Annotated in this window: 364 protein-coding genes, 11 tRNA genes, 1 other RNA gene, 13 pseudogenes, 1 CRISPR repeat array and 1 riboswitch (2 of these 391 only partly in view); of the genes and pseudogenes, 98 read left to right on the forward strand and 291 right to left on the reverse strand. The window is 59.8% G+C overall.

All coding sequences use genetic code 11. From position 1 onward, the window contains the following. The 14 genes and pseudogenes from yicI to GYM67_RS07205 all read right to left on the reverse strand — a co-directional run. Positions 1-100, reverse strand: the start of a protein-coding gene (yicI, locus tag GYM67_RS07140) for an alpha-xylosidase (protein ID WP_220236243.1). 2,321 nt of this gene lie to the left of the window's left edge; the window shows 100 of its 2,421 coding nt (coding positions 1-100); its start codon is at positions 98-100; the stop codon falls past the left edge of the window. Position 101: 1 nt separating this feature from the next. After that, a complete protein-coding gene (locus GYM67_RS07145; RefSeq protein WP_220236244.1) occupies positions 102-959 on the reverse strand; it encodes a carbohydrate ABC transporter permease in 858 nt (285 codons plus the stop codon). A 4-nt stretch (positions 960-963) separates the two neighbouring features. Further along, positions 964-1,932 (reverse strand): carbohydrate ABC transporter permease, encoded by a 969-nt coding sequence (locus GYM67_RS07150; protein WP_220236245.1) that lies wholly within the window; start codon positions 1,930-1,932, stop codon positions 964-966. Positions 1,933-2,045: 113 nt separating this feature from the next. After that, positions 2,046-3,359, reverse strand: coding sequence for an ABC transporter substrate-binding protein (locus GYM67_RS07155; protein WP_220236246.1), 1,314 nt, complete (start codon positions 3,357-3,359; stop codon positions 2,046-2,048). Between the two features lie 178 nt (positions 3,360-3,537). After that, the gene (locus tag GYM67_RS07160; protein WP_220236247.1) at positions 3,538-4,566 is read right to left on the reverse strand and encodes a LacI family DNA-binding transcriptional regulator; all 1,029 of its coding nucleotides are present in this window, start codon (positions 4,564-4,566) and stop codon (positions 3,538-3,540) included. A gap of 132 nt (positions 4,567-4,698) precedes the next feature. Continuing rightward, positions 4,699-4,784: transfer RNA gene (locus GYM67_RS07165), tRNA-Ser, on the reverse strand. Positions 4,785-4,892: 108 nt separating this feature from the next. Further along, positions 4,893-5,855 carry a tRNA pseudouridine synthase A gene (locus GYM67_RS07170; protein WP_258561474.1) on the reverse strand — a complete coding sequence of 321 codons (963 nt, stop codon included), beginning with the start codon at positions 5,853-5,855 and terminating at the stop codon, positions 4,893-4,895. Between the two features lie 180 nt (positions 5,856-6,035). Further along, a pseudogene (gene rplQ, locus GYM67_RS07175) lies at positions 6,036-6,578 on the reverse strand (50S ribosomal protein L17); the annotation flags it as partial. 125 nt (positions 6,579-6,703) lie between these two features. Continuing rightward, complete coding sequence (locus tag GYM67_RS07180) at positions 6,704-7,699, reverse strand: DNA-directed RNA polymerase subunit alpha (RefSeq protein ID WP_015022327.1); 996 nt, start codon at positions 7,697-7,699, stop codon at positions 6,704-6,706. Between the two features lie 75 nt (positions 7,700-7,774). Continuing rightward, positions 7,775-8,173 carry a 30S ribosomal protein S11 gene (gene rpsK / locus GYM67_RS07185; RefSeq protein WP_015022328.1) on the reverse strand — a complete coding sequence of 133 codons (399 nt, stop codon included), beginning with the start codon at positions 8,171-8,173 and terminating at the stop codon, positions 7,775-7,777. 80 nt (positions 8,174-8,253) lie between these two features. After that, positions 8,254-8,631 (reverse strand): 30S ribosomal protein S13, encoded by a 378-nt coding sequence (gene rpsM, locus GYM67_RS07190; protein ID WP_015022329.1) that lies wholly within the window; start codon positions 8,629-8,631, stop codon positions 8,254-8,256. A 133-nt stretch (positions 8,632-8,764) separates the two neighbouring features. Further along, positions 8,765-8,878: a 50S ribosomal protein L36 gene (gene rpmJ, locus GYM67_RS07195; RefSeq protein WP_015022330.1), complete on the reverse strand. Its 114-nt coding sequence runs from the start codon at positions 8,876-8,878 to the stop codon at positions 8,765-8,767. 25 nt (positions 8,879-8,903) lie between these two features. After that, on the reverse strand, positions 8,904-9,122 hold the full coding sequence (infA, locus tag GYM67_RS07200) for a translation initiation factor IF-1 (RefSeq protein WP_015022331.1): 219 nt from the start codon (positions 9,120-9,122) through the stop codon (positions 8,904-8,906). A 184-nt stretch (positions 9,123-9,306) separates the two neighbouring features. Beyond that, entirely contained in the window at positions 9,307-9,768 is a 462-nt protein-coding gene (locus GYM67_RS07205) for an Hsp20/alpha crystallin family protein (protein WP_220236249.1), read from the reverse strand. Positions 9,769-10,148: 380 nt separating this feature from the next. Between GYM67_RS07205 and gdhA the strand changes: the two genes are divergently transcribed. Further along, positions 10,149-11,495, forward strand: a complete 1,347-nt coding sequence (gdhA, locus tag GYM67_RS07210) for an NADP-specific glutamate dehydrogenase (RefSeq protein WP_220236250.1) — start codon at positions 10,149-10,151, stop codon at positions 11,493-11,495. Positions 11,496-11,582: 87 nt separating this feature from the next. Here gdhA and GYM67_RS07215 read toward each other — a convergent pair whose 3' ends face one another. From GYM67_RS07215 to GYM67_RS07365, 31 genes are all read right to left on the reverse strand, one after another. Beyond that, positions 11,583-14,261 carry a glycoside hydrolase family 2 protein gene (locus tag GYM67_RS07215; protein WP_220236251.1) on the reverse strand — a complete coding sequence of 893 codons (2,679 nt, stop codon included), beginning with the start codon at positions 14,259-14,261 and terminating at the stop codon, positions 11,583-11,585. Continuing rightward, positions 14,258-14,512, reverse strand: a complete 255-nt coding sequence (locus tag GYM67_RS07220; RefSeq protein WP_220236252.1) for a hypothetical protein — start codon at positions 14,510-14,512, stop codon at positions 14,258-14,260. The genes GYM67_RS07215 and GYM67_RS07220 overlap by 4 nt, the downstream gene beginning before the upstream one ends. Positions 14,513-15,180: 668 nt before the next feature. After that, positions 15,181-17,193 (reverse strand): ABC transporter ATP-binding protein, encoded by a 2,013-nt coding sequence (locus GYM67_RS07225; RefSeq protein ID WP_220236253.1) that lies wholly within the window; start codon positions 17,191-17,193, stop codon positions 15,181-15,183. Next, positions 17,186-18,991 carry an ABC transporter ATP-binding protein gene (locus tag GYM67_RS07230; RefSeq protein ID WP_396019990.1) on the reverse strand — a complete coding sequence of 602 codons (1,806 nt, stop codon included), beginning with the start codon at positions 18,989-18,991 and terminating at the stop codon, positions 17,186-17,188. Before GYM67_RS07230 ends, GYM67_RS07225 begins: the two co-directional genes overlap by 8 nt. A gap of 314 nt (positions 18,992-19,305) precedes the next feature. After that, complete coding sequence (locus GYM67_RS07235) at positions 19,306-19,878, reverse strand: adenylate kinase (protein WP_220236255.1); 573 nt, start codon at positions 19,876-19,878, stop codon at positions 19,306-19,308. A 248-nt stretch (positions 19,879-20,126) separates the two neighbouring features. Next, positions 20,127-21,455 (reverse strand): preprotein translocase subunit SecY, encoded by a 1,329-nt coding sequence (gene secY / locus GYM67_RS07240; protein WP_220236256.1) that lies wholly within the window; start codon positions 21,453-21,455, stop codon positions 20,127-20,129. A gap of 184 nt (positions 21,456-21,639) precedes the next feature. Beyond that, positions 21,640-22,104: a 50S ribosomal protein L15 gene (gene rplO / locus GYM67_RS07245; protein ID WP_220236257.1), complete on the reverse strand. Its 465-nt coding sequence runs from the start codon at positions 22,102-22,104 to the stop codon at positions 21,640-21,642. A 2-nt stretch (positions 22,105-22,106) separates the two neighbouring features. Further along, positions 22,107-22,292 carry a 50S ribosomal protein L30 gene (gene rpmD / locus GYM67_RS07250; protein ID WP_220236258.1) on the reverse strand — a complete coding sequence of 62 codons (186 nt, stop codon included), beginning with the start codon at positions 22,290-22,292 and terminating at the stop codon, positions 22,107-22,109. Further along, positions 22,292-23,044, reverse strand: a complete 753-nt coding sequence (gene rpsE / locus GYM67_RS07255; RefSeq protein ID WP_220236259.1) for a 30S ribosomal protein S5 — start codon at positions 23,042-23,044, stop codon at positions 22,292-22,294. The genes rpmD and rpsE overlap by 1 nt, the downstream gene beginning before the upstream one ends. Beyond that, positions 23,041-23,412 carry a 50S ribosomal protein L18 gene (gene rplR, locus GYM67_RS07260; RefSeq protein WP_220236260.1) on the reverse strand — a complete coding sequence of 124 codons (372 nt, stop codon included), beginning with the start codon at positions 23,410-23,412 and terminating at the stop codon, positions 23,041-23,043. The genes rpsE and rplR overlap by 4 nt, the downstream gene beginning before the upstream one ends. Position 23,413: 1 nt before the next feature. Then, positions 23,414-23,953 carry a 50S ribosomal protein L6 gene (rplF, locus tag GYM67_RS07265; RefSeq protein WP_046323303.1) on the reverse strand — a complete coding sequence of 180 codons (540 nt, stop codon included), beginning with the start codon at positions 23,951-23,953 and terminating at the stop codon, positions 23,414-23,416. 16 nt (positions 23,954-23,969) lie between these two features. Further along, a complete protein-coding gene (gene rpsH / locus GYM67_RS07270; RefSeq protein ID WP_220236261.1) occupies positions 23,970-24,368 on the reverse strand; it encodes a 30S ribosomal protein S8 in 399 nt (132 codons plus the stop codon). Positions 24,369-24,448: 80 nt separating this feature from the next. Then, entirely contained in the window at positions 24,449-24,634 is a 186-nt protein-coding gene (locus GYM67_RS07275; RefSeq protein ID WP_015022346.1) for a type Z 30S ribosomal protein S14, read from the reverse strand. A 1-nt stretch (position 24,635) separates the two neighbouring features. Then, complete coding sequence (gene rplE / locus GYM67_RS07280; RefSeq protein WP_220236262.1) at positions 24,636-25,208, reverse strand: 50S ribosomal protein L5; 573 nt, start codon at positions 25,206-25,208, stop codon at positions 24,636-24,638. Continuing rightward, a complete protein-coding gene (gene rplX, locus GYM67_RS07285) occupies positions 25,205-25,540 on the reverse strand; it encodes a 50S ribosomal protein L24 (RefSeq protein WP_015022348.1) in 336 nt (111 codons plus the stop codon). The genes rplE and rplX overlap by 4 nt, the downstream gene beginning before the upstream one ends. A 1-nt stretch (position 25,541) precedes the next feature. Continuing rightward, positions 25,542-25,910 carry a 50S ribosomal protein L14 gene (gene rplN, locus GYM67_RS07290; protein ID WP_015022349.1) on the reverse strand — a complete coding sequence of 123 codons (369 nt, stop codon included), beginning with the start codon at positions 25,908-25,910 and terminating at the stop codon, positions 25,542-25,544. A gap of 79 nt (positions 25,911-25,989) precedes the next feature. Beyond that, positions 25,990-26,256, reverse strand: coding sequence for a 30S ribosomal protein S17 (rpsQ, locus tag GYM67_RS07295; protein WP_015022350.1), 267 nt, complete (start codon positions 26,254-26,256; stop codon positions 25,990-25,992). 2 nt (positions 26,257-26,258) lie between these two features. After that, positions 26,259-26,522, reverse strand: a complete 264-nt coding sequence (gene rpmC, locus GYM67_RS07300) for a 50S ribosomal protein L29 (protein WP_015022351.1) — start codon at positions 26,520-26,522, stop codon at positions 26,259-26,261. Then, the gene (rplP, locus tag GYM67_RS07305) at positions 26,522-26,941 is read right to left on the reverse strand and encodes a 50S ribosomal protein L16 (protein WP_015022352.1); all 420 of its coding nucleotides are present in this window, start codon (positions 26,939-26,941) and stop codon (positions 26,522-26,524) included. The genes rpmC and rplP overlap by 1 nt, the downstream gene beginning before the upstream one ends. A gap of 3 nt (positions 26,942-26,944) precedes the next feature. Beyond that, on the reverse strand, positions 26,945-27,790 hold the full coding sequence (gene rpsC, locus GYM67_RS07310) for a 30S ribosomal protein S3 (RefSeq protein WP_220236263.1): 846 nt from the start codon (positions 27,788-27,790) through the stop codon (positions 26,945-26,947). Beyond that, positions 27,790-28,149: a 50S ribosomal protein L22 gene (gene rplV / locus GYM67_RS07315; protein WP_220236264.1), complete on the reverse strand. Its 360-nt coding sequence runs from the start codon at positions 28,147-28,149 to the stop codon at positions 27,790-27,792. The genes rpsC and rplV overlap by 1 nt, the downstream gene beginning before the upstream one ends. A gap of 21 nt (positions 28,150-28,170) precedes the next feature. Continuing rightward, a complete protein-coding gene (gene rpsS / locus GYM67_RS07320) occupies positions 28,171-28,449 on the reverse strand; it encodes a 30S ribosomal protein S19 (protein ID WP_015022355.1) in 279 nt (92 codons plus the stop codon). 15 nt (positions 28,450-28,464) lie between these two features. Further along, a complete protein-coding gene (gene rplB, locus GYM67_RS07325; protein ID WP_015022356.1) occupies positions 28,465-29,295 on the reverse strand; it encodes a 50S ribosomal protein L2 in 831 nt (276 codons plus the stop codon). 35 nt (positions 29,296-29,330) lie between these two features. After that, a complete protein-coding gene (gene rplW, locus GYM67_RS07330; protein ID WP_220236265.1) occupies positions 29,331-29,633 on the reverse strand; it encodes a 50S ribosomal protein L23 in 303 nt (100 codons plus the stop codon). Between the two features lie 5 nt (positions 29,634-29,638). After that, entirely contained in the window at positions 29,639-30,313 is a 675-nt protein-coding gene (rplD, locus tag GYM67_RS07335; protein ID WP_220236266.1) for a 50S ribosomal protein L4, read from the reverse strand. A gap of 4 nt (positions 30,314-30,317) precedes the next feature. Further along, on the reverse strand, positions 30,318-30,971 hold the full coding sequence (gene rplC, locus GYM67_RS07340) for a 50S ribosomal protein L3 (RefSeq protein ID WP_015022359.1): 654 nt from the start codon (positions 30,969-30,971) through the stop codon (positions 30,318-30,320). 16 nt (positions 30,972-30,987) lie between these two features. Further along, positions 30,988-31,296 carry a 30S ribosomal protein S10 gene (rpsJ, locus tag GYM67_RS07345; protein ID WP_006295278.1) on the reverse strand — a complete coding sequence of 103 codons (309 nt, stop codon included), beginning with the start codon at positions 31,294-31,296 and terminating at the stop codon, positions 30,988-30,990. Positions 31,297-31,581: 285 nt separating this feature from the next. Further along, complete coding sequence (adhE, locus tag GYM67_RS07350; RefSeq protein ID WP_258561475.1) at positions 31,582-34,347, reverse strand: bifunctional acetaldehyde-CoA/alcohol dehydrogenase; 2,766 nt, start codon at positions 34,345-34,347, stop codon at positions 31,582-31,584. Between the two features lie 322 nt (positions 34,348-34,669). Continuing rightward, positions 34,670-35,161, reverse strand: a complete 492-nt coding sequence (gene rpsI, locus GYM67_RS07355; protein WP_220236267.1) for a 30S ribosomal protein S9 — start codon at positions 35,159-35,161, stop codon at positions 34,670-34,672. A 20-nt stretch (positions 35,162-35,181) separates the two neighbouring features. Further along, the gene (gene rplM, locus GYM67_RS07360) at positions 35,182-35,631 is read right to left on the reverse strand and encodes a 50S ribosomal protein L13 (protein ID WP_046323307.1); all 450 of its coding nucleotides are present in this window, start codon (positions 35,629-35,631) and stop codon (positions 35,182-35,184) included. A gap of 203 nt (positions 35,632-35,834) precedes the next feature. Continuing rightward, positions 35,835-36,467, reverse strand: coding sequence for an AbrB family transcriptional regulator (locus GYM67_RS07365; RefSeq protein WP_220236268.1), 633 nt, complete (start codon positions 36,465-36,467; stop codon positions 35,835-35,837). 108 nt (positions 36,468-36,575) lie between these two features. Here GYM67_RS07365 and GYM67_RS07370 point away from each other — a divergent pair, with 108 nt between their 5' ends. After that, on the forward strand, positions 36,576-37,238 hold the full coding sequence (locus GYM67_RS07370) for an IMPACT family protein (RefSeq protein ID WP_220236269.1): 663 nt from the start codon (positions 36,576-36,578) through the stop codon (positions 37,236-37,238). A gap of 203 nt (positions 37,239-37,441) precedes the next feature. On the opposite strand, the gene GYM67_RS07375 is transcribed toward GYM67_RS07370, so the two are convergent. Continuing rightward, positions 37,442-37,528 (reverse strand) — tRNA-Ser (locus GYM67_RS07375). Between the two features lie 225 nt (positions 37,529-37,753). Here GYM67_RS07375 and dinB point away from each other — a divergent pair. Next, on the forward strand, positions 37,754-39,025 hold the full coding sequence (dinB, locus tag GYM67_RS07380) for a DNA polymerase IV (protein WP_220236270.1): 1,272 nt from the start codon (positions 37,754-37,756) through the stop codon (positions 39,023-39,025). Here dinB and dapC read toward each other — a convergent pair. The 9 genes from dapC to GYM67_RS07425 all read right to left on the reverse strand — a co-directional run bounded on the left by dapC (position 39,022) and on the right by GYM67_RS07425 (position 53,914). Continuing rightward, positions 39,022-40,176: a succinyldiaminopimelate transaminase gene (gene dapC / locus GYM67_RS07385; RefSeq protein ID WP_220236271.1), complete on the reverse strand. Its 1,155-nt coding sequence runs from the start codon at positions 40,174-40,176 to the stop codon at positions 39,022-39,024. The genes dinB and dapC overlap by 4 nt on opposite strands. A gap of 70 nt (positions 40,177-40,246) precedes the next feature. Next, a complete protein-coding gene (gene fdxA / locus GYM67_RS07390; RefSeq protein WP_015022367.1) occupies positions 40,247-40,564 on the reverse strand; it encodes a ferredoxin in 318 nt (105 codons plus the stop codon). Positions 40,565-40,621: 57 nt separating this feature from the next. Continuing rightward, positions 40,622-42,145 (reverse strand): amino acid permease, encoded by a 1,524-nt coding sequence (locus GYM67_RS07395; RefSeq protein ID WP_220236272.1) that lies wholly within the window; start codon positions 42,143-42,145, stop codon positions 40,622-40,624. A 216-nt stretch (positions 42,146-42,361) separates the two neighbouring features. Next, positions 42,362-43,978: a UxaA family hydrolase gene (locus GYM67_RS07400; RefSeq protein ID WP_258561476.1), complete on the reverse strand. Its 1,617-nt coding sequence runs from the start codon at positions 43,976-43,978 to the stop codon at positions 42,362-42,364. 110 nt (positions 43,979-44,088) lie between these two features. Then, entirely contained in the window at positions 44,089-48,702 is a 4,614-nt protein-coding gene (locus tag GYM67_RS07405; protein ID WP_220236273.1) for a pectinesterase family protein, read from the reverse strand. 166 nt (positions 48,703-48,868) lie between these two features. Then, entirely contained in the window at positions 48,869-50,509 is a 1,641-nt protein-coding gene (locus GYM67_RS07410; protein WP_220236274.1) for a glycoside hydrolase family 43 protein, read from the reverse strand. A gap of 8 nt (positions 50,510-50,517) precedes the next feature. Next, entirely contained in the window at positions 50,518-51,519 is a 1,002-nt protein-coding gene (locus GYM67_RS07415; RefSeq protein ID WP_220236275.1) for a carbohydrate ABC transporter permease, read from the reverse strand. A gap of 3 nt (positions 51,520-51,522) precedes the next feature. Beyond that, on the reverse strand, positions 51,523-52,443 hold the full coding sequence (locus GYM67_RS07420; RefSeq protein WP_220236276.1) for a carbohydrate ABC transporter permease: 921 nt from the start codon (positions 52,441-52,443) through the stop codon (positions 51,523-51,525). Between the two features lie 73 nt (positions 52,444-52,516). Beyond that, positions 52,517-53,914, reverse strand: a complete 1,398-nt coding sequence (locus GYM67_RS07425) for an ABC transporter substrate-binding protein (RefSeq protein ID WP_258561477.1) — start codon at positions 53,912-53,914, stop codon at positions 52,517-52,519. Positions 53,915-54,175: 261 nt separating this feature from the next. Here GYM67_RS07425 and GYM67_RS07430 point away from each other — a divergent pair, with 261 nt between their 5' ends. Beyond that, positions 54,176-55,231 (forward strand): LacI family DNA-binding transcriptional regulator, encoded by a 1,056-nt coding sequence (locus tag GYM67_RS07430; RefSeq protein WP_220236277.1) that lies wholly within the window; start codon positions 54,176-54,178, stop codon positions 55,229-55,231. A 26-nt stretch (positions 55,232-55,257) separates the two neighbouring features. Here the strand turns inward: GYM67_RS07430 and uxaC are convergent, their stop codons facing one another. From uxaC to GYM67_RS07445, 3 genes are all read right to left on the reverse strand, one after another. Beyond that, positions 55,258-56,703, reverse strand: coding sequence for a glucuronate isomerase (uxaC, locus tag GYM67_RS07435; RefSeq protein ID WP_258561478.1), 1,446 nt, complete (start codon positions 56,701-56,703; stop codon positions 55,258-55,260). A 153-nt stretch (positions 56,704-56,856) separates the two neighbouring features. Continuing rightward, positions 56,857-57,867, reverse strand: a complete 1,011-nt coding sequence (locus GYM67_RS07440; protein WP_220236279.1) for a LacI family DNA-binding transcriptional regulator — start codon at positions 57,865-57,867, stop codon at positions 56,857-56,859. After that, the gene (locus GYM67_RS07445; RefSeq protein ID WP_220236280.1) at positions 57,864-58,931 is read right to left on the reverse strand and encodes a LacI family DNA-binding transcriptional regulator; all 1,068 of its coding nucleotides are present in this window, start codon (positions 58,929-58,931) and stop codon (positions 57,864-57,866) included. Before GYM67_RS07445 ends, GYM67_RS07440 begins: the two co-directional genes overlap by 4 nt. 258 nt (positions 58,932-59,189) lie before the next feature. Here GYM67_RS07445 and GYM67_RS07450 point away from each other — a divergent pair, with 258 nt between their 5' ends. Then, complete coding sequence (locus tag GYM67_RS07450; protein ID WP_220236281.1) at positions 59,190-60,833, forward strand: mannitol dehydrogenase family protein; 1,644 nt, start codon at positions 59,190-59,192, stop codon at positions 60,831-60,833. A gap of 74 nt (positions 60,834-60,907) precedes the next feature. Beyond that, entirely contained in the window at positions 60,908-62,041 is a 1,134-nt protein-coding gene (locus GYM67_RS07455; RefSeq protein ID WP_220236282.1) for a mannonate dehydratase, read from the forward strand. Between the two features lie 21 nt (positions 62,042-62,062). Here GYM67_RS07455 and GYM67_RS07460 read toward each other — a convergent pair whose 3' ends face one another. The 4 genes from GYM67_RS07460 to GYM67_RS07475 form a co-directional block, all read right to left on the reverse strand. After that, on the reverse strand, positions 62,063-63,508 hold the full coding sequence (locus GYM67_RS07460; RefSeq protein WP_220236283.1) for a tagaturonate reductase: 1,446 nt from the start codon (positions 63,506-63,508) through the stop codon (positions 62,063-62,065). Positions 63,509-63,604: 96 nt separating this feature from the next. Further along, positions 63,605-64,270 (reverse strand): bifunctional 4-hydroxy-2-oxoglutarate aldolase/2-dehydro-3-deoxy-phosphogluconate aldolase, encoded by a 666-nt coding sequence (eda, locus tag GYM67_RS07465; RefSeq protein ID WP_220236284.1) that lies wholly within the window; start codon positions 64,268-64,270, stop codon positions 63,605-63,607. A 92-nt stretch (positions 64,271-64,362) separates the two neighbouring features. Beyond that, the gene (locus GYM67_RS07470; RefSeq protein WP_220236285.1) at positions 64,363-65,367 is read right to left on the reverse strand and encodes a sugar kinase; all 1,005 of its coding nucleotides are present in this window, start codon (positions 65,365-65,367) and stop codon (positions 64,363-64,365) included. 239 nt (positions 65,368-65,606) lie between these two features. Next, positions 65,607-66,839, reverse strand: a complete 1,233-nt coding sequence (locus GYM67_RS07475) for an FAD-binding protein (RefSeq protein WP_220236286.1) — start codon at positions 66,837-66,839, stop codon at positions 65,607-65,609. Positions 66,840-67,167: 328 nt separating this feature from the next. Between GYM67_RS07475 and GYM67_RS07480 the strand changes: the two genes are divergently transcribed. Beyond that, the gene (locus GYM67_RS07480; RefSeq protein WP_220236287.1) at positions 67,168-68,499 is read left to right on the forward strand and encodes an O-acetylhomoserine aminocarboxypropyltransferase/cysteine synthase family protein; all 1,332 of its coding nucleotides are present in this window, start codon (positions 67,168-67,170) and stop codon (positions 68,497-68,499) included. A 134-nt stretch (positions 68,500-68,633) separates the two neighbouring features. Here the strand turns inward: GYM67_RS07480 and rpmG are convergent, their stop codons facing one another. From rpmG to GYM67_RS07545, 13 genes are all read right to left on the reverse strand, one after another. Further along, the gene (rpmG, locus tag GYM67_RS07485) at positions 68,634-68,801 is read right to left on the reverse strand and encodes a 50S ribosomal protein L33 (protein WP_015022386.1); all 168 of its coding nucleotides are present in this window, start codon (positions 68,799-68,801) and stop codon (positions 68,634-68,636) included. A 46-nt stretch (positions 68,802-68,847) separates the two neighbouring features. Continuing rightward, positions 68,848-68,921, reverse strand: a tRNA-Met gene (locus tag GYM67_RS07490). Positions 68,922-68,925: 4 nt separating this feature from the next. Then, positions 68,926-68,997, reverse strand: a tRNA-Thr gene (locus tag GYM67_RS07495). Position 68,998: 1 nt separating this feature from the next. Next, a tRNA-Tyr gene (locus GYM67_RS07500) sits at positions 68,999-69,080 on the reverse strand. 116 nt (positions 69,081-69,196) lie between these two features. Continuing rightward, a complete protein-coding gene (gene nrdF / locus GYM67_RS07505; RefSeq protein WP_220236288.1) occupies positions 69,197-70,192 on the reverse strand; it encodes a class 1b ribonucleoside-diphosphate reductase subunit beta in 996 nt (331 codons plus the stop codon). Between the two features lie 136 nt (positions 70,193-70,328). Next, positions 70,329-72,524 carry a class 1b ribonucleoside-diphosphate reductase subunit alpha gene (nrdE, locus tag GYM67_RS07510; protein ID WP_220236289.1) on the reverse strand — a complete coding sequence of 732 codons (2,196 nt, stop codon included), beginning with the start codon at positions 72,522-72,524 and terminating at the stop codon, positions 70,329-70,331. A gap of 51 nt (positions 72,525-72,575) precedes the next feature. Next, positions 72,576-73,073, reverse strand: coding sequence for a class Ib ribonucleoside-diphosphate reductase assembly flavoprotein NrdI (gene nrdI, locus GYM67_RS07515; protein ID WP_220236290.1), 498 nt, complete (start codon positions 73,071-73,073; stop codon positions 72,576-72,578). Positions 73,074-73,247: 174 nt separating this feature from the next. Then, entirely contained in the window at positions 73,248-74,243 is a 996-nt protein-coding gene (gene nrdF / locus GYM67_RS07520) for a class 1b ribonucleoside-diphosphate reductase subunit beta (protein WP_258561608.1), read from the reverse strand. 65 nt (positions 74,244-74,308) lie between these two features. Continuing rightward, positions 74,309-74,797, reverse strand: a complete 489-nt coding sequence (gene nrdI, locus GYM67_RS07525; RefSeq protein ID WP_220236291.1) for a class Ib ribonucleoside-diphosphate reductase assembly flavoprotein NrdI — start codon at positions 74,795-74,797, stop codon at positions 74,309-74,311. A gap of 177 nt (positions 74,798-74,974) precedes the next feature. After that, positions 74,975-76,033 (reverse strand): histidinol-phosphate transaminase, encoded by a 1,059-nt coding sequence (locus GYM67_RS07530; RefSeq protein ID WP_220237460.1) that lies wholly within the window; start codon positions 76,031-76,033, stop codon positions 74,975-74,977. 119 nt (positions 76,034-76,152) lie between these two features. After that, the gene (gene groES, locus GYM67_RS07535; protein ID WP_015022393.1) at positions 76,153-76,446 is read right to left on the reverse strand and encodes a co-chaperone GroES; all 294 of its coding nucleotides are present in this window, start codon (positions 76,444-76,446) and stop codon (positions 76,153-76,155) included. Positions 76,447-76,623: 177 nt separating this feature from the next. Further along, positions 76,624-78,075 (reverse strand): hypothetical protein, encoded by a 1,452-nt coding sequence (locus tag GYM67_RS07540; RefSeq protein ID WP_220236292.1) that lies wholly within the window; start codon positions 78,073-78,075, stop codon positions 76,624-76,626. A gap of 76 nt (positions 78,076-78,151) precedes the next feature. Further along, a complete protein-coding gene (locus GYM67_RS07545; protein WP_220236293.1) occupies positions 78,152-78,805 on the reverse strand; it encodes a GNAT family N-acetyltransferase in 654 nt (217 codons plus the stop codon). Between the two features lie 79 nt (positions 78,806-78,884). Between GYM67_RS07545 and GYM67_RS07550 the strand changes: the two genes are divergently transcribed. The 4 genes from GYM67_RS07550 (at position 78,885) to GYM67_RS07560 (ending at position 81,426) form a co-directional block, all read left to right on the forward strand. Continuing rightward, positions 78,885-79,562, forward strand: coding sequence for a 5-formyltetrahydrofolate cyclo-ligase (locus GYM67_RS07550; RefSeq protein ID WP_220236294.1), 678 nt, complete (start codon positions 78,885-78,887; stop codon positions 79,560-79,562). A 101-nt stretch (positions 79,563-79,663) separates the two neighbouring features. Continuing rightward, positions 79,664-79,879, forward strand: coding sequence for an FmdB family zinc ribbon protein (locus GYM67_RS07555; protein WP_220236295.1), 216 nt, complete (start codon positions 79,664-79,666; stop codon positions 79,877-79,879). A 76-nt stretch (positions 79,880-79,955) separates the two neighbouring features. Then, entirely contained in the window at positions 79,956-81,122 is a 1,167-nt protein-coding gene (locus GYM67_RS09430) for an SAF domain-containing protein (protein WP_396020008.1), read from the forward strand. Further along, positions 81,016-81,426, forward strand: coding sequence for an MscL family protein (locus tag GYM67_RS07560; RefSeq protein ID WP_396019991.1), 411 nt, complete (start codon positions 81,016-81,018; stop codon positions 81,424-81,426). Before GYM67_RS09430 ends, GYM67_RS07560 begins: the two co-directional genes overlap by 107 nt. Positions 81,427-81,435: 9 nt before the next feature. On the opposite strand, the gene GYM67_RS07565 is transcribed toward GYM67_RS07560, so the two are convergent. From GYM67_RS07565 to GYM67_RS07620, 12 genes are all read right to left on the reverse strand, one after another. Further along, complete coding sequence (locus GYM67_RS07565; RefSeq protein WP_220236297.1) at positions 81,436-81,669, reverse strand: hypothetical protein; 234 nt, start codon at positions 81,667-81,669, stop codon at positions 81,436-81,438. Continuing rightward, on the reverse strand, positions 81,669-85,379 hold the full coding sequence (locus tag GYM67_RS07570) for a helicase (protein ID WP_258561479.1): 3,711 nt from the start codon (positions 85,377-85,379) through the stop codon (positions 81,669-81,671). The genes GYM67_RS07565 and GYM67_RS07570 overlap by 1 nt, the downstream gene beginning before the upstream one ends. 8 nt (positions 85,380-85,387) lie before the next feature. After that, positions 85,388-86,923 carry a variant leucine-rich repeat-containing protein gene (locus GYM67_RS07575; RefSeq protein ID WP_220236298.1) on the reverse strand — a complete coding sequence of 512 codons (1,536 nt, stop codon included), beginning with the start codon at positions 86,921-86,923 and terminating at the stop codon, positions 85,388-85,390. 259 nt (positions 86,924-87,182) lie between these two features. After that, the gene (locus GYM67_RS07580; RefSeq protein ID WP_220236299.1) at positions 87,183-88,718 is read right to left on the reverse strand and encodes a glycoside hydrolase family 30 protein; all 1,536 of its coding nucleotides are present in this window, start codon (positions 88,716-88,718) and stop codon (positions 87,183-87,185) included. Between the two features lie 52 nt (positions 88,719-88,770). Further along, complete coding sequence (locus GYM67_RS07585) at positions 88,771-90,312, reverse strand: glycoside hydrolase family 30 protein (RefSeq protein WP_220236300.1); 1,542 nt, start codon at positions 90,310-90,312, stop codon at positions 88,771-88,773. A gap of 275 nt (positions 90,313-90,587) precedes the next feature. Beyond that, entirely contained in the window at positions 90,588-90,968 is a 381-nt protein-coding gene (rplL, locus tag GYM67_RS07590) for a 50S ribosomal protein L7/L12 (RefSeq protein WP_015022403.1), read from the reverse strand. Positions 90,969-91,067: 99 nt separating this feature from the next. After that, positions 91,068-91,589, reverse strand: coding sequence for a 50S ribosomal protein L10 (rplJ, locus tag GYM67_RS07595; protein ID WP_220236301.1), 522 nt, complete (start codon positions 91,587-91,589; stop codon positions 91,068-91,070). A 219-nt stretch (positions 91,590-91,808) separates the two neighbouring features. After that, entirely contained in the window at positions 91,809-94,289 is a 2,481-nt protein-coding gene (locus tag GYM67_RS07600) for an alpha-L-rhamnosidase-related protein (RefSeq protein WP_220236302.1), read from the reverse strand. 285 nt (positions 94,290-94,574) lie between these two features. Further along, the gene (locus GYM67_RS07605; RefSeq protein ID WP_220236303.1) at positions 94,575-95,468 is read right to left on the reverse strand and encodes a YesL family protein; all 894 of its coding nucleotides are present in this window, start codon (positions 95,466-95,468) and stop codon (positions 94,575-94,577) included. Between the two features lie 3 nt (positions 95,469-95,471). Beyond that, complete coding sequence (locus GYM67_RS07610) at positions 95,472-96,347, reverse strand: carbohydrate ABC transporter permease (RefSeq protein WP_220236304.1); 876 nt, start codon at positions 96,345-96,347, stop codon at positions 95,472-95,474. Positions 96,348-96,351: 4 nt separating this feature from the next. Continuing rightward, positions 96,352-97,341, reverse strand: a complete 990-nt coding sequence (locus GYM67_RS07615; RefSeq protein ID WP_220236305.1) for a carbohydrate ABC transporter permease — start codon at positions 97,339-97,341, stop codon at positions 96,352-96,354. A 131-nt stretch (positions 97,342-97,472) separates the two neighbouring features. Then, entirely contained in the window at positions 97,473-98,822 is a 1,350-nt protein-coding gene (locus GYM67_RS07620; RefSeq protein WP_220236306.1) for an ABC transporter substrate-binding protein, read from the reverse strand. Positions 98,823-99,116: 294 nt separating this feature from the next. Here GYM67_RS07620 and GYM67_RS09435 point away from each other — a divergent pair. Together GYM67_RS09435 and GYM67_RS07625 are read left to right on the forward strand one after the other, a co-directional pair. Continuing rightward, positions 99,117-99,368: pseudogene (locus GYM67_RS09435) on the forward strand (DeoR family transcriptional regulator); the annotation flags it as partial. 102 nt (positions 99,369-99,470) lie between these two features. Further along, on the forward strand, positions 99,471-100,454 hold the full coding sequence (locus GYM67_RS07625; protein ID WP_258561480.1) for a substrate-binding domain-containing protein: 984 nt from the start codon (positions 99,471-99,473) through the stop codon (positions 100,452-100,454). Positions 100,455-100,631: 177 nt separating this feature from the next. On the opposite strand, the gene mtnN is transcribed toward GYM67_RS07625, so the two are convergent. The 14 genes from mtnN to rpsO all read right to left on the reverse strand — a co-directional run bounded on the left by mtnN (position 100,632) and on the right by rpsO (position 118,236). Beyond that, positions 100,632-101,366: a 5'-methylthioadenosine/S-adenosylhomocysteine nucleosidase gene (gene mtnN, locus GYM67_RS07630; protein ID WP_220236308.1), complete on the reverse strand. Its 735-nt coding sequence runs from the start codon at positions 101,364-101,366 to the stop codon at positions 100,632-100,634. Between the two features lie 65 nt (positions 101,367-101,431). After that, positions 101,432-102,571: a 3-deoxy-7-phosphoheptulonate synthase gene (locus GYM67_RS07635; protein WP_396020009.1), complete on the reverse strand. Its 1,140-nt coding sequence runs from the start codon at positions 102,569-102,571 to the stop codon at positions 101,432-101,434. Positions 102,572-102,645: 74 nt separating this feature from the next. Further along, positions 102,646-103,791, reverse strand: a complete 1,146-nt coding sequence (locus GYM67_RS07640; RefSeq protein ID WP_220236310.1) for a 3-deoxy-7-phosphoheptulonate synthase — start codon at positions 103,789-103,791, stop codon at positions 102,646-102,648. Positions 103,792-103,924: 133 nt separating this feature from the next. After that, the gene (locus GYM67_RS07645; RefSeq protein ID WP_220236311.1) at positions 103,925-105,289 is read right to left on the reverse strand and encodes a C1 family peptidase; all 1,365 of its coding nucleotides are present in this window, start codon (positions 105,287-105,289) and stop codon (positions 103,925-103,927) included. Between the two features lie 111 nt (positions 105,290-105,400). Then, positions 105,401-106,417 carry a CPBP family intramembrane glutamic endopeptidase gene (locus GYM67_RS07650; RefSeq protein ID WP_220236312.1) on the reverse strand — a complete coding sequence of 339 codons (1,017 nt, stop codon included), beginning with the start codon at positions 106,415-106,417 and terminating at the stop codon, positions 105,401-105,403. A gap of 191 nt (positions 106,418-106,608) precedes the next feature. After that, positions 106,609-108,309, reverse strand: coding sequence for a cell division protein (locus tag GYM67_RS07655; protein ID WP_220236313.1), 1,701 nt, complete (start codon positions 108,307-108,309; stop codon positions 106,609-106,611). A gap of 144 nt (positions 108,310-108,453) precedes the next feature. After that, positions 108,454-109,173 (reverse strand): pyroglutamyl-peptidase I, encoded by a 720-nt coding sequence (locus GYM67_RS07660; RefSeq protein WP_220236314.1) that lies wholly within the window; start codon positions 109,171-109,173, stop codon positions 108,454-108,456. Positions 109,174-109,195: 22 nt separating this feature from the next. After that, positions 109,196-109,987 carry an IspD/TarI family cytidylyltransferase gene (locus GYM67_RS07665; RefSeq protein WP_220236315.1) on the reverse strand — a complete coding sequence of 264 codons (792 nt, stop codon included), beginning with the start codon at positions 109,985-109,987 and terminating at the stop codon, positions 109,196-109,198. Positions 109,988-110,106: 119 nt separating this feature from the next. After that, positions 110,107-111,087 (reverse strand): purine nucleoside phosphorylase YfiH/LACC1 family protein, encoded by a 981-nt coding sequence (locus GYM67_RS07670; protein WP_258561481.1) that lies wholly within the window; start codon positions 111,085-111,087, stop codon positions 110,107-110,109. Continuing rightward, positions 111,084-111,965: an aldo/keto reductase gene (locus GYM67_RS07675; protein WP_220236316.1), complete on the reverse strand. Its 882-nt coding sequence runs from the start codon at positions 111,963-111,965 to the stop codon at positions 111,084-111,086. Before GYM67_RS07675 ends, GYM67_RS07670 begins: the two co-directional genes overlap by 4 nt. A 78-nt stretch (positions 111,966-112,043) precedes the next feature. Beyond that, positions 112,044-114,296 (reverse strand): DUF2207 domain-containing protein, encoded by a 2,253-nt coding sequence (locus GYM67_RS07680; RefSeq protein WP_220236317.1) that lies wholly within the window; start codon positions 114,294-114,296, stop codon positions 112,044-112,046. Next, positions 114,293-114,877 carry a LemA family protein gene (locus GYM67_RS07685; RefSeq protein WP_220236318.1) on the reverse strand — a complete coding sequence of 195 codons (585 nt, stop codon included), beginning with the start codon at positions 114,875-114,877 and terminating at the stop codon, positions 114,293-114,295. The genes GYM67_RS07680 and GYM67_RS07685 overlap by 4 nt, the downstream gene beginning before the upstream one ends. A 79-nt stretch (positions 114,878-114,956) precedes the next feature. Further along, positions 114,957-117,716, reverse strand: coding sequence for a polyribonucleotide nucleotidyltransferase (locus tag GYM67_RS07690; RefSeq protein ID WP_220236319.1), 2,760 nt, complete (start codon positions 117,714-117,716; stop codon positions 114,957-114,959). Between the two features lie 250 nt (positions 117,717-117,966). Then, entirely contained in the window at positions 117,967-118,236 is a 270-nt protein-coding gene (gene rpsO, locus GYM67_RS07695) for a 30S ribosomal protein S15 (protein WP_220236320.1), read from the reverse strand. 402 nt (positions 118,237-118,638) lie between these two features. Here rpsO and GYM67_RS07700 point away from each other — a divergent pair, with 402 nt between their 5' ends. The 4 genes from GYM67_RS07700 to GYM67_RS07715 all read left to right on the forward strand — a co-directional run bounded on the left by GYM67_RS07700 (position 118,639) and on the right by GYM67_RS07715 (position 122,011). Then, a complete protein-coding gene (locus GYM67_RS07700) occupies positions 118,639-118,968 on the forward strand; it encodes a DUF4176 domain-containing protein (protein ID WP_220236321.1) in 330 nt (109 codons plus the stop codon). Between the two features lie 56 nt (positions 118,969-119,024). Beyond that, the gene (locus tag GYM67_RS07705) at positions 119,025-119,324 is read left to right on the forward strand and encodes a hypothetical protein (RefSeq protein ID WP_220236322.1); all 300 of its coding nucleotides are present in this window, start codon (positions 119,025-119,027) and stop codon (positions 119,322-119,324) included. Positions 119,325-119,385: 61 nt separating this feature from the next. Then, on the forward strand, positions 119,386-120,648 hold the full coding sequence (locus tag GYM67_RS07710) for a hypothetical protein (RefSeq protein WP_220236323.1): 1,263 nt from the start codon (positions 119,386-119,388) through the stop codon (positions 120,646-120,648). Positions 120,649-120,694: 46 nt separating this feature from the next. Further along, the gene (locus tag GYM67_RS07715; protein WP_220236324.1) at positions 120,695-122,011 is read left to right on the forward strand and encodes a hypothetical protein; all 1,317 of its coding nucleotides are present in this window, start codon (positions 120,695-120,697) and stop codon (positions 122,009-122,011) included. Positions 122,012-122,191: 180 nt separating this feature from the next. Here GYM67_RS07715 and GYM67_RS07720 read toward each other — a convergent pair whose 3' ends face one another. From GYM67_RS07720 to GYM67_RS07765, 11 genes and pseudogenes are all read right to left on the reverse strand, one after another. Continuing rightward, on the reverse strand, positions 122,192-122,908 hold the full coding sequence (locus tag GYM67_RS07720; RefSeq protein ID WP_220236325.1) for a hypothetical protein: 717 nt from the start codon (positions 122,906-122,908) through the stop codon (positions 122,192-122,194). A 1,819-nt stretch (positions 122,909-124,727) separates the two neighbouring features. Continuing rightward, a CRISPR array of direct repeats spans positions 124,728-128,903; the repeat unit is 28 nt; unit sequence GGATCATCCCCGCGTATGCGGGGAGCAC. A gap of 139 nt (positions 128,904-129,042) precedes the next feature. Next, a complete protein-coding gene (locus tag GYM67_RS09300) occupies positions 129,043-129,222 on the reverse strand; it encodes a hypothetical protein (RefSeq protein WP_258561615.1) in 180 nt (59 codons plus the stop codon). Positions 129,223-129,250: 28 nt separating this feature from the next. Next, positions 129,251-129,493, reverse strand: a pseudogene (cas2e, locus tag GYM67_RS09305) (type I-E CRISPR-associated endoribonuclease Cas2e); the annotation flags it as partial. Further along, on the reverse strand, positions 129,493-130,461 hold the full coding sequence (gene cas1e, locus GYM67_RS07730; protein ID WP_220236327.1) for a type I-E CRISPR-associated endonuclease Cas1e: 969 nt from the start codon (positions 130,459-130,461) through the stop codon (positions 129,493-129,495). The pseudogene cas2e and the gene cas1e, both read right to left, overlap by 1 nt. A 14-nt stretch (positions 130,462-130,475) precedes the next feature. Then, positions 130,476-131,165 carry a type I-E CRISPR-associated protein Cas6/Cse3/CasE gene (gene cas6e / locus GYM67_RS07735; RefSeq protein ID WP_220236328.1) on the reverse strand — a complete coding sequence of 230 codons (690 nt, stop codon included), beginning with the start codon at positions 131,163-131,165 and terminating at the stop codon, positions 130,476-130,478. A 9-nt stretch (positions 131,166-131,174) separates the two neighbouring features. Continuing rightward, positions 131,175-131,888, reverse strand: a complete 714-nt coding sequence (cas5e, locus tag GYM67_RS07740; RefSeq protein WP_220236329.1) for a type I-E CRISPR-associated protein Cas5/CasD — start codon at positions 131,886-131,888, stop codon at positions 131,175-131,177. After that, a complete protein-coding gene (gene cas7e / locus GYM67_RS07745) occupies positions 131,885-133,027 on the reverse strand; it encodes a type I-E CRISPR-associated protein Cas7/Cse4/CasC (protein ID WP_220236330.1) in 1,143 nt (380 codons plus the stop codon). The genes cas5e and cas7e overlap by 4 nt, the downstream gene beginning before the upstream one ends. A gap of 107 nt (positions 133,028-133,134) precedes the next feature. After that, positions 133,135-133,875 carry a type I-E CRISPR-associated protein Cse2/CasB gene (gene casB / locus GYM67_RS07750; protein WP_220236331.1) on the reverse strand — a complete coding sequence of 247 codons (741 nt, stop codon included), beginning with the start codon at positions 133,873-133,875 and terminating at the stop codon, positions 133,135-133,137. Continuing rightward, positions 133,872-135,629: a type I-E CRISPR-associated protein Cse1/CasA gene (gene casA / locus GYM67_RS07755; RefSeq protein WP_220236332.1), complete on the reverse strand. Its 1,758-nt coding sequence runs from the start codon at positions 135,627-135,629 to the stop codon at positions 133,872-133,874. Before casA ends, casB begins: the two co-directional genes overlap by 4 nt. Positions 135,630-135,706: 77 nt before the next feature. After that, positions 135,707-138,937: a CRISPR-associated helicase Cas3' gene (gene cas3, locus GYM67_RS07760; protein WP_396020010.1), complete on the reverse strand. Its 3,231-nt coding sequence runs from the start codon at positions 138,935-138,937 to the stop codon at positions 135,707-135,709. Positions 138,938-140,160: 1,223 nt separating this feature from the next. Further along, a tRNA-Gly gene (locus GYM67_RS07765) sits at positions 140,161-140,234 on the reverse strand. Positions 140,235-140,626: 392 nt separating this feature from the next. On the opposite strand from GYM67_RS07765, the gene GYM67_RS09310 reads away from it, so the two are divergent. Further along, a complete protein-coding gene (locus tag GYM67_RS09310) occupies positions 140,627-140,758 on the forward strand; it encodes a hypothetical protein (protein ID WP_258561482.1) in 132 nt (43 codons plus the stop codon). Between the two features lie 160 nt (positions 140,759-140,918). On the opposite strand, the gene GYM67_RS07770 is transcribed toward GYM67_RS09310, so the two are convergent. From GYM67_RS07770 to GYM67_RS07800, 9 genes and pseudogenes are all read right to left on the reverse strand, one after another. After that, positions 140,919-141,380, reverse strand: coding sequence for a holo-ACP synthase (locus tag GYM67_RS07770; protein WP_220236333.1), 462 nt, complete (start codon positions 141,378-141,380; stop codon positions 140,919-140,921). A 307-nt stretch (positions 141,381-141,687) separates the two neighbouring features. Further along, entirely contained in the window at positions 141,688-141,981 is a 294-nt protein-coding gene (locus tag GYM67_RS07775) for a hypothetical protein (RefSeq protein ID WP_220236334.1), read from the reverse strand. A gap of 327 nt (positions 141,982-142,308) precedes the next feature. Continuing rightward, a complete protein-coding gene (locus GYM67_RS07780; RefSeq protein WP_220236335.1) occupies positions 142,309-142,668 on the reverse strand; it encodes a hypothetical protein in 360 nt (119 codons plus the stop codon). 254 nt (positions 142,669-142,922) lie between these two features. Then, a pseudogene (locus tag GYM67_RS09440) lies at positions 142,923-144,938 on the reverse strand (beta-ketoacyl synthase N-terminal-like domain-containing protein); the annotation flags it as partial. A gap of 74 nt (positions 144,939-145,012) precedes the next feature. Then, positions 145,013-145,868: pseudogene (locus GYM67_RS09445) on the reverse strand (hypothetical protein); the annotation flags it as partial. A 173-nt stretch (positions 145,869-146,041) separates the two neighbouring features. After that, positions 146,042-152,264: pseudogene (locus tag GYM67_RS07785) on the reverse strand (fatty acid synthase subunit beta domain-containing protein); the annotation flags it as partial. Between the two features lie 49 nt (positions 152,265-152,313). Further along, positions 152,314-153,885, reverse strand: coding sequence for an acyl-CoA carboxylase subunit beta (locus GYM67_RS07790; protein ID WP_220236337.1), 1,572 nt, complete (start codon positions 153,883-153,885; stop codon positions 152,314-152,316). Then, on the reverse strand, positions 153,882-155,717 hold the full coding sequence (locus tag GYM67_RS07795; protein ID WP_220236338.1) for an acetyl/propionyl/methylcrotonyl-CoA carboxylase subunit alpha: 1,836 nt from the start codon (positions 155,715-155,717) through the stop codon (positions 153,882-153,884). The genes GYM67_RS07790 and GYM67_RS07795 overlap by 4 nt, the downstream gene beginning before the upstream one ends. 64 nt (positions 155,718-155,781) lie before the next feature. Beyond that, on the reverse strand, positions 155,782-156,543 hold the full coding sequence (locus GYM67_RS07800; protein WP_220236339.1) for a biotin--[acetyl-CoA-carboxylase] ligase: 762 nt from the start codon (positions 156,541-156,543) through the stop codon (positions 155,782-155,784). 588 nt (positions 156,544-157,131) lie between these two features. Between GYM67_RS07800 and GYM67_RS07805 the strand changes: the two genes are divergently transcribed. Both GYM67_RS07805 and GYM67_RS07810 read left to right on the forward strand, forming a co-directional pair. Next, positions 157,132-158,958, forward strand: a complete 1,827-nt coding sequence (locus tag GYM67_RS07805; protein ID WP_220236340.1) for a DUF6020 family protein — start codon at positions 157,132-157,134, stop codon at positions 158,956-158,958. Continuing rightward, complete coding sequence (locus tag GYM67_RS07810; protein WP_220236341.1) at positions 158,955-160,187, forward strand: PucR family transcriptional regulator; 1,233 nt, start codon at positions 158,955-158,957, stop codon at positions 160,185-160,187. Before GYM67_RS07805 ends, GYM67_RS07810 begins: the two co-directional genes overlap by 4 nt. 90 nt (positions 160,188-160,277) lie before the next feature. On the opposite strand, the gene rplA is transcribed toward GYM67_RS07810, so the two are convergent. The 12 genes from rplA to dapE form a co-directional block, all read right to left on the reverse strand. Beyond that, positions 160,278-160,967: a 50S ribosomal protein L1 gene (gene rplA, locus GYM67_RS07815; protein WP_029678147.1), complete on the reverse strand. Its 690-nt coding sequence runs from the start codon at positions 160,965-160,967 to the stop codon at positions 160,278-160,280. Between the two features lie 64 nt (positions 160,968-161,031). After that, the gene (gene rplK / locus GYM67_RS07820) at positions 161,032-161,463 is read right to left on the reverse strand and encodes a 50S ribosomal protein L11 (RefSeq protein WP_015022451.1); all 432 of its coding nucleotides are present in this window, start codon (positions 161,461-161,463) and stop codon (positions 161,032-161,034) included. Positions 161,464-161,601: 138 nt separating this feature from the next. Further along, positions 161,602-162,444 carry a transcription termination/antitermination protein NusG gene (gene nusG / locus GYM67_RS07825; protein ID WP_220236342.1) on the reverse strand — a complete coding sequence of 281 codons (843 nt, stop codon included), beginning with the start codon at positions 162,442-162,444 and terminating at the stop codon, positions 161,602-161,604. A gap of 30 nt (positions 162,445-162,474) precedes the next feature. Continuing rightward, positions 162,475-162,699: a preprotein translocase subunit SecE gene (secE, locus tag GYM67_RS07830; RefSeq protein WP_029678149.1), complete on the reverse strand. Its 225-nt coding sequence runs from the start codon at positions 162,697-162,699 to the stop codon at positions 162,475-162,477. Positions 162,700-162,743: 44 nt separating this feature from the next. After that, a tRNA-Trp gene (locus GYM67_RS07835) sits at positions 162,744-162,819 on the reverse strand. Positions 162,820-162,939: 120 nt separating this feature from the next. Continuing rightward, positions 162,940-164,148, reverse strand: coding sequence for a pyridoxal phosphate-dependent aminotransferase (locus GYM67_RS07840; RefSeq protein WP_220237464.1), 1,209 nt, complete (start codon positions 164,146-164,148; stop codon positions 162,940-162,942). A 43-nt stretch (positions 164,149-164,191) separates the two neighbouring features. Next, entirely contained in the window at positions 164,192-165,334 is a 1,143-nt protein-coding gene (proB, locus tag GYM67_RS07845; RefSeq protein WP_220236343.1) for a glutamate 5-kinase, read from the reverse strand. Continuing rightward, complete coding sequence (gene obgE / locus GYM67_RS07850) at positions 165,331-167,010, reverse strand: GTPase ObgE (protein WP_220236344.1); 1,680 nt, start codon at positions 167,008-167,010, stop codon at positions 165,331-165,333. The genes proB and obgE overlap by 4 nt, the downstream gene beginning before the upstream one ends. 124 nt (positions 167,011-167,134) lie before the next feature. Further along, complete coding sequence (gene rpmA, locus GYM67_RS07855) at positions 167,135-167,386, reverse strand: 50S ribosomal protein L27 (protein WP_220236345.1); 252 nt, start codon at positions 167,384-167,386, stop codon at positions 167,135-167,137. Positions 167,387-167,418: 32 nt separating this feature from the next. Then, positions 167,419-167,727, reverse strand: a complete 309-nt coding sequence (gene rplU, locus GYM67_RS07860) for a 50S ribosomal protein L21 (RefSeq protein ID WP_220236346.1) — start codon at positions 167,725-167,727, stop codon at positions 167,419-167,421. 155 nt (positions 167,728-167,882) lie between these two features. Next, positions 167,883-170,522, reverse strand: coding sequence for an Rne/Rng family ribonuclease (locus GYM67_RS07865; protein WP_220236347.1), 2,640 nt, complete (start codon positions 170,520-170,522; stop codon positions 167,883-167,885). A gap of 236 nt (positions 170,523-170,758) precedes the next feature. Then, positions 170,759-171,988 carry a succinyl-diaminopimelate desuccinylase gene (gene dapE, locus GYM67_RS07870; protein ID WP_220236348.1) on the reverse strand — a complete coding sequence of 410 codons (1,230 nt, stop codon included), beginning with the start codon at positions 171,986-171,988 and terminating at the stop codon, positions 170,759-170,761. A 144-nt stretch (positions 171,989-172,132) separates the two neighbouring features. Between dapE and GYM67_RS07875 the strand changes: the two genes are divergently transcribed. Further along, the gene (locus GYM67_RS07875; protein WP_220237465.1) at positions 172,133-173,077 is read left to right on the forward strand and encodes an AEC family transporter; all 945 of its coding nucleotides are present in this window, start codon (positions 172,133-172,135) and stop codon (positions 173,075-173,077) included. Positions 173,078-173,099: 22 nt separating this feature from the next. On the opposite strand, the gene GYM67_RS07880 is transcribed toward GYM67_RS07875, so the two are convergent. From GYM67_RS07880 to GYM67_RS07915, 8 genes are all read right to left on the reverse strand, one after another. Further along, entirely contained in the window at positions 173,100-174,449 is a 1,350-nt protein-coding gene (locus tag GYM67_RS07880; protein WP_220236349.1) for a Maf family nucleotide pyrophosphatase, read from the reverse strand. Next, on the reverse strand, positions 174,439-175,491 hold the full coding sequence (gene thrB, locus GYM67_RS07885; RefSeq protein WP_220237466.1) for a homoserine kinase: 1,053 nt from the start codon (positions 175,489-175,491) through the stop codon (positions 174,439-174,441). The genes GYM67_RS07880 and thrB overlap by 11 nt, the downstream gene beginning before the upstream one ends. Next, on the reverse strand, positions 175,491-176,831 hold the full coding sequence (locus GYM67_RS07890) for a homoserine dehydrogenase (RefSeq protein ID WP_220236350.1): 1,341 nt from the start codon (positions 176,829-176,831) through the stop codon (positions 175,491-175,493). Before GYM67_RS07890 ends, thrB begins: the two co-directional genes overlap by 1 nt. Before the next feature lie 111 nt (positions 176,832-176,942). Then, positions 176,943-178,514: a diaminopimelate decarboxylase family protein gene (locus GYM67_RS07895; protein WP_220236351.1), complete on the reverse strand. Its 1,572-nt coding sequence runs from the start codon at positions 178,512-178,514 to the stop codon at positions 176,943-176,945. Positions 178,515-178,541: 27 nt separating this feature from the next. Beyond that, positions 178,542-180,299: an arginine--tRNA ligase gene (gene argS / locus GYM67_RS07900; protein WP_220236352.1), complete on the reverse strand. Its 1,758-nt coding sequence runs from the start codon at positions 180,297-180,299 to the stop codon at positions 178,542-178,544. A 43-nt stretch (positions 180,300-180,342) separates the two neighbouring features. Beyond that, the gene (locus GYM67_RS07905; protein WP_220236353.1) at positions 180,343-180,732 is read right to left on the reverse strand and encodes a Rid family detoxifying hydrolase; all 390 of its coding nucleotides are present in this window, start codon (positions 180,730-180,732) and stop codon (positions 180,343-180,345) included. Between the two features lie 103 nt (positions 180,733-180,835). Beyond that, a complete protein-coding gene (spxB, locus tag GYM67_RS07910; RefSeq protein ID WP_220236354.1) occupies positions 180,836-182,590 on the reverse strand; it encodes a pyruvate oxidase in 1,755 nt (584 codons plus the stop codon). Between the two features lie 288 nt (positions 182,591-182,878). Next, positions 182,879-182,954, reverse strand: a tRNA-Arg gene (locus GYM67_RS07915). A 365-nt stretch (positions 182,955-183,319) separates the two neighbouring features. On the opposite strand from GYM67_RS07915, the gene GYM67_RS07920 reads away from it, so the two are divergent. Continuing rightward, a complete protein-coding gene (locus tag GYM67_RS07920) occupies positions 183,320-183,949 on the forward strand; it encodes a CYTH domain-containing protein (RefSeq protein ID WP_220237467.1) in 630 nt (209 codons plus the stop codon). A gap of 12 nt (positions 183,950-183,961) precedes the next feature. Here the strand turns inward: GYM67_RS07920 and GYM67_RS07925 are convergent, their stop codons facing one another. The 3 genes from GYM67_RS07925 to GYM67_RS07935 form a co-directional block, all read right to left on the reverse strand. Continuing rightward, positions 183,962-184,927 carry a tetratricopeptide repeat protein gene (locus GYM67_RS07925; RefSeq protein ID WP_220236355.1) on the reverse strand — a complete coding sequence of 322 codons (966 nt, stop codon included), beginning with the start codon at positions 184,925-184,927 and terminating at the stop codon, positions 183,962-183,964. A 117-nt stretch (positions 184,928-185,044) separates the two neighbouring features. Beyond that, on the reverse strand, positions 185,045-186,076 hold the full coding sequence (locus GYM67_RS07930) for a DUF8094 domain-containing protein (RefSeq protein WP_220236356.1): 1,032 nt from the start codon (positions 186,074-186,076) through the stop codon (positions 185,045-185,047). After that, positions 186,073-187,152, reverse strand: coding sequence for a hypothetical protein (locus tag GYM67_RS07935; protein ID WP_220236357.1), 1,080 nt, complete (start codon positions 187,150-187,152; stop codon positions 186,073-186,075). The genes GYM67_RS07930 and GYM67_RS07935 overlap by 4 nt, the downstream gene beginning before the upstream one ends. Before the next feature lie 82 nt (positions 187,153-187,234). Here GYM67_RS07935 and GYM67_RS07940 point away from each other — a divergent pair, with 82 nt between their 5' ends. Continuing rightward, positions 187,235-188,170, forward strand: a complete 936-nt coding sequence (locus tag GYM67_RS07940; RefSeq protein ID WP_220236358.1) for an FKBP-type peptidyl-prolyl cis-trans isomerase — start codon at positions 187,235-187,237, stop codon at positions 188,168-188,170. Between the two features lie 88 nt (positions 188,171-188,258). Here the strand turns inward: GYM67_RS07940 and GYM67_RS07945 are convergent, their stop codons facing one another. The 15 genes from GYM67_RS07945 to GYM67_RS08015 all read right to left on the reverse strand — a co-directional run bounded on the left by GYM67_RS07945 (position 188,259) and on the right by GYM67_RS08015 (position 201,540). Beyond that, a complete protein-coding gene (locus GYM67_RS07945) occupies positions 188,259-189,170 on the reverse strand; it encodes a cysteine ABC transporter substrate-binding protein (RefSeq protein WP_220236359.1) in 912 nt (303 codons plus the stop codon). A gap of 83 nt (positions 189,171-189,253) precedes the next feature. Then, the gene (locus GYM67_RS07950) at positions 189,254-190,111 is read right to left on the reverse strand and encodes an amino acid ABC transporter ATP-binding protein (RefSeq protein WP_258561483.1); all 858 of its coding nucleotides are present in this window, start codon (positions 190,109-190,111) and stop codon (positions 189,254-189,256) included. A gap of 10 nt (positions 190,112-190,121) precedes the next feature. Continuing rightward, entirely contained in the window at positions 190,122-190,796 is a 675-nt protein-coding gene (locus GYM67_RS07955) for an amino acid ABC transporter permease (RefSeq protein ID WP_220236360.1), read from the reverse strand. Beyond that, entirely contained in the window at positions 190,783-191,421 is a 639-nt protein-coding gene (locus GYM67_RS07960; RefSeq protein ID WP_220237469.1) for an amino acid ABC transporter permease, read from the reverse strand. The genes GYM67_RS07955 and GYM67_RS07960 overlap by 14 nt, the downstream gene beginning before the upstream one ends. Positions 191,422-191,842: 421 nt before the next feature. Next, positions 191,843-192,085, reverse strand: coding sequence for a glutaredoxin domain-containing protein (locus GYM67_RS07965; protein WP_220236361.1), 243 nt, complete (start codon positions 192,083-192,085; stop codon positions 191,843-191,845). A gap of 234 nt (positions 192,086-192,319) precedes the next feature. Next, the gene (nucS, locus tag GYM67_RS07970; protein ID WP_220236362.1) at positions 192,320-193,123 is read right to left on the reverse strand and encodes an endonuclease NucS; all 804 of its coding nucleotides are present in this window, start codon (positions 193,121-193,123) and stop codon (positions 192,320-192,322) included. An 89-nt stretch (positions 193,124-193,212) separates the two neighbouring features. After that, on the reverse strand, positions 193,213-193,509 hold the full coding sequence (locus tag GYM67_RS07975; RefSeq protein WP_220236363.1) for a F0F1 ATP synthase subunit epsilon: 297 nt from the start codon (positions 193,507-193,509) through the stop codon (positions 193,213-193,215). Positions 193,510-193,511: 2 nt separating this feature from the next. Continuing rightward, the gene (gene atpD, locus GYM67_RS07980; protein WP_220236364.1) at positions 193,512-194,996 is read right to left on the reverse strand and encodes a F0F1 ATP synthase subunit beta; all 1,485 of its coding nucleotides are present in this window, start codon (positions 194,994-194,996) and stop codon (positions 193,512-193,514) included. 8 nt (positions 194,997-195,004) lie between these two features. After that, on the reverse strand, positions 195,005-195,955 hold the full coding sequence (locus GYM67_RS07985; RefSeq protein ID WP_220236365.1) for a F0F1 ATP synthase subunit gamma: 951 nt from the start codon (positions 195,953-195,955) through the stop codon (positions 195,005-195,007). A 3-nt stretch (positions 195,956-195,958) separates the two neighbouring features. Next, complete coding sequence (gene atpA / locus GYM67_RS07990; RefSeq protein ID WP_220236366.1) at positions 195,959-197,617, reverse strand: F0F1 ATP synthase subunit alpha; 1,659 nt, start codon at positions 197,615-197,617, stop codon at positions 195,959-195,961. A gap of 46 nt (positions 197,618-197,663) precedes the next feature. Next, positions 197,664-198,491, reverse strand: a complete 828-nt coding sequence (locus tag GYM67_RS07995; RefSeq protein ID WP_220236367.1) for a F0F1 ATP synthase subunit delta — start codon at positions 198,489-198,491, stop codon at positions 197,664-197,666. A 51-nt stretch (positions 198,492-198,542) separates the two neighbouring features. Then, the gene (locus GYM67_RS08000; protein WP_220236368.1) at positions 198,543-199,085 is read right to left on the reverse strand and encodes a F0F1 ATP synthase subunit B; all 543 of its coding nucleotides are present in this window, start codon (positions 199,083-199,085) and stop codon (positions 198,543-198,545) included. A gap of 50 nt (positions 199,086-199,135) precedes the next feature. Then, positions 199,136-199,363 carry an ATP synthase F0 subunit C gene (atpE, locus tag GYM67_RS08005; protein WP_015022486.1) on the reverse strand — a complete coding sequence of 76 codons (228 nt, stop codon included), beginning with the start codon at positions 199,361-199,363 and terminating at the stop codon, positions 199,136-199,138. Between the two features lie 131 nt (positions 199,364-199,494). After that, positions 199,495-200,310 carry a F0F1 ATP synthase subunit A gene (atpB, locus tag GYM67_RS08010; RefSeq protein WP_220236369.1) on the reverse strand — a complete coding sequence of 272 codons (816 nt, stop codon included), beginning with the start codon at positions 200,308-200,310 and terminating at the stop codon, positions 199,495-199,497. A 180-nt stretch (positions 200,311-200,490) separates the two neighbouring features. Next, the gene (locus GYM67_RS08015; protein ID WP_220236370.1) at positions 200,491-201,540 is read right to left on the reverse strand and encodes a homoserine O-succinyltransferase; all 1,050 of its coding nucleotides are present in this window, start codon (positions 201,538-201,540) and stop codon (positions 200,491-200,493) included. A 96-nt stretch (positions 201,541-201,636) separates the two neighbouring features. On the opposite strand from GYM67_RS08015, the gene GYM67_RS08020 reads away from it, so the two are divergent. Then, a tRNA-Met gene (locus GYM67_RS08020) sits at positions 201,637-201,713 on the forward strand. On the opposite strand, the gene GYM67_RS09450 is transcribed toward GYM67_RS08020, so the two are convergent. Next, positions 201,670-201,963, reverse strand: a complete 294-nt coding sequence (locus GYM67_RS09450; protein ID WP_396020011.1) for a helix-turn-helix domain-containing protein — start codon at positions 201,961-201,963, stop codon at positions 201,670-201,672. The genes GYM67_RS08020 and GYM67_RS09450 overlap by 44 nt on opposite strands. A gap of 88 nt (positions 201,964-202,051) precedes the next feature. Here GYM67_RS09450 and GYM67_RS09455 point away from each other — a divergent pair, with 88 nt between their 5' ends. From GYM67_RS09455 to GYM67_RS08115, 19 genes are all read left to right on the forward strand, one after another. Then, positions 202,052-202,294, forward strand: coding sequence for a helix-turn-helix domain-containing protein (locus GYM67_RS09455; RefSeq protein ID WP_220236371.1), 243 nt, complete (start codon positions 202,052-202,054; stop codon positions 202,292-202,294). Between the two features lie 29 nt (positions 202,295-202,323). Then, the gene (locus tag GYM67_RS08030) at positions 202,324-202,524 is read left to right on the forward strand and encodes a hypothetical protein (RefSeq protein ID WP_220236372.1); all 201 of its coding nucleotides are present in this window, start codon (positions 202,324-202,326) and stop codon (positions 202,522-202,524) included. A 395-nt stretch (positions 202,525-202,919) separates the two neighbouring features. Continuing rightward, the gene (locus GYM67_RS08035) at positions 202,920-203,204 is read left to right on the forward strand and encodes a hypothetical protein (protein WP_220236373.1); all 285 of its coding nucleotides are present in this window, start codon (positions 202,920-202,922) and stop codon (positions 203,202-203,204) included. A gap of 351 nt (positions 203,205-203,555) precedes the next feature. Further along, positions 203,556-203,747: a helix-turn-helix transcriptional regulator gene (locus GYM67_RS09460; protein WP_390458717.1), complete on the forward strand. Its 192-nt coding sequence runs from the start codon at positions 203,556-203,558 to the stop codon at positions 203,745-203,747. 41 nt (positions 203,748-203,788) lie between these two features. Continuing rightward, on the forward strand, positions 203,789-204,484 hold the full coding sequence (locus GYM67_RS08045; RefSeq protein ID WP_258561484.1) for an HNH endonuclease signature motif containing protein: 696 nt from the start codon (positions 203,789-203,791) through the stop codon (positions 204,482-204,484). A gap of 111 nt (positions 204,485-204,595) precedes the next feature. After that, complete coding sequence (locus GYM67_RS08050; RefSeq protein WP_258561485.1) at positions 204,596-204,901, forward strand: hypothetical protein; 306 nt, start codon at positions 204,596-204,598, stop codon at positions 204,899-204,901. Next, positions 204,898-206,343 carry a hypothetical protein gene (locus GYM67_RS08055; RefSeq protein ID WP_220236376.1) on the forward strand — a complete coding sequence of 482 codons (1,446 nt, stop codon included), beginning with the start codon at positions 204,898-204,900 and terminating at the stop codon, positions 206,341-206,343. Before GYM67_RS08050 ends, GYM67_RS08055 begins: the two co-directional genes overlap by 4 nt. An 88-nt stretch (positions 206,344-206,431) precedes the next feature. Next, entirely contained in the window at positions 206,432-207,571 is a 1,140-nt protein-coding gene (locus GYM67_RS08060) for a phage portal protein (RefSeq protein WP_258561486.1), read from the forward strand. Continuing rightward, on the forward strand, positions 207,558-209,123 hold the full coding sequence (locus tag GYM67_RS08065; RefSeq protein ID WP_220236377.1) for an HK97 family phage prohead protease: 1,566 nt from the start codon (positions 207,558-207,560) through the stop codon (positions 209,121-209,123). Before GYM67_RS08060 ends, GYM67_RS08065 begins: the two co-directional genes overlap by 14 nt. After that, on the forward strand, positions 209,120-209,449 hold the full coding sequence (locus GYM67_RS08070) for a hypothetical protein (protein WP_220236378.1): 330 nt from the start codon (positions 209,120-209,122) through the stop codon (positions 209,447-209,449). Before GYM67_RS08065 ends, GYM67_RS08070 begins: the two co-directional genes overlap by 4 nt. Next, positions 209,446-209,799 carry a hypothetical protein gene (locus GYM67_RS08075; RefSeq protein WP_220236379.1) on the forward strand — a complete coding sequence of 118 codons (354 nt, stop codon included), beginning with the start codon at positions 209,446-209,448 and terminating at the stop codon, positions 209,797-209,799. Before GYM67_RS08070 ends, GYM67_RS08075 begins: the two co-directional genes overlap by 4 nt. A gap of 19 nt (positions 209,800-209,818) precedes the next feature. Then, positions 209,819-210,253 carry a hypothetical protein gene (locus GYM67_RS08080; protein ID WP_220236380.1) on the forward strand — a complete coding sequence of 145 codons (435 nt, stop codon included), beginning with the start codon at positions 209,819-209,821 and terminating at the stop codon, positions 210,251-210,253. Further along, a complete protein-coding gene (locus GYM67_RS08085; protein ID WP_220236381.1) occupies positions 210,246-210,629 on the forward strand; it encodes an HK97-gp10 family putative phage morphogenesis protein in 384 nt (127 codons plus the stop codon). The genes GYM67_RS08080 and GYM67_RS08085 overlap by 8 nt, the downstream gene beginning before the upstream one ends. 2 nt (positions 210,630-210,631) lie before the next feature. Next, on the forward strand, positions 210,632-210,925 hold the full coding sequence (locus tag GYM67_RS08090) for a hypothetical protein (protein WP_220236382.1): 294 nt from the start codon (positions 210,632-210,634) through the stop codon (positions 210,923-210,925). Between the two features lie 132 nt (positions 210,926-211,057). Then, a complete protein-coding gene (locus GYM67_RS08095) occupies positions 211,058-213,169 on the forward strand; it encodes a tape measure protein (RefSeq protein ID WP_220236383.1) in 2,112 nt (703 codons plus the stop codon). Next, positions 213,166-214,668, forward strand: a complete 1,503-nt coding sequence (locus tag GYM67_RS08100) for a hypothetical protein (RefSeq protein WP_220236384.1) — start codon at positions 213,166-213,168, stop codon at positions 214,666-214,668. The genes GYM67_RS08095 and GYM67_RS08100 overlap by 4 nt, the downstream gene beginning before the upstream one ends. 8 nt (positions 214,669-214,676) lie before the next feature. Next, entirely contained in the window at positions 214,677-215,843 is a 1,167-nt protein-coding gene (locus tag GYM67_RS08105; RefSeq protein WP_220236385.1) for an SGNH/GDSL hydrolase family protein, read from the forward strand. A gap of 242 nt (positions 215,844-216,085) precedes the next feature. Further along, entirely contained in the window at positions 216,086-216,889 is an 804-nt protein-coding gene (locus tag GYM67_RS08110) for an endolysin-like domain-containing protein (RefSeq protein WP_220236386.1), read from the forward strand. Next, complete coding sequence (locus GYM67_RS08115) at positions 216,886-217,113, forward strand: hypothetical protein (RefSeq protein ID WP_220236387.1); 228 nt, start codon at positions 216,886-216,888, stop codon at positions 217,111-217,113. Before GYM67_RS08110 ends, GYM67_RS08115 begins: the two co-directional genes overlap by 4 nt. A gap of 1 nt (position 217,114) precedes the next feature. On the opposite strand, the gene GYM67_RS08120 is transcribed toward GYM67_RS08115, so the two are convergent. The 3 genes from GYM67_RS08120 to GYM67_RS08130 form a co-directional block, all read right to left on the reverse strand. Next, on the reverse strand, positions 217,115-217,807 hold the full coding sequence (locus GYM67_RS08120; protein ID WP_396019992.1) for a tyrosine-type recombinase/integrase: 693 nt from the start codon (positions 217,805-217,807) through the stop codon (positions 217,115-217,117). Between the two features lie 424 nt (positions 217,808-218,231). Next, positions 218,232-219,758, reverse strand: coding sequence for a DUF2130 domain-containing protein (locus GYM67_RS08125; protein ID WP_220236389.1), 1,527 nt, complete (start codon positions 219,756-219,758; stop codon positions 218,232-218,234). Positions 219,759-219,876: 118 nt separating this feature from the next. Then, positions 219,877-220,275 carry a hypothetical protein gene (locus GYM67_RS08130; RefSeq protein WP_220236390.1) on the reverse strand — a complete coding sequence of 133 codons (399 nt, stop codon included), beginning with the start codon at positions 220,273-220,275 and terminating at the stop codon, positions 219,877-219,879. A 594-nt stretch (positions 220,276-220,869) separates the two neighbouring features. Between GYM67_RS08130 and GYM67_RS08135 the strand changes: the two genes are divergently transcribed. Further along, positions 220,870-221,016, forward strand: a complete 147-nt coding sequence (locus GYM67_RS08135) for a hypothetical protein (RefSeq protein ID WP_220236391.1) — start codon at positions 220,870-220,872, stop codon at positions 221,014-221,016. A 1,072-nt stretch (positions 221,017-222,088) separates the two neighbouring features. After that, a pseudogene (locus GYM67_RS08140) lies at positions 222,089-223,096 on the forward strand (aldo/keto reductase). 207 nt (positions 223,097-223,303) lie between these two features. On the opposite strand, the gene GYM67_RS08145 reads toward GYM67_RS08140, so the two are convergent. The 3 genes from GYM67_RS08145 to rhmD are packed head-to-tail and all read right to left on the reverse strand — an operon-like array spanning position 223,304 to position 226,210. Beyond that, a complete protein-coding gene (locus GYM67_RS08145; protein WP_220236392.1) occupies positions 223,304-224,155 on the reverse strand; it encodes an IclR family transcriptional regulator in 852 nt (283 codons plus the stop codon). Then, on the reverse strand, positions 224,152-224,973 hold the full coding sequence (locus GYM67_RS08150; protein WP_309485630.1) for an HpcH/HpaI aldolase family protein: 822 nt from the start codon (positions 224,971-224,973) through the stop codon (positions 224,152-224,154). Before GYM67_RS08150 ends, GYM67_RS08145 begins: the two co-directional genes overlap by 4 nt. 13 nt (positions 224,974-224,986) lie before the next feature. Then, on the reverse strand, positions 224,987-226,210 hold the full coding sequence (rhmD, locus tag GYM67_RS08155; RefSeq protein WP_258561487.1) for an L-rhamnonate dehydratase: 1,224 nt from the start codon (positions 226,208-226,210) through the stop codon (positions 224,987-224,989). A gap of 348 nt (positions 226,211-226,558) precedes the next feature. On the opposite strand from rhmD, the gene GYM67_RS08160 reads away from it, so the two are divergent. After that, positions 226,559-227,872, forward strand: coding sequence for an MFS transporter (locus GYM67_RS08160; protein ID WP_220236394.1), 1,314 nt, complete (start codon positions 226,559-226,561; stop codon positions 227,870-227,872). Positions 227,873-228,141: 269 nt separating this feature from the next. Here the strand turns inward: GYM67_RS08160 and GYM67_RS08165 are convergent, their stop codons facing one another. The 4 genes from GYM67_RS08165 to GYM67_RS08180 all read right to left on the reverse strand — a co-directional run bounded on the left by GYM67_RS08165 (position 228,142) and on the right by GYM67_RS08180 (position 233,073). Then, positions 228,142-229,767: a type 2 periplasmic-binding domain-containing protein gene (locus GYM67_RS08165; protein WP_220236395.1), complete on the reverse strand. Its 1,626-nt coding sequence runs from the start codon at positions 229,765-229,767 to the stop codon at positions 228,142-228,144. Positions 229,768-229,884: 117 nt separating this feature from the next. Next, a complete protein-coding gene (locus tag GYM67_RS08170) occupies positions 229,885-230,814 on the reverse strand; it encodes a carbohydrate ABC transporter permease (protein ID WP_220236396.1) in 930 nt (309 codons plus the stop codon). An 18-nt stretch (positions 230,815-230,832) separates the two neighbouring features. After that, complete coding sequence (locus GYM67_RS08175; protein WP_258561488.1) at positions 230,833-231,843, reverse strand: ABC transporter permease; 1,011 nt, start codon at positions 231,841-231,843, stop codon at positions 230,833-230,835. Between the two features lie 225 nt (positions 231,844-232,068). After that, positions 232,069-233,073, reverse strand: a complete 1,005-nt coding sequence (locus GYM67_RS08180) for a LacI family DNA-binding transcriptional regulator (RefSeq protein WP_220236397.1) — start codon at positions 233,071-233,073, stop codon at positions 232,069-232,071. Between the two features lie 193 nt (positions 233,074-233,266). Here GYM67_RS08180 and GYM67_RS08185 point away from each other — a divergent pair, with 193 nt between their 5' ends. Further along, a complete protein-coding gene (locus GYM67_RS08185) occupies positions 233,267-236,992 on the forward strand; it encodes a glycosyl hydrolase 115 family protein (protein ID WP_220236398.1) in 3,726 nt (1,241 codons plus the stop codon). 44 nt (positions 236,993-237,036) lie between these two features. Here GYM67_RS08185 and GYM67_RS08190 read toward each other — a convergent pair whose 3' ends face one another. After that, positions 237,037-240,948, reverse strand: coding sequence for an LPXTG cell wall anchor domain-containing protein (locus GYM67_RS08190; RefSeq protein ID WP_220236399.1), 3,912 nt, complete (start codon positions 240,946-240,948; stop codon positions 237,037-237,039). Positions 240,949-241,106: 158 nt separating this feature from the next. Here GYM67_RS08190 and GYM67_RS08195 point away from each other — a divergent pair, with 158 nt between their 5' ends. The 4 genes from GYM67_RS08195 (at position 241,107) to GYM67_RS08210 (ending at position 243,678) form a co-directional block, all read left to right on the forward strand. Beyond that, positions 241,107-241,598, forward strand: coding sequence for an inorganic diphosphatase (locus GYM67_RS08195; RefSeq protein ID WP_015022497.1), 492 nt, complete (start codon positions 241,107-241,109; stop codon positions 241,596-241,598). A 155-nt stretch (positions 241,599-241,753) separates the two neighbouring features. Further along, complete coding sequence (locus GYM67_RS08200; RefSeq protein WP_015022498.1) at positions 241,754-242,200, forward strand: DUF3290 family protein; 447 nt, start codon at positions 241,754-241,756, stop codon at positions 242,198-242,200. A gap of 3 nt (positions 242,201-242,203) precedes the next feature. After that, positions 242,204-242,848 carry a DUF421 domain-containing protein gene (locus GYM67_RS08205; protein WP_220236400.1) on the forward strand — a complete coding sequence of 215 codons (645 nt, stop codon included), beginning with the start codon at positions 242,204-242,206 and terminating at the stop codon, positions 242,846-242,848. Between the two features lie 266 nt (positions 242,849-243,114). Beyond that, on the forward strand, positions 243,115-243,678 hold the full coding sequence (locus tag GYM67_RS08210; protein ID WP_220236401.1) for a manganese efflux pump MntP: 564 nt from the start codon (positions 243,115-243,117) through the stop codon (positions 243,676-243,678). 1 nt (position 243,679) lies between these two features. On the opposite strand, the gene GYM67_RS08215 is transcribed toward GYM67_RS08210, so the two are convergent. Continuing rightward, positions 243,680-244,342 carry a hypothetical protein gene (locus GYM67_RS08215; RefSeq protein WP_220236402.1) on the reverse strand — a complete coding sequence of 221 codons (663 nt, stop codon included), beginning with the start codon at positions 244,340-244,342 and terminating at the stop codon, positions 243,680-243,682. A gap of 163 nt (positions 244,343-244,505) precedes the next feature. Between GYM67_RS08215 and GYM67_RS08220 the strand changes: the two genes are divergently transcribed. The 5 genes from GYM67_RS08220 (at position 244,506) to GYM67_RS08240 (ending at position 256,288) form a co-directional block, all read left to right on the forward strand. After that, positions 244,506-245,345 (forward strand): winged helix-turn-helix transcriptional regulator, encoded by an 840-nt coding sequence (locus GYM67_RS08220; protein WP_220236403.1) that lies wholly within the window; start codon positions 244,506-244,508, stop codon positions 245,343-245,345. 61 nt (positions 245,346-245,406) lie between these two features. Further along, positions 245,407-246,054 (forward strand): endonuclease III, encoded by a 648-nt coding sequence (gene nth / locus GYM67_RS08225; RefSeq protein WP_220237474.1) that lies wholly within the window; start codon positions 245,407-245,409, stop codon positions 246,052-246,054. Positions 246,055-246,064: 10 nt separating this feature from the next. Next, the gene (locus tag GYM67_RS08230; RefSeq protein WP_220236404.1) at positions 246,065-247,597 is read left to right on the forward strand and encodes an ABC transporter substrate-binding protein; all 1,533 of its coding nucleotides are present in this window, start codon (positions 246,065-246,067) and stop codon (positions 247,595-247,597) included. 43 nt (positions 247,598-247,640) lie between these two features. Next, positions 247,641-250,382 carry a valine--tRNA ligase gene (gene valS / locus GYM67_RS08235; RefSeq protein ID WP_220236405.1) on the forward strand — a complete coding sequence of 914 codons (2,742 nt, stop codon included), beginning with the start codon at positions 247,641-247,643 and terminating at the stop codon, positions 250,380-250,382. Between the two features lie 413 nt (positions 250,383-250,795). Further along, positions 250,796-256,288, forward strand: a complete 5,493-nt coding sequence (locus tag GYM67_RS08240) for an RCC1 domain-containing protein (protein WP_220236406.1) — start codon at positions 250,796-250,798, stop codon at positions 256,286-256,288. 132 nt (positions 256,289-256,420) lie between these two features. Here the strand turns inward: GYM67_RS08240 and GYM67_RS08245 are convergent, their stop codons facing one another. Both GYM67_RS08245 and rho read right to left on the reverse strand, forming a co-directional pair. After that, positions 256,421-256,777: a chorismate mutase gene (locus GYM67_RS08245; protein WP_220236407.1), complete on the reverse strand. Its 357-nt coding sequence runs from the start codon at positions 256,775-256,777 to the stop codon at positions 256,421-256,423. A 443-nt stretch (positions 256,778-257,220) separates the two neighbouring features. Beyond that, positions 257,221-259,083 carry a transcription termination factor Rho gene (gene rho / locus GYM67_RS08250; protein WP_396020012.1) on the reverse strand — a complete coding sequence of 621 codons (1,863 nt, stop codon included), beginning with the start codon at positions 259,081-259,083 and terminating at the stop codon, positions 257,221-257,223. Positions 259,084-259,305: 222 nt separating this feature from the next. Here rho and GYM67_RS08255 point away from each other — a divergent pair, with 222 nt between their 5' ends. Next, positions 259,306-259,968 carry a TetR/AcrR family transcriptional regulator gene (locus GYM67_RS08255; protein ID WP_220236409.1) on the forward strand — a complete coding sequence of 221 codons (663 nt, stop codon included), beginning with the start codon at positions 259,306-259,308 and terminating at the stop codon, positions 259,966-259,968. 59 nt (positions 259,969-260,027) lie between these two features. On the opposite strand, the gene GYM67_RS08260 is transcribed toward GYM67_RS08255, so the two are convergent. The 11 genes from GYM67_RS08260 to GYM67_RS08310 form a co-directional block, all read right to left on the reverse strand. Then, entirely contained in the window at positions 260,028-261,617 is a 1,590-nt protein-coding gene (locus GYM67_RS08260; RefSeq protein ID WP_220236410.1) for an NAD(P)/FAD-dependent oxidoreductase, read from the reverse strand. A gap of 137 nt (positions 261,618-261,754) precedes the next feature. Continuing rightward, positions 261,755-262,069, reverse strand: coding sequence for a DUF2469 domain-containing protein (locus GYM67_RS08265; RefSeq protein WP_015022511.1), 315 nt, complete (start codon positions 262,067-262,069; stop codon positions 261,755-261,757). After that, positions 262,066-263,118 (reverse strand): GNAT family N-acetyltransferase, encoded by a 1,053-nt coding sequence (locus GYM67_RS08270; protein ID WP_258561609.1) that lies wholly within the window; start codon positions 263,116-263,118, stop codon positions 262,066-262,068. Before GYM67_RS08270 ends, GYM67_RS08265 begins: the two co-directional genes overlap by 4 nt. 241 nt (positions 263,119-263,359) lie before the next feature. Beyond that, positions 263,360-264,862: an Asp-tRNA(Asn)/Glu-tRNA(Gln) amidotransferase subunit GatB gene (gene gatB, locus GYM67_RS08275; RefSeq protein ID WP_220236412.1), complete on the reverse strand. Its 1,503-nt coding sequence runs from the start codon at positions 264,860-264,862 to the stop codon at positions 263,360-263,362. Between the two features lie 24 nt (positions 264,863-264,886). Continuing rightward, positions 264,887-266,440 carry an Asp-tRNA(Asn)/Glu-tRNA(Gln) amidotransferase subunit GatA gene (gatA, locus tag GYM67_RS08280; protein ID WP_220236413.1) on the reverse strand — a complete coding sequence of 518 codons (1,554 nt, stop codon included), beginning with the start codon at positions 266,438-266,440 and terminating at the stop codon, positions 264,887-264,889. A gap of 4 nt (positions 266,441-266,444) precedes the next feature. Beyond that, positions 266,445-266,741 (reverse strand): Asp-tRNA(Asn)/Glu-tRNA(Gln) amidotransferase subunit GatC, encoded by a 297-nt coding sequence (gene gatC / locus GYM67_RS08285; RefSeq protein WP_220236414.1) that lies wholly within the window; start codon positions 266,739-266,741, stop codon positions 266,445-266,447. A gap of 43 nt (positions 266,742-266,784) precedes the next feature. Beyond that, positions 266,785-267,774: an ABC transporter permease subunit gene (locus GYM67_RS08290; protein ID WP_220236415.1), complete on the reverse strand. Its 990-nt coding sequence runs from the start codon at positions 267,772-267,774 to the stop codon at positions 266,785-266,787. Further along, positions 267,771-268,697, reverse strand: coding sequence for an ATP-binding cassette domain-containing protein (locus GYM67_RS08295; RefSeq protein ID WP_220236416.1), 927 nt, complete (start codon positions 268,695-268,697; stop codon positions 267,771-267,773). Before GYM67_RS08295 ends, GYM67_RS08290 begins: the two co-directional genes overlap by 4 nt. Next, positions 268,694-269,419 carry a TrmH family RNA methyltransferase gene (locus GYM67_RS08300; RefSeq protein ID WP_220236417.1) on the reverse strand — a complete coding sequence of 242 codons (726 nt, stop codon included), beginning with the start codon at positions 269,417-269,419 and terminating at the stop codon, positions 268,694-268,696. The genes GYM67_RS08295 and GYM67_RS08300 overlap by 4 nt, the downstream gene beginning before the upstream one ends. Continuing rightward, the gene (locus tag GYM67_RS08305; protein WP_220236418.1) at positions 269,416-270,093 is read right to left on the reverse strand and encodes a type I phosphoribosyltransferase; all 678 of its coding nucleotides are present in this window, start codon (positions 270,091-270,093) and stop codon (positions 269,416-269,418) included. The genes GYM67_RS08300 and GYM67_RS08305 overlap by 4 nt, the downstream gene beginning before the upstream one ends. Positions 270,094-270,130: 37 nt before the next feature. Then, positions 270,131-271,483 (reverse strand): DNA recombination protein RmuC, encoded by a 1,353-nt coding sequence (locus GYM67_RS08310; RefSeq protein WP_220236419.1) that lies wholly within the window; start codon positions 271,481-271,483, stop codon positions 270,131-270,133. Between the two features lie 163 nt (positions 271,484-271,646). On the opposite strand from GYM67_RS08310, the gene GYM67_RS08315 reads away from it, so the two are divergent. Beyond that, the gene (locus GYM67_RS08315; protein WP_220236420.1) at positions 271,647-273,722 is read left to right on the forward strand and encodes a P-type ATPase actuator domain-containing protein; all 2,076 of its coding nucleotides are present in this window, start codon (positions 271,647-271,649) and stop codon (positions 273,720-273,722) included. A gap of 73 nt (positions 273,723-273,795) precedes the next feature. On the opposite strand, the gene clpB is transcribed toward GYM67_RS08315, so the two are convergent. The 14 genes from clpB to ptsP all read right to left on the reverse strand — a co-directional run bounded on the left by clpB (position 273,796) and on the right by ptsP (position 290,944). Further along, positions 273,796-276,573, reverse strand: coding sequence for an ATP-dependent chaperone ClpB (gene clpB / locus GYM67_RS08320; RefSeq protein WP_220236421.1), 2,778 nt, complete (start codon positions 276,571-276,573; stop codon positions 273,796-273,798). 160 nt (positions 276,574-276,733) lie between these two features. Next, a complete protein-coding gene (locus tag GYM67_RS08325; RefSeq protein WP_220236422.1) occupies positions 276,734-277,549 on the reverse strand; it encodes a fumarylacetoacetate hydrolase family protein in 816 nt (271 codons plus the stop codon). A gap of 66 nt (positions 277,550-277,615) precedes the next feature. Beyond that, positions 277,616-278,428 carry a YggS family pyridoxal phosphate-dependent enzyme gene (locus GYM67_RS08330; RefSeq protein ID WP_220236423.1) on the reverse strand — a complete coding sequence of 271 codons (813 nt, stop codon included), beginning with the start codon at positions 278,426-278,428 and terminating at the stop codon, positions 277,616-277,618. A gap of 131 nt (positions 278,429-278,559) precedes the next feature. Beyond that, a complete protein-coding gene (gene gluQRS, locus GYM67_RS08335) occupies positions 278,560-279,612 on the reverse strand; it encodes a tRNA glutamyl-Q(34) synthetase GluQRS (protein ID WP_220236424.1) in 1,053 nt (350 codons plus the stop codon). 73 nt (positions 279,613-279,685) lie between these two features. Then, entirely contained in the window at positions 279,686-281,032 is a 1,347-nt protein-coding gene (locus GYM67_RS08340) for a metal-dependent hydrolase family protein (RefSeq protein WP_220236425.1), read from the reverse strand. A 162-nt stretch (positions 281,033-281,194) separates the two neighbouring features. Continuing rightward, positions 281,195-281,929 carry an MIP/aquaporin family protein gene (locus GYM67_RS08345; RefSeq protein WP_220236426.1) on the reverse strand — a complete coding sequence of 245 codons (735 nt, stop codon included), beginning with the start codon at positions 281,927-281,929 and terminating at the stop codon, positions 281,195-281,197. A 662-nt stretch (positions 281,930-282,591) separates the two neighbouring features. Beyond that, positions 282,592-282,665, reverse strand: a tRNA-Lys gene (locus GYM67_RS08350). A gap of 95 nt (positions 282,666-282,760) precedes the next feature. Then, the gene (locus GYM67_RS08355) at positions 282,761-284,281 is read right to left on the reverse strand and encodes a formate--tetrahydrofolate ligase (RefSeq protein ID WP_220236427.1); all 1,521 of its coding nucleotides are present in this window, start codon (positions 284,279-284,281) and stop codon (positions 282,761-282,763) included. Positions 284,282-284,320: 39 nt separating this feature from the next. Then, a complete protein-coding gene (locus GYM67_RS08360; RefSeq protein WP_220237475.1) occupies positions 284,321-285,847 on the reverse strand; it encodes a C69 family dipeptidase in 1,527 nt (508 codons plus the stop codon). A 154-nt stretch (positions 285,848-286,001) separates the two neighbouring features. After that, positions 286,002-286,574 carry a YbhB/YbcL family Raf kinase inhibitor-like protein gene (locus tag GYM67_RS08365; RefSeq protein WP_220236428.1) on the reverse strand — a complete coding sequence of 191 codons (573 nt, stop codon included), beginning with the start codon at positions 286,572-286,574 and terminating at the stop codon, positions 286,002-286,004. 218 nt (positions 286,575-286,792) lie between these two features. Further along, on the reverse strand, positions 286,793-288,331 hold the full coding sequence (locus GYM67_RS08370) for a PTS ascorbate transporter subunit IIC (RefSeq protein WP_220236429.1): 1,539 nt from the start codon (positions 288,329-288,331) through the stop codon (positions 286,793-286,795). Between the two features lie 87 nt (positions 288,332-288,418). Next, entirely contained in the window at positions 288,419-288,691 is a 273-nt protein-coding gene (locus tag GYM67_RS08375) for a PTS sugar transporter subunit IIB (protein WP_024626949.1), read from the reverse strand. A gap of 79 nt (positions 288,692-288,770) precedes the next feature. Further along, entirely contained in the window at positions 288,771-289,217 is a 447-nt protein-coding gene (locus tag GYM67_RS08380; protein ID WP_220236430.1) for a PTS sugar transporter subunit IIA, read from the reverse strand. Positions 289,218-289,294: 77 nt separating this feature from the next. Beyond that, entirely contained in the window at positions 289,295-290,944 is a 1,650-nt protein-coding gene (gene ptsP, locus GYM67_RS08385; protein WP_220236431.1) for a phosphoenolpyruvate--protein phosphotransferase, read from the reverse strand. Positions 290,945-291,177: 233 nt separating this feature from the next. On the opposite strand from ptsP, the gene GYM67_RS08390 reads away from it, so the two are divergent. Together GYM67_RS08390 and GYM67_RS08395 are read left to right on the forward strand one after the other, a co-directional pair. Beyond that, positions 291,178-291,444 carry an HPr family phosphocarrier protein gene (locus tag GYM67_RS08390; RefSeq protein ID WP_220236432.1) on the forward strand — a complete coding sequence of 89 codons (267 nt, stop codon included), beginning with the start codon at positions 291,178-291,180 and terminating at the stop codon, positions 291,442-291,444. Positions 291,445-291,495: 51 nt separating this feature from the next. Then, on the forward strand, positions 291,496-292,554 hold the full coding sequence (locus GYM67_RS08395; RefSeq protein WP_220236433.1) for a LacI family DNA-binding transcriptional regulator: 1,059 nt from the start codon (positions 291,496-291,498) through the stop codon (positions 292,552-292,554). A gap of 18 nt (positions 292,555-292,572) precedes the next feature. Here GYM67_RS08395 and GYM67_RS08400 read toward each other — a convergent pair whose 3' ends face one another. From GYM67_RS08400 to GYM67_RS08415, 4 genes and pseudogenes are all read right to left on the reverse strand, one after another. Then, on the reverse strand, positions 292,573-293,733 hold the full coding sequence (locus GYM67_RS08400; RefSeq protein ID WP_220236434.1) for a DNA polymerase III subunit delta': 1,161 nt from the start codon (positions 293,731-293,733) through the stop codon (positions 292,573-292,575). 302 nt (positions 293,734-294,035) lie between these two features. After that, positions 294,036-294,689: pseudogene (gene tmk / locus GYM67_RS08405) on the reverse strand (dTMP kinase); the annotation flags it as partial. Beyond that, a complete protein-coding gene (gene topA / locus GYM67_RS08410; protein WP_220236436.1) occupies positions 294,686-297,562 on the reverse strand; it encodes a type I DNA topoisomerase in 2,877 nt (958 codons plus the stop codon). The gene topA and the pseudogene tmk, both read right to left, overlap by 4 nt. A gap of 148 nt (positions 297,563-297,710) precedes the next feature. Continuing rightward, positions 297,711-298,730, reverse strand: coding sequence for a phosphatase PAP2 family protein (locus GYM67_RS08415; protein WP_220236437.1), 1,020 nt, complete (start codon positions 298,728-298,730; stop codon positions 297,711-297,713). 405 nt (positions 298,731-299,135) lie between these two features. Here GYM67_RS08415 and GYM67_RS08420 point away from each other — a divergent pair, with 405 nt between their 5' ends. Beyond that, a complete protein-coding gene (locus GYM67_RS08420; RefSeq protein WP_220236438.1) occupies positions 299,136-301,427 on the forward strand; it encodes a zinc-ribbon domain-containing protein in 2,292 nt (763 codons plus the stop codon). Positions 301,428-301,524: 97 nt separating this feature from the next. Here GYM67_RS08420 and GYM67_RS08425 read toward each other — a convergent pair whose 3' ends face one another. The 4 genes and pseudogenes from GYM67_RS08425 to ffs form a co-directional block, all read right to left on the reverse strand. Then, the gene (locus GYM67_RS08425) at positions 301,525-302,973 is read right to left on the reverse strand and encodes a zinc ribbon domain-containing protein (RefSeq protein WP_258561489.1); all 1,449 of its coding nucleotides are present in this window, start codon (positions 302,971-302,973) and stop codon (positions 301,525-301,527) included. Positions 302,974-303,000: 27 nt separating this feature from the next. After that, positions 303,001-303,066: pseudogene (locus tag GYM67_RS09465) on the reverse strand (zinc-ribbon domain-containing protein); the annotation flags it as partial. Positions 303,067-303,114: 48 nt separating this feature from the next. Continuing rightward, entirely contained in the window at positions 303,115-304,305 is a 1,191-nt protein-coding gene (locus GYM67_RS08430; protein ID WP_220236440.1) for a DUF6574 domain-containing protein, read from the reverse strand. A 225-nt stretch (positions 304,306-304,530) separates the two neighbouring features. After that, an RNA gene (ffs, locus tag GYM67_RS08435) (signal recognition particle sRNA small type) lies at positions 304,531-304,621 on the reverse strand. Positions 304,622-304,858: 237 nt separating this feature from the next. Between ffs and glf the strand changes: the two genes are divergently transcribed. Then, positions 304,859-306,037 carry a UDP-galactopyranose mutase gene (glf, locus tag GYM67_RS08440; protein WP_220236441.1) on the forward strand — a complete coding sequence of 393 codons (1,179 nt, stop codon included), beginning with the start codon at positions 304,859-304,861 and terminating at the stop codon, positions 306,035-306,037. 240 nt (positions 306,038-306,277) lie between these two features. On the opposite strand, the gene GYM67_RS08445 is transcribed toward glf, so the two are convergent. Further along, positions 306,278-307,420, reverse strand: coding sequence for an inositol-3-phosphate synthase (locus GYM67_RS08445; protein ID WP_220236442.1), 1,143 nt, complete (start codon positions 307,418-307,420; stop codon positions 306,278-306,280). 194 nt (positions 307,421-307,614) lie between these two features. Here GYM67_RS08445 and GYM67_RS08450 point away from each other — a divergent pair, with 194 nt between their 5' ends. Next, complete coding sequence (locus GYM67_RS08450) at positions 307,615-309,861, forward strand: transglycosylase domain-containing protein (RefSeq protein WP_220236443.1); 2,247 nt, start codon at positions 307,615-307,617, stop codon at positions 309,859-309,861. A 99-nt stretch (positions 309,862-309,960) separates the two neighbouring features. On the opposite strand, the gene leuA is transcribed toward GYM67_RS08450, so the two are convergent. The 14 genes from leuA to GYM67_RS08520 form a co-directional block, all read right to left on the reverse strand. Beyond that, entirely contained in the window at positions 309,961-311,871 is a 1,911-nt protein-coding gene (leuA, locus tag GYM67_RS08455; protein ID WP_220236444.1) for a 2-isopropylmalate synthase, read from the reverse strand. Positions 311,872-312,124: 253 nt separating this feature from the next. Further along, entirely contained in the window at positions 312,125-312,745 is a 621-nt protein-coding gene (locus GYM67_RS08460; protein ID WP_024626962.1) for a DUF5701 family protein, read from the reverse strand. Between the two features lie 42 nt (positions 312,746-312,787). Continuing rightward, the gene (locus GYM67_RS08465) at positions 312,788-313,876 is read right to left on the reverse strand and encodes an aspartate-semialdehyde dehydrogenase (RefSeq protein ID WP_220236445.1); all 1,089 of its coding nucleotides are present in this window, start codon (positions 313,874-313,876) and stop codon (positions 312,788-312,790) included. 17 nt (positions 313,877-313,893) lie between these two features. Beyond that, positions 313,894-314,457: an ACT domain-containing protein gene (locus GYM67_RS08470; protein ID WP_029678247.1), complete on the reverse strand. Its 564-nt coding sequence runs from the start codon at positions 314,455-314,457 to the stop codon at positions 313,894-313,896. Continuing rightward, positions 314,454-315,287, reverse strand: a complete 834-nt coding sequence (locus GYM67_RS08475) for an aspartate kinase (protein ID WP_220236446.1) — start codon at positions 315,285-315,287, stop codon at positions 314,454-314,456. The genes GYM67_RS08470 and GYM67_RS08475 overlap by 4 nt, the downstream gene beginning before the upstream one ends. A gap of 128 nt (positions 315,288-315,415) precedes the next feature. Continuing rightward, the gene (gene recR, locus GYM67_RS08480) at positions 315,416-316,018 is read right to left on the reverse strand and encodes a recombination mediator RecR (protein WP_220237476.1); all 603 of its coding nucleotides are present in this window, start codon (positions 316,016-316,018) and stop codon (positions 315,416-315,418) included. Continuing rightward, positions 316,018-318,957 (reverse strand): DNA polymerase III subunit gamma and tau, encoded by a 2,940-nt coding sequence (locus GYM67_RS08485; protein WP_220236447.1) that lies wholly within the window; start codon positions 318,955-318,957, stop codon positions 316,018-316,020. Before GYM67_RS08485 ends, recR begins: the two co-directional genes overlap by 1 nt. Before the next feature lie 70 nt (positions 318,958-319,027). Further along, a complete protein-coding gene (locus tag GYM67_RS08490) occupies positions 319,028-319,423 on the reverse strand; it encodes an Rv3654c family TadE-like protein (protein WP_220236448.1) in 396 nt (131 codons plus the stop codon). 3 nt (positions 319,424-319,426) lie between these two features. Further along, entirely contained in the window at positions 319,427-319,804 is a 378-nt protein-coding gene (locus GYM67_RS08495; protein ID WP_220236449.1) for a TadE/TadG family type IV pilus assembly protein, read from the reverse strand. Then, complete coding sequence (locus tag GYM67_RS08500) at positions 319,791-320,051, reverse strand: DUF4244 domain-containing protein (protein ID WP_220236450.1); 261 nt, start codon at positions 320,049-320,051, stop codon at positions 319,791-319,793. The genes GYM67_RS08495 and GYM67_RS08500 overlap by 14 nt, the downstream gene beginning before the upstream one ends. Before the next feature lie 306 nt (positions 320,052-320,357). After that, the gene (locus GYM67_RS08505; RefSeq protein ID WP_220236451.1) at positions 320,358-320,900 is read right to left on the reverse strand and encodes a pilus assembly protein; all 543 of its coding nucleotides are present in this window, start codon (positions 320,898-320,900) and stop codon (positions 320,358-320,360) included. Next, positions 320,891-321,451, reverse strand: a complete 561-nt coding sequence (locus GYM67_RS08510; protein WP_220236452.1) for a hypothetical protein — start codon at positions 321,449-321,451, stop codon at positions 320,891-320,893. Before GYM67_RS08510 ends, GYM67_RS08505 begins: the two co-directional genes overlap by 10 nt. Before the next feature lie 114 nt (positions 321,452-321,565). After that, positions 321,566-322,654: a CpaF family protein gene (locus tag GYM67_RS08515; protein ID WP_220236453.1), complete on the reverse strand. Its 1,089-nt coding sequence runs from the start codon at positions 322,652-322,654 to the stop codon at positions 321,566-321,568. Beyond that, entirely contained in the window at positions 322,651-323,610 is a 960-nt protein-coding gene (locus tag GYM67_RS08520; protein ID WP_220236454.1) for a CpaE/TadZ family protein, read from the reverse strand. Before GYM67_RS08520 ends, GYM67_RS08515 begins: the two co-directional genes overlap by 4 nt. Positions 323,611-324,202: 592 nt before the next feature. Here GYM67_RS08520 and GYM67_RS08525 point away from each other — a divergent pair. The 6 genes from GYM67_RS08525 (at position 324,203) to GYM67_RS08550 (ending at position 333,122) form a co-directional block, all read left to right on the forward strand. After that, positions 324,203-326,449, forward strand: a complete 2,247-nt coding sequence (locus GYM67_RS08525) for an RNA degradosome polyphosphate kinase (protein ID WP_220236455.1) — start codon at positions 324,203-324,205, stop codon at positions 326,447-326,449. A gap of 61 nt (positions 326,450-326,510) precedes the next feature. Then, the gene (locus GYM67_RS08530; RefSeq protein ID WP_220236456.1) at positions 326,511-327,590 is read left to right on the forward strand and encodes an NUDIX hydrolase; all 1,080 of its coding nucleotides are present in this window, start codon (positions 326,511-326,513) and stop codon (positions 327,588-327,590) included. A 13-nt stretch (positions 327,591-327,603) separates the two neighbouring features. Continuing rightward, complete coding sequence (locus GYM67_RS08535; RefSeq protein ID WP_220237477.1) at positions 327,604-328,299, forward strand: thymidine phosphorylase; 696 nt, start codon at positions 327,604-327,606, stop codon at positions 328,297-328,299. 247 nt (positions 328,300-328,546) lie between these two features. Beyond that, on the forward strand, positions 328,547-329,185 hold the full coding sequence (upp, locus tag GYM67_RS08540; protein ID WP_015022561.1) for a uracil phosphoribosyltransferase: 639 nt from the start codon (positions 328,547-328,549) through the stop codon (positions 329,183-329,185). A gap of 158 nt (positions 329,186-329,343) precedes the next feature. Further along, complete coding sequence (locus tag GYM67_RS08545) at positions 329,344-330,741, forward strand: hypothetical protein (RefSeq protein ID WP_220236457.1); 1,398 nt, start codon at positions 329,344-329,346, stop codon at positions 330,739-330,741. A gap of 320 nt (positions 330,742-331,061) precedes the next feature. Then, on the forward strand, positions 331,062-333,122 hold the full coding sequence (locus tag GYM67_RS08550) for an ABC transporter permease (protein ID WP_220236458.1): 2,061 nt from the start codon (positions 331,062-331,064) through the stop codon (positions 333,120-333,122). Here GYM67_RS08550 and GYM67_RS08555 read toward each other — a convergent pair. Beyond that, complete coding sequence (locus tag GYM67_RS08555) at positions 333,091-333,876, reverse strand: glycerophosphodiester phosphodiesterase family protein (RefSeq protein WP_220236459.1); 786 nt, start codon at positions 333,874-333,876, stop codon at positions 333,091-333,093. The genes GYM67_RS08550 and GYM67_RS08555 overlap by 32 nt on opposite strands. Positions 333,877-334,406: 530 nt before the next feature. Here GYM67_RS08555 and GYM67_RS08560 point away from each other — a divergent pair. Next, entirely contained in the window at positions 334,407-335,210 is an 804-nt protein-coding gene (locus GYM67_RS08560; protein ID WP_220237478.1) for an aldo/keto reductase, read from the forward strand. A gap of 50 nt (positions 335,211-335,260) precedes the next feature. Here GYM67_RS08560 and GYM67_RS08565 read toward each other — a convergent pair whose 3' ends face one another. The 5 genes from GYM67_RS08565 to dnaB all read right to left on the reverse strand — a co-directional run bounded on the left by GYM67_RS08565 (position 335,261) and on the right by dnaB (position 341,158). Beyond that, positions 335,261-336,970 (reverse strand): ABC1 kinase family protein, encoded by a 1,710-nt coding sequence (locus GYM67_RS08565; protein ID WP_220237479.1) that lies wholly within the window; start codon positions 336,968-336,970, stop codon positions 335,261-335,263. A 92-nt stretch (positions 336,971-337,062) separates the two neighbouring features. Further along, positions 337,063-337,395 (reverse strand): phasin family protein, encoded by a 333-nt coding sequence (locus GYM67_RS08570; protein WP_220237491.1) that lies wholly within the window; start codon positions 337,393-337,395, stop codon positions 337,063-337,065. 201 nt (positions 337,396-337,596) lie between these two features. Then, complete coding sequence (locus tag GYM67_RS08575) at positions 337,597-338,397, reverse strand: type 1 glutamine amidotransferase (protein WP_220236460.1); 801 nt, start codon at positions 338,395-338,397, stop codon at positions 337,597-337,599. A 26-nt stretch (positions 338,398-338,423) separates the two neighbouring features. Next, positions 338,424-339,815 (reverse strand): Mur ligase family protein, encoded by a 1,392-nt coding sequence (locus tag GYM67_RS08580; RefSeq protein WP_258561490.1) that lies wholly within the window; start codon positions 339,813-339,815, stop codon positions 338,424-338,426. 2 nt (positions 339,816-339,817) lie between these two features. Further along, positions 339,818-341,158 (reverse strand): replicative DNA helicase, encoded by a 1,341-nt coding sequence (dnaB, locus tag GYM67_RS08585; protein WP_033510868.1) that lies wholly within the window; start codon positions 341,156-341,158, stop codon positions 339,818-339,820. Between the two features lie 416 nt (positions 341,159-341,574). Between dnaB and GYM67_RS08590 the strand changes: the two genes are divergently transcribed. Further along, positions 341,575-342,966: an MATE family efflux transporter gene (locus GYM67_RS08590; RefSeq protein WP_258561491.1), complete on the forward strand. Its 1,392-nt coding sequence runs from the start codon at positions 341,575-341,577 to the stop codon at positions 342,964-342,966. Between the two features lie 136 nt (positions 342,967-343,102). On the opposite strand, the gene GYM67_RS08595 is transcribed toward GYM67_RS08590, so the two are convergent. From GYM67_RS08595 to GYM67_RS08615, 5 genes and pseudogenes are all read right to left on the reverse strand, one after another. Beyond that, positions 343,103-343,441: a P-II family nitrogen regulator gene (locus GYM67_RS08595; RefSeq protein ID WP_220236462.1), complete on the reverse strand. Its 339-nt coding sequence runs from the start codon at positions 343,439-343,441 to the stop codon at positions 343,103-343,105. Between the two features lie 17 nt (positions 343,442-343,458). Continuing rightward, complete coding sequence (locus GYM67_RS08600) at positions 343,459-344,724, reverse strand: ammonium transporter (protein WP_220236463.1); 1,266 nt, start codon at positions 344,722-344,724, stop codon at positions 343,459-343,461. 188 nt (positions 344,725-344,912) lie between these two features. Beyond that, positions 344,913-345,848 (reverse strand): annotated as a pseudogene (ftsY, locus tag GYM67_RS08605) (signal recognition particle-docking protein FtsY); the annotation flags it as partial. 397 nt (positions 345,849-346,245) lie between these two features. Then, on the reverse strand, positions 346,246-346,809 hold the full coding sequence (locus GYM67_RS08610) for a hypothetical protein (RefSeq protein WP_220236464.1): 564 nt from the start codon (positions 346,807-346,809) through the stop codon (positions 346,246-346,248). A 64-nt stretch (positions 346,810-346,873) separates the two neighbouring features. Next, positions 346,874-347,452: a GNAT family N-acetyltransferase gene (locus tag GYM67_RS08615; RefSeq protein ID WP_220236465.1), complete on the reverse strand. Its 579-nt coding sequence runs from the start codon at positions 347,450-347,452 to the stop codon at positions 346,874-346,876. Positions 347,453-349,013: 1,561 nt separating this feature from the next. Here GYM67_RS08615 and GYM67_RS08620 point away from each other — a divergent pair. After that, positions 349,014-350,309: an ROK family transcriptional regulator gene (locus tag GYM67_RS08620; RefSeq protein ID WP_220236466.1), complete on the forward strand. Its 1,296-nt coding sequence runs from the start codon at positions 349,014-349,016 to the stop codon at positions 350,307-350,309. Positions 350,310-350,367: 58 nt separating this feature from the next. Here GYM67_RS08620 and GYM67_RS08625 read toward each other — a convergent pair whose 3' ends face one another. The 6 genes from GYM67_RS08625 to GYM67_RS08650 form a co-directional block, all read right to left on the reverse strand. Beyond that, a complete protein-coding gene (locus tag GYM67_RS08625; protein WP_220236467.1) occupies positions 350,368-353,373 on the reverse strand; it encodes an alpha-mannosidase in 3,006 nt (1,001 codons plus the stop codon). 135 nt (positions 353,374-353,508) lie between these two features. Continuing rightward, on the reverse strand, positions 353,509-354,417 hold the full coding sequence (locus GYM67_RS08630; RefSeq protein ID WP_220236468.1) for a carbohydrate ABC transporter permease: 909 nt from the start codon (positions 354,415-354,417) through the stop codon (positions 353,509-353,511). Then, positions 354,410-355,285, reverse strand: a complete 876-nt coding sequence (locus GYM67_RS08635) for a carbohydrate ABC transporter permease (RefSeq protein WP_220236469.1) — start codon at positions 355,283-355,285, stop codon at positions 354,410-354,412. The genes GYM67_RS08630 and GYM67_RS08635 overlap by 8 nt, the downstream gene beginning before the upstream one ends. Before the next feature lie 96 nt (positions 355,286-355,381). Next, positions 355,382-356,761, reverse strand: coding sequence for an extracellular solute-binding protein (locus GYM67_RS08640; protein WP_258561492.1), 1,380 nt, complete (start codon positions 356,759-356,761; stop codon positions 355,382-355,384). An 808-nt stretch (positions 356,762-357,569) separates the two neighbouring features. Continuing rightward, positions 357,570-358,997 carry an alpha-L-fucosidase gene (locus GYM67_RS08645; protein ID WP_220236470.1) on the reverse strand — a complete coding sequence of 476 codons (1,428 nt, stop codon included), beginning with the start codon at positions 358,995-358,997 and terminating at the stop codon, positions 357,570-357,572. Positions 358,998-359,315: 318 nt separating this feature from the next. Next, the gene (locus GYM67_RS08650) at positions 359,316-362,009 is read right to left on the reverse strand and encodes a glycoside hydrolase family 2 protein (RefSeq protein WP_258561493.1); all 2,694 of its coding nucleotides are present in this window, start codon (positions 362,007-362,009) and stop codon (positions 359,316-359,318) included. 299 nt (positions 362,010-362,308) lie between these two features. Between GYM67_RS08650 and GYM67_RS08655 the strand changes: the two genes are divergently transcribed. Further along, positions 362,309-362,381: transfer RNA gene (locus GYM67_RS08655), tRNA-Lys, on the forward strand. A gap of 555 nt (positions 362,382-362,936) precedes the next feature. Here the strand turns inward: GYM67_RS08655 and GYM67_RS08660 are convergent. The 4 genes and pseudogenes from GYM67_RS08660 to GYM67_RS08675 form a co-directional block, all read right to left on the reverse strand. Further along, positions 362,937-366,749, reverse strand: a complete 3,813-nt coding sequence (locus GYM67_RS08660) for an AAA domain-containing protein (protein WP_220236472.1) — start codon at positions 366,747-366,749, stop codon at positions 362,937-362,939. A gap of 137 nt (positions 366,750-366,886) precedes the next feature. Next, complete coding sequence (locus GYM67_RS08665) at positions 366,887-367,138, reverse strand: hypothetical protein (protein ID WP_220237492.1); 252 nt, start codon at positions 367,136-367,138, stop codon at positions 366,887-366,889. Beyond that, positions 367,136-367,346 (reverse strand): annotated as a pseudogene (locus tag GYM67_RS08670) (hypothetical protein); the annotation flags it as partial. The pseudogene GYM67_RS08670 and the gene GYM67_RS08665, both read right to left, overlap by 3 nt. A 715-nt stretch (positions 367,347-368,061) precedes the next feature. Then, positions 368,062-368,337, reverse strand: coding sequence for a hypothetical protein (locus tag GYM67_RS08675; protein ID WP_220236473.1), 276 nt, complete (start codon positions 368,335-368,337; stop codon positions 368,062-368,064). Between the two features lie 654 nt (positions 368,338-368,991). Between GYM67_RS08675 and GYM67_RS08680 the strand changes: the two genes are divergently transcribed. The 4 genes from GYM67_RS08680 (at position 368,992) to GYM67_RS08695 (ending at position 372,925) form a co-directional block, all read left to right on the forward strand. Further along, positions 368,992-370,077: a hypothetical protein gene (locus GYM67_RS08680; protein WP_220236474.1), complete on the forward strand. Its 1,086-nt coding sequence runs from the start codon at positions 368,992-368,994 to the stop codon at positions 370,075-370,077. Between the two features lie 10 nt (positions 370,078-370,087). Further along, positions 370,088-370,249: a hypothetical protein gene (locus GYM67_RS08685; protein WP_220236475.1), complete on the forward strand. Its 162-nt coding sequence runs from the start codon at positions 370,088-370,090 to the stop codon at positions 370,247-370,249. A gap of 214 nt (positions 370,250-370,463) precedes the next feature. Beyond that, the gene (locus tag GYM67_RS08690) at positions 370,464-371,018 is read left to right on the forward strand and encodes a DUF805 domain-containing protein (protein WP_220236476.1); all 555 of its coding nucleotides are present in this window, start codon (positions 370,464-370,466) and stop codon (positions 371,016-371,018) included. A gap of 824 nt (positions 371,019-371,842) precedes the next feature. Then, positions 371,843-372,925 carry a hypothetical protein gene (locus tag GYM67_RS08695; RefSeq protein WP_220236477.1) on the forward strand — a complete coding sequence of 361 codons (1,083 nt, stop codon included), beginning with the start codon at positions 371,843-371,845 and terminating at the stop codon, positions 372,923-372,925. Between the two features lie 717 nt (positions 372,926-373,642). Here GYM67_RS08695 and GYM67_RS08700 read toward each other — a convergent pair. Both GYM67_RS08700 and GYM67_RS08705 read right to left on the reverse strand, forming a co-directional pair. Beyond that, the gene (locus GYM67_RS08700) at positions 373,643-373,828 is read right to left on the reverse strand and encodes a hypothetical protein (protein ID WP_220236478.1); all 186 of its coding nucleotides are present in this window, start codon (positions 373,826-373,828) and stop codon (positions 373,643-373,645) included. 23 nt (positions 373,829-373,851) lie between these two features. Continuing rightward, complete coding sequence (locus GYM67_RS08705; RefSeq protein ID WP_220236479.1) at positions 373,852-374,019, reverse strand: hypothetical protein; 168 nt, start codon at positions 374,017-374,019, stop codon at positions 373,852-373,854. A 177-nt stretch (positions 374,020-374,196) separates the two neighbouring features. On the opposite strand from GYM67_RS08705, the gene GYM67_RS08710 reads away from it, so the two are divergent. Next, positions 374,197-374,490, forward strand: coding sequence for a hypothetical protein (locus tag GYM67_RS08710; RefSeq protein WP_220236480.1), 294 nt, complete (start codon positions 374,197-374,199; stop codon positions 374,488-374,490). A gap of 213 nt (positions 374,491-374,703) precedes the next feature. Here the strand turns inward: GYM67_RS08710 and GYM67_RS09470 are convergent, their stop codons facing one another. Beyond that, a complete protein-coding gene (locus tag GYM67_RS09470) occupies positions 374,704-374,859 on the reverse strand; it encodes a tyrosine-type recombinase/integrase (RefSeq protein WP_220237483.1) in 156 nt (51 codons plus the stop codon). A 27-nt stretch (positions 374,860-374,886) separates the two neighbouring features. Next, positions 374,887-375,207: a site-specific integrase gene (locus tag GYM67_RS08720; protein ID WP_220236481.1), complete on the reverse strand. Its 321-nt coding sequence runs from the start codon at positions 375,205-375,207 to the stop codon at positions 374,887-374,889. Between the two features lie 1,669 nt (positions 375,208-376,876). Between GYM67_RS08720 and GYM67_RS08725 the strand changes: the two genes are divergently transcribed. Continuing rightward, entirely contained in the window at positions 376,877-377,530 is a 654-nt protein-coding gene (locus GYM67_RS08725) for a flavodoxin family protein (RefSeq protein ID WP_220236482.1), read from the forward strand. Positions 377,531-377,631: 101 nt separating this feature from the next. Continuing rightward, positions 377,632-378,282: an NAD(P)H-binding protein gene (locus GYM67_RS08730; RefSeq protein ID WP_220236483.1), complete on the forward strand. Its 651-nt coding sequence runs from the start codon at positions 377,632-377,634 to the stop codon at positions 378,280-378,282. Positions 378,283-378,469: 187 nt separating this feature from the next. Here GYM67_RS08730 and GYM67_RS09315 read toward each other — a convergent pair whose 3' ends face one another. Both GYM67_RS09315 and GYM67_RS09475 read right to left on the reverse strand, forming a co-directional pair. Further along, a complete protein-coding gene (locus GYM67_RS09315) occupies positions 378,470-378,697 on the reverse strand; it encodes a hypothetical protein (RefSeq protein ID WP_258561494.1) in 228 nt (75 codons plus the stop codon). A 9-nt stretch (positions 378,698-378,706) separates the two neighbouring features. Further along, positions 378,707-379,190: pseudogene (locus GYM67_RS09475) on the reverse strand (ECF transporter S component); the annotation flags it as partial. 388 nt (positions 379,191-379,578) lie between these two features. Here GYM67_RS09475 and GYM67_RS08740 point away from each other — a divergent pair. Beyond that, a complete protein-coding gene (locus GYM67_RS08740; protein ID WP_220236484.1) occupies positions 379,579-380,178 on the forward strand; it encodes a substrate-binding domain-containing protein in 600 nt (199 codons plus the stop codon). A 206-nt stretch (positions 380,179-380,384) separates the two neighbouring features. On the opposite strand, the gene GYM67_RS08745 is transcribed toward GYM67_RS08740, so the two are convergent. Then, complete coding sequence (locus GYM67_RS08745) at positions 380,385-380,678, reverse strand: hypothetical protein (RefSeq protein ID WP_220236485.1); 294 nt, start codon at positions 380,676-380,678, stop codon at positions 380,385-380,387. Continuing rightward, complete coding sequence (locus GYM67_RS08750) at positions 380,653-381,210, reverse strand: extracellular solute-binding protein (RefSeq protein ID WP_309485631.1); 558 nt, start codon at positions 381,208-381,210, stop codon at positions 380,653-380,655. The genes GYM67_RS08745 and GYM67_RS08750 overlap by 26 nt, the downstream gene beginning before the upstream one ends. 388 nt (positions 381,211-381,598) lie before the next feature. Between GYM67_RS08750 and GYM67_RS08755 the strand changes: the two genes are divergently transcribed. Beyond that, complete coding sequence (locus GYM67_RS08755; protein WP_220236487.1) at positions 381,599-385,387, forward strand: RCC1 domain-containing protein; 3,789 nt, start codon at positions 381,599-381,601, stop codon at positions 385,385-385,387. Between the two features lie 508 nt (positions 385,388-385,895). Here GYM67_RS08755 and GYM67_RS08760 read toward each other — a convergent pair. After that, entirely contained in the window at positions 385,896-389,027 is a 3,132-nt protein-coding gene (locus GYM67_RS08760) for a cation-translocating P-type ATPase (RefSeq protein ID WP_220236488.1), read from the reverse strand. A gap of 1,097 nt (positions 389,028-390,124) precedes the next feature. Here GYM67_RS08760 and GYM67_RS08765 point away from each other — a divergent pair. After that, complete coding sequence (locus GYM67_RS08765) at positions 390,125-391,435, forward strand: AAA family ATPase (protein WP_220236489.1); 1,311 nt, start codon at positions 390,125-390,127, stop codon at positions 391,433-391,435. 17 nt (positions 391,436-391,452) lie between these two features. Beyond that, complete coding sequence (locus tag GYM67_RS08770) at positions 391,453-392,121, forward strand: RloB family protein (protein WP_220236490.1); 669 nt, start codon at positions 391,453-391,455, stop codon at positions 392,119-392,121. A 313-nt stretch (positions 392,122-392,434) separates the two neighbouring features. On the opposite strand, the gene GYM67_RS08775 is transcribed toward GYM67_RS08770, so the two are convergent. The 11 genes and pseudogenes from GYM67_RS08775 to GYM67_RS08825 form a co-directional block, all read right to left on the reverse strand. Beyond that, positions 392,435-393,943, reverse strand: coding sequence for a sensor histidine kinase (locus GYM67_RS08775; protein WP_220236491.1), 1,509 nt, complete (start codon positions 393,941-393,943; stop codon positions 392,435-392,437). After that, positions 393,931-394,662 (reverse strand): response regulator transcription factor, encoded by a 732-nt coding sequence (locus GYM67_RS08780; RefSeq protein ID WP_220236492.1) that lies wholly within the window; start codon positions 394,660-394,662, stop codon positions 393,931-393,933. Before GYM67_RS08780 ends, GYM67_RS08775 begins: the two co-directional genes overlap by 13 nt. A gap of 76 nt (positions 394,663-394,738) precedes the next feature. Then, positions 394,739-395,608, reverse strand: coding sequence for an ABC transporter permease (locus tag GYM67_RS08785; RefSeq protein ID WP_220236493.1), 870 nt, complete (start codon positions 395,606-395,608; stop codon positions 394,739-394,741). A 1-nt stretch (position 395,609) separates the two neighbouring features. Further along, positions 395,610-396,461 carry a lantibiotic immunity ABC transporter MutE/EpiE family permease subunit gene (locus GYM67_RS08790; RefSeq protein WP_220236494.1) on the reverse strand — a complete coding sequence of 284 codons (852 nt, stop codon included), beginning with the start codon at positions 396,459-396,461 and terminating at the stop codon, positions 395,610-395,612. Continuing rightward, complete coding sequence (locus tag GYM67_RS08795; RefSeq protein ID WP_198219579.1) at positions 396,458-397,153, reverse strand: lantibiotic protection ABC transporter ATP-binding protein; 696 nt, start codon at positions 397,151-397,153, stop codon at positions 396,458-396,460. The genes GYM67_RS08790 and GYM67_RS08795 overlap by 4 nt, the downstream gene beginning before the upstream one ends. A gap of 594 nt (positions 397,154-397,747) precedes the next feature. Beyond that, on the reverse strand, positions 397,748-399,196 hold the full coding sequence (locus GYM67_RS08800) for an MFS transporter (protein ID WP_220236495.1): 1,449 nt from the start codon (positions 399,194-399,196) through the stop codon (positions 397,748-397,750). A gap of 40 nt (positions 399,197-399,236) precedes the next feature. Beyond that, complete coding sequence (locus GYM67_RS08805; RefSeq protein ID WP_220236496.1) at positions 399,237-400,160, reverse strand: nucleoside hydrolase; 924 nt, start codon at positions 400,158-400,160, stop codon at positions 399,237-399,239. 34 nt (positions 400,161-400,194) lie between these two features. After that, a complete protein-coding gene (locus GYM67_RS08810; RefSeq protein ID WP_220236497.1) occupies positions 400,195-401,013 on the reverse strand; it encodes an energy-coupling factor ABC transporter ATP-binding protein in 819 nt (272 codons plus the stop codon). Then, positions 401,010-401,858: an energy-coupling factor ABC transporter ATP-binding protein gene (locus tag GYM67_RS08815; RefSeq protein ID WP_220236498.1), complete on the reverse strand. Its 849-nt coding sequence runs from the start codon at positions 401,856-401,858 to the stop codon at positions 401,010-401,012. Before GYM67_RS08815 ends, GYM67_RS08810 begins: the two co-directional genes overlap by 4 nt. Continuing rightward, positions 401,855-402,673 carry an energy-coupling factor transporter transmembrane component T gene (locus GYM67_RS08820; RefSeq protein WP_220236499.1) on the reverse strand — a complete coding sequence of 273 codons (819 nt, stop codon included), beginning with the start codon at positions 402,671-402,673 and terminating at the stop codon, positions 401,855-401,857. The genes GYM67_RS08815 and GYM67_RS08820 overlap by 4 nt, the downstream gene beginning before the upstream one ends. 146 nt (positions 402,674-402,819) lie before the next feature. Beyond that, positions 402,820-403,470 (reverse strand): annotated as a pseudogene (locus tag GYM67_RS08825) (ECF transporter S component); the annotation flags it as partial. Between the two features lie 251 nt (positions 403,471-403,721). Between GYM67_RS08825 and GYM67_RS08830 the strand changes: the two are divergent. The 6 genes from GYM67_RS08830 (at position 403,722) to GYM67_RS08855 (ending at position 412,147) form a co-directional block, all read left to right on the forward strand. Then, complete coding sequence (locus tag GYM67_RS08830) at positions 403,722-405,593, forward strand: PfkB family carbohydrate kinase (protein WP_220236501.1); 1,872 nt, start codon at positions 403,722-403,724, stop codon at positions 405,591-405,593. A gap of 569 nt (positions 405,594-406,162) precedes the next feature. After that, a complete protein-coding gene (locus GYM67_RS08835) occupies positions 406,163-408,232 on the forward strand; it encodes a glycoside hydrolase family 31 protein (RefSeq protein WP_220236502.1) in 2,070 nt (689 codons plus the stop codon). A 497-nt stretch (positions 408,233-408,729) separates the two neighbouring features. Further along, complete coding sequence (locus tag GYM67_RS08840; protein WP_220236503.1) at positions 408,730-409,899, forward strand: ImmA/IrrE family metallo-endopeptidase; 1,170 nt, start codon at positions 408,730-408,732, stop codon at positions 409,897-409,899. Then, positions 409,896-410,429, forward strand: a complete 534-nt coding sequence (locus GYM67_RS08845) for a DUF4411 family protein (RefSeq protein ID WP_220236504.1) — start codon at positions 409,896-409,898, stop codon at positions 410,427-410,429. Before GYM67_RS08840 ends, GYM67_RS08845 begins: the two co-directional genes overlap by 4 nt. Positions 410,430-410,547: 118 nt before the next feature. Next, positions 410,548-410,943 (forward strand): VOC family protein, encoded by a 396-nt coding sequence (locus GYM67_RS08850; RefSeq protein ID WP_220236505.1) that lies wholly within the window; start codon positions 410,548-410,550, stop codon positions 410,941-410,943. A gap of 310 nt (positions 410,944-411,253) precedes the next feature. Beyond that, positions 411,254-412,147, forward strand: coding sequence for a 3-hydroxyacyl-CoA dehydrogenase (locus tag GYM67_RS08855; protein WP_220236506.1), 894 nt, complete (start codon positions 411,254-411,256; stop codon positions 412,145-412,147). Between the two features lie 267 nt (positions 412,148-412,414). On the opposite strand, the gene GYM67_RS08860 is transcribed toward GYM67_RS08855, so the two are convergent. From GYM67_RS08860 to GYM67_RS08880, 5 genes are all read right to left on the reverse strand, one after another. Continuing rightward, the gene (locus GYM67_RS08860) at positions 412,415-413,125 is read right to left on the reverse strand and encodes a hypothetical protein (protein ID WP_220236507.1); all 711 of its coding nucleotides are present in this window, start codon (positions 413,123-413,125) and stop codon (positions 412,415-412,417) included. 9 nt (positions 413,126-413,134) lie between these two features. Continuing rightward, positions 413,135-414,280 (reverse strand): SPFH domain-containing protein, encoded by a 1,146-nt coding sequence (locus GYM67_RS08865; RefSeq protein WP_220236508.1) that lies wholly within the window; start codon positions 414,278-414,280, stop codon positions 413,135-413,137. A 61-nt stretch (positions 414,281-414,341) separates the two neighbouring features. Next, complete coding sequence (locus GYM67_RS08870) at positions 414,342-414,755, reverse strand: hypothetical protein (protein WP_258561497.1); 414 nt, start codon at positions 414,753-414,755, stop codon at positions 414,342-414,344. A gap of 47 nt (positions 414,756-414,802) precedes the next feature. Beyond that, positions 414,803-415,381, reverse strand: coding sequence for a zinc-ribbon domain-containing protein (locus GYM67_RS08875; protein WP_220236509.1), 579 nt, complete (start codon positions 415,379-415,381; stop codon positions 414,803-414,805). A 6-nt stretch (positions 415,382-415,387) separates the two neighbouring features. Beyond that, positions 415,388-416,068, reverse strand: coding sequence for a hypothetical protein (locus tag GYM67_RS08880; RefSeq protein WP_220236510.1), 681 nt, complete (start codon positions 416,066-416,068; stop codon positions 415,388-415,390). 449 nt (positions 416,069-416,517) lie between these two features. Between GYM67_RS08880 and GYM67_RS08885 the strand changes: the two genes are divergently transcribed. Continuing rightward, the gene (locus GYM67_RS08885) at positions 416,518-418,173 is read left to right on the forward strand and encodes an MFS transporter (RefSeq protein ID WP_220236511.1); all 1,656 of its coding nucleotides are present in this window, start codon (positions 416,518-416,520) and stop codon (positions 418,171-418,173) included. Between the two features lie 93 nt (positions 418,174-418,266). Here the strand turns inward: GYM67_RS08885 and GYM67_RS08890 are convergent, their stop codons facing one another. The 4 genes from GYM67_RS08890 to GYM67_RS08905 form a co-directional block, all read right to left on the reverse strand. After that, the gene (locus tag GYM67_RS08890) at positions 418,267-420,879 is read right to left on the reverse strand and encodes a glycoside hydrolase family 31 protein (protein WP_258561498.1); all 2,613 of its coding nucleotides are present in this window, start codon (positions 420,877-420,879) and stop codon (positions 418,267-418,269) included. A gap of 106 nt (positions 420,880-420,985) precedes the next feature. Then, positions 420,986-421,807: a carbohydrate ABC transporter permease gene (locus tag GYM67_RS08895; protein WP_220236512.1), complete on the reverse strand. Its 822-nt coding sequence runs from the start codon at positions 421,805-421,807 to the stop codon at positions 420,986-420,988. Continuing rightward, a complete protein-coding gene (locus GYM67_RS08900) occupies positions 421,804-422,727 on the reverse strand; it encodes a carbohydrate ABC transporter permease (RefSeq protein WP_220236513.1) in 924 nt (307 codons plus the stop codon). Before GYM67_RS08900 ends, GYM67_RS08895 begins: the two co-directional genes overlap by 4 nt. A 29-nt stretch (positions 422,728-422,756) precedes the next feature. Next, positions 422,757-424,160: an extracellular solute-binding protein gene (locus GYM67_RS08905; RefSeq protein ID WP_220236514.1), complete on the reverse strand. Its 1,404-nt coding sequence runs from the start codon at positions 424,158-424,160 to the stop codon at positions 422,757-422,759. A 259-nt stretch (positions 424,161-424,419) separates the two neighbouring features. Here GYM67_RS08905 and GYM67_RS08910 point away from each other — a divergent pair, with 259 nt between their 5' ends. Beyond that, entirely contained in the window at positions 424,420-425,466 is a 1,047-nt protein-coding gene (locus tag GYM67_RS08910; RefSeq protein WP_220236515.1) for a LacI family DNA-binding transcriptional regulator, read from the forward strand. A 118-nt stretch (positions 425,467-425,584) separates the two neighbouring features. Here GYM67_RS08910 and GYM67_RS08915 read toward each other — a convergent pair whose 3' ends face one another. Beyond that, the gene (locus tag GYM67_RS08915; RefSeq protein ID WP_220236516.1) at positions 425,585-426,004 is read right to left on the reverse strand and encodes a DUF4186 domain-containing protein; all 420 of its coding nucleotides are present in this window, start codon (positions 426,002-426,004) and stop codon (positions 425,585-425,587) included. A gap of 191 nt (positions 426,005-426,195) precedes the next feature. Here GYM67_RS08915 and GYM67_RS08920 point away from each other — a divergent pair, with 191 nt between their 5' ends. After that, on the forward strand, positions 426,196-427,485 hold the full coding sequence (locus GYM67_RS08920; RefSeq protein WP_220236517.1) for a class I SAM-dependent methyltransferase: 1,290 nt from the start codon (positions 426,196-426,198) through the stop codon (positions 427,483-427,485). Between the two features lie 76 nt (positions 427,486-427,561). On the opposite strand, the gene GYM67_RS08925 is transcribed toward GYM67_RS08920, so the two are convergent. From GYM67_RS08925 to GYM67_RS08960, 8 genes are all read right to left on the reverse strand, one after another. Next, entirely contained in the window at positions 427,562-428,113 is a 552-nt protein-coding gene (locus GYM67_RS08925) for an FMN-binding protein (protein ID WP_220236518.1), read from the reverse strand. A gap of 1 nt (position 428,114) precedes the next feature. Continuing rightward, positions 428,115-428,942 (reverse strand): ABC transporter ATP-binding protein, encoded by an 828-nt coding sequence (locus GYM67_RS08930; protein ID WP_220237486.1) that lies wholly within the window; start codon positions 428,940-428,942, stop codon positions 428,115-428,117. A 44-nt stretch (positions 428,943-428,986) separates the two neighbouring features. Beyond that, entirely contained in the window at positions 428,987-430,153 is a 1,167-nt protein-coding gene (locus GYM67_RS08935) for an ABC transporter permease (RefSeq protein WP_220237487.1), read from the reverse strand. Positions 430,154-430,169: 16 nt separating this feature from the next. After that, on the reverse strand, positions 430,170-431,456 hold the full coding sequence (locus GYM67_RS08940) for an ABC transporter permease (protein ID WP_220236519.1): 1,287 nt from the start codon (positions 431,454-431,456) through the stop codon (positions 430,170-430,172). Between the two features lie 21 nt (positions 431,457-431,477). Continuing rightward, positions 431,478-432,752 carry a DUF2318 domain-containing protein gene (locus GYM67_RS08945; protein WP_220236520.1) on the reverse strand — a complete coding sequence of 425 codons (1,275 nt, stop codon included), beginning with the start codon at positions 432,750-432,752 and terminating at the stop codon, positions 431,478-431,480. Between the two features lie 13 nt (positions 432,753-432,765). Continuing rightward, positions 432,766-433,389 carry an iron transporter gene (locus GYM67_RS08950; protein WP_045925021.1) on the reverse strand — a complete coding sequence of 208 codons (624 nt, stop codon included), beginning with the start codon at positions 433,387-433,389 and terminating at the stop codon, positions 432,766-432,768. Beyond that, positions 433,386-435,200: an FTR1 family iron permease gene (locus tag GYM67_RS08955; RefSeq protein ID WP_220236521.1), complete on the reverse strand. Its 1,815-nt coding sequence runs from the start codon at positions 435,198-435,200 to the stop codon at positions 433,386-433,388. The genes GYM67_RS08950 and GYM67_RS08955 overlap by 4 nt, the downstream gene beginning before the upstream one ends. Positions 435,201-435,359: 159 nt before the next feature. Then, positions 435,360-436,850, reverse strand: a complete 1,491-nt coding sequence (locus GYM67_RS08960; RefSeq protein WP_220236522.1) for an amino acid permease — start codon at positions 436,848-436,850, stop codon at positions 435,360-435,362. A gap of 277 nt (positions 436,851-437,127) precedes the next feature. Here GYM67_RS08960 and GYM67_RS08965 point away from each other — a divergent pair, with 277 nt between their 5' ends. Further along, positions 437,128-438,591: an amino acid permease gene (locus GYM67_RS08965; RefSeq protein ID WP_220236523.1), complete on the forward strand. Its 1,464-nt coding sequence runs from the start codon at positions 437,128-437,130 to the stop codon at positions 438,589-438,591. 15 nt (positions 438,592-438,606) lie between these two features. On the opposite strand, the gene GYM67_RS08970 is transcribed toward GYM67_RS08965, so the two are convergent. Continuing rightward, positions 438,607-439,563 carry a 3-hydroxyacyl-CoA dehydrogenase family protein gene (locus GYM67_RS08970; protein ID WP_220236524.1) on the reverse strand — a complete coding sequence of 319 codons (957 nt, stop codon included), beginning with the start codon at positions 439,561-439,563 and terminating at the stop codon, positions 438,607-438,609. Positions 439,564-439,736: 173 nt separating this feature from the next. Continuing rightward, positions 439,737-439,915, forward strand: a riboswitch (Lysine riboswitch). Positions 439,916-440,011: 96 nt separating this feature from the next. Between GYM67_RS08970 and GYM67_RS08975 the strand changes: the two genes are divergently transcribed. Together GYM67_RS08975 and GYM67_RS08980 are read left to right on the forward strand one after the other, a co-directional pair. Beyond that, complete coding sequence (locus tag GYM67_RS08975) at positions 440,012-441,487, forward strand: amino acid permease (protein ID WP_220236525.1); 1,476 nt, start codon at positions 440,012-440,014, stop codon at positions 441,485-441,487. A 203-nt stretch (positions 441,488-441,690) separates the two neighbouring features. After that, on the forward strand, positions 441,691-443,196 hold the full coding sequence (locus tag GYM67_RS08980) for an amino acid permease (protein ID WP_258561499.1): 1,506 nt from the start codon (positions 441,691-441,693) through the stop codon (positions 443,194-443,196). A 233-nt stretch (positions 443,197-443,429) separates the two neighbouring features. On the opposite strand, the gene GYM67_RS08985 is transcribed toward GYM67_RS08980, so the two are convergent. From GYM67_RS08985 to fbaA, 9 genes are all read right to left on the reverse strand, one after another. Further along, positions 443,430-449,231, reverse strand: coding sequence for an Ig-like domain-containing protein (locus GYM67_RS08985; RefSeq protein WP_220236526.1), 5,802 nt, complete (start codon positions 449,229-449,231; stop codon positions 443,430-443,432). 564 nt (positions 449,232-449,795) lie between these two features. Further along, positions 449,796-450,488 carry a helix-turn-helix transcriptional regulator gene (locus tag GYM67_RS08990; RefSeq protein WP_220236527.1) on the reverse strand — a complete coding sequence of 231 codons (693 nt, stop codon included), beginning with the start codon at positions 450,486-450,488 and terminating at the stop codon, positions 449,796-449,798. 112 nt (positions 450,489-450,600) lie between these two features. Next, positions 450,601-451,998, reverse strand: a complete 1,398-nt coding sequence (locus tag GYM67_RS08995; protein WP_258561500.1) for a D-serine ammonia-lyase — start codon at positions 451,996-451,998, stop codon at positions 450,601-450,603. A gap of 5 nt (positions 451,999-452,003) precedes the next feature. Then, complete coding sequence (locus GYM67_RS09000) at positions 452,004-453,350, reverse strand: GntT/GntP/DsdX family permease (protein WP_220236528.1); 1,347 nt, start codon at positions 453,348-453,350, stop codon at positions 452,004-452,006. 167 nt (positions 453,351-453,517) lie between these two features. Further along, positions 453,518-454,567, reverse strand: a complete 1,050-nt coding sequence (gene ilvC / locus GYM67_RS09005) for a ketol-acid reductoisomerase (RefSeq protein ID WP_220236529.1) — start codon at positions 454,565-454,567, stop codon at positions 453,518-453,520. Positions 454,568-454,830: 263 nt separating this feature from the next. Continuing rightward, positions 454,831-456,192, reverse strand: a complete 1,362-nt coding sequence (locus GYM67_RS09010; RefSeq protein ID WP_220236530.1) for an MFS transporter — start codon at positions 456,190-456,192, stop codon at positions 454,831-454,833. Between the two features lie 297 nt (positions 456,193-456,489). Continuing rightward, positions 456,490-457,458, reverse strand: a complete 969-nt coding sequence (locus GYM67_RS09015; protein WP_220236531.1) for an FAD:protein FMN transferase — start codon at positions 457,456-457,458, stop codon at positions 456,490-456,492. A 9-nt stretch (positions 457,459-457,467) separates the two neighbouring features. Beyond that, positions 457,468-458,769, reverse strand: a complete 1,302-nt coding sequence (locus GYM67_RS09020; RefSeq protein WP_220236532.1) for an adenylosuccinate synthase — start codon at positions 458,767-458,769, stop codon at positions 457,468-457,470. Between the two features lie 182 nt (positions 458,770-458,951). Then, entirely contained in the window at positions 458,952-460,016 is a 1,065-nt protein-coding gene (fbaA, locus tag GYM67_RS09025) for a class II fructose-bisphosphate aldolase (RefSeq protein WP_220236533.1), read from the reverse strand. Between the two features lie 273 nt (positions 460,017-460,289). Between fbaA and GYM67_RS09030 the strand changes: the two genes are divergently transcribed. Continuing rightward, on the forward strand, positions 460,290-461,282 hold the full coding sequence (locus GYM67_RS09030; RefSeq protein ID WP_220236534.1) for a nucleoside hydrolase: 993 nt from the start codon (positions 460,290-460,292) through the stop codon (positions 461,280-461,282). 13 nt (positions 461,283-461,295) lie between these two features. After that, positions 461,296-461,373, forward strand: the start of a protein-coding gene (locus GYM67_RS09035; protein WP_220236535.1) for an MFS transporter. It continues 1,326 nt past the right edge of the window; 78 of the gene's 1,404 nt are visible here — the first part of the coding sequence; the start codon lies at positions 461,296-461,298; the stop codon falls past the right edge of the window.

A 461,373-nucleotide genomic window follows, 5' to 3' on the forward strand; every position in this document is an offset into this window, starting at 1 on the left:
TGCTCCTCCCATCTGGCCTCACCGATAATTCATAGGGAGAACGTGCGTAGAGAGCCTCGACGCCTGGCCGAGTCAGCCAATATCCATCGGTGAACTTCATGCTATTTCACAGCTCCTGTAGTAATGCCCTTGGAAAGGGTTCTTTGGAAGATCAGATAGAAGATCAGCGTCGGTACGATGCTGATCAGCGAGGCCGCAGCGGTGGTGGTCACATCCATCAGCCTGTCTCCAGTCAACGACGCGATGGCGATGGGCACCGTCTGCTTGGAATTATCGATTAGGAAGGCCATGGGAATCATGTACTCATTCCAGGTCCAGATGAAGAAGAAGACCAGCATGACATTCAACGTGGGTTTGGAGATGGGGAAGACGATGTCTTTGAGAATTCTCCACCGACTGGCCCCATCTATGGCAGCAGCTTCCAGAATGGCCTTGGGGAAGGTTCCGTAGACGCTGGACAGAAGATAGGTGCCGAACGCGCTCTGGATGACCGTAAATATGATTACGATCGACCATTGCGAGTTGTACAGGCCCATGGCCTTGAACATGATATAGAGCGGATAGAGCAGGGCTTCCTGCGGCATCATATTGGCCAACATAATCAGCAGGACGATCCAGCGCCTGCCCTTGACGCGGCCGATGCCCAGGGCGAAGGAGTTCAGTACCGACAGTCCAACAGCCAGGAATGCCACCAGCGTGCAAATCCACATGCTGTTCCAAACTTTCTGTGGGAATCGGACTCTGGTCCAGAATTTCACTAGTCCGACAGCGCTGAATTCGTGCGGCCAGGAAAGAGGACCTGAGGCATTGTAGTCCGCCGTGGTTTTGAAGGCGTTCAGCAGAAGAACAAAAAACGGAAAGAGCATGATCAGTCCGCCGACAATCAGGAAGGCCAGGATTACCCAATCTCCTGTCGTCCGATTGTTCCGTGCTTTGGGAATCTTGCTTACAGCTGTCATGGTGCTACTCCTCGTCCTCTTGCTCGACCCGTTGCTGGACGTTGGTGAAAACGACAGAGATCACGATGATGACGATGGTCAGAGCCGTGGATATGGCCGCGCCATAGCCGACCTGTTGAGATTGGAAGAACTGTGTGTACGAATAGTAAGAAGGTACGATAGTGCTGTCGCCAGGCCCTCCCTTGGTCAGCATGTACACCGGAGCAAAGACCTTCAAGGCCGCAATGGTGCAAGTCAGAGCCACCACAAAGATTTCCGGCTTGATGGCTGGCAGGGTGATGACTCTGAACCGCTGCCACCAATTTGCCCCGTCCAAACTCGCCGCCTCGTAAAGCTCAGGATCGACACGCTGCAGTCCGGACATGAATATGACCAGGGGATAACCCAGCTGAATCCAAATCATGATGATCATCAGGAATACCAAGGCGGTATCGGGCGAGCCCAGCCAGTTGTGCTGAAAACGTCCCAGCCCTAGTCCTTTGAGTATGGCATTCAGCGCGCCGTTCTCGGGGCGGAATATCCAACCCATGACCAGAGCCGCCACCGAGATGGGCAGGAGCTGAGGGAAGTAGTAAACTGCGCGCATGGTTGAAGCTGTCTTGGCTCCGAACCGTTTTTGGACCACATCGAAGACCAGGGAGGCCAAGACCAGACCGATCAGGATGGGGATGACGACCATGGCCACGATCATCCATATGGAGTTGCGGAAGGAGGCCCAGAACGTGGCATCCTTGACCAGCCGCGACCAGTTGTCAATGCCGGCCCACCGTGGAGGCCGTATCCCCCGGTAGTTGGTGAAGCTCAGATAGATGTTCCAGATTGCCGGCACGATGATGATCCATAAAAGAACCAGTAACCCCGGTATCAGATACCACCAGAACCGATTGGAGGGATTGCCTGGTATCCTGGACATCCCTCGTTCCTGATCGGTCTTGGCAGCGATCGGTGCAGGATTTGCACTTCGAGACCCCATTGTTCGTTTCTCCTCAGCCTGAAAATATGTCTATCAGGGTCCGCTGCAGATAGCAGCGGAGCGGAGGCCGACGGCTGCCTGATCAAGTGCGCAACCGTCGGCCTATGGTTTGACTACTTCCTGAGACCCGATGTCTCGACGCCTTTGTCATACTTGCCCTGAAGCTCAGTAAGCACAGCCTTGGTGTCCTTGGTCCCGTTGACCAATTCCTGCAGGCCTGCATTGAGCTCGTCATAGAAGGTCGAGGTCGGCCAATCCGGATAGTAGCCCAGACGATCATCCTTGATGACCTGGTTGAAACCGGCGATCAGCTCCTTGCTCTTAGGGTCGCTTATCTGGGCAGGATCAGCAGCAATGGGCAATCCGCCGGAGTTTCCCATCAGGTTCTGATTTTCTTTGCTCAACGTCATGTCAATGAACTTCGCAGCAGCGTCCTTTTTCTTGGAACGCTCGGGAATCACCCAGATGTTGCCGGACCCGCCAGGGATCTTCTTGGTTTCAGGGAAGAGACCGACCTCCCAATTGACGTTGGGAATGTCGCTTTGGAAACGGCCGAACCACCAAGAGCCCGAGAACAGCATGGGGTAGGTCCCCTTCATGAAGTTCTGTCCGGCATCCTCAGCTTTCAGGCCCGTCGAGTCTTTGCTGATGTATCCCTTGTCCACCCAGTCCTTAATGGTTTCAGTGGCATAGGTCATGGCAGGGCCTTGCCAGTCCACCTTGCCGTCGTAGCGCTGATAGGCGTTGATTAACCGCTGATCGGCTTTTTGAAGGACCAACTGCCACCAGAGATGTTGGAGCGGGTATTCAGCCACACCCTCGGACAGGGCCGTGACACCGTTGTCCCTGAACTTTTGCATGGCCTGTTCCAATTCAGGCATAGTCTTTGGTATGGCTATGCCGTACTTGTCGAACATGTCCTTGTTGTAGTACATCATCACCTCTTCGCCATAGGTGGTGATGCCATACCAGTCGCCCGATCCCATGACGCCCTTTTCGTCGTATCGGCCCGGGACAGCCAAAGATCCAGTGATCTTCTTGTTCCAGTGGTATTTCTTGACATAGTCGTTAAGGTTGGATAGCAAACCCTGGCTTGAGAGCAAACCTGCAGTAGCATTGCCCTTGTTGTATTCCATTACATCCGGGGCGTCATCAGAGTTGAGGATCTGGCTGGCGTTTTGCCTGATTTGCTCGAAGGTCTTCTTCTCGAAGTTGACCTTGATACCGGTCTTCTTCTGAAAATCAGCAATGGCCTGCTTCCAGGCCTTGCCCTGGGCGCCGTTATCCTCCTCGTAGTACCAGATCTTGATGGAATCGGGATGCTCCTCTTGGGCGCTGTCGCTGCCGCCGCATCCGGATAAGGCCATGATGCCCGCCAGACTTGCCACAGCCGTAACAGCTGCCATGATTTTCCGGGGAAACTTCATCACTCCTCTTTTCCTAGCTTCATCGCTTGACTGTCTCTTTACTGGACAACCATTCTTAATTTAATGATTTGACTATACTTGGCATAGTATTTCGACGTTTTTCGATAACCTATGGCGCTGGATGACAGCTGGTATCAGCCTTGTGCGACAGTGCACGAAGAATCACAGCTTGCAGTTCTCAGCTATGCAGCCGGACCGGGCCAACAGATCCCCTGCGCTTATAGTCGGAATGAATCAGCTCCACTGTCCCCGGCTTTTCCCCCACGCCTTCCAAACACTCCATCAGCATGTCCACCCCGCGAGAGCATGTTTCATGTGGCCTCATGGGAATCTCATCAAGAGGACGTTCAAGAACAGAGGCATTGCCAAAAGTGCTTAACGCCAGCATGGAAATATCCTTTGGAATCGAAAGGCCCTGTTTTGAAAGAGCAACGATGATGTTGTTCATGTGACTGATGCTGGTCTGGGCCATGATTGCCGTGATCTCGGGATCCAGCTGAAAAGCCCGGCCAATCAATTGACCGACATGCCTGGCATCGTCACCGATGGAGCATAGAAAAGTCATCTTCATACCCAGCACCCGGGCCCTGTCTATGGCAGCCTTTTTGGTCCGAACCAGAAAGTTGGATCCTTTCTCATAGGACTGACTGTTGGCCCCCACCATGAGCAGATGTCGATGGCCCATCCGATAAAGCTCATCGACAGCGCGTCGGCCCATGGCATGAAAATCAACGTCAACGGAAATCAGATTGGCTGGATTCCTGGCATAGCCGATAGAGACATAGGGCACTAGGGAGGTATGAGCCTGGGCTACACGCGGATCCTCCATGGTCACATCCAACAGAAGAACGCCATCGATCATTCCGCTGTATGACATTCGCAGGAGTTCGTCCGTGTCATCTTCATCCATTAAAAGCACCACGTTGTAGTGGTAGTGTCTAGCCCTGGCGACCACGGCAAAGAAAAAGGTAGCATAGTTCGAATAGTCGGTATAAGGATGCATGGGCGAGCTCAACGCGATCAGATGTGTTCTGCGCTCCCTTCGGAGCATGGCGGCTCCTGATCCTGGATGATAATCCAATTGCTGGGCTGCCTTGAGAACCCTGATCTTTGTCGCATCGCTTACAGGTCGCTTGCCCGAGAATACATAGGAAACAGTACTTATGGAAATTCCCGCCAAAGCGGCAACATCCTTGATACCGGCCAAAGGACCTCCTTTAGCAGGAAGGCATAAGATGCCCTATCTTAAGATTCGGTCTTGCACACCAGGGCTCAAGCGCATGCCCTCACCAGAAAGTATATGAAAAAGGCCCCGGCCGTCGGGCCGGGACCAATGGGGCGGTTGAGGCGAGATTCGAACTCGCGGAGGGAGTTGCCCTCACACGCTTTCGAGGCGTGCTCCTTAGACCGCTCGGACACTCAACCATGGTCGTTGCCCGACACTGCCGAACAACAACTTTTCTATTATGCCACAGAGTCCCTACCTGGCAAACGGCGTGGCGCAGTCAACCGGCACAAAAAACAACCCTGACGTCAAAGTGTACGGCGGGCTCGGATGGCCTGCGCCCGTTCAGCAAGCCGGTCATCAGGCGGGTAGGCCACATGTTCCAGGGTCAGGCCTCGAGCATCTATGGGACCGGTGGAACCTTCGCGCAGGGGGTAGGCCACCTTGTCGGCAAACCATTGCACGGACCGGCGTCCCCGACCCACCTGAATGCAGGCCGCGACCAGTGAGCGGACCATGTTATGGGCAAATGCATCGGCAACAATCCGAAAGACGGTAATCCCAGACTCCATGAAGGACGGAATATATCCTACGGCACTCTGCCCCGGAGCAACTTCTAACAGATTCACGGCTGGGACCAGTTCCCAATGCGCGGCCAGGACCTTGCGTATAGTCGTGCCGCCGGGGTTTGGCCGGGCGAAGGAGCCGAAGTCATGCAGGCCGATGCACTTCGCTGCAGCCTCATTCATAGCCTGCAGATCCAGGCTTCCCTCCAGGTTCAGCACATAGCCCCGCATGCGCGGATCCTCTGGCTGACCCCCCTGGCTGACCCGATAGACATAGGTGCGTTCCAGGGCGGAGAAGCGGGCATCGAAGCCTGTGGGAGCGGCTCTGAGTCCAAGTAGAGCAATGTCAGCCGGCAACAGGTGCCGAAGACGGCGTTCCAAGGCCGAAGCACCATCGACCCCCATATGTCCCTTACAGGATTCAAGCACAGCGTCGGGAACGTCCAGGTGTGCCACCTGGTGAGATGCGTGGACCCCAGTGTCGGTCCTACCAGCCACAACCAGCCTTGGTTCCCAGACGTCTTGGCTATGGGAAACCTCACCATTCGATCTGCGGGCTCCAGTGATCAGAGACAGGGCATGCTCGATGCAGCCCTGGACCGTGCGCAGCCCAGGCTGCCGGGCCCAGCCATGGAAGCCGCCGCCGTCGTAGGCCAGGTCCATGCGCAGTCTGACAAGGGACATCTCCCCTTCCCGATCTTCCATCACGACCTCCCTGGCACCAATGACAAACGAGGCCGGAGAGCCACGCTCCCCGACCCCGTCATCAGATGCAAAGACCGATTACTCGGCGGCCTTCTCGGCATCCTCAGCCACGTCGGCATCCTCCTCAGCCTGAGCTTCCGCCTGATCTGCCTTGTTGGCGGTCTGCTCCAGATCCTCGGCGGCCTGGTCAGCTTGAGCCACGTCCTGATCGGACTCGTTGGCCTCGACGGCCTGGTCGACCGCATCCTTGGCAGCGCCTTCGGCGACGGCGGCATCAGTGGCTGCTGCCACCTCGGCGTTGTCGTCCTTGGCAGCCACCTTGGCTGCGGACTCAGCCTCCTTGACAACGGCCTTCTTGGCCGACAGGGGCTCGGTGACCAGCTCGATCACAGCCTGCGGGGAGTTGTCTCCTCGGCGGGGCGCGATCTTAGTAATGCGGGTGTAACCACCCTCACGCTGCTGCATCTGCTCGGCAATCTGCGTGAACAGGCTATGGACCACAGACTTATCACGAATGACGCGCATGACGCGGCGACGGGCGGGCAGATCCCCGCGCTTGGCGAAGGTGATCAGCCGCTCAGCCAGCGGACGCAGACGCTTGGCCTTGGGCAGGGTGGTCGTGATACGACCGTTGGCGAAGAGGCTGGTGGCCATGTTGGCCAGCATAAGCCGCTCGTGCGCCGGACTAGAGGCCAGACGTGGGCCCTTGCTAGGTTTTGGCATTGGATTATCTCCTTACGGCCCGGGAGGACAGGTGGGCATACGCCCGAACATCCGACTTCCCGGAATTGCTGTCAGCAGGCGACGGAACCCTTCCCCTCGCCTGCTCATACGAAGGCTGCGATCCTTCACTCGTCGTCAGGCGAGAAGAAGGTGCCTCCCTCGAGATTATTGGTGTCGAAGCCCAGCGGGGAGGCCTTCAACGACAGCCCCATGCCCTCAAGCTTCTCCTTGACCTCGTCGATGGACTTCATGCCGAAGTTGCGGATGTCCAGCAGATCCTGCTCAGTATGCGAGACCAGCTCACCGATGGTGTGGATTCCTTCGCGCTTGAGGCAGTTGTAGGAACGCTGCGTCAGGTTCAGGTCCTCAATCGGCACGGACATCTGCGGATCGGCCTCTTCCACCACAGGCTCGGGTCCGACCTCCACGCCCTCAGCCTGGGTGTTGAGTTCACGGCAGAGGCCGAAAAGCTCGACCAGGGTCGACCCAGCGGATGCCACCGCGTCACGCGGCGAAATGGCAGGCTTGGTCTCCACATCCAGGATCAGTTTGTCGAAATCCGTGCGCTGTTCGACACGGGTGGCCTCGACCTTGTAGCTGACCTTGAGCACAGGAGAGTAGATGGAATCGACCGGGATGCGGCCAATCTCATCGTTGTCCTGCTTGTTGAGCTGGGCCTGGACGTATCCACGCCCGCGCTCCACCGTGAACTCGATCTCCAGCTCGCCATCCTCAGCCAGGGTCGCGATATGCAGATCAGGATTGGCCACTGTGACGCCGGCCGGCGGGGTGATATCCCCGGCGGTGGCCTCGCCCTTGCCGCTCTTGCGCAAATACATGACCACAGGCTCGTCGTACTCGCTGGTCAGCACGATTCCTTTGATGTTGAGCAGGATCTCAGTGACGTCCTCCTCCACACCTGGCAACGTGGTGAACTCGTGCAGGGCACCCGAGATGCGGACCGAGGTCACAGCCGCACCGGGTATGGAGCTCAGCAGGGTACGACGCAGGGAGTTGCCCAAGGTGTACCCAAATCCCGGCTCCAACGGCTCGATGGTGAAACGGGAGCGCTGGGCATTGACGACTTCTTCAGTAAGAGTCGGACGCTGTGCAATAAGCACTGTTGCTATCCTTTCAGCTCCGACCGGTGGTGCACTCACCAGTCTTCGCGGGTGGATTCATGGGTTTTCTAGTGCTCAGACGCGACGGCGCTTGGGAGGACGAACGCCATTGTGTGCCTGTGGGGTCACATCGGAGATGGAACCGACCTCCAGGCCTGCGGACTGCAGGGAACGGATGGCGGTCTCACGGCCCGAGCCCGGGCCCTTGACGAAGACATCCACCTTTTTGACCCCGTGCTCCATAGCCTTGCGGGCTGCGGATTCGGCGGCCATGCCCGCTGCGTAAGGAGTAGACTTACGGGAGCCCTTGAAGCCTACATCGCCGCCAGAAGCCCAGGCTACTACAGCACCGGAAGGATCGGTGATGGAGATGATGGTGTTGTTGAATGTTGACTTGATATGCGCCTGCCCGACCGGAACCGACTTGCGATCCCGACGACGAGGCTTGCGCGCGGCCTGCTTTGCTGCTGCCATTGATCCTCGTTTCCTTGTCACGAATAACTGATTGCTAGTGCGAACCATCGGGGACCCTCATCCCCGCTTCGCATACGGCCTTACTTGGTCGCCTTCTTCTTTCCGGCGACGGTGCGCTTGGGTCCCTTGCGGGTGCGGGCGTTGGTCTTGGTCCGCTGACCGCGCACAGGCAGGCCCCGGCGATGGCGCTGGCCCTGATAGCAATTGATCTGGATCTTACGGCGAATATCAGCGTCGATCTCACGACGCAGATCACCCTCGATCTTGTAGTTTCCCTCGAGGTAATCACGCAGCGTAATGAGCTGCTCGTCCGTGAGATCCTTGACGCGGGTGTCCGGATTCACTCCGGTCGCGGCAAGTGTTTCCTTGGCGCGAGTACGCCCCACACCGAAGATGTAGGTGAGGGCTATCTCTATGCGCTTCTCGTTGGGGATGTCGACTCCGGCAAGACGTGCCATTGCGATTCCTTTTTTGCTCTACGCAGGTCGTGCACCGAGTCTTCCGGTCTCCCGGCCCGGGCCTGCGCACCCGGGGTTCAGCCTATCGGCTGTGACTCAGCGCCTTTGGTGTTCGTTGCCGCTGGGAATCCGCTCAGCCCTGGCGCTGCTTGTGGCGTGGGTTTTTGCAGATCACCATGACGCGGCCGTGACGACGAATCACGCGGCAGTTCTCGCAGATTCTCTTCACACTAGGGCTGACCTTCATGGTTTTCCTTTGCTTGTGTACCTTGTTACTTGTACCGGTACGTAATCCGTCCGCGGTTCAGATCATAGGGGCTCATTTCGAGCACCACCCGATCCTGGGGCAGAATGCGGATGTAGTTCTTGCGCATCTTGCCGGAAATGGTGGCCAGCACCAGGTGCTTGTTCTCGAGCTCGACGCGGAACATCGCATTCGGCAGGGCCTCAACCACACGCCCTTCCACCTCGATCACACCATCTTTTGCCATAAGCCTTCTATCCGATCCTCGGCCGGTTACACAGCGCGCCGAAAGACACGCCAAATGATAAGTATAGCATTGATGGACCCAAAACTGGGCAATAGCGTGTTGACACGACAAAAGGGCCGTCTGAACGGCTGTCACTCAATCAGTATAGCAGTCGTTCAGGCGGTCCGATAAGGACCGGAATTCCTCAGTCCTCAATAGCGATGTTCTGCGTGTTGTCAGCCGGCTCGATGCTGGTCTTGGGCAGGGTCACCTCCAGAGTGCCGTTGGCATAGTGGGCATGGATGTCCTCCTGGCGAACCTTGTCGCCCACGTAGAAGCTACGGGAGCAGGACCCGGTGTAGCGCTCACGCCGAATCCACCGTCCCTGGTCGTCCTTGTCGCCCTGATCACCGTTCTTCTGGGCAGAGACAATCAGGTAGCCATCCTCCAGCCGCAGGCCGATGTCCTTCTTGTCGAAGCCGGGCATGTCGATGGAAAGCTGGTACTGTCCATCCTTCTCACGCACATCCGTGCTCATCAAGGGGCTGTTCAGTGCGTTCTTTGCGCCCTGTCCCTGCCGACGCCCGTCGCGCCAGTTGTTGAAGAAGGGATCGTCGAAGAAATCGCCGAAAATCGAATTGTTCATCAAGGCGGGAAACATAGCCATAATCGCATCTCCTGATTCTCTAAGTCAATAGTTTTTGCGGACCGGAACCCCAGGCGGACATCCTAACTTGTCCTCCCGGGCTCCCTGCCCTTCACTTTGTCCAAACTGCGGACCCTTGGTTCCATGCCCAATGTTCACCCAAAGAATAAAAGTTGAGTCTTAGTAACTCAACTTTGACAAAAGCTTTGTTTTTGTCTTTGCTCTCTCACTCTTCGGCTTTGAATGACCACATATCAGACATTAGTGGCCAAAATTCTTGTGACACGACTTTGAAACATTTAACATAAAATGAGATTCCGCCAGCCCCCGTAGGCTCTTGAGGGCGGACCCAATCGTACGCGGACCGGACGGACCGGCCATTCCTAGTCAAAGGAGCTCAGATGCTCACCAACGAATACATCAAGCGCGTATACCAGCAGGTTGAGAAGCGTGACGGCGACCAGCCGGAATTCCTGCAGGCTGTGCGTGAAGTTTTCTCCAGCCTGGAGCCCGTGGTGGAGCGGCATCCCGAGTATGAGGCCAACGGCGTGCTGGAGCGCTTGGTTGAGCCCGAGCGTGCAGTCAAGTTCCGTGTGGCATGGACCGATGACCAAGGCCATGTCCAGGTCAACCGCGGCTACCGGATCCAATTCAATTCGGCCATCGGCCCCTACAAGGGCGGCCTGCGCTTCCACCCGACCGTGACCGAGTCGGTCATCAAATTCCTGGGCTTCGAGCAGATTCTGAAGAATTCGCTGACTGGACTGCCCATGGGCGGCGCCAAGGGAGGATCCGACTTCGACCCCAAGGGCCGCTCGGATGCCGAGGTCATGCGCTTCTGCCAGGCCTTCATGACTGAGCTGCAGCGTCACATCGGACAATTCACCGACGTGCCCGCCGGCGACATCAACGTAGGGTCCCGCGAAATCGGTTACCTGTTCGGCCAGTACAAGAGAGTGCGCGATGAGTACTCGGGTGTTCTGACCGGCAAGGACATGACCTTCGGCGGCTCCCTGGCCAGGACCGAGGCCACAGGCTACGGCCTGTGCTACTACACCCAGGAAGCCCTGCAGACGCTGCGCAAGGATTCCTTCCAGGGCAAGACCGTCGTTATCTCCGGTTCGGGCAACGTGGCCATCTTCGCCACCGAAAAGGCCCAACAACTGGGCGCCAAGGTGGTAACGGCATCCGACTCCAACGGATACGTCTACGATCCCAACGGGATTGACCTCGACGTCGTCAAGGACATCAAGCTGGGTCACCGCGGCCGAATTCGCGAGTATGCGGACCGAGTTGATTCCGCTGAGTACCACGAGGGCTGCAAGGGCGTCTGGACTGTACACTGCGACATAGCCCTGCCCTGCGCCACGCAGAACGAAATCGACGAGGAATCCGCAAAGACCCTGATCGCCAACGGATGCACCGTGATCTGCGAGGGCGCCAACATGCCCTCCACCCCCGAGGCCATCCAGGTCTACCAGGATAACAAGGCGCTCTACGGGCCCGCCAAGGCCGCCAATGCCGGCGGCGTGGCAGTCTCCGGTCTGGAGATGAGCCAGAACTCGCTTCGCCTGCAGTGGACCTTCGATGAGGTGGACCAGCGCCTGAAGGACATTATGACTGGAATCTTCCAGAAGTCTTACCAGGCATCCAAGGAATACGGGCATGAGGGCGACCTGATGCTGGGCGCCAACGTGGCCGGCTTCGCCAAGGTGGCCGATGCCATGGTGGCCCAGGGCATCCTATGAGCTAGGACTTAGCCCATCTGAACAGAGGGGTCCGATTTGCAGAAATTGCGGGTCGGACCCCTTATTGTGCTCAGTGGACTGATAAACTCATGCGACCAGCTGGTCGATGACCTCGGGATCGATCCTCTGGCGCGGGTCGAAGTCCTTGGAGCCCAGATACCGGTATATGCTCGCCTGCAGGGCCCGAGCCTCCGGATATTCGTTCAGATTCTGCAGGCCCACGGAGGAGAGCAGAAGCCGCCCCCTCCCGCAACGGCATTCCAGCAGCTGCGTCATGGGTCGCAGGTAGGCGTAGCTGTCCATCTCAGTGACAATGGACTGATAGCGCTCGGGCAGGATGATGGCCCGCTGGGAGGCCATGGGCCACCACTGCCAGTCAGTGTGCGAGTCACTCGGGAAATCGGAGAAAACAGGGTGGTCAGCCTGAATGTACTGCCCCATGGTGCCGCTCTGGTCCTTGAATGTACCCACTGACCAGAAGTCCGTGGAGAAGTGGGCCTGAACGGATCTGGGCAGGGACTGGGCTGTGGAGTCGGGACTCAGATAGACCGTGCCACCCTGGTCCAGGACCCGACGCGCCTGCTGGTCGAACCTTCTGGTCTGGTACAGACCGTCGGGCTGGTCAGACTGGCTGTCCTGGTAGACCCAGACCGGATAGACGTTGGTCACACCGTCGATCTCCAGACTCAGACGGCAGCGCTGGTTACCATGAATGCCGTCCAGAGGCAGTTCGAAGGTTCCTAAATCAGTTAGCTTGCCCATCGGGCAGGTGACCTGACAAAAGACATGTTCCAGATCAACCCCCTGGCCCTGCAACCGCAGATGCAGATCACCCCGCAGCGTGCGTCGGCCGTAGTTGGCCACCTTGACCGTCCCTGAGAGCTTCTCCCGACTGGTATAGGCATAGCGGTCCATGACGGCCAGCGGCAACTGGTCGGTGAAGAAGGACCGAAAACGCTCAGGGCGGGCGAAGGGAAAGCGCTTGGGTTGCAGATGGGCGTCCATCATGCCCACCAGAGCCGTGCCCTGTCCAGGAAAGTCCTGAAGACCCAGCAGCGAAAGCCCCGACATGGAGGGGGTCCGCAGAACGGACTCCACCTCCTCCCGGTAGCAGATCCGTGACAACTCGCCTGTAGCGGCCACCCAATCCAGCCAGGTGCGCTGGTCCAGGCCCGATTCACGGACCCTGTCACGGATCATTGCGTAATTGTCAGGACGGGTGACTCCGGTGAACTCTTCAATCTCACGGAAGTCGGGCAGCACCTCATACTGCCCTACCTCGAATCCATAGACCGGCACCGTGCACTCTTTGCGGACTGCCTGCATGGAGTCCTCGAAATTGTGGGCAGTGCCCGGATGAACCGCGTTGGTGGACCCACGCATGTTGACGAAGCAACAGCGCAGGTCATGGCCCTTGTAGGACTCGGAGGTATAGACCTCGTTGCAGTCGTCGCTGCCCAGCTGACCATAGTGCGGGTTGGAGGAATTGGCATAGAGCCTGGTGCCGTCAATGCTCCGGGCATCCTTGATAAGCTGAGCCATGCGCTGGTGGCCGGTCTCATCCGCAGACAGCTCGTTGCCCAGGGCAAGCATGACGAAGGAGGGGTGGTTGGCCAGGAAGAGCAGTGTCTGCTCCAGTTCGCTGCGATAGTAGCGATAACTGGCATCCTCCTGAAAGGCATGATAGTGGTCCCAGTGGGAGAGCTCGGGCTGCATCATCATCCCCATCCGGTCCGCCGCGATAAAGGCTACCTCGGGCGGGCAGTGCGAGTGGAAGCGGACCACATTCACTCCGTATGACCGATAGGTCTCCAGAATACGAATCCAGGAGCCCACGTCCATGGGCGGGAAGCCGGTCTGCGGAAACTCGGCGCAATTGGCCTCGCCACGCAGGAAGAAGGCTCTGCCATTCAGAGCCAGTCTCCCCTGCCCATCGGCTGCGAAGTCACGGATGCCGAAATCCGTGCTGACCCGCGATATCACCCTGGATCCGTCCGGCGGCAGGAGCTCGATTGTCATGCTATGCAGACACCCCTGGTATTCGTCCCAGCGATCCGCCTGGACGTCAAGCTGCAGATCGGACCAGGTCAGTGTTCGCCGTCCAGGTTCCAGGTTTGCGGCGACCTCCAGAGGCTGGGCCAGCGCATCGGAAGAGAGCCTCAAGCGACCATGGAATCCTTGGCGCGAGTCCACATCGGCCTCTACTGTCAGCACATCGCCATGGGGATAGGCACGAACGCCATCTACAAAGGTGTCCTCCTCCACACGCAGGCCGATATTGCCCAGAAGCCCGTTCCAGTTGGTCTGGGTGTGGTCGGTGGCGGTCGAGGAATCCAGGATGGCGTCGCGGGGCATGCCTTGGTAGGCGTTGTCGGAATCCACCTGCAGCAGGTCATCGCCCGTCAGCAGCCCAGTCAGCTCGAAGACATGCGGAGTATTCAAGGTCTGAGGGCGAGATGGCTCAGCCAGGCGTTCACCGACCCTGACCTCCAGGCGGCGAGCGCGCTCCACCTCGAAGAAGACCCTCCGCTCCGGCTGCGGGGTCCATCGAATCTGTCGGGACAGCTTGACTGTCCCCTCGAAGGTGTGCCGCCTGGTCAGCCGAGAGCCAATGGGGCCGGGCTTGCCGCTGCCATAGTCAGCAGACAGCTCCTGATCATCATGTCCGAGTCCGTTGGTGTCAAGCGTGCCTGGCAACAGAACGGTTCCCTGCAACTCAGGCGGGGACTGAACCTGCCAGGCTCCAGCCAATGCAATCTTGGTCATGCCTTCCTCCCGATGAGAATTGCCCTGTGGTCCAATTCATCAGTAAACAGCCCGGTCTGAATATGGCCGGCATCCAGTTCCAGCACCTGCTTCAGGTACTCCCGAGCCTGGTTGATCTGCCCTATGCCTATGCGTGCCAGGGCCATCAGATAGAGGCAACGGACCCGATTCATGCGGGCATAGCCCGCATCGAAAGTCAAGAGGTCGGGCAGGAAGACTGCAAAGCAACCCGTTCCCACATGGTCGTCCAAGTGCTGCTCGCCTGCGGCGAAGTCGCCACATCGAAGCAGAAGTCGGCCGCAGGCGTTGCTGATGCACGCATCGCCCGGGTCACGCTTGAGCCTCTCCAGGTAGTAGGGGTCAGGCCGGTAAGTGGCATAGCGGTAATGTTCCAGACGCAGACCGGTCAGCAGCAGTTCCTCGTTGGCGGCGAAATGCTCCGACCGATCGGCGCCCTGCCACTGGTAAGGGATGGATCCATCGTCTGCAACGAGCTGGACACGTGCGTTTTCTTGAACCCGAGTAGCGTAGGATTTTCAATAAATTGCGGATTTTTGTCCGGTTTTCCTACCCCATTGGTCGAAATCGTAAGCTCTGTGACTTTCACTGTGACGCCCATGGTCATCAGCCCCTTGTCGGCTCAGCAAAACTATATATATATCTGCTCTCAGTCTATAGTCGGAATCAGCCCTCAGAACTGCACAAATTGTTTAAAAATATTAACAAGTTGCTACTAGGTCATAATGACTTCCCAGTACTTGTCGAGCTCGGGGCGACTTCTGAAAATGGGTGGGGGGGGGGATGCATACACATGAAAGGGAGTCGGCCCATCAAGGACCGACCCCCTATGCTGGCGTTCGCCTAATGCCGGTTCATGCCTTTCGGCATCTTCCCCCGGCTTCGGCAATCCCGGAGAGCCCTACTCCAATTCCAAGGCCCCAGTGTAAAGCTGGTAATACTCGCCGTGCCTGGCTATCAGCTCATCGTGATTGCCGCGCTCGATGATTCGCCCGTGGTCCAAGACCATAATTACATCGGAGTTGCGAACCGTGGAGAGCCTATGGGCGATGACGAAGACTGTCCGGCCGCGCATCAGCGCGTCCATGCCCTGCTGAACCACCTCCTCGGTCCTGGTATCGATTGAGGAAGTGGCTTCGTCCAGGATCATGGCCGGAGGATCCTCCACCGCCGCCCTGGCAATGGAAATCAGCTGGCGCTGACCCTGAGACAGTCCGCTTCCGTCTCCCTCAAGAACGGTCTGATAACCCTGGGGAAGCATACGGATGAAGCTGTCGGCGTTGGTCATCCTGGCAGCTTCGATGCACTCCTCGTCCGTGGCATCCAGGCGCCCATAGCGTATGTTGTCCAAGACGGTGCCCGTAAAGAGGTTGACATCCTGAAGGACGATGCCCAGGGAGCGACGGAGGTCAGGCTTGCGGATGTTCCTCACATCGATCCCGTCATAGAGGATCTGGCCCTGCTGGATTTCGTAGAAACGGTTGATCAGGTTGGTGATCGTGGTCTTGCCAGCACCGGTGGCGCCAACCAGCGCCACCTTCTGCCCGGGCTTGGCGAACCAGGTGATGTCATGCAGGACAGGCTTGCTCGGGTCGTACCCGAAGCTGACATCAGTGAATCGCACATCCCCCTGGAGAAGGGTGTATCGCCCATCAGGGGATGTGATGGCCTGATCCTTGGCCTTCAGGGCCACGTCCCGGGCATCGCCTGGAAGCTTCATGGCGGCCTCCAGCGAGCGCCGGCCGTCGTCATCGGCCTCACGCTTCCAGGCCCAGTGCCCTGTTTCATGGTCGACGGGGGTCATGGTCCGGCCGTCCGAGCCCAGTTCGACGCTGACCAATCTGACCGTGCCTTGGTCGGACTCGACAGGCTGGTCCATCAGGTCGAAGATCCTGGAAGCGCCTGCCAGGGCCATCATGACCATGTTGAACTGCATGGAGACCTGGCCGATGGGATTGATGAAGGAGCGGGAAAGGGTCAGGAGGGAGACGATGGTTCCCAGGGTCAGCGGCCCTGCCCCGGTCAGTCCTGCATTGCCCATCCCTGCGATACCGGCCAGCCCGCCGACGATGGCCAGGATGACATAGAGCAAGTAGCCCATGTTGCCCACGACCGGCATGGTGACGTTGCCATAGGTGTTGGCCTGGGCCGAGGCCTGGAAGAGCTCCTCGTTCCTCTCCTCGAAGACCTCAGCGGTGGCATCCTCGTGGTTGAAGACCTTGATGACCTTCTGCCCGTTGACGGCCTCTTCAACGAAGGCGTTCACCCGGCCCAGATAGCGCTGCTGGTGAACGAAGTACCGACCGCTTCGAGTGACCAGAACCCTGACCACCACAATCAGGACCGCCGCGAAAACCAAGGTCAGGACGGTGAAAGGGATGGAGAGCCAAAGCATGGAGATCAGGGCCGCCAGGGCGGACAGGACCGAGGAGACCATCTGCGGAAAGGACTGGGAGATGGCCTGACGGAGGGTATCTGTGTCGTTGGTGTAGCGGCTCATGGTGTCGCCGTGCTCATGGGTGTCGAAGAAGCCGATGGGCAGCTCCTGCTGGTGGGCGAACATCTGGTCGCGAATGGTCTTCAGGGTGCCCTGCTCCACCTTGACGATCAGCCAGTTCCAGAACCAGGAGCAGAAGGTCCCGACCGCATAGAGGCAGCCCATCAGGATCAGGGTCCTCATCAGCGGTCCCCAGTCAGGGTCGGCGGCCCCGACCAGCGGCAGGATGTAGTGGTCGATCAGCGGCTGGAGGAAGAAGGCCGACGCCGCCTGGGCCCCGGCGCTGATGATGATGCAGACCACGATCACCGCCAGCTGCCAGCGGTAGGCCAACAAGTAGCTCAGGATGCGACGGGTCGTTCCCGGCGCGGCCTTGTCCAGGCGGGGCTTGCGGTCCTTGAATGATCCGTCACTCATGGTCCTCGTCCTCCTCGCTCCGATTCCTGGTCTGTGATTCGTAAATAGACCGGTACTCCTGACATGTTCGCAGGAGCTCTTGGTGGGTGCCCTTGTCGAGAATCCTGCCCTCTTCCAAAACCATGATCATGTCGGCGTCCTCCACAGAGGCCAGGCGCTGGGAGATGATGATCTTGGTGGTATCGGGAATCTCTTGACTGAAGGCGCGGCGGATCAGCTGGTCGGTTTTGGTGTCCACAGCGCTGGTTGAGTCATCCAGAATCAGGATGTCAGGCTTCTTCAGAAGGGCCCGTGCTATGCACAGACGTTGTCGCTGGCCGCCGGAGAGGTTGGTGCCGCCCTCGTCCAGGTAGGTCTGATACCCATCGGGAAACTCCCGCACGAAACCGTCAGCCTGGGCCAGGGTGCAGGCGCGCACCAGCTCTTCGTCCGTGGCCTCAGGGTTGCCCCAGCGCAGGTTTTCGGCGATGGTCCCGGTGAAGAGGACGTTCTTCTGCAACACCATGGCCACATGGTCGCGCAGGACGGTCAGATCGTACTGACGCACATCCACTCCGCCCACCTGGAGGGACCCTTCGGTCACGTCGTAGAGACGGGGAATGAGCTGGACCAGGCTGGATTTGGAGGAGCCAGTCCCGCCCACGATGCCCAAGGTGGAACCCGAAGGAACGTCCAGGTTGATGTGGCTCAGAACGGGACGTTCGGACCGGCCCGAGTAGCGGAAGGTCACATCCTGGAAGCTGATGGACCCGTCGGCCACCCTCATGACCGGCTTGGCGGGATCGTGCACGGTGCTGACCTCCTTCAGTACCTGGCAGATGCGCTCGGCCGAGGCCTGGGAGATGACGACCATGACCACGATCATAGAGACCATGTTCATGGCCATCATGATCTGAATAGCATAGGTGACCAAGGCGGTCAGATCGCCCGTGGTCAGCCCCAGAGCGGCATTGTTCCCAGAGGCCACAATCTGGGAGGCGCCCATCCAGGATATAACCAGCAGAGAAGCGTAGATACAGAAGTTCAACAACGCCGGATTCAAGCTCATAATCCGCTCGGCCTTGCAGAAGGCACGGTAGATAGCCAAAGAAATACGGTTGAATTTACGCTCCTCGTAGTCCTCCCGGTTGTAGGACTTGACAACCCTGATGCCCTGAAGATTCTCGTCCACGACGTTGTTGAGGTGGTCGTAGGTGTGGAAGACCCGCTCAAAAATGGGGTGAACCAGCAGGGACAGGCCTATCAGCCCGAAGCCCAGGATGGGAATGGCGATCAGGAAGACCAGCGATATGGGCCTGGAGATCTTATAAGAAAAGAGCCAGGCCACGATGACCATGATCGGCGCCCTGACCCCGACCCTGATGACCATCTGATAGGCGTTCTGCAGATTGGTCACATCGGTGGTAAGCCTGGTAATAATGGATCCGGTGGAGAAGCGGTCGATGTTTGTGAAGCTGAAGGACTGCACTTTGGCGAACAGATCACTGCGGACATTCTTGGCCAGGCCGGAAGAGGCGATGGCCGCATACCGTCCGGACATGAACCCGGAGAACAGGGAGACGGCCGAACAAGCCAGCAGGATCAGCCCGAATTTGAAGATGGCCGGCATGGACCTCCCCGAAACGCCTTGGTCGATCAGGGAGGCCATGATGGTCGGAATCACAATCTCTAGAAGGCTTTCAAGAAAGACGAAAGCCGGAGCCAGAAAGCTGGCCTTTCGGTATTCCCGCAGGGAGCGCAAGATGGTTCGGATGGTGTACCGCGGACGCGCTGGTTCCTGTTTATCCGATCTGACCACGGATGCCCTAGACCCCTTCAAATGGACCTCTTCTGTTTCTGTACTGGTTTCTCTATCTTTTACGGCCAATCACCGACATGCAAGACCCTCGAAAGAGAGTCCGAATGCACCTAGGCTATCATCCTGTCCACCAGGCTTGGGCGGACGCGCTCAGATTTCCGCCCTCTACAAAAAGAAGCTGTCACGCCCCTCGGGGTCATGCAGCTTCTAAGCTTCAGTGAGTCCTGTCAGCAAGTCTTACCTGTGTGTCCTGAACATGGCATTCATACAGCTGATTCAGCTGACGACAGGACTCTCGCTTGACAGGCTATGAATTAGCGCTTGTCCAGCTGGGCGATAATCTCCTTGGAGATCTGGTCGACCTCGCCCTGGCCATCCACCGCGACCAGAAGGCTGCGGGACTTATAGGTATTCAACAGGGGGGCAGTCTCCTTGGCATAGATATCCAGACGCTTGGCAATGGCCTCGGGGGTATCATCCGCTCGCCCTTCTTCCTTGGCCCGCTTGGCGATGCGCTGCATGAGCACATCATGGTCGGCATCCAGCGCCACCACAGCCGTCAGCGAAGTGCCCAGCTCGTTAAGCATCTTGTCCAGCGCCTCGACCTGGGAGGCCGAACGAGGGTAGCCGTCCAGAATCCAGCCATGGGCAGCATCGTCCATGCCCAGACGGTCCTTGACGATCTTGTTGGTCAGCTCGTCTGGAACCAGCTCACCCTTGTCAGTGTAGGCCTTGGCCTGCTTGCCCAGTTCGGTTCCGTTCTTGAGGTTGTAGCGGAAAATGTCGCCGGTGGAGATGGCCGGAATCCCGTAATGCTTGCTGAGCAAGGCCGCTTGCGTGCCCTTGCCAACACCTTGAGGTCCCATGATCAACAGTCGCTGTACCATTCCCTATCCTTTGCTCGATGTTCTATTGCTCTTAGCCTTACGGCCCCGGACGGTATTAACAGTCTAAGCCGCGCAGGACCCTCATTTACGTATGCTAGCGGCTGCCTGGCCCGACACAGGTTCCACTCGCCAAACCCATGCAACCAGTCTTCCAAATATTACAGGGTCCGGCCCCAGGCCACCAAGGGCCAGGGCCGGACCTTCATCCGTTTTGGCTTGACACCGCTTGCAAGTGTCTGACCGAAAGGTCAGCCCTCCTTGTGTTCGCCCTCCAGCAGGAAGCCGGTGTACTGGAACTGCTCGGTCTGAGCCCTTGCTTGTCGCAGAGTGTCCAGGCCGACACCGGCGATGATCAGGATGGTGGTGCCGCCGAAGGGCAGCTTGGAGTTGATCTTCAGCAGCATGATCAGCACCGTGGGGATCAAAGCCACGAAGAGCAGATAGACGGCGCCCACCGTGTTCAGCCGATTCATCACGTATGAAAGGTACCGGCTGGTGGCGCGTCCGGCCCTGATGCCCGGAATGAAGCCGCCGTATTCTTTCATGTTGTCGGCTGTCTCGTCAGGATTGAAGGTGATGGAAGTGTAGAAGAAGCAGAAGAAGACAATCATGACCGAGTAGAGCACGATGTACCAGACCGAAGTCGTGTTGGCCATGTTGGCATCGATCCACTTGACCCAGCTCTGATCGGATTTGCCGAACTGGGCAACAAGGGTCGGAATGGCCAAAATGGAGGATGCAAAGATTGGGGGAATCACGCCTGACATATTGATCTTGAGCGGCAGATAGGTGGAAGATCCGCCGTACATCTTGCGGCCAATCATCCTGCGGGTGTACTGGACGGGAATACGGCGTTGGGCCAGCTCGACGTAGTCGACCAGAATCAGAATGACCAACAGAACGGTAACAACTATGCCGAACTTGACCCAGTCGCCGTTCTTGCCGTTGGTCCCCCATCCGATGTTCCAGAGCTGGGGCAGGAAGCCAGAGCAGATGGAGATGAAGATCAGGACGGACATGCCGTTACCGATTCCCTTGTCGGTGATCAGTTCGGCCATCCACATAATCAGACCGGTGCCGCCGGTCATGATCAGAACCATGACCCCCATATTCCACCAAGAGCTGTCAGGGATGACCTGCTGTTGGCAGGCACCACCGAAGAGCGCACCCTTGTTGGCCGTAACCAGAATGGTCGTGGATTGCAGCACTGCCAGGCCGATGGTCAAATACCTGGTGTACTCAGTCAGCTTGGCCTCGCCTGACTGGCCCTCCTTGTGCAGAGCCTCGAAGCGGGGAATGACCACGCGCAGCAACTGCACCACAATGGATGCAGTGATGTAGGGCATGATGCCCAGTGCGAAGATGGACAACTGCAGCAGGGCTCCGCCCGAGAACAGGTTCACCAGGCCGATGAAGTCCTCATTGCCAGCCGTGGAGATGCACTTCTGCACGGCGGGATAATCCACGCCTGGAGTAGGTATAAACGACCCAATGCGATAGATGATGATGATACCAAGAACGAAGAAGATTTTCTTCCTCAACTCCTTGGTCTTGAAGGCCTGGATTAACGTCCTCACCTAAGTTCCCTCCCTACGCGCCCGCGCGCTGGTCCCGGTGCATCGCACCCTCTTGCTCCGACCAGCTTAGCCGATGGCTCCGTCAAACCCGACGGCAACCAGGCCGGAAACGAGTTCCGGCCCTCGCCCGCTTGGAGCGGGGAGGGCCGGAAACATCTGCCTTGCGGTCTGTCCCCTGTGAGTATCAGTCCTCGGAGACGGATCCGCCTGCGGCTTCTATCTTGCTTTTGGCCGAGGCCGAAGCCTTGACGCCCTTGAGGGTGAAAGCTGCCTTGACATCACCATCACCCAGGACCTTGACGGGGTGGCCCTTGCGGACCGCTCCCTTGTCAACCAGATCCTCGACGGTGACTTCGCCGCCCTTGGGGAAGAGCTCTTCCAGAGCACCCAGGTTGACCACCTGGTACTCCTTCTTGAAGGGGCTCCTGAACCCGCGCAGCTTTGGCAACCGCATGTACAGGGGCAGTTGGCCGCCTTCAAAGCCCGGGCGGACCTGGTAGCGGGCCTTGGTGCCCTTGGTGCCACGACCAGAGGTCTTGCCCTTTGATCCCTCACCACGACCCACACGAATGCGGTCGCGCTTGGCGCCCGGAGCCGGACGCAAGTCATGCATCTGCAGGATGGTGGGCTCTTGCTTGTCGCTGGCCATAATCAGTCTGCCTCCTCTACGCTCACCAGGTGGCGGACCTTGTCGGCCATCCCCCGGTAGACGGGGGTGTCCTCACGCAAGACTGACTGGCCGATCTTGTGAAGGCCCAGAGACCTGACGTTCTCCTTCTGGCGGTCAGTGGCATGAGCCACGCCCTTGACCAGGGTGATCTTGATCTGCTTGGTCATCACTCACCTGCCTTCGACTGCTCGTCAGCCTTGGCCTTAGCCTCTTCACGCTCTTTGCGCTCGTCGGCGATGCCGGCGGCACGTGCACGCAGGAGGGAGTCGGGGGCGACCTCCTCCAGGGGCAGACCGCGGCGTGCCGCGATCTCCTCGGGCTCCTCCAGCTGCTTCAAAGCGGCTACAGTGGCCCGCACCATGTTGACAGCAGTGGCCGATCCCATGGACTTGCTCAGGATGTCGGTGATGCCGGCGCACTCCAGGACGGCGCGGACCGGGCCGCCAGCGATAACGCCGGTTCCAGGGGCTGCTGGCCGCAGGAGAACCGTACCGGCCGCATCGTGGCCAATCACCGGGTGGGTGACAGTGCCACGGATGCGGGGGACGGTGAACATGTGCTTCTTGGCATCCAGCTGACCCTTGGAGATGGCTGCGGGGACCTCACGGGACTTGCCATAGCCAACGCCCACGGTGCCCTTGCCGTCGCCCACGACCACCAGAGCCGCGAAGCTGAAGGTACGGCCTCCCTTGTGGACCTTGGAGACGCGGTTGATGGTCACGACTCTGTCGAGCATGTCGTCACGCTCGTCGCGATCGCGACGGCCACGACGGCCATCCCTGCGGCCATCACGGGAACCTCCACGACGACCGCCGCGGCGATCGTCGTTCCGATCCCTTCTGCCACCCTGGCTGGACTGAGCGTTTGTGGAATCTTCAGTCACCTGGGTTGTTTCCTTTGTCGTTTCGTTGTCGCTCACAGTGCCAATCCTCCCTCACGGGCGCCTTCCGCAACCGCTGCGACCCTTCCGTGGTACTTGTTGCCACCGCGGTCGAAGACCACGGCAGTAATGCCAGCCTTCTTGGCCTTGGCTGCAATCTGCTCGCCCACCTTGCGGGCGGCCTCGGTCTTGGTGCCCTTGAAGGAGCCGTAGTCCGAAGCCATAGTCGACTCGCTGACCAGGGTGACGCCCTTGGTGTCGTCAACAATCTGGGCAATCATGTTGCGATTGGTCCGTGTGACCACCAGACGGGGGCGCTCTGCCGTACCGGAGACGTGCTTGCGAAGACGGGCATGGCGGCGCAGACGGGCGATCTTCTTGCCTTTGCCTAGTATCGAGACCGTCATATCACTTACCAGCCTTTCCAGCTTTGCGCAGGATGTGCTCGTCGGCGTACTTGATGCCCTTGCCCTTGTAAGGCTCAGGCGCACGCAGGGCGCGGATGTTGGCCGCAGCCTGGCCGACGGCCTGCTTGTCGATGCCGGAGACGACCACTTCGTTGGCGTTCGGCGTCTCGAAGGTGATGCCCTCCGGGGGGTCGACAGTGATGGTGTGCGAATAGCCCAGCGAGAACTCCAGGGACTTGCCCTTTGCGACCACGCGGTAGCCGGTGCCGACGATCTGCAGGTGCTTGCTGTAGCCTTTGGAGACGCCTTCAACCATGGAAGCCACGATGGAGCGGCTCAGTCCGTGCTTGGCCTTGGTGGTGCGGTCCTCGTCGGCTGGGGTCATGATGATTTCATTGCCCTCGACCTTGCCGGTGATGCCCTCGGGCAGCGTGCATCCGTCCGAGCCCTTGGGACCCTTGGCGGTGAATTCCTGGCCCTTGAAGGCCACCTCCACACCTGCCGGAACGGCGATGGGGAGCTTACCAATATGCGATGCCATGTTCAGCTCTCCTTTCTCACCATACGTAGGCGACTATTTCGCCGCCGATGCCCCTGTCGAGGCATTCTTTCTGGGTCATCAGTCCCGAGCTGGTCGAGATGATGGCGATTCCCAGCCCGCCCAAGGGCATAGGCAGGGAATCCGACTTGGTGTACCGACGCAGACCGGGCTTGGAGACACGCTTGATTCCCTGAATGGACTGGCGCCCATCGGGACCGTACTTGAGCGTGATCTCCAGATCCTGCCCGACGCGCGCCTCCTTGGCACGGTAATCGGCGATGAAGCCTTCGCGCTTGAGGATCTGCGCGATGTTCGCCTTGAACTTGGAGTACGGCATATCGACTGTTTCATGCTTGGCCGCACTCGCATTACGCAGACGTGTCAGCATGTCTGCGATGGGATCTGTCATTGTCATGTGGGCTTATGCCCTTCCTCGCCGTGGTTTCCACCGCCGGGCAGCAATCTGCCGCGACCGCGGACCTTCAGCGTCGATCTTTACCAACTGGACTTCGTCACACCCGGCAGCTCGCCGCGATGAGCCTTCTCACGAAGGCAGATGCGGCACAGGCCGAACTTGCGATAGACGGAATGAGGACGACCGCAGACCTGGCAGCGCGTGTATCCACGCACCTTGAACTTCGGCTTGCGTGCCGCCTTGTTTCTCAGAGCGGTTTTTGCCATATCAGTTCTCCTTGAAGGGGAAGCCCAGCTGCTTGAGGAGCGCCCGGGCTTCCTGATCGTTCTTGGTGGAGGTCACCACGGTGATATCCATACCACGCTGGTGATCGATCTGATCAGGATCGATCTCGTGGAACATAGACTGCTCCGTGAGACCGAAGTTGTAGTTGCCCTGGCCGTCGAACTGACGGTCGCTGATGCCGCGGAAGTCACGGATGCGGGGCAGAGCCAGGGTCAGCAGACGATCCAGGAACTCCCACATGCGCACGCCGCGCAGGGTGGCGAAGGCACCGATGGCTTGTCCCTCACGCAGGTGGAACTGCGCCACGGACTTCTTAGCCTTGGTGATCTTGGGCTTCTGGCCGGTGATGGCCGTCAGATCCTTGATCGCGCCCTCGATCAGCTTGGAGTCGCGTGCCGCGGCACCCACACCCATAGAGACCACGACCTTCTCGATCCTGGGCACCTGCATGGGGTTGGAGAACTTGAACTCCTTCTCCAGCTCGGGCACAATGCTCTCGCGGTACTGCTGCAGCAAACGAGGGACTGCCGGTGCTTCAACGGTGGTATCGCTCATGACAGCTCCTTGCCTGACTTCTTGGCGAAGCGGGTGCGCACGACCTTGACCTTGCCGTCACGCGCCTCCTCCTTGATGTTCACGCCGATGCGAGTCGGCTTCTTGGTCTCCGGGTCAATGACCATCACGTTGGAGCGATGGATGGGCGCCTCGGTCGGGACGATGCCCGACTCCTGACCCTGCTGGGTGGCCCGCACATGCTTCTTGACGATCTGAATACCCTCGACGATCAGGCGGTCATTGGGCAGAATCCGCAGAACCTTGCCCTCCTTGCCGCGATCCTTGCCGCGGATGACCTTGACCTGGTCGCCTGTCTTGATCTTGGCTACCACTTCAGATCACCTCCGGTGCCAGGGACACGATCTTCATGAAGCGCTTGTCGCGCAGCTCACGACCGACCGGTCCGAAGATACGAGTGCCGCGGGGTTCACGGCCGGTGCCGAGGATGACTGCCGCGTTCTCGTCGAACTTGATGTAGGAGCCGTCGTGACGACGATGCTCCTTGACCGTACGGACGACGACCGCCTTCACGACCTCGCCCTTCTTGACCGACCCGCCGGGAATGGCATCCTTGACGGTGGCGACGATCACATCGCCAATGCCGGCATAGCGTCGCTTCGACCCGCCGAGCACGCGGATGGCCAGAATCTCCTTGGCACCCGTGTTGTCGGCGACCTGAAGCCGCGATTCCTGCTGAATCATTGATTCTCCTTAGCCGCGCTGGTTCTCCGCAGACACCCCGCACCAGGGCGGGATGAAATGCGGAGCCTGGCCGAACTTGTTACTTGGCGCGCTCGACGATGGAGTCGAGACGCCAGCGCTTGGTCTTGCTCAGAGGACGGGTCTCCATGATACTCACGAAGTCGCCCACATGGGCCTCATTCTTCTCATCATGGGCCTTGACCTTGCGGTTGCTGCGGACGACCTTGCCGTACAGGGGGTGGGTCGAACGCTGCTCCAGCTCAACGGTTATGGTCTTGTCCATCTTGTCGGACACGACGTAGCCGCTGCGAACCTTGCGGAAGTTGCGCTCCTGCTTGTCAGCCATGCTTACTTCTCCTCAGCTTTGCTCTCGGCCTTTGCTTCGGCGGGCTCCTGGCTGATGCCCAGCTCGCGCTCGCGCAGGACGGTGTACATCCTGGCGATGTCGTGCTTGACGGCCTTGAGGCGGGAGGTGTTCTCCAGCTGACCGGTGGCCGACTGGAAGCGCAGGTTGAACAGCTCTTCCTTGGACTTCTTCAGGAAATCCTCGATCTCCGCATTGGTCTTTTCATTCAGATTCTTGATGGAATACTCGGCTGTTCCGACTGACATCAGATGTCACCGCCTTCACGTGCAATAATCCGGCACTTCATGGGAAGCTTGTCAGTAGCGCGGCGAAGTGCCTCGCGGGCCACATCCTCGCTCACGCCGCCGATCTCGAAAAGCACCCGACCAGGACGGACGTTGGCCACCCAGAACTCAGGTGCCCCCTTGCCGGAACCCATTCGGGATCCCAGGGCATGCTTGGTCAGGGGACGATCCGGGAAGACCGTGATCCAGACGCGGCCACCACGCTTGATATACCGGGTCATGGCGATACGGGCCGCCTCGATCTGCCGGTTGGTCAGGTAGGCCGGAGCCAGGGCCTGAATGCCGTAATCGCCAAAAGCGATCTCGTTGCCGCCCTTGGACATGCCCGAACGACCCGGACGATGCTGCTTGCGGTATTTAGTCCTCTTTGGGATAAGCACGGCTCACTCCTTTGCTTCGGTTGCGACGGGGGCCGAAGCGGTATGCTCCTGAGCCGACGCCGGCGGCGCGGCCACACCGCTGTTCTGCTTGGCTGCATCCTGCTCGCGGCGGGTGCGCCCCTCGGAGGGACGGACGCCACGACGGGGACGACGATCCCCGCGCCGACCGGGGCGGTTGTTCTGCTGAGCCTGCTGCTCCTCGAACTGACGCTCGGTCATGTCGCCCTTGTAGATCCAAACCTTGACGCCAATGCGGCCGTAGGTCGTCCTGGCCTCGAAAAAGCCGTAGTCAATCAGGGCGCGCAGAGTCTGCAGGGGCACACGGCCCTCGCGGTAGAACTCCGAACGGCTCATCTCAGCTCCGCCCAGTCGGCCGGACAGCTTGATCCTGATGCCCTTGGCGCCGGCCCGCATGGCATCCTGCTGAGCCTTGCGCATGGCCCGGCGGAAGGTGACGCGGTTGGTCAGCTGCTCAGCGATTCCCTGAGCCACCAGCTGAGCATCGATGGAGGCGTTCTTGACCTCGAAGATGTTCAGCTGGACCTGCTTGCCGGTGATCTTCTCCAGCTTGGCGCGCACACGCTCAGCCTCGGCTCCGCGACGGCCGATGACGATGCCCGGCCGAGCGGTGTGAATGTCGACGCGCACACGGTCACGGGTCCGCTCGATAACGATCTTGGAAACGCCTGCGCGCTCCAGATCCTTGTTCATCTCCTTGCGGATCTTGTCGTCCTCAAGAACGAAGTCGCTGTAACGCTCCCCCGTCTTGTTGGAGTCGGAGTACCACTTGCTGCGGTGCTCCTCGGTGATGCCGAGTCGGTACCCAAACGGGTTGATCTTCTGCCCCATTATCGGGCTCCTTCCTTGTCGGCCACCACGACAGTGATGTGGCTGGTCCGCTTGTTGATGCGGGCCGCACGACCCTGAGCGCGGGCGCGGAACCGCTTCAGGGTGGTGCCCTCGTCCACGTAGGTCTCCCGAACCGTCAGTTCGTTCTCGCGGAAGGGCTGGTTGGCCTTGTCCGCCTTGACACGCGCGTTGGCGATGGCGCTCTCCAGGCATTTGCGGACCGGAACGGCCGCGTCCTGGGGGGCAAACTTCAGTATGGTCACGGCCTCGGTCGCCTGCTTGCCTCGGATGAGGTCGACGACGCGGCGAGCCTTGCGAGGCGTCACGCGAACGTGACGTGCAATTGCCTTAGCTTCCATGTGTCTCTACTCTCCCTCGCCTCAGCGGCGTGCTTTCTTGTCGTCCTTCACGTGACCCCTGAAGGTCCGGGTGGGGGCGAATTCGCCGAGCTTGTGGCCGACCATGGCCTCGGTGACGAAGACCGGGACATGCTTGCGGCCATCGTGCACAGCAAAAGTGTGCCCGATGAAGTCCGGGGTGATCATGGAACGACGGGACCAGGTCTTGATGACGTTCTTGGTGCCCTTTTCGTTCTGCTCGTCGACTTTCTTCTGCAAGTGGGCGTCGACGAATGGGCCCTTCTTGATGCTACGAGTCATCTTTCCGACACTCCCTTACTTGCGGTTCTTACCATTTGGACGACGACGCACAATCATCTTGTTGGAGGCCTTCTTGGGCCTGCGGGTGCGGACCTCGCCCTTGCCCCAGGGAGACACTGGCGGCTTGCCGCCACGAGTGCGTCCGCCATGCGGGTGGTCGACCGGGTTCATGGATTCACCGCGGGTGATGGGCCTGCGTCCCATCCAGCGTGCACGTCCCGCCTTGCCTAGCTGGACATTGGCGTGGTCGTTGTTGCCGACCTCGCCCACTGTTGCGCGGCAACGGGAATCGACATTGCGGATTTCGCCGGAGGGCATACGCAGCTGGGCGTAGGCACCGTCCTTGGCCACCAACTGGACGGCAGCACCGGCCGAGCGTGCGATCTTGGCGCCGCCCAGGGGCCGCAGCTCAATGGCGTGGACGATGGTGCCGGTGGGGATATTGCGCAGGGGCAGGTTGTTGCCGGGCTTGATGTCGGCCTGGGGACCGGTCTCGATGACGTCACCCTGCTTGATGCCCTGTGGGGCGATGATGTAGCGCTTCTCACCGTCTGCGAAGTGCAGAAGGGCGATGCGGGCCGAGCGGTTGGGATCGTATTCGATCTCAGCCACCTTGGCGGGCACACCGTCCTTGTCCCAGCGACGGAAGTCGATGAGGCGGTACTGGCGCTTGTGTCCGCCGCCCCGATGGCGACTGGTGACGCGGCCGTAGGAGTTGCGCCCGCCGGTCTTGCTCAGCTTGCGAACCAGCGACTTCTCGGGCTTGGAGCGCGTGATTTCGGCGAAGTCCGAAACCGAGGCGTTGCGACGGCCCGCGGTCGTCGGCTTGTATGTACGGATAGCCATAATCTAGTTCTTCCTTAACTTTTCTCGGCTAGCCTTCAGTTTTTGGTACCGAAGACATCGATCGACTGGCCCTCGGCCACCTTGACGATGGCGCGTTTCTCGGCGGCACGACGACCCCAGCCCGTACGGGTCCGGGTCCTCTTACCCTGCCGGTTGAGGGTGTTGACCGATGTGACCTTCACGTTGAAGATCTGCTCGATGGCCTGCTTGATGGCGACCTTGTTGGCTTCAGGGTCCACCACGAATGTGTACTGGCCTCGGTCCGAGTTGGCGTAGCTCTTCTCGGAGACGACCGGGCGCAGAATGATGTCGTGTGCTGGCTTGTGAATAGCTGCCATGAAAATCAGGCCTCCTTGACGGTCTTGGACTTGGCGCCGCCCTTGACAGCCAGGAAGGCATCGAAGCCGTCCTTGCTGAAGACGACATCCTCGGCCGTGACCACATCGTAGGTGTTGAGCTGATCGGCGAAGAGGACATGGACGGTGGGCAGGTTCCTGACGGAGAGCCACTCGTTGATGTTCTCACGGGACAGCACGACGGTGGTGAATCTACTGTCGACCAGGGGCAACAGGGCTGCCTTGGCTGCCTTGGTGGACGGAGTCTCGCCAATGCCGAAGTCGACCACGTGCACGCGTCCGGCGTTGACCCGGTCGGACAGGACGTAGCGCAAAGCTGCGGCCTTCATCTTCTTGGGGGTGCGCTGGGAGTAGTCGCGCGGCTGCGGGCCGTGGACAATGGCGCCACCGGTCCACTGGGGAGCGCGAATGGAGCCCTGACGAGCACGTCCAGTGCCCTTCTGCTTCCAAGGCTTGCGGCCGCCACCTGAGACGGTGGACCGGGTCTTGACCGAGTGTGTCCCCTGACGGGCTGCAGCCAGCTGGGCGACAACCACCTGATGGATCAGCGGCACGTGTGAGCGGATATCCTCTTCTGCAATGCCGAAGATCTGCTCGGGTGCATCCACAGTTCCGGTGTTCTTGCCCTGGGCGTCGGTGATGTTCAGAGTCAACTTAGCCATGGTTTCAGGCTCCCTTCACTGCCGAACGAACCAGGACGATGGCGCCGCGGGGCCCGGGCAGGGCACCCTTGATGGCGATGACGCCCTTCTCGGCATCTGCGGAGACAATGGTCAGATTCTGGACGGTCGAGGTGTCGTGACCCATGCGGCCGGCCATCCGCTTGCCCTTGAGGATGCGGCTAGGCGTGGCGCAGGCGCCCACTGAGCCAGGACGGCGCTCGTTCTTGTGCGAACCGTGGGTGCGGCGGTAGGACTTGAAGCCCCAGCGCTTGATGGTGCCGGCGAAGCCCTTGCCCTTGGTTGTTCCGGTCACGTCGACCTCGCTGCCCTCGGGCAGCAGGTCCAGGCCCAGCTCCTGGCCGGGCTGATAGCTGTCGGCATCAGCGGTGCGGACCTCGACCAAGTGGCGACGCGGGGTCACTCCGGCCTTGGCGAAGTGGCCAGCCAGCGGCTTGGTCACCTTGGTGGGATCGATCTGCCCGTAGCCGATCTGGATGGCCTGATAGCCGTCCTTCTCCTGGTTCTTGACCGCGGTCACCACGTTGGTGGACACGTCCACCAGGGTCACCGGGACGAAGAAGCCGTTCTCGTCCCAGACCTGGGACATGCCCAGCTTGCGGCCCAGGAGAGCCTTGCGGTTCCTCTGCTCTTCAGCCATGCGGTTTCCTCCTCCCCTACAGCTTGATCTCGATGTTGACGTCCGCCGGCAGATCGATGTGCATCAACGAATCCACCGCCTTGGGCGTGGGATCCACGATGTCGATCAGGCGCTTGTGGGTGCGCATCTCGAAGTGCTCGCGGGAGTCCTTGTACTTATGAGGAGAACGGATGACGACATACACGTTCTTCTCAGTCGGCAGCGGAACGGGGCCAACCACAGTTGCGCCCGCGTTCGTCACCGTCTCGACGATCTTCTTCGCCGATTGGTCGATGACCTCATGGTCATAGGACTTTAGCCTGATGCGGATTTTCTGTCCCGCCATTGCCGTCCGCCCTTTCTAGCGATCTATGAACTGATTACCCAGTCTGTTTCGAGGGCACGAAACGACGGCCGCAAGGAGACATTCCTCCCGACAGGCCTCAGCCGGATCCATGCGCAGCCGTGGAGAACCGTGGGGATGGGACTCCTCGCTGCACCCGCTATTGTGATTGACAAAATGCGAGCCCAAAACAGGCAACTTTCTTATTAAAGCACGAGGGTCCCCCTAGAAGAATCCGGGCGTGTCGCGCCGCTTCCAGGGGGGATCCTCGACTGGATTCCGGCCTTGTCAGGCCCGCTGGGAGGCCTCTTGCACCTCATCCTCGCCCTGGCGGGCAACCCGCATCCGATGGCCCTCCCCCTGGCTGACCCCATAGTAGGCGGCCACAGCCATGTCTTTCATGTCCTCAATCATCGGAATACGAGGATTGGCCGGCGTGCATTGGTCCTCGTAGGCGCGCATGCCGATCTGATCCAAGGACTGCCAGTAGAGGTCCTCGTCCACTCCGGCAGCCTGGAAGGAGGCATCCATGCCCAGACGCTCGTCCCTGTAGGATTCCACAGCACGGGCCAAGAGCTCCACGCCCTCCTCGGCAGTAGCGGATTCGATGCCCAGCACATGGGCCATCTGCCTGTAGCGCTCCGGGGCCACATACTCGCTGTATTTGGGCCAGCTGGTCGGCTCGTCCGGGATGCATCCGTTGTAGCGGATCACATAGGGCAAAAGGATGGAATTGGCACGCCCATGGGCCACATGGCAGAGGGCTCCGATGGTATGCGCCATGCCGTGGCACATGCCCAGGAAGGCCGAGCCAAAGGCCATGCCTGCCATGGTCGCCGCATTGTGCATCTTCTCCTGGGCGCGTACCTTGGCCTCACCGCCGGCAGTGCTCACAGCAGGCTCCAGGTTGTCCCAGATCAGTTTGGCCGCATGCAGGGCCATGGCGTCGGTGTAGTCATTGGCATAGACCGAGACAAAGGCCTCCATGCAGTGGGTCAGGGCATCGAAGCCCGAGTCGCAGGCCAGCCTCTTGGGCTGGGTACGGGCCAGGACCGGATCCACGATGGCCACGCTGGGGGTCAGGGCGTAATCGGTGATGGGGTACTTGTATCCGGTCTTATGGTCGGTGATGACCGCGAATGGGGTGACCTCCGAACCCGTGCCCGATGACGTGGGAATACAGACCAGCCTGGCCTTCGTGCCCAGGGGCGGAATCTTGAAGGCGCGCTTGCGGATATCGAAGAACTTCTCACGGACATCAGCGAAGGAGATCTCCGGGTGCTCATAGAGAAGCCACATGATCTTGGCAGCGTCCATGGGGCTGCCCCCGCCTACGGCGATGATGGTGTCGGGGCCGAACTCGTTGCGCATCATGGCCGCCCCCCGCTGCACCGTCTCCACGCTGGGTTCAGGCTCGACATAGTCGATGATGCGGAAGGTGACCGGCTCGGAACGGGCCCGCAGTTGATCGATGATCTTGTCGATGACCCCCAGTTGCTCCATGACCTTGTCACAGACGATCACGGCCCGGCGAATGCCGAACATGTCGCGCAGATAGCGCACGGAATTGGGCTCGAAGTAGGTCTTGGGCGGCACCTTGAACCACTGCATGTTGTTGTTCCTCCGGGCTATCCTCTTGACATTGATCAGATTGACCGCCTGAACGTTGCCCGAGACCGAATTGCCGCCGTAGGAGCCGCAACCCAGCGTCAGGGAGGGGGCTATGGCGTTGTAGATGTCGCCGATGCCACCCAGTGAGCTGGGCTGGTTCCAGACGATCCTGCAGGCGTGCATGCGCTGGCCATACTCCCGCACCAACTTCTCGTTGTCCGTGTGTATGGCCGCCGTATGCCCGGCCCCGTAGCGCAGCATCTGCTCGCAGAGGGCGAAGCCCTCCTCCTTGTTCCGGGCCTTGAGCACAGCTTGGACCGGAGCCAGCTTTTCCATGGTCAGTGGCTCCATGGGGCCGACTTGGTCGCATTCGGCAGCCAGGATGGTTGCATCCTCGGGAATCTCAAAACCAGCCTGACGGGCGATGAACTGCGGGGACTTGCCGGGAACCACCGAATTGAGCCTGGGCTGGGGGCCGTCTGCTCCGGCATGGGACCTCACCCCGAACATGTACTCCTCCAGCTTGGCCTTCTCCTCGGCATTGACGAAATACGCCTTGCGTCGCTTCATCTCCTTGATCATTCGGTCGTACACATCCTGATGGGCGATGACGGCCTGCTCCGTGGCGCAGATCATGCCATAGTCGAAGTGCTTGGACAAGATCAGATCGTTGACGGCCCGAGCAACGTTGACCTTGCAGTCCACATAGGCCGGGGCATTGCCGGCGCCCACCCCCAGGGCCGGCTTACCCGAGGAGTATGCGGCCTTGACCATGCCCGGGCCGCCGGTGGCCAGGATGGTGGCTACGCCTGGGTGCCGCATCAGCGCGCCCGTGGCCTCAACAGAGGGGTGTTCGATCCACTGGATGCAATCCTGCGGAGCGCCTGCTTCAATAGCGGCGTCACGGACGATCCGGGCCGCGTCTACCGAGCAGCGCTGGGCATAGGGATGGAAGCCGAAGACGATGGGGCAACGGGTCTTCAAGGCCAGCAGGGACTTGAATATGGCGGTCGAAGTGGGGTTGGTCACTGGGGTCACGCCGGCCACGACCCCCACCGGCTCGGCAACCTCGATGATGCCGTCCACCTCGTTCTCGCTGATGATGCCCACGGTGCGCTGTTTAGCCAGGTAGTTGGTCACGTGCTCGCAGGCGAAGATGTTCTTGGTGGCCTTGTCCTCCACCAGTCCGCGTCCTGTCTCCTGAACGGCCATCTGTGCCAGGGCCAGATGCTTGTTCAGGGCCGCGATGGAGGCCTTGGCCACGATCCTGTCCACCTGCTCCTGGTTGAGCTCCTCGAAGGTCCTCAGAGCGGTCTGCGCTCTGGCGACCAGGGCATCCACCTCCTTGCGGGCCAGCTCGGTTCGATCCTGCTCCGCTCTTTTGCTTCCGGCAGCTGATCCTGTCGCCCGATTCCTGTGTCCTTGCGTACGCGTTTCAGCCAAGATCCCGGTCCTCCTTGTGTGCTTGCTCGGACTCCGCCGAGGACCGGGAGGCAGTACTGGACCGCGCCAGCCCTCGAAAGGCAAAGGCCATAAGGTGACGAATATCACAATATAACCGGTCACAATATAACCGAGGAGAAGAACCATTGAGCCCCAGGCGGAGCGAACGTTCACTTGCAGCGTGTCGTGTGGGAATCCGTAGGTTTCCTGGTCACTTGTCAAACAGAAAAGTGCTCTTTGCCGTTCGTTTTTCGGCAGAGGCGGTCCAAGCATGAAAAATCCCCGAGGTTCATGAACCTCGGGGATAGAAGGACTGCGAACGTCAACGCTTGGAGAACTGCGGCGCGCGACGGGCCTTGTGCAGACCTGCCTTCTTGCGCTCCACCACGCGGGCGTCGCGGGTCAGGAACCCGGCCTTCTTCAGGGCAGGACGGTTGGCGTCCCGATCGATGGCGTTCAGGGCGCGTGCGACGCCCAGACGGACTGCGCCAGCCTGGCCGGTCACGCCGCCGCCCTCGACGCGCACAACCACGTCGAACTTGTTCTCGAGCTTGAGCAACACGATGGGCGAGTTGACCTCCCGCTGGTGCAGCTTGCTAGGGAAGTACTCCTCCAAGTTGTGCCCATTGATGCTCCACTTGCCGGAGCCCGGGATCAGACGGACGCGGGCGACTGCCTCCTTACGGCGACCGGTGCCGTAGCCTGGCTCGATGGCGGAGGTGCCGGTGCCCGCACCGGCATTAGTCTCGGAAGTGTAGGAAGCGCTGGTCTCCTCGGCCTCAAGAACCGCGGAGCTGTTGTTGTTGTCAGCCATGGTGATTATCTCCTCTGGTCCTACTTGGCCTGCTGGGCGACCTGGTGGATCTTGTACTCAATGGGCTGCTGTGAGGTGTGAGGATGCTCCTCGCCTGCGAAGACCCGCAGCCTGGTCAGCTGGACCTTGGCCAGCTTGTTCTTGGGCAACATGCCCTTGACCGCCGTCATGATGATGCGCTCGGGATTGTGCTCCATCAACTGCCCGTAGGAGTCGCGACGCAGACCGCCGGGACGACCGGAGTGGGTGTAGAGCACCTTGTCGTTCTTGTTGCCCGTGAGCACCATCTTGGAGGCGTTGATGACGATGACGTTGTTGCCAGAGTCGGCGTAGGGCGCATAGGTGGGCTTGTTCTTGCCACGCAGCAGATCGGCCACCTGGGCTGCCAGACGCCCCAGCACCACACCGGAGGCGTCGACGATATACCAGTCATGTGTCAGATCGGCTGGTTTCGGGGTGAAAGTCTTCACGATTCAACCTTTTCCTTGCATTGTGTTTCGGGCTCCCCGCGCCACATGCTGCCATGCTGGCCGAAAGCCGTGTATTCCGTGGGCTCCCTGAAAGTCCTAGACGGCGAGTGGGAAAAGCGCTTTGAGGACCCCTTAGGGAAACACAACAATCCATTATTGTAACGCCTGAGCGCCGTTCGTCAAAATTTGCGTCGGCCCCAGTCTCATCGGGAGGCCGCCGCCCGTGCCACCTGCCCGTCCAGGTCCTTGCGCAAGGCATCAAGGGTGGCCTGCCCGGTGTTGGGATTCAGGGCCACGGCTCGGCGCACCATGGCGGCCAGCACATGTGGGGCATCCTGCTCATCGCGAGTGCCGAGAGCTCCTAGAAAGTCCAGGGTGTCAGCGTCGGTGCGCTCGTCCTGTGCACCTTCCAGGCGCATCTTCCAGGATGTCATGGGGTTGGTCAGCGCTGCAGCCCTGACTCCGGCGTCCTCGTCCTTGGTGAGCAGACCGGCCAGCCAGTTTTTGTCGTCCTTGTTGGCGGCCACCGCCCGACGGACCTCTGCGTTGGAATCCTGGGAGAGCTTAACCAAAATATTGGGGAAGGGCATGGTCTGCGCCAGGTAGACCCTGTCCTCCACCGGCGTGTGCTCGTTACCGGCCACAGCCTCCAGCAGTGCCGTAAAGCGGGAGAAGGCGGCCTGGTCGGACCTGTCGGGCAGGGGACTGCGGGCGAATTCGTGCAGCTCAGCTGTATCCGTAGAGTGCCTGAGCCGTTCATAGAAAACGGTCAGAGCCTCGTAGGGCTTGCCGGCTGACGATGATTCGGTTTCCGGTTGGTCCTGGGGATTGGTCATGCGACCAGCTTAGGCCGCCTCCCCGATTTCAGACTAGGCCCGGCATCCCCTCTAGCATGGAGATAGCGCGGAAATTGAGGAGACGATAGTCATAGGAGGCAAGCCGATTTGCTCACCATACTGGATACGCCGCAGAAACCAGCCACAGGCTCACTGACCGAGCGCAAGTCCGAGTTCATCGGTCAGGCCTGCCATGTGGAGGACCAGGAGGCGGCTATTGCCTTCGTCCAGGAGGTCCGCTCGCAACACCCCAAGGCCCGGCACATCTGTCACTGCGCCATCTGGGGACCCGAGGGCCGCACCAGCGAGCGTATGAGCGATGACGGGGAGCCCTCCGGAACAGCCGGCAAGCCCATACTTGAAGTCATGCGGCGGCAGGGGCTGACCGACTGCGTCCTGACGGTGACCCGATACTTCGGGGGGATCCTTCTCGGGTCAGGGGGGTTGATCCGGGCCTATTCCTCAGCAGCCTCCCTGGCGCTCAAGGCGGCGAGATCAGCACGCGTACTCCCGACGCAACGCTTCACGATCACTCTGGGCTATCCAGAGTACGACTCCCTCCGCCGTCTGATCCGCGCCTCTGGTGGGCACGTGGAGACCGAGGACTTCACTGATCGGGTCCGATTGACCTACGACTTGGAGCCCGCAGCCGTGCCGGCCTTTCACGGCCGACTGGACGACCTTCTGCAGGGCCGGGCCCAGCCCATTGCACTTGGCGAAGGCCGCAGCCTGATACCCCTGTCCGGGAGCCAGGCTTCGCCTGCCTCATGACAGCCAAGGCAAGCCATACAGCCAGTGCCTGGCTGCGGTCTGCCTGCCAGACAGACAGGCTCATGCCAAGCACCACCGGTCCTCTGGCGCGCAAACTAGGACTCTGCCAGGCCGAGGCTTGAAAAAGAATATAGGCGAATAAAGCCCGTTGGAAATGGATAAGACCGGCAATCGTGCACAATCAGCGATCACCGGTCATCAGGCGGAGACGAGGAGATTCGAACTCCTGGACCGCTTGCGCAGTCAACACCTTAGCAGGGTGCCCCTTTCGGCCACTCAGGCACGTCTCCATGCAAGCTCCCGAGCCAGGACCTGAGCCCCAAAGTTTCGAGAACAAGACAATAGAATACCATGATTGACAGACCTGACTCGCCGGGGCGACAAGAAGCAATGCGGCAGAGAACAGATTCACTCGTTTTCATAGATAAAAACATGAAAGTGAATCTTTTCCAGGCATCTTGGCTTGAGAATAATTTATCGCACATTCCTCCGAGACCCCCTTCTATCATGGAGCCATGAGCACCGCACCAAGGCTTGCAGCCGCCAAGAAGGACTGGGGACATGACGAGACCGGCTGCACGGTGCTGCACATAGACATGGATGCCTTCTACGCCTCCTGCGAAGTCGCTCGACACCCGCAATTGCAAGGCCGACCGGTCATCATCGGCACCGGACGGCGTTCGGTGGTCTCCGCAGCCAGCTACGAGGCCAGGGCCTTCGGCATCAATTCGGCCATGCCCCTGGCGCGCGCCAGGCGACTGTGCCCGCAGGGGATCTTCCTCCCGGTTGACATGGCCTATTACCGGGGCATTTCACGACGGATATTTGATACGGTTTTCTCACGAATCACCGATCAGATCGAACAGGTCTCTGTGGACGAGTGCTACATGGACGCGTCCGGGGCGCTCATGCGCTGGGGCATGCCCACGGCCATCGCCCAGTGGATCCGAGCCAGCGTGGCCCGCCAATTCCATGTGACCTGCTCGGTAGGCATCGCCACCAACAAGCTAGTTGCCAAGATGGCCTCCACCAACGCCAAACCTGACGGGATGCTGCTGATCCCCAAGGCCCGGCAGGCCGAATTCGTCCAGTTGATGCCCCTGCGTGGCATTCCCGGAATCGGACCGGCCTTGGAGAAGCGGCTCAACGCCTGGGCCATCAAGGATGTGGCCGACCTGGCCACCATGAGCGAGCGGGATCTGGCTCGGGCCACAGGCTCGAGCCTTACAGCCAGGAAGCTGGCACAGGCCTCCCACGGACTGGACGACGATCCAGTCCAGCCACGAGCGCCGGAGAAGTCCCTGGGCGCGGAACGCACCTTTCTGCACGACACCACCAGCATGAAGCAGGTCTGTGACCTCCTGCGCATCTGCAGCAACGAGGTCGCCACCGGACTGCGATCGCACGGCCTAATCGCCCGGACCATCACCGTCAAACTGCGCTTTGATGATCTGCACTATATGACCAAGGCCCACACCCTGGAAACCCCGGTCAACTCAGCCAACCGCATCTATCCGCAAGCAGTCGGCCTGCTCAAGGCCATGCTGGGGCTGCCCGATGGAGCGCCCATGGACACACCCCTTCCCCGTCTGATCCGTCTGGCCGGTGTCAGCGCATCCGGCCTGAGCCGGGTGGAGGACACTCCCATCCAGCCTTCCTTGGACGACATTATCCACGAGAGCCAACGCAGCGCCGGCAGCGAGGCCCAGCGCCTGGATCAGGCAGAGGCCACCATGGACTCCATCAGAAGCCGCTATGGCAAGGGTTCAGTCAGCATGGGCCTCTAAGCAGCACTCCGCAGACGCGCCGAGGCCAGCTCCAGCTGCCCGTCAGTTATGGTTGACGAGAACCGCAGATGATGGCCATCCCCGTAGAACTCCCCGGGACTGGCCAGAATGCCCAGACGGGACAGGTCTGCCATATCGGCCCAACAGTCTCCCGAGCGGGCTCGTGCCCAGATATAAAGACCCCCCTGTGGCATGAAGGCATCGTATCCGTAAGATCTAAGAGCTTCAGCCAGGGCTTGCAGGCGACGGGAGTACACCTCGCGCTGAGCCTTCACACCCTCGCTGTCCTCCAGAGCGGCCCGCATGGCCCGCTGCACCGGACCTGGCACAATCAGTCCCACCTGCTTGCGGTAGGCGGTCATGGCCTCCACCAGATGAGCATCTCCAGCCACCAGCGCCGCCCTGTACCCAGCCATATTGGACTGCTTGCTCATTGAGTACAGGCAGAGTATCCCTCTGGCATCGCCGTCACAAACTTGGGGCTCCAGGATACAGGGCGAGGCGGGGATCGGCGCATCCTGCCCGGCTTGGGTGGGCCCTGACCAATCCAGCAGGGCATAGCACTCGTCACTCAGGACCGTCACCCCTATCGAACGGGCCGCCCGCACGATCTTAGCCAGCCCGGCTTGGCCGATGACCCGCCCACTGGGGTTGCCTGGCGAATTGATCCATACTGCTCGCACATCGGGCAGATTCACCCATGAATCCGTATCAGTCGGATCGTCCACGGTCGTCACCTGGGCCCCGGCCAGCTGGGTTCCGATGGCGTAGGTAGGATAGGATACCGTCGGCTGCACCACCCGGTCCCCCGGTCCCAGATGCAGAAGGGAGGCCATGAGCGCCACCGCCTCCTTGGACCCAACCGTGGGCACCAGATCCGCACCTAGGGCATTCAGGTCTACCCCGCGGCGACGACGGAACCAGTCGGCTGCGGCCTGCCTCAGGGAACCATCACCGGCAGTTTTGGGATAGCCTCGCGCTTGGCCATCATCCGCAGCCGCAGCCAAGGCGTCCCTGACCGATCTGGGTACAGGATCCACCGGCGAACCTACCGACAGGTCGACCAGACCGCCGGGACACTGCTCAGCACACCGCCGGTAAGAGTCAATCCTTGACCAGTCGTAGGGAGATTCGAAAGGATGAAAACCCATGGCCCGCCTTTCTTTTATGAATAAGCCGCGGAGGGATGGCTCCCATCCGCGGCTTGTCAGCCTTAATCGACTACTTGTTGGGTGGCAAGGCTGCCACACCCTCCGGATCGTGATCGTAGGGGCCGACCGCAGCAGCACCGCCGGCATCCCCCACCTGGGCGAAGAAATCAGTCGCCGCGTCCTTGTACCAGGTCCACTCCTCGGGCAGGTCGTCCTCGTAGAAGATGGCCTCCACCGGGCAGACCGGTTCGCAAGCGCCGCAGTCCACGCACTCGTTGGGGTTGATATAGAGCGAACGGACGCCCTCGTAGATGCAGTCCACCGGGCATTCGTCCACACAGGCCTTGTCCTTGACGTCCACGCAGGGCTGAGCGATGACGTAGGTCATGGGTTACCTCCTGAGTATGCGAGCATTCACTCTACACTGCAGCGCCGACGCTCCAGGTCAGTCCAGACCGGCCTGGGTGGCCTGGGATATCTTCCCGCTGAGCTGATGACGACCGAGCAGGGAGTGCCGGTAGGAATAGCAGAAATAGATGGCCAGGCCTGCAGCCAGCCAGACCACGAATCGAATCCAGGTCAGCACGGTCAGGTTGAGCATGAGCCAGAGGCAGGCCAGGGCTATCAGAATGGGCACCCAGGGATTGCCTGGCATCTTGAAGGACCGGGGCAGATCCGGCCGGCGCTTGCGCATGATGGGCAGTGAAATGGCCACCAGCAGGAAGGCTGAAAGCGTGCCGATGTTGACCATGTCGGACAAGACGTCTATAGGGAAGCAAGAGGCGACCACGGCCACCACGATGCCGCCCAGAATCTGAATGCGGGCCGGCGTGCCATAACGGCCAGTGCGAGACAGGCCACGTGGAAGAAGCCCGTCGCGGCTCATGGCGAAGACGATGCGGGTCAGCCCCAGCAGGAGCACCATGACCACGGTGGTCAGCCCCACCACGATGCCGAAGGAGATGATCTTGGCGGCCCAAGGAGCCCCCACCATCTCAAAGCCGGTAGCCAGAGAGGGGTTCTTGGCCTTTGCCAGATCCTTGTAGGAGACCATGCCGGTGGTAACGATGGCGACCAGGATGTACAAAGTGATGACGATCAGCATGCCCAGGCCGATTCCACGGGGAATGGTCTTGTGGGGCTCCTTGGCCTCCTCGGAGGTGGTGGCGACGATGTCGAAGCCCACGAAAGCGAAGAAGACCAGGGCAGCGCCTGAGAGGATGCCGGGAATGCCGTAGATGGTGGGCTGCATGCCTGAGACCCACTGCCAGAGCGGCTGACCCATGATTCCCTGCACACTGGCTCCCGGAACGGCCGAGGCAGGTTCGGAAGGCGGAATGAAGGGCCGGTAGTTGTCCAACTTGACGTAGAAGAAGCCCACCACGATGACGAAGACCACGATGCCGATCTTGAGGACGGTCAGGGCGCCGTCGAACCGGGCGGAAAGCTTGGTGCCCAGGACCAGAAGAACCGTGAAGAGGGCGACGACCGCCAGCGGGGCCAGGTCCACATCTAGGCCGCCCATATGGAAGCTGGAACTGAAGGAGGTGCCGCCCATCAGATGGATGAAGTCATTCAAGTAGACGCCCCAGTACTTGGAGATGACCGAAGCGGCCATGAGCATCTCCAGAATCAGGTCCCAGCCGATGATCCAAGCCACCAGTTCGCCCATGGTGTTGTAGGTGAAGGTGTAGGCCGAGCCTGAAACCGGGATCATGGAGGCGAACTCCGCGTAGCACATGACGGCCGCCGCACAGACGATGCCTGCTATGACGAAGGAGATGATGACGGCCGGGCCCGCATGGAAGGCCGCCGCCTGGGCACCCACCGAGAAGATGCCGGCGCCCACGGCCACTGCAACGGCCATGATGGCCAGGTCCCAGGTGGTCAGCGTCCGCTTGAGCGACCTGCCCTCCTCCCCGGTCTCTGCCAGGGTCTGTTCAACCGATTTCTTCCTGAATAATTCCATTCTGCTCCCAATCGAGACGCATTGTGTCACAAACCTATCCGGCCCACAACTATAGAGGATGGGGACACGCAACTCCGGACTGTGTTCATTTCGGAATATTACCTGTTGGGAAATCTTCCGGACACGGCAACTCGAACAGGGCGCACCAATCCGCCAATGCACAGCAAAGCGCCCCAGCTGCTCCGACCAGGATGCCCATAGGGTGCAGCCCGCACTCTATTCAGTCGGACCATCCTTGAATATGGCAATGTCCTGCATGCCGTTACGCTCATTGCAGGTCTGCTCACCGTTGACCACGGCAAGGACTTTCTTACGAAAATCATTGAAAACCTGATCTCCGGGCTCATCCAGAAGACGTCCGGCGTCGAAGTCGATCCAACGGTGTTTCTTGGTGGCCAGGGGCGTGTTGGTAGCTACTTTCACCGTAGGCACGAAAGTTCCGAAAGGAGTACCCCGGCCAGTAGTGAAGAGGACCACTTGCGCTCCTGCTGCAGCCATTCCCGTACTGGAGACGAGGTCGTTGCCTGGCGTCTGCAGCAGAGAGAGCCCGGGTCTGGAGATATGGTCGCCATAGTTGAGCACATCCTCGACCTCGCAACGGCCACCTTTGCGGATGCAGCCCAAGGATTTATCCTCCAGAGTCGTGATTCCGCCCTTCTTGTTGCCTGGAGAGGGATTGTCGGATATGACTTCGCCGTATTTACGGAAGAATCCCTTGAAATTATTGATAAGATTGACGACATCATGGAAGACCTGCTCGTCGCGTGCCTGGCTCATCAGGACCTGTTCTGCCCCGAACATTTCAGGGACCTCGGCCAGGACCACGGACCCGCCCTGGGCGACCACCCATTCAGCGAACCGGCCGACCAGCGGATTGGCCGTGATGCCTGACATTCCGTCGGACCCACCGCACTTGACGCTGACCTTGAGTTCGGACAGGGGCGTCTCTTCACGACGGTCATCATTTGCAGCCTCGTTGATCTGGTCCAGGAGGGCATCGGCCTCATCCAGCTCGTCCTCCACTTCCTGGCATATAATCCAACGAATTCGGTTCGTGTCATACTCGCCCAGGGTGCTCAGCATGTCCTCCATCTGATTGTTTTCACACCCCAGGCCAACGAGGAGAACACCCCCGGCGTTAGGATGGGTGGCGATGTCCTGAAGGCAACGCCTGGTGTAGACTAGATCGCCTCCGAGTTGGGAGCATCCATAAGGGTGGCGCGCCACAACCACCGAGTCAAAAGATCCGTTGCCAGGATGGCGGGCTGAGAAAGACCGCGCCATGGCGTCGCACAGACTGTTGATGCAACCTACGGTCGGGACGATGTAGAGATCGTTGCGGATGCCTACCTTGCCCGTCGAGCGCCTGTACCCTTGGAAGGTCCCTGTCGGGCTGCCCGGCTTGACCGTGTCGGCAACCGGCTGATAACGGTAGTTCAGGTCGGCGCCCAGGTTGGTGGCCAGATTGTGCGTGTGGACCCATTGCCCCCTACTGATAGCCTCCTTGGCGTGGCCGATGGCATAGCCATACTTGATGACGTCCTCGCCCTTGGAAATGTTCTGAAGCGCGAGTTTGTGCCCTCGGGGAACTCGTCCGAGCACCGTCACCTCGCCACGACCCTCGACCATGACTCTTTCGCCGGGCTCCAGATTCCTGGCAGCGACAGCCACCATATCCGCCGGATTGAGCAGAATCGTGTCCTGGCCGGTCCGAGCCGGTATGTCCTCAAGATAATCGTGTTCCAAACCGACGGCTTGGCCCCCACCACAGGTGGGGACGAATCCTGTGGAACCGCCTTCTGGGATCATGCAATGCCTCTTCGCCTCACTCATGCTCCCAAGCTAACGGGCGCTCCAGGATCCATCTCACTTTGTTGCCAGTCTTTGCGCGGGAAAAGGCCCGGGCCCCAAATCTTCGAGGAGGGGCCCGCGGCCATAACGGACTAGCGGCCCGACCGGGGATGCCAAGCAATCCCGATGAGGGCGACAAGACCCATGAGGATTCCCGCAGCCGAAGCCAGAACCAGCTGGACCACACCAGAACCGGTATTGGCGAGGGAGGACCCGGCATCCCTCGACTCTGCGGGGAGCCTGCCCAACCTTCCGCCATCCGCCTTCCCGAGCGGCTGGCCGGGCACGGGCTCGCCCCCTGCAGCTGCGCCGGCACTGATTGCGCCCGGGTGAGCCGAGCCGGAATCGGCCGCCCCCGTCCCGTTGGCTCCGTTGGCGTCGTCCGTCCCGGCAGAACCGGAACCTGAACCAGGCCTGACCGTGATCGCATAGGTGGATACATTGGAAGCAACAGCCCCGTTGAAGGCCTGGAAGGTGAACCGATCGCTCCCGCTGAATCCTGGCTGAGGGGTATAGGAGAAGGCGCCGTCCTCACGCATGGTAAGCAGACCGTGCTGAGGCTGATCCTTGACCTTGAAGGAGAGATTGGCCTCATCCTCGCTCTGGGCATAAGGCGCCAGAGTCGCGTTCAGCGTAACGCCTTGGTCAGTGGAACCCTGAGCAGCCACAGTGATCGGCGTGGCCGGCGATGGGGTGGGCGAGACCATCTTCGTGGGGTCCCAGTCATCGACTGCATTGATGCCTGCAGAGCGCGCGAGGACCCGTTGAATCGTATAGTCGGAGACCTCTTGCTCCGATAGGGTTTTCGCCCACGGGACGCGACTGGGTTTGACGTCGTTCTCATAGGTGGATCCATATTCGGAGAATCTCGCAGTTGACTGGTTGGATGTCTTCCCCCAATCATTCCATCCTTCAGACAGGATGTGCCGCGCCATACTGGTATCGATGAAAGCCACGCTTGCATACGGTCTCCAAGGACGGCCCAGGTAGGTTTTGAGAGAACCGCTGTAGGGGTTCTCGGCAGTCAGCTTGCTATGCAGGAAGACGAAGCCGTATTTCTGTTCCTTCGGCGTGCTGGCAGCAGTCACATAGCCATTCAGAACGGAATGCAAATCGCAATGATCGAAAACCGCGATGGCTGATCCGAAAACGAAGTCCACCGACCCCGCAATAGTCGAATTCCTGAAATACATTCTGTTGGTCTGCACAGTTGGCTGATCCGGAGGATTGCTGCTGGCGGTCTCATCCGTACGGTTCTGCAAGTACAGGGTGTCCTGGTAACCCAGGATCCGGCAATTGTCGAAGGAGGCATGATCCGCGTTCACATCCAGGGCAACTGCCTGGCCGACAGTAGAACCAGCCAGCGTCTGTATGGCAATGTCCCTGGCCACGAAATCCCCGCCGGTAATTTTGACGGCATAGTCGCCATAAGTACCCAGGGGATTGCCGTCAGGGCCCAGATCATTGGGCTTGTCATCGTAAGTCAGGACGGTACCATCTGGATCCTGACCCTGGATGGTCACATAGGGACGGTCGATAAGCAGCTTCTCCCGATAGATCCCATGCTTGATGAAAATCACCCTTCGCTGGGCGTTCCTCTCCGGAATCGAAGCTAGGGCCTCCCCAACGGATCGGAAGTCACCACGCCCATCAGCCGAAACCACGGTGGGGGTGACCCCCTCCTTGTTGGCCGGGAGGACCAGGACCCTGGCCACGGCTTTGACGCCAGTGCCGGAAACAGTCCCCCGCACATCGAAGCCATCAATATTCTGGCTGGCATAGCGAGAAGGCTCGACCTTATCCCAGTCAACCGGCAGTATCCTTCTGCTTCCGTCATTGAGGACGGCCTTGACCGCGATGGGCATGACCAGTCTGCCAGGGGTGGTTTTGACGATACTGTCGTCGATCGAAGCTATCGCCACCTTGGAAACGCGAACAGAGGCCGTGACCCTGTCGCCCCCGGAACTTCCGGCAACCTGGAAGTCGCCCTCGCGGCTATAGGAGTCAGCGCTGATAGCCCCCCATGTAGCCTTGGCAGGTATGGCGCTTCCGTCGTCCAATGTGCGATAGATGGTCGTCGGCATGACCGGAGCCACGCCCACCGTAGTCATCACTTCTATCGGGACATATCCGGTTTGCACCTGCTGATTGGTGATCAGCACCGGCAGTATGCCTTGAATGCCCGAGCCATCCGTGGCTGTAGCCGTAACGAGCACAGTGCCGTTGGACTCGGCCTGGAGGAGACCGTTCTGATCAATCACAGCAGCACTGGTCTGTCCCAAATCAGGACGAAGGACCTGCCAGGTCACAGCATCCGAACGGTCGGGGCCGATCAGTCGTGCAGCGACCTGGAGGGATCCGCCTCTGCGATTGATAACGCCAGCCGGAGCTGTCAGCTCTATGCCTTGGAGACCGGCACCTGCGGCGGCATCGGACTCGACGACCAGATCATCCAAGGCCATGCAGGCCTCCTGGGTGTTGGAATTGGCCATGTGCACTTCGAGCGCAGCCACCCCGGCGGCCTTGGTGTCGCTCAACGGCGCCTGAGTGACCGAACCTTGTCCGGCGACAGAGGCATCGATCTTCTTGGCATCGGTGTCCATGTGAATGTCAAGGGTGTACCAGGTGCCAGCCTCCAACTCATTGACGAGGGTCCGATCGCCTGATTTTCCAGTCAGAACCAACTTGGACCGCCGGAGGACGAAAGAAGCCGCAGCCTTGCCATTGCTGTCCTTGTAGGCGAGAACGGCATTGGAAGCCTTGGCAGGATCATCGGGAAACATAAACGAGAGGGAGGACTTGACCCGCCCCTGCTGCTGGCTGAAGACACGCTCAATGGTCTCATAGCCAGGGCCCTTGTTGTCCAGGAGGAGGTATCCCCTCCCGTCCTCGTGGCGTACAACCGCACCGCCGCCGGTCTGGGAATCCTTGGTCTTCCAACCCTTGGGCAAGGATGCGCCCTCGGCCTCGAAATCGTCATGGACCGGGAACCCGTCATCCTTGTAGACCTTGCCGTCGCGGGTAACATTGACGGAGCGGGAAGCCGAGAGGCCATCGGTCAGGCTGGAATCGGCAAAGGACACATTCTGGGTTGTGTCCAGGAAGGCGCCATGGAATCGGCAATCGTCGAAACGGATGTCCTTGAGGTACTTGACCAGGCCGTGCCCGAAGTTGGAGCCGCTGATATCGATGACGTTGTCCTTGCCGGCAGGCTTGTCCCAGTTGGGCGCCGTGATATGGGAGAACTTGAAATTCTCGGTCTGCGGCAGGGGGGTCCGTGAATCCAGATCATCGACCGAAGTCCGGTCATAGTCGGTGATGACGCTGATCTTGTTGATCACACTGTCGCGCACCTGGATATTGCGCACGTATCCGCCTCGCTTGGGGCTGACCTTTACTCTGATACCGGGGTTGACCGCACCCGAAGTAAGGTCGACCGGGACGATGGTAGAATCCTCCACGAAGACGTTGCGGACTCCTCCTGACATCTCGCTGCCGATGGTCACACCGCCATGGCCGGAGTTGAAAACGTCACCGCGGAAATAGATGTTTTCAGATGGGCGAGCTATGGCAATGCCTTCGGCATCCTTCCCGGACTTGATGGCACTGCAATCATCGCCGGTAGAGAAGGATGCGCCAAGGATCCAGACGTTCGATGAGGAGTTGGGATCGAAACCGTCGCCATTATGGACCGAGGTGACCAATTGGAGGCCATACGCCGTAATGTCCTGGCTGTAGATGGGAACCACGGTCCACATCATCCCGTTGCGGATATGAATGCCATCCAGGTAGATGCCACCCACGTTCTTCATGCTGATCAGGCTGCCGCCGCCCACATGCTGGCCAGGCTGGTAGATATTTGAAGGTATATCCAGATTCCCGCCATTGCCGTTGTGGGTGAAGTCATCGTAGGCCTTGCGCAGGAGCATGCCATTGGCCTCATCGCCGATAGTCCCCGGACCCATGATTTTGATGTTCCTGGTGGTCACTCCCGCCTTGCTGTCCATCTCACCGGCGTTGAGAAGACTGGAATAGGCGGGGTTGCGACCCATCACGTCCTCGATGTCGTGCCGTGCGGAGGTAAACGGATAGTCAGCCAGTTCCGCACTGGGCTTGAGCTGGGCGCCAGCATCAACAAAGAAGCTCATGTCGCTGTGCAGGTTCAGCGCCCCGGAAAGGTAGGTGCCGGCAGGCAGATACACCTGGCAGTTCTTCTCTTTGCAGGCATCAATGGCCTTTTGGATGGCTGCCGTATCCTTCGTGCTGCCGTCGCCCAAGGCGCCGAAATCACGCACGTTATAGCGCTTTGGAGTAGCCATCGTGGTCAGGTGAAGCTTGGCTGATTGGTACGACAGCGTACCGTCAGCGCCAACCGCTCGAACCGTGAAGTCGTAGCCATGCTCTGGCCGCAAACCCAGGACCTTGAAATAAGTCATGGAGGTGATCCCCGCCTCCTTGCCGTCACGGTAAATCCGGTACCCGGTGATCTTGTCGTACCCGGCAGGCTTGCTCCAGGTGAGCACCACCGACTGGTCGGTCAGCGATGCCGGCGCCTGAGCCAGGGCCGATGGCGTCTCAACTGCGATCGGATCGGTCTCACCCGCCCAGGCGTTCTGGGCTCCGGCAATCCCCGTGGATTCCACGCCCACCAACATAGCCACTGCGGCTATGCCGGCCCAAACGGCTGCAATTCGCTTTCGAATCATCAGTTTTCCTCCTTGAAAACCGTTGTTGGCCCCCGGGCAATGTTCAACGCATGGCGGGCACGGGGAACCGCAAGCCTTGCGAACCGTGCGCTTCCCGCCGATCCAGCGTGCCGCCTAGGCCGAATGGCCTTGCGGCACCTCTCCATCGCATGCCCGTTGGGCCTATTTATCGCTGGTGATCTTGTTGATCTTTTGCCACCTCCTGATAGTCGAAACCATTGAAGTCTGCATATGAACGGTGGGCATCCATATCCTGAGCACAGATGCCGACCATGGCTCCGGAAAAGACGGTCTTCCCCCGGAGCGCTCCTACGTGGTCATCGCTGAGATGGTTGGCTGGCAGAGTGCCCCCCAAAGGCCGGAGATTGTCGCGTTCACCTCGGAGGCTGTCCTGGTCCTGGCTGAAATAGAAGCGGGCCCTCGATCCCCGAACCTTCACTGCAAGGCCCACGCCCATGCCAGCCTGAAGAGGCAGCAGGTCGCTCCCGAAACTGAAGCGATCCCCTTCGTTGATGAGGATGCGGGCCACCGGGCAGTCGCGCTCTTCCTCCTGTGCTGTGACGTAAGCGTACATCCAGTTGGCAGTATCGTAGAAGAGGACCAGGCCGGCGGTCTGCTGGAAGTTGGCGGGTTCGAACTCCATCCAGGTAAAGGCATCAAAGTTGAAGGCCTGCCAGCGACGGGCCAGCAGGGTTTGCCTGTGCAGGCTGGACAGGCTCTGGCCGCCATGGAGCCGCAGCCATCCCGGACGCTCCTTCAGGGAGTAATCAACCTCAGGACGCAAGGGACCACGAAGAGTCTTGAAGGAGGCAGGCAGGCCGCTGGTCGGCGTAAATCGGACGGATTCGGAACGATCCACAACCTGTTTGGCCGTACTTTCCCTGACCTCCACATGAAGAGACGGATTATGGCCGCCATTGGCCAGGAGCGGCCAGTCGTCCTGATCCCAGACGATGGGATCCAGGCTGGTCTCCCTGCCCAGAACGCAATCCCCCCTATGGCCCAGAGGACGTGAGCAGAGATAGGCTATGTACCATTGGCCTTTGTATTCCAAAAGGCTGCAGTGCCCTGCTTTCTGGATGGGCCCGTCCGGATCGTCCTTGGAAGTGATCAAAGGCGTATGGGGGGATTCCTCCCAAGGTCCTGTCAGCTTGCTTGAACGCACCACCGTGGCTGCATGATTCCACTCGGTCCCACCAGCTGCGCATACCAGATAGTAGTAGCCGTGACGGCGATAGATCTGCGGTCCCTCACAGACCCCCAGGCTCGTGCCTCGAAAGATGCGGCGGCGAGGTCCGACCAGACGCTTGGCGCTGGTATCAAACTCCTGGATGACCACGCCAGCGAAACGCTCATGGTCCATTCGCCAGTCATAGAGCATATTGACGAACCATGAACGCCCATCCTCATCATGGAAGAGGGAGGGGTCGAAGCCGGAAGCCGTTACAAAAACAGGATCGGACCAAGGTCCGGTAATGGAAGGGGCAGTGACGATGTAGTTCAGCGTGTCCTTGTATATGGTCCCGGTCTTCACATCGGTGAAGACGAGCCAGTACAACCCCTTGGCATAGGAGAGGTGAGGCGCCCAGATAGCTCCGGCATTCGGATCCCCCATCAGGTCGGCCTGGCTGGTCCGGGTCAGGGGCGAGCACACCCACTCCCAGTTCACCAGATCTGTCGAGTGATAGATGTCGACCCCTGGCCACCATTCGAAGGTGGAGTTGGCTATGTAATAGTCCTCCCCCACTTGAAGGGCGGACGGGTCGGGATGGAATCCCGGGATGATGGGATTGGTCAGACTGCTCATAACGTTCCTCACTGCTTGACCGCGCCGGCCGAAAGACCGGATTGCCAGTACCGCTGCAGGAAGAGGAAGGCGATAATCAACGGCACGATGGCTATCAGCGACCCGGTCAGAATCATGTTGTTGGGCACCACATGGTAGGTAGCGTCGCCTCCCATCTTCATCCAGACGTTCAGGCCCACAGTAAGCGGGTAGTCTTTGACGTCGGAGAGCATGATCAAAGGCAGGAAGTAGTTGTTCCAGACACTGACCAAGGCGAAGAGGAGCGTGGTGACGAAACCTGGAGCAAGCAGAGGCATGGCAATCTTCCAGAATATGGTCCAGGTGTTGGCGCCATCGATCCTTGCAGCCTCCACCAGGGATATAGGGATGGAAGTCTGGGCATAGATGATCATCAAGTACAGACCAAAGGGGTTGGACAGCTGAGGAATGATGACGGCCCATGGTGTATTGGTCATGCCTATCTTCGAGTACAGGAGGAAGAGGGGAACCGTGATGACCGTGGAAGGTATCGACATGAAGATCAGCGTGACCCAAAGCAGCGCTTTACGTCCGTGGAACTTCATTGTGGCAATGGCATACCCGGCGAAAGTGGCGAAGAGCGTGGCTCCCAAGCCGGCTACGATTGCATAGACCAGGGTGTTGATCAGCCAACGGCCGTAAGTTCCATTCTGAAAAACGAACACGTCATGGATGTTCTGGAAGAAAGCGTTTTGGTCAGAGAACCAAAGCCCGGGGGAACTGTAGAGTCCCTCATTGGTCTTAGTCGAAGAGAAGACCAGCCAGATCAAGGGAATCAGACAGTAAATGACCATGATCAGCATGATCAGGTGCAGGAGGATATCCATGACCTTCTGCGCTGGGGTCAGACGGACCGGGACGCCACTGCCGCCAGAGGCCTTTCGCAGCCTTATGGCATGATCTTTCCGCGCTAATTGAGCATCGCGCCTGCTCAGTGATGCAGGACGCTTTGGGGCCTGTATGGGTTGGGATTCGGTTTGCGCACTGGACATGGTTTACCTCCCCTCCCAGCGGTTGCCCAGGGTCTTGACAACAGTGATGATGATCATGGTGAAGAGGCCGACAACCAGAGAGACGGCAGCCGCGTAATTCAGATCATTGCCACTGAAAGCCAAGGAATAGGTGTACAGGTTTGGCGTGTAGTAGCTGGTCACGACCTCAGGCGCAATGGTCTGCATCATGCTGGGGGTGTTGAACAGCTGCAGCGCATAGATGATGTTGAAGAGCAGGGTCATGACCACCGAGGAACGAATCTGCGGAATCTTGACTGACCAAGCGATTCTGAACTCGGATGCTCCATCCACCCTGGCCGATTCATAAAGCTCCTCGGGCAGGGCCTTTAAGGACGAATAGTAAATCAGGGTGTTGTACCCCATGGATACCCAGATGCTGATGTTGATCATGGCGAAGATCATCAGTTCCTTGGACATCATGTTGGGTGCATGCCCGTTGAAGAGTCTGAAGAACTGCCCAATCAGGCCATAGTCGGTGCCATAGATGTAGCTCCACATCAGAGCGGCGATGACATTGGGAACAGCATAGGGCAGGAAGAGCAGGATGCGCGGGATGGCCACATGCCGGATCCTCTGGGAATCCAGCATCAAGGCCGCCAGGAGGGCGAGGAAGGTCATGAGCGGCACTTCAATGATCGCAAATACGGCAACCCGCTTGAAACCGTCCCAAAGCAGGGGGTCCTTCAGGGCCCTGATGTAATTGGCGAAGCCTGTGAACTGCTCGCCGCCTATCATCTGCTGCTTGAACAGGCCCAGATAAAACGCATAGACCATCGGGATTATCGTCCCGCCGAGGAAGACGATCACGTAGGGCAGGCACCACAACATTCCAATGTGCTGGAGCCGCTCCTTGCGCGATTCCGCCCGGGATCCGGGCCCGGCGGATACACTCACTGCGCTCATGGCGCTTTCCTTTCTTGAAAAATCTAAAGTGGAAGCCCCGAGGCCATGCCGGCCTGCGGGGCGATATCCGCTGCTACTTGACGGTGATCTTGAAGCCCTGCCCATCGGCATAGGTCTTCAAGGAAGACTGCCACTTGGAGAAGGAGCCAAACAGGTCTCCGCCCTTCTTCATTTGCGGCACGACGATATCCTTGAAGTCCGTGGCGTACTGTGAGTTGAAGGGAAGAACCGACCAGTTGGCATTGAGAGCATCAGCCGACTTGAAATAGACCGTATTGACCTTTTGACCGCCAAAGTAGTCGTTGGGCGCATTGGCAGCGTCCTTGTCCGTTTGGAAGGATTTGGCCGCGTTGAAGAAGCTTCCCGTCTTCTGGAAAAGGTCGATGGACTGCTTATCCGAACCCATCCAGTTGATGAAGGCGACGGCTGCGGCCTGTTTCTCCTTGGCGCACTTTGAAGTTACGGAGAGCAGCGATCCGCCTATCTCGCTGGTCTTGAGACCAGCGGATCCATCGCCCCAGGCCGGCGGGAGGGCCACTTCAAACTTCCCCTTGAGGGAGGGCTGCTGCTGGACGAAAGAGGTGCCCTTCCAGCAACCATCGAACTGGATGCCCCAACGGCCCTGGGCGAATCCGCGGTTGTACTGATCGCTCTTATTGGCTACCGGCTCAAGCACATCCTCATCAATCAGCTTTTGAATGAAATCGGCGGCCTCCTTGACCTTGGCATTGGTCATGTCAAGAGTCACATCCTGAACACCCTTGACGGTCCAGGGTTTGGCGCCGGACTGACGGACAATGGAAGCCATGTAGCGAACATCAGTGGTGTCGACGAAGCTCATGTACCTGTTGGGGTCAGCCTTGTGCAGGGCGATGCCCTCTTCCTCGAATTCCTTCCAGGTGGTGGGCACCTTCAGACCGAACTGATCCAAAACGTCGTGACGGACAAACATGACCTCGGGTCCCTGATCCAACGGGGTGCCATACAGTCCGTCAGCTACATGGACATTTTTCCAGGCTGCGTCATTATATAGTTTGCCCATGTCGGACTCAATGCTCTTGTCCGCGAAGTTCAGGAGCGAATTCGTCACTGCGAACTGGGGCAGGTAGTCGTATTCCAGCTGGACGATGTCAGGAACATCCTTGCCTGACTTCAATATGTTCTGAAACTTCGTGTAGTGATCGGATGAAGCACCCGTTTGAGTCACATTGACCTTGATGTTGGGGTACTTGGCCTGGAAGGCATCGATGTTGGCCTGCTCGATGTCATAACGCCAGGTCCAGAAGTTCAGCGTCACCTTCTTGTCGGACTTGAGCGCCTGGTTCACGTCGCTCATCGTCATGCCGCCGCTGTCCTTCCCGGCCTTCGGCGAGGATGAATCGCCGCTGCCTCCGCAGGCCGTCAACCCGATGATCATAGCCAGCCCGGCACATACGCTCAGGGCCTGTCTTCCCTTTGTTCTCCAGCTCATACCAGTTGCCTTTCGATAATCTTCATTGATTTTGCGATTATTATTATCGCTGTTTTCGATAGTAGTTGTGATGTCAATCACAGTCAAATCGTCTAACTATTACTATTTTATACGCGATCGCTGCGATACTTTCATGTCTTTTGCCTGTATATCCCAAAACCGATGTCACCGATTTTACGAATACGTCACATTTTCAGACCATAATTATCGAAACATTTCGGTATACTGATCCTATTCAAACATGAGATGCTAGGGGGAACCATGAGTTCAAGCTCGTCGTCCAGCAATGGCAAGAATCCAACCTTAGCCGACGTCGCATGCCGGGCCGGGGTCTCCATCGCCACCGTATCCAAGGTGATAAACGGAAAGAGCGATGTGGCCGAAAAGACTCGCGAACGGGTCGAACAGGCCATCGATCAGCTCGGATACTTCAGGTCAGGCAGGACCGGAGCCTCTTCCAACCTGATCGAATTGGCCCTGCAACATCTGGACAATCCATGGACCCTGAATCTTCTGGACGGGGCTGCCGAAGTAACTTCCAGCCGCGGAATCCGGCTGGTTCTGAGCGAAATCAACGATCCCCGTCTTCTGGCCACGAGGTGGCTGGACGAGGTTTTGGCCCGCCGGCCCCTGGGTGCCATCCTGATCTTCTCCAACCCATCGGCCGATCTGGCCAGACGGTTCGCGTCACGCCGCATACCAGCGGTCTTCGTTGACCCGTGGGGAAACCCGATTCTGGGAACCATGTCGGTTCAATCCGACAACTGGTCCGGCGGGCTCTTCGCCACCCGCCATTTAGTCGAACTGGGCCATCAGCGTATTGGCACCATCACAGGACCCGATGGGGTCATGTGCTCCATAGCCCGCCTAGACGGCTACCGAACCGCCTTGCACGAGGCTGGCCTGGGATTTGATCCGAGACTGATCCGCCAAGGGCGATTCAGCGTGGCGGACGGCGAACGATTCGCCATGGAGTTGCTGAACCTCGACGATCGCCCCACCGCCATCTTCGCCCAGAGCGACTTTCTGGCCATGGGAGTCTACAAAGCTGCCAAACGCCTAGGCATCCGCATTCCTGAGGAACTCTCGGTAGTCGGCTTTGACGACATACAGACAGCGGGATTCATGGGACCCGCGCTGACCACCATCCATCAGCCCCTGATGGAAATGGCAGCCAGGGCGGCGACGATGATCCTGGATGCCAGATCGGGCAAGACCGTCGACCCCAGAGCCATCCTGCCCAACACCCTTGTCGTCCGGGAATCGACCTGCCCGCCGCCGAAACACGCGGACCACAGGCAGGCAGGAGCCCTATAAGGCGCCACTCTTCGATTGGCTGCGCATCAGCTGCTTGCAAAAAGAGACAGCGCGTTCTCATAGGAGACCGCACGCACCAGAGGAGCAAGATGCTCCTTGTCATCAGGGATGATGCCCTGAGCGGCCCAGTCGCCCAAGAGCCCGCAGAGCACCCTGCGGAAGAGCTCGTGTCTGGGGAAAGACAGGAAACTGCGGGAGTCCGTAGTCATTCCCACCGCATTGCCCAGGAGTGAGGTTTCAGCCAAAACTTCGAGCTGCCGACGCATCCCGGAGACGGTGTCGTTGAACCACCAGGCGTTGCCCAACTGAAGCTGGCCCTGATCATCGCCTCCGAAGCAGCCCAAATCAGTGGCTATGGCCATATAGTCGTTGGGGTTGAGGGAATAGACAATGGTTCTGGGCAAGATATTCGAGCTCTGCGCCTGGTCAAGGAGGGCGGCGAGAGGGGCGGCAACCGAATTGTCAGCCATGGAATCGTAACCCGTGTCGGCTCCAAGCTTCCCAAAAGCCGTCGAGTTGTTGTTGCGTCTGGCCTGGAGGTGGAGCTGCATGGTCCAGCCCCTATCCTTGTAGATTCGCATCAGCTCAAGAAGGAGGGCCGCACGATATTGGGCCTGTTCCTGCCTATCAAGGCCTAGACCTGCCCTGGCCTTGCTGAAAATGGCATCCAGATTTTCGACAGTCGACGGAGCGAACTCGACCACATCGACAGCATGGTCGGAGAGTCTGGAGCCATGCTGGTGGAAGTAATCAACCCGATCGCGCAGAGCGTCAACCAGTTCGCTGAAGTCATTGATCGGCTTGCCGCAGACCGACTCCATTGTGCCGATCCAATCGCCATATCCATTAGCGGTCGGATTCAGGGCGGCATCGGGGCGGAAGGCGGGAACCATCCTAAAGGGCTCCCCCTCCTTGGCGAATTGATCGTGATACTCCAGATTATCCTCAGGGGAATCCGTGGTGCAGACGATCTTGACGTTCATGCGACGCAGAAGCGCTCTTCGCGAGAAGTCCGGGGTGGCCAGCTGCTCATTCGTCTGGTCAAAGATGGACTTGGCGGTCTTGGTGGTCAGGGGTTCGCAAATGCCGAAGTATCTCCGCAGCTCCATGTGCGTCCACAGATAGACCGGACTGCCTACAGCCTGTTCCATGGTCTGGGCGTAAGCCATAAATTTCTCCCAAGGGCCCCCGTCTCCGGTGATCAGCCGTTCCGGAATGCCGTTGGCCCTCTCCAGCCGCCATTTATAGTGATCTCCATAATTGCGGCCATCTGTCAGCCAGGCATCGACAATATTATCGAAGTTGGGATCCTCGTAGATCTCCTTGGCGTGCAAATGGCAATGATAATCCACCAGAGGAAGATTCTCAGCTACGTCATGGAACAAGTCCCGAGACAACTGCGTCCCGAGGAGAAAATCGTCATCCAGGAAAGCCACTACAAACTCCTTAGTCGAAAACAGCAAGTCCAGCATTCGAATTTCCGCAATGCCTAAAATTCTTCTGTACAGACCAACGGACAGGCGAAACAGTCACGCGATCGGAACTCGCATATGCTATTGGTCAGCCTATGCGCGCCTGAAGAGGCAGAGCATGATGTTGCCATGATTTGTCGGAACCTCCCCTGATCAGGAACCCGACGCAGCCTTCCCCGTGCTCTCCCGGACGATCAGGCGGGAGGGGATCATGATGCTCTGGGGCAGATCAGTTCGTCCATTCAGCCGATCCAGAAGGATGCAGGCTGCTGTCTTGCCCAGTTTCGGCGGGGTGTTGCCCACGCTGGACAATGGCGGATCACTGACCTGCGCCATAGTGTCATTGTCGAATCCGATGATCACGTAGTCGTCCGGACAACGAATCCCCTGACGACGCACAGCCGCCATGAAGCCCAGGGCCATCAGGTCGTTGTGAGCAATGACGGCGCCTGTGGGATCATTCAGATACTGCTTCGCCAGGGCATACCCTCCGACGAAGGTGGGAAGACCCGGCCAAATTCGTCGAACAGTCACCCCACGCTTGCGGAACTCTTCGTAAGTGTGATTCCACCTGACTCCCACCGACCATGAGGAAGAAGGTCCATCGAGATAGGTCACTCGTGAGTAACCCATGGAAACCAGTAGTTCAGCGGCCTGACGGATACCAGTCCCAATATCGATGGCCACGCTGGGCACCCCACGCACGGTCCGGTTAACCACGACGATGGGCCTGGTCTGGGCGCACTTGCGGATCATGGCATCAGGCATTCTCGATGAGGTCAGAATTACCCCGTCCACATAGGCGGCGATCTTGTTGAAGGCCTCCCGCTCTCTGGTGGCGCTTTCCTCGGATTCAGCGACGATAAGGGCAAATCCAGCCAGGTTGAACTCGTGCTGTACGGAACGAATGATGTCAGAAAAGAACTGGTTGGCGATATCCGGAACGATGATGGCGATCATGCCCCGCAACGTCCTGGACGGAACCGTATCGACCGGCTCCGTATAGTACCCCAGTGCGTCGGCTACAGCGAATATCCGCTTGGTTGTAGCCGCACTGACCCTGTCAGGCCGGGAGAATGCTCTTGATACCGTGGAGGGGGAGACGCCGGCCTTGTCAGCCACCTCTCTGATCGTCACGCGCCTGGAACGGTTATGACAGCTCATGACCGAAATTCCTTCTCTGCCCCGTTTCGGTCCAAAGGCTTGCTCGGCCTGGCACCCGTGCTCTGCCTGATGACAAGACGGGCCGGAACCGTCGGGGCTACAGACAGGTTGGCTCCGGAAAGACGCTGCATGAGTAGGTCGGCAGCCCCCCGCCCAAGGGCTGAAAGGGACATATGAATGGTGGTCAGAGGCGGACTGCTCACCATGGACATGGTATCGTTGTCGAACCCGATGACGGAGATATCACGAGGGCACTCGCAGCCGAGCCGTCTGAGGGCCACGATCAGGCCGATCGCCATCAGATCGTTGTGGGCGATGACCGCTCCTGTAGGGTCGTCCATATACTTCTCTGCGAAGGAATAGCCCCCGTAAAAGGTAGGAGCGCAAGGCAGCGAGCGCTTGACGCTTATCCCCTTGGCGTCGCATTCATTGAAGATATGCCGCCACCGGATGCCTCCTGACCATGAGGCAGCCGGACCATCCAAATACGTCAGGCTCCGGCAGCCCAATGCGTACAGGTAATCGACGGCCTGGCACGCCCCCTTGGACACATCGATGCTGACGCTGGAGACGCCCCGGACATCACGGTTGACGCTGACCAGGGGGCGCAGCTGGGCGCACTTGCGGATCATGGCATCGGGCATCCTAGGGGAAACCAGGATGATTCCCGAGACCACAGGAGCGACAGTATCGACGATCCGGCGCTCCCTGGCGATGGACTCCCTAGTATCAAGAATCAGAGTCTCGAAGCGTGAGCGCTCGCACTCGTCCTGGACACTGCGAACGACACCAGTGAAAAACTGATTGCCCAGGTCGGGCACAATGACCGCAACCAGTCCCCTGCCCTGCGAACTTGACCGGCTATCGACAATATCGCTGTGGTATCCCAGTGCATCAGCGACCCGTTGAACCATTCGAGCCGTCGAAATACTGACCCGATCCGGACGCGAGAAGGTACGCGAGACCGTTGAAGGGGACACTCCGGCCTGGCGAGCCACATCATATATGGTGATACGGCGGTTGTCCGTAGAGGAATCGCCACCCGAACCTGCTCCGGTCTTCATCTATTCGTATCAGCCTTCCTCGTCTGCCCCATATCGCATGAAATACACGCCAACGGCGCCGAGCACTTCTAGCTTTTAGCTTCTAGCTTCCAAGTATATGCGGCTTCCCGGTCCCATAGCAGCCGACAGCAGCCTGATGAGAAACAAACGGCAACTCTGGAAGCAGATGGGCACCGACTTGGTAGGTTCGGAGTCAGGATGGGCAAGCGAGTACGCCTGGTCTCCGCGATATGTTTCTTTTGGTAAAGGAAGACACTGATGCTTCACCTTAGCGGCGATATACATAATGAGGCTGCAGCCTGGCAGAAAGCCGGCGTGACTCTGCCAACCTACGACATCAAGGCCATGCGCCAGGCCACCAAGCGCTTGCCTGCCTGGGTCCACTTTGGGGCCGGCAATCTCTTCAGAGCAGTTCACGCCCCCATTGCCCAAAAACTTCTGGATTCACGCGCCACCGACCAAGGCATATTGGTGACCGAATCCTACGACCCAGCCATCATCGACCAGGCCTACACTCCCTTTGACGACCGCTATCTTCAGGCCATCCTGAAAGCGGACGGATCTATGAAGACCTCGTTGGTCGCCTCAGTTGCAGGCACCTACCCTCTGGGTGAAGATCCGAAGCCCCTGCATGATCTGAGGCTGGTCTTCCGCAATCCCGGCCTGCAGATGGTCACCACGACCATCACCGAGAAAGGCTATGCCTTGGTCGACTCCCAAGGGCGGCCGCTGCCATGGATCGCTCCGGAATTCGGGGGCGGACCTGATAAAGCCAAGAGCGCCATCGCAGTCATCACGGCCCTCCTGCTGGAGCGCTTCCAGGCCGGTGCCCTCCCCCTGGCCCTGGTCAGCACCGACAACTTCTCACAAAACGGGAAGCGGTTCGCCCAAGCCGTCAGGCAGATGGCTGACGAGTGGATAGGGAGGAGCCTGGCAGAAAAAGGCTTCGGCGACTACCTCAGAGACAAGAGCAAGATCACCTTCCCGCTGACCATGATTGACAGAATCACTCCCAACCCTGACAAGGAGGTGGGTCGCCGCCTCAAGGCTCTGGGCATCGCTGACGCGGAACCCTTCTGGACCAGGGGCGGAACCGCTATGGCCCCATACGCCAATACTGAGGAAACCTGGTATTGGGTGGTTGAGGACGACTTCCCTGCAGGCCGCCCGCCTCTGGAGAAAGCAGGGGTCTACATGGCCGACAAGGATACGGTCAACGCCGCCGACCAGATGAAGGTCACCACCTGCCTGAACCCCCTGCACACGGCTCTGGCTGTCTTCGGGATGCTCCTAGGGTATCCGACCATGTCAAGGACCATCGCTGACCCAGACCTCAAGGCCTTGGTCACCCGCCTGGGGTATGCGGAAGGACTGCCTGTGGTCGAGGACCCGGGCATCTTCTCCCCAAAGGAGTTCCTCCGCCAAGTCATCGAGATCAGGATTCCCAATCCTGGTCTGCCCGATACACCGGCGCGCATCTGCGCCGACACCTCACAGAAAATCCCGGTCAGGTACGGAATCACCATCAGCAGGTACATCCGATCCCAGGATCTTGACACAGCCGATCTGGAAGCCATCCCGCTGATCATTGCCGCATGGCTGCGGCTGCTGATCGGTTCGGACGGCCATGGAACCGACGACGCCGGACGGCTGGTCAAGCTGAGCCCGGACCCGCGTCTGGAGGAGCTTCAAAGGATTCTGGCCGACATCCCACTCAATGGGTCAGCCAAGAAGGAGACTCTGGCGGCGACCATCAAGCCCATCCTGGCCGATGCCTCCATCTTCGGAACCGATCTGAACGCCACACCACTGGCCGACAGAATCGAGACCTCACTGGCCGCCATGTGCCAGGGCAATGGCTCCGTCGCGAACACCCTTCACAAAGCTGCAAGCGCCTGGTGACGTCGGCCGTCTGCTGACTGGACAAGGCACGAAATAACCGGGCCCGCCCGATTCGAATGTAAGGAGAGAGCATCATGCACATGGGATTCCGCTGGTATGGAGAGGGCAACGACACCATCAGCCTGGATGATATTCGTCAGATTCCGGGGGTGGAGACCATTGTCTGGTCCCTCCACCATAAACAGGCCGGCGAGGTTTGGCAGCCGGACGAAATCGAAGATGCCATGGCGGCAATCACCGAGTTGTCCGCCAGGGATCGGGCGGCAGGCATAACCAAAACCTTCAACGCCGACGTGGTTGAGTCGGTCAACGTTCACGAATCCATCAAGACCGGTTCGACAGTCCTCAGGATGAGCCGCGATCAGGCCATTGACGCCTATATCGAGACCGTAGCCAACCTGGGCAAGGCCGGTGTCAAAGTCGTCACCTACAACTTCATGCCGGTCTTCGACTGGCTGCGTACGGAGATGTTCCACCCCTGCCCAGATGGGTCCACCGCTCTCTACTACAACCAGCACCAAGTGGACCAGCTCAGCCCACAGGGCATCATCGACGAAACCTTGAAAGGGGCCCGATCCCTGACTGTGCCCGGCTGGGAACCCCAACGGCTTGCTCATCTGCCTGAACTCATGGATGCCTATCAGGGAATGGGCCACGAGCAGATGTACGCCAACTACAAGTACTTTCTGGATGCCGTGATCCCCACCTGCGAGCGCTACGGGGTCAAGTTGGCCGTCCACCCCGACGACCCTGCCTTCGACTTGTTCGGCTGGCCGCGCGTGGTCTCCAGCAAGGAGGGGATTCAACGGGTGCTGGATCTGAATCCCAGCCCCTGCAACGGACTGTGCCTGTGTCTGGGATCCTTCTCATCCAGAAGAGGCAACGACGCAGTGGATGCAGTCAAGACCTTCATGGGCAGGATCTACTTCAGCCACGTGCGCAACATCCGATTCACCGACGAGCAGGGCTCATTCTACGAGGTAGGTCACCGCGCCAACGAGGGGAACGTGGACACCGTCGGCGTCATGAAGGCCTACGCCGAGGCCGATTACCAGGGCTACATCCGCCCCGACCACGGACGGCATTTATGGAGCGAAAACACGGAAGCCGGCAGACCGCGGCCAGGCTACGGCCTTTATGACCGCGCCATGGGCATCCAATATCTGCTTGGAGCCTGGGACGCTTACCGCTACAACCGTCGATACTGATTCCTCGTTCGCACTGTTGGCTCATGCCAATCGGTCTATCAGGGGCTGGACACCCTGGTCGGCCAAATCGTCCAAGTCCTTCTGGACAGCCTCCGCTAGCCCTGCGATTCTGGTCAGGTCATGGCCCCAAACGGAGGCATCAGAAAGAATCCGGTTGACGAAATCATCCTGACCAGCAGCCTTGTGGAAGGCATCGATAACCTTCTGATCATCCTGAATCTTCACAGCATCACCGGCCTTGCCGCCATAATTCCACAACAGGCAGGACAGCGTCAGGACGATGCGTTCCGGAAGCCCACTCCCCTGCTCTGCGTTGGCCGTAACCAGCGGGAGAAGGCGTGAGACGAATTTGGAGACCGAGTTCAACCCTATGGAATCCAAAGAATGCTGGACAAAGGGGTTGTCGAACCGCTCGCGAACCGCAGCAGCGAAGCTCTCCAGCTCCTCCTTGGGCAGTGTCTGGACGGGGATGATCTCCTCTTCCATCTCACGGGTAATGAAAGAACGCATGGTCCTATCGCCCATGACCTGTCCTACAGTCTTGAATCCGGCCAACCGGGCCACTTGGGCCATAGTGGTATGAGGACCGTTGAGCAGATAAACCTTGCGCTCACGGTAGGGCTGTACAGCATCGCAGGTCACCAGGTCGATTCCGGCCTTCCGCGCGGGAAGCAGCTCATCGACCTTGCGCTGGGCGGTCTGGTCGCCAGCTACGACCCAGAGCAGGAAGGGCTCGGCCTTGACCATGTTCTGGTCCTCGTAACCCAGCTTCTCCCAAAGCTCCTGGGCATCTTCGCGCGGGTAGCCAGGAACTATGCGATCCACGAGAGTGGATACGAAGGTGTTCTCCCGATCAAGCCAGTCGATGAAATCCTTACCCCATCCAAACCGTTCAGCGACATTTATCAGAGCATGATGCAGGGCCGGACCGTTGTCGGCGATAAGCTCGCAAGGCATAATCAGGAAGCCTGGCATGGACCTGTCGAACCTACGCTTGAGCAGATGAGCCAACTTCGCCGGATATCCCGCTGGCGGACGGTCTGTGACCTTATCCCCATCATTGACGGCAATGCCCGCTTCGGTGGTATTGGAGATGATGATCTGCGTATCAGGATCATCGGCTAGAGCCAGAAACCCATCCCAGTCCTGGTAGGGGTCGACTGTCTTGCCGATAGAGTCAATCAGCTCATGGCTGCGGACGGGCTTTCCATCCTTGAGACCTTCCAGAATGACTGTATAAAGCCGCTCCTGGTCCTCCAAGACTTGGACTCTGCCCTTTTCAAGGGGCTGAACAACTGCTGCATTCCCCCCGAACAAGCCCTTGTTGTTGAGCTGCTGGACTATCCAATCAACGAATGCTCTGAGAAAATTTCCCTCACCGAACTGGATGATCCTGATGGGTCGTTGAGCTGCCTCTGTACTAGTCAGCCCCAGATGCACGGCCACTGCTTCCCGTAATCTTTCCACAATGCTTCCTTTCCGTCCGCTCGCATCCCGCCCATACGGGGGATCCGACCAGATCATCGAACCTGGCGATCGATGACTAGCCCGGGACTCTGGCACTCAGCCTTGCACCACCTGCCTGGCCTTCGCACAAGCATCAGCAACGGCTTTCCAATCGCCTCGGCGCTGGGCCTGGGACGGTACAGGGAAACTCCCGCCCACAGCAAAGACGTTGGGCAGGTCGATGTATTCACGAGCGTTCCCGAACCCAACTCCTCCGGTGGGCAAGAAGCTCATCTCTGCAAAGGGGCCGGAGAGTGCCTTCAAGGTCTTGATGCCACCGTAAGCCTCGGCTGGGAAGAACTTAGTAAAACGCAGACCAAGATCATAGGCTTTCTCAATGTCGCTGGGAGTCGCCGTTCCAGGCAAGACCGGGATCCGGGAGCCCGTGCACCAGTCGACCACAGCATCGTTGAAGGCCGGGGAGACGATACCCTTGCAACCTGCCTGCACTGCCTGGCGTGCCTGGTCGACCGTGTGCACAGTTCCTGCCACCAGGGTCACCTCAGGCACCTGGTCATAAATAGCCCGCATCCCGTCCAGGGCGGCAGCCGATCGGAAGGTGACTTCCGCGATGGGCACTCCACCGGAAGCCAGGGCCCTAGCCAGAGGAACCGCTTCCTCGGGTGAATGCAGGGTCACCAGGGGGACCACTTTGATTGTTCTGATCAGATCAATCAATCCGATCCGCTCCTCCGGTACGTCCGTCTTGCCAAACTCGCTCATGCCTGCTTCCTTCTCTTGTGGAATTGAACTTGTTGAATCGAATCCATCGCCTGTCTATGGAGGGCTTCTGATCGTCGCCCGGATAAACCGGCTCAGCCAACCTGTCTGACCGCAGCCCGCTGGCGTCCGGCAATAAAGTCATTCAACCGGGCCTTTGTAGGCAAGCCTTCGTTGTCGGATACCACCTGGGTCTGCATGGCACCGACGGCACACCCACGCTCCAACGCTTCGGACATGGGCCGACCCTCAAGCAGAGCCGACAACACGCCGGCCGCGAAACCGTCGCCGGCGCCGACTGTGTCCACCACCGCATCAACCTTGAAACCCGGAACGTAGACACCATCATGACCGTCCGTCGCGTAGGCTCCATCGGGCCCGTCCTTGACCACCGCATAACGGGCGCCATTGTCAATGAATGCCTGACCGATATCGTGGACGCTGTCCAGCCCGAACAGATGCCTGCCCTCGGAAATGCCTGGAAGGACCAGATCAGCCTTGGCGCTTAAGGACAGGAGCGTCTGCTTCATATGTCTGTCGCTCTTCCAGAGAGCCGGACGTTCGTTGGGATCAAAGGAAACGAAGACCTGATTGGCCCGTGACAGCTCAACCAGCGCTTTGCTGGCTTCCAGGGTGCTTGCCGAAAGCGCCGGGAGGATTCCGGTCATATGCATCAGCGAGATTCCGCTGCAGTCGATGGCTTTGACATCGGCCGGGCCCAGGGCTGAAGCCGCCGATCCCTTGCGAAAGTAGTAAGTCTTGGGGTCTCCCTGCTCTACCTTGGACTTCATCATAAAGCCAGTGGAACGAGTGGCATCCTCGACGACCAAGGAGGTGTCCAGGTTGTTCTGCCGCATGAAGCACAGGATTCGTTCGCCTATCGGATCCTGGCCTATGCGAGTCATATAGACCGGATGTTGGCCAAGCCGCTCCAGGCCGATGGCTACGTTGAGCTCCGCACCTGCCACCGAGGCGCTGAAGGACCCGACCTCACTGCAGGGTCCCTCCTCGCCAGCCGCGAAGAGCCCCATACCCTCGCCAACCAGGAGAACGCTGCCAGGACGGATGCCGCTGACCGCTATGTCGTGGGAAACCGCCATACCTTTCCTTCCATAACCAGGACTGATGGATCCGACAGGTTTGTTTCAACCCGCGTCAACGCGGGTGACGGTCCGATTCGTCCTCTGATGTTTTCAAGCTATGTGATAGAGGGATGGCGGAGGAATATGTTGCCAGCTGTTGCTTGTCCCGGCATTTTTGATATGCACTTTGTAAAAAACAGACCCTCAGACCTTTGAATCGATCTGAGGGTCAGAAGAAACGGATCCTTGAGCAGGGGCTACCAGGCCAAGTCGATGCCCGGGGTGACAGGTTCGGGAATCAGATGGATGCCAAAGGTGGAATCCACGCCTTTCTGTATGGCATGTGCCAAGGCTGCCATGTCGTCTGAGCCGGCGCCTCCCCGGTTGGTCAAGGCCAGTGTGTGCACATCGGACAGGGCGGCTGCCGACCCCTGCTTTAAAGCGAAGCCCTTGTGAAAGCCCGAATGATCGATCAGCCAAGCCGCTGAGGTCTTGACCAATGCCGAGCCCTCGACAGGATAACGTGGGGCATCCGATGGCAGGGCATCCGCGGCCTTACGACTGATGATCGGATTGGTGAAGAAACTCCCGCAGCTGTGGCGGTCAAGCAGCACTCGTTCGCCCCTGGGGCCGTGAAGATCATCCTGGACTGCCTCCAGAGCCTCTTCCAGGTCGGAGGTTCGACGGCATGATCCCATCCAATCGGTCAGGTACCGGTAGGGATCCTCCAGCATCCCCTTGCCCGCTCTGACGGTCAGAACCGCCTGTCGAATCCGATCCAGGGGAAGCGTTGCTCCTGGCTCCACGCCCAGGGCCTTGGCAAGCTGGGCCGAACCCACCTGAACTTCAGACCCATGTCGCAGAACCAGGGTGACCGAAAGCACCACGTAGCGGGGCGTCGGGAAGAACCGTGCTTCGGGCACAGCCGGCGCCTGGTACATGGTCTGCTTGAGCAGGGAGGTCCTGTATCCGAAATCGAGGTCAGAGGCCCGCAGATAGGCTGTGACCTTGTCCTGACGGTCCCATACCTCGACCGAATCGACAAGGTGCCCGACCTCCTGGCCGTAGGCGCCGATGTTCTGGACCACCGAGGCTCCGACAGTCCCGGGGATGCCGGATAGGCCCTCTATTCCGATCAGGTGCATGCGCACGCAGTAGGAGACCAGATCATCCCAGTTGGTCCCAGCCGTAGCGTTGACGTGAACGACGGGAACGCCGCTCTCGGGCGGAGCCACCTCGTCAGGCACGCTGATGTCCTGACGGGTGTCGCGCACGACTACGCCAGGAAAGTCCTGGTCAGAGGCGAGCAGGTTGGATCCCCCGCCAATCAGGCAGAGGGGCAGCCCCTTGGAATCCGCCCCCTCCACAGCCTCGATCAGCCCGACCCTGTCATGTGGCTGGACAAAGGCCGCAATACGTCCTCCCACGCCCATGGTGGTGATATCAGCAAATGTCGGAGTTGAGATGTTGACCGTGGCTGCTTCTGACATGTCTTTCACTGTATCATCGCAGGTGACAGGGCTGATCTAGAGCCCTTCTAGCCTACCGGCCCTCTGATCTGCTGTCTTGATCCGCCTTCTCGACCCACTGGCTCGATTCGATGAATTACGGCAGGCAAAAGCAAAATACAGAGCCACACATGGGCAGGTTCTCTTGATTTAGCCCCGGTCAGCCGTAGCACCGACAAGGACGGCAGGGGGTGAATAACCCCTTATAAGGAACGCCTATAGAGGCACTGTTGTCTCAGCATCTGAAAAAGGGTTTGATGATCCGTGAAGCACGCGAGCATCTAGGCCACATTCAGAGGAGCGGGCCGTCATGAGCAAAGGATTCGCGACAAAAGCCGTCCATAACGGCTATGACTGTCAAGGACAGGGCGGAGGCGCGGCCAGCGTCCCCATCTACCAGTCGGCCGCCTTTGACATGGTCACCGCCGACCGGGGAGACGCCCTGGCCGCCGGCGAAATTCAAGGGTTCTCTTACTCACGCTTGGCCAACCCCACGGTCAAGGTCCTGGAGGACCGCCTTGCTGGCCTGGAGGGGGGCAAGGGGGCCGTGGCCATGGCCTCAGGGATGGCCGCTGTATCGTCAGCCCTCATGTGTGCCGCCGAGGGCGGTGGGAGACTAATTTCCCCGGTCGATCTTTATGGAACCTCGGTGGACGCCATGAAGACTTTCTTCCCCAACTTTGGCATCGAAACGGATTTCGTGGACGACATCAACGACCTTGATGCAGTGGAACCCCTGATCCAGGACAAGACCAGGGCCATCTTCGCCGAATCCGTGGCCAATCCGTCCACAGCCATCGCCGACATCCCCGGCCTGGCCGACTTGGCCCACCGGCATGGGCTGGCCCTGATCATCGACAATACGGTGCCCACGCCATACCTGCTCAACCCGATCGACTTCGGTGCCGACATCGTCGTCCATTCGACCACCAAGGGAATCAGCGGCCATGGCAACGCCCTGGGCGGGGTCATCGTGGATGCAGGCCGATTCGACTGGGGCAACGGCCGCTTCCCGCAGATGAGCCAGCCCGAACTGATCATCAGCGACGAGCGGCACGGATCCATGGTCAGCTTTCTGGATGCCTTCGGCAAGATGGCCTTCCTCCACAGGGTCCATACCAAGTACCTGCACACCTTCGGGGCGGTCATGAGCCCCTTCGCAGCCTACCTGCAGCTGACAGGCCTTGAGACCCTGCCACAGCGGGTCGCCACCGAGGTAAAGACTGCAGCAATCCTGGCCCGCCACCTGCTGACCATTCCCCAGGTGGAGCAGGTCAACTACTCGGGAATTCGCGAGGGTCGCCACCAGGGCTATGCGGACCAGCAGGACCGCCTGGCATCGACCCTGCTGCCCAAGGGCGTCGGCACGATCCTCTCCTTCAAGGTCCAAGGGGACTATGAGCAGGTCAAGCGCATCGTAGACTCAGTGCATCTCATGAGCTACATGCCCAATATCGGCGACTGTCGCACTCTGATTGTCGACCCGGCCAGGATCACCCACAGGGAGGTTCCAGGCCCCTACCGCCTCAGCGCCGGTGTAGGCGACGATCTGATTCGAATCTCCGTGGGCCTGGAGGACCCGGGGGACCTGATCGCCGATCTGGATCAGGCCTTTGAGGCCGCCTACCAGGTCAATCTCTGAAGGCTGAGCCCCCAATATCGCAAAACCCGTATGCACGGCAGGCATATAGGCAGATCTGCGTGAGGAAGCGCCTGCGTATAAAAAGAACCCGGCCGAATGGTCGGGTTCCGATGAAGCCAAAGGACGGGAAGAACTCAGCGGGTCTCCCGGTGCAGGGTATGCTTGCCACAACGGGGGCAGAACTTCTTGAGCTCCAGACGGTCAGGAGTGTTACGACGGTTCTTGGTCGTAATGTAATTACGCTCCTTGCACACGGTGCACGCCAGCGTAATGCCAGGACGGATATCTGCGGCTTTTGCCATGGTTCACCTCTATAGTCGTTGCACGACCGACGTATGTCGGCCACAGTAGCGAGGAAGAGACTCGAACTCTTGACCTTACGATTATGAGTCGTACGCTCTAGCCAGCTGAGCTACCCCGCCAGAGAGCCTCGGGTGAGAATCGGACTCACGACCTCTTCCTTACCAAGGAAGTGCTCTGCCACTGAGCTACCGAGGCGTGGCGGATAGAGGATTCGAACCTCTGAAGCATTACGCGGCTGATTTACAGTCAGCTCCCTTTGACCGCTTGGGAAATCCGCCATGCCGCACTAGAACCGAAGCTCTGTACGGCAACTTGCCTATAATGACATGTTTTTCCATTTTCCGCAAGTCACGCTCCAACGTCGTGTCTTCCACGTCAGAGCGGGACGGACGGGTCAGAAATCCCAGTCGTCGTCGTCCGTCTCCACGGCCTTGCCCATGACGTAGGAGGAGCCCGAGCCGGAGAAGAAATCGTGGTTCTCGTCGGCGTTGGGGCTCAGCGATGCGATGATGGCCGGATTCACGTCGGTGGTGTCCGAGGGGAAGAGGGCCGGATAACCCAGGTTCATCAGCGCCTTGTTACCGTTGTAACGCAGGAACTTGGTGACATCCTCCACCAGGCCCACCCCTGAGTACAGGCTCTCGGTGTATTCCACCTCGTTGTCGTACAGGTCACCCAGGAGCTCGTAGGTGTAGTCGCTCATGGCCTGACGCTCGGAGTCGGAGACCCTGGCCAGCCCCTTCTGGTACTTGTAGCCGATGTAGTAGCCATGCACGGCCTCGTCACGGATGATCAGGCGGATCAGATCGGCTGTGTTGGTCAGCTTGGCATGGCTGGAGAAGTACATGGGCAGGTAGAAGCCCGAGTAGAAGAGGAAGGACTCCAGCAGGGTGGAGGCCACCTTGCGCTTCAGGGGGTTGTCGCCCTCGTAGTAGTCCAGAACGATCTGGGCCTTGCGCTGGAGGAACTCATTGTGTTCGCTCCACTCGAAGGCAGCGTCGATCTGAGGGGTGGAAGCCAGGGTGGAGAAGATGGAGGAGTAGGACTTGGCATGGACCGACTCCATGAAGGCGATATTGGTGTAAACAGCCTCCTCATGGGGGGTCAGCGCATCCGGAATCAGGCTGACGGCGCCCACAGTCCCCTGGATGGTGTCCAGAAGGGTCAGCCCGGTGAAGACCCGCATGGTCAGGGTGTGCTCCTCCTCGCTCATGGCCTGCCAGGAGGGCAGGTCATTGCTGACGGGAACTTTCTCGGGCAGCCAGAAGTTGCCAGTCAGACGGTCCCAGACCTCAAGGTCCTTCTCGTCCTCCAGACGGTTCCAGTTGATGGCGGAGACCCGGTCAATCAGCTTCAGCGGCTGCCGGGGAATGGAAATGGGTGGGACCATGGTTGATTGCTCCTTGTTGGATAAGTGTTCGACAGTGCGACGCGGATCACGACAGGACCGTCAGTCTACCGCATGGACGGACCTGACCCGTGGACGTGGCGACCGGTGACTGCATATGACTCTTAGGACAGGTGCCTTAAAGCATGCAGCTGACGCAGCCCTCGACCTCGGTGCCCTCCAGGGCCTGTTGGCGGATCCTGATGTAGTAAAGGGTCTTGATCCCCTTGCGCCAGGCGTAAATCTGAGCCTTGTTGAGGTCGCGAGTGGTGGCCGTGTCAGGGAAGAAGAGGGTCAGCGAGAGCCCCTGATCCACATGCTGAGTGGCCTCGGCGTAGGTGTCCACGATCTTCTTCCAGCCGATCTCGTAGGCGTCCTCAAAGTAATCCAGGTTCTCGTTGGTCATGTAGGGAGCCGGGTAGTAGACGCGCCCGATCTTGCCCTCCTTGCGGATCTCGATCTTGGAGGCAATCGGATGGATGGAGCTGGTGGAGTGGTTGATGTAGGAGATGGACCCGGTCGGTGGGACAGCCTGAAGGTTCTGGTTGTAGATGCCCTCCTTGAGGATGGCCGCCTGGAGTTCCTTCCAATCCTCCACAGTGGGGATATGGACCCGGTACTGGTCGAAGAGGTCCTTGATCCGCTGGGTCCTAGGCTCCAAGGAACGGCTGCCCTCGGTGTACTTGTCGAAGTAGTTCCCCTGCCCTGCCGGCTTGGCATAATCGGACTTGGCGAAGGAGGCGAAGGCCTTCCCTCGCTCCACGGCCAGGGCATGAGAGGCCCTGTAGGCGTGGTAGGCCACGGTCATGAAGTACATGTCGGTGAAGTCCAGCCCCTCCTCGGATCCGTAGTGGATGCCCTCGCGGGCCAGGAAACCGTGGAGGTTCATCTGACCCAGGCCGATGGCATGGCCCTCGTCGTTGCCCCGCTTGATGGAGGGGACGGCCTCGATGTTGGTATGGTCAGAGACGGAGGTCAGGGCCCGCACCGAGGTTTCGACCGTGTCGGCCAGGCCGCCGTCCATGGCCTTGGCGATGTTGAGGGACCCCAGGTTGCATGAGATGTCACGGCCGATATGGTCGTAGTTCAGGTTCTCGGAGTAGGTGCTGGGCTCCTGGACCTGCAGGATCTCCGAGCAGAGGTTGGACATGGTGATCCGGCCGTCGATGGGGTTGGCCTTGTTGACCGTGTCCTCGAAGAGGATGTAGGGGTAGCCGGACTCGAACTGAATCTCGGCCAGGGTCATGAAGAAGTCACGGGCATCGATGTACTTCTTGTGAATCCGCTTGTCCTTGACCATCTCCTCGTAGTGCTCAGTGATGGGAATGTCAGCGAAGGGCTTGCCGTAGACCCGCTCCACATCATAAGGCGAGAAGAGGGCCATGGGCTCCTTGCGTTTGGCCAGCTCGAAGGTGATGTCAGGGATGACCACGCCCAGGGCCAGGGACTTGATGCGGATCTTCTCATCCGCGTTCTCCCGCTTGGTGTCCAGGAAGCGCATGATGTCAGGGTGGTGGGCCGACAGGTAGACGGCGCCGGCACCCTGGCGGGCGCCCAGCTGGTTGGCGTAGGAGAAGGAATCCTCCAGGAGCTTCATGACCGGGACCACGCCGCTGGACTGGTTCTCGATGTGCTTGATGGGTGCGCCCATTTCGCGCAGATTGCTGAGCAGCAGGGCCACGCCGCCGCCCCTCTTGGACAGCTGCAGGGCCGCGTTGACCCCTCGGGAGATGGACTCCATGTTGTCTTCTATACGCACCAGGAAGCAGGAGACCGGCTCGCCGCGCTGGGCCTTGCCCAAGTTCAGGAAGGTGGGGGTGGCGGGCTGGAAGCGGCCGGAGATGATCTCATCCGCGTACTTCATGGCGGCCTGCTCGTCCCCGTCGGCCAGCTCCAAGGCCACGGCTACACAACGCTGGGGGAAGTCCTCCAGGTAGCGCTTGCCGTCGAAGGTTTTCAGCGCATAAGAGGTGTAGAACTTGAAGGCACCCAGGAAGGTCTCGAATTCGAAGCCGCTTTCGGCCGCATGCTTATAGATCTTGTCCAGAAACTCCGGGGCGTAGCGTTCAAAGACTTTCCGATCGTAGTACTCGTGATCCAGGAGGTAGGCGATCCGCTCGGCCGTGGAGGGGAAGGTCATGGTGTTGGGCCCTACGTGCCGGTCCATGTACTGGCGCTCGGCCTCGTGGTCCTTGTCGAATTGAATCCTTCCGTCCTTGTCGTACAGGTTCAGCATGGCATTCAGGGCATGGTAGTCGTGAGCCGGATCGAAGGTCTCCTCATCCTCGGATGCGGTCCTGTCCAGGCCCAGGGATGTATCCTCGTTTGCTCCCATCGGGTGTCCTTTCATGAGTATGGCGGTGATGATATGCGTAATGAAATTGGCTCAGGGCTCGGGGTTGTTGCGGAAGAAATCCACGACCCCGCGGCGGACCTTGTTTTGGTCCTCTTTGGTGCCCATGAGCTCGAAATAGTAGAGGAATGGCACATTGCACTTGCGGGAGATGATGTCTCCCGCCATGCAGAAGGCCTCCCCGAAGTTGGTGTTGCCCGAGGCGATGACCCCGCGGATGCCGGCCCGGTTGGCTGGGTCGTTCAGGAAGCGCTTGATCTGCGGCATGACCGCCTTCTTGGCTGATCCGCCCCCATAGGTGGGGACGATCAGGATGTAGGGCTGGCGAATGTTGAGCGGCGGGTCCTTGGGCCTCAAGGGGATGCGGAAGACGTCGATCCCCTCGTCATCCAAATGGCAGTTGGCGATGAACCGGGCGGTATTGCGCGAGGCCGACGAGAAGTAGACCACGGCCCCCAGACGCTGACCCTGGGCGGCGAACTCGGGAGCGCTGAGCTCCGAATCAATTCCGGCGGTCTGCTGTTGCTCCATGCTTCCTCCTGATCAGGCCACCAGAGCCTGTCTTGACGGTGATGCCCGCCCTGAGGACGGACCGATCAGTACCCGCCCAGCGCGAGCCTGAATTACTATATGTGCTATCGATATCGAAAACGGTGAGCATATATAGGGTTTTCTGTGCCCAATATCACACCGGTTCCGACTGGCCTAGAAGTCCCAGTCGTCGTCGTCCGTGGACTCGGAGTGCCCCATGACGTAGGAGGAGCCCGAGCCCGAGAAGAAATCATGGTTCTCGTTGGCAGAGGGTGACAGGGCCGCCAGGATCTCCGAGCTGACATCGGTCTGGCCGGCTGCGAACCGGGCCGGGTAGCCCAGGTTCATCAGCGCCTTGTTGGCATTGTAGCGAACGAAGGCGAAGACATCCTCGACAAAGGGGAATCCCTCATAGATCTGCCCTGAATAGACCATCTCCAGGTCGTAGAGCTTATCCAGCAAATCATTGGTGAACTTCTCCAGCATGGCCTGGTCAGCCTGGGTCCTCTCCTCCAGACCCCGCTGATACTTGTAGCCCGAGTAATAGCCGTGGATGGCCTTGTCGCGCAGGATCAGCCGAATCATGTCAGCCGTGTTCATCAGCCTGGCATGGCTGGAGAAGTAGAGGGGCAGGTAGAAGCCAGCATAGAGCATGAGAGAGGAGAGCATGGTGGAGGCCACCTTGCGCTTGAGGGGATCCTCGCTGACATACTCATGCAGGACCGTGTGGACGCGCTCCTGGAGGATGTCGTTGGCCACAGCCCACCGGTAGGCCCTGTCGATCTCCTCGCTGGAGCAAAGGGTGGAGAAAACCGAAGAATAGGAGCGAGCGTGGACCGACTGCATGAAGGCGATGTTGGTATAGATGGCCTGCTCCTGCTCGGTACGGGCGTGATCGATCTGCACCAGCTCGCCGATGGTGGCCTGGGTGGTGTCCAGCATGGTCAGTCCGGTGAAGACGCGGACCGTGGTCTGGCGCTCATGATCGGTCAGCGTGTTCCAGGATGGGATGTCGTTGGACAGGGGCACCTTCTCAGGCAGCCAGAAGTTGGAGACCAGGCGGTTCCAGACCTCCAGATCCTTCTCGTCGGTGACGTTGTTCCAGTTGACCGGGCGAATCCTGGCCTCAGGGGTGACTCGGTACTGGGGCGGGGTGATGGATTGGCGCATCATCTCGTCGTCGGCGTAGACGCCGACCTCTGACTTGGCGCTTTCTTGCGTGCCTTCCTGCCGGCTCATGACAAAACCGACTTTCGTGAATCAGTCGACTGCTGTTGGAGCCGCACTCCCATTCCGGCCAGAATGGCCCTTACCGCCCGGACGTCCGCCGCAGTGCCCAGGAGCTCGAAGCGATAGAGCTCAGGAACGCCGCACCGAAGGGCAATCTGCGGTCCGGCTGCACAATAGGCGCTGCCGAAGTTCCTGTTGCCCGAGGTGACCACCCCGCGGATTAGTCCGCGGTTGACCGGATTGTTCAGGAAGTGAATGACCTGCTTGGGCACGGCTCCCCTGGCTGACCCGCCGCCATAGGTGGGCACCAGCAGAAGGTAGGGCGTATCCATGACGAGCATGGGCTGTCGCCGCTCGTACAGGGGGATACGGAGAGGCTCCTCCACGCCCAACCGCTGCACAAAGCGGTGGGTGTTGTTGGAGACACTGGAGAAATACACCAGCCTGGAGGCATCACCCAGAGGATCATGCCGATCTACATCTACTAAGGGCATAGGGACCGCTGCTCCTTGATAAACACTATATATTGGATTAACTTGGCTAGCTGACCACAATATATAGGTTCATCCAAGACGACACAAGTTCATAGGAGCATAATTGGCCCCGCTGTGACATTCCATACAAGAACTGAGACGTCAAGCATTTACATTTACGCTCGCGTTACTGCGACCTTAGTCAGGAATCGGATCCTGCGGCAAACCCTGTCGACGCAGGTCGGCGCATACCTCCAGAACCCGGTCGTTGGCCTCCCGCTCCCCCACAGTGATGCGAACGCCCTCGCCAGGGAAGGTTCTGACCGACAGGCCTACGTCACGGAAACGCTGATCAGCCTGCGCGGCGGCCTGGCCCAGAGGCAGCCAGTAGTAGTTGGCGCGAGGTTCAGGGATCCTCCACCCTTGCTCTTGCAAACCAGCCAGGATTCTGGCCCGTTCCTGCTTGAGTGCCTGGACCCGTTCGGCCAGGCGATCCTGTGCGTCCAGGCTGGCCATTGCCGCCGTCTGGGCCACATCGGTGACGCCGAAGGGCAGGGCCACCTTGTTCATGCCGGCAATGATCGGCTCGGCAGCCACGGCGTATCCGATCCGCAGACCGGCCAGTCCATAGGCCTTGGAGAAAGTCCGGGCCGCTATCACATTGGGATGCTCACGCATGAGCGACAAACCGTCGGCTCTATCAGGGTCGTCATTGAACTGTACATACGCCTCGTCAAAGAGCACCGGCAGATCGACGCTGGTCGCAGTCGGATTGTTGGGGTTGTTGACAATGACCAATCTGGTGTGGTCGTTGACCGCGGCGATCATGGCCTCGATGTCATGGCGTCCCTGCCTATCCAGAGGCACGGGCACCCCGGTGGCGCCGGCCATGGTGATGATGATGGGATAGGCCTCGAAACTGCGCCAGGGGTAGACCACCTGATCGCCATGACCAGCCACCAGGTCAACCAGCTGGGTGATGACCTCCGTGGACCCGCATCCCAGCTGAATGCATGCTGGCTCCACCCCGTGCAGCTTGGCCAGCCGCTCCACCAGACGGGTACCATGCATGTCCGGATAGCGGTTCAGGTGGCCCAGGGCCTGCTCGGAGATGGTCTGGAGCACGCCTGGCAGGGGCGGGTATGGGTTCTCATTGCTGGAGATCTTGTAGCTGGTCAACCCGGGAACGGCTGGTGCAGGGCTGCCCTGCCGGTATCCGGGCAGGGAATCAATGCTGACGCGATGACGATAGTACATGGGCACCATGCTAGTGGCCGCCATATGTCCCTGGGGCATCTGTTCCGCTGCACGGTCCCGACAAGACGCGAATGGCCCCTGGTCCTTGCGCAGGACCAGGGGCCACTATCACCGCCTCTTTACTTGAGGATGGCCAGAACGTCGCGCGCGGACACGATCAGGTAGTCCTCGCCGCCATAGTTGACCTCGGTGCCGCCGTACTTGGAGTACAGAACCTTGTCGCCAACCTTGACATCCATGGGGATGCGCTCGCCCTTGTCGTCGCGACGGCCGGGGCCTGCAGCCAGCACCTCGCCCTGCTGGGGCTTCTCCTTGGCGGTATCGGGGATGACCAACCCGGAAGCGGTCTTGGTCTCCGCCTCAGCCTGCTTGATGACGATCTTGTCTTCCAACGGTGTGAGTGAAATCGACACTGTGGACCTCCTACATCTTGTGAGAACAGCCAATGAACCCACGCCGGAACGTCGATGAGAGGCTGACGAACACTCACCACGCATTCCTTTGCGCTACAAGTCATAGTAGCGCGAAATTAGCACTCTGCCAACTTGAGTGCTAACGCTAGTGGTGAAAGAAGGTTCGCCGATTTGTCCTCAGGACTTGGCTGTCGGACGACGCCGGGCCAATATAGCCTCCACGCCGATGGACAGGGAGTCCTCGCTGCGATCGGGCGCCTCGACCTGGGCCTGCATCTCCCGCTTGTGGAAGTCGTCGGGTCGGCCATCGGCCTTCTTATGAGCCTTCTTCTGACCTGGCTGCTTCTTTTCGGGAGGACGGGCCACGGAGACCTGACGGGTGGACTTGATCTCCAGGCTGTGAGGAGCCTCGTCTTCGCTGTTCTTGCCGTCCTTGCCTGATCCCTCGTCACGGGCCGATCCCAAGGAGAAGGAGATCAGATCCTGTCCAGCCGCCGTGCCGAAGGCATCCAAGGCCGGAGAAGGGCTGATGCGCTCGAGCTCATTGGTGGCGTCGTCCTGGGCCTTAGCCAAAGACGACGAAGATGGACGCTTTTTGCCAGCAGACGCAGAGGCCGATCCGGACTTGTCTGTATGGGCAATGGCGGATTGAGCAGGCGTCGACTGCGGGGAAGCCGAGTGGATTGCAGGCTTGGATGCCGAGGACTTGTCCACTGATGATTTAGGCGCTGCGGGCTTGGAGGCAGTCTTTTGGGCCTTTGAAGACTTGGTGGTTGCCGGTTTGGAAGCCGTCGGCCCAGAAGCTGCTTGTTTGGCCGGGGTCCGTTCAGAGGCCTTCTCGGCGACGGATGGCCTGTTCGACGTATGCCCGGTCTTGGCAGCGGCCTTCTCGGTCGACGTGAGGGACCCGGCCGAACCCTTGGCCTTGCTGCTGTCGGCAGCCGGCTTGACAGGCTTGGCAGCATTGTGCCGTCTGGCCTTGAGGGCTGCCTGTTGATCAGCCTTAGCCTGGGTCAACGTCCGACGAATCTCATCCTGGTCAAGTACATCCGTAGCAGTTTCCGTGCGACCCTCATTCTTGGTCTGCACGGGCTTGCTGGCGGTCTTGCTCTTAGTCAGACTGGCCACCTGCTGACGACGCTGCCGGGCACGCCGCTGGGCTAAATTTCGCTCCCAGGCACGAGCCTGGGCTGAAGCATGCGCGCCGGCGGCCAACACCACTATCACCAACGCCAGAGGAATCAAAGTGAACCATGGGCTGTAGCCCAAGGAGAAAGAGAGCCCAGCCACCAGCAGGGTGACAGCCAAGAGGACAAGGACCAGGATGCGACGACGGCGTATGGCCGCGCGGCGCAACTGTCTGATCTGCTTGATGCGCTGGGCCTGACTGCGCCGGTTGCCATCCTGCTGCCCTTGCTGCATGACCAACCCTTTCACCGTCCTCGACTGCCTGTCGCAGAACCTCATGCCGTCTTCCCGCCCCACCATGTGCAGGGAGGTGGAAAGCCTGTCCTGGCGATGCTCCGAGGCCCGCTTCATACCCTTGACGGTGCGAAACGGCAGCCAACCCAGCACCAGAATCACCGCAATCACCAAAACCACGATGCTGCTGAGTGATTCATAAACCATAAGTACTACGTTAGTTGACGGTATGCCCCAAACAGCAAGTCAAACCCAGCGTGTCGACCATGTCCGCCCCAGAGTCTCATAGACGAGCCGGCAGATCGGGATCGAATTGGTCGCCAATCCAGGCAAAGGTCAGGTGGTCCCGCCACTGCCCGTTTACGTACATGTAGCTGCGGCGCAGCCCCTCCGGCTCCATGCCCAGCTTTTGGACTACACGCAGGGATCGCTGGTTCTCAGGCAGAATTGCCACCTCCAGACGGTGCAGATGGGGTCCCCTCCCGTCTCTGAAAGCCCAGTTCGCCAGCATGGCCAGGGCCAGGGGCGCGAATCCGTGACCGATCCAATCCTGGTCCACCCAGTAGCCCACTGTCGCTGTGCGCATGGACCCATAGCGGATGGCGCCTAGAGAAATCTGCCCAACGATGCTCTGATGAAACTCCATAAGAAAGACCGCTGAAGTGCCCTCCTGCCGGGAACGATCCAACTCCTGCATCCACTGGGCATAGGTCATGCCGGGTCCGTGGCTGGGATCCCCTGATTCCCACGGGGCTAGCCAATCGCGATTCCTCCATCGGACCGCGTTCCAGGCTGCCTGGTCACCCTCGCGGATGGGCCTCAGCAGGAAGTCCCCATGTCCTGGGGGCGAAGTCAGACGATCAGGCAGATCCAGGGCATGGTCCGAACGGGCTCGGGAACCCTGCCAGACTTGGCGGAAGGTGTGCAGAACCGACATGACTCCATGTTCTCACCAAACGGCCATGGAGGCAGGCATGCGTCCATTAGGGAGAGCCCATGCTGGTAGAACTGAGGGCATGAACGAGCAGGAACGCATCGATAAGGACAAGCAGGATTGGCGTGGCCGGCTGCTTGAAGCCCGACGGCGCATCGACCCAGCCCAATGCCGTGACGCAGGCCACAAGCTGGCTGGTCTGCTGACCGGCCGACTGCTTGCCAAGGTCGAGCGCTCCCGCAGCGACCAGAGCCTGACCGTGGCTGCTTTTTCCTCCATTCGGGGGGAGATAGCCATGGACCCAAGCCTGAACCTCCTGCTGGGCCGGGGCTACCAAGTGCTCGTCCCCATGCTTGGCACGGGCACCCAAATAGGTTGGGGACGCCTGCAATCAGAGCAGGATCTGAATGACATGAAGCGGATTCCCGGCTGGCGGCCGGACGAACCCGATATGCCAGCCCTGCCAGCGCAGGCCTTGAATCAGGCCGATCTGATCCTGGTGCCTGCACTGGCCATCGACCATGCCGGCATTCGTCTGGGTCGGGGCGGAGGCTGGTATGACAGGGCTTTGGAGCTGCGAGCAGAACAAACTCCAGTGGTGGGCATCTGCTGGCCCGGCGAATTCGTGGAAGTCCCTTTGCCCCATCTGAACCATGATCTTCCTGTGGATGCCGTCCTGACGCCCGAAGGTTTCACGCTCACAGCCGCAGGTCTGTCACGAAGGCCCAGAGGGGACCATAATGGTGACGAACAAGATTGACGAGAGGCCCGGTGCCGATTCTTCTGGTCGAAGCCACCACTAGGATATTGGGTGTTGAACCAATCGTCGCGCGAACCGACCATCAGCGGAGGGAAAGAACGGTGCCCACCTATCATTATCGTTGCAAGAACTGCGGATACGACTTTACCAAGGAGCAGTCTTTCGACGACGAGCCAATCACCATCTGCCCCAAGTGCGGGCAGCAGCAGGTCCGCAAGGTCTTCTCCGCAGTGCCCATCGAGTTCAAGGGCCATGGTTTCTACCGGACCGACGGAGTCTCATCTTCCTCCTCTACAAGCTCCACAAGCGGCAAGTAAGTAGACCGAAAGGCACATTCGACCACATCGACCATGTGGACCCATGGGTCAGCCAAGATCCTGGCAGGCTGGGGGCATGGTCGATTTTTCTATCTTTACCAATAAGGACAAGCCCTCGGCTGCCGCTGGTCCCCTGACCCGCCGACGGCGGCTTTTTAAGCTGCGACGTGTGGGAGCTGCCTTGGCATTGGGGCTGGCAGTCTTCTGCGCCCTGCAGATCCTGGTCCAGGCCCAGGGCCGCCTGTCTATACTGGTCGCCTCGCGGCCTATTGCACGGGGATCAGCCATCGAGCCTGGCATGGTTGAAACGCGAATCCTGCATGGCAGGGAACGGCTCCCCGGCCTGATGTCCTCATTTGGGCAAGTACGTGGGCGGCGGCTGATGATCAGCCTCCACACGGGGCAACCGCTGACCACGGCAATGATCAGCGTCAGACCGTCACAGCCACCCGGGACCACTCCGGTGACCATCCGCCTGGCCGACGATCCAGGGGACCTGCAGGCTGGCGACAAGGTGAATTTGCTGGCCTCGGGAGACTGCCCAGCCGGTGCCGGCACGCATTCTGCGCAGCCGAGTTCTCTGCCGCCCTCCTCCGCGCGAGATCAGCCTGGCGCTGACGGGGAATCTGAGTTTCCCCATGTCCAGCAAGTCAACGGCCTGCAGACACCGGCTCCCGGGCAGGCCCCAGGCGGCGGACGCTGCATGATAGCCGAGCAAGCACTGGCTCTACAACCGGCACAGACCATCGCCAGGGATCGATCCGATCTTGAAGGACGGGAGGGCAGCCAGGTCCGGCAAGGGTCCCAGGCCGTCTTCGCCCTGGATGCCAGTCAGGCTCTGCTCTTGTTATCTCTGGATCCATCCACCCCGGTCATTGCCATCCGACCCGACAGAACTTCTGCATCGACACCCTCCAGCCATGTCGGAAAACCGAAACAATCCTGGGCCCGCGATAATGGAGGTGGAAGCAGCAGGCATGGGCGCTCTATGCCTCATATCAACCACGGAAGGATGCAGAATGGCCTCGATCAACCAGGTGGCGGCCAAGGATACCGCCGAAGCAGTCCACAAAATCTCGCAGATCAGCAACAAGGGCGTGCTGGGCGAATTCAAGCAGTTCATCTCGCGTGGATCCATGGTGGATATGGCCGTGGGCGTGGTTATGGGTTCAGCGGTGACCAGCGTGGTCAACGCCATCGTCAACAATCTGATCAGCCCCCTGATCGCCATGATCTTCGGTAAACCAGACCTGTCCGGACTCCTGACCATCACCTATCGGAACGCTACCATCTCCTTCGGCGCCATTCTGACGGCACTGCTCAACTTCCTCTTGATCGCCATCGCCGTCTACTTCTGCATCATCATGCCCATCAACAAGCTGCGGCAGCTGAGCCGGGCGGCCTCGGGCATCAAGGACCAGCCCAACGCTCCCAGTCCCCAGGACCAGAGCCTGCAGCTGCTACGCCAGATCGCCGATGACATCCACCAGTCAACGAACGCAGACAACCAACAGGCTGGAACCGGACTGCCCAAGAGTCAGGACTAGGACCGACAGTCAGTCGCCGCGCTCATTAGGGAAGAGCCCCCAGTGAGGCGGCAGCTCGCCCAGAATCCTTCGATCTTCCTCGTCAAGGCGATCCTGCTTGCAGACCCGGTCCTGGGGATCCTCCTCTGTGCCATCAACATCGAACCGTTCCTTGCCCGGACGAACCACCCGCCGATGGCGACGCCGACGCGGAGCTGCAGGCCCACCGGACTGATTTCCGCAGTCCAGCTGATCGTCTTCCATCAACGCGCCTGCTGGTAGATATCGGCAAGACGGGCGACTATCCTGTCGGCTTCCTTGTCGGGGTTGACAAAGGCCGAAACGCTCCAGACGGTCATGACCGACCAGCCCAGATACTGCAAGTCCTCGGTGGTGAACCGGTGGCGCTCCCGGGTGGACTGGGTGTGCATGAACTCGGCATCGTCGGTCAGCACGGCCAGAGCATAGGGCTTGTTCTTGAGCCCCACCACCAGAGGAATTCGGGGCGCCTGGTCGTACCCATAATCCAAGGCCACATCCAGTCCCCGTGTCCGCAGCCGCTGGGCCAGATCCCTGAAGAGCACATTGGCAGACTGTTCGGCTTGCTCGGGCCGGGCAGATTCAGCGTCGGGATGCTCAACCCAGGTCAACAGATCCTTGAGCAGACGCGGCCCGGGCTGGTGAATGCGATCGTCCTCCAGGTCATCAGCCGAGAATGCCGCGACGATATCCAGATTCCGATCCGGCAGGACCAGAGCATCCAACAGCATGCCCTTGCCCCCTTCGCCCTCCAGATCACCGAACTGCTGAAGAAGACGGCCGTGGGTGGTCTTGGCAAAGCCAAGAGTAAGGATCACGTCTGTAGCCCGGGCGCCGCAGACTTCGTCAATGCCGACTATCCGTACATGCCGCAGGAACCTGGCGAAAACCCTGTCCTTGGCCGCTGCCGACTTGAGCTCGGCGCCCAGCCTGGAGCGGTGGGCTGCCGACAGGGTGACTACAGTCAGCAGATAACTGTTCGGCACCAGGGAGAAGGATCCGGCCTTGCGTTTGAGCATATCGACAACGGCAGCCACCTCCTGTTGACTGGACTCGACCAGCCCAGTGGCCATGACAGGGACGCCAGCGCCCTCTACCCTGGTCAGGGTTACCCTGCCAGGCTCCAGGCAATCGGGGACAGGCGCCGACAGATCCCCATAGCCATGATCCTTCAGGAAGGCATCCAACCGAATCGAACGGCGCGAGGGCCGGGCTTTGACGGTGACCGGGACCAGGTGGTCCACCAGCTGCAAGAGGCCATCCGAGGTGATGGTAGGCCGGTGGGCGATGACTGCCACCTGCCGGGCACGAGCCAGCACGGTCAGCACCTGGATGGAAGGCATGTGGGCTCCAGCATCAATGATGACCGTGTCGGCCAGCTGTGTCGGATTAGTCCTGGTCGCCAGCGTGGCCGGAGTCGCGATGATGATGGGCTTGGCCGCCGACAGGATGCCGGGGTGGGCCTGCTGGAAGACCGCAAGGGAGGCACCAGGGTTGCCGGCCAGCATGGTGTGCAGCTGATTGGCCTCCTGGGTGCGGGAGAAGAGCAGCTCAGACAGGCGCTTTTCGCTCTCCTGGGCAACCATGGGCCCAACGCTGGCCACGTGCTGGGCATCCACTTGACTGAAGCGGTCGGCCGCGTTGGACAGGGCGGAACCGTCCTGGTTGGAGATGATCTGCGAGGAGCGCATGATGTCGTCGAAGACCGTGGTCCACCAGGCCAGCTGCAGCTCGGCCCGCACCGCCTTGCCCTCGACCTGGCGGTTGCGCAGGTCCTGGACCAGGTCCTGCAGCCCTGCCTTGTTGAATTCGCCCTCTAGGGCGCAGCGCTCAGGCAGGGTATCCAGGGCTGTATGGTCGTCAAAGAGCGCCTTGAGCCGCTCCTCTACCTTGTTCAAGTCCATGGTCTCCAGATCGCCTCCAGCCGGAGTCGAAGCCAGGACGGTGTCCAGAGCCGTCATGTCGCGGATCAGGGATTCCTGAGTGTCGATGATGACGTCCAGCTTCGGTGGCAGGACCGGCCAGCCGCCGTGGGGGACGAAGGTCCGCCATTGCTCAGCCTGCTTGGAGACCACCACCAGCGACTCATGCAGATCCTCGACCTGGGCACCGGGCCTGAGCAGGCTCTTGGCCTCCTTGACCAGACGTCGGCGTTCCCAGAATCCCAGATTGGTGCCATTGGCCTTGCGATCGGCCTTGGACTTGGTGGCCTCGATCATGGCAGGAATGTCACGCTCGAAGATGGAAGGCTGGAAGACGTCCAGAACCCGGCGCAGGTTCTTGAGGACCACCACCTGCCGTCCCCAATCCTTGACGGTGGCCGGCACGGGGAATCCGCAGGTCTCCACAGTGGATTTGACTTGTTCGCGGGTGTCCGGCAGAAGCCGCTGCAGGAGGCGAACCACACGGGAGTATGCGTCCACGGCTTCGTTCTCGTTGACCAGGGTGGCCCCGAACCAAGGCGTGTCCTGGGGGCCAATGACGAATTCGCCCAGCTCGGCAGCCCTCTCCAGCTTGTCTGCCCAGGCATCCAGCTCGGGCTGCAGGTTGTGGGCCGTGGCCGCGCCCAGACGGACACGGGTGGCAGGGTGCGTAGGCATATTGGCAATGTTGGCCAGATTCTGAATGGTCTGGTAGGCCGAAACCCCCCAGCTGGAATCCACCCCATGCAGATCACCCAGGTAACGGGTCAGCCGGGAGCGGACGCCTACAAGCTCGTCAGCCACCTGATCGAAGTGTTCGCTGGCCTTGCCTGGTTTGAACCCCACTGCATCGATCAGCCGCTGGTCCAGGATCCGGCCAAGCTGATCGTCAGTCAGGTCAAGAGCCATGTCCGCCATCCCGGCGGCATCCAGACGATGCTGGAAGCGTCGCTTCTCCTCCACCACGCAGGGCACATAGAGCACGGTTCTTCCAGCAGTGACACAGCGCGAGGCAACGGCCAAGGCATCGTCGGCGCTGTGGCGGCCGGTCTGTTCATCCACAAGCACACTGTGCCCGGTCGCCACCAGCTGGGCGGCATAACGGACCCGGTTGTCCACATCCCCGGCCTCGAACTCGCTGTGAGGGTCTGCATCGAAGGGGCTGTAGTCGGGCACAGGTCCGCCCTTGAGCCGCTCAGAAGCTGCCTGGTCGCCAGCCAAGGCATCCAGCAGATCGTTGCCGGTGGACCCGGCGGTCATCCGGTCCAGAATCCGAAGGCTTTCGCCCAGCAGCTGGGCCGATGGCTCGATGAAGCATCCCAGAACGATTTTCCGTTCAATAGCGAAGTCGCTGATATGCGGCGTGATCAGGGCCGTCATGTCCTTGAACAGGGACGAAGTTTCGGGGGTGCCGCCCTGATAGTGGGAGGCAGAAAACAGACGGTCCGGATCCAGGGTGATGCCCCGCTCACGCATGGCCGAGATCAAGGCGGGATTAAGATCCACTTTGCCTGTGAATCTGATGGATGCCCTGGAAGCCCCCTGCGTGCTCTCGTCGATACGCACGGGATAGAGCAGTACGGGCATGTCACGCCCCTGCCAGGCAGCCACCCCCACCACCATGGAGAGCTGGGCGAAACCGCTGGCACGCTCCTTGGCAGCCTGATCGTCCAGAACCCGCTCCATTCGCCGGTGGGCCGCACGCAGCATGCCGCGGTCGCGGAAGAGCGCATCCAGATGGACCTGGCCGCTGGCGAAGAGCTGGGCGATGCCTGAAGGATGCGCATGCGTCAGATCCATCTGCGCCGCCAGTTGCGACACATTCTCCAAGGGGGTCAGACCCACCTGGTTCTGATAGTCCTGGCGCCATCCCCGGATTCGCTCCAGTGGAGTCAACGGGGCCTTGACCTCTTCTGCCGTGCGGTCGGAGGAAGAGCCAGCCGTTGACGCCTGTGCATCTTCAGCCCGTTTGTCCTCTTCCGATCCCCCGGTGCTCATTACCGTCTCGCTCATCCGTCCACTCACTTCCGCACGGCGTTCAGATATTCGTGATACCCGTCATTGTTGCGCAGGGCCGCATCGATGTCCTGGTCGCCCTGAGCCTCCAACCAGGCGTACAGATCATCATAGAGGGCCGGGTTCATCGCCAGAAAAGGCAGCAGCTGCCGATGCTTGGCCATGGCGAACTGCAGGGCGAAATCCGCGGTACGCTTGGCATCGTCGGAGCTCATCCCATCCACCACAATGGCCTCCTGACCACGGTCATAGTCGCCCTTGGAGACCCGCTCAAAGACGGATCCGGGCTCGAAGGCCGGCTGATAACGCTGGCCATCACCCTGCTCATCTGCTGGCTGGGGACGCCGGGCTTGATCCGATTCCTTCTTAGACAGGCGGGCCAGCTCTACAGCTCCCAGCGGAGTGAACCCCTGGGCCGAGTCCGCTTCGCCCCTGCGGACGGAAGCTGGGCGATCGTCACGATGACCACGGGCGTCACGGGCATCGCCAGCATCCTGGTCGTAACGATTCTGATCAGAAGCGGATTCAGCGAAACGGGAACGGCGAGCATCTGCGAAAAGGTCGCGGTCGACAGGCTGACTGTCCTCCTCCTGGGTGCCGACCAGCGGCAGACCCTGCTCAGATTCGTGCTCCTGCCATGGCAGAGGCCGACGTGCTTCGCCACGAGCGCTCTGGGCCTGGAAGCCACCTGCGCGCCGGTCACCCTGGTCGGCATAAAACCTGCGACGGTCCGATTCCTGACCATCTGCTGAGCCTGCGTCGGCCGGCCCCCTGTTAGCCTGGCCACGCTCGGCTGAACCAGAATCGTCGGAGTACCGAGCTCGTGAGCCTCGCGAATCTGCGGACGCGGCTCCATCGGAGAAAGGCTGCGACGGATTGTCCTGCGAGTCACGAGCTACTGGGGCAGACCTGGGACGATCTTGTGAAACGCTGTCGGCCTCTTGGGAGGAATCGGCTGTTTTGGCGGCGCCCAGGGCCATATCGTGAAGGGCAGTGACTCGGTTGCGGACCCCGTCGGCCTTGAATATGCCAGTGGGCTCGCCGGCGCGCATGTCCAGAATGTCATCGACGGACATCTCAGCTGCATCAGGCTCCACCATGCCTCGGGGCTGTGTGGAGTATGAGAAGAGGTCGGGCACACGGGTCGAAGGTTCAGTCTTATCTTCTTCAGGATTGCTGATGCGCACAAAGTCGACGGGGACATCACCGAATTGGAAACGAGCTGAGCTGCTGGACAGGGGGAAGGCGGCATCCACAGGCAGCCTGACCAGCGATCCGTCGGACTGGATCAGATAGGACCCGTTGGTGGAGCCCATGTCGCGCAGGGTTGCCAGACCGTCCTGGTCGACGGCGAAAATGGCATGTCGTTTGGACATGGATTTAGTTTGATCGGGCACCTCCAGACGACGCCGACCGTCATCGGCCAACGGACGCAGAGGCTTGCGGCCGATCTCGACGGTCTCGCCAGGCTTGAGCCGGGTCTCTTCCGCCCCATTGAACTTGATTATCCACACCTGCCCCGGTCGCCGATCGTCACTCACGTTTTCGACCTCCCAAATCTGCAGCCGCCTTCACTCGGTACTACCGCCTATTCTGTCATGAAACCCAGAGATAGGATTGATTGCGTGCCGAATTACCTGATAAAGGACACATGAAAGACTGACAGGCATGCCAGTGCAGCGAACCTCCCCTGCAGACAGGGCTTTGACAACGAAACGATTGACCCGATCGACACGAAACGGCTGTCGCTCTTGCTCTGGATGCAACCGTCAGAGTCAATCAGCGGCCGCCGTCATCGGATCAGTCCTGGCCGTCCTCTCGCTCGTCGTGGTCGTCGGCGGGATGTGGAGTCATATGGACGATGAATCGGTCATCCTCGGGCACCATGCTGCGGTTGAGGCGGTCGAAGTCTGACATGTGGCAGGAGACCGTCCCGAAAGCCGGTACGCTCACCGGTCGCCAGCAGGCGCCCCAACCGTTGACAGTCATGGCCGCCCGGATGGGCTCTCCTGTCGGATTATAGAGGATGGCGCTGAGCTCACCGTCGTCGCGAACGAAGGCGACCGAGCCCATACCGCCGGTCCGGCCGTCACATGTATGGCTAGTGGAGGCCACCCTGCGAGCGCCTACCGGCACGTCCTGCCCGAAATTGCGGAGCATGAAATATTCCAGATTGCGTTTGACCCCGCCAGTTCGGGAATCGACGGTGATGACCCCACGCCGGCCCATGGTTCGTGCCCAGCTGGGCAGACCCTGCTCATCCAGGGCCAGATTCCACAGATCGATCATGCCCACGCCCTGGCGGACCAGTCCGATGCCGATCTCTCCGAACATGACATGGCTGGCCTCGTCCACCCGCTCGTCCAGCATGCAGCGGCGCTCACTCATGACCGAACGCCATCCGGGGAACTGCCTGGTGGCGTTCACGATCCACTTGGGCAGGCCGGAATATGTGTGCATGGCCGTCCCGGCGAAGCTCAGGGCCTCGACAGGGGTCATGTAATCGCTGACTGGGCGACTGAAGAACCTCAGGCCGTCATCGCCGAAGAAGATCTCCACCTCGGGAAAGCTGCGGTCCAGCGCCGGACGCAAATAGTCTACGCCCCAGCGCGCCAGCTCCTCGGGGGTCCAGGTCGTCATGGGCCAGGGCGGAGTGTTGGAGGGTTCGTTCTGCATGGTCACTGCTGCAATGGGAATCCCCAGCTTCTGGTAGGCCTCGATGAACCGCACGAAATAGCGGGCATAGGCGGCATCGACCGTGTCACGTGAACGGTAGCCGTTGCCGCAGTATTGCCCCAGCCGCAGACGCCCAGCCCCGTCCAGCCGACCGCTGTCCTTCATCCAGGCGGGCGCGCTCCAAGGCGAGGCCAGAATCCGCACGCCCGGGTTGACGGCCATGATCTCCTGAAGGACGGGGACCACGTACTTCATGTCCCTGGTGGCTTCGGGCGAGCCCGGCTTCCCCTGCCCAATGGAGAAGTAGGCCATATCCGGATCAGACAGCACCCCCTCGGGAAGATCATCATAAGAGTAGTAGCGCTGACTGGAGAAGTCGCAGGACCCCATGGAGATCCTCAAGGCGGAAAAGCCCGCCTGGGCCGGATCGAAGAGCTCGCTCAGAATCCGATGACGTTGGTCGGCATCCATGGCTGTCATGAACAGGTAGGCGCTGGAGTCCGTCAGGGCAGCTCCGGCCCCCTCCCAGTACTGGTAGCGTCTGGTTGGATCAATGACGATGGGGACGGCTGCGCCGGGGCCATTCGTCGTCTCCGGAATTGTTATCGGCTCTCGCCGCTGGGACAGATCCCCTGCCGTCGCGGTCCAGATCTCCTTCATGTCCGTGCGTCTCCTTCCGCCGGCTTCCTTCCCGGCATCACCAATCCGGCCTTCAGTCCTGCCCCGGAGCCTTGTCATCCACAGTGTGCTCGGGCAGCTGCAGGGCGAAGTCCTCATCATCGGGCACGGCAGAATCGTTGATCCGCTCGCCCGTCGTCGCGTGCATGGTCACGGTCCCCCAGGCGGGCACGGTCACACACTGCCAGCGGTCCCCCCAGCCGTTGATGGTGACAGCCGCCTTGACTGGCTTGCCCGTGGGGTTGTAGATATGAGCAGCGATGGATCCGTCCGGCGCCAGGAAGGCCACGGATCCCAGAGAGCCGCTCCAGCCGTCCGGGGTGTAGTTGCTGGAGTCGATCACCACCGAACCGGGCTCCACATCCTGGCCGAAGCTGCGGAGCATGAAATACTCCAGATTCCTGCGGACCTTGCCGCTGCCATGATCGATGGTGACCACCCCGCGTCTGCCGTCGGCGCCGATCTGGTTGGGCAGTCCCCGCTCGTCCAGGGCCATGTTCCACAGGGCGATAAAGGAAGAGCCATGGCGGACCAGCCAGTTGCCGATGACACCGGACATGATGTGAGCAGCATCCTCAGGGGTCTGGTCCAGCATGCAGCGGCGCTCGGTCATGCCGTAGATCCACTGTGGATAGACCCGGTTGGCATAGTCCAGATTCGGATAGTCGTTGTCATAGGTATGCAGGGTCAGACCGTCGATGGAGCGGGCCTGCTCGGCGGTGACATCCTTGTCGACCGGTCCGGTCAGGCAGTGCCCCGAGTCATCGTTGATGAAAATGCGCACCTGGGAGTGCCGCCGATCAAGCGCAGGCCGCAGGAAGCGGTGCGCAAAGTCGGCCTGCTGGGCCAGAGTCCAGGTCATGGCTGGCCAGGGGGCGGCGTTTGAGGGTTCGTTCTGCACAGTGACCGCCCAGATAGGGATGCCTATGGCTTCCATCTCGTCGATGTAGCGGGCGAAGTAACGGGCATAGACCCCCTCTATGGAGTCCTCGAGCGGATCATAGCCGTTGCCGGTCCAATCCCCGAAACGCAGGTGACCACCCATGCACAGGTGGCCGGTGTTCTTCATCCAGGCCGGGGCGCTCCAGGGCGAAGCGATGATCTTCACCGCAGGATTGATGGACAGGATTTCCTGGACGACAGGGATGATGTACTTGTAGTCCTTGGTGGCGCCCGGAGCACCCGGCTCGCCCTCGCCCAGGGAGAACCTGACAAGGTCCCTGTCATGCTCGCCGTAGGGAATGTCGTCGTAGGTGTAGTAGGTCTGGGAAGACGGCTCGCAGGAGCCCAGCGGGATGCGGATGACCGAAAAACCGCCCTTGCCGGGGTTGAACATATCGTCCAGAAGGGCATGTCTTTGCTGCGCGGATTGGCTGCCCCAGATCAATGAGGCCGCGGCATCGGTGATGGCGGCTCCAGCCCCGATCCAGGGCTGATGGCGCTGGCAGGGATCAATGACGATGGGCTTGGCGTCCCTAGGCTTCTCCCCTATTGGAGGGGCTTGCAGAGGCCTGCGTCGATCGGTCAGATCTCCGGAGGTCACGGTCCAGAACTGGTTGGTGAAGGTGGTGGTCATGATTGCTCTCTCATTGTCATATCTGGGCATCGGCGTCACGGTCGATAGGACAGGGTTCAGTCTAGCAGCGAATCCAATCATGAACAAACCATTTCGATCAACTTCGATCATTGCGATTGCGAGTTCATACTAGGGCCACGACTGCAGAGCGCATGTACCGACACATAGCGCAATCACCCCGCGCACACGGTCGACAAGATGCATAAGGAAAAGCCCCGCACCGTAATTAACGGTTTGGGGCTTTTCAGCATACAAAGGCTCAGAAGAGCCGATGACTACTTGAGCTCGACGGTCGCGCCGGCCTCTTCCAGCTGGGCCTTGGCCTTGTCGGCATCCTCCTTCTTGGCACCTTCCAGAACGGTCTTGGGGGCGCCGTCGACCAGAGCCTTGGCGTCGGCCAGGCCCAGGTTGGTGATGGCCTTGACAGCCTTGATGACCTGGATCTTCTTGTCGCCGATGGCGGAGAGCACGACGTCGAACTCGGTCTTCTCCTCCTCGGCCGGAGCAGCAGCACCGGGGGCGGCAGCGGCCACAGCCACAGGGGCGGAGGCCTCGACGTCGAACTCGTCCTCGAACTTCTTGACGAAGTCGGACAGCTCGACCAGAGTCATTTCCTTGAACGCGTCGATGAGCTCGTCAGCGGAGAGCTTGGCCATAATGGCTTCCTTTCATTTGTGGCGACCGGCATTCTGGTAGACCGATCACCGAACATCTTTTTATGCTTACCGTATGAATCCGGGCCAATGGCCGTGGACTCAGGCGGCCTTTTCCTGCTTCTCGCGCAGGGCGTCGAACGTGCGCACGGCCTTGGTAGGCACAGCGACGAACAGGTTGGCGGCCTTGGACATGGTGCCCTTGAGCGCGCCGGCCATCCGGGAGAGCAGAACATCGCGGGATTCCAGATCCGCGATTTTCTCCATGGCATCCGCGTCAGCGACAGCTCCATCAATGAAGCCGCCCTTGACAATCAGTGCCGGGTTGTCCTTGGCGAAATCACGCAACGTCTTGGCGGCATCGACGTAATCACCTTTGACGAAGGTGATGGCGCAGGGGCCGGCAAGCATCTCATCGAGACCCTTGATTCCAGCCTCTTTGGCCGCAATCCGGGCTAGCGTGTTCTTCGCCACGTTGTAGGAAGTATCGCGGCCTAGCTTGTTTCGCAGATCGGCGACCTGCGGAACACTGAGCCCGCGGTACTCGGTGAGGATGATGGCATCGGCGTCACGGAACTTGTCCGTCAGCCTGGCGACAGCCTCTTCCTTTTCGGGCCTTTTCATGGCGTTCCTTCCTAGACAGACCTCTGGAGGGAGCCGGACGACTGAGCATGACAGGCAAAAAGAAAGCCCTGCCGACAGGCAGAGCAGAAAACAAGTCGCAAGGACCGATTTGAAACTCAACCTGTGCTGGCTCGATCAACCGAACTTAGGAGACCCAAGGGTCCCGACCAACGGTCTTTGGTATGCAACGGCTAACACTACACAGATCAGAAAAGACTGTCAAGCTTGCGCTCGCGGCAGCACCAGATGGTGATGGCCGCAGGGCAGCGCATCCGCATGCAACGATCCTGCTCTGCAACGAATGCCGGCCACCCGACTGTCGGCATCCAGGGCCTTCAGCATGGTTGGCGACCCGTCCAGTAAGGCCTCGACCTGGCCCCCTGGTCTGACACCACCCATAGGCGGAAGGACCAAATGACCCCGACAGCCCTGTGGCACCACCAAGTCCAGATCGATATCCGGCAGGAGGACAAACCCTGGCCTGCTATCCGCTTTTCCTGTGATCTTATAGGAGATATGGATGTCCCCAGTGGGCACGGGCACGGTCAGCTCAGCCCTGCCCATACCTCCAGGCTGAAGCGCGGCAACGAATTCTCGGTACCCGGGCTTCAAAGGCCGCAGCCCCATCAGCCCGCTGGAAATCAGCCAGACAGGCGAGGCCCCCCAGGGGTGCGAATAAGTGGTGTTGGATTTGATCGATGGGTCCCAAGCCTCCATGGTGCCTCCAGCGCCCTGGTCCAGCATGTGCTTCCAGGTGCGCATGCCCTCCCCTGCCGACAGAAGAGCCAGAGCATCAGCCCCTAGACCTGATCGATAAAGTCCATCCAGAAGCACGGCGGCCGAGTAGGCGCTGCAGGCCATCCCCTTGCGACGCAGATAGGTACCGATTACTTCCAGACGTGCAGGATCCGAAGGAGGCGCAAAAGCCAGCACGAAGGCCGAGGCATGTATGGCGCAGTGATTGATGGCCGGGCCGTCAGGACCGTCTAGCAGACCATCCCGGTAGGCGCCGACCTCTGGATTGTAGAGCCGCTCATCCAAGGCCTCTTGCATTTTTCGGGACACCCCTGCCAGACGGGCAGCTCTGCTACGACGGCCCAACGCCCGTGACAGACGAGCCATGGCTTTATAGGCGGCACTGGCCAGTGCGTTGATAACCGTGTTGACACGACCGAAGACATACCCATCGCGTTCAACAGGCGGCCAGTCGACCAGGTCGCCATCCATCTGGCTGGAAGTGCCGGGGTCCTTGACGATCAACCCGCTGTCCTGGTCCAGATATCTGTCCGGCAGCAGTCCCATCAGCCGGTCGTACTGGGCCGCCGCCTGAGTCAGATCTCCGGTGTGCATCCAGGCATCGTGCACAGCCAAAATGCTGTAGAGGGGCCACTCAGTGGGCCAGGTCCTGTTGGCGATCAGATAGTCCACACTATAACGGCCCAGGGCAGGCGCATCATCCAGCACCATATGAGCCCGCTGCTGGATCCAGGCATCAGCCTCATAGGGGGCTCGCTCCCTGGTCCAGGAATCGACGTAGATGTCAGCGTTGAGCCCTCTGATAGTGTTCCGCCCCAGCTGCCAGATCCACTCCAGCAGAGGCTTGTCGCAATGAAACCTGGCGTGGTCGTCATATATGGGAGCCTCAAGGCACTCCGCCCACAGGCCCCCGTCAGACAGGCTCGCCAGCAGCCCTTCAGGGCCAGATTCCGCAGACCATGTCAGCTCCAGATATCGAAAGACCCGGATCCCCCAAGTCTGGGCCCGGTTGCTGCCAGCCTGCAGCTGCCAGCGATCCTGATAGACGTTGGAGGTGGCCAGACGGTAGCGAACGCCTCCTTGGCCGTCCAGGACCTCCCCGTAGCGGACGGTCAAGTCCAAATGTTGCGACAGATTCACCCGCAGCCCGATGCCGCCCAACCGCACGGAGCCGAAGTCCAGCAGAAGATGGCCAGGAGCAGCCTCCAAAACCCGATGAATATCCACCCGGCTCAGTCTGGTGCCGTCTGCCGGAGCCGCCAGACACTTGGAGAATGAGGGCCGAATCCGAACTTTGGGCCAGGCAGAGTCGTCAAAGCCCAGGCTGGGAAACCCCCAAGGATATCGGGACAGGTCGATGTCCTCAGCTGGAGCCTGATAGTAGGTTGTACCGATGGATGCGCTGTCAGGAAAGATCTCAGCACCATTGATGGCTCTCCATTCGGCATCCGTGCCGTAGTGCTCCACACTGCCATCAGGCCGGCCAACATCCATCTGAGCCTGGAATCGTCGGCCTTCCATGGCATAGGCCACCACACCCAGAACATTATCCGCCCCTGGACGCAAGAGGCCGGTGACCTCGTAGCCCCTGTAACGATCCTCTCCGTCCAAGGGGAATACCGGTCCGCAGCCCAAAAAGCGCCCATTGAGCCATAGTCGGTAAACAAACTGCCGCGCAGGTACAGTGCTGTCAGCAGTTGCGTACAGACTAGCCCAGAGAATCGGACCCGGGGGCAACCGGACCACACCACGCATCAGCGCCCATCCCTGGGCATTGCCCTGGGATCCTGAGGAGTTTTTTCCCTCCTCTGCGGACCAAATGGCTTGAACGTGCCAGACCAGACCAGGCCCCGTACCAAAGGTGATGGGTTCAGACCCTATCAGCCGACGGCCCTGTGCATCCAGCAGAACAACGGTCAGCCAATACCGTTGTGAAGGATCCATGTCAGGTCCAGGCAGACGGCTGCCATTGAGTTCGTCCGCAGGTTGGATGCCGGTGTCTGCAAGTATCCGCCCCTTAGGCTGTTCCCAAACTCGCACCCTGGCCAAACGGACCCTACCCGCCCAAGATGGCAAAGGGTCCAGCCTCCACCTGACCGCGGGTCTGGTTCCTGGTTCGATATCCACAGGACGATCCCGGTCCTCGATCAACACCTGCAAAGGCCCACAGCCCATTCCAGCAAATCCTCCTTGAGTCTGCTCTTAAATACGGCTCCTCTTTATGAACCGCTACTGCCGGTAGTCCCGCAGGGCGGTGAAGGAGGAGCCTTTGGCTCCAGTATCAGGCAGTCCATACATGGCCTGGACACCTGGGTCCCTGCTTTCACGGGCCATCTGCCGGAAGAAGGGATCGGCCTGCCACCGCACAGCTGCCCAGACCAGATACCAAATCAGACCAGTGGCCAGAAGGGCCACCAGGATGGGCGAGCGCATCAGCCCCCAGGCATACCCAGCCAGGACCGCCAGTGACAGAACCAGCATGTACCAACGGCGCACCGACAGGAGGAGGCCATTGACCAGCACCTTGCGGATGCGCGCCCGAGGGTATTCCACCAGTAGCACCAGGGAAGCCAAGGCGGTCTGCGCCAGAAGCAGCAGACATACCAGGATGGGAAAGAACATGATCCAGCCCCATGAGAGCTGTGATGCAATCTGCAGGTCATAAATCAGCGCGAAGGCGACGATCCCCAGGGGCAGCAAAGTCGCCCATGACCTCAGGGCCAGAACCTTGTAGGCCCGCCAGTATGCGCAGAAGAATCCATAGACCGTCCCCGAATCCACATAGGATTTCGCTATCCAATCCGGCAGAGACTGCCCACGCTCTGTCATGGAATCCACAGCTTGCCGCCTGGCACGGGCAGAAGCCGAGGACAGGCCTGGATGATCCCGATAGATAGCGAAGAGGGCCGCCAGACCAGGTGCAGACAGCACAGCTGCCAGCAGATAGGTTGGGAAGTACTGCGGATCCCGCAGAAAGATAAGTACAGCAACCAAAGGCAGCATCCCTAACAGGGAGCAACATCCAGCCCCCAGCACCACAGCAATGGAGTTGGCAATCCCCAAGAGGGCCCGCATGGCGTAGCCCTTGGCGGGATGCCCCTGGTCGTCCTCGCTTCCAGCCACGATTCAGCCCTTCATGCCGGATGTCGCAATGCCAGCGATGAACTGCTTCTGACCGATGAGGAAGACAATCAGAATGGGCAGGACCGAAAGAACAGAGCCGGTCATGATCATGGCAAAATCAGCATTGTACTGGGAAATAAATAGCTTGAGGCCCAGCTGAATCGTGTAGAGCTTCTGGGAACGCAGATAGATCAGCGGACCCATGTAGTCGTTCCACGTATTAGTGAAGGTGATGATGGCCAAGGCCGCCAAAGATGGCCCAGACAGGGGTAGCATGATGCGCCAGTAGATGCCGAACTCGCTCAGGCCATCCAATCGGCCCGCCTCAGACAGATCCTCAGGTATGGTGTCGTAGAACTGTTTCATCATGAAAACACCGAAGGCCCCAAAAGCCTGCAGGAGGATGATGGACCACCTGGTATCGGAGAGGCCGACGGCGGAGACCAGCTTGAACTGCGGAATCATGTAGGCCTGCCAGGGAACGGCCATGGTGGCGATGTAGATCAGGAAGAGGGTGGTACGCCCCCTGAAGGGGATCTTCGAGAAGCCATAGGCGGCGAAGGACCCGGTGAAGACCTGCAGGAGGGTCACAATCACAGCGAAGAAAATGGTGTTGAGCAGCCAGGTCGTCATATCCGACTTGGTCCAGATGGCAATGTAGTTCTCCCAGTGCCAAACCGATGGGAGCCACTTGATAGGGATGGCGTAGACCTCGTTGTTGGGTTTCAGAGAAGAGAGAAACATCCAGAAGAAGGGCAGGAGCACGAAGGCGGAGACGGCAATCATGGCCAGATACCCGATGACAGTACCGGCGATCTTGGCCGGGGAGACCTGCTTCTTGTTCCAGGGGATGTCTGCAGAGACTGTATTGGTGGACATGGTCTCAGTCCTCCTTCAGGTTGTTGTACCAGAACTGGAAGAGCGTGACTACCATGCATATGGCCAGAAGAACCAGGGAGACGGTCGAAGCATAGCCGAAGTCACCACGCTCGAAAGCCACACGGTAGATGTACTGCGCCAGAACCAAGGTGCTGGTGCCGGGTCCGCCATCGGTCATGACCAGTGTCAGATCAAGAACCTTGAAGGATCCGATGGTCAGGGTGACCATGACGAAGAAAAGCGTGGGGCGCATCATGGGAACGGTCACATGCCAGAAGCGCTGCCATCCGTTTGTGCCATCGAGCTCAGCGGCCTCATAGAGCTCGGAGGGGATGGTCTGCAGACCTGCCAAGAGCAGGATCATATAGTAGCCGACCTCACGCCAGGTACCCACGACGATGACCGCAGGCATGGCCCAGGCCGTCGAGCCCAGCCACCCGGGGGGATTACTGATAAAAAGCCGCAGGAAAGAGTTTATAGGGCCGGACTTGGGGTCGAAGAGCATGCCCCAAACCTGGGCTGCAGCCACTATGGATGTGATGTAAGGGAAGAAGGCCACCGTCCTGAAGAAAGCGCGTCCGCGCAGCTTGGAATTGAGCAGGACAGCCAGGGCGAAGGCCAGGACCAGGGTCAGGGGGATGTGGACTATCGAGTAGTATATGGTGTTCCACACCGAGGTCATGAAGATCCTGTCGTGGGATAGTCTGACCCAGTTCTTCACGCCGTTCAAGACGGGGTTGCCAAAGGCCGACCACTTGGTAAAAGCTATATAAAAGAGCGTCAGCGTGGGCAGAAGAGTCAGGCAGATAAAACCTATGAAATTCGGCGATATGAATATCAAACCATTGCGCAGGTTCCTTCGCGAAATCGCCTTGGCATTGAACTTGCCCTGCTTAGTCCTCGGAGCTCGCCGCCCGCCGCCGGGCCCATGAGACCCCGTTTTGCGATCAGCGGCCGGCTGTAGGTCGTCGATCACGCCGATTTCTTCTGACATCTGTGCCTCTCCTTACTTCCATCGCGTGTCATGGGTTTGGGAAGTCCCCTGTCGCCCTTGTCCCGACTAGCTCAGCGGGAGGTTTCAGGACATATATGCGTCCTGAAACCTTCCGTCATAGCCGAGAACTGCTACTCGTCCAGCACACCCTGGTCTTTGACGTTCTGGGTCGCTTCCTTGAGCGCATCGGATGGAGACTTGGCGCCGGTCATGATCGAAGAGTGAGCGTCCTTAAGAATGGAATTAATGGTATCCGTAGCTTTGGCCACAGGAGCTTCCATCTTCATGTCGTGCTTGCTCCAGGCATCCTTGGAGGCCTGGTCGGAGGCCATGCCTTCCGGGGAGAAGAAAGTCTCGGTCACCTTGTCGTCGATGTAGGCGGGAGTGGTGGAGAGCTTGGCCAGCTCGATGGCGCCGCCTTGGCCGACGGCCCACTTGACGAACTCCTTGGCTGCGGCCAGCTTCTGGCCTGAGGACTTGGAGGAGATTGCCAGGCTGGTGGGGCTGCCGAAGGTGATCGGGGTCTTAGGCAGCTTCTTGTCGGGATTCTGTGGAGCCGGAGCCATGCCCCAGCTGAACTTCTGGGCCTCGCCTGTTTGCTGCTGGTTCAGAAGGGCCGCAGCAAACCAAGTGCCCATGGGCATCATTGCGGTCTTCTGGGTGCCGAACTGCGCCTGGTACTGAACCTTGTTGGTGAATGAGGTATTCCAGTCAATTGTATACTTGTCTTTCTGCCACTCCAAGGCCCTCTTGTAGAAGGGCTCCATGTATGAGAAGTCGGCCTTGAGGAAGGTGCTGTCGGCCGGCTTGCCGGACTGCGCCAGAGCGAAGGACTGCACCACGGACTGCCAGTTGTGCATGTACATGGGGTAGACGCTGTTGGCATCGTAACCCGCTGCCGGCAGCTTCTCTTTGAGTTCCTTGGCGGCCTTGGTGTAGTCATCCCATGTCCACTTGGCGTTTGGCTCTTCAACACCGGCCTTCTTGAACATGTCCTTGTTGTAGAAAAGCACCCAGGTATCGCTGCGATAGGGCAAAGCGAAATACTTGCCGTCGTGTTCATAGCCGTTCAGATCAATGTGCTTGTTGCCCTGGAAACCCTTGGCGATGTCGGAGATATCCGCCAGCCCCTGCGAGTCCGCATAGGTGATGTACTTGATCATGTTCTTGACGGGAAAGACATCGGGCTGGGCGCCAGAGGAGATGTCCGCCGTCAGCTGCTTGTCATAGTCATCGGCGGAATACTGCTTGACGCTGACAGTCACATTGGGGTGGGTTTTATGGAAGCCGTCAGCCAGAGTCTTGAACTCGGGGGTCATGTCCAAAGACCACCCTGCCAAGGTGATGGTTGTTTTGGCTTTGCTGTCAAAGCCGTCACTGCCTGAGGAGGCCTGCTTGCTTGAGCCACCGCCGCAGCCAGCCAGCAGCAAGATGCCCGCAGTAGTCACCGCCAGAGCCTTGGTTACAGTTTTCACGTTCATGATCATCCCTTTCCTTCGGCGACAATGCCAGGGAAGAGGCCGGATATAGCCGACCCCTCTCTCGCTCCAGATTCATCACAGTCCCTAGGCGAACCCCTGTTGGCTTACCTGCCCATGATGATTCCGAACGAACAAATCCAGACTAATTGGTCGGAAAATGACCTGAAGAGTTTGTTGCAGTCTGTTTCCATCGCTTTTAAGCTGTAACTCTGGTATACACTTTGAAAGCTAGGGATGTTGGCCGTCGTTACTGCCCTCATCAACATAGTTGTAGTAAAGCATCGAGGCCGGAGCATGAGTCAAAGAGCATCGGGAACAAGAAGCAAAAGACAAGACCCCGCTGATGGGTCCTTCCCAAAGCCCCCAGCGGCAGGATGGCTCCCGGCTCAGAGACGAGAGCTGATCCTCAACGCGCTTCTCAGAGAGAGCGTAGTCAGAGTGCCTTACCTGGCGCGGATGATGGGCACCACTGAAATAACAGTACGAAGAGATTTGAATAATTTGGCCAGAGCTGGTCTCGTCAGACGGGTACGTGGGGGTGCCCTGGCAGTCAAATCCTTGGATTCCCAAGGCCAATCTGTTGAATCGTCCTCAGTCTCTTCCCCCAACAGCTCTGATCCAACCTTGGCTAAGATACCAAGGGCATCCGTGAGAACGAATGCTTCCTCGGAAAAGAAAGCCGGAAGAAAGGGCAGCCTGGATCGAGCCAGCAGCGGCGGAGACACCCACTCCAGAACTAGTTCTGGAGTGTCAAGCCTCGCCATGGTTGAAGCCTCCAGCCAGGATAGGGCAGCTGTCGTTCGTAGAAACCGAATCGGGGTAGCTCTGCCCGAGCCCAGCTTCATCTGGCCCTCAGTGACCGATGCCATCAGACGCATGGCGGCCGAACAATTCGGCCTGGATATTGTGGCCGAGGAAACCTCCTATGAGACCTTTCCTGAGGTAGATATCCTTGAAGATCTGGCCACTGATCCACAGATGCTTGGACTGATCGTGGCCCCAAGCATTGAACCGGATGTCGCATCGGAAACCTGGCAATGGCTGACCGAGTGTCAACTGCCAGTAACCATTCTGGAACGTCATCCGCCACAGTGGCTGCCCGGATTCTTCGACTCGGTTCATACCGACCATCCAGCCGGAGTCCGCCGGGGACTGCAACACTTCCGTCAGCACGGCCACCATCGGGTGGGACTGGCTCTGGGAAGCACTCCCACCGCGGGCGATATCGAGCTGGGCTGGCAGCTGATGATGCGAGAGGGGGACGGGCTTGAACAGACCTTCCTGCTCAAGGACAAGCAGCCGTATGCGGCCGAGGATGTCGAGCAGGTCGTCCAGACGATTCTGGAGACGCACACCACTGCTGTCCTGGTCCATCCAGACTATCTGTCCATCGCTCTGGTCCAGGCCCTGGAAAAACGGGGGTGCCGCATTCCCAACGATCTATCCATGATCACCATCGACGGCTACACCAAGCGCCTGACCGTCATGCGATCCTCGGCCCAGGACCTGGCGTCCGCCGTCCTGCGCCTCCAGGTGCGGCGGATACAAGACCCGGACCAGCGCATCGAGCACGTCTGCATAGAGCCCGCACTCATTGACAGAGGTTCTGTTGCCGATATGGCTGAGAAGTAGACTGCGTCTACCTAGGGCCTGCATGGAGCAACTGACAACCAGCTGGTCCAGAAACCGGTCAAGGCCAGAGTGGCTGCAACAACTATTCAGTTGATGAATAATTAGCCAATGAATACGCAAGCGAAGGCTTCCAACCGGCAAAATGCACTCAAGCAGGAAATCCTTCCCGGTCAGCGGTCAGAGCTCGCGCACGATGCCCAGCACCAGCCTGGCGGCCGTGTCGGCATATTCGGAGATGTCGAACTCGCGGAAGACCTCATAGTCTGTATCGGCGTTGTCGCTCAGAGCACGGATGACCAGGGCCGGAACCTTGTTGCGGGCCGCCACGTGGCAGACGGCTGCCCCTTCCATCTCGACCGCATCGGCCCTGGTCTGCTCCTTGACCTGGGCGATCTTCTCCGGGCTGTCCACAAAGTAGTTGCCTGTGGCAATGGTGCCGACGATGTGCTTGATTCCCATGGAGTCCAAGGTCCGGCTTGCCAGATCCAGCAGGTGAGGGTCCGAATGGAACTCCTCGGTGCCGGGGGCCGACTGGGCCACCAATCGCATGTCGGTATCCAAATAACGCAGGGTGCCTCCAAGGACCACGTCGTTGATATGCAGATCCTTGTTCAGGTTGCCGGCAATGCCGGAGAAGATGACGGCCTTGGGATGGAAGGCATCGATCAGATACTGTGTGGTGGCGGCGATGTTGACAGTGCCCATGCCGCCCACGGTGGCGGCCAGCCGAACCGGGCCCTGCGACCCATCAAGAGTGCCGCATATGACTTTCAGCCCGGCATCACTGGCGCGGGGATCCTGATCCGCCTGCTTCAGACCTTGGCCGATCAGGGCCACCTCCTCGTCCATGGCTCCTATGACGACAACCGGCTGTCGATCTTCGCCCTCCTGGGAACCGTCTGTTTCGCACATGCCTGACTCCTTATCTATGATTTCACCCGCGACTGCGGCCCGACCAGCCTACTGCAAACCATATGTCAACGAGCCGTGCTGCGACGACGGTCCACTGCCTGTGCCAGCTCCTCCAGCAGATCCTGAGTATCGGGCCAGGAGATACAGCGGTCAGTAATCGAACATCCATAAACCAGTTGGTCCAGCGGGGCCGGCTTCTGATTGCCGCCACGTATGAAACTCTCCATCATCAGTCCGGTAAAGCCCTCCTCGCCCTCGCCTATCCGCTGGGCCAACTCATGGACGACCTGGATCTGACGCCGCTCGTCCTTGCCGGAATTCCCGTGGGAGGCATCGATGAGCAGCCCGTGGGCAGCCGCGCTGTCCTTGTGCATGCGCTGGCGAAGCACGGCAAGGGCCGCCCGCACCGAGTCCTGATCGTAGTTGGGGCCGGACTTGGAGCCACGAAGCACCAGATGGCAGTCGGGATTGCCCATGGTAGCGACAGCTGCGGCCTGGCCCTCGTGGTCTATGCCGAAGAAGGTGTGACGTTGAGAGGCCGCGTAGCAGGAGTCAATGGCCACATCCACGCTGCCGTCCGTGGCGTTCTTGAAGCCGATGGGCATGGACATGCCGCTGGCCAGCTGCCGATGGACCTGGCTCTCCGTGTTCCGAGCGCCAATGGCCCCCCAGCTGACCGCATCAGAAATGTACTGGGGCGATGTGGGCTCAAGGAATTCCGTGGCCGCTGGAAGCCCGGCCTCCAGCACACCCAGCAGAATGCGCCGTGCCAGGACCAGACCTTTCTGGATGTTGTGGCTGCCGTCCAGGTCGGGGTCGTTGATCAGGCCCTTCCAGCCGACCGTGGTCCTGGGCTTTTCGAAGTAGACCCGCATGACAATCAGCAGCCGATCCTTCAAGCGCTCATTGACGGCCGACAGACGACGGGCATAGTCCAGAGCAGCCTCCGGGTCATGGATGGAACAGGGGCCCACAATGACCAGCAGCCTGTCGTCCCGCCCATGCAGGCAGTCCACGATCTCCTGCCGGGAGCGGATGACCAGATCCTTGGCCGGTCCATCCAAGGGGTATCGGGTCAGCATCTGCGCAGGGGAAGGCAGGCGGTCAAGCTCAAAGACCCGCCTGTTGACGATCCGTCCTACGCCTACCTCGTCCTCCCACCTGGGCAGGTTCCCCGACTGCAGGGGGTTGACACCGGCAGCCAGCGCCTTGTGCACCAGTTCAACCTCGTAGGCCTTGCTGGGTCGGGGCAGGCGCTCCTGTGGCTCATCCATCCCACTCATGCCTTCATCCTTTCCCGACGGGCTTGTACGGCTTCGGCCAGGATCTGCAGCAGCTCCTCGGTCCTGTCCCAGGCAATGCAGGCATCAGTGACGGACCGGCCGAAGACCAGCTGATCCAGTGGGGCCGGCTTCTGGTGACCGCCCTTAAGGAAACTCTCCATCATGATGCCCGACAGGCCCTGCTCGCCCTTGGCGAGACGGTCTGCCAACTCCTCGACCACCTGGGCCTCACGTACGGGGTCCTTGCCGCAGTTGCCATGGGCTGCGTCCACAATCAGACCTCGGCAGACACCAGGACCCAGCGGCGCCTGATGCATGAACTTCAGGGCGGACCGGACGGATTCCGGATCGTAATTGGGACCATGACTGGAACCGCGCAGAATAATATGGCAATCAGGGTTGCCCCTGGTCTCGGCAGCGATGACATGGCCATCCAGGTTGATGGACAGGAAGTGATGCTCGGATGCTGCTGCCAAGCAGGAATCGACTGCAGCCTCTACGCTGCCCTCGGTCGAGTTCTTGAAGCCAATGGGCATGGACATGCCGCTGGCCAGCTCTCTATGGACCTGGCTCTCCGTGTTCCGAGCGCCTATGGCCCCCCAGCTGACTTCATCAGAAAGATACTGCGGGGTGATGGGATCCAGCCATTCTGTGGCAGCCGGAATCCCCTGGCCCAAGACCTGCCAGAGAATCTGACGGGCCAAGCGAATCCCCTTGCGAATGTTGAATGTTCCATCCAGGTCAGGGTCGTTGATCAGGCCCTTCCAGCCGACCGTGGTCCTGGGCTTTTCGAAGTAGACCCGCATGACAATCAGCAGCCGATCCTTCAAGCGCTCATTGACGGCCGACAGACGACGGGCGTACTCCAGAGCAGCCTCCGGATCGTGGATGGAGCAGGGGCCGGCGATGACCAGCAGCCTGTCGTCCCGCCCATGCAATACATCGCGAATGGCCTGGCGGGAGTCCCGAACCAGCTCCATACGCTTCGAATCCAGGGGCCGCGAGCGCAGAAAGACCCTGGGTGCCGGGATGGGATCCAGCTGACGAATGTTGACGTCCACTGTTTCGGGAAAGACGGCCGTATCGGCAAAATACTGCCGCTCCTCTTCCGGGAAGATATCCGGTTCCTTGACGAATGCCACGGTCGCTCTCCTCTCTGTCGCGCTACGACGATCATGCCCGAATTGCTTATGACCGCCCACACCCGGGCCAATGTGGACAGTCCGTTCCCGAGACCCTCATAGACCACGGGAACGAACAGTTAGATAGGTAAGCTCAGGCCAAGGCGCCCATGGGGTCCCAAGCGGGCAGCATGACGGCCTCCTGATCGAAGGCCTGGCGATACTCCTCGGACAGCATGGACTTGGGCACGGCCACCTCATAGACATACTGGCTGAACCAGTCGTCGCTCATGGTGAAGTAGCCCTTGTTGGCAATGTCCCCGCCCCAGGAGTTCTCCACCCGCCAGCGGTTGGTGGTCCGGCCGTCATCGGCCACATCCACACCCACGAATGCCATGGCATGGTTCTGGGCGGAATCGCCGAAGCGCACCCGCTGCTCCTTGTCCATGTCAAAGTCCACACCGTAAACCCGGCCATACTCGAACAGGTCGGTGGCCCACTGACCGGCCTTGCGGTCCATCATGGGGTGGCAGTCGGCGCCGAACCAGACCGGCAGACCCTGCTCGCTCATCAGACGACGAGCACAGTCCTTCATGACCTCCACCGGGACGTTCAGATACTCGGTGGGATCGCCGCCAGCCACGTTGCCCAGGTGCTCGATGCCGATCTTGCGGCCCTTGGGGTGCTCGGGGCGCGGATCGTCGACCAGGCAGACATAGTCCTCAAGCCCGGCATTCACGTAGCGCTTCCAGAACTCCTGCGGGGTGATCCGCCCATCCCGGTGGAAGACGCCGTCCTTGTCGGTCCACTCCCAGTCAAAGCTGGTGGGCGGAGTGCCCAGATGAATGGTCAGGATACGGTGACCGGCCTCCAGGGTCCGATCGATGATCTCGTCGATCCCCTCCGGGTTGGCCACCATGTGAGCCGTGGCCTGATGGAGCAGGCGACGCAGCTGATCGTTCATCTGGCTTGTGTTCTGGGAGGAGGCTGTCTCGGGATAGAACTGCTTGGGCACTGCGCCATACTTCTTATAGATGTTCATGGCCATGATCCACTGGCCGCCATCGCCCATGACATCGCCCATCAGGAAGCGCATGAGCTGGGAGTCGACAGGCTCGCCGGCACGCACCAGAGCTGCCACGTCGCGCAGGAAGTAGTTGACGCGCTCAAGCTTGTCATAGTACATGGCGTAGTTCTGGGACAGCTCGAAGTCGCCCATGGGGTTGGCGGTGCTTTCGCCATCAATGTTCAGAGCCTTGCGGGCCACGAACCGGGCTACATTCAGCGAGCTGAAAAGCCAGCAACGGCCGGAGTGCGCCTGCGAGGTGACCGTGCCATTGTCGATGCTGACCGAAAATCGGTGCTGGAGCAGGCGGGAGCGATTATAGTTGTGGGCCACCTCGTCAATGCCTACCTGAGTGACGGCGTTCATGGCGACGTGGTTGGCCTCGCGCTCATCGAAGGCGTTGCGCAGACCCTCCAAGCGGGTCTGATCCAATGGTGTCAGTGCTGATGTCATACGGTCTGTCCTTGTTTCCTTTCATGCGGATGTATCTGCATCCCTGCATCCAGCATAGCGGGAATCGGTCATCGAGGGTTCGTCCGGGGGAGGATGTGGGCAACGGCACTGTCAAGCCAAGGAGAAGCGCTGGGCTGCATTGACCACTGCCAGGACTACCAGGACAGCCAGCCCCAGGGAGATCCAGCCCTTGTAGGTTCCGGGGCGTGAACGATTGGCGCGCAGACGGTCCGCCAGCTGTCCACGAATCAGCCAGAGGACGACCAGCCCCCCAACCAGGCCCAGAAGAACCATACCCTGGTTGATCATCATGCCGGTGCGGGCCGGCACCTTCTGGGTCAGCCACATCATGGCGTCAGCCAGGACCAAGTTGTTGAAAATATGCAGAGCCATGGACCAGATGATGGAGTATTTCATGGCGATGAAACCCAAGACCAGACCCAGCAGGAAGGTGAACAGGCTTTGGGTGATGTCTCCGTGCAGGCAGGCGAAGATAAAGGAGGAGGTGACGATGGCGAAGGTCCGTCCATAGGGTCTGAGCCTGCCCATGACCACGCCGCGCAGCAGGAACTCCTCGACGACGGGGACCAGGATAGCCGTGTCCAGGGGCGACAGGAACCCGTGCTGGCCCGCCGCAATCTGGGATGTGGTGGAATGGTAGACCAGTCCCAGGGCCTGGGATCCCTGGTTGACCACCCAGGTGAAGCCCGTCTCGATGCTGCTGGCCAGCATGATCAGCAGGATGGCCCCAATCAGCACGGCCGGGCCGGGATTGGTCCGAGCCTTGTACTGTACAGGGTTGGATCCGCGGCCGAGCAGATCCTGGCCGCGGGTGCCGAAAAGGAAGACCAGCATGACCAGATCGCCCAGCAGATCGGCCAGCCCTGGCTGGCGTGCGATGCCCAAGGTTGTGGCCACCGAGGGCAGATTCAGAACTCCCGCAATCAGGTTGGCCACCACCAAATACACCAGGGCGTAGAGGGATTGCAGGTCCACTCCACGACGAACCTGGGCGCTCCATGAGCGTGCAGGTCCTGGAGATGCGCCCGGTTCTCCATGTCTGCCCGCATCCGCCTTGATCGAATCCGTCGCGGACGAATCTGATGATGAATGATTCGGTAGCTGCATGATGCTCTCCCAACCCTGTGACCCTCGACATGCACCTCTTCACCATCGACTCTAGGCCAGAGCAAGGGTTGGAATCGAGATTGACGCCCACGCCGGTTTCGGCATGCGGCCAGGCAACCTCCAGGCAGAATAGAGGCCGGATTGCAGACCATGCCTGCAATCCGCCCCTGATGAATACTGACCTTCCCTGATCAGTCCCGATCAGTCGGGGTCATGTCATCGTTGATGGGTGGAATGACCGTAGTCTCCTGGTCAGCGACCGCCTTCTCCGCCTGTCCATCCTCGGCCTGGGCTGGCGCATCATCGGACTGGACGGAAGCACCGGGCAGGACCTGAGTCGGCATATTGGCCGAGGACCGGACAGTCACGGCCGCGCTGGCATCGTCCCCTGAATCGTTGGCGGAATCAGCTGCCGCGTCATCAGCTACCAGATCACCGGCCGGCTGGCTCGCTGCGACCGGATCGATCGAAGTCTGAGCGGCTTCCTCCTGGGTGTCGGTGACGGGTTGGCCGACACCTTCATCCTCGTCTTCGGCCTTCTGCGCTGGAGCCGGCAGCGGGTCTGCGGCAGGCACGGCGTTGACCACGGGCACGCTGGGAGCCTGCCCCTCGTCCTGGTCATTGACCACAGCCTCATCGTGGAAACCATCGAAGTTGCCGAAGGACTTGGAGAAGATGTTCCGCAACTCGTCGACCCGGGAGGTGATGGTGGCTTCCCGGTGCTGCAGCTTGGTGATGTGGTCCTTGAGCCCGTCAAGCTCAGCCTGGGCGGCCTTGCGATGGGCCTCGACTTCGTCCTTGGCGCGCTGCTTGGCCTCCTCCAGCAGCTGGCTGGCCTTGCGCTCGGACTCCTCACGCTTGAAGGAGGCGAACGAGTCGGCATCCTTGCGGGTGGCCTTGGCCTGATCAATCAGTTCCTGGGTCTCCTTTTCGGTCTTGACCCGCCGTTCCTCCAGGCTCTTGAGCAGCTCGCTCACCTTCTTGGTGGCATCCTCCTGCTGGGCTGCGATATCGGAGCGGACCTGCTCGGCCTCAGCATTGACCTTGGCCATGGTCTCGGCGCTGGTGACCTTGGACTCGTCCACAATCTGCTGGGCCTCGGACTTGGCCTTGTCGGTGATCTCCGAAGCCTGCCTGCGGGCGTCATTCAGGCTCTTGGAGACCTGCTCGCGCACGTCGGCCAGCTTCTTGTTGGCCTCAGCCAGGGCCTTCTGAATCTGATCGTTGGCATCCTTCTTGAGCTTGGCGATCTCCTCGTCGCTCTTGCGCCGCTTGTCGGCGATCTCCTTGGCGGCCTTGGCCTTCTGCTCGGACAGCTCCTTGTCCTGGGTGGCCTTGCTGGTGGCCAGCCGCTTCTCGTGCTCCTCGCGGGAGTTCTGAAGCTCCAGGTCCAGGGCCTGGCGACGTTCGGCCACAACCTTGTCGGCTGCGGACTTGCTCTGCTCGCTCTGCTGCTTGGCGGTGGTGGTGACGGTCCTGGCTTCGTCGTTGGCGGCCTCGACGATGGACTTGGCCTTGGCGTTGGCCTCGTCCACGATGTGCTTGGCTTCAAGCTGGGCCTCGTTGACCAGGGTCGTCGCCTTCTCCTGGGCGGAAGTCTTAGTGGATGCCGCATCCTGCTTGGCGCGGTTGAGCAGCTCGGTGCTGGTCTGCTCGGCCGAGGCCAGCAGCTGCTGCGCGTTGGCTCCCAGGGAGGCAAATGAGTTGCGCGGCTGTTCGACCTTGCGTGACTTGGCCTCCTGGAGTTCCGCCTCCAGCTTCAGAATGCGATCGTCATCGGCCTTGATCTGCTGACGCAACCGGGCCAGATTGCTCCGCGAGGCCGCCAGGGCCTGGTCGACCCGCTCCTTGTCATAGCCTCGAAGGACAACGGGAAACTGATCTTCGGCCATGGAAACACTCCTCTTCGCCACCAGGACATGCCGGCCCGTGACAAAGATGTCTTCGGTCCGGTGGATTTACCTCGACTCTACCCCATGACAGGCCGAAATTTGCCGTCTGACAAGCTGCCGACACATTGACCTTACATACGGGGCTCAGGCAATGAGAATGGGGCTGGAGGAGGGCCTCCGATAGTAGCGAATGGTCTCATTGACCACCTCGCGTACAGCCTGTATCTGCTGATCCAGGGGCAGGCCGCACTCCTGTCCGCCGCTTTCGTTGACCAGGGGAAGGCTGACGAACCCGGCCAGGACATCCTTGTGTCCTGCAGCCCATGCCAAGAGGTTGTAGAAAAGCGCGTTGCAGACATAGGTGCCCGCGTCCGAGCTGAGTGTGGCCGGAATGCCGCAGGTGCCAAAATCGTGCAGGATGGCTCTCAGCGGCAGTCGGGTCCAGTAGGCAGCCGGACCTTGGGGATCTATGGGCTGGCTACTGGTCTTGCGGACGGGATTGCGAGGCTCCTGCTCCCCTGAGTTTTCATGGTCGTCAGCGTCGTCCTCCTTGAGGTTGACGGCGCAACGCTCCATGGCGATGCCACGAGCCCGACGCTTGAGCCCCGTGGCGATGATGATATCGGGGTGCACCCGCTCTATGGCCTCATGCAGCATAGGCCAGGCCTTGGCGAAGCTGACAGGCATGGTGACGGATGAAATAGCCAGATCCACGCCCTCCAAAGGATCCTCCTCAGTGGGACCGGCAGGGCGCATGCCCTCCATGCCATGCTCGGCCAGGGCCTGGGAAACCTGGCTTGAGGGGTTGACGTCAACACCCTTGTAATGGTCGTATCCGGCGACGATGACCTTGATCTGCTCCATGTGCCCCATGGTACACAGGACTTCACCCGGCCAGGGAGCGCGCTATCCATTCAGCCATGGGCACGTCCGATGGCAGGGTGATCTTCATGTTGGTCACGCTGCCGGCCACAATGGCCACCGGCTCCTCAGGCAGACGGTCCACCACGACCCTGGTGTCATCAGTGGGATGGAAATCGGGGTCCGCAGCGGCCAGGTCGTAGGCCTTGCGGAGGGTGCCGAAGCGGAAGGCCTGCGGGGTCTGAGCCCGGAACATGTTGTCACGATTGGGCACCTGGCGCACCACCTTGCGCTCGCCCAGGTCGCCGGCCATCAGCATGGTGTCGGTCGAGGCCACGGCCACAGTTGCGGCGTTGAATGCATCCAAGGCATCGATGCAGCCATCGATCGATTCCTGGCTGACGAAAGGGCGTACCGCATCGTGGATGAGCAGCTTGGCATCCTGGGGGATCTCCGCATCAGCCAGAGTCTGCAGGGCAGCCTCGGTGCTGTCCATGCGCTCGATGCCGCCCTGGATGACCGTGCGGACCTTGTCATAGGTGTCATCGCCCACGATAGCCTCGACAGCCTCCCGCACACGATCATTGACCACGACCAGGATGTCGGTGACGCGGGCATTGAGCTGGAAGGCGTCAATTGACCAGGTGATAATGGGTTTGCCGCCCACCTGCACCAGCTGCTTAGGGTTGTTCTCGTCGAATCGAACGCCCAGCCCGGCCGCCAGAATCACCGCCACAACTGGCTGAATCTGCTCCTCCGGCTCTGCGCTATCCTGACTGGCCTCGGACGGGGCTGCTGATGCTCTGCTCTCACTCATAGATTCAACGGTACTCATACGAAAACAGAGAAAGATACAGACCCGGCGCTATCTGCACCGAACATCTGCACCCGAGGCCTGCTCCAGCTGCTGGAAGCAGGGTCAATCAACCTACAGCTTCAGTCATCAGCCAGAATAAGGGCCAGCATGCGCCCCTCCCCAGCCTTGTTGGAGAGCGAAGCCCGGCGGTGGGAATACCAGAGCGGATTCTCCAGCGTGCACAGCGGTCGGCGCAGATTTTCAAGACGCTTCAATAGGGAAGGACCTTCACTGTCCTGACTGCACAGCTCTTCCAGGTCTGGGTCCTGACGCAGGTAGCTGGTGGCGGCACCGACCCGGGGAGCGGAGTCTACGATATTGGTCACTCCTGCCGCCTTCAGTTCCATTCTGGCTGCAGCGGCGATGTCGATGGCGGTTCCGCCGAATCGGCATGGTCCGGATGCGCCGGGGAAACGCTTCTCGAAGTCATCGGCCAGGTCCGAACCCACCTGATAGCAGTCTGCGCAGATACGAGGTCCCAGGGTTGCCACGATCCTGGACGGGTTGGCGCTCTTGTCGACCATGGCCTGAACTGTGGCCGGAATGACTCCGGCAACCAGACCACGGCGGCCGCAGTGGGCCGCCCCCGTCACGCCGGCCTGAGGGTCGGCCAGAAGCACGGGAAGGCAATCCGCGGCGAAAATGCCTAAGGCCAAGTCACGACGGGTGGTCACCTGAGCATCAGCCTCGCAACGTCCCTGGGGCTGGCCCTGGTCGGCATCCCAGACCTGGGCTGAGTGAACCTGGTCGACTAGGATCACAGGACGGTTCAGCTGGCGACCCAGAGCCTGACGGTTGGCAGCAACTGCCTGCGGGTCATCGCCTCCCTTGCCGCCTAGATTCAGCTGGGCATAATCACCTGAGGAGACCCCGCCCAGCCTGGTGGTGTAGGCCACCCTGATCCCTGGCACCAAGGCTATGGGAATAGTGACTGGAATCGGCCGACCTTGATTGTCCACCGACGACAGGGGACTGCTGTCTAGCAGGGTCCGTTCCCGATCCCAGGCTTCTCTTTGAATGCTCTGGGCATCCTGCTCGTTTGGTTGAGGCTTGAGACTCATGCAGTCGCCGCCCGGTTCAGGCGGTCCATCTCCTCTTCGCTCAGCTCCATGTCGGCCGCCTGCAAGGAGTCCAGAATGGTGGCCGCCCTGTGAGCCCCGGGAACCACGAAGACATTGCGGTTCTGGGACAGTTCCCAGGCCAGGACCACGCGCTGGTGGGAAACACCGCGCTCCTGGGCCACCTGCCGGAAGGGGTCATAACGGGTTTCGTCCTTGGGCTGACGGAAACCTCCCAAGGGGCTCCAGCAGACGAAGGCCAGACCCAGTTCGGCCGCATGATCCAACTCCTGGCGGGAACTGGTGAAAGTGGGCGAGAACTGGTTCTGCACGGCCACGAGGTTATCACCCAGAATCTGACGAGCCAGGTCCATCCGCTCAATATCTACATTGGAGACGCCTAAGGTCCGGGCCACGCCCTGCTTGGCCAACTCGGCCATGGCCTCCAGGGACTCCTGGTAGGGCACCTGCGGATCAGGCCGGTGCATGTAGAGCAGATCGATGGTGTCCACGCCCAAGGCCTGAGCGGACTCCTTGGCATGCCGGATCAGGCTCTCCGGCCGACCGTCCACAGCCCAGGTGGGCCGCCCGTCGGTGAAGTTACGATAGTGCCCAACCTTTGTGGCCACCAGCACATCCTGACGGGGTCCCTGCCAGGAGTCCAAAGCCTGGCGGACCAGCCGCTCGTTGGTCTGTTCGGGACCGCCCGATTCGTAGTATGACCAGGCGGTATCCAGATGCCGGCAGCCGGCATCCAAGGCCTGGTGGATGACGTCGAGGGCCCTTGCCTGGTCCGGCTTGCCCTCAATGGACAATCCCATACAGCCCAGTCCGACCGCTGTCGTAGTAAAGGGCCCCAAAGCCCGCATCGACGATGTCATGCATGTACTCCCGTCTTGTAGATTGAGGCCGGCTTCGACACTGCCGGCCTCCCATCGAGCTTAACTGGCGGCCCGGTCTCAGCGGCCGCCGAAGGAACCACCACCGGAACCACCACCGGAACCGCCGAAGGAACCGCCACCGCTGCCAAACCCACCAACGCTACTGCCAGGACCATTACCGCTGACCTGGCCGATCATGCTGCCGATCTGTTCGAGTCCCTGGGTCAACTGAGTACCCAGATCAATCACCCCGCCTTGGCCAAACATTGCATTGGCGGCGAACTGTCCCGTGCCGTCCAGGGAGGAAGCCGCCGGAACATTCTGGCTGTAAGGCAAGAAGGTCCAGTAGAGCAGGCTGCCGCGCGCATTGTCATTCAGCCAGCCGGAGTCGGTCAGTTCAGGGCTGGCCTGTGCCAGCTGAGCGACGACCCGGTCACTTATGCCGAAGGCCGTGGCGTAAACCAGGTAGCGGTCCCAGAGCACCAGATCCTCCACGCCCCGGTGGCTAAAATCGCTGAAGTCCAGCAGATAGCGCCGAAGCCCTGACACCTGGCCAGCCATGATTTGTCCATTGCTGCTGAGCACTTGCGAACTACCATAGCGCATGGAGAATGCTGCCACAGCCACCAGAAGAACGGCCAAGGGCGCACGTACCAGCACGGTGCCCGGCAGGAATCCAGCCAGTAGGATGAAAGCGGCCAAGAGCAGGGCCAAGAAGGCCAATACCCCTAGACCATGGCGATAGGCGCGGAGGTCGGCATTGTTGGTCTCATACTTGACGGCCTTGTCGAAAGCCTCCAGATAGACCTTGCCATGATTGGCTTCGGTGCTGGAAAAGAGAGCAATCATCTCATTCAGGTCGAAACGTTTATCCTCAGAGCCCATCATAGCGGTGGCACCTTCCAGCATGGCCAGGCAGGCTTCCTCGCTGAAGGACAGGGCCAGGGAGGCTCGATCCTGACTGCAGACCGGATTGATGACCACCTCCATGGACTGCTGTCTGCCTCTATGGAGCAACGAGCGCATCACCTTGGTCGCTGATCCTCCGCCGGAATTCGCCCGGCCCTCATACTTGACCGGAATCAGAGCGATGGCCCGCTTGGAGGCCAAGGAGAGAATGGTGGCTGACAATTGTCTGCCAATGGAGGATCCCCGGGTCAGCATCAGATCGTTGATAACGGCGGCCACGGCAGGTGACAGATCAGGAGGCTCACGGTAGTAGATAATATCGCCCCGGTACTGGGAGTCCCCATAGGTGCGGAAGGCCTGCCAGAGCATCACTGCAATTAGCGCGATAGCAGCAAAGACGGCCAGTACGCCAGCTAAAAGTCCGATCCGCGCCCATCTGGTCTGCTCGGCGTGCCAGTGCTCATACTGCTGGCGTTCCTGCTCGACGATACGGACACGCGCCGGTCGGGAATCGGTCCTGACCACCGAGGAAACCCTCCCCACATCGAAGAGAACCACCAAATCCAGATGCTGGCCCGGCTCAATACGGTCAGCAGAGAATCGGATACGGCTGTCATCCCCCACCTGGTAGGAACCTCTGCCAGCGAAGTGCAGCCAGGCCTTGGCATCCTTGTCCTTCTCTGTTCCTACCCGCTTGGGAAGCTTAACTTCAGCGCTCATATGCTCAACGGGAATCTGGTTGGTGTCGCCCACGGGCTCCCATTGGAATTCGGCCACATCGGGATGGGCAGTGGTCACCCCGTGGAAGGTCATGTCAATGCGGAAGCGCCGTCCTGAATCCTTGGCAGTCTGCGGAATGTTCCAGCCCAGTTCCACCTGGCACTGGTTCCCTTGATCGCCGCAGGCGAACCCCTGATTCGAGCCGCCCGGCTTGTAGAATTGCAGTCCTGAGTCCGAGACCGTGCCCATATACCAGGTGCCAGCCATGGTCTTGTCCCAGTCGGGAATCTGATCGAGGTTATCAGGATCCTTCGGCGGGTCGGCTTGCCTATATCTGGAGCCATTAGTCAGGTCAGTCACGCTTATGTCGCTTATGCCGGTCAGCCGGTCAGGCTTGATCTGATAGCGCTGGTAGAGCTCCCGCCAAGGGCGTTTGTTGCCGTTGTCGTCCTCGCGGGAATTCATAGTGATGGTCAGGTTCTGACTGATATGCAAATCGCCATTATCCAGGACCTGGACATCGTAATCGACTGAATCGTATACCAGGTCAGGCCGATTCCTATTGAAGACAAGCAGTGCAGTGACTAAGCACGTCACCAAGGCTGCCACCAGGGCCAGCGCCAGTGCTCGGAAAAAGCGGGAGGTGCTCCAGGAGGAATGGCCTGAGACCGACTTTCCGGAGGATGCCGCTGGGGCGTTCACTGTCCGAAGTCCACTACGGGCGCCTGTCGGCTGCCCTCGTCAGCCTGGAAATACTGGGCCTGACGGAAGTGGAAGAGGGATGCGATGATGTTGGAGGGAACCGTCTCGATGCGGGTGTTGAACCTCTGGACCACGTCGTTGTAGAACTGCCTGGCGTAGGCAATCTTGTCCTCCAGGTCCTTGAGCTGACGCTGCAAGTCCAAGAAGTTCTGGTTGGCCTTGAGCTCGGGGTAGGCCTCCGCCCGAGCCATCAGGGTGACCAGGGATTGGCCCAGCCGCTGCTCGGCATCGGCACGGGCCTGCATCTGATCCCCTCCAGCCGTCTGGACCTGGGCCACATCGGCGCGGGCTTTGGTGACCTCCTCCAGGACGGTGGACTCGTGTGAGGCGTAGCCCTTAACCGTCTGGACCAGGTTGGGCACCAGGTCGGCACGCTGCTTGAGCTGAACGTCGATCTGCGCCCAGCCATTGGCCACTCGGTTACGCAGACCGACCAGGCCGTTATAAGCCCTGATGCCCCAGATGACCAGCAACACGACCAGCAGGACGATGACGATAAGCACGATCAGTGATACGGACATGTTTCCCATTCTCTCACGGGAGGGTCTGCAGACAAAACAGGACCCCGTCCAATAGACGGGGTCCTGTCATCAGCGGGAATCAGTCCTCACTGTCGAAGGGATCGAAGTCCCTGCGCACGCGGCGACGGGGGCGCTCGGAACGCTCCTCCCGGTCGGCACGGTACTCGTCGTAGTGCTCGTCGGCCGCATAGCGCGGGTTCTCCCTGCGGCCACGATAGCCGCCACGTCCGGAGGAGCGACGCTCATGACGACCGCCACGATCATTGCGGCCATCACGCTCGGAACGGCTGCTGCGGCCGCGACGCTCGCCACGGCCCCGGCCGCCACGATCCTCGTCATCATCGCGGGAGACTCGACGGCGAGCACGACGGGAGCCACGGTCCTCATCCTCGAACCAGTCACCGTCATCCTCATAGTCGCGGTCGCGGCTCTGACGATGGTGCCGGGGACGGTCCTCCTGGTCCTCGTCATCGTAGTAGCGATCATCACGCTCGGAACGGGAGCGACGCGGGGCCTCATACCGATCCTCGCGCTCGGAGGAACGGCTGCGGCGATCACGACGATCGCGGTCACCACGGCCGCCGCGCTCGTGACGGTCTCCACGGCCGCCACGGTCACGGCCTCCTGCAGACTCCTGGTCCTCGAAGCCTGGGATTGCCAAGGAGATTTTGCCTCGGTCATCCACACCCTGGACGATGACCTCGACGGTGTCGCCCTCCTTGAGAACATCCTCCACGGAGTCAATGCGCTCGCCGTTGGCCAGGTTGCGAATCTGCGAGATGTGCAGAAGTCCGTCGGTGCCCGGTGTCAGGTTGACGAAGGCGCCAAAGCTGGTGATCTTGACCACCTTGCCGTTGAAGGTCTCCCCCGCCTCGGGCACGTGCGGGTTGGCGATCTGGTCGATGACCTCCTTGGCCTTGGCCGCTGCCTCGCCGCCCTCGGAGGCGATGTAGACCGTGCCGTCGTCCTCGATGGAGACGTCGGCGCCGGTGTCCTCCTGGATCTGGTTGATCATCTTGCCCTTGGGACCGATGACCTCGCCGATCTTGTCAACCGGGACCTGGGTGGTGATGATGCGCGGCGCATAGGGGCTCATCTCGGCAGGCCCGTCGATGCACTCGTTGATCACGTCGAGGATGGTGGCCCGGGCCTCCTTGGCCTGCTGCAGGGCGGCGGCCAGGATGTCGGCGGGGATGCCGTCCAGCTTGGTGTCCAGCTGCAGGGAAGTGATGAACTCGGAGGTGCCAGCCACTTTGAAGTCCATGTCGCCGAAGGCATCCTCGGCGCCCAGAATGTCGGTCAGGGTCTTGTAGGTGGGCCGACCGTCGACCTCGCCTGTGACCAGGCCCATGGCGATGCCCGCCACAGGAGCCCTCAGGGGCACGCCGGCAGCCAGCAGGGACAGGGTGGAGGCGCAGACGGAGCCCATGGAGGTGGACCCGTTGGAGCCGATGGCCTCAGAGACCTGTCGGATAGCGTAGGGGAACTCTTCGCGGCTGGGCAGAACCGGGATCAGGGCGCGCTCGGCCAGGTTGCCATGACCCACCTCGCGACGCTTGGGCGAACCCACACGGCCGGTCTCGCCGGTCGAATAGGGCGGCATCTCGTAGTTGTGCATGTAGCGCTTGGTGGTGGGGCCAGACAGGGCGTCGATGGTCTGCTCCATCTTCAGCATATTCAGGGTCGTGATGCCCAGCACCTGGGTCTCGCCACGCTGGAAGAGGGCGGAACCGTGCACTCGGGGCACCACGTCCACCTCAGCGGACAGGGTGCGGATGTCGCGCAGGCCACGGCCATCGATGCGGTAGTCCTGGGTCAGGATGCGGCGGCGGACGATCTGGCGCTGGAGCTCCTTGAAGGCGTTGCCCAGCTCCTTGTCCTTCTCGGCCTCGTCCATGTCGGTGAACTCGTCAGCCAGAGCCTCGCGGACCTTCTCTTTGATCTCGTGAATGCGATCCTGGCGGGGCAGCTTCTCCGCGATGGACAGGGCCTGGTCCAGGTCGGCATGAGCCACCTGGTCGATGCGAGCATAAAGCTCGTCGGTGTACTCAGGGAAGAGCTGGAAGTCCTTGGTGGGCTTGGCGGCCTTGGCCTTGAGCTCGCTCTGGGCCTCGCACAGCACCTTGATGAAGGGCTTGGCAGCCTCAAGGCCCTGGGCGACCACCTCTTCGTCGGGCTTGATCTGGCCCTCGTCATAGATCAAGCTCCAGGCGTTCTTGCCGGCGCCTGCCTCGATCATGGCGATGGCGACATCCCCGCCCTCGACCACACGACCGGCTACGACCAGCTCGAAGACGGCACGCTCGCGCTCGCTCCAGCGCGGGAAGGCCACCCACTGACCATCGATCAGGGCAAGGCGCAGACCCGAAACCGGACCCTCGAAGGGCAGACCTGAAATCAGGGTAGAGGCGGATGCCGCGTTCAGAGCTAGCACGTCGTAGGCATCCTCGGGGTTGACAGCCAGGATGGTCTCCACGACCTGAACCTCGTTGCGCAGAGTGTGCGGGAAGAGGGGGCGCAGGGGGCGGTCAATCAGCCGGCAGGCCAGAATGGCCTCGTTTGAGGGTCGGCCCTCGCGGCGGAAGAAGGACCCGGGGATCTTGCCCGCGGCGTACATCTTCTCTTCCACATCGACGGTCAGCGGGAAGAAGTCGTAGTTCTCCTTGGGGCTGGACCCGGCGGTGGTGGTGGACAGCACCATGGAATCGTCATCAAGATAGGCGGCTACTGCCCCATCCGCCTGCTGGGCGAGACGACCCGTCTCGAAGCGCACCGTGCGCTTGCCATATGATCCGTTATCGATCGTGGCTTCTACAGCCGTGATTTCGGGACCCTCCATAGGGTTCCTCCTTTTGTTTACTGCTTGTTTACTACCTGATGTCAGGATGCTCGGCATCACTTAACTGCCGGAGATCCGTGTACTTCGGCCTGGCCCTGCCGAACCCCGTGTCCGGCTATCTTCATGCCTTGCGAACCAGCCTTGCATTTCAATTCGGCACCATCTTCTGTAACCCCATCCCGGGGTCGACGGCGCCTGGTTCAGTCATGCAAAAGCGCCCGAGCGCTAGGCCCGGGCGTAAGCATGCATATTAGTGGCGCAGTCCAAGACGCTCCACCAAGGAACGGTAGCGGTTGATATCCACCTTCTTAAGGTAGTCCAGCAACCGGCGACGATGGCCGACCATGAGCAGGAGGCCGCGGCGCGAATGATGGTCGTGCTGGTGCTCCTTGAGGTGCTCAGTCAGGTCGGAGATGCGCTTGCTCAGCAAGGCCACCTGGACCTCGGGGGAACCCGTATCGCCCTCGTGCGTCGCGTATTCCTTGACGATTGCCTGCTTCTGCTCAGTCGTAAGAGCCACGGCTCCTCCTCTGTTTCTTTCCGTTACGCGGTGCACCGGCCCAATGCCGAAGCGCTCTGGTTCCGCGGGCGAAACACGCCAAACAACTATTATACACATTTTGCGGACCAAGCAAACAGTGACGGAATCAGCAAAATGGAAGAAGTCGGTACTGCATGAATACACATGTGCAACTCCGCCAATTTCCCCGCTCGACCATGACGAATCAACACAATCGGTTCCTTTCCCCAACTATGGCACCGCTGCCTTGAACGTGGTTATTGCTTACACCGTAGCGAAGATGTTGTATTGTGTTACATGAGACGACCGTGATGTACTGCGTAGTACCGCCATAGGTTGTTAGAGAAGTTGAAAGAATGTGACTTCATCCATCCATCAAAATCCATCAAAGAGGAGCACCTAATGAAACAATCCGATCAGAACTCCATCAAATCAGAAGATACCATTCTTCCTTTGGGATCCGTGGTGAGGACCAAAAGAGACCCGGGTACCCTGCTGGTTATCATCGCCCGCGCTCCGTTGACAGTCATGAATGGAACAACGGGTTACTTTGATTATGGTGCCGTACAATTTCCGTATGGCATGACCGATCCGGCCAAGACCATTTTCTTCAACCGTCCAGACGTGACGGAAATAGTGTTCATGGGATACATCAACGCCGAGGAACAATCCTATGAACGAACATTTGATGAAGTCACCAAATCAACCGACTACCCCCACCTTCATCTCTGATTTGGTTACCGGCCGCATAGGACATACTTGATAAAAGGGAGAGACGGGAGAAGACCATGGCGGACTTTTCCGTGGATTACGGTCAGCTTGGCGACATGAGCAGAACCTTGAACCAAGCCGACAAAAATTGGGAGTACGAAGTAAACAACATTAACGTCGATAGCGTTCAGGGTGAAGACGGATTAGGGGACGACTCAGTAGCCGACAGCACGAATCGGGTCAATGACAACCTAAAACAGCGTATGTTGAACCTTCAGCAATCTGTTCACGTTCTTAATCAGTTCATTGAATCGGTAACCATGCAGACAAGCAATGTCGATGACAAGCTGAGCGTTGAAGTCAAAAAGCGCAAATAAAAAAATCACAACTTTTGATATTTGCATTGAACGGGATGACACTACTTAAGGATACGACATCATGGGCGCTTCAGATTTGGATTGGTCGGCTCTAGACCTATCAAAAAACCCTGTACCAGGAGGAAAGAGCACAATCGACGCACTAGCCTCGCAGTTTTCCGAGAACGGTAAACGTTGCCAGGAAGTGAGTAACTCCATAACCAGCGCTTGCGGAAAGGCACCTGATTTCAAAGGCGATTCAGCAAAACAGCTCCAACAGTCCCTTTCTCAAGTGGCACAGTTTGCCGGACGCCTTTCAGAGGTCTACGAGAACATCGACCAAGCATTAAGAAGCTGGGGGTCTGCAGTCGACACGAGCCAAGATACCGCATACAGAGATTGCCGAAAGGCAATGAACCTTCGCGACTCAACCGCGAAGAATCGGAAGAAAATCGACCAGGCGAAGCAGTCACTGAAAAGAACCAGCGATAATCTGGAGAGGGTCAGGCAAACCAATGGGGACAGCATGTCGCGGGAGACCAATCGTCTGCTTGGTATCATTGATTCGACAAACGAGAGCATAACTCGTTACCAAGGGCAAATTGCCGACGACAATGCCGAAATCAATCGGTTGAAGCTTGAAGTCAGCCAGGCCAGGGAACAATACAAGGACGCTGCCAGGAAAACCACAAACGACCTTGACGGATGCGTTGATGAAGCAACCGCCAAGGCCATGCAGCTGAGTACATTGAACCACTCTTTCACGGTCGGCAGTGGTCTCTCAGCCGGTTTTGAAGCACTGAGCGGAATAGCTGAACTCATGAAAGCTGATCCAGCCCTTATTGAGGGGCTGAAGACCGCAGGACTCATTGGAGAAGGATTATCAGGGAATTGGTTTGCTCCTATTGTCAGCGGGCTCATTGAGGGCGGTGATCTAGTTGCGTCAACTTCCACGACAGCTGGAGATGTTTTTATAGTTGCAGCCAAAGCTGCAACTAAAATTGTGGGCAACGCTGTAGCGATAAGCGGTTTTGGCAGCTTGGTTGGTGGAGTGGCTGAGGGTTTCGACACTTACTATGGACGGCGCGAAGCCTATGGGGAGCAAGCCGCGATTCAAGATGCTCTGGTCCATGGAGTAATCACCACATTGGGAGGCGTAAACGGAGCAGCTGTTGGCGCTATAGTAGGCTCAATTATCCCCGGACCCGGCACAGTAGCTGGTGCGATAGTTGGATTAATAGGCGGCGTTGCACTGCCAGCAATGATTAACGGCTTTTATGACAATACTGTCAAGCGCGGTCAAGGTGATGACTTATCGGACCATATTTGGAATAACGTTTGGTAAATGACGGAAAGCGGTTTTTAGTATATAGGCTTACGGAGAGGTTTCAATGTTATATCTGTTGGTCGGTTTGTTGCTCTTCGGGGCGGTGCTGGTCTGGTTGCTTGTGGTGGCGTCGTTCAATGCGTGGAGGTCGAGGCGGCTGATGGACCGTGTCCTGGCCCCCTACCTCCTGGCGCGGGGCCTGTGCCTGCAGACCTTCCAGGGGCACGTGTGGCGGCGGCGCGGCAGGATCGGCCGGCCCCGGCCAGGACAGGTCCTGCCCCTGGGATCGCTGGTTGTCCTGGCCGACGGGCCCGCCACCGTATCCGGGGCCTGCAGGGGCGCCGGATGGTTCGACGGGCTGGGAGAGGACGGGCTTGTGGTCCGCCTGGTCGGCCAATACGTGCAGCCACCCGAACAGGCCACCGGCCCATGGTACGCGGGCAGGATCTGCTCCGTGGGCGGCGCCGCCTGCAGCCCCGGCGTGGTCCCCGGCGGCGACATCCCCCTGCCCGAGGTCGGCGTCGGCCACACTCCCGACCCTGACCTGGTCACCTTCACCCAGGACCAGGTCAGCCTCCTGGCCTGGAAGGGACCAGACAACCCCGTCACCAGGCTCCTGCGCGCCCGCCGGGTCCGCGCCCTCGCCCACGACCACCAGTGGGAGGACCCGGTCCGCCGCCGGACACGGTCGACACCGCACTGGCAGGCCAGCCGCCCCGCATGGTGGCGCTACGAAGCCATCGGCTACCTGCCCGACCGGTTTACCCGCGTCTACTGGGACCGCGTCTGCAACCAGCCCGTCAAGGCCCCCATGCGCTACCGGACCCCGGAAGCCGGGAAATACAACAGACGACACTACACTGCCTCCGCATACACCACCGCGCTAATCGTCACCATCCTCCTGGTCGCCTTCAGAATAGCTCGCGCATGGCATCGCTCCAGACCGCACCGTCCCCTCCGTGGCGGCGAGGCCCTCCTGGGCATGCCCTCACTGACCTCGGAGATCGTCTGCTGCGTCCTGGGCCTCGCCCTCGGCATCGGCACATGGATCTGGGCCACCCACCGGCAATTCCCGCCACACCTCATGACCCCAGCCAGCAGCCGCGAACTCCAAACCGCCCTCGACAACTTCTACATCGTCATGCGGTACATCACCGGGACCACCATCCCCTACACCATCCACGCCCTCGCCTACACTGCACTCGTCCTGATACTGGCCTACCCTTTCATGGACGACTTCTTCACCCTACCTGAATGGATCAAGACCTACCTGACCTGGCCCATCCTTATTCTCGCAATAATCGGCATGGGCATATCCACCATAGACATCTTCTGCGGTTGGTGGATAGCCAACCGTCTGGATCGGGAATTAGCAGAATAGAATCACATATAATAGCCCATCCCCGACGGTCAAATGCTCTGCAGCAATCAATGGGACAAAGCATCATGGTCTTACAACCACGTCTATTGCCGTGCGCAGACGAAAACCAACCTGAAACCCCAACTCGTCTGTTACAGCATATCGGGCGACCTATTTCTCGCGAATTAGCTACCCTACGAATCAAACTGCGGTGATGAGGCCACCGAAGAGGACAATGGCTATGGCAATCAGCTCAATGATGAAGAACATGGACAGGGCCGACCAGCTGTGGGTCAATGCGTTCCAGGGGGAATCCTTCTTGACACAGACCAGGATGGCCACAAAGAGGATGGCGAAGACCGCCACTCCCAGTCCGGCCGCGATGATGCCCAAGTTGGCCGCGTTAGCCAGGATGGCCTGATGCTGGTAGACCACGAAGGTGCTGTACCAGAAATTCATCTTGAGCAGGCAGAGGCCGGCGATCAGCTGCTCTGCGGCTAGTCCCAGCACGAAGACCACCCGCCAGAACCAGGAGGACGACTCAATGATGGACATGGCGATACCCATAAAGGTCAGCACGGTCACCGTCCAGGCAATCAGGGCTATGCCTCGCGGATCCAGGACCGAGGCATAGTGGAGTACGCCCTGGGTATGGTTGATGGCCAGCGAGCGACCGTATCCGTAAGGAATGACAATGGCCACGAGGACTGCCAGCGCGAAGACGACCCAGCGGACCGGACGGGCACGGCGCTGCTCGATCTCAGCCAGTGAGTATTCCGAATCTGGAATAGTGGCCTCAGGATGGGCTGAAACCCTGTTCACAGCAGTCGCTTCATCCGTGTGCGTCGGCACGGCTACGGAACCAGCTGCATCGCCTCTGGCGGATTCCGTACCATTCGTATCGTCGAATTGTTCCATCGGCGACCACACCTCCAAGTCCGCCACTCATGAACACATCGCCTACAGCTTATACCGGGCAGCGCACTCGTGCCCAGAACCGCAAAAGTCATCGCATAGACCTGATGCAGCTGACCATCCACTTCAGTTGCCATATTCCCCTGCCGCTCGTTTTTCATCACTAGACGACTAAGACACACATGCACATGCATCGAAAAGTCAAATCCTGTTCAGAAAGCCCCAAAACTAAGAACAGACAAACCATCGACCACTGAGGTTTGGGAACGGATCCACGAATTATCAATTTGCCATGGATGTCCGTTCTCATTCCTTCTTTATTCTTGTTTACAATCGCATCATCCTGTTCTTGCTCCCTGCTGTTAATCTGCCTGCCTCCACAAAATTTTGCCAGCAAACACAGCAGTCGCATCTTCCTTCAGGGCGAGTGCTCTGCCTATATCGCGCGCTTCACCTGGATCCCAGCTTGAATGATCTGTTAGCAGAACACATCGATATCCAAAGATCCTGCCTACTCGATCAGGAGCATCAGTTTTTCTGTGGTCGGATCCCCGTCAATGGTATTCATATAATCATCTAAAATTATGAGCGCTCGGGAGGCTCTCCCCCTTAGCGTATTGTGCATACCTGCAGCACGTAAGGTTCTGGCCCAGCTAATCGTTTATGCAGTATTTTTAGCCCTATTATGATTACAAAGCATGAATCTCTTCGATTATTCGAATTTCTGATATTGACCTGTACAGGCGATACAACACAAACCGGGAAGGCTGGACATTAATTCCGGTCTACTGAATATGCCGTGCTGCTGCAAGGATGCCAGCTTGTCGGAAGAAAGAGGTTGCAGTCAACTGTGTATTTCCGCCAGCAAGTTAAGCTCAATGGATGCGAAGGCTCTCAAACATTTGAAGGCGCTACTCGAGAGCCCGATGCTAAAAACAAGTCATCCGAACTCACTGCTCTCCACCTTAAAGAACCCAGCTAGAAGTTCACGCCTTCACATATTTGAGCTATGGCCACGAACAGCATATAAAGGACAAGACCGAAGGATCTTGGTCTGCGTTCCGAACCACAGCGAAACGCAGACAACGAGTCACCACGTTCGGATGCGGGAGGCATAGCCTAGCAGGCAAGAACACTGAAAGGAGGACATGGATGACTGACATCAGCTTTGATGCCATGATGGCAGTTGCCCGACAAAGCCTGGACATACATCGAGGACGACGCGGAGGATGCTCTCACAGCAGGTAAGTCGCCGGCAGCCATCGAGAGCGTGCTCGACGCCGTATGCGGTCACCCAAGCTGATGCGGCTTTCCCCAGCCCAAGTAAGGAAGATGGCCAACGACCATGAGTTTATTGATCTTGAACCCTTCAGAGAGTATCTGAACACATGAGCATCAACCAACCTACCTGTACCTAATAAACATCGGGAATTCCCCATCGGTCTTTTCACGTTCACAGCGCTGGCATAAAGAAACAACCACGGCAACCGCAAAGCCGATCGCACACAAGCAGCATCCAGCAGAACGCGTGCAGAATGCCAATAAGAAGGAACAATGGAAGCACGGTGAAAATCAAGAATTATTTATCATCACAAATGCGAGAAGCACTTATATCTCCCGTGAGTGCTGGGGCTTAGAATTATCTCTGCCAATGCATGGAGCATGGAAAGTTGGCGGCGCGGTCCAGACCCTAGTACACTGGATCATCCCCGCGGATGCGAGGAGCACTGCAGTGCGGTGCACTGTCAGGTAGCGGCGCTGAGATCATCGCTGCGGATGTGAAGAGCACGATATGCAGTAGACGCACGTAAGCCTGACTCTGGGATCATCCCCGCGTATGCGGGGAGCACTCAGCTTCGCTCTTAATATTTTCGGCAAAATTGGGATCATCCCCGCGTATGCGGGGAGCACGGCCCGGGCCAGGCTCGGGCGGGGTCCCGACGGGGATCATCCCCGCGTATGCGGGGAGCACGTGAATAGCCTTGACACCGGTGCCGTAGTGCCAGGATCATCCCCGCGTATGCGGGGAGCACCACGAAGCAAACGCTTAAGCACTTGCCCGTCAGGGATCATCCCCGCGTATGCGGGGAGCACTCGCGCGCTGGCTGATAAACGCCGTTGTATCTAGGATCATCCCCGCGTATGCGGGGAGCACGGGTGTCGCTGTTGTGCTTGGCGAAGATGCTCAGGATCATCCCCGCGTATGCGGGGAGCACTCCGAGGGGCCCGTGGCGATGATGGACACATGGGGATCATCCCCGCGTATGCGGGGAGCACAAAATCCTCAAGGCAAGCAGGACAGACTTTCAGGGATCATCCCCGCGTATGCGGGGAGCACGTTGACAATTTCTCACCATCAGGGAATGTCATGGGATCATCCCCGCGTATGCGGGGAGCACAGCAAGCATCGGCGCCAGTTCGCTGGCCAAATAGGATCATCCCCGCGTATGCGGGGAGCACTCGGCAGTTTACCAGCCGGTGACATTGTATAGGGGATCATCCCCGCGTATGCGGGGAGCACATGGTGGCTATGATGGCTGTGGGTATGATGTGCGGATCATCCCCGCGTATGCGGGGAGCACGTCGCCATCCAAAGCGTCGAACCACTTATCGCGGGATCATCCCCGCGTATGCGGGGAGCACCCCAGTTTGTTGTAGATCTGGTTCAGTTTCTGGGGATCATCCCCGCGTATGCGGGGAGCACTGGAACTGGATCAACACGCACGTGTTCACCCCGGGATCATCCCCGCGTATGCGGGGAGCACGGCGATCCCACCGCGCGCAAGTGGTACACAGAGGGATCATCCCCGCGTATGCGGGGAGCACCATTATTCATAATGTTCCCATCGCTGTCGAAAAGGATCATCCCCGCGTATGCGGGGAGCACGTTGACAATTTCTCACCATCAGGGAATGTCATGGGATCATCCCCGCGTATGCGGGGAGCACTCGCCCAGGCCTTTGACGCTGTCGCGGACATGAGGATCATCCCCGCGTATGCGGGGAGCACACATATGTGGGTGCCTGCCGGATGTTGGTGGGGGGATCATCCCCGCGTATGCGGGGAGCACTTCCACTGATCACCAGACTGAACCTTCTGCGAGGGATCATCCCCGCGTATGCGGGGAGCACATCGTCGCAAAGCTGGTGGATACCTCTACCGACGGATCATCCCCGCGTATGCGGGGAGCACACTGGGTTAACCGTGAGCTGCCTGCCAAGACCAGGATCATCCCCGCGTATGCGGGGAGCACAGGAACTGTTTAAGCGTGTTAACGACCCTGCGGGGATCATCCCCGCGTATGCGGGGAGCACGCGGACATGCTTGCTGATGGTGAGCTGACCACGGGATCATCCCCGCGTATGCGGGGAGCACCGCACCGTCAACCGCTGGGGGGTCATCTACGAAGGATCATCCCCGCGTATGCGGGGAGCACGTATCGCTGTACATGAAACTGGCGTAATTCGCGGGATCATCCCCGCGTATGCGGGGAGCACGCGCCGTGCTGCTGTATCTCCTTGAGGAGGGCAGGATCATCCCCGCGTATGCGGGGAGCACATGGACTCGCCGCTCACCATCAATTTCGGCCCGGGATCATCCCCGCGTATGCGGGGAGCACACTCTCTCAGCCCACTGGCGAGGCCAAGCCTTGGGATCATCCCCGCGTATGCGGGGAGCACCTCAAGCCATCAACAGCCTTATCAACATAATCCGGATCATCCCCGCGTATGCGGGGAGCACTATGCTCCAGTTTTCTACCGAAGGTAATCTGAAGGATCATCCCCGCGTATGCGGGGAGCACGGGGGTCTGGCCGGTGATGTTCAACCCAAGCTAGGATCATCCCCGCGTATGCGGGGAGCACCGCTTCCCCCTCGACAAGGGCCGCAGGTACCGGGGATCATCCCCGCGTATGCGGGGAGCACTTTTCGGTGTCGTAGAAGCCGGTCAGCGCCCACGGATCATCCCCGCGTATGCGGGGAGCACGCCTCTTGGAGTCGATGCCCGATGGCTGGAACGGGATCATCCCCGCGTATGCGGGGAGCACTCAGGCTCCCCGCCCTTATTGGCATCTGCGCAAGGATCATCCCCGCGTATGCGGGGAGCACCCGGCGCGGGAAGCGGGTCCAGGACTCAAGAAGGGATCATCCCCGCGTATGCGGGGAGCACGATATCCAGTCAGTTATCGAACCCATATTCAGAGGATCATCCCCGCGTATGCGGGGAGCACATGATGACCCATCACGGTACGAATCCATGTTGCGGATCATCCCCGCGTATGCGGGGAGCACGATTCGAGACTCCTTATCAAAAAACCATATTTAGGATCATCCCCGCGTATGCGGGGAGCACTCGTCATATGCCGAGTGTAGTCAACAAAGAAAAGGATCATCCCCGCGTATGCGGGGAGCACTTACTCGAATTAGTAATGAAGGAGTTTTGCGGGGGATCATCCCCGCGTATGCGGGGAGCACCTGCACCATAAGGAAGCCATCTCGCTTTCGCCGGGATCATCCCCGCGTATGCGGGGAGCACTATAAAGCGCAGCATCTGGTGCTGACCAAACAGGGATCATCCCCGCGTATGCGGGGAGCACGCCGTCACTGTCAAGCAGGATGCCGCTGTAGAAGGATCATCCCCGCGTATGCGGGGAGCACGGCACTTACTATGGAGGTAAACGATAATGGGCAGGATCATCCCCGCGTATGCGGGGAGCACTGACGTATTGGTGAATTGTGCCATCTGAACCTAGGATCATCCCCGCGTATGCGGGGAGCACATTTGCCTCCTTGATCGTCTCTATAAGTCTTGAGGATCATCCCCGCGTATGCGGGGAGCACCCCTTGCGGAGAAAGTATATCGGACGCATCAGGGGATCATCCCCGCGTATGCGGGGAGCACTGCGTGGCGAAGAGCCTGCGTGCGGTTTCGGAGGGATCATCCCCGCGTATGCGGGGAGCACCGATCATACATACCCCCTCTGTCCGTATTGCGGGGATCATCCCCGCGTATGCGGGGAGCACTCGTAGTCGTCGACGTAATCGCCGGCTTCTGCCGGATCATCCCCGCGTATGCGGGGAGCACACGTATGTTGCCTTAGCGCGAACATCAACATAAGGATCATCCCCGCGTATGCGGGGAGCACCGTAAAAATGCAACGATACATGGAAAACCATGGGGATCATCCCCGCGTATGCGGGGAGCACCTTTGGTCTGTGGATCAGCAGTGAGATCAGTAGGGATCATCCCCGCGTATGCGGGGAGCACAATTTTACGCATTCGTTCCAGATCGTCGCCTTGGGATCATCCCCGCGTATGCGGGGAGCACAGGATTGGAAAAAGCCTATCAAGGTTCAGGTGGGGATCATCCCCGCGTATGCGGGGAGCACGATATGACCGCGTTCCACAAAACAACGTCCAAGGGATCATCCCCGCGTATGCGGGGAGCACTTTCCAATTACGTACATACCGTACAGACTTTGAGGATCATCCCCGCGTATGCGGGGAGCACACAGAAAGCTCAGGGGTGCATTCGGATCAAAACGGATCATCCCCGCGTATGCGGGGAGCACAACTTGCTGTATAGCGTCTCGGTAATTCGGTCCGGATCATCCCCGCGTATGCGGGGAGCACCGATTGAATCTATCTTGTCATTTGCTTCCTTTAGGATCATCCCCGCGTATGCGGGGAGCACACAATAATTCAGAAAAAAAAGAACGAGTCGTCGGGATCATCCCCGCGTATGCGGGGAGCACCGATCTGGAACGAATGCGTAAAATTCCTGGGCAGGATCATCCCCGCGTATGCGGGGAGCACTGCGACGTTGATTCCGTATCGCTTGATTGTGAAGGATCATCCCCGCGTATGCGGGGAGCACGCCTTTGCATTCACCTGATCGATGGTAGCAAACGGATCATCCCCGCGTATGCGGGGAGCACGAGAATAATTTGGGGTTTTATTGGTGCTTGACAGGATCATCCCCGCGTATGCGGGGAGCACACTTAAAGATCCTTGCAATCCCAACAATATGATAGACAAGATCTCTGATTTTTAATCAGTTTACATTTCAACCCCCCTCTTTTTTCCGTCTCAGCCACTGCAATTTAGACCATCTGCACTCAGCTCCTTAGCCATGCACCTACACAGTAGCCAGTGCTTGGCCCTCATCGGCAAAGCTCATTTGAAAAGTACAGGCGCGGTTGCATTCAGCCAGAACGAGAACGTCTGAACTTTGCCGCGCGTCTGTACTTGCTGGCATTGCTCCAACCAGTCCGACGGTATCGGTTTCCCCCACCTGCAAATCTGCCGTCGCCGCCATCAGCAGGCTTCTCCATAAGAGCCAATCCTTCACAGTCAACTGAGTCCCAATCCGAGCGATGCACCTTGAAGCCCAGATGCTGCTCATTGCGGGCGGAATAGACCATAATTGCCTTGCCAGTTCGGATCTGCCCCGTGATGCGTTCCCAAAGTCGATCCCGAACTCTAGCGGTGACGTGGCCCACGAAAACCCCGGATGCTATTTCTAAGAGCCATCGAGTCAAATCCCCGCGCAGACCCACTGGGCATGCTGTCAAAACGACGACTACCATCAGCTCATCCCCTTCTCTTCATCTGCATAGGATCTCCCAGCTGGGACTCCGCCGACCCTCTCATCCCAGAGCTCCAAGGTCCCGTCATCTTCATCAGAAGACAAAGAGACAGGCGCTCCAAGCAGTCTTGGAATGTCACGAGCCATCCGTCGCATGAGCGAAAGGTCATAGACAGCATCACGCATGGCATGCCGCGTCGCTGACCCGATGTCGTCGGGTTGCTTTGCAGCGGTTTTAAAGGCTACGGGAATCGAGATCTCAGCCTTGTACAGATCAGCCACGTCATAAACAAAGGAGCGCTCATGGCCTACATGAACGAATCCCAGGCCTGGCGAACACCCAAGGGCCACAATCACCGAATGAGCGATTCCGTACAAGCAGGTATGAGCAGCCGACAAGGCCTTGTTGATCTCGTTGCCGGCATCGAAATCCTCATGATCATAGGTTCGCTTGTCCCACGGGACACCAGTCAGCTCCGACCAGTGACGGTAGACCTGTCGAACTCGGGCACCTTCACGTCCACGCAGCTGCTGCATGGTACAAGAACTGACATCTTCGTTGAGGAAGCGCATCTGGTACATAGCCCTCGCCACAGCCAAACGCTTGCGGGTGTTGGAGACCAGAGCCGCCTGCCTTTGCAGAAGAGCCGCCGAATGCGTCAGAGGACGGCCGAACGCGTACATCCTCACACCGCGCTCCCCCACCCATACCACACTGGCACCGTTGTCACCAATAACCACCATGGCCTGATGACTGACGGTGGTGCCGGGACCCAGCATGAGCACACCTAGATTGGCAGCAGGCAGCCGTATAGTCCCGGTATCTCTGGTGACCGCGATGGCATTGGCCTCGCGGCTGATAACGCAGTGCTCGAAATAGGCAAAGGAGAGTCTATCCTCGGCCCGCACCAATTCACCCAATTCAGGAGGGGGACTGCCGGGAACCTCGGTTCTCACGGCAGACCCCATGGACTGATCCCTAGTCATCGGATCGGAGCCACCGTCAGCAATCCGCAGCCGAAGCTCTTGGCCCTGCCGATGCCCTGCCGTAGGCAACGTTGGAAAGCTTGCGCATCGGTTACCCGGAGCTGTCCATCGAACTGGGCTGTAATCAAGGTGACCTTGCTACCTCCGTGGTCGAACTGCTCCTTGCGGCGCTCTGAAACAACGCAGGCCGGCCCATGACTCTCATCCGAGCTGCCCAGAAGGACAAACCCGTTGCGTTCACTACGCTTCTCCAGCCAAGACAGCTGATAATCCGCAGTGACATGGCCCATCACCTTGCCGACTACTGCATGATCGGACCGTCGCCCCTTGTCCATATAGACCTGTCTGGCAGGATTCGCCCGAAGCCTGAAGGCCCACTCCTGTCCCTTGGCTATATGAGTGATCAAGGGTTCGTAATCCTTCACCTCCCACTCGGCGCGGGTCGGCCAACCGGCCTGCTCGACGATATGTGTGAAGTCAGGACGCTCGGGACTAACCACATACAGCCAGGTCGAATCTCCATCACGAGAGAAATCCAATCGCCACAAGATGCGTCCCCCATCGCCACTGCGTACTGCATCCGGCGGAAAGGACTTCTCGACGGCGGCATGAAGACGGTAAGGCGAGGCTATCAGTTGCTTAGCCGCATACCGCACAGCATTCAACGGCATTCTGGATATATACATGCCTGCCTCCTAAAAGAACGACATCGGATCATGGTCCGGAACGGCTTTAGCCCGCTGCTTGTCAGGGCCAGGACCATCCGGATTAGGAATTCTGTATCGGCTAACCGTTCTGACCGCATATCTGCGAGCTGCACCGAAACTCAGCGGAACGTCTGCCTGAGAAGAGACAATCCGTTTGTCTTCGTCCTTGGCGCAGTCCACATCACAGACCACCTCGAGTCGGCAGCCCTGATGGCGCCTCTTATACCAAGAAGCAGCCATCCATGGATGGGTGCGCAGAGCCTGATCCACACAGTCCTGCTGAGCCAAACCAAGCGAGACAGGGTAATCCGGCGGGCAAGCCCGGCGACCCAAATATAATGGCCACCGGGGATGACGCAGAGCCTGGTCCAGACCTTCCAGAAGCCCAGAATCAGCGCCTAAAGCCACCAGGAACTTGGCATCGGATAAGTAGTACCGTGTGGTCAATGGCATGGCTTTGACATTGGCGCCATGCTCTGTTTGCATGTCATTGACCAAGATGCCCGGTTGATCGATGCGGACACCAAAGCCTAGATGCAGCAGGTCCTCGATGTCGTCATCGCGTTGACGCCCTTGCGCCGAAGCAAGCAGACCAATCACCGCGCTCTTGGTGGGCTCCCGTTGTGTGGTGCGAATTGTAAAACGCGAGGAGCTCCCCCAGGACTGCAAAGGCCCAGACAATCGCAACAGCAATACGCTCATGACTGCTCCTGCTGACCCAGCACATGCATAGTCTCAGCATCTACCTTGCTGGTCAAATCCTTGAGACCGACGGACTCAGCCACCGGTGCCAAGTCCTGCTCCGACAAATCCGTGCTGATCGCCCAAGCACGCACGGGCCGCTCATCATAGGCATCCTGAATTCTGCGCAACTCCTCAACCAGCTTACGGCCAGCGACCTGCGAGATAGGCTGTTCATGCTCAGCCACAACCGGACGTTCGAAGGCCTCCACAGCATTAATGGGCTGGCTGCCACGGAAGGCCACGATGCAGGTTTCGGGAAGAGTCCGGTTGGCGTAGGAATTCTGTTTGCCGGTCGGCATGGATCTGATGAAGGCTTCCACGAAGACCGAAGCTACTCTCGCGGTGGCCTCCGCATTGCCGATCTGCTCCTGCAGAGCATCCAAGTTCACGGTTGCGTAGCGATACAGTGTGGATGAGTTGAAGCCGACAGAATCGATCATAGCGGCACCGGCGTTGTCTGCTTCCGTGAAGTCATCAGCAGCGGTGAAATAGTCGTACTCAGGCTTAATGGCATCCACGGAGATAGCGTGAGCCACCTGAGCGCTGGCATCCGTATTCAGGTCAGGGGCATCTGCCAGCATACGGCCAAACAGGGCGATGTCTACCGCCTGCTCGTTGTGAAAGACCGCCGACACCTCCTTCTTCATAGCCAAATCCGGAGCCTTCGCCAGATCCTTTCCCTGATCCATCCATTCCAGAGCGATAGTAGCCAGCTTCCCGATCTCGGCGTTGCCGATAAAGATCAGATACTGAGTGACTGGCTTGCCACTGGCAGCCCCTGCACGAGTAGAAGCGACGACCTTGACGCCTGTAGACTGCAAAACCAAGGAGGCGTAGCTTTCAGCCTGATCTGCTGACTCGGGTCGTTGATCGGCCATAGCCTTCACGATCAGCTCGACTGCATTCTTCGTCCGTACCCCCAACTGCTTCTCGTCCAACAAAGATTTGAAGGTCTCGCGCATGGCCCGCTTCCAGGCCTGGCTGGAGACACGCGAGCGCAAGACACCGCCATACTGAGCGGTCTTGGGATTGCCTGTCTCGTCACGATTGATGTTGCTCGGAGGGACGTTCTGAACTGCGTAAATATCCATAAACATGGCTATTCTCCTTAATATTTATTTTTTAAAACAATTGGTGATCTTGTGTATGTGTATCTGCTAGATGACGAACCATTCGAGATGACCTGTCATCATCGACCGTTCTGCTAGACCTTAGCTGTTCTATTGGCCTTCTCACCCTCCTTCGCCTCCACGGCCTTGTGTACGGCGTAATACTGCCGAGCCCAACGGTGAAAGACAGAGGCCTTCCTACCAGGTAGCTGCAGCAGATAAAGATCCTGGGCGAAAGCCTGATAGTCCAGCTTCACATCCTGATTCCTCATCATCTTTATCAGCGAATACAGCTGATGTCGGATGCCGTCGAAATCAGGAACATCCTCCATGATTTGTAGCCTTCGAAGAACCGGGGTGGCCTTGGAACCGTCCTGATCGGCGTCAATCACGCGGCATGCATGACCGAAACTGTAGCGGAAGCGCTCGGATCGCGCCCGCTGCTTAGCCTCGGCGCCATTCCCTGTGCCCTTATGATCAGGCATCCAAGCCATGCTCTGAGATTTCGACTGCTGATGAAGCGCATACATCTGCAAGGCAGTGGCAATAGCCCGTGTTTCAGTCACGATATTGGGGTCGTTGTCGAGGGCTGGGTTTCCCAGGGTATCCTGTGGCCAATCCTCGTATAGATCAAACCCGACATTCATCCACCGCACCCTGCCATCGTCAATGCCTCGGCGCAGCAGAGCCAGATGAGCCCTGGCCACGCTGCTGGCCTGAACCGTGTAGGCGTACTGCAATTCCCCGATCCGGTAGTTGGCATACCGCCCGACGGCCTGTTCGCGGTCGTCGACTGACAAGACATGATCGTTGGTCATGGTCGCTGCAGTCATCATTGAACCTCCTTTTTATTTGCGGTCTCGCCCTCGCGCAAGGGAAGTGGACCTAGATATTTATTCAATTGGCTTAGGAATCTATCGAAGATCTGCTCAGAAGATCGGGAGCCATTGGCCTTGGGCAGGAAAGACGGCGCCGGAGACTGATCGCGGTACTCACCAGCTATGCCGATCAGATCCCGATGAATAGCCTGGAACCAGTCATTCCGGTAGCGTTCGATGTCTTCTGAAGGACCGAACTCCGCAATCCGCTGTCTGAACAGCTGATCCAGGGAAGCATATGCACGTTCCTTGACGCGGGCTACTGCTGCATAGAAGCGGTCCTTCTGCGCTTTGTCGCCTGCGGATTGGTTCAACTGGGCAACCATGGAGTCCAGTGCCTTGACGGAATCCTCAGTACGCTCAACAACTTGAACCACCACATCCACGGCGGCGGCATCCAAATGAAGCAGTTGAAGGTTTGCATCGAGCGAATCATCAATAGCATCCGAGAAGAAACTGTTCTGCGGACCATAGATCATGCTCTGAGTATGGATGCGAGCCATCTGCATCACTTTTCCGGACCCGGCATCATTCTGGCTCCAATTCAATAGAGTCTCAACCCACCGAATAACACCAGGACGGGTGTCGTCAGTCTGACCGGCACCGTTGCTTCCCGCGCTGATCAAAGGCTGCAGCTGCCGCCAGATGGCCTTGTCAGAAGTGAACGTGACTGGCATACGAGGAGCCGTCGGCAGACCCAGTTTCTTCCGCAGGTTCTCGCTGCCGTAACGCCAGGCTGTCATAGGCTCATAAGCGTCCATGTTGTCAGCGCTGATGACATCGCCATAGCAGACGATGACGCCGACCACGCGGGAACCTGAATCATTGGGTATCAGCCTCACCCTGCGCGATTGCAGAGTGAGCATGTCCACAACGCCGGTGGGGCGATATTCAGGATTCATGTCAGGGCTGGCTGGTTCACGTTCCCAGGGCGCCAGATCACCAGGCTTGCCGAACCAGATATCATTATCCCCATGGCCTCGGGGATTGATCAAGCACCAGTTGAGCATCAAGGTGGCGAACAGGTTGTCCCGTTCCAGATACACGTTGCCCAGAGCGCCTAACCAGCCAGTTCCTACCTTGGACCTGGGCGGATACACCTTATTGTTTCGCACATGGGTCTCTCCATCCACCGGTGATTTGATGCCTGCAGGGTCATAGGCCTGGAGGAAGACCAGCCATCGAGCTGCCTCAGGCAGAGTAAGCGAGTCCAGGTCGTTCTTGGCGCGCATGGAGAAGAGAAACTTCTTGGGCTTAGGCACGTCGGCCTGAAGCTCGCCAATGCTGTCATACTCTTTATCATCTGACGAGTAGGTCAATCCTGGCGTCTGATAAAAGGGATGATCAGGGTCGAACAAATCGAACCTGTCGTGATAGCGCTCAAAGTAATCGTCAATTACTTCAGGGTCGAACTGCCCAGCCTGCCAAAGCGTCCACCATAGCTGCAGCAAGGCCGTCGGATTATCATCCCCGATCATGGATTGATACCGCAGAGCATATGCCTGGTAGAGTACGGCTTCGGCGGTCCTCAGGAGGGGCAAGGTTTGCTGAGGCATATCACTGGAAATCTCACGGATTCGATGGGCCTCAACCAAAAGGTCACGCAGGGAGACCAGGCCGACACGCCCTTCCAAATATGTAACCCTGATCCAGGGCTGCTCCAAGAGATTGAACGACGGCCGACCTCCGCCGGTCGCTTCATTATCATTCATTGTTATCGTCCTTCCTGTTTGATTAATTGTTTATGGTTGCGACACATGACACGCTTCACAAGTGGAAATGCACATAACTAGCGAGATGCTGCACAGTCAGCGCGTTCATCCTTATCTGCCTTCACGCAGGTCAACCCGTCCTCACGGGTGTATCCAATACAAAAACCATGTACAGTGGCAACGAATCTCGGGCGATTCGACTCGGATTTCTCCTCATCCAAGACCAAAGGCAAACAGCCATCCAACCAAGGAGATTGATGCCAGGCATCGACACAGTCGTCTGCTCGGATCTCCAGTTCATTAACCAGAGCATCAATGTCATGACAGATCCGATCCGGCAGATTTATCGCGCAACGCAACACCACTTGTGCCAACCGGTTCTCAGGTACAGTTTTGACAGGCACAGGAGCCCCGCAAGGTACTGTGTCGCCTCCGATCCAGGGCAGAAGCGCATACTCATCACCACACCGGCGTAGAAGCATCACCTCTACCGAATCATGAGTATCTCTGACGGCCTGCCTGGCTTTGGCTTCCGACCTGGCGTCCACAGTGCTGGTAAATAGGTCCACCAATGTGCTTGACTGGCGCAGCAGACGGGCCGAATCTTTCATCAAATAGACTTGGGCCTTGTCAATCTCTTCTGCATCCTTTTCGGCACGTTTGTGTGCATCCAGCCGATACCGTTCTTGCCAGGCTTTAGGTATCAGCTGTACAACTGCATCAGAGTCATAAGCCGTGCGGACCAGCGAAGCGATGTCATCAGGAAGCTGCAGCAAGCGGTGGGCGCCGTCTCCTTGCAGGCAAAGCACAGCAAGGGCTTCAAGCAGGGATGCCGGCGGATAGACGCTGTCTACATAGTCAGGAAATACCGGACCATCTGTGTTCCAGGAGGCTATGCCCCGCAGATAGCAGAAGGCTTTCCGCAGACCAGCTGGACGGTCGTTCTCGCCTTGTCCACGGCGATGGCGATGCAGACGACCCATGCGCTGTAACAGAAGATCGACTGGTGCTATATCGGTGACCATAAGGTCGAAGTCGATATCCAGGGACTGCTCCAGAACCTGCGTGCCCACAACAATCAGCCGGTGAGGACGTCCTCCATTGGCAAGGGTTGCATCCGGACCAAGGCGTTCTCGGAGTTCTTGTTCGTTGTCCATACGGTCCCGGTCGATGAAGCGAGAATGCGTCAGTCTGATCTGATCCGGGCCAAATACATCGGTCAAAGCTGCAGCAGTTTGCTGGGCACGGTCTACGGTGTCGCAGATCACAGCGGCGCAGCCACCTCCAGCCAGACGATCTTGCAACAAGTCTGACAGTTGCTCAAGATCGTCGTCGATGACATGACAATCGATGTCCACCGCACGACCCGAGGGCTGCACCGAGCTAGTCCGGCAGGTCGTTCTAGACGTGTAAGTAATCAGCGGATAAGCATGCAGGTCGTCAGAGTCCTTCTCCTCATTAGAGGGCTGCTTGTCACCTGGCTGTAAAGGGGCAGAAGTCGTATCAATGTGCAGCTTGGAGTAACGATCAGCAAATGCCTCCATGCTTGCAAAACAACGCGGTGCAACTTCAGGGGACTGCTCCGTCTGGCTGCCTGATCGGCCGAGCACCGAGGCATACCCTTTAACATAGGCGTCCACCAGCTCACGTCGCAACGATGCAGGCAGGGTTGCCGACAGAAGAATGACTGGGTTGTGGAATCCTCCCAGCCATTCCAAGGTCCGCTTGAGATATTCACGCATGTAGGTGTCATAAGCATGGCATTCATCGATGATGACAACTTTGTTGGCTAGAGCCAATTGCCGCAGACTGACGTGTTTCATCTGCAAAGCGGCCATGAGCACCTGATCGATAGTGCAGATCAGGAAGTTAGCCAACACTCCTTTCTTTCTGCCTCTCAGCCAGTCGTTGGCCACGGCTTCTGGATAGGCTCCCTTTTTGGCTCCAAATCCCTGCGGGGCATCTTCGTCGAAGACTGATGATGTGGCCGAACTTCTGGCTGAAGCCATCATTGACATGAACTCCCTGTTGAGAGCAGCTTTGCCATGTCTGAGAGAGGTGGATTTCTCTGAGCGTCCCTGAGGCTGAGGCAATCTATCGATCCAGCTCTTGCAGCGCGAGAACATGGCATCGGTGGTGGCCATTGTTGGTAAAGCTACACAGACACCCCCCCTGCCTGTACGTTCCGCCAGAATTTCCGCACAGGCTAGGGCTGCTTCGGTCTTGCCCTCGCCCATCGGCGCCTCGATGACCATAATGCCAGGGTCTTGGATCGTTTCTGCCAAATGTACGGCCTGCACCTGAACCGGTCTCGGATTGGCACCCGTCGGCAGATCGAACCTAGTGGCGAAGCGCTCCCCTATGCTGATATGCTCGTGGTCCGGCTGCCACTTTGGAGGCAGGCCGAGGTTATGCCATCCGCGCTCCTGGCGGGTCTTGAGACCTGCCCGAGTACGTATCGAATTCATTCGATCCCAGGTCTCTTCGTCGTAGCTCGGAGGGTTGAGCGGCACCAAGGGGAACAGGGCATCATCGCTGTTGCTGGCGATCCAGTCAGCCATAATGACAAGCCCTTCCAACACCGATTCCGCGTATATGTTCAGCCGCACTTCACTTAGCTGAGAGAAGTCATCATCATTAAGTCCGCACTCCTTGACGACGAATTCGATCAGTTCGCGCTGGATTTCGACCCAGTCCTCATAGCCCTGCGCCGTTCCCAGCCGCACATCAACATCGGACTTGCACAGAGCCTGGCGCGTAGGAGGCTGACCATGATGTCCACCGACGACGCAGGCATAGGATTCGGCCACTGGCCTGCTCCAATGCCGCACCTGTGTCAGATAAGACTCCAGAATCCGCTGGCCCGCTATGGGATGGGTAGGATAACTCGTATCCGTAAGTGGAACATCAGGAAATCGCAGACCAGCCTGTCTGGGCTTCCACTGCAAGGAGAGGCCCTGCATGCCCGGCGCATGCGTCAGCGGCTTGCTTTGGAAAACCGGGGTAGCTTTACCGATGTCATGGACACCAGTAATGAACATGCAGACTTTGCGAGCCAACTCTGAATCGCCAACATCACGGACGATTATCTCTTGGGTGCCTATGGGCACCCAGTCACGCCAAAGGTGCCTAGCCACTGCGGAAGAATCACTTAGATGCGCGAAGACCGGCAGCCAGTCATCCTCATTGAGCAGATTTGTCTTGCCCCACAGGGATATGGTTTTAGTGTCAAGATCCAAGTCTGCTGGTATCGCTCCACTCATTGTCCCCTCGTTCTCAGCCCAACGGTTTCGTCTAATGAGTAACATCGTTGTAAGTTCGTTTTGAGTATAGCACAGAGAAATAATTCTTGTCCATTTTTTACAGAACTTATAGTTTCTTAATGTCACAAGTTATTATAGTTACCCTGATTATCCAGGGAACACATAGAATCCTAATGACACAAGGGGCCATCCCCCCTACAATGAGGGGAGCACACCTCAAGAAGAGGCAACGTGCAGTCAGTCTACACCGAAACCGTGGTCGCTCGCCTGAAAAACGCCTGTAATGCACGCTGCTGACCGCTCTTGAGACCATTGGCAACCGATACGACTTCCAACATCGTCCCATCTGCCGAACTGCTGTTTTGGACAGCCCAACGAACTAGCCAGGAATTCATCCAAACAGCTGATGCCTTAACCTCATTCCAGACGCGCCTGCACGGAAGCACAACAGCCGAAGCTACCGGTCCATCATGACTGAGAGCGATGTGCCAGCACAACTGCACTCGATTGACCTGACCACCGGTTAGAGGCAAGAAATCATGAAGCTTGGCTGCCAGAGAGGAACTCAAGCGGACACTCGGTCAACCTCTACTATCGTCCGGAATATCCGCCCAGCTCTAGGAGCAGTCATCCAACTCATGGGTGATGGCTCAGGCCCCAGTGCCTGAGGCCAGGCTTGAGCACCGATTCCACTTATTACCGGCCCAGCGCATGCCTAGTGCGCCGCTGTGTCATCCTTGATCAATGCTCTCGGCTCACCCTGCCGCCGCTTTCGCGTCGAGAACAAACTGAGCATGCGCGTGCCTGACACGGCTAGCTACCGACCAAACTCCTGCAGGTCGACCAAATCATAGCCCAGACCCAACACTTGTTCAAACCCGGCAATATCTATGGGTCCGAGTATTCCCTTATTGGCCTCGTAGCAAATCACCCTGTCATAGTTCGAAGACCTTGCAACCTCATAAATCGGTAAAGGCAGCCACAGAAGTGTGCTTATGGGATGAACTCAGGCCACCCGAACCACTACCTGTTAAACTGCTCATTTCGCCCTTTCTCTACAACGAATTTGAACATACGCAATAGGTCCAAACAGCAGCAGCACCTGAAGCAGCAACACAATAAACTTGCCACTTTATGTGCTGTTCCCCAGATTGCGTCTGATATTGGATTGTTTTTTTACTCTGAAATATGAGACGCTTCTTATCTCCTCGGTAAGAAAACCTACAAGATATTCGCCCAATTGCTGAATAAAATATCAAAGATTGCCATGGAGCGGGCGACGGGAATCGAACCCGCGTAATCAGTTTGGAAGACTGAGGCTCTACCATTGAGCTACGCCCGCAAAGCCGTTGGCTCGGTAAAGAGCTTACCACAGGGTGCGACATCTCGACTGTCAGTGCCTGTCATCCTGTATGCGATCGCATTGAGGCCACCAAATGGATCCGCGGGCTCCCCGACCCCGCATGGCAGAAAAGCCATTGAAGCCGGTGCCGGGGGATTCGTTGTGAAGACGGACCCATCGAAAGAGATCATCACCAAGAGCATCAAGGCCTGCAGGGGTGAACCTCAATTCAACGCCGTCAGCACCCGTCAGCTCATTCACAGCCTGTTCGACAGCCGCCCAATGATCAGAAGGAACCAGGCAAGGGCCATGTTGAACTCGTTGAGCGAGCGCAAACGTCAGGCCGCCTCCTGGCCGCGGAAGGCACGGCCAACGCCGCAATCGCCAAAACCATGTCCATCAAACGGTCGACCCTCCTCTCGGCAGCATATGACAGCCTGGACTTGAGCCGTGTCCAGCTGGCCCGACTGGTGGAGCGGACCGATCTGGATGATCTGAGGATCATCCTTCCCAAGAAGTCGTAGTCTGGCATCTCTTCCCGCCTTGCTGGGAATCCACGCGTCGCGCAAGAGCCGCGACATACGGATCCCAGGTAGGCGGTGGTCACAAAAACAGGTTGACATCCCGGATTCAGATTGCCGCCGTTTTCCGAAGTTCAGGGGGTGAACAGCAGAGGCGTTCAGCTCACGACAAGAGCCGTTCCAGTATGACAACCGCGGAAGCCAGTCCTGCGTCGTGGGTGAGGGAAATATGCCATGCCAGCCGATCGTTTCCATCAGCGCCCAGGGAATCAGACAGAGCCAGTTGCAGATCTTGCGCCAAATAGACACCAGGTCTGCCCCGGCTATCATCCAGGATCTCAATTGCACCCCAAGGGAAGTCATCCAGGGCATAGGGGGCACCCCTCTCTTCAAGCGCCTCAGACCAGGCCTTCAGAACAGCCTCCTTGCCGGCCCAACGGACTGCCAGGTGCGATTCGGAATCATCGCCCTTGACCCGGGCCCGCTCTTGGGACTGCCGTCGCTCACGGACTGAAAACAAACTGCTCATCCGAGTACCTGGCATGGCCAACCGCTCGGCGAAATCGGCTATGAAGACCAGATCATGCCCCAGTCCCAACACAGTTTTCTCACCCGAAAAACCCATGATATGAGTATGCCCTTGATGGAAGGCCATCGGCAAGTCCTGGGTCGTCAGTCAAAAGCAGGGATTGGAGGTCAGCTTAGACACATACACCTGGTGGGACCAGCCCTTCCTACTGCCTCGCGACCAGACCCATACGGCCCATTCAAGCGCCATTCCCAGCTTCAGGCGGTCGCTCCACATATAGCAGGCATTCGGCTCCATGGCGCATAAGACATCTGGCGGCAATACGGCCGGGCATGGCATCTCAATCCGGATTCCAATCCTGTTTCATGGCTGCCGTGCCATATCTCCGGACACGTCGCAGCCATCAGGAAGCAGGTTCGAACAGGGCCAGCAACCTTGTCCCCTCGTTCTGGGTGCAGGCGAGCTGATGATTGCCGCCGACGATCGAGGACTCGGCAAAGGCAAAGAAATTCTTCCCCTGTCCTGCGGGGTAATTGAGGTTTGAAGAGGAGGACCGCATTGTTTTGCCGTCGACAGTGCACCGCCCGGCATCCACCTTGCGCAGGTCCGGCCTCATCGCGAGGAGGTAGACGGTACCCTGCTTCTTGGCGGAAATAGTCACTTTGCCGCCATCCCCGGTCAGGTCGTATGTCTTCATTGCGGCGAATCTGCCGCTGACATCTTCCAAGCTCGGCTCCGAGCGGGTGGAACCCCCGCACCCAGCAAGGGAAACAGCCCCGGACATAATCGTCAGAACCAATGCCAGCAGTCTTGTCTTCATGGCTTCCCCTATCTGGATTGAACCATGCAATGCCCGCCACACTACGGGTATTACCCAGTTGAGACAAACACTACCAGACATTCCATCTCAGCACCAGAGACCCCTGATGGCTCGTCCGGAGTCCGGAACCACTGGTCATCCCCATTGTCAAAGACCACCCAAGCCCGGGTTCAGAATTGACTCTGATCCCAGGCTGCCGACGGATCAGAACCGGAAGGTCGGCATGACGAAGGGCTGGCTGATCCCGCCATGCATGAAGAAGGCAATGACGATGGCCAGCAGGCTCATCACCAGGCCGAAGATGACCATGACCTTCCCCTTGTGCCGACCGCCGCTCCGAGCGAAGAAGAACCCCAGCAGTGAGCAGATGACCCCGAGGCCGCCCAGGCAGAGGGCCACCAGATCAATCTCTTTGAAGAAAGAGGCCAGCAGGGCGACGATTCCCAACACCAGGCTGACGATGGCCATGGAGCTGACCGGGCGGCTGTCCGGACCATCGGCCTTCATCTCGCCATGATTATCCAACTGACTACTGCCTTGGTCCCGGTTATCCTGATCAACCATTGTCCGACCTCTTCCCTTCTGGTTGCAAAGAAGGCCATCCGGTCCTCATATCCATCATGGTATGAGCCAGGCGGACTCCGTTGAGAACGCGAATCACCTACCCCGTTACCATCTACACAGAATCCACCATTATCAGCCTCTGCAACCACCTGCCTGACGCCCAGACGAACAAATCAACCACTGCCAGACAAGAAAACGGCCTGTTCCGGCCCGGCATAAACCGAGCAGGAGCAGGCCGTCGCAGGCCGTCAGGTTCAGGATCGGTCGTAGTATCCGTCAGCACCAAGGCGGGCATTCGGATCCAGGAGCATGGCCTTTTCGACCTCGTGGCCGACGTAGCCGCGGCCGTCCTCGTGGAAACGACGATTGTCAATAGACTCGTAGAGCGGGACCCGGCCCATGCGCCCCTCCTCCAGGCGGCGCTGTCCAGAGGCCAAGCGGTCGTTGGCCCGGTGACGCCAAGCATCAAGGGCCTGCCGACCGGAAGCCTTGAGCACTGCCGCCTCGAAGGCTCCAGGGCTGACGATGACCCCGATGCCGGAGACGTGGCCGAAGCCCAGGGAGGTGACTAGCCCGGCCTTGACCTTGCCCACCTTGAGGGGCTGCTCCAGCCAGACCAGATGGTCGTCACGCTTTAGGACCGGATCCACGCAGTCCAGGGAGGCGTTGGCCGGAATGACCCCAGACCGGAAGAGCTGGGTGAGTCCGTTGATCTGGAAGATGCAGGCACCGCCCTTGGCGTGGCCGGTCAGGCTCTTCTGGGAGATGACGTAGAGCGGGTTCCCATCCGTCCGTCCGATGGCGTGGGCCAGGGTGTTGTGCAGCTCGGACTCGTTGGGGTCGTTGGCGTTGGTGGAGGTGTCATGCTTGGAGACCACCGCGATGTCGTCAGGGGCCACGCCCAGCTTGGCCAGCGAGCGCACCAGATCCGAGTCCTTGCCGCCCATGCCGGCGGCCAGAGCCCCCAGCCCAGGTGCGGGGATGGAGGTGTGAGCGCCGTCCGCGAAGGAGTGGATGTATCCAACTACGCCAGCCACGGGCAAACCCATGCGCAGTGCGATGTCTCCCCTGGTCAGGAGGATCGTTCCGCCGCCCTGGGACTCCAGGAAGCCGCCGCGCCGACGGTCGTTGGCCCGGGAGAAGAACCGGGGCTGGATGCCTTTGGCGTACATTTCGGCGGAATTGGCGGTGGCGTTCATGTTGCCGAAGCCGATGACCGACTCCACGCCGATGTCGTCGATGGCACCCGTGACCACGAAATCCGCCTTGCCAAGGGCGATCTTGTCGGCGCCCTCCTCGAGGGAAACAGCAGCCGTGGCGCAGGCCGAAACCGGCTGGACCATGTTGCCATAGCCGCCGATGTAGGACTGCATGACGTGCGCGGCCACCACGTTGGGCAGCGCCTCCTGGAGGATGTCCGTGGGGATCTCCTTGCCCAGGAAGCGGTCCAGGTAGAGCTTGCGCATGGAGGCCATGCCGCCGAAGCCAGTCCCCTGAGTGGAGGCCACCTTGGAGGGGTGCACCGCCTGGAGGATCTCCACTGGGGTGAAGCCGGCCGACAGGTAGGCGTCCACGGTGGTCACGATGTTCCAGAGGGCGATCTCGTCCACATCCCCGACCATTGAGGCCGGAATACCCCACTTGACCGGATCGAAGCCTTGGGGGAACTGACCGCCCACAGTCCTGGACATGGTGGCCCGACGTGGTACGCGGATGCGGGATCCGGGCAGACGGGTGACGGTCCACTCGCCGGACTGCCCGTCGCGGGCGACGCTGGTGTGGTCCGGATCCTGGGCCACATACTCCTCGGCCATGTCCTTGGTGGGCACCGAGAAGGCCACATCGTGATCCAGGAAGACGTCGACTTCCTCTTCGTCGGTGCCCTGGAGGTAGTCGGAACCCATCCCATCATCGAAGGGACGGATGCCGGAGCGGGCCACCACCTGGTCGTGGTAACGCTCGGCGATGTCCTGCTCGGGCACCAGCTCGCCGTCAGTGTCGTACCAGCCCGGCTTGGGGCTGTCCTGCCACTCGACCAGACCCATGTTCCAGGCCAGTTCGAGGACGGCGGCGGCGCTCAGGTCGACTTGGCCGTCCGAATGGATACCCATCTCGGCCTCGAAGCGGGTGCGGCCGGAACCCCAGGGGCCCATCTCGCCGATGGATACGATAACGATCTGATCCTCGGGCCGAGCGGTCACGCCCTGCCAATCCTGCAGGTCTACCGGAGCCTGAGCAGGCACCCGGGGTGTGGGCAGGGCCTTGATGACCCGGTCCGGATCCCTTTCGGCATCTGCAAGCGCATCCCCGGGCTTTCCGGCTGGAGTCGGCGTCGACGAATCGTCGTCCTGGGCAGCCTCGGCCTTCAGGGCCTTAAGATCTAGCGGGCTGGAGCCCAGGCCGCCGGTAAGGTCGGCCTGAAGCGGGGTCTGAAGAGCCTGCTGGCGAGCCTGGACAGTGCACAGCTCCAACAGAGAATCAGCCATCTGCTCGGTGGAGTAGGTGCGGATGCCATGGCGCTCCACGACTTGGACCAGCGGATCATTGCCGCCCATGAGTCCGGTGCCACGGACCCAGCCGATCAGCGGGTGGGCGAAGGTGACCCGGCCGGACCAGTCCTGCTCGGGGTGGGACCGGTTGACGATGGCGTCCAGGGCGGCCTTGACCTCCCCGTAAGCTCCGTCGCCGCCGAACATGCCACGGTTGGGCGAGCCGGGCAGGACCACATGCAGACGGTGGTCGACATCGGTGTCCGCCCCGATACTGGCGAACCCGGCGATCTGGCGTTCCAGGCTCCAGAGCATGAGCCGGGCCTGGGATTCGAAGAGCCGGCCCGAGTCGGCCATGGTCCCGTGCATGGCGGGGGCTGCGAAAGGCAGCAGCAGGGTGGGCTCGTAGGCAGGCTTGAGCACGGTGGTCGTAGCACCCGTGGTCTTGCGCTGCTCATTGCCGACCCAGTCGACCAGGGCATCCACATCCCGGTAGCTGGACAGGTTGGCGGGCACGATCCAGAGACGGGCACCGCCCACGGCATGGCGACGGTAGAGGTCGCGTGCCCAGATGACGGTCTGCGGCTTCAGGGAGTGGCAGACGGCGATGACCGTCGCACCGCCCTCCAGGAGGCCGGCAGTCAGAGATCCCGCGATGGACTTGGATGCCACGCCGGTGACCACGGCCACGTCCTTAGCGAATCGTGCGGCAGTCTGGTCCGAGTCGGCAGGGGTCATGGCCTGGTCGGCGATTCCGCTGAAGACCCGGGCCAGATCCTGCTCGCCGCGTTTGCCTGCCTGCTTGGCGTACCAGACGGCCTGATCATGCACCTCGCGCCCGGCTCCTACGAAGCTCAGGCGGCTGCGGTCATCATCATGCTCGTGGTAGATGTGAGCCAGATCCTCGCGAGCGCTGGCCCAGCGATCGTCGAAGAGGACGGCGCGTGAAGCCTCGAACCGTGGCGCCACCTGCTCGGGCCAGTCGCTGCCCAGCTCGGCATCAACGGCGGCCACGACGGCTGCATCCTCATTCTCGCCGGGCTGGACGGTCGGGGGCTTAAGCCCCAGCTTGTCTAGGAGGAAGCGGGCGGTGGAGGCCAGCACACCCTCAGAGCCAGTCACCTGGGCCGCGAAGGCATCCAAGGCGGCGGAGTCAACCACGGCACCGCCAGCGGCACCACCTGCAGAGGGCATGGAGACCGTGACGCCGTGACGCTGGGCCACCTGCTGAACGGCCTGGTCGATCAGAGCATTGGCCGCGGCCACAGTGGAGACGGCTTCAGTAGGCAGGAGGGCCAGGTCGCCGCCACGCGAAGAGGCACCCTCGCGGGTATCCAGGACCAGGCTGGCTACAGTGGCCGAGACCCAGCCAGCACCCAGCTGCCAGACATCGGTGACCCGCTGCTCAACCTGCTGCAGCTTGATGCCTGATGGGCCGAAGAGGTCACGGATGCGCTCACGCACGATGTCGGAGAGCACCGGGCCGAAGGGCCGATAGTTGGGGGCCACCTTGTTCACCAGGGCGCTCAGGTCAGTCATGCTGGCCTCGGCCGCACCGTCCACGCTGGCCACGCCCAGCTCGGAGCTGATGTCCATCAGCAGCTGGTTGCGTCTGGAGGAGACGCCGTTGGTCAGGGTGTCGGTGGTGTCGGTCTGCCCGATCTGCTCGGGGCGAATCTTGGTGGAGTAGGCCAGCAGTACAGCGATGGCATCCGAAGCCCTGAAGGGCAGGTCGGCTACATCGGCGCCCGATGGACCGCCGGTCGCCTGACCTGGAGCCGAGCCGTCTCCAGCAGGGGCCGGGGCTGGAGCCGACTCAGGGGCAGCCGTTGGTGCCGGAGCTGGATCGGGGCTGGAGTCCTGGACCGGAGCAGCTGTGATCTCCTCCTCCACCGGGGCCATGGGATCGGTGTCGGTCAGATAGACCCGGCTCTCGTCCCTGCCCAGGTTGTAGACGCTCACATGACGCTCGCGGAAGTCGGGCAGCTTCAGGGTCTTGGTAGCCAAGTTGGCCAGGGTGGGCGAATGGCCCAGCCCTACCTCGATCAGCTGCTCCACGCCCAGACCGCCCTGCTCGGGGGCGTCAAACATGATCGCCTGGGTCTCGATCCAGCGCACAGGAGAGGCGAACTGCCAGGAGAGCAGCTCGGTCAGCAGCAGGCGGCCAAGCTTCTGGTCGTCGGCAGCATACTGGTCCCAGACCTGGGGATCGTCCAGAGCCTGCTTGATGCGTTCGGAGGGAACCGCCTCCAGGATGGAGGCCGCAAACTCCTTGGTCATCTGGAAGGGCCGTGCAACCAGGTTGGGTATGTAGCGACCCTCCAGGCGTGAATAGTCGATGTGTTCGGGCAGCAGGGCATCCAGGGTGTCGCGGAACTCAGGCACCCCCTTGCGCAGCAGGGTGGAGTGGAAGGGCACGTCGATGCCGGGCACATACATGAAGGCCGGCTTGCCGCCCGCCTCCTTGGCCCGGCGGTTGGCATCGGCTCGCAGGTATTCCAGGCCGGCGATGGTACCGGCCACGGCGTACTGCTGACCAGCCAGATTATAATTGACGATCTCAAGGAATTCACCGGACTCCTTGGACACGGACTCCACATACTGCTTGACACCGGAGTCGCCCACACCGAACTGGTTGGGACGCAGGGCGCCCATCCGGTAGTTGCTGCGCCCCTGCTCGTCGCGTTCGATCAGGGAGTGCATGGTGGACCCGCGGTGGAAGACCAGCTCCAGGACCGTCTCCAGGGACATGACCCCGGCGAAGGAGCTCAGAGCATTGTACTCGCCCAGAGAGTGGCCGGCGAAGTAGGCGGGCCAGATGTCCATGCCGGACTCACGCAGGCGTGCGGTCTGTGCGAAGGCCACGGTTGCCAGGGCCACCTGGGTGAACTGGGTCAGGTTGAGCAGCCCCTCCGGATGGTGGTAGGTGACTCCCTTGGCCGTCAGGGTATGCGGGTTATCACGCACCACAGCCAGGATGGAGAACCCCAGCTTGCTGCGGGTCAGGGCATCGGCCCGTTCCCAGGTCTCACGGGCGGCCGGAGACTTGGCCCGCTCGTCAAGAACCATGCCCTGCTGCTGGATTCCCTGGCCGGGATAGACGTAGGCGGTCCGTGGTGCTCGGGCGATTGCCGTGCCGCGGGAGACCAGCTGGCCGTCGATCCTGCAGGTGACCTCCAGGACCAGGCCGCCATGGCGGACCTTGCCCACACGCTCCAGGCTGATCTCCACCCTGTCGCCCAGCTGGACCATGCCGTACATGTTGTAGGTCCATCCGGCGATCTCGTAGTGGATGCCCTGCTCGTCGGTGGCTTGCGCCGCGTACTGAGCGGTGGCCGACAGCCACATGCCGTGCACCAGCGGCGCAGACAAGCCGGAGACAGCAGCGCCTCGTTTGGAGGTGTGGATGGGATTGAAGTCCCCGGAGGTGCGTGCGAAGGCGGTCATGTCCTTGGGGGCGGTGACGGTGACACGGCGCAGCAGCCTGCGGGGTGTATCCACGGTGTCGGCACGGATGCCGCCGTACTCGGGGGCCTCCTGAGGCAGCTGGTTGCTGTAGGCGCGGCCACGGATGGCGAAACGCTCGACCTCGCGGGCCAGCACGGTCCCGTCCTGGGCGGCGTGGACCACGTGGATGGTCACCACCCGACCGGAGGCGGACTCCTGGTAGGGCTCGGCCCAGCTGGTCAGTTCGATCCGCTGGCCGGTGTACTTCAGCAGGCGCTCCTCGCTGACCTCCAGCTCAATCAGGTGATCCAAATGGACCGCGTTGAGCAGGCCCTCGATGATAGGGAAGCCATCCACATAGACGGATCCCAGGGCTGCGTAGATGGCCGGCCAGGCCGGACCTACCAGGGCGTCAGGGGCGAAGCCGGAGGGGATCAGCGCATCGGGCAGGGCGCCTCCGGTGGCCGCCTCATGGTCGAAGCCCAGGTTGGATGCCAGGGTGTAGCCGCTGTGGGCCAGGCCGAAGGGGTGGTCAGGGTCGTCATCGTCCCTCTCGATGACAGGCATGGCCTCCAGCCTGTCGCCGGTGATGGTGGTGTTGCCGATGCCGGCTGTATCGGCCAGCATGGCGTAGACGTCCTTGGGCAGGCGGCTGCGGTCGACCACAGGGAAGAGTCCGACCTGGTCGCTCTTGAGGGTCAGCGGCACGACGATGTCGCGCACCGCATGCCGGTCCAGACCGCCGTCAGGGTCGTCATCCCAGTAGGTGTCCAGATGGATGTCCAGGTCGTAGTGCTCGCCCTGGTCGTCCTGGCCGGTGGCGGTGATTGTGTAGTTGGGGTCGTCCATGACCGTCCCGTAAGCCGGATTGGCCATCAGGTGGCCCACCCAGGAGATGTTGGGGCTGCGGCGGATGAACTCCTGCGCGTCAGCGGCGCCTGCCAGCTGGCTGTAAGCCTTGGCTGGGCCCTTGCCCAGATCGCGCACCCGGTCTATGGCCGCCTGCTCGAACCGTCCCAGAATGGAGGCCACCGGCTCGTCCACCGTGGTGATGCCCGCCACGGAGATGGGCCCGGGGATGGCCCTGACCGAGTCGGCGCCGTAGCGGGGGTCCTCTGACTGCCAGAGCTGATCCTGACCCCACCAGCGCAGCAGATCGTTGTCGATGACCGGCACGAAGGGCATGGGCTTGGGGTACTCGCGCACCAGGGCGGGGAACCAGGCCACGTCGGTGGGCACCACCTTGAGCTCTGCTGCCTGAGGGTAGACCTCATGCAGCCGACGAAGCGCCTGCTCGGGCTCGGCCACATCCTGCCTGGAGACGAAGATGGAGTCGAACTCGCCGCTCTGGCGCTCGCAGACACGGGCCTCGATGCGCCGCAGCAGGTGCAGGAAGCGGTCGATGTAGGTGTCATCGGCCCAGGGGCAGGCCAGGTCGGCGAAGCGCTGGGCCCAGTCCTGGTAGGTCATGGTCTCCAGATCGCCGAAGTAGGGCTTGGCGGTCTTATTCAGAGCCTCGATGATCTCTCCACGGCGGGTCTCCAGCTCCTCGGGGTGCTTCATGACTCGGACCAGCAGGCGGCCGCATTCGGCGGAGGAGTTCTCCATCTCGTAGATGTCGGCGTGCAGATGGCTCAGGCCGGAGCCTACGCCTCCCACAGACTTGCCGCTGGGCACCCACTTCTCGCCCATGGGGGCGAAGGGGTCCGGATCCGGAGTCGAGCTGTCGATGCCGGGAGTGGCTACCAGAGCCCGTTTGATCTCGGGATTGGTATGGGCCTCCTTGGCGGTCATGGCCGCTGTGCCGATCATGACGCCGTCCACGGGCATGTCCGGCAGGTTGTAGGCGCGGGACCACTGGCCGCTGATGTAGTCGGCCGCCCGCTCAGGGGTGCCGATGCCGCCGCCGGCCACCAGGACAATGTTGGGGCAGGCGCGAACCTCGGCGTAGGTGGTCGAAAGCAGGTCGTCCAGGGACTCCCATGAGTGGTGGCCGCCGGCGGCCCCTCCCTCGACCTCCATCAGAATGGGGGTGGGGGCGACCTTGCGGGCGATGGCCACAACCTGACGGATCTGGTCTACCGTGCCGGGCTTGAAGGCCACATAGGGGAAACCCTCCTCGTTGAGCTGACGGATCAGGGTCACGGCCTCGTCCAGCTCGGGGATGCCAGCAGAGATGACTACCCCGTCGATGGGGGTGCCGGAGGCACGTTTCTTGGGCACGATATGTTGGCTGCCGAACTGGAGGTTCCACAAATAGCGGTCCATGAACATGGCGTTGAACTCGACCGTGCGGCCCTCCTGCAACTGGTCCTCCAACTGGGACACATGGCGGTCGAAGACCTCGGCGGTCACCTGGCCGCCACCGGCCAGCTCGGCCCAGTAGCCGGCGTTGGCGGCCGCAGCCACAATCTCGGGCTCCACGGTGGTCGGGGTCATGCCGGCCAGCATGACCGGGGGCTTGCCGGTCAACCGGCTGAAGGCGGTCTCCACTCGAGGGCCAGCCGGGGTCTCAAGCAGGCGTGGGGCCAGCTTGGACCAGTCCTGGGTTCTGGCCGGGTCCTCCTCCATGGTGGACAGCTGCGCGCGCCGGGCCTGGTTGGAGGCCTCGACCACGCCCACACCGGTGCCCTGGACCAGGTTGTCCACCAGCTTGCCCAGGGTCTCGCCCGGGCCCAGATCCACCAGCCAGAGGGAGGCGGCATCCTGCTGGTCCATGACCTCGGCGATCCGGCCTGCCCAGTCGGCATGGTTGAGCAGGACTTCCTCGGCCAGGACCCGGGCGCGCTCGGTGTCCAGACCGCAGCGGGAGGCCCAGTCCACGCTCAGATCTACAGCCTCCTTCATGAGCGGCGAGTGGAAGGGCAGGGTCACATCCAGGTACTCCAGAACCGGAGAGAAGGCGGTTCCGCCACGGACCTTGTCTTCGCGCAGCTGGAGCTGGTGCTCGCTCTCCTTGCTCGCCTCGATGGCGAAGGCAGCCAGATCCTCCGGGTAGCCGGACAGGACCAGGTTGCGATCCGAGTTGGTCACGGCCACGCTGATGGGGCCGCGAGCGCCAGGCACCCGGTCGACCAGGACCTCCACCTGACGGCGGGTGGCGCCGCGCACCGAGAGCATAGGCGTGGCTTCACCCTGGCGATGGATGCCCAGACGACGGGCCTGGCGGGTTCCGGCCGCGCCGATCAGCATGGCGGTGGCCAGAATCTGGTCGATAGCGCCCTGGGCGGCCTTGAGGGACCCTGCAGCCTGGGTCTCCTGGACCATGTGGACGCCGATGATGCCCTGGGAATGTCCCAGCAGGGCCACGGGACGGGCCTGGGCCGCGTCATAGCCCAGCTGATCCATATCCATGAGGGCGCCCAGCTGCACCAGGGCGATGCCGGGCACGCTGACGGCCGCGTCGGCGGCCGGCCCCAGCCTGACCGGGTCGGGCTTGTAGCCAAACAGGTCCAGCTGACGACCGTTGGTGGCCAGCAGGTCGGGCTTGACCGCCCTGAGCAGGCCGATGGCCGCCGCCATCCGCTCCCTCAGGGCCTTGTCGATGTCGGGATCGCCCTGCAGATCGGCCAGGGCCACGGTCCAAGGGTTGGACTGTCCGGCGAACATGAGCGCGTGCGGCTGCTCGGCGAGACGGTTGATGAAGAATGTACTGGTCATAATGTCCTATTCATAGAGAGTTGGGGATTGCTGATAATGACGAGGAAGATCACAGAGGCTGATTGCCGTGGTGCTTGTCGTTGACCCTGACGCGCTGCTTGTCTGCCAGGAGGTCCATGGCCTGGATCAGGACCGGTCTGGTCTGCTCCGGGTCGATCATGCCGTCCAGCTCGCCCATCTCCAGGGAGAGGTTGGCGTTGACGGTGCTGGTTTCATACTCCTGGGCCAGCCGGCTGCGCAGCTCATCCACGTCCCGGCCGGCCTCCTTGGCCTCCTGCAGGTCGCGCCGGTGGATGATGTTGACCGCTCCCTGGGCTCCCAGCACGGCGATCTGCGAGGAGGGCCAGGCGTAGTTGAGGTCCGCGCCGATGGCCTTGGAGCCCATGACGATGTAGGAGCCGCCGAAGGCCTTGCGCAGCACAATGGTGACCATGGGCACCTGGGCGTTGGCGTAGGAGTAGATGACCTTGGCCCCACGACGGATGATGCCAGCGTGCTCCTGGTCCGAGCCCGGCTTGTAGCCAGGGGTGTCCACCAGGGTGATGACCGGCAGGTTGAAGGCGTCGCAGAGTCGGACGAAGCGGGCCAGCTTCTCAGAGGATTCCGCATCCAGGCTGCCCGCGTCCACCATGGGCTGGTTGGCCACGATCCCCACCGGCCGGCCCTCCAGGCAGGCGAAGCCCACCACGATGGACCGGGCATAGAGCTCCTGGACCTGGACCAGCTCGCCGTAGTCGACGATGGCGTGGATGACGTCCAGCACATCGTAAGGCTGCCGGTCGTTCTCGGGGATGACCGTGGCCAGGCGTTTGGCGGCCTGGCGCTCGGCATGGCCGGAGATGAAAGCGTAGCGGGGAGGCTCCTGTCCGCTGTTGGCAGGCAGGTAGGCCAGCACGGTCCGGGCATAGTCGATGGCGTCGGCCTCGTCCTCACCCAGATAGTGGGCCACGCCGGAACGGGTGTTGTGCACGTAGCCGCCGCCCAGCTGGTCCATGCTGATGGTCTCGCCGGTGGCCGCCTTGACCACGTCGGGACCGGTGACGAACATGTCCGAGTTCTCCTTGGTCATGATGATCAGGTCGGTCAGGGCCGGGCAGTAGACGGCTCCGCCGGCGCAGGGCCCCAGGATCAGGGAGATCTGAGGGACGAATCCGCTGGCCTGGCAGGTCTTGCGGAAGATGTGGCCGTACTGGGTCAGGGCGGCCACACCCTCCTGGATGCGGGCGCCTCCCGAGTCGATCATGGCTACGATGGGGACCTTGACCCGCAGGGCCATATCCATGAGCCGGCGAATCTTCTCGCCCTCTGCCCGGCCCAAGGTGCCGCCTCGAACAGAGAAGTCCTGAGCGTAGACGCCGACCTTGCGCCCGTAGACCAGGCCGAAGCCGGTGATGACTGCGGAGCCCGCCCGATCCCCGGCGATGTCGCCGCCGGCGAAGCGGCCCACCTCCTCGAAGGTGTCCTTGTCGAAGAGCAGGTCCAAACGTTCCCGGGCGGTCTGCTTGCCCCTGGCATGCTGACGGTCGCGGGCATGTTCCTCGGCCTGTTTGGCCAGGGCTGCGGCCCGATGGATGCCCTGACGCACCGGCTGGGAGCCCAAGGTGGATTCGGTGGCGCTCATGCCTGTTCCTCCCCTCCCAGATCCAGGGTGACCAGGGTCTGGCCCGGATCCACCCCCTGGGCCACGGACACATCGATGGTCTTCACGCGACCCTTGGCCGGGGCATAGACGTAGTTCTCCATCTTCATGGACTCCAGCACCACCAGCAGGTCGCCCTTGTCCACCTCCTGGTCGGGGGCCACGTTGATGCGGGTGACCACCGCCTGCATGGTGGCCACTATAACGCCGGACCGGGCCGCGTCCTGCCGGGGTGCGCCGGGCTCCTGATCTCGCAGCCCGCGCCCGCGCAGGGGCTGCCTGGGCCTGGAAATGCCGCCATAGCCCCCGACGCCGCCCATGCCTCCCAGCAGTGAATGGGGCAGGGACAGCTTGACCCGCTTGTCGTCAATCTCCACGTTGTAGGTCTCCATGGGATCGCTGTCCCGGTCCTGTTCCTGGACGGAGGCGCTGGAGACCGAGGCGGGCTGGCCGCTGCCGTTGGAGGCAGGCTCCACGTTCAGGTAGACCCGTTCCAGCCACTTGGTGGACACATCGAAGGAGTGCCCGTCCTCGGCAGTGAACTCAGGATTGGTGAAGATCTTCTGGAAGAGGCCGGCCGGGGTGGGGACCCCGCTGATGCTCATCTCGCGCAGGGCCCGACGAACCCTGGCCACAGCCGCCGGACGGTCCTGGGCGGTCACGATCAGCTTGCCCATCATGGAGTCGTCCCTGGGTGAGACCGTGTCGCCCAGCTCGACGCCCGAGTCCACGCGGATGCCGGGGCCGGAGGGCCACTGAATCGACTCGATGGTCCCTGAGCTGGGGGTCAGGTTGGTGGCCGGATCCTCGCTGGTGATGCGCAGCTCGAAGCTGTGGCCGCGGGGCGGAGGCGCCACGTTCAGGGAGCCGCCGTCAGCGATCCGCAGCTGCTCGCGGACCAGGTCCAGCCCGCAGACCTGCTCGCTGACCGTATGTTCCACCTGCAGCCGGGGGTTGACCTCCATGAAGTAGACGTCGTCCCTGGGTGTGACCAGAAACTCGCATGTGCCCAAGCCCACGTAGCCCACCGTGTCGAACAGGCGGCGGGAGAATCCCTCCAGCTGGGCGATCACGTCGTCGGACAGGAAGGGGGCCGGGGCCTCCTCCACCAGCTTCTGGTTGCGTCGCTGGACCGAGCAGTCCCTGGTGGAGTAGACGGTGAACTGGCCGTGGCTGTCCCTGCCGGATTGGGTCTCCACGTGCCGGGCCCGGTCCACGAACTTCTCGATGAAGTAGTCGCCCAGGTCGCCGCCCTGAAGGGCATCATGGTTCATGTAGAAGGTGCGCAGCTCATCGCTGTCGTTGATCAGGGTGATTCCTCGGCCGCCGCCGCCGTCAGCCTTCTTCATCATGACCGGATAGCCATGCTCGTCGGCGAAGTCCAGCAGGGGACGCATGTCGGTGACGGGCTCGCTCAGGCCCGGCACCACGGGCACCCGGGCCCGCTCGGCCACCTTGCAGGCGGTGATCTTGTCACCCAGCTCGTCCAGAACCTCCGGATCCGGCCCCACCCAGGTGATGTCTGCCTCAATCACCTTCCGCGCGAAGGAGGAGAACTCGGACAGGAAGCCGTAGCCCGGGTGGAGGGCATCAACGCCGGCCCGGCGGGCGATGGAGACGATCAGATCCTCGTTCAGATAGGTCTCCATGTTGGTGTCCCCAGGCAAGAGGTAGGCCTCGTCCGCCATCTGGGCATAGGGGGCATCACGATCCTGGTCGGCGTAGACGGCCACAGTGGCGATGCCCATCTCCTGGGCGGTGCGCACAACCCGCAGGGCTATCTCGCCGCGGTTGGCGATCAGCAGTTTTTTCATTCCCCTCTCCTCACTGGTTGCACAAGGGTGATTGGACTGGCGGAAAACATGAACAGGCTGGGGATTAGGAACCCACAGCGGCCACTTCAGGCAGGACGCCCACGTCGGCGGTGGACACGTCAACTCGGCTGCCGTCGGGCAACCGCACACGCAGGGAGGCGTCCGGATTGATCTCCAGGGCACGGCCTTCCACGGGCTCACCGGCCACGGGAACGACCCTGACCCACCTGCCCAATGTCCAGCTGAGCGTGGCAATCCGCGAGCGCAGCCCCTGGGGCCCGTTCAAGGACCTGTCCAGCGACCCGTCAACGCCGAGGGGGGCCATCTCCCCGCTCAGGCGCCAGCTGATGGCGTCGACCAGGTCGTCGCGCAGGGTCTGGTAGTCGGGCAAGTCCTGGTAGTGGAGCTGCAGGGAGGTGGACTCCACAATAGGCAGCGCCTGCCGAGGCAGGAACAGGTTGATGCCAACGCCGACAGCCAGGGCCGACCAGTCCTGATCCACCCGGACCAGCTCACAGAGGATGCCTCCCAGCTTGGCCCCGCGGCAGAACAGATCGTTGGGCCACTTGAGCATCAGGACCTCTTCAGGGTCGCCGCCGTCAGCCAGCAGGCAACGGTGGTACCCAAGCACGTCCTGCAGGCCTTCCAGAGCGGCTAACCCCGCCACCATGGGCATCCATCCGCCAAAGGGTCCAGCCAGCAGGCTGGTGGGCAGCGGCAAGGCCCAAGTGGCCAGCAAGGAACGTCGGGGCTGATTGACCCAGGTTCGGGCAAGACGACCGCGGCACCGGGACTGCGCATCGGCAACCGCTACGCTCAGCGGCATGGTGCTCCCCCCGGCGCCCGGCCATCGCCGAATACCTTTACTTGCGACTCTTCCCTCGTACCTTGTAGTCGTAGAAACACCCTGACAGGCATTTTTTCGAGGCGTATCTTCGGCTTTTCCCCTTGTGCCAGAGGCCAGTCCCTTCACGGTCTCCGTGCTCGTTGTCGATTCACTGCCCCCAAACAGCCGCTCGACCCGGTCGCGCGCATCCGAATACGTCGAGGCCTCCAGAGCATGAGCCACGAGCGTATTGGTCGAATCGACGGTGTCGAGCACCACGATCGAGGAGAGTACGCCACTGTCCAGCGATGCCGATGGCTGCCACTTGATATTCTGGTGAGGCACGCGTTCCACTATACGGCACAAGGGGTCAGCCCCGGTAGCGGACCACCCACAAAAGCGACGGCCGGTTTTTGTATCTTTTCACAGGAGATCCTTGGACATCTCTGAGCGCATCCTCGGGCAGGCACTGGATAAAATGGGGAAGCCGTCCACCAGGCATGACCCGCGAAAGGGGTTCTTTTGAACGCAGAAAGCGGAAGGGCGCAACCGAGAGAGACGGGCGAGCAACCTGTACAGACGTCAGCCTTGCAGACCGGAAGGCCTGGTTCCCGTGCATCCCGGACCGTCGGCCTGGTCCTGGCCCTGCTGGCCTGCCTCTGGATTGCCTGCTGCACCGGTCTGGGCCCCCTCTACCGTCAGCAGGGTTCGCTGACACAGGTGGGCCTGCCCCAGGTGCTGATCATGCTGGGGACCCTGGCCGTCTGCCTGATCCTGGTCCTGGCCTGCCGCCGGATTTCACTGGGTTGCGAACCCCCCCGGATGCCACAGCGCTTGACCGCCCTGGCACAGCGCCCGCGGATGCGTGCCTACGCGGCCTTCATCACCAGACAAACCAGCGGCTGGCGACCCATCATGCGTCTGCTCCTGCTGGGCTGGGCCTGGGCCTTCCTTACCCTGCTGGCCGCCTACGGGGCCGACCTGTACGCGCAGGCCCAGGAATGCGCCAACTTCCTGGCCCAGCTGCAGGGCGATCAGCCCCCCTACGGCGGCAATGCCTTCACCCAGATGGACGTCTATCCCATCGGCCACTACCTGTGGCCAGGGCACCCCGCCTTCCTGACCGACCAGCACAACATGGTGCTGACCTTGTTCTACGGAATGACCATCATGGCCTCCAACCATTTGACCGGATCCTATGATGCGGGCATCGTGCTCCTGGCAGGGCTGCAGGTTGTCTTCGCGGCCTTCTGCTGCGCCGTCACAGCCGATCGCTTCCTGCGCGGCGACAAAACTGAACATGTCGGTGCCCTGGCCCGCACCCTGGTCATGCTCTTCTTCCTCTTCTCCCCCTTCGTGGTCTTCAGCACCTTCAGCCTGACCAAGTCCCCCCTCTTCGCCTTCGCCTTCATCTGGTGGTTCGGCATCTGGCACCAGCTGGAGTCAGGAGGCAAAAACTCGCCGCTCCATACCAGCCAAGCGGCCCGGTTGCGGCCCGGCCTCGCCTTGAGCACCCTGATTATGCTGATCAGCGCCAAGTACGCCCTCTACATCATTCTGGCCCAGCTGGTCCTGGCCCTGATCATCCACCGCCGCCAGTGGGCCACCATCCTAATAGGACTCCTGCTGCCCCTGGTCCTGTTCACAGGGGTGACCGGGGCCCTGACGGCCACAGGGACAGTCATCCAGGGTGACCCTGTAGAGAGCCGCAGCATCCAGCTGCAGCAAATCGCCCGGGTGGCCAAGCTCAACCCCCGAGGGGTTCCGGCCCAGGCAAGGGCCGACCTTGAGCCCATCATGGACCTGGATAATGCCGCCATCCAATACACCCCCTGGGAGGCCGACCGGGTCAAGTCCTCGGGCAACCAACCCAAACTGATCGTCTATCGCTGGAGGACCGTCACGCCCGAGCAGTTGTCCCGGCTGAACCGAGCCTGGCTTCAGGTGGGACTGCGCAACCCGGTGATTTACCTGGATGCCTTCATGGCCGAGTCCTACGGCTACTTCGACCCCGGCGACCCTGCCTACGTGGCCATGTCCTACTACCTCAACAACGGCTACGTGCAGAATTCGGGCTCCTGGCTGGCGGCCTGGTGCCACAACTGGCGCAACGGGGTGACCGGATTCGTCAGAACCTGGGCCGACACCCCCCTGCTGGGCCTGGTGGCACGGGCCAACTTCTGGGTGGTGGCCGCCCTGCTGCTGATCATGGCCCGTCTGGCTGCCGGCCGCTGGCGCGGGGCCCTGTGCTGGTTCCCTCTCCTGTTGATCATGGGGGTCATGATCACCGCCCCCGCCAACAACTTCGAACGGCACATGCTGCCGGTGGACATGGTGGTGCCCTTCCTGATCCTGGACATGGTCCGGCAGAGCCGTCGTGCCCGCGTCGAAAACCCGATGGACCGGCCGACATGATCGGCCAGTCGAAGCGGTCCAGGCCGCAGGACGACGACCCTGCAGAAGCGCAGCAAGGTCACCAGGCACCTGACGCCTCCGATGCCGCCGTGGAGCAGATTCTGCGGAAGACACTGGACCATCTGGAGGAGGCGCTGCCCTGGGCCAGGTCCCTGCCCGCCGATGGCCGCAGAACCTTGGAGGGGGCCATACGAACAGCTCTGGACGACCTGCTCTCACGACTTGACACCCCAGGCACAGAAGGCAGCGAAATCCCCTCCCCCGTACCAGCCGAGCTCTCCCGGAGCCTGGGCTCGCACCGGGCCATGGAGCTGACCCGACTCATTCTGGACATGCTTGAGGAGGCCGGCCGGACCATGGGTGCCGAGGGGGAGCGGTCCACGCTGGTCTACACCCGTCATGCCGCCACCTCAGCAGCCGCTCTCTACGCCGATCTGGCCGAGGCAAGGAACGGGCGCAATGCCGCAACGGAGTCCAGGATCATCCGGCATGTGACTGAGAAAGCGGCGGACACACGCACTGTTGACGATTTGGCCCGGCTGGGCTGGCCGACCGAATTCGACTGCTTCGCCGTCGCTGGCGAGGCCCGGTGCAACGATGAGGGACAGGGCATGGAGAACGCACGCCAGCCCATACACACCACGGTGGCCCGTCAAGGCGGCAGGGCTCTGGTGGGCGAGAGCGAGGGGCTCATGGTAGTCCTGATCGACCCCAACCGCTCGGGCACACCGACCGACTTCTGCGCGTCCATCCTGCGCTTCTTCGCCGACGAGTCAGCTGTCTGCATGGGGCCCCTGAACCATGGGATCTCCGGTGCGGGAGCCTCCATCCGAGCCGCCCTGAGCACGCACGCGGCGGCCCCGGCAGTGGCCGACCCCATCACCGCCGCCCTGCCCAGGCCACTGCACGCCGACGACCTGCTGCCCGAACGAGCCCTCAACGGGGACACAGACGCTGCCGACCAGCTTTACCAGGAAGTCTATCTGAGCCTGACCGGACAGGATCCGGACGGACCTCTGCCGATCACCCTGCTCACCTTCCTGCGCTCTGGCAACTCGCTGGAGCTCACCGCAAAGAAGCTGGGCATCCATCCCAACACCGTGCGCTACCGGCTCAGGCGCTGCGTGGAGGTGACCGGCTGGGACGCCATGGACCCACGGGAATCCTTCGTCCTCCAGGCGGCCCTGATCATCGGCAGAATCCGCAGATCGCATCCGCGCGACGACTGACTGCTGCCCGACCGACTGTCGCCAGACCAAGATATAAAAAGGGCGGGGACCCGGAGGTCTCCCGCCCTGGAAGCTTACAGCAGAACCGGCTCAGAGCACCGCGATGTCCAGGGGAACGCCCGGACCCATGGTGGTGGTGACGGTGGCCTTGGTGATGTAGCGGCCCTTCACCGTGGCCGGCTTCAGGCGCTTGATCTCCTCATCGACCGCGTGGAAGTTCTCCTCCAGAGCCTGCTGCTCAAAGGAGACCTTGCCCACGGGGAAGCTCAGGTTGCCGTTCTTATCCACACGGAACTCGATACGTCCAGCCTTGATCTCGGTGACCGCCTTGGCCACATCCATGGTCACGGTGCCGGTCTTGGGGTTGGGCATGAGGCCACGGGGACCCAGCACGCGGCCCAGACGGCCGACCTTGCCCATCATGTCGGGGGTAGCCACCACGGCATCGAAGTCCAGGTAGCCGCCGGCGACCCTAGTCACCAGCTCGTCGTCGCCCACCTCGTCGGCTCCGGCCTCGGCGGCTGCAGTCGCCTGGGGACCACGAGCGAAGACCAGAACGCGCACAGTCTTGCCAGTGCCGTTGGGCAGGCTGACGGTGCCGCGGACCAGCTGGTCGGCCTTACGGGGATCCACGTTCAGACGGTAGACGGCCTCTACGGTCTCGTCAAACCCGCGCTTGGGCATGCTCTTGAGCAGGGCGATGCCCTCCTCAGGGGTGTACAGGTTGGTGCGATCGACCTTCTCAGCCGCCTCGCGGTACTTCTTGGAACGCTTGGTCATCTGCTTCTCCTATCAGCAGTCGCGGTGCGGGCAAGCGTATGCCCTACCGCTCACAACAAAAATTTCAGTCGGTGACGGTGATGCCCATGGAACGGGCGGTGCCTTCGATGATCTTCATCCCGGCCTCGACGTCGCGGGCCGACAGATCCTCCATCTTGGTCTGGGCGATCTCGCGGACCTGAGCCTTGGTGACGGATCCCACCTTGGTGGTCAGCGGGTTGCCGGCACCCTTGGAGACACCGGCCGCCTTGCGCAGCAGATCGGCTGCCGGCGGAGTCTTGGTGATGAAGGTGAAGGAACGATCCTCGTAGACGGTGATGATGCAGGGGATGACCTGGCCCATCTTGTCCTTGGTGGCATCGTTGTACTGCTTGCAGAAGTCCATGATGTTCACGCCGTGGGAACCCAGTGCCGGGCCCAGAGGGGGCGCGGGGTTGGCCTTGCCGGCCTCTATCTGCACCTTGATCAGCGCGGTGACTTTCTTCTTTGCAGCCATATGCTGGTTCTTCTTTCTACGAAGCGGTGATGTCGGAGACCATAGGTCCCCTCCCGCAACCTGTTCTTTCCAAATGCGCTCCACAGGGGGGCACAAGCTTGACGATTATCGCATCGACCGGGGACCGGCCGACGGCGCTCAGACGATCTTCTCGACCTGGTCGAAGCCCAGCTCCACAGGAGTGTCCCTGCCGAAGATGGAGACCAGAACGGTCAACTTCTGTGTGGTGGGCTCCACATCGGAAACCACGGCGGCCATGGTGGCGAAGGGCCCTTCGGTGACAGTGACCTGATCGCCAACGGCATAGGAGACCTCCACCGTGCGCTTCTTGGCGGCCTCAGGCTTGTCCCCAGCGGCCTTCAGCGCTTCGGAGGCGATCATGGGAGCCATCATCTGGACGACCTCCTTGCGGGTCAGCGGAGCCGGCTCCTTGCTGGGGCCGACGAACCCGGTGACGCCCTCGGTGTCGCGAATGATGCGGCGGGCGTTCTCGTCGGGCCACATGCGAATCAGCACATAGCCAGGCACACGCACGCGGGTGACGACCTTCTTGCCCTTGTCGGTGTGCTTCTCGACCTCTTCCATGGGGATCTCCACCTGGAAGACCTTGTCCTCCAGACCGAAGGAGGCCACGCGGGACTCCACATTGGCCTTGACGCGCTTCTCGTAGCCTGAGTAGGTATGCAGAACGTACCACTTGCCCTCAAGAGTGCGCAGCTTCTTGGAGAACTCGTCCACGGCACGCTGACCGGGGTCCTCCTGGTCGATCTGGTCGTCGGAGTCGGAGGAATCTACCGGGGTGGCCCCGGCCTGGGCAGACTCAACTGGTGTGCTGTCCTGCTCAGCCTGTTCAGAAGAGGACCCGAGAGGCTGATCCTGGACCTGGGCATCCTCCTGCGTGGGGACATCGTCGGACGCCGACGGGACCGGCTCTGCGGCCTGATCGGGGTCCAATCCCTCTCTGGTCAGATCATCACTCATGGATCACTCCACCTTCTACCTTGTCACGGCTCAGCCAAATATCAGGAAGGCCAGTTTTCCCAGCCCGAAGTCCATCACGGTCACGAAGACCATCAGCAGCAACACAAAGATGAAGACGGCCACGGACCAGCCCACCAGTTCCTTGCCCGTAGGGGTCACGACCTTGCGGATCTCATCGATGACCTGCTTGATGAAGAGCCCGATACGCATGAAGAAGTTCGGCTTGGCTTCCTCAGCCCCATCCTTCTGTGCCATGGTCATCCGTCCTTCGTTTGTTCTGCATCATCTGCTGCAAGCCTTGGCAGGGAAGGCGGGACTCGAACCCACAACCTACGGTTTTGGAGACCGTTGCGCTACCAATTGCGCCACTTCCCTATCGGAACTTCCCACCAGCCTACTCGGCAGGGAGGGAAAACCGCCAAATCGCAAGTCTAGCCTAAAGGGTGGATTGCGTCCAACCGTGTTGTCCCGAGAGCATTTTGCCCAGAAGCCGGATCAGGCGCTGACCCAGTCCCCAAGGCGCCGCATGCCCTCGGCCAGATCATCGTCGGCCAAAGCATAGGAAAAGCGCAGGCAGCCGGGCGCGCCGAAGGCCTCACCAGGCACGGCCGCCACCTGAATCTGCTCCAGGATGGTCTCGGCCAGCTCACCCGAAGTAGAGCAGACCATGCCTTCCGGACCCACCGGCCTATTCAGCAGGGCGGTCACGTCGGCAAAGGCGTAGAAGGCGCCCAGGGGTTCTGGGCAGGTCACCCCTTCCATAGCGTTCAGGGCATCCACGATAGCCCGCCGACGCAGGGCGAAGGCCGACCGCATGGCCTCAACGTCTTTCAGGCCCCCGGTCAGAGCTGCCAGGGCCGCCTGCTGGGATACGTTGGCCACGTTGGAGGTCATATGCCCCTGAAGCTTGGCAGCCGCCTGGGCCACTTGCAGGGGTGCAACCAGCCAGCCTACCCGCCAGCCGGTCATGGCATAGGTCTTGGCCACACCGTTGACCGCGATCAGCTGATCGCGCACCTGGGGCACCAGAGCGCCCGGATAGGGGGTGCTCGCCCCCTGGTAGGTCAGATGCTCATAGATTTCGTCACTGATCACCCAGATCTGGTTCTCCATGGCCCAGCGGTCCACGGCGGCCACCAGGTCGTCGTCCCAGACCGCTCCGGTAGGATTGGCAGGCAGGTTGAGAACGATGGCACGTGTACGCTCGGTTCGGGCCGCCTCCAGCTGCTCCAGGCTGGGGATATAGCCCTGGTCGGCTCCACTGAGCACCGGAACCGGCCGACCGCCAGCGAGCAGAACCATCTGGGGATAGCTGGTCCAGTAGGGTGCGGGAATGATGACCTCATCGCCGGGGTTCAAGAGGATCTGGAAGGTCTCGTAGACGGCCTGCTTGCCGCCGTTGGTGACCACCACCTGGTCCGGGTCGATTTGATAGCCCGAGTCGCGCATGGTCTTGTCGGCGATGGCCTGTCTGAGCTGGGGCAGGCCTGCTGTGGGCGTATAGCGGTGATTTCGCGGATCCAGACAGGCGCGGGCCGCCGCCTGCACGATATGGTCAGGCGTGGGAAAGTTGGGCTCGCCGGCGCCGAAGCTGATCACATTCATGCCTTGGGCCTTCATGGCCTTGGCTTTTGAATCCACGGCCAGAGTGGCACTGGGGGCCACTGCATCTATGCGTCTGCTCAGGGTCTGCCATTGCGCCATAGTCATGTTGCTATGGTACTGCCTGGCACCCCCAGGGCTGTGCTCAGACCAGGACCAGAGAGTCCCGATGCACCAGCGGATGGGCATAGTGGGCGCCCAGTCGGCGGCGGAGCTCCTTGGTGTTTAGGCCCAGCATGTCCTGGGCCTCCTCGGAATCGTAGCCGGACAGGCCCTTGGCCACCTGGCGGCCAGACGCATCGTGGATCCAGACAGGATCCCCGGCCGAAAACTCGCCCTGGACCGATCTGGCGCCAGCTGCCAGCAGGCTGGCCCGGCCGCCGCGCAGGGCTTTGACAGCCCCCTGATCCACCAAATAGCCGCCTCGGGGACGGGAGGCGAACTTGATCCAGAGCCGATGCAAAGAGCCCCGGGGATGAATGGGGGCGAAGAGGGTGCCCACCTGATCGCCGGCCAGGGCAGGGCCTGCGAGGTCGGCGCAGGTCAGGACCACGGGCATGCCGGAGGCCGCAGCAATGCGGGCCGCCTCCAGCTTGGTGGACATGCCCCCGGTCCCCAGCCCGGAGACGGACCCCTGAGCATCCACCTGGTCCTTGATCGCTGCCACATCGGGCACGAAACCGATCCTGCGCGCCCCTGTCCTGGATGGGGGTTCGGTGTAGAGGGCATCCACGTCAGTCAGCAGGACCAGGGCATCGGCACTGACGATGTTGGCGATCAAGGCCGAAAGGTGGTCGTTGTCGCCGAAGCGAATCTCGTTGCTGGCCAGGGCATCGTTCTCGTTGACGATGGGAATGGCCCCCAGATCCAGCAGACGGCAGAGGGTGCGTCGGGCGTTGCGGTACTGGACAGCATGAGTGGTGTCACGGGCGGTGATCAGAATCTGTCCAACACGCAGGCCATAGCGGGCGAAGGCTATCTCGTACTGGGCCATGAGCAGACCCTGGCCCACCGAGGCCGTAGCCTGCTGGGTGACCACGTCACCAGGGCGTTCGTCGAATCCCAGGGCGCCGAAACCAGCTGCGATGGCTCCGGAGGTGACCAAGACCAGGCGAGCGCCGTTGACGGCCGCAGAGGCCAGGGCGCCCACCACCGAACGCAGGCGGCCAAGGTCCAGGTGCCCATGGGGATCGGTCAGGGAGCTGGATCCTACCTTGACCACCATGGTGCGGGCCTGGGCCACCCGGGAACGGACCGCGGCCTCGTCGGATCCCTCCCCTCCGGTCATTGTCCAGCCTCCTCCGAACCGGCGGCTTCCGCTTCTCCGCGCCCTAGCAGGCCCTGCCTGTCGTGGGGATCGTCGTCCACGGAGGGGTCGGCCCAGTGCCCTTGGCGCCGCTCTTGCTCCATGACCTGGCGCACCGCCTGTCGGGCGTCCATCATCTGGTGGTACTGGCGACGGCGTTCGCTGTTGGTGCGGCGGCGGTTGAGCCCCTGGCTCTCCTCCAGACGCAGGTCACGGCCCCGGGCCACCTGGGGGGTGCCATCCAGCATTTCGGCGCCGGCCGCCACACTCGGATCCCAGTCGAAGGCCACCGCATCGTCGCCCGGACCGATGCGCACCTCGTCCCCAGGTCTGGCTCCGGCCTTGCGCAGGGCATCCTCCACGCCCATCCGAGCCAGGCAGTCAGCCAAATAGCCCACGGCCTCCTCGTTGTCAAAGTTGGTCTGGCGAACCCAGCGCTCGGGCTTGGCTCCGCAGACCCTGAACCAGGTCTGTCCGGACCGGGTCTGATGCCGCTCAAGAGTGAAGTCCCCGGACTGGTCGGCATTCCTGCGCCGACGCTCCAGGGGGCGGATGACCACGCGCTCCTCATGCCTGGCCTCCTCTTGCTCACGCAGCTGCCTGCGCAGGCGGTCCACCAGACCAGCCAAGTAGTACCCTAGTTCCTTGAGCCCCTGATGCGAGGCTGTGGAGACTATGAAGACCTTGAGACCCAGAGCCTCGAAGTCAGGACGCACGAATTCGGCCAATTCGCGAGCCTCCGGCAGGTCGGCCTTGTTGAGGATGATCACCCTGGGCCGTTCGGCCATGGGGATGACCCCCAGCGGAAGCTCCAGGCGGTCGGCATAGCGGGAAAGCTCCTCCTCCAGGGCCCGATAGTCGCTCATGGGGTCCCGATCAGGCTCCAGGGTGGCGCAATCGATGACGTGGGCGATGATCTCGGTGCGCTCGATGTGCCTCAGGAACTCCAGCCCCAGGCCCTTGCCCTGGGAGGCCCCCGGAATCAGCCCTGGCACGTCGGCCATGGTAAAGCGGCCCTCCCCTGCCTGGACCACGCCCAGGTTGGGCACCAGAGTAGTAAACGGGTAGTCGGCGATCTTGGGCCTGGCCGCGCTCATGGCCGCCACCAGGCTGGACTTGCCTGCGCTGGGGAAACCTACCAGGGCCACGTCGGCGATGGATTTGAGTTCCAGCACCAGGTCGCGTTCCTGCCCGGGATCTCCCAGCAGCGCGAAGCCGGGAGCCCGCCTGGCCTTGGTGGCCAGGGAGCGGTTGCCCAATCCGCCCACGCCACCTTGGGCCGCCACGAACCGGTCCCCCACATGAGCCAGGTCAGCCAGGCGCTCGCCCGGCTGCTTGCGCTGACCTTGGCCTCCCTTGGCGGTGAAGACCACAGTGCCCACGGGCACTGGCAGAATCAGATCCTGGCCGCGGCTGCCGTCCTTGTCGCCGCCCAGACCCATGGTGCCCGATTCAGCCTGGCGGTGCGGCAGGAAGCGGTAGTCCAGCAGGCTGGTGGCGTTGGCGTCGGCCTGAAAAATGACCGAGCCGCCCTGACCGCCGTCGCCACCATCGGGCCCGGCCAGGGGCTTGTACTTCTCGCGGCGGATGGAGGACGCCCCATTGCCACCGTCGCCACCCTTGACATGGACGGTGACCTGATCCACAAATGCACTCATAGGGGCCCATGGTACTCAATCCTGTCTGACATGCGGCCCCTGAGAGCTGAATGCCCGGCATCCCCATACATTATGCAAAAGGCCACCCCTATGGCAGGGATGGCCCTTGGCCGATACCGATCAATCAGGCGGTAAGCACGTCAACAACCTTGCGGTCACGCCGGTTGGCGAACCGAACGGTTCCGTCCGCAAGGGCGAAAAGGGTGTGGTCCTTGCCCAGGCCGACGTTCTGGCCGGGATGGAACTTGGTGCCACGCTGGCGAACGATGATGTTGCCGGCCACTACGGCCTCGCCACCGAACTTCTTGACGCCCAGGTACTGTGCATTCGAATCGCGCCCGTTGCGTGAGCTGGACGCGCCCTTCTTATGTGCCATGTCTGGTTCCTTTCCTACCTCGAGCTAGGCCCTCAGGCGATGGCCGTGATCTTGACCACGGTCTGCTTCTGGCGGTGGCCCTTGCGGCGCGCCACACCGGTCTTGTTCTTGAACTTCTGGATGTTGATCTTGGGGCCCTTGGCCTCGTCATCCACGACCTCGCCCTTGACGGAGATCTTGGCCAGATCCTTGGCGGCCATGGTCACCTTGGATCCATCGACGACCAGCGCGACCGGAAACTCGACCGACTCGCCCTTCCTGGCAGCCAGACGGTTGACCGTGATCTGGTCACCGATCTCGACCTTCTCCTGATGGCCTCCGGCCTTCACAATCGCGTACATAGCCCTACCTTGCCTGTTGTCCAAAGCTGTATGCGTCCGGCATCCGAGCCCTGCCATGAGATTGACGGACCCGTCCAAACACCAGCTAACCAGTATAGAAGCAAACACACCGCGTCGTCAAATGCGCCTGCCCCGCCGACAAAACGGAATTCAGTCTATGACTCCTTGGCGACATCCGCCGCCCCAGCCTGGGCATCGTCCTCGTCCGATGCCGCCTGGGCCGCCGCAGCGATCCTGGCCAGCTTGGCCTTGACTGCAGGTGTCGAGCCTGTGGACAAGGTCTCCTTGGGAGAGGAGCCATGCCCATGCTTGTTGGTCTTGACGAAGGGGTCGCCGCCCTTGACCGCGTATGGATCGGCATAGGAGGCGGAGATGGTCGGCTTGTCGTGGAGGATGAAGCCTCGGCCATGGCAGGTGGGGCACTCCTCGGAGAAGGCTTCGACCAGACCCTGGCCCACCCGCTTGCGCGTCATCTGGACCAGACCCAGGGAGGTGACCTCGGCCACCTGATGCTTGGTGCGGTCCCGGGCCAGGCACTCCACCAGGCGGCGCAGAACCAGGTCACGGTTGGCCGGCATGACCATATCCACATAGTCGATCATGATCATGCCGCCTATGTCGCGCAGACGCAGCTGCCTGGCGATCTCCTCGGAGGCTTCCAGGTTGCAGCGGGTCACCGTCTCCTCCAGGGACTTGCCCTTGCCGATGAAGCGACCCGTGTTCACATCGATGGTCGTCATGGCCTCGGTGCGGTCGATGACCAGGGATCCGCCGGAGGGCAGGTAGACCTGACGCTCCATGCCCTTGCGCAGCTGGCTGTCGATGCTCCAGCGGTCGAAGACGTCCTTGCCCTGGTGCTCGGCAGGATCCCAGTGCTCGAGCTTCTCCTCCAGATCGGGGGCCATGGTCTCCAGGTAGTTGCGGACCCTCTCATAGACCCCCTGGCCCTGGACCACGAGCTTGGCGAAGTCGTCGTTGAAGATGTCACGAACCACGCGGATGGCCACGTCCGGCTCGCCCTGCAGGAGCTTGGGGCGCTTGCCGTGCAGGAACTCCTTGCGCTTGTCCTCGATCTTGCTCCACTGACGCTGCAGGTTCTCCAGATCCTTGGTCAGGGCCTCCTCACTGGCTCCCTCGGCCGCAGTTCGGATGATGACGCCCATATCCTTGGGAGCCACCCTGGAGACGATGCTTTTGAGGCGGGAACGCTCACGGTCGGGCAACTTGCGGCTGACGCCGGTCATACCGCCCGAGGGCACCAAGACCAGGAAACGGCCAGCCAGCGTGACCTGCGAGGTCAGGCGGGCACCCTTGTGGCCTATGGGATCCTTGGTGACCTGGACCAGCACGGGATCGCCGGACTTGAAGGCCAGCTCAATCCGGCGTGGCTGGCCCTCCAGACGGGTGGAGTCCCAGTTGACCTCGCCGGCGTAGAGCACGCCGTTGCGGGCCTGGCCGATGTCCACGAAGGCGGCCTCCATGCTGGGCAGGACATTCTGGACCCGGCCCAGGTAGATGTTGCCGACAGTGGAGACCTCCTGGATGTCGGAGACGTAATGCTCGACCAGGATGTCGTCCTCAATGACCGAGATCTGGGTATGGTGCTCTTTCTCGCGCACCACCATCAGACGGTTGACGTTTTCGCGGCGGGCCAGGAAGTCCTGCTCGACCAGCTGGGACTGACGTGAGCGCTCGCGGCGGTTGTCCCGCCGACGCTGCTTTTTGGCCTCCAGGCGGGTGGAGCCCTCCACGTCGGTGATTTCGTCGATATATTGCTGCTTGCGGGAACGGCGGCCGCTGGGCTCCTCTGGCTCGCCCTCGGCAGACTTGGAACCCCTGCGCCGGCGACGACGACGGGTCAGCGGGGCCTCGTCCTCGTCATCCTTGTCCTTCTCCTGCTCGTGCCCGCGACGGCGGCGGCGAGTCAAAACGGACTTTTCAGAGTCCTCATCATCGCCCTTGGAACGGCGACGACGACGGGTGCGGGTGCCGGGCTCCTGCTGATCCTCGTCCTGCTCCTGATCCTCGTCGACCACGAAAGTGATGCCCTCGTGGCCCAGATCCTCCTCGATGCGCTCAACCTCGTCAGCGGCCCGGCGCTCCTCGGCGTTGAGCCTTCGGGAACGGCGTGAACCGCCCTCCGAAATGCTCCTGGACCTGCTGCGGCGGGAGGTCTTGGGCGATTGCTCGGCATCCTCGTCTTCGTCATCCCGTTCCTCACGTTCATTCTGCTCAGGCCGGGAGACGGGTATGACGGGCTCCTGGAAGAGCAGGGATGTCATAGGACGGGGGCGGGAGGCGCGCGGGCGCTCATCCTGTTCCTCGGCCTTCCGGCCTGCCCTCTGGCTGCGGCCCGAGGTCAGTGCCTCCACAGCCTCAAGGGCACGCTCCTGACGCTCCTGATCAGGTTCACCCTCCTGGGCATGCTCCTCGGTGCGTCGACGGGCAGCAGTTCGGGTGCGACGACGAGTGGTCGTCCTAGTCGGCTTGGACTCGCTCTCATCCACCTGAGCGTCCTGACCGGAGTGATCCTGCACGCTCTGATCGGCCGCCTGATCCTCCTTGGGCTTTCGGGTGCGACGACGACGGACGGCGGAGGGCTTGCGCTTCTCGGCCTCGACTTTCACGGGCACGTCAGCACCGGCAGCGCCAGCCACCCTGACCACACGCCGTCCAGTGCGGCGACGGGTGCTGGAACTGGTGGTCTCCTCGACCGGCCTCTCCTGTCCATCGCTGATGGTGGATCTATTATCCTGGGTATCCTGGGTATCCTCGGTATTCGTTTTTTCGGGCACAATGCTCCTTGCGGCACGCCGCCTCGCGCCGCTCTCACGGTCTCGATCCGTCCTCACGCTGCACTCTCACTGCAACCGCGCACCTGCGTACGCCCGATCGAAACGCCTTGGCAAAAAGTCTTCCTGACGCAGGCGGACACCGACGCCCGTACGGATCACTGGGTCTCCATCCGGGGGGATCAACGCCTACGCTGCAAGTGGTCAGGCAGAACCACCATCCTCTAGTATGGCACAGATCAGCGGCCTCCAGGTCCATTGAGCCACTCGACCAGTACCGACTCCAGCCGAACCAGGTCATCCAGGGGCGCCTGTTCGTCGGCCTTGTGGGCCAGTAAGGGGTTTCCTGCACCCAGGTTGACGGCTGGTAGGCCAAGGGCTGAAAACCGCGCCACATCGGTCCACCCCAGCTTGGCGCGAGGCTGATGGCCCGTGGTCCGGGCGACCAGGTCCGCCAACGAACGCGCCCAAGGCGAATCAAGGCCTGGACGGGCGGCGGGCGATTCATCGCACATGCGCACCGAGAATCCCTGGAAGACCCCGCCCAGAGCCATATGCTCGCCATTGCCCAGCTCAGCGCCCGTCCCCTGACCCATCATCAGCTCCTTGGCCTGGGCCAGACTCTTGTCGGGTGCAAACCGGTAGTTGACGTGCACCCGGCAGCGGTCGGGAATGACGTTGGTGCCCAGGCCGCCCTCGATCATGGTGGCGTTGAGCCCCTCCCGATAGTCCAGGCCGTCCACCCGCACCGTGGCCGGACGGTACTGCTCCAGTCGGTCCAGAATGGGCGCGGCAGCGTGGATGGCATTGCTGCCCATCCAGGCCCGGGCGGAGTGGGCCGTCGTGCCGTGGGTGATCAGATCGAAACGCATGGTTCCGTTGCAGCCGGCCTCGATGGCACAGTCAGTGGGCTCGCCGATGATGGCGAAATCCCCGCGTACCCAGTCAGGATGGGCAGCCACCACCCGGCCCAGCCCGTTCAGATCGGCCTGAACCTCCTCATGGTCGTAGAAGACGAAGGTCAGGTCATAGACCGGCTCCTGCAGAGTGAGCGCAAGGTGGAGGAAGACGGCATCCGAGGCCTTCATGTCGGCGGTGCCCCGGCCGTACAGCACCCGGGAACCGGGGTGGGCGGCGGCCAGGTCAGCGCGGATGTCCGGAGGGCCGGGCTCCAGCCAGCGCGGGGGCAGGTTCCCATCCACAGGCACGGTGTCCAGATGCCCGGCAAGGACGATACGGTGGGGACGACCCAGCTGTGTGGAGGCCACCACCGTGTCGCCCAGCCGTCGGACCAAGAGATCAGCCCGTGAGGACAGGGCCCTTTGGACGGCATCGGCCAGGGGGCCCTCCTGACCGCTGACCGAGGGCAGGGCGGTCATGGACTCCAGTATCCTTGCCAGGGCCTGGGCAGGTTCGGCCCCTCGGACGCCGGAGAGAAGATCAATATCCGTCTGTACGTTCTTGGCCATAGTGCCATGCTAGCGGGCCGAAGGAGCGCGGATGGACCTACAGCCGCAAGCATGATGCCCGGGTGGCACAATGGGGACGACGGAAGCGGTGGCCCTCCGCCTGGGAGGCCGCCGTCCACCATGCGAGACGAGGAGGATGCCGGAGTGCCTGGACTGCTCAGTGCCATGGAGGGGTTCTTCATCATCGGTGTGGTCATAGCCGTGGGTTATGTGGCCGCCCGCTTCGATGTTGGCGGTCCCACGGCCCAGCTGGTGCTCAACAAATACTCATTCTTTGTGTCAACGCCCTGCCTGATGTTCGCCATCCTCTCCAAGCAGAAGCTGTCGATTATCTTCCACCCCAGCATCATCGTGGCTTTCCTGTCGGCGGCGGCTGTGGGACTGCTCTTCGTGGCCCTGAACGCAGCCAGCTTCCACCTGCCGGCTGCAGAAGCCACCATCGGCGCCCTGGACTCCCTCTATTTGAACTCCAACAACATCGGGCTGCCTGTAGCCACCTATATTCTGGGCAATCCCTCACTGGTGGCACCCATCCTGGTCATGCAGCAAGCCCTGTTCACCCCAATCGGGCTGACCGTCCTGGACGCGACCACCTCTGGCAAGCTCTCGGTCAAAACCATACTCAAGCAGCCCCTGAAGCAGCCCATCCTCATCGGCTCCATAGGCGGCATAGTGGTCTCAGCCATCAGCGCCCAAGCCGGTCGTTTCATCATCCCCGACTTCGTCTACAAGCCCATCGACATGATCGGACAGTCGGCCGTGCCCATGATCCTCATGGCCTTTGGCATGTCACTGCGGGGTTCACGGCCCATGGGCCGGGGCGCCGACCGTCGTGCCACCCTCTGCGCGGTGATCCTGAAGAATCTGGTCATGCCCATAATCGCCTACCTGCTGGCCCGGTTCATGATGGGCTTCAGCGGAGCGGAACTGTACGGGTGTGTGGTTCTTGCGGCCCTGCCTACAGGCCAGAACGTCTACAACTACGCGGCCCGCTACGAGGTGGGAACCACCTTCGCCAGGGACGGCATCCTGCTGAGCACGATCAGCTCGCCCGTGGTCATCGCCTTGGTTGCACTGCTCCTGAGCTGACACGCCGGACCAGGCCTTCTGCTCAGCCTTCGGCCGCCAGGGTCTCCAAGCGTTGCCGGAAGTGCGGCCAGTCCCGTCCGAAGGCCTTCAGAAGGGGCAGGCCGGTGACCTTGTCCAGATCCACCCATTCCAGGGCAATGCTCTCATCGTCATTCATGCGAGGCTCTACCTGGTGGCCGGGACGCTCGAAAGCCAGGATGGTCGTGTAGCCCCAGGGGCCGTGGTCCTCCAGGTAGGAGCCCACAACCTGAATGTCCTCCGGGCGGATGTTGGCCTCCTCATAGCTCTCGCGCAGGCCGCCCTCCAGGGGATTCTCCCCGTCGGAGATGGCACCGCCAGGCACACCCCAGGTGCCTCCTTCGGCGCTCCAGCGGGCCCGGTGCTGCAGAAGCACGCTGACCGGCGCACCCGTGCGGGCATCGAGCCGGGCCAGCAAGACTCCGGCAGCCCCGTTGAGCCCCCAGTGCCGCTTGCCGCAGGCGCAGTTCACCCATCCATCGCCAGGCTGATGGACGTTTTCCACGGGGGCGACCAGGCCTTCAGGACCACGCGTCGATCCGTCTGCCCCCTGCCGCTTGGGCAGGACCCTTCGGGCCCACAGGTCAGGCCAGGAGACACCCAGCTCTTGGGCCAGGGCGCGCAGAGTGGGCATGCTCAATCCCATCACCCCGCTGGGATCGCCCTGGATGCATTGGATGAAGGCGCTGCCCAACCCTTCCAGGGTGAAGGATCCGGCCACCTCAAGGGGCTCGCCGGTGGCTGTATAGGCCTGCATGGATGCCCGGTCATAGTCTCCGAAGGTCACTTGAGCGCTGCTGACCGCTCGGGCCCGTCGGCCGGTGGCCAGATCAATCAGACAGTGGCCGGTGACCAGGGTGCCGGTTCGGCCACGCATGGCCATCAGCCGCTTTAGAGCACGCTCCGGCTGGTGAGGCTTGCCCCTGACGGCGCCGTCCATGCTGAAAAGCGAGTCACACCCCAACAGGAGAGGTCCGCGTCCGGCGCCGAACATCCCGCCCCAGGACCCGATGACCTGGCCCATGGGATCCTTGGAGGATGCATCCGGATCATTCTGTCTCAGAGGCCTGAACGTGACCAGATCGCCCCGCGAGCGCCTCTCGGCATCCTTGACGGCATCCATGGTGCCTTGGACAGCCGAAGCCTTGGCCTCAGCCAAGACGCTGACCCGTTCGCGCACATCCAGGTCATCCGGGCGACAACCCAGTTTACGAGCCCGTTTCGCCAGCACAGCCGGCTCATCCACCTTTGAGGGTCGGATGATGGGGTCAATGCCCGCCTGGATCAGGAGCCGATGCCTGGAGGGAGAGGATGAGGCCAGGATGAGCGGGATATGCCTGTCTTCAACGTTCACGATTGCCTTCCTGATCCCGTTCCACCTGGACCCCCTTGCGATCAACGTCCAAGGATAGGATCCGCCAACGGCCGGAATCCAAATAGTCCTTGGCAAGGGTCCGCAGCTCATTGTCAGCATCCCCGTAATGCAGGACGATAATGCAGGGCCCGGCTCCAGAGACCGCCGCCGCATAACCCTGACGACGCAGGAGCTGCAGTAGCTTGGTTGAGGAGGGCATGAGCCCGGCCCGGTATGGCTGATGGAGCCGGTCCTGGGTGGCTACGAAGAGCAGCGCATTGGCCTTTGCGGCCTGTTGGGCTGCGTCAGTTCCCAAGTCATCCAGTGACCCAGGGTTCAGAGCGCCGGGAATCAGGGCAGCCCGTGACAGGTTGTGAACGGCATCCGCATAAGGCACCTGTTTGGGCAGGGCCTGTCGGGCCTTCTGTGTAGACAGATGGGCGCCGGGAACAAAAACCGTGGCTTTGACGGCTGGGGCCACCTTGTAGCGCAGGGTGTGGTAGCCGCCCTCCAAGGGCGCGCCCCCGGCGATGGGCAGGGAACCCACCCCCTCGCCCGTGGCCAGATCATAGGAGACGGTCAGCCCCCCGTAGACAGCTGGCGCCACGTTGTCGGGATGCCCCTCGATCTGGGCAGCCAGCGCAAAGACGGCATCACGGCGCAGGGAACCGGCATGGGCGAAGGCCGCAGCCGCAGCGATCCCGGCCACGATGGCCTCGGCGCTGGATCCCAAACCCCTGGCCTGGGGGATGCGGTTGACGGCGCGCATGATGAAGCCGAACCTTGGCAGCCCGAAGACCTGGCAGGCCCGCCTGAAAGCGGAGACGACCAAATGGGTCTCATCTCGGGGCAGGGCCCGCTCCCCCTCCCCCTTGATGACCACATAGGCGGTGGTGTCGCCCGTGTCCACGGAACGGGTGAAGACGATCTCGTCATGGTAGTCCAGCGCCAGGCCGACCGCATCGAAACCTGAGCCCAAGTTGGCGCTGGTGGCTGGCACACGCACCCGAACAGTAGACGGGCCCTCAACGGCTGCGGCCATCATTGGGCCTGCCGATCGAAGACGCGCAGGATGGACGCCTGCCCGGTGACCGAGTCGAAGGCGGAGATCCGTTCGACCACCCGCCGCAGAGTCACCTCGTCGCACAGGTGCGTGACCACGCGCAGTTGCTGTATTTCGCCGCTGTAGCCCGGGTCATGCAGGGTGGGCTTGATGTCCTGGTTGACTCCATTGATGGAGATGCCCGCCTCGGAAAAGACCTGGGCGATGGCCGCCAGCACGCCGGGCTTGTCGTGAATCAGAAAACGGACGGCGAAGGCGGCACGGGATGAATTCAACGGAGCCATGGGGATATTCGCGTACATGGGAACCCGCGGGCCCATGCCATGCTGGAATATGTGGCGAGCCTCGGTGACTACGTCCCCCACAACCGCTGATGCCGTGGGCGCCCCGCCGGCACCCCGACCATAGAACATGAGGTCGTCAGCGGCCTTGGCGGTGACGAAGACCGCGTTGAAACTGCCATGGACCGAGGCCAGAGGGTGGCTGTCGGGGATCAACGCCGGGTAGACCCGGGCGGAGATGCCCTGTTTGCTGCGTTCGGCCACGGCCAGAAGCTTGATGACCCGGTGCTCGGTCCGTGCGGCTGCGATATCGTCAGCGGTGATGGCGCGGATACCCTCCACGGGAACATCATCCAGGCGCACATCGGTGTGGAAGGCCAGCGTGGCCATGATGGCAGCCTTGGCGGCTGCATCCAGCCCGTCCACATCGGCAGTGGGGTCCGCCTCAGCAAAGCCCTTGTCCTGGGCATCGCGCAAGGCCTGATCGAATTGAAGACCCTTGGTGGTCATCTCATCCAGAATGTAGTTGGTGGTCCCGTTGACGATGCCCACCAGGCTGGTGATGACGTCGCCCACCAAGGACTCGCGCAAGGGCCGCACAATGGGGATGGCCCCGCCCACGGCCGCCTCGAAGTAGATGTCGACGCCCCGCTTCTCGGCAGCCTGGTAGAGCTCAGGGCCGTGCTGGGCAAGCAGGGCCTTGTTGGCGGTGACCACGCTGGCGCCAGACTCGATGGCCTTGAGCAGCAGGGTGCGGGCCGGCTCAATGCCGCCGATCAGCTCGATGACGATGTCCGCCCGGGTGACCAAGTCCGCTGAGTCTGTGGTCAGCAGGGACGGATCAATCCAATCAGCCTTGACCTTGTCAGGATTGAGGACAGCGATACCCACCAACTCCAGGGGACGACCCACTCGGCTGGCCAGGTCCTGGCTCTGCTCCACCAGGAGGCGAGCGGTCTGGGAACCCACGGTCCCTGCCCCTAGAAGTGCTATGCGGATAGGCCTGAGGGCCTCCTGCTGTTGCGCATTCTTGGGCATATGGATCCTCCATCCGCCCCAACGGGGCCGGTCACCGTGTGTTGCTCCATCTTAGAAAGCCAATCCGACACCCGTATCCACACCAACGGCCGCTTTCATCCGAAGCGGGATTCATCCTTGGTCCAAGGCCAGCAGGTCATCCATGGTTTGCCGCCGCATCATCAGATGGGCGCCGGACTGGTCCAGGCCCACCACAGGAGGGATCAGGGCCTGGTTGTAGTTGCTGGCCATGGTTCGCCCGTAGGCGCCGGTCACCGGCACCAGGAGCAGGTCACCCCGGCGGATGTCCGCCGGCAGAGGCACATCCTGCACCAGGATGTCCCCCGATTCACAGTGCTTGCCCACCACACGGACCTGGATCCGGTCCCCGCTGCCATGCCTGTTGGCCAGGACAGCGGTGTATTCGGCCCCGTAGAGGGCCGGACGGATGTTGTCGCTCATGCCTCCGTCAACTGAAACGTAGGTGCGCACGCTTCCGTCAGACAGGGGGACGGGCTTGACGGTGCCCACCCGGTACAGGCTCATGCCGCAGGGTGCCACAATCCAGCGGCCGGGCTCGAAGGCAATGACTGGCATGGGCATGCCCAGACGACGGTTGATGGCGACCATGTCGGCTCCCAGACTGGTCAGGGTCTGGTCCAGATCCATTCGATCCTCATCCGGAGTGTAGGGCACGGAGAAGCCTCCCCCCAGATCCACCTCGGGCATCAGGTATCCGTCGGTGGCCCAGAAGGTGTGCCGCAGCAGCATCATGCGCCGGGCGGCCTCGATGAAGGCCGAGGAATCATGGATCTGGGACCCGATATGAGTATGGATGCCCACCAGTTCCAGTTCCCGCTCGTGGGAGCGAATCTCCTTGAGCATCGCGATGGCCGGTCCGTCAGCCAAGACGGACATGGCCTTGATCCGGGCGGGATCAGCCGGTTCAGCGGTCCCGTCGGCAACCGAATACAGGGCTGAAGAGGAGGGCGAGAGCACGGAATCGCCAGGAGCCGAGGAGCCGTTCCCTTTCGTGGCCGCCGAAATCGCTGCCCCAGCCCGTTCGGAGGAACCAGGCTCAGGCCCAAGGTCCAGCAGGCCTACGTCGGTGCCCTGGGGCAACAAGGGGATGCCGAACTTCTGATCCTCGTGGGCAGTGGAAATATATTCGTGACCGCCGGCATGCACGCCCACAGTCACCCGGAGCATGACCTTGGCGCGACGCCCCTGGGCCCTTGCAGCAGCGGCAATCCGGACAGGCTCGTCAGGCGCATCGATGACGATGGCCCTGTAGCCCTCCCTTACAGCCAGGTCGATCTCTTGATCGGACTTGTTGTTGCCGTGCAGGACCAGGCGGCGGCCAGGTGCGCCGGCAGCACGAGCGATCAGCATCTCGCCCAGGGAGCAGGTGTCGATATCCAGCCCCTGGCGCAGCATGATTCGCACGGTCTCCTTGCTGAGGAAGGCCTTGCCGGCGTAGCTGACCCTGGTGGTCGCACCACCCAGGTCGCGCAGAACCGCCTGGCGGAAGGCCGAGGCCCGTTCCGCCATCATCGCGGTGTCCATCAAATAGATGGGAGTGCCGTAGAGCTTGGACAGATCACCCATGGAGCACCCGTGTATGGTCAGCATGCCCTGGCTGTCCCGCTTCAGAGCTCCGGGCCAGAACCCTTCGGGCCCCAGCCCGCACATCCCTGTTTCCATCGACGACCTTCCAGTGACCTTGGGGGTTTACATACGGTCCGGGGCCTGGACGCCCAGCAGACCCAGACCATTGGCGATGACCTGCTGCACGGCGTCATTGAGCCGCAGACGCGCCGCCGCACGAGCTGGCTGCGGGTTCCTGTCCTCATCCTTGTCCAAATCCGCGCGGCCAGTAGGCTCCATGGGCACCACGCGCTCCAGGTTGTACCAACGGTGATAGACCCCAGCCAGCTGCTCCAGGTAGTGGGCCACCCGATGGGGCGCCTTCTGATCGCCGGCAGTCTGAACCACATTGGGATAAAGGGCCAGGACGCCCAGGACATCATTGTCGGCGGCAGTGTCCAGCAGCGACAGATCGGCCCCGGACCGGTCGATGCCCGCCTGGGCTGCGTTCCGATCCACATTCCTGGAGCGGGCGTGTGCGTACTGCACGTAGTAGACGGGGTTGTCGTTGGTGTGCGAGGCCAGCAGGTCCAAGTCGATGTCCACGCTCTGGTTGTAGTCGGTGCGGGCCAGGGAATACCGGGCAGCATCCACGCCCACGGCATCCACCAGGTCGTCGATGGTGACCACGTTGCCTGCCCGCTTGCTCATGCGCACGGCCTGACCATCCTTGATGACGTTGACCATCTGGCCGATCAAGATCTGCATGTTCACGCCTGGAGTATCACCGAAGGCCGCGCAGATGGCCATCATCCTGCCGATGTAGCCGTGATGGTCGGCACCCAGCATGTAAATGGCTTCATCGCAGGGATCCTTGGCCCTGCGCCGCTTGTCCAGGTAGTATGCGATGTCGGCCGCCACATAGGCTGCGTGGCCGTCGGACTTGATGATCACCCGGTCCTTGTCGTCGCCGTAGGTAGTGGAGCGGAACCAGGTGGCCCCGTCCTTCTCGAAAATGTCGCCCTTGGCCCGCAGCTCGTCAATGGCCCGGTCCACCTGGCCGGACTCATACAGGCTGTTCTCATGAAACCAGACATCGAAATTGACCCGGAAGTCGCGCATGGACTGCTGGATTTCGGCGAACATCATGGGCACAGCCCGGGTGCGGAAGGCCTCGCGCTGGGGGCTGTCACCCTCGGCACCGTCCTCGTCGCGCACTCTGGGCATGGCCAGGATGTCCTGCCCTTCGTCGGCAGCCTCCTTGACCACTCGAGAGGCAATCTCGTCAATATACGAACCCTTGTAGCCGTCAGCAGGCACAGGTTCGCCGTGGGCCGCCGCCACCAGCGAGCGGGAGAAGCGGTCGATCTGCGTGCCATGGTCGTTGAAGTAGTACTCCCTGACCACCTTGGCTCCATTGGCCTCCAGGACACGGGCCATGGAGTCGCCCACAGCCGCCCACCGCGTGCCGCCGATATGGATGGGACCCGTGGGGTTGGCCGAGACGAATTCCAGATTGAGCGTGCGCCCGTTCAGGTGATCGTTGCTCCCATAGGCTGGGCCCGCCTCCAGGACTGCATCGACCACAGCGGCCGCCGAAGCCGAATCCAGGGTTATGTTGATGAAGCCGGGCCCGGCCACATCCACCTGGGCGATCCCCTCGGCCTCTCGCAGTGCCTCAGCCAGAGCCTGACCCAGTTCGGCAGGCCTCATGCCAGCCTTCTTGGCCAGCTGCATGGCGATGTTGGTGGACCAGTCCCCGTGGGAACGGTCCTTGGGGCGCATGACCGCCAGATGGTCGGCGTCAGGAACCATGTCGGGCTCCAGGCTTCCCAGGCGGCCTGACTGGGCCATCTGGACGGCGGTCGAAGAGATGATACGGGCAAGTGCTTCAGGACTCATGACCCCAAGTCTAGCGACATCGGAGACCAGTAGCCGGCCTGTCTCAGGCCAGAGCCACGACCTCGATCTCGACCAGGGCCCCTTTAGGGATGTCCGCACCGCCAAAAGCCACGCGGGCCGGCCGCACCGAGCCGATGAAAACCTGGGAGTAGGCCTGGTCCACCTGGGTGAAATCCTCCACCCGCCGCATAAGAATGGTGGCCTTGACCACCTTCTCCATGCCGGTGCCGGCTGCATCCAGGATGTTCTTGACGTTCTTCAGGGCCTGGGTGGCTTGGTCAGCCGCAGTGCCCTCCACCAGCTCGCCGGTGTCCGGGTCGATGCCCAGCTGTCCGGAGACAAAGACAAAGCCCCCGGCCTTCACAGCCTGGCTGTAAGCCCCCAAGGCCCGGGGCGCATATGGCGTGCCGATCTCTTCCGGTCCGTCTTCCATGAGTCCGTCCTTTCTTCAGGTCCGCCGCACCCATGCCGGGCCGAAGCCCCGGGCGGACACCGTCCACTATAGGAGTCCCCGCCCGGCAGAAGCGGCACCAGTCTCAGCCCTTGCGAGCCTCCTGACCCATCCAGTAGGCCAGGGAGCGCAGATCGCCGGCCTCGTAGGTCTTGACGAATTGCTCGACCTGGTCCGGATCCGAGCAGGTCTCCGGGAACCGCATGTAGCGGGTATCCAAAGGGCTGGCTCCTGTCAGCTTGACGTCAATGACCGAAGATCTGTCGGCCTTGCGAGCCTCGGAGAAGGCGTGGCGGGCATCGGCCACCGTGCGCACTGTAAAGCCCAAAGCGCCCATGCCCTCACCGACCTTGGCCCAGTCAGTGTCGGGCAGATCCACTCCGCTCAGGGGCTGGTGGCTGTCGTCGCGCTGCTCGGCCTCGATATAGCCCAGAGAACGGTTGGAGAAGACCACGTTGATGACCGGGGCATTGTATTTGAGCTGGGCCAGCACCTCCTCGCCGAGCATGGCGAATCCGCCGTCGCCGCTCAGGGAGTAGACGGTCGATTCCGGATGCTCCAGCTTGGCAGCCAAGGCAGCCGGCACGGCGTAGCCCATGGTGGCATGCTTGCCGGAGACGGTCCAGCGGTTGGTCGGCTTCAGATGCAGCAGACGCAGGAAGTCAATGTCCACATTGCCCACGTCGGGGATGACAATGTCATTGTCCTCAAGCTGCTGATCGATGACGTGGTAGACAGGCTCGGGCCGCAGGGGTGTGCTGGTGTCTTCGTTAAAGGAGGCCAGCCACTGGTCCCAGTTCTCCTTGCTGCGCAGGCAGGCCCTGTAAAATACGGACTCCTCTTGGTCCTGGCCAGCGGCGGTTATTGCCTTGAGGGCCTCGCGGGCATCGGCTTGGATGGCCAAGACTACGTTGGCCTGGAAGCGCTTGCCCAGCTTGACCGGGTTCAGGTCGATCTGGATGACCTTGGTGCTGGGAGTGACGAACATGGACCCGAAGGGGTTGTCCGAACCCACCCAGACCGTCAGATCAGAAGTGTAGATGGCCTCCGTAGCGGTCTTGGTGGCCACACGGCCGGCCGACTGCAGATAGGCAGGATAGGTGTCCTCCACAATCCCCTTGCCCGGGAAGGTGGAGACCATGGGCATCTTGAAACGCTCGGACATGGCGACCAACTCATCGCGGGCCCCGGCAGCGCCTTGGCCAAAGTAGAGCAACGGAGCCTTGGCGGACTGAATGATCTCCACCGCCTTGCCGACCTGGTCGGCCGCGGGCTTCAGAGGCTCTGACTTGCGGAAGTTAGGCGCAGATGCCACCGGTCGGTCGTCAATCTCGGCCCAAGCCAGGTCCTTGGGAATGATGACCACGGAGACCCCGTGGCTGGCGTAGGCGCGGCGGATGGCCTCGTCTACTAGGGCCGGCAGCCCCTGAGCGTTGGTGGCGGCCCGAGCGAATACGGCCACATCGGTAAAGATAGGCACCTCATCCATGGCTTGGAAGAAGTCCATGTTCATAAAGGCCTGGGGCACCTCGCCCACCAGGGCCAGCACCGGCACGCCGTCCTCACGAGCATCATAGAGGCCGTTGAGCAGGTGGACAGCCCCTGGGCCAGACGAGCCGAAGCAGACACCAATCCGGCCGGTCAGCTTGGCTTCGCCGGCAGCAGCCAAGGCTCCAGCCTCCTCATGACGGACCTGGATAAAGTCGATGCGCTCGCGCTCGTTGTGGATGGCATTCATCATGGAGTCGAAGGAACCGCCGGGCAGGCCATAGATGCGCGGCACCCCCCACTGCTCCAGGACGTGAAGGACAGCATCCCCTGCATTGATTCGATTGGCCATGTGAACTCCTTTGCTTCACTGCGGAAAGGAGGCTTCCGCCACAACGCGGAAGCGTCGGTCCTCCCCAGCGTTCGGTCTTACTCCTTCACTATGGCACCTGAGAACGAGGATACAAACAGGCCAAGGGCCATGTTCCTCAAAAGCTTAGTGATTCACCACACATATCGTGGCGCATAGCGTACGCTTATTTCATCCAGCAAACGCCATGATCATGATCCCGGGCTCAAGGACAGCCGGGAACCGTATAAAGAAACCCCGGCGCTCTTCCTTGCCGCAGAGGTTTCGCCTTGGTGGGCTCGAAGGGATTCGAACCCTCGACCTTCTGTTCCGGAGACAGACGCTCTATCCGCTGAGCTACGAACCCGACAGCCACTTTCCAGTGGACAACAGAAACCATACTAGGACACTTTGCGCATTTTCGCACCCTTGCGCGTCCTGACGTGTCAGTACAGTTCCAGCCACTCCCGGCGTGTTGCCGCACGATTCCGGGCAATTCATAGGTATCGTGATGGCATGGCTTCGTGTCACCGCCCCGGTTGCGCCATTGCATCCTCATGCGGTGGCGCGAAGCCGCCAACATTCCCGGATGATCTTCTCTCGGGATAAGCTCCACTGTAGTTCCTTCACTCGGCCATCACAAGCGGCCTTCACATACTTGTACAACTCGAATGGGCTGTGAACAGCAAACGGTGGCTGCAACCGGCCTACCGTACCATGGGAAGCATGGCCATGAATGAGGACGAGGACGATTTCGAGTTCGAGCGCAGATTCTTCTGCCAGGACCTCCCCCAGGAGCTGCTCGGGGAGAGTCGGCCGACCCTGATTGTGCAGAGCTACTACGTGCATGAAGACAACTTCGCCCTGCGGGTTCGCCTTCAGGGACAGATGGACCCGGAGGTGCCCATGACGGCCCGAACCGATGCCCTTCACACCCTGCTTGAGAAAGGCGACCACTTCGAGGCTGCCTCAATGACGGCCAAGGGCCCCTCTGTCGGCGGCACCCGCTACGAGGCCGAACGGGCCATAGACCCGGGCATCGCCCTCGAGCTGGTTCTGCGCGGCGGCATCCCCATTGTGAAGAACCGATATGGAGTCTGGTTGGACGAGGACTGGTGGAACCTGGATGTCTTCGGGAACGGCAATGCCCCCCTGGTGGTGGCCGAAGTGGAGCGGACCGGGCCGGTGACCGACCTGACCATCCCCGACTTCTGCGCCACGGAGATCACCGACGATCCGCGGTTCTCCAACGATGGGCTGGCCAACCGCCCCTTTGGTGACTGGGCGACCGACTTTGACCGGGAACTGAAGACCAGCGGACCGCGCTTTCTGACCAACTTCGACGGGAACCGCGAGTCCTGACCCAGGACCGGTTCAGTACATCAACGTGGACAGACGGCGACGTGCCTTGGCCAACCGAGGATCAGTCGGTTCAGGAATAACGAAGTACTCCAGCAGACGACGGCGGACGGGATCGGTCTGATCCCGGTGCCCGGCCAAAAAGTCCAGTAGACGATCGAAAGCATCCTGAATCTGGCCACCGATCATATCCACATCGGCCACATCCAACTGGGCCTGCAAGTCATCAGGAGCATCGGCAGCCGCCTGACGGACCTTGCGGACATCGGCCTTGGCCGAACGGGCCATTAGCAAGCACTTGGCCTGTTCACGCTTGGCCAGATCGTCGGTCGAGTCGGCCTGAACCAGCTTGCCGTAGGCCTCGGCTGCAGCTGCATAGTCGCCCTCCTGGGCCAGCCGGTGGGCCTCTTGATGGGCAGGCGGGATGGCATCAGCCGCTGACTGGCTGCTCTGCTCGTCCTGTCCCTGGTCGTTGGTCTCCTGGTAGGGGGCGCTACCGTTGATGCCGGCCTTCTGCGCCATCTGAATCACCTGGGGAATGAGCTGATCGGTGATCTGGTTCATCTCCTCATCCGAGGGCAGTCCCTGCAGAATAGGCATGGGTCTGCCGGCCAGCAGGGCAAAGAGGGCCGGGGCGCCCTGCACCTGGAAGGTCTGGGCGATCTGCGGATTGGATGCAATGTCAATGCGGGAGAGCTGAATACGCCCCTCCTGGGCGTTGACGGCCTGGGCCAGACGGGTGGCCAGAGGGAAGAGGCGGTCGTCGGTGGGCACCCAGAGCAGGATCAGAATAGGGAAGGTAGAAGAGGTCTGGACCATGGCCTGGAAACTGGCCTCGGTGGTATCGATCACGTAGCCGCCTGCAGCGGGCGCGCCTCCCTGCTGGCCTGGCTCAGCATCAACCTGGTGCTTGAGCGCGCCCAGGTCAACCGCTCCCGCCAGCGAGACGCCCGGATGCCCCTGCACGTTCTTGTTAGCCATGTCAGTCCTCCTTAACCTTGCGGCCGCCGACTGCAGCTTCGGCCCGCCCTCGAATGCAAACTCCTGGAAGCCAATCTAGTCCAAGGCCCGGGCGTTCACCCAGCGCAATCCCGCCGTTCAGACAGCTTCCACCTTGACGGGCTCACGCTCGGCGCCCACGGCCCTGATGGGCTCATGCGAGTCCGCCGAAGGCACGTAGAGGGCAATCACGTTGACGTAGGTGACCTTCATGGTACTGGTGGGCTTGCCCTGCCCAAAGAGGGCCGTTTCGGCATCCGAGGCAGGCGAGGATTCACGGCCCTCACCTGCCTGCCTGGTCCAGACCGAATCGATTCGGGCCACAACCAAGTCGCCTCCATCAGAGGAGTGCATGACCCGCAGCTGCCCCTGTGCCGGGGTGAAGGTCTGCGATTGGCTGCCCTTGTTGGCTTCGATCCCCTGCTGAACCACCTGAGTCAACGTGCCCAGGGAGTTGCGGAAGTCATCCTGGGCGAACTCCTTGGCATACTTGCTGCCCTGGGAATTCTGCAGGAGATCGGCATATTGACGCACGGCCTCCACCGGCGTAGCCTTGAGCCCCTGATCGTCGCCCTGCCCCATCCTGGCGCCGATAGTGGCCACCGGGAACTTGGGCAACTGGGCTCCTTGGAAAAGCCGGGCCACGCCCCAAAGCTTGTAGTTCTCATGGGCGGACTCCTGATCCAGAACCAAGAGGCGTTTGGACTGCTGATCCTGCGTGGTAGTGGTAATGGAAAAGACCGAGCGTGGCCACCCCGGATCGCCAGGGATGACCGTCTGAGCGATGGTGGTAGGGATAGTCGTCTTGGGGTCCAGCTGCCCGGTGGCCCGGGCTATGGTCAGCTCGCTGGTGCGGATCTCCAGCTGGGGGCCGCTGACTCGCTGGTCCAGCCCGGCAGGGTCCTTGGCCTCATTGGCCTGGTCCAAAACAGCCCCGATGCTCTTGCGGATACGGGCTTCCTGTGCCGGGGTCAGGTTGGGCGCGGGAGCAGTGGTTGCAGTGCTCTGTGGCTCTGTCCGGCGGGCCTGCGGAACCTGCCCTTCGCAGGCGGACAACCCAGGCAGAAGGGCCAGGGACAAGGTCAACGCCGCTGCAGCCGCCACCTTGTTCATCGGCTTGTTCGTACTCATCGGCGCTCTTCCTCCCCCTCGTGGGCAAGCCTGGCCAGGTAGGAGGCCATCTCCTGTCTGCTGATGACCCTGGTGGACGACACATCGTCGGCCTCCCGATCGCCGCTGACGGTGCGGCCGTCGCCATCCTCCTGTTGGTCAGCGACCAGGTTCCGATTGCGCGGATCAATCACCACAGGCGGCCTGGGTGGAGGTCCCGGGTCCCCCTGCCGCGCCTGGCCACGAGCGTGGCGCCGACGCCGGCCTGAAGCCGGGCTATGCCGGTTCCCCAAACCAGGCAGAATGGCGTTGCCCAGGGCCTGGGCCACGCTGACCTCGGGAGGCTCCTCAGTCTCCTGTTCAGGTTCGACCTGCTTACGGCGCTTGGCCGGATCCATGGCGAAGACCGTAGCCGAAAGAACAGCCAGCAGGGCCAGAAGCCCGCCGGCAAAGTAGAAGGGCATGGCGAAGTCGGGCAACTTGTCACGTTGCCAGAGCATCTCCAACCCCAGGGAATGGGCGCCCTGGGGAACCGCCACCAGTAGGACGGCCTGCGGATCTTCGGTCTTCAGGGACATGGAGACGCTGCTGTCGGAGCAGGTGACCTGTTGCCACATATCCGAATCCTGAAAGGCCACGCCCTGATCACCTTTGACAGCCTTGCCTGGACTGGTGTCCCTGCCGACGGACAGGGTCTGCCAATCGTCCAAGCCGCGCACCCGGGCCACATCATGCCCGGCCGTCCAACCAGCTGCATCCTTGGCCGTGGTCAGGGCCATACAGACAGTAGGCTTCTGTGAACTCTGATCTGCTGACACGGAAGTCCCAGTCGATGCCGCATCCACTCGCATGGTCACTTTGCTGTCCACCAGGGGAAGCACACCTGGATCGGTCACCACATAAGCTGCCTTGGTGCGCGCATGCGCATCCACATGAGCCGAAGGCTTCCAGACCGTGGCGTTGAGAATACCCAGCACAATGGCCGTTACAGCCAGCAGTCCGAAGATGGGGGTGACGATGCCGCGCATGATCATGCTGTGACGCGAGGGCTTGCCAGGCCGCGTCATCTCATCTTTTTCCTCGGGTACTTGCTCCATATTATCGACATTCTACCGTCGGCCCCCTATGAGATGGTTTCCAGCACCGGGAAATCATCCATAAGCCCTAAACTAGTTTTCTATGACCATCATTGCAAGAAAATCAGGCAGCAAGCGTCTGCTGGGCGCCATGACCGCTCTTGTCCTATGTCTTGGACTGTCAGCCTGCAGGGGGAAATCCGACGGGGGCGGGCACCCGGGCGACACCATGCAAGGCGTATCAGCCAGCGGCAAACTTGGCAGCAAGCCCGACATCAGCTTCAAGACCCCTTTCAAGGTCGAGAACCAGACCCATCAGGTCATCCAGGAGGGCAACGGCGAGGTCATCCGCGACGGGGACCGCGTATGCACAAGGAGCCTGGCCCTGGATGCCAAGACCGGCAAGGTGATCAACTCCACCTGGGACAAGAGCAGTCCGGAGTGCTCCATCGTCATCAGCAAGAAAGCCATTCCAGCCTACTATGACACCTTTAAAGGCCTTAAGGTCAACTCCACCGTGGCCGTAGGCATCGATGAGTCGGGCTCTGGCAGCAGCAAGACGACTGACTCCTATATCATGACCCTGACCTTCGTCTCCCGGTCCAAGAACCTGGCCCGCGCCCAGGGACAGAAGGTGACCAACCTGCCCAGCGACCTGCCCAAGATCAGTCTGGACGACAAGGGCAAGCCCACCTTGGATCTCAACGGCTATAAGCCCAAGGGAGGACTGGTCATCCAGCCCCTGATCAAGGGCGAGGGGGCCAAGGTCGGCGAGCATCAGAGCATCAGCGCCAACTACACCGGTTGGCTGGCCTCCGACGGCAAGCAGTTTGACTCCTCTTGGGACCGGGGTCAGGCCAGCGACTTCAGCCTGGACCAAGTGGTCAAGGGCTGGCAGCAGGGTCTGGCCGGCCAGACAGTGGGCTCTCAGGTTCTTCTGGTAGTTCCGCCTGACCTGGGCTATGGCAGCCAGAAGCAGCAAAGCATCCCAGCCAATTCGACCCTGATTTTTGTGGTCGACATCCTGGCCGCCTACTGATCCGGCAATCCTCCAACAGACAGGGGACCGTACCCATCCAGTCGCATTCGGAAGGGTACGGTCCCCTGTCGCAAGTCACGCTGCCAGCTCAGGCCTTGCCGCCCTCGACCACGATCTCGTCGGGGTTGGCCGCACTGCCGTAGACTGGCTCCAGGGTCTTGCGGTAGTCCTCATGGAAGAACCGCTCCTGGCCCAGCTTGGCCAGCTCCTTATTGATGTAGTCCAGCAGGGGCTTGTTCCCCTTGCGAACGGCCGGGGCGATGACTGCCTCGTCCCCGAGCTTGGTGATGCCCACCGAGAAGCCCTTGTTGGCCTTGGCCCAGGCCAGCACCTCGGTGTTGTCGGTGCTCATGGCATCGCCGCGGTGGTCCAGCAGGGCGTTGTAGGCATCGGCGTACTGGTCGTACTTCTGCAGCTTGACCTCTGGGTGATGTTGCTCAAAGTATGGTTCAGCCGTGGTGCCTTTGGCTATGATCAGAGTCTTGCCATTCAGTTCCTTCACGTCTTTGATCGGTGCCGAATCCGGGGAGACCACACCCAGGAAAACCTTCATATAGGGCTTGGCGAAGTCCACCTTGCGAGCGCGCTCATCGGTGACAGTGAAGTTGGCCAAGGTCACGTCCACCTTGTTGCTGGACAGCACATCCACGCGGGCGGCCGGGTCCACCGAGGTGTATTCGGGCTTGACGCCCAAATCCTTGGCCAGGCGCTCGGCCAGGACCACGTCGTAGCCCCGGTTCTTGCCGTCCTTGTCCACGTAGCCGAAGGGGGCCTTGTCGGTGAAGACCGCCACCTTGAGCTTCCCGGACTTGGTGATCTGCTCCGGGGTGCGCGCAGACCCGGATGCCGCCGAGGAGCCGGAGCTGTCCCCCGAGCCGCTTCCAGCATCACTGGGGGTGGCCGCAGAAGGACCGCAGGCCGCCATGGAAGCCATCATCGCGATCGTCGCCCCCGTGGCCAGCGTCGCCCGTATCAATCGGTTCATTACCCTTGCGGTCATGATCCCTCTTTTCCTGCTCTCTTTCCTATGGCCGCCCCTGGGGACGGTTCCGGCGAAGGCCGCCGGACGAATATGCGGAGCCCTCATTGGGACTCCTGATCCTGGTCCTGATCCCGCCTTCGCTCATAAGTGAAAGTGGACAGGAAGCGCTGTGCCCGGTCAGTGGCCGGGTGGGTGAAGAAGGCCTCCGGGTCGTCGGACTGCTCGACCAGGGTGCCTCCATCCAAAAGGACGATGTGGTCGGCAATGCCCCTGGCGAAGGCCATCTCGTGGGTGACAATCATCATGGTCAGTCCCTGGTCGGCCAGCTCCAGAATGACCTGAAGGACCTCGCGGACCATCTCAGGATCCAGAGCTGCGGTCACCTCATCGAAGAGCATGATCTCGGGATGGAGGATGAGCGCCCGGCAGATGGCCACCCTTTGCCGCTGGCCGCCCGAGAGCTGGCTGGGCCAAGCATCCCGGCGGTCGGCCAGACCCACCCGGTCCAGCAGTTCCAGAGCCTCCTGACGTGCCTGGTCCCGCTTGCGCTTCTGTACCAGGATGGGCGCCAGGGTCACGTTATCCAGAACGGTCCTGTTGGGGAAGAGGTCGTAGCTCTGGAAGACCATGCCGATCCTGGTCCGCAGGTCGGAGCTGCGGCTGCCCGACATAAGGCCGCCAGGACCTCCGCTGTGCTTGCCCAGGGGATGGCCGGTCTCCACCACCTGACCATCCAGAAGGATGCGGCCGCCCTGTATGGGCTCCAGTCCGGCTATGGTCCGCAACAGGGTGGACTTGCCCGAGCCAGAGGGGCCCAGGACCACAAAGACCTTGCCCTTGGGCACCTGGAAGGAGATGTCGTTGAGCACAGGGCTCTGCGCATGCGGATACTGCTTGACCAGATGCTCGACAGTCAGTACCGCCCGATCCTCTTGTTCGTCCCGCGGCTGGTTCGCCATCGTTTGCCCCTCAGTCATGGGCCCACCTCTTTTCCAGATGCCGTGCCACCAGGGACAGGGGCCAGCAGATGAAGAAATACATGAAGAAGATCACCCCGTAGATCCACAGGGTCGCCTGCGGATAAGCGAATCGGTTGGCATCGATGATCTGCTGGCCGACCTTGATGACCTCGATGACGCCCAACAGGGCTGCCAGAGAGGTGGTCTTGACGATCCTGGTGGCCAAATTGACGCCCGCCGGCAGCAGTCGGCGCAGGGCCTGGGGAAGGATGATCCTGGAGAAGGTCTGCCAGGACCCCAGTCCCAGCACGTAGGCCGACTCCACCTGGGTGTGGGGTATGGATTCCAAGGCCCCGCGGACCAGATCGCCCAGCTCGGCCCCGCCCCAGAGCACGAAGACCAGCAGGCAGGCGCCGGTGGCGTCAAGATTCAGATTCCATGCCTTGGACAACCCATAGAAGGCGATAAAAAGCAGAGCCAGTTGGGGCATGATGCGGATGAAATCCAGGTAGACCCTCATCAGGAAGCGAATCGGACGGTTGCGCAGGGCCATCAGCCATCCGACCACCAACCCCAAGGGCAGGGAGAGCAGGACCGAGACGCCGGCTATCCAGACGGTCACCCAGAGCCCCTGGAAAAGCCTGGGCATGACCCCTGGTTGGAAAAGCACCTCAACGCCGTGCATAGTCGAACCTCCGCTCAAGAATGGTTCCGATGACGGAGATGGGCAGCAGAATGACCAGATAGGTGACGATAAGCAGGGTCAGGGACTCGTAGGTGTCGTAGGAGGTGCCCATCAGGTCCTTGGTGACATACATGACGTCCGCCAGAGCGATGGCCGAGACCACCGAGGACTCCTTGATCAGGAAGATGATGTTGGCCACCACGCCCGGTATGGCGCTGCTCAGAGCCTGGGGCAGCACGATTCTGGACAGGGTCTGGGCTCCTGTGAATCCCAGAACGCGGGCTGACTCGATCTGCACCCGAGGCACTGCTTCCAGTCCCCCACGCATGGCCTCGGCCATATAGGAGCCGCCCAGGAAGGCCAACCCAACGATGGCGCAGGTCTGGGCGCTCCAGTTGATCCCAAGCTTGGGCAACCCGAAATAAAGGAAATAGAGCTGAACCAGGAGCGGGGTGTTTCTTGACAGCTCGATGTACACTCTGGCCACCTGCGAGAACAGGGGAATTCTGAAGGCCTCCAGCCCGGCGCAGACCAGCCCGATCAGCATGGAAAACACCACGCCAAAGAAGGAGATGAAGACCGTCACATAGGCCGCATTGACGAAGAAATGCAGGTTCTGCGCCATGAAGGTCCAATTCACGCCCCCACCTCCTTACTTGCTCGCATCTTGTTCATCGTCTCCTCTTCACCGCTTCCCGCCCGCTTCCCGTCGACTGCGGCATATAGTCGACAATCCTAGAGAAGACGAACCGCTTCCTTTTGCTTTTCGATATACGAATACCGGATACCGCGTTATCATCCACGCTCACAGCAACCTGAACGGCGATTCGTATTCGCGCCGAGGCCATCCTGGCTGCCAGGCAATCCATACGGCCATTGGACAGTACGAATAAAATGACCCTAGCCAGCAAAAACTGACCGACATCTGCTGATCGTGCCTGCCGAAAACTGGCATGCAGACTCCACGTTTTTGATTAACCCTACTGCTCGCCAAGCTATGAAAAACCCGGTCCACATATTCGTGAACCGGGCTCCGAGTGCTTTGATCAGGCGAAGACTTTGGCGCTCTGTGCTACCTTCCTGATCAGATCGGGGCGATACCCGCTCCACGTCTCCTGGTCGGTGACTACAATGGGGGTCTGCTTGAATCCCCGGGCGATGAACTGGTCGATCAAGGTCTGGTCCTCGGTCAAATCCACCTGCTCGAACTCAAGCCCCTGCTTGGTCAACTGACGCTTGGTGGCATCACACTGGGGACAGTGCGCCTTGGTGTAGACCATGATGGACATAATCGCCTCTCCCTTAAATGTAGCCGTGACATTCCAAGCTTCATAGCTCTGCTTGAAGCCTGTTGATTGCACTCTACACACTCCCAGGCACAAGCACAATACCACCTGTAGTGGCGTGTCAAAACGTAAACCCCAATATCTAGTAGCTTTTCGAGTCTTATAGAACCAACTGAGAATCTATGTGAACTGCCTGACATATTGACCATGCAAGACCATACAGGACTGAAAACCGCCTCAGAAGAGGGTCAGTTCGTCGCTGTCAGCGCCCTTCATGGCCTCATAGTCCAGGATCAAGCATTCGAATCCCCTGTCCTCGGCAAGGACCCTGGCCTGAGGTGTGATGGTCTGGGCCGCAAAGATCCCGCGGACAGGTGCCAGCAAAGGGTCCCGGTTGAGCAGACGGCAGTAGCGTGTCAGCTGTTCAACCCCGTCAATGCCGCCATGCCGCTTGATCTCGATGGCCACATGCCGCCCCTGGCCGTCTACCGCCATGATATCCACAGGGCCGATGGGCGTGGGATACTCCCGGCGCACCAGGGTGGCCCCCGGGCCGATGCAGTCGATCTGTTGGGCCAGATAACGCTGCAGGTGCGCTTCCACGCCGTCCTTGACCAATCCCGGATCCGTCCCCAGGTCGTAGCTTTCGTCGGCATAGACCTGGTAGAGCCTGATGGTGAGCACATCACTGGATTTCACGGCCGAAACACGCAGAACCCTACGGACAGGCCGAGTCTGGTCCTGATCCTGCTCCTGGGCGATCAGCGCATCGGGCGCGGCAGCTTCGACTACCTCGTCCGGCCCGGTTCCAGCCACGGAATCAGCCTTGAAGCCCGCGCCGTCTTTGCTCGTCTCCTCGGGTTCGATCTCCCTGATGGTGCAGGGGGCGCACATCCAGTTCAGGGGCTTGTAGGAACCCAGCTCCGAAAAAATCAGACAGCTCATGTCGGCCTTGATCAGCAGAACGCGCCTGGCCGGCGGCAGGCTGGCATTGAGACGCCCGGAGTATTCGGCGGAGCAGTCGGCAACAATGATTCGCACAGGTGCCAATATATCAGTCGCTGTTCCGTGGCGGGAAAGAAAAACCCGGCCGGTGCAAGTGCACCGGCCGGGTGGAAAAGGAGAGGAAGTCAGGGCTGCTGTCCCTGATCGGCATCCTCCAGGTAGTGATCCACGGCCACAGTCAGCTTGTTGCTGTCGAAGGAGGCGAATCCGCTGTCCACATGGAAGGACTGACGACCGCCGTCGGTGGCCTGAACCCGGATGTTGCCCTCCTGTAGCAGGGCCAGCACCGGCTCGTGGTCGGGCATGATGCCCATGGAACCCTTGGTGCCGGGCACAGTGACCGACCGCGCCTGACCCGACCAGATGGGCCTGTCCGCCGAGACGATGTTGACCTGCATGGAGGCCTTGCCTGTGTCCGCCATGACTACCGGTATTCCTTCTGCATATCGTGCCACTTGTGCTCCAGGTCGTCGATGCCGCCGATGCCGGAGAATGCCTGCTCAGGCACGTCGTCGTAGGCGCCGTCGCAGATGCGGGTGAAGGCCTCAATGGTCTCGTCCGCAGGCACGTAGGAACCCTTGCGGCCTGTGAACTTCTCGGCCACATAGAAGTTCTGGCCCAGGAACTGCTCAATCTTGCGCGCGCGGTTGACGGTGGTCTTGTCTTCCTCGCCCAGCTCGTCGATGCCGATCAGAGCGATGATGTCCTGGAGCTCCTTGTTCCTCTGCAGGATTGCCTTGACCCGGTTGGCGCAGTCGTAGTGGGCCTGCCCCACATAGCGCGGGTCCAGAATCCTGGAGGTGGATGCCAGCGGATCCACAGCCGGATAGATGCCCTGGGAGGCGATGTCACGGCTGAGCTCGGTGGTGGCGTCCAGGTGGGCGAAGGTGGTGGCCGGGGCCGGGTCGGTGTAATCATCGGCCGGCACATAGATGGCCTGCAAGGAGGTGATCGAATGGCCACGAGTTGAGGTGATTCTCTCCTGCAAAGCACCCATCTCGTCGGCTAGGTTGGGCTGGTAGCCCACGGCCGAGGGCATGCGGCCCAGCAGGGTGGAGACCTCGGAGCCGGCCTGAGTGAATCGGAAGATGTTGTCGATGAAGAGCAACACATCCTGGTTCTCCACGTCGCGGAAGTACTCCGACATGGTCAGGGCGGTCAGTGGCACACGCAGACGGGTCCCCGGGGGCTCGTCCATCTGGCCGAAGACCAGCGCGGTCTTCTCCAGCACGCCGGCCTCTTCCATCTCGCCGATCAGGTCGTTGCCCTCACGGGTGCGTTCGCCCACGCCCGCAAAGACGGAGACGCCGCCGTGGTTCTGCGCCACGCGCTGGATCATCTCCTGGATGAGCACGGTCTTGCCCACACCTGCGCCGCCGAACAGGCCGATCTTGCCGCCCTCAACGTAGGGAGTCAGCAGATCGATGACCTTGATGCCGGTTTCGAACATCTGAGTCTTGGACTCCAGCTGATCGAAAGCAGGAGGGTTGCGATGGATGGGCCACCGTTCGGTGACCTTGATCTGCTCACCCTGCTTCTTGTTGAGGATGTTGCCGGCCACGTCGAAGACGTGCCCCTTGGTCACATCCCCTACGGGCACCTCGATGGGGCCTCCCGTATCGGTGACCGTGGCACCACGGACCAGACCATCCGTGGGCTTCAGGGCCACCGTACGCACGGTGGAATCACCCAGGTGCTGCTCCACCTCCAGCATGATGGTGGTCAGCGACTCGCCCTCGGTGTCCGAGGACTTGTTCAGATTCACAGTCAGGGCATTGTAGATGTCCGGCAGGTGACCTGCCGGGAACTCCACATCTATGACCGAACCCTGGACTCGGGTGACGCGCCCCTTGGAGGCCGAATCCGGCTTGTGGCTCGCTGTGGTCGGCTGTTCTTGCTGTGCAACCATTGGCGTTCCTACTCTTCCTCTTTGTTGAGCGCATCGGCGCTGCCGACGATCTCGGTAAGTTCCTGCGTGATGGCCGCCTGGCGGCTGGCATTGAGCCTGCGGGTCAGGTCGTCGATCAGCCCCTTGGCGTTATCAGTGGCGGTGTGCATGGCGTTCTGCCTGCTGGCGGTCTCCGAGGCGGCCGAGGTGAGCAGGCATTCATGGATACGCGACTGAATATACTTGGGCAGAACGGCATCCAGCACCTCCTGCGGGCTTGGCTCAAAGTCGTAGAGGCCCGCATAGCGGTCACCCTGGCTTCCATGCTCGTCGTTCGGCACGGGGGCATCAATAGCCTCCTCAGGCTGCTCCTGGTCCGGCCTGATCAGCTCCAGAGGCAGCATGCGCAGCACCCGAACCTTCTGCACCACCATGTTGATGAATTCAGTGAAGACGATGTAGAGCTCGGAGACGCCCCCCTTGGCCGCTGGAGTCATGTAGGTTTCCAGCAGTGCCTGGGAGATCTCCCTGGCCACATCCACGCCGGGCCGATCGCTGTTGCCTTCCCAGGTTTTGACGATGCTGCGGTTACGGTAGCGGTAGTAAGAGACGCCACGACGACCATAGACGAAGAGCTGGGGCTGTCGGCCTTGCTGGTCCAGTCGGGTCAGCAGAGACTCCGTCTCGCGGATGACCGAGGAGGTATAGGCCCCGGCCATGCCACGGTCGGCCGTCAGAGCCAGCACAGCCACGCGTGGGTTCTTCTCGTCCTTCCTGACAATGGGATGGCGGATGTCGTCCGTGTGGGCCACCAGGGCCTGGACTGCATCGAAGATCGCATCGGAGTAAGGCTTCGCTTCCAGGGCCACGGTTCTGGCCTTGGCGATATGCGAGGAGGCTATCATCTCCTGGGCATTGAAGATCTTCTCCAATGCCGAAGTGGAGGCGATCCTTGACTTGAATGCGAGTTGTGAGGCCATGGTCTACCGCTTCCTGGCCTTGCTGCCGCTCTTGCCATCGGCTACCAGCTTCTCCTGCTGGACGGCCACCGGCTGCTCCTGATCCTGATCGGCCTCGTGACCGTCCAGAGTCTGGCCTTTGTGAGTCACGAAGGTCTTGGCGAACTCATCCACGGCCTTGTCCAGGGCCTTCTCGGTATCGTCTGTGAAGTCCTCCGTGTCGCGGATGGTCTTGAGGATGTCGGTGTTGTGGTCCAGGTAGTCCAGGAGCCCGGATTCGAAGGGCAGCACGTCCTCCAGGTCCAAATCATCCAGCTTGCCGTGGGTGCCTACCCAGACGGAGACGACCTGCTTCTCCATGGAATAAGGCGTGAACTGTGGCTGCTTGAGCAGCTCGGTCAGCCTGGCACCACGGGTCAGCTGGGCCTTGGAGGCCGCATCCAGATCAGAGGCGAACATGGCGAAGGACTGCAGAGAGCGGTACTGGGCCAGCGAAATCTTCAGGGTCGAGGAGACCTTCTTGAGAGCCTTGGTCTGTGCGGCGCCACCCACGCGGGAGACGGAGATGCCCACATCCACAGCGGGACGCTGGTTGGCATTGAACAGATCGGACTGCAGGAAGATCTGGCCGTCGGTGATGGAGATCACATTGGTCGGAATGTAGGCCGAAACGTCGTTGGCCTTGGTCTCGATAATGGGCAGACCGGTCATGGATCCGCCTCCCAGGTCATCGGAGAGCTTCGCGCAGCGCTCCAGCAGACGCGAATGCAGGTAGAAGACATCGCCAGGATAAGCCTCGCGCCCCGGCGGACGACGCAGCAGCAGGGAGATGGACCGGTAGGCCTCAGCCTGCTTGCTCAGGTCGTCGAAGACAATCAGGACGTGCTTGCCGCCGTACATCCAATGCTGTCCAATGGCCGAACCGGTGTAGGGGGCTATGTACTTGAAGCCTGCGGAGTCGGAAGCCGGGGAGGCCACGATGGTGGTGTACTCCATGGCGCCGGCCTCTTCCAGAGAGGAACGGACCGAGGCGATGGTGGTGCCCTTCTGACCGATGGCCACGTAAATGCACCGCACCTGCTTCTTGGGGTCTCCTGACTCCCAGTTGCGCTTCTGGTTGATGATGGTGTCGATGGCGATGGCCGTCTTGCCGGTCTGCCGGTCGCCGATGATCAGCTGGCGCTGACCGCGGCCGATAGGTGTCATGGCGTCAATGGCCTTGATGCCGGTAGCCAGGGGCTCGTCAACGGGATGCCGATGCATGACATCAGGAGCCTGAGCCTCCAGGATTCTGCGGCCCTCGCTCTTGATTTCGCCCAGGCCGTCGATGGGCTCGCCCAGGGGGTTGACCGTACGCCCCAGATAGCCGTCGCCGACGGGCACCGAAAGCACCTCGCCGGTCCTGTGGACTTCCTGGCCCTCTTCGACACCTGCGAAGTCGCCCAGGATGACCACGCCGATCTCTCGGGCGTCCAGGTTGAAAGCCAGACCAAGCGTGCCGTCCTCGAAGGTCAGCAGCTCGTTGGCCATGCAACCAGGCAGTCCCACCACATGCGCAATGCCGTCACCGGCCGTACGAACGTAACCCACCTCCTGGGTGGGGGTGTCCGTCGGCTTGTAGGACTCGACAAATTGGTCGAGTGCCTTGCGCACCACGGCGGGATCAATGGTCATTTCTGCCATGATCACTCCTTATTTCTGTTCTTGTTCAAGTCTGTTGATCCCCTGCTCATCCTGCCACGGCCATCCGCCGCTTCAGGTGCTTCAGCTGGGTGGCCACCGTTCCGTCGGTGGAGACCGAGCCGTACTGAACCTTCATGCCGCCTAGGACCGAGGGGTCGACCACCGAGTTGATGTGGACTGGCTTGCCCAGCTTGCGCCCGTAGACCTCCTGCAGGCGGCTGACCTGCTCGTCCTTCATGGAGACCGCCGTGGTGACGGTGACCATGGCCTGGTCCATGTGCTCAGAGAAGCGGTCCACCAACCAAACGATGGTGTCAGGGAAGCGTCGTCCGCGCAAATCAATGGTGGCGCTCAGGGCCATCTGCTCTGTGACCGGCTGCATATGCTGCCCGTCAAGGAGCGTCCTGAGTAGGTCGGCCCGGGCTTTGGAATCACTGTACTCGTCCGATAGCCGGAAGAGCACCAGAGGCATCCCGAGCAGGGCCGAATGGATCTCAGCCAGCTCGCCGGCCACCTGGTTGGTGATGTCCAGAGCATCGGTGTAATAAGCGGCGGCATCCACTGAAATGTCCTCGGCCGCGTTGGCAATGTGCCCCACACGGCTCCACTGATGATCAGTCAAGTCATGGAGGATATCCACGGTCAGCGGATCGGCCTTGCCAGCCAGGATGGTGTCGATCACCTGCCACTTGTCCTCAGCCGGACGTGAGGGGTCAGTCAGCGCACGCTCCAGGGGCCTGTTGGCATCGAGCAGGGTCACGAAGGTATAGAGCTCCATGGCCACGCGGAGGGCGTCCTTTCCCTTGCTCTTCAGCAAAGGGGCATACTTGGCCCTGGTCTCCTTGTCGGAGCTCAGCGAAGTCTCTCCTCGCATGTCACCTCCCCTTTCGCGGAATCAACGTTCCCATCGTCCGCCAATCCGTCATCATGCCTGTCGCTTGTCTGAGGACTGTCCGCTTTGGTCCGCAATGATCGAGTCGATCATGGAAGACTGCACGGCATCATCCTGAAGCTGCGAGCCCAGGATCTTGCCGGCAAGAGCCGTAGCCAGCGTGCCCACCTCGCCCTTGAGCGAGACCAGCGCCTGCTGCTGCTGGGACTTGAGGGATCGCTGGGCGTTCTCAGTGATCTGGTTGGCCTCGGTCTCGGCCCGGGACCTGGCATCGGCCACGATCCTAGAGGCCTCGGCACGGGCGTCATCGCGGATCTGGGAAGCCTCAACACGGGCTTTGCCCAGCTGATCCTGATACTGCTTGCGAGCCTGATCCGCCTCTTCACGAGCCTTGGCGGCCTTCTGGATGTTGCCCTCGATCTTGGACGAGCGCTCATCAAAGATGGCCTGGAACTTGGGCATGAAGAACTTGTAGAAGAAGACGGCCAGGATGACCAGGATGACCAGCGACCACACAATGTCATAAAGCTGGGGAATGAACAGCTGAATCCCCTTGTCTGCCGCTAGAGCGTACATTGGCTCCTCCTTTCCCTTATCGAAGCCGGATCATGCAAGAGTCGCACGGCTCAGGCAATGAAGAGCGCCACGAAGCCCAGCAGGGCCAGCACCTCGATCAAAGCCAAGCCGATGAACATGGTGGTGCGCAGCTGCCCGCTGATCTCAGGCTGGCGAGCCATGCTCTCGACGGTCTTGCCGACGGCAATGCCCAAACCCAGCGCAGGGCCGAGAGCTGCAATGCCGTATCCCAGGATGCTCAGATTGCCGGAGACCTCAGCAAGTGTGATGATGTCCATTTATTTTCCTTTCCTCCACCGTTGCCGGTTCTTGGATTGTGGTTCAGCCCCGACTCCCGTCTACTGGTCGGAACCGACGAATATGTGGGCTGCGACGGCCTGTAACGCCAACCGCGGCTTGTCCTTTCCCCTCAACCTTCTTCAGGGTAACTCATGGAGATGTAGACCGTGGTCAGGATAGCGAAGATGTAGGCCTGGAGGGCCGCCACGAAGATTTCAAAGGCCGTCAAGGCGAAGCCCAGAACGAACCAGCCTACGCCAGCCAGGGCCAGGGACTTGTTGCCGGCCTCAATGATGTAGAACTGGGTGAAGGCCAGACTGACCGCCACCAGCAGATGGCCGGCGATCATGTTGGCAAAGAGTCGAATGGTCAGGGAGGCCGGCTTGACGATGACCATCTCCAGAAGCTGGATGGGCGTCAGAATGATATAGAGAGGCCAAGGCACTCCAGCCGGAAAGAGCTCCGATTTGAAATAGCCCCAGACACCCTGCTCCCGGAATCCCGTCACCATGTACTGGCAGAAAGTCCAGATGGCGAAGACCAGTGGCATAGTGATGGTCGCAGTGGCCGCGATGTTCATGCCCGGCACAATGCCGCAGAGGTTGAAGACCAGGATGGTCAGGAAGATGGTCGTAATCATGGGCACGTAGCGCTTGCCGCGAATCTCGCCCAAGGTGTCGTAGACGACCGAGTCACGGATGAACTCGATGACCCACTCGATGGCCCCCTGCCAGCGGGAGGGGATCAGCTTGGCCCTTGCGGCGGTGATTCCCAGCACCAGAAGGATGATGACCATGGCCACGAATCTGACCAGGATGATCCGGTTCATGGCGAAGGGCGTTCCCTGGAAAAGAATCTCAGGAGGCAGGAAATCCTCGATGGAAGGCAGCTCGCTCGGCTTGGCCATGGCCAGACTGAAAGCTCCACTTCCCATTGCCTCTAGCATCTATCGCCTCCTGAACGACACAGTGAACACTATAGCGCGTGTGCGACTCATGGCTGCACCGTGTCGATAGTGTACCCACACCACGGCGACCATGGATTCAACCAGTGTGTCACAGATAGCGTTTGCGGGCAGGATTTGCTCCGCGGTGTGGACAGGCTGGTGACGAAATTCGTCCAATCTTTATCGACAGTCAACAGCGCCGGGAACAAGCCCGTACCCATCACCCGCCATGGGCCGGTATCCGTCAGCCCGCGGGCATTCAGGCGCGTGTCTGACGGACCGGTCTGTGCCTAGACGGCCCGCCGCCCGCAACGTCGGCACCTGGTCCAAGTCGTAGGGGGTGGTCTCGTAGACCCAGTTCAGCCAGTTGCGCCAGAGCAGATTGGCATGGGCCCGCCAGGAGAAGACCGGCTCCAGCGTGGGATCGTCGTGAGGATAGTAGTTGACCGGGAAAGGCACCTGGTCCAGGCCCTTGGCCATGTCGCGCTGGTACTCGCGGGCCAGGGTGTCGCGGTCGTACTCCCAGTGACCCAGCACGAAAATCTCTGAGAAATCCCGGGTGCTGATAAGCCCCGGGCCAGACCGGGGACCCCAGGTCAGCACCTGCAGATCCGGACAGGCCCGCACCTGGTCCTCGTCCACCCCGGCCCAGCGGGAGTGGGGCTGCAGGGCTATCTCGTCGAAGCCATTGGTGATGAAGCAGTACTCGTCCTGCAGATACTGAGGAAAGACCCCGAAGACCTTGCGATCCAGGTCGCGCTTGGCGATGCCGTGGCGGTGGTAGAGCCCGGCCATGGCTCCCCAGCACAGATACATAGTAGAGAAGACGTGGGTAGATGCCCAGTCCAGAATGTGGGTAAGTTCCTCCCAGTAGTCGACCTGCTCGAAGTCCATCTGCTCCACCGGGGCACCCGTCACGACAAGACCGTCATAACAATTGCCCTGGAAGGAATCCAGATTTTCGTAGAACTTGACCAGGTGATCCATGCTTGTGTGCACGGCCTGATGGGTTGAAGTCTTCATGAAGTCGATCTCCACCTGAAGTGGCGACTTGGAGATCAGCCGCAGCAGCTGGGTCTCGGTCTCCACCTTGGTGGGCATCAGGTTGAGGATGACCAGCCTGAGCGGACGCATCTCCTGGCGCTCCGCCTCGTGGCTTTCCAGGGCGAAGATACGCTCCGAATCCAGGATGGATCTGGCCGGCAATCCGGTGGGGATGGTGATAGGCATGGCTCCCATTATCCCCCTGGATACGAATGCCCACGCACGGACTTGACAAGGGCGATGGAATCCGTAATATAGATAACTGCTGTGTTGAACAGCCGACGCGGGGTGGAGCAGTTCGGTAGCTCGCTGGGCTCATAACCCAGAGGTCTCAGGTTCAAATCCTGACCCCGCTACCAAAAGCCCGTTGGGTTCGAGAAATTTGGCCGGTTGAATTCCTAGGAATTCACCGGCCTTTTCCATATCTGAAATGGTCCAGGCAGTCGTCCCGTGCATTTTCTGGGAAATCACGCCGCTTGAAACCCCCATGCTGCGAGCGAGGTCTGACTGGCTCTTATTTCGAATGGCAAGAGCGACTTTCATGTTCATGCTTATGACGCTCTCTAATGAACTTGTTGCAGCTTTTCGTTCCCTAGTTTTTGTAGTCATACTTAATAGTTTAGCATTATTTAACAAATTATTGTCAAACTAGCAATGGCCAACTTGCGCTAAAAAGAAAATGCCATATAGTTTAAGTATGACTAAATTACACTTAGGTAATTACACGCAGTTCATAGCGAAGCTGAATAGCCTTCTCAGAGAGCGGGGCATGTCCCGGACTGACCTCTCCCGCTATCTGGGTTGCACACCATCGCTGATAACTCAAAAGATGAATGGTCGCACCCAATTCACCCTTCATGACGTTTTAAAGTTATCCGATCTATTCCACATCAGTGTTGATGAACTCCTTGGACGTGAACCAATAGAAGCTCGGTCATAAGCCAAGCAAGAGAAGGGAATGCGGCAACCATGTCAACGAAGACGAATGTAACAATGAACCGGGATTACCCTGATGTGTTCACTGTGGAGGTCTCTACTGGCGATATTCGCCAGGTCATGGTCCTGACATTGGACCAGTTGAAAGCGTTCAAGGCTCAGGCCAGCGACGCCATTGCAGAGCATAACAGGCTGGTCCATGGCGGCTGGCCGGGGCACTGGGTGCCCCAGTAGCCGAATCCGGCTGTAAGCGATGTACAACCGAAAGCCATTGATGGGCCGTGTGGCGGAGCCCTAGGCGCTTAGCCGGGATTGAGCACCCGGTACGCCAGGCGCGTGGCAGTCGCGCTATTTTCGAGACGAAGTTCTGCTCCAGACCGGTGGGTGACGCTGATTAAGGCGGAATCTGGCAGCTCTACCACGCATGTGGGTTGCCCATCGGGACCATTCCCGGCGTCTTCGGACGCTCTTGCAATCGACGGCCGGCTCCATACCGAAAGCCATTGCCAAGACCTACACAGTCAGACCCAGCCGAAACTATCGCTGCTGGGCCTGACTAGGTCTTGACTTCTCTAACCTCACCACCCAAAAGTCCTCACAAACACAACCTCTAGGGAAGGAGCCTAACCATGGGAATCGGAAAACTTACCTTTGAAGAAACACTCAGGCAGCAGACCAGAAGCCTGTTGCCCTATCTGGACTCACTCAAGCAGCGGGGCGTCAAGTATGTCACCAGACAGGCCATCATCCGTCGATCCGGTCTGTCCGACAATGAGGTCCAGAAGCTGATTCATGACAATCACATGCCCCGGCACACTTTGAAAGTCCGGGGCCAGAAAGCCTATGACATCGAGACCACGCTAAGAATGCTGGCCCGCTGGTGCCGCTCCTACGAGTACCTGGTGGTGGTCTGATGGCAACGAAAGTAACTATCGGCGAAGCATTGAGCCCATATTCACAACCGGTTAATACAGTCCACTCACTGATGGTACTGGCTGACAGGATTGACAAGGCAGCGAGCCGCTGCGGTTCCACCGAATTGACAGCCAGGGAATGCTTTCGCCCTTTGGGACTGAATACTGTCATTGAATTCCGGGGATTGCAGGCCGAGGGTCTCATGGTCTACAGGCGCGGTGAAAACTGATGCCTGGACAGTCGGCAGTTTCGCCGATGGGTCAATGACCGGGTTGCCGAGATTCAAGGCAAAACAAGCAATCAGCCATCATCGGCTTTCGGCCAGCAGCAGCTGTTCCAGGAAGGCGACCATGAATCCTAGAGCTAAGCTCAGCACCGAACAGGCCGCGATCTATCTCGGTGTATCGGTATCGACTATGAAGCGAATGCGGGCTAGCCGAACCGGGCCTGCCTACATCCGACTTGAACCGTCACGTATGATCCGCTATGAGTTATGGGCGCTGGACCAGTGGGTTGCCGACCGACGCAAGAGGGGCAACTGATGGGTCGCCGGCAGACTATCGCTCCGGCCATAAGAGCTCAGGTGATAAGGACTTACGGCAACGAGTGCTGGCTCGGCCTGCCGGGCTGCACCGGCCAAGGCGAGGAGGACGACCACATCCGGCCATACCACCTCGGAGGCAAGGACACCGTAGCCAACATCCGCCGGGCATGCAAGCACTGCAACGCCAGCCGGCAGGACCGGATACTCAGCGGCTATGGGGCCAATATTCACGTGGTCATGGGTCCTCCGGAAGCAGGCAAGAGCACTTATGTGGCCAGCCATGCCGCAGACGACGCCTTGGTACTTGACTTCGACAAACTAGCACGATCCATCCAGCCGATGTCGGACATCCGCAAGGAGCGGCCGGCACCCCTGGTGGCAGCAGCCCAGGGAGCCTGGCAGGGAGCTTTCAACCGTCTGGTCAGACTCGGCGACCCGGTGGACGTGTGGATAATCAAGAGCCTGCCGACCAGCCGACGACACCCTCACATGCTGGACGAATGGCTGGCGCTGGACTACAGCCTGCATGTAGTGGATCCAGGACAGGCCACGGTATCTGAGCGACTGAGGGCTGACGGCAGAACGCATGGCGAAGAGCTGATTGCCCGGAGATGGTATGCGCTCAGAATCAGCCAGCGACTCCTGGATACGCGCCAGGCTCGAAGACGTGAACGCCTGGCTGCTCTTGGCCTTCGACGCAAGCCGACGGCAACCAAAGCCCGGCCGAGTTGGTGAGCTCTTTTTTAAGCCGACGGTTGGCCAGCAGACCGCGCGCCCAGTTTTTTCTCCCCCCAACTCAAATAAAAAACGGCTAGAAACGGTGAAAAATCAACGAAAGGAGACACTATGCAGGACATGCTGCCGGGATTGCAGGAGTTCGAGTCCACCAACCGCTACCAGGAGAACGCCACCATCGAGCTCATCGAGGACATCACCAAGGAAAGGGCATTGACCAGCTATGCGAAGGTGATATGCAAGTCCATGGTCTCCCTAGCCCGGAATATCGACAGCCAGAACGCCGCCGGCAGAGAGACCAGCCGAAACATGGCCGAGTACCGGGCCTATTTGGACGAGCTGCGCGAAATCTACCCTGAGACCCCAAATGTCGATGAAGCCCTTGGCTCCCTTCTGGCTGAATCGAGCGCCAAGTGACGCCACTCAGGGGAGGGACCAAACGCAACCCGGACCGGCAGACCGACGGCGGTATCGTCGCCAAATACGCAGAGCTGCTTAGCACTCCCCTACTGCCTTGGCAGCGGTATGTGGCCGACGTGGCCGGCGAGATTGACCCCTCCACCGGCACCTACTTTTACGACACCGTGGTGCTTTCCACCCCTCGGCAGTGTGGCAAGTCCACGCTGGTCGATACCGAGGACACCCGCAACGCCCAATGGGGCGCGAACCGGTACATTTACTACCTTGCCCAGACCGGCAAAGACGCCGATGACCACTTCAAGGAGTTCTTGAAGAAGCTGCAACCCTCGCCACTCGCACAGATCGCACGCAAACCCAAGCTGAGCAACGGGTCGATGCAGCAACAGTTCCTGAATGGGAGCGTCATCAAGCCCATGGCCGTCACAAGGGTAGCCGGTCACGGCGTTCAGGGCGATAAAATCACCCTCGATGAAGCATTCTCACTTTCATCCGAGACCGGCAAGGCCATCATCGACGGATTCCTGCCCACGACCGCCACCCGGTACATGAAAACCGGCGTGCAGCCCCAGGTCTGGATAACCAGCACCGAAGGTACTGCGAATTCGACCTTCTTCAACCCCATCATCGACGGCCTGCGCGAGGGGAATGTGCCCGAGCACACCTGCTGGTTTGACTGGGGCATCCCCAAGGACAGCGACCCCGAGGACCTGAACATCATCATGCAGCACCATCCGGCCGCCAACCTGCTCTGGGATCTGCGCCAGCTACGCCAGTTCCGCGAAGGTTTCCGCGACGATGTAGCCGGTTGGGCCCGCGCATTCGGCAACCGCCGCGATACCGGCATTATCGACCGCATCATACCGGCCGAGCTGTGGGAGGCCACGACCGTGTCGCCAATCGAGCCGACCGACCTGGCAGATGAAGAACTGGCCTTCGGCACTGCGGTGGACCTCGATGCCACCCACACCAGCATCTCCGTGGCCATCCGCCGGCAGGATGGCACCATCGCTACCCAACTACTCAACGTGCTGGACGGTACCGGCCGGGCCCCCGACGAAATACGCCGCCTCTGCACCCGCTATCACGCTCCCCTGGTGATGGACGACCGAGGGCCGAACGCTGACCTGCACGACCGACTGGAAGCCATGACGGATCAGGCCGGCGACCCTGCCATCCGGTTCGTGCCCATGGCGGCTGGCGACTATATGGCCACTGGCCAAGCCTTCGTATCCGGCTTGCAGAACGGGGTAGTACTCCACGCCACTGACGAAGAGCTGGACGAGTCCGCCGCCATCTGCGCTAGGACATGGAGTGGTGATGCCTGGCGCGTGACCCGCCGGGGCAGCACCGGGCTGACCTCGCCCCTCGAATCCTGCATGTTGGCGACCTGGGGCATCACCCACCTGCCGGACACCAACTGGACTCCTCAAATCTACTAACCCAGCCTGAACCCACCTGAACCCACCTGAACCCACCTGAACCCGAAATCCTTGCTCGGCCGTTCTGAGCATGGCTATCACTGGGGCCATGAGCAAAATGAGTCTATGGCAACGTATGAAAGTTGCAGGCAGGGTTATGACCCGGGGCGAGGAAGCCCTGGACGACATGCCCGAGGGGCTGCGACCACCTGATCGCACCGGCACCTATGACCCATTGCAGCTTTCTACCGTCTTCCGCGGTATCCAGGTGTTGCAGACCGCCATCACAGGCCTGCCCCTGCATGAGGTCCGTAACGGCCTGAACTTGGAAACCACTACGTCCATTATCGAGCGGCCCGACGTGAATCGCTCCCGCCGCGACTTCTTCGCCGACCTGGTAGCCAGCATGGCCCTGGACGGCAACGCCTTCATTCGATTAATCAAGTTTGAGGGCAACACCGTGTCCTGCGAGGTCCTGCCCCCTAGCCTGGTCACGGTCAGCAATGACGGCAAGGACCCGGCGGCCCCCAAGCTCCGTTTCAGCTACCTGGGCCGCGACTATTCGGCCGAAGAAGTCATCCACTGCAAGTTCCTAGCTGTTCCGGGCCGACTGCGGGGACTCGGGCCTATCTCGGCGGCACGCGAAGAGGTGGAAGGCGCCAGGATGGCACGCGACTACAAGGCCCACTTCTACACCGATTCAAGCAACGTCAAGGGCTACCTGAAGACCGACCAGAAGATTACCCCAGAAAGCGCGAACCAGGCTAAGAAGGCATGGAACAAGAGCGGCAAGGCCGGCGACATCAAGGTGGTGGGCAGCGACCTGACATATGTTCCGCTGGCCATGAAGCCCGCCGATCTGCAATTCCTGGAGACTCAAAAGTTCGACACTACTCAGATTGCACGGCTCCTTGGCATACCCGCCTCCATCATGCTTGCAGCAGTCGATGGATCTAACCTCACCTACAGCAACATCGAGCAAAGCTGGATAGAGTTCGCCGACTACACCTTGGCGGCTTACACCGGCGAAATCGAGGAGGCGCTGACCTCGCTCCTGCCAAGAGGCCGAAGCGTGAAATTCGACTGGGACTCAAGCCGACGAGCAGACATGGCAGCCCGGTTCGGCGCCTACCAAACCGCCATCGAATCCGGGTGGATGACCATCAACGACGTACGCAAGCGCGAAGGCTATGAACCCCTGCCGACTGACGCACCTCAAACGAAGGAGACCAAGAATGCAAATGCGTGAAATCGGGCTGAAGGGCGTATGCCTGCGGTCCAACGAGGAGGGCGACGGCCGCGACCTTGAAGGGCTGGCGGTGCCGTTCGGCGACATTATCGATACCTGGGACGGCCCCGAGACCTTCGACCGGGATTGCGAGTTTGAGGACGTGGAGAACGCCAAGCTCTGCTATCAGCACGGCGAGCTCATTGGTCGCATCACCAAGTCCGAAGCTCGCGAGGACGGCCTGCACATTCAGGCGCGCATCAGTGACACTGCAAGAGGTCGTGATGTGGTCCAATTCCTGCGCGATGGCGTTCTTGACAGCTTATCTGTCGGCTTCGTGCCCGTGCAATCCGAACGCGATAAGGCGGGCGTCATTCACCGTCGCAAAGTCCGCCTACTCGAAACCTCCGTCGTCTCCTGGCCCGCATACGAGGCGGCCAAAATCACAGCCCAACGATCAGTAGATAACACCAATGACAAGGAGAACAACTCCATGACCGACAACGACAAACTCGCCGAAGAACTGGCGGCCATCAAGGAACAGCAGCGCTCTATGCAGGCGGCCATCGCCAAGGGCTTCAATCCCGAACCCGGCCCAGTCATCGGCGGCAAGTACCGCTCCCAAGCGGAATACCTGAAGGGGCTTTATAACGAAGAGCCCGAAGCCATCGAAATCATGAACGAGTGCCGCGACTTCATCGCCACCGGCGACACTGGCAACACCGCCACCTGGATTGCCGACGACCTGCGCCTGATCCAGCAGCGCCGCAAGGTCATGGGCGTGCTGACCCACGACACACTGCCAGCCAAAGGCATGAGCATGGAATACCACGTGGTGACCAGCGACACCACCAAAACATCCAAGCAAGCCAGCGAAGGTGGCGCTCTGCCCTTCGGCAAGGTCAAGTTCGGAACCAAGACCGCCGACATCGAGACCTACGGCGGTTACACGTCCCTCTCCCGCCAGACCATCGAGCGGTCCACTACCCCCATGCTCAATACCGCTCTAAAAGCGCTGAACAACGCTTATGCGGCAGCTACCGAACAGGCCGCGCGCGACTTCCTATACAAGCTCATCAGTGACCGCAGGGACGCCCAGACCGACCCGAACAAAATCGACGCACCTGTGGCACTCGACAAAATGACCGCTGACCATTGGGCCGGTCTGCTACTGGACGCGGCCGAGGAGATGGACGACCGCAATGCCATGATGGACCGGCTGGTGGTCTCCAAAGATGTGGCTAAGGCCATCATCGGCCTAAAGGACTCCGGCAACCGATTCCTGGACATCTCCGGCAAGGGTAGCGACACCATCGGTTCTTTCAACCTTACCGGTACCGTCGGCGACCTGATGCGTATGCCCGTCCAGATCCTGCCGAAGGCTCCCGTCGGCACAGCCGCCTTCCTCGACCCCGAGGCGGTCACGGTTTGGGAGTCCGGTGGCCCTACCCAGCTGAGTGATAGCGACACCACCAAACTGGTAGACTCCTTCAGCGTCTATGGGTACATGGCCATCGCTGAAACATTCGCCGACGGCCTTCTGCCCATCAAGTTCGCTGGTGTATCCGCATGATAAGCGATGCTGAACTAATCGCCCGGCTACGCAGCGAGGTGTCTGTCGAAAAGGGCGACGAGGACCGCCTGAACGAGAAGCTGGGTGCAGCCAAGGTCTACGTTGAAAGCGCCATAGGCAGGCAGAAGGTCGCCGATGAAATCCGCGCTGATTGCGTGGTTAGTTGTGCAGCAGACCTGTACAACAGCAGGGACGCGCGGCTGGGCATCATGGACGTGGGCAGCGAGACACTAGAGCCGTTCCGGGTTTCGACTGATCCCCTGCGAAGCGTCTGGCCCAAGCTCAAAGCGGCCGGTGTCAACACTGGCGGGCTGGTGATCTCATGACCATCAACGACCAACGCGAAGATCTCATCGAACGACTGACCGACAGCGTGGGGAACCTCGTATCCGTCATCACCATTGACGCCCAGAGTCTGCGCCCCTTACCCGGCAAAGCCGCTATCCTCGTCAACCCACCGGAAATCGACTTCGAAGGCTGGGAAATCCAGGAAGCGCGATGGTCAATTATCGTCATCGCTGGCACCATGGCGACGCAGGTGGACGCTCTAGGCCTCATTCTGCCTGTCATCGAGAAGCTCCAAGCCGACCACATCAACATGCACAACGCCCGACCCGTCACCTACACCAACGGTTCGGGCAGTCTGGCCGCCTATCAAATCACCCTCAACCCATGAATAATTAAGGAGAACAAACATGGCGGAGAAAATCAGGACGCTGGGACCCGGAACGCTCATCATCGGCGAAGCCGACGATTCCCAACGGTTCGACGCGGACGCCACCAAGGTAACGCTGACCCCCAAAGCCGATTCGGACGACCCGCTGGACTTTCTGGACGGTACATCCGAGGCCGGGTCCCAGTCCGTTAGCTGGACCATGGACGGCACCATCAAAGAGAACTACAGCAAGACAGGCCTTCAGGCCTGGTGCTTCAACAACTCCGGAAAGACCAAGCCCTTCAAGTACATACCCAACAATGCGGGGGATCTGGGTTTCAGCGGGGACGTGCTGATCTCACCCATCGCCATTGGCGGCGACGTGAAGAAGAAGAATGACCAAGACTTCAGCTTTACAGCCACCAACGTGAAGCTGGCCCCAAATACCCCTGAGCCGTCAGTAAGTGATGAGTAAACGTTCGGCAATTGAAGTCAAGGGGTCCGCGCAACTGGCACGGACCCTGCGCAAAGCCGGGGCAGACATGAAGGACCTGCGCGCCGTTAACCGCAAGGCAGCGGCTTCCATCATCCCGACTGCCAGAGCCGAGACCCCCATCAGAAGCGGACGACTGCAACAATCGGTTCGTGCCGGTGCTACCCAGAAAGCCGGCGTACTCAGGGCCGGCAAAGCCTCCGTCCCCTACGCCGGACCCATCCACTGGGGATGGCGCGACCACCACATTCAACCTCATCCCTTCCTTGTAGATGCCGCCCGGCAGACAGAGCCCACATGGGTAGGCATCTATGAATCAGAGATAAAGAAACTGCTGGAACAAGTGCAAGGAGCATAGACATGGCAACTACAACCATCATCGAATACCTGGACGGGACCAGCGGCTCCGTCACGGTAAGCCTGTTCGACAAGATGCAGGCGGAAAAGTACGGCAAAGCAGCCGGCTGGGGCAACGTTCAGGAATCGCCCATCGAATCCTTCACCTATGCCACCTACTTTGCCCTGCGCCGGTCTCATCAGCTCACGGACGGCCAAGGTTTTGAAGATTGGGCCCAGACCGTCGAGGACATCGACCAGCGCAGGGAGACCGATACCCCTTTGCCTGCTGGCCCTCCGGAAGCCTCTCTGAGTTGAGCGTGGTCCTCGCCGCCCGTTTCGGAGGAACTCCGTGGGAATGGCGGCGAGAAACACATCCCGACGAGCGGGACCTAGGCACGGCGGCATGGCTGCTGGAAGAAGAACAGGAAATGCAGGAGGAGGCAGCAAATGGCTAAGAGCGCAATACTTGCGGTTAAGATCATTGGCGATTCCAGCAGCGCCAGCAAAGCCATGGGCAGCGCCGCGCAATCGGCAAGCGGTTTCGCTGCGAAGATGGGAGCAGTGTCCGGCATCGTCCAGAATGTCGCCTCCAAAGCATTCAACGTTCTCAGGTCCTCGGTGGACAGCGCGGTCAGCCGCGTGGACACCATGAACAACTTCCCTAAGATTATGCAGAACCTCGGCTATAGCTCCCAGGAGGCCACTGCCTCGATCCAGAAGATGAGCGATAAGCTCTCCGGCCTGCCGACCAGCCTGGACGAGATGGCCGGCATGACTCAGAAACTGGCCCCCCTCACCGGCGGACTGGGCAAGGCCACCGACCTGTCCCTGGCACTGAACAACGCCCTGCTGGCCGGCGGAAAGGGTACAGCCGTGGCCGCAAATGCCATGGAGCAGTATTCACAAATGCTGGCCAACGGGAAACCAGACCTACAATCCTGGCGGAGCATGACCGATGCGATGCCCGGCCAAATGAACCAGTTGGCCATCGCGATCCTTGGTGCCGGCCACAACTCCATGGACCTGTACGAGTCCATGAAATCCGGTACCACCACGTTCGGCCAGTTCAACGATGCCATCCTGCAGCTCAACGACCACGGCATCAACGGGTTCGCATCCTTCAGCAAACAAGCCAAGGACGCCACTAACGGCATCGCCACCAGCGCGCAGAATATGAAAACGGCCGTCGTCCGCGGCCTCGGCAATGCTATCGCTAAAGTCTCCCCGTTCCTGACCGACATGATGGGCAAGGCCACCCAGGGCATCAACGATGCCTCGAAACTGGCAGCCGACGGTATCGGGAAGATTACCGACTACGTGCAGAACTCGGGCCTGGGAAGCGCCGTGCAATCAATCATCACGGATGCCAAGACCTATATTGGGCCGGCCCTCGAATTCGTTAAAAGCAACGTACATGATGCCTTCGAAGCCCTCTCGCAGTCCGCCGGTCCCGCGATGGCCGGCGTCAAAAGCGCCTTCAAGGCCGTCGCCGACGTCATGGCACCTTTCGTGGATGCCATCATCGGTGCCAAGAACCAGTTCAGCGACATGCATCTGGACACCGGAATGTGGACGCTGGCGAAGGATACCATCAGCGGCACCGGCCGCGCTCTCGAAGCGGTCGGCGGGTTTGTGTCTAGGTACAAGGACCCATTCCAGGCCTTGGCCGTGAGTGTCGGCGCCATAGGCGGGGCCTTCCTGGCGGGCAAGTTGGCTATAGCAGCATGGAATGGGGTGCTGGGGGCATGGAACGCCATCACACGGATAGCGACAGCAGCCCAAGCGGCGTTCAACGTGGTCATGAACATGAACCCCATCATGCTAGTGGTTGTGGCTGTTGCCGCCTTGACCGCCGGCCTGGCTTACTTCTTCGCAAAGACGCAGACCGGCCAGCGAATATGGGAGGCTTTCACCTCTTTTCTCAGCTCATCCATCGCCAACATCCGAGCTTGGTTCGGCCAGGCCGGCGATTGGATCACCGAGAAATGGCAGGGTGTGCAGGCGTTCTTCTCCGGCATTCCAGGAACGATAGGCGGTTTCTTCGCCGGCATCGGATCTCTTCTAAGTCAGCCTTTCAATGCAGCCAGCTCCTGGGCGCAATCGAAATGGGAGGGGCTTACAAGTTGGTTCGCTGGAGTCCCAGGAAGAATCGCGGGCTTCTTCGGCGGCATCGCAGACACGCTGACTGCCCCCTTCCGCGCTGCCGTGAACGGCATCAAGAGCATATGGAACAGCACAGTAGGGGGTTTCGGATTCGACGTACCGGACTGGGTGCCTGCCGTCGGCGGCAAAAGCTTCAAAATTCCCAAGCTAGCCTCTGGAGGCATACTGCGCGCAGCCGGCACGGTCATGGTCGGCGAAGCTGGGCCAGAACTGCTAACCCTGCCCCGAGGAGCGCAGGTGACCCCCCTCAGCCGCACCTCCTACAACCTCGGCCCGTCCATACCCAACAAGTCCCCCATTATCATCAACCTCACAGTTAACGGCATCCTCGACGGCGAGGACGGCGCCAAGAAAATCAGGAAAATACTCAACGACTATGCGGGGCACCGCCGATGAGACAACCCTTCCTGTTCATCGACCGCGGCCATGGTTGGGAGAATCTGACCGGGCACGAGAGCGGAGTATGCGCACTTACCGACTTCACGGTGGACTGGGGCACCGATGAACCCACTACGCAGCCAGAAGTCAACGTCCTGAAGTTCCGCCTACTGGATCGCACCGGGACAGTAGCCGGAAACAGCTCAAGCCTGGCCGGCGCCAAGGTATGGATACAACTGACCCGCATGCCATTGTGGGCGGACCTCAACGCCGAAGAGAAGTGGCAGGACAACGACACAACATGGCGAGACTTCCATCTCTGCCATGTGCCCGACCCGACGCTGCCGCCCGATCCGACTGCCTTGACCATCTTCAAGGGCACGATGAGCACAGGCGGGACAATTGAACAGCTGAGCGACGGCCGCTATATGCTCAACCTGTATGCCAATTCGACGTTGGTGCGCGCCAGCAGGACAACCCAGCAAGGTCCTGTGTCGTCCGACCCTGCATTGGCGGGGTACCACTGGGCAGTGCCGGCTGGCCAGCGCATAGACGAGATACAGCGGCGCCTGGAATCGCTGGGCTGCCCGCCGCTTTCTGACGCTACGGTGCATTGGCTAAAGGGCAGAAACCTCGACCTCGCGCCCTATGACACCTCGTCCTTCCCTGACCTGACCACGGTCCTTTACGGGATAGCGGCAGCCGACCCAGACCTGCCCTTATACTACGAGACCCATGAGCATGGCAGCGAAACAATCGAAGCTGTCCATGCCGGCGCAAAAGCATTCATAACCCTGCACGCCAACGGTACTCTGACGGTCACCTGCGCAGGCCACACCGAGCAAGTGGTTTCAGGTGGCGACATAACGGTTGATAGCCACACTCTCACCCTTCCCGACCCGGTGAGCCAGGTCATCATCAAAGGCAAAAAGGTCGAGTGGCAGGATTCTGAACAGCATTTGACCTTTAGCGATGACGAGATTCACCTATCCGATCGCGGACGACTCCCCACGAACCTGAAGGAGACCATCGCCTCGGTCAGCGCCGAAACGGACGCCATCATCACCGACGCATCGGAGGGGCACTACAAGGGGAAGGTATGGCAGCCCACCGAGGGGCAACGCGAACAATGGGCCGATTGGCTTCAGGCAGCCTCCCTACGCCTGCGTCCCGTGAAAATCACCGCCAGCAGCAGGTTCATCGACATAGACGACTTCGAACAGCAGCTCCAGCCGTCCGCAAGCCTCTGGGCGTTCGTGTCCAACCGATACACAAAATTGCTCAGTGACGACGGCAGCCCCGCCACGTCGGGCGCCTGGCTCGCCACCGGAGGGACCCTGACCTTCACATGGCAGGGGAATGAACCCACCATTTCAAACGAAATATCGATCCATCCGCTGCCGATGATCCCACCCACCATGAGCCATTGGCAGGACCTGACCCCCATCACACTGCCCTGGACCGCCCTGCCCATTACCTGGGGCGAGTTCTCGCAAATCACCTACTTCCAACGATAGGAGACACCATGCTGGAAACACCACGTCATCACATTAAGTACCCCGCCGGAACTGACCTTGTTAAAAACGCCAGCTCTCAGTTCCAGGCGATGGCGGAAAGCATCGACAACACCCTCGATGTCTTGCCAGCACAAGTTGCCGATGCTGTTACAACAGCAGCAGCTAATACAAAAAAATGGAGAGACGAAGCTGCTTCCTTTGCAGCAACATCAGGGAATTTACAGGACAATGGCTTAGCAGCTTTAATCAGGCGCGCTGGCTCGGAGACCAGGCGGGCTCTATATGGGGGTTCTTGCCTTTTTATTGGCGACTCATACACTGAGGGGCTACGAGCTTCAAGCCCATCCCAACGATGGAGCACCCTGCTGGCACAGTCTATGGGCTGGACTGAATATAACTTCGCTTCTGGTGGCAGCGGGTACAGCATACCTGGTTCCGGCGGCAGAACATTCTTGCAACAAGCCCAATACGCCAAAAGTCGTGGCGTGAACCCGGATATCGTAATCGTGGCCGGCGGTCGTAACGATGGCTCAACCAGTGTCGAAAATTCAGCGAAGAGTTTGTTTGATGCTTGCCGCGCCAACTGGCCCGCTGCGAAAATTATAGCAATTCCCATCATGTGGGATTGCCGGCCAGTCACAAGCGATGCGTTAGCCCGTGCAAGCGAAATACGGTCAGCCGCGAATGTCGAAGGCGCCACCGTCGTTTGGGATGCCTGGACTTGGCTATACGGACGGCAGGACTTGATATATGATCTTGGCGGCGGCAACCTTGACATGCACCCCAACAATGCTGGTTACGCGGTTATCGCCAGATTCGTTCGCCAAGTGCTTTTAGGCGGGCCCTCGACTGTAAGTTTCCGCCGGCAACCTTTGCCTTCACGCAACAACAGTCAACCGACGACTGCTAGTGTACAAATCGTTGATGGCATGGTTCACATCCAGGGCCAATTTGACTCTCCGAGCTCGGTTTTCTCCGGCTGGGACTTCACTACCATTCCGGCCCCAGCCAGGCCAGCGTCCGATCGATATGTTCTCGGATACACGGCCGGCGGCGCGACACCCCTGCTCATCAAAATCTCAGCTCCAGACGGCGTCTGCACGATCAACAACATATACGGGTCAGCAGGCAAAGGCGTCGGCCTGCCAGATGTCTGCTGGCCGGTGTCCCAATGAGCGAGACAGTGGTGGTGGCAATCGTTGGATCGGCCGGCGTTGTGCTGGGAGGAATCATACAGGCGGTGGCATCAGCAGCCCGCGACAAGCTGGAAGCCTACCGTCTAGCCCAACAGATGCAGAACGATAACGCCTTGCTTTGGCAATGGAACCGAGAGCTCGTAGATCATATATATCGACGAGCCCCTCCACCTCCCCCAGGGCCTCCTGATGGACTGTTCAACCATGACTGAAAGGGCAGAATGTGCGATATTAACCAATTAATCGACCGGATGCGCTACTGGTGTGAATCCGTGAGCCTCGGATATAGCCAGGCAGACCGATGGAATATCCGCCCCGGAGGCAACTGCGATTGCTCCAGCCTCGTAGTCCATTGCCTGCAAGAAGCGGGCTTTGACACGGGGAAAGCCACTACCACCATGAATCTAAGTTCTGAGCTCACGGCAAGAGGCTGGCTGCGGCTGCGCCCTGATGGCAATCCAAAGCCGGGTGACTTATTGCTCAACGACAAGCAGCATGTGGCGGTATATCTAGGCCACGGTTTATTAGCTCAAGCATCTATCTCTGAGAATGGCGGGATTAACGGCCTTCCAGGCGATCAGACCGGCGGCGAAACAAACGTGGCTCCCTATTACGACTATCCCTGGAATGCATATCTCCGATACGGAGGAGAAACAATGAAGTATGACACCTTCGACTCGAATTGGACTCGCGACAGAGCCCAAGAGGGCGCAGAGAAGGCTATCGATAAAAAAATGACGGACGAGTGGCACACAAACTGGTTACGGGATCGCGTCCAGGAAGGTGCGCAAAAGGCACTTATACTGCAAACCGGTCTTGACGGTCGTAACGTCTTGGACGGTGTCATCCAGGCCCGCAACGAAATCGCCGAGCTTAAGACCCTTATTACAGCGCAAGGAGCGACTATAGACACCCTGGCCAGGGCAGTCGGGGCGAATCCAGCCGACATCGCGGCCACGGTCCAGCAGGCGGTCAAGAACAAGCTCGACCAACTGCATATCACTGTCGAGGAGGTCAAGCCATGAGCGACCCGAAGCATTCTGCAGGACCCGCCGAGGAATATAAGCCGCTGTTCAGCGAACGGACCAGGACCGCCATCTATATTGTGGCCATGGCCCTGGTCATCATCGGCAGCGGGGTACACAGCTTCGCCAACCCTGCCCTGGGCGACTGGCTGACCACGGTGGGCGGCTATCTCGCCGCCGGTTTCGGAGTCGTCTATAACCCCATGCGCATGGCCGGCAAATAGGTCAGCTGACCAGCCTGGCACCCGCCAGAGCGGCCCTGAGCCGCGAATCGGGCATGGCTACGTACCTCTGCGTTGTCTCGACCGACTCGTGCCCCAGCAGCCTGCTTACCAGGTACAGGTCGTGGGTCTCCTGGTAGGTCATTGTGGCGTACCGGTGGCGGAGGCTGTGGGCGGTCCATTCGCCGCCCAGCAGGCGGGCGACGTGCTTGCCTACATAGCTGGCTTCTACGTGCCCTGACCAGCGGCCGGGCAGCAGCCAGCCATGCCGGTCGATGATCTTCTGGGCCAGGTCGTCAGGCAGGGGGACCAGGCGTTGCTTGTCGCCCTTGCCGTGGACTATGAGGGTCCGGCCCAGCAGGTCGTCCATGACGTCGTCGCTGCGCACCCGGGCTATCTCGGCCCGCCGCAACCCGCATTCGGCGGCCAGCCTAATCATGAGCGTCTCAGTTTCGTTGGCTTTGCTCAGCGCGACCAGGATGACCCGGTCGGGGCATGGTCTCGGATGTGCGTGGGGCCGCCGGATACTGGGCAGATCCTTGGATATGTCCTGCTCGGCCCGGCCTGACCTATAAAGCCATCCGAAAAAGGATGAGGCGGCGTTCCTGTACCCTTTACGGGTCTCCGGCTTCCAGTCTCCCGCCGCGAACCAGTGCACCAGCTCTTCTGCGGTGACATTTTGCGGCGACCCTCTCAAGTCGTTACTGAGCTTCGTGAGCTGCCGGCGCCTGGTGTCGACACTCAGGGCAGAGAGACTGCCGGCCTGGAGGGTTTCAATCCATTTATCTATGCATTCGCGCCATTGGGGCGCAGGGGCTTTCTTCCTTGACATGAAGCCATGTCATCACGCGGTTAAAATGAACTCGCAGGGTTCGCCGCCGGGGCGGTGAACCTGTGACCTCTGGGTCAGTAACCCAGAGGTCACAGGTTCAAATCCTGACCCCGCTACTAATAGGCTCGGAATTGTTTGGATTCCGAGCCTTTGTTTTTCTGTCTCAGCGTATATGCAGCAGATCAGCAGCTGGCCCATGATGCAGCCAGGCATAGATGGACCGCCAGACTACGAAATCAGAGAAATCCGCCTACATCCATCCCTTCACATGACTGCACGGTTCACGGTCTCAGGATTCTATCGCCTTCGACTTCTTTACTTCGTCGAACTTGGCCTTCATGGTCTCATTGTTTCTAGTCAGCCTTCGTATGGTCACGTCCTGTGCCTTGTTGTTGGCCAGACGAAGCTGGTTCTCGGAGCCCAGCAAGGCGTCCTTGATCTTGTTCAGATGATTGATGGATTTGTCGATCTCCTCCACTGCATTCTTGAACTTTTTCGAGGCAATTTCGTAATTGCGGCCAAAAGCACTCTTGAAGGAGTCCAGCTCTTCCTCAAAATGCGTTATATCGATGTTCTGCGCCCTCTCTTCTTCAAGTTCATCCTTGTATTGCAGGGAGTTCTTGGCAGCGTCCCGGAGCAGGGTGATTATCGGAATGAAAAACTGCGGGCGGACGACATACATTTTCTCATAGCGATAGGAGACGTCCACGATGCCCGTGTTGTACAGGTCGCTGTCAGGCTCCAGCAGGGAGACCAAGATGGCATACTCACAGTGCTTCTCACGCCTGTCCTTGTCGAGCTCCTTGAAAAAGTCCTCGTTCTTGTGCTTGGTGGAGGTGGTGTCCATCTCGTTCTTCATCTCGAACATGATGGACACGATCTCCGTGCCCGAATCGTCCTTGTCGCGGAAGATGAAGTCGCCCTTGCTGCCCGTCCTCGCATCGTTGTCCTTCTCAAAGTAGGCATTGGGAAAAGCCGTGGACCGTAGCTTGTTGAACTCGATCTGGCAATGCTGCTCAAGCGTCTCCCCCACCATCTTGGTGGACAGCTTCGCCTTCAGATCACGCAGCCGTTCAATCTGATCGTCACGGTCCTGGATCTGGATCTCGTAACGCTCTTTAAGGGACTTGGCCTCGACTTTGCTCTGCAGCTCAGCCTTGTCAAGGCTGCTCTTCAATTCCGCTATCTCGGAATCCTTGTCCGCGACGACCGCCTGCAGCTGCGACTTCAGCTGCTCCTTGGAGAGCTTCTCCTCTGACTCTTTCTCAAGCTGCAGCCTCTCAAGTTTGCCCTTGAAATCATCACGCTCCTTCTGCACCGGACTCATAGCCTGAGCGAGTTCCTGCTTCTTCTGCAACTCAAAAGTATCAAGCTGATTCTGCAATTTGACGATCTCAGCCTCTTTGTCCGCAGCCGCCTTCTGGAGCTCGCTCTTGGAATTAGCCTCTGCTAGATCAAGCGCCTGCTGCTTCTCCGACTCGGCCTTGTCCAGCTTGGCACTCAGATCCTCTTTCTCCTTCTCGACCTTCCTCAGGGCCTCTGAAACAGCCAGTTCCTTAGCGGCTTGCTCGGATTCCAGCTTTGCCTGCAACTCCTGTATCTGGGCATCCTTGGCGCTTTTGGTCTTCTGCAAGGTTTGCTCGGCCTGCGCCTGGTCCAATTCACGAATCTTGTCATTCTCTCGTTCAGCCTGTTCAAGCCGTTCATGAAGCTGCCTATCAAAATCCTTGTCACGAACCTGCTTCAAAATATCGGCATATCCGGCCTCGTCAATGGTGAATGCGGTTCTACATTTGGGGCAAATAATCTCAGGCATATGCAACCTTTTCTTTCCGAACCTATGTCGAAAACTACCCTTGCTCTGAGCAGTCTGCACTGAAAGCCGAGTACCTACGATACTTAATGGAAACTATATTTGATCTATATCAACGTCACTACAAGGATTCAATAATCATGGGCCAGGTGATGATCTTGCGGATTGCGCCGCAGGCCCGGCGATAGTCCCCCGCCTGCCTCGCAGCCTCAAAAGCGATTTTTACGATCGACTCTTCAACTCCAGCCGCCTCGGCAATCCACAGCAACGATGCAGCATTCTCCAACTTGTTAAAACATTTTTTTGCACTATCATTTGGCCTCCGCCGGGAATATGCGCCCGCCCCATGGGTTGCATTATCTGCAAACCACTGCACCATATGCTGTTTTTCCGTTCTTGCATGCCTATCCGGCGAATTACCCACCTCGCGAAGATACGTATCGGAATACCGATAGTGCGAGCGCTTGAAACGCAACAAACGCGAAAAAACAACGCAGCTCATATCATTTCCACGTGCCAAGTGGGCCCTCTTCATTAAAGGTTAACTACATCTTTTGTCTTGATTATATCAGCGGAAAATAGTGGCATGCACAGTTGGCAATTAGTCTGGGGATTGCTCAAACCGCATCTATGAGACTGCTCGCACACCGCATTGCACCTACAAACTCATCCTAGAAAGAGCGATATAAGCAGTCTCAAGTTTGGCATGCTGGACCTCTTACAGAGGTAGATCTACAGGAGTTTTTTCGCTCTAGCCTTTTTGGATATTGACTGCTCGCGTGACTGTTGAGCTGATCTTTAATTTTGAAGTGATTTTTTATAAAACCACTTCTTTATAGATGCACGTCTTTGCTTAGATCGCTATTAAGATTGCCTGACCGTACGAAAGTATCGGACCCATGCTCCACGGATACTTAATCCTAGACGAAAACAGTAGCAGTTCGATCTAGTTTAATAATATAAATATTCAGGCACGGTTATCATGCTTCCCCTAGCCATATAGTTGCTATATAATTGCAATAGCAGAGTTACGAAATCACTGTGATTCATAGTGATGATAGAAAAAAGATTGAAATAATCAAGTAAATTTTAACTGTGAATAAGGGGCAAAGCAATGCAACAATTCTCCGTTGATGCGCAAATGGAAATAATTGTTCCACCCATCAATCAGCCTTATACGAAGTCGTCACTTGCTATCGATTTCATGGCTGAGAACAAAGAAGCTAAAAAAGATAATTACGAACGAATCACCATTTCATGATTCTGGTATGTGTGATGTAGCTTGGCGAACACATGGTCCAGCTAAAAACAAGACATGTCTTTGCGCTATTTCCCGGAAAGGGCAATACAATTTGTTCTTCTATTTCTCATAATCCCGATACTCCTAAAACCTGCTATTTCATCAGTCAGTCTCTTCCCCAATTGAATACAATCGCAGAAAGCAGAGTGCATTTATTCTCTTATTATGTCTGTCCTAAAAATTATCATATCTATTAGTCATACCGTGGGATTTATACCATGGTAAAGGAATTCAAATCCGCTGTGCCCACTGACCATAGCACTTCTTTGCTTAATGAAGCTAAACTATCCATAAGCGGGACCCCCGTATATCTGTCTTTATGGTTAAGGGCGATTGAATGATGCAGCAATGACGGAAGCACTATAAGAGTTAAACGATGTACTTCCATTACTCTTTTTAACGTGCATTTTGAAAAGCTCGCTTGAACTTAAATTGAAGTATAATAGTATGGTTGCACGGTCGATTTCAATGGCGCATTAACGTTGTAATTTCCAAATTGAACTGACTCGGAGCGTATCAAAGCAGGCTTCAGCGTCCATCAAGCAAGAACTTCTGAGGAGCAAAGCACTCATCTGTCCACATTATAAAAACGCCATATTCCTCCCCTCATCTTATACAGCTTCAAACGGCCAAGCCGGGTGGAGCTTTAGACAGACTATCGAGGTGGCTTGCAACGTTGATAGACCAGTGGCCAATGTGTTACGTGCTGCTTAAGACCGTGAACAGTAAAGCTATGTCTCGGAGTTTCGAACTGATCAATCCGCCCAAAAGGCCTGCTCCTGCACTTGGCACTAAGGGCAATAGAAACAAAGAGTGAGATTCAAATTCTGGCCTACGGCCAACGAATTGCAGAAATGTACAGAATATGAGTTTCTGCACGATTGCCTTAACCGCGTTGTTAAACACGCAGTCAAGCACAGATCATCTTCTGCTCAGTGGCCTAACCTCTACAACCCTCTCGTAGGTAGACTTCCACCGACTCGAACTTGCTAGCATGATTGCATCTGCACCAAAGAAGGACAAAAGGACTCGAATGCTATACACACAACTGGGCAAAACGGACATCAACATATCGAAGATCTGCGTGGGGTGCATGAGCTTCGGCAAGCCAGGCACCATGCACGACTGGACACTGGATGAGGAAGGGACTGACGCCGTCGTTGCGCATGCACTCGATCTGGGCATCACGTTCTTCGATACAGCCAACGGCTACTCCGCCGGGACCAGTGAGGAATATCTGGGGAAGGCGCTTAGGAGGCATACAAGCCGCGATCGGGTGGTCATTGCATCCAAGGTCTATTTCAATGAGGGGCGACTTTCATCCAAGGCCATCCATCGGGAGATCGATGGAACACTCAAGCGGCTGGACACCGACTACCTGGATCTCTACATCATTCACAGGTTCGACTATGAAACGCCCATCGAGGAGACTATGGAAGCACTGAACGATCTGGTCAGAGCTGGCAAGGTGCGAGCGCTGGGGGCTTCAGCCATGTACGCCAGCCAGTTTCAGGATATGCAGAAAGTCGCCCAAGACAACGGCTGGACCCCCTTCAGCGCCATGGAGAACCATTACAACCTGCTCTATCGGGAGGACGAGAAGGATCTAATACCCTTCTGAAGAAAGACGGATGTCTCCCTGATGCCCTACAGCCCTCTGGCCGCCGGCCATCTGACACGGCCCACATGGACCGCCGACACCCTGCGCAGCGCGACTGATAAGGTCTCGCGCGGCAAGTATGGCCGGGCCGAGGACAACGACCTGACCATCATCGATCGTGTACAAGAAGTGGCAGAGCAGCACAAGGTTCCTATGGCCCGGGTAGCCATCGCCTGGCAGTGGGCCAAAGGCGTCGCTTCACCAATCATCGGCGCCACCAAGGCCCGTCATCTTGACGATGCCGTGGCTGCGCTGGATTTGGAGCTCACGCCCGAGGAGATCGCCTCCATGGAGGAGGCCTACCTTCCGCATGAGACAGTGGGAGCCATCGGCAGCAATCCTCCTGAAGGCGTGGTATTGCTGGACGCGGAGGAAAAGTAGCGCCGCAGATATTTCCCTAATTTGGTGTCCGTATTTGAGCACGCAGGCAACAATGATCTGATTAACTCACTGCTAATTCATGAATTTATGCCTGTGTCAGATTACGGATCAATGCTGTCTCTGACCTTGCTAGCCTTCCCCTGTGATCATTTTTCGACCAATGTTTAACGAACTCACGATGTCGAAGGAATCTGGCCGCCTTACTTGCTAAGCCTCGACTGCCACATCCTCGTCGCCACCATATCCAAGCTGCACTGAGATGCATGCAGCACTGCGTCTTACAAGCAGACCGAGCTCCTTCATACGCTTGCCAGGCATAAATGTGGCTGCTGCGGATATTGAAATCGCAGCCGTCACTGCGCCAGCACCGTCACGAACAGGGGCGGCCACGCATCTAATGCCAGGCTCATTCTCCTCAAGATCGTAGGCAAACCCCTGCTTGGCGAATTGCTCCATTGCAGCTGCGAAGGCTTTCTCGTTGGCATAGTCGTGTTCTGGTTTGCGATCTTGAAGATTCCTGTCCTGTATGTATTGGGATTGCCAACGGTCAGGATCATCCAATAAAAGGGCTTTGCCGATCCCTGTGAAGGTCAAGGGCATACGGCAGCCGGGCCAAGAGCGAATCTCAATGCCACGGCTGCCGTGGATTTTGTCAAGATATAAAGCCGATCCTGAGTCCTCCACAGCGAGATGCACCGTATCCTTGGCAGTCTGAGCCAGATCAAGCAGAAACGGGCGGGCAACCTCCTGAATCGATATCTCGTTCCTGGCCTGGAAACCCAGCTCGATCAGAGCAGGCCCCAAACGCAAATCCCCATTGCTCTCTTCACGAAGAAAACGCTGGCTGCGAAGAGCTTGTATCAGTCTATGCGCGCTGCTTCTGCTCAGACCTGTCTGTCCAGTTACTTCCTTGAGATTGCGCGCCCCATGCGCGACGGCCCGGAGCACCGCAATCCCATGCATCAGGGTCTGCGTTCCCGCAGGTGCCTTTGTCTCTGCCATATACCGCATTTTAAGGCGTCCCAACCAGGAGAACGAAACCCGTTCAGCCTTATTCATCTGAACAATGACAGCTCTTGTTCCATAGCACGCACATACAGATCGGTGTCTCCGGCGATAGCAATGAAACTTGCCCCCCACTCAAAATACTTTTTCGCTAGCGAGTCATCGAAGGCCAGGGACCCTGCAGCCTTGCCGTGGCGGAGGATGGAATCAAAGGCCTTATGTATAGCATCCTGGACCACAAGGTTGTCGGCATCATCCGGATATCCCAGCGAAGCAGAAAGATCCGCCGGCCCGATGAAGATTCCGTCGATACCATCGACAGCAGCTATGGCATCGATATTTTCCAAAGCCTCCCGACTTTCAACCTGCACGACAATGCACAATTCATCGGTGGCATCACGCATATAATCGGGTATTCGACCCCATTGACCCGATCGTGCCAGGACAGCTCCTACACCACGAATCCCCTCTGGGGCATATCGGACTGCCTTAACCATAAGCTGAGCCTGCTCAGACGTATTGACCATAGGCAGAAGGAGGGTCTGCGCCCCTAGGTCGAGGACCTGCTTGATCATCACAGGATCCGGACTGGCAGGACGCACGATCGGCGTACACGGATACCCGTGCACGGCTCTGAGCTGGTCAAGAATGGTAGTCAGCGTATTCGGACCATGCTCTCCGTCCACCAGCAACCAGTCAAATCCAGAACCAGCCGAGATCTCGGCGGCTGTCGCCGATCCGAAAGCTAGCCATAGCCCGAGTTGCCTACGATGCTCCTTTAAAGCCCTTTTGAATTCATTGTGAGGTATGTTGCACGACATGAAATGCCCTTCCGCATAGTTCTTTTCCTGACACGACCGGAACCGCGACATCGTCCGTCGCCGCTCAGTGCGTGTATGGCCGCTCCAGAGCGCATTCACGATTCAACTCGACGCCGAAACCCGGCTTGTCAAGTTGATTGACAGTAATGACACCATGCTCGGGAACAGGCTCTCCTATCAGGAGCGGATCAAACTGGGGACGAACATGATCCGCCTTCGGAGCAGTCATCAGATATTCGCTGAAGGGCGTGTTTGTAAAGGTGATGACGGCATGGTGGGAATATACGGACGAACCATGAGGAACCACCAATTGTCCATGAGCTCTTGCCAGTGCAGCAATATCCAGTAGGGATGTGATACCGCCGCACCAACCCACATCAGGCTGCAGAATATCGACTCCGGCATCCGAAAGTTCCTTGAACGAACTCAGATTGCCTGTATGCTCACCAGTAGTCATCAGCATGCCCGGAGGCATGTTCCTCTTTAATTCGCGATAGCTCTGTACATCGGCAGCGGGGAAGCACTCCTCCATCCACTTCAATCCATACGGTGCCGCAGCCCGAGCCAGTTTAGTCGCATAGTTCACATCCTGGCTCATCCAGCAATCGAACATAAGCCAGAAATCCGATCCGACTTTCTCGCGCATGTCAGCAAGCATCGCTATATCCTTGCGGATGCCCTCCTCGCCGAAGGCCGAGCTCCAATGCGTCGGCATCTTTCCACCGATAAAGCCCATCTCCTTAGCCAGGTCGGGACGCGCCCCGGTGGCATAAAAATGGATTTCATCCCGGACTGCTCCTCCGAGAATTTTGTAGACAGGCAGTCCAATGACTTTCCCGAGAAGATCCCACAATGCCAGATCCACACAGGAGATCGCGTTTATGACGACACCCCCACCTCCTGAATAGAAAAGAGTCGCATTAGTCATCTGATCATGGATCAACTTAATTTGATCGACTCGTTTGCCCTCAACAAAGCGGCTCAGATGCTTCTCCACGATGAAGCAGCCGATCTGGCCGGCAGTCGAGATAGCGAACCCTGTCGTTCCATCGGAAGCCTCAACTTCAACGACCAGAGTCCCCAATACATTCAATCCAAATGACTGGCGGGACTGCTCATATTCTTTGTACTTGCTCATTGGCGTCGCGATATGGTCATCAATCCAGTGCCCTTTGCCCTGGTCATGGTAATCACCCCCTCCCTGCCCGTGTACTTTGGCCGCAGCACCACCCATGCTGTATGCCCTGATGGATCGTATCGTTGGCAACTTGGTTGAAGACAGCGACATTGCAACCTCCAGTTCTTCGTCATTGAATCGGCTTCTTCTTAGGATTTCAAAACCTATCCGTCGGAAGCCTGATATTCACAGTATCAGAGATGAAATTACATCCCAATATTTGGGAATAATCCTAATAAGATACAGGCGGGAACATTATTGTCACGCAATTATGTGCAACAAGAGTTGTTCCACATATAGGGACGATTACCCAATAGTTGTATACTGGTGTCAATCACTGGTCCACTCGAGCAGAGATGCGTTAACTCAACGCTCCGATCACAGAGGATCGCGACACGTGACCAGATGGGACAAATGCCGCAGACATGCGACTCTCCACTCCTGCACAAAGAGGTCAATATGACAAAAGAGCCAACGATCACAGCGAAACAGGCACGTCTCGACAAGATCATCATTAAGACCACGAAACGCTTGGTTCCTTTCCTGTTGCTCATGTACGTCATGGCGTTCTTCGACCGAAGCAACATCAGCTACGCCCAGCAATCGTACATGGCGGACACTGGGCTCACTGCCCAGGGTTATGCCTTGGGATCGGGATTGTTCTTCGTTATCTATTCCTTCTTAGGAGCACCATCTAATTTGATGATGCGCAAGGTAGGTGCCAGACGATGGCTCACCATACTGACTATTTTGTGGGGGATCGTCGGCACCGGCATGGCCTTTACGCATAATCAAACACAGTTCATCGTCGTGCGAATCCTGCTGGGCGTGGCAGAGGCAGGCTTCTTTCCCGGAGCCATCTATCTAACTACAATCTTCTTCCCCAGGAAACAGCAGGACGAAATCAGAGGACTGTTTTACATGGGGGCTCCTCTGGCCATGATCATCGGCGCGCCAGTGTCCGGTCTGCTACTACAGATGCACGGAATTCTCGGGATGCCTGGGTGGTTCTGGATGTTTCTGATCGAGGGTGTGGCTGCCATAGCCGTGGGAATCGCAGCTTACTTTTATCTGGACGACAGCCCCCGGACAGCAAGATTCCTGGATGCTGGCGAGGGCGAAATCCTGGCCGAGGCTATCGCTCATGACGAAGCAGACACCAAGGACAAGACGGAATCGAGTATGTCCGGGGCTCTCGGTTCATGGCGAGTCTGGGCTCTTTCAATCGTGTACTTTATGATTCAAGTGGGAGTCTACGGAATAACCTTCTACCTCCCTTCTCAGGTTTCTGGATTAATCGGCAAGAAGGTGGGCATGGAGGTCTCTCTGATATCCATGCTCCCCTGGCTTTGCGCACTGATCGGCACCTGGCTGCTCCCCAAATGGTCAACCAAGATCGGTCATCACCACCTCTTCGTCGCCATGATCCTGCTCGTCACTGGTTGCTCCATCACCTTTTCCGCATTCGCCAAACCATTGCCGGCTATCCTGTGTCTGTGCATTGCAGCCACGGGGGTAATCGCCAGTCAGCCCATCTTCTGGAGAATGCCTACCGAGCTTTTGACCGGTGCAGCCTTGGCAGGCGGCATCGGTGTCGTCAACATGGTAGGAGGGTTCGGAGGTTTCTTCGCACCCAACGTAAGGGTATGGTTCGACTCGCTCTTCGGCACTCTCGCCACCGGCAGGGCCGGTCTGGTAGCCTTGGGGGGCTTCGTTCTTGCAGGCGCTCTGATATCCTGGCTGGTAGGTTTATCCGAACACCCAAAGCGCTGATCCCAGCAATCCCATCTATATAGGCCAACGGATTGCATACGGATCAGCAGCAGCCCACCGTTCATCACTGCGGTAACCGCAAAAGAGACAGGCGCACTGCTTCTGAATCCTTGGAAACTTTCGAATCGACCATCCCTGAATCCAGCGCCTGCGCACAGTCGCCATCCGCGTCAGAGCCTTCTGAGGCAGACGCTTCAAGGCTGGCTTGCCCAGCAGCGCCTGGCATGAGGCGGGCGGTCCGCCAAAGGATCATCCGCTTGCACAAATCTTCACTTGGCGTAGTACTCGTCATAGGCCTTCTGCTCCAGCTTGATGCTCTGGTCCAGATTGGCCTTCTTGAGGGTGTCCAGGTACTGATCCCACTCGGCATCTACTCCCCCCTTGGTGGTCCATTGCGCAAACTTGGTCATGGCTGTATTGAGTATGGCCGTGTTGTTGTTCTGCAAAGTGCTGTTGTCGGCAGAAGAGAATTTGAGCCCACCGGGCAGAATGTCACGCTTGGGATCGACGTGGTTGAGAATGGGCTCCAAGGTCTTGACCTGGCCGCGCGCCTCCTGCACATCCGCCGGCAGCTCAATCTTCAGGTCCGGGCGAATCCAGTATGGCGAACCATCGGCCAGGGTCTGCGACCACTTCCATGTCGAAGGATCCTTGGTGGAGTCTGCAGGCGGCAGAATCTTATAGGACTTCTCGCCGGTCTTCCGAATATCCTTGCCCATGTCGCCCCAGAACTGCTGAAGAGACACGTCCTGGCCATAAAGGGCGTTGATCACCTTGAGCACAGCCTCCTTATTCGAAGGCTTGGCTGACATGGCCAAGGCTGATTCGTTGTAATCGTACTTGTCACCCACATGGTCGTAGACCAGTTCATCAGGATTCTGATCAGGCTTGGCCTTGAGCGTCGACATGGTCACGTACTGCTTGGCCAGCTGGGCACCGAACCGATCAGTCGCTGTCCAGCCCCAGGTGAACCCTACCTTGGCGGTGTCCCCCTGGCCGCGGGCGGTGGATTGCGCCGTGGAGTAATCGTGGGTGAAGGCATCCTTGGCGATGACCCCATCCTGCCAGAGCCGGTTCATGAACTGTACGACCTGCTTATATCTGGGATCAGTGAAGAAGGACTTGACCTGACTCTTGTCCACGTAATACCCCTGGGCGCTGCCAAGTGAGGTCACGATTCCCAGGCTGTTAAGAAAGATGACGGGCTCGTTCTTGCCGAATCCGGCCGGGGAGGGCGAATAGAAGTCGAAAGGCACCTCGTCAGCCTCTCCATTTCCGTTGGGATCCTGGGTCTTGAAGGTCTTGAGCACGTTCTCCAGCTCATCCCAGGTGGTCGGAACCTGCAATCCCAGCTTGTCCAGCCACTGCTTGTTGATGAATGTGTGGCTGGCATCGGCCGGCATGATCCCCTTGGCCACTGAGGGCAGAATGTATATGGCTCCGTCCTTCATGGTGACCGATCGTTTGGCGGCCGGATCAATAGTGAACATCTTCTTTACGTTGGGCATCTTGTCCAAGTCCTTGCTCAGATTCTCGAACAGGGTGCTGTAGGTGGCCAGATCGGCCAGAGTAACGCCCTTGAGGATCAGATCCGGCACATCTCCGGCTGCGAACATGGCCTGTTTCTTCTGATCCCAGTCTGAGCTCGCCTCCTGCCAGTGGATCTCGCAGCCGCACTCCTTCTCAACCTGCTTGGGCCAAGCCATCTTGGACATCTTCTGCGTCAAGGGGTGCTTGGCCACAGCTATGGTGACGATGGGCTTGCCCTCGGCATTGGTTTTGGGCTTGCTGGATGAGCCGCCACACCCCGCCAGCAGCATGGACAGGGCGACTATGCCCGCGCCCACTGCAGCCAGATAGGTGCGAATGCCCCCTGGTTCATGGTTTTTCATCATTGCTTCCTTTCTCTCGACTGATGACTGGTTGACCACGGCCATACAGTGCTTCATCTGCGATTGGCCTTGACGCTGCAACGATGAAGCAGGACCAGGCCAGAGCGCGACAGGGCCCGATCAGCCCTTGATAGCCCCGATCATGACTCCTTTGTTGAAGTACTTCTGGATGAAGGGATAGATGACCAGCAGGGGCAGGGTAGAGACGATGATGACCCCATACTTGATCTGGTCGGCGTATTCCTGGCCGTATCCAGCCCCGGAGGTGGCCCCCGATCCGCCCTGGAAAGCCTGATTCGACAGGAGGATGTCCCTGAGCACTATCTGCAGGGGCTGCTTGTCATAGGTGCGGATGTAGACCAAGCCGGTGAAGAAGTCGTTCCAGTGGCCCACCATGTAATAGAGGCCGATGACTGCAACGATAGCGCTGGACAGGGGCAGTACCACGCGGCCGAGATAACGGAACCAGCCTGCGCCGTCGATCTGAGCCGCGTCATGCAGATCCTCGGGAATGCTGGTCTCGAAGAAGGACCGGGCGATGATCAGATTGTAAACGCTGACCGCTCCGGGGATGACGAAGACGGCCCAGGAATCCAGCAGGTCCATCTGCTTGTAGAGCAGGTAGGTAGGAATCAGCCCGCCGTTGATGAACATGGTCACGGTGAAGAAGAGCATGATCAGACGCCGGCCTCGCAGCTCGCGTCGCGAAAGCGCGAAGGCCGCAGGCATGGTGACCACCAAGTTCAATGCAGTGCCGACAACTGTGTACAAGAGGGTATTTCTGTAGCCATTCCAGATGCGTCCATCGCCGAGAATCTGCCGGAATCCGTACAGGGAGAAACCCTTGGGCAGCCAGTTGACCTGCCCGGTATTGACCATGGTCTGGTCAGAGACCGAGGCGATGATGATGAACCATATGGGGTAGATGATGCTGGCGACCACCACAAGGAGGAGAATGACGATGACCGAGTCGGCAAGTCGGTCCTTCCAGCTCTGAGGATGGGTCAGCCGTCGGATACCGCTGCTCTTGATGCCATGGTTGATGCTCATGTCGGCTTCCTTCCGGATTCAGAAGATGCTGGTGTCGGAGATGCGCTTCGAGATTTGATTGGCGGCGACCAGGAAGATCAGATTGATCACCGTATTGAACAGGCCTATAGCCGTCGAGTAGGAGAACTGATTCTGCAAAATGCCGATTTTGTAGGTGTAGGTACTGATGACCTCCGAGGCCGGCAGATTCAAGGTGTTCTGCATAAGGAAGACCTTTTCGAAGCCCACGTTGAGCACACCGCCCATATTGAGGATGAGCAGGATGCCGGCAGTAGGCAGGATGGCGGGAATGTCGATGTAGCGAATCAGCTGGAAGCGACCAGCGCCATCCATTCTGGCCGCCTCATAGAGGGCCGTATCCACCGAGCTTAGAGCCGCCAGGTAGATGATTGAATTCCACCCCATGTGCTGCCAGACTTCGCTGATCCAGTAGATGGGTGTGAAGGCTGCGGGATCACCCATGAAATTGGGATTGACTACATGCAGAAAAGCCAAAAAGCGGGTCAGCAAGCCTGATGAGGGAGCAAGGAAGAGATTGATCATCGCTACAATGACCACGGTGGAGATGAAGTGGGGCATATAGGTGATGGTCTGCACAAATCCCTTGACTTTGCCCGAATGGATCTGGTTGATGAGCAGGGCCAGGATGATGGGTGCAATGAAACCCATGACCAGGGTCCATAGGCTGATGCGGACCGTGTTGATCATCAGCGGCTTGAACATGGGCGAGGCGAAGAACTGACGGAAGTAGTGGAAGCCCACCCATTTGCCGCCGGTCAGGCCCTTGGTGAAGTCGAAATCGCGGAAGGCCAGCTGGATGCCGTACATGGGGCCGTAATGAAATATGGCCACAAAGACGATGGCAGGAAGCACCATCACCCACAAGGGCCAGCAACGATGCGCATATTCGGCGAAGCTCTCGCGACGGAGCCCACGCCTATTCGAAGTCTGTTTCCGCCGATAACGGGATGATCCGCGCTCTGAGTCCAATGCATCCTTGTGCGAGGTCATGACATGTCCCTTCTTCATCGAGTGGGATGCGCAGGAGCCGAAAGGATCAACCTCGATCGCACCTGAAACCGGACCGGACGACCTACGGCCCTAATCCCTATCGGCAACTCCGACACTGGCCATAATAAGAAGAAAGGAAAATTTTGTCAAATAAAAAAGTTTCTTAAAATTAAAGTACGGAAGACTTGCTTGTGTCAGTGAAATTGCGACTGTGCGGCCCTCTGAAACTTTCGACTAGTGGATTTAGAGCGGCACTCTGGTGGAGGCGCGCTGGACAAGCGTGCCCTTGACGCACTCGATACCCTGGTGACCTCGGCCTTCCAGCATATCAGCCAGGCAGCTGGCTGCCCTGGTACCGATGGCCTTCAGGTTCAGGTCGACGCTGGTAAGCGGAGGACGCGAGTTGCCGACAATGACCGTCCGATTGTCAACCCCAACCACCGACACTCTATCCGGCACGGAAATATGCCGATCATGCAGGATATCCAGGCACCCACGGGCTATCTCGTCGTTGCCGCAAGCCACCCCATCGAAGTCGATGCCTTCATCCAGCAAGCCGACCATGGTACTACGCCCAGTCTCCTCGTTCCAGCCTCCATACCGAACTGTACGCACGGCAGCCAACCCGCGGCTATCCAGTTCTGCCATCTCGCCCTTGAGCCGCCTGACCGAGGACTGGAAGGCCGGATCGCCGGCAATCAGCACGATTTTTTTGGATCCTCCCTCGACCAGATGCCGTACCATCAGCCGCCCGATGTCCTCGTTGTCGGTAATGACAGAGCAGTCATGGGGATCCATGGACGCCTGGTTGGCATAGACAACCGGCACCGGGCAGCTGGTCAGCGCTGGCCGCGGATCGGTACGCCATCCCACCATCAGCAGACCTTTGACACCATAGGCCAGCAGATTATCTATATGGTGCTGCTCAAGAGCCGGATCCCTGCCGGCGTTGCACAGAAAAACAGGAATGGACTCGACTCCGAAGTAGCTTTCCGCGCCGATCAGGATGGGCATGGAGAACTGGCCGTCCAGGTCCGAAGTGACCAGGCCCACCGACTTAGGCAGGCTGGGAGGCTGGGACTGCTTTTGACGCTCATTGAGTGAAAAGGAAAGCTCCGCGGCGGCCTTGTACACCTTGGCTCTTGTCGGGCCGCTGACCTGTGCGCTGTTACGGAGCGCCTTGGAGGCTGTGGACACTGCAACCCCCGCCTTGGCAGCCACGTCGGCCAGCGTCACTTTCTTGCTCATCGGATCGCCTCCCGGCTCTTCTGGACTGTGAGCGTCTCCAACTATGGTAATGGAGAGAGATGGCCATCGAGCCCTGCCAGTCTCGCTCATCTTTTTACTCATTGAAAATTTTCCTAATCTGGTGTTAGCCTATGGGTGTCCAAACACAGGCGGCAGAGCATCCGCCTGATCAGAAGACAGTGGGAGCGACACCATGGTCACCTTGTTTCATCCCCAGCCCGGAACCATCCCAGTGACCGCCGGGTCGGGCGCTGTTCTGGCCGATTCAGGGGTCCGGCCTAATTGGCTGCTGGATCATGGCGAGGATACGGCCGTGCAAATTGCGGCGGGCAATCTGATGAGGGATTTTGCGACTGTCACAGACCGGACCCAGAGGCCGACCAATCTGATCGACGAGAGCAGCCCGACCATCTGCCTGGGCACCCTGGGCCATTCCAGTTGGATCGATTCGGCTGTCTGCTCCGACCAGCTCGATCTGACCCCGCTCAAGGATCCCCAAGGAGAGTACCGCTGGGAAGGCTTCACCTTGCAGGTCATCGACGGCACCCTCTATATCGCCGGGACTGACCGGCGCGGAACTATCTACGGAATCTACGCCCTCAGCCGGGCCATCGGCATCTCACCCTTGCACTGGTGGGGAAACGTACCGGCCCGTCGCCATGAACGGATATGCCTGCCCGACGACCTGCGCGTCTTCGACTGGCCCTCGGTCAGGTACCGGGGCTTCTTCATCAACGACGAGGAGGAGCTGGACGACTGGGCTCGCCTACACACTCCGGACGGAACCATCGGACCGGCGACCTATGAAAAAGTCTTTGACCTGATCCTACGGCTGGGCGGCAACTATCTGTGGCCAGCCATGCACGTCAACGCCTTCAATGCCGATCCGCGCAACGGAAGACTTGCCCAGAGCATGGGGATTGTCATCGGGAGCAGCCACTGCGACATGCTCCTGCGGAGCAACCAGCATGAGTGGGATCCCTGGGTGGCCTCGCAGGGCAGGCATGTGGACTATGACTATTCGTTGCCCGGATGCAACCGGGATATGATTCGGCGCTACTGGTCACAGAGCGTGGACATGAACCGGAAATACGAGGTCACCTGGACCCTGGGCATGCGCGGTATTCACGACACGGGCCTGACCACGCGCGCCATCGACGAAGATCCGAACCTGGATCAGGAGGGTCGTCTGCGAGCGCGGGTCGATCTGCTCGGTCGGATTATTCGCGACCAGAGGAGCATTCTGCACGAACACTTGGGTCGACCTCCTCAGGAGGTCCCCCAGCTCTTCATTCCTTATAAGGAGGTGCTGCCCCTCTACGACGCGGGCCTGGACCTGCCCGAGGACGTGACCATCATGTGGGTCAATGACAACTACGGGTATATGCGCCGCTTCCCCAATCAGGCCGAACGGGCGCGCAGCGGGGGCAATGGGGTTTACTACCACAGCTCCTACTGGGCGCCGCCGAGGACCAGCTACCGCTGCACCTCATCCACTCCCCTGGCTCTGATGAACGACCAGCTGAGCAAGTGCTGGGATCGGGGCATCCGCCGGGTATGGATAGACAATCTGGGAGCCATCAAGCGCCTGGAGCTGGAGGGATCCTACTTCCTCCACCTGGCCTGGAATGCAGACGAGAATCACCACAGTCTTTCAGCCCGGGACTTTGTGGCCGCCTGGTTCGACCAGACCTTCGCAGACGATCGCGGCTCTGATGCGGCCGACATGTGCATGAGCTACTACCGGATCAACAATCAGGCCAAAATCGAACACCTGCATGAGGACTCATTCACCCAGACAGGGTACGATGACGAGGCCGGCGGCCGCCTGGCAGCCTTGCGGGAACTAGCAGAGCGCTCGCACAATCTCGGCAGGAGCGTAAAGCCAGAGTTCCGCGAAGCTTATCGATCACTGGTGGACCTGAAGATCGCCATGGCCTACTACGTGAACGCCCAGTTCTACCATGCGGACCGCAGCCGTCTCGAGGCCGCCCGAGGCGCTATGCCGGCCGCCCACAGACAGACGAGGATCTCCCATCTCTTCCAAGGGATGATCCGGGCTCTGCTCCATTGGTATAACAAGGAGCTGGCCCGGGGCTGCTGGGACGGCATCCTCACTCCCAACAGGTTCCCTCCTCCTACGCTACCTCAGTACCCGACTTGCAGACCGGTGAAGGTCCAACCGAACCAGGGACTGATCCTGACGCCACAGGGAGCACAGGAGGGCGTCATAGTCCCTGGCAATAGCAATCACGTCAAGCTGGTCTTCGATCCCTATGGCATCACCGACCGTTGGATTGACCTGGACCTTATGGGCAGTCCTGCAGAGGAAGTGTGCATCAGCGCCAACCAGGACTGGATCAGTCTGCCAGCGGAACGGCGAATCGTCAGGGATGAATGGCGAATCCATGTACAGGTCGAGAACGCCTCAACCCATGCGGGTCGGCAGGGTACGCTGACCATCATCACCCGTCCCAGCAAGCCAGAGACAACTGAAAAAGCCTGGCCTACCCCGATCATGGTCGATGTTCTGGTAGGCGAGAATCCTGGCTTCAGACAAGGATTCACCGGCTACGTCGAGGCTGATGGACACATCAGCATGGACCCCTCACGCGGACGCGTCAACCCCGACCTCACGGAGACCACCACTTGGCTGGCAACCCAAGATCTGGGGCGTTTCGGCCCAGGCCTGATGCAGACCAAGGGCTGGAGCGACCCGGAATCAGGAAGCGGGGCCTGTCTGAGTCTGGACTTCTGGCTAAAGACCCCCGGCCGCCACCGTCTAGAGGTTCACCGTCTGCCCACACTGAACTCGCGTGGGCGAATTCGCCTGCGTGTCAGCCTGGATGGCAATCGGGGCGAAATCCTGGAATCGCCCACCACTGACGAGTTCCGTGGCGACTGGCAGGAGACCATCGTATATAACGCCGAGCAACTGACCATGGTCCTGCCCTATTTGGAGGCAGGACCCCACCAGCTGCAGCTTATTGCCGTGGATGACTCCTTCGGCATCGACAAAGTCGTGATCAACACCGGTCGGAAACGGTCCAGCCGGCTGGGACCTGCTTTCAGCACCTGGGTGGCGGATGGCCGGCCCTCCAAACAGGCTGGCAACAGGAGCTTTCACGCAGCTCACATAGACAGGGCTCAGACCAGCAATCAGATTACAGTCTGTCAGCCAACGCCCACGGCCGAGGCCTTGGACCGCCCCCTACGGAATCTGGCCGTTGGAGACTACGGTATCGATCCGGACCGCACCCCGGAAGAACCTGTACCCTACTTCGATCAGGACTACTGGCTTCACGGCGGCTTGTATACACGGCCGAAGCTGGTCTGGCCTGCCGGGCATCAGCACGAGCAGAAGCTGAGCCAAAACAATGACGCCAACAAGACACCAGAGCGCATCTACCTTGAGACCGCTGACTGCCTAAGACAAGGCGAAAACGCCTGGCTGTCACAGAATGGGTCACAAAACGGCAAGCGTCGGCAGGGCTGCTGGTTTCCCACCGACGCCCCCACTCACAGGGGCCGGGGCCTGGCCATGCGGGCCGAGCCTAGGCAACAGCTCTGGCCCAAACCCGGTCAAGCTCCCGGCATGAACCTGGCCTTCCAGGTTGGCAGGCCAGGCAACTACCGGATCTGGCTCCTAGCCCAGTTCGCCTCCGACCTGGAGGACTCCTGCCATGTGATCTTGGACGGCGACCCGCTGCCCCCGGGCGACCTCTTCCCCCGAGGGGGAAGACTGATGACTTTTGCCACCGAGCATGTCTGGGGATGGTCGGAGATGGCCGCCATCCAGCTGACCGGCGGTCGGCACGTTCTGGTCTTGGAGCCGGAACGAGCCGGCATGCGCATCGCACGTGTCTACCTGGCCTGCGATGGATCACGGCCTCCCTTGGATGAGCAGTGGCCCGGTTAGAAAGACGACAGACCTGGGGACGCGCATGGGCTAGACGCCTGAAATCAGCGGTCACTGCCGTTCTCTATGCCCTTGGGCATCCGCCTGGCCTTGCCGGAGAGGAGCGAGCCAGTCATGACTGCCGCAGCAACAATGGCTAGAGGAAGAGCTATAGCTGCACCTGTTCTGGGCAGTGCCTCCACTAGGGCGTTCCAATCGTCGCTATTGGAACGGACAGCCCGATCCGAGCACAGCAGACGGCCGTCGACCATCACGCCCCGGAAATCAGGCTGTTGATGAGTCTTGTCGGCATCCTCCCGCTCAGGAAGGGCCGCTTGACCTTCTACAGGACAGGGCACCAGGGGACTGCCGATCACCCTAGCCCTGTCAGTATGCCGGCCAGACATGCCCGACACTGTGGCATGCACGTCCACAGACTGGCCAGGACGGAGCATTAGGGTTGACCAATTATTCGGATAGCGGATCCCGGTCACCCGTCCCTGGCCCACGACTGTCTGATCCTCCAAATGCAGTTGGCGGGCAGGGAAGATTGCTCCAGTCCCATCGCTGGGATCACGAGGAGAATCATTGGTGATCCGGAAGACAATGGGAACATCGTCATGAGCCCGGAGGGCCTGTTCCGGCTGATCCCGATCCCCTTTGGGCATGCCGCCGGCCTGATCAAACTTCTCGATATGCAAAGCCGGCGTCATATCGGGCGTGCTCGTCCAGACCGTGTTGGATGCCAGAATCTTGTCCTGATAGAACTCAGTGAATCGGTTCTCATGACGTTCCACGTTCTTCAGCCGCCTGCATTGCAAGTAGACCCTCCAACCGACCGGGCGGTCGCCTGAAGCGCTGACCAAGGCCAGATACCGCGACGTAGCCTCCACTTTGATCAGACCTGCAGGGCCTGCGGTCATCGTAAACCAAGGACCGCCATGTATATCTGCGGACATGTCTGAACCAGCCATGATCTGTCCATGATGAATCAGGATGCGTCCATTCTCGTAGAGGTCCTGGGTTGCGTAGACGGCCCAATGGCCAGTGAACCTATCCACCGCTGGGTCCAGCCGATCCTCAATCCGCCAGGTTTTCACCTGCGGATAGGCACGTCCGGCCGGCAGCAGACTGGAATCCAGACGGTACAGGAAGAGTCGGTCACGGTAGATACTGCCACCATGAGCGCTTCCTCCACCCACTGCGGCTACCACATCCTTGGCGGGATTGAGCGGCTTGACCGGATTGGTGACCACGTTGGTCGTTTTATGCAGGTTGTTGACGATCTGGGTCGCCTGGTTGCGAACCACATGACCGGTTTCCGCACGGATGACCGTGTAGGGCAGGACCAGATCGTAAGTGCGCCCCAGCAGCCCTTGGTCAATAGACGGTTCTAAGAGAGGATTATGGCCTCGGACAGCGGCATAGGCTGCCAGATCGGCAGGCTGAGGATCCCCTTTGAGGGTCACGCCTGTAGCCGGCACATAGGTATCCACGGTTTTGGCGAAGACCAGGACTGTGCCGTTTCTTACCTGAATGTTGAAGGCCTTGGTGTAATCGCGGCCGTCAGAACCCAGAACCTCGATCCCCCTGGGATCGATATCCAGGTGACGAGCGTCGTAGGCATCCGTCATACCCAACCGCCAGACCGGATAGGCGGTGTCCTTACGGCGGGCGTCCAGACTGATCCGATAGACACCATGGTCGCCCACAAAAAGCACCTTGCCGTCGATACTGATGCCTGGATCATGCGCGCTGACATCGCTCTTTGATGGATGGAAGTCAGCCGGCGGATTGCTCACCTGATTGGAGGGAGTCAGCGAGTTGTTCAGCGTAAGCACCCACTGATTGCCCACGCGATGATCCGTTGGGGCCTTGGGGTCAACCCTGCCTTCGAAGCGCAGACGGATTCTGGGATTGCCCCCGGCCCGCCATTGGCTGATACGGACGGGGTCGGTAATGGTCACCCGCAGGCTATGGTCCTTGTCCTTCCACTTTGTGGCGTATCCGGTCTTGGCGATGACATCGCCGCTCTGCAGGTCAGTCACCTCAAGGGTCTGTTTGTCGGGCAAAAACCAGCGGTCATAGACATCGGTCAGGATGATTGATTTGACAGGATAGGCAAGATTGTCGGGCAGGCTGGGCTGGGTATCCAATCCATACTCCAGCCGCTGACCAGGAAAGACCACCTTGCCGTCAACACTGGCCTGCTCCCCGCCTTGGCCGGCCTCCGAGATGACATCCTTGCGCACCGGAGGCAGATATCCACAGATGCCTGGCTCGTTGGTCTGCACACTCTGTGTGTTGACTGTTTGGGAGCCCGAGTTAATCAGGGCCTCGCCCTGGTTGCCATGGCCGTCGGGCGCCTTGCAGAAGGTCAGCTCCTGATCGGGTGTTCTGCCCAAATCCTTGCGAACCTTGGCCGCACCGCCGCCGTCGGCAAATCGGACCGTGAAGGGAACCAGCATGGTAACCTGCATAGGGACCTCCATCCCCTTGAGAACGTTCAACCACCCGCTCTTGGCCTGGGCCCGCGCCCGAGCGCCTGTCACGCTGATCTCGAAACGGTCGGTCACATCCCTGCCCTTGGCCACGATGCCTCCGACGCTGCTGCGGCGGTAGTGCCCGTCTGCATCCGCCTTGGCCTTAGCCGCAAAAATGCGGATAGCCCCAGCCCCGTCCTGATCAACCAGATAGTTTGCAGCGCTCCAGTCGTCAGTCAGGGCGAAAATCTTAGGGGCCTCAATCAAATGAGCTTCGACAGTAGCGTTGATCACCGACCCTACTTGGTCGCCGTCCAAAAAGACGTGTCCGTCGGCACCTGTCCCGTTACTCCATTGGGGGTCTATGACGCTCTTCCACGCCCCCGTGGCTGTGTCTCGCAGAATCCAGGATTTGTCCGGCCTGGGCTTCCAGGTGGGCGTACGACGCTCCGGGGTCGACTGGTCAACCTGCCGGGCGGCGCCCTCCCAATGGATTCCTCCCTGGTCCAGGATCACCCCGGTTTCTGGCCGGTCGACAGTCACATCCAACTGCCATGCCCAGCGGTGTTCCTCCGGCAGAGCACCACCCTTCCAGGCGGCTGTGGCGCGGTCTCCAGGCGGCCTGGTCCCTTCGGCAGTGTTGAAAACGAATTTGTCGGTCAGGTCCTCGCCGCTGGTCTGATCCCTGACATGCTGACCACTGATTCGGTACTGCTTGCCCTGAGGGTTGAAGACATCGCTAAAAGTCAGTTCGCGACCGTCCCGACCGGTTCCAGTGACAATATGCGTGCGATTGGTCATCCCATCCGCGCTGGTGCCACGATCTACTTGCTTATCAGGTGGATCCGGCGGCAGATCGGCCGGCTTGGGCTCGTAGTCGTTGAGCATGATCACCACCAGGGAGATGCCCTTCTTGTTGCCCGCATACTCGTCAGCGAACTTGTCCAGGTTGTCGTTGGGCTGATCCCAGAAGGAATCGCTGGTCCGATAGGTCACCCCACGATTGCTGAATGTGCTGTTTGCCACCTGGCTGCGCCAGTTATCCATCCAGAGCTTGTGAATAGCCACGGAGATCCCGTCAAATATACGTTGGGATCCACGGTAACCGGCAACCACGCCCACGCCGGTCACCCGGCAGTGGCCCTGTCCGGATTGGTCGGCATGGGCCTCGTTAAAGCGCGCCTGACAGTTGCCGTTGGCCTCATCCAGAGCCTGCCGCTTGACCCGGGCCGTAGTGGCATTGCGCCCGTCCACTACCCCCATCTGGGAGAACGCCCTGTCTATGCTGCCTATTTCATAACCGCCAAAAGCCCCCTGGTCGTCATCCTTGTAGGCCCAGCCCTGCCAGAGCCGGATCTTTTGGCCACCGGGTGGCACCGGTCTGCCACCGGCATGGCCTGATCCTCCGCCAGCCATGGCAGGAGCCGCCGGACCGGCAAGGGTCGCCAGGGCAGCCAGAGCCGCCAAGAGGCCGATCCATCTATGCTTGTTCATACTCGTCCTCACTTTTTCGCCCGCCCCATGCCTTGAGTATGGGCGGCCGCCGGGCATATAGGTGCGTGGGTGGGGAACTGTGGTCGAATGTGCCGCGGGACGGTTATGCTGTGTATGACACATACCTATGCCGTCCAGACCGAAAAGGAGACAGGACAATGGCAGAGACATTCGACGTGTTGGTCGAGATCCCACGTGGCTCCCGCAACAAGTACGAGATGGACCACGACAGCGGCCATATCAGGCTGGACCGCACCCTCTTCACCTCCATGGGCTACCCCGATGACTATGGGTACATCGACGGCACCCTGGGCGAGGACGGGGATCCTTTGGATGCCCTGGTCATGATTCCCGACTCGGTCTTCCCGGGTTGCATCGTTGAATGCCGCGCCGTGGGGCTCTACCACATGGTCGACGAGGCCGGCGGGGATGACAAGGTCCTCTGCGTGCCCGCCGATGTCCGCTTCGACGCCATCAAGGACATCGACGACGTCTCCGACTTCCACAAGCAGGAGATCAAGCACTTCTTCGAGCAGTACAAGGCCCTGGAACCAGGCAAGGAGGTCATGCCCGGCGACTACTGGACCAACGCCGAGGCCGCCGAGACCCAGATCAAAGCTGCACGCGAGCGCCTGGCCGCCCAGCACTGACCCCACTTGAGGCCGCCCAGCGGCCTCATCAACCACCCCGGCGAGGGCCCAATCGAGCGTCCTAACCGGGGTTTTGCATGCCCAAATCCTCCCAAAATGCGTCTGGCCGTCTACCATTGCGAATTGCGGGTGTGCGCGCAAGGGCAGGAGCGGCTATGACTTTCTATACATACCAATACCTCAAGGGCGGGCAGACCAACTGGACCATGATCAGGATCATCGTGGTCGTCGTTCTGGCCCTGGCCTTCCTCTTCTTCCTGTTCATGTACTCCCGCCATCGCTGGAACCACAAGTACAAGGATCTGTCCATCATCCTGGCCACCCTGCTCCTGCTGGCGGCGGCCATCCAATACAGCGACTACACCAATCTGCGCACAGCCAGCCTGCAGAGCGGACAGCTGACCACAGTCATCGACAAGTCCGCCGCCAAGCTCAAGGTCAACCCTGAGCAGATCAGCATCAACGACACCTCGCGCAACAATGACATGATTATCAAGACCCCCAAGGGCTACTACACCCTGGTATTCAACAGCTCCGGCTCCGAATTCCTGCTGCAGCGTGCCGACCTGTACCACCCAGACATCACCGTGATCGGAGAGTGACCCATGGATATCAATTTCTACGTCAACGTGGCCTTGAAGCTGATCGTCGGGTTGCTCTTCATCACCCTGCTCATCAACGTGACCGGCAAGGGGAACCTGGCGCCCACTTCGCCCATGGACCAGCTGCAGAACTATGTCCTGGGCGGCATCATCGGCGGGGTCATCTACAGCGACAGCATCTCCATGGCCCAGTACATTGTCATCCTGCTGATATGGGCCGCGCTGATCCTCATCACCCGGTATGCCAAGACCCACATCCACGCGGTGGGCAAGTACGTCGACGGCGAACCGGTTACCATCATCAAGAACGGCAAACTGCTGGTACAGAACTGCCTCAAGGTCAATCTGACAGCGAAGGAGGTGGACTTCAAGCTGCGCACTAAGGGCATCAATGACATTCGCGACGTTAAGCGGGGCATCGTCGAGCAGAACGGCGGCCTGACCATCATCTCCGAAGGTGACAAGGACGTGCGCTACCCGGTGGTCATGGACGGGCGGGTCAATCCCGATGTACTCGACACCATGGGGCGGGACGAGGCCTGGCTCGACGAGCAACTGGCCAAGCAAGGCATACGCAAGGTCAGCGATGTGTACATGGCCCGATACCAGAACGGCGAGTTCTATGCCGTCACCTACCAAGACCAGTAGCGCCATCCAAACGGCGGCAGGCGGTCTGACGGTGACCATGACTCATCGACGGACCTATCCCACAGGCTGTCATGCTTGATAGTTCCAGCGCTGACAGGTAGAATCTATGTCCATATTGTTATGGCGTAGCATGTGAACGGCATTCAACGAATTCAAAGCCGATTCCAATCGGCAGTTCCGCGCTCGACGCTCCCGAGGCGTAGGCTGGTTTGAGGAGACCTGGTCGAGGCCCATCCCACCTGGGATGAACCCTTTCAAGGAATGCCGTGCTCTTGAGATTGCTGTTTATCGCTTTAGGTGTATCTTCCGACGCTTTTGCCGTCTCCATCAGCAAGGGGCTGTCCGTGGACCGACTGCAGGCCCGCCATCATTGGCTGGTCGGACTTTGGTTCGGCGGATTCCAGACTCTGCTGCCCTTGCTGGGCTACTTCGCTGCCTCCATGCTGCAGGACTCCTTGGCCGCCGTGGATCACTGGATTATCTTCGGCATCCTTTCAGCTATCGGGATCAACATGATCCGCGAAGGCGTCTACGGCGAGGAAGAGGGAGCGAACGGCGAGGAGAGCTTTTCCTGGCGGCGGATGCTCCCTGCAGCCATCGCCACCAGCATCGACTCATTCGGCGTGGGCGCAGGCCTGGCCTTGCTGGGCATCAACATCTGGCTATCCGCACTGGTCATCGGGCTGGTGACGGCTGCGGCCTCCATTCTGGGGCTGCGCATCGGATACGCGGTCGGGTCCCGCTGGCGCAAGCCTGCCAGAATCGCCGGCGGCATCATTCTGATCGTCATGGGCATCCAGATCCTTCTGGATCACCTGATGAATGCCTGACTCAGAACGTCGTCTGCAAGACCATGGCGGCCAGAACCACGATGGATCCGGCCAGAAGAACCGACATCAGCGCCAGACCAACAGCCCCGCGCCGATCAGCTGCCTCCTGGGCCCAGCGATAGCCGGAGGTCATGAGCCCGACCAGCAGCAGCAAGGCCACAAGCACCACCAGAACCGGCATCAGGTCAGGATGCAAGCCTCTGACCAGCTCCGGCAGAAAGACCCACCCCGAGGCGGCGACAGCGGTCACCCCGCCCATGGCGGTTGCAGAAATGCCGCGGATAACCATTCGCCGGTCCCGACGCAGCATCTGACGAACAAACATGAATACGGCCAAGAGGGCCAGCAGAAATGCCGCAGTCGACAGCCAGGTCCAGAGAGCACCAGGCCCCTGCCCGACCAGGGCCGGCACCAGAGCGACCAAGGCCAGCAGACCAGCCACGGCTCGGTCGGGGCCGGGTCGGATGCCACGGCCCACCAGGGGCCAAGAGACCAGCATGGCCAATGCCAGCACCAGGACCAGAACGGCCTGCACCCATTGAGCAACCCCGGGCTCGGCCAGCAAGCCCGCCACCACGCCCGGCAGGATCAGGGCCGCCAGAGCCAGCAGCTGCGTCAGGGCGAGCACGCGTCCATCCCGGATTCCTTTTACAGTCTGCGCCATGGGTCCTCCTGCCTGTCCCCGTCGGGAAGCTATACGTCACATCCTAGGGCAAGGCCATCCTGTGAACTCGGAGCCCCTGTGACTGGCCGATTGTACAATGATGGCAACTGTTCAACGAATCCACCCCCGCTATGGACGAACGGACAGGGAAGAAGGTACCCCCGTGACGGATCTGACCTTGATGACCTGCGCCGAGGACCCGGCATCGGTTCTGCCAGCCTTGGCCCTGCTCTCCCATCGAGTGCGCGTCCTGCCCCTGGATGCCGCCTCCCTGGTAAAGATGCCCGAGGACACTGTGCTGCTGATTGACGCCAGCGACGACCTGGCCGAAGCCAGGACGCTCTGCAACCTGACTCGGGCCTCGGGCCTGTCCACGCCCATCATCCTGATTCTGAGCGAGGGCGGCTTCACTGTGGTCAATGCCGGCTGGGGCGTGGCCGACGTCATCATTCAGTCCGCGTCCCCAGCCGAGGTCGAGGCCCGGCTACGACTGGTCTGCCAGCGAGTGACACCGACACGCAAGCCGGATGCCCGGCCAGAAAAGGCAGAAGATCAGGTACCTACCGGTCAGGTCCGCTCGGGCGATCTGGTTGTGGACACCGAGAGCTATACGGCCCGAATCCACGGCCGTCCCATCAACCTGGCCTACAAGGAGTTCGAGCTGCTCAAATACCTGGTCCAGCATCCCGGCAGGGTCTTCACCAGGGCGCAGCTCCTCCAAGAGGTCTGGGGCTATGACTACTACGGCGGAACCAGGACGGTTGATGTGCACGTGCGGCGACTCAGGGCCAAGCTGGGCAGCGAGTACGAGCACCTGATCGGCACAGTCCGCAACGTTGGCTATAGGTTCGACCCGCCCTCCTCGGCAAGGACGACCTCAGTCCCCAGACCGGAGCCGGATGCCAAGACCAATCCAGACCCAGTCAAGCAACGCGAGCAACAGGACGGCCAGTCGGAACAACCCGAGGATTCCAAGGAAAAGAAACCCGATCATAGTGACTGATGCATCATCAAATCGAAAGCGCCCCCAGGGCAGGGAAAGCAAGGCCCGGCGCCTGGCCCGCATGCACGGGGAGTACCAGATCCTCTGTCTGGTCTTTCCCGAGGCTGTCTGCGCCTTGCACTTCCGCAACCCCTTCGAACTGCTGGTGGCCACGGTCCTGAGCGCCCAGACCACCGACAAGCGGGTCAACTCGGTGACCCCCGAACTCTTCGAGCGCTACCCCGACCCCGCAACCATGGCCCAGGCCCAGCCGGCCGAACTGGAGGCCATCATCCACCCGGTGGGCTTCTACCATGCCAAGGCCCGCCACCTCTTGGGGCTCTCCCTGATGCTGACCGAAGACTACGGCGGCAAGGTCCCCCAGACCATGGAGGAGCTGACCAGCCTGCCCGGCGTGGGGCGCAAGACCGCCAACGTGGTTCTGGGCAATGCCTTCAACATCCCCGGATTCCCGGTGGACACCCACGTCACCCGGGTCACCGGCCGCCTGCGCTGGCGGACCGACTGGCGCAGCGCCCATCCCGATCCAGTGAAGATCGAGCATGAGATCTGCGACTGTTTCCCGCCCGAGGACTGGACTAATCTGTCGCATAGGCTGATTCTGCTCGGCAGGGCCACCTGCCACGCCCGCAAGCCCGACTGCCTCCACTGCCCCCTGGCCGAGACATGTCCCAGCGCCGAGATCCTGGCTGGACCGGCCTCTCGGTAGAATCAAGACCATGGCACGCGGCAGACACACACAAATCAAGTCCGGAATCATCTTCTTCCTGGTACTGGCGGTCCTGACCGCGGGCACCTACATGGCCTGGCCGCTGGCGACAGGCCGAGGAGGCTGGCGGCTGCCCTGGGCACAGGAAGGTTCAGGCCGAATCGTGCACATCCGGGCCCGCCAGGCCCCCGTCTCCCTGGACATCCGCACCGAACCCGGACGCGCCACTGACCAGGCTCTGATGGGCAACGTCTACCAGACCCTGACCAGGCCCGACGCCAAAGGTCAGCCGACACCTGGCCTGGCCCAGAACTGGGAGGTCTCCGCAAACGGCCTGCTCTATACCTTCCATCTGCGCAATGACGCTCGTTTCGCCGATGGACGTCCCCTGACCTCGGAGGATGCCCTCTGGTCCCTGCACCAGATCATCGACCACCAATACCAGGGCTATCGGGACTTGAACGGACTGGCCAGGGTCACCAACCCCGATGATGCCACACTGGTAATCGGCCTGAAGAGCCCGAACGCCAGGCTGCTGACCGCACTGAGCGGTCGGGCGGGCATCGTCTACGACCGCCAGGCCCGGGTCAACTATTCCACTCGATCAGCTGGTTCGGGTCCCTACCAAGTGGACGACTGGCAACCGGGCACCAGCCTGACCCTGGCTGCCAACAAATCCTACCGAGGCCCAGACAGGCCCACCATTGGCAGGGTGATCTTCACCTATACCGGCAGCCCGCAAGGGACCATTAAGGATCTGGACCAGGGACGCCTGGACGCTGTAGTGGACATGGATCCCGCCACCGCCGCGCAGGCCCATAAGGCGCCGACCGTTACGCCCAGCACGGACAATGTGGTCTTGGCCTTCAACAACATAGCGACCAGCCCGCTGTCCGACCAACATATGCGCGAAGCCGTCCGCTACGCCCTGGACCGCCAGTCCCTTGCCAAACTGGAGAGAGGCGGAGCCAAGGCGCTGGGCGGACCGCTCAACCAGCTGAGCCCTGGCTACGATCCTGGCCTGCAGGCCTTCCCCTTCGACCGGGCCCAGGCGATTCATCGGTCCTCCTACTACCGCCCGTCCTTCTTTAAGAACGGTCTGCGTCTGGTGTATCCCCGCGAATTCGGCAGCCGGATGGGCGAGCTGATGTGCACACAACTCAAGGCAGCAGGCATCCCCACTCAGGTTTCCATGGTGGATCAGCCCACCTTCCGCGACCAGGTGCTCAACCGCCGCGACTACGACATGGCCCTGATGGTCATGGACAATGATGAAATCGACCGCTTCGCTGACCCCGACTCCACCATGCTCTTCGACAACGTTGATGTTCAGAACTCCTGGAAGCAGGTGGCGGACTGCACCGACCAGAACACCTATGCCGGGCGACTGCGGACCTTTGCCCGGCAGGTCAGCGACCTCTCCCCCAGCGACTGGCTTTATCAGCGTACGCCCCTGGTCCTCACCGCCCCCCGCCTCCAGGGCATGCCCAGCTCCCTGGTGGACCGCTATCTGCCCCTGTGGAACCTGCGCATCCAGGGGTGAAAGGCCGGCGCCCCTTGTCACTGTTCGTCCATAAAATGCTGGTATGTCTGCTGAACACCAAGGAATCGTCAATGCCCATCTGACCCCCCTGCCCGACAGGGTGGGCGTGGATGGCCTGGAGGAAAAGTGGTGCCGCGACTGGGATGAGTCCGGCGTCTACCGCTTCCGCAACACCCGCGAGCGCTCCGGCGTCTACTCTATCGACACCCCGCCGCCCACGGTTTCGGGGCATTTGCATGTGGGGCACGTCTTCTCATACACCCATACCGACGTGATCGCCCGGTTCAAGCGGATGCAGGGCTACGATGTCTTCTACCCCATGGGCTGGGACGACAACGGTCTGCCCACCGAACGACGGGTCCAGAACTATTACGGGGTCCGCGTGGACACCTCGCTCAAGTACGATCCGGACTTCAAGCCCCCCTTCCACGGGACCAAGGGCAAGAAGATCAGCGCTAAGGACCAGGTGCCCATCTCCCGTCAGAACTTCATCGAACTGTGCGAAGAACTGACCGCCGAGGACGAGAAGCTCTTCGAGCAGCTCTGGCGGTCGCTGGGCCTGTCAGTGGATTGGTCGCAGACCTACCACACCATCGGCGAGCATCCCCGCCGGGTGGCACAGAAGGCTTTCCTGCGGAACCTGGCCCGGGGCGAGGCCTACCAGAAGGAGGCCCCCGGACTCTGGGACGTGACCTTCCAGACCGCCGTGGCCCAGGCCGAGCTCGAGTCGCGCGAGTACGACGGCTTCTACCATCGGGTGGCCTTCCGGTTTGCGGACGGCACGCCAATATACATCGAGACCACCAGGCCTGAGCTGCTGGCGGCCTGCGGCGCCCTGATCGCCCACCCTGACGACAAGCGCTATCAGAAGTACTTCGGGCAGAAGGTATACTCCCCCCTGTTCAAGGTAGAGGTGCCCATTCTGGCCCACCCCGCCGCCGAGATGGACAAGGGCGCCGGCATCGCCATGTGCTGCACCTTCGGCGACGTAACCGACGTGCAGTGGTGGCGGGATCTGAACCTGCCCACCAGGTCCATCATCCAGCGCAACGGTCGAATCGTCATGGATGTGCCTGACTGGATCACCGATGAAGGCGGACGGCGAATCTTCAAGCAGACCGAAGGCAAGACCACCTTCTCAGCCCGCAAGATCATCGTGGACGCCCTGCGCGAGTCCGGCGACCTGGACGGCGAGCCCAAGCCCACCAAGCGCATGACCAACTTCTATGAGAAGGGCGACAAGCCCCTGGAGATCGTCACCTCCCGTCAATGGTATCTGCGCAACGGCGGCACTGACCAGAAACTGAACCAGGAGCTGCTGGAGCGCGGCAGAGAGCTCAACTTCCATCCGGACTTCATGCGGGTGCGTTACAACAACTGGGTCGAGGGCCTGAACGGCGATTGGCTGATTTCCCGCCAGCGCTTCTTCGGAGTTCCTTTCCCCCTCTGGTACCCGGTAAAGGAGAACGGCGAGACTGACTACGCCCATCCCATCACCCCGGCCGAGGACAGGCTCCCCATTGATCCCAGTACTGATGCGCCCGAAGGCTTCGAAGAGTCTCAGCGCGACCAGCCCAGCGGATTCACGGCCGAGAAGGACATCATGGACACCTGGGCCACCAGTTCCCTGACCCCTCAAATCGTGACCCACTGGGCCGAACCGAGCGAGAAAGACCAGGCCCTCTTCAACGCTACCTTCCCCATGGACCTGCGACCCCAGGGCCAGGACATCATCCGCACCTGGCTCTTCAGCTCCATAGACCGGGCGCACTTGGAGAACGGCTGCCTGCCCTGGAGCGACACCACCCTGTCGGGATGGATCCTGGACCCGGACCATAAGAAGATGAGCAAGTCCAAGGGCAATGTAGTAGTGCCGGATGAACCCATCAAAAAGTATGGCGCCGATGCCGTGCGCTACTGGGCATCCTGCGCCCGGCTGGGTCTGGACGCCACCTATGATGAGGGGCAGATGAAGATAGGCCGCCGTCTGGCTGTCAAACTTCTCAACGCCGTCAAGTTCGCCCTGGCCATCGGCCGCGAGGACGAGAACCATAAGGTCACCCAGGCAGCGGAGACCACCTGGAATCCTGCCGACGTCACGGTCCCGCTGGATCGCGCGGTCCTGGCCGGCCTTGCAAGGGTGATCGACCAGGCCACCAAGGCCCTGGAATCCTACGAGCACTCCAAGGCCCTGGAGGTGACCGAATCCTTCTTCTGGGACTTCTGCGACAACTACATCGAGCTGGCCAAGAACCGGGCCTACGGAACTGCTGACGCCACAGGCAGGATCCCCGATGATGCCCAGGTGCTGAGCGCCCGCACGACCCTGGGGCTGGTCCTGGATGCGCTTGACCGTCTTCTGGCCCCCTTCCTGCCCTTCGCCACCGAGGAGGCATGGCAGTGGATGCACCAGGGGGACGGTTCAGTTCACCGGGCCTCCTGGCCTCACCCGGAAACATACCTGGCTGCCGCCCAGGGCCAGGACCCAGCCCTTCTGGCCTGGGCAGGAAACGCCCTGGCATCCCTGCGGCGAATCAAGTCAGAGGCCAAGGTCTCCATGAGGACCCCTATCCTCTCCGCATCTCTCAGCGTGGCACCGGAGGGCCTGGAAGCTGTGAAGAACGCTTTGGAAGATATAGCCGAAGCAGGCAGGGTCACTGGAAACCTGAAACTGGCCGAGGAAGCCAACCAGCCCGAAGGGATGGGATCCGCCGAGGATGAGACCGGCATCCGTGTGACTGCCAGCCAGTTGGGCGAGCCTCCGGCCAAGAAGCCTCGCAAGTAGGCTCCAGGATTCGCAAGGCAACCGAAGCGATTCGGCCCTGGCCACCCGCCGCCGCCCTGAAGACATCGTCGTCTCCAGGGCGGCCATCATAACAATCCGCGATGCCGAGCGTATGATTGCCGCTCGCACAAGAGACGGAACACAATCCTTACATCCTCGGCCCTTCCTTAAACCGCGACTTGCAGCATACAGGAACAACAGGATTGATCAGCGTTCATCCCTGTTCCATTGTCAAGGGTCGGGTCAGCTGCAGGCTGCCCTGCAGCGGTGCAAGAGCCTGAATACGACACCCCGATCCTGCCATTGATTGCAATGCTAAGGTTGAACGTGTATAGGGGCTTTAATCGGTGTACATCGACGCAGTTTTGGGCCTTGGCCTGGGGAGTCGGCACACTGGGAGAAGGAAGATTCAAGTGGGGAAAGATCATGGCATCCGCAGACTGATGGCATTGACGGCTATGGTTGGGCTGGCGCTGGTCGGAGCATCAACGGGGGCGTACGCATCCACCGACGAGATGGCGCCGGCGCCTACCGCGGGGAGCAGCGGCACGGCTGAGGACGGAGCGCCCTCCCCCGGACAATACAGCAACATGGGCCCAGGCAGGGCGGCGGAGGCAAGGGCCCTGACCCCAACAGCCTGGCCGTCTCCGCTGGCCAGCGGCAATCCTTCCCCGCTCAAGGCCCTCCAACCATTCAGCGGAAAAGGGGCGGACGAATCGTTCAAGGACAGGCCGCGCGGAGACAAGCCATCCCGAACTATGGATTCATCATCGTATGCCATCACCTTCGATCCGGACGGAGGCTCGCAGGCTCCCGGCTCACCAGCCTTGAACCAGTCGGTAACCGCAGGTCATCTGGCATCCCCTCCCTCCGTCACCAAGTCGGGCTGCCTCTTTGACGGCTGGTTCCTGAAAGATTCCAAGGTGGCCTACGACTTCGGCAAGCCGGTCACCGGCCCGCAGTCGCTTACAGCCCACTGGTCATCGATCAAAGATGGCCGGTGGACAACAGCCGACGCCAGCGGCGAAGACACAGGGGGCTCCGCAATCACCCTGACTCCGCCCAAGCCCCGAGGGGTCAGATTCGCACAGGTCAGCGCCGGACACGACCACACCCTTGCCGTGGGTTCAGACGGCCACATCTACGCCTGGGGCGACAACAGCAAGGGCGAACTCGGCAACGGCACCCTCACCAATGCAGACACACCGGTGCGGATAACTGACAATGCAGCCATACAAGGCAAGACCTTCATAGCCGTCAGCGCAGGAACCACATTCTCCATGGCCCTGGCCTCTGACGGGACGGTCTACACCTGGGGCAACAACAGCCGCGGCGAACTCGGCAATGGCTCCACCACGGACTCCGCCGAACCGGTGAAGGCAAACCTCAGGACTACAATCACCGCCGTCAGCGCCGGGTACTGGCATGCCATGGCTCTGGCCTCGGATGGCACGATCTACACCTGGGGGGACAACGAATACGGCCAGCTCGGCAATGGGATGTCTGGCGTCAACGCCAACCCCACGCCCGCCGCGGTCCATTCGCCATCCGGCATCACCTTCGCAGTCATCAGCGCCGGATACGATTTCCAAACGGCATTGGACAGCCAGGGCCATGCCTATGCCTGGGGCCGCAACCAGGGAGGCCAGCTGGCCAACGGAACAGCTGGCAACGCAGCCAGCGGCATCTACACGCCCACACGCATTCTTAAAGACCAGAACGGAACCGAGGATGACACTGTCTATACCGACATCGATGCAGGGTATCTGCATGTCCTGGCGCTGAGCAAGGCGGGCGGGGTGTATTTCTGGGGCTATCCGCTGACCAAGGGAAGCGACACCGATGTCGACAGCGTTCATGCCTTTCACCCCAGCCAGATCAGTCTGCCTGCGGGGACAGCGGCACCTACCGCAGTCAGCGCCGGCGATTTCTCCTCTGCGGTGATCGACTCTGCGGGCAGCCTGTATATGCTCGGCAGCAATTCCAGCGGTCAGCTGGGCGACGGAACGACAAGCCCCAAATCAACCATGACCAAGGTGAGCCTGACGGGCGCCACAGTCGCTGCATTCGATGTCTGCCGACACAGCCTGGCCATCGGCTCCGACGGACTCCCCTACAGCTGGGGGGAGGCAAGGAACGGCAAACTTGGAGAAGGCGACAATGGGCCTGCGTCCGGCCCGCAGACCAAACCTACACTGGTCAGCCCCCCTCAGATAGACCTGTCCAAGCTGAGCTTCGGCAAAACCGATGTAGCCAAGACCGACAGCAGCACCCCGATCAGCCGAGCCTCGGACGACACATGGAGCGCGAATGGCCAATGGACGGTCACCACCCCTCACCACACTTACGGAACCACCAAGATCAAAATCAATGATGGGCAATGGGCCATCGGAGGCGCAAAACAGCAGGGGCAAGTCATCGCCGACTATACTTTCACACCCACTGCGCAGAAGATCGTCTTTGATTCGGACGGAGGCTCACAGGCCTCCAATCAATCCGTAACTGCAGGCCAGCTTGCTTCGCCCCCCACCGTGACCAAGTCAGGCTGCGTCTTCGACGGCTGGTTCGTCGAAGACGCCGATGGCAGCTCCAGGGTGGCCTACGACTTCAGCAAGCCGGTCACCAGACCACTGAACCTGAAAGCCCATTGGTCATCGTCGAATGCCGAATGGAAAACAGCGGACGCCCTCCACGGCGATGACACCGGGGGCTCCACAATCACCCTGACTCCCCCAAAACCCAAGGGGGTACGGTTCGCGCAGGTCAGCACAGGCCGCTACCACACCCTGGCCGTGGGCTCTGACGGGCACGTGTATGCCTGGGGAAGCCAGGCCAGCGGAACCCTGGGCAACGGCAAGGACACTGGCACGGCGGCAACACCAGTGCGGATCACCGATAATGATGCCATAAAAGGAAAGACCTTCACAGCCGTCAGTGCAGGTGATGCCTACTCCATGGCCCTGGCCTCAGACGGCACGGTCTACACTTGGGGCAGCAACGGCAAGGGGCAGCTCGGCAACGGCTCCGCCGAGGATTATTCCACCGAACCAACAAGGGCAAAGACGGGCGATGCCGAAATCACCGCCATCAGCGCAGGACGAACCTACGCCATGGCCCTGTCCAAGGACGGAACGGTCTACACATGGGGTGACAACCAACGGGGTCAACTCGGCAACGGCAGTTCGGACAACGACAGTCACCCCTCGCCCGCCAAGGTAACGTCGCTGTCCGGCATCACCGCCATCAGCGCAGGCTTCACCACCAGCACAGCGCTGGACAGTCAGGGCCATGCCTGGTCCTGGGGCGAAAACAGCAGGGGACAGCTCGGCGACGGCACCATCAATGACAGCCCAACGCCGGCACGTGTCCGAGACCTGGCCACAGGACAGCATGACGACCGGTTCTATATAGCCATCAGCGCTGGCTATCAGCATGTGCTGGCACTGGATACCGACCATGATGTCTACGGCTGGGGTTCCGGCACCGCAATCGGCCACTCTGCAGATACCAATGAAAGCGTGAAGGGATCTGTCGAAGTCAGCTTCGGCAGCGACGCTGTCAACATCACCGCCATCAGCGCCGGCGACGATGGATCCGAGGCTATAGATGACAGCGGAAGGATCTATACCTGGGGCAAAAAGGCCTACGGTCAGCTGGGCAACGGCTCAAGCCAAGAAGCAGCATGGCAGATCAGCCCGACTGCCATTGTCTTGGCTCAGTCTGTGAAAGCCAGCTCCGTATCCACCTCCAGCCATCACCAGACAGCCATTGGGTCCGACGGATTGCTCTACACCTGGGGATACAGCTACTACAACCAGCTCGGACGAGACTCATCCTCCACACGGCCCGGCACCACGCAACCGCCGCAAATCACTCTCACCAAGGTCGTCTTCGGCAACATGGCGAGCGGTGCCCGGCCGGCCAAGGAGCTGGCCCAGAGAGGCAGAGACACTTGGAATGACAATCAGGACTGGACTTTTACTACGCCCGCCTACCCGTACGGCCCCACCAGCTTCACCATCACCTGGAACATCGCCGGGGATTCCGGGGGCTCAAAGCAGACACAGCGATTCAGCTACACCTTCGATCCGGTCGATAAGCTCATTGCGCTCGAGCCAGCCGGAGGCACCGGAGCGGCATGGACAAGCAAGAACATCAAGGAAGGAGAATTGGTGCCTCGGCAAACCCTGGCCAAGGCAGGCTTCCAGTTCGACGGCTGGTTCGTCAAAGACGCCGATGGCAGCTCCAGGGTGGCCTACGACTTCAGCAAGCCGGTCACCAGCCCGCTGACCCTGGTCGCACACTGGACACATTCAGCCCGGATGACTGTCGACCCGGCCGGCAACCCGTCCACTGGCGGATACCAGGTCAGCATCACTCCACCTCCGCAGCGCGGCATCCGCTTCGCCCAGGTCAGCACGGGCAAGAACCATTCTCTGGCCGTCGGCAGCGACGGGAACGCCTACGCCTGGGGGAGCAACAGCAATGGACAGCTCGGCAACGGCACCACAGACAGCAGCAAGGTGCCCGTCCTAGTGAGGAAACCAGCCGATACCGACGAGGATTTCACCTACACCCAGGTAAGCGCCGGATATGGATTCTCACTGGCCGTCGGCAGCGACGGGAACGCCTACGCCTGGGGGAGCAACAGCAATGGACAGCTCGGCAACGGCACCACAGACAGCAGCAAGGTGCCCGTCCTAGTGAGGAAACCAGCCGATACCGACGAGGATTTCACCTACACCCAGGTAAGCGCGGGGGGATACCATTCCTTGGCTATTGGAAAGAATCATCAGGTCTACGCCTGGGGTGACAGGAGCAACGGCGGTCAGGTGGGCGACGGCAAGACGACAGGGAATGCCCCATCCCCCGTATCGGTGAATGTAGGCAATGGCGCCAGCGGCTTTCACGCCAGACAGATCAGTGCAGGATACCAGCACTCCCTGGCCATCGACATGAGCGGACAAGTCTACGCCTGGGGATACGGCAATAGCGGCAGGCTGGGCAACAGTGCACAGGCGTCAAAGGCTGCTCCCACATCCGTATCCTCACCCCTGGAATACGGGGACGGGTCAGCAGGCTTCTTTGCCACCCAAGTCAGCGCAGGAGGCTCCCACTCGCTGGCCATTGGCAGAGACGGCAAGGCCTACGCCTGGGGCGCAAATACAGACGGCCGCCTCGGCACAGGAGACACCAACGATGCCGCCGTGCCGACCTTGGTGGCCGACCCCGACGGAAGCAGCGATGGTTTCAGCCCCATCCAGGTCAGCGCAGGAGGATGGTTCTGCCTGGGAATCGACGGCGGAGGACGGATCTACAGCTGGGGAAACAACGGTCAGAACGCCTTGGGCAATGTCTCCATCGCGGGGCCGATCAGCAGAATCCCTGTTCAAGTGGCGAACGCAGACAGCAACACCACTCGGATCAGCGCAGGCGAACGACAGGCCCTGGTCATCAACTCAGACGGCAAGACCTACGCCTGGGGAGACAACAACGGCGAACAGCTGGGCGTCGGTTCCGACGCAGCCAGCATCAAAGCGGCCACGCTGGTTTGCCCGCCCCAGTTCACAGTAAGTGCAGTCACGGTCGGAACGGATCCGCATACCACAAAGGTTCTCGAGCTGAAGCGGAACGGCGGAGCGGACACATGGGAATCCAGAAATGTCTGGACCTTCTACGCACCGGCATTCAAGGCAGGCACGACAACGGTCAACATCACCTGGAACATAGGCCAGGGCAGTCCGGAGACCGAGAGGCTGACCTTCACTTATAGGGATATTTTGCCGCTGACCGGCAGTCGGGGTCTGCTCGTCATACTGTTTGTCGGACTATTCGTGACGGCAACAGTCCTGGCGGCAAGGCAGCAGCATCAGGAAGCCGCGGGTCCGACCACGGTTGGCATTTGACAAGAGCAGGTCCCTGAGGGGGGGGTTCTCCTGGCACTTGCTGGTAAGACGAACCTGTCTTGCTCTCGGTACTGTGGCCGAGGGCACAGGAGCTCGCCCATGTCCACAGCCATCATCGCATGATGGGCCCTTTCAGCGTGGACCAACCTGGCCGGCCAGCCGTTCGTGACACCGCTTGGCGGCATCGGCCACCAGATGAAGATAGGCCTCGGCCAGATCCGGGTCCAGTCCGTAATCATCAGCCTTGTCTCGCAAGACCGCCACCTGGGCGGCCTCACGATGCAGATCCGCCGAAGCGAACCCCGCTCGGGCTTTAAGAAGCCCAATGCGACGCGTCACTCTGGACCGTTCAGCCAGCATGGCAATAATGGCAGCATCAATGGTGTCCACATCAGCACGCAGCTCTGCCACCTGGCGGGCGGCTTCGGCCTTGGCTCCCCCCTTCCGCGCCTGATCATCGATCACCGTTTCCACATTCGCTTCGCTCATAGGTCACCAGTCTAATCAAACGCTTCAGACGACCATCCTCAGCCGCTCCTCCTTTCCGAGACCGGCCTTGACTCGGCATGCGGATCACACAGGCTCCAGGAGGATGCTCATCCGCGCACGCCCACCGATGCAGGTGCCGAATGCGCGGCAGAGGAATTCCTTAACATATGAAGATGGCCGCACCCGCCGCCTCACGGCGCTTGTCAGTCTTTGTCGCAGCCTGATCGCCTGCAGGATCAACCGGTCGAACTGCAACCGCAGTCCATGAGCCCACTCCAGCTAAGGCCGTCAGGCAAAAAGCCGAAAATCACAGCAGACAGAATCCGAATGGGCCAAACCGTTGAAAGGTACCGTTGCCTTGCATCACTGCATATACGCTGGGCCCCATCCGCGAAATGAGTCGCGGATGGGGCCCAGCGGGCGAATCAGTCATCAGGCCCGAGTCACTTCTGAGCCAGCATGGACTGGTTGATGGCTGCCAGGAAGTCTCGGTTGGTGGCGGTCTTCTTCAGTCTGGGCACCAGAGTCTGGTAGGCCTGCTCGGTCTCCATGCCACCCAGGAGACGACGCAGCCGGTAGACTACAGCCAGTTCCTCGGGCGCGGTGATCAGCTCTTCGCGCCGGGTGCCGGAGGCATTGATGTCGATGGCGGGGAACATGCGCTTGTCAGCCAGATCCCGGGTCAGCCTAAGCTCCATGTTGCCTGTGCCCTTGAACTCCTCGAAGATGACCTCGTCCATCTTGGATCCGGTCTCCACCAGGGCCGAAGAGATGATGGTCAAGGAGCCGCCGTTCTCGATGTTGCGGGCGGCGCCGAAGAAGCGCTTGGGCGGATAGAGGGCCTGCGCGTCCACGCCGCCGGAGAGGATGCGGCCGGAGGCGGGGGCCGAGATGTTGTAGGCGCGGGCCAGGCGGGTCATGGAATCCAGAAGGACCACCACATCCTGCCCCAGCTCCACCAGCCGTTTGGCCCGTTCGATGGCCAGCTCGGCCACGGTGGTGTGATCGCTGGCGGGGCGGTCGAAGGTGGAGGAGATGACCTCGCCCTGAACCGTGCGTTCCATGTCAGTGACCTCCTCGGGCCGCTCGTCCACCAGGACCACCATCAGGTGCACCTCTGGGTTGTTGGCGGTGATGGAGTTGGCGATGGACTGCAGGGTCAGGGTCTTGCCAGCCTTGGGAGGCGAAACTATCAGGCCGCGCTGGCCCTTGCCGATAGGGGCGACGATGTCGATCAGACGACCGGTGATGTTCTTGGGCTGGGTCTCCATCCGCATGCGCTCCTGCGGGTAGAGGGGGGTCAGCTTGTTGAAGTGAGGGCGCCCTGCAGCGTCCTCCACGCTCATGCCGTTGATGGTGTCGATGGCCTGCAGAGGAACGAACTTCTGCCGTTGGTTGCGATGCTCACCCTCGCGGGGGGGTCGGATGGAGCCATGCACGGCATCGCCCTTGCGCAGGCCGTACTTCTTGACCTGGCCCATGGAGATGTAGACGTCGTTTGGGCCGGGCAGGTAGCCGGATGTGCGCACGAAGGCGTAGGAGTCCAGCACATCCACAATGCCTGCCACGGGGACCAGGTCCTCGGGCTTGAAGTTCTCCCTGGGCTCATAGTCACGATCCCGGCCGCTGCTGCGATGGTTGTTGCGGTTGCGACGGTCGTTGCGATCGTTGCGATCGCCCCGGTTCCGGCGATCATAGCCGTTGTGACGGTAGTCATGCCCTTCCTCGCCGCGATCCTCGTAGCTGCGCCGACGAGGGCGGTCATTCCGTGAGGGCAGAGCTGCCAGAATGTCGTCCAAATTGCGCACTGAGCCGGAGCCTTCGCGCTCCTCGCCATGCTCACGCTCGCTCCGGCTGCGGTTGGTGTGAGAGCCTCGAGATGAATCCGTGTTGCGGTGACGGCGACGGGATATGACCACGTTCTCCTCATCGGCCACGGTATGGGGGAATCGGTTCCGGCGCTCGCTATTATGGCCGCTCTTATGATCGTCAATGCCCAAAACATCGAAGAGGTCTCCGACAGGACGACCGTCCTTGGATTCCTCGGATTCCCTGGTATCGGTGATCTCCTGTCCGCCTTCTGCGGCGGGCTTTGCCTCCTGCCCTGTCGGCTGCTGCTGATCAGCGGCCTGGCCCCCCTTAGCCACGGCAGCCGCAGCCTTGGGCTTACCAACGGTTACTCCCTCAGGGGCCTTGCCGCCCGAGCGTGCCGCCTCGATCGTCTCGATCAGGACCGGCTTGCGCATGCCGGAAATACCGCGCAACCCCAGCTGCCTGGCCAATTCCTTGAGTTCGGGCAGCTTCATGGAATGAATATCTTGGCTTGTTGCCACTGTTGTAATGCCTTTCCTTCGCTATGCCTAATTAGGCTAGGCAAATAGCTTGAGAATAGTGCGGGGGTACCGCTCATGAAAATTCGATGCCAACTCGGCTTATCGAACTTCCATCAGCCTACAACGTGCGGCCGACCGGCGCAAGAATCGGCCCGCGTGTCCAGAAATTCATGGGTAAGCCTCTAGACTGAGCATATGAATAACCGATCATCTCTGCGTGAGCAACGGCGGAGCGAATTCGTAACCACCGCCATGCGGGTCTTCGACCGGAAAGGCGCTGCAAACACCTCCCTGCGCGACGTAATCCGCGCCATGAACCACGGCAAGGGCGTGGGCATGAGCGTTTTTTATTACTACTTCAAATCCAAGGACGACCTGGTAGATGCCTGCGCACGCACCTACCTGGCCTCCTACGTGGACCATGTAGTCGACATTCTGCAGGACCCAGACTTGAGCGTTCAAGAGGCGCTGGACGACATTTGCCCGCATCTGATAAGGGCCATCTGGAAGATGGATGTTATCTTCGCGGACAAAGCCAACTGGTACAACTACCTGAGTACCAACAGCAATGTGATGGAGGGCTTCGTCAGGCAAATCATCGACCCCTTGACCAAGGCCCTGGACCGCTGGCTGGATCAGGGCGGCCTGCCGCAGACCCAGCTGATCCAAACAGCCGGCACCCGCAGTGTGGCCTGGCTGATGGCCGAAGGGCTATCGTCCATCGTCAGCAATGGCAGAAGGGCGGCAGGTCACCCGCACATCAGAGAGGTGGTCCGCCAACGTGTCCGCGAGAGCGTGGCCTTCTTCTCGCAGCTGCTGGGCCTGCCCCTGAAAGCACCCGCCATTGCCCTGTCGTAAATGACAAAGCCCCCAACCATACGGTCGGAGGCTTAAAGGAAACGAAGGCCGAAGTCTGCCTACTTCTCCTCGTGGTAGGACTTCTCGGTGTTGACGTTCCAGACGTTGGTCTTGTCGGCACGCCCCGATCTGATGTTGGCCACGGCCTCCATGGATGTGGCCATGGAGTGGTCCTGGTTGTTGTAGTGGTGCTGCCCGTTGCGGCCCACGCAGTAAAGGTTGCCAAAGGAATCCAGCCACTTGACCAGCTCCGGCATCTGGGCGTAGGTGTCGAAGTAGGCCGGGTAGGCCTTGAAAACCCTCTCCCGGTGCGAGTCCAGCACGTCGGCGGATCCGTTGATGATGCCCATCCGCGTCAGCTCCTTGACGGCGAAGTCAGTGGTCTCCTGATCGCTCATGCTCCAGAAGTCATCACCCTCCTTGCAGAAGTACTCCAGGCCGATCCAGACGGTGCTGTCCACATTCTTGACCATGTAGGGACTCCAGTTGTTGAAGATCTGGATGCGGCCCATCTTGTAGCCGGGATCCTGCACGTAGATCCAGCAGTCGGGAACGATGGGCGGGTCGCCCAGGGTCTTGATGGAGGTGGTGTTGCGGATGCGCAGGTGACGGACCAGCAGGCCAACGGTCACGAAGTCGCGGTAGGGCAGGCCCTGAGCCACTCTGACCATCTCCTTGTCGGTGGACGGCTCCTCGTGGGCAATGGCCTCCACCAGGTCCTTGATGGGCATGGAGGAGATGATCTGGTCAGCCTGCAGGGTCACCTCCTTGCCATCAGCATTGCGATAGATCACACCAGTCATGTGGCCGTCTTGCTGAGTCAGTCCTATCACACGTGCATCGGTGATCACGTGGACTCCATGCTCCACATTGCGACGCTCCACGGTTTCCCAGAGTTGCCCTGGACCCAGCTTGGGGTACCAGAACTCCTCGATCAGGCTGGTCTCGACCTGGTGGGCATCGCGCTTCTTGGGCAGCAGCTTTTGGAAGGCGTTCTTGAGCACGCCCATGATGCTGAGCCCTTTGACCCGCTGGGCACCCCAGTCGGCGCTGATCTCGCGGGGGTGGCGGCCCCAAAGCTTTTCGGTGTAGCCCTCGAAGAACATGGAGTAAAGCTTGCGACCGAACCGGTTGATATAGAAGTTCTCCAGGTTGTCCTCTGGCAGCTTGTGGACGACGGACTTCAGGTAGCTGAATCCGGCCTGCATGGTCAGCTTGAAACCCATGGCCTTGAGGGTGTTTGCGGACAAGGAGATGGGATAGTCGAAGAAGTGGTGGTTCCAATAAATCCTGGAGACTCGGTGACGCTTGAGCATGACCCGGTCGGTCTTCTCCGGGTCGGGGCCGCCGGGCTCCAGGTCGTGGTGGCGGCCAAGTTTTTTATCGTCATAGGAGGGTGCGCCCTGCAGAGGCAGGACATCCTTCCACCAGTCCATAATCCGGTCATCCTTGGAGAAGAACCGATGGCCGCCGATGTCCATGCGGTTGCCGTTGTGTCGAACCGTGCGGGAGATGCCGCCGAATTGCTCAGTGGCTTCCAAAACGGTGACATCATATTGTTTATCGCCGCCGTCCTTGACCAGTTCCCATGCCGCCGTCAAGCCGGCCGGACCACCGCCGATGACGACTACAGACTGCCTGTGCTCCATGCCATCCTCCTGAAAACATATAAAATCATTATTACTGTACCCGGGCCTTTCAGAAACCCAAGTTTCCAATCGACTTCCCACACGAATTCCCACCATTGCGTGGAACAAACGTGATGATGCTCGCCCTAGCGCGTCGTTTAGCCCAGCGAATCGGGAATATCGATGTCCGTCTTCTGCACTTCCTCCACATTGACATCCTTGAAGGTGACGATGCGGACGTTCTTGACGAATCGGCTGGACCGGTAAACATCCCAGACCCAGGCATCGGTCAGCCGGACGTCAAAGTAGACGTCCTGCCCAGCGGATCGGACGTTGAAGTCCACCTTGTTGGCCAGGTAGAACCGCCGCTCGGTCTCGACCACGTAGGTGAACAGCTTGATCACGTCCCGATACTCGCGGTACAAGGCAAGTTCGGCGTTGGTCTCGTAGTTGTCGAGATCCTCAGCACTCATCGACTACCTCCATTCTCGCGATCGCGGCCATGGCCGAGCGTACGCCACCAGGCACGTTTGGATCGCTTGGCTTCAGCCGACCCGTAGGCCCAATCCGAGGCCGTGCGCTCCTCGCCAGAATGCTCGGCGACGAATTCTTGAGAACCGGACACCTCCTCCGCATCCTCAGCGTCCTTCTGACCAGGGACCGCCTTCTCATCATTCCTGCTATCGGGTCCTGCATGGTCTTCAGCAGACTTTTCTGAATGCGGGCCACTCTTCGGAGTCAGATTGGTCCGGTCACCCGACGTCTGCGAATCCTGAGCTGCCGAAGTGGACTCTGCAGACTCGGGCTCACTTATGCCGCCATCCTCATCTGCGACGTATCCGTGTGCAACAAGAGCCTCAGCCACACCGGGATTTTCCCGGATGACATGCATGCCGAAAGCATTCAGAGAACGGATGGGATCGTACTCGTCGACCAAGGCGTCCATGACGATCTGATCCTGATACTTGCCGTTCTCGGCATCCCAGAGCGCATCACGGGCGGTGCCCGAAATCATGAATCCCAAAGACTGGTAGACGGAGATTGAACGCGTGTTTTTCTCTGGCACAGCCACCCAGATCCGGTGCAGGCCCAAACCCATAGGAGCAGCCGCGTACCCGTAGGTCATGATTCTGGGCATGGCATCCCGGGAGTAACCGCGCCCACGGAAATGCCTGCCCAGGACCACCTGGATCCTGGCCGAGCGGGACCAGCCATCCACGTCGATCAGGAAGATCATGCCAATGACGCCCTTGGTGTCATTGGCATCGGGCGAACCATCCTGGTCGGTGTCCGCATCAGTGACCATAGCCCAGGCCAGGGTGCGGCGGGACTCTGGATCGCCCACGCCCGAATCACGGGCAGCCAGACCCTTGGACCAGGACACCGACCGATGCACCCAGGCGTTGACCACGGCCCGTTCGGCACTGGGCCCCTTGCCGGTGATGCCGGTGGAATTGTAGAAGGCCTCTAGCTGATCCATTGCCGTCAGATCGGCGATGACCGCCGGGCGCAGGTGCAGCATCTCGCCACGGATATAGGGGATCTCGATCCGGTCGGGCAGCTGTCTGCACGCCACGTCGTCAGGTCTCTCGGTTTGCGTTTGCGGTCGGTCATTGCCCCTGCCGCTCATAGACATCACGTCACCTCCATGATCGCCACCTTGCGATGGCAATCAATTGTAATCCCTCGCCCCTGGGAAAACCACGAGAAGCCGGGCAGGTCCGCCGGTCCGAACCCGCTGGAACCAGGCGGACCGGGCCTGATCAGGACTGAGCGATGCGCTCCATGACGATCTTGCTGACTGCCTTGGCATCGGCTTGACCCTTGGTGGCCCGCATGACAGCTCCGATAATAGCGCCCATGGGCTTCATATTGCCGCCCTTGAGCTTGGCCACGATGTCCGGGTTGTCCTTGAGGGCCTGATCGACGGCTGCATCCAGGGCCCCGTCGTCCGAAACTACCTGGTAACCGTGCTTCTTGACAACCTCGGCAGGTTTGCCCTCGCCGGCCAACACGCCGGAGACGGTCTGTTTGGCCAGCTTGTCGTTGAGCTTGCCGTCAGCGATCAGCTGTTCCACATCAGCCACATCCTGAGCCGAGATGGGCAGCTCCTGCAGGCTGACACCACGAGCGTTGGCCTCGCGGGAAATCTCGCCCAGCCACCACTTGCGGGCTCCGACGGCCGTGGCACCGGCTTTGACCGTATCCTCGATCAGATCCACGGCATCGGCATTGACCGCGTCCTGCATCTGCCGGTCGGTGAAGTCCCACTCCTTCTTGAGACGGGCGCGGCGTTCGCGCGGCATCTCAGGCATCTGAGCCTTAAGCTCATCGATATGGTCCTTGGTGACATGAACCATGACCAGGTCAGGATCCGGGAAGTAGCGGTAATCGTTGGCATCGGTCTTGACCCGGCCGCCGGCAGTGGTCTGTGTGGACTCATCCCAGTGGCGGGTCTCCTGCAGCACCTCCCCACCGGACTCCAGGAGAGCCGCCTGACGGCGGATCTCATAGGTCAGGGTCTTCTCGATGCCCTTAAAGGTGTTGACATTCTTGGTCTCTGACCGGGTTCCCAGAGGGGCATCCGGCCCTGCGTGCAGGGAGACGTTGACGTCGGCACGCATGTTGCCCTGCTCCATTCGAGCGTGGGAGATGCCCAGGGCCCGGACGATGTCTCTGATGGCCCGGACATAGGCCCCGGCCACCTCGGGGGTACGCGCCCCGGCGCCCTCGATTGGCTTGGTCACAATCTCGACCAGGGGAACGCCGGCACGGTTGTAGTCCACCAGGGAGTGGTCGGCACCCTCGATACGGCCGTCGGCTCCGCCCACGTGGGTGTTCTTGCCGGCGTCGTCCTCCACATGGGCCCGCTCGATGGGCACACGGAAGATGCTGCCGTCGTCCAGCTCCACGTCCAGATAACCCTCGCCGTTCAGGGGCTTGTCATACTGGGAGATCTGATAGTCGCGGGGCATGTCCGGATAGAAGTAGTTCTTCCTGGCGAACTGGCTCCACTCGTTGACCTTGCAGTGCAGAGCCAGGCCAAGCTTGACCGCATAGTCGATGGCGGTCTTGTTGACCACGGGCAGGCTGCCGGGCAGGCCCAGGGAAACCGGGGTCAGCTGGGTGTTGGGCTCGCCGCCGAACTCGATATGGGCCGGGCAGAAGAGCTTCGTGTTGGTGCAGAGCTCGACATGGACCTCCAGGCCGAACACCGGGTCGTACTTGGCCACGGCATCGGCGTACTTCATCAGTTTTTCAGCCATTGTGATTCCGTTTCCTTCCGATGCCTACTTGGTCGAATCCTGAGCCAGGCCATCCAGCCAGGGAGTGGACAGCTTCTTGGAGATGGGCCCGCCCCACTGCTCCTCCAGGGCCGCCTCAAGAGCGGCGGCAGGCCGGTACATGACCTCGTCGCGCATCTGGGGGGCAAAGAACTGGAAGCCGACAGGCAGCCCGTCGTCGCTGAGCCCGGCGGGAATCGACATGGCCGGAGTGCCGGCCAGGTTGGCCGGAATGGTGGCCACATCGTTCAGATACATGGCCAGCGGGTCGTCCATCTTCTCACCGAAACGGAAGGCCGTGGTCGGCGAAGTGGGCGATACCAGCACGTCGGCCTGCTCGAAAGCCTTCTCGAAGTCGCGGATGACCAGGGTGCGGACTTTCTGTGCCGAGCCGTACCAGGCGTCGTAGTAGCCGGCAGACAGGGCGTAGATGCCCAGGATGATCCTGCGCTTGACCTCGTCGCCGAACCCGGCTTCCCGGGTGGCAGCCATCATGTTGGCAGCCGTCTGGGGGACGCCTTCAGAGGGCATGACCCGCAGGCCGTAGCGCATGCCATCGTAACGGGCCAGGTTGGAGGAGACCTCCGAGGGCATGATGATGTAGTAGGCGGCCAGCGCGTAGGGGAAGTGCGGGCAAGAGACCTGGACCACCTCGGCGCCCATGGACTCCAGCAGCGAGACGGCCTCGTTGAAGCGGGCCTCGACGCCGAGCTGGTAACCCTCGCCGCCCAGCTCCTTGACCAGACCCACCTTGAGGCCCTTCAGATCGCGCTTCTGGCCCTGTCGAGCAGCCTGGGCCAGAGGGGGAACCGGCTTGGGAATGGAGGTGGAATCTCGGCGGTCATAGCCACCGATGACCTCCTGCAGCAGGGCCGCATCCAGCACTGACCGGGAGACTGGACCGATCTGATCCAGGGATGAGGCCATAGCGATGGCCCCGAACCGCGAGACGCCGCCATAGGTGGGTTTGACGCCCACAGTGCCGGTCAGGGATCCGGGCTGGCGAATGGACCCGCCGGTGTCGGTGCCCAGGGCCAGTGGAGCCTCGAAGGCGCCGACAGCCGAGGCCGAGCCGCCGCCCGAGCCGCCCGGAACCCGCTCGGTATCCCAAGGATTATGTGTGGGCTTGAAGGCCGAGTGCTCAGTGGAGGATCCCTGGGCGAACTCGTCCAGGTTGGTCTTGCCCAGAATGGGCATCCCTGCGGCCTTGAGCTTCTTGATAACGGTAGCGTCGTAGGGCGGCACCCATCCCTCGAGAATCTTGGAAGCGGCCGTTGTGGGAATGCCCTTGGTGACGATCATGTCCTTGATGGCAATGGGAACGCCAGCCAGTTCCGGCAGCCCTTCGTCGCCTTCATGGGCCAGGCGCTGATCGAAGGCATCAGCCTGTTCCAGGGCCTGGTCGGCGTTGACCTGCAGAAACGCATCAATGCTGGGCTCGGCAGCTTCAATCACGTCCAGATGAGCCTGAACCAGCTCACGGCTGGAGACCTGCCCCGACCGCAGCTGCGCGGCCATGTCGGAGGCGGATTGCTTGACCAATTCTTCCTGTGCGCTCATCTTCTCACTCCTCACCCAGAATGCGCGGGGCCACGAACATGCCCGATTCGGTGACCGGTGCCCCCGAAAGGGCAGCCTCCTGGGTCAGCGGTTCCTCAGCCTCATCGGGACGCAGGTAGGCCTCCAGAGGAATGGGATTGGCAGTGGGGGGCACGTCGTCGCCGGCCACCTCCTGAACCTTGGTAATGGAATCGGCGATCACGTTGAGTTCGCCCCTGAGGCGGTCGGCCTCCTGATCGGTCAAGGCAATCCGGGCCAAATCGCCCAAGTGCTTGATCTCTTCACGTGTAAAAGTTGGCATACCACTTATCATATGGGTGCTCTATGACACGCAGAAGGCAGGGTCAACCGATGTCTGCGCGCCTAAAGACCAGGGTTCCCAGAGCACAGCATAGGGCCGTCCAGACCATCATGATCAGGCCCGCCTGCCACCAGGTGGGCCACCATCCGCGACCAGCCTCCACCGCCTGTCCCAGACCACAAAGGAAAGTACTCAGCAGGCTGGTTGGGGTCAGTCTGAAAGGGATCTGCAGCCAGCCGGCATGAGAGTTCAAACCCTGCATGAGGCCCAGAATCAGTGGCAGGGCCAAAGTCAGCCCTAGGAACATGCCAATCCCGCCGACCTTGGATCGGCTCAAGGCCCCCAGACCCAGGCCCATCAAAGCAAAGAGGATCAGCATGAGCGGACCGCCCAGCAAATCAATCAGAGCAAGCCCGGGCTTGTAAGCGGGCAAGACCCCCGATCTGCCTGGCAGAAGCAGGGTCGCCAGGATCCAGCTGAGCAGCAGGCCCACCTGTGCCGCCAACCATGTCAACAAGGCCAAGGCAAGACCTTTGGCCGTCAGGACCATGCCCCGACGAGGATTGGCCGTCAGCGTGCTCTCAATGGTGGCGTCGGAAAACTCGCGCGTAAGGACCAGAATCCCCAGAATGCCCGCCACGATCATGCCCGGAAACAGGCCGAAAGCGACGGCCGACCAGAAGACGTCACTGGACGCAGGCAACAGGTGAGCCGGAAGGCGATCGGTCTGCCAGCCCAGGCCAGCCATGGCCCGGGTCCCGCAGGCCATCAGACCGGTGCTCAACGGCTGCAACAGCATGACGATCAGAAGCAAGACCCAGGTCGATCGCAGGGAGAGCATCTTGCGCAGCTCCCCTCGAACCGCCCCGAAAAAGGTCAGCTGGCCGCACGGACGACGTGAATCCAGGAAGGACAGCCCTGAGGTTCGACGCAGCCGAGTGAAAGCGGAGCCATGCCGTGGAGTTGCGTTATCAGGCCCTGAGGGTACCTCTCGCAAACTCCGGCGGAATCGACGGCCGCTGCCGGCACTCATGGCCGTGCATCCCTTCTGCCGTGGATGATGTCCTTGTAGGCCTGTTCCAAGGAAACCTCCTCCGGCTGGAAGTCGTAGAGAACTACTCCCTCCTGGGCCAGAATCGAAGCTGTCGAAGCCAGGGGCGCACCCTGGATGCGGAAGCGTGCGGCATCTGGCGGACAGCTCTCATCCGGCTGCAGACGGGTGATGCTGATTCCGGCGGCCGTGGCCAGGGCGGCCTTTAATTGGTCGGGCTGAGGCGTCACCGCATATATGGAGTCTCGGGAGTGCTCACCGATGAACCGGGCCACGGTCGTTCTCTCCAGGATCCTTCCCTTAGCAATGATGACCAGATCGTCGGCGATTTGAGCCACTTCGTTGATCTTACGGGAGCTTAGGAGGACTGCCCTGCCCTGTGAGGCGAGGCCACGCCACATTTCCCTCACCCGCTCGGTTCCCTCCGAAGCCAGGCCGTCAAGGAACTCATCCAGAACCAGGTTGTGCGGGTCGCCCAGAAGGGCGGCGGCCAAAGTCAGCCGCTGACTCATTCCCAGAGAAAGGGACCCCGTCGGCCTGTCGGCGACCGATTGCAGGCCGACCATCTCAAGCACCTGGTCCACCCGACGGTGATCAATACCACTGATCGCGGCCAGGGCCAGCAGGTGGTCCCTGGCCTTGCAAGCGGGGTGGGCATTGCGTGGATTCAGTACCGCTCCCGCTGTCCGCATGGGCGATGAGAGCCGGACGAAGGGCCGACCATCGAACAAGGCCTTGCCTGCGTCAGGGCGAACCAGTCCCAGAGCAATGCGCAGTGTGGTCGACTTGCCAGCGCCTTTAGGCCCCACAAATCCGGTCACCCGACCGTCCCTAGCCGTGAAGGAGACGCGGTTCAGTGCCTTGCGGGAGCCAAAGCGCTTGGTCAGCGAGTCGACGACAATCATGGCAGAGGCCCCTGGTCTGACTGATCTGCCACCCTGGCATGCTGACGGATCCAGGAGTGCATGGCCACGGCAGCTGCAGCCCCGGCGTTGATGGAGCGCACCGATCCGAACTGGGAGATGTAGACCACATCGTCTGCCAGCTCCAAGGCCTTCTCGGACAGCCCCGGACCCTCAGCGCCGAACATGAGCAGGCAACGACGGGGAAAGTGATAGGTCTCCATGGGGACAGCCCCGGGAACGTTGTCGATGGCGATCATACGGGGCACGGACTCCCCCCGCCCGGCCGCCTCTTCTTGCAGGGTGGCCGTCATGGTTGCTATGTCGGGGTCGTGGACCACATGCTGGTAGAGCTCGGTCATCAATGAGCCCTTGCGATTCCATTTGTGAGGACCGACTATATGGACGCGGCGAGCAGCGAAGGCGTTGGCGGTTCGGACCATGGAGCCGATATTGAAGTCGTGGGTCCAATTTTCCACAGCCACCTCGAAATCATGACGGCCTCGGCGATCCAGGTCGTCCCGAATGGCCTCGACCTTCCAATAGCGGTACCGGTCCAGGACGTTACGACGATCCCCCTGCTCCAGCAGTTCGAGGTCATAGCGCGGGTCCATCGGCATGGGCTGCTCAGGATGCTCTTCCTGCCAGGGACCGACCCCCACCTGCCGGAAAACCGGCTCATCTGAGGCCATGGCCGCTCGGGTCACTGGATTCGGTTCTCTCATGATCGCTCCGGAGAGTCGTCGGCCGCACCGACGAGTTGATCCTCCTGATAGGCACAGATGAAAGGCAGCCGCTGCCGGGAGCCGTCCACCGGATCGACCACCTGAATGCCGCCATCGGTCCGGCCGCCCACCAGCGAGGCGATAGCCAGCGTCTTGGCACCCTGACGCTGGATGATCCCGCAGTCAAGATTGAGTTCGTTGTTCTTGCCCAAGGTAACCAGTGACGAGGTCTGCACGTAGGATTTCCGGCCCAGCCAGGCATCCAGCAGGATAACCCGCCTGCCTTCGATGGATGGGCCCTTGATGGAGGGGTAGACGAAATCCATAACGAAGGCGTCCAGATCCTGCCCGCGCGAGGCCGCGGCATGAAGCATGGCATCAGCCAGCGGCACGGCAGCTGCTGTCAGAGCCCCAACCGCGTCGAAGTCGTCGACTGAATAACCCGCATCCTCCAAGGTGTCCAGAAGAACATGACCGGCAAGTTCAGCCCCACGATGATGAAAAGTGACCCCGCTCAGCTCAGTGAAGGGACGCCCGCCAATCTCCTGGGCCAGGAGTTCACGCAGCTGATCGACCGGCTCAGGCAGGTCCGCGTCGGATTCGCGCCCGACCAAATCAGGCGACCCAGTGGGCCTGAAGGATGAACCCTCTTGTCTCTTCGTTGCCTCGTTCATGCTTATCAGACTAGCGCCCGAGGTCCCTAAGCGGCACTTACCGCCCTTGGTCAGGCAAAGCTTCCGGCGCGGTAAGCTCCCTGATATTGCCCTTGTCTGAATCGATCATGTCGACCGAGTCGATGACCTTGGAGGGATCCATCTGCTGCAGCTTGCGGGCTGTGACCAGAACGCGCGACTCCAAAGAGGAAGCGAACTTGTTGTAGGCGGTCACCGTGGCAGTGATGGAACGGCCCAGTCTGTTGGCCCGATCGCCCAGAACCACAAAGCGGTCATAGAGCTCGTGGGTCAACGTGAAGAGGGTGCGAGCGTCCTCGGACAGGTTCTGCTGCTGCCAGGCATAGGCTACCGACTTGAGCACAGCCCAGAGGGTTACCGGCGAGGTCAGGGCCACCTTTTGGGCAAAGGCGTCATCCATCAGGGTAGGGTCCACCTCCAGGGCGGCCTGCAGAAGGGAGTCGTTGGGGATGAAGGCCACCACGAAGTCCGGGGCCGTTTCGAAGGCGTTCCAGTACTCCTTGTCCGCCAGGGCCTTGACGTGCTCGCGCAGGGCCCGGGCATGCGCCTTGAGCAGTTCGTCCCGGCGGCGCAGCTCATCATCCGAAGCAGTGTCGGGGATCTCGCAGGCCCGCTGGTAGTCGGAATAGGGGGCCTTGGCATCGATAGGAATGGTCTTGCCACCGGGCAGGTGAACCACCATGTCGGGACGCAGGACGCGACCATCCGAGGCGGTGACCACCACCTGGGTGTCGAAGTCCACATGCTCCAAGAGCCCCGCCGACTCGACGATATTCCTGAGCTGAGCCTCACCCCATGCGCCGCGCACCTTGTTGTTGCGTAGGGCCGAAGCCAGGGAGCTGGTCTCCTTGTCCAGTCTCCCCTGCTGCTCGCCCAGACTCTTCAGCTGCTGTCCCAAGGAGCCCATCTCCTGCTTGCGGCCCTCCTCGATCTGGGCCACCTTATGCTGGAGGGCATCCAAATTCTTTTGCACGGGGGCCAGAGCCGAGAGCACCTTGCTCTCCTCCTCCATGCTCTCTGCCTGCCTGCGCCGCTTCTCCTCCTCCTGAGCCTGGGCGCGGCGGCGCTCCTGCTCGATTCTGATCTGCTCCGCCTGCTGGGCCTGGGCCAGCTGGGACTTGACAAAGGAGAGCTCGCGGTTCAGACCGTCCACCTTGGTCCGTGCCTCGACCAGGGCCGCATCGGATCCATGGAGCTGTTCCTGGGCCTGATCCAGCTGAGCGCGCAGTTCATCCACCTGGCCGTCGGACCCCATGCCGACGGCCCTCCGGCCCTGGGTGCGACCCAGCACATACCCTGCCAATCCCCCCAGGACTATACCGATCAGCAGGAGAAGCACCACCATGACCACTGATGACGTAGAATCGAACATATGTTCTAGTTAACCTCAAGCACTGGACCCGAAAACCAGGTTGCCGGCGATAATTCGAGAATTCGTTTTTTCCGCAAGGAATCGGCCTTAAGACCTGTGCCGGGCCGCGATGAAGGGCACAATAGGAGATATTAAGGGGTTGGAGCAAGACCGAAGGAGATCCGTGGGTGTCGATATCTTCCTGGCGATAGCAGATCTGGTCGTGGCCTGTGCGGTCACCTGGCTGATCATCTGGTACTTCCTTATGCCATCGGCTCATGCCAGTGGCCAGGAAGCAGCCGCAGACTCCCCAGCCAACCGCCCCTGGCGTGATCCCGAGGACTGGGGCAAATGGGGGGCTGATCTGGATTCTCGCAGCCACCGCCTGCTCAGGCCAACCATCGTAAGTGCCCTGCTGACCGCGCCTGTTTTAGTTCTGGATCTGTTCGATCGCTTCGGCCCCGATCTGATTCCTTCTTGGCTGACCAGCCCCTGGGTCCAGGCTATTCTGATAGCCCCGGTCATCTTCTACGGCGGCCGTGGAACACTCACAGGCGGGTGGAAGGCCATGACCGAGCACCGCTGCAGCCCCGATCTCCTGGCCGCGCTGGCCACAAGCCTGGCCTACCTATACAGCCTGGCTACCTGCCTGGCTGGATCCCTGCTGCCGGAGGGCTCCCGATCCCCTTACTTCGATCTGGTCGGCGTGGTCATCACCCTCCTGCTACTGGCCCGGGTCATCGGCACCAGAATGGAAGCCTCCCTGGTGGCTTCCTTGAACCACTTGACGGAGATCCGCCCAGCCTCAGGTCTGGTGGCCGATTCTCAGCATCCTCAGACAGTCCCCGCCCAGATACTTGCACGTGACCAGATCCGCCCAGGCAATCTGCTTCTGGTACGTACAGGCGAGCGCCCAGCGGCCGATGGGCTTGTGGAGTCAGGATCGGCCCTGGTGGACGACAGCGAGCTGACAGGTGATGACAGACCCCGGCCGTGCGGACCCGGCGATCGAATCCTGGCCTCCAGCAAGATCCTCGAGGGTCGACTGTCCATCCGAGTGGATGCCGCCGGCGACAACACCTATGCAGCCAGGCTCGTGAAGATCATCCCCCAGGCCCTGGTCGAGCGATCCCCCGCTATGCGCAGGATGGATCGTATCGTCCACACAGCCATCGCCCTGATCATGATTCTGGCTGTCTGGACCTTCATGCTCTGGCTCATGCTGGGCCCGCAGCCCCACTTGGCCCATGCTGTAGGCAATGCCGTCTGTGTACTGACCATCGCCTGCCCCGCCGTCGCAGCCATGACCATCCCCATGGCCTTCCGAACCAGCCTGGAGACGGGTCTGGCACACGGTCTGCTCTTCACCTCGCCACGGGCCATGAACCACCTGGGCCGGGTGCACACCCTGATTCTGGATGACTCCTCTCTGCTGGATCCCGACGACGCGGAGGGCCAGGGTGTCCACACGGAATCCCTGACCCGGACCGCCACCCATCTACGCGCCCTGCGAGTAAGCAGCCTGATCCTGGACGGGAGCCGCCAGCCGGACGACAGGATTGAGCGGGCAGCCCGCCAGGCGGGCGCGGATATGCTGATCACCCGGCTGACCCCCGAGCGCAAGCGCGAATGCATGGATCGGCTCAATCACGACCTGACCCGGACCAACAGGGGCATCCCACTTGATCAGACAGGTCAAGACCCAGCATCCGCCGTGAGGCAGGGCCGAACCAGCCTGGTGGCCCTGGCAGCTGGGACCACAGCGGATCCCGAACTGACGGCCAGGGCTCAGGTGGACATCGCTTTGGGTCCAAAACTCCAGGCTGACACGGACGAAGCCGCAGACGACATCGACCTACCACAGCCGGACCTTATCCTGCAGCAGGGCGACCTGGACGGAACCAGTAGGGCCATAGAACTGAGCCGAGCCACCACCCAGGTCATCAGGGAGAACCTGACCTGGTCCACTGTCTACAACGTCATCGCCCTGGTCATTGCTACCGGAATCTGCCAACCCTTCCTAGGCTGGATGCTCAACCCCATGATCGCAGCGGTAACAGGGGCTCTGTCCTCCATCCTGGCCATGCTCAACGTTCGTCGTCTGCACCGGTTGCGGCGCCTGCGCCGTCGCTGGCTACACCTCGCCCTGATCGACACGGACCAGCTTCCGACAGTCGCGGCACGACGCCCCCAGATCATCGTTGACAGCCAGTGGAAGCCCATGCAAAAGGGCAGGGACCCAGCTGCTGCTATGGACTGAATCCACAGAGCACGGCAGCTAACGTAAAAGGGCCGGCACCTGGAGATTATCCCGGTACCGACCCTGATTGATCTCAGTGAGTCTGGCCCTGACCTTGGTCATCGCCACGCGCAGCATGACGGCCACGGCCACCATCGCGTCCGGCATCGTCGGCATCAGCATCACCGTCAGCCGTCACACCATCGACCTTGACCGAATCATCGACCAGATTCTCGGTGGGCCAGGCAGTCAGTTCCAGATGGTCGCCGCCGGTTTGGTCCACTAGGACCGTGTCACCGTCGTGGACCTTCCCGGCAAGCAGCATCCTAGCCAGTTGGTCGCCCACCTCAGTCTGCACCAGCCGACGCAAAGGACGGGCGCCGAAGGCCGAATCGTAGCCCACGTTGGCCAGCCACTCCCTAGCGGAGTCGGTGACATCCAGGGTGATACGCCGATCGGTCAGCCGTTGGGCCACTTGCCGGACCTGGATATCCACAATGGAACCCAGCTCGTCACGGGTCAGCGGATGGAAGATGACCAGATCATCCAACCGGTTGATGAACTCGGGCTTGAAGTTGGCGTGGACAGCATCCATGACGGCCTTGCGCTTGGCCTCCTCATCCAGGTCGTCCCGGACCAGGAACTGCGAGCCAAGGTTGGAGGTCATGATCAGGATGGTGTTCTTGAAGTCCACCGTCCTGCCCTGGCCGTCAGTCAGCCTGCCGTCGTCCAGAACCTGCAGGAGCAGATCGAAGACTTCAGGGTTGGCCTTCTCCACCTCGTCGAAGAGTACCACCGAGTAGGGCCGCCGACGCACGGCTTCGGTCAGCTGGCCGCCCTCCTCATAGCCCACGTAGCCGGGAGCAGCGCCGATCAGCCGGGAGACCGAGGCCTTCTCCATGTACTCCGACATATCGATGCGGACCATGGCCTTCTCGTCGTCGAAGAGGAAGTCGGCCAAGGCCTTGGCCAGCTCCGTCTTGCCCACGCCGGTGGGGCCCAGGAACATGAAGGATCCAGTGGGCCTGTCAGGGTCGGCGATGCCGGCACGCGAGCGCCGGACCGCGTCGGAAACTGCATGGATGGCCTCTTTCTGGCCGACCACCCGCTTGCCCAGGTAGTCCTCCATATGCAAGAGCTTCTCATTCTCGCCCTCCATGAGCCGCCCCACAGGGATGCCGGTCCAATCAGAGACGATCTCCGCTACGGAATCCGCATCAACGTGGTCAGGAACCATAGGCTCCTGGGCTGGCCCCCCAGCGATGTCAGCCCCATCGGGACCAGCATCATTGGAGGCGTTCTTAGCCTGCTCGGCGGCGTTCTCCGCCTGGGCCAACTGCTTGCGAATGCCTGGAATCTCCCCGTAGAGAATGCGGGAGGCCTTCTCCAGATCACCTTCGCGGGTAGCCTTGTCGGCCTCGACCCGCTTGGCGTCCAGCTGAGCGCGCAGGTCACCGACCTTGTTGTGGCCAGCCTTCTCGTTCTCCCAGCGGGCCTTGAGGCCGCCCAGCTTTTCGCGGGAGTCCGCCAGCTCGGCCTGCAGCTTGCTCAGACGGTCCTTGGAGGCCGGGTCATCAGCCTTCTTCAGCTGCATCTCCTCCATCTCCAGACGGGTGACGCGACGTTGAAGCTCGTCGATTTCCTCAGGCTGGGAGTCCAGCTCCATCCGCAGATGTGCAGCGGCCTCGTCAACCAGGTCGATGGCCTTGTCTGGCAGCTGACGACCCGAGATATACCGGTTGGAAAGGGTGGCCGCAGCCACCAGGGCATCATCCCCGATGGTCACCTTGTGGTGGGCCTCATAACGCTGCTTGAGACCACGCAGGATGGCCACGGTGTCCTCCACGGAGGGCTCGCCCACGAAGACCTGCTGGAAGCGGCGCTCCAGAGCCGGATCCTTCTCGATGTTTTCACGGTATTCGTCCAAGGTGGTGGCGCCGATCAGGCGCAGTTCGCCCCTGGCCAGCATGGGCTTGAGCATGTTGCCCGCATCCATGGATCCCTCGGCGGCACCAGCACCGACGATGGTGTGGATCTCGTCAATGAAGGTGATGACCTGGCCGTTGGCGCTCTTGATCTCATTGAGGACGGCCTTGAGTCGTTCCTCGAATTCGCCACGGTACTTGCTGCCAGCCACCATGGAGCTCAGATCCAGGGAGATCAGCTTCTTACCTTGCAGGGTGGTGGGTACGTCGCCCGCCACGATACGCTCAGCCAGGCCCTCGACCACAGCGGTCTTGCCCACGCCGGGCTCTCCGATGAGGACAGGGTTGTTCTTGGTACGCCGGGAAAGGATCTGCATGACACGACGAATCTCCTGGTCCCTGCCGATGACTGGATCCAGCTTGCCCTCCTTGGCCTGTGCGGTCAGATCGGTAGAGTACTTCTCCAGGGCCTTGTAGGTGCCCTCGGCATCCGGGCTGGTCACCTTGGCGCCGCCGCGCACCTGGGGCACGGCCTTGCGCAGGGTATCAGCCTGCAACCCGTTCCGGTTCAGAATATCGGCGGCCTGCGAGGGACCCTGGGCGATGGCGATAAGCAGGTGCTCGGTGGAGACGTATTCATCCCCCATGGCCTGCATTTCCTTCTCAGCCTGGGCCAAAGCCATGCTGAGCTGACGGCTGGCATCGGGTTGCGAGGCCGTAGATCCGCTGGCCGATGGCAGAGCCACCAAGGCCTGACGGACCTCGGCTCCGACCCGTTGGCTGTCACCACCGGCCGCTTGGATCAGCCCAGGCACCACGCCGGACTGCTGACGCAGCAGAGAGTCCAACAGATGGAGCACATCCACCTGGGGGTTGCCGGCCGCCGAGGCCGACTGGATAGCATCGCCGATGGCCTGCTGAGCCATGGTGGTGAAGTTTTCGTTCATAGAGCATCCTCCAACATTCTTCGGCGGGACCAGCCGAATCACTCGACCAGACCCCGTCACGGGTTCATCTGTCTTCTACAACAGCGAAAGGAGGACACCTATTCCCAAACTTGAGCCTAAATGACTCAAGTTTTTATGTCGCTTGTTCTCCTGTTATTTGCTACTCGTCGATGACCACATTGCGCAGGTAGCCGATTCCCTCCACCTGGACAGTAGCCTCGTCGCGGTTTTTCAACGAACCTGTGGCGTTAGGGGTACCGGTCATGATGACATCGCCGGGCAGTAGGGTCGCGAAGCTGGAGATGAAGGCGATCTGCTCAGGGATGGAGTGGATCAGGTTAGCGGTGGTGCCCCTGGCCTCAGGCACCTCTTCCCCGTTGAGCTTGAAAGAGACCTTCGCATCCCGGTAGTCCAGGTCGGTCTCGATCCAGGGCCCAAGAGGGCAGGCGGTGTCAAAGCCCTTGCAACGGGTCCACATGGGGTCGTTCTTCTGCAGGTCACGCAGGGTCACATCGTTGACGCAGGTGTAACCCAGCACATGGTCCATAGCCTCATTGACGCTCACCTTCCGGGCCATCCTGCCTATGACGACGGCCACCTCTGGCTCATAGTTCATGTCCTTGCTGCAGGAAGGCTTGACAATGGGGTCGTCAGGGCCAATGACCGAGGTGGAGGGCTTCATAAAGAGCATGAGCTTTTCCGGAGGCTCCGGGTTCGAGGACTGGCCATGCTCAGCCATGTAGGCGGCGTGGGCGCGGTAGTTCTTGGCCGCTCCGTAGATCTTGGAGGGGATGACCGGGGCCAGCAGCCGCACATCCTCGTCGTCCAGGGGGTAACGCTTGCCGGTGGGTTCGACCTGCTGGCCAGTCAAGGGGTAGCCCCTTAGCTCGACCAGGTAATCCTTGCCGTCATGCTTGTCGGTTTGGACGAAAGCGTATCGTGGGGTGTCCTTGTAGGAAAAACGCGCGATTCTCATAGGGCACAGTCTAGCCCCAGGCCGGGCCTCTTAAGAGAATCAGGCTCCCAAACAGACAGCGGCTGGTCAGATAAAAGCCCGCGGGCCGAAAATGGCTGTACCTACACGAACCTCGGTCGACCCCTCAGCCACCGCATACTCCATGTCTCCGGTCATCCCCATGGACAGCATGGTGCAGGTGCCGGTGCCAGACTCCCCCGAATCCCTGATGCGGTCGCGCAAATCACGCAAATGGGCGAATCCGCTCCTAATGACGGCCTCGTCGTCCACATGTGCACCGACGGTCATCAGACCCTTAAGCTGAATCCCCTCCATAGCAGCCAGCTCATAGGCCAGATCCAGGGCCTGGTCGGGGGCGCATCCCGACTTGGCCTGCTCGCCGGACTCGTTGACCTCCAGGAGTATGCCCACGGTCCTGCCCGCAGCCAGTGCCCGCGTGGCCAGCTTCCGAGCCAAGGAAGGCCCGTCGACCGACTCGACCGTGTCGACATATGGCAGGATCTTATTGATCTTGTTGGATTGGAGCTGCCCGATCAGACGGAAACCCACGCTGGATGAATCTCTGCCCGCAGCGTCGGTGCCAAGGACCAATCCCCTGTCCCGACAGAGCTCCAGCAATCCCTGGGCCTTGGCGGTGACCTCCTGGGGACGGTTCTCGCCGATCCGCTGCACCCCGGCATCGATGGCTGCCATGATCTCGCCCACATCGCGGGTCTTGGTGGCCGCCAACAGAGTCACCGAGCCTTCTTTTCGGCCGGCGGAGCCCTCCGCTTTGGCGATCCTGTCAGACACACGCTTGACCCCATCTGCGATCTGCGCGGCACGTTCCCGGCTGATCCGGCGATTGCCCAGATCCTTGTGGTCCATATAGGCGACCATGACCCGCTACCTCCTTAAAATCCGGAAACCTTGACTGAGGCCATGGTAGCCAGTGGCTCATACCGGCAAATACACAGCCCCGGGAGAAAGCGGAGGCCGTGAACAAGCGACAAAACTCGAGTTAGAAGAACCTACAAACTCGGCTTCACATCAGAAACGGTCAGCTCGTTTGGGTCGCTCAGGTCCAGCTGTCGGTCTTCGCGGTCAGCAGCCAGTGTGTTCCACGTGAAACCATCCAGCAATTCCTGTGCGCTTGCAGGTCTGGGCCGTTGCAAGAGACCCAGGATCCAGCCGCAGACTCCCAACACCTGCCTGGCCGACCAGCCGTCTCTTCTGAGTGACCCCAGGTCCGGCGATCCAAAGCGCTTGGACATCCTCCTGCCGTCTACGCCATCGATCAGCGGCAAATGGGCATACTGGACACCAGGAGCCTGCGGTTGGAGATGATGCCGAATCCACATCTGAATGGCTGTGGACCTCAGCAGGTCCCTTCCTCGCACAATCTGATTGACGCCCATGGCCAAGTCATCCACCGTCACTGCCAACTGGTAGGAAACCAAGCCGTCCGAACGTCTGACGACCACATCGCCGACCTGCCTGGGCAGATTGAAGGACTGCGGGCCATAGATCAGATCGTCGAAGCGACAGGTGGCATCCGGCTCGTCGGACTGATCAGGGACCGCGATTCGGAGGCTGTGCCTCTGCCCCCGGGCCAGCCTTTCACTGATTGTCTGATGGGAAAGTCCTCGGCAAGTGCCCGGGTAGACGATGAACCCGTCACCTTCATTCGGCGCTGATGCTGCACGAATATCGGCCCGCGAACAGAAGCATGGATAAACCAGGGGCTGCCCACCGATCAATTGCTGGGATTCCAGCAGCTTCAATGCCTGACTGTAGATATCGGCGCGCTGGGACTGGTAGACCGCCTCGCCGTCCCAACCCAACCCCAGCCAGGCCAGGTCATCCATGATCCAACGATCAGCATCCTTGACCACTCGCGGCGTATCTATATCTTCGATGCGGAGCCGCAGAACCCCACCAGGCCCTTGCGACCTGACACCCAGCCAGGCTGCCAGACAAGCATAGATATTGCCCAGATGCATCCGCCCAGTCGGCGAAGGCGCCAACCTTCCTACGACCTTGGCCTGGCCGGCTCGGCGCACTCTCAGTTCACTCTTTTGCATACCGACATGCTTGCATACCATCCGGTCATCGTGGAAGCAGCAGAGAGCTCGGCCATTGCCTGCCCCTAAATGGTCAGAAGCTGTCGAGCAGGCGATCGATCTCCTCGAAGTGCTCGACCTCAGGCCGCCATACCGGCTTGCCGCGCACAATGACCAGCTTGGGATCAGCCAGGGTCCGTACATTCCTGGCGGGATCCTCGTCAAGGACGATCAGATCCGCATCCTTGCCCGTGTCGACCGAGCCAGTGACATTGTCGAAGCCCAGGTTTCGGGCATTGACCTGAGTTGCGGCGTGGAAGGCCTGCGCTGGAGTGAAGTCAGCGTACCGCACCAGATAATCCAGCTCACGCCAAGTGCCGTACTGGGGCACGAAGGTCATGCCGGTGTCGGTGCCAACGCCGACGGCAATGCCGTTCTCGTGAGCCTGCTTGGCGCTCTTGACCATGCCGTCGACTACCAGCTCGGAATTGCCTCGAACTATGTCGCTGATCCCCAGCTCCTGCTGGCTGACCTTGACCAGCGGCAGGCCAGCGGACAAGGTGGGGTCCAAGGCCGAGAAGCCGCGAAGCGAGCGCGGATTGTCGAGGAAGAGCCCAATCATCTCGTCGTCAAGGGCGCTGCCATGCTCGATGGTGTCCACGCCAGCCTTGAGAGCGGCCTTGACCCCCTCCGGGCTCTGAGCGTGCGCTGCGACGAGCACACCAAACTCATGGGCCTCATCGCAGACGGCAGCCATTTCCTCCTCGGTCATCTGCGGGCTGCCGGCCTCGCCAAGCTTGGTAGCATCGGTGACGCCACCGGTCGCAGCCACCTTGATGGCATTGACCCCATGATCCAGGTTCTCCCTGGTCCGGCGCCTGGCCTCTTCGGGTGAGGAGCAGGACAGGGCGATGAAGGGATCACCATGCCCTCCGGGAATCGCCAGGAGGGGGCCAGCAGCCAGCATGCGTGGACCAGTCAGCTCGTCGGCGTCAATCCTGTCGCGCAGACGAACCGCCTCATACCCCACATCACCCAGGGTACGAATGGTCGTCACTCCCGAGTTCAACAGCGTGGAAACGTTGCCCTTGATCCTGGCATCCATAAGGACTTTCCCGGCAGGGCTGTGCACCACTTTCAAACCAGCATCGACCACACGCGGCGACAGCTCCGTGCCGCCAGATAGGGGCTTGCCGTCGGCGAAGAGGTGGGTATGGGCATTAATGAGGCCGGGTGCCACAAACTTGCCCGTAGCGTTGATGCGATGATATCCGGAAGGCACGTAGGCCAGCGGGGTCGGACAGACCTGCTCTATCCGGCCGTCCGCGGACACCAGAACAGACATATCCTTCTGGACCGTGCCTTTTTCATCACCGGTCGCGATACTGGCATGCTCGAGCACAAACGGCTCGCGCTCTTTCCTGCCTTGAAGACGCCCCATGGTCGTACCTGCCTTCCCATCTCCGATGCACTCATTGCGAGGAATCGGGCATATATGGCCAATAATATCCATGGCAGGACGAACCATTCAAGCTTGACTACGCAATAAACAAGGTCCTGAGCCCCCAAGTTGAAGTCCGGGACCTCGTCGCCGAGCTGCTGATCAGGCAGCGAAAAGAACCTTGAAAATCGCGGCTCCGACGATGGCGCCAATGATGGGCGCCACTACTGGAATCCAAGCCTCACCCCAGCGTGAGTCCCCCTTATTGGGCACAGGCAGAATCCAGTGCAGGAAGCGCGGCACCAGATCGCGTGCGGGGTTCAGACCAGGGCCGGTGGGACCGCCCAGAGAGGTGACCAGCCCCCAGACGATCAAGCCGACAACGATGGAGGCGGCAGCCAACCCCTTAGACCCCCATGGACCCTGCAGACAGCAGAGGGCTCCCAAGACCAGCACAAGCGTGCCAAAGAACTCATTAATAAAATAATTGACCAGCGATCCCGCGGCGTCAGTGGTGCAGAAGGTGCCCAAAATCGGCATAGGCTCCTTGGTCATCCGATAGTGCGGGAAGTAACAGACATAGACGACCAGCTGGCCCAGGGCCGCCCCGACCAGCTGCGCCAGAATATAAGGCAGTACCTGGCTCCATGGGAAGATACCGATGACGGCTTGTCCCAGAGTCATGGCCGGGTTGATGTGGGCTCCGGATATCCCGCCGAACATGAGCACGGGAAACATGACTCCGAAACCATATCCCATGGCAATAGTGAGCCAGCCGGAATGGTGGCCCTTGGTACCCTCCAGATCCACGTCGGCGACCGCGCCGTTCCCGAAGATCATCAATATGGCGGTGCCGACACATTCAGCGGCCAACTTGGTCATGAGCGAATATTCCATTCGACCCTTCACTCCTCTCTCAATGCCGCCTTGGGGCCTTCACCCCAACCGGTCATACATGGGCCAAGGCATGGGCATCATTCAATAAAAAAGGTGATGGCACTAGGCCGAGAAGCGCTCGTGATCTCCATTGATTCAAATAATCCGTTGAAATCCGATATCGCACCAGCTCCAACCGCGTGTCACCATCAACACGACTGCACTCAAACCGGCATAAATGTTTTATGCCAGCCATTGCTGATTATAGCGCATTGAGAACCACGCGCAGCTATCCATATCCCAGACGGATCGCGCACTCTCGGCAAATCACCGAAGTACCCCCCCCCCCCGCTGACTCATCTATCCACTTGATTCGTAAACACAAGACTCACGAACTCTCCTTCTGGTCAGGAATGACCGACCGCTGTTTTTGCAGGCTTCTATGCCAAGCGTGCGCACGGAAAGCTGCGCTAAGGCTGAGATCGCTGGCAGGGAAAGCAATAGGCAGGGGACTTGAGAAACCCGCTGGCTGATAAACAGATAGACTTTGTGCCCCGCTTCGTCAAACTTTTTCCTTTGCCAGGACTTTTGTCACATAGATGTCGCGCAGAATCGATTCTCGTACGGATACACCGGGCATAAAAAAGCCCCGCAACCTTTACGGATGCAGGGCTTTGACTCTGTGCCCCCACGGGGGCTCGAACCCCGGACACGCTGATTAAGAGTCAGCTGCTCTAGCCAACTGAGCTATAGGGGCAGGGCACTTTCAAGAGCCAAGTAGATACTATACACGGTTTCGGCAGGCCCGCAACACGGCGCGTCACAGGTCTGCCGAATCCGTGCATTGCCTGCTCAGACGATCTTGGGCATGGGCGTGGTCAGGGAAGTGGTCAGGTTCACCTGCAGGAGACCGGCACCCGTATGGGCCTCGACCTTCTTCAGAGTGACCGTGCGCCTGTCCTGGTCGGCCCGGTCATCGTCGGTCATGGTAGCTGGCGACTTGACCGCCACCACCACCAGATCCTCGAGAGGAATGCCTGCCTTGTTGCAAAGGTCAGAGGCCGCCTGAAGGCTGCCCTGGAAGCCCTCACGCTCAATAACCCGATCAGCCGGCACGCCGTAGGCGCTCTGGGCGATCCAGCGAATCCGATTCGGCACGGACATACCATGGAGGCTGGTCGTGCCCGCCTCAGCTTTCGCGGTCTCCCGCAGGGCCTTGATCAGATCGTCCAGCTGGGGCTCAAGGGCCTTGCCCCCGTCACGGAAGAGGTTGCCGGCGATGGGCCTGCGGAAGCCCAGACCATCGGCGGTCTCCCGCAAGGATTCCACCTGCTCGTCCTCACCCTCCCAGAGGTTGATCAGCGGGAAGGTGGGGATGCCCAGTCCTTCCAGACGATGCACATGGAAGGGATAGCGCCAGCTCAGCTTAGGATCGTCCCGCCAGGTGGTGGCACGTGTGACGACCACGGCGGCGGCCGGCCATTGGGCCCCATATTCGCGGGCGGCGATGTCCAGCCACTTCTGGGCGCCGGCATCGGCTCCATAGCCCGCCTCGACAACGACCACGTCGTGCCGGGCGCAGGCCATCTCCACGGACACCAGGCTGGGAATGCCGATGGAGACGTTGGCGAATGGCCCGCCATGCACGTAGACTGGAGAACCCTCCAAGGTCTGGGTGAAAGCGGGCTTGACCGCATCAGTCAGGATGCCAGTGATACGCCAGAGGTCCACAAACTCTCCGAAGGTAACTGGACGGCCATCCAGGGTCCCCGCGACCATGGCGGCCACGCGCTGTTCAATCTCCTTCATGCTCCGGGAGAGCACTACAATCTGCATGAGCTCGCAAGTGGGCGTCAGCACGGTCCGCTCAGGCAGGTCGCCCTTGCCTCGGTCCACGGCGATCTGCCGCAGGGACCGCGAGGGCACCTCGCTGACCCGGGGCACTAGGACAGTGTCCAACCGCCCCTCGTCCACTGCCTTCTCCGCAAAGGAGACCAGCAGGTTCTGAGCGGATTCGATGGCAGCCATCTCCCCACACAGACCCCAGTCCACCAGCTCAGGATGCGTCAGGGAGGATTTGCCGCCACCGGAGGCGCCACCCTTGGATCCTGCGGCGGTAATGCCCATGCTGGGCTGACGCAGGACGGCAGCGGCGTCCACGCCCCGGGCGCGCAAGGCATCGATCAGGGCGATGGTGGTGGTGGTCTTGCCCTCTCCCCGCGATGCCTTCAGCGGAGTGTCGGCGGTGACCAACAGCACCCGTCCATGCTTGCGCGGCATATCCGGATGATCCCGCAGATCCTTCAGGTAGCCGAAGGCATCGATCTTGTCAAACAGGCCGTATGGCCTGACGTAATCGCCGAAGCCCGTCATGCGGCTCTCCTCCCTTATGATCCTTGTCAATCGGATGGCTCAGTTGTCGGACAGATGGTAGCCGTTGCGCATGCCCATGCTGGCCGTATAAAGCACCTGGCTCAGCAGATCGTCGGTCTCCTTGCGCAGACGTTCGGCCATGTCCTTGTTGGCAGCCTCCAGCACTTGGCGAACCTCTGGGTTATCAGTGCCCTTGTCGGCGCCTTCCAAACGGGCCACCTGCTCGTCTGCAGCGGTGATCATGCGATGACCCTCAGCGCCTACGCTCTGCTGATAGCGTTCGACGGCCGCCGAAGTGCCCGCAAAGGCCGAGTCGCACAGGGCGGCGACCAGCCGGTCGGACCAGTAGAGGCTGTCGGTGGAGACCCGCCCCGTGGTGTTGGCCAGATAGTCGGGTGTGCGATCCACATTGGTATAGAAGGGAACCAAGGCATTGAAGGCGTTGGACCCATATGAAATCCACTGGATGGCCCTGCATGATTCAGGCTGGTAGGGGCGCAGCTGGATCAGGGACAGCTGGTCGTTGCGATTGATGCCGATGGGGCGGTAAAGTCCCTTGGTATGCTCGTCGCCGGTCCGCCCATAGGGATCGTAGGGTGTGCCCTGATAGTGGGAGCTGAGCAGGTACTTGACATCCTCCACGGTAATTAGCCGCTCAGGCTGACGGCACCAGGGAATGTTGTCGCTGGCGGGAGTGTGATCGGCATCCGGCCCGTCCCAGATCTCGTCATAGGGATTGAGGAAGCGCTGCATGTACCAGGCCCGAGGCGTGTTATATACGTGGTCTGAATCGCTGTGGGATCCAAAGGCGTCACGCGGGTTGAAGGGCGAAGCCGACTCCACGGACAAGTCCAGGTGGTTGTCGGCGATGAACTCCCGCAGGTCGGCCGAGCAGAGGTGGTCGGTCTGGTCTCCAAAGGCGTCGTCCAGATCGAACTCGTCGATGCCCAGCTGGTTGGGCATGGTCACATAGGAGTCATCAGGCACACGCTTGGCGATCCAGTGATGGCCGCCCACAGTCTCCATCCACCAGATCTCGTCCACATCGCTGAAGGCGATGCCATTCATCTCGTAAGTGCCGTAGCGCTCCAGCAGGGAGCCCAGCCGCTGAACGCCCTCCCGAGCCGAGTGGATATAGGGCAGGACGATGGTGACCAAATCCTCCTCGCCGATGCCTCCGGGCGCTGCGGCCAGGTAGTCCTTATCCCCAGGACGGCCCTGGGCAGTGGTGGGCTCAACCAGAGGATCTGCACCCAGAACACGTTCGTTGGTGGTAATGGTCTCGGTGGCTGACATGGCCACGTTGGCGCTGTTGACGCCTGCAGCAGCCCAGAGCCCCTGATCGTGCAAAGCGTCGGGCACCGAGGTATATCGCATGGGATCCTCGGGCAGGTCTATCTCCAGGTGGCTGATCACACTGTGGTAGTGCCGTGGCTGCTGGTCAGGAGTGACTAACACGAAGCGCTTGGGACGAAACTCTCCGTTGGACGAGTCCTCATTCCGAGCGATGATGGTGGACCCGTCATAACTGGCATTCTTGCCTATCAGAAGCGTGGTGCAGGGCATATGAGCGTCTTCCTTTGTCTGATCGCGGTCAGCGTCATCACCAGTCAGAATGTCGGTGGATGCCTTTCGAACCGACTGCGTGGCAGGCAGGGATGACGGCCGTCTGCGCACTTGGGGCATGGCCTCACTCTAGTGCTAGACCGCCCCAACCAGGTCAGGCATCAGCTGGCAGCCAGGCCCGAGCTGCTGCGGCCACCGGCTGGGCGGAATGGATGGCATGGGCCAGGGCATTCAGCCAGAACCCCTCCTCTAGGCCCGGCAGAGCCTCTCGTGTGGCCCAGACCGACAGCACATAGTCATGAACCCGGTCCGGAGGCGTAGGACCGTTGTAACGCATAAGCACGGCGGGGTCGTCAGCGATCTCCTCCTCCATGACCAGGGGCGAGGCCGCCGAGGTGCGCCCTTGAGGCACACCGGGAATCAGGTTAGACAGATTTCTGGAGAAGTCTTCGGGAATCGCCAGAACAGAGCTTCCGGTCCCCTCGGGCTGCAAGGCGAGCAAGGCCTCGATGGGCAGGTTGGCCAGGGACCAGTGAATCCAAGGGAAGCCGCACACGGGCACGGAGTCAGGATCCACCAGCATCCAGTGCAGGCAGCGGGCCTCCTGAGGCACGTCCTCAAGGCGGAAGGGGAAGGAGACTACAGGACGTCCCTTGCGGGTAAGGGACTGAGGGGCGCGCTTGGCATACCGATCGGGAATGGTGCCGAAATCAGTGATAATCCTCATGATTCGATTCTCGCCCGCCCAGCCGACGAGGTCAAGTTCATCCTTGAAAACAGCCGCGAACAGCGTCCAGCACAATAAACCCCACCACCCTACGCTAAAAGTGCAAGTGCCGCCTGGATCCTTCCGCATGGAAATGATCCGGGCGGCTCTAAATTGGACTGGAGAAAGGAATCAGCAAGACCTTTCTCCTTGCGCTTATGCGGCGAACTTGTGCATGCCTATTCGGCCTTTGCGGCCTTGGCCTGTGCACGAGCGGCCTTGGCGGCTGCGCGAGCCTGAGCCTTGGCCTCCTTCTCTTCAGCCTCGACACTGGCGATGAACTCAGCATGCTTGGCAGCAGGCATCCATCCAGTGTTGACCACCTTGACCTGCCAGACACAGGCCAGGGCGAAGATCACCACCGCCAGAATCACCAGGACCACGGCCCCAACGGGAATGCCCAGCTGGGACAGCTTGCCGACCACAGTGCCATACCAGGCAAAATCAGCATCCCCGAAGGTGGCGTTGGACAGGCCGAAGCTGCCCAGAACCGTCATCAGGATGGCCGGCAGGAAGGTGATCAGCAGACCGTTGATGAAGCCGCCGACCACAGCCCCGATGCGGCCGCCGGTTGCGTTGCCGAAGACGCCGGCGCCGCCGCCATCGAAGAAGTGGGGCACCATGCCCGGCAGGATCAGAGCCAGACCCCAGACGGGCCCGAGCCAGACGGCTATGATGACCAGAGCCACCAGACCGCCGGCGAAGGAGGCCAGGAAGCCAATCAGGGATGCATTGGCACCATAGGGGAAGACGATGGGGATATCCAGGGCAGGACGGGCGCCAGGAACCACCTTGTTGGCGATGCCCTGGAAGGCGGGCACCAGCTCACCCAGGATGATACGGACACCATACAGGATGATGCTCACGCCGATGCCGAACTGCAGGGCCTGGGCGAAGGCGGCCATGAAGAAGGCTCCCCAGTTGGCCGGATGAGAGGGGAAGACGGCGAAAGCCGCTTTGGCAGGGACCACCAAGGCGGTCCAGATGGCGAAGACCAAATAGAGGATGACCATGAGCAGGGTGGTGGAGACCATGGAATCACGCAGGAAGCTCAGCCCCTTGGGGAAGTCGATGTCCTCGGTGGAACGCGACTTCTTGCCCACAGCGCTGCCAACCGCGCCCGAGACCACGTAGCCCAAGGTGTTGAAGTGGCCGATGGACAGCTTGTCGCTGCCGGTCACCCGGTTCATGTAAGGCTGGGCGAAAGCGGGCATGGCCACCATGATTACGCCCATGAGCAGGGCGCCGATCAGCACGATAAGCAGGTTGTTGCCCTTGCCGAACCCGATCGAAAGGACCAGAGCCAGCAGGGTGGACATGAAGACCATATGGTGGCCGGTCAAGAAGACGTACTTGAGGGGGGTGAACCGGGCCAGCAGGATCATGACGATGAAGCTAAGCACGATGATGTAGGCGGAGGCTGCGCCGAACTGGCTGGAGGCCTGGGCCACGATCACCTCGTTGGTGGGTACGACCCCGTGGGCCCCGGTAGCTTTGAAGACCAGCTTGCCGAAGGGACCCAGGGCGTTGGTCACGACAGTGGCGCCGGCGCCCAGAATCAGATAGCCCATGGCCGCCTTGAGGGCACCCGAAATGACCTGGCCCGCACTCCGTTTCAGCGCGATCAGGCCGATGGCTGCCACGATGCCAATCAGATAGGCGGGCACATTCAGAATCTCCTGGCTGATGAAGTTCAGCACCGCAAGGAAGACATTCATTGTTTGTCCTTACTATTTCTCTCTTGTTGTCAAGTTAAAGAGCGGGTATTCCATCGGCCTGGCGATGATGAATGTCCGCCGGACTCATCAGTCGGCGTACTGCTCCAGGATGCCCTTGATTTCGTCCTTGTCCATGAAATTCTGGACGGTCTCGACTGGGGTCGTGGTCCCCTCCAGCTCGGGTGCCAGCTGAGGCGACGTCAGCACCAGGTCGTTCATGTTGGCCGTGCCCTTGGCGCTGCCCGCGTCGGAGGTGGTCACAGTCACATCCATGCCCAGCTCCGATGCCACCTGCTCCACGTTGACCTTGAGCAGAACCGAAGTGCCAATTCCGTTGCCGCATACGCAGAGAATATCCATGAGTTGCTCCTTTGTTCCTTGTTTACTTCTTACTGCTTCTTGCATTTGCCATGCTGGGATCCGCAAAAGCGGGTCCTGCTCACGATCCAAGAATGGCGCGGACCTCGTCAGGGGTGCCGACCTTGGCCAGCTGCTCGGTCTTCTTCGCGTCGGTCAGAGCACCGGCGATGGCAGACATCACTTGCAGGTGCTCCTGCTCATCCCGTCCGGCCAGACCAATCACCAGGGAGACCGGATCGTTGGCCTTGTTGCCGAACTCGACAGGCGTGGACAGCCTTACCCAGCTCAGGCCGGTTCCCAGGACCGCCTCGCTGGGCCGGGAATGAGCCAGAGCCAAACCGGGGGCGATGACGATGTAGGGACCCATCTTCTCAACAGTCTCGATCATCTGGTCCGTGTAGGCATCGGTGGCGAACCCGGAGGCCACCAGTCTGTCGCCCGCCTTGCGAATGGCATCCCGCCAATCAGTCGCCGGCACATCCAAGGCGAAGGATGTATCGGGAAGGAAGGCTTGGAAATCTGTCATGTCTGCTCCTTGCTCGTGCTGTTTGACTTGATCGACTGCACCGGATCCGATGGATTTGCACAAATCCGGTCGGCTGCTCACCACCCCTGGGGATGATAGAACTCTCCGTCCAGAGCCTTGGCGGCGAGCGCCTTGGCCTCATCCATGGTGTGCTTGGCCAGTTCGGCGCGGACATCATCCAGGGCGACCGGAGTCATGGACAGGCTGGTCACGCCGATTCCGGCCAAAACCACGGCCAGGTCCGGATCCGCAGCAGCCTCGCCGCAAACTCCGACAGGCATGTCATTGGCTTGACCGGCATCAGCGATGAGCTTGATGGCCCTGAGGACGGCAGGGTGCCAGGCGGTCTGATAGGAGGCGACCGAGCCCAGCGTGCGGTCGGCGGCCAGCGTGTACTGGGTCAGATCGTTGGTGCCGATGCTGACGAAGTCGGCCACCTTGGCTACCTTGTCGGCCATCAGGGCGATTGAAGGAACCTCAGCCATGACGCCCACGCGCTTGAGCCCCTTGCTCTTGCCCATACGGACGAAATAATCGGCCTCGTGCTCATCAGCAACCATGGGCGCCATGACCCACAGATCTGCATCAGTCTCGGCATCAGCCCGGGCCAGGGCCTCCAGCTGATCCTCCAGGACCTGGCTGTGGACCTTGAGCGTGCGCAGGCCACGCAGTCCCAGGGCCGGATTTGGCTCGTCGGCCTGGGTCAGGAAGGGCAAAGGCTTGTCAGCGCCGGCATCCAGCAGACGGATGACCACCTTGCGGCCAGGGAAGCGTTCAAGAAGAGCACGGTAGGCCTTAGCCTGCTCCTCGACACCGGGCGCCTGCTCGTTGCCAAGGAAGAGGAACTCCGAACGGAAGAGCCCAACCCCCTCAGCTCCATACTCCAGGGCTGGATCGGCATCCGCAGGCTTGCCGACATTGGCCAGGAGAGGGATTCTGGTTCCATCCTTGAGCTGGCCCGGGCGACCCCGCAAAGCCTTGGCCTGATCCGCATCGCGGCGGGCCTGCTCAGCTTTCTCAATCTGTTCATCGGTAGGATCGGCTGTCACCTTGCCGGCAGCGGCATCGACAATGACTGTCTGCCCGTCGCACAGCCCAGCTGCGTCCTGAGCGCCTACGACGGCGACAATCCCTCGGGACCGAGCCAGAATGGCGGTATGGCTGGTCGGACCGCCCTCAATGGTGACAATGGCCAGAACCTTGGTCATGTCCAAGCTGGAAGTGTCGGCCGGAGACAGATCAGGGGCGACCAGGACGAATGGCTTGTCGCTTTCTGGCACGCCCGGCGCCGGGACGCCGAGCAGATGGGCGATAACACGCTGGCCTACATCATGCAGATCGTTGGCACGCTCCCCCATGTAGCCGCCGATGGCCCGGAGCTTTTCTTCGAAGTCGGCAAAGGCCTCATAAACGGACCGTTCGGCGGTTTTGCCACCCTCCAGCAGGGATCGGATCGAGGTCTTCAGGGCCGGGTCCTGGGCCATTTGGGCCAAGGCGGTCAGAATCGGTGCAGCATCCTTGGCCCCCTGCCCATCCTGGGCGGCCTTGGCACGCGCAAGCAGGTCCTTGTTGACCGAGGTCAGAGCGGATTCGACCCTGTCGAATTCAGCATCCGCCATCAGATTCTCAGGCCTCGCCTCATCGCCGGGCACATCCAGTCCGGCCGCCATATGAATGACCGGGCCAATGGCAACGCCGCGGCCAATGCCTACGCCTTGGATCTCCATGTCGCACTCCTTAGTGCCTGCCCACTGCTCGTGAGCCGCCCCTGGGGCCAACTCCGCAACGGCGGTGGAAACGTTCTTCAAGCAACGATGTTCAGTATACACAAATTCATTTGTTTTTCAACGGTAATCGTTTTCTGTAATTCTTCTTTTGCAGTGGTAAGATGACCAGCGTACTCACTACTCGACATACCGGTTCAACAAGACCGACCATATATTCAGGAAAGCTGGTCATCATGGCAACAGCGCAACGTTCTACCATCATCACCGACCCGGTCGGCATTCATGCCAGGCCCGCTTCAGAATTCTCGCAGGCCGCCGCATCCAGCGGTTGCAAAGTCACCATAGCCAAGGACGAAGGCAACCCCGTAGACGCCAGCAGCATTCTGATGGTCATGAGCCTGGGCATCGCTAAGGGCGACAAGGTCACCGTGACTGTCGAAGGCGATGAGGCCGAGTCCGTAGCCGACTCCCTGGTCGCCAGGCTGACCCGGGCTGAGTAACCCGCCGCCAAGTGCAGCCGGCATCAAAGGAAAGGGCCTTCGAGGGAAACGATGGGACACACGGCGGACAATAAACCTTCCATTGCCAACGTCGCAGCCCTGGCCGGAGTTTCGACGGCGACTGTGTCCCGCGTCCTTTCCGGCCATAGACACAAGAACGACGACATCAGCCGCAAGGTCAGAGCTGCAGCCGAAAAGCTCAATTACTCGGCCAACTTCGCTGCCAGCACCCTCCGCTCGGACCGCAGCAGGACCATAGGGCTGATCCTATGCGGCACCTCCACAGGCATAGACGGGTCCATCCTGGATTTGCTCAGCAGGAGGCTGACCGAACAGAGCCGCTACTTGCTGGTCATATCCGTCAGGGGCGATCAGGAGCGAGAGGCGGCCATCAGGTCCATGGCCGCCCGGCAGGTCGAAGGAATTATCATCGTTCCTTCGCCGGACGACGATCCGGTCGGCATGCCCGTAGACCTGCCGTCCGGGCTGCCCATCGTCCAGGTCGGCGGCAGACCGCTTTCCTACCACACCAGCTGGGTCGGCATGGACCAGGCGGCCTCCATGCGGCTGATCATTGCCCACCTGGCCGAGCAGAACGCGCATTCGGTGGCCTACCTAAGCCGCGAACTGAACACCAGTGAGGCCACTGAGCTCTTCACGACCTTCTCCACCCTGACCAACACCCTAGGCATGACACCTCAGCCGGACTGGATCCAGTTTGGACCCTGCAGCATGCGCCGCGGCCACGATGCCGTCATGACCATGCTCGCCGAAGGAAACGACCGTCCCGATGCCATCATCTGCGGGGACGACTCGCTGGCCCTGGGCGCTCTGATGGCCTGTGGCCAACTGGGCTTCCAGGTTCCCGACCAAGTCAAGGTGGCCGCCTTCGTGGACAGCCCAGCCTGTCTGATCAGCAGTCCGACCTTGACCGCAGTCAAGACTCCTTTGAAAGGCATCGTCCAAGAGGCGCTGCGGCTGGTCGATACCAAGGGACAGTCCATTCTGCCCTCCCATGTGGCTCTGCCGCCAGCGCTGGAGTGCAGGGAATCGACCTGGTCGCCAAGAATCGGCAGCAGCGACATGACCTCGCCGGGCACTTTCGCCTGATGCCCCTTAAGCCTGTGCTCAGACCAGCAGGGTGCAGAAGAGGGCCTCGAAGACCAGGATCGGCGAACCGTTGGCAGCCAGCCTCCTGCGAGCCCGGGCGATCAGCTGAATGCGGTCGGTGGCCCCCTGCCTGGAGAGCCTGACAGACAGATCGGCAATTGCCGCCCGATTCTCCAAATTGACCAGGCCCGCCTTCTCCTCGGCGCCGTTTTGCAGGACGCCCACATCCCGGTAAACGCTGGCCAGGGTGCTCAGGTTGCGGTCCAGCACATCCCGGGTCAGTCTGGTGACCCGCCGACGGACCTGATCCTTGCCGCCCAAGGCATGATAGGCCCCACGGAGCTGCCGGGGAATGCGTTCCTTATCCCTAAGACCGTTTATCTGCCGAAACTCCCGCTCGTTCCTGGCCACCTCATCGTCCACGGTGGCAGTGGCCTGATCGCGGGCCGCATCCACCACCCGGCCAGCCAGGACCACAGCATCCGAAGCGCGTCTAAGGCCCAGCAGGCCCACGACCAGCTCATCACGGTCGGCCAGAACCTGATCCCTTGTGGCGTAGAGGCGAGCGATGCCGATGTGCCCCTGGGCCAGACGGGCGGCCTTAGCAGCCAGGGGCTGGTCCACCCCCACCTGGTCAGTCAGGAAATCAACCACTGCGGTGTTGGATGGCACCGCCAAGTTGAGCACCCTGGTCCGTGAGCGGATGGTGGGCAGCACATCCTGGGCGCTGGGTGCGCACAGAAGCCAAATCGTATGCTCGGCTGGCTCCTCGATCTCCTTGAGCAGCACATTGGTGGTCCGCTCCAGCATCCGATCCACGTCTTCGATGATGATGACCCGCCAGCGCGAAGTTGAGGGCATCTGCTCCGAGGTCATGATCAGCTCCCTGACCTCGTCGATGCCGATGGTGACCTTGTTGGTGGACAGTATGGACACATCCGGATGGGTTCCGGCCAGAACCTGCTGAGTGACGCGAGTAGGCTGGTCGCTCAGTCCCTGATCCGGACTGATCAGAGCTGCCGCAAAAGCCCGGGCCAGATTGGATCGCCCTGATCCAGGAGGGCCGCAGATCAACCAGGACTGTGCCACCTCGTCATGACCCCGCGCCTGAGCGGCCACCGTCCGCTTGAGCAGCTCGACCGTGGGCTGCTGGCCCACAATGGCGTCCCAGACGCTCATCGGGTCTTCCGTAGGAGCCGGGACCGGAGCAACCAGCGAGCGCGAGAACCTGCAGGAGCCGAATCATCGTCAGCGTCACCGCCGACTGTCCCTGCCTCCATGGGCTGGTCATCCTGGTCAGCATCAGCCTCCGGTGCCTGAGCGGACGTATCCGCAGCCTCGGTCCAGTCCGACTCGGCACCCTGCTCATCATCCTCATACCCCGCCGTCGATTCATCCTCGTCGGCATCGTCCTGAGCATCAGTGTCGTCATTCTCATCATCGACCTGCGGCAGATCTGGCTCGCGCCCTTCGACCAACTTGTCCAAATCGTCCTGGATGATCTGCCAGACCTGGTCGATGGATTGGGTGGCGTCGATAACCAGGAACCGGTCGGGCTCCCTCTGGGCCAGCTGCAGGAATGCCTGACGCACATGCTGCTGAAAGTCGTCGCCAGCCGACTCCAGCCGATCGGGCTCATGGTCCAGACGCGACTTGGACTGAGACGGATCCGCGTCCAGCAGGTAGGTGCGCCTGGGCAGAAGGCCCTGACTGGCCCACAGACTCAGCCGACGAATCACACCCACCGACAGATCACGGCCTCCGGCCTGATAGGCCACTGAGGAATCCAGGTAACGGTCGCAGAGCACAATGTCTCCGCGATCCAGAGCCGGACGCACCACCTGGGCCACATGCTCAGCCCGATCCGCCGCATAGAGCAGAGCCTCGGTCCTGGGGGCCAGATCGTCGGAGGCGTCAACCACGTCGGTACCTCCGGTCACGGCGACCGAGGGAAAAGCGGCCAAGCCGTGGAGGACGAGTTCCCGAATGGTCAATCCGACAGGGGTGCCGCCTGGCTCGCGGGTAACCAGGGATCGCAGGCCGCACTCCTGCAGATAGTTATGTGCTCGTTGAACCTGGGTGGTTTTGCCTGCACCATCCACGCCCTCGAAGGAAATGAACAAACCATCGCTCATGCCTTATGCTCCATACTCTTGGAAGTCTTGGCGGTTTTGGCCTTCTTTGTGGTTTTACGAGCGCGAGTGACCGACTTGCCAGCTGTAGATTTGCTGGACGCCGACTTGCGGACGGCGGACTTTCGCGCAGTCGACTTGCGGGCGGTCCGGCCGCGTCGCTTGACAGGCCCGGCCGCGCGCTTCTCTGCCAGCAGGCGGAAGGCCACCTCCGGCTCGATGGACTGGGCCGTGTACTGCTTGGGCAGGGTCCTGTTGGTCTGCCCGTCGGTGATGTAGACACCGTAGAACCCGTCCTTGATGGTGACGGGTTTGCCGCTGTCCGGGTCCGTACCCAGCTCACGAAGAGGGGGCTTGGCCGCGCTCCGGGAACGCCGTCCGTACTTGGGCTGGTCGAAGAGGGCCTTGGCCCCGGCCTGATCGATGGTGAAAATCTGCCCCTCGTCGGTCAGCGAACGCGTCTCGGTGCCGCCGTCAGTCTTAGTGGCCGTCAAATAGGGGCCATAACGGCCGTTGCTGGCCGTGACGGTGGCCTGGTCGGTTTCTCCCGTCTTGGCATCGGTCAGCTCGATGTCGCCCACCGTCCTAGGCAGGCTGAGCAGTTTCAAAGCATCCTCCAAGGTGACCGTGTCTGGATCCATTGTTTTGAAGAGCGAGGCCATCTTGGGCTTGGGACCGGCCTGCTTGGCTGTCCGTGCAGTCTTGCCGGTCGGCTTTTTCTGCTCGGCCGCTTCCTCCTCGGGGCTGATCAGAGCCACATAGGGGCCGAATCTACCCTTACGCACCTCAACCCGACCGCCGGTCTGCGGATCCTTGCCCAGCTGACGGGGACCGCCGGCATTGGCGGCAATCAGTTCATGGCCCGCCGCCACGGTCAGCTCGTCCGGAGCCATGGTGGGCGGCAACGAGGCCCGCTTGGGGTTGCCGTCGGCATCCAGGTCGGCCGTATCCTCAAGATAGGGACCATAGCGGCCAACCCTCACCTGCAGGCCATCGCCAATCTCGATGGTGTTGATCTTGCGGGCGTCTATGTCTCCTAGCTGGGCCACCTGCTCCTGCAAGCCCTGATGAGCCTGATCAGCGTTTTGGGCGGCACCCGGGCCTGAGCCGAAGTAGAACCGTGTCAGCCAGTCCTTGCCCCGCTCCTTGCCATGGGCAATCATATCCAGGCCGTTCTCCATCTGCGCCGTGAATTGGTAATCCACATACCTGGGGAAATTGGTCTCCAACAATCTGATTACCGAAAATGCCAGCCAGGAGGGAATCAGTGCACGGCCGCGCTCATAGACATATCCACGATCGATGATGGTCGAGATGATGCTGGCATAGGTGGAGGGCCTGCCTATTTCCTTGGCCTCTAGGGTCTTGACCAGAGATGCCTCAGTGTAACGGGCCGGCGGCTGGGTCTCATGGCCCTCGGGATCGACGGAGACGGCACGAAGCACGTCCCCCTGCTGGACCGGAGGCAGGGATGAACCCTCATCGGTCTGCTCAGAGCCTGCACTCATGGCCTTGAGGAAGCCGGGGAACTTGATGACGGTGCCTGAAGCCTGGAAGAGGGCCGTACCCTCTTTGCCCGCCTGCGCCGACAGGCGGATGGTGGCTGTAGACCCGGTGGCGTCGGCCATCTGCGAAGCCAGGGTGCGCCGCCAGATCAGGGTGTAGAGCTTGAGCTGGTCGGGAGCCAGACGGTCGGCCAGATCCTGAGGCCTGTGAAAGGTGGAACCGGCGGGCCGGATGCACTCGTGGGCCTCCTGGGCGCCGGCGGTCTTGGTTACATACTGCTTGGACTCAGCCGAAAGGTATTCGGCGCCGTACTCACGCTCGACCCCCTTGCGGGCAGCGGCAATGGCCTCCTGGGAGAGGGTGACCGAATCCGTACGCATGTAAGTGATGAACCCGTTCTCATAGAGCCCCTGGGCAGCGCGCATGGTGGCCCGTGAACTCATGCCCAGCCGGTTGCCAGCCGTCTGCTGCAGGGTAGATGTAGTGAAGGGGGGCTGAGGACGCCGCCGATATGGCTTGGTCTCCATACCCGTCACTGTGAAGTCCTGCTCCTTCAGCGCCTCAGCAAGGTTCCGGGCATGCTGCTCGTCCAGCTGCAGGACTTGCTCCTTGGTGGCCGTTTCCGTCAGCTGACCCTTGGATGTGAAGTCCTTGGAGACCGCCAGCCGCTGCTCCCCCAGACCGATCATTCGTGCCTGAAAACCACTCGACGGCGCCGATTCCCCGGCATCCTTCTGCACCAAACGCGCCAACAGATCCCAGTAGGAGGCCTTGACGAAGGCCATACGCTCACGCTCACGCTCCACGATCAGCCGAGTCGCCACAGACTGAACACGCCCGGCGCTCAGCCCCGGACCTACCTTGCGCCAGAGCACCGGTGAGAGCTCGTAGCCATAGAGCCGATCCAGGACCCTACGGGTCTCCTGGGCATCAACCATGTGGGCATCCACGTCCCTGGTGTGCTTGAGCGAATTCTTGATGGCCTCTGGGGTGATCTCATGAAAGACCATGCGCTTTACCGGCACCTTGGGTTTGAGGGTCTGGACCAAGTGCCAGGCGATGGCCTCCCCTTCCCGATCCTCATCAGTGGCCAGATAGAGCTCGTCGGCGTTCTTCAGCGCCTTCTTGAGCTCGGACACCGTGTGTTTCTTCTTATCGTCCACGATGTAATAGGGCTTGAAGCCATCGTCCACGTCTACGCCGAACTTGCCGTAGGCCTTCTTCTGGGAGGCCGGGATCTGCGATGGCTGGGCCAGGTCGCGGATATGGCCCACTGAAGCCATGACCGTGTAGCCCTTGCCCAGGTACCCGCCGATCTTCTTTGCCTTGGTTGGCGACTCAACAATGACGAGCTTATTGCCGGATGCCATGGCCTCTCCTTATATTGTGGTCTTTCGCACGCCATCTTACTCACGCGGTTCCGTCACCATGCAAATCAAGAGGTCATGTGCACGGGTGTGGATCCCTGAGTCCGATGGTGGATGAATCAGAGACGTTCAGTACGCCCAGAGAACGACCTCAGTCGTTCTGGGGCGGAGCCGGAGGCCGACCGACAAGGCCCATCCTTGTCAGAGGCGAGGCCGTGATCTGCCTCATCGCCAGAACCAGTCCCAGGGTCAGTGACAGAACGGATGCCATCATTATGACGGCCGAGCAATGGACCCCGTAGGCCGTCCACCGGGCTCCGATCTCCAGTCCAGGGCTGACCTGCCAGATGACATAGCAGGCGTAGAGAATCCCTAGGAACCCCGCAGCCAGCATCAGGGTGGAGACAATCTGAATCGAAGCCGATGACATCCTGGTCCCAGGAACATCCATCCCGGTTCCCCGAGTAGCAGCCAGAGCAATAAGACAGAGGCCGCCCGGAATAAGAATGCCCATGATCACGTCCGAGGGGCGATGCCAGCCACCCTGCACCAGCGAGCAGCCCACGGACAGGTCAAAGGCGAACCCCACCAAGGCGACCGGAGCCCTCCAAACGCGCGGCACCACACAGAGCAGGGCCAGGACCACCGCCAGAGCCAGGACGGTATGCCCGGATGGAGTTGAGTTGGCTGCGGAGGCCTGGGCATGGATAAGCACGGGGCGAGGCAGGAAGCGTTTGAGAATGCGGGCCACCCCGAAGACCACCAGAGCATATACGGCAACCTGGCCGAGCAGCCACCACCGGCGTCGCGCCAGAACGACCGCCAGGGCTGTAAGACCCAGCACCATGCAGATCACCACAGTCACATAAGGGATGGTGAACAGCACCAAGTAAGCCTTGACCAGGGGCGCCTGGTCAAGGAAACCGCGGAAGTTGGCCAGGGCCATATCGTCATAGGTCTGCCCGGGAACAGTCCAGACAGCCGCCCACCAGACCAAAGCAGCCAGACCCAGACAGGCCAGGCCGGCGACCAGGCACAGGACCAGGGATGAAATCCGGGGTCGGGACGTCAAAGGGTCACGGTCAACGTGACTGTCGTCCTCCTCGGTCTGCTCATTCGGGTCCCGGTACCAGGTCTGCTGTGCTTCGCCCTGCTCGCGCTTGTTGGTCATACCTCAAGACTCTATCCAACCCCTGGGTCGACAGCCGACACCCTGTCCGACAAACGCATTGTTTTCACGACTCCATCCAGCCTGGTCAGGGCAAATATGGAAAACTCCCACGCACCCGCCAGAGGCCACTTACCCTTGCTGCATTACGCCACGTGAAAGTGAATCACTGCGCTACAGGACAGCTCAGTCTGCCCTTGAAAACACAAAACCCTCTATAATTACCAATATAGGCACCTGCAACACCTTCGACCTAGACCATCCGCTAGCATAAAGGCAGAAGGGTTACCGCGAACTTACGGCTAATCACCAACCAGGTCGGACGCGAGACGTAAACGGTTCCAGCATCATCTTTGAAAGAGATGAATAACTGAACTGCTGCAGAAGCGGGGAGAAGGGAAGAAGAGGATGAAATACTGTACCCAATGCGGGGCGGCCAACGAGGACGACGATCAGTTTTGTAACCAATGCGGACAACCACTTGATGTATCTATAAAAACTGATGATCAATCCCCCGACCAAATCCAGGACGCTGAACAGACCGATAAACGCCAGCTCAGCGAAGATGAATCAGATCAATTATCGAGCGGCACCGGCATCTCAGACACAGCCGAAACCTCTGCCGTTAATACTGAGTCTGGAGACTCAAATCAAGCGACCGATGCAATTGATGTCGATAAAACCGGCGCAAAACCGGGCGATACGGAAGCCGTCCCCCTGTCCGTCATCCCGGGACAGGGCTCAGCATCAGGCTCAGCCCCTGCCAGCGTGGTTGCTTCCCGTAAGCGGCTTTATATCTCGATGGCAGCCTTTGTAGCGCTGGTCCTAGTAATTACGTGCGGTTTTGTTGCTTACCGGCAACTGTCGCCCAAAGCCATGCCCCATGTACAGGCCAAAACCGCCGCAGAAGCCGTCGAACAGCTCAAGAGGGCCGGCATTCCCGCCAAGACCCAACTCCAATTCAGCCCCAAACGCAAGGGCTCCTTCATCCGCCTGTCTGGCGCTGACAAGTCCGGTCACCTGTCCAAGAATGCTCACGTCACCGTCACTGAGTCCGCTGGTCCTGGCGTACCCAAAGGCACCGTCGGACAAAGAAAAGCCAAGGCTGTGCAAACGCTCAAAAGCATGGAGGTGCCTCTCACGGTGGCTGACGTAGTCTCATCCAAGACCGATGTCGGCCAGGTCGCAGCATCCTCTCCTTCCGACGGACAGCCTGTGCTTGACCCCAAAGACGGCATCCATGTGGGTATTGCCACTGACAAGGCAGGCATCCCCATCGAGATCGCCGGCATGGATAAGGACCAGGCTCAAAGCCAGCTCAAAGCCAAAGGCTACAGCATCACCATGCAGCCCCGCTTCTCCAGTCGGAAGAACCTGGGCAAGATCGTCGGCGCCAACCCCTCCATCGGCCAACCCACCGACGCCAAAACCGCCACACTCTACTACGGCGTAGATGCCAGCAAAAAACTCGACGTGCTCGCCACCAAAGAAGACGACTTCCCCCAATCTGTCTATATCCTGAACAAAGAGGCGAACTTGGCTGGGCAATACTGCACCGAAGACGATGATTGTCTGAACTTGGATGCAATCAGCAAGGATGAGGCCGGTAGCCAATTCGGTTTTTCATCGCAGTATCTAAAAGTACGCGGCGAAACAATCCCAAACGAAGATTGGCATGATTACTTGAGCCTATGCACCTTCTCCCAAGACCCATCCGGTTGCATTCCCTCCAATACCGACCTGTACGAAGGGGCGGGATACATGAAGAACCACCTGATCTCCGGCCCCAGCGGAGCCTTCGAACTCTACGCAGGCGCAGGTTTGCCCAACTGCGGTACAATGCCTGCTGACGCTGCCTTCTGCGACAACGGCACTCCCAAATTTGTGCCCTTGGGCGAAGACACGGGATTCAAAAACTCCGGCTTGAGGTGGAAGGCCAAGGACTTCTTCGTCTACATGCCGCTAGGCGCTAAGCTCGACCAACTGGAATCGGACGAATACTTCGCAGGCAGGCCCGGCTTCAAGCCCGATGCGGATCGCCCCTACCTGATCAAGCGCGACAACAGCAAGTATCCAGACCGCTCAGCTGATGGCAACAGGGACAAGAACCCTTACGCGCCCACCCAGTATGGCAAAGCCGAGCCATTCCAGGAAGCACCGAACAAGAAGAATGTCTACTACCTGGTGGAGAATCCGATCGATTGGAGAACCATGGGTGGCAACACCGTAACCCAAAGCGAGGCGTCGAATCCCGACAACAGGGCTAGCCAAGACTTTCATGCCTTAGTAGGCAAGTGGATCTGGTCCGAATCCGGCGATGGTTCTCTGATCAGCCAAATGACCATTCAGTCAGATGGCAGTTTCACTGGCTCTACTTTTAAGCGTACCGACCGGCCCAAATTCATGGATGGCGACACCGATAACTACAGCGGCCATTTTTCCAAGATTACCAACAATTCTGCCGGCACCAAGACTTTGACTCTGGACCCCAAGTCAATCAAGGGTGTTTCGGATTCCTTGCGCGAATGGTCAGGTTTGACGAAGACGACCTACACTTTCGTGCCCGCTGGCCAGGCCATACCGAACATGGATGAAAAAATGCAGGTTGCTGTAACGAATTGCTGCCTAGCCCACACTTCAACCTTGGACGATGACGCAATCACAGCAGAGGGCATCATCTTCGTGAAAGATAAAAACTGAGCCCTTGGCTAACTGGCCATGGAAAATAGCAAAAGCAAGGGGTTCCCGTCTTCGCCAATGCAGCGACGACGGGAACCCCCTATAGCTTATCGGCTGATCAGTAGTAGTTTTTGCCAGAATCGTCAATCTTGACGGCCAGTTCACCATTTTTGATTACGAACGTACCAGTCAGGTAGTCAGATGCCGAAGATCTGCCATCCTCCCACTCGGAGTCTGAATCAAAACGATATTGGTAAGTGATATTGGTCTGAATCAAGCTGGTTTTGAACTCGCCGTTGCTCAAATCCAACTCGCTCAATGAAGGCTGGCTAGTGACAGTCCGTTTGATGTTGGTATAGCTTGGACCGTCATAATCCTCGAAAGTGCCGTTGGAGAAGGAGCAACCAATCTTACTCGTCTCGGTGGAGGCAGTGCAGTCATTGATGCGCTGCTGGACCTGGTCCAGGATTCCTTTTTCCAATGCGTCAGTGGCCTGGGGGGAGATGTAAGCGACCTTACTGGAATTGTCAAGCTTAACCTGCTGGGCTTGAATGTACTTGGAATTAGGCAACTCCACCTTGGCCACACCTGGGTAGACCGGTAAGGTGTATTGATCCATCGAACTGTAATGCATCTCGTCGCTGTTGTCGGATGAGGACGAATCAGAGGGAGGAGTAACAACCTCTTTGTTCATGCCGACTTCTGCCAGCTTGACATTGATGCCGTTAACCACAAGGCTGTCCACAGTCTTTGGGGCAGCCACCTTGATGGTGGTAGTCAGGGGTGTGGCAATCCTCCAGGAGTCGAAGATCAAAAATTGCTTGCCAGAGGTCTGTATATCCAGCGGCTTGGACTGCTTGGCACCGTTGACCGTATAGGAAATTCGCACCTGATAGCCTGAGCCTCGTGTGTTTCGGACCAGGGGGCCAACCTCGACGTTCTTGATGCGCGAATCTGCATTCTTGGCGTAGTCGTTTGTCAACAGGATGCGCGAGTCGTTGGCCACACCAGGATCGACCAATTGATTGGCACGCTTGTAATTGCCGCTGGACACGGCGGAAACGTACGTTCTGATCTGCTCTGAAGGCGTGAAGACCATATTCTTGAGTATGAAATATGCGCCGATCAGTATAACCGCCGCACCAAAAAGGATCCCCCAGGTGATGAAAGTCTTTCGCTGCACCTTACGTATGTCCGGGACAGCAACAGGCTGCTCCACTGATGCTGTAACATTTGGTATGGTCTGCGTTTGGAACTGGGAATCAGCCACAGTCGAGGGCTCAGACTCGGCGGCCATATACTGTTCGTCCTGTGAAAGGGTTACAGCACACTGTTCTTCGTCCGTCATATCGTCAGTATCTTCTGCGCTTGAGGAGACGGGCTGAGAATGAGCATCCTTTTCGCCGGAAGGCTCCGAACCCTCGGAAGCAAGTTCCGCCTCCTTGGAAGAATCCTCTGCTTCGGTATCAGCATCTGCCTCAGAAACCTCGTCACTGGCGTGAGCGAAGTTAGGTGTTGAAGCGTTTTCTTTACCCTCTGTTTTTTCGTCATCAGAATCCAGAGTCATGTTGTGATTGTCAGCCGACGTTATCGGGTGTCCACACGACGTGCAGAACTGGGCATCAGGCTCATTCTTAGCTCCGCAATTTGTGCAAAACATAATCGTCCTCACTTTTCTGCGCTGTTCTTGTGCCTGTTACGACTGCTGTCAGACCAAGGAGAAAATGGCGCTTATGAACGTGGCTCCGGCAATGCTAATGAAGATAATCATCACCAGCAAGAAGATGAGGAAGGCAACAACCGAGAAAATGAGCCAAAGCCAGAAGGAATCCAGCTTGCGCGTGTTCCTGGATGTAGCAATCAGATAGGAGGGAGCCGCGGACATGAGGCCGACACTCAATAGGAAAATGACAGCTGCCATAATCGAAGCGCCCATCAGAGAAAGCAGGACCAAGACAAGATGGAGGATTGCGAAAGGAATAATAATCTGCGCGAAGGCGTCATGTACCTGCCGAAAACCGTCGGGGTCACCATATATTTTCTTGCCTATAAATATAGACAAGGTCATGACGTAGAGCACAAAAGCCACAGCAATGAAGCCGCGGAAGAAGAACCCGAAGTTACCCGAAGAGCTGGTTGAAGCTGACGAGGGCGAATAGCCGAATATCGATGTCGCGGGGCTAAATGCGTGCGATACAGCAGAGACAGTCCGCGATTCCCAAATCGTGACCAACAAAGAAATGATCATGGCTTCTACAAATAAGGGCACGCATGCGTACCAGGCTGGCTTGATCATACGTAGGCTAGGCTTCTTCAAGGCAGCAAGCAGCCAATTGAAGAAGAGTCTAGACTGAGTTGGTAGAGCCTGCTGAACTGGGGCGATCCCAGGAGCTGCGCCGGAGACAGGCTGTTGGGAAGGCGGCGGGGTGGCCTGAGCTTGCTGGAACTGCTGGGTCGGCTGGCTCGACTGAGTCGGCTTAGCCTGTAGGAATGGCTGTGTCGGCTGCTCCGCGGAATAGCGGGCATCTGAAGTAGGCTGTCCCAGTGGCGATTGCGATTGTGTATTGATACTCTGTAGTGGCCGAGCGCCCGGAACTGGTGTCGGATGGGCACCAGAAGTACGGCCAGGCTGGCCTGATTTCTCAGCCGGGTTAGAGACCGGCTGGAAAAGACCAGGAGAAGGATTACTTGGCACGCTAGCATCAGTGGCCAATCCGTCCTCGGTCTGAGCCTCCGTCTGCTCACCAGGCTTTTGCTGAGCCTCCGATTGCTCAGTCGAATCAGGAGTAGCACCCGGGGCAGATGCATCCTGCTCCTGCTTTGCAAAGGATTTACCGCACTTTCTGCAGAATTTTGCGCTATCCTGATTTTTGGCCTGGCATGAAGTACATTTCTTCATGTTTTGTCACTCTCCTCTGATTTCCCCTCCCAGGCTGCTAATCAGCCTAGAGCAAACTCTTCATTATTCAATCACAGGATGTAAACATCAAACAAAAAAAGCTCAACTGCCGAGAGCGGGATGAGAACTGAGAATAGGACCCAATCAGCAGCATTGCTCATGCACACACATGCACCAATTCCCGGTACAGCACTTAGACGATCACCTCATCCGGCGAGCATCTATGGAAAACTCCCACGCACCCGCCAGAGGCCACTTACCCTTGCTGCATTCCTGCCCTGGGGGGATTGGGTGACATAACGCCACGTGAGAGCAAGTCACCATCATAGCAGACATGCTGCACTTGTCCACTGGAAAGCACTGATCCATCCATGCCAGGTGCGTATTCGGTCGATATTGCCGCCCGTTGCTTCCCTGACCAGACCTGTCCGCTAGCATGTAGGCAACAGGATCGCCGTACTCCAGCGGTTGATCACGGATCATGCCGGACCCTGGCAACGGACAGTAGGCAGCCCGGCATCAACAGCGACAAGGGATGGATGGCTGAAGACGAATGGCTGACATGGATGCTGATTTGGTGATTGTGGGCGCTGGCCTATTCGGTCTGACTGTGGCCCAGCAGGCGGTCGAGCACAGCGGGGCCCGGGTGCGGATCATCGATGTGCGCGACCACATCGGCGGCAACGCCTACTCCTATATGGACGAGGAAACCGGGGCCGAAATCCACAAGTATGGGGCCCACCTCTTCCACACCTCCAACCGCAAGGTCTGGGAGTATGTCAATCGCTTCACCGAATTCACCGACTACACCCACAGGGTCTACACCACCCACAAGGGCGAGGTCTACCCCCTGCCCATCAACTTGGGGACCATCAACCAGTTCTTCCACGCCCACTACACCCCCCAGCAGGCCCGAGAACTGATCCGGGAGCAGGCCGGCGAGCTGGCCGGGACCGACCCGGGCAACCTGAACGATCAGGGCATCTCTCTGATCGGCCGCCCCCTGTATGAGGCCTTCATCAAGAACTACACGGCCAAGCAGTGGCAGACCGACCCCTCCCAACTGCCCGCCTCGATCATCAAGCGGCTTCCGGTGCGGTTCAACTACGATAACCACTACTTCAAGGACACATGGGAAGGCCTGCCCAAGGACGGCTACACAGCCTGGTTCGATAGGATGATCGACGATCCGCGCATCCAGGTGAGCCTGAAAACCGACTTCTTCGACAACTCCCAGCCCTGGAACCGGGATGCTCTGGTAGGACAGGTCCCCGTTGTCTATACCGGCCCGGTCGACCGCTACTTCGGCTACCACTTGGGCGAGCTCAAGTGGCGGACCGTGGACTTCAAGGAGCGCCGCTACGACGAGGACGACCACTTCGGCTGCCCGGTCATGAACTTCTCCGATCCTGACGTGCCATACACCCGCGCCATCGAGTTCAAGAACTTCAACCCCGAACGCTACGACCGGCAGAACCATGAACGCACCGTGGTCTGGGAGGAATACAGCCGCTTCGCCGGCAAGGGCGACGAGCCCTACTACCCCATCAACACGGGTGGCGATCGGGCGCTCTACACCCAGTACAAGCAGCTGGCCATCCAACAGCCGAAGGTGGTCTTCGGCGGGCGCCTGGGCACCTACGCTTACTACGACATGCACCAGGTCATCAATTCAGCCCTGGATGCCTGGAACAGGCGGATCGCTCCCCTGGTAGGCCACGCCAAGGGCTGAAGCCGGAACCGAATCACTATCGCCCCTTCAGAGGCAATCCTTGGAGGGGAGCATGAGGCTGAAGAGCTCAATATCAGGCGAAGCCAGCCAATCCAAAGCGGCTATTCCAATCCGAATGCAAGAAGGCCGGCCACTCACGAAAGTGGCCGGCCTTTTTTAGATCAGGCATCTGCCATTCAAACCTCCAAGGCAGCCCTTCGAACAGGCGCCTCAGAAATCAACCAGGCAGAATCTGCGGGCTCAGGCGTGCCAGACGTCCTTGCCGTTCTCCTTGGCGGCCTTGACATCGGCATCCAGGGCGCTCTCGTCGCTCTCCACCTTGCCGACGATGTAATCCTCGACCAGCTGACGAGCCTCGTTGTCCTCATGCTGGACGGCGGGGGACTTCATGAAATAGGAGCTGGGTGCCAGCACCGGGCCGGCCAGGTGACGGTCCAGGGCGATCTTGGCGGCACGCAGGGCGTCGATGACGATGCCGGCCGAGTTGGGTGAATCCCAGACTTCCAGCCTGTACTCCAGATTCAGAGGAACGTCGCCGAAGGTGGTTCCTTCCAGACGCACAAAGGCCAGCTTGCGGTCATCCAGCCAGGCCACGTAGTCAGAGGGACCGATGTGGACGTTGTGGGGATCCATGTCATGAGGAACAATGGAGGTGACGGCACGGGTCTTGGAAACCTTCTTGGATTCCAGACGGGAGCGCTGCAGCATGTTCATGAAGTCCATGTTGCCCCCCACGTTCAGCTGGTAGGTGCGGTCCAGACGCACGCCGCGATCCTCGAAGAGGCGGGCCATGACCCTGTGGGTGATAGTGGCGCCCACCTGGCTCTTGATGTCGTCGCCCACGATGGGCAGGCCGGCATCGCGGAACTTCTGGGCCCACTCGGGGTCGGAGGCGATGAAGACAGGCAGGCAGTTGACGAAAGCGCACCCGGCCTCGATGGCAGCGGCGGCGTAGGCCTTGTCGGCCTGCTCAGAGCCGACGGGCAGGTAGGAGACCAGCACATCGACCTTCTTGTCGCGCAGAACCTGGGCCACATCAACAGGCTCGGCGTCCGACTCGGTGATCATCTTGCTGTAGTACTCGCCCAGCCCGTCGCCGGTCGGCCCGCGCAGGACCTCCACGCCCATGTTGGGAACGTCGCAGAACTTGTAGGTGTTGTTCTGCGAGGCGAAAATGGCCTCACTCAGGTCCTTGCCGACCTTGAGGGAGTCCACATCGAAGGCGGTCACGAACTCCACGTCACGAATGCGGTAGCCACCGAAGTTGGCGTGCATGATGCCGGGGATCTTGTCATCATCCTTGGCGTCCTTGTAATACTCGACTCCCTGTACCAGCGAGGAAGCGCAGTTGCCCACGCCCGCTACAGCTACACGGATGCTCATACAAACTCCTCTGATTTACTGGGTTATTTCCACTTTAAGCATACCTTCTCCCGGCGGATGGCATGGTGGAATAGAACTTCGTATGCCTGCCCCCTGGCAGGACAGACCCCCAAGCAGGGCGCAAACGTACGAAAATGATGAACGTTCAGCCTTAGGTCGAACAGTTTTCAGCCCCGCCGGATAGCGTGGTTGGCATGGCCAATCAGACTCGTTCAGTCAGTTCGACCTCGCTCACACGCAGGACTCAGTCCGGAACGCGCGTCAGCAGGAATCGCGCCGACAGGCTCACCTCGCGGCACGCCGACCGGAATACCCGGGGCGGCGGACCTCGCCGCAGACGGCCCCACAAGTCGCATCGCGTGCTTAAGTGGACCCTGGCCCTGCTGGGACTGGTGCTAGTCGCCGGGGCGGCGGCCTTCGCATACCTGTATCTGACCACTGAAATCATCCCGCCTGAGAAGCAGGCCCTGGCGCAAAAGACCACGGTCTATTATGCGGACGGCACCACCCCCATCGGAACCTATGCCAATCAGAACCGAGAGATTATCGATTGCGCTGTCCTGCCCAAGTATGTGGGCAATGCGGTCGTCGCCTCGGAGAACCGCACCTTTTACAAAGACAACGGCATCGACCTCAAAGGCATCAGCCGAGCGCTCTTCAACAACGTGACCAAGGGCACCCGACAAGGCGGATCCACCATCACCCAGCAGTATGCCGAGCGCTACTATCTGGGCGAGACCACATCCTATAAGGGCAAGCTGCGCGAGGCCATTCTCTCCTTGAAGATTTCCAGAACAGAGGATAAGAACACCGTCCTTTGCAACTATCTGAACACCATCTACTTCGGCCGTGGCGCTTACGGGATCCAGGCCGCCGCCCAAAACTACTTCGGCAAGGACGCCAAGGACCTGACCATGCCCGAGTCGGCCATGCTGGCCGGCATCATCCCGGCCCCTGCCTCCTGGGACCCGGCAGTCAACCCCAAGCAGGCCGAGTCGCGCTTCCGCCGCGTGCTGGCCATCATGGAGGAGGACCACTACATCAGCCATCAGGACCGGGCCAGCGCCCAAATGCCGCAGACCATCAAATACATGCCGCAGAACGTCTACCAGGGACCCAACGGCTACCTGCTGCGCATGGTCCGCAACGAGCTGTCCTCCGGCAAAAAGGCCCCCTTTACCGCGGACGACCTGGACACTGGAGGCTACCGGATCATCACCACCATCCAAAAGGACAAACAGGATCTGATGTTCCAAGTGGCCAGTCCGTCCACAGGGAACAAGCATCTGCCGCCCACTCTGCAAATTGGGGGGCTCTCGGTCGACCCCAAGACCGGTGCCGTCATCTCCCTGTACGCCGGTGACGACTACCTGACCCACCAGCTCAACAACGTGGATCAGGCGACCTTCCAGGTCGGTTCGACCATGAAGGCCTACACGCTCCTGGGCGCCATCCAGGATGGGGTCAGCCTAAACACGGTCTTCAACGGCAATTCGCCGCGTACCTTCTCCAGCGTGGGCAAGTCCGTCGCTAACGCCGGGAATGTCAGCTACGGGTACATCAACCTATACTCGGCATTCGCCAACTCGGTCAACACAGTCTTCATGGACTTGGGCGAGCACGTGACCTCACGCAAAATCGCCCAGGTGGCCCACACAGCCGGCATCACCGGGAAAATCGACGATACGACCACCTTCGACACTCTGGGTGTAGACGCTCTCTCGGTCTATGACGTGACCCAGGGCTACGCCACTCTGGCCAACGGGGGACAACGACCCAAGCTGCACCTGGTCGCCCAGGTCAAGGACGCCAAGGATCAGGAGCTCTACACGGCTACAACCCAGTCGGATCAGGTCTTCAACGCCGATCAAGTGGCTCTGCTGCAAAAGGCTATGACCACGACGGTCCAGCGCGGCACTGCATCCTATGCCCGTTCCCTGGGGCGGCCCATCGCCGGCAAGACCGGCACAGCCAATGACCAGACCGCCATCTCCTTCATCGGATTCACCCCCTCGCTTCTGACCACTTTCGCTGTCTGGAACCAGGGTCAGGACGGCGGAGCCCTGAAGGTACCGGATCACTATCACGACGGCTTCTATGCGGTTCAGCTCTTCACCCAATATATGAAGTCGGCCCTGGGCAACAGTCCAGTGGAGCGTTTCCCGGATGCTGTGGACCACGGCAAGGTCGGTGGCCCAGAAGGCAATTGGGGCACCGGATCCCGGCAGAGCAGTTCATCCACGCGCAACCGTGAATACTCATACGCGCCCCAGCAGCGCTCCCAGCGCCAGAACTCCGAGCAGGGGCAGTCCGGGTCCGGCAGTGGTTCGGGCGCTGGCACTGGAGGCGGAACGGAGAATGAAGACAGCAGCGGCAGCAGTGAGGGCGACAACGAAGGCAGCACTCAGGGCAACTCAGGGGCCGAGTCAACCCAGCAGTAAACCAGCCAGATGTAAACCAGTTCAGATAATTTGTTCCGATCCGGGCGTAGTTGTGCGTCCGGATCGGATCTGAAGGACCGGTATTGGATTTTCTGGCCTTCAGCCGCGCTGGAAGCGGTTGAGCGCCGAGATGATGGCCTTGAGAGAGCTGGTGGAGATGGACGAGTCGATACCCACACCCCAGATCACCCGGGACCTGGCCGGTTCGCCCACTTGGCACTCCACGTAGGAAGCCGCCAGAGCGTCCGTGCCGGCGGTCATGGCGTGCTCGGCGTAATCCAGGACCGAGACGGTCTGGTCCAAAGACTTGAGTGCATTCAGGAAGGCCGCAATAGGACCGTTCCCATGCCCATGAACACGACGACGTTCCTCAGGATCGCCTGGGGCAAGTCCTCGGTCCAGCAGGGTGGCATCCAGCACGGTGTCGGAGCCGTCCTCGCCGGAGGTGACCGCCACATTCAGCAGCTTGAATCGTCCCCACTGGCGCAGGGTCTCGTCGCGCTGATCGGCCATGGATTCGCCGCCGACCACGCTTCCGCCGGCCTCCACGGGCAGATATTCATCCTTGAAGAGCCGCCAGATGTCGGCATCCTTGACCTCGCGCTTGGTCCTGTCGGCATAGCTCTGGACCAGCCGTTCGAACTCCACCTGAAGACGCTTGGGCAGATCCAGATGATGGTTGGCCTTGAGCAGATAGGCCATGCCGCCCTTGCCCGACTGGGAGTTGACCCGGATGATGGCCTCATAGTTGCCGCCCACATCCTTGGGGTCGATGGGCAGGTAGGGCACCAGCCAGAGGAAGTCATCGGGGTTGGCGTTGGCACGCAGAGCCGCCTGCTGCCGGGCATCCAGTCCCTTCTTGATGGCATCCTGATGAGAGCCGGAGAAGGCTGTGAAGACGAAGCTGCCCGCATAGGGGTGCCGCTCGGAGACGGCGATCTGATTGCAGTACTCCACCGTCCGACGGATGCCGGGCATGTCGGAGAAGTCCAGCTGGGGATCGATCCCCTGGACCAGCAGGTTCAGCCCCACCGTGCAAATGTCAACATTGCCGGTACGCTCTCCATTGCCCAGCAGACAGCCCTCCACCCGGTCGGCCCCGGCCAGCAGGCTGAGCTCGGTGGCGGCCACAGCCATGCCCTCGTCGTTGTGAGGGTGCAGGGAAAGCACCACCGCATCCCGATCTTTGAGGTTGGTGGATATGTACTCCACCTCGTCGGCGAAGACGTTGGGGGTGGTCATCTCCACGGTATTGGGCAGGTTGATGATCATGGGATGCTCCGGTGTGGGCCGGATCACGTCGATGACCGCGTTGCAGACCTCCAGAGAATACTCGGGCTCTGCGCCGGAGAAGGACTCGGGCGAGTACTCATAGGAAAGATCAGCGCCCCCGGCATCGGCCTCCAGGGAGCGGCAGAGCTCGGCGGCGTCGGTGGCCAGCTTCTTAATGCCGGCCTTGTCCTTATGGAAGACGACCTCCCGCTGCAGGACCGAAACCGAGTTGTAGAAGTGGACTACGGCTCGCTTGGCGCCACGCAGGGCCTCATAGGTACGGCGAATCAGGTGCTCGCGGGCCTGGGTCAGGACCACGATGGTCACATCGTCGGGAATCAGCTCGCGCTCTATCAGCAAGCGGATGAAGTCATAATCGGTCTCCGAAGCCGAGGGGAAGCCCACCTCGATCTCCTTGAAGCCCATGGAAATCAGCAGATTCCAGAATCTCAGCTTGCGCTCGGAATCCATGGGGTCGACCAGGGCCTGGTTGCCGTCACGAAGATCGACCGAGCACCAACGAGGCGCCCGCTTCAGGGTCTTGCCCGGCCAGGTACGCTGCGGATAGTCAAAGGGGACCTGCTTCTTGTAGGCCACATATTTGTTGTAGGGCATGGCGCTGGGCTTCTGCGGCGAACCCACGAACCTGGGGGAAGGCAGCAACAGGTCGTTGTTCCCTCCATTGGACGCCGCAGCCTGGGCCGCAAGATCAAACACGGATGCACGATCCTGATCCATCTCTCCTCCTTCTTTCGTTCGTCGGAAACCACAATGTCACCCGGCAATAGGTATTCGGGCAGGCCGAAACCGTGCCGGGGGTGCCATTATTTTACCGGAGGAGAGCCGGGATATGCGGTCCAGGTCCGCATTCCGACGCAGAGGAAGGCGAACACACAGGGACCGGCATGATCTGCGCAGTTGCCCGCATTGCAAACACCACACGGCGCAAACACCGAAGAGTGCTCACTGGATAAGGTTCATTGCAAATGACTCACTGGAAGAGGGAGACGCCGCGACGCCCCTCGCAGTAGGCGTTGCCCAGCCAGGTGTGACGCGAGTTGGGCCAGACCGAACCCAGGCGGGGGGCGTTCTGGCTCATCCAGATGCTGGGCACGCGCCCATCGGCGCTGTGGGAACCCAGCAGGTTGAAACCATTCTTGACTGCCAGCCAGTCGGGATGCTGGGTGGCGATGGCCAGACCCTCCTCCAAGGTCAGAGGGAGCCGGTCGTCGGAGTCGATCAGCTTGCGAGCCACGTCCGGTTCTCGGTTGGTGTAGCAGGTGCCGGTATGCGGCTCCAAGACAATGTAAAAGGGCCCCTCAGGCGGTTCAAACCCGTTCTGAGGCAGGAAGCTGGCGATGTCGCGCGGCGGCATGGTGGTAAAGCCCGCCATGCGATTGATGCTGGTCCGGGCGATCAGCGATTCGGGCGAGACCAGCTCCCTGGTGGGGATAAGCAGGATCTGCTCGCCCAGCTCAGTGGACTCCAGCGCAGAGATCAGGGGCTGGGCCAAGGCTCTGAAAGCGGCGGCGCTGATGTCCGCCACATCCGGATAGCCCAAGGCCACGATCCGATCCAGTTGCCGCTGCACTTCTTGGGAAGATCTGGTCATGGTCTCTAGTCTAATCGGTGCCGCATAGGCGAACCGGTCATCTCAGATCCTGTCGGCGAAGTGCTTGCGGGCGATCAGCTCGGCGATCTGCACGGCGTTGAGGGCGGCTCCCTTGCGCAGGTTGTCATTGGCCACGAACATGGACAATCCCCTCTTGCCTTCCACGGCTTGGTCCTGGCGGATGCGGCCCACAAAGCTTGGGTCCTTGCCGGCTGCATCCAGAGGAGTTGGTATTTCCGCCAGACTCACTCCGGGGGCCTTGGACAGCAGCTCGCGGGCTTGGTCAGGGGTGACATCGTGCTCGAACTCGGCATTGATGCTCATGCCATGGGCTGTGAAGACTCCTACCCGCACGCAGGTGCAGGAGGCGGCCAGATCAGGCAGGTGCAGGATTTTGCGGCTCTCATTGCGCAGCTTCTGCTCCTCGTCGGTCTCCCCGCTGCCGTCATCGACCAAGTCGCCTATAAAAGGAACGGCGTTGAAGGCGATGGTGCGCACCACCTTGGTGGGCGGGGGGAACTCGATGGCCGATCCGTCGAAGACCAGACGATCAGCACCCTGCTCAACGGCGGTTTTGGCCTCGTCGCGCAGCTGGAGGACGCCGGCACGCCCAGCCCCCGACACGGCCTGGTAGGAGGAGACGATCAGACGGCGCAGACCGTAGGCCTTGGCCAAGGGACTCAGCACCGGCATGCAGGCCATGGTGGTGCAGTTGGGATTGGCCACGATCCGCCGGGGGATAAGATCCAGGTCCTCGGGGTTGACCTCAGCCACCACCAGGGGGACCTCGGGATCCATCCGCCAATGGGAGGAGTTGTCGACCACGTAGGCTCCGGCCTCGGCGAAGCGAGGGGCCCAGGTTCCTGAGGTCGAGCCGCCGGCGGAAAAGATGGCCAGATCAATTCCGCTAAGGTCGGCCTGCTCCACATCCTCGACTGTGATGGTCCTGTCACGCCAGCGCAGCTGCTCTCCAGCAGACCGGGAGGAGGCCATGAATCGCAGGTCGGACACAGGAAAGTCCCGTTCGTCCAGCATGCGGCGCATGACCATGCCTACCTGGCCGGTGGCACCCAGAACGGCAACATTGATGCCACGGCGACCGTTGTTCGTCAAATCGGCCTTGTCTGTCATCGCTCTCTCCTCTCCGCTCAACGACCTGTGCCGCCATAAACGACCGCCTCGACCTGATCGGCGTCCAAATGGAAGGCCGTATGGATGGCCCGTACCGCCTCGTCCAAGTCCTGAATGGGCACCAGGGCGGAGATTCGAATCTCGGAGGTCGAGATCATGAGCACGTTGATATGCCGGTCGCTCAAGGCCCGGAAGAAGGTGGCGGTAATGCCCGAGTGGGTCTTCATGCCCACCCCTACCAGGGTCACCTTGCCCACCTCGGGATTGATGTCGACCGAGCGGAACCCCAGTTGCTCGCGGGAGTCATCCAGCATGGGGACCACCTGATCAGCCTGAGCGGATGGCAGGGTGAAGGAGATGTCCACGGTTCCGGTAGCCGCCCCAGCCTGGACGATCATGTCGATGTTGATGCCGCCCTCGGCAAGGATGGTGAAGAGCCGCGCGGCCACGCCAGGTCGATCGGGTACGGCCCGCAGGCTGACCTGGGTCTCGCTGCGGTCGTGGGCAACCCCTGAGATGATGGGTGACTCGGGGCCGTTCAGGTCCGGAAACAAGTCACCCATGGATTCGCCGTTGGTCATGACCTTCCTTCCGTCATATCCCGTTGCCTGTCAGCGTGCGCAGCGGGGGAATCCGGCAACTGGCCGGTCTCCAGATTGGGAATCTTGACGACATCGACATCGTCGGGCATGATCAGCGTGCCTCGACGATGGGAAAATGAACTGCGCACATGGATAGGCATGCGGAAGCGCTGTGCATACTCCACGCAGCGCAGAGCCAATACCTTGGAGCCGCCGGCCGCCATCTCCAGCATCTCCTCGTACGAGATGCGAGCAATTCTTCGGGCAGTGGGGACAATGCGCGGATCGGCGGTAAAAACGCCGTCTACGTCGGTATAGATTTCGCAGACATCCGCATTGAGCGCCACAGCCAGAGCCACAGCCGAGGTATCCGAGCCGCCGCGTCCCAGGGTAGTGGCATCGCCGTCGGCGTTAACTCCCTGAAAGCCTGCCACAATACCCACTTCGCCTCGGTCCAGAGCCTTCATGACTCGCTGGGGTCGGACATGGCGGATGTGGGCTGCGCCGTAGCGTGCATCAGTCATGAATCCCGCCTGCGAACCGGTGAAGGAATGGGCGCGCTCGCCTTGTGCATGGATGCTCATGGCCAGCAGGCTCATGGAGATGCGCTCCCCCGCCGTCATGAGCATGTCCATCTCACGGGCCGGTGGATTGGAATCCACATCCATGGCCTGATCGATCAGATCGTCAGTGGTGTCCCCCATGGCGGAAACCACCACTGCGATGTCATTGCCAGCGCGCTTGGTATCAATGATGCGCTTGGCCACACGCTTGATGGAGTCCGAGTCCGCCACCGAAGACCCGCCATACTTCTGAACGATAAGTGCCACTGCTGTTCCATCCCGCGACGGTTAAGCCACTAGACCATCATCTGCAACATGTTGATTATATGGATTATATGAACGACACCGTTCTATCAGACCCTCTCCACCAACATGCGAAACAATGGCTGCAGGCCTTACAGATCGCGACGGCCGGATATTGCCCGGCCAAGGGTGATCTCGTCAGCATATTCCAGATCACTGCCGACAGGCAGACCGCTGGCCAGCCTGGTGACCCGCAGGTCCAGGGGACCCAGCAGCCGTCCTAGGTAGGTGGTGGTGGCCTCGCCTTCGATGTTGGGGTCCAGGGCCAGCATGACCTCCTTGACCTGATCGGTGCCCAACCGCTTCAAGAGCTCGGGAATGCGCAGATCACCTGGCCCGACGTTGGACATAGGATCGATGGCCCCGTCCAGCACATGATATAAACCCCGGTACTCTCCGGTACGCTCGATGCTCATGACGTCCTTGGGCTCCTCGACTACGCAGATGATGCTGCGGTCACGCCGTGGATCCTGGCAGATGGGGCATGGGCTGGTCTCGCAAACATTGCCGCAGATCTCGCAAAACCGAACCTTCTCCTTGGCGGCGACAATAGCATCGGCCAGATCCTGAGCGCTGCGCCGATCGGCTCCCAGAATATAGAAGGCGATGCGCTGCGCCCCCTTGGGACCAATGCCCGGCAGTTGAGCGAAAGCGTCAATCAGCTCTTGAATGGCTCCATCATAGGTAGCAGTCATCATTCACCTCCCTGTCGCTGTGCCTGTTCCTGCCGGCGCTTTTGGACGTTGATCGGATTCTGGGGGTCGTCAGCAGCAAAATCCTCCACCTTGGTCACATCAAACAATTTGGTCAGTTCATCCTGGTTCATGGCATTGTCCGCCCCGAGCCTGGCATCGTCCATGGAATAGACATCGTTCTCGGGATCCACGGAAGGCCCCGAGGCTTGGGAGGAGACTGCAGCAGACGATGCTCCATCCCGATCGGAACCGCTCTGGGCCGAACTAGCGAAGCCTGCAGGCATTCTCCTGCCCTCAGCTCCAGAGACCTTTGCCATCGTCTGGGGACCATCCAAACCGCCAGCAGCATCGGAACCGTGACCGTCGCTCTGCACCGACGGAGTTGGGATGCCAGCCGCCATGGCCCCTTCATTGGGGACCGGTCCGGTCCCCAATGCCGAATCCGGGGCTGCACCCGAGACGCTTCCCTGGCCAGACGAATCAGCTGACTCCGAGACTGCAAGCCCTTGATCCGAAGCCTCACGGCCCTGACTGTTGGAGGACTCTGCAGAGGCTGCGGCGCTGATCCCGGAATCGGGCACAGCCCAGGGATCCGTGTCATCGCTCATGTCCGGCAGAGCTACCTTTTTGGACTCATGGTCTTTCTGGCCATAGGATCCGTCGTCGCCCTCACCGGGCTGCCGGACCTTTTGCGGCGCGAGAGTCGCTGGCATGGGGTGAGCCCAGGGATCATCATCCGGCAATACCGTTGAAGCAGTTGAGCCAAAGCCCGCCGCCGGCAGCGGTTCCGAAGATGTTTGAACCAGACCGCCGACCGGGTGGTGGACGTCGTCGGAGTTCCCGTCGTCGGCAGCTTCTCCAGGAGTGGACCTTCCCTTCGATGCTGATGCTCCAGCCTCACCTCGATGACCAGCCGAAGCCGTCATCTCCCTAGGGGCATGCCCCTGCTCCGTGGCTGCATGAGGCATGACAGCTGCTCCAAGGTTCATGGTGGCCAAGCCGGCCCGGGCTAGAGCCACTTCCTTCTTGACCTCTGCCCGACGCTGCGGAGACATCCTGTTGACGGACTCTACCGTCTCGCCGTTGGCAGCCGTCCCCGATGGGGCGATCATGGTGGCCTGTCCAAACTCCTGACGAGCGCGGACCATGACGATACGCGGCACCTTGGTCTCCCCGTCAACCGACTGCGCAGACACGGCCATGGCGAAGGCATGCTGGCTGAGTGGACGGTCAAAAGTCATAGACAGTCGCTTGCGACCGGAAGGGTCTGCACTCATGGCCACGGTAGGCACCCGGTCCCGCACCACATACTGGCGTACCTCATCCGGTAGGGCAGCCACTAAGGCATCCCAGCGCTTATCCAGTTCCGTACCAGTCGGCACCTCGTTTGTCTGCCCCTGCGTAACCTTATGTTGGGCTGACCGAGGCGATTCAGCGGATTGGACGGGTCCGGCAGAATTGGGTGATCCGGTCTGCCCCGTCGGCTGTCGAGTCGTCGAGGAGGGGACTTCCTTGCGTTCAGGCTGGGCAGAGCCTGAACCGGAATAGGTGGGCCGTCCTTCGCCCTCTTGCTGTCCTTGAGCATAGGAATCGGAATGAGAATCTGCCGTGATCCGCGGCTCTGCAAAGGTGGCAGGTGCTGCAGCAGACGGCGAGCCTGTCCTGCCAGGCTGTTCGCGGCGATCAGCCCCGTCAGCACGGCCAGATTGGGATGCTCTGGACGGCCGACCGTTCTGCTGAGACCTGTCAGCGCCAATGAACCCGCTGCGGGCGGGCGCAGGGGCCGTGCCAGCGGCGGAAGCCGCCGCTTCAACCGGTGCCTGCTCCATAGACTCGCAGCCAATTGCCAGCAGCCTGGCGGCCAGCAGCTCCAAGCGCATCCTGGGCGAGGTGGCCCCGTTCATTCCCGCCAGCGCATCATTGATGATGTCGGCTATCCTGGTCAGGACCTGCAGATCCAAAGCATTCGCCTGACGATGCAGATCGGCCACCTGGTCGTCGTCCGCATCCTCGCTAAGCACGCTTTCAGCCCGGTCGCCCGCCAGTTTGAGAACCAGCAAGTCGCGGACATGAGCCAGCAGGTCCTCAACGAAACGCTGGGGCTCGAACCCGCCGACGACCACCTTTTGAATGACCCCATAGAGGCCAGCCCCATCGTGGGCGATCAGTGCGTCCACAGCTTCGCCGATCAGCGCGGCAGGAGTGAACCCCAGCAGAGCTACAGCCGCATCATAGGTGATGGTGTGCTCGTCAGCGCCTACCATGAGCTGGTCCAGCACGGAAAGGGTGTCACGCACCGATCCGCCTCCAGCCCGCATGGACAGCTTAAGCACGCCAGGTTCGGCCTTGATGCCCTCTTTTTCGCAAATCCCTTCTAGGTAGGGCCCCATGACTTCCTGGGGCACCAGACGGAAGGGATAATGGTGGGTGCGGGAGCGAATGGTGCCGATCACCTTCTCCGGCTCTGTAGTGGCGAAGATGAACATAACGTGTTCCGGCGGCTCCTCGACGATCTTCAGCAGGGCATTGAATCCTTGCTGGGTGACCATATGAGCCTCGTCCAGAATGAAGATCTTGTAGCGGTCACGCACGGGGGCGAAGCCTGCTCGCTCCCTGAGTTCCCTAGCATCGTCAACGCCATTGTGGCTGGCGGCGTCGATCTCCACCACGTCAATGGAACCAGGGCCTCCGGTGGCCAGATCCCTGCAGCTGTCGCACTCGCCGCAGGGATGGCTGGTCGGCCCCTTTGCGCAGTTAACGCAGCGGGCGAAAATCCTGGCACTGCTGGTCTTTCCACAACCCCTGGGACCGGAGAAGAGGTAGGCATGGGTCAGCCGGTTCTCATCCAGAGCTCGGGTGAGAGGCACCGTGACCTGCTTCTGACCGATGATGCCGTCAAAAGTGTCAGGCCGATACCGCCGATAGAGTGCTAGTGCCATAATTCAAGGCTATCCATTTCTTTAGACACGTTCGCTTTCCTTCCTGAGGCTTTCATCCTGCTTCCTCCTCTCACCCACAGGGCTCGGGGCCTGCCCGGGCTGACTGGACCAAGCGGGGCATCATCGGGACTCCGGTGTCTACTCCCACCGAGACCTTCACGTCGTCTCCATCTACCTGACAGTCCGTCAGGACACCACGGTTGAGACGTGCAGCCCGGGAAGCCAGAGTACAGGGCTTCGTCTGTCCTTCGTCCAGGGCAGAAGCTGCAGCGAGAGCCGAAACATCGGCGCCAGTGCGTGCACGTGTCCGGCAGATCATGAGATTGCCCAGTAGCGCTGCCAGAACCAGACCCAGGCTAACTAGAGTCATCAGCATGATGCCCAGAACCGTGCCGGAGCCCGGATCCGAACCCCCTATCCATGAACCGGTATGCTCTACGCGCGTCTTTCTGGCATGTCCGGGCATGACTCATTCCTCCAATATGGCCATGGCATCGCCATGGACCTGTGCAGGCAGCACGCCCATGGGGCCGGAAACCACTGGGCATGACACCCTGACCGCCATCTGCCCGGCCGATGGACTCAACCTCACCTGGGCATGCGGACCGGCCATCCGGTGCACCAGCTCTTGGGAATCGCCCTTGCCTTGGGTGACGATCAGGTCTCTGGCAGCAGCGTTGGCCGCATCCTGACAGACCATGCCAATCCGGATCGTCTGGGTCAACGTCAGCAGTATGAGAGCCAGAACCATGACCGCGGGAAGAACGATGGCGAACTCGGCCGTTACCGTACCGTTATCGGATCGCCACCGTCGTCTCCGCTCGGACCGTCTTTCATCCGACGGCACTGAGCGCCTTCTTCACCAGCCCCATTAGCAAAGTACGCGTGGAAGAAGATTTGACAATGGCCAGCAGTACGCCAGCCAGCGTGGCGGCCGCCACCATGATCACGGCGTATTCAGCAGTGATGGCCCCCGATTCAGGCCTGGCCAACACCACGCTCAACCGCCGATGCAGTGCACGCACTCCAGAATCCATAGCCTGGCTGACGCGAACATAAAAAGCAGTCATGAACCGGTTGGAACGCTGCCTCATTCTTTGCAACCACCCGGATCCGGCACCTGCAGCAGGCCATGTCGCAGCCGGGACCAATTGGCCTCTTGCCTGCCTGTTCTGTGAATGGAAGACCGTCGCAACCTCCTGCGAATATGTCATTGTTCTCACCTTTGCCTTTCCTTGCCTTCCCCGCCCTGGCGAATGACCGTTCCTCAGGGGATCGGCAGCCGCTACCTTTCACTCTGCCTGTTCCAGTCCGTTTCGGTCGACTTGTCCGATACATGTGGACAAGCGAACCTGCATCGGCAGCCTGTGGACAACTGCGCCCGCATGGACTTCATGCCCTCAGGACATCCCACCCGCAAAGGCCGCAATGCACGGTATGACTCCGATCAGCACGAAAGCCGGCAGAATGCACAGCCCTGTCGGCACGAGCAGCCTGACGGTGATCGTCGCCGTGGCCCGGGCCAGCACGCTGCGGGCGTGTCGATCCAGTTGGCGCATGGTCGTCTCGATGCGCGTCAGAGGCGATGATCCCAAACGCCAGGACGGCTCCAGACAGTCAGCTAGAACCTGCATGGACTGCCCGCAATAAGGATCGCCGATGGCTCCCGACCAGGACAGATTCCATCCGTTGCCACGTCCGAGCAGGTGAGCCACGCGAACCACCCGAAGCCCATAAGGGCCTGGCAGCAGCCCGCCAACCACACCCAGGGCCCTGGGCAGGGAGGCCCCCTGACGAACAGCGACTCCCAGCAAAGCCAGCACCAGGCTCAAGGGCGGCGGGGAGACCTGCTCGTCGGCTAATCGCTCACCCAGGACGTCGAATTGCATGAGCAGGAGCGCCAATATAGTCGACAGAGCGGCGATCAGTGGTTTCAGATCCATGAATCCCCCCTGCCCAGATCGCTCATCAGCAGATGCATCCAAACCAGACCAAGAACATAGAAGGCCGCTCCAAGGACTAGGCAGACGGTTCCCGGGCCTGGGTGGCATAAGAAGGCGAGTGGTCGCGCACCCATGAACTCTCCCATGATGATGGTCAACACTGGCAAGGTCGACAGCAGACGGATCGTGGCCTTGGGCACAGCAAAGGCTTTTTCCCGGGCCTCATCCAGAGCCGCCCTCCGCCTCTGCATGGCTGCCACGGTCCGCAGACCATCCGAAGCCCGGCACCCCAGGGTGGCGCTGAGCCCGTAGCAAGCCATCAGAGCCTGGGCCATAATCGTCAGAGTCGGCCCCCGTTCCTGGGGCAAACATCGGTTCTCCAGCATGGCCATGACACGTTCCGTCGTGACCTCCCGGGTGGCGAACCGCCGCCCGGATGCCTCTTCAAAAGCCTCTATCAGACCGCCTCCATTGTCGACATAGGCAAGCAGAGAAGTGATCAACACCGCCAGACCGGGCTGACTCGACTGTATGGAGGGCCTGACTGACATTGTCTTCAGTCTTGCGGCTGCGCCGCCTCTCAGAGGAGGCAGGGCCAGACAGGCAAGAGTCGCCATTATCGCAGCCAACCAGACTGCAGTCTCGTCATTCATAATCCACCTCGACTATGGAGCGCTCGCCGAGGCGCTGGTCACAATGCCCCACCGCCTAGCGAACTTCGACCAGGCCGTCCCATATGCAGCGGCCCCTCGGCCCGTCCAAGCACAGACAGCCTCCCCAAGAAGCCGACCGTCGGCGGCCGTTGTCAGTCGGCCAATCTGAGCTATATGCCTATGACCGCCGGAACGTTCGAGATGGATAACAGCGTCGAACGCTCCTTGGGCCAGAGCCGCCAGTGCCTTCGGCTGCAGCCCCGCCAGCAGCCCCAGAGTCGCCAGCCTGGCAGGAACGCGTTCAACACTGTCAGCATGAAGAGTTGCCATGCCGCCCCGATGACCAGAATTGAAAGCCCGCAGCAGATCAGCTATCTCCTCGCCCCGGCACTCACCCAGGATGATCCGATCGGGCCGCATGCGCAGTGTGGCCTTGACCAGATCGACCAGCCCCACGGCCCCCACCCCTTCAACATTGGACTCTCTGACAGCCAGGGAAACCATATTCCTGTGGCCGGCAATACGGCCCAGCTCACGGACTTCCTCCACGACGACCAGCCGCTGCTCCTGCGGACACATGCCTAGCAAGGCCCGCAGAAGTGTGGTCTTGCCGGCACCCGTGCCACCGGTCACCAGAATGCTGGCCCGATTGATCACCAGCGCCCGAAGGATGAAGAGCCAACTAGAGGGACACAGCCCGGCGGCGGCCAGCTCCTCCAGACTGGGTGGGTGTCTGTTGGGCAGCCTGATGGAAATGGCGGCGCCCTCGGAAACGAGCGGGGCCAGCACGGCGTGGACTCTGATCCCCTCCTTGCTGGAAGCGTCGGCCATGGGACGAGCATCATCCAGGCGACGCCCCAGCTGAGCGCATAACTGCACAGCGAAGTCCCTCACTGCCCGAGGGCCTGTGAACCCAGGCCGAAGCAGAACCTCCTCCATACCCGAGCCCCGGTCGATCCAGACATCACCCTGACCGGTCACCGCGATGTCAGTCACCGCAGGATGGCTCACCAACCCATCCAAATAGCCGAAAGTAGGCGGCTGGTCCGAATCGTCATCAGGGAATGAACCTTCAAGGCTTTCTTCCCTCCCCCTGATCATTTGGCAGCCTCAGACCGAGCCAACCTGCGAGAAGAGACCCGCTCTTCCTTTCCCCCGCTGACGACGACCATCCCCGCGATCCGCTCCACCAGGGGTTGAAGGGCCCGGGCGTACGCACGTGGCACCCGTTCCAGGCCACGACCATCCAGAACGGATGCCGACAGCTTCGGCTGCGGCTTGAGAACCACGTCCACCGATTGGCCCAGAAACTCCTCCGCCTGTTCCGGGTCGACACCATGGCTGACCCGGTGCTGGGTGGGCATCATCCCAATCAGAGCCATGGGGGGCCTACATGAGATCAATGGACTGTCTTGGTCTCGATCGCCAGCGTCCCTGCGGCCTTTCAGGGCATGAAGAAGTGCCTTTGCCCGTGCAAGGCCCAGCACAGTCATGTCCACCATCAACAGCGAAGGCAGTCCCCTCAGCGAGCGCAGATTACCCAGGCTCTGGCCTCGACCGGCATCGATCAGTAGGAGATCAGCAGATCCAGCCATTGCGCTGACGGCTGCGTCCACATCCCACCAGCCCTGTGGCAGAGCAGTCCAGGGATCGTTGCTGAGCAACGGGATGCCATCCCAGATTGGCAGCTCTTCACGGAGAGCCTGAGGATCCACCCGGCCCAAGGGAGCGCGGATCCGTCCCAGCCGCATGCCAGGTGCCCCCTCGATGCCGACCAGGACATCCATCCCTCCACCATCCAGGTCCAGATCCACCAGAGCGCATGACAGGGCCATGTTCCGAAGCTGTTTGGCCATCAGAGCCGTCATGGTCGTCAGCCCAATGCCTCCCGAGGCCGAAAGAAAGACCAGCCCCGTCACAGCGGACCCGTATTTGACTCCTGTGTCACTCCGCCCGATGCCGGTATCTTCGCCCGCCACCCTCCCTGGTCGGCGTTCCGGAGTCAACCCGACGGCATTAAAGGAGCGAGGAGCCCATTCAGGCTCCCGCCCTTTCATGCGGCCTTTTACCATCGTCGGCGGTCTGCCTATGCTCATTCCAGTCATGGCTACCAGTACATCCGGCTCATGTGATCAGCACCAGTCCCTGGAGGTGATGTGGTCGAATGACCTTATGTTTCCACATCGCTTCACCCTCGCTGTGCACAAATGCGTCAACATCACGACACGCCTCGAATTACAGCATTTTTTGAGTCCATGCCCATGAAAGGCTACAGATGTTCGCATGGAAGCAACAGATTCCTGCAAACCTGCTGTATTCAGCTTGCCGCAATGCACACAATCGCACAAAAGATCAAGCCGATAACCTCCTGCACTTCGACCGATCGGCATGCTTGCCATCGGCCTCGAAACTGGCATAATGGCATATACAAGGACGGTTCAAGAGCACGGAAGCCCACAAAGTGTATGGCCACTAGGACCGATACGTTGAACGGGTGCGTAAGACTTGACCGTTGCAACGATGATGTTGTGCAGAGATTCCATCTGGACCGACCTTGTGGGAGCGGCCTCCCGCGGGGGCCGCTCCTATTTATCCACAGGCTTTATCAACGATTGCAGAGGACGGCACCTGCGAATAAAGTGCTATGGTATGGTTCAGAAATTTGACGCACCCTCCAAGGCCTTGCTACGCAGCCAGATCGCGGAGCATATTGCCGAGACCGACGGCCAGGCACGGCATGTATCGAGGCGCTCGGATCACCCGGTCTCGCCCTTGCCTGAGGACCGTTATTTCGACCGGGAGCTGAGCTGGCTCAAGTTTAACAAACGCGTGCTTGAACTGGCCGAAGACGAGAGCGTGCCCCTGTTGGAGCGCGCCAATTTCGCTGCAATCTTCGCCAGCAATCTTGATGAGTTCTTCATGGTCCGCGTGGCAGGTCTGAAGCGTCGCGTGGACACCGGCATCGCTATGACGGCAGCCAGCGGAATGAGCCCTCGTCAGCAGCTGAGGGCCATCTCCGAGCAGGCACACAAGCTTCAGGATGAGCATGCCCACTATGTCATCGACCACATCCTGCCGGATCTGGCCGCAGAAAGCATCATTCTGCTGAGCTGGCCACAACTGAGCAGCCAGGAGCAGGAACGACTCACCAAGTTCTTCCGCAACCAGGTCTTTCCGGTGCTGACTCCGCTGGCAGTCGACCCGGCCCACCCCTTCCCCTATATCTCAGGCAACTCCCTGAACCTGGCGGTCCTGGTGGAGAACCCCACCTCGGGCAAGACCCACTTCGCCCGCGTCAAAATTCCCGACAATCTCTCCCGTCTGGTTCCCGTGGACGATCTGACCGACGAAGAGGGTCGGGAGGAGCGCTATGGGTTCATCACCATGGAGAACCTGATCATCGCCCACTTGGAATACCTCTTCCCGGGCATGATTATCAAGGAAGCCCGCTCCTTCCGCGTCACACGCAACGAAGACATTGACGTAGAGGAGGACGACGCAGAGAACCTGCTCAACGCCATGGAGAAGGAGCTGCTTCAGCGGCGGTTCGGACCGCCCATCCGCCTGGAGATTTCCGACTCTGCCTCCCCCTTCCTCTCCCAGCTGCTGGCCAGCAAGCTCCGAGTCAATCAGGAGGAGGTCTATCGGCTGCCCGCTCCCTTGGACTGCACGGTCCTGTTCGAGTTGCAGTCCATCGACCGGGCCGACCTCAAGTTTCGCCCCTTCATTCCCACAACCAACCGGCAGATAGCCGAGGTGGAATCCAGCCAGGCCCAGGATATCTTTGCTGCAATCCGCGAGCATGACATCCTCCTTCACCACCCCTATGACTCCTTCTCCACCTCGGTTCAGGCTTTCCTGGAGCAGGCGGCAGCCGATCCGCGGGTGCTGGCCATCAAACAGACCCTCTACCGGACTTCGGGCAACTCGCCCATCATCGATGCTCTGGTGGATGCTGCGCACGCCGGCAAGCAGGTCCTGGCTTTAGTCGAAATCAAGGCCCGATTCGATGAGGAGGCCAACATCGCCTGGGCCCGTCAGTTGGAACGGGCTGGCGTCCATGTGGTCTACGGAATCGTAGGGCTCAAGACCCACTGCAAGCTCTCCCTGGTGGTCCGTCAGGAGCAGGACGGCCTGCGTCGTTACTGCCACGTAGGCACCGGCAACTACAACCCCAAGACCGCTCGCCAGTACACCGATCTGGGCCTGCTTACCTGCGACCCAGTGGTGGGGCAGGACCTGACCCGGCTCTTCAACCAGTTGTCAGGCTATGCGCCTAAGTCCTCCTTCCACCGTCTGCTGGTAGCTCCGCGCACGGTCCGTTCCGGGCTGCTGCAGCGGATCGCCCGCGAGGAAGAGACCGCTCTGAACGGCAAGCCTGCGTGGATACGGATCAAGGTCAACTCCCTGGTGGACGAAAAGATCATCGACGCCCTCTACCGGGCCAGCCAAGCGGGGGTCCGCATCGACATCGTGGAGCGCGGCATCTGCTCTCTGAAGCCAGGCGTGCCCGGGCTGAGCGAGAACATCCGGGTCCACTCCATCCTGGGACGGTTCCTGGAGCACAGCCGCATCTTCGCCTTCGCCAACTCCCAAGGCCCCCAGATCGGCGAGGGGCCCCTGGCAGGACCAGAGGTCTGGATAGGTTCTGCTGACCTCATGCACCGCAACCTGGATCGCCGTGTGGAGGCGCTGGTCCGGATCACTGCGCCCGAACAGGTGCAAGGGCTCATTGACTATGTGGATCTGCAGATGGCTGAAACCACTAGCTCTTGGCACATGCAGCCCGACGGCACCTATGTGCGCCACAGTCGCGATGATCAGGGCCGACCTCTGGTCGACTCACAGGAGTACCTGATCGACCGTCATGCCCGAACCCCCAGGGCCAGGCGATGATGATGCGCCTCCAGGTCGGCGGGTCCGCCGCCGAGGTGGGCGATCGGGATGGCACCCGGCCATGAGCAGGACGGTCGAGGCAGCCGGAGCCATCCCCTACCGGTGGCGCACAAGCTTCCAGGGATGGATGAAATTCAGCGACGACGGCCGGGCAGCCCCAGGAGCCAGCCCCCGATCCGACCTTGATGAGCTGGAGCTCTGCCTGGTCCATCGCCCCAAGTACGACGACTGGAGCTGGCCAAAGGGCAAGCTGGAGAACCGTGAGACCCACCTGCGGGCGGCCGTGCGCGAGGTCGGTGAGGAGACAGGCTGTCTTGTCCACCTTGGGCCATACCTGGGAGATGCCGAATATCCCCTGAATAACGAGGGCCGGCGCCGGGGCGGCAAGGGCGGCAGGCTCAAACATATCTGCTATTGGATGGCGACACCGACCGACTCGGAACACGCCGCCGGTCAGAGCGCACTTCTAGGTCCCATCCACCGGCCTGATTCCAGGGAAGTCGACCAGATACGATGGGTCGGGGCCTCTGAAGCCCGCAAACTATTGACCCACCCCAGTGACAGAACCATACTGGATGCCTTCGTGGACCGGGTGGAGCAGGGCGGCATCCGGGCTCGTCAGCTGATCATCGTGCGTCACGGCAAGGCAATTGCCCGGAAGGAGTGGACAGGCAAGGACGCGAATCGTCCTCTGACCCCCAGGGGCGCTGGCACCTCCTACGCCCTGGCTCGGGAGCTGGCCTGCTTCGCGCCCGACCGCCTCCTGTCCTCCCCCTGGATCCGCTGTGTGCAGACATTGCGACCCTACGCCGATGAGGTAGGTCTGCCCTTGGAGATGGTGGCCTGCCTGACGGAGTCCTCCTACCACCGCCGCCCCGAACAGGCCCACAGCTGGTTGGACAGGCAGATGGCCGACCTGCTGACAGGCAACAGAACGACCATGATCTGCATGCATCGCCCGGTCCTGGGAGGTATCTTTGAAAAGCTGCGCGGGCTGTGCTCCAGCGGATCGCTGTCCAAACGGCTGCCCGATGACTCCCCCTTCATGCCCACCGGCAACGCCGTCGTCCTCAGTCTGACCGGCGACCCCAATCATCCGACCATCATCGACATACAGAAGGTGACTCCCATTGTCTACTGACAGCAACTCCAGAATCGGCTCATCCTCAATCCGATCCTCCCGCACGGGATTTGTGGCATCCGGCACCGGAGCATCCCGGCCCTCACGCCCAGGCCAGCTGGACCCAGCCATCGCCGACCAGCTCTCCGGAGGCATGGACCCGCAGCAGATCAGCGAGATGAGCCACGTGTCGGCAGCCTCCCTGCTGGACCGAGTCCACCACAGCGCCGACCCGGACATCGTAAAACGGGTTCTGACCCTGGTAGACCGCGAGGGTGTGGATGTCGTGGCCGAGCTCTGGAGTGACAGCGACCCCGACTCTCTGCCGGGCATTCTTTGGCGGCTCTACATGCTTCGCAGCTGGATGCGTAAGGACGCTGATGGAATCAGTCGTCTGTGGCGGCTGGGCGAGCCCACCGACACTGCCGCATCAGCTATAGCCGGGGTGGATCAGGCCCCGGAAGCCGATGACATCATCCGAACCGCCGACTCCATCCTCTCCGGAGCCTTCACCGGCGACTTCGCCATAGCTCTGGAACGGGCCGGAGCCTTCTGCGACGTGATCGCTCGCGGTATTAAGACCGCCATTCGGGATGCCCAGAGCCGGCAGCTGGACGGCCAGGAGGCCGAGGAGGTGGATGCGGCACAGCGCACCGTCAACTCCCTTAATCAGACGGCCCGTGACTTCATGCGGGGCGCCTCGCTCTGGCGGCGGGGACGGCTGGAGTAGAATCAGTCACCCTTCACGCCGGAAGCGTAAGCCTGCCGTGAACAAGGATCAGACCCTGGCATGCCCTACAATGGAGACTGCGTCGGACCATGGCTAAGCCCCGGGCTCCGTTTGTTGCCGCTGCGAGCGGCGTTTGCGCCGACAGGCGCTTACATGGTTCGGCGTTTTCATTTCCATTCCCGAATCGAAAACAGCATGGCTTGCCGGTCGCTACCAGAAGCCGACCCGCTGGGCTACGCTGAGAGGTATGGAACTTCACGTACTGGAACACCCGTTGATCGAGCATAAGCTGACCGTACTGCGGGACAAAAACACCCCTTCCAACACTTTCCGCGAGCTGATCAGCGAACTGGTCATGCTTGAGGCCTACGAAGCCACCCGCAATCTGGACATAGAGGATCACCCCATCGAGACCCCTGTCGCTCCCATGGTGGGCAAGAAGCTCTGCTCCCCGCGCCCCATGGTTGTTCCCATCCTGCGTGCCGGGCTGGGCATGCTTGACGGAATGACCCGTCTGTTGCCTACCGCTGAGGTCGGATTCCTCGGTCTCAAGCGCGACGAGAACACCCTGGACATCATCACCTACGCCAACCGCCTGCCTGAGGACCTCTCCGGCCGTCAGTGCTTCCTGCTGGATCCCATGCTGGCCACCGGCGGCACCCTGATCGCCGCCACCAAATACCTGGCCGAGCGCGGCGCCAAGGACGTGACCTCCATCAACATTCTGGCCGCTCCCGAGGGCCTGAACCGACTCAAGGAGGAGATGGACCCCTCCATCAACCTCAAAGTGGTGGTCTGCGCAGTCGATCAGAAGCTGAACGAGCACGCCTACATCGTGCCCGGCCTGGGCGATGCCGGCGACCGCCTTTACGGCGTCATCGACTGATTCTGTTCTTTCTTCGGTGGGGATCGTCGCGCATTGACGATCCCCACCGTTTTTTATAAGTAGACAGAACGCCGTTCAATCTCCCCTTTTTCCCGACTTGCGATGATAGGCTTCCCCTAGGGGTCGAATAGTCACGATTGCCCGGGGAGAGGCCGATCATGGTTGAATCAATACAGGTCATCGACGACGGCGACAGCATGGCAATACTGGGGGACCTCGAAGCCATCGACGGGTTCCTGCAGTCGCACCATCTGCAATCATTGGCCGAGCCCATCAATCCCCATACCGACCGAGGGTACCTATCGGGAATGGTCGCTCAGGTCCTTGGCGATAGGGCTTTATCCGGCAAATGGGTCAGGCAAGACGGGAAGGTCCCCAAAGCCCTCAGCCAATATGACCTGCACCGGGACCAGCGCACGGGCCTGTCCGCAGGCACGGTCCTGGTGAAGGATGGCGAGGAGGTCCAGGGTGGGCAGCGGTTCCTGGACGGTTGGAAATCCGCCCTTTCTCCGGTCATGCTGACCAACATCGGTGCCCTTATAACCCAGTATGAGCTTCAACAGACCATGCAGGCCATGGTGGAGTACCTGCGGAGAATCGACAAGCATGTGGACGACATCCTGCGCGCCCAGCGGGACACGGTCCTGACCAACATGGTCGGGGTCAACCTGGTCATCGAAGATGCCCTGGCCGCGCGCAACCAGATCGGGCACGTTTCACAGACCACCTGGGACAAGGTGCAGGCCACGTCGTTGGCCATCGCCCAGACGCAGGCTTACGCAATCCGCCAAATCAATGTCATCACCGAGAAGATAGGTGATGGATCAGGGGTCCATGACCTGGGCACCGACATGGGGAATTACCGGGATCAGATCAATGAGTGGCTGGCCGTCCTGGCCAGATCACTCCAACTGCAGGATGCCAGCACGATCCTGGAACTGGACCGGGTCGCCCAGGTGGAACCCGATGAACTCGACCAACACCGCCAGGCGGTGAAGACCGCGCGTGAACACCGTGTCCGTGTCATTTCAGAGAATGCCGACCATCTACTCAAGCAACTTGATCAGACAGCAGAAAAAGCCAACAAGGAGGTTCTGCTCCATCCCCAACAGTCGCCACGAATAGTTGATTACTGCAACCTGATCAAGCAGGACATGGCGGAATTCGGCCAGGGCATCGGACTGGACCGGAACAGCGACCCCCTCACCTCCCGACCCTGGCTGGATGCAGCCCGTGATACCACGTCCCAGATCATGGAAACAAGCAGGGAGGGCGTCGATACCGCACGCAACATCGGCGGGCAGGTTCTAGGAAAGACCCTGAAAGGCGTAAGCACCGCTTGGGATCTGAGCGGCCAGGCCCTTGACCGGACCAAGGGAGGTGTGGACAATGCCCGCGACCTTGGTGACCAGGCCCTGAACCAGGCCAAGGAGCTCGGTGGCAGGATAGCCGGCTCCGTCTCCCGCCAGTCGTCGGAAATTCTGCATAACGCCAATCTGAAAAAGAGAATAACCCACCTCTTCCACTCAGATGAGCACAATCAGGATCCCCAATAGCCAGTCTCGGGATAGTACGAATGCCGTCCCTGCCAGTTCCTCTCCGATTCGTTTCCATGTACCGACCGAGCGACCCAGAGTCCCAGCCTTCCAAGAGCCAACCCGCGAACGGCCTTAGCTGACAGATTTTGCCCATCCGAGCATGCCCGGCATCTCCATGCCGTATTTCCTGCTGTAATCAGGTACCCTGATTCATCACTGATCCGACCCCGAAAACACCCTGAGGGGCAGTCCTTTCTGTGCTCGAATGGTGGTATCCGAACAATCGGGATGCCCCCGATGAGACGGACCCATGGAAATCGGATGGAGGGACTCCGGCTATGCAGACGACGAGGACGAACAGGGCACCATACCCAAATGCCGGAACCAGAACCGGAACCGTCAGGAGGCCTGATCTGCTTTCTTTGGTCTCATCCCTCCTCCATGAGCATCGAGCCTCTTACACGGTCATGGTCCTGGCGGTCATTGCCTCATCTGCGCTGACCAGCGCCTGGGTCCAGGTCGCCTTGGCCGCGCGGATGGGCGACGGGATGCCGGACATGCAGACCCTGAGCGTCTTCGACCGCACAATGGCACAGAGCGCACAGGAAGCTGCCAAACAGCTGTCCATCATGGCCGCTTGTGTCTGTGGGTTCATCTCGATCTTCCTGGTCATCACCTCCGTAGGATTCCTGATTGAACGTCGCCGGCGCGAGTATGCCATGATGCGTCTTTCCGGAGCCTCCCCCAGGCTGGTGCGACTGATCTGTCTGCTGGAGTTCATCATTCCTTTGGGCCTGGCCGACCTGATCGGCAGTGCGGCAGGCTGCTCCCTGGTTCCCTTCTTCGCCAAGTCCCTCATCAACTCGGGTCTCGAACAGCTGAGCATGACTGCCCGGCCCCATCCCGAGGGGGCCCTCATCTCCTTCGGCGGCATCCTTCTGGCCTGCCTGATAGGGGCCTGGTTCGCCGCCAGAAGGATCACATCCATATCTCCCATCGAGGCCATGCAGGCCTCGGAGCACCGGGCGGGAGCCAAGCCAATCGGTCCCTTGCGCCTGGTGACCGCCCTGGCAGGCCTGGTCGGCGGCCTGGTCCTGGTCTTCCACAACTTCCACAGCATGGATGTGGAGAGTCAGATTCTGGCTGCCACCGGCTGCATGCTTGTCGCCGTCGGCGCTCTGGCCCCCGTCCTGGTGTCTGCCTGCAACAATCTGATAGGCATCCCCTTTCAGCTCATCTCCCACGGTTCCGGTCTCCTGGCCAGGCAAAGAGCGTACAAGGAAAGCCGCAGTTCCACTGCAATAGCCCTGCCCGTCATCCTGATGCTGGTCATCATGACCGGCATGCTGAGCATGGCCAGAACGAGCTGGGCCAACTCAGCCATCGACCGATACAAGCCGGTCGCGGCCGATGTCGTGATCAGTGCAGGAAGCGAACGGACAGGGGACCTGGACCGGCGACTTCAGTCTTCATCGGACATCGAATCCGCCGTCACCTACAGCAAGGATGTCTGGAGGGTGGAAGAAGACAGAACCAGCGCGGCCGATGATGAGGAGACAACGGACAACCTTCCCGCCATCACGACCATGCACATCAACAAGGCTGGCAATGCCACCGACAAACTCAGCCCCAACTTCGTCAAGGGATCCGCTGACGACCTGGGCCCGGGCAGGATTGCCGTCACCCCGAATTGGTCCTTGTACCACAACAAGCAGGACCCCTTGGGGCACAAGCTGGACCTGGTCGACAAGAACAACCGACGCCACACAGTAACCATCACCGCCGTAGTTGACATGACCCCCACAGGGCAGACGGAGCAATACCTGAGTACGGATACCGGCCTGATTGATCTGGCACCCGACCCCAGGGGGCTGACCACCCTGGTCAAGGCCGCCCCGGGAGTCCAGACGGACGACCTGGCCAGTCGGCTCAACGGTTCATGGGACCATAAGGACATCAAGGCGCGCACCAGGAAAGAGCACATCAGGTATGACATAGGCAGGTCCCAGGAGGTGCAACGGGCCCTGCCCAAGATGGTGGGTGGAGCCGTCATCCTCACATCCATCTTCCTGGTCCAATCCTGCGCCATCGCCGTCAGCGAGCGCCGTCAGGAAAATCGCAGGATGCATGCCGCTGGTGTTTTACGCGGAACATTGGTCCGCGCCTCCGTCTGGGAATCGGTGATTGACACCCTTTCGGCCACCCTTCTCTCGGCCCTGGCCATGGTGGGTGTGCTGGCAATCATCTTCAGGGCCTTGTCGAAGCAGGTCGACATGGACATGGTGCCCCTGCCATACGATTACTTCCTCATCATGGCCTTGTGCGCGATGGCCCTGGCCGCCCTGATCTCCGGTCTCTACGGCTGGTTCAGTTCTTGGGCAGATAGGACTCGAAGATGATGCCGTCGAAATCCGGGCCGGCGGTCTCCTGGGCCTGTTCGGAACGGATGGTCCAGGCGATTGGGACCCCGCCGAGGAATCGGTAGAGACGCATGGGCACAGAGTGGCCGCCATGCCACTCGCAGGCCACGAAGTCCGGCCGGCCCAGCCAATTGAAGAGGAGGGAGCCGGCAATCCACCGCAGGGCCGAATCGAAGGAGTCCACCCGACCGTGGTATGGGGCCACCAACTGCCCTCGGATCACCTCGGGCCGGTGGGCCCGATACCAGGCAAGCGCCAGGACATTGAAGGATTCGATGACATAGTCCCCGCGATAAGCGGAAAGGAGGGCATCGGTCTTGCTCATGAGCTCCCTGTCCAATCCGCCATCCATCTTGATCTCGACGATCAGGGGCGCCCGGCCATCCACCAGCGCAAGCACTTCGGACAGAAGGGGTACGTGCGGGGCTTCAGGATTCCCTACCTCCCCATCTACTGTCTGCCCGCCTCGACCTCCGACATGATCGGCATGCATCGGGCCCCTGTCATCGGGGCCATCCGCCGCGTTTTCCCTAGGGTAGAGGGGAATCTGCTGCAATTGCGCATAGGTCAGGTCCGCCACGGCACAATTGACACCCGCCACCCGTTTTAGGTCCCCGTCATGGATGACCACCACCTGGCCGTCGCGGCTGAGGTGGACGTCCAACTCGATGCCATAGCCGGCTTCACATGCGGCCTCGAAGGCAGGCAAGGAGTTCTCCGGAGCCACTGCCATGGCGACCTCATCCGGCCTCCCCGACGATGCATGCCTGCCAGCCGATCTTGCTGATTCGACCTGCAGACACTCGTGGACCCGGTTCAGATACGCCGTCCGCGCTGGGCCGGGCTCGTCCGAATCCATACCAGACCCGGCATCGTGCAATCCCCTATGGGCATATGGACGGCAGGAGAGGCTCGTCGGCCGTCTCCTGCCCGCGACCACCGAAAGCCCCGGTGCCAGGGCCCAGCACCATGCCCCCAGCGCCCCGAGACTCAAACCCAGGGCGACCTTGCCAATCGAATGTCCCTTGGACCTCATCATCGCCTCCCGCCGTCAGGTATGTCACCATCCACGCTAGCATCATCGGAATGTAAAACCGGGGTCGTCAATTTGACTTCGAGTGGCTTCACAGGCATATGGTGGACTAAAAGGGCAAAGCGGTTCCATCATCCGCTCCGCCCCATCGGTATCAGAGAAGAGGCCAGACCTTGCACGAGACTCAATCCACATCAATCCCGACTGTCACGCTCAACAACGGTGTCCTCATGCCCATGGAGGGCTTCGGTGTCTACCAGATCGCCGACCACGACGAGTGCCGGCGTTCCGTCATGGATGCCTTGGAGGCAGGGTATCGGGCCATCGACACGGCCCAGGCCTATGGAAACGAGCAGGCCGTTGGAGATGCCCTGGCCCAGAGCGGCCTCGACCGCGACCAGGTCTTTCTGACCACCAAGGTCTGGATCACCAACTACGGATACGACAAGACCAAGGTCTCGGTCGAGGAGTCCATGAAGAAGCTGGGCACGGACCACCTGGACCTGGTCCTCCTCCACCAGCCCTTCAACGACTACTACGCAGCCTGGCATGCCCTTGAGGACCTCTATGACCAAGGTCTCCTGCGGGCCATCGGCGTCTCGAACTTCTATGCCGACCGCTATGTGGACCTGGTCAAGTTCAACAGAATCGTCCCCGCCGTCAACCAGCTGGAGACCCATGTCTTCCACCAACGCCCCCAGGAACGTGCCTACATGGACAAGTACGGCACCCGGATCGAATCCTGGGGACCCTTCGCCGAGGGACGCCAGGGTATGTTCACCAACCCGACCCTCACCGAGATCGGGCAGGCACACGGCCGGACCGCGGCCCAGGTGGCCCTGCGCTTCCTGGTTCAGGACGGGGTCATCGTTATTCCTAAGACCACCCACCGCGAGCGCATGCGCGAGAACCTTGACATCTGGGACTTCCAGCTCAGCGACCAGGAGATGGACCGGCTGCGGGCCATGGATACCGGCAAATCCGCCTTCATGAACCACGAATCCCCCGAGACCGTGGAGGACTTCGCCAACTGATTCAGCATCAGACAGTATCTGTATCTGTGCAGGATGGGCGGGCTCTCAGTCTAGGCTTCACCGTTGCGTCGCCGACGCTTGAGGGCCCGATGCTTGATCAGGATGTCCAGGACTATCCAGACCGAAAGGATGAAGGCCACCACGTATCCCAGCATACTGACCACCGGAATGCCGAAGACCACTGGTTTGATGCGGGCGAAGTAGACGATTGAAGAGCCCACATAGAGGCCGACGACAATGAGGGCCATGGTCAGTCTGTTGACCATGTCGGACAGCTGCTGCAGGGGCTCCTCGGACCCCACCAGCTGCACGTTGGCCCGAAGCTGGCCCCGGGTCAGCATCCTGGCTGCAGTCTGAGACTCGGCCAAGGCGCCCAGAAGGCCGTGCAGGGCCAGATCGCCCTGGGCGCCCAGCTTCCGGGTCTCTTCCTTGAGCCTTGACCCTGCGCCCTGGCTGCAGGCGACATGGTCGGCTATGATCTGCACGATATTGGCCTCGGGCAGGAACTCATCCAGGAGTCCTTCAAGGGTGACCAGGCACCGCGCCACCATGGTGACCGACCCTGGCACCTTGATGCCATGCCGGGCGGCCAGCTTCATGACGGCATTGACGTATTCGGCGATATCAAGATCGGCCAGGTCCAGCTTGCCGAACCGCTGGACGACAGCATCCAGATCGGCCAGCAGATAGGGGTAGTCCTCGGCCCTGGCCTCTCCGGTGCCGGCGAAGCGGAGCAGGCCCTGGGCCAGGGCCGGTGAATCCTCGCGCCCTACTGCGAAAATCATGTCCTTCAAGGCCGCTTTGGTCACCTTGTCCAGGCGGCCGACCATCCCCAAGTCGATAAGCACAATACAGCCATCGCGGATGATGATGTTGCCAGGGTGCGGATCGGCGTGAAAGAAGCCCCGGTCCATGATCTGGCTGGCATAGTTGTCGACAAGCTTGGTGCCGATCTCCCTCAGGTCATAGCCCTGGGCTACCAGTTGCGCGGGCCGTGAAAGGGATATCCCGTCGATGTACTCCATCACCACCACATGCCTGGTGCAGAGCCCGGGATAGGGCTTCGGACAGTCGATATAGGCATAGGAGTTGCAGAAATCCTTGAACTCCGCCAGATTCGCAGCCTCCTGCTGGAAGTCGACCTCGGACTGGAAGGTCTCCCAGAGCTCTTCGACCACCCCGCGCAGGTCCACCACCTGGCTGCTGCGGACGAACCGCGAGGCCCACCTGACCATGCTACGCAGAATGTCGATGTCCTGGGCCATGGTCTCTTGAATTCCCGGGCGCTGGACCTTGACGGCCACGTCCTCCCCGCTCACCAGGCGCGCCCGATGCACCTGCGCCAGGGAGGCCGAACCAAGAGGAACAGAGTCTATCGAGGAGAAGATCTGGTCGAGTGGACGGCCATACTCGGCGGCAAGGGTGCTGGTCACCACAGAATAGGGAATGGGATCCGCGTCAGCGCGCAACTTGGAAAGCTCACGACAGAAGGCCTCCGGCAAGATCTCAGAACGCATGGAGAGAATCTGGCCCACCTTGACGAAAGTGGGCCCAAGCGCCTCGAACATGCGACGCATGGTGACCGGGGTCAGACCGTGGATGATGTCGAACCGGTTGGCGATGCGAATCATCTCCGCCAATCGGCGGACCCTGCCACGCCTGTGCCGGATCCTTCCTGCCGCCCCTTGGTGCGCTCCCGTTCCAACCCCGAAGAGGCCAATGGTCTGCACCTGGGCATCATGTCCATTCATGGCATCCATGCTCACTGCTCACCCGCATCCTTTGCCCGCATGGCCGACCGGCACGGGACCTCCTGGTGCAGATGACCGACGCCGACAGCGATTGGCTGCCTTCAGCCCTGCTGGCCCGCGATGGGATCATTGGAGGTGATGGGGATGGACCCGGGCCGGCGATCCGGAATTGGCGCCTGCGGCTCCTGGTCAGGACGGAAGGGGGCAACATGAGTTGCTGGCCTAGGCACGCCAGCAGCTGGAGCCGGAGCAGGACGGTTCTGCCTGTTGCGTTTGAGCTCGGTATTGAGAATCCGCCCCTGCTCGACCGTCAGCTCGCCCTTCTTGACCAGACTGTCGACGACCTCCTGGCTCTTCTCCACCCCTGTGGCCAGCGCTCCGATGCCAGCCAGAAGCACCTTGTGCAATCCATCACCTATATGCAAATCCGACATGATATGCCTCCAAGCATTCATAAGCCCTCGAGGTACCGGGCCCTGTTGACCGCTGAGAGACGAACGGCCGTCTCTTTCTACAGTCTAGACGAATATCCTTGACCGATCCGGCTCGACACTATGACAAGACGGACGGTCCGGGCCCTTTCACTGGCGCTGACTGCCACCCTCGATCGAGAGCTCGCCGGAACAGGCTTCCTCTCATCGGGGCCTTGACGCAGCGATGCGGCTGGCCTGATCTGCCAAAGAGTCCAGACGCTCCAGCTCGCCCCGGCTCTTCTGGTCCATGGCCGCCTGCATCTGGGCGAGGGTGCCCTGACCATACCGTCTTTCTGCTGCTCCCTTGATAAGGAAGTCCGTGATGGCCGGGTTCTTAGGCAGCAATGACCCATGCATGTAGGTGCCGATGATCTTATTCCATCGGGCTCCCTCGGTGTGGTCCTTGCCATTGTTGCCGCGCCCGTCTTCGGCCACCGTGCCCAGGGGCTGGGTCCCCTTCCCCAGATAGGTCAGACCCGAGTGATTCTCGTAGCCGACCACCCTGCCGAAGTCCTGTGCCTGCTCCACCAGGTTGCCGATCATCCGATCGGGCTGGGCAACGGTGTGCGCGTCAAGGATGCCGACCCCCTCCAGACGCTCATGCTCGGAGGTCTCAAAATAGTGGCCGAAAAGCTGATAGAGCCCGCAGATCATCAGCATGGGCACATCCTGGTCGGCCAGATCACGCAGCAGCCTGCTCCGCTTATGCAGGTCGTCGATAATCCGTTCCTGGCCATGGTCCTGGCCTCCGCCGCCCAGAATCATATCGATTCCCTCCGGCCACGCATCGCCGGGATCGTAATATCGGACCAAGGGACGGAACCCGTACAGCTCAGCCCTGCGGATCACGCTGAGTATGTTCCCTGAATCCCCATAGATGTTCATGTCACGGTGGTAGAGGGAAAGAATCCGCAGCGGCGGACGGTTTCCCGCAGCCTCGGCCTTATCCTGTGTCTGCGGCATTCCTGCGCTCCTTTTGATTCTCTCGCTCATGCGCCCACTCCGGCATCGTCCACACTCGTGATCCTGCCGAGGGCGGACCGAAGCCGGAGCATAGACGTGTAAGTGCAGTAGATCCGCTTAGGACGCCCTGGGTGCGCCTTGAGGAAGGCTGTCAGCGCCCGATCCAGGTCGGTCTCGATTGCCTCAGTGGGCACTTGGTCATAGGCCAGGCGCAGGGCCATGTCATAGGCCCGGGTGCCGGAGACCATGGCCACGCCGGTATCTCTGAGCGAGGTGAAGTCCACATCCCAGAGCCAGCTCATGTCACGCCCGTCCGCATACTCGTCACGGATGCCGATCATGGTGTCCTGACCGACAGGGTTGAAGGAGGACAGGGCCAGACGGAAGCCCATGGGATTTTTGACCAGGACCAGCTCGACCGGCGCGCCCTGGTAGGTGATGACCTCTCCACGCCCGAAGGCGGGCGTCACCTTGGACAGGGCATCCATGAGCGCTGCATCATCAGGCTCCCTGTCTTCCAGCACGACCCTCACCAACGCCAGAGCAGCGGCCGCATTGTAGAGGTTGTAGACGCCCTCCAGACGCAAATCGGTCTCCAGAAGCCGACCATCCAGGCGGAAGGCGGCCCTGTGTTCCATGACTCGCTCCAGGGTCGCCTCGGCCGGCAACCGATGACCGGGACGGAACGAACGGGAAGCATTGTCCGCACCGGCACCGTCAGACTCCCGATCCGAGGCATGCATGTCGTCATCAGTGGGGAAATAGGTCAGCAGATCGTCTGACAGACCGAAGTAGGCCACGCCGGTCTGGGCCGGTGTCTGAGCGGCCAACCTAGCGATGCGCGGATCCTCACGGTTGAGGACCACCGTGCCCGTGGTGGCCTGAGCCACCTGGCCCAGCAGCCGGGCAGTAGTATCGATTTCCCCAAACCGGTCCAGCTGATCACGCATGACATTGAGCAGGAGGGCGTAGCGGGGCTTGACCTGTCGCACAAAGTGAACCGCATAGGCCTCGTCCAGCTCCAGAACGGCAATATCAGCATGCAGCCGGCCGGACAGCCCCAGTGCAGAAACCAAGGCCGAGACCACGCCGCGGGTGAAGTTGGACCCGGTCGGGTTGGTGAAGACTTTGAGACCCAGGGATTCCAGCATGGAGGCCACCATCCTGGTGGTGGTGGTCTTGCCGTTGGTCCCCGAGACCAGGACCACACCACGGGGCAGCCCCGACAAGGTCCTGGCCAGGAAGCCCGGGTCGATCCGCTCGACCACCTTGCCAGGCAGCGCCGAACCGCCGTGATGGGACAGACGCGAAACGAGGCGCACAGCCTTGCCAACCAGAAGGGCCAGAAGCGAACGCCAGCGTCGGGAAGAACGACCCGGCTGATCGGCAGGCTGCGTCTTGGAAGCCGTTGAGCGCATGATCAGACCCCTCCCTGCTGGTAGTCCTGGGGCATGTCCTTGAACTTGGACTTCTCGCCTAGGAAGGCCAGCTTAAAGGTGTCGGTGGGGCCGTTGCGGTGCTTGGCCAGGATGATGTCGGCCTCGCCGGGACGGTCCTCCTTGTCGTAGAAGTCCGGCCGGTGGACCAGAAAGACCACATCGGCATCCTGCTCGATGGATCCCGACTCGCGCAGGTCGGAGAGCATGGGCTTCTTGTCGTTGCGCATCTCGGGACCGCGGTTGAGCTGGCTCAACGCCACCACCGGAACCTCCAGCTCCTTGGCCAGCAGCTTCAGGGCGCGCGAGAAGTCGGAGACCTCCTGCTGGCGGGACTCGACCCGCTTGCCCGATGTCATCAGCTGCAGGTAGTCGATGACCACCAGTTTCAGGTCGTTGGTCTGCTTGAGCCGACGGCACTTGGCGCGGATCTCCATCAGGCTCATGTTGGGCGAATCATCCAGGAAGAGCGGGGCATCCTGGAGTCTGCTCCAGAAGGTGTTCAGGGTGTTCCAGCGTTCGGGGGTGATGTCGTCCGCCCGACGCAGGGCCACCAGGGGGATGTCGGTCTCGGCCGAGATGATGCGCTGGGCCAGCTCGGTCTTGCTCATCTCCAGGGAGAAGACCACCGTGGTCATGTTGTTGTGGAGGGCCGCAGCGCGGGCGAAGTCGATGCCCAGGGTGGACTTGCCCATGGCGGGGCGGCCGGCCACCACGATCATCTGCCCGGGCTGCAGGCCCTGGGTCACGTCGTCGATGCTCTTGAAGCCGGTGGGCACGCCCCGCTCCATGTCGCCGTTCTGCAGTTTATCCAGCTGGTCCAGGGTGTCATGGACGACCGGACCGATGGCCTCGTAATCCTGACGGACCCTGCCCACGCTCATCTCGTAGACTTCGGCCTGGGCCAGGTTGACGATATCCTCGGCCTGGGAGCCCTCAGCCGAGTAGCCCAGTTGGGCGATCTTGGTGCCGGCCGCGATCACATTGCGCAAAATGGCCCGCTGGTGGACAATTTCCGCATAGTAGGTGGCGTTGGCGGCTGTCGGGACCGAGGCCACCAAGGAGTGCAGATAGTCAGTGCCGCCCACCTTCTCGAGGTCGCCAGACTTGAGCAGTTCGTTGGCCACCAGGACCGCGTCCACTGGCTGGGAGGCCGAAAAGAGGGTGACGATGGCCTCGTAGATGGTCTGGTGCTTGGGCTGGTAGAAGTCGGATATTTCGATCATCTGGCTGACCTCGCCGATGGCATCCTTGCTCATGAGCATGCCGCCCAGGACGGCCATCTCCGCATCGTCGTCATGCGGGGGCACCCGGTCGAAAAGCATGTCGCGGCCGGTCTGGGCATGATCGGTGGGACGCTGTTCGGGATGGGTGTAGTCGGTGTAGTCCTCAGAAGCCATAGCCACGATTCTACGAAGAGGACCGTCCTCGACAGCCCTAAGAAGCGGATTTCACCCAAGGCATTCACCAGGACGCGCCTACCGTGCTGGACGGAGCACAAGGCCGCTCCTGCATGTGCACAGAAAAATAAGTTATCCACATTTAAGGCGTGTCCTAGAGGACACATGTGCAGCTTATCCACCTCATGGGTATAACTCTGTGCAAAACTTGGGGACAGCTTTCCACATCATCAATCAAGCTTGCGCCCAGGGCTGTTTGGTGATATGCATCTGCCGACAGAGCGTCCACGGACGGGCTTCCAAGGGCTGCGTCTTCAGGCCCGAGCACTAGCATGGCGTCCATGCGCAGCCACAGGAACATCCCCGAAACCAAGACCGGTTCAATCACGCCAGAAGAGCGGCGGGCGACCTACCGGACCATTGCTGGGCTGGCCATACCCACCTTCGGCCAGCTGATCGCTTCCCCGCTCTTCGTCATGATCGACACCGCCATCGTGGGCCACATCAGCGACTCGGCCCTGGCCGGGCTCTCCATCGGATCTACTGTGGTGCTGACCACCGTAGGCCTGTGCGTTTTTCTGGCCTACGGGACCACCTCCCAGGTGGCCCGACTCATGGGCGCCGGCCAGCGCCGGAAGGGGATGCAGGCCGGCGTAGACGGCATGTGGCTGGCCTTCGTCATCGGCCTGGTCGTCTGCGCCGTTCTCCTGGCTTTGAGCCGGCCCATCTGCAGCCTGATGGGAGCCCGCGGGCCAGTCCTGCAGGCAGCGCAGACTTATCTGAATGCCCTGGTCTTCGGCCTTCCGGCCATGCTCCTGGTCTACGCGGCCAACGGCATCTTCCGCGGATTGCAAAAGGTAAAAATCACCCTGGTGACCGCCGTGTCGGGCGCCATCCTCAACACCGCCCTGGAGGTCCTTCTGGTCTTCGGCTTACACATGGACATTCTGGGTTCGGGCCTGGCCACCCTGATTGCCGAGTGGGCCATGGGGCTTTTTTTGACCATCCCCGCCCTGGTCTGGGCCCGTCGGGAAGGCGCCCAGCTGCGGCCCAGGCTCTCAGGCATGGCGGCCAGCATGGGCGACGGCTTCCCGCTCTTCCTGCGGACCCTGGCCCTGCGGATCTGCCTCTTTATGACCGTGGTGGCTGCAGCCCACCTGGGCGAGCAGGTGCTGGCGGCCTACCAGGGGGTCAACTCGGCCTGGAATTTCGGACTGAACATGCTGGATGCCGTAGGCATCGCCGGCCAGTCGCTGGTAGCCACCGAACTGGGCGCCGGACAGCGGTCACGGGCACGGGTCATGACCGACCTGTCAGCCAAGGCCGGCATGGCCATGGGAGTGCTGGTCGGGCTGGTCATGATCGCCTTGGGCCTCTTCGCCGCCCCCCTGTTCAGCCCAACGCCGACCATCAGGTCGCTGATCACCGTGGGCATGATCGTCCAGGGAGTCTTCATGCCCGTCGCCGGATGGATGTGGGCCCTGGACGGGATCCTGATCGGGGCCGGGGACTATCGCTACCTGGCAGCCACCTGCTCCCTGACGGCTGTGATCTACCTGATCGGGCTGCTGGGCATGACGGCTCTGGCTATGAACTGGACACCCACCTGGCGGATAGCCATGCTCTGGGCCGTTCTCAATGTCCTCTTCATCGGCGTCAGAGCCATCTGCAATGGCTTGAGAACGCGCACCGATATCTGGATGGGGACGATTAGCCAGGTCAAAGAAGCCTAAGGAGTCATCTTCAACAACTCAGACATAGAAAAAGCAGGACCCCGACCGTTAGACCATGAAATGAGCCACAGCGACGGAATCCCGCGAAACCGGTCAGCAGGAAGACGACCATACAGAGTGGCGGCAGAAGACTGCCTCAGATAGCGTCTACGCCGGTCTCCCCGGTACGAACCCTGACCACTGAGTCCAGAGACTGCACCCAGACCTTGCCGTCGCCCACGGTATTGGTGGCGGCGGCCTGGACGATGGTGTCGACCAGCTCGTCGGCCCGGCTGTCCTCGGTCAGCACCTCCAGGCGCGCCTTTGGAACCAGGTCCACCTTGACAGTGCTGCCCCGGTAGACCTCCTTATGGCCGCCCTGCCGACCATAGCCCTGGGCTGACGAGACGGTCATGCCGTGCACGCCGGCCTCGGTCAGGGCCTGTTTAATCTGATCCAGCCGCCCTGGCTGGATAATGGCGGTAATGAGTTTCATGCTGCCTTCCTTTCTGATCAGTTCAGAATAGACCCGAAGTCGTAGGCGCTCTCACCCTGATCGCTTTGATCGACGCCGATGACCTCCTGATCCTTGCTGACTCGCCAACCAATGGTCTTCTCCAGTGCGAAGGCGATCACACCGGTTACTACAGCTGCGTAGATGACCGCAATCAGCGCCACCAGGAACTGAACCAGCAGCTGCCGGAAATTGCCGCCGGCCAGGAAGCCCGTACCGGTACCAAAGAAACCTATCAGCAACGTGCCCAATAAACCACCCACACCGTGGATGCCCACCACATCCAAGGAGTCGTCATAGGCGAAACGGAACTTGAGCCCGCAGGCCAGACAGCAGACGAAACCAGCCAAGAGTCCGATGACCATGGCCCAAAGCGGGGAAACCACGTCGGCCGCTGGAGTGATGGCCACCAGGCCGGCGACCATGCCGGATGCTGCACCCATGGCGGTGTAATGCCCAGTGCGGACCCGCTCAGTGAAGAGCCAGCCCAGAGTGGCGCCGCTGGCGGCTATGGTCGTGGAAACCCAAGCATATCCAGCCGTGCCGTTGGCGGCGAAGGCGGATCCGGCATTGAAACCGAACCAGCCGAACCAGAGCAGAAAGGCGCCCAGCATGACCATGGGCACATTGTGGGGGCGCATGGACTCCTTGGGGAAGCCGATTCGCCTGCCGATAATGAGCACAATGACCAGGGCTGCTACTGCCGCGTTGATGTGGATGACCGTACCGCCCGCAAAGTCGTGCGCCTGGGCCCCGATGGCGTTGGAGATGGGTCCATCGGCAGCCAACAGTCCGTGATTCCAGACCATGTGGGCCATGGGCGCGTAATCCAAGGTGACCCAGAGGACAACGAAGATCATCCAGGTGCTGATTCTGACTCGCTCTGCCAGGGCTCCCGAGATCAGGGCCACGCAGATCATGGCGAAGGCGGCCTGGAAGGCGATATCCACCGTATGCGGGTAGGCAGCGTTTGCAGAATCAAGCGAAGTGAAGACCCCATCCTTGGCCGTGACCGTGTCCCTGAGCAGGAAGCCAGTGATGGGGTCGCCGAAGACGCCTCCGATGTCCTTGCCCGCAAAGGAAACCGACCATCCCCAGAAGGTCCAAACAACCCCGGTCACGGCAATGGCCAGCGTGGACATCATCATCATGTTGAGTACAGCCTTGGCTCGGACCATACCCCCATAGAAGAAAGCCACCGCTGGAGTCATCAGGAAAACCATGGATGCCGCTACCAGCATCCAGGCAGCATTTCCAGAATCCATGCCTACACCTCTCTTTTCCCCATCCGAGCGAACAGCCCCAATAAAGAGGACTTCCCTCCGGACAGCCTACGCCAGATTCTCTTCCACTTCCCGATTCATCAAACAGGAAGAGGATGTCGGTCAGGTCACCGCCGCATTACCTCCGGGTGACTATTGGATAACCGCCTTATGACCAACCGGCGGCTGGACTACTCATCTCCCAGGATGCCGTCGACAAAGGACTCGGGATCGAAAACGGCCAGATCGTCGGGTCCCTCGCCCAGCCCGACCAGCTTGACGGGCACGCCCAACTCCCGCTGGACAGAAACGACGATGCCGCCCTTGGCTGAGCCGTCCAGCTTGGTCAGAACGATGCCCGTAACCCCGATGGCCTGGGCGAAAACCTGGGCCTGGATCATTCCGTTCTGTCCGGTGGTGGCATCCAGGACCAGCAGAACCTCGTCCACGGGCAGGTTCTTCTCAATCACCCGCCGGATTTTGCCCAGCTGATCCATCAGATTGGCCTTGTTCTGTAGGCGCCCGGCTGTGTCCACAATGAGGACATCCGCCTGATCATTTTTGGCTCGTTCCGCGGCTTCGAAAGCCACCGAGGCCGGGTCGGCACCGTCGCGGTCGCTGCGGACCACGGGCACGCCCACCTTGCCACCCCAGGTCTCCAGCTGGTCAGCGGCTGCGGCGCGGAAGGTGTCGGCGGCACCCATGACCACCGACTTGCCATCGGCGACGAAGAGCCTGGCCAGCTTGCCCGCCGTGGTGGTTTTGCCTGTCCCGTTGACGCCCACCATGATGACGACCGACGGCCTGTTGGCCTGAGGCCGGGCAGCCACCAGAGTTCGGTCCATGCTGGGGTCGATCAGATCGATCAAGCGCTGACGAAGGCCACGACGCACTGCTGCGGGGTCCTTCTGCCCGGTAATCCGGGCATCGTCGCGCAACTGTTTCACCAGCTGTTCGCTGGCCTCGGCGCCCACATCCGCCTTGAGCAGGGTGTCTTCAACATCTTCCCAGTCGGATTCGCTCAGATGGTCCTTGGTCAAAATGGTAAAGAGGGCCTTTCCGAAGGGGTTGGGGCTCTTGGCCAGCCTGGCCTTGAGCCTGGTCATGCGGGATGCAGAGGCCTCCGGGTAAACCGGCTCCTCCTGCGCTGGCGGTGCTGCCTGGTCGGCTGAGGAAGACTGGGCGGACGCCTCTGAATCGACTGAACCCGTAGAAGAAGCCGATGCGGGGGATGCGGACTGGACAGCCTGGTCACCTGATGAAGCTGCTGGGGAGGCACCAAGTTGGCCTCCAGCTCGGCCCTCTGCCGCATTCGGGGGCAAAGAAGAGTGGCCATTACCAGGCTCTTGCGCCCTGCCGGGGCGCACGGAATCCCCTTGGGACCGGCGCTTGCGGACCGCCACCAGAATGCCGACCACCGCCAGCACCAGAACGATCAGCACCAGAATAAGAATAAGGAGCTGCTGTGTTGTCATAGGTACCAGCCTAAAGGCGAAAAGGGACACGGACAGTCATCACCAGCGGTCACTTTTCGCTCGGATGACTCGTTTCCGTCTGCGAACCGCTCTTGACTGAAGGCATGACGTCGAAGGTGATGGGCTGAGGCTCCCTCCGCTGCGGACGCGAGGGCTCAGGGCTGGAAGAACGTAGTGCGGAGTTCCTGGGGGCCGGAGGCTCCGAGGCCGCAGAGACCGACGGCACGGCATTCTTCTTTTGTCTCGGGCTAGCCGACGATGCAGAATCGACGCCTGGGGGCCGGGGCAGATTTATCTCGTCCGTGGAATCGGAGGCCAGCGTACCTCGAACCTCCACCACAGAGAAGGAGTTGACATAAACCGGATAGGGATGCGCAAGGTCTTCAGCAGTTGGCGCATCCTCGCCCGAGCCAGGGGCGAAAGACAGATGCCCTCCTGCAATCCGCGGCAGCTTATTCTCTCGCTCCTGCCGACGGCGCGCGGCCCTGCGCACACGCTCATTCAGAGACTGAGAGAAGGCACGGTCCTGGGACTCGCCCAGCGCCAAACGCATGACGAATACAATGAATGCCATCACCACCAGCACCCATACCAGGACAATCAGCCAGACCATATCTGCCATTCTCTCAAAAGAACCTCGCAGACGCGCTAAGACACGAGGAATCTATCGGTCTCTTTCACACTGGCGTGTTCATCGGGCTGCTCGTTTGATCAGGCAAATCGAACCAATATCTTTCTACTGGCTGACCAGAGCTGCCGGGAAGCACATTCTCCAGTTGCCCGCCACGCGAAAGAACGACCCGCCGACTGGCCAGATTCGATCCGGCGCAAGTGATCAGGACCCGGCTCATGCCCAGGGCGGCAGCCCGTCGCAGACAATCGTCCAGCATCATCCCGGCATAGCCTTGCCGACGACGATCCGGACGGACCGAATAGCCGATGTTGCCGCCCATGCGCAGCAGCGCCTTTGTGAGCTGCAACCTCAGCTGGATCATCCCCACCAGTTCGCCACTGGATTCAAGTGCAGCGAACTGGAAGGCGGGCACAAATCCCAGGGGCAGATCATCGCCACGCGCCTGCCGAGCCACCTCGGGCAGGCCTGACCGACGAACCTCATCCAAGCTGCGGCAGTCCTCCAAGGGGCCGAGCCCAGCCGCTTCATCCTCTGGCTGCGCGCGACAAGCCTTCAGATACTGCCAGACCTGGTCGGCATCCACTGCTCCAGGCTGGTCCATCCTCACCAGAAGGATTCCCATGGTCCGCCTCCCTCGTGCCGATCGCGTGGCCGCTCCTTGTCCGACTGCAGCCTGGACAGCGGCTGCATCTCATCATATACGGGCGGCAAGCAACCGAACCGGAGAATTCCAGAGGGAGCCTGTTTGACTGAAATATTATCCACGTAAACGAATAGCGGAAACTCAATAAAGTGAGAATTCAACTGATCGAACAAGCGTTCTTTTTGTATGCGAGTTCCGGCGCCCGAACCCAAGCATCAACCTCATCACACTGGTGAAGTCATCATGCCGCAAGCCATCATTCCTCCTGGCTTTCATCCTCACGATGCCATCCATCACGGGCATGCGAACGTCCACAAGGATCACCTGGGGCAACGGCTGAGCGGCTGCTTTCATTTATCGAAGCAGAATCACCGCCTCCTGACCATTGGAAGCTCGTCTGACGACTCGTAGATCATGGTCAGCCTCGGGATCATGGGGACCAGCCCCTTGCGAAGGAACACAAGGTCATCCATCAGGATCAGGTCAATCATGAGCGTTGCCCCCCTGCCAGTACCAGGCAGGATGGCTTCTACCGTCCATCCCCCGTTTTCGCTCGGTCAACTACTCAAACCCCTCCCATCAGTCGACATTGCTCGCCTATCTGTTCGGGGCGCACTCCTTGATGATCGTGTTGATGATCATGAATGGTCGGTCCCCGATCGTCCAAGGCTTGCCCATGCCCATCCCCCATGCCCATCGTCGTGGATTCTGATGCGGAGGGTGCCGTCCTGCTCATAGTCACGAGAGAGGACGTGGTGCTCGGGCCTGAGGCGTGCCGGAGCGTGTTCGATTGCCTCCATGCTGACAATGAAACTGAGGTTATCCTGTCTGGGATCACGGTGTCGAGCTCGTTGAGCATGCGCAGCCTGGAGCCATAGCTGCTCCTTGACCTCAACTGAGTCAGCGAACCCCTGAGTCAGGGCGATAATCGTGGTGAGGCCATGGCCCACGCTGTCATGCGACTCCCCAGCCACCTGGGCACCTGATGCGGCCTGATCCCTTTGGCGTATAAACCAGGCTCAGCGGAGGCATGACAAATCTGATCAAGCGTTGATTGCCCAACAGCTCGAATAGATTGGTTGCCATGCCCTTCATCACCCCCCCACACCGCATGCCGAGGATGCCCAAGGTATGCAGCTGGCAGCACCGAAGACCTTAAGGAGTCCACCGACGAAAAGACTTGCAGAATAATCAACACAGCAGCGTCGAGAAGAGCTGCGAAGGGGATCATCAAATCGCGATAGGCAGTGCGGCCTTGCTCTGCCATGCCGGGAGGCTGCCCATGGCCCTGGCTGAAGAGAGCATCACGGCAAGCAGACCGATCATGGTTTGCGAGTTCCTCTGAAACCATGGAAGACTTCGCCGGTTGAACCGGCCGGACCGGGGTCATCAGCCCCTACCCATAAAATCAATGGCATACGCAAACCCTCCCCGGTGCCGAAAGGGCCATCTATCCGCGCTGGGTCGAACCAGCTCCCCCGCCGGACCCGCGAGCGGACCGGGCCAGGGATGCGAAAACCATCTATCCAATGAGGCAAGAATGTCCCTTTCCAATCAGTCAGAGTCACCCTTCCTACAAGGGACCAACCTCACCGCCGTCGGCGATTACAACCGCAGCGTGGTTCTCGACACCATCCGCAAAGCCGGACAAATCAGTCGGGTGGAGGTGTCCCACCTGACCGGTCTGACCGGCCAAACGGTGACCAACATGGTCCGCAAGTTGATCGACGACGGCCTGGTCCAGGAGGAGGGGACTGTGACGGTGGGCAGGGGGAAGCCCCGCACGGCGATCAGGTTGAATCCCAGTGGCCGCTACGCTGTGGGAATCCATCTGGAACCGGCCAGGACCACCGTCATCCTGATTAATCTGGGCGGCAATATCATAGACAGGGACCTGCCCGACCTGCCTGACGACTCCGCCCAAGCCATAGCTACACTAGCCTCAACGGTCTCTCTCCTGCTCGGACGCAACGGGATCTCCGGAAAGAGGGTGGGGGGAATCGGCATAGCCATCCCCGGCCCAGTAGATGCAAGGCAGGGAACCGTGCTCGACCCACCCAACCTCTCCGGCTGGCGCAATGTCCGTCTGGCCCACGACTTGGAATCGAGCACGGGTCTGCCTGTCTACATGGAGAAAGACGTGACCGCCGCCTGCCATGGCCAGACCTGGGCGGGCAGGGGGCAGGAAACCGGCCAGGACTTCCTCTTCATGTATATGGGCCTAGGCATCGCTTTCGGAACGGTCAGGCAGGGCCGGGTCTACCAGGGCAGGACAGGCAACGAGGGAGAGATGGGACATATCGTCGTCGACACCTCGGGCCCTGCCTGCTGGTGTGGGCAAAGGGGGTGCGTGGCTGTCACCTGCGACCCGCGCTCCCTGGTCAAACAGGCTGAGAAGGAGGGCCTCTTCCCCGCTCCTACCCGTGTGCAGGACCCGCAGGCCTTCAACGATTCTGCTGACCTCCCCTTCTTGGATGAGGCCTTCAGATCGCTCTGTCAACGGGCCCACGGTGGTGATGGGATCTGCCGAGACCTCCTCCTGGAGTCGGCAGGGCGAATCGGCAGGGCTGTGACCATCCTGACCGACCTTTGGGATATGGACACAGTGGTCTTCGGGGGTCCCTACTGGCACCTCCTGGAAGACATCTACCTGGATAGAGTGGCCCAGGTACTCAGGCGGCGGTCCGTCCTCAGGCAGGTCCATAACTTCAAGGTCCTGTCGACCACCTTGGGGGGTGACATCGCCGCCATCGGGGCTGCCAGCGCCATACTGGACCACGATCTGACACCCGGGCCGACCCTGGGGATGTCCGGGAGGGACCGGCCGGCAATCTGACAGGCGGGTTGCGAAAGGTGCCGTCAGGCAGATTGCCTGGCGGCACCTTTCACTTGATTCAGGACCTGCGGAACCGCAGGGTCACGATCTGGAAGGGATGGAGCTCAAGGTCAATCCCGTCCTCGCCCTTGGACCGTATGGCCGGCTGGACGGCATCGCAAGGAACCTCCATGAGGCCCACTTCATCGACGCCGGACCAATCAAAGCAGGCGGCCAGCCGAGCACGGGAACGGGCACCGGCGGATTCATAAAGACGGACGACCAAGTCGCCCGACCGGTCCTCGGCCAACTTTACGCTCTCGATCAGCACATCCTGCCCGTCCACTTCGACCAAGGGATCTACCTGGTGGGCGCCCATCACCCGGCGGACCGGGACGTTGAGCCTGTAGCCCATCCGGATGGCCCGCCTGATATCGGTGCCCACACCCAGGGCCACTGTGAAGTCGTGCTCCCCAAGATCGGCCCGAGGATCGGGGAAGTGAGGGGCCCGCAGGAGGGAGATCTGGATGCGCGTGCCCGGTCTGCCATCCGGCAGGGCAAACTGGTGGATGTCATGGCCATAGTTAGTGCAGTTGGCCAAGCTGACGCCGAAGTCGCCCTCCTGAATGTGAACCCACCGCTGGGCTGCGGCCTCGAATCTGGCCTGTTCCCAAGAGGTATTCTCGGTGATCGGCCTGGTCAGATGACCGAACTGGATTTCGTTGGCTGACTCCTTGGTGTAGAGGTTGGTCGGGAAGGAGAGCTTGAGCAGCCTGTCGCTTTCCTTCCAGTCCACGTGTGTACGGATCACCAGGGCATCCGTGTCATCATCCAGGCTGAGCTCCTGGCTGAAGGTTGACTGGCCGATGGCCCCGGAGACGATCACGGTCCCCTGGTCGGTCAAAGTAGTCGTCTCGACCTGGGCACCAGGCAGTTCCATGTCCTGGTAAGTCTTGTCGATATCCCAGGCATCCCAATGGGCGGGGGCGTCGATGAACAGGCGGAGGACGTTGGCTGGGACTGCCGGGTCAATCACCTCACGGCCGGAAGCCCTGTCAACGGCCGAGACCACATGGCCCTTGGGATCGATGCAGAAGGAGACTCGGTCGTTTTCGAGGACCGTATCGTCGCCATCCCTGCGTGCCTGGCCGGCGGCGGTACTGGCGGGTGCGGACACGGCACCGGCACGGACACCTTCCTGGCTCAGGGGCCCTGCGTTGGCCTCCAGCTGGACCGGGCCGCTGCCGACGAGCGCCTGGAGGGACCTGTCGATGATCCCCTCCAGCTGGGCCCAAATCTTCCTGTCGGAGCGCTGCACCTCGGCATAGACCCAGGCGATGGCCGATCCGGGAAGGATGTCGTGGAACTGATAGAGAAGGACCTTGCGCCAGATCTCCTGCAGCTCCTCATAGGGATAAGGGACACCGCAGAGGATGGCCGCCTGGCTGGCCCACCATTCGGCCTGTCGCAGGAGGGACTCGCTACGTTTGTTCCCGCTCTTGGTCGCCGCTTGGGAGGTGGCCGTGCCGCGGTGGAGCTCCAGGTAGAGCTCACCCACCCAACGGGGGGGATCTTTCATCTCCTCCCTGGCCTGGCGGAAGAAGGTCTCCGGCGAGGTCATCAGAACCCGGGGGCCGCCCTCCAGGTTCTCCTGGAGCTCGGTCGCCACCACCATCTCACGGGTGGGCCCGCCACCGCCATCACCCCAGCCGTAGAGGAGCAGACTGGAAGCCCCCTTCCCCTTCTCGGTAAAGTTCTTCTCGGAGCGGGCCACGTCGGCCGGGGAAGCATCGGAGTTGTACTTGTCTGCCGGCGGGAAATGGGTGAATATCTCCGTCCCATCGATCCCTTGCCACATGAAGGAGTGGAAGGGGAAGGTGTCCGTGTCATTCCAGGAGATCTTTTGGGTCAGGAAGTAGTCCATGCCTGCCAGGCGGGCGATCTGCGGGAAAGCACCCGAATAGCCGAAACTGTCCGGCAGCCAGGCGACATGCGAGGTGATGCCGAACTCCTCCTGGAAGAAGCGGCCACCTTGGAGGAACTGACGGACCAGGGACTCGCCACCTGGCAGGTTGGCATCGCTCTCAACCCACATACCCCCGACGGGGACGAATTGACCGGAGCGAATCTTGCGCCTGACCCCCTCGTAGGTATCGGGCTCGCTGTCCTTAAGCCACTGATACTGCTGGGCCGAAGAGGCGGCAAAGATGAAGTCTGGGTACTCGTCGGCCAACTCGACCGCATTGCTGAAGGTCCTGGCCACCTTGCGGGGAGTCTCTCTCAGGGGCCAAAGCCAGGCGGAATCGATGTGCGCGTGACCTACGGCATAGACGGTGTGACCCTTAGTGGCGGGCGCGCTGAGCACTTCCGTCAGGCACTGGCGCGCACGGCCTGCACTGCCTGCCACATCGTTGGGGTCGATGCTGTTGAGTGCAGCCTCGATGGCATCCAGGATGTTGGCGTAGCGGGTGCGGGTGGGGTCCACTTCGTGCAGAAGACCCTCAAGGACCTTGAGTTCTTGGATCAGGTTCCAGACCTGGAGGTCTAGCAGCCCCAGCTCAAGCCGCTGCAGACGGTAGATGCCCTGCTCCCTGCCCACCCCTTCGTTGCCCAGCTCGGTTGGATGGAAGGACCCACCGTTGGAGATCTGTGGGTTAGACGCAGCCTCGATGTAGAACTCGCAAGGCTGACCAGGCTCGGACACCGGTACCCACTGGTTGAAAGGCTCCACGGCCTTGATCACGGTCCCGTCCGGGCGGCGGACCAGGCCTTCGGCCTGGAAGCCGGGACCCAGCCCGATCCTGCCCAAATCGACGACCAGCTCGGGGCGGGTGCCCGCCTCGTGTGCCCACTCAGCCGGCACCTGGCCGGTCACGTGGAGCCACCAAGTGTCCCAGGCCGTCCCCCACGGGTTCCCGACCGACATAGGCCGGTATTCGGCCTGCTTGGCCGTCTGGAAGTCGACTGGTTCGCCGGCGACATCCCAGGATTCGATTGAAACGGGGCAGGTGTGGCGGTACAGGGCGTTCTGCAGGTGCTGGTCCAGAAGCCTGTCCAGCCTCCACAAGACCTTTTCCTCACGCATAAATCCCAATGTTCAACCTCCTTGTTGGCGGGTCACGGAAAACCCCGCATCTACATTGTCTTTTGCGGCCTATGCAAAAAATTAGTTTAGTTTACTTCTTTGTCAATTGCCACCGCCGACTCCGCAACCGCCCTTTCACCCCTTCACACCTCCGGCCAAGGAGTATGTCCCCAGGAAGCGGTTGGCGATGACATACATGATCACCACTGGCAGGGAATAGATCAGGGAAAAGGCAGCCAATTGGCCATAGATGATCATCCCATGCTGGCCGAAGAAGGAATATATGGTCACTGAGGCCGGCTGCTTGCCAGGTGACAGGAGGAGCATGTAAGGGACGAAGAAGTTCCCCCAAGTCCCCATCAATATGAAGATGCTGACGGCAGCCAGTCCCGGCTTCATCAGCGGAACCACCACCAATCGCAGGGACTTAAGCATGCTGGCCCCGTCCACCCAGGCGGCCTCCTCCAACTCGACCGGGACCGAGTCCATGAAGTTTTTGGTCATCCAAATGGCCATGGGAAGGGAGGAGGCCGCCAGGAAGAGCATGGTCCCCGTCATTGAGTCCAAGAGGTGGAGCATGACGAAGAGGGAGTAGACCGGGACCATCAGACACGTGATCGGCAGACAGGTGCCGAAGAGGATGGTGTAGAGAAAGGGCTTGTTGAACTTGGACCGGTATCGGGAGAGGGGGTAAGCGCACAAGACGGCGCAGGTCAGGACGATCACTGTGACGACGGCCGAGATCAGGAAGCTGTTCCACAGGGGAAGGAAGGTTTGGTCCTTGGTCATGATGGCCGCAAAGTTCTCCAGAGTCCAATGCCGGGGAATCTTGGTCTGGAAGGTGGCTTCCCCGTCGAAGGCGGCGAAGAAGAGCCAGAGGAGGGGGAGCATGAAGGCCACGAAGACAACCCCCATGGCTATGTAGGACAGACAGGCGGCCAGGCCGTGCCTGGTGGGCGAGGTGGGGGTGTTGAGCCTCCCCCTGTGCCCGATCGTCCGGGCCGGTCGCCGGCCTGTAACCGGTCCTCTGATTACCTCACTCATTGGTTACCCCTTTCTCGTCCTTGAGAGCGTTGACATAGACCATGCCGAAAATCGCACCGATGAAGAGCATGACCACGGCGATGGCGCATCCGTAGCCGATGTCTCCGAATTTGAAGGCCATCTTGTAGGCGAAGACGGGCAGGGTGGTGCTCTTGTCTCCGGGCCCACCGGAAGTCATGACGAATATCAGAGTGAAGGCAGACATGGTCTGCAGGGTGATCAGCATGAGGTTGGTGACTATGGTCTGCTTGATAACGGGAACAGTGACATGGATGAAGACCTGCCAGGCGTTGGCCCCGTCGACCACTGCGGCCTCGGTCAGGGACCGGTCCACCTCGCCGATGGCGGCCTGGTAGTTCATCATGGAGAAGGCCGTACCCCTCCAGATGTTGGCCAATATGACCGAGAACATGGGAAAGAGGTAGAGCCATTCCGACCCATGCACCCCGAAAAAGGAGAGGATCTGATTGAGGGTGCCCTCTTTGGAAAAGAAGGCGTAGCAGGCGAACCCGGCAACCATCTCCGGCATGACCCAGGCGGCCACGACGGCTGTGGAGACGAACTTGCCGGCGATTTTGTTGGCCCTCTGCAGGAGGACCGCCAGTGCCAAGCCAAGGAAGTTTTGAGCGATTATGGCGCTGACTACGACAAAAATCACAGTCAGCCATACGGATCTGGGGAAACTTGGATCAGTGAAGAGGTGTGAATAATTCTTCATGCCGACGAAGGCGGGCGCTGTGGCGGCGGGACCGCTCAGGGAGACGTTGGTCAGTGACCCGTAGAAGGCCCAGATGATGGGGCCGAGCATGAAGACGGCCATGAGGACTATGGCAGGCAGGACCGTCCAATACCGTTTGGCAGTATGCATTATGGCATATCCTTTCCAGGACGGGAGGTCGAGCACGGGGTCCAGATCATTTGGATGGGGCCAAGGGGTCGGCCGCGCCCGACCGATCACCGGACCCTATTCCCTGATGGCAACCTTGTCCTGGCCGACGATACCTGTCACCCCTTGGTCGTAAGCCTTGGCGGCCTCGTCGACTGACATTGCACCGGTCACCACCTGCTCCGTGGCCTTCTGGATTTCAGCCGAGACCTTGGGGTATTCGCTCACGCTGGGGCGGACATGTGTGTAAGCCAGGGCCTTGGTGGTGATCTCGGTGAAGGCGTTGGTGGCCAGATACTTGGGGTCCTTGGCCACGTCGGACCTAACTGCGATTTTGGCTTCCTTGATATCCTTCTCCAATGAAAACTCCCTGTTGCCCAGGAGCTTGATGAACTCGAAAGCCAGCTCTGGGTTCTTGGACTTGCCGCCAACAGCCAGGGTCCACCCGCCGGAAGAGGTGACGTACTGCGGTTCCGCACCGTTCTTGCTAGGGAAGAGGGCAGCCCCCAGAGTCTTCTCGTAATCCGGCCACTCCTTGGACCCGCCCTTAATCCATGTGGAGGGCAGCCAGCTGCCATCCAAGGTGAAGCCAATCTTGTCATTGGGAAGCCAATCCATACTGATGGTCCCGCCGATATTCACATCCTGCGCCTGGGCTGGGGTGGGGGCATAGCCCTTGTCGTATATGGTCTTGAGGAAGTTCAGCGAATCCTTGAACCCCTGGGAGCCGATAGTCCACTTCCCAGTCTTGACGTCCATCAGGGCCTTGTTCCCTTGCTTGGTCCCGTACAGCAATTGGTAGAAGCTCTGCATGGAGGTCCCCTCGCCGATGGCCGTCCCGGCGAACATGTTCATGGGGACCACGCCCGGCACCTTGGCCTTGATCGTAGCTGCCGCGTCCAGCAGATCCTGCCAGGTGTGCGGCTGCCAGGGGATAGGGATACCCGCCTTTTCGAAGACGTGCTTGTTGTACCAAATGACCCTGGTGTCCGTGTCGGCGGGGACCCCGTAAACACCGTCACGGCCTGTGCCGATCTTCTTGGCGGTCTCGATGTAGTTCTTGTTCCAGTCCGCCCACTTGTCCGCGAAGGGCTTGATGTTGTAGAGGTAGCCGGCGTCAGCATCAGCCTGCAGACTGTCGGAATCCTGGTAGAGAACATCCGGTGCGGTCGCGGGCGACCGCTGTGCCAAGGAAAGTTTGGTCTTGTAATCGGATTCCTGCGCCGAAATAGGCTGCAGGTCGACTTTCTTGCCCGGGTGCTCCTTTTCGAATATTTTCTTCGCCTTTTTTACCTGTGTATCAAACTGGGTGAACTGATCAGTCTTCTGATAGATGACTTTTATGGAATCCCCCCCCCCCCCCGCGGAAGAGGACGACCCCCCACAGGCGGACAGACAGAGCGACACAGCTACCACCAGGGCCGTCAGACCCACCGACTTCTTCATTTTCTTGCCCATCTTGCTCCTTTGCATTTGTGCGGCCCTACCTTGGAATATGGCATCTTCGACTTCTCATCCTTCAATAGGACCGATTTAATCAATTTAAATGATTTATTTGGAGATTGCAAGTCTCCCTCACCCAGTCAAGGCTGAGTCTCAACCTGGCCCTCTCCGCCAGCACCCTTACCGCCCAATCGCATGAATTAGCGGCTTCCCTGACGGTGAAGGCCCCCGCGATCGCCTTCTCTGTGGCCTTCTGGGTTTCGAAGGAGACCTTAGACAGACCATCACGCTAGGGCCGAAGCGAGTGAACCTGAGCGAGTCGGTTATCTGTCGGGCGAAGGGGCGGCCGCCAGGTAGGCAGAGTCCTTGGCCGCGCCCGACCTGACGGCGGTGCGGGCTATCCGAGTGGCATTTTCCAGAGAGCCTCCCGTTGCACGGGGCCTTGATGAAATCGAAGACAAACCCAAAGACCCCCAGACCTGCCGCCTGCGGCCACCGTCCATTCTTCTTTGGCCGTCACATCCTTGAGGGCCTGACTTTGCGGCTGAACACCCACGCGCCCTGGAACAGGCGGGATCCATGCCCGGCCTATTTTATCAATTAAATTGATTGATTAGTCGGACATAAGGCGTCTTCGCATACGCCCCCGGATGGGACCCGGTTGCCGTGACGATCCTGCGGCTGCCCTTATTGGTGGAGGAACAGGTAATCAATACACGGTCCAGACCATACCCACGGACCCGTCCCAGACAGTCGGCGATCCAGCAACATTCCGCCTGGCCCAAGGAGGTGTAAATCCTCCCCACCGCCGACGCCGGCCAGCTCATCGCCTGCCCTCCTCGTGGATCAGGCAGGCGTCCAAGGCCACGGGGCCACGTGACCTGGTCACACTGATCTCCAGGTGGCTGGTGGTCAGTGGACCGACCTGTGCGAAGCGCTGATACCCAACAGCCCCCACCTCTGCCACCTGATGGAGTTCCCCGTCAAGTTGGGCACTGATGACGACCTGCTCCACCCGCTGGCCGACCTCGATGTGTTCACGAAGGACGAGCCCATCCACCTGTCGAGGGCGGTCGAAATCAATGGTAATGGTGGGATGATCATCATCCGCACCGGCCAGCCAGCAGCCAGAGCCCGCACCGATGGACAGGAGGTTCCGGGGGTCGCTTCCGCATGCCTTGGAAGAGACGGATACCTTAACGTCCTCGGTGACGGCTCCCTCCCAGAATTCCCGAATCCTGCGGCCCAAACCGGTCAGAGACTCCACATCGGGCTGGCTGATCTTCCCTTGGGCGTTCGGCGGCACGTTGAGCAGGAGATTGGCGTTCCCGCCGACAGTGGCGGACCAGATGTCGAAAAGTTCGTCAATCGTGCGCACCTTGTCGTCCTCGCTGGCATGGTGGAACCAGCCGGGCCGGATGGAGGTATCGACCTCGGCCGGGTACCAGGCAAGGGGGCCGCCGTACTGTTCAAGGACCCTGCGGCTGCCCAGGTCCTCATCTTCAGAGCGCACGGCCCAATCGGGGTTGGAGAGATGGTCCAGCTCCCCCTTGCCCATCTTCCACTCTGCATGGCGGAGGGATGCCGGAACCACGCTCCACTCGTTCTCGCGTGCCTTGCCGGCCTCGTTGCCGCACCAGCGGACATCTGGCCCACAGATACTGATGACCGCTTCCGGCTGCAGGGCTCTGATCACATTGAAATAACGTTGCCAGTCATAGGCCTGGGTCTTGCCGTTGGGCCCCTCGCCGTTGGCTCCGTCCATCCAGACACTGAAGATGGGTCCGTAGTGGGTAAGGAGTTCTATCAGCTGGTTGACATAGTAGTCGTCATAGGCCTTGCCCTGCCCGTAAGCGGCCTCAGTCCTGTCCCAGGGGGACAGGTAGACGCCAAACTTGAGACCGTGACGGCGAGCGGCCCGGGAGACCTCACAGACCACGTCGCCCTTCCCTCCCCTCCAAGGAGATCTGGCCACGCTGTGCTCGGTGTAGGCGCTGGGCCAAAGGCAGAAGCCGTCGTGGTGCTTGCAGGTGAGGATCACCCCCGTCATACCGGCCGCTTTGAAGGTCTGCATCCACTGGTCGCAGTCCAGGTCCGACGGATTGAAGAGGGCGGGATCCTCGTGGCCTAGGCCCCATTCGCGGTCGGTCATCGTGTTCATGCCAAAGTGCATGAAGGCATACATCTCCATGCGCTGCCAATCAAGCTGCCGGCGAGACGGCTTGATATTGGCCAGATAATCCAGATTCATCGGAATCCTTCCTTGGAATTCGTTTGTCCATGGGTTGTCTGGGTCTTCGGTCTCTTGGCGACTCTTTGCACTTCTTTATCTGTAGTCTGCTCATACTCCATCGGGCGACCGGGACCCAATTGATTAACTTACCGCACAATTTCCACGAAAGGAATTGATATACATCAACCTGGCAGAGACACGCATGAGGCATGAATGAGGGCTGCCAGTTCGGCAGCCAGAAGGAAGATGGAAAGTGCTGTGCAGACAGACGCCGACCACCTCGGCCCAAGAGCAGGAACGGGAAGAGACACCCTTCGCCTCGCCCCAGAAGGAGGCTCACAAGGTCTGACGGTGCAAATCGTTGGCTGTCCGCAGCACCCTAGGGGACAAAAAGGTCTCAGGATCGCCCGCAGGGGCCGAGGTGATGTGCCAGACGACCGACTCTCCAGGCAAGAGGGTGGCCATGCCGCCGTCGATTGAGGCGGCAGGATCCACCTTATCCACCATGCAGAAGGCATCGCGGGCATAGGCCCGAGCAGTCAGGGTCAGCCGGTATCCGCGGTCCTCGACCGCAATAGAGGCTTCGAGGGGGTCGGGCCGGAGGGCTTGGTCCACAACCTCAGCCGGATTGTAGATGACCCTGGCAAAACCCGGCCGGTCGGGACCGGCCACGAGGATCTCCTGGGCAGGGTCACCGAAGGCAGCCACGGATGCCTCCAGAACCACCTGGGCCTGTCTCCCTGCCGGTATCGAGACCCGAGCGATCTGATCGGCCAAGACAGTCCCATCCAAGCGGCGGCGCTCCACCCGCCACTGGCCCTCCCAGGCCTGACGGGTGTCGTTGACCATGACCAGAACCAGCTGGTCAGGGGTGACAGGCATGCCAGCCCAACTGTGCTCAGCCCGATAGGCCTCTGAAACCCCGGGCTGAATAGAGGCTAGGCGGGGAGCGAAGAAGTCGCGGGAGGCGAACCAGAGGGGCTTGCGGTGCCCGTCATAGTCCACCGCCGCCCAGGAGATCACCGGCCAGTCGTCATTGAGCTGCCAGACCAGCGTGCCGGCATTCACCGGCTCCAGCGAGCGCATGTACTCCACCCCGAATCGGACGGCCTGTGCCTGTTGCAACTGACAAGCCCAGTGCCAGTCCTCAATATCCTCCCAGCGGTCACTGGGAATCAGCCAGGAGTGCGGCCCATCCGAACGACGGCCGTTTACCACGCCGCCGTAACTGATGTCATAGAAGTCGCCCGGAGTCAGGTGGGAACGCATGCCTCGGGAGAGCTTGATGTTGCCGTCGATGGCCTTCTGGTGGACCAGCATCTGGGTGCCAAAGGGGTCCAAGGGGCTGTCATGCACCACCCGGGTCAGGGTGCTCCAGGCAGGAGGCGCCTGGTATCCGAACTCGTCGGCGAATCGGGGCCTGTAATCCCTGTAGGCCTTGTAGTCCTTGCTGTTCCACACATCCCAGATGTGCACGGTCCCGTCGTTGTCCTTGTTGGGCGAGGTGTACTTGGTGAAACTCATCGGAGAACTCGGCAGATAGATCCTGGTCGGGTCCAGTTGTGCGAAGAGGCGGGGAAAAAGATCAGAATAATATCCATCGCCCCAAGGGCGTTCACCGTAACCGTACATGTTGGGGACGGCGGCGGGATCGACCAGAGCGTTCTTGAACCCGCCCCAGTCGGCATAGGCCGTGTAATTCTCGTTGGATCCATTCCATACGACCAGGCTGGGGTGCGGGGAGAGCCGACCGATCTGCTCCCGGGCCTCCGCCTCAACCTCCGACCAGTTGCCCGGGTCCTCCGGGTAAGCGGCGCAAGCGAACATGAAGTCCTGCCAGACCATCACCCCCTCCTCGTCCGCCAGGTCATAGAGGTCGTCGGACTCGTAGTATCCACCTCCCCAGATCCTGACCATGTTGGAATTGGACTCGACCAAGTCCTCCATCCGTCGTTGGTAGCGATCCTTGTTCATCCGGGTAATGAAGGCATCGTCGGGAATCCAGTTGTAACCGTGGGCATGCACCGGTACCCCGTTGACGGATATGCGGAAGGGGCGGCCGTCCTCGTCGGCCGCTGTGTCCACGCTGACCGTGCGGAAACCCACCCGGCCTGTCCACACGGCCTGGGGACGGGATTCATCCGATCCGGCGTTTGCCCCCTCCTGGCCTGCCATGACATCGACCGTGTAGAGGGGGTGATCACCGTAGCCCCGGGGCCACCAAAGCTGCACATCCGGTACCCTGAGAACCAGACGGACCGTGTCCGCTCCGGCATTGAGGCAGGAGCAGGCCTGGGCGTCGGCACTGTTGCCGCCTAGATGGACCCGCACGGGTATCCCCCCGGACTGGGTGCCAGGCCGTGCCTTCTCATCGGTACCGGACCTTCCACGGCCACCAGCGCGTTCCAGATCCACATCCACGGTGAGCAGACCCCCACCTTGGTCGTCGACGCCCACCAACGGGCGGACCTGGGCAATTCTGACACCGGACCAAGAATCAATGCCGATGGGCTGCCAGATTCCGGCGTTGGCCACGTCGATACCCCAGTCCCATCCGAACGACGAGGCCGCCTTCCGGAGCTGGTTGAAGGGATGGTTGTCATGAGGGTAGTAACCCAGAATCGTCTGTCTTCTCTCCCCCTCGCGGACGGGGGAGGTGAAGGAGACGACCAGGGTGTTCCCGCCTTCTTTGAGGAGATTGCGCACATCCCACCGGTAGGAGCGGTAGGCGTTCTGGGTGCTGCCAACCGGTCGGCCGTTGAGTTCCAGTGCGGCAACCGTATCCAGTCCGTAGGCCACCAGGTCGTGACGCTGCGATCCGTCGTCATGCCAGTCGAACTGGCAGGTGAACCGCCAGTCAACATCGCCGATCCACTGCTGGGCCTGTTCGTTGTCCCCGTCATAAGGGTCACCGATCAGGCCGGCGCGGAGGAGGTCAATAGTCGCCTCCCCCGGCACTCGGGCCTCGACCCCATTGGCCAGGCGGTTGCGGAGATCCTCCGGCGCCACCTGGGGATTGAGGGCTGCCATGGTCCAACTCCCCTCAAGAGGGGTGAATGTGGATGGGTGATGTGTAAGCATGGTGCTTGTCTTCCTTGTCTTGCGCTCCGTCGGCAGAGGCTTCAACCTTCCCCCGAAGTCCCGTGATGGTCATTCAACGCGGTGTACTCCTGCATCACCCTAGCAAAGAAGCGGACCGGACTTCAGGCTACGGCGAATCCGGCAATCGGAAGGGCGGGGACGGTGGGGGCCCGGCCCGATAGGGCCATCCGATGGACAGGCCGCCGCGATGTGCCGTCGGCCGAGTATGAGGTATACTGTGCTATGTTGCCCCTCTGGCTCAATGGTTAGAGCAGCGTCCTTTTAAGTCGTGGGTTGTGGGTTCGAGTCCCACGGGGGGCACTTTGGTTGTCTATTATTTAATACCGGCTACTGTGCTTCGTAAAAAATTCCTCCCGCGAAAACTCAGGTATCTGCCGCAATACCCAAGTACTACAACCCTGATACAGCATTCATCCAGACCATCAACCTGTGCAGGGGTGGGCCAGGCACCTGGTATATAGCCTTGATCCGTTTGCTGAGGCTCAGCATCTACCGAGCCGGCTCGGCACCTGATCATGGGAACCGAGTCGCAGTATATAGGCGGCACCGCCCTCCGCATGCCATGCCAATAGCAGATCTTCTGCATTGCCTTACATGGCACTCATATACAGCTGCATAACCTTGCAGCATATGCATCCGTTGACGCGCCTTCAAAATACCGACCGATGCTTCGAAATTCTCTGCTATCAGGTCAAGCACCCCCTGGACCGGCTTTAACGGACGTGCCTGCGGGCCATGCGCTTCGAATATCTCGCGAAAGCACCGGTGGGAACCAGCACAAGCCTCATCGGTCCGCGCCAGCAGTTGCCAGCACGCCATCAGTAAGGAATTCTGGCCGTACCTTTCCTGCTCCGATCAGGCTCTCATACTCGCCTCCACCGGCAGGTCCTTGGCGATCCTGGACGTATAGGTTCCATTCTTCCAATCAGCGAGATTGCCGACCACGTAGACACGTCGCTTGGCTCGCGACACAGCGACGTTGAGCAGATTGGGCGACCCGTTAACCCATGAACGGGAACCTTCTCCACGCCTGCCGGCCCTGCTGCCAAGGACAATGAAGACCACATCGGCCTCCCGCCCCTGGGAGGTATGCACGGTTCCGGCCTGGCTTGATGCCAGCCGGTTCGCCTCACTGCTGTTGCAACCGGTGCATTGCTGCAAGGCATCCGCAAAGGTGTCACGCACCCGGTTAGCCACAGCCCTGAACGGAGCGATGACCAGAATATTGGTGGGGTCGATCCCGCCTTGGAAGAGTCCGCACAGACGCCTGTGAAGTTCATAGCTCTCCTGCGGCCTCCATTGCGTTCTCCCAGTTTCGCCGGAGTTCGGCGGCACGTCGTACCAACAGGAGTCCGGCAACTCATTTCCCGCATGAGGCCCGGACGGATAGGCACAGGGCTGATGCTCCGGCCCTACGCGAACCATCCTGCCGGAGTAGGCCATGTCGTTGCATATGGAAAACATGGGCTCATCGCAGCGCCGATGCACCACCAGAGGCATCCCCAGCCAGTGGTCATCAGTTTCGTCCAACAAGCCGCAAGGAGTCTGGTAATCGACCAAGGCCTGCATGTTTTCGGACTCCAGTCCCAGGCGCTGGAGGTGATGGGTGCTCGCCAGGAGTTCACGCATCGGCTTGGGCATGGTATCCACGGGCTGGAGCTGCATAGGGTCCCCGACCGCAACCGCATGCTTCACACGTTGCAGCAGACCAGCAGCGGCCTGGGGCAGGGCTTGTCCGGCCTCATCCACAATCGCCCAGCCAAGCGCCTCCTTGCCTATCCCCAAAAACATTCTGGATATTGATGCAAAGGACGAGGAGACGACCGGAATCACCAGGAAGAAGGTTTGCCAAGCCACCAGTCTCTCGTCATCCGTAAAACCATTCGACTGCATCACAGCGCAGGCCAGGGACAGATTGCACATAAACTGGTGGGAAGCGCCCATAACAGCCTGCTGGTGAAGAGCCAGCGCCTTGATGTAGACCTCCGTCCGCGCCTTGCTCCATTCCTGATCCATCCACGCAACGTGGTCATCGCCAATGTCGGGCCTGGGCCACTGGGTCTGTTCGGCCTCGGCAATCTGCTGCTCAATGGCAGCAAGTTGCCTGGTCAAAGTCGCAATCTGTGTTTGGCATTCCCCTAACTTCTGATCACCGACTTCCAACCCTCCATAGAAGGACTGCAACCGCTGATGGACCGTGCTGGCCTGCTCATCAAAATGCTGTTTTGCACGACGTGCCTGCTCCAGATCAGTACGTACCTTAAGCTCATCCTGCTGCCTTTCGTAGCTGCGGAAAAATGACCTTAGAGGATGCGCCTTCCAGTAAGACAAGTGAACCTGACAAATGCTATCAGCCTGCTCCCAAACCGCTCGGACATTATTGGCAGCCTGGCCAGCATCCGACATCTGCCGTTCCATTGATTGAACCTGTCTGACATATCTTGAGCGGCTTGCCTGCATGCCATGAAGTTGTTCATTGAGGTTTTTCAGCTCGGCTGACAGATCGGATCGCTGATTGCACAGGCCTGAATAAGAACGCACAAGATTGTATTGGGCAATTTTCCTGGCGCGAATGCTCTCTTCTTTCTTCAGCGCAGCATTAAAATCATTCCTAGCGTTTATCCAATTGCTCCTGCCGCCTCTTTCACCTGGCATGTATTTCAATGACTTATAGATAAATTCGTTTTTGAAGGGCCAGAGGAATCGGTTTTTATTGCTCATGTTCCCCAAGACCGCCGACATAAGGGCCCAAGCGGAGGAGGTATTCGATGGTCTGCTCTGCTTATCCTGATTCTTATGATCGGCAATTTGTCCGGCAAAGTCTCGAAAAGCGAATCCACAGGGAACCTGCTTGAATTCACTGCCAATATAGGATTCCCACTCGGCGTCTATAGCATCGGCGCTGGGCAGGTCCTGGCTGACGTTTTCAACAGCCTTGTTGTTACTGGAAGCAACGACAATCTCAAAGCCGGTCACCGACGGATCAAGCGTCCAGTAGACATAGTCCTTGTCCTCGTCCGAGGTTGCTTTGGCCAGCCTCCGGGATATGAAAATATCCTGAGGACGGGAGAATCCTGCCAATCGCCGAGCCCTGGCCACAATAATCTCGGCCACCACATCCTTGAGCAGGGTGGTCTTGCCAGTTCCAGGAGGGCCATTGACACCTAGAAGCGATGAGCTGCCGTAGCCTTCCAAGGCCGCCCGTATTTGATTGATCGCCAGCTGCTGGCCTGTTGACTGAAATTGATTGGAAGCACTCGGCCATCGCCCGAACGGCATGCTGGCAGGTTCCGTCAAGTCGCCGACCAGATGCCCTTCGGAGTCCTTCTGCAGATTGAACCGTTGAGGATGACCAATCGATAGATATTGTCTGATCGGCTCAGAAAAAATGTCAGGCCCATTTTGATAAAGGTCCTCAAGATCTTCCAGGAAGAACGAATCCATCATTTCGCCATTCAATGATTCTGAAGCGGCTTCCAGATGGCAATTGACATAATCCCTGATCAGAGGCGAGCCGTCAGCACGAGCGAAAAGAGGAGAGCTGCTCACCGCGCGGTCATCCAGCCCCATCCCTTCCGCTACGTGCACAATAAGGCTTTCGATCTTGTATCTGCCGACCGGACCTGTCTGGTCTTCAGAGCCTTCCCCAGCTAGATGATTGAATTCGGATTTGAGTTTGCTTTCCGTCTCGTCAAATACTTCGATATGCGGCCACCCAGCCGGACAATCGGGCCAGCCCTCATGATTGAACAGGCAGGAAACCGCCTTGGCATATTGAGAGAGCATCAACGATCTTGGAACCAAACAGCCATCATCCCCTACGCAGAACTCCATAAGGGAAGCCACGGCAGAAGAAGCGCCAGTGCGTTTGCTCTGCCGATGGGCAAGCTCCTGCAACACCTCGTCCTGAGCAGTCTCCTCGGCTGGCGAGAGTTCTCGAACAAGCTTGGCGGCCTTCATTAGCGCATTCGTGACTACACGCTGGGAGAGCCCGGCTGCTATTCGAAAACGTTCATGTTTAAGCCACCTACTTTGCCCTTCTAATTCTTGCTGCTCCGAGTTCTCGCCAGGTTTCACTGCCTGGTGGACGGGGCGACGCGCAAATCGACGGTCATAGTCCTTGCGGTAAACAGCACAGGCTGAGCCAGACCGATTGGCCTTTGCTGACAGCTCTCCCACCACCTGCAGCAGGCGCGAAACCATGGAATCCGTCAGCTCGGTACCCGCCGGCAGAGGGTCGGGCCGCTTGGCCACCTCTAGCCATAACTTGTTCATCTCCCCAAGCAGACCGGTTATAGTCTGTTCGTCGAGCCCTGATTTGACCGCCTGCGCCCGCAGCCAGTTCTCGGTATCCTCTGCGAATGAGAAGGGTTTGATCAGCCGAGCGTTCATGTCTGTCTGCAGCCGGTATATTTTCCTGCTCTGCAGATCGTTATAGAGGTTTGTATATGAACGACGCTCATTGTCAACCGGCCCGATGAGAAGATCGGCATGAATCTGATCCCAAGGAAGCCGTTCCTGTTCCGAAACGCTTACTTTGTGGCCGTCGTTGTCGGTGGAGGATAAAGCAATAAGCTGGTTATCCCTCCAATTTTGTGGCGAGAACAGTTCAACCGCGCACCAATATGACAAAACATCCATCGCATGCTGTTGCTCATCGTTCCCCATACCTGCCAGTATGCGGATAAGCGGGGACAGGTGCAGGTACAGGCTCGAGCGACAGATGAGGCCATAGAGAGAGAAGAGGGAGAGAACAAACCCCGATGCGACAATGTCAATTCCAATTATCACATCGAGAAAAGCGATTATGCTCGCAGTTGTTTGACTGCCCACATGGCTAGTTTGCGCATCTCCGAGGCGACCAAGACCAGTGAGGCCAGCGCGTTGAACAGCTGGGCGGCCAGCAGCGGCACGGTCACGCCCACCTGCCAATGAAGGCCTCCGTCCTTGGCGATAATCCCGGCCATCAGGGTCTCTTCCACTGCCTCAGCCGGGGATGAGCCAATAGCATCCGCCAGCTGTTGATCATTCGACCCGCTGGCCTCGACCGGCTGCATGGTTCCCTCCGGAGCGTACCCGGTGCCAGTGAGCCTGACCTGCCCCGAGGGAACCGACCACCAGCTCAATGGTCATCTCGTTGCGGGTCAGCGTCCCCGTCTTATCAAAACAGATCACCGATGCCTACCCCAGAGTCTCAACCGAGCCGAGCTTCTTGACGATGGCATGGTGCCTGGCCATGCCCTGCACGCCCAAGGCAAGGGCAACCTGAACCACATCCGCCCTGGATGGGTCCATGAGGACGAAGTCATTCACTCCGTGCTTCCGCCCGGGGCCCCGCCCCGCATCCGGGAACATGCCGTCATTGATTGATTGCTCATGCTCGGAATCACTGGCCAACCCAGTCATGCCGCTCTCCTGCTCATGCCACGGAGTAGTCAACGCTTCGGAGGCCTGTTGGGAGGGATCAGAAGCGGCCAGGCCAAAAACGCTGCGTGGATGTTTACCAAGTCGAAATCACAATATATATATAAACACAGCCGAAATCATCAAGGCCTTCACCCCCATGGCAATCTGCCGCTTCACACTGCCTGAGCCTAGCCAGCCCCAGCAGTGATTATCGTTCGATCACCACACAGCCGACCTGCGGACACTGTGAATCAGCCCGCTTGGAATCGGAGTCTCGGATCGGCAGCTTCCCCTTAATTCACTCAGCAACTATTAGGCGGCTCTGGGACGCTTGCTTCTATATAGGATTACACATGGCTGCGGTTTTTATATTCACGCCCGAGAGATGAAAGACATCAACGTACGGAAGGTGCGGATCAGATTGGCCAGTTGTGGACGATTCGCCACCATTGTGGTCTTCCCGGTACAGCTTCTGCCCCGGCTGCAATAAAGACGGCATTATCAGTAGGCAAGCATAGGCCAGAAACATAATATCCTGCTCACATGGCGTGCGTGGTCCGTCGGGGGGGGGGGGTCAACCCTGATGTTCATCTCGCTTATCCGCCCTGCCGCAGAAGGACTCTTCTCGTTGACGATTCGTTTCCTGCCGGTAGATGTTCAGGGCATCCTGTATGCGTTCGCTCAAGCGCCTGCCCCCATCGGCCTCCTTCAGCAGGTGCTCATGTGGCGGCTTCAGGTCATAGCCGCATTTGGAGAAGATGTTCATGCACTGCTCCGTCGGATCCTTGCCGAAGTGCGCGCAGACCATGGCGAATTCCGCTATGGTCAGCGGAACACCGGTCATATGCATGACGCTGTACATTTTGCGGCAGAAAAGCCTAAAAGCTCCGCCAGGTCAGTGATTGAGGTGACGGAACCCGTTTCATGAAGCCAGCTCTTGATCAGAACAACCGACTCCTTATTGGCTTGATTGGCTTGATGCATCTGCTAGATTTCATCAAAAACCAGTTTACGGTACAGTCAAGCCCTTTTCGGACAGTGACGATCACGTTTCGGGCCCTTCTTCGATAAGCTAGGAAAAATGTCTGGTTCCTTCTGGAATACCAGAATTCAAGCATAGTTAATTAAAGGATTTGTAAAAATTTAGAATTTTGGTGTATTCTCTCCTGGAGAAGCCTTAGCGGTTGCGGCCGAAGCTTGTATTGCAACCGGCAATGACGCAAACACTCACAGGGCTTGTGGATGCTGAATGAGCCAACAGAGTCCAGGTCGGCGTGGAAGAGGAGGCACAGAGCAGATGAGATGTCGCCAACGGCGGTCCAGCCGGGGCGCGCATATTCAGGACCAGTGGAGACCGGCGACCAACAGCCAAGTTTTATCACCGGAAAAGCTGCCTCATTGAGGCAAGAATATTTGAACATGCACGCGGCTTGCTGTAGCACGGGTCTTGGTATTTAAGCTGGTGATATAGGAAACCCTATGTATTCGACAGGAAGAGAGAATCATGGGCAGGGACGAGGACAACCAGGAGACCAGGGGTCCGGCTGATGCCGGCGGATCCGGCGGCCGGCCTCCGCAGGAGGATGATCCGCAGCCGGGTGGTGATGGCCTGCCTCCGGCCATAGAGCCTGGGGGCGGTTCGGGCCCGGCAGGCAGGCCCCGCCCCAAGTGGCTGGCGCCGGCGATCATCCTGGTGGTCGTGGCCGTGCTGGCCGTGGCCGGCCTGGCCGTTTGGAAGGCGTCCTCGAACAGGAGCCACGACCAGGCCCTGGCGCAGTGCTCCCGGCAGGTGCGCGCCGTGAAAGATTCGGAGCAGCAGGCCGAAGCGGCCGCCTCCACCTACCTCCAGGCCTTCGCCGTGAAAGAGGAGCAAGTCAAGGACACGAAGACCGTGAAGGACCTGGCCAAGGCCGTCGGGAAGGCCAAGCACACCCAAGTCCAGGCCTTCACATGCCAGGCGTCCATGCCCGCAGGCGACCTGCAGGCCATGGCCGGCAAGGCGGAAATGACCGAGGACGTCTACCGCAGCCTGGACAAGGCCGCGAAGGCGGTGCTGGCCTCCCGTGATGCGAAAAGCCTGGAGGACGCGAAGACGGCCTTGAACGCGAAGAAGGACGAGGCGTCAAAGCTTTTGAGCGACTCCGACGGGAAAGTGGCGGACAACGCCGTCCGCGACAGCCTGCAGCAGGCCATCAGCCAAGCCGGCAGCATCAAAGGCAACAAAGCCAGGGACTATCAGGACGCGGCCGCAGCCCTGCAGTCGGCCATGGACCAGGTGAACACGTCCATCCAACAGAAAAACCAAGCCGGCCAGGCCGCCCCGCCAGCCCAGGCGGCTCCGGCCGCCCAGCAGCCGGCCCGGCGTCCGGCGCCCGCCCAGCAACGCCCGGCCCCCTCTACTAGTCGGGTGCGGCAAAGCTACACGCCCTCCCACCAGCCCGCATACAACCATGGCAGCGGATCCGCGCCAGCCCCCGCAGCACCCGCGCCAGCAACACAAGAAGACACTTCAAACTGGCGCGAGAGACTCAAGAACCAAAAACCATATGGAGAAGCCTGTAATTCGGCTGGAGTATGTGGTATTGGCTGATTGATTGAGAATGTGCCGGCGGGACCGGTTGCTGGCAGGCGGCCTCATGCTCTGGATGATCCGCCGGGACGCCCAGGGACGCGAAGACCTGTATGCCGCCTACGCCCAACCCGTCCGGACCCACGCCCTTGGCGAGGATCAGGACGACCCCGACGGCCGGCGGTACGGGTAGCCCCGCTGAGCATGCATGATCCGCGCCCTTGAAAGGGCGCGGACCCCCTGATTCCTCCCGCCCGGGGCTCTTCCTCTTCCCTCTCCCGGACGGGCCCGGCGGAAGCCCGGCGGCCTTCTGCCCCTTCATCAGGCCGCCGCCCGCTCCGTCCCCTATTCCAACAACAACTGTTCGCGGCCCAACAGAAGGTCCGCATGAAAGGACCATATCAATCATGATTGCATTGTTCGAGAACCGCCCCGCCCGGACGGACCTGATGCGCGGCGAGGACGCCATGCCCGACGCGACCCTGCGTGAATGCCTGCAACGGCCGTTCCGCCTGTACGCGCGCGCCCGGGGGCGGGCCAGCCGCAAGGAGATCTGGGTGTTCAACATCTGGTACGCCTTCATGTCCGGCTGCCTGGGCGGCCTGTTCCACAGCGGCGCCCTGACCATCATCCCCCTGTTGTGGGGCCTGGCGTGCATCATCCCCTCCATCGCCCTGGAGATGCGGCGGCTGCACGACCTGCTCCTACCCGGCTGGCTGGTGGTCGTGCCCTACCTGTTCAATATCCTGGCCCTGATCCTCCTGGCCAACACGCTCATGGCCATGATTGAAGGCGACGAGCCCAGGGGATCCATGATCCCCGGCATGTTCATGCTCCTGGCCGCCGTGGTCTGCCAGCTGTTCATCCTGTGCTGGCCCTCCCGGTACAAGCCGGTCCAATACCCCAACAATCAAGCCATGCCCAACAACCAGGCCAACCAATGGTACGAGCAGCCCCGCTGACCGCATCCGCTCCGCGCCCGCCGAGGGCGCGGCGCACCCTTGAGCACTTCCTTCTCAAACTTCTTTGGTAACCTCCTATCTCTAGTTGCCTCTATTATCTCGGCCCGGCAGAGGCGCCACCCTCACCTCGGGGATGGCTGGACACGTCGGCTGACGGGCTCCTTCCCGCTGCCGATGCCTCATTCTTCCCGCCTGCATCCTGGCCGACGCGGACGAGATGATGCGCGGGGAAGCGGACTTGATCCCCTCATCTCGGCTCCTCCGCTGTTACGCCGTCACGGATCCTCGTGGCGGACAAGCCGGGGCGGTCTCTTTTCCCCTTGCCGCCCCGGCGCATACTTCGATAGACAGCCTGACCTCACGGCGCTACAGATTCGGACAGCGAGCTGCCGGCGCAGGAAACCGGCGAAAAACACAGACATTTCGACCCACCATGACGGCGGGTTCACCCCGCCTTGATATCGGCCCACAGCCGTCATCCGATCATTCTTCCCCGATCTCCTCCCCTTTAATTTTCAAGGGAGGCCCATGAAGGCATCAGCAAAGCAACCCCCTCGACCCTGCCGGCGCCTCTTCATGCCTGGGGCCCGGAGAACAGCACGACGCCTCAGGGCCTACGCGGAAGCCTCCCATACGTTCAGACAAGTAAACGTGACCGACCCAGGAGGACGACGACCCCACCCGGCCCCGCGCGGTCGCATCGTGTCCATGTCGGCGTGGAGTCGGATCCGAGAGCGTCACCTGGGATCGCCCGTGGCGAGGGACCGGGTATCTTAAGCTGGTGATGCGGAAACCCCTATACGCGTCAACAGGAGGAGTGGATAATGAGCGGGGAAGAGGATGACCGGGAGACGGCGACCCTGGCCAATGTCGATGAATCCGGCGACCAAGCGCCGCAGAGGGGGCATCCGGAGCCGGACGAGGATAGTCTGCCGCCGACCATCGAGCCCGCGGGCGATCCGGAGCCGGCGAGGAAACCGCGCCCGAAGTGGCTGATCCCCGTGGCGGCGGTGGTCGTCGTGGTGGTGCTGGTGGCAGCCGGTCTGATCGCCTGGAGGGTGTCCTCGGGCAGGAGCCACGACCGGACCCTGGCATCATGCTCGCGTCAGGTGCACACCCTGGAGGGTTCTGAGAAACAGGCCGCGGGATCCTCCTCCGACTACCGCCAGGCCGTGGCGGTGAAGGCGGATCAGGTCAGGGACGCGAGAACCGTGACGGCCATGCAGAAGACCGTCAGGGACATGAAGAACGTCAGGCCGCAGGCGCTCAGATGCGAGGCATCCATGTCCACAGGAGACCTGCGGGCCACGACCGACAAGGCGAAGAGACTCGACGACCAGTACCGGAGCGCGAACAAGGCTGCCGAAGCGGTGCTGGCCTCCCGTAATGCGAAAAGCCTGGATGACGCAACGGCGGCCTTGAACGCGAAAAAGGATGAGGCGTCGAAACTCCTAAGCGATTCCGACGGGAAGGTGGCGGACAATGCCACCCGCGACGGCCTGCAGCAGGCCATCGACCAGGCCGACCAAGCCAAGGGCGGCAGGGCCAAGGACTACCAGGACGCGGCCGGCGCCCTGCAGTCGGCCATGGACCAGGTGAAAGCGTCCATCCAGCAGAAGAGCCAGGCCGACCAGGCCGCCCAACAGCAAGCCCAGGCCGCTCGGCAGCCGGCCCGGCGTTCGATGCCCGCCCAGCAACGTTCGGTCCCCTCCACCAGCCGAGGGCGGCAAGGCTACACGCCCTCCCGCCGGCCCTCATACAACCCCGGCGGCAGAGGCGGCAACTCCGCGCCTGCCCCCGCAACACCTCAAGGCGGAGGAAGTGGTGGATTCGATTGGAATAGTTGGGTGCAACAACATAGCCGACCGAGCCAATGTCAGAAGGGTCAGGCTTGTGGTATTGGCTGATTGATTGAGAATTTGCCGGCGGGACTGGTTGCTTTGGACGGTTCCCATCCTGCCGGCGTTATTTGTGGGCGACCATAATGGCCGTCCCCTTCATAGCAGCGGAAGGGAATCATCAATGAAGCTGCCAGGAGAAGCAAATGCCTGGACGGGTCGGCTCCGGCATCTGGCTCCGGGCACGGCCCGTAAGGCGGCGGCCATAGCCGTGGCCGGTGCCACGAAGTCGGCCGGTTGGTCGCGGCCGATCCGCCGGTTGCACCCCGTTCCTACGGGAATCATTGTCACCCTCGTTTCCTGTCAGCTACAGGTTCGCCCTGTATGAGCGGAAAACGGGGTGCAACCGGGAAATTCCCAGAAAGAGAAGCATGAAACTATCGAAGGCCTAGAACGATTGGGTGAAGAGTTGAAGCACAAGGAGGAGGCGGCCACAGGGTTCGTGCCTGCCTGATAGCCTAGCGCGAATCAACCGAGAATGTGCAGCAAGTGTGGGCCGCGTACCGGGTGGACGCAAGACGGTGGCGGCCCGTTTGCATAGCGACAACGCAAGGTAGCACATCATCATGGCGCCGTCGGCCCTAACCGAGGTTGCTTTGAGCATGAGTTGGACCGTCCGGTTCCACGGGTCGTCCTGTAAGGCGCGGACGGCCCTTTGCTGTACCTGTCCGTTTCGTCCACGAGCCACAGCAGGGTCGCTTGCAGGGCCAGGTGTTGGTGTGGGTGTCAGGCGGCGGACTGCTGCAGGTAGGCATTCATGGCCTTCCGGACCAAGACCGACAGCGGAAGATGCTCCTTCGTGGCCTGGGCCTTGGCGCGCTCATCCAGGTCCTCGGGTGTGCGGACCCTCCAGGTCGTCATTGTCCGAACGCCCCCCCCTCTGCAGGGCCGGCCCACCTTCAGCTCGCTCATAGGTTGCTCCTTAGGTATGTGTCTTAGATCCTCCACGGGTCCTGGGCCGTCATCGCATGGAAGATGACGGCCTCCCCGTTTGCTGCGGTGTCGGCAAACACCTCGATGTAGTCCTGCTCCAGGACGATGGCGTATGCCAGCTCCTCGGGTTCGACCCTGTGCTTCAAGGTGCTCCGCAGTATTCTGACCATGATCAAAGTGTGCTGCAAATATATGCTGCAAACAGTCCCATAGGCGTGGAAGCCCCCGGTCTTGCAGCCAAGCGAATATTCCTGGTGCGTTTTCTCCTCCCTTCAGAAAGCCGACCAACCCTACGCCGTGGAAAAATATGCACCCGAAGGATCTGACCGCACCCTATCATCCAAGGCATGCACATCCCCGACGACGTCAGCCAGATTCCCGGCTCCCGCCCCTCTTATGTGTCGGCCGCGAAAAATCGTCAGGAGAGACTGACCCTGACCTTGCACGAACGCCTCGATGCGGTCATCGACCAGGAGTCCCACCCGGAGCTGCCCGATCCGGAGAGGAAACGCCTCGCAAGCCTGCACAAGCAGATCCGGGAGGACCTGGCCTCCATCCGCTATGGGGCAAGCGAAAGCACAGTGAAAGATCTGGAGACCAGGTACTCGACCTCCGGCCTCCAAGCCGGCCATAACCTTTGACCAAGCTGGAACTGCCCTAGTCAGCAGAATAGCGGGTCCTGCAAGTATTCGTTATTCTCTCCTGCCAGTATCCTGTCGATCAGGGGTATGGGCAGCCCATAGACCTCCAGGATCTTCTCGGGCTGCACCACACGCGCCCCCTTTATGGCTCCGGTATGAGAGCATGTCATCGACCGCCTGCCTGAGATCGTCGGTGCTGTCATAGACATAGGCCTATGTCGTCGCCAGAGACTCGTGGCCAAGGAGCGACTGCACCTTGACCACATCCCCCGTAGCCTCCCACAAGTCCGTGTCGAACCGTCGTCTGAAGAAGTGAGGCGGCCACCCTGTTCCCTTCTTGACCAGCGCGTAGGCCGTGTCGGAGCAGATATGGCCTTTATGCCCGCCCGGAAAGAATTACCCGCATGAAGGAGCTGACAGCTCCCGGGCCAGCCCATCACTCAGGGGCAGCATCCTGTCATTGCCGCCCTTGCCATGGACCAGCAGACTCATACCGGCCAGGTCCTCCATGAGGTCACCCGTCCTGGCGGCTATGGCCTCGGATCTTCGCAGCCCCGCTTCACAGAACAGCCTGATCAGGAGCCGCACCCGGGAATCAACATGGTTCAATCTCCGATCAACAGCCGCCTGCGGGACGGGCTTCTGTTTCTTCCTTCTTCGCTTGACTGTGGGAACGCCCTCCATGGGATTGTTCGTTATTACCTCTTCCTTATGCAAACAACCATAGAAGGATCTAAGGGAGTTGACGTCGGATCTGATTAAACTCGTGGAGATCCCCTGGTCAGCCAGGATATGATGTCCTGGGTCTGCACGTCCTCGGGTTCTTTCCAATGTAAAGAGCAAACTGCGTAACCAGATATTACCGGTGCTCCACGGTCGCAGAAGTATCGTCATGAGCCCGCAATGAAGACACCCGATCATCCACGCGCCCCACCCTCTCAGACGGCGGTTGCCTGTGTTTCAGAAACTCCATGCCGGCTCTCCTTGCCATACGCATAAAAAAGCCGGCATGGCCGGCGAATCACTACGGTGCGTCAATAACAAGTTATCGTACAGGCCCCATAAGGCTGAAGCCAATAATCATAGTCATCAGTTCGATTTCCGCCCATGTCATTCTCCGCTTACTCGTCCCCAATATCCTAAGTCGTGGGTTGTGGGTTCGAGTCCCACGGGGGGACACCTTAGGAGTATGGGGTGCCGGTTATGCACTTTAAGCAGAATCGGCGAGCAATATGTAGCCCATGGTGTTGTCATGTCGCCGTTTGCGGCGGGAGGCTATTGCATTCTCCCTGCTATAACTGTTGCTTGGCCTTGGCCAGGGAAGGGGCGCCTATGAAAGCGCTGGTGACCATCATGAATGCTCCGAGCCTTCTAGCTTAGCCGTCACAGTCTGTATGCAGACAAAGGCTGGAGCCTACAGCTTTTTGAGCATGCCGGCCTTCATGCCTGGTTGCTCAATCACAGTCGGATCTTTAGCGGATTTGCATCCTGCTGATCTCGGTCCTGCTTTACGCCTTCACTCACAACACCCCCTCAAAGCAAGCCATAAGAATGGCCCTCCGATGAGGGGAAACCGGTCTTGCCGCATCGCCCTCGCGGCAGGCTGCAAGCCAAGAATACGGGTTTTGCGTCTGCTCACACAGGCGAAGAGCGCACCAGAACCCCCACCTCTTGTTCATTGACTGCGTTTGGCGGGTTCCGAGGGGCCTGCCACGCTTGTCTGATCGGGGAAATGGATGAGCGGGTGCTGCGGAGCGCCTGTGACTGTTCGATGGCAAGACCGTCAAAGGCCATGGCCGGATATGCCAGGACCGCAGGGAGGACGCAGCGCATGTCCTGGAATCAGAGTTGGACTTCATGCAGACGGCCCGCCTGGCTGAGAGGGGCAAACACACGAATAAACTTTGACGCAACGTGCGGGCCATGGCACGTCTTCTGAGCCAGCCCCTCAGGTGTGTTGCGCGGGCTATGGCGCAACGCCACCCGGCCGACGGGGTCTATCGACCATGGAAGGTCGGATTATCCGCAGACCAATCCAACCTGCCGGATATGGCCACAATCTAATAAACCAGCAAAAATTTAGTTATGTCCGAGCGCTAATCATGGGAGGGGGGGGGGGTAAGGACCTGCATGTGCCATAGAGAGCCACTGCGCGGCCAGCTAGCGGACAGCAGCGGCGCATAAATAAGAAGAACAATGTAGCCGAGCGGTGTTCATCAGAAGACAGAAACAGTTGACCATGATATTCGGATGCATCTTGTGCAGAATCCATATGACCGGTTTGCTGGTGATGCCATGGACTCCTTCAGCTGCTAGTGTAAGGCGATTTGCCTTCAAGCCGGGTTGAAGCAATACCATTCAACCATCCAGGGAGAAAGGCTCACAAATGGCGAAGAATCGTTGGAAGGCCCTAGCCACACTGGCGGTGGCCCTGCTGCTGGGTCTGGGACTCGGGGCTTTGATCTGCTATGCGGCCTTGGAACCATCTTCGGCACTGGACCAGACCAGGGTCAGGACCCAGGAAGGAGCCGCCATGCTGGGCGGGGATAAAGCCGGGCGGGCATACGCCAAACCGCGGCACATAGGAGCCGCAACCAAGAAAGTCTTCCTCAACGCCAGCCGGAATGTCGACGGGAACACCTCCTCCCTGGTCAAGGAACTGATGGGAGGTCAGGACTACAAACAGGTCAACCTGGCTGAATACCACATCCCTCAGGTCGGGCAGGGCGACGGGGACTTCAACCGCGTCTGGGAACAGCTCAAAGGAGCGGATGTGATTGTCATCGGCACGCCCGTCTACTGGTCCAACATGTCCGGATACCTGAAGACCTTCATCGACCACGTCGATGTCAACGATGATCTCAAAGGAGCCGACCTCTACCTGATCGTACAGGGGTCGGACAGTGACCAGACCAGGGCCATCAACGCCACTTACGGCACCTTGGACCGCGTGGCCAGACGGTTCGGGCTCAATCTCGTCGGCATCGCCCAGAGCAAGGACCAGGCTCAGCACTTGCAGGCAGTCATGCTAGGAAAGTAGGCTGCGCCGATCACCGGCACGACAAGGCTGTGGCATCCGGTCATTGCCTCTCAGCACCGGCCCCGGGCTGAACAATGAAGAGTGACAAGGAAAGGAAAACCATGAACCTGCTTATTCTTGCAGCATACGGACAGATAGCCCGCATCGTCGAAGACCGCATCCTGTCCGAACCGGAATTCAAAAATGTCACACTCACCCTGGGACTGAGAAAGAGCGACCGTCTCCGCAGGCTCGGGGCCAACCCCCGTGTGACCGTGGCCGAGGTCGACCTGGAAAACCGGAGAGACATCGATGCCGTCATGAAGGGACAGGACCTGGTTTTCGTGGACGTCGTCGACCACGACCCCGACAACGCCATGACCCGCAACGTGATAGCCTCCATGAAGGCCAATAAGGTGGGCCGCGTCATCTTCGCCAACGTCGCCGGCATCTATGGCGAGGTCCCGGGGGCCTTTGGCAGATGGAACGCGGAGATGGTCGGCAGGGGTCTACCCACCGCCGCAGCCTCCGACCGCCTTCTGAGAGAATCAGGCCTCGACTACACCACCCTCCGCCTGTGCTGGCTGACGAACCGCGACGAGGTCCGATATGTCACCACAAAGCGGGACGAGACCTTCAAGGGGGTATCCGGATCCAGGAAGAGCGCAGCCGACCTGATCCTGCGTATCGTCAAGGACCCGGCCATCGGCGCGAATGACAGCCTGGGAATAGCTGACCCCACCACAGAAGGATCCGACCGGCCCGTCTACTGAGAGCGTCTTGGAGCCAAACCGAAACACGAATCGGCTTAGAGGCCGCCACCTCCGATGGCGGGGATGGGATTATGCCCATGCCCGTTATAGAAACCAGGCAGCGGAATCTACTTGCCTCCTGCAGGCAGGTCTTTGGCGATTCTCGACGTATAAGTGCCTTGCCGCCAGTCAGCCAGGTTGTCTATGACTAGATGCGACGCTTGGCCCTCGACACAGCCACATTGAGCAGGTTGGCGGTTGGGTTCACCCATGATCGCGACCCGCCGCCTTGGTTGCCTGGTCGACCGCCAAGAGCCAGGAAGGCCACATCAGCCTTCCTTCCCTGGGAGGTGCGGCCGGATGTTGTCGCGGAAAGGCCTAGGGGCGATTCAGCCGGATCTTCAGCGGTATCATCATCCTCATCAATGTCGTCCAATTCTTCTTTGCCGCTGTCGACAAGATTCTCCCCATGGAAGAGGAGACCACCGAAACGACGATGTTCTTCATAGCAACCACCAGGGCGGCCGTCAGGACGGATATACCGTTTACGTCTGTAGCGCCTCCATATGCGATCACCGTCACCAGAGAGACGGTGATCGCATCGACAAGGGCGCAGGCCAGCCAGACAAGCATTGAGTCCCACGTCTTCTTGAAAAGACCAGCCTTGACCATGTAGGCATAAGGCAGGTAGACGGAGTTGGCGGCCAGGGACAAAAGACATTGGTGGGCAACCCGCACAAGGCTGCAACCCAGGAGCCTGGCAGGCAGGCGATGACCGTGGTCCCGACCATATCCAGGAAGAGCGGAAGCTTCAATGTCGAGCTCAGCGTACTGCCGACGACATTGATTCCTACTGCAATGGGCATCAGAACCAATGATTTCATAGAGAACTGTGCAGCGATACCCGTTAAAAACGATCTTGCCGTCATTCTCTGCGCAGCCTTTAGTTCTTGCTTGGTTTCCCTTGCAAACAACCAACTATCGTTGCCATCGGGCCGCTGACGTCATTTTGAGAGAATTCTTTCTCAAAAAAACTTTCCCAAACTGAAAGAAGCAACTCTCCAAGGATGTGTCAAATAGGGCAAAAACTGCGAATGCCGACGGCCGGCGGCCTGAACCATACGGCGGCGGACACATGGCGGCAGGGAATCGGACGGCCATCCGAGATGTGGCCATCAAAGAAACCTACCAGCTGAACGCCGATGTCTGGATATTATTTGCGACGCAACCGTTCTTTGCAAGGCGGGCAGACTCAAGCAGGATCATCCGGTTGCCCTGGCCGGGGATTGCCTCAGCGATCGCAGCTTGGATGCAATCATGATGCCCAACATCGAGGCGGCCAGATACGCCGCCGGCTGGCTTGCACGGCATTCCAAGGCTCGGATCGCCATGATCATGGCTTCGGCCGACCACTATGTGCGCGACAGCGCCGAACCCGGTCTCATGCCGGAATGCATCGCGCGCTCACGTGACCGCAATACCGACTTGCTGCTCCATGGATGCCTTCCGGCTCTGCAGAACCATGGCCTCCCCGCCGACTGGGACATCAGCATCGCAGTACCGGGACGGGTTCAGGTCGTCTGTTTCGACAACACCCGTGAATCCCGCTATTCATCGCCCCCGCTCACCACCGTCGATTCTTTTATTGCGAAGTATGCGCTGATGGCTGTAGAGCCGCCGATAGCACGTATTGAGGGATACGATGCTGGCCCGCAGGTGTTGACGGACTGGCTATCGTCTGGCCGAGCGGGACACCACGCGCCGCTGACTGAAGGCCGACTCACAGCACAGGGGCAGTGCCGCGGCTTCCGTCCTGTCTGCTCTTCGAAGGTTCATGAAGTGATTCTAATTGCCGGTATTTCTGCAGCGGACGGCAGGCGGCAACCAGGAGGATTAAGGCGATCAGGCTGCCGATGATGCTGATATCACATAAGGACACCAGCGCATTACTTGCCGACCGCTTGACCGCGAGTCCGGCAGCAGGAGCCCATCCATTTCAGATGCCCGCCGCCCCTTTCCGGCGACAGAAAGGTGCCATCGCACTTGGAAGCCCTGATCCCTGGCATACTAATCGTTTACCGCCTCTGAAAAACGTTTCGCCATAGTATGCCTTGGAGATATGGTCACCGGAAAACGCGGCTGGCATAGACGCTGAAAATTATATTCCTGAAATGCGGATCTGCGTTTTTCGAAGCCTGAGCCAGCACTTCATTGATCTTCTGCCCTCCGAAGTATGCAATGGGTTTGCCTTCACCGTCTTTGGCGGTGGTTGAGTTCAGGAAATCCTTATCCGCCAGAGTCTTGTAGTCGGCCGGAAACGTTCCCGCGCCGACCCTTAGATTGATGGCGCCAAGGTCATGGGACGCATATTCTATGAACTTATAGGCAACGTCAGCTTTGGATGCCTTGTCGATCACCGCTAGGACGGAACCGCCATTCTCTGAATTGTGCTTCTCCCCTGCCTTTCAGACAGGCATGGGCACCACCCGCCATTCTCCGGCCGTCCGAGGAGCTGAGGACACAAGATTCGGCAGTATCCACGCTCAGCTGAGCAGGGCAGCCGTCGACCAGTCGCCAGGCTGTGATTCCATTCGTCGGACCAGACGGAAAGCTTCTTATCGACAAGATCCTCTCTGACATCTTCTGCCAGTAGTCGATAAACCTCTGGGTCCCCTTGTCGCCTGTCAGGTTGATGGTGACATTCCGCCCATCGTCTGAGGCGCTATAGGGGTAGCCTCCGAATGCCCGGATCATGGATTTGAAGAAGCCTGCATCGCCCGCGTCGGCCTCGATGTACGAACCAGCTGCTTTGGTCTTCCTGGCAGCTTCGTAATATTCATCCCAGGTCCTCGGAGGCTCCCCCACTCCCGCCCTGTCGAGAACCTCCTTGTTGCAGAACAGAGCCATTGGGCCGGGGTCCATGGGCAGACCGCAGATGCCGCCGCTGATGGCCTACGAAGACCAAGTGCCTCTGGCATAGTCCTTGCTGAGACCCTTTACATTTTTTTATCTGGTACTCAGGAAGGTCCTCGTAGCTGAATTGCGCGGCATCAGGCAAGCCGGAGCCTGCGGCAGCAGCGTTGTTCAGCGATTTGCACTGATCGTTGCCAACGACGGCTGCAGAGGTGCACTTTTAGCGGCCATGGCTCTCTTGAATGCGGGTGCAAGGAGGGCACGGCACTTCGCTCGTCCTGGCGACACCCTCGGACTGGGAGAGTGTTGGTGCGCGTGGTACGGTGATAGGCACGGCCGGGCTGTCCCCGGCGCGCGGCCACAGCCCGGCCAGGGGGGGTCCAGGGCACGGTTGCAACTCTGCGGAAAAGAGGGTTTTTCTATTATGCGTCAGCGTCCGAGCTTGGCGGCCGCCGCTCTGGCCATCCTCCTGGCCCTGTCCTGCGCTCCTGCCCTGGCCGGAGGATCCAGCAGCCCATCGGAAGCAGCCACACCCGCCACCCTGGAAAACGCCGGGAAGCAGGACCCCGAAGCCCCCCGCCCGGATAGCCGGCAGCCCGACGCCGCTGGCAGCACGCTGACCGCAGCCCCGTCATCATCCCCGCTGGCCACGTTCTCGCCCCTGAGCCACACGACCCTGACGCCTGCATCACCCACGCGCGGCACTTCCGGCGATGCTGCCACAGCCCAGGCCCGGTCCCCCGCAGTCCGGACGGTCAGCTTCGACACGGCAGGCGGCGGCAGCGTCGACCAGCAGACCATCCCCGACGGTGGCCAGGCCAGCCGGCCCAGCCCCGACCCGTCCAGGGGCGGGTATGCGTTCGACGGCTGGTTCCAAGGCGACATCGCCTACGACTTCACCCAGCCCGTCACCGGCAGCATCACCCTCACCGCCCGATGGACCAAGGCAGACACCCAGCACTGGGCCATCAGCCCCACCCAAGGGCCCGCAGCCGGAGGCGCCAATCTCACCCTCACCCCGCCAGCACAGCGCGGCATCAAATTCAGCCAGGCCAGCCTAGGCTACATGCATTCCGCGGCCATCGGATCCGACGGCAACCTCTACACCTGGGGATACAACGGCGAAGGCCAGCTGGGCGACGGCACCAACACCGACCGGACAAGGCCAGTCCAAGTTGAAAAGCCCCAAGGCGCACCCGACGGATTCACATGGACACAAGTCAGCCTAGGCGACTATTATTCTGTGGCCATGGGCTCGGACGGGCAGCTCTACGCCTGGGGAAGCAACAACTACGGCCAGCTGGGCGACGGCACCAACACCGACCGGACAAGGCCAGTCCAAGTTGAAAAGCCCCAAGGCACATCCGACGGGTTCACATGGAAACAAGTCGACATTGGCTGGTATCATTCCGCAGGCATCGGCTCGGACGGCAACCTGTACACCTGGGGATGGAACTATTACGGCCAGCTGGGCGACGGCACCAACACCGACCGGAACACGCCGACCCTGGTCGGCAAACCCCAAGGCGCACCCGACGGATTCACCTGGACACAAGCCAGCCTAGGTGGCCGCCATTCCGGGGCCATAGGCTCGGACAACAACCTCTACACCTGGGGATGGAACAGCAATGGTCAGCTGGGCGACGGCACCACCACCGACCGAAACAGGCCGGGCGTGGTCGACAAGCCCCAAGGCGCACACGACGGATTCACCTGGACACAAGCCAGCCTAGGCGGCTGGCACTCTGCGGCCATGGGCTCCGATGGCCGCCTCTATGCTTGCGGATTGAACTTCAACGGGCAGCTGGGCGACGGCACCACCAACGACAGCTACAGGCCGGTCCAGGTCGTCAACCCCGCAGGCGCGCCAGCAGGGTTCACCTGGGAACAAGCCAGCCTAGGCAACTCTCATTCCTCAGCGTTCGGCTCGGACGGCCAGCTCTACACCTGGGGATGGAACCAGTACGGGCAGCTGGGCGACGGCACCACCAACGACAGGAGCACACCGACCCTGGTCGGCAAGCCCCAAGGCGCGCCCGCCGGGTTCACCTGGAAATACGCGATCCTAGGCAGGTATCATTCCGCAGCGTTCGGCTCGGACGGCAACCTGTACACCTGGGGCGAGAACAACCCTGGCCAGCTCGGACGTGACGTCACCGAAGCCACGCCACAGGGCAGGCCGGGCGTGGTCGTCTTCCCTGGCGCCGCCACGCCCACCAGTGTCCTGTTCGGCCAGGCCAAGGCCACGGGGAGGATCACGCCTAACCCTGACGGCACCTGGCAGGCGTCCACGCCCAAGCATGCCCCGGGGGCCGTGGACGTGACCGTCGTCTGGAACAGGAACGGGCCGCAGCCGGACGCGCACCTGCAATACACGTTCATCGCCCCCGAACACCAGGTCGGCTTCACCTCCAAGGACAGCGCCTGCCCCGCCCCCACGGGCATGCCCCCCAGCCAGGCCGTCACCCAGGACGGGCAGGCGGAACGCCCCCAGCCGGACCCGAAAGCCGACGGCTGCCTGTTCGACGGCTGGTTCCAAGACAATGTGGCCTACGACTTCACCCAGCCCGTTACCCATAACATCACCCTGACCGCCCGGTGGACCAGGACGGACACGCAGCACTGGACCATCAGCCCCGCCCAAGGACCCGAGGCCGGCGGCACCAAGGTCACCCTGACCCCGCCCACGCCGCGCGGCATCCGCTTCAGCCAGATAAGCCTCGGCAGCAGCCATTCCGCAGGCATCGGCTCCGACGGCAACCTGTACGCGTGGGGAAACAACAGCAGCGGCCAGCTGGGCGACGGCACCACCACCGACCAGAACAGGCCAGTCAAGGTCGGCAAGCCCCAAGGCGCGCCAGACGGATTCACCTGGAAACAGGTCAGCCTAGGCGGCTTTCATTCCGCGGCCATCGGATCCGACGGCAGCCTCTACACCTGGGGAAACAACAGCAGCGGCCAGCTGGGCGACGGCAGCACCACCACCACCAGCCGGAGCACGCCAGTCAAGGTCGGCAAGCCCCAAGGCGCTCCCGACGGATTCACCTGGACACAGGTCAGCCTGGGCGACCAGCATTCCGCGGCCATCGGATCCGACGGCAGCCTCTACACCTGGGGAAGGAACAACTACGGCCAGCTGGGCGACGGCAGCACCACCAGCAGCAGCACGCCAGTCAAGGTCGGCAAGCCCCAAGGCGCTCCCGACGGGTTCGCCTGGACGCAGGTCAGCCTGGGCGACCAGCATTCCGCGGCCATCGGCTCCGACGGCAACCTGTACACCTGGGGGTACAACTTCAACGGCCAGCTGGGCGACGGCACCACCAGCAGCCAGGCAAGGCCAGTCAAGGTCGGCAGGCCCCAAGGCGTTCCCGACGGGTTCGCCTGGACGCAGGTCAGCCTAGGCTTCAACCATTCCGCAGCTTTAGGCTCCGACGGCCAGCTCTACACCTGGGGAGGCAACCACTACGGCCAGCTGGGCGACGGCACCCAGGTCGACAAGCACACGCCGACCCAGGTCGGCAAGCCCCAAGGCGCGCCAGACGGATTCACCTGGAAACAAGCCAGCCTAGGCAGGTGGTATTCCGCGGCGATCGGCTCCGACGGCAGCCTCTACACCTGGGGAAGCAACGGCGACGGCCAGCTGGGCGACGGCACCCAGGTCGACAAGCACACGCCGACCCAGGTCGGCAAGCCCCAAGGCGCGCCAGACGGATTCACCTGGAAACAGGCCAGCCTAGGCTTCAACCATTCCGCAGCATTAGGCTCCGACGGCAGCCTCTACACCTGGGGATACAACTACTACGGCCAGCTGGGACGCGAACCCTCCAACGCCTGGCCGGCCAGCCGGCCAGGACCGGTCGGCTTCCCCGGAAAACCACAAGCCACCAGCATCTGCTTCGACCAGACCCGGTGGCGAGGCGCCTGCCTTGCCGCCGGCAAAAACCTGGCGCCCAACCCCGACGGCACCTGGAACGCCACCACGCCCGCCTACACGCCAGGCCCCGTCCCCGCAGCCATCGACTGGACCCAGGACGGCATACCACAGGAAACCGACACAAGCAACACCTACCGGTACCTGTCCATCGCCAGCCTGCCCCTGACCGGAGGAAACGGCATGCTCCTCCTGCTCGCCACAGGACTGCTCGCCGCAGGAGCCGCCGCAGCCGCCAAAAACCGACGACAACAAACCCAAACAAACACTTCACACGAGTAAGCAGCCCGGGCCACACCCCCAACAGGACCCAGGCCAACAGGCGGCCCCGCCACCCCCAACACGACGGAGCCGCCACCACACCCAACAACCCTACAAACCACAACCAGACCCCAGCCGGACCAACCACACACCGCCAACAAACAACCACACAACAAACACAATCAATGCCACCAAGATGCATACCTAGGCTTCAAGATAAGATTTCCGACAAACCACAGTTTGAGTCAAATAGCACCCATCGCTCCTGAATGATTCGATATGCAAGACCTTGGCGACTGCAGGGGCGCCAAAACCGTCGACAGCGCAGATGCAGCAGCACTGAGCAGCGTAGAGGCTCTCCTCTACCTGAGGGGAGGGCACTTTCGTCACAAAGCAGTCAAGGCAATCGGCCTGGGCGGCCTTCCTAGGCTGGTATCGAGCGTACCAACAGCCGTATAGCGTCAAAGCGGATTACCCTCCCCCCCCCCCGATCGGCAGCACTACACAGGGAACCGGGAGGGCGAAAGGGTCACGCCCGCAGTCGTCTGACTGCCCACATGGCCAGTTTGCGCAGCTCAGAAGCGACCAGGACCAGAGAGGCCAGCACGATGCATTCCAGCCAGGCCTGGGGCCGGAGGGGGACAGTCCCGAAGGCCTCGCCCAGGAAAGGCAGATAGACCACAGCCATCTGCAAAAGGATGGAGACGCCGATGGCGCCCCAGAGCCAGAGATTGCCGAACAGGCCCAGGAAAGCCGATCTCCGGGATGAGCGTGAGGCCAGCGCGTTGAACAGCTGGGCGAAGACCAGGATCGTGAAGCCCATGGTCCGCGCCTCACGCATCTGCGCCTCATGGCCGATCGCCTGGACCGACCTGTCAGTGAAGAGACCGCCACTCAAATGCATGTCCATGCCAATCAGGGTCACCAAGGCCATGACCAGGCCGATATAGACGATGTCGACCCACATGTTCCGGTCAATCACCCGGTCGTCGATGGACCGGGGCGGACGGCCCATCAGATCGTCGCTCTGCGGGTCCACTCCCATGGCCAGGGCGGGAGCCGCATCGGTCAGAAGGTTGATCCAGAGCAGCTGAGTGGCCAGGAGCGGCACGGTCACGCCCGCCACACCGGGCTGCGATATGCCCAGAAGACCCGCAAAAACCACGCCCCCGAAGACCGTGAAAACCTCGCCCATGTTGGAGCTGAGCAGGTAGCGCAGGAACTTGCGGATGTTGTCGAATATGCCCCGGCCCTCTCGTACAGCCTGGACGATGGTGGCGAAATTGTCGTCCGCCAGAATCATCTTGGCCGACTCCTTGGTGACCTCGGTCCCGGTGATGCCCATGGCCACGCCGATGTCCGCAGCCTTTACAGCAGGGGCGTCGTTGACGCCGTCGCCGGTCATGGCCACGACCTTGTCCTGGTCCTGAAGCGATTCGACGATCTTCAGCTTGTGCTCGGGGGCCACGCGAGCGTAGACGGAGACCTTGGAGGTGGTCTCCCGAAGCTGGTCCGCATCCATGGCATCCAGCTGCTCGCCGGTGCAGGCGGGGCCGCCGGGTTCGGTGATGCCCAGGTCACCCGCGATCCTGGCCGCAGTGAGTGGATGGTCGCCAGTGATCATGATCGTTCTGATGCCGGCACTGTGAGCCTGAGCCACAGCCTGGCGGACCTCAGTCCGAGGCGGATCGATGATGCCGACCATGCCCGCCCAGATCAAATCGCTTTCCAAATGGGCGCTCTCCTGGAATACCTTGTCCGCAGACAGGAGAACTGCGGAAGCACGCTGAGTCTCCTTAGACAAACGGTCCGTCTGGCCTGTCCCAATCGTGCTTGACGGCCTCTCCCCCTCGTCATCTTCGGTCAGGGACGACAGTTCCTGACCGGATACAGGCCGGAAAGCCTGTCCTAGAGTCCTGTAGGCATCGCCGGACAGATGGCTGACCTGGGCGAGTATCCTCTCCCGATCAGCGCTAGTCATAGGCCTGACCTGGCCGTCTTCGAGAATCCGGTCGCACCGGCCGAGCAGCACATCGGGAGCACCCTTGCAGAAGAGGCGCGATTGCCCTTCGCTGCCGTCACGCGGAGCGGCCAGGACCGACATGAGCTTGCGCTCGGACGTGAAAGGAATCTCAGCCAAACGACGGTAGCCGTCAGCCTTGGCATCAGCGCCGACTTTGCGAGCGGCGACAATCAGAGAGACCTCCGTGGGATCGCCGACGCTCTGCCAGTGACCCTGCCCGGATCCAGACTGGGCCTGGGAATCAGGTTCGGCCTCGACCGGCTGCCAATGCAGGTCTCCGTCGTTGGCGATGGCCCCGACCATCAGGGTCTCTTCCACTGCCTCAGCCAGAGATGAACCAATGGTATCTGTCAGTTGTTGATCATCTGACCCACTGGCCTCGACCGGCTGCATGGTTCCCTCCGGAGCGTACCCGGTGCCAGTGAGCCTGACCTGCCCCGAGGGGACGACCACCCGTTCAACGGTCATTTCATTACGTGTAAGAGTTCCTGTCTTGTCGGAGCAGATGACTGATGCCGATCCCAGGGTCTCCACCGAGCTGAGCTTCTTGACGATGGCATGATGCTTGGCCATGCGCTGCACGCCCAGGGCGAGAACCACAGTCAGGATGGCCGTCAGCCCCTCCGGCACAGCAGCTACGGCCAGGGATACGGCCATGAGCAGGGAATCAATCAGATCCTGGGTTGTCTGAAAGCCTTCCATCAGGGCCAAAGCAGCCAAAACCAGGGCGGCAATCAAGCAGACGGCCAGTCCGAGGAGCTTGGAGACGCGGGCCATCTCCTTCTGTAGGGGCGTGGGTTCCTCCTGGGTATCAGCCAGCATGTCGGCGATCTTCCCGACCTGGGTGTCCATACCAGTAGAGGTGACGATCATGCGCCCGTTCCCCTGGGTCACTGCGGTGCCGTTGAAGACCATGTTGGTTCTGTCGCCCAGAGCCTTGGGCTGGTCAAGCCGACCGGGCCGCTTGCCCACCGGCAGCGACTCGCCGGTCAGCGATGCCTCGGCCACGCGCAGACCTGCGGCCTGGAACAGTCTTCCGTCGGCGCCGACCGAATCGCCTTCAGCCAGGACTACTACATCACCAGGCACGATCCTGCTGGTCTCCAGGCTGACCACCCGGCCGCCTCGCAGCACCGAGGCGTGCGGGGCCGTCATGCTCGCCAGAGCATCCACAGCCCGCTCGGCCTTAGCCTCCTGAGCGTACCCCAGGGCGGCATTAAGGATGAGGATGATCATGATGACGATGGCATCAAAGGGCAGGGGCTCTCCGCCTCCTGATGCCGGATGTGAGCGTTCCACCACCCAGGCCACCAACGAAATGGCCGTGGCTGCCAGAAGCAGATAGACCAAGGGGTCCTTGAACTGTTGAAGGAACTTCCTCCATCCAGGAACGGGAGGCGCTCCAGCCAGCTCATTAGGACCGAACCTGTCCAGCCGACGCGCCGCCTCGGCCTCATCCAGGCCCCGGTCGGGGTCAACATTCAGGGCAAGGGCAACCTGATCGACACCTACTATAGAAGGGTCCTTGAGGACGGGGCCATTCACGCTGCGCCTCTGCTCATGGCCCCGCCCTCCAGCCGGGATCACGCCGGTATCTGTCGATTGCTCATGCTTGGGGTCGCTGGTCAACCCAGTCATGCCACTCTCCTGCTTATGCCACGGAGTAGTCAACGCTTCAGAGGCCCGTTAAAAGAAATCAGAAGCGGCCAGACCAAAACGTTGCGTGGATGCTTGCCAAGTTGAATTTATAATATACATAAACACGGCCGAAGTCGTCAAGGCCTTCGTCCCAAGGCAAAGCAATCGCATTACGCGACGATGATATCTGTACAAAAACAAGTCTATCGGACGTGGGCTTGCAGGCTAAATTAACTACGGTAAATCTACTTATTGCGCAACATGGGCACGAACTGTCGGCTATGCTTCAGAGCATTTTCATAAGTATAATTCAATATATAGTCAGACGGAATAAACAGTAAGCGAATAAGGCCGCCTACTCCTTGCCGAACCACAGACTTCTTTTTACCAAACCCGAACAGCTTAAATTGTCTTGCATATATAAGCTGAACTTTCACACATGCAACAATGCACAATTGTGTAAGGTGACCCTAGAAACATTGTTTGTTTAGCCTCGTTGCTGACTTGATGATATGCTACCCAACGCAATACCTGCACCACGCGTGGAAACCTAAATACAAACACTCCAAGCCCTTACTGAAATAAGGGGTCTATAAGCACTTTTTGCATAGCACCCCGTCAGAAGCATGGTGCAGACCAGTTTAACTAGAGTCTGTATTTCGTATAGTAAGATTATAATGTCCACTTTTTTGCAAAGCTATAATATTAGGCTTCCCCATGTGTAATTAGATATAGCGAGAGCAAAACTTAAAAGACTCGGTATTATGACAAACTGTCGCGCAGTTTATTCATTATCTCATTTATTAGCAAATATCTCTTTCCAATAAGATTCACAAGTTTTAATTTGTTAGTATTGTTTTCTAATCACTTACGAACTTAGAACTTATCGAGCTTATATACTCAGAATGTCTAACATCAGTTAAGATATATTTATATATATATTTCTATATTACAAATGCTTCCTGCTGGGAGAAGCAAACATTTAGGAAGAGCCAGTATCATTAATATAATCTACACAACACTGTTTCTCGCGAAAAATCGCTTTACTTTTCATTATTGTGCTAGCATGAAAAAAATAAGGGAAGGCGCCAGAACTTATGTTAATCAGCTTCAGCGTAGCAAATTATGGCTCAATTAAGGAAAAGCAAATCCTTTCTTTAAGGCGATATCAAAGCGGCATGGAAAGTCGTATTGTAATTGATGACGAACTAGCCGGTAATGATATTTCCCCAGTTGCAGTGATATACGGCGCGAATGCATCAGGAAAATCTACTTTCCTCCATGCTCTTTCTTTCGTCAAAAAACTAGTTTCGACATCCGCTCTAAGGCCTGTTGGGCAGCCTATCCGCGTCCCGTTCTTCGCTTTATCAGAGCAAACAAGGTCAGAGCCTTTTCGGACTGAAATCGTATTTACAACAGCTAAATCAGAATATAGTTATAGATTCGAAATTAACCGCAAAGGCAACGTGTCCAACGAGGAGCTATTACGAATAAATCCTGCTGGAAAACGAAGATCAATTCAGACAATCTTTTCCAGACAAACAGAGAAAGGACAGCGCGACATAATCAAAACTTCGTCGTATATGCATGGAGCAAAAAAACATATAGTCGATAGTACAAGGCCAAATTCACTCTTCCTTTCTAAAGCAGCTCAAGAGAATAATAAAGATATTTTAGATGCGTATGAATGGTTTGTACCACCAGAAGATAGCCAGGTCAAGGCCATCGATACGCCTAGTCTGAGCGTTGCTCTATTTGAGAACGATAAGGAATTCCAAAAATGGGTATTACAACTAATAAAAAAATCTGATTTAGGCATCGGCAATATCGAAATAATACCACCAACAACAAATCCACCAAAAGAATTAGTAAAATTATATAAGATGATGAATGAGAGCGACAACAAGCAACAAGATGATGCAACAATAAATAAACTGCTTAGGATGAACAGGCATCCGGCCTTATATCATTACGGCGAACAATCTAAATCCGTCCGCCTGGATTGGCATTATGAGTCTGCTGGAACTTTAAGTTTGTGGGACCTCGCAGGAGGCTTATACACCTGCCTAAAAAAGGGATTGCCTTTCTGGATAGACGAATTGTCTGACTTGCATCCTGCCTTAATGCGCCAGCTCGTATATATCTTTCAGTCTAAACGATCCAATCCGAACAACGCTCAAATTTTATTTACGACTCACGATATAAGTCTACTTGGAAATTTCGGCGGACTAGGATACGCATTAGACAGGGATCAAATATGGTTTACTGAGAAAGATGCCAACGGAGCTACCAGCCTATACCCGCTGACTGACTTTGATCCGAGACGAGATGCAAATACAGAAAAAATGTATATTGGTGGGCGCTTTGGAGCTGTACCCCTGATCGACGATTTGCCTACCTTTGCGTAATAAGCGATAATTCAACTATGCAGGCCAGGAAGAGGAGATTCGACTCTACAAGAAGAAGCAGAAAACGGAAACCGGCGTCGCGTATCTTTGTAGCGTGTGAAGGACAAACGGAGCGTGCTTATTTTCGATATTTAAATACTGAATTACGAACATCTGGCATCCAGATAAAACCTTATTCTGATAAATCAGATCCAAGTGAAGTCGTAGAAGAAGCAATAAAGGCAAATAGAGGGGACCTACATAAAGGCGTGGATGAAGGCTACTACGACGAGGTTTGGGCAGTATTCGATTGGGACGGTAGAACGGAACAGGTTAGAAAAGCCAAACACCTTGCAAAGAAAAATCGCGTCCACGTTGCGCTGTCAAATCCAGCATTTGAACTATGGCTGGTGTGGCATTTCCTTGATTACATGAACCCTTCATGCGACCAAAAGGAGACGTTAAAAGAATTACAAAAAGTGTGGCCAAATTATAAAAAAGGCATGGACATAGATTTCACAACACTACCTCCACATAGTTGCAACGATGCTCGCTCTAGATCCCAGAACGCCAGAAAAGCGCATAAGCAGCATAGATGTTATTTCCCGAACAATAGACCATCTACTGATATCGACTTGTTAATTGAATACCTGATATCTGCATGGAAAGACTGGCATGGGAATTCTTCCATCTGCCCTATCCTATAACTGTCGCAAGCACTAGGACCATTATAGATTTTAAATTATTATGCATACTATTATTAAAGGTTTTTCGTTAGAATAATATGTATAAGAGTACTTACACTAGATTATTCGGAAAGTGCTATGGCGAGCGCACCCACTTCAAGCAAGAGGGCTAAAAAACGGCAAGCTATTAGTAATAGATTGCTTAAATAATTACTAAATAATTGATGTTTTCATAATTATTGGCCCACGACTAACACTATTTCCTAATCTTTACCACTGCGCAATTCTTAACTGGACACCGAGTTTGCTGTGACCGGTATCAGCTCCGCTGAATTCACTGCACTGGCAAAGATACGGTGACTGCTGCGCCATCGCCACTGGCTGCATTGGCCAGGATTAGGCGGCCTCCTGCACTTTCCACAGTCGACCGCGCTGCAGCCAGGCCGATGCCATGGTGACCGCTGGAGCCGTGCCGACTGCTGTCAGCCTGATAGAGCCATTCCGTGGCATGGGCCAGAGCCCGGCTGCTGAAACCTGGACCCCGGTCACGCACGGTCACCACTAAGGCTCGCCCGCCCTCCTGACCACCCTCCAGCCTCCAGGTCAACGTCACTAGGCCATGGTCCGGCGAGTAGTCAGCCGCGTTCGCAACGATGTTCATGATCGCTCGGACAAGGTCAGCGGCATCACCGGAAATGTGACCGGCGGCGGAATCCAGACGGCCATCGCTCTCAAGCCGCAACCCCCGGGCCTTCACATAGCCTTGGGCTTGATTGTCGACCATATCCCTCAGAACAGCTGTGGCGACCCCAGATCGTCCGGAGGCCGCACCCATGGAGCCCTGGCTGATGGCCTGGGCATAGTCAGCCATTTCATGGATGGCACCCTCAATGTAACCCAGGTAGGTCTGCTGCTCCTGGCTGAGCTCGGTCTCGCTTAACAGTTCTGCATTGCCTCGCATGACGGTCAGAGGCGTTTTCAAATCGTGAGCCAGGGCTGCCACCTGCCGCCGCTGGGCCTCCTGTGCCGTCCAGGTCGCCTCCAGGGACTTCCTGAGCGTGACGCGCATCCGGTCGAAGGAGTCCAGCACCCGGTTGATCTCCAGGATGTTGGTGCGGGGCAGCCCGACCTCCAGATCCTGGCGCCCTATATCGGCAGCCACCTGGTTGAAAACCTTGAGCTTGGAAGATATGACATGAGCTGCCCTCAGCCCGACCGCCAGCAGAGTAATCGGCAGGGCCGCCGCAAATGCCGCCAGCAGGAAGTCCTGAGGGTTGGGGTACCGGTCACGGGCCTGCTTCGAAACCCACTGCGGCATGATCTGATAAGCCAGAATGCACCGGCTTCCATCAGCCGTGGCATAGATGGCATACGTCGCTTCCTTGCCCACGCGGGTGCCCAGCGGCTGGCCGGTCTTCCTTCCCTGCTCCTCCACCAGCGTGGATGCCCCGCGCTCAGGATGATCGGCCGCCAGCAGGTCCGCATCAGCCGCCATGCCAGGGCCCATGTCGCCCCCCAAGGGACGTCCTCGATGGTCATAGGTCCGGTACCAGTAGGCTGCGGGAATCATGGCGTCGTCCACAGTGGCCGAACTGCTGATGGTGCGCCCCACCTCCTCCAGGTGCCGTTCGCCGTAGTTGGCCCAAAGGAAGTCGCCCCTGGCGCCCAGACCCGTCCAGACCGCGTCGATGCCGGCGAAGAGCAGGACCAGTGCTAGGAGCACATAAAGAAAGTATCTGATAATCAGCAGAACAATGGGGATCCCTTTGCGGCCGGACGCACCCTTCCCCTCGCTGCTCCGCCTCTGTGGCGATCCGGGCCCGCCGCCGGTCAGGCCGCCCACTGGTACCCCACCGACCAGATGGTTCTGATGGGATCCGCTCCCAGGGCTTTGAACTTGCGCCGGACATTGCTCAGGTGCACCCTGACCGCTGCAGTGGCATCGCCGTTTGGACTATTGGCGGCCGGGTCGTCCGCCGTGGCCAGGCAGGCCTCCCATATCTGCGGAGGCGTATATGCCCGCCCAGGATGTTGGGCCAAGAGGGCGCATATGCGGTATTCCGCATCCGTCAGATTGGCTTTGCGCCCATTCACTCTGATTTGACGCGTCTGAAGATCCATGTCCAAGGAGCCGAAACGCAGAAGCGGGCGTCTGGACCGGCTGCCCTGGGACAGCCGCGCCCTGACCTTGGCGCGGAGTTCGGCTACGCCGAAGGGCTTGCGTATGTAATCGTCGGCACCTAGGCCATAGGCCAGCACAGCGCTGTCCTCGTCGGTTTTGGCCGTCAGGAAGATGATCGGGCAGGACGCCCGGTCCCTGATGGAGGCCAGGAGGGCGAAGCCGTCCATGTGAGGCATCATGACATCGCACAGGATCAGGTCGACCGAGGACAGATCCATCTTCGTAACCTTTCGGGAATCGTTGACCACGGTCACCGCGTGGCCGTCCTTGGACAGGGCCGCCATCAGCAGCGCAGTGATCCTGGGATCGTCGTCCACCACCAGGATGGTGGCCGGATGCCGATCGCCCCCATGGGAAAGGTCGGCCTGCGTGTCAACCATGATCGGCTCCTTCTCTGCGCTTGGCCTCCCCCGGCTCAGCCGGCATACATGCCTGTCAGGCGTTTCTCAGCCCAGTCTAATCGCTGGACTTGTGCCGGTCTTCGAACCAGCCGATCCACAGCATGAGCGCCACGGCCAAGGCCAGGGTAAAGTCCAGGCAGGGAACCAGATTATCCAAGGCAGTTACGCCGATGGAGACCCGTAGGCCGTCCCCTCCCGGCATGGTCAGGGCCAAGGCCTGCTCAATGCCCAGGGAGCCGAAGCGGGCGGGCCAGGTGAAGGGGATCCACCGGCTGACCCCAGTGGGGCCGGCCCCGGCCAGGGTGTGACTGTACAGGCCGTTGAGCAGGCCTCCCAGGGAGCCGATGGCGGTCCCAGTGCCGACGACCCCGACGGCAATGGTTAGGTTCCTGCCGAAACGCATGGCCAGGGCTATGGCCAAGAGGTAGAGGCAGAGGGAACCCCCGGCAATGCCCAGGATGGCGAGCGCGAGGGCGGAGACCGGCATCCCCGCCCGGCCTGCCAGAGCCATGGGCAGGCGGAAGGTCAGGGCGGCCAGGACCAGAGCCAGCAGGCCCAAGATCCAGAGCACCATGATCTTGGCTGTCAGGCCCAGGCGGCGGCTGGGAATCCCCAGGAGGTTGGCCATGTCGCCAGCCTCGCGCTCGGTTTCGATGTTCAAGGCGACGATGATGGCGACCATCAGGGGCATGAAGGCACCCAGAATCTGGAAGAAGGCATCGGTCCCGAACCCGGGGTCGTAAGGGGCTGCAGCGAAGTAGACGCCGCAGGCGATCCCGGCCGCCAGCCCGCAGACGGCGTGGATGGGGATGAGCACTGATCCGCGCAGCCGTCCGGCCTCCGAGACTATGGCCCGGCAGATGGTTGTCCTGGGTTGCCTGGTCGGAACGGTCTGCCTGGCGGCGCGTCTGTAGTGCACGGTCATGTCAGTCGGCCTCCTTATGCGAGAACCAGATTCCCGTCAGGAGGGACAGGAGCAGGAACCAGACCAGACAGACCGCCAGCGCCGTCAGGCTCTGACCGCCGAAGACGGACAGTGCGGTCTTGATCGGACTACTGCTCTCGATTTTCAGGGGCACGCCATCGGGCATGACCCTCATGAAAGGCACTGGCAGGCTGATCATGGCGGAGGGCGGCAGGAAGGGCCATAGCCGTTGGTTTCCCCAGAAGGTTGTCGAGACCAGCAGGTCCGCCATATAAGGCAGGCCGAATCCGATCAGGATGCCGAATCTGGCGGTCAGCGCCAATCCCGCCGGTATCATCCAGGAGCAGGCCAGGACCAGCATCAGGGCGCTGACGACAAAATCAGCCGGAGAGGGCCCCTCGACTCCAGAGATGGCGACCATGAGCGCCGGCAGGCCCAGAGCCAGCAGGGTGGCGACGCCGACCAGGAACAGGCAGTAGACGATCTTGGCCCACCAAACCAGAATGGGCGCGGCGGGCAGGGCCAGGGTCGTCCTCCACTGCTGCCTTGCGTCGATGCTGGCCACGGCGGCGCTCATCAGGGCAGCCATGGCTGGGAGAAGCAGGACATACCAGTAGTTGACCGAAGAGGGCGACCAGACATGCAGTCCGAACACGAGGACAGCCATGATGATAATGAGCACCAGAGGAAAGGCCAGGGCCATACGCCTCGGCGCGGCCGACCGACCTTTCATGATCTCTACTGCCAGGATCCTGCCGAAGGGGATGCCTCCGGCCCCGACCCGCGTCCCGATCTGGTCGCCTGATGCAGCCACATTATCTTGGGTCAGTTCTTCAAGGTTCCTGCTGCTCATCGCGACCTCCTGAGCACATCCATGAACAGCCCCTCCAGGTCCTCCCCGGCATGCAGCTCATTCTCGTAGGCCAGGCGGCCGTCGGCGATGATGCCGATGTGATCCGCCAGGACCGACACCTCGGAGAGGATATGGCTGGAGACGATCACGCTCATCCCCTGCTGGGGGAAACTGCGGATCATCCCTCTCAGCTCCTCGATGCCCAGCGGATCCAGCCCGTTGGTGGGCTCGTCCAGGATCAGCAGCCGAGGTTTGGTCAGGATGGCGTTGGCTATCCCCAGGCGCTGCTTCATGCCCAGGGAGAACTGCCCAGCCTTCTTGGAGCCCGTATCGACAAGTCCGGCAATGGAGAGCGCCTGGTCGATCCGCTCATCAGGCAGGCCAAACAGGGTGGTGCGCACCTTGAGGTTCTGGCGGGCCGTCAGGTTGGGGTAGACGGGCGGCTGCTCAATCAGAGCACCGATGTCGTAAAGGTCCCGGCGCGACCAAGGGTGCCCATCCAGGATCATGGACCCGCCGCTAGGGCGCAGCATACCTGTGACCATCTTCAGAGTGGTGGATTTGCCAGCCCCATTGGGGCCCAGAAGCCCGTAGACTCCGCCCTCGGGTACATGCAGGGACACCTGGTCGACGGCCCGCTGCCCATGGCCGAAGACCTTGGTCAGCCCCTCGGTCCGTAATATGTAATGCATGATCGGCTCCTCTCCGTTTCCGTATGGCAGGAGCCAGACTAAAGACCGAAAATAAAGAAAGATAAAGGCGGCGGAACAGATTGTCGCGCCACCACTAAGTCAATGCGGTCATTCTATCCCGGCCAGCTTTGCCAGACTGATTGATTCGCATATTTGATATCGCACACACAGGAGCATTTGGAACGCAAGGAATGCCTAATGCCAGGGAGAGCCAACGGGTACAGAACCGCACAAGTCCATGTGGAAAGCGGTCAATGAGTTAAGTTACATACGCGGGACAGTTCCCACTTCCATCTTGACATGAGTGCTGACTTCAGCCACATTGACAAGTCCGCTCATGGCCTGGATCCACAATAGGCAAATCACAATGTTCGCATCCATCTGCCTACCCAACCTGGATATGGCCATGGCTGACCCGCTCCTTCCCTTGCCTCGTTCACGTCGGATTCGAGTACTTTTAGGTCGCAGATTGTGCCACCGCCGACTGGGTTGCGGAAAATATGCCCAGCAGAATTCTGCCCGCACCCTTATGGACAGAAACCGGGCTCAGGGGCAAATCCTGGGTCCGGTTCTTTTAATCAGCAGTTCGGAAGGTCAGTCCTCGTCCTCAGCCACGCGGGAGTGGCTGTAGATCATCTTCATGGAGCAGATGAAGAGCACCATGCCAGCGAGGATGATCACGCCGCCGATCATGAAGACGTTGGCGTAGGTGGAGGCCAGACCGGCCTTGGTGCCGGCCAGGCTGCCCGAACCCATGGAACCGTTGGCCATCAGCTGGCCGAAGAGCGAAACGCCGATGGAGCCGGTGATGGCCTGCAGAAGATCATTGAATCCCAATACGCGTCCGGACTCCTCGGGCTCCACAGTCAAAGTCGCGGTGTCGACGATGGGCTGGTAGAAGAAAGAGGTGCCGAAGTAGTAGATGCAGGGCGCCACGGCCAGGGCCCAGATCTTGCCAGCAGGGATCAAGAAGGCGATGGCGATCAGGCCGCCACCCATGCAGGCCAGAGCCAGGATCACGGAAGCCTTGCGCCCGATCTTCTGGATGACCGGCCCGGCAGCGAATCCCATGATGCCAGCCAGGATGATGGACCAGACCAGCAGGTTGGAGACCTTGGAGGAATCGATGCCGTACACGTTCAGACCAATGGCGTTCACGCCCGCGTTCAGGGTGTAGCTGAAGAAGTAGCCGACGAAGATGACGGTCATGGTCAAGGCGAAGGCCGGGTTGGTCAGCATCTTGGGAGTGATGAAGGGGTTCCTGGCCTTGTTGATGTACACCACGAATGCAACAAGGGTCACGACGCAGGCAATGCCCCAGCCCCAGTTCATATCGGTGAAGAACATGGTCACCGAAGCGGCGAACAGTCCGATCAGGGTGAAGCCGACTCCGTCGATGCGCGCACCGGCGGCATGCTGGTCGGGCAGGTTCTTGGCCAGGACGGGAATGAAGAAGACAGCCACGATACCCACGCCGAAAAGCCAGCGCCAGTCAAGCAGGGTCATGTATCCGGCCAGGAAAACGCCAAGGGCGGCGGCGAAGCGGAAGACCGCGACGAAGACGCCGTACCAGAGCACACGCTTCTTCTTCTCCACATACTTGGAGACTAGGACCAGGAAGATGGAGCCGGAAACCTGCCAGCCGGCCGACTGCACCACGCGGGCCGCGATGACGATCCAGATGCTGAAGGTGCCGAAGCACCCCAGAATCGAACCCAGCACGAAGACGACCGTGCCCAGGATCATCATCTTCTTCAGTGAGACGAAATCACCCAGCGAGCCGTAGATGACGCAGACGATGCCCAGGACGATGCCCGGCAGGGAGGTGATCAGGGGCGCCAGATTCGCCTGGTTGAGCTGCTTGCCGATGTTCACGTAGATCATCCCGAAGGCCTGCTGCTGGAGCACGCCCAAGGTGAAGATGACCAGCACCACCGGAATGGCGATGCGTGCCATCTTGTTCATTTTCGCGAACTCCGGCGTACCCTCCTCAGGAACGGGAATGCCGTTCCTCTGCTCCTCGGAGACAGTTGACTCACTCATTTTTCCTTTAATTTCCTTTCGGTTCTTCTCAATGCGGAAGCTACTGGCGCTGGACCCGGCCGACCCTGTCGACAAAGGCGGAGCGGAATCCTTCCACATCCACGCCCACGCACACGCTGGTGTTGGGCTTGCCGCCCAGGATGCCGTCGTAATCGACCACCGTGGCGCCCAAGGTGAGAGGACTGGAGATCTCGACATCCACAAAAGCCTCGCGCATGGCGAACAGGTCGGGCTTGAGCAGGACCATTGCAGCCGAGGGATCGTACATCTTGACCCCCTCCTCGATATGGCCGCCGTCATAGGAGCGGAAGAGGGAGGCGACCATGCCGCCCACTTCACCGGCTGCATCCAGATCATCCAGGTCTCCGGCGACCAGATGGGCCTTGCGGCCGATATCCAATCCGACCATGACGATGGGCAGGCCGCTGCGGAAGACCATCTTGGCAGCCTCAGGATCAACGGAGATGTTGAACTCACCATAGACCCCGATATTGCCGCGCTCCGTTGAGCCTCCCATCATGACGATCCGGTCGATGTTGCCCTTGACCTCCGGGAAGGCAGCCAGCAGCAGGGCGATATTGGTCAGAGGACCCAATGTCAGAATAGTGACCGGCTCATCGCTCTCCAGAAGCACCCGCCGCTCCTCCAAGACCGCATTATTGGCGGTCAGCAGGCTGGCATCCGGCTCAGGAAACACGAAAGACCCCATCCCCGACTTGCCATGTGCCTCGGTGGCGAAGCGGTTGTCACGCATGAGCGGGGCCGCCGCGCCACGGGCAACAGGAATCCTCCTGCCCAGAAAAGTCAACAGCTTCAAAGCATTGCTGGTCGTATGCCCGATGCCCACATTGCCCGACACCGATGCAATAAGCCTGATGTCAAAAGCGGGCTCGTCCACCAGCATCGTAATCGCCGCAGCATCATCAATGCCAGGATCCGTATCAATAATCAAAGGCTTAGCCATCAGTTCACTCCTTTTGCTCGTGCCGTATCCAAACTCAAATTCCTGCCCTCGCTTTGACCCGCCAGACTGCATCGACAAAGGCGGAGACCGTGAAGACCGTGCCGTCCAAGCCGACCTGCCGAGCCACCCGGGTGATGGGCGGAGGCGTCACATAGGCCTGCTTGAGCACATCTTCCCGGTCGAAAACCTCCTCGCGGCTGCCGTCCAGCAGGACCCGGCCATGCTGCATAAGCACAACCCTGGGGAAATTGCGGGTGACGAACTTCATGTCATGGGAAATCGTGATGCAGAGCTTGCCTTGGTCCCTCAGGCGGGCGATGATGGCAGCCAGCCGTTCATTGCCAGCCTTGTCCTGCCCGCATGTGGGCTCGTCGAAGACCACAGCACCCGTATCCATCATGAGGACGGAGCCGATGGCACAGAACTTCTTCTCGGTGGGACTCAAATCGAAAGGATGATCGTCCAGCCGGTCCGCCAGGCCCACCAACCCAGCCACCTGCTCCATACGTCGCCCTATCAGATCCTGACCAAACCCAAGCTGCCGGGGACCGAACTCGAATTCCTTCCGCACACTGTCCAGAAAAAGCTGATCATCGGGATTCTGGAAGACGTATCCCACCTTCCGGGCCCACTGGGCCGTGTCCGCCGCAGCCAGATCGATACCGTCAATCAAGATCCGACCACTGGTCGGTCTAAGGATGCCGTTCAGATGCTTGGCCAGGGTGGTCTTGCCGGCGCCGTTCTGACCGATCAGCGCCACGGGTCGGTCGCCTTCGAAGGTCAGGTCCACTCCGTCCAAGGCACGGTGGCCGTGCGGGTAGACGTACTCCAGATGCTGCAGGTCTATTCTCAACGCAGCGCCTCCCGAATCGCGCGAACTGTCTGGTCCTCGCGTATGGGCAGACCTGACAGATCAAATCCTGCCTCCTCCAGACCCCTGCCGAGCTTGACATAATCCGGAATGTCAATCCCCCACTTCTTGGCCTCGGGATCGGTAAAGACCTCTTCGGGTGTGCCCAGGGCTCGGACCCGGCCTGCCCCCAGGACCATGACCTGGTCGGCGCATCTGGCGACCCGCTCCATATCGTGATCAACCATGACTACAGTGATCCCTTCCTGGTTGAGCCGCTTGACAATGTCGAAGATTTCCTCGCTGCCTAACGGGTCCAGCTGGGCCGTGCATTCGTCCAGAACCAGGATGTCCGGCTCCATGATCAAGGTCGAACCAAGGGCCACCCGCTGCACCTGTCCGCCGGAAAGCTCCAGAGGTTCCTTGTCGAGCAGATCCTCGATATGCATAAGAGCCGCTACCCGAGCCACCTTGGCATGCATAGTTTCACGTGAAACCCCATGATTGCCCAGTCCGAAGGCCAGCTCCTCGGCCACGGTCCCGGCTGTATAAGAGAGCTGATTGAAGGGGTTCTGAAAAACCAAGCCCACATGTCTGGACAGATCGGCAATGGTTGAAGTGGCTACGTCCCTGTCTTCAATCCGGACGCTTCCCTTGGATTTGCCTACGAAATAGTGCGGAATCAGACCGACCAGGGCGTTGCATAGGGTCGACTTTCCTGATCCGTTGGCTCCGACGATGCAGAAGAAGCTGCTCTGCTTCACGCTGAAGCTCACCCGCTTCAACGTGGTTCGATCGGCGTCTCGGTATCTGAAGGAGAAGTCATTCACTCGTATGACCTCAGTCATGCCCGACCTCCCCATTGAATGGCCACGGCGATCAGGCCGGTGCGTGCGAGGCAGCCGAGCACCAGAGCCAGCACCAGGAAAACAGTGAACAGGATGGTCGCCACGGTGTCGCTGCGCCGCCAAACCACCTGAAGATAGCTGGTCTGCCGCACCCCTCGGATACCGAATCCCCGGGTCTCCAGGGTCATCCCGCGCTCTTGCGAATCCGTCAGGGAGGAAAGAACCACCGGTCCAAGCAGGGGCAGGAAGGCCCGCGCCCGGGAAATCAAGCCGCCGCCAGTCTCCAGACCACGTGCATGCTGAGACTGCTCGATGACAGCAATCCTACGCTGCATCTGCGGAACCACATTCAGGCTAGCCAGGATCAAATAACCGATTTTCGATGGCACGCCGATCTGTGTCAGAGCCGCAACCAGGCGACCCATGTATGTAGTTTTATTGGTCAGGTAGAAGGACCCCAGGAAAACCAGAAGGGTTACTACGATTTTGGCCGCATATAGGCTGCCTTCAAGGCCCAGTTCTGCGAATCCCAGGTCAAGAATGACCCTGGTGTTCCTCGGGCTGTAGCACCCCTGGATGAACAGCAGCATGAGCGTAACGGGGATGCCGAACCCGAGCATAACGCCGGAGAAGGGCCGAAGCACCCGAGCCAGAACAGCTGCGATAAAGAGCATGACGATGATCCCCAGACCAAGGGTAAAGTCCGGCCAGACCAAGGTCGCCAGGCCCAAGGAGCACACGCCGGCGATCTTAGCCATGGGATGCATACGAGCAAGCGGGGAATCAGGAATCCCATTCGATGAGGGGCCAGGCATCAGCGTTCAGACCTTTGGTTACGATCACTGTCCAAGTCCGCTGGGTCGCCTGTCAATGAGTCCCGATCGGATTCCGCAGCCTCGTCGACCTTCCCCAGCTGCGCTGAACTCTCCTGACTGGACGCTCCAGCCGCTTCGTGCCCATCCTCGTCTTCATCCTCATCCAGGTCGTCCAAATCGTCCAGATCGGCCTGGTCATCGCTGCCGTCCAAAGCGTACTGGCTCAGGAAGCGCTTGGGGATTCGACGCACGATCACATAAGCGATCAGAACTGTGATTCCCTTGTCGATCAGATTCTCCAGCATGGAGGAGGAGAGCACAGAGATGACGATGTTCTTCACAGCCACCACCAGAGCAGCCGTGAGGATCGAAGTGCCGTTAACTCCGGTGGCGCCCCCGTAGACAAGTACGGTGATCAGAGAAGCGGTCACCGTGTTGACCAGAGCGCAGGCCAGCCAGACCAGGACGACACCCCAAATCCGTTTGAACAGTCCGGCCTTGACCATGTATCCGATCACCAGGCCGCACAGAACGCTGGAGAGCGCATAGGGCAGATAGACCGGGTTAGCCACCAGAGCGAGGAAGACATTGGTCAGCAGCCCGCACAGGGCAGCCACCCAAGGACCGGACAGGCAGGCGATGACCGTGGTGCCGATCATGTCCAGGAAAAGCGGCAGTTTGAGGGTAGAGCTCAGGGTCCCGCCGATGAGGTTGATGCCCACAGCTATGGGTATCAGCACCAAGGATTTTGTCGAGAACTGAGCAGTGATTCCTCTCCACACCGAACGAATGCTCATAATCCGTACCGCCTTTGGTCCTTGAATGTCGATTTCTGCAGATGGCCGTCGCTCACAACCAGATCCGCATCACCGCTTTGAGAAACCACTTTAGTAAACAACTTTCATTAACAGAGACTATCAATAGCTGCATAGGGTGTCAAATGCGAAACTTCTAACGACGATCTCTCAGGTAAGCTTGATTCGCTAGATCCAGCAGGTCGACAAAGCCGTTCGCCGGAGCGTCAAAGAATAAGGAGAATGGGAACCCCATGAACATCAAGGACATTGCCCAGCTTGCCGGCGTATCCACATCGACGGTCTCCAAGATCGTGAATCACAGGGACGCGAGCATCACTGCCGCCACGCGCGACAGGGTCCTTGAACTGGTCAGGAAGTACCACTACACGCCTTACGGATCCTCCAAGCCCAACACCACAACCTGGAGAATCGGGGTCCTGCTGAGTTCATCCATCTCCATGGACTCCACCTTGGACGGGATCATCCAGCAGGCACAAAAGTCGGGGTACGGCACCTTGGTTTTCAACAGCTATGGCGATCATGACCAGGAGGAACGCAACATCCTGGCCGCTCTGGAGCATCAAGTAGATGGCATGGTCTGGGAGCCGATCGACCGCACAAGCCTGGCCTTGAAAAGCAAAATCGAGGCACGAGGGACTCCTGAGCTCACCATCGGGCCCCTAGGAGACGACAGGACTGCTCTCATGCCGTACGAGGAGGCCGCTTACAGTCTGACTGAAGAGCTGATCAAGCGCCACCACACCAGCATCGCCTGCCTGCTCTCGCCGGGCAGACGGACCCAGAGCTTCCTGCACGGTTATCGTCGCTGCTTGTTCGACCACAACATCCAATACCACACTGACATGGTCATGAAAACCTTCGGTGAAGACCTGACCAGGGTGCTAGAGAACCGGCATGTCACTGGTGTCGTGGCATCTCACTATCACCATGCCCTGGAATTCCTTCAGTTCGTCGAATCCATGCATTATCGCCTGCCGCAGGACCTCTCCCTGGTCTCCCTGATGAACGACACCAACGTGCACCTACGCTACCCGGGCAGCCCCGAAATATCGTCCTACGTCATGCGCAATGCCGATTTCGGCGCCTACCTGTGCCGACGGATCATCCGCGCCATCGAACATGAGTCTGATTCGAGCGAGACTTTCGAGCATGTCTTCGCCCTGGACGGCGAGAAAACCGTCGGCCAACCCCCGGATCAGCAATGCAAGAAGATCGTGGTGGTCGGCAGCATCAACGTAGACACCTACCTGACTGCTCCTAGCCTGCCCAAGGCGGGTATGACCACCACGACCAGAAATTTCGCCTCCACACCAGGGGGCAAAGCCACTAACCAGGCGGTAGGCGTGGCCAGACTGCGGCATCAAGTCTCTCTGATCGGCAATGTCGGCAGTGATCCCGCCGCAGACTACATTTACAAAACTATGAGGCAAGCCCATGTGGATGCCGCTGGTGTGCGCAGAGTCAGTGGGGCAGACACAGGCAAAGCCTACATCTTCGTCGACAGCAAGGGCGAGTCGATGATCTCCCTAGTAGCGGGCGCCAACGAATCCCTGACCCCGGACGACATCACCGAGCGCGACCAGATCTTCAGAAACACCGGCTACTGCCTGATCCAGACAGAAATCCCCATGGACACTGTCGCCGAGGCTTGCAGAATAGCCAAGCGCCACCAGGCCGCCACCATCGTCAAACCATCATCCTGCGACCACCTGCCTGAAGACCTGCTGGATTCGATCGACATCCTGATCCCGAATCTGAACGAGTTGAACACCCTGATACCCGGACCAGGGTCGGTAGTGGATAAAGCGAGACAGTTCATTGACGGCGGGGTCGGCAAGGTCATCATCACCTTGGGTGAGCGCGGCTGCACCCTAGTCACCGCCAGCGGGCACAAGGACTTCCCAGCCCATGAGACCCGAACGATCGACGACACCGGCGCCAGCGATGCCTTCATCAGCGCCCTGGCCTCCTATCTGTGCAACGGATGTTCCCTGGACAAAGCCGCTCACATCGCCAACCTGGCCGCCAGCTTCAGCGTCGCCCACGAAGGAGTCATTCCCTCCCTGATCAACCGCCGCCAGCTCGAAGGCCTGATCGACTGAACGGCCCAGGGGCGAGTACGATCGGAAGGCCGTGATTGTCCACGGCCTTGCTCTGACTCAAGCTGAACGCTTCCATGTTCTCTGACTGGCCGTGCCAATCACCAAGGTCTGCGGTCATGGCCCCGTCTCGGTCTTTTAAACAGCATCTCGGTCTCATCACTATGGATTCCACAGCAGCTGTGCCATTCGCCGTCATGTTTCTTTCGAGTTTCATGACCAGCATGGCGCTTCACATTGGCGTGTATTCACAACCATTGCGGGTTCCGTTAAGCCGAAACTCCATCGTGGCGATCTCACTGTTCTCACTTCTGTGGCATGGTCTGACTTCATGTGTGCGTAAACGTTGGATCCGACAGGGCCGCATGCGTCCCATCACGATGGGCCCCTATAATTTTATAGGGCACAGAATCCGGAATGGGAGCCATTGATGGCTGCAGCTGTTCTGGCTTCGGTGCCAACCGCAATACCGCCGATGGTCGCACGGGAATATGTCACTACGGGAGTTGCAGCAGGTGCGGTAAGGGACTGATCTCAAAGGTGAATCAACCAATTGAAAGGGTACTGAATCAATGCAACATTCAACATTTACCACCGACGGCCAGGCGCTGCAGTGGACAGGCGACGGCGAATACCTTCGCATCGAGCCCTGGGGAACCGATTCAATACGCGTCCGATCCTCGCAGATGCACGAACCTGAAGACCCAGACTGGGCGCTTTTACGCGACCACCATGAGCCTGCAGAGGCAGTGCACATAAGCATCGATGACCAACGGGGACAGGCCACCATAATCAGCGGATCTCTAATGGTCAAGGCGCGAGCTTCGGGCGGCATTGGCACAGGCAACGGCTATACCGAGAAGTGCCTGCTCAGCTTTTGGCGCACCGACGGCAAGCTGCTCTTCAGCGAGATGAACGATGGCGGCTCCTTGAATTTAAGAGCACGCTCTTTCATTCCCATCGTGGGAGGCGACCACCAGGTCAAGGTGACATTCGTCCCTCCGGAAAACGAACGTCTGTACGGCATGGGCGAATATCAACAGAACATCATGAACCTGAAAGGCTGCACGCTCGAACTGGCCCACAGGAACTCGCAAATCTCCATACCCTTCGTCGTCTCCAGCAACGGATACGGATTCCTATGGAACAATCCGGCAGTCGGTTCCGTCAGTTTTGGGAAAAATAAGACTCAATGGTCGGCGGAGAGCACTCGACAGATTGATTATTGGATTACAACCGGTGCCGATTATCGCTCAATTATGTCCAATTACGCAGACGTTACCGGTCATGCTCCTCAGATGCCTGAATGGGGTCTGGGCTTTTGGCAGAGCAAGCTCCGCTATTGGAACCAGGATCAATTGCTGCAGGTTGCCAGAGAGTTCAAAAAACGCGGCATCCCTCTGGACCTCATTGTCATTGATTTCTTCCATTGGCCCCACATGGGTGATTTCAGATTCGAAGACGAATTCTGGCCAGATCCAGTCAGCATGAGCAAGGAATTGCACAGGATGGGAATTCGACTCATGGTGTCAATCTGGCCGCAAATAGCACTGACTTCTGAAAACTATCCAGAGATGAAAGCCAAGAATCTGCTGGTACGAGCAGACCACGGCGAAGACATCGGCATGATGTTCGAGGGACCCAGCCAGTTCTTTGATGCCACCAACCCTCGAGCCCGCCAATATGTATGGGAGAAATGCCGTGAGCACTACGCCGATGTCGGCGTCGACGCTTTCTGGCTGGATGAAGCCGAACCGGAGTATGGCACTTACGATTTCAGCAATTACCGCTACTGGGCTGGACCTGCTCAGCAGACAGCCAATTTGTATCCGCGGGAATACAACAAAGGGTTCTACGAGGGGCAGCTGGCCTACGGGCGCCAAGGACAGATCGTTAACCTCACCAGATGCGCATGGGCCGGATCCCAGCAATATGGGGCTCTTGTATGGTCGGGCGATGTAGCATCCACCTTCGAGGCGTTCAGAGCACAGATTACCTGCGCTATCCATATGGGCATGGCCGGCATTCCTTGGTTCACCACCGATCTTGGAGGCTTCCACGATGGAGATATCGACGACCCCTCGTTCCGTGAACTGTTATTGAGATGGGCGCAATTCTCCTGCTTCTCGCCGGTCATGCGCAATCACGGTGACCGTAGCCAGCATCACCCCGATGGGACCACCAAGACCGCTGTCGCTACAGCGCAAGGCGAACGACGATTGCCGTCCGGGGCGAGCAACGAACCATGGAGTTACGGAAAGTCTGTCGAAGACATCTATGTCAAGTTCATCAGGATCCGAGAACGTCTTCGCCCTTATTTGCGTGAGCTATTCGCTCAAGCGCATGAGGATGGGCAGCCGCTCATCAGGGGACTGTTCTACGAATTCCCCCATGACGACGCTGCCTCCGATATCGCCGACGAGTACATGTTCGGACCTGATCTGCTGGTCGCCCCTGTGGTAAAGGAAGGAGCCAGATCTCGACAGGTCTACCTGCCTGGGGACGCGGCTACGCAGTGGCAGGATCTTCGCGACGGGGCGATGTACGACGGGGGCCAGAGGATCACCGCAGAAGCCCCGCTGGATACCCTGCCGGTATTCGCAAGGGACAGCGGAAACCACGAGCTGCTGGGCATACTCTGATATATCCGTCGCACGGTCACGGATGTCCATTGTCATTCGCATCGGGTCGGGGCCGCTCGTCCTGACCCGACTTCTTAGTCGATCAAGACATGATTCATCCCGTTCCCGGTCTCATTGAGCTTTCACGCTCATATGCCACCCTGTGCAACGTTCACTCAGGGAGTTTGCCAAGTTATCGACTAAGTGAAAGGAGGATTAGGCAGCGGATCACCAGGTTATGATCCGTAAGAAGTCAATATCTCGGAAAGCGATTCTAGCGTAATCCATAAGTGAAGAGACAAACCAATAAACGAGTGCCGATGACCATAATTCCTGTGGGCATCAATTCCAACCGGCCTGGTCAGTAACTGGCACCGGAGCCTTTTATAGGCTTGCTCATAACCGTCAAAGAGCGAATAATGATGTCCAAAGTGCTCTGCGAAAATGACTAGTAAACACTAGCACGCAAATAGCCGTACCTATGGCCAGATAGGATTCGAGATACAGGAGGGGGAACGATGGCTCAAACAGTACGTGTCAATGTTCCTCGCACCATTCTCGATTGGGTCATGTCCATAGGCGCCAAAGACCATCTAGGTGAAGGCCAACGTAAGAATATTGATGCTTGGAAACAGGGCACCAAACGGCCTACTGTCTCACAGCTACATGACATCAGCGACAAGTTGCACGTGCCATTCGGCTACTTCTTCATGGATGAGCCCATTGATGATACGCCGCCTATCTATGCCAAACGCACTATTGGCAGTCAGCAGCCACAAGGACGTCCTTCACGAGATCTTGTGGACACCACTGACCAGATGACTGCCATTCAGGACTGGGCGAGACAAGACCGTATCGATAATGAAGGCACCCGACTGGGACAGGTGGGTTCTCGAACCATCGATGACGATAGCAAGCTTATTGCCGAGGATATTCGTCAAGCTCTGAAGATTGATGAGCGCTGGTATCGCAAATCCGGCCTGCATGAACCAGCTAAGGCTTTCAAGCTGCTGCGCGAGCGCGCTGAGGGTACTGGGATTCTCATCATGCAGAACGGAGTGGTTGGCAACAACACCAGCAGACCACTCGACCCCAAAGAATTTCGTGCTTTTGCGCTCATCGACCCATACGCCCCATTGATATTCATCAACAGGACCGACGAACCCGAAACCGCTCGCCTCTTCTCCCTGGTGCATGAGCTGGCACATGTTTGGCTGGGAGCAGATGAGTTATACAATGACACCGCCCTACCCACCGGAGTCACCAGGCTTGAACAGGTCTGCAATGAGGTAGGGGCAGCCATATTGCTGCCAGACGAAGACTTCCTGGAAACGTGGCAGAGCATTCCGGACGACACCACATTGGACGAACGGATGAAAAAGCTGAAGGCATGCTTCCCTGTTTCCCACACCACTTTGGCCCTTCATGCCCTGAAGCATAAGCTGATCAGCCAGGAAACCTTCCAGAAATGCAACCAGGCCGCCCAAACCTGGTCAGAAGGAACTAAAAATCAGCAGCACTCCGGAGGAGACTATTATAAAAACAAACTAAGCAGATTCGATTCTCGCTTTCTGGAAAGGATGGCGAGCAGCGTAGCCGAGGGCAGAACCACATATCTGGATGCTTATCGTCTCACTGGCACCAATGGTGATACTTTCACCAAACTCATGAAGAGAGCCATCTCATGACGCAGCCACTCCTTATGAATCCGCTTTTTCTTATCGATGCAAACTGCCTGATTGAGCCCTACAACCGGTACTACAACCCTCAGTTCACTCTATCTGCACCGTTCTGGCAGCATCTACATAATTTGGTTAACTCGGGCCGAGTGGCAATCATCGACAAAGTTCGCGACGAGGTATACGGTCACAACTGCCCAGAAGTCGATACCTGGTTGGATGCCATAAACAGCTTACTAGTCATCTGCGAGGAAGAGGATGGCATTATACAAGCATATAGCGCAGTGCTCAATCAGGTCGCCAGACCTGAAAATGGATACAAATCCACAGCATTTCGTGAATGGGCTAACAAACAAATTGCCGACCCCTGGTTGATCGCTACGGCGAAGTTTTACGGTGCCACTATCGTCACTTTCGAGCAAACCCAAGCTGAATCAGATCGCCCGTGGAAGCGTCCCAAGATTCCGACCGTCGCCTCCCAGCTTTCGATCAGCACCGAAAACCTATTCACCTTCATGCAGAACGATGGAGGCTTCTGAAGATTCAGACTGCAAAGCCTGTTTCATTTTCTCTCTCGCTTTCATCTTCAGACGCACCACCGCCTAGAGTAGGTGTAAGGAAGCATCGCAGCATCAAGGTACCAAAGGAGCAGCCACTATGCGGCCAATGTCGGACTACGTCAAGGATTTGCAGCACTCGGGCATGATCGCCCACGATCTGGATGAGACCATCGACTTCTACACCAACAAACTCGGGTTCGAGCTGGTCGGCATCTACCCCAACGGGGAGAACCGCTGCGCCTTCCTGCGCCTGGGCCATTTGACCATCGAGACCTGGGAGGGCGAACCTGCGCCCATGCGCACCGGAGCCATCAACCACTGGGCTCTGGACACGCCGGACATCGACGCCGCTTACGAGCACGCCCTGGAGATGGGGCTGAACATCAGGGAGGACTCCATCCAGTCCATCCCCACCTTCTGGCAGCACGGAATCCGCTACTTCAACGTCATCGGCCCCAACCAGGAAACCATCGAGTTCTGCCAGATACTCTGAATGCCCGCTGCAAGCGGGCGCAACCGCAGCCACGAAGGTCTGGGCCCTGCCCCGTACGAACAATCCCATGCCAGCAATGAGGCCCATTTGCTGATCTCCCTGCAACGGAGCCAGCTGCTCATGCCGACTATCGGGAAAGTCGCTGTAGCCGGCGGCCTGCGCACCGTTTATGGCATCTTCGAAGAAGGGGAGGGTGCTTCAAGTCCTGATCGGCCTCTCGCCGCATCGGTGGGCCTGGCCCCGTCCAAGACCTGGCTCTACTATGAAAGAGCGTATCCAACGATGGGTACCACAAATGAAAGGGGTTCCCATGACGAACATCAACATGGTCACAGTAGCCGGCGGTGGGGTGCTAGGCAGCCAGATCGCCTATCAATCGGCCTTCAAGGGCAAGAAGGTAACGGTCTACGACATCAACGACGAGGCTGTGGCGGCCGCCGAGGAGCGCGTCCGAAACCTGCGCGACCTCTATAAGAGGGACATCAATGCCACTGACGAGCAGTTCGATGCGGGCCTGAACAATCTGAGCTACAGCTCTGACCTGGCTGAAGCAGTCAAGGACGCCGACCTGGTCATCGAGGCCATCCCCGAGAAACCCTCCATCAAACATGATTTCTACCGGAGCCTGGCCAAGGCGGCCCCCGAGAAGACCATCTTCGCCAGCAACTCCTCCACCTACGTGCCCAGCACCTTCGCGGAGGACACCGGCCGACCAGACAAATTCCTGAACATGCACTTCGCCAACCAGATCTGGCGCATGAACACCGCTGAAATCATGGGCACCAAGCAGACCGACCCCAAGGTCTTCGACCTGATCGTGGACTACGCCAAGGAAATCGGCATGGTCCCCATCGTTCTGAAGAAAGAACAGCCCGGATACGTCCTGAACACCCTTCTCATCCCCCTGCTCAACGCCGCCGCATATCTCTGGGGCCACGACATCGCAGACCCGGAGACCGTGGACAAGACCTGGATGATCGGAACGGGCGCCCCCATGGGGCCCTTTGCCATCTTTGACGTCGTTGGGCTGCGGACCGCTCTCAATATCACCAAAGAGCAGCAGGGCGACAACCCCGATTACAAGCCCTTCATGGAGAAGATCCAGAAGATGATGGACGAGGGCAGGAACGGCAAGGATTCCGGGCAGGGCTTCTACACCTATCCTGATCCCGCCTTTGACAGGCCTGACTTCCTGAAGGCCTGACAGTAGGCTCTTTCTAAGGACAAAGGATCCGGCCGTCTTAGGGACCACGCCATAATCGACGGGTCTGCAGGATGGTCGGGTCCTCTTCGCTTTTAAGCCATGACGATGATTTCCGCTATGCACAATGCGTAATCTGGAGCTCCGATTCAGCCAACAGACCGTACCCGTCGACCTACTGCACGGTTCCACGACTAAAATGAGACTCTGTCAGAATGCATCTCGAGCCTCTCAAAAATTTCGTGGAACACTTCGTGAGATTCCAGTTAATCAGCGCACTCTGTTAAGAGTGTCCCGAATATGTTGAAGAGTGGGCAGATCTACACGGTCCTTGGCTGTAGCTTCTTGAATTTCATTAATGGCCTGGGAATAGAAGAGGCCAGTCGTAGCATCTGGCACCAGCGGCAGGGATTCGACCTTACGCTGGATTTGGTTGCTGATATCGCTCGCCTCCTTGTCATTCGGATCCAAACATGAATCGAGGAAGAGCACCTGAGATTTCAGTTGCGCCCGATTGGCGACCTTCTCTTCTCTGATGGCCTGCTGGCGAACCGTATGCACGTTGGCTGTAATGTTGCCGACCCATAGGGAGATGACCACTATGGTGAGCAAAACTTCGACCAGGAGGGGGATGAAAAAACCATTGGGCAATATGTGCCGCAAGGCAAGACTCCCAGACCACCAGGGGGCGTTCCAAGCTGAGAAGTAGAAAATTGCGATGATGCCTTGAATCAGATAACCGACAGCGGGAAACACCACATTCTCAGCTATCAGCCGGTAATAAAGGCTCTCGCTTCTCGAAGCGGCACCGTCATCGCTACGCGACTGAGCCACCCAGCACAGGATGGTGAACACCACCAAGAAGAACATCACAATCCACTGAGCGGGAGGTGCAAAGCCATAGGTGCCAATTTCGGCCATGAAAGCCGCACAACCTATGAGCGTCAGGACCGTTGTAAAAATCGAAACCAGATACTTCATTCAAGCCACCTACATTTCCTTGAGTATGTCGGCTTTTTTAGCCTCATACTCCTCTTGGGAAATAAGCTCCTTCGACAGCATTTCTTTCAGTCTGCTCAACCGCTCTACAGGGTCGACGGCAACCGGTTGAGGAGCTGCTTGCGCCTGTCCCATCGTCTGATTGACCATTTTGGGAATGACCTGGCCCATGCCGGCACCCATGGTCAATCCCATACCCGCCCCTAGAAGGGCTCCACCGTCAGAGCCAGGATTGGAAGCGGCACCATTCATGGCATTCAAAACCTGAGCCTGCTGATAGTTGGTGCCATAAGTCTCATAAGCAGACTGCTGGCCCTGCGCATATGCCGCTTCGCCTTGCCCCTGGGCCATACGCCCATAGAACTGCTCGCGGTTCTTGGATACCAGATCCTGTGCTTCCTGTCTGGCTTCATTGTCGATGATGTCAATTGCGGAAATGCTGAAGTTCAGTACTTTCATGCCATATTCAGCAGCAATGGGCGCGATTTCATTCTCGATGGTCTTGGCATAGGTTACAGCATTGGCAGGCACTGAGATAAGAGGCCCCGCCCACTTGGTCAGCTCAGTGGTCAAGATGGAAATGATGTGGCCAAGGAACTGATTGCGGAAGTAGTCGGTAATCGACTCCTGATTGCTAAGATCATAGTTGTTGCCAATCAATTGAGTGAGGAAGATGCCGCAATCGTCCACTTTGATGCGATACGCGCCTCTTGCCCTCACCTCGGTTTCGACGCCAATCCCCTGGAATTGGTCAGAGAGCGCCTTGTCGTAGACCTTGATAGGCGTCTGTGTGCCCCACTTGATTTCCCTGCTAGTCGCCGTACGAACGAAATAGACCAGCGAATGGAACGAAGAGACTCCACCGGAGAGGCTGTTCCGCAGGCGGGATATAAAGGGATAATTGGCACTGTTCAGGGTATAACTACCCGGATCGAAAATCTGCTCGATCGTACCCTGATAGACAAAGATGGCTTTTTCTCCGGGACCTACCACCAAGGTGGTTCCGTTGTTGAAGTCTTCCTCGGGGTTTTTGAATATGAGTGTGTCATTATCTGAACGGTTCTTGATGACATCGACAAAGTGCTTCTCACCATCCGCAAAAGCGGCTTCATTGGAGTTGCGCTTGAATACAGCCATCTGTACACCCCTCTTTCCTATGCACTGTTCAATCCGTATCCATTACCTGGTCAAGCAACAATCAGTCGTCATATTCATCCCACAGACTCACAAGACCATGGGCAGAATTCAGGAAGGACTCTGAGCCTTCATAAGTGTTGGACTTCAGTTCCAGCTTTTTCCCTGTCCTCATACTGATGACGCAACCAAAGTCATCCACTCGAATATCGACTATGTTCTTGAACCGATACACATCAAAGAAGGTGCGGCCTGGAGGTGTCGCGTCCCCAGCCTCGTCGGGCTGGAGTTCAAACATGGCGGAGTATATTTTTTTATTCCCAAACATCCAGACGGTGATCATCATATGACCGTTCATTTGCTGGATGTAGGAAACCGGTTCCACCCTGCTCACTTCGTCCTCGTCGAAAATGCCGCAGATCTCCATAGCCGTGGCCTTACGCCTATCTATGGCAACGCTGTAATCTTCGAAACTCACTCCTATTCCCACCTTTCCCGAATCACAAACTTCAGCATCGATCTTCACTACATCAACAATTCGTTCATCTCTTGGCTGTCAGAATCGGTCAGTCCTCCTTGCTTGGCTGCTTCCATTACCTTCTTGGATGATTGCGAATACCTGATGTAGCGCTGCTCAAAAAGTCGTTTGATCAATAATGATTTCGCACACAGATACTGGGGATGTGGATTCATCTCAATCGCAGAATCCAGAGTCGCCATTATTGACTCCGCCTCTTTGAGCTTTATCTTGAACGGTTTTTGAGACTTGAACCTGCTTAATGCAATATGAAAAAGAACATCGGAATCGTTAGAACCATTTTCCACAGCCTTTTCCAAGTTCTTAGCGGCTTCTTGGTATTGGCCCCTGTCAAAAAGGACATACCCCAATGAAGCCAGCACTTTCGGATCATTGGGCGAATCCTTCAGCACCTCCTGGTACTTATCAAGGAATCGTGCCGAGTCCTTATAAGTGGCTCGACGAACCTGTTTAAAGTTCAACGAAGTTACAACAACAGGTCTTCCACAATAAGGACATTGCTTGCTCGAAGCCGAAAGTGGTGCCCCGCAGCCGGGGCACACGATATCCGAATCAACCGAAGGCATGATGCATCAACGGCGCCGCATCGATCTGTTTATGTCGGCCATGCCCTTCTGAATAGCCTGCGTCTGCTCGGCCTGTGCGGCCAAAGCACGCCTAGACTGTTCAGCCTGAGCTTCCATGTTCTTCTGCATCTGTCGCTGCTGCTGCTCAAAGCCACGGGCATTGTCATCAAGACTCTTTAGGAACAGATCATCAATCTTCTTGAAAAGACCCGTAGCAGGCGAGTGCAGTGTCTCAGCATGTCCAATAGAGTCGACGAAGCCATCGAAGAATCCATTCCATTCAGCGAGTAGATTGGCAGACTTGTTTGCATCAATCTTCTTGAAAACGAAGTGGCAAATTATGCCAGCGATGACCATTATGAATCCAAGAACGCGAAGTTTCTCATTAACAACGCACAGGAGCCCTAGTATAATCAACGCAATTTTGACGAGTAGGAAGATAATATGTTGAGTTTTCAGTTTCTTCTCTTCTGCTTCAATTGCAGAACGCTTATCGGGAAGTTGCTGGTTGAAAGAGGTATTCAGATTAGTCAGCTGCTGCGAAAAGTCATCAGGTAAAATCCTGTCCGGCCCTTCCAAATTAGCCGTACGGATCATGCTCAACTGATTTTTGGCATTGCCATAAGCAACATTGACATCGTCGCTGTGATCAAAACCAAGAGCAACAATATTTTCTTTGTATCCCATTCTTCAGTCTCCTTGATTTGGATAAACATCAGGGAGGAGAATGCATGAATTATGGCTTAGCTTATGGCCTACCCCCCCCCCCGCAATACGGGCAGGGCATTAAACAAACCTTTAGCGAAAGCAGACATCATTACCTCTTTCGTTCCCCTGCGATGTTCTTGACAAGCTGACTATACCACTACATATACGACAGCAGTCAAGAAGTCCTGAAATGCGACCTCTTGAAACAACATATACAGGCCTCTTTTTTGTATCTGTCTGTCTTTAATTGATCGGGAATGCAAAACCACTGGATTCGAGGGCGCATCTACATTCTTCCGCACTGAAGAAAGCTGCGTGGTAAGCTGTATACTTATGACATTTTTGTGAAAACCGCTAAAGGAAGAGGCAGACAGGGAAATCACAAGGCGGAAAAGACGAACAACGGCCTGGTGGCCGGAGAAGGAATAATGGCAGAGGACGATATAATTTCGGCCGCGGACAGCGGTCAGCACGAGCAGAAACGGCGCGATAAGCACACAGCCAAGCAGATCAAAAAACAGCAGGCCGCAGCAAAACGCAAGGCCCGCAAACAGAACCCCCGGCAGCATCGGGGCTGGAGCGAGCGCCTGCACCTGACCGACATCAACGTGGTGGACAGATCCACCCTCAAGCGGGCCATCGCCGGCACCGTGGTCGGTAACTTTATGGAATGGTACGACGTGGGGGTCTACGGCTACCTGGCAGTCACCATCGGCCGCGTCTTCCTATCCAACGCATCCGATGCCGTGCAACGGCTCTTCTCTTTGGGCGTCTTCGCTGTCACCTTCATCGCCCGTCCCCTGGGTGGCGTGGTCCTGGGCCAGCTGGGCGACAAGGTCGGCCGCCAGCGCATCCTGGCCTTCACCCTGCTGAGCATGTCAGCAGCCACCCTGCTGATCGGCCTCCTGCCCAGCTATGCGGCCGTCGGTCCCCTGGCACCCATCCTGCTCATCCTGCTCAAACTGATCCAAGGGTTCTCTACAGGCGGCGAGTACGCGGGCGCCTCGACCATGGTCACCGAATACTCACCTGACCGGCATCGCGGCTTTTTCGCTTCCCTGCTGGATGTAGGATCCTACTTGGGCTACGCTTTCGGGGCTGCTTTGGTCTCCCTGCTGGAATTCTCCATTTCCCCTCAGGCCATGCTGGCCTGGGGCTGGCGCATCCCCTTCATCATCGCTCTCCCACTGGCCGCCATCGCGGTCTACTTCCGGGCCAAGGTCCAGGACACGCCCGCCTTCCGCCAAGCTCAGGATGCCAGCGACGAGAAGACCAAGAGCCAGCACAAGGGCCTGTTGGATCTGATCCGGGGCTATTGGCGGGAGCTGCTCATGGCCTTCATCCTGGTGGCAGCGGCCAACACCCTGAGCTATACGCTGACCGCCTACATGCCCACCTACCTGTCGGGCACCCTGCACTACAACACGGCCCAGGCCAACCTGCTCTCCCTGCCGGTCCTGCTTATGGTGGCCTGTTGCATCCCCATTACCGGAGCCCTTTCCGATCGCTTTGGCCGCAAGAAGGTGCTGTTCATGGGGGCGATCACTGGACTCTGTCTGTCCCTGCCGGCCTTCCGACTGCTGGAGCATGAGACCACAGGTGCCGTCTTCGGTGGACTGGTCCTGCTGGCCATCCCGGTCATCTTCTTCGTGGCCAATCTGGCCTCCACCCTGCCGGCACTCTTCCCCACTGCTTCCCGTTACGGCGGCATGGGACTGTCCTACAACCTGGCCGTAGCCGTCTTCGGCGGCACCGCGCCTGTCATCATGGAAGGGCTGGTGACCGCGACTGGCAAGTCCCTGGCACCTGCCTACTGGATCATGTTCACCTCGACCTGCGGTCTTGTTACCGTGCTCTTCCTGGCGGAGACCGCCCGGCGCCCCATGCCCGGCACCTTGCCTACTGTGCTCAACCGACAGGAGGCACGCGACTTGGTGGCAACCCAGGACCGCAACCCCGACCTGGACGTGAAGACCATCATCAAGGATGCCGAAGAGAGCGGAGTGCGTAAGATGCCGAAAAAACTGGCTGCCGAAGTTATGAAAAAACTGGGCAGCAACAAATCGACTACTGGAACCAAATAAAAGAGCGGAACAAGCTTCCTCTATCCTGATACAAAATGGATTGTCGGCTCCGGAGACAGACCCGGAGCCGACAATCTATTAGTCTCAATAAGCTCAAGAACGCAACAGTATCTCAGTCAAAGCTGATTGAACCGACCGTGGCACTGCTGAAGTCACCCCCTGTTCGCCGCCAGGGAATCCAGCTTGCAGGGTATCCAAGCCCGCAAGCGCATCCACTCCTTGCCTGGACACCATATCTGCGAGCTGATCTTTAACTTCAAAAGAGATCTGAGCTTTCTTTAAGACCTCACTGGAGTCATTCATCACGGGGTTGCTGGCCAGTTCAGCCCGATCAGGCAATATCTCAACCTTAGAACCAACTGGCACCCTACCTAGGTCAAGCCAGACTGTAAGTGTTGATTCGTCATACGTCGTTGCGACTCTCCTCTCGCTACCGTCAATCCGCACTTTGCAATCCGTAGGTGCCCAACCGCGTAAAGCTACTTCCCAATACCTCTGGGATGGCAAGGCTTCAGCGCATCCATTAACAGCATCTATCGTGACTACGCCGCCGGAAGACCAGTTAAGGCGGATAGCAGTCCTTGCGGCACCCGCCTCCCGCTCAGCCTTGTCAAGATTAGGAGAAACAGGGAAACGTCCAGCATCCTCGATCAAGGTGAAGCAACCGTCTGCACCAGGGAAAACCATCAGGACCATCTGTTCGGGGTTGTCAGAAAGTGGATGGCAATCGGCCGATAGTCCATTCCTGGTGCCCGCCACAAGTTTGCAACGCCCAACAGGATAGTTGTCAGGAGAGGAAACGCGCTCTTCACCCGGGGTTTCATAGGCAGACCCTAAAGGAATAATTCCCCCAGCTTTTGCCAAGATTGGCACCCTGTCGATTGTCCGCCACAGGCTCAACCTGCGACCTTGCGGATCCCTAGCTTGGTAATGACGACCGTCCAAGCAATCGAACCAGTCCCCTGAAGGCAGCCAGGTTAGGCTCTCCCCCATCCTGGTAATGACATCGACAGGCTGCGAGATCGGGGAAACCAGGATCTGGCTGCCAAACCAGTATTCGCCGGGAAACGCATAAGCATCCTCGCATTCTGGATCTTCCCAGTAAAGAGGCTGAACCAAGGGGAGCCCTTCGTATGCTGCCCGCCAGTTCATTGTATAGAGATAGGGTATTAGCGCCTGTCGTAAGCGCAAGGCGTTCTCCATAGCACCTCGGTAGGGCTGAGGATATTCCCAGGGCTCCTTCCCCTCAAAGGGCGAAGCTGATGAGTGCAGACGGTTGATGGGACTAAAGGTACCCAACTGATACCATCTGGCCTCCAGTTCGTCATCCCTACACCCTTTCATATGGCCGCCAATATCATGACTCCACCAACCAAAACCGATGTTGCTGGCAGTCGCCGTGAAGTAAGGCTGGAACTTCATTGAATTCCAAGTAACTATGGTGTCGCCGGAGAATCCTATCGGGTACCGATGCGACCCAGGGCCGGCATACCTGGAAAGAATCAGGGGCCAATGACTGGAACGTGCACTGTCTAAGTAGTGGAAGTGATTAAGCATCCACAAAGGGTCCAGTCCCGGCACCCGAGTCACACCCCCCTGCTGCCAGTCCAGCCACCAAAAATCAACTCCCTGGGACTCCAGCTGATGATGCATTTTCATGTAGGCCTTAAGGAAGCGGATGTTCGTGAGATCAAACATAATTGGATCTCCCTTGTCTGCATCCACCCCCAATGTCCATGCCATATCAGCATACGGCTCCTCAAATGCTCTAATCCCATCTCTGGGATGAACATTGAGAGAAACACGCAAATCCCTCTTATGAAGAGAACGGAGGAAACCCACAGGGTCCGGAATCAGCCATCGATTCCAAGTATACCCAGTCCATCCGGATCCGTACTTTGGATCAACCGAATCCGTCAAATGCCAATCCATGTCCATGACGGCAACGGTGAATGGTAACCCAGATGCTCGGAAACGATCCATAAGACCTAGATACTCCGCTGAGGTATAGGGGTGGAAACGACTCCACCAGTTTCCAAGAGCCCACCTGGGAAGAAGTGGAACAGGTCCGGTTAACTGGTAAAAATCCGCTAGAGCCTCTCGATAACGATGGCCATAGGCAAACAAATAGATATCTGTCTCCTTGTTTTCCCTGGAGATGATCCAATGACCATACGGGTCTTTCACCTCCCCAACTCGGTCAGTGCGAACAATAAGGTTCGAAGTTGAATCGTCCAGAATGGCCCACCCATCGCGGGATATGACACCGTCTCCCAATGCGATCGAACCATCAGCCTCGTCAAGAGTTCTCGCTGTCCCATGCAGGTTATGCAGGGAATCATCACCGAAATGCCAAGTGTTGAACTGATTGGAGACCCCTTTCACCATGGCACTGAGCCCCTCCTTGGCAAAGGAGTTGTAATCATATTCCAGCCTTAGTGCTGGCGTATCAATGACAAGCTTTTCATCTCCTTTTATTATACGTGCATGGATTTGGTCAGGATCGGTGAAGTTTCTGTTGATTACGGTTTGAGTGGCCTGGTCTTCAAAGACCCCGTTCGCGGACCATTCCAGCCTGATCAGGGAATCGCTCAGGATCCCTATCCTCCAGTGATCCCCACAGATGGTCCACCTTGCATTCATGGTTGGCCTAAGCTTGTTATTAAACACAGAGAAGCCTCGATATGAGTCATCTATTCCCCGCATAGAATAATTCCTTTCTCTGTTTTGTCATATACAGACCCGCATCAAGAAAGCCTCCATGTAAGAAACTAGAAAAATGTTCCATTGAAGAGATCATCTTGACTATTGCTTACTTGCCGCTCCCACTGGCTACTCCAGCTATGAATTGCTTCTGGAAAACCACATACACCACCAGCACCGGGATAATGGCGATAGAAGTTGCAGCGAACAAGCCGCCGTAATCGGTCCCATATCGCCCACTGAACATTTTCAGTCCCACGGAGAGCAGCTGTTTCTTCTCATCGGTGATCATCAAGAACGGCCAGAGGTAATCCTCCCAATTCCAGAGGAAGGTAAATATGGCCAAAGCGGATATGGAATTCCTGCTCATGGGCAGAATGATGCGGTGGAAAATTACCGTATCCCCGGCACCATCCAATTTGGCCGCTTCCACGATTTCATCCGGTATTCCCCCAATCGATTGGCGGAAAAGGAAGACACCGAAAGCGTTGACAAGTCCCGGTGCCAGCAGAGCTTTGTAGGTATCCAGCCAACCAAACTTGGTCATCATCTCATATTGAGGAATGATGGTGACCGCCCACGGCACCATCATGGTGCTAAGCACAATACCGAATATCAAATTGCGCCCTCTGAACCTCATCTTCGAAAACACATATCCCAATGCTGCGCTTGTGTAGATGATCACGACCGTCTTGAACGATGACACGAACAAAGAATTCAAAAAGAGACGAAGAAAATCGAACTTCTCTTGTATGCCACGGTAATTGCTCAGAGTTGTGGGCCTAGGGAAGACACCGCCTGACACTTTCACGATCTCGCTGTTGGGCGCAAATGACGAAATGAACATCCAAACAAAGGGGATGATTGTGATCAGAGCAAGGATGAAGAGCATCCCGGTCAGGATCCAGGACCACATTTTCCTTGCCCTCATGATTCCTCCATATCCATGTCGCCTGAGGCCTTGAACATCAGAATCGTGAGCATTCCTGTCATGATAAAGAGAAGAACACTCATGGCCGAAGCCGTGCCGAACTTGTATTTCTGGAAGGCCTCATCGAAGATGAGGTAGCTGATTGTGTATGTTTGCGTTCCGGGTCCACCGCCAGTCATGATCATGATCTGCACGTACGCCTGAAGATAGCTGATCAGGGAAGTGATGACGATGAAGAGAGTCATCGGCTTCAACAGTGGAAGCGTGATCTTCCAGAAAGTCTGCCAGGCATTGGCTCCATCAATCGCAGCGGCCTCGTATACGCTACTCGGCAAACTCATCAAAGCTCCCAGATAGAGTACGACTGCGTATCCGAAATCCTTCCATATTGTCATAATGATGACGGCCGGCAAGGCCCAGTTAGGATCCTTTAGCCAGTTGATGTCCAGTCCAAGGACCCGGTCGATCATGCCGAACTGCGGGTCAAACATCCAAACCCATACAAAGGCCACCGCCACCATGGGAGTAATGGTCGGCATATAGAAGAGACCGCGCAGCGTATCCTTGGCCTTGACCAGCTTCGAACTGAGCAAAAGCGCCAAGCCCAGACCGAGAACGATACGGAACACGACCGATACCAGGCAAAAGACAGCCGTGTTCCCTATGGACTTCCAAAACAGACCGTCGGAAAGCACCTGACGGAAATTATCAAAACCGACCCATTCATAGGTACCTATCAGTGGATTCCACTCATGCATGCTACCTGCGAATGCCTTGAATATCGGGTAGATCATGAACACGCTGAAATATACGACCAGAGCTGCAAGAGATACGTTTCTCATCGTGAACACACGACCGAGGCCCTTACCAGTCTGGATGGTCTTGCTGCCTGTGTGACTTGTTTTCGTCACTGCCTTCATAGCTGTGCCTTCCGACGTCCATTCATGGTCTATCGCCTTGCCTCCTCATAGAAGGCGTAGGCAGGCTCAAGGGATTTGAACCCGGTGCCTTTGATGTCTTTCTCCATCAAGGCCTGGGTCGAGTCCAGAGCGCTATCAATCGACTTATGGTTCTGGAAAACGTCCTGGAAAGACTTCTTGGCGCTTGATTCCATAGTTGAAGGTGTCGGTCCGGGCCAAATCAAACGGTCGATCCTCGGCTTGATAGCGGCCATGATCGGCATAGAAAGAATCTCTGGATCGTTCTGCAGAGATTTCTTAGCCGGGAACGAATTGAAGGCCTTTGCATCATCCTTGATGAACTTGTCATTGGCGAGGATGTACTTAAGAAAGTCCTGTGCCGCAACCTGCTGTTCTTTGGACTGGTTCTTGTTGACACCGGGGGTTGATTCTCCGTTGTAACGATCATAGGCAAAAGGCGTCTCTTCAGTGAACGTTGGGGTTGCGAAGACTCCGTATTCGATATCCGGATACTTCTGCTTCAAAGTGCCAGCGAAGCCTCCCCACTGGTATACCATTGCTGTCTGCCCATTGCCGAAGCTCTGACCCATGTCCACACCGAACGCTGTTGAAGCCACCTTGTATTTGTCATACAGGTCCTTGATGAACTGCATGTTCTCTTTTGTTGTTTCATTTTTATAGTTGGGCTTCGTTCCTGAGGAATCAAACATGAGCTCGCCCTTTTGATAATTGAGCCCCTGCCAAAGACCGGGATAGCCCGCGCTTGCTTCGTCCCCATTGAGGTTAAAACCGGATTGCACCATCTTGGAACCATCCCATTTGGTGAGCTTTTGGGCGTCTGTAACTAACTGGTCCCAAGTCTTCGGAATGTCGGAATCGGTCAAGTTGGCTTCTTTCCAAAGCCTCTTGTTGTAATAGATATTCCCCGTGTTGATGACCGTATCGATGTAATAAGCCTTGCCTTTCTCAAGGTGGGCGGAGACCCCGGTGTAATCGGCTTTGAGCTTGTCTGCTGGTATGCCAATCGGGGCCATATAGGGCTTTAGGAGGGCATCTTGTGAATTATGGACAGCAAAGAGCACTGGCCCATTCTTGCCTTTTAAGGCCAGGGGCACCTTTGTCCAATAATCAGCCCAAGCAACATTCACAATTTTAAAGGTGACATTAGGGTGAATCTTCTGATAATCACGGGTCATAGAACTGATAGGGTCCTGTTCCTTGTCGACCCAAGACCAGTATTCGAGCTGGATAGGCTTGCCTTTATTCACAAGGTGATTCGGGTCGTACTTGACATTCACTCCAAGAGTTTTCAATCCCTTGTCGGCTTTAGTGTCCGTCTGGCCTCCCCCCTGGCCACCCCCTGCGCCACATGCTGACAAAGCTATTATGCTAACGGTCGCAAAAAATGTAGCCAATATGCGTCTTTCTCGCATTGTTTTTCCTACCTCCTTGTAAGATATTTACTTGCAAAACCTATTGTATATCAAAGGAACAGTCTCTATGTTCAACTAGTCAGAATAAAAGGTCTATTAATGCGACCCTTAGCATTATTTAGCTATTTTTCTGAAAACAATTAACCTCTATTACACCCCATACGCGGCGTGTCGATCTAATCCATCTGCAAGCGAGGATAAAGTGGGCGATTGTTATACTTACAGAGTTGGTTACATTTTCTCCGCATTGAGGTGGCAAGTGTTCAAAGCCAGCGTTTACGACGTTGCTCGCGAAGCAGGGGTGTCGATTTCGACAGTATCGAGATCTTTCACCAGTCCAGAAAAGGTATCCGCGAAAACACGGGCGAAGGTAATGAAGGCCGCTGAGGCCATGAATTTTACCGTTACGCACACGGCAGCCAGCCTCAAAACAGGCCGGACATTCCGAGCGGCACTGCTGGTTGGCAGCGAACGCTTGGATTGGTTTGGCTCCTTGGTACGCGAAGGACTGGACTCCATCCTCCATCCGGCTGGTTACGACACCTCCGTCTATCCCATCGGCGACTCCGAAGAACAGGAACATTTCTTTGCCGAGCTGCCTATCAGGAGAAACGTCGATCTGGTTTTTGTCTCCTCCTTCGACATCACTTCCAAGGAAACCAGCCGCCTGAACAGTATCAATGTACCGATTATCGGTATCAACGTCGAATCGAACCATGATCTGGACGGCTCAGTGAAAATCAATGACACAAAGGGCACCAAGATGGCGGTCAATCATCTACTTGCACTGGGGCATAGAAACATCGCGTATATGCACATCTCGCCAAAGTCGCCCCTGCACTTCAGTTCTTTGAACCGTTTGCAAGGATTCCTAGCAGCCTGCAGACAGTGGCCGGAACCAGTGAAAACCGAATTGATAAAGTTGCAACCTGGACAAGACGTGTTCAGCTCTTTTGTCTCTCAGATCCAAAGCATGGAAAGCCGCCCGACTGCTCTCTGCTGCCAGGATGATTCGGTAGCTATCCCGCTGCTTTTCAAGCTCAACCGTTTTAGGCTCACTGTCCCAGGCAATCTTTCCCTGATTGGTTTCGACGACAGCACTTACGCAGATAAAATCGGGCTGACAACAATTCACCAGGATCCTTTCGACCTGGGTGCCAAGGCTGGTTCGCTTGCATTGGAATTGCTGAAGAAAACCCCACCGAAGAATCCATACATAACCTTGGACACCCAGATCATGATTCGCAACACGACCGCTCCGATTGAAGACACCCGCCCTCTGGATGAATGGGCCTGCAATTCATGATTTCACACCGACGTAAGTGTGATACGAAAATATTTCCTTGAGAAACACTAAAAACACGGCATTAGTGGACAGATCACCATAACATTCATCGGATCGGATCAAGCAAGTAAAATGAGGTTTAAAGCAATCCCAAGGCAGATACCGGATGATTGACCAAATCCCGCTCGATCCAGGCCATGACCAGACTGGCCAGGGCATCAACCTCTGCATCGGTCAGAGCCCGGCCGCGCGGGATGCGATGCCAGCGCTCGATGCACCCGCGGCAGCAGGTGGCCGTGGCATGCTGGGCCGTGAAGACCGGATGCCCGCGGTAGGGGGTCTGCTTGCCGTCCTTCAAAGGGTGGGCAGGCCCCACGCGCTTGGCCAGCATCTCATGGGCGTGGCGGTCGATGGTATCCCTGCCCTTGGCGCGGGCGTAGGCGCGATCCTTGGCCGATAGAGAGAATCCAGCGCGGAAACGCGAATGCTCCAATCTGGCAAGAGTGTCCTGAATCCAGGCCTCATCTGCTTCAACTGACGCTGATCCGCTGCTGGTCATTCCCTGCTCGCCTCCATGTTCAGCCTTACCAAAGAGTCTGTACCCAGGCAAGGTTTCCCATGCGGAATAATTCACCGAACATGGCACCAACGGGGACCAGTGTCGGGGGTAGGGTGAAGACAGTACCTATATTCATCAACTATCCGACCCGCCATGATCCGTCATGTCCGGGTCACGAACAAGGGGGCTTCATGGCCAAAAGCAAGATGACTGTAGCCGAAATGATCGGGCTCTTCCTCACCCCTGACGCACCTGTGCAGGTGACCGCCTTCGACGGGTCGGTCTTCGGGCAAGAGCAAGCGCCGCTGCATCTGGAAGTCAAGAATTCCCGTGCCATGTACTACATCGCGGAAAATCCCAACGATCTGGGTCTGGCCCGGGCCTACCTGCAAGGCGACTTGGATTCTCCCGAGCTGCTGCCAGGCAACCCCTACCAAGTCCTCAAGGAACTGATGGACCTCAAGCACTTCGTCAAGCACCCCAGCAAGCTGGATCTGGCCCGGGCAGCTGGGGCCGTCTTCTCACATGGAGTGCGTGTACCCGAGCCACCCGCCATTGAGGGGCCTTCCTTGGCCAAGCGACTGACCGAGGGCATCCGCCCCCATACCCGCCGGGGCGACGCAGCCACGGTCAGCTACCACTACGACCAGTCCAACGACTTCTACCGGCTCTTCCTGGGCTCCTCCATGACCTACACCTGTGCTGTCTTCGAGAAGGAGGACGACAGCCTGGAGGACGCTCAGTGGCATAAGCTCAACATGGTCCTGGACAAGATGCGCCTGAACAAGGGCGACCGTCTGCTGGATGTGGGCTGCGGCTGGGGCTCCATGGAGATCGCGGCCGCCCGCCGCGGCATCCACGTCATCGGCGTGACTCTGGCTGAGGAGCAGGTCGAATGGGCCCAGAACTGGATCCGCCAGGAGGGTCTGCAGGATCTGGCCGAGGTCAGGCTGATGGACTACCGCGACGTGCCCGAGTCCGGCTTCGACGGGATCTGCTCCATCGGCATGATGGAGCATGTGGGTTACAAGCAGTACCCCTCCTACTTCAAGGAGATGATGGACAAGCTTCGTCCAGGCGGCATCCTGCTCAACCACCAGATCACCCGCACCAACTCCCACGACCACAAGCGGGCGGGCGGGTTCATTGACCGCTACATTTTCCCCGACGGCGAGCTGGCCAGCCCAGCCGAGATCGAACTGGCCATCCAGGATACCGGCTTCGAGGTCATCACCCAGGAGAACCTGCGTCAGCACTATGCGCTGACCCTCAAGCACTGGACTGAGAACCTCCAGGAGCATTGGGACCAGGCCAAGCCTATGGTGGGCGCGCCCAAGGCGAGGCTCTGGGGCCTGTACATGGCCGGCGCGCGGCTCAACTTCGAGCTCGACAACATTCAGATACACCAGTTCCAGTGCATCAAGCCCGATCCTGAGACCGGCACGGACACCTACCCCCTGCGGCCATGGTGGGATCGGTAGTATAAGGGCCTGCTGAAAAGGGGCGAGGAGTCGAATCCTCACCCCTTTTTGTTTCCGCCACCGTACAGCCCGGTTTTCAGGATGACCTGTCCGCCGAAGCCTCCAGCCGGGCCAGATCCAGGGCTTTGTTGAAGGCATCCGAGGTCCAGCTGGCTCCAGCCACCTTGTCCACCTTGAGGTCCTTGAGCGGGCGCCCTTGGACCACTCCAGGCACAGCCCGAGCGAAGCGTTCCATGTGACCGCGCGAAATGGGCGAGTCCGAATGCCCCTGAACCTGGACCCGGCTCACCTGGCCTCCCGACAGGTCCAGATCTACATCGATGCTTTCAGCCCCGTCACGCCCGTACTTGCCCGTCAGAGCGTAAGTGCCGTCGTGATAGTTGCCCGTATCAGCCGGAGCGGTCGGCAGTCCATCGCGGGAGACGGCCGTGGGCTTGCCCTCGCCTGCCGCACCGGATCCTTCCGCTGACCCTGGAGCAGAACTGGACTCTGCGTTTGATCCGGCGAACTCGTCGTCCATGGGCTTGGCCTGCTGGCTTCCGCAGCCGCCTAGGAGGGAGCCGACCGCCACCAGGGTCGCCAATGTTGCCGAGGCCGTGACCAGCCCCCGAGACTTGCTTGTGGCCATCTCAGCGTTCTCCTTCTGACTCAGCGGCTGATCCCGGCAGAGACCCACCTGTCTTGGCCATTTTAGTGGGGTCATGGAAGCCCACGGGAATATCCTGGTCACCGGTGTCGCCAGGAGCCCCGCTGAAGGCCGGCCGGCCTCCGGCTGCCAGGTAGGCCTGCTTGGCCTCCTCATCATTCCACTGCTCACCGGCCAGCACCCCGTGGTTGAGCATGATCTCCCGCTGGGCGCATGAGGCCACCAGAGCATCGTGCGTGACCACGATCAGGGAGGTTCCTTGGTCATGCAATTGCCTAAAGAGGTCCAGCACGATCCGCTCATTGGCCTCGTCCAGGTTGCCAGTGGGCTCGTCAGCCAGAATCAACTTGGGCTCATTGATCAGCGCCCGGGCCACGCAGACCCGTTGCTGCTCACCGCCCGAAAGCTGGCTGGGCAGGTGGCGGGCTCGATCCGCCAGACCCACCCGGTCCAAGGCCTTCAGGGCCTGGTCCTCATCCACCACCGAGTGGTAGTACTGGGCCACCATGACATTCTCCAGGGCAGTCAGATGCGGGACCAGGTAGAACTTCTGGAAGACCAGGCCGATCACGTTCTTGCGCACATCGGCCAGCTGGGACTGGCTCAGATCCTCCAGCGGCCGCCCCTGCAGACGGACCGAGCCGCGGCTGGGCGTATCCATGCAGCCCAGAATGTTCATCAGCGTGGTCTTGCCTGAGCCGGAAGACCCCACTACGGCCAGCCACTGACCTTGCGGGACGCTCAGGTTCAGATCATCCAAGGCATGCAGATCGCCGTAGATCTTGGATACATGGTCCAGGTCCAGCAGCATGCCGCCGCCTGACTGGGACTCGCTCGCCTTTGCCTGCGTCATTGTCATTCCTCCCTCAGAACTAGGGCCGGGTCGATACGCGAAGCCCGGAGGACCGGCCGGATAGATGCAATCATGGATATGGCCACGCTCAGCAGGACCGTACCCAAGGCCAGCCACCAGTTGAAGCCCAGTGGCCGCTGGAAGACCGACAGGCAGAGCAGTCGGGCGAAGCCATAGCCCAAAGCGGTGCCGATCAGGCCTCCAGCCAACCCGTAGCAGGCCGACTCAGACAGAAACTCCATGGCTATCCCCCGCGAGGAGGCACCCAGGGCCTTGCGCAGACCGATCTCGCTGCGCCGCTGAGAAACAATGGAAGCCATGGTGGTCCCCACGCCCACAAAGGTCAGGACCAGCACCACCACCGAAACCAGCCAGAAGAGCGACTGGAGCATGGCGATGGTATGGCTGTCGCCTGCTGTGATCCTGGCGACCGGCCGGGCCTTGACCCCCATGGAGGTCATATCGTTGATGCTGGCAGCGATGGCTTTCAGACCTGAGGTCATGGTGTTGACCGAGTATTCGATCACATCGGTACCCCGCTTGGCCCCGGTCAGGAGCTCCAGATCGGACAGGTCGGCGTAGATAATGCGATCCTCGGGGCCGCCAGTATCGACAATGCCGCCCACGCGAAAATCACGACCCTGCCCCCCGGCTTTGCCTGTGAAGGTGGACTGCCCGGCCGGATAACCAATAGTTATTGGCTTGCCAGTGGTCAGCCCCAGCGAATCTGCCAGATCCCGCCCCACCATGACCCAACCAGGCTTCGGCCAAGCTCCTTCCACGCTCCAGTGACGGTTGAGCTGGCGCACCTGGTCTGGGTGGATGCCGGCCATCACGCGGGCGCCGGCATTGACCTGCACCGTCTCATATCGATAAGTAGCGTACTTTGCCGGAGCCTTGGCGGTCACCATATGGGTGGTGTGGTCCACCATGCCCTGTTCAATGCCGGCCCCGGACCTATTGCCCCCCTGGATGGGCGAGACGACCAGGTTGGCCCCGTAGGAGCGCATCTCCTGGTTGATCTGTCTAGGGGCCTCGATGCAGACCGCCGCCAGGCAGAAGAGGGTGGCGGCACCCACCAGAGAAGCCACCACGGCCATCAGGGCCCGGCCCCGACGGCGGAAGACGGCCCCGAAAAGCATGGTCAGGAACATGCGGGTGTTGGTCATATGGCTCTTATGGCGATCAGCGGCCATGAAGCACCTCCGCCGGCCGAAGCCGCAGAATCGATCTGATGGACGAGATGGACGCCAGCAGCACGGTCAGGGCCAGCAGCACGAAGACCAGCACGAAGACCATGGGCCTCATGGTAATGCCCGAGCCGAAGACCACCCTGCCTACGATCTGAGCCACGCCAGAGCCCAGCAGGACGCCGACCAGAGCCCCAACCAGGGCGATCAAGGCAGTTTCGGCCAGCACCAGTCTGGACACGGCCCCATCGGTGGCGCCCAAGGCCTTGAGCAGGGCGAACTCCGAAGACCGCTCGCTTATGGATGACGCCATCAGATTGGCCACGGCGATGGCCGCCGCCAGCAGGCTGAGCACAGTCATCAGGATCATGACTGCCTGAGTCTTCTGCAGAACGTCGCCCTGCAGAGCTGCCACCTGTCTGACCTGCTTGGCCATGGACCCGGGGATGGCCTCCTCGATCTGGTAGGCGATGGATGAGGGGTAGGCCGTGCAGTACCAGGTCTCCCACTCGTCCTGGGAGAGGGCAGCAGGGTTTCGTGCGGCCTTGCGGGCCAGGTCGTTCTCGGGCGTGGTCAGGGCCTTGACCTCCACTTGGTCGATCTGATCGGTCAGGCCGGACATCTCCTGCAACGGCCGGGTGGGCAGGTAGAGGGAGGAGGCATCAGAATCACCGGAGTCGAAGATACCCACAATGGTGACAGTCTGTTGTTTACCATCCAGACCCACCTTGACCTGGTCGCCAACCTGACGGCCACCCAGTCGTGCGGCCAGCTCTTTGCCCATCATAGCCTCGGTCCTGCCGGCGGACCCAGCCTCGTCCTTGGGCCAGCGACCTTGAACCTTCCACCAGGGCCGAAGACCTTTCAAACCTACGGCGCTGCTCTCGCCGCTATCGACCTTGACGGTCCGGCCGAACCAGGTGCCCACCAGGGGAGCGCCGACCTGGTCCACGGTGCCGCGAAGATCCAGACGGGGGGCAAAGTCGGTGATGTTGTAGGCCCAGAAGATGGTCTTGATCCTGGGCACCTGGGACTCCTTGAGGAAGGCGGTTGGCGTTGACTGGTCGCCATAGAGGTCAGAGACCACAGCATCCGCCTTGGCCTGGACCGTGATGTTGGATCCGTAAGTGGACAGTTCTGCGTTGAGCTTGTCACCTACGTCGAAGACCACTCCCAGCATAGCCGTGGCCACGCAGGCCGACAGACAGACCGTGACGGCGATGAGCATTCTTCGCCCGAACTGGCGGCTGAATGACCGCACCATCATTCGCATGAAGAACATACCAACCGCTCCTTCCCTATCTCAGCTCTTGAAGTGCGAGGACAGAGCATCCAGATCGGCGGTGCTGATCAGTATGGCGCCCCGGCCGGTTTTATAAGGCAAGGGAACGGGATTGCAGCCGCCCTTGAACCCGATGGTGGCCAGGTTGATGGCTACGTCGCACTTCTTGCAGATAATCTTGCCGTCTTTTTCGTAATAGCCCGCATCCCCGCAGTTCTCGCAGGCATCCAGCCCGACCCCGTAGGCCGCGCCATTCTTGCGGATGATGATGAAACGCATCTCGGTGCCGTCCTTGGCCCGGTAGCTGAATCGATGCAGGTGGCCATCCTCCACCTGAGAGAAACGAATGGTGGCCGTATCGGAGGTCAAGGAATACCGCTCCGGAGGCGAGAGCACAGGCACCTGGTGGGCTTTGGCCGTCCCCATCGTCAGGGCCAGGGTGACGCCGATCATAGCCACCAGGCTCCAGACCGCTGATGCCAGGGCCCTTCGGCGGAAGGCCCGGTGGCTACGGTCGTCGGCTGTGGAGGCTCCGGTCACCGGCATGCGCCAGCCTGCAACCAAACAGGCGAAGACTGGAATGATGAAGACCAGGACCTGGGCAAGAACCAGGATCAGGTCGGCGTTGTATCCCAGGGCCATGACCCGGAAGGCCCAGCCGTGCAGAAGAACCAGGCCGGTGGTCTGCATCAGGGCCACCAGGGCTACGCCGTGCCGGACCAGCAGCAGGACCACCATGAGCAAGGCGGCCAGACGGAAGGCTATCCGGGGGCAAGAAGTATGCATGGTCCTCAGAATGGCAGCCACCGTCACAGCGGCAGCCAAGCCGAGCAGGAAGCCCAAGGCCCGCAGGAGCATGGCCGAGGTCAGCACAGGCTCCCCCGGCTCGACAAAGGCCGTAAGCTGCAGGATGACATCAGGCAGGGCGCGGAAGGTGGTTAGAGCTATGGCCAGGGCCGCCAGAGCGTTGGCCAGATCCATGGCCCAGGGGCGGTGATGCCGGTCCATGACCAGTCGGTCTGCGGCCAGCACCACCGCAATGGCGACCAGGTCGGCCAGAACGCAGGCTACCAGGGTCGGATAGTTGACCATGGTCCGCCGGTTGATGATCACGGTGGCGCGCAGGAGGGCGAAGACCAGCGCCCCCAGCACGCCGACCCCCAGGCCGATCAGCCGCCAGGAGGAGGAACGGGGCCGATCACGGCCCTCGCCAACCCCTAGCAGCACGCTGAAAACCATGGCCAGGAGGGCCGGGGCCAGAGTCCCCGGCAAGACCGTGACAAATTGCTCAAGCATAATAGGCGGCCGCTCACCACTGGTGGGGCGTGTAGTCCCAGTCCCAGCTGACCACGATGGGCTCGGTCCAGAAGTGGCCTTTCACGCCGGTCTCCGGATCGACGTGCAGCATCCATCCCTTCTTCTCCGGGGAGTCGATGGAATAGGTCAGCTTGTAGGACCCGGCCTTCTCCATTTTGATGTTGGCTCCGTAGTGCGGGCCGTCCGAGGCGTTCATCTGCATGAAGGTGCCGGACTGCTTGTCATTGGGATCGTCCTTGTTCTGGATGGTGTAGTTGACGGTCAGATCCGGGACGAACTCACCCTTGGCATAGCCCAGGTTGTTGTTGGGCAAGGCGTGGATATCAGCCTCCAGGTGCAGGCTGGCATCGGCCGCCTTCAGCCCCATGGACGCAGGCTCCATGTCGATGGGCTGGAAGAAGACCGTGCCGATGTTCAGTGGACCCTTCTGCTGATCGTCGGGCGGAATGGGAATCTCCTCGAAACCAGCCCCCTTGCCCGCCGAGGACTGGGAGGCGCCGGAAGCCTCAGGCGCGGGGGCCTCACGGGTGCCCGACCCGCCGGAGCCGCACCCCGCCAGGGCCAGAGTGCCCGAGAGCACCAGCGCGACCAGGGCGGTCAATTGTCTCTTCTTCATGATTGTCCTTCGCTCTTTGGTGTTTGCATGGTTGCCGTGACCTGGGAGGGCACAGCCCCTTCGGCGGCCTGCTCGGCTTCCGTCTGATGGACGGTTGCCGACGACGACCCGCCGGAGTCCTGATTCGACTGCACCTGTCCCTGCTTGTGCAGGCGGTGGGTCGACACAATTGCCAGCACGACCACGACCAGGGCCGCCAGGATCTGGGCGCCGATGGTCTGCATGTATGGATACAGCCCGATCCAGTCGCTGGTGGGCACGCCGGGCAGGTAGGTGGCCGGCACCAGGTCACCCTCAATCAGGGCATGGACGCCGCCCCCGGCGAAGATGACCACCATGACTGCCATGAGCAGGCTGGTGATGATGAAGAAGGGCCGGATGGGGATCTTGACCGAGGTGAAGCGGATGAGCACGAAGACGACGACCAGGACCACGGCGGCCGCTGCAAAACCGGCCCAAATCTCCCGTGTGCCGCCAGGAGCCATGGCGAAAATAGCCTGGTAGAACATGACCGTCTCGGCCCCCTCCCGGAAGACCGCCAGGAAGGAGAGCAGGGCCAGGGAGATCACGCTGCCCTGCGAAATGGCCGCCACTGTCCGGCTCTGTATGTAATGGTTCCAGGATTCCACAGAGGACTTGGACAGCATCCAGTTGCTGGTGTAGAGCAGCATGAGCATGGCAACCAGGGCCACCACACCCTCCAGGATCTCCTGCTGGGGACCGTTCCCGTTGAAGAGCAGGGTGAAGAGCAGAGCCACCAGCCCGCTGGCCACCAGACCTGCCGCAATGCCCCAGTAGATGTGCCGGATCTTGTCTTTATGGCCGGACTTGACCAGGTAGGCAATGATGGCCGCCACCACCAGGATGGCCTCCAGCCCCTCCCTCAGCAGGACCACAAAGGCCTGGCCGAAGGCGGAGGTCAGGAAGGAGGTCCACCCATTGACCTGGTCCGCGGCGCCTCCATCCAGAACGGCGGCGTCCTCGACCAGCATGCTCTTCAGGTCGTTTACCAGGGTCTTGGTTGGCTTGCCCGCCACCATGGCCATCCGGGTCTCCTTGAATTGGTATTCCACCTGGGAGACCCTGTTGCCGCTGATGGCGTTCATGACGTTCTTCTCGAAGCCCAGCTTTTCGTAATACTGGTAATAGGCCTTGTTGACCAGGTCAGATCCCGCCTGGCCCTGTCCCTTGGATGCCTGGGCGAGCGCCTGGTCCAGGATGGGCGTCATCTCGTGGGCCACCTGGGTCCAGGTCCGGTCGCCCTTGCCGTTGTTCCGATGCTTCTTGGCTGCGTCCAGCCGTCGACGATCCGCCTTGATCTGCTCCTGCTGAGCCTTGGCGTAGGCACGAGGATTGGCCAGCCCTTGGGTGGCATCCAGCTGGGTGGCCGCAACTGCCAGATCGGCCTTGAGCTTTTCGCTGCCCTGGGTCAGGGCCTGCCCGGCATCCGGAGCGTAGACCTGGCCCTGCAGGGCCTGGAACTGCCCGTCCAGGGCGATGCGCCTGTCCTGGCCTAGGGTCGACTCCACGATCGAGACGAATCCGGAGCCCACGTAACCTACGTTGTAGGCCCCCATGAATTGGGAGGCCGCCCCGGCGCGATCCTCCCGGGTATAGTCCTCACACCCTCTATCCAGCTGATGGGATATGGAATCGGCCACCTGGGTCCAGCTGTCATAATCCGCAGCCCCGCTTGCCGCCATGGCCGACTGTGGAGTCTGCAGGACCAGGAATATCAGGGCCAACAGCAGGCATGAGGGCAGGGAGCCAGCGGTTCTGGCCACTCGTGTCCTGCCGACCTGTGCAACCATGGGCGATGATCTCCTTCGTCAGTCCCTCGTTATCGAACCTGCGAGAAACGAAGGCCAATTTGACAACTACCGAAAATCAATCTAGCCCAAGCACAAATGGAAAAACAGACTTGTTTATAGCGTTTTGAGGCCATATAATACGCCCGCGCTCGCGGACGGTCAGTCGGCCAGCAACGGCTCACCCTTATGCTTCCAGAGGCAGATGCCGCCGAATATCAGCAGCCAGACCAATCCCAATATGGCTGGATACCGGGTGTCGGGAGCCAGGAAGAGCGAAAAGTAGATCAGAACGAAGAAGACGATGGCAACGGCTCCAGTCACCCGGTAGGCCGGCATGATGAATCCATCAGGCATGAAGTCCTTGCTGGTCCGGTAGCGGCGGTGAGCAAACAGGGTCAGGATGTAGATGAAGATGATGACCGCGCTGGAACAGGAGGTGAACAGGACGAAGGTGTCCTCGAAGCCGGGCAACAGATGCAACACCGGAGATAAAAGGATCAGCGCCCCGGATAGGACGATGGCCCGGGCGGGCACCTTGCCGCGCCGCGAAATCGTATGCAGGCTGCGCATCACTGGAGAGTGGCCGGCGGCGGCCAGCTGGAAGAGGTTGCGGCCAGCGGAGTAGAGCAGGGAGTTTAGCGAGGAACTGGCTGCTGTGATGACCACGAAGAAGACCAGAGCGGCCGCCCAGTCCACCCCGGCGTAACGGAAGACCATGATGAAGGGCGAGGTGAAGCTGCCGTCGGCGTTGGGACGGAAGGAGCGCCAGGGCACGATCAGCATGATGGCGACCAGAGCGCCCACGTAGAAGATGAGCACCCGAAGGATGATCTGGTTGATGGCCTTGGGCAGGACCTTGCGGGGATTCTGGGTCTCGGAAACGGTGACTCCCACGAATTCGATCATCTCGTAGGCGAAGAAGACCATCTGGAAGCTCATGAAGAAGGCCATCCACCCGTTGGGCGCCAGGCTCAGGCCTGTGGTGATGTTGTCCAGGCCCGCATGGCCGGCCGGGCTGATCCGGTCCTGTCCCGGCATGTGGACGGCCGGATAGTGGAAGCCTGTGACGACCATGACCACAGCCGTGGCGATCATGGCCAGGATCAGGGTGATCTTGATCATGGAGAACCAGAACTCGGTCTCCCCGAAGACCCGCACGGCGATCAGATTGACGCTCACCATGGCCGCCAGGAAGCACAGCTCGATCAGGCCCCGCCAGGCACTCAGATCAATGCCGAAGGTGCCGAAGAAAGTGACGAAGTAGGTGCCTACAGCGGTCAGCTCGGACATGCCGATCAGGATAAGCACGATCCAGTATGACCAGCCGGCGAAGGATCCCCACCCCTGGCCCAGGTAGCGGCTGATGAAGGCGATGAAAGTATGCTGGACAGGACTGCGGTACATGAGTTCGCCTATGGCCCGCATGAGCAGGTACATGATCACGCCGACGCCGATGTAGACCAGGATGATGGAGGGTCCGGTCAGGGCTATGGACTTGCCCGACCCCAGGAAGAGGCCGGTGCCGATGGTGCCGCCGATGGCGATGAACTGCACGTGGCGGTTGCTCAGCCCGCGTTCCATGCCGTCGCCCGACGAGGCGCCGCCACCCTGATGCTTCTGCGCCGAGGGGCCATTACCCGTGCGGTTCATCCAACTGCACCTCCTTGTCTTCGCAACCTGTCTGTGGTCGTCGGCCAAAGCGGATGCCCCGTAGAGGCCGGTAGGACAGCAATACCACAGGGGTGTCGATAACCGCCGCAGAGGCCTGGCGGCTGTCATCCGGCGAATTGGGTATCTCATATTGCGGACACTGCTATTCCACAATACAAGGGCAATGTCCCTCAGCCTGGGAGGCTCCGATAGGGTTGGCCCTGTCAACCGGCCGCATTCAGCTGACGACTATCACCACCTAAGGAATGGCATCCCCATGGATCAACCCAAGGAGTCGCAGGGCAAGGACCTGCGCAAGACCCTGAAGAACAGGCACATCCAGCTCATCTCGCTGGGCGGCGCCATCGGGACGGGACTCTTCTACGGGTCCGGGGAATCCATCTCATTGGCAGGGCCGTCCATCATCATCGCCTATTTGATAGGCGGTCTGGCCATCTTCATGATCGTCAGGGCTCTGAGCGAAATGAGCGTGGAAGACCCTAAGTCCGGCGCTTTCAGCTACTATGCCACCCGCTACTGGTCCAAGCGTGCGGGCTTTGTGTCGGGGTGGAACTACTGGATGAACTACGTGTTGGTGTCCATGGTCGAACTCTCCGTAGTAGGCACCTTCGTCAACTTCTGGTTCCCGGCGATACCGGCTTGGGTCTCTGCAGCCTTCTTCCTGGTGGTCATCACGGCCGCCAACCTGATGGGGGTTAGCAAGTTCGGCGAGTTCGAGTTCTGGTTCGCCATCATCAAGATTGCAGCCATCGTCGCCATGATCATCGGCGGGCTGGCCGTCGTGGTCATGGCCCTGCCCACAGCCAACGGCCTGCGGGCCTCCTTCGCCAACTGGTTCACCGTAGGCGGCGGATTCCTGCCCAACGGGCTCATGCGTCACGGGGCCAATGGCCAGTGGACCGGTCTGCTCATGTCGCTGGCAGTGGTCATGTTCAGCTTCGGCGGCACCGAGCTCATCGGCATTACCGCCGGGGAGGCCTCCGATCCCCGTCGGACCATTCCCAAGGCCACCAACGCCATCATCTGGAGGATCCTGGTCTTCTACATCCTGACACTTGGGGTGATCATGGCCGTAGTCCCCTGGAATGCCATCGGCAAGCCCAACGCGCAAGGCATGGTCGTCAGCCCCTTCGTTCAGATCTTCGACTCGGTCGGAGTCCACGCGGCCGCAGGCATCCTCAACTTCGTTTGCCTGACCGCAGTCATGAGCGTCTACAACTCGGCCCTCTACTCCAACTCCCGCATGCTCTTCTCCCTGGCCCGGCAGGGCAATGCCCCCAAGTACCTGGGAAGGCTTTCCAAGGGAGGGGTGCCCTATGCAGGAGTGCTGACCTCGGCCTGCATCATCGCTCTGGCGGTGGTCGTGGTCTTCCTCTGGCCCCAGTTCGCCTTCAACTACCTGATGAGCATCGCCACGATCTCGGCCATCATCAACTGGTCCATGATCATGGTGACCGAGATGCTCTTCCGTCGTGCTGTTGCTCGTGGCGAAGGCCCCGGCGACCTGGCTGGCAAAACCGGCGAAAGCGCTTTGGATGCCCTGCACTTCAAGCTGCCCTTTGCCCGTGTGACCCCCTGGGCGGTCCTGGCCTTCCTGGCCATGATCGTCGTGCTCATGTGCTTCTCGCCCAGTTATCGGGTAGCCGTCATCGCCGGGCCCATCTGGCTGATCGCCCTCCTGGTGGCCTACCAGCTGGCCCAGCGGCGAGCGCGGCAGTGACATAAGCGGGAGAGCTCAGCGGTCGTCCGCCTTCTTGCGGTCCTCGACTAGCGCCTCCAGCAGCCGCCGGTCGCGATCGGCGATCACGGCCCGGCTCTCGGCTCCCTGCCAGGAATAGAACCCCTGGCCGCTTTTGGCGCCCAACTGTCCTGCCTGAACCTTGGCCTCCAAGACCGGGTCCTCACCAGGGCGGTTGTCCAAATCGTCGTAGAGGTACTTGGAGATATTGTCGAAGACATCCAATCCTCCCAAGTCAGCACTGGCAATGGGCCCAAGGATGCTCCACCGCCGGCCCAGGCTGTAGGCGACGATCTCATCAACGGCCTGCGGCGTGGCAATGCCCCGTTCCACGATATTCAGGCATTCCCGAATAACTGCCGCCTGGATGCGGTTGCCCACGAATCCGAGCGATTCCGTGGACAGCGCCACGGCATGCTTACCGATGCGATTCATGAGCTCAACCGTGGTGTTTATCACGTCCTGGCTGGTGCGCGCAGCAGGCACCACTTCGACCAAGGGCATGAGCTGGGCGGGATTCCAGAAGTGGGCAACCAGGAACCGCTGGGGATGACGCAACACCGAAGCGATCTCAGTCGGCCTCAGCCCCGAGGTGTTGGTGGCTAGAATGGCCCGCTCGCCAACTATGGCCTCCGCTTGCCGCCAGACCTGGTGCTTGACCTCCATCTCTTCCAAGACGGATTCGAGGACGAAATCTGCATCAGACAGAATGCCGTAATCCGTGTCCTCTTGGATCCGATCCAGCACGCTCTCCCTCTGATCCTGACGAACCAGACCAGCGCTGATGAAGGTATCCAGATCATGCTCAATCAGTTCCCTGCCCCGGTCCAGAGCCTGGCGGCTGGAATCCACCAACCGGACCGGATACCCCCGCATGGCGAACTGGAGCGCTGTCGCATGCCCCATAGTGCCCGCCCCGATATTGCCGATTATCTTAATATCATCGACCTTCATCAGTCGCTGCCTTCTTTCCGAGAAAACCACGCCCATCCTAACGCGGTCAACCGGCGCTGCCAGGATCACCCAGCACGGCCACGGACCTTGCAGATTTACCTATCGATCATTGAAGGCACGGCAACCGTTTGGGCCTTGTCTGAGAATTCCTCTATGCTTGCCCATAATTGCAAAGCCACTGAAGAGGTCGCCGAACCTATCAGTAACCGGGAACAGACAGTGCGGTGTCGTGCATTCCCGGCGAAAGGAAGTCCGGCCGAAATGGTTCGGATCCGCCCATCCGAACCGTTGGGCCCGGGTCGAACAGGTCCGGGACTGTCGCAACCCGATGTTGCGGAGCGCTATGTGCAGTGTCACAGACAGGCAACCCGTCTGGATTCCGCCTAAGCGGAACTGACCGGAACCGTCGTCATAGGGCTCTCAGGTCAGTCCGAGGAAAAGAGCAGTAATGGCGACCAGGCAGAGCAGGAAGGGCGGCCCCTCAGCATCCACCGACCGGGTCCAACGCAACCTCAAGACCCGGCACGTCTCCATGATCGCCTTGGGCGGCTGCATCGGCACAGGGCTGTTCATGACATCCGGCTCCACCATCGCCAAGGCCGGGCCGGGAGGCGCGTTGGTGGCCTACATAGCCATGGGCGTCATGGTCTACTTCCTGATGACCAGCCTGGGCGAGCTGGCCACCCACCTGCCCACCTCCGGTTCTTTCGCCGCCTACAGCGCCCGCTACGTGGATCCGGCCCTGGGCTTCGCCATGGGCTGGAACTACTGGCTGAACTGGGCCATTACCGTAGCTGTCGACGTCTCCACCGCCGCCCTGCTGATCCAGTACTGGCTGCCCCATACCCCCGGATGGATCTGGAGCCTGCTGGTCCTGGTCATCGTCTTCCTGATCAACGCCCTGACCGTATCGACCTTCGGCGAGACCGAATTCTGGCTCTCGCTGATCAAGGTGGTGACGGTGATTGTCTTCCTGGTCATCGGCATGGCCATGATCTGCGGGATCATGTTCCAGCCGGCGGTCGGGTTGAAGAACTTCACCTACAAGGATGCCCCCTTCGTAGGAGGGTTCCCCGCTATTCTCAACGTCTTCCTGATTGCGGGCTTCTCCTTCCAAGGCACCGAGCTGATCGGCGTCACGGCTGGCGAGTCCGAAAATCCAAGCAAGGCGGTTCCCAAGGCCATCAACGACGTCTTCTGGCGGATCCTGCTCTTCTACGTGCTGTCCATCTTCGTCATCGCCGCACTGATCCCCTACACCAGCCCCAACCTGCTGAGTTCCGCCATGGGGGACATCGCCATGTCGCCCTTCACCCTGGTCTTCCAGCGGGCAGGCCTGGCCTCGGCAGCCAGCGTCATGAACGCCATCATCCTGACCTCGGTCCTCTCGTCCGCCAACTCGGGGGTCTACGCCTCCACCCGGATGCTCTACGCCCTTGCCAAGGATCATTACGCCCCGGTCGTCTTCGGCCACACCACCCGACACGGCATCCCCATGACCTCGCTGATTGCCACGCTGGTGGTCTCCCTGACCGCCTTCGCCTCCAGCATCTTCGGTCAGCGGATCTACATGTGGCTGGTAGCCGCCTCGGGACTGACCGGATTCATCGCCTGGATCGGCATCGCCCTGAGCCACTACCGCTTCCGCCGCGCCTGGGCGGTCCAGGGCCGCCGGGTTGAGGAACTGAGCTACCATGCCAGGCTCTTCCCCCTAGGGCCCATCCTGGCCCTGGCCCTATGCGTCATCGTCATTGGCGGGCAGAACATCGAAGCCTTCGCCACCTGGAATTGGCAGGAGATCGGTGTCACCTACATAAGCGTGCCGCTGGTATTAGCGCTTTATTTTGGCTACAAGATCCGGCACCACACCCGGATCGTGCCTCTGGAGGCGATGGATTTGAGCGGAGTTCAGAAATCATTATGAAAGATTCGGCAACTAGCATGACACATTGTGAGCATGGGAGCCGGAGGACCACACCAATGGCATAGACTCCCTATACGTTGAGGACCGGCCCAAGGACCCGGCCATATGAATCTATTCCGGCATCCAGTCGGCATATCAGGAATCGCAATTACAGCACGACCCCGGACTTCCCGGTGCGTCGCCCAGCCAAAAGGAGGAGGATCATGACGCAGAACACCAGCAATGCAGCGTCGAACATCAATCAATCCGACCGGGCCGGGCAAGAGCACCATGGCTACGGCAGCGTCAAGCGCAACCTCAAGACCCGCCACATCTCCATGATCGCCCTGGGCGGCTGCATCGGCACCGGACTGTTCATGACCTCCGGCTCCACCATCTCTACAGCGGGCCCTGGTGGAGGACTTCTGGCCTACATAGCCATGGGCGTCATGGTCTACTTCCTGATGACCAGCCTGGGCGAGCTGGCCACGCACCTGCCGGTGTCAGGATCCTTCGCCGCCTACAGCGCCCGCTACGTGGATCCGGCTCTGGGCTTTGCCATGGGGTGGGACTACTGGCTGAACTGGACCATCTCGGGCGCCGTGGACATCTCCACCGCCGCCCTGCTGATCCAGTACTGGCTGCCCAACACCCCAGGGTGGATCTGGAGCCTGCTGGTCCTGGTGATCGTCTTCCTGATCAACGCCCTGACAGTCTCCGCTTTCGGAGAGACCGAGTTCTGGCTCTCCCTGATCAAGGTGGCCACCATCATCGTCTTCCTGGTCATCGGCATGGCCATGATCTGCGGCATTATGTTCCAGCCGGCGGTCGGCCTGAAGAACTTCACCTACAAGGATGCCCCCTTCGTGGGAGGTTTCCCAGCCATCATGAGCGTCTTCCTGATCGCGGGCTATTCCTTCCAAGGCACCGAGGTAGTGGGCGTGACCGCCGGGGAATCCGAAAACCCCGGCAAAGCGGTCCCCAAGGCCATCAACGACGTCTTCTGGCGGATCCTGCTCTTCTACGTGCTGTCCATCTTCGTCATCGCCGCACTGATCCCCTACACCAGCCCCAATCTTTTGGGAGCCTCTGACGGGAATATCGCCATGTCGCCATTCACCCTGGTCTTCCAGCGGGCTGGCCTGGCCTCGGCAGCCAGCGTCATGAACGCGGTGGTGCTGACATCCATCCTCTCGGCCGTCAACACCGGGGCCTACGCCTCCAGCCGCATGCTCTACGGACTGGCCAAAGACCACTACGCCCCGGCCATCTTCGCCAGGACCACCAAGAGGGGCATCCCCCTGGCGGCCCTGGTAGCCACGGTCTGCATGTCCCTGGCCACTTTCGCCTCCAGCATCTTCGGCCAGTCCTTCTACATGTGGCTGGTGACCGCCACCGGACTGACCGGATTCATCGCCTGGATCGGCATCGCCCTGAGCCACTTCCGCTTCCGGAGGGCCTTCAAGCTCCAGGGGCACGACTTGAGCGAGCTCAAATACCACTCCAAGCTCTATCCGTTCGGCCCGGTCCTGGCCATAGTGCTCTGCGTCATCGTCATTGCCGGACAGGACATCCCCTCCCTGCTCAGCCTGAACTGGTCGCACATGGCCATGACCTACTTCAGCGTGGTTCTGGTTCTGGTCCTCTACCTGGGCTTCAAGCTCGTCAACCACACCAAGATTGTGCGCCTCAAGGACATGGACGTGTCTGGCGCCGAATCCGCCCACTGAGGTAAAAGGACAACACGGACAACCTTGTAGAAAGGCCACGTCCTCTATAACAAATGATGCCCCCATCCAAATGAAATTGACCAGCTGAATGGGGACACCGCCATGCCAGGGACATAAATCCCCAAGTCTGGATGCTTCAGTTACTCATCCGAGTCTACATCTCACTGGAACATGTAAGGTGATTCTTCCGGGGGGGGGGGGGTACTGGAATTGATATACCTGCAGCGGGCAGTTCATCGCCCCGTCCTCCTCCGATTCCACAGAATCGCCACGGCTCCCGTCAATAGCAAAGCGGCGGCAGACAGCGCAAGCACACGGACGGCGACACCTGTGGAGGTCAGTGTTCCACTTTTCCCGTCGGTCTGCTTCTGAAAATCAGCTACCTCGTGAAGCAAGCCTTCAAGTTCGCTGATTGCTGCATCAACCTGCGCCTGCGTAGCATGAGGATCCGCCATCACCTTTCGCGCCCCTGCCACAGCCCATGCAAGACGCTCAGACAGTCCGCGAGAACCTGCTGTAGACTGCAACTTTCCTGCCTGGTCGAGGACCGCCTTAAGACGGCTCTTATCAACCTTCACAGAGCCGCGATCATCTGTATTCAGAGCTTGCAATGATGCCTGCGCCTGCACCAAATCGGACACAGCCCGATCCACCTGATCCTGGGTCGCGCTTTCATTATTTAAAACACCTTTGGCACGACTCAGCGCTTTGGAAAAGTCCTGCCAGGACTGAGTGGCATAAGCCTTCTCCTGCAAAGTATCAGCCTCATTGACGGCTTTTTGCAGCGTTCGTTTATCAGCGGCAGGCCACACCGAGGCTTTGCTCTTCAAACCCTTAATGGCTTGCTGCAAAGTTGCCGTGGCAGCATCGATCGCGGCCTGTCCTGCTTCCGGATCATGCTGAAGACCCCGCGCCTTATCAAGTGCAGTGCGAAGGGCAGCTACTGTGTCTTCCGTATAATCACTTTGTTCTATTGAATCAGCCTGGTTGATTGCCTCAGTCAGATGCTCTTTATCCGCACGTTTCGCCAAAGCCTGCTGTGCCGCTGCAAGCTTATTGAACGCATCATTGACATCTTTCTGCGTAGCCTTTACGTCGTCCAGCACTGTTCGAGCGCCTTTCAAAGCCGAGCCGAAGTCACCCCAGGTTCCTGGCGTGTAGTCTTCCTCGTGAATGGTGGATGCTTCCTTGACTAGATTTGCAAGATTGGTCTTGTTGACTTTCTCCGTCTGGTCCGGAGCATGCACCTGCCATTCCGCTACGGCAACGCCAAAGGTTCCGGTGCCTTGATGAGGATCTAGAACCAGGCGCAGCTTATCGGTGTATACAGGGGCGAATTCGGCAGTGCTCCAACCGCCACAGTCGGTGGCGTGATGCGCAGGATCATTGCGCACTGTGGCATAGCGGGCATGCTCCACATCCCGGAATATTCCATTCTCATCCAGATATTGAATCTTCCAATTCCTGGGAATTTCCAAACCACCCTTGCCGTCATTGACAGTACGGAAATTAGCCCAGAACTGCACTCTGCTGGAGTCGATGGTGATTTTATGCGGCCAGTCATATTCAGCATACATTCCATCAACCGCCGCTCCCCAAGATCCCCATACTTTGGCATTGATATCAGCATCATCCTCTAATGGCCAAGTGTCATCGATGAGTATGCCGTCATTGAGCTTGCCTTGTGCAGGCGACCAGGATGCTTCAGCGCTGACCGATGAGGTCGCAAACTTCTCGACCCATCCCATTTCCTTCTGATACTGATCTACAACATGAACGGTCAACTTGGCGCGCGTTCCTGAGGCAACATCAGGCACCACGCCTTCAACCGAATAGTCGCCAGGACACTGCAGATCAATAGCCACCACCTGTTGGGCATCCCAAGTCACCGGCAGTCCGCTTTTGTGAACGCCGTTGTTGTAGATGCCTGTAACTGTGGAAGGCAGACGCAGAAGGGTCCTCTCGCTTCCTGTATACACTGTCTGCTCACTTGGTTCGATACCGTTGATAAAGGGACTGCGCAGGTCAGATCGGACCCATACGGTCGCTGTCGATTTCTGGGAAGCGCCAATCACAGTACCAGTCAGTTTGAACTCTCCCTCTGAAGACACCATAGCCTTCGTTACTTGAGGCCAAAGCACGGTCAGATTCCTGCGCCAGCCTCCGCCATAGGCCGCCTCTACCTTTGACGGCAACTGCGGCACATGACCGATTCCAGTAGGCAAATCCAGGTCAGGTACAGTCAGCGGATCCTCCGCATAGGCTTCGAACTCACTGATTCCGACAATGGCGCCCCTAGGAAATACAGCTCGAATCCCATCGGTATCGACCTGATCAAAAAGCACAGTATTTGGTCCATCCTTATCGACGCGATAAACCGAGCTGGACCGCAACTGGACATCCTTCCAGCTCCCGGAAGCCATGTCATGGTATTGCAGCTTCCACGAACGAGCCATGGGCACTCCGCCATTGTCTGTCCAGAAATACAGTGAGGCCTTGTTGAGAGGGACTTGTCCGGGCCACTGCAGCTGCAGCCACGGCTCTTCTCCCGTATAAGGATCCCCCCAATTGTTCCAGCTGAGGTTAGGCGTGCCGCTATCGTTGGAAGTATCGCCATCATTAACTACCTTGACATTCCCGCTGGGAAGGTAGCCATTGGTATAGCTGGCTGTAGCCTTGGCCTGAGCAGCTGCATTGAACAGACCGTCTGATGGGACTCCGTGGACCCATACATCTACGTGGCCCTCCTTCTGCCCATCCGATGCGATCAGTCGTAGGACATAATCCCCTTCCAAATTGAACTTGACCGTTGTGGTTGGCGCGGAAGGATCGGCGAACGTCGCCTTCCCTGAGCCAGAAACCTGGGCCCAATTCGTCGTAAGCCGACCGAAGGGCATACCATCATCCTTGACGACTCCGGATAGCTGAGCACCTTGCGAGCCGATTTTTGATACATAAGCCTCCACAGAAGGCGGCTGATTCTCTGCTGTAGGGGTGGGGATGCCCGTATGGTAAGCCTCAATCTCTTTCAACCCAGTACGCGCATCAGGTGCATGGGTGAATGTGACTCTCAGTTTCCCAGTCTGTATTGCAGGGAACCTGATCAGGTTGTAATTGGCCTCGGGCACATTGGGCGATCGATATTGTTGCCCGACTTGCTTCCACCGACCGGCTGCATCCTGATACTCCAACCGGTACATGGTGGGTTCCGCATATCCCTGAATAGTAAAGTTCGCCGCTGTCTTATAAAAATAGAGACGGACTTCATCGACAGTTGATTGCCCTGCCAGACTCACCTCTAGAGAGTCGGCAGCATTCGGCGAACCAGCAGTCCCCCAGAAGGGCTCGTTGATGGTGCTGCCGTCCACGGCAGCACTCGCCGGCTGGTTCGGAGCCTCAAAACTGGCTTTGACCTGAGCTCCACGTGCCAGATCGTTACGGTCAATTGCCCTGGGATCAATATTGCGGCCCGCCTTGGCGAAGATGTCGGTCACACGCGAATCAGCGGAATAGGCGACATTTTGGGCCTCCGTCACAGGTTCGCGATCGAGAACGACCAAGGTCGCGGATGGATCTGCCTGATCCCCCAACCAGGCCTTTCCCGTATGCGCGTCATAAAGGACATGCGCCAATTTGTCCGAAGTCATGACTCTCCGACCTGAAAGATAGAGGGAAAATCCAGCTGGCCCATGATAATGACTGCCATCCCGATCCCAGACGATTGTCATATCCTGCCCGTGGTAGCTCAGATTGTTGATGGTGAAATAGTCCCAACCCGGTATGGCTATAGGGTTCAGCTCGATTGTGGAATCCTGCCTAGGCACCAGACCTGCAACATCCTCGATTAAAGTCCAGTTCGTAGTTCCAAGCTGGGTGTGATGAATCCACGACCGATAGCCGATTCGCCCGCCATGCTCAGCGGTCGCTGTGTTCCAGAATTCATTTTGATCAGGATAACGGTTATCGCCGCCTTGATAATGGGCGAAGGCATTCCAATATAGCAGCTTTTTGAACATTTCCTTGCTGATATAGCCCTTGTCGGAAGCATGATATCTACGAATGCCTTGGGCATAAATACGGAACAGGGGCACAGAATTGATCACAGAGAAATTATTGGAGTAGGTTTTCCCCGGGTTGGCTTCAGCTCTGGACTTGACGTCTTTCTGGTTGGCAGTATAGAAAGGAAAGACGGGGAACTCATCAGCATCGGCGAACAGCCTCAGAGCTTGTTCATAATCATCATTGTAGTCAGCATCCCCCTGAGCCGGCATCAGACCGGCTGCGTATGGATAATAGTTGTTGTTCTCTTTCCACTTGGCGAATTGTCCGCTGTGTTCCCCGATGAACTTGTGCTGGATGAGTTTGATATCCGGATTCCAAAGCTGCCCGAGGATCTGTGAGCGGATTTCATCTGCAGTACGCGACATCGCTTCCGCGCCTTCACTGTTGCCTGCCGTGGCGAACGCCTCCGAAGCGGCCTTGGCGTTCGCCCAGACCCAGGCGCTTTCGGCCCTGTCCATGGGTTCGCGTTCGTGCTCGAAAAAAGAGACCGCATCAGAATCATTGCCAGTCATAGAAGCCCAGTCCCAGTCGATAAGCTTGTTGCCGTTGCGATTGAAGGATGAATTCTTGGCCCCTATCAGCGCATTGACATCATTGCGCCCATAAGTTCCTATTGCCGCGGCAATGTCGGCGGGACCTCCATGCACCTTGAAAGATTCCCAGGCTGCATCGGTTATATACTGCGTATAGCTGTTATTCCAGCTCGTTCCACCCGGGTTATCGACATATTGCTGGCTTTTGGATGTCTCGCCAGCAGCCACCCAGGAACCATAAGCATATGCGGGGTCACGCAGATACTTCAAATCATTGATGAACATGCAAGTGGTCAGCACAATAGAATTGTTGTATCCGAGCACTCCTTCAATGGCTGCGGGGAACTGATAGGTATTGCCCGGCATATTAGCATCAATGAAATTGAAACGACTGAGCCACCACCGGTAGAAAACACTCTTATCGATATTCGGTTCAGGCGTCTCAATATAGGGGATATTATCGGCCCACCATTTGTTATACGCAGTGACGTGAGCCTTATAGGCCTCTTCAGGCAATTGAGAACGAACACGGTCATACTCTTGCTTGGAGGAAGGAAGCTCCTCAGCAAGCAACCCAAGCTGGATTTTCCCAGCCTGCTCACTGTTGGAGGAAAGGTGCAGGTCAGCGGCAAGATGGCCGTCCTCAGGGCGCATGCCACTACCCGAAAAACGCGGATAGACAGTGGTTAAATCGCGATTTGTCTTAACTACTCCAGTAAGCTCATCCCCCTCTTCAACACTGGCAAGTGGAGAAGTGGCATGCAGAGTCACGTCCTTCGCTCCGCCCTTGTTGATAATTCGGTATTGGGCTACAAGAACATTGTCATTAGTGATGTACTTGACTAATTCCATAGATAAGGACGGATCATCCGTCTCAAAACTGCCCCGCCAGTAACTAGGGGTCTGCTTTCGCTCGTCAGCAACTTCATGAACGGCCAGCTTTTGTTGCCCTTTATAAAAATCAACGGTAAAAGCACCCTTGCTGCTGATCGTGTCCTTGTAGGCTATCTCGCCTCCAAACCCGAATACTGATGGTTCATGAGTACGCATATATGCAGCTCGACCACGCGAAAATAGATACTGATTCGTATCTGCACCCTCGTAGATGTAGGTTCCGACATCGTTGGTCCCCTTGCCGGTCGGCTGGTCGCCTTTTCTGGTGAGAATCCGATCAATCCAAAAATCATGATTGGTATCTGTCCCCGCCCCCCGGGAAAGATCATTATCAAAAACCTTCGAAAGATAGCCGGCAGAGGGATTAAAGGCCTGTCCGCTAGCTGGAATCGGATTATCCACACCGCCGAAATGGGGATACCCCATCTCCGCATTTGCATTGGAATACTCAGCAGCAGCCGCAGGCAGCACGCCTCCAGTGGCAAGCGTTGCCACCGCGGCAAAGGCGACCACCAGAGAGGTCAAGCCTTTAGATAATTTGCACATACCACGTTCCTTTCGGACGCATTTACAGTTAAGCCATGCAGCTATGCACATCACTGTGAAACAGCACAGCCCGATGCCCAGCAATTTACCAAGCACGAAGCAGCGAATGGCATCGATTTTGAAGCATCGAATTCAGTGTAAATCAGAGAATACGCTTTCGCAAATTAAATATAGGGTTTTCTGGCGCTCTTTTCGCACTTTCGCTTCGTATTTTCCTCGTATTGTTTCCTTGACAGCAACGCATGGACGGTCAAACATGCTGATACTCATTGTTCCGACTGATAATTGGTATCACCGACCGCGGTAAACCACAAGCGCTGAGACAATCAGGCCATATTTGACCTCTCCAATGGTGGAGAGGGATAGACCAAATCGTTGCTACAGCCTTGTTTGCAACTTCCACACAAACAATACGAGGCCAAGCTACCCCCTAACAATAGGCGCACAGCGCTGCCGCACCCATGCTCCCATCACGAGCATCTTGTACGAATCCGCCATCACACAAACCTCCGGTTATATATTTCAAAATTCATATAAGATCAATCAAGACACATGGACAGGCCATTAAACCATCCGAAGGTATCTATAGGCCGTGGACTCCGAGATGGACAGCAGTCTGGCAACCTTCGCCACGGAACCCTTGATGTTGAAACAACCCTGGCCATTCAATCGCCGTATCGCATCAATCCGCTGTTCAGGACTCAATTGATCAACCCTCGCCCCTGCCTCGACGCAGGTTTGATCGATTACCTGTTCCATGACATCGTCCGCTGAAGCTACCAGGTTCTCTTCCTGCTGCTCGGAGTCATTACGGTCAGACACGGGGAAGTACATATCCTTCAACTGTTCGACCGAATGCTCGATAGCCAGCAATGGCGTTTGATCGCTGTTAATGCACAGTGCTCCGACAATCTTTCCTCGGTGTCTTATCAGGTACGTGGAAGAGACAAGCAGGCTCTTGTTGGCGGAAGATCTTCCCCGGTATCCAACCACGTAATCACTGCCATCAGGTGTCCCATCGCGCACAAGACGAAGCAAAAAATCGGTCGCCGGAGAACCGACTTCCCGCGAAGACACCTGACCATTAGCGATAGCAATGATCGAGTTCTTCGTATTGGCGACATTATGCAACGCCACCTCGGTTCTCGGCCCTAATACCTCACCAAGGAAATTGACCAAAGGAATATACTGTTTCAGATATTGAGCATCATCTGCCGAATCAGACTCCTGATCGACTGTCCTAGCATTATGCACCATACGCGTTCACCCCATCGCATCTGTATACAACCGTATTTCACGCATACCTACCAAGATCAGAAGGGTGCCCTCCCAAAACACCGGCACCCTCCGACCTGTTACGGCAGTAGTTCTAAAGTAAGCCCTCTCCTTTGGCGATATAGGCGGACATCTCATCCCGGGGCACCATAGACCCGCCGGTGCACCAAGCTATATGAGTCGCCCTGACCATAGAAGCATCATCCAATCCGATCTTTCTGATGCACTCCCTGTCGCTCAGGACTCGCCATGGTCCCACGAATCCGGCAGCAGCCGAAGGCTCAACATCTATGCCTGCTGCATCATGAAGACTGGCTTCAATACGGAAGAGCTCATCATCATCTATGGTGAGGAATCCGTCCACCAGTCCTTGCATGGCCTTGCCCACGAATCGAGATGGGCGTCCACAGGCCAAGCCATCAGCTGCAGTCACATTATCGATTCCGAAGTCCTGAACGCTTACCCCATCGTGCAGACCAGTGTAGGTGCCCAAGAACATGGATGGGCAATGAGTTGGCTCAGCAAAGAGGCAATGCACAGCATCACCGAAGACCGTCTTAAGTCCGAAAGCCACACCGCCAGGAGAGCCACCAACCCCACAGGGCAAGTAGACAAAGAGGGGATTATCCTGGTCCACCCGAACATCATAGGTGCGCAACTGGCCCGCCAGACGCCTTCCGGCTACGGCATAGCCCAGGAAAAGGGTAGTGGAATTTTCATCGTCAATGAAGTAAGCCATGGGATCGGACTGGGCCTCTTTCCTGCCGGACGCAACTGCGACCGAATAGTCCGATTGATACTCATAGACATGAACGCCATTGGCGCGAAGCTTATCTTTTTTCCATTGTCGTGCATCCGCCGACATATGCACGCTGGCATCAAAGCCCAGAGCTGCACTCATGATGCCGATGGACAGCCCCAAGTTGCCGGTCGAACCGACTGCAATCTTATATTGGCTGAAGAATTTCTTCATAGCAGGCGTCGCCAGCTTGCGATAATCATCATCCACAGTCAACAGTCCGGCATCAATGGCCAGGTCCTCAGCATGTTTAAGTACCTCGTATATGCCGCCTCGTGCCTTAATGGATCCGCTGATAGGCAATTCGCTGTCCAACTTAGCCCACAGCTGCCCCGACAACTGTTGACCATATCGACCGCCCAGCGCTGCAGCCAACTTCGGAACCGCGACAAGCGGTGATTCTATGATCCCCATAGAACTCGCTGTGGCCGGGAACAGCTCCATAATCAGCGGTGCAAACCTCTTCAATCGATCTGCAGCGTCGTCAACATCCTTGACCGTCAGACCCACACGCTTAATTCCATCCTTTGCAGGCAAGACCTGATCATTGAACCAAGTCGTTTCTTGCTCCTGCATCAGCTCTTTCAAGAGCGGCAGGTCACTGGTCCATTGCGCAGCCGTCTTTCCGTGTATCAATTCATTCATAATTTGGCTCCTTTTATTCTCGCCAAGTTGTTGTCGTTTATCGGCCAATCAAGTTAAACGACCAGACTCAGCAGCAAAATAACCCCTAAAGCTATAACGGATGTGATCGATGTGCCGACTGTCAGTGTCTTGTAAGCCTGTGGAACGCTTATTTGCAAATATTCCTTGACCATCCAGAACAGAGAATCAGTCACATGCGTCAGCCCAATAGCGCCGGCTCCAATGGCCAGAGCCAGAATCGCAGGCGAAAGGCCAGGATTCGCCGTCAGCAGTGGCAGCACGATCCCAGCAGCGCTGATCATGGCCACAGTGGCGGAACCCACAGCGAAGTGCAGTATCAAAGCTATGAGCCAGGCTAGAATGATAGGGCTGACCGGCAAATGGGAGAAGGCCTGGGCCAGACCAGGCGCGACGCCTGAAGCCGTCAGCACCGCATTGAAAGCTCCCCCAGCGCCGATGATCAGCAAAATTCCACCGATTGGGCCGAAGGAACCGTCGGTTATTTCTTGCAGCTGTTTCAACCCGAGCCCTTTGCTTAGCCCGAGGGACCAATAAGCAAACAGGAGAGCAATGGTCAAAGCCGAGATCGGGTTTCCGATGACATTGATCCACTTCATCGCCAGGATGTCACTCGGCAGCACCCGTTCGCATATGGTTCTGGTCACCATGATCAACAGAGGCAGAAGAATGGTAAGCAAGGTGATGCCGAAACCAGGAAGCTCCTTCTCGCTCTTTTCATCAAAAGAGCCCATACCTCCTTTTTCGTCCTTCATCAGAGCCGGGTCGTGTGCCGGTATGACAAAATGTGCAAACAAGACTCCGCCGACGAGAACAGAGGGGACCGCAGCACACAAACCTAGTAAAATCACTGTCCCAATATCGGCATGCAAGGTCCCTGCGATTGCCGTAGCGGCCGGATGAGGCGGAAGAATACAGTGCACCACCATCAAAGAAGTAGCCAGGGGAATGCCAATTTTGAGCCGTGATATGCCCGCCTCTTTAGCCACCACAAAGACCAAAGGCACCAGAAGAACAAAACCAACTTCAACAAAAACCGGAATCCCACAAATTAAGCCAAGCAAGGCCATGATGATTGTTGCATGCTGTTTGCCGAACACCCGCAGCATGGTCTGGGCCAACTGTTGAGCCCCGCCCGAAACCTCCAGTAATTTGCCCAGAACAGCCCCGAATCCAATGATCAATGTAAGAAATCCCAGGGTGTCCCCAACACCTTTTTCTATAGTATCGGTGATTTTATCCAGAGGTACCTGGGTCACAAACGCCACAAAGAAGGCCGCAATCAGCAGAGCGAGTGATGGATGCATTCGGACCTTGACGATCAACAACACAATTAGAGCTATGGCAATAAATAAGACCGCCAAAAGCGGGCCAGTATCCATGACAACTCCTTTGTTTTCAGAACATCAAGTAAAGAAAATTTTACCGTTATAACTATTTATTGTCAAGCATAACGACAGATCGCTCTCAGAATGCGTCGGTATCAGGTCAATAAAAAATCGCCGCCACATGGACGGCGATTCGCAAGAGGCCATAGACCTCCTACAGGTCACTGCACCTGGGAACGGGCAATCTTGCCGGTGAAGGACTGGGCCTCGTCGGCATCCTTGACGTCCTTATTCCAGGAGAACATGGCACGCAGCTTGGGGCCGACCTCCTCGATCTTCTCGTGGGAGTACTTCTCTTGGAGCTCCTTGAACTTGGGGGCGCCGGCATCCTGATCATCGATGAACTCCTTGGCGAAGGAGCCGTCCTGAATGCGTTGCAGCTGGTGACGCATCCTGTCCTTGGTGGACTCATCCACCACGGTTGAGGTGAAATCGCCGTACTGGGCGGTGTCGGAGCAGGACCACCGGGCCTTGTTCAGGCCGCCCTCGTTCATCAGGTCGACCAGCATCTTGAGCTCGTGGCAGACCTCGAAGTAGGCAATCTCCGGCTGATAGCCAGCCTCAGTCAGCACCTCGAAGCCAGCCTCGACAAGGTGGTTCACCCCGCCCATGAGCACATCCTGCTCGCCGAAGAGATCGGTCTCGGTCTCCTCCTTGAAGGTGGTCTTGATGGCGCCGGCGCGCAGGGCGCCTAGAGCCTTGGCATAGGCCAGGGTGATGTCCCAGGCGTCGCCGCGCGGATCCTGCTCCACGGCCACAACCACGGGCACGCCACGGCCGGCCACATACTCGCGGCGGACGATGTGACCCGGGCCCTTGGGGGCCACCATGAAGACCGGATGGTCCGCACTGGGCTTGATGTAGCCGTAATGGATGTTGAAACCGTGCGCGAATCCGACTGCCGCGCCCTCTTTGATGTTGGGCTCGATGTCGTCCCGCCAGATGTTGCGCTGGTATTGGTCGGGGGCCAGGATCATGACGATGTCGGCCTCCTTGGTGGCCTCGGGCACGGTCTTGACCTCCAGCCCCTGCTCCTTGGCGAAGGGCACCGACTTGGAGTTGGCACGCAGGCCGACCACCACATCTACACCGGAATCACGCAGGTTCAGCGCATGAGCATGTCCCTGGGAACCATAGCCGATGATGGCCACCTTCTTGCCTTCCAGAACCGAAAGGTCCCCATCCTTCTCATACCAGATCTGTGCTGCCATTATCTACACTCCTTCATGTGCGGTCCAACCGGGCCGGTTCTTCCAGGCCGGGGACTCAAAATACTGTGAATTCCTGTCGTTGTTCCAGGCGGACGATGCTCTTTCGACCGGGGCAACGGATTTTGTCCTTGGCCCCGATCCGTACCCAATGGATACGGTATGCCTCCAACCATACTCGTGATATGGCCAGATGGACTGTCCGCAATTCGTTGTTTGGACACCGGCGCAATGCGAAGAAGCAGCCGGCGGGATGCGTCCATGGCTTACTTGGTGAAGTCCACATCCTTGGTTTCGTGGCAGGTCAGCACTGCCACCAGGCAGCAGACCGCCATAACGGCCAGGTAGAGCCCGACCGAGCGCACTCCCCAGTGGGAGGAGAGCCAGGTGGCGATGGTAGGCACGAAGGCCGCGCCCACGATGGCCGCCAGGTTGTAGCCGATGCCGGAACCCGAGTAGCGCACATTGGCGTCAAAGAGCTCCGGCAGGAAAGCGCCGATAGGCCCGAAGGCGATGCCCATCAGGGCGAACCCGACGCAGAGGAAGACCATGACCTGGAAGGTGTTGTGATGGGCCATGAGCAGGTAGGGGAAGACCAGGCTGAAGACCACCAGCATGACTGAGCTGCCGATCAGCACCCGGCGACGGCCGATGCGATCCGCATAGACGCAGGCCAGCACGATGAAGAGGGCGAAGACCAGGATGGAGACCATGAGCATGAGCAGGTACTCCTGGTTGGTGAAGCCCAGTCCGCCGCCGCCCTGAGACTTAGGCTTGGTGCCGTAGGCCAGGGACCAGGTGGCCAGGGTGTAGAAGAGGGTGTAGGTGACCGCGACCAGGAAGGTGGCCTGGAGCACCTGACGCCAGCTCTTGCGGAAGACCTCCAACAGCGGGGTCTTGACGACCTTCTGCTGGTCCAGAGCCATCTGGAAGATGGGTGTCTCTTGCATGGAGACGCGCACGGCCAGCCCTACAACCACCAGGATAGCGGAGAGCAGGAAGGGCACACGCCAGCCCCAACTCAGCATCTGCTCGGGAGTGCAGAACATCTCCAGCAGGAAGTAGGTCCCGTTGGCCAGGAAGAAGCCGATGGGAGCGCCCAGCTCAGGGAAGGAGCCGTAGAGAGCCCTCTTGCCTTCCGGGGCGTTCTCAGTGGCCACCAGGGCCGCACCGGACCACTCGCCGCCCAGGCCTATACCTTGCACGAACCGGCAGAGGCAGAGGACCACCACGGCCCAGAGTCCCCAGGTGGCATAGGTGGGCAGGAGGCCAATCAGGACCGTGGAGCAGCCCATGGTCAGCAGAGAGACCACCAGCGTGGTCTTGCGTCCCTGACGGTCCCCGAAGTGTCCGAAGATCAAAGATCCCAAGGGCCGCGCGATGAAAGCGATGGCGAAGGTCAGCAGGGAGGCCAGAAGGGCCACGGTCGGATCGGTCTTGGGGAAGAAGAGCTTGGGGAAATAGTTGGCCGAAGCCGTTCCGTAAGCGTAGAAATCGTAGAACTCGATGGCCGTGCCGACCATGGAGGCCCCGATGACTGTGCGGACCGAGCTGCGGGTCACACGGGTGCCGCCGGACACGGAGGCTGCCGGTGCCGGGGAAGCGACACTGACGTCGTTTGCCGTCATCACTTCATCTCATCTCCTTATAGAAAAACCCCGCTGCTGGCAGGGTTTGATGCGATGAAGCCTACGCGTCCAGCCCCGCCTTCCGACGGGGTCGAACAATGAAGATTGTCGAGTCAGTCCGCCGGTGAGGACGGGCTAATAATTCGTGCGGACATAGTGCCGAATGGGCGGGTGTCTGTCGAGCTGGTCATCACGGCGAACCTCCTTTCATCATCCTCGAATCGGATGCGTTCTCTGCGCATCCGCATTGGTGCTGACCATAGGCCTGACATCGGCCGGTCCAGCGAGACTGGTCCGCTATGTGGACGGATGGATGTTGGGATCAGTGAAGAAACGGCCTGGAAATTCGCTGGAGATCACGGCCTGACGGTCGGCATACATCAGGGCACAGGAGAAGGAAAATCTGGCGGCCAGCGCATCCGGCGGCACCAGGAAGAGGGCGGTGGCCAGACCGTCAGCCAGGCCCGTGGGGTGTTCGTTGTCCTTTTCACCGGCTACCACCCAGGAGGCCAGCACATGGTCGACTGGACGGCCGTTGATGGCATCCAAGATGTGGTGAAGTGCCGTCAACCCCGCCGCTGCAGCATCCTCGGACCGGTCGGTCCAATGGCGACGGCTGGGTGCCGAGGCGCACAAGGAGCCGCGGGACAACTCGATCCGACCCACGCCTGCAGACAGATCACCGGGATCCTCCATGGCGACGGAAATCGGACGAGAGGTCCGCATACGCATGTCGCCGCCGGCATCGATCATGTACTCTTTGACCTGCGGTTCGAGCAGATCAGCAATGAGGTCTACCAGATAGCCCTTGCCAACTGCCCCGAAATCAAGGCTGACCGGACCGGTAGTCATAAGGACAGCACCCTGACGCCTGAGGTCATCACCCCAGGTGGGTCGCCCATGGATCCGTCCCAGATGACCGGCGGCGTCGACCTGCAACCGGAAGGTGGGCTGTCGGCCGTAGCCCAGACGGGTCAGATCCTCGCCCACCATGGGATCCAGGGCCCCGTCGGTGACGGAATACAGCCTGTCATATAGATCAAAGAGCCCTTGGCAGTAGTCCGGAAAGACGAACCTTCCCCCATGACAGGCCTGGGCCATTTGCGCAGGTATGGCATCCTGCCTGAACCGTGACAGGGCACTTTCGTAATCCTCGATCAGACCAGCGATAGTCCCGTGCAGTCGTTCTCCCAGAGGCCTGTCCGTGGAGATGATGATTCCCGTACCCACCGCCCCGGGGAAGGCGGTTAGGCAGGGCAGCCCCATGGAACTTCCTTACTCGATCAGAGAATGGATCTGCACGATCTGGTCGCGGCCCGGGCCCGAGCCGACGGCCGAGATGCGGCAGCCGGACAGGTCCTCCAGACGATGGATGTAGTCCTTGGCCTTGGTCGGGAACTCCTCGAAGCTCTTGGCGCCGGAGATGTCCTCGCGCCAGCCCGGCAGCTCCTCGTACACCGGCTGGGCCGATTGGAACTCGGCCTGGTCCACGGGCATCCGATCCACCCTGACCCGGGAGCCGTCGGACCGGGTGACGTCATAGCCCACGCAGACCGGGATGGTCTCCAGGCCGGAGAGGACATCCAGCTTGGTCAGCACGATGTCGGTCAGGCCGTTGATCTGCACCGCATAGCGGCTGACCAGCGCGTCGAACCAGCCGCAGCGGCGGGAGCGACCGGTGGTCACCCCGTACTCGTGGCCCTGACGGCGCAGCCATTCGCCCTGCTCGTTGTCCAGCTCCGTGGGGAAGGGCCCCTCGCCCACGCGGGTCACATAGGCCTTGGCCACGCCGACCACCCGGTCAATCTTGGTCGGGCCCACGCCGGTACCGGTGCAGGCGCCCCCAGCCGTGCAGTTGGATGAAGTAACAAAGGGATAGGTGCCATGATCCACGTCCAGCATGGTGGCCTGTCCTCCCTCGAAGAGGACGTTCTTGCCCTGCTCCAGGGCTTGGTTGAGCATCAGTGAGGTATTGGCCACGTAGGGCTTGAGCTGCTCGGCGTATCCCGCCAGCTCTTCAACAGTGGCTTCCACCTCAATGGCCCTGCGGTTGTAAAGCTTAACCAGCATCTGATTCTTCTGATGAAGGCTGGCCTCCACCTTGTCGCGCAGATGGTCGACATTGAACAGGTCGTGCACGCGAATGCCCACACGGTTGATCTTGTCAGCGTAGGCCGGGCCGATCCCACGGCCTGTCGTGCCGATCTTATGCTTGCCCAGAAAGCGCTCGGTCACCTTGTCCAGTGTCCGATGGTAGGGGGCGATGACGTGCGCAGACTCGCTGATCCTCAACCGGCTGCAGTCCACGCCGCGGGACTGGAGCCCGTCGATCTCCTCGAAGAGGGCGGCCGGGTCGACCACGACGCCGTTGCCGATGACCGGAGTGATGGCCGGGTGAATGATCCCCGAGGGCAGGAGGTGGAGGGCGTACTCCTGGTCGCCCACGACCACGGTATGGCCGGCATTGTTGCCCCCGTTGAACCTGGCGACATAGTCCATATGCTCGCCGATCAGATCCGTTGCCTTGCCCTTGCCCTCGTCGCCCCACTGGGCCCCAACGATCACGATTCCAGGCATACGATGCTCCTTATCCACTGGTCGCCATCCAAGGAAATGACGGCAAACCATCCATAGACGAGCCTAACCCTACGTATGGAGCGCAAGACCGACCGACTCAGGCATCATAAGGCCTGAACGGGCTCAGCAGCCAATCGTGGCTTCCACGCCCGCAAGATCCTCCTGGTACGGCCGGTTGTCAGTCATCTCATGGCACGTCCCGCGCTGCCCAACTGCTGGCAGGCCTCGACTACACGAGCCGCCATCCCGTCCTCGGCCTGGCGTCCCCAGGAACGGGGGTCGTACTCGCTCTTGTCGCCGACCTCTCCATCCACTTTGAGGACCTTGTCGTAATTAGCGAACATATGCCCTGCCGCGGCCCTGGTGAAGGCGTACTGGGTGTCGGTATCCACATTCATCTTGACCACGCCATGAGCGACGGCGGAGGCGATCTCCTCCGGCTGCGAACCAGAACCACCATGGAAGACCAAAAGGAAGGGCTTATCAGCAGGGGAGCCCGGGGAGGGTATGCCGCCAACCTCTCCCTCGGATACGGCTCTGGCGGTCCTGGCCTGGATCTGCCCCAGCAGGTCGGGCCTCAGTTTGACCACACCGGGCTTGTAGGATCCGTGCACGTTGCCGAAGGTGAAGGCCACCATGTAGTGGCCGCGCTCGCCCAGACCCAGGGCATCAACCACCTTGAGACCGTCCTCGGGCGAGGAATAGAGCCGCTGGTCGATAGCGGCCGAATGACCATCCTCCTCGCCGCCGACAGTGCCTACCTCGATCTCCAGGATGGTGTGGGCGGCCCGGGACTGCTCCAGCAGCTCTGCCGCCATGGCCAAATTCTCCCGCAGAGACAGGCTGGAACCGTCCCACATGTGCGACTGGAAGAGTGGATCCTGACCGTGGGCCACCTGGTCCTTCTCGTAGGCCAGCAGAGGCCGAACCCATTCGTCCAGGTACTTCGGGGCACAGTGGTCCGTATGCAGGGCCACGGTGATGCTCGGATAGCGGGCGATCACTTCATGGGCGAATCTGGCAAAGGCGATGGAACCAACCACCCGGTCGGCCAGGCGCTGTCCGGAGAGGTAGGCGGCACCTCCCACCGAGACCTGGATGATCCCGTCGGACTGAGCGTTATCCAATCCCTGCAGGGCCGCGTTCAGAGTCTGCGTGCTGGTCACATTGATGGCGGGATAGGCGTAGGACCCCCGTCTGGCCGCATCGAGCATCGCCACATACCGTTCAGGAGTCGCTAAAGTCATACCCTCATTATCGTCGGCTGCAAGGAAAATCGGCAAAAGACCCGCTGCCGCAGACACCACCGATAGATCGCAGGTCTCTGCCCTGATGGCGAACACACCACGACGCGCTTTGACAAGCCTCCAAGCCGCGGGTAGTTTAGCTGCGTACAGTTTGATGAAACGTTACATCAAACAGGTTGTTTGTTTCACAGCAGTAACGAATCAGCCTAGGGAAGGCACGACATAGGTAAGCAGAAGGTTGGTGCTGCCCATCCTTCTGGGAAGGAGACCAACGTGTCAGCAAGTAAGGAAACCGTCCGCAAGATCATTCTGGATCTGGACACTGGCATCGATGACACGCTGGCTTTGTCCTACGTCCTGGGTTCCCCGGATGCCGAACTGATCGGGATCACCGGCACCTACGGCAACGTGGTGCTCGACCAAGGCGTCGACAACGATCTGCGGCTGCTGGCCATGTACGGCAGGGAGGACATCCCCGTCTTCAAGGGGATCGACCACCCCAGCACGACCGACTCCTTCAGCGTTCCGCCGGACTCCGAGATCTTCCACGGGGCCAACGGCACTGGAAATGTTGAAATCCCAGCACAGACCGATCGGCAGGCCAGCCAGCAGAGCTCGGTGGACTTCATCATCGACGCAGTCCGCCGTTACCCCAAGGGCGAGCTGGCCGTGGTGCCCACCGGCGCCCTGACTACCATCGCCGCCGCCCTGGAAAAGGCCCCTGACATCGTCGACCGCATCAGCATTGTTATGATGGGCGGCACTCTGACCCAGCCTGGCAACGTGGGACCCTTCGCAGAAGCCAACATCAACCAGGATCCTGAGGCAGCCAACCGGGTCTTCGCCACCACCGCAGACATCACCATGGTTGGTCTGGACGTGACCACCCAGGCTCTGATGAGCCGCGAGGACACCGAGGCCCTGCGCGCCACAGGCACCAGCGCCGGCCGCTTCCTGGCAGACATGACCGACTACTACATCGACATCAGCGAAAAAGAGAGCGGGGTCTACCTGGGGGGCTGCAACCTGCACGACCCCCTGGCCGCCGCCGTAGCCATCGACCCCAGCCTGGTCACCACCTTCGCCACCAACCTGATGGTCGAGACCGAAGGACCACAGCGGGCCCGTACCATCGGTGACCCCAGCAGGCTCCTGGACACAGTCAAGAACACCAAGGTTGCCCTGTCGATCGACACCGAGCGGTTCACCCGGCGCTTCATGGACAGGCTTCTGACCCTGGTGCGCAAGACCGAGAACGAACGATAGAAGGACGGCAGTCATGAGCGAATCCATCACCACCGAGACTACCGAAGCGACCGTTGATGAAAACCGCCGCAGCACCAAGCGGGCCCTGCCG

This window comes from Bifidobacterium asteroides (assembly GCF_019469425.1).
Lineage (GTDB): Bacteria > Actinomycetota > Actinomycetes > Actinomycetales > Bifidobacteriaceae > Bombiscardovia > Bombiscardovia asteroides_I.

Coding starts and splice junctions, on each gene's coding strand:
- GYM67_RS07945 (WP_220236359.1), bottom strand. CDS start 189,170: ATGACCGCAAGGGTAATGAACCGATTGATACGGGCGACGCTGGCCACG.
- GYM67_RS09460 (WP_390458717.1), top strand. CDS start 203,556: ATGAATCCTAGAGCTAAGCTCAGCACCGAACAGGCCGCGATCTATCTC.
- GYM67_RS07225 (WP_220236253.1), bottom strand. CDS start 17,193: ATGAGTGACGGATCATTCAAGGACCGCAAGCCCCGCCTGGACAAGGCC.
- recR (WP_220237476.1), bottom strand. CDS start 316,018: ATGACTGCTACCTATGATGGAGCCATTCAAGAGCTGATTGACGCTTTC.
- GYM67_RS08370 (WP_220236429.1), bottom strand. CDS start 288,331: ATGAATGTCTTCCTTGCGGTGCTGAACTTCATCAGCCAGGAGATTCTG.
- GYM67_RS09450 (WP_396020011.1), bottom strand. CDS start 201,963: ATGACTACAAAAACTAGGGAACGAAAAGCTGCAACAAGTTCATTAGAG.
- GYM67_RS07770 (WP_220236333.1), bottom strand. CDS start 141,380: ATGGGTTTTTCGGGTGAGAAAACTGTGTTGGGACTGGGGCATGATCTG.
- GYM67_RS08395 (WP_220236433.1), top strand. CDS start 291,496: ATGGGACACACGGCGGACAATAAACCTTCCATTGCCAACGTCGCAGCC.
- GYM67_RS08175 (WP_258561488.1), bottom strand. CDS start 231,843: ATGAAGAAGGGACATGTCATGACCTCGCACAAGGATGCATTGGACTCA.
- GYM67_RS07675 (WP_220236316.1), bottom strand. CDS start 111,965: ATGACATCGTCGATGCGGGCTTTGGGGCCCTTTACTACGACAGCGGTC.
- gdhA (WP_220236250.1), top strand. CDS start 10,149: ATGCTCACCAACGAATACATCAAGCGCGTATACCAGCAGGTTGAGAAG.
- GYM67_RS08695 (WP_220236477.1), top strand. CDS start 371,843: ATGAGCGGGGAAGAGGATGACCGGGAGACGGCGACCCTGGCCAATGTC.
- GYM67_RS07895 (WP_220236351.1), bottom strand. CDS start 178,514: ATGGAAACAGGGATGTGCGGGCTGGGGCCCGAAGGGTTCTGGCCCGGA.
- GYM67_RS07480 (WP_220236287.1), top strand. CDS start 67,168: ATGAGCAAAGGATTCGCGACAAAAGCCGTCCATAACGGCTATGACTGT.
- rplA (WP_029678147.1), bottom strand. CDS start 160,967: ATGACCAAGCGTTCCAAGAAGTACCGCGAGGCGGCTGAGAAGGTCGAT.
- GYM67_RS08865 (WP_220236508.1), bottom strand. CDS start 414,280: ATGGCTGTATTCAAGCGCAACTCCAATGAAGCCGCTTTTGCGGATGGT.
- GYM67_RS07410 (WP_220236274.1), bottom strand. CDS start 50,509: ATGAGCAGTCTGACCAATCCCATCATCCCGGGATTCCATCCCGACCCG.
- GYM67_RS08740 (WP_220236484.1), top strand. CDS start 379,579: ATGATGCCCAACATCGAGGCGGCCAGATACGCCGCCGGCTGGCTTGCA.
- GYM67_RS07950 (WP_258561483.1), bottom strand. CDS start 190,111: ATGGCGAACCAGCCGCGGGACGAACAAGAGGATCGGGCGGTACTGACT.
- GYM67_RS08575 (WP_220236460.1), bottom strand. CDS start 338,397: ATGCCGCAGACACAGGATAAGGCCGAGGCTGCGGGAAACCGTCCGCCG.
- GYM67_RS08515 (WP_220236453.1), bottom strand. CDS start 322,654: ATGATCAGGGGGAGGGAAGAAAGCCTTGAAGGTTCATTCCCTGATGAC.
- GYM67_RS09015 (WP_220236531.1), bottom strand. CDS start 457,458: ATGGGGCTGCCCTGCCTAACCGCCTTCCCCGGGGCGGTGGGTACGGGA.
- GYM67_RS08780 (WP_220236492.1), bottom strand. CDS start 394,662: ATGGTTGACACGCAGGCCGACCTTTCCCATGGGGGCGATCGGCATCCG.
- thrB (WP_220237466.1), bottom strand. CDS start 175,491: ATGGCCGCAGCCGTTGAGGGCCCGTCTACTGTTCGGGTGCGTGTGCCA.
- GYM67_RS08975 (WP_220236525.1), top strand. CDS start 440,012: ATGGCGACCAGGCAGAGCAGGAAGGGCGGCCCCTCAGCATCCACCGAC.
- GYM67_RS08305 (WP_220236418.1), bottom strand. CDS start 270,093: ATGAACGAGGCAACGAAGAGACAAGAGGGTTCATCCTTCAGGCCCACT.
- GYM67_RS08635 (WP_220236469.1), bottom strand. CDS start 355,285: ATGCATACTGCCAAACGGTATTGGACGGTCCTGCCTGCCATAGTCCTC.
- GYM67_RS08900 (WP_220236513.1), bottom strand. CDS start 422,727: ATGAAGGCAGTGACGAAAACAAGTCACACAGGCAGCAAGACCATCCAG.
- GYM67_RS07615 (WP_220236305.1), bottom strand. CDS start 97,341: ATGTCAGAAGAAATCGGCGTGATCGACGACCTACAGCCGGCCGCTGAT.
- GYM67_RS08935 (WP_220237487.1), bottom strand. CDS start 430,153: ATGACCAACACCCGCATGTTCCTGACCATGCTTTTCGGGGCCGTCTTC.
- GYM67_RS08415 (WP_220236437.1), bottom strand. CDS start 298,730: ATGACCAACAAGCGCGAGCAGGGCGAAGCACAGCAGACCTGGTACCGG.
- GYM67_RS08215 (WP_220236402.1), bottom strand. CDS start 244,342: ATGGCGCAGACTGTAAAAGGAATCCGGGATGGACGCGTGCTCGCCCTG.
- spxB (WP_220236354.1), bottom strand. CDS start 182,590: ATGGCCAATCGAATCAATGCAGGGGATGCTGTCCTTCACGTCCTGGAG.
- GYM67_RS08035 (WP_220236373.1), top strand. CDS start 202,920: ATGGGAATCGGAAAACTTACCTTTGAAGAAACACTCAGGCAGCAGACC.
- rplE (WP_220236262.1), bottom strand. CDS start 25,208: ATGAGCGATACCACCGTTGAAGCACCGGCAGTCCCTCGTTTGCTGCAG.
- GYM67_RS07670 (WP_258561481.1), bottom strand. CDS start 111,087: ATGAGTCTCAAGCCTCAACCAAACGAGCAGGATGCCCAGAGCATTCAA.
- GYM67_RS07720 (WP_220236325.1), bottom strand. CDS start 122,908: ATGGAACAATTCGACGATACGAATGGTACGGAATCCGCCAGAGGCGAT.
- GYM67_RS08520 (WP_220236454.1), bottom strand. CDS start 323,610: ATGAAAGGGCGGGAGCCTGAATGGGCTCCTCGCTCCTTTAATGCCGTC.
- fdxA (WP_015022367.1), bottom strand. CDS start 40,564: ATGACCTACGTCATCGCTCAGCCCTGCGTGGACGTCAAGGACAAGGCC.
- GYM67_RS08340 (WP_220236425.1), bottom strand. CDS start 281,032: ATGGGGCGTCTTCAAGGCAGGAAAGAGCGCGAGCCGTTTGTGCTCGAG.
- GYM67_RS08065 (WP_220236377.1), top strand. CDS start 207,558: ATGCAAATGCGTGAAATCGGGCTGAAGGGCGTATGCCTGCGGTCCAAC.
- GYM67_RS07530 (WP_220237460.1), bottom strand. CDS start 76,033: ATGTACTATCGTCATCGCGTCAGCATTGATTCCCTGCCCGGATACCGG.
- secE (WP_029678149.1), bottom strand. CDS start 162,699: ATGGCACAGAAGGATGGGGCTGAGGAAGCCAAGCCGAACTTCTTCATG.
- GYM67_RS08000 (WP_220236368.1), bottom strand. CDS start 199,085: ATGTACGCTCTAGCGGCAGACAAGGGGATTCAGCTGTTCATTCCCCAG.
- GYM67_RS07715 (WP_220236324.1), top strand. CDS start 120,695: ATGTTATATCTGTTGGTCGGTTTGTTGCTCTTCGGGGCGGTGCTGGTC.
- rplL (WP_015022403.1), bottom strand. CDS start 90,968: ATGGCCAAGCTCTCCGCTGACGAGCTCATCGACGCGTTCAAGGAAATG.
- GYM67_RS08420 (WP_220236438.1), top strand. CDS start 299,136: ATGAAATACTGTACCCAATGCGGGGCGGCCAACGAGGACGACGATCAG.
- GYM67_RS07395 (WP_220236272.1), bottom strand. CDS start 42,145: ATGGAATTATTCAGGAAGAAATCGGTTGAACAGACCCTGGCAGAGACC.
- GYM67_RS08180 (WP_220236397.1), bottom strand. CDS start 233,073: ATGAGCAAGAAAGTGACGCTGGCCGACGTGGCTGCCAAGGCGGGGGTT.
- GYM67_RS08590 (WP_258561491.1), top strand. CDS start 341,575: ATGCGCAGCCACAGGAACATCCCCGAAACCAAGACCGGTTCAATCACG.
- GYM67_RS08700 (WP_220236478.1), bottom strand. CDS start 373,828: ATGAGCGAGCTGAAGGTGGGCCGGCCCTGCAGAGGGGGGGGCGTTCGG.
- GYM67_RS08685 (WP_220236475.1), top strand. CDS start 370,088: ATGTGCCGGCGGGACCGGTTGCTGGCAGGCGGCCTCATGCTCTGGATG.
- rpmA (WP_220236345.1), bottom strand. CDS start 167,386: ATGGCACATAAGAAGGGCGCGTCCAGCTCACGCAACGGGCGCGATTCG.
- GYM67_RS08525 (WP_220236455.1), top strand. CDS start 324,203: ATGGTTCAGAAATTTGACGCACCCTCCAAGGCCTTGCTACGCAGCCAG.
- atpA (WP_220236366.1), bottom strand. CDS start 197,617: ATGGCAGAAATGACCATTGATCCCGCCGTGGTGCGCAAGGCACTCGAC.
- GYM67_RS08160 (WP_220236394.1), top strand. CDS start 226,559: ATGACAAAAGAGCCAACGATCACAGCGAAACAGGCACGTCTCGACAAG.
- GYM67_RS07660 (WP_220236314.1), bottom strand. CDS start 109,173: ATGGAGCAGATCAAGGTCATCGTCGCCGGATACGACCATTACAAGGGT.
- GYM67_RS08890 (WP_258561498.1), bottom strand. CDS start 420,879: ATGCGGGGAATAGATGACTCATATCGAGGCTTCTCTGTGTTTAATAAC.
- GYM67_RS09000 (WP_220236528.1), bottom strand. CDS start 453,350: ATGGATACTGGCCCGCTTTTGGCGGTCTTATTTATTGCCATAGCTCTA.
- GYM67_RS08245 (WP_220236407.1), bottom strand. CDS start 256,777: ATGAGCGAAGCGAATGTGGAAACGGTGATCGATGATCAGGCGCGGAAG.
- GYM67_RS07235 (WP_220236255.1), bottom strand. CDS start 19,878: ATGGTACAGCGACTGTTGATCATGGGACCTCAAGGTGTTGGCAAGGGC.
- GYM67_RS08895 (WP_220236512.1), bottom strand. CDS start 421,807: ATGAGGGCAAGGAAAATGTGGTCCTGGATCCTGACCGGGATGCTCTTC.
- GYM67_RS07650 (WP_220236312.1), bottom strand. CDS start 106,417: ATGCAGCTACCGAATCATTCATCATCAGATTCGTCCGCGACGGATTCG.
- GYM67_RS08200 (WP_015022498.1), top strand. CDS start 241,754: ATGACTTTCTATACATACCAATACCTCAAGGGCGGGCAGACCAACTGG.
- GYM67_RS08620 (WP_220236466.1), top strand. CDS start 349,014: ATGTCCCTTTCCAATCAGTCAGAGTCACCCTTCCTACAAGGGACCAAC.
- GYM67_RS08015 (WP_220236370.1), bottom strand. CDS start 201,540: ATGCCTATCACCATCCCCACCGGATTGCCGGCCAGATCCATCCTGGAT.
- GYM67_RS08110 (WP_220236386.1), top strand. CDS start 216,086: ATGTGCGATATTAACCAATTAATCGACCGGATGCGCTACTGGTGTGAA.
- GYM67_RS08570 (WP_220237491.1), bottom strand. CDS start 337,395: ATGTCGGATTTGCATATAGGTGATGGATTGCACAAGGTGCTTCTGGCT.
- GYM67_RS07170 (WP_258561474.1), bottom strand. CDS start 5,855: ATGGAAGATCGGGAAGGGGAGATGTCCCTTGTCAGACTGCGCATGGAC.
- GYM67_RS07585 (WP_220236300.1), bottom strand. CDS start 90,312: ATGACCACCACCTTCACCAACCAGTTCTGGACCGTGACCTCCGGAGAT.
- GYM67_RS07205 (WP_220236249.1), bottom strand. CDS start 9,768: ATGGCTATGTTTCCCGCCTTGATGAACAATTCGATTTTCGGCGATTTC.
- GYM67_RS08945 (WP_220236520.1), bottom strand. CDS start 432,752: ATGCTTGAGCAATTTGTCACGGTCTTGCCGGGGACTCTGGCCCCGGCC.
- proB (WP_220236343.1), bottom strand. CDS start 165,334: ATGACCGGAGGGGAGGGATCCGACGAGGCCGCGGTCCGTTCCCGGGTG.
- GYM67_RS08075 (WP_220236379.1), top strand. CDS start 209,446: ATGACCATCAACGACCAACGCGAAGATCTCATCGAACGACTGACCGAC.
- GYM67_RS08050 (WP_258561485.1), top strand. CDS start 204,596: ATGCAGGACATGCTGCCGGGATTGCAGGAGTTCGAGTCCACCAACCGC.
- gluQRS (WP_220236424.1), bottom strand. CDS start 279,612: ATGCAAAAGAGTGAACTGAGAGTGCGCCGAGCCGGCCAGGCCAAGGTC.
- casA (WP_220236332.1), bottom strand. CDS start 135,629: ATGAATGATAATGAAGCGACCGGCGGAGGTCGGCCGTCGTTCAATCTC.
- GYM67_RS08915 (WP_220236516.1), bottom strand. CDS start 426,004: ATGACCAGCAGCGGATCAGCGTCAGTTGAAGCAGATGAGGCCTGGATT.
- GYM67_RS08205 (WP_220236400.1), top strand. CDS start 242,204: ATGGATATCAATTTCTACGTCAACGTGGCCTTGAAGCTGATCGTCGGG.
- GYM67_RS08795 (WP_198219579.1), bottom strand. CDS start 397,153: ATGCATTACATATTACGGACCGAGGGGCTGACCAAGGTCTTCGGCCAT.
- rhmD (WP_258561487.1), bottom strand. CDS start 226,210: ATGTCGCTGTCTTCAACCAAGTTGCCAACGATACGATCCATCAGGGCA.
- rplD (WP_220236266.1), bottom strand. CDS start 30,313: ATGGCTAAGTTGACTCTGAACATCACCGACGCCCAGGGCAAGAACACC.
- GYM67_RS08930 (WP_220237486.1), bottom strand. CDS start 428,942: ATGCTGCTGGACCTGGACCATGTATCCAAGATCTACGGCGATCTGCAT.
- GYM67_RS07925 (WP_220236355.1), bottom strand. CDS start 184,927: ATGGCTAACAAGAACGTGCAGGGGCATCCGGGCGTCTCGCTGGCGGGA.
- GYM67_RS07790 (WP_220236337.1), bottom strand. CDS start 153,885: ATGAGCGCCACCGAATCCACCTTGGGCTCCCAGCCGGTGCGTCAGGGC.
- GYM67_RS08990 (WP_220236527.1), bottom strand. CDS start 450,488: ATGGTGCATAATGCTAGGACAGTCGATCAGGAGTCTGATTCGGCAGAT.
- GYM67_RS08855 (WP_220236506.1), top strand. CDS start 411,254: ATGACGAACATCAACATGGTCACAGTAGCCGGCGGTGGGGTGCTAGGC.
- GYM67_RS08630 (WP_220236468.1), bottom strand. CDS start 354,417: ATGAGTGAGGTAATCAGAGGACCGGTTACAGGCCGGCGACCGGCCCGG.
- GYM67_RS08640 (WP_258561492.1), bottom strand. CDS start 356,761: ATGGGCAAGAAAATGAAGAAGTCGGTGGGTCTGACGGCCCTGGTGGTA.
- rplC (WP_015022359.1), bottom strand. CDS start 30,971: ATGGCTGAAGAGCAGAGGAACCGCAAGGCTCTCCTGGGCCGCAAGCTG.
- GYM67_RS08325 (WP_220236422.1), bottom strand. CDS start 277,549: ATGAGAATCGCGCGTTTTTCCTACAAGGACACCCCACGATACGCTTTC.
- GYM67_RS08165 (WP_220236395.1), bottom strand. CDS start 229,767: ATGATGAAAAACCATGAACCAGGGGGCATTCGCACCTATCTGGCTGCA.
- GYM67_RS09430 (WP_396020008.1), top strand. CDS start 79,956: ATGGTCGATTTTTCTATCTTTACCAATAAGGACAAGCCCTCGGCTGCC.
- GYM67_RS07455 (WP_220236282.1), top strand. CDS start 60,908: ATGCACATGGGATTCCGCTGGTATGGAGAGGGCAACGACACCATCAGC.
- rpsQ (WP_015022350.1), bottom strand. CDS start 26,256: ATGGCTGACAAGCAGGAGCGCAACTTCCGCAAGGTTCGCAGCGGCTAC.
- GYM67_RS08255 (WP_220236409.1), top strand. CDS start 259,306: ATGAATAACCGATCATCTCTGCGTGAGCAACGGCGGAGCGAATTCGTA.
- rplV (WP_220236264.1), bottom strand. CDS start 28,149: ATGGAAGCTAAGGCAATTGCACGTCACGTTCGCGTGACGCCTCGCAAG.
- GYM67_RS07905 (WP_220236353.1), bottom strand. CDS start 180,732: ATGGAAGACGGACCGGAAGAGATCGGCACGCCATATGCGCCCCGGGCC.
- GYM67_RS08600 (WP_220236463.1), bottom strand. CDS start 344,724: ATGGATTCTGGAAATGCTGCCTGGATGCTGGTAGCGGCATCCATGGTT.
- GYM67_RS08755 (WP_220236487.1), top strand. CDS start 381,599: ATGCGTCAGCGTCCGAGCTTGGCGGCCGCCGCTCTGGCCATCCTCCTG.
- GYM67_RS09310 (WP_258561482.1), top strand. CDS start 140,627: ATGTCCATCAAACGGTCGACCCTCCTCTCGGCAGCATATGACAGCCTG.
- cas1e (WP_220236327.1), bottom strand. CDS start 130,461: ATGGGGTCTGCCGTGAGAACCGAGGTTCCCGGCAGTCCCCCTCCTGAA.
- GYM67_RS07565 (WP_220236297.1), bottom strand. CDS start 81,669: ATGGAAGACGATCAGCTGGACTGCGGAAATCAGTCCGGTGGGCCTGCA.
- GYM67_RS07545 (WP_220236293.1), bottom strand. CDS start 78,805: ATGTCGGTTCTGCACACCTTCCGCCAAGTCTGGCAGGGTTCCCGAGCC.
- clpB (WP_220236421.1), bottom strand. CDS start 276,573: ATGAACGAAAACTTCACCACCATGGCTCAGCAGGCCATCGGCGATGCT.
- casB (WP_220236331.1), bottom strand. CDS start 133,875: ATGATGACTGCAGCGACCATGACCAACGATCATGTCTTGTCAGTCGAC.
- GYM67_RS08465 (WP_220236445.1), bottom strand. CDS start 313,876: ATGACAGACAAGGCCGATTTGACGAACAACGGTCGCCGTGGCATCAAT.
- rpsC (WP_220236263.1), bottom strand. CDS start 27,790: ATGGGGCAGAAGATCAACCCGTTTGGGTACCGACTCGGCATCACCGAG.
- GYM67_RS08095 (WP_220236383.1), top strand. CDS start 211,058: ATGGCTAAGAGCGCAATACTTGCGGTTAAGATCATTGGCGATTCCAGC.
- GYM67_RS09010 (WP_220236530.1), bottom strand. CDS start 456,192: ATGACGGCAAACGACGTCAGTGTCGCTTCCCCGGCACCGGCAGCCTCC.
- GYM67_RS08950 (WP_045925021.1), bottom strand. CDS start 433,389: ATGAAGAAGAGACAATTGACCGCCCTGGTCGCGCTGGTGCTCTCGGGC.
- GYM67_RS09455 (WP_220236371.1), top strand. CDS start 202,052: ATGACTAAATTACACTTAGGTAATTACACGCAGTTCATAGCGAAGCTG.
- rpmD (WP_220236258.1), bottom strand. CDS start 22,292: ATGACCAAGCAGATCAAGATCACCCTGGTCAAGGGCGTGGCTCATGCC.
- GYM67_RS08610 (WP_220236464.1), bottom strand. CDS start 346,809: ATGGTCTGGCTGATTGTCCTGGTATGGGTGCTGGTGGTGATGGCATTC.
- dapC (WP_220236271.1), bottom strand. CDS start 40,176: ATGGGTTTTCATCCTTTCGAATCTCCCTACGACTGGTCAAGGATTGAC.
- GYM67_RS08905 (WP_220236514.1), bottom strand. CDS start 424,160: ATGCGAGAAAGACGCATATTGGCTACATTTTTTGCGACCGTTAGCATA.
- GYM67_RS08265 (WP_015022511.1), bottom strand. CDS start 262,069: ATGAGTGCTGAGGATCTCGACAACTACGAGACCAACGCCGAACTTGCC.
- GYM67_RS08665 (WP_220237492.1), bottom strand. CDS start 367,138: ATGCAGCCGGTCGAGGCCAGCGGGTCGAATGATCAACAGCTGGCGGAT.
- GYM67_RS08430 (WP_220236440.1), bottom strand. CDS start 304,305: ATGAAGAAATGTACTTCATGCCAGGCCAAAAATCAGGATAGCGCAAAA.
- GYM67_RS08390 (WP_220236432.1), top strand. CDS start 291,178: ATGGCAACAGCGCAACGTTCTACCATCATCACCGACCCGGTCGGCATT.
- GYM67_RS07150 (WP_220236245.1), bottom strand. CDS start 1,932: ATGGGGTCTCGAAGTGCAAATCCTGCACCGATCGCTGCCAAGACCGAT.
- rpsK (WP_015022328.1), bottom strand. CDS start 8,173: ATGGCAGCAGCAAAGCAGGCCGCGCGCAAGCCTCGTCGTCGGGATCGC.
- cas6e (WP_220236328.1), bottom strand. CDS start 131,165: ATGTATATATCCAGAATGCCGTTGAATGCTGTGCGGTATGCGGCTAAG.
- GYM67_RS08595 (WP_220236462.1), bottom strand. CDS start 343,441: ATGAAACTCATTACCGCCATTATCCAGCCAGGGCGGCTGGATCAGATT.
- GYM67_RS08185 (WP_220236398.1), top strand. CDS start 233,267: ATGGTCACCTTGTTTCATCCCCAGCCCGGAACCATCCCAGTGACCGCC.
- cas5e (WP_220236329.1), bottom strand. CDS start 131,888: ATGAGCGTATTGCTGTTGCGATTGTCTGGGCCTTTGCAGTCCTGGGGG.
- GYM67_RS07890 (WP_220236350.1), bottom strand. CDS start 176,831: ATGCCCAAGAATGCGCAACAGCAGGAGGCCCTCAGGCCTATCCGCATA.
- GYM67_RS08300 (WP_220236417.1), bottom strand. CDS start 269,419: ATGAGAGAACCGAATCCAGTGACCCGAGCGGCCATGGCCTCAGATGAG.
- rplW (WP_220236265.1), bottom strand. CDS start 29,633: ATGGCAGCTATTCACAAGCCAGCACACGACATCATTCTGCGCCCGGTC.
- GYM67_RS08850 (WP_220236505.1), top strand. CDS start 410,548: ATGCGGCCAATGTCGGACTACGTCAAGGATTTGCAGCACTCGGGCATG.
- fbaA (WP_220236533.1), bottom strand. CDS start 460,016: ATGACTTTAGCGACTCCTGAACGGTATGTGGCGATGCTCGATGCGGCC.
- nrdE (WP_220236289.1), bottom strand. CDS start 72,524: ATGGGAGCAAACGAGGATACATCCCTGGGCCTGGACAGGACCGCATCC.
- GYM67_RS07450 (WP_220236281.1), top strand. CDS start 59,190: ATGCTTCACCTTAGCGGCGATATACATAATGAGGCTGCAGCCTGGCAG.
- GYM67_RS08980 (WP_258561499.1), top strand. CDS start 441,691: ATGACGCAGAACACCAGCAATGCAGCGTCGAACATCAATCAATCCGAC.
- GYM67_RS08230 (WP_220236404.1), top strand. CDS start 246,065: ATGGCACGCGGCAGACACACACAAATCAAGTCCGGAATCATCTTCTTC.
- GYM67_RS08150 (WP_309485630.1), bottom strand. CDS start 224,973: ATGTCGCGGTTCCGGTCGTGTCAGGAAAAGAACTATGCGGAAGGGCAT.
- GYM67_RS07620 (WP_220236306.1), bottom strand. CDS start 98,822: ATGAACGTGAAAACTGTAACCAAGGCTCTGGCGGTGACTACTGCGGGC.
- GYM67_RS07275 (WP_015022346.1), bottom strand. CDS start 24,634: ATGGCAAAAACCGCTCTGAGAAACAAGGCGGCACGCAAGCCGAAGTTC.
- GYM67_RS07665 (WP_220236315.1), bottom strand. CDS start 109,987: ATGAGTGAGAGCAGAGCATCAGCAGCCCCGTCCGAGGCCAGTCAGGAT.
- GYM67_RS07645 (WP_220236311.1), bottom strand. CDS start 105,289: ATGACATCAGCACTGACACCATTGGATCAGACCCGCTTGGAGGGTCTG.
- GYM67_RS07420 (WP_220236276.1), bottom strand. CDS start 52,443: ATGAGCGCAGTGAGTGTATCCGCCGGGCCCGGATCCCGGGCGGAATCG.
- GYM67_RS08145 (WP_220236392.1), bottom strand. CDS start 224,155: ATGAATAAGGCTGAACGGGTTTCGTTCTCCTGGTTGGGACGCCTTAAA.
- GYM67_RS07415 (WP_220236275.1), bottom strand. CDS start 51,519: ATGTCCAGTGCGCAAACCGAATCCCAACCCATACAGGCCCCAAAGCGT.
- GYM67_RS07700 (WP_220236321.1), top strand. CDS start 118,639: ATGAAACAATCCGATCAGAACTCCATCAAATCAGAAGATACCATTCTT.
- GYM67_RS07795 (WP_220236338.1), bottom strand. CDS start 155,717: ATGAAAAAACTGCTGATCGCCAACCGCGGCGAGATAGCCCTGCGGGTT.
- rpsM (WP_015022329.1), bottom strand. CDS start 8,631: ATGGCACGTCTTGCCGGAGTCGACATCCCCAACGAGAAGCGCATAGAG.
- GYM67_RS08730 (WP_220236483.1), top strand. CDS start 377,632: ATGAACCTGCTTATTCTTGCAGCATACGGACAGATAGCCCGCATCGTC.
- GYM67_RS07560 (WP_396019991.1), top strand. CDS start 81,016: ATGGTGGATATGGCCGTGGGCGTGGTTATGGGTTCAGCGGTGACCAGC.
- GYM67_RS08085 (WP_220236381.1), top strand. CDS start 210,246: ATGAGTAAACGTTCGGCAATTGAAGTCAAGGGGTCCGCGCAACTGGCA.
- eda (WP_220236284.1), bottom strand. CDS start 64,270: ATGAGCGAGTTTGGCAAGACGGACGTACCGGAGGAGCGGATCGGATTG.
- GYM67_RS08330 (WP_220236423.1), bottom strand. CDS start 278,428: ATGGTCGCCTATATGGACCACAAGGATCTGGGCAATCGCCGGATCAGC.
- GYM67_RS08955 (WP_220236521.1), bottom strand. CDS start 435,200: ATGGTTGCACAGGTCGGCAGGACACGAGTGGCCAGAACCGCTGGCTCC.
- GYM67_RS08195 (WP_015022497.1), top strand. CDS start 241,107: ATGGCAGAGACATTCGACGTGTTGGTCGAGATCCCACGTGGCTCCCGC.
- GYM67_RS08770 (WP_220236490.1), top strand. CDS start 391,453: ATGCAGGCCAGGAAGAGGAGATTCGACTCTACAAGAAGAAGCAGAAAA.
- GYM67_RS08555 (WP_220236459.1), bottom strand. CDS start 333,876: ATGGCAGTGGCTCCGGAGAACTCCTTGCCTGCCTTCGAGGCCGCATGT.
- GYM67_RS07655 (WP_220236313.1), bottom strand. CDS start 108,309: ATGGCCGAAGATCAGTTTCCCGTTGTCCTTCGAGGCTATGACAAGGAG.
- GYM67_RS08530 (WP_220236456.1), top strand. CDS start 326,511: ATGAGCAGGACGGTCGAGGCAGCCGGAGCCATCCCCTACCGGTGGCGC.
- GYM67_RS08845 (WP_220236504.1), top strand. CDS start 409,896: ATGACGCAGCCACTCCTTATGAATCCGCTTTTTCTTATCGATGCAAAC.
- GYM67_RS08645 (WP_220236470.1), bottom strand. CDS start 358,997: ATGAATCTGGATTATCTGGCCAATATCAAGCCGTCTCGCCGGCAGCTT.
- GYM67_RS07840 (WP_220237464.1), bottom strand. CDS start 164,148: ATGGCGCAATGGCAGACCCTGAGCAGACGCATAGATGCAGTGGCCCCC.
- nusG (WP_220236342.1), bottom strand. CDS start 162,444: ATGAGTGATGATCTGACCAGAGAGGGATTGGACCCCGATCAGGCCGCA.
- atpB (WP_220236369.1), bottom strand. CDS start 200,310: ATGCTAGAGGCAATGGGAAGTGGAGCTTTCAGTCTGGCCATGGCCAAG.
- GYM67_RS08705 (WP_220236479.1), bottom strand. CDS start 374,019: ATGGTCAGAATACTGCGGAGCACCTTGAAGCACAGGGTCGAACCCGAG.
- GYM67_RS07935 (WP_220236357.1), bottom strand. CDS start 187,152: ATGGAGCAAGTACCCGAGGAAAAAGATGAGATGACGCGGCCTGGCAAG.
- GYM67_RS08375 (WP_024626949.1), bottom strand. CDS start 288,691: ATGGATATTCTCTGCGTATGCGGCAACGGAATTGGCACTTCGGTTCTG.
- GYM67_RS07800 (WP_220236339.1), bottom strand. CDS start 156,543: ATGCCGCTGAGCGTAGCGGTTGCCGATGCGCAGTCCCGGTGCCGCGGT.
- GYM67_RS08675 (WP_220236473.1), bottom strand. CDS start 368,337: ATGCATATGACCGGTGTTCCGCTGACCATAGCGGAATTCGCCATGGTC.
- GYM67_RS08545 (WP_220236457.1), top strand. CDS start 329,344: ATGGTTGAATCAATACAGGTCATCGACGACGGCGACAGCATGGCAATA.
- GYM67_RS08920 (WP_220236517.1), top strand. CDS start 426,196: ATGGCCAAAAGCAAGATGACTGTAGCCGAAATGATCGGGCTCTTCCTC.
- GYM67_RS07440 (WP_220236279.1), bottom strand. CDS start 57,867: ATGAGCTGTCATAACCGTTCCAGGCGCGTGACGATCAGAGAGGTGGCT.
- GYM67_RS07580 (WP_220236299.1), bottom strand. CDS start 88,718: ATGAAGGAGATCTGGACCGCGACGGCAGGGGATCTGTCCCAGCGGCGA.
- nth (WP_220237474.1), top strand. CDS start 245,407: ATGCACGGGGAGTACCAGATCCTCTGTCTGGTCTTTCCCGAGGCTGTC.
- GYM67_RS08830 (WP_220236501.1), top strand. CDS start 403,722: ATGAACATCAAGGACATTGCCCAGCTTGCCGGCGTATCCACATCGACG.
- rpsJ (WP_006295278.1), bottom strand. CDS start 31,296: ATGGCGGGACAGAAAATCCGCATCAGGCTAAAGTCCTATGACCATGAG.
- GYM67_RS08080 (WP_220236380.1), top strand. CDS start 209,819: ATGGCGGAGAAAATCAGGACGCTGGGACCCGGAACGCTCATCATCGGC.
- GYM67_RS08560 (WP_220237478.1), top strand. CDS start 334,407: ATGCCCATGGAGGGCTTCGGTGTCTACCAGATCGCCGACCACGACGAG.
- GYM67_RS08785 (WP_220236493.1), bottom strand. CDS start 395,608: ATGACCGTGCACTACAGACGCGCCGCCAGGCAGACCGTTCCGACCAGG.
- GYM67_RS08650 (WP_258561493.1), bottom strand. CDS start 362,009: ATGGCAGCCCTCAATCCCCAGGTGGCGCCGGAGGATCTCCGCAACCGC.
- GYM67_RS08790 (WP_220236494.1), bottom strand. CDS start 396,461: ATGAGCAGCAGGAACCTTGAAGAACTGACCCAAGATAATGTGGCTGCA.
- GYM67_RS08500 (WP_220236450.1), bottom strand. CDS start 320,051: ATGAGGCAGCGTTCCAACCGGTTCATGACTGCTTTTTATGTTCGCGTC.
- rplU (WP_220236346.1), bottom strand. CDS start 167,727: ATGTACGCGATTGTGAAGGCCGGAGGCCATCAGGAGAAGGTCGAGATC.
- GYM67_RS07810 (WP_220236341.1), top strand. CDS start 158,955: ATGATCGGCCAGTCGAAGCGGTCCAGGCCGCAGGACGACGACCCTGCA.
- upp (WP_015022561.1), top strand. CDS start 328,547: ATGGAACTTCACGTACTGGAACACCCGTTGATCGAGCATAAGCTGACC.
- GYM67_RS07145 (WP_220236244.1), bottom strand. CDS start 959: ATGACAGCTGTAAGCAAGATTCCCAAAGCACGGAACAATCGGACGACA.
- GYM67_RS08135 (WP_220236391.1), top strand. CDS start 220,870: ATGCAACAATTCTCCGTTGATGCGCAAATGGAAATAATTGTTCCACCC.
- GYM67_RS08115 (WP_220236387.1), top strand. CDS start 216,886: ATGAGCGACCCGAAGCATTCTGCAGGACCCGCCGAGGAATATAAGCCG.
- GYM67_RS08550 (WP_220236458.1), top strand. CDS start 331,062: ATGCAGACGACGAGGACGAACAGGGCACCATACCCAAATGCCGGAACC.
- GYM67_RS07995 (WP_220236367.1), bottom strand. CDS start 198,491: ATGCGAGGAGAGACTTCGCTGAGCTCCGACAAGGAGACCAGGGCCAAG.
- GYM67_RS08765 (WP_220236489.1), top strand. CDS start 390,125: ATGTTAATCAGCTTCAGCGTAGCAAATTATGGCTCAATTAAGGAAAAG.
- gatB (WP_220236412.1), bottom strand. CDS start 264,862: ATGGCTGAAAAACTGATGAAGTACGCCGATGCCGTGGCCAAGTACGAC.
- GYM67_RS07540 (WP_220236292.1), bottom strand. CDS start 78,075: ATGGTTTATGAATCACTCAGCAGCATCGTGGTTTTGGTGATTGCGGTG.
- GYM67_RS08510 (WP_220236452.1), bottom strand. CDS start 321,451: ATGTCAGTCAGGCCCTCCATACAGTCGAGTCAGCCCGGTCTGGCGGTG.
- topA (WP_220236436.1), bottom strand. CDS start 297,562: ATGGCATCCGGCAATAAGCTCGTCATTGTTGAGTCGCCAACCAAGGCA.
- GYM67_RS07965 (WP_220236361.1), bottom strand. CDS start 192,085: ATGTCCATCATGGTCTACACCAAGGCGCACTGTCCCCAGTGTGATGCC.
- GYM67_RS08985 (WP_220236526.1), bottom strand. CDS start 449,231: ATGTGCAAATTATCTAAAGGCTTGACCTCTCTGGTGGTCGCCTTTGCC.
- rplF (WP_046323303.1), bottom strand. CDS start 23,953: ATGGCATCGCATATTGGTAAGCTCCCCATCGCCGTTCCGGCAGGTGTG.
- mtnN (WP_220236308.1), bottom strand. CDS start 101,366: ATGTGCGAAACAGACGGTTCCCAGGAGGGCGAAGATCGACAGCCGGTT.
- GYM67_RS07780 (WP_220236335.1), bottom strand. CDS start 142,668: ATGGTTGATCAGGATAACCGGGACCAAGGCAGTAGTCAGTTGGATAAT.
- GYM67_RS08170 (WP_220236396.1), bottom strand. CDS start 230,814: ATGAGCATCAACCATGGCATCAAGAGCAGCGGTATCCGACGGCTGACC.
- obgE (WP_220236344.1), bottom strand. CDS start 167,010: ATGAGTGCATTTGTGGATCAGGTCACCGTCCATGTCAAGGGTGGCGAC.
- infA (WP_015022331.1), bottom strand. CDS start 9,122: ATGGCAAAAGATGGTGTGATCGAGGTGGAAGGGCGTGTGGTTGAGGCC.
- GYM67_RS08400 (WP_220236434.1), bottom strand. CDS start 293,733: ATGAGCGTCTGGGACGCCATTGTGGGCCAGCAGCCCACGGTCGAGCTG.
- dnaB (WP_033510868.1), bottom strand. CDS start 341,158: ATGCTTTTCGACCGGGTGCCCCCGCATGACGACGATGCGGAGATGGCC.
- GYM67_RS08880 (WP_220236510.1), bottom strand. CDS start 416,068: ATGGGATACAAAGAAAATATTGTTGCTCTTGGTTTTGATCACAGCGAC.
- GYM67_RS08835 (WP_220236502.1), top strand. CDS start 406,163: ATGCAACATTCAACATTTACCACCGACGGCCAGGCGCTGCAGTGGACA.
- GYM67_RS08030 (WP_220236372.1), top strand. CDS start 202,324: ATGTCAACGAAGACGAATGTAACAATGAACCGGGATTACCCTGATGTG.
- valS (WP_220236405.1), top strand. CDS start 247,641: ATGTCTGCTGAACACCAAGGAATCGTCAATGCCCATCTGACCCCCCTG.
- GYM67_RS08885 (WP_220236511.1), top strand. CDS start 416,518: ATGGCAGAGGACGATATAATTTCGGCCGCGGACAGCGGTCAGCACGAG.
- GYM67_RS08125 (WP_220236389.1), bottom strand. CDS start 219,758: ATGCCTGAGATTATTTGCCCCAAATGTAGAACCGCATTCACCATTGAC.
- GYM67_RS08565 (WP_220237479.1), bottom strand. CDS start 336,970: ATGGATGCCATGAATGGACATGATGCCCAGGTGCAGACCATTGGCCTC.
- GYM67_RS09020 (WP_220236532.1), bottom strand. CDS start 458,769: ATGCCTGGAATCGTGATCGTTGGGGCCCAGTGGGGCGACGAGGGCAAG.
- GYM67_RS07475 (WP_220236286.1), bottom strand. CDS start 66,839: ATGTCAGAAGCAGCCACGGTCAACATCTCAACTCCGACATTTGCTGAT.
- GYM67_RS08260 (WP_220236410.1), bottom strand. CDS start 261,617: ATGGAGCACAGGCAGTCTGTAGTCGTCATCGGCGGTGGTCCGGCCGGC.
- GYM67_RS08100 (WP_220236384.1), top strand. CDS start 213,166: ATGAGACAACCCTTCCTGTTCATCGACCGCGGCCATGGTTGGGAGAAT.
- GYM67_RS08345 (WP_220236426.1), bottom strand. CDS start 281,929: ATGGAATATTCGCTCATGACCAAGTTGGCCGCTGAATGTGTCGGCACC.
- rpmJ (WP_015022330.1), bottom strand. CDS start 8,878: ATGAAGGTCAGCCCTAGTGTGAAGAGAATCTGCGAGAACTGCCGCGTG.
- glf (WP_220236441.1), top strand. CDS start 304,859: ATGGCTGACATGGATGCTGATTTGGTGATTGTGGGCGCTGGCCTATTC.
- GYM67_RS07215 (WP_220236251.1), bottom strand. CDS start 14,261: ATGACCAAGATTGCATTGGCTGGAGCCTGGCAGGTTCAGTCCCCGCCT.
- GYM67_RS08960 (WP_220236522.1), bottom strand. CDS start 436,850: ATGAACCGCACGGGTAATGGCCCCTCGGCGCAGAAGCATCAGGGTGGC.
- GYM67_RS08725 (WP_220236482.1), top strand. CDS start 376,877: ATGGCGAAGAATCGTTGGAAGGCCCTAGCCACACTGGCGGTGGCCCTG.
- GYM67_RS07775 (WP_220236334.1), bottom strand. CDS start 141,981: ATGAAGACATACGACCTGACCGGGGATGGCGGCAAAGTGACTATTTCC.
- GYM67_RS08680 (WP_220236474.1), top strand. CDS start 368,992: ATGGGCAGGGACGAGGACAACCAGGAGACCAGGGGTCCGGCTGATGCC.
- GYM67_RS08445 (WP_220236442.1), bottom strand. CDS start 307,420: ATGAGCATCCGTGTAGCTGTAGCGGGCGTGGGCAACTGCGCTTCCTCG.
- GYM67_RS08970 (WP_220236524.1), bottom strand. CDS start 439,563: ATGAAGGTCGATGATATTAAGATAATCGGCAATATCGGGGCGGGCACT.
- GYM67_RS08355 (WP_220236427.1), bottom strand. CDS start 284,281: ATGACGGGCTTCGGCGATTACGTCAGGCCATACGGCCTGTTTGACAAG.
- ptsP (WP_220236431.1), bottom strand. CDS start 290,944: ATGGAGATCCAAGGCGTAGGCATTGGCCGCGGCGTTGCCATTGGCCCG.
- GYM67_RS08505 (WP_220236451.1), bottom strand. CDS start 320,900: ATGGATCTGAAACCACTGATCGCCGCTCTGTCGACTATATTGGCGCTC.
- GYM67_RS07430 (WP_220236277.1), top strand. CDS start 54,176: ATGAGTTCAAGCTCGTCGTCCAGCAATGGCAAGAATCCAACCTTAGCC.
- GYM67_RS08875 (WP_220236509.1), bottom strand. CDS start 415,381: ATGCCTTCGGTTGATTCGGATATCGTGTGCCCCGGCTGCGGGGCACCA.
- GYM67_RS07365 (WP_220236268.1), bottom strand. CDS start 36,467: ATGACCAATCCCCAGGACCAACCGGAAACCGAATCATCGTCAGCCGGC.
- GYM67_RS08270 (WP_258561609.1), bottom strand. CDS start 263,118: ATGCTGCACCTGCGCCCGGCGGTCATCGCCGATCTGACGGCAATGGAT.
- GYM67_RS08940 (WP_220236519.1), bottom strand. CDS start 431,456: ATGTTCTTCATGCGAATGATGGTGCGGTCATTCAGCCGCCAGTTCGGG.
- GYM67_RS07920 (WP_220237467.1), top strand. CDS start 183,320: ATGAATGAGGACGAGGACGATTTCGAGTTCGAGCGCAGATTCTTCTGC.
- uxaC (WP_258561478.1), bottom strand. CDS start 56,703: ATGCTGGACTTGCTGTTTTCGACTAAGGAGTTTGTAGTGGCTTTCCTG.
- rplB (WP_015022356.1), bottom strand. CDS start 29,295: ATGGCTATCCGTACATACAAGCCGACGACCGCGGGCCGTCGCAACGCC.
- GYM67_RS08690 (WP_220236476.1), top strand. CDS start 370,464: ATGATTGCATTGTTCGAGAACCGCCCCGCCCGGACGGACCTGATGCGC.
- GYM67_RS08460 (WP_024626962.1), bottom strand. CDS start 312,745: ATGACCAGATCTTCCCAAGAAGTGCAGCGGCAACTGGATCGGATCGTG.
- GYM67_RS08625 (WP_220236467.1), bottom strand. CDS start 353,373: ATGCGTGAGGAAAAGGTCTTGTGGAGGCTGGACAGGCTTCTGGACCAG.
- GYM67_RS08925 (WP_220236518.1), bottom strand. CDS start 428,113: ATGGCCACAAGCAAGTCTCGGGGGCTGGTCACGGCCTCGGCAACATTG.
- GYM67_RS08805 (WP_220236496.1), bottom strand. CDS start 400,160: ATGGCTAAGCCTTTGATTATTGATACGGATCCTGGCATTGATGATGCT.
- GYM67_RS08760 (WP_220236488.1), bottom strand. CDS start 389,027: ATGACTGGGTTGACCAGCGACCCCAAGCATGAGCAATCGACAGATACC.
- GYM67_RS08470 (WP_029678247.1), bottom strand. CDS start 314,457: ATGACCAACGGCGAATCCATGGGTGACTTGTTTCCGGACCTGAACGGC.
- GYM67_RS07600 (WP_220236302.1), bottom strand. CDS start 94,289: ATGGATCCTTCACAACGGTATTGGCTGACCGTTGTTCTGCTGGATGCA.
- leuA (WP_220236444.1), bottom strand. CDS start 311,871: ATGGATCAGGATCGTGCATCCGTGTTTGATCTTGCGGCCCAGGCTGCG.
- GYM67_RS08800 (WP_220236495.1), bottom strand. CDS start 399,196: ATGAGTGAGTCAACTGTCTCCGAGGAGCAGAGGAACGGCATTCCCGTT.
- rpsS (WP_015022355.1), bottom strand. CDS start 28,449: ATGACTCGTAGCATCAAGAAGGGCCCATTCGTCGACGCCCACTTGCAG.
- GYM67_RS07690 (WP_220236319.1), bottom strand. CDS start 117,716: ATGGAGGGTCCCGAAATCACGGCTGTAGAAGCCACGATCGATAACGGA.
- GYM67_RS08820 (WP_220236499.1), bottom strand. CDS start 402,673: ATGCCTGGCCCCTCATCGAATGGGATTCCTGATTCCCCGCTTGCTCGT.
- GYM67_RS08450 (WP_220236443.1), top strand. CDS start 307,615: ATGGCCAATCAGACTCGTTCAGTCAGTTCGACCTCGCTCACACGCAGG.
- GYM67_RS09300 (WP_258561615.1), bottom strand. CDS start 129,222: ATGGCGGCGACGGCAGATTTGCAGGTGGGGGAAACCGATACCGTCGGA.
- GYM67_RS07610 (WP_220236304.1), bottom strand. CDS start 96,347: ATGTCCACCAATACAGTCTCTGCAGACATCCCCTGGAACAAGAAGCAG.
- gatA (WP_220236413.1), bottom strand. CDS start 266,440: ATGAGCGCACAGGAAGAATTGGTCAAGCAATCCGCCTCCGACATGGCC.
- GYM67_RS08070 (WP_220236378.1), top strand. CDS start 209,120: ATGATAAGCGATGCTGAACTAATCGCCCGGCTACGCAGCGAGGTGTCT.
- GYM67_RS08365 (WP_220236428.1), bottom strand. CDS start 286,574: ATGAGGATTATCACTGATTTCGGCACCATTCCCGATCGGTATGCCAAG.
- rplO (WP_220236257.1), bottom strand. CDS start 22,104: ATGGCCAGCGACAAGCAAGAGCCCACCATCCTGCAGATGCATGACTTG.
- GYM67_RS08840 (WP_220236503.1), top strand. CDS start 408,730: ATGGCTCAAACAGTACGTGTCAATGTTCCTCGCACCATTCTCGATTGG.
- GYM67_RS07685 (WP_220236318.1), bottom strand. CDS start 114,877: ATGTCCGTATCACTGATCGTGCTTATCGTCATCGTCCTGCTGGTCGTG.
- nrdF (WP_220236288.1), bottom strand. CDS start 70,192: ATGGTCCCACCCATTTCCATTCCCCGGCAGCCGCTGAAGCTGATTGAC.
- GYM67_RS07705 (WP_220236322.1), top strand. CDS start 119,025: ATGGCGGACTTTTCCGTGGATTACGGTCAGCTTGGCGACATGAGCAGA.
- rpmC (WP_015022351.1), bottom strand. CDS start 26,522: ATGTCAGTCGGAACAGCCGAGTATTCCATCAAGAATCTGAATGAAAAG.
- GYM67_RS08090 (WP_220236382.1), top strand. CDS start 210,632: ATGGCAACTACAACCATCATCGAATACCTGGACGGGACCAGCGGCTCC.
- cas3 (WP_396020010.1), bottom strand. CDS start 138,937: ATGTTACTCATTAGACGAAACCGTTGGGCTGAGAACGAGGGGACAATG.
- GYM67_RS07550 (WP_220236294.1), top strand. CDS start 78,885: ATGAACGAGCAGGAACGCATCGATAAGGACAAGCAGGATTGGCGTGGC.
- atpE (WP_015022486.1), bottom strand. CDS start 199,363: ATGGACATCATCACACTTGCTGAGGTCTCCGGCAATCTGAGCATCCTG.
- GYM67_RS07400 (WP_258561476.1), bottom strand. CDS start 43,978: ATGAGTGAGGCGAAGAGGCATTGCATGATCCCAGAAGGCGGTTCCACA.
- GYM67_RS07570 (WP_258561479.1), bottom strand. CDS start 85,379: ATGAGCGAGACGGTAATGAGCACCGGGGGATCGGAAGAGGACAAACGG.
- GYM67_RS07445 (WP_220236280.1), bottom strand. CDS start 58,931: ATGAAGACCGGAGCAGGTTCGGGTGGCGATTCCTCTACGGACAACCGC.
- GYM67_RS08295 (WP_220236416.1), bottom strand. CDS start 268,697: ATGATTGTCGTCGACTCGCTGACCAAGCGCTTTGGCTCCCGCAAGGCA.
- GYM67_RS08105 (WP_220236385.1), top strand. CDS start 214,677: ATGCTGGAAACACCACGTCATCACATTAAGTACCCCGCCGGAACTGAC.
- GYM67_RS08485 (WP_220236447.1), bottom strand. CDS start 318,957: ATGGCACTAGCACTCTATCGGCGGTATCGGCCTGACACTTTTGACGGC.
- rplR (WP_220236260.1), bottom strand. CDS start 23,412: ATGACGGTCTCGATACTAGGCAAAGGCAAGAAGATCGCCCGTCTGCGC.
- GYM67_RS08490 (WP_220236448.1), bottom strand. CDS start 319,423: ATGCCCGGACATGCCAGAAAGACGCGCGTAGAGCATACCGGTTCATGG.
- ilvC (WP_220236529.1), bottom strand. CDS start 454,567: ATGGCAGCACAGATCTGGTATGAGAAGGATGGGGACCTTTCGGTTCTG.
- rpmG (WP_015022386.1), bottom strand. CDS start 68,801: ATGGCAAAAGCCGCAGATATCCGTCCTGGCATTACGCTGGCGTGCACC.
- atpD (WP_220236364.1), bottom strand. CDS start 194,996: ATGGTTGCACAGCAAGAACAGCCGACCACAGCGAGCCACAAGCCGGAT.
- gatC (WP_220236414.1), bottom strand. CDS start 266,741: ATGCCAACTTTTACACGTGAAGAGATCAAGCACTTGGGCGATTTGGCC.
- GYM67_RS08360 (WP_220237475.1), bottom strand. CDS start 285,847: ATGCCCTGCACCACGCTTCTGATAGGCAAGAATGCCAGTTATGACGGG.
- GYM67_RS08190 (WP_220236399.1), bottom strand. CDS start 240,948: ATGAACAAGCATAGATGGATCGGCCTCTTGGCGGCTCTGGCTGCCCTG.
- GYM67_RS08710 (WP_220236480.1), top strand. CDS start 374,197: ATGCACATCCCCGACGACGTCAGCCAGATTCCCGGCTCCCGCCCCTCT.
- rplN (WP_015022349.1), bottom strand. CDS start 25,910: ATGATTCAGCAGGAATCGCGGCTTCAGGTCGCCGACAACACGGGTGCC.
- GYM67_RS07985 (WP_220236365.1), bottom strand. CDS start 195,955: ATGGCCTCACAACTCGCATTCAAGTCAAGGATCGCCTCCACTTCGGCA.
- GYM67_RS08425 (WP_258561489.1), bottom strand. CDS start 302,973: ATGACTCTGGATTCTGATGACGAAAAAACAGAGGGTAAAGAAAACGCT.
- dapE (WP_220236348.1), bottom strand. CDS start 171,988: ATGGCCAAGAACGTACAGACGGATATTGATCTTCTCTCCGGCGTCCGA.
- GYM67_RS08815 (WP_220236498.1), bottom strand. CDS start 401,858: ATGACTGAGGTCATACGAGTGAATGACTTCTCCTTCAGATACCGAGAC.
- nrdI (WP_220236291.1), bottom strand. CDS start 74,797: ATGCCCTTAGTAGATGTAGATCGGCATGATCCTCTGGGTGATGCCTCC.
- rpsI (WP_220236267.1), bottom strand. CDS start 35,161: ATGGCTGACAACAACAACAGCTCCGCGGTTCTTGAGGCCGAGGAGACC.
- GYM67_RS08660 (WP_220236472.1), bottom strand. CDS start 366,749: ATGGGGAACGATGAGCAACAGCATGCGATGGATGTTTTGTCATATTGG.
- GYM67_RS08310 (WP_220236419.1), bottom strand. CDS start 271,483: ATGTTCGATTCTACGTCATCAGTGGTCATGGTGGTGCTTCTCCTGCTG.
- GYM67_RS07710 (WP_220236323.1), top strand. CDS start 119,386: ATGGGCGCTTCAGATTTGGATTGGTCGGCTCTAGACCTATCAAAAAAC.
- GYM67_RS07405 (WP_220236273.1), bottom strand. CDS start 48,702: ATGATTCGAAAGCGAATTGCAGCCGTTTGGGCCGGCATAGCCGCAGTG.
- rho (WP_396020012.1), bottom strand. CDS start 259,083: ATGAAGCTGCCCGAACTCAAGGAATTGGCCAGGCAGCTGGGGTTGCGC.
- GYM67_RS07930 (WP_220236356.1), bottom strand. CDS start 186,076: ATGAGTACGAACAAGCCGATGAACAAGGTGGCGGCTGCAGCGGCGTTG.
- rplK (WP_015022451.1), bottom strand. CDS start 161,463: ATGGCTGCAAAGAAGAAAGTCACCGCGCTGATCAAGGTGCAGATAGAG.
- GYM67_RS07960 (WP_220237469.1), bottom strand. CDS start 191,421: ATGGCGCAGAACCTGCATTTCTTCGTCAATGCGGCCTATGTGACGGTC.
- cas7e (WP_220236330.1), bottom strand. CDS start 133,027: ATGTTTATGGATATTTACGCAGTTCAGAACGTCCCTCCGAGCAACATC.
- GYM67_RS08290 (WP_220236415.1), bottom strand. CDS start 267,774: ATGAGTGCCGGCAGCGGCCGTCGATTCCGCCGGAGTTTGCGAGAGGTA.
- GYM67_RS07955 (WP_220236360.1), bottom strand. CDS start 190,796: ATGCACGGCGTTGAGGTGCTTTTCCAACCAGGGGTCATGCCCAGGCTT.
- GYM67_RS07470 (WP_220236285.1), bottom strand. CDS start 65,367: ATGGCGGTTTCCCACGACATAGCGGTCAGCGGCATCCGTCCTGGCAGC.
- GYM67_RS08860 (WP_220236507.1), bottom strand. CDS start 413,125: ATGAAGTATCTGGTTTCGATTTTTACAACGGTCCTGACGCTCATAGGT.
- GYM67_RS07155 (WP_220236246.1), bottom strand. CDS start 3,359: ATGAAGTTTCCCCGGAAAATCATGGCAGCTGTTACGGCTGTGGCAAGT.
- rplJ (WP_220236301.1), bottom strand. CDS start 91,589: ATGAAAAGGCCCGAAAAGGAAGAGGCTGTCGCCAGGCTGACGGACAAG.
- dinB (WP_220236270.1), top strand. CDS start 37,754: ATGAGCACCGCACCAAGGCTTGCAGCCGCCAAGAAGGACTGGGGACAT.
- argS (WP_220236352.1), bottom strand. CDS start 180,299: ATGAGTCCTGAAGCACTTGCCCGTATCATCTCTTCGACCGCCGTCCAG.
- nrdF (WP_258561608.1), bottom strand. CDS start 74,243: ATGCGCCAATCCATCACCCCGCCCCAGTACCGAGTCACCCCTGAGGCC.
- GYM67_RS08380 (WP_220236430.1), bottom strand. CDS start 289,217: ATGACAGATTTCCAAGCCTTCCTTCCCGATACATCCTTCGCCTTGGAT.
- GYM67_RS08580 (WP_258561490.1), bottom strand. CDS start 339,815: ATGCGCTCAACGGCTTCCAAGACGCAGCCTGCCGATCAGCCGGGTCGT.
- GYM67_RS08965 (WP_220236523.1), top strand. CDS start 437,128: ATGGATCAACCCAAGGAGTCGCAGGGCAAGGACCTGCGCAAGACCCTG.
- GYM67_RS07975 (WP_220236363.1), bottom strand. CDS start 193,509: ATGGCGGACACAGGCAAGGCCTCCATGCAGGTCAACATCGTCTCGGCG.
- rpsH (WP_220236261.1), bottom strand. CDS start 24,368: ATGACAATGACAGATCCCATCGCAGACATGCTGACACGTCTGCGTAAT.
- GYM67_RS07425 (WP_258561477.1), bottom strand. CDS start 53,914: ATGAGCTGGAGAACAAAGGGAAGACAGGCCCTGAGCGTATGTGCCGGG.
- GYM67_RS08615 (WP_220236465.1), bottom strand. CDS start 347,452: ATGGGAATCCTTCTGGTGAGGATGGACCAGCCTGGAGCAGTGGATGCC.
- GYM67_RS08060 (WP_258561486.1), top strand. CDS start 206,432: ATGAGCAAAATGAGTCTATGGCAACGTATGAAAGTTGCAGGCAGGGTT.
- nrdI (WP_220236290.1), bottom strand. CDS start 73,073: ATGGAGCAACAGCAGACCGCCGGAATTGATTCGGAGCTCAGCGCTCCC.
- GYM67_RS07940 (WP_220236358.1), top strand. CDS start 187,235: ATGACCATCATTGCAAGAAAATCAGGCAGCAAGCGTCTGCTGGGCGCC.